The sequence below is a fragment of the Bacteroidia bacterium genome (assembly GCA_033391075.1).
Classification (GTDB): domain Bacteria; phylum Bacteroidota; class Bacteroidia; order J057; family J057; genus JAWPMV01.
Genome location: JAWPMV010000001.1, coordinates 6226764 through 6688136 on the forward strand (window position 1 = coordinate 6226764; position 461373 = coordinate 6688136).

The window sequence follows — 461373 nt, forward strand, 5'->3', positions numbered from 1 at the left end:
GCGTACTTGCACATCCACTATTAAAAGATACAACTGAATAAGTAGTATTGATATCCGGACCAACTCTGATCGTTGCAGAAGTATCTCCTGTGTTCCAAAGGAAGGTATTACCTGATCCCAGGTTATTGGATGCCACCAAATCTATACTATCTCCTTTACATATCTTGGGAACTGTAGGGCTGATGGCTGTGCTCAGAGAAGGATTAACATTTACGGTTACATAATCAAAGGTATTACACGTTCCGTCTGTTACTTCAACTGTATAATCCGTGCTGGTTTGGCCACTTCCATTATTAGGAAAACTAAAGGTAGGTTGAGCAATAGTAGGATTATCGATAGAAGCATTAGGAGTCCAGGCATAGCTTTGTCCCGGTATGGCAGGTGTTCCTAACTGAGTTGTAAAGTTGGAACAAAGGGTAAGGTCGGGTCCAGCATCAGCTGTTACTCCTGTTGTCAGATTTGCTACTCCACTGATAGAACTTGTACAACCCAGGGTATCCTGAATCAATACATTGGTAAAGTAACTACCAGGAGCAGGATATAAGTGTGTAAAGGTCTCTTGATTGACATTGGGATTCCGGTTCAGGTTTCCATTTCCAGACCAGGTAGTTGTAGTAAATATATTGGCATAAGGACTTGGAAGCGATGAACGAGGAGTTACACTCAATTCCATTTCATTACAACCTAGGGGAGTAATCAATGCATCAGACAATTCATGCACATCCTCCACATAGACAATGATCGTGAACTGGTTGAATCCGGGAATGGGACAGGCATCATCTTTTACAGAAACTACAAAGAAGAAGGCTCCTTCAGTACCCACGGGAGGGGTCCAGCAAAAGCGTCCTACCGGATTGGCACCACTTATAATATTTTGAACAGCAGGATTACTGGCATCCGAAAAACTAGCTCCGGGAATCCCCTGGTTCCATCTGATTTCATAGGTAAAGCTTGGATCCTGGCTAATTACAGGAATATCAAAACAAGTCTCTGCACCGGCACAGGTTCGAACCTCATTAAAGGATAATGGATTGGCTGGAACCGTAGATGGACCAACTCCCATATTCTGCACTCCACCTGTAATCGGGTTTGCCTGTTGACAGTTTGGGATAACAGTAATCTGCATATCCCGGGTAATTTCATTGATCAAATTTCCATTCCTCCATTCTTTCACCACCACACAAATAACCACAGTAACCTGGATACCAGAAGGATTTGGCAACATGGAAACATCCCCGGTCAGCGGGTTAATATTTACATCCCAGGTAGTACCCAGAGGTTGTTGAGAAGTATAGCCTCCACCGTATCCAACAGGAACGAAGGTATTATCCAGACAATCTCCTAATTCATAGGAAAGAGAATCACCATCTGGATCTATAGCTCCCTGGTTGAAAGTAAAATCCTGTCCTTCACAGATATAGGGTACTGGTTTATTACTAAAAGTAGGAGAACTGTTACAAGTGGCCAAAGAAGGATTGATGATCGTAGAGTTTGATGCAATACCACTACCAGAGGGATTTGTCAGAGAAGTAATCACTGCATTACGGCAGCAAACATCCCAGCTAATGGTATAATTGTCGCAGGTGCCTGGCACATTACAGAAGTTGTAATCCCTAAACATTACAAGCTCAGCAACTCCATTGATCGTAGGATTAGGATTTGTCCCATCACAACCGGTAACTGAAGGTACTCCGGGCATGGGTACCAAAACATCCGGACAAAGAGGAGTTACCTCTGAAAGGCTTTCCAAATTCCAACCGGCACCCAGAGCCGTAGGAGCAGGACATCCTGCATTTCCTGTTATCGTCAATCCCGCAAGAGCGGCCAGACCTGATGCACCTGCAGAGGTTGGCTGATTGGTAGGGATAACAGGTAAAAAGCTGGAGAAAGCTCCACCCGTACAATCATAATAGCTTTTGTGAATGATTCTATAAGTACATGGGCCTATACATTCATAGGTGATATCCACCCCCATCAGGTGAGTTGCATTCGCCTGATTCAGAAGGCCCAAAAAACTGATAAAGAATAGAAAAGTAGCGTAAAAATTCTTTCGCATTTGTGTATGGGTTTACTAAGGCTCTTATCTTCTTATGTCTTATTCTAATACAAACCCCATTAAGGACAGGCAAAATGCTCAGCCATTTGAGATTCTAAGATTTCAAATTATTAGGGTCTAAATCGGGTGTGAAGTATGCTCGAAGCTTTCCTCATAAGCTCATAAAATCCTACCATCGAGCATGTAATGAATGTGCTAAAATAGTAAAAAAAATGGACCTAATCCATTGATTTTTACCCAAATTATCAACTGCCATTTTCATCCCAACCTAAAGTAATTACGTTTCTTTGAAGTTTATCGTAGCATATTTATTTTTTCGCTTACAAAAGCTGTAAAATTGGAAGACCACTTCAGGCAAAACTCTACTCAAGGCATCCCCAGACAGACGAACCAAAACAAGCACTTCCCCTATCTAGCCTATAAGTATCTAAAAATCAATTATTTACATCAGAATGAAAGATTGATTTTTACAATAAAGGAATATTCCTTATTTTCGTTATATTATCCTCACTCGCAAGCTCGCATACCCATTTTAGTCCGGATATTTGTTTTAAATTTTCGCTCAAGTAGCTCCAACTAAAGGCGGGGATTGGTTTTTATTGACCATATAAATCCCTATTTTTGTTTAATATGCTAACCGCTGCTTATATATGAGCTAACATTTACGAAAAAAACATGAGATTCTCTACTGCTTTTCGGAGCTGCATCCTAACCGTATTCATTTTATTTCAATGTATTGACCTCAGCGCGACGCACTTCATGGGAGTTGACATTTCCTATGAATGTATGGGGACCTGTACATATAGAATATATCATAGTACCTACTATGATTGTTCCGGTGCGTTGACGGGTGCATATACTCCTATCTCGGCAGGAACCGCTCCACCGGCTCCTTCTGATTTTGATTTTGGATTTACAGGCATTCCGACTCCTGCCAACCCTTTTTGTAATGCTCCCGCTCCGATTGGGAACTGGGTATTGGTTGACTGGGTTGAGGTAACTCCGGTTTGTCCCACTGTCCAAACGCAGTGTGAAGATAATTTTGCAGTTCTCCCAGGTGTTGGAGAGGCTCGCTATTATAGAGACTATGACTTTTGTAACACCAACTGTGATGAATACACTATTCAGTGGTCCGGTTGCTGTAGAAATAATGCGATTACCAATGTTACCAATCCTGGTGGTCAGGAAATCTTTACAGGAAGCACTACTATCAATACAGCAATTGTTCCTTGTAACAATTCGCCAAGCTTCGCTGTACCGCCTGTACCATACCTTTGTGTAGGTCAAGCTTTCACCTTTAATCAGGAAGCAACGGATATAGATGGAGACTCGCTAGCGTATGAATTAACTTCTTGCCTAGATGACAACAACATCCCCGTAAACTATGCACCTGGATATAATCCTCAGCAACCTCTGGGAGCAAGTTGGAATATTTCACTTGATCCTGTAACGGGAGACCTTACCGTAACTCCTAACCCAGGATCTATAGAAGTAGCGGTACTTTGTGTACTTGTTAAGGAATATAGAAACGGACAATTGATTGGTCAGGTAACCAGAGACTTCCAGTTTACAGTAATTAACTGTAACAACACTTCCAATGTAAACCCGGTAGTTGATTCTCTGACAAATCTTAGCAGCAATATTACAGTCAATGGATTTGACGTCCAGGCTACTGCTTGTAATCTGGTAAGATTTGATATGCCACTGACCGATCCAGATCCAAACCAAAACTGGATCCTGGCATGGAACGGAAACATTGCAGATGCAGTATTTGCCGATGCAACCAATCCAACAGTAGGTGTTGACACCATTTCTTCCAGCACTCCTCCTACTGCAAGATTTACCTGGGTACCCACTACTCCCGGTCGATATACCTTCCTGCTTACTGCGCAGGATGATGGTTGTCCGATTTTCGGTATCAACCAGTACACTATAGTAATAGACGTTGCTCCAAACCCGGCAGGGGTTACACCTACTGTTGATACGCGCTTGAGCAACTGTTTCGATATGGAATTTGAAGCCATTCCTTGTGGGGGTGTTCCTCCTTTCACTTATCAATGGTCTGGTTCCAATGGTTTGAGTGGTACAGATAAGATTATCAACTTCTCTTATCCTGGACCTGGAACTTATACCTATCAGATTACCGTTACCGATTCTTTTGGAATTGTTAGTAGCACGGTAGGCACCTTGAACCTGACCAATACAGCAATTGCTGATGGAGGGCCTGATTTTGCCCTTTGTCCGGGTGAAGTAGGCACCATAGGCACTCCCTTTATCAATGGACAGACATACCAGTGGAGTTCATTTGGAGGCATCGGCTTTGATGGCCCTTCTAATCCCAATACTCCTCAAACAGGTGTTTCTTTTAATAATGGTACAAACGCTCCTATTCCTTTGGATTACTTCCTGGAGGTCTCTGATTTGAATGGCTGTGTTTCCAATGATACGGTTACGGTTACTTACACTCCTACTCCTGATGCTGATATTGTAGCTGACGGAAGCGCCTGTATCAACGATCAGGTGAGTGTCAACTTTAATCTACCTCAAGTTCCCGGCGCAACTTATACCTGGGTGTATAGTGGCGGCGGTCAGGGAATCACCACTGGTCCAGGACCTCACAATGTAAGCTGGGGAACTCCTGGAGTCAAAGAAATTAAATTGGTGGTAAATGTAAATGGATGTGAATCTGATACAGCCAGAGAGTTTGTAACGATTTTCGATATCCCTACCTCTACCTTTACCGCCACTCCACAGGTTTGTGCAAATCAGCAAGCCTTCCTGACTTATACAGGAACTGCAAACCCAGCCAATACCAACTTCATCTGGGATCTGGATGGAGGACAAGGTACAGGAAATGCAGGGCCGTTTGGAGTTACCTGGTCTACGCCTGGTACCAAAACTATTACCCTGGTAGTTGAACAAAATGGATGTACAAGTGCATCCTTTAGCCAGCAGGTAGAAGTATTTGAAGTTCCAAGTTCTGCCTTTGATTTGGCTACAGATATGTGTGTAGATGGAATTGTTCAGGCAGTTTATACTGGCGGAGCAAGCCCTGGAGCCTCTTATGCATGGAACTTCGCAGGAGGTACCGTTATCAGCGGTACAGGTTCAGGTCCATATACCCTGACCTGGTCAACTCCCGGTCAGAGAACCTTGAGTCTACAGGTTCAGGAAAATGGCTGTGTATCGACTGTAACTACTAGAGATATCAATGTAAATGCTGATCCGGTAGCGAGTATCTCTGCTGTACCGAATCAATGTTTCTCCGGAAACAGCTTTACTTTCCAATATACAGGAGATCCAAATGTAGATACCTACAACTGGTTCTTCGGAACAGATGCTTCTATCCCCGTAAGCACAGATGCTCAACCTCCTGCGATTACTTATTCTCAGGTTGGACCAAAGAGAGTTACCCTGGTTGTAACCCGGGCAGGTTGTGTGGGAGATACGGCTGAAGTACTTTTCGAAGTAGTTCCTGAACCATCTGCAGACTTTACGACCAGTAGCACTGGCATCTGTAGTGATGACTGTGTAACCTTCAATTACTCTGGAGTGCCTATTGGTCCAAACCAATCTTATTCCTGGGACTTCGGACCAGGCGCGATTCCTCCGGGATCACCTCTGCCAAATCCTGGATGTATCGAGTACATTACGCCAGGCACCAAGGATGTAACTCTTTTGGTAAGCTATAGAGGCTGTACCACTTCCAGTACACAATCCATTGCTATCAATCCTACTCCGGTAGTAAGTGTAGCGGGTGATGTTGAGTTCTGTGAAGGAGATGGTGGAGCACAAATTCAGGCTACTGCAAGTGGAGGAACAGCTCCTCTCTTCTACAGCTGGACTTGTGATGATCCGCTTAATTGTGGATTGAGCTCTACCAGTGTAGAAGATCCATTTGCCAATCCAGATGTAGATTTGACAGGTAAAGATGCTGACTCTGTTCGCTACTGCCTGACCGTTACAGATGTAAATGGATGTGCAAGTGATGAAGTTTGTATTTGGGTAATTGTAAAAGCCAAGCCTAAAATGGATGCTGGTCCTGATGTATTTATTTGTACTGATGGTCCCGGTGAATTCATACTAGGAGGCCTGGCTGCTGACAATAGCGCTCCGGAGCCTGTCATGTATCAGTGGTCGCCAGCTACAGGGCTGAACAATCCTAACCTGGCCAATCCATTTGCCCGACCAACAGAAACGACAATTTATACCCTCGTTGGTACCTCCGCCAATGGATGTACTTCTGAAGTAAATACCCTGGATACCTTAAGTACAGTTACTGTAAACGTAGTTCCAAAACCCGTAGCTGCTGCAGGAATTGATACTGCCATTTGTTTAGGTGGTTCAGTACAATTGCAAGGCTTTGCAAGTGGTGGTGGTCCTGACTATACGTACAGCTGGACACCAGCAACTGCCGGAACCATCGATGATCCGACTTCGCCGACTCCTACCGTAACACCAGGATTCACTACCGTGTATTCTTTGGTAGTTACTTCGAATGGTTGTGATTCGGATGCCGATCAGGTAGAAGTAGTAGTAGGAACTCAACCAACTATCAATCCAGGTGCAAACGAAACCATCTGTCTTGGCTCAGAAGTCCAACTGGATGCAAGAGCGGCAGGTGATCCAAATGCTTCAACTTATATCTATAGCTGGAGTCCAGCGATTGGGCTGAGTGATCCGGATATTCCGAATCCTATTGCGAGTCCGGATGTAACAACTACTTATACAGTATCTGCCAGCTCCAATTTTGGATGTGGATCAGATGATGCTACAATTACTGTTACTGTTGAACCAACTCCTGAAGTGGAAGCCCTTTCACAGGATACAGTTATTTGTGCTGGTGATACCATCGCATTGATGGCTACCCATAGCTTCACTACTCCAACAGGATCACCCGTAGTTTATGACTGGTTGCCAAGTACAGGAATCATCGGTTCTCCAACAGAACCTAATATCCTGATTGCGCCTACGCAAACAACCCGATATACAGTAAGAGCCAGTATCGCTGGAGATTGTCCTACAGAGGATGAAGTACTCGTTACAGTAAGTCCAAAGGTAGAAGCGAAAGTGAGCGCTGATACGACTCAATTCTGTGCAGGAGATGTGATTCAGTTATTTGCTGAAGGAGGTCTCGGAAATGCCAACTTTAGTTGGAGTCCCGCAGTAGATCTCGACGATCCTACTAGCCAGAATCCATTTGCAAGTCCATCAGCGGACATTACCTATACAGTTACTGTAAGTGAAGGTGCTTGTTCTGATGAAGCTTCCATAGACCTGATAGTAAATCCAACTCCACAAGCCGACTATTTTGCAACACAAACCAGTGGTTGCGAAGGCCTGACGGTAAGTTTCGTTGAGAATTCTGAAAATGCTGTAAGCTTTATCTGGGACTTCGGAGATGGTTCTGCCTCGAGCAATGAATCCAATCCGACTCATACCTATAATACAGCAGGTCAATATACGGTTAGCCTAACCACAGTAGGTGTAGGAGGCTGTGAAACGACTACAAGTCAAACAACGGTTGATGTCTCCGCCAGTGGATTTGCTAACTTTAGCTCTGATCCTGCTCCGGGAACTTCGATAAGCCTCCCAGATGCAGCAGTAAGCTTTACTGATCTTTCACAAAATGCCATCAACTGGCTGTGGGACTTCGGTGATGGAAGTATCTCTACAGATGCTAATCCGGTTCACGTTTATCAGAAAGACGGAACCTATGTTGTAAGCCTGACTGTTACAGATCAGAATGGTTGTGTTAGTACTGTTACACTGGGTGATTATGATATCTTCGCTCCGGACCTTCTGATCCCGAATGTATTCTCTCCAAATGGTGATGGAGTAAATGATGGATTTACCGTTCGCTATACCGGAAAAGAATTATTCAGAATGGAAGTATTTGACCGTTGGGGAAGACTTCTTTATGAAGCAGATGCGCAGGATAAGCCCTGGATGGGAACTGATTCCGGTGGAAATGTGGTAAACGATGGTGTTTATTACTATTCCGTTCAAATTGGTGATCAAACCTACACAGGAAATATTACCCTGATGCGCTAAGAAATATATATACACATTAACGAAGTTGCCCGTAAGTGATTCACTTGCGGGCTTTTTCTTTTATTACTTTAATAAATCATGATGCTTCTAACATGTTAGTGATTAATGTTTTGACTTTTGTCTGCTAGTTGTATCTTTGCCGCATATTCGATTTCCTAAAAAATTTAAGCAGATTACATGAGTATTCTCGTCAATAAAGACAGTAAAGTCATCGTCCAGGGGTTCACTGGAAAAGAAGGATCTTTCCATGCTCAACAAATGATAGAATACGGTACCCAGGTTGTAGGAGGAGTTACCCCTAATAAAGGAGGAACCAATCACCTGGAACGCCCCGTTTTTAATACAGTCGCTGATGCCGTTAAAGAAACCGGTGCGGATGTATCCATTATTTTTGTTCCCCCTGCCTTTGCCGCGGATGCTATTATGGAAGCTGCTGATGGGGGAGTAGATTTGATTGTAACAATCACAGAAGGAATTCCTGTGAAAGATATGATCTACGCTAAAAAATATATTGAAGACAGAGGAGTCAGAATGATAGGTCCTAACTGCCCCGGAGTTATTACCCCCGGAGAATGTAAGTTGGGTATCATGCCTGGTTTCATCCACAATCCTGGAAAAATCGGCATCATCAGTCGTTCTGGAACCTTGACTTACGAAGCTGTAGATCAGGTTACCAAGCAAGGTCTTGGTCAGTCTACCTGTGTAGGTATTGGAGGAGACCCTATCATTGGTTCTACGCATGTAGATATCATGAAACTCTTTAATGAGGATCCCGATACAGAAGGAATCATCATGATTGGAGAGATTGGTGGACAGAATGAGGAAATCTGCGCTGAGTGGGTGAGAGATAATGTTAATAAGCCTGTAGTAGGATTTATTGCTGGACAGACAGCCCCTCCCGGGCGCCGTATGGGACATGCTGGTGCGATTGTTTCCGGTGGTCAGGGAACTGCTCAAGCAAAAATGGATGTGATGGCTGCTTGTGGAATTCACGTAGTAGAAACTCCTGCAGACATCGGAATCACCATGGTCAATGCATTGAAAGGATAATTTCCTCGAACATATAATATTGAAAAAGGGCCTCAACATCTGTTGAGGCCCTTTTTCAATAAATAATTTCTCTTGATGTTGACATCTCCTCTTTATGTGGTGTCCTATATAATGAAGACAGACCATTAACAGTCTGCCTACATAATTTTTCTTCTTTAATTTTTAACTGATCTAATTGATCGGGAACAAGTGCATGTAAGGCCTGCTTTATAGCAGGCCTTCATTTATGTTATTCTTTCTTTTTCCCACTTACTTTATCATAAGCAGCGAGAATCCTTTTCACCAGTTTATGGCGAACAACATCGGTGGCACTCAGCTTGACAAAGGCAATACCTTTGATTCCTTTCAGTACCTGCTGAACCTGAACCAGACCCGAACGCTGGCGCGGAGGCAAGTCAATCTGCGTAACATCCCCTGTAACGATTACTCGAGAATGCTCTCCCATACGAGTGAGAAACATTTTGATTTGCATTTCGGTAGCATTCTGAGCCTCATCCATGATGACAAAAGCATTGCTAAGGGTACGCCCCCGCATATAAGCGAGAGGGACAATCTCAATGATATTATTTGCGAGATAATATTTGAGTTTTTCAGAATGGATCATGTCGCCCAGGGCATCGTACAAAGGACGTAGATAGGGATCTACCTTTTCCTTCATATCTCCTGGCAAGAAACCCAGACTTTCCCCTGCATCAACAGCCGGACGACAAAGAATAATCCGTCTTACCTGCTTTTCTTTAAGCGCCTTCACTGCCAAAGCAACTGCAATATAGGTTTTACCCGTACCTGCAGGCCCAATGGCAAAAATGATATCATTCTTTTCGTATGCCCCAACGATTTGCTGCTGGCCTCGGTTTTTCGGCTTGATAATCAAGCCGCCACTTCCGTGGACCAATACAGTATCATCAGGCGCAAGTTTGATATCGTTGCGCTCAACTCCTTCGCTCGGCAAGAGCATTTCGTTAAATTTATTCTCGGAAATTCGCCCCTTTCTTCGGATCTCTTCAAAAATTGATCCCAGGATAGCCTTGAGCTTGTCTACTTTCTCTTCCTCTCCTTTGATCTTTAGTTCTTCGCCTCTAGCAATAACCTTAATTTCAGGAAAGCCTTCTTCTATCAGTTGGAGACGTAGGTTGTTGACACCATACACCTCTAGTGGACTGATATCTTCTAATAAAAATGTGTGTTCAGTCAAATGGTCTAATTTTACTATTTACATTTATCCTTTGCCTGTATGAATTTTTCTTTGAGGCCTAAACCAAAATACAGAAATTCTGATTTGCTCCCAAAGTTGGCGAATATTCTTTTCCCAAACGATTCTACAGGGCTAAAGGAAATAATCAATGCGAGAGGTATGCCAATTCATACGAAAAGAGAAGAAAAATGATACAATAAGTGGAAAAAATTAACCGTAAGAATTACAAGTATTGATTTGAACGAGGATATCTTGTAATATGGCAGGATAGCCAAATAAGCACGCAGCAATTTATGTCCATTATCACCCTTACTTCTGACCTTGGGAACGATAGCCATTACGCAGCCATCGTAAAGGGGGTGATCCTTTCGCTCTATCCATCAGCAAAATTGTTAGACATTACCCACAATGTCGGCAGCTTTGACACCATGCATGCGGCCTATGTTGTCAAGCATAGTTTCTCCGCCTTTCCAGATGGGAGTATTCATATTGTAGCTGTTGATCCGGAGAAAGGAAACTCAGATATGGGTATGGTTATGTCCTATGATAATCACTATTTCGTAGGACCTGATAATGGAGTGATGAGTTTGATCTCAGACGCCCATGAAGTTGTTTGCCATAGGATCGAAAATGAAGGCTTGCTAAATCTCAAGTATCCCAGTTCCTTTCGTGCTGCTCGTTCCTTTGCTCCAGCTGCTGCCTTTTTAGCAAGCGGAGGTACCTTGCAAGAGATTGGAGAACCCTTTGAAATGCAGACTTTGCATTGGGGAGCTCCTTCTTATTCAGATAATTGCCTGAGAGGAAAGGTGATCCATATCGATAAATTTGGGAATGCCGTCACCAATATCGATAAACAAGGCTTTCTAAAACTGAAGGAAGACAAACGTTTTGAAATCTTTATCCGCAATGTACGTCTGAAGAGAATCGTAAATACCTATGCAGATGTAGGCAAAGCGGATGCACTCGCCATTTTCGGAGAAAATCAATACCTCGAAATAGCCCTACGAGAAGCCTCAGCTGCTCAACTACTGGGACTCAAGGTTCACGACATGATTACGATTGAATTTCGGAGCGAAAACGGAAGTTATTGATTTCCCTTCCCTCCTTTTTTCTCGCCTTTCTTTTCCGACTTCTCAGTCTTTTCCTCCTCCTCTTCTACTTCTTCTTCATCGGGTAAAACGCGCGCTTCGGCAGCTTTCAATTCCTCTTCTTCCAATTCTTCTTCCCAATCTTCATTCATCAACAGATCCAAAACGCTATCATCTACTTTCTTTTCGACGATAGGATCACTGGCATTGATCTTATGGTTTTTCGGCAAATCATAAGCATCCACGCCAAAGTGCTTTTGCTTCAGATTCCCTAAATAACTGACCAAAGTTTCTGTGAGTTGAAGGTCATTTTCCAAACGCTTATTAGAAGGAGTATAAGGAAGAGAATTGTGATACTTGATCACTTTGCTGCAATAGAGGCTGATGATATAGGTATGGGTTTCGTAAATCAGTTTTAAATCCGGAACAAAACAATCCGGTCCCTCCAAAGCATCTTCCTCATAGACAAATTCGCGGACAATGTCGAGACTATCCTCAAAGGCATACTCAATACCCGTTTTCATAAAATCATGTTCCTGGGTATAGCATCTTGCAATATCCGCCGGTTTCTCGATTTTCAGGAGTACCAGAAACATCTTGAGATCAGATTTCGTTTTCATCTGCGCAAAGCTGCTCAGATAAGTTGTACACAAAATCAAAGCGGAAAGTATGATCCGTTTCATGGGATTTCTATTAAGTTAAAAGTCGGATTTACCTCTATTCTCTAAAATATACTACGAAAGATTAACAGCTTTGGTATTCTTTTCCCATATAGCCAAATTTTATGTATGGGTGGTAGGAGAAATTTTACAGGGAATCAATTGCTATTTGTTTCGCGAGATGTGCTCCTTACTTTAGTAAGATGAAAGTCTATAGCCAAATTCTTATCTTCTTCTTTCTAATCCTCTCCGCCTGCAATTTTCAATACCCGGAAGTCAGACAGCTCAGGGAGATAAAATTAAAGGGATACAATCCCCTCACTCAAGAATTGAAATTGAGCTATACGCCTAAAGTTCATAATCCCAATTCCTTTGACATTTGGGTAGATGCCATAGATACAGAAATCATTTTTGACGGAATTTCTCTGGGAAGTACGCATAGTGAAAAGCGTATTGATTTGCCTGCAGGACAAGCCACCGAATTTAGCCTGGATCAAAAAATCAAAGTCCAAAATTTCATCCAACAACTGAAAGGGATCATGAAGAAGGACAGCATCAAAATTGAGCTGGATGGGAAATACAGCTTCAAGGCTTCTGATTATGAGGTAAAGGTCCCATATATTTATGAAACCTACCTTTCTCCGAAAAAAGATTTAGCAAAACTACTTTTAGGATTGTAGGTCAAGAGCAAATTCCCAGGAAGGCATATGGCTCTTACCCGTGAATTCGCCCTTGAAGTATCTTCTTATTTCTTCCTCAGCAAAATCACCCAGTCCTGCTCAGGAGTATTAGGAGCTTCACCCAGATCCTGACTTACATTCCCTTCAACTTCAGCTATACTCCCTTTTTGCAATTCCCCTCCCTTTCGGGGATTATACCAATCAATCGTATAACTCCCCTCGGCTCCACTTAGGTCAATATTCGTGTTTCCTTTAGCAGGCTGATATATCGCATAAATTTCACCCGCTTTCGCCAATACAAAATCATTTTCAGAGGCCGTCAATTCATCCTTATTCTCCATTTCAGCATAAGGAAGATAATTGTTGAAAAAGTCCATGGCATATCGAGTTTGATCCCAGAGGATATCCCGACTTCTCCAATCTTCACAATTCAGGTCATTGTTGGGATGCTGATATCCAAAATACCATTCTACTCCATCAGCCCCTGCCATATAAGCTCCCCATAGAACATCTTGCCGTATGGTGTCATGGCCTGGATCTTGTGCATCTGGTAAAGCTCCTTTATAATGTGGCCCCAATTCATCCATATTGATGAGCCAGGGATGGCCGGCCTCTGCAGATTTTTTGAATATTTCTTTCGCGACTTCATGTACCTTAGCAGGATTCCCTTGTTGGAGAGAAATACCATCCAGGTCCTTAAAGGCTAGTAAAGAATCCAAAATGGGATCGCGATCATGGGGGGATGCATGGGTATGAATAACCAAAAGATTATTCATGGGATCATGGCTATTGATGTAGCGAGCCATCGCTTTTCTCTGAGCATCAGTTTGAGCTTCAGGCGTCCAGTCAGCCGGCCCGTTCTCCTCACCCAGATTCCAGGTAATTCCCAGGTGATGGCCAAAGCGAGCAATCAATTCCCGATAATATAGCTTTCTCAAAGGGCCGGTATTTCCCCCATCAAGAAGCTTTTCATTTTCCGTTTCCTGAGTGATAAAATGAAGGAGAATCCCTTTATCCTGGGCATGCTGAAAAACAATCTCCCACTGATCCAACTTGCTGCAATCAAATCTTTCAAAGTCATCAGGAGCGGTATATGGCCAAACATCTCTTCCATCTCCTTCTATATTCATGGTCAACATATAGATGACATTCATCCCTTTTGAGGCGATATAATTGATGGCCCCAATGATGCCTTTTCCTTTGCCTTCCTGCCAGACAGGATCTCCACTATTCCAATCTGCTTTATGTGCGTCCCAGGTCTTGGTAAAGTCCTTGCTGGTAGCATTGGCATAAGCCTCTCCTGCATCCGGATCATTCTCTTTATCCTTCCAATTGGAAAAGGTATCATCAAATTCCTGATAAGCAAGAAAGTTTTCAGGACTATCTGGTCCCCCTTTCAAAAAATACTTCCCACTGCCCTCATGTCTGAGATAGCGTTTTCCATCATACTGTAAACGTCCGTCCATTCTGAAGCCTTCAGCAGCAGTTGAGGGGATGACTTTAAATGATCCTTTTTGTCCGTCAAAGGCCAAGCCTTCTCCCGCATTGGGGGCATCGCTGATAGCCAGGCCTTCTCCTTTGCCGAAGGAAACCTCATAGTTCCAGACACCTGTAGCATTAGGTCGGAATTTTGCTCGCCAGATTTTGCCTGAAGATGCACTGGATTCCGCAGCATTTCCATCAGCAGCAAAATAACCGGGGATGACATATTCCTTTTCCCCTGATCGAAAAGTAACCCAAAGTCGATAATTCGTAAAAGGATTCTCTTCATCTGCCTCTGAGAGCTCCGTTTCCATAGGTAAATCCAGGCTAAAGAGATCCCATTGTTCCACTTCTTCCAATTCAGGTTCAGGGGTACAGGCTGAAATGAAATAGAAAAGAAATAAAGTCGATAAAATTAGGCTGTAGTTTTTCATTTGTTAGTAATAGTTTTTTGAGGAACTACAAGATAATTCTCTCCCTCTATCCTCCCAAACATAGATTATTTTTAGCAAGAGGCAGACGAAATCCCCTATAAGTACAACTATTCATTTCTTCTTGCCGTCTATCTAAGAAATACCACACCTATGCGAACTATTACCTTACTCATTATCAGTAGCTTAATCTTCCTTTCCAGTCAGGCCCAAATCGGACTTAGTAGTGCACAATGGCAGGAAGACCTCCGATTTTTACAAAGCACGATACATAAAGATTATCCCTTTCTGTTAAAGAAGATCAGCAAGGAAGATTTTGATGCTTCTGTCGAAAAACTCCATGGCGAAATTCCCTCTCTAGAAGAACATGAAATCATTGTTGGTCTAGGCAGAATTGTATCCTCTATCAAATATGGGCATACAGCCATTTCTCTTTCCAGTTGGAATAGCAGCGGTCCGGTGAAATTTCATCGCATACCCGTCAACTTCTACTGGTACAATGATGGCATGCATCTACAGGGAGTTCATAAGAAATATGAAAACACCCTGGGAGCGAAGGTTCTGGAGGTTGAGGGAATACCAATAGAAAAGGCTTTGAAGATGATTTACCCGGTAGTTCCTGCTGAAAATGACCAATACTTCAAGGCATTTGGGATATCAAACCTCGGCATACCCGAAGTTTTGCATGCTCAGAAAATCAGCAATACCCTTAAGCCCAGTATTAGCCTAAAACTAGAAAAAGAGGGTAAAACCTGGGTGCAGGAATTTGAAGCTGCAAAAACCTATGACTATCCGGGTAGCTATAGTCATTTTCAGGAAAAGGGAGATTGGTTGGATGCAAGGGATAATAGTACAGATCCTCTTTACTTAAAGAATCTGGATAAAATCTATTACTATGAATACCTCCCTAAAGATAAAGCTGTTTATGTAAGACAAAGTCAGGTACAGGATGATCCTTCTGCTGATATTCCCACTTTCTATGCGGAGGTGTTTGACTTCATAGAAAAAAATGAGGTAGAGAAATTGATTATTGATGTTCGCTTAAATGGTGGGGGAAATAATTATAAGAATAAGCCGGTAGTGACCGGGATTGTCGAAACAGAAAAGATCAATCAAGTCGGTAAGCTCTTTGTGATCGTCGGCAGACGTACTTTTTCTGCCTGCCAAAACCTGATCAACGAGCTTGATAATTATACCAATGCAATCTTTATCGGAGAGCCCAGCGCTGAGAATATCAATTTTTACGGAGATATCCGACGAATCCTCCTGCCCAATAGTCAAATCCCGGCTCGCCTTTCCTTCGCCTGGTGGCAGGACAAACCCCAATGGGAAAATGGAGACTGGACAGCTCCTCATATTGCGGTTGATATGAGCTATGAAGAGTATGTTTCCAATCAGGATCCGGTTCTCCAGACAGCTTTGGATTTTTCTGATGATAACTTCATCCTTGATCCTATGGATTACCTGACCAAATTGTATGAACAAGGCAAGTTGCAAGAATTAGGAGCCGAAGCAGCCAAATTTGTAGCTGATCCTCGCTATAAGTTTTTCGACTTTGAAGATAAATTCAACCAGGTGGGATACAATCTCTTAGGCGGTCGTCAATTTGAACCTGCTATCATGGTCTTCCAGCTCAATACGCAACTCTTTCCTAAATCCGCTAATGCCTGGGACAGTTTGGGAGAAGCTTATTGGAAAACTGATAATAAAGAGAAGGCAATTGAGTACTATGAAAAAGCTATTAGCCTGGATCCCAAGGGATCAATTGGAGATAATTCCCGAAAGATGTTGAAGGAGATAAGAGGGAAGTAAGAATAGAATACCGAACAAGGAACAAGGATTGGAGAAATGAGAAGGGAATGCTTTAATATGACAAAGTCATTCCTACTGTACGCATGTCATTGCGAGCTCGAAAATCGAGCGAAGCAATCTCCTTAATTCAAAATAGCATTCAGAGTCAAAGAGATTGCTTCGCCTGAAGTTCAGGCTCGCAATGACACTCTTGGTGTTTATTATAGTTTTGATCCCTCTTCAATCGTACACGACCTATTCTTTATTCCTTGAAAAAGCGTATTTTTGCAAAAATCTTTTTGCGGATATGCGTACAGTAGCCTTTCATACTTTGGGTTGCAAGCTCAACTTCTCTGAAACTTCGGCCATCAGTCGGCAGTTTTATGATGCAGGTTTTAGCAAAAGCTCCTTTTCACAGGCAGCTGACGTATATGTGGTGAATACCTGTTCGGTAACCGAAAACGCCAATAAAAAATGCCGCAAAATCATCAAACAAGCACTCAAGCATAATCCTCATGCCTATGTCATTGTAGTAGGTTGTTATGCACAGCTGAAACCCAAAGAGATTTCTGAAATTCCAGGAGTTGATTTGGTATTGGGTGCAGGAGATAAGTTTCGGATTTTTGAGCTGGTTGATGAGTTTTCCAAGGAAGAAAACCCCTGCGTCTACAATAGCCAGATTACAGAAGTAGATAGCTTTGTTGATGCCTATTCACACGGAGATCGCACACGCTCTTTCCTGAAGATTCAGGATGGATGTGATTATAAATGTAGCTTTTGTACCATTCCTTTGGCACGTGGAAGAAGCAGAAGTGATACCATTGAGAATATCCTGGCCAATGCACGTAAATTGGCTGCTCAGGGAGTTCAGGAGATCGTATTGACAGGGGTAAATATTGGTGATTATGGAAAGGGCCTTGAAAGCAAGGATTCTTTTCTGGATGTGGTCAAAGCTTTGGATGAAATTGAAGAAGTCTCTCGTTTTCGCATATCCTCTATAGAGCCCAATCTCCTTTCGAATGAGATCATTCAATTCGTAGCCCAGTCCAAAAGATTTATGCCTCACTTTCATATTCCCCTTCAAAGTGGGAACAATGAATTGCTGGGGAAAATGAGGAGACGCTATCGCAGAGAACTTTATGTAGATAGGGTAAGCGAAATTAAGCGGCTGATGCCCCATGCCTGTATTGGAGTAGATGTGATTGTTGGTTTCCCAGGCGAAACAGATGACCACTTTGAGGACAGCTATATCTTCCTCAATGAGCTTGATATTTCTTATTTACACGTCTTTACCTATTCAGAGCGGGAAAATACATTAGCAGCAGGAATGGAGGGCGTAGTGCCAGTTTCTGTTCGCCATGAGCGTAGCAAAAGACTGCGCATGCTATCTGATAAGAAAAAGAGATTTTTCTATGAGCAGTATGTAGGGGAGGAGAGACCTATTCTCTTTGAAGGAGCAGAGGATAAAGGCGCTATGTTTGGATTCACAGACAACTACATCAAGGTCAAAACAGACTTTGATCCTGAAAAGATCAATCAGATCCAGATTTTTGGAATGGAAGAAGTTAATGCAGAAGGTCTGATGGAGATCAGGAAGCCTGTTGTGCCAGCTTAGCCTGACGAGTTTTATAAAACCAGACTCCCCCTAAAACTGCTGCAAATACAAAAGGCATAGCCAGGAGATAGAGAATCCCAAAATTCAAGCCCGTCCCAACGACCAGATTCCCATTTTCATCTGTAGCTGCTGCTGCTTGCTTACACTGAGAACATTGAGCAAATAGTTCCGCCCCTCTGAAGAGGAGAAGCAGGAGAAGGCTCAAAAAATACTTGATTCTCATATCACAAAGGTACAAGCTATTCTCTTAAAATGGACAAGGGGAGATGAAAAAGTACACCAATACCCCACTTACAGATACATACAACCAAAGCGGAAAGGTAATTCTCGCCAATTTTCTATGTCTGTCATAGGTTTCACTCAAAGCCCTGAATATAGAAAAGGAGGCAAGTGGAATGATAAATACAGACAATCCAATGTGGGAGATAAGGGTGAAATAGTATAAGGCCTTTGGGACTAATCCTTCTGCACAATACACCCTATGCCCTACAGCCAGGTGGTACATAATATAAAAGACAAGAAACAAGGCTGATAGACCAAAGGCTGTCAACATAGCGGTTTTATGCGCCTTGATGTTTCTTTGTTTGATAAAGTAAAATCCTGCAAGTAGCAAAACAGATACTGCCGAATTGATAATGGCTATGATATCTGAAAGGATGCTGGCATCGAAGCCCATATCCAGTTTTATTCCCAGTCTGGGATTCAAGAGGATGCCTACAATCAGTGGTACTGCGATAGAAAGTGTCCAGATGAGTGGGACGTAAACTTTGGGATTATATTTTACTGAGGGAGATTGCATAGGATAGCGTATTCTTAAAACTGGGAGTATTTTAGTTTTCTAGTGTTATAGTTAGCTCAAGTGATAAAACCGCACTAAAACACAACAACACTACAACAACTGTTTATCTTTTCAATTCCTCCGGATACTCCATCCGAATCAGGGCAATGATATCTTCTTGCATCTTGCGTTCGTGGGCGAGATCCGTTCCGATATAGAATTTTCTGAGGCGGCCTTCTTTGTCGAAAAGTCCCACATACTGAGAGGTCTTTTGATAGGCTCCATCTGGTTCATTTCTAAACTTTGGCAGGTCCAAAGCTTTTCCTGCAAAATCATAGATCACAGAATCAGCACCTCGGAGGGTTAGCCAAAATCGCGAATCCAGATTTTCCAGTTTGTCTCGATACGCTTGGACTGAAGCCAGGCTATCCCCTGTGTTTATATTCACAAAACGGACAGCGGGCTCTCTTTCCCAATCGAGGTTTTTATAGGTTCTCTGAAGATTTCCGTGAAGCACCCGTGAAAGTGTATCTTCTTCTAAACTGAAGAAGGATACAAAACAAATCTTGCCGAGGAGATCATCATGTGTGATACTCTCCCCGGCAAGATTTTCAAGGGTAAACTCCGGAAGGCTTCTTATCGTACTATCGCCATTCTCAACCTGATAAACAAAAGGAACACTCTCTCTCACCGGATGCGAGAAATTGTACAAATACAGGTAGATCAGGATTGGTACAATAAATACAGCGATGATAACCGTTTTCGCTGCTCCCGGACTTATAGTCATATTAAATTTTTATCTCTTCTGCAGGATCTGTTTCCAGCACTACAGAATGATAACTAATTGCTTCACTAGATTGTTCGCCCCAATACGTTCCTTCCCAAACAAGACCGATAATCAACCAAAGGATAAATACAAATGGAATCATAATGGTCCAGGCCAGTCTTTTTACCTCATGACCCAGGTGCATAAACTCTGCAACGATCAGGAAGGCTTTGAAGATGGTCAGGATAAAGAAGGTAGCATTCTTGATAGCGATACCGGTTTCAACTCCGAAACCCAGCGTATCTACCAGGAACCATTCCCAGGTGAATGCAATTAAAAACTCAAATGCAGTAAGTGCTGTCAGCTGTAATGCTGTTTTTATTATCGATTTACGAGCGGATGCTCCTCCATCATTTGCGCTTGCGGATGCCATAATTAAGCGATTTGTGCGTGATTAGACCAAATAGAAAACTGTAAATACGAATACCCAAACCAGGTCTACAAAGTGCCAGTAGAGTCCGATTTTCTCTGTCATCTCATAATGACCTCTACGCTCATAGGTTCCTTTGTTCACATTGATCAATAGGATGATGAGCAGAACAACTCCACTAAATACATGGGTTCCGTGGAAGCCTGTAACAAAGAAGAAAAGGTCAGCAAATGCAGGAGGTCCGTATTGATTGGCTTTGAGATTTGCTCCTCCATCAGTCATCATCAGTTCATCTCCTTTAAAAGGAGCAAGCATCACATCGACGTTTTTACCGTCCTGCTTAATCTCATATCCATTATTTAAGCGAAGGCCTGCAATTCCTCCTTCTGTATTCTTTACTGAATAAACCCTTACTCCCAATTTATCATCAAGATTTGGGATGAAGTTTTCCAGCTCTCTGGCTTCTTTTCCGCTGAGGGCATAAGTCCCTGCATGTGTGTGATGAGCATTTTTAAGAATTGCTTTCACAGCAGCTTCATCATCAATGCTTTTTCCATCAATAAATGAGAGAGAACTTACACTGGATGCAGAATGATCATCGCCTTCTCCATGAGGGATCAATTCAACATAACTCAATTCTTTGAGGTCCGGTGTATTTTCACTGAAGCGCTCGACAGGAACGATGGTAGAACCTGTGGGAGTACCAGAAATGAAGTGATACCACTCATAGGCCTGGCAAGAAAGGAAAGCGGTTCCTCCAATGATGGTCCAAAAGACCCATTTGGAAACTTCTTTCTTTGATTTTCTATGTCCCGCTTCCACTGCCAATACCATGGTCACACTACTGATGATCAGGATAAAGGTCATAAGTCCCACGAATACAAGAGGTGCATCCATATGGAAGAACTCATACAGTATCGGAAAGTGGGTAAAGACGGCTTCCGGATTGGCCCAGGCTAATCCTTCGGAAGTAGCGCTCAAACGAATAGCGCCGTATGCAATCAAGAGACCGGAAAATGTAAAGGCATCAGAAACGAGGAAAAACCACATCATGAGCTTTCCGTAGCTCGTGTTGTACATCGGTCGTTCGCCTTCTATCAGTGCCTTTTTATCTACAGTAACGTTTGCCATGAAGCTAAAATATGCTTTTGAAAATGTGGGTGCAATTTAATATAAATGCTCAGAATTTCTAGCCTAAGTCACTACAAATAAGCCTTTTGTCTAAGCTTTTAAGCTGGATTCTGAGTAATCAATAGAAATAAGAACAAGTATATCCAGAGTAAGTCAAGAAAGTGCCAGAAAATTGAGGTCATTTGATAGTCCAAAACCTTCGCTTCCAAAGACTTATAGGGTTTAACAAAAAATTTGGCTGTAAGAAATAAAAAGTATGCAGCCAGCGGCCCTGCAAGTAGCCAGAGTATCCTGACTCCCCATCCCATTCCCGTTGCTTCTTCTGCTCCTTTTGTTACAGCGACTTCCGATCCTTCGACCAGCCACATTTGGTTGGCCCATTCAGCAACATCAAACTCAAAAATCTGACTGACGATATAGTATTCCGTTGCCAGAAAAGCTACTAATATAAAGGCTAATCTTGCCTTTTTCGACAAAGTGAATTGCAGCTTATCCCAATGAGGAGTAATCAAGGTTCTGAACATAATCACAAATAATGCGACTAATCCAGCGATGATATGTGCCCCATGTAGACCTGTGAAAATATAGAAAAAGGACACAGAATTGTCCTGTCTTTCTTTATCCACGAAATACAGGCCACTATCCACCATTTCTTCCCAGGCTCCCCATTGTCCGATTAAGAAGAAAATGCCCAAAACCAGGGTCATTCCCAAGCCTACTAATGCCTGGGTTTCATTCCTTTTCAGGGACCAAACTGCAAACTGCATGGTCACGCTGCTAAAGAGGATTAAACCCAAATTGGTCCATAAGCTGGGAGGCAGGTCAAAAATAATGGGATCAGCAATGAAGGATCGCTGCACCGAGTACGCACTGGTCAGTCCTCCGAAGATCATGATCAATGAGATGATCGACAACCAGAGGGCAAACTTCTGTGGGTGTATGATGTAGCGTTTTTGATCCATTTCAAGGCCCAATGAACTCATTCTTATATAATCTATTTCTTGACTTAAAAAATTAAACGATGGTTTTACTAACCAAATAAAAATGCCAGCTGCGAAAGCGGCAGGTACAAAAAGGAAGCAAACATCAATGCTTTCGCATGCTTGTCTTCCAGGGTTCTATATAGTCTAAAAGCCGGTATGCAAAAGATAATTCCCAATACGACCAATGCGCTCAATCCCCAGGTCCCTGCCAGGCCAGATGACCAGGCAAAAAACACCAATGGAACCATGGTAATGGTATACATCAAAATCAGTGTTGCACTGAATTTTGATTTACCACTAGCAGAAGGAAGCATCTTGAAACCTGCTTTCTTATAATCTTCATCCAATAACCAGGCAATGGCCCAGAAGTGAGGGAATTGCCAGAAGAATTGAAATACAAATAGTATCCATCCTCCCATTCCTATTTCTCCTGTCCATGCTACCCAACCAATCAGCGGGGGAAGTCCTCCGGGAATTGCTCCAATAAAGACCGCAATAGGGGAGACCCTTTTCATGGGCGTATAAACGAATGCATAGGAAAGTAATCCGATAATTCCCAACAGAGCTGCCGGAAGATTAAAGAAGGCTCCAATTAATATGATGCCAATCGCGCCAATAATTATGGAGAAGGTAATGGCTTCTGTATCGTTCAGCCTTTCGGTGGGAAGAGGTCTATCCTGGGTACGCTTCATTTTTGCGTCCAGATCTTTTTCAAATACCTGGTTCAATCCATTTGAAGCACCTGTGATCAATAATCCTCCTAGTCCAATCATAAACAATTGAAGTCCACTTGCAGTTCCTTCAGCTGCAATGGCCAGTCCAAATACTGCAGAAATCGCCACCAAAAATGATAGGCGGAATTTCAGCAATTCCTGATAGCCCTTGACCTTATCTCTAAGGCCATTAGTGGCTAAGGACTTCTTTGTTTCTTTGATTATCATATGCTAATTCCTCTGATCCACTTTCTTCCGAAAGCGTCATCATAATTCTCATTAGTAAAAATTCGGCTCCAAATAATAAGGAAGCCAAAAGAAGATGCGAAGGCTGCATAAATGCCGGTATGCCTAAATGGTGCATCCCCAGTCCCAGAGCTGCTTCCAGGAAAATGAAGCTTCCAATCGCAATGAAGAGATTCTTCAAAATCGCATGGCTTTGGTAAAAGTCTTTCATCTGTATGGCTAGCCACACAAAGACTCCCAAAATTGAATAGTGCCCCAGACTATGCCAGTCATATCCCGTTCCCAACTGAGAGATCCAATTCGCTCTCTCTCCTTCTCCCAATTGCTCTGCCAATAAATCGATCGCTTCTCTCACCTGTGTACCCATGACGATTTGAACCGTAGTTATCACCAAAAGCATAAGTGCTGCCCACTTCAATTTAGCTGGAATATTTCTGCTATATCTTTCCTTCAATTCTCCTTCTCTTGCTTTTAAAATGGCGCTAAGGTAGACTGCGAATATTGCCAAAGCGACAACCATATGCAGGGTAACCATACCCGCCTGCAAGTGTGTTCTGACTACATAAGCTCCAATTCCTCCTTCAACAATCACAAGGAATAAGCCTGCCAGACTCAGGAAAAAAACCGAAGGAACGATTTTTCTCATTCTAAATGAAAGAACTGCTGTGATGATGGAAAAGAATCCCACCAGAACTCCCAGCAAACGATTGATATATTCTACCCAGGTCTTAAAAGCCTCAAAATCAGCTACCTCTCTTCCTGCTACTACAAATTGTGTCTTATAGTCTGTGGGTAGTTGGGAAATATCAGTTGGCGGTACCCATTGCCCAAAACATTTGGGCCAGTCCGGGCATCCCATTCCCGATCCTGTCATTCTCACAATTCCTCCCGCCAGTATGAGCAAAACAATAGCACCTATCGTGATGCTGGCCCAAGTCCGGTATCGCTTCACAATAGGTGCCGTATTGTTATTTGCTTTTTGCAAACCTATTCGTCTTTCTGTTCTACCTCATCAAGGTTTTCAATCGGAACAGAAGGTGTATCTCTTTTTGGAACGGATGGAGCAGGGAAACCTTCTTCGTATTCCACTTCCTCATCAGGAATATGCTGAGGGAGATAGTCTTCTTTGATACCAGGCTTGCTGTATTCGTAAGGTCCACGGTAAACATGTGGGATTTCTCCAGGCCAGTTTCCGTGTCCAGGATTTCTTGGTGTAGTCCACTCCAATGTATTTGCTTTCCATGGATTCAGTGGCGCTTCCTTACCCCAGAAGATACTGGTAACGAAGTTGTAAAGGAAGATGAATTGTGAGAATGCACCGATAATCGCAGCAATTGTGATAAACAAACTTAGATCACCGAAGCCTCCCATGAAATCGAAAGCAGTGTACTTGTAATAGTGGCGTGCTACTCCTCCCAAGCCCATATAGTGCATAGGGAAGAAGACCATATACAAGGAGATAAATGTCAACCAGAAGTGAATATATCCCAAACGTTTGTTCATCATACGACCAAACATTTTCGGGAACCACTGATAGATACCGGCAAAGAATCCGAAGGCAGATGCACTACCCATCACAAGGTGGAAGTGAGCCGTTACGAAATAGGTATCGTGAAGCGGTATATCCAATGCAGCATTACCCAACCAGATACCGGTGATACCTCCCGTGATAAAGAAGGATACCAAACCAATCGCAAAGAGCATCGGCGGGTTAAACTGTATGTTACCTTTCCACAAGGTCGTTATATAGTTAAAGGCCTTGATCGCCGAGGGCACCGCTATCACCAGCGTAAAGAGCATGAATATCGTCCCCAGGAAGGGATTCATACCGGTTACGAACATGTGGTGGGCCCATACAATAAAGGACAGTACTGCAATTGCAAGCATGGAGAGTACCATCGCGCGATATCCGAAGATAGGTTTACGCGAGTGTACAGATATAATTTCAGAAGAAATACCCAGGGCAGGGAGAAGTACAATGTATACCTCGGGGTGGCCCAGGAACCAGAACAAATGCTGGTATAGAATAGGGCTACCTCCCTGATAGTGGAGCAATTCACCTCCTATAAATATGTCAGATAGATAAAAACTGGTACCTGCCAGTCGGTCAAACATCAACAGCAAAGCTGCAGAGAAAAGAACCGGGAAAGAAAGTACTCCCAAAATCGCTGTCAGGAAGAATGCCCATACAGTCAGAGGAAGTTTGTACATATCCATCCCCTGGGTACGCAGGTTCAATACAGTTGTGATATAGTTGATACCTCCTGTCAGAGAAGACACAATGAAAAGTGTCATAGAGATCAACCAGAGTGTCATCCCTGTACCTGAACCGGACATGGCCTGAGGCAATGCACTCAAGGGAGGATAAATCGTCCATCCTCCAGATGCAGGACCGGTTTCAATAAAGAGAGAGCCCAGCATGATCACAGAAGAGGCAAAGAAGAACCAGTAAGAAAGCATATTGATAAAGCCGGAAGCCATATCTCTTGCTCCAATCTGAAGTGGAATCAGATAGTTACTAAAGGTTCCACTCAAACCAGCCGTCAATACAAAGAATACCATGAAGGTACCATGCATAGTAACCAGTGCGAGGTAGAATTCAGGATTGATCTGACCTCCTTCACCCCATTTTCCAAGAAGGGTTTCCAGGAAAGGGAAAGAAGTCTCAGGAAAAGCCAACTGCAGACGGAATAGCGTTGACATGAAAATCCCGAAGATTGCCATGATGATCCCCGTGATCAGGAACTGCTTCGCAATTGTCTTATGGTCCGTACTGAACACATAAGTTGTCAGGAAGCTTCCATGATGATGATCATGGTGATCGTGATGATCATCTGTGTGCGTATCGTGTGCAACTGCAGACATATATCTATTTATTTATCTTTTAATCTATTTAAGGCTGAAGGAAAATGATCTCTCAGCAATTATTGATTCATACTTAGGGTTTCAGCTTCTTCAGCGAAGGCAGCAGCTACGTCTTCAAAATCCTTGTCTGTCAGTCCAAGCGCCATTGCATTTTGCTTAAAGTAAGAAGTCTTACTGGCCAACCAGGAATTGAACTCTTCTTTACTTACCACTTTGATTACTCTTCTCATATTCCAGTGTCCTCCCCCGCAAATCTGCTGGCAAGACATTTCATAATTGAAGTCAGGATTGTTGGTACGCTTACGCATCTCAGTGGTAGTGAGGGTAGGCGTAAAACGGAAGCTCGTAGGCATACCCGGAACAGCATCCATTTTCACCCGAAAGTGAGCAAGGGTAGCACTATGGAGTACATCTCTTGCGCGGATTTGAAGGTCTATGCTATTGTTTACGGGGAAATAAACCGTATCTGAACCTGCAAGTACAACATCATCAAAAGCATATTTGTCATTGACGTTGAATCCAACCTCATTGGTACCCGGTTTGATGAAACCAACTTTAGTTTCTCCAAACTGACCATCAGGACCTGGATATCTGTACGTCCAATCAAACTGCTTTCCTACTACTTCTATAGAAATTTCACCGGGCTTTGGATCGCCCATGGTGATGTCATTCCACACGATGATTCCCTTCCCTACCAACAAAGTCATAACAATTGCAGGTACACCTGTCCAGAGGTACTCCAATTTGTTGTTGTGTGGGTAGTACAGGCCTTTGCGCCCTTCAACTCCTCTGTATTTCCAGGAAAACCAGAAAAGGAGGCTATTGGTAACGAGCACAACCAGGAAAGTAACCCAGATGGTGTTCCACATCATGCTATCCAACGCAACTCCATGCTCGGAAGCAGGATTGTGAAGCAGGATCATTTTGGGATACCATTTCACCATGGAAACTGTTGCCAGAGCCACTCCGCCAATTAAGAAAACCATGAAAAGGCCTCCATTTAGCAGGTTACGGTTCCAGGTTTTGAATGGGTCGATGTCTTTGAGCCTTACCACGAGGTAGAGGTTGACAAAAACCAACAAGACCACAAACACCAACAGGCCCTGAATTATACTTATGATACTTTGCGAATCCATAAAAACTTAACTCCTAAGTGGAATATATTGTTGACTAAATATATGCTTTTTTATATATCCTTTCCTTATACTGGTCCGGTCGTATGGTGCAAGCTTTCTTCCAGGTATGGATGATTGATTGGCGCCAAATTAGCCTTGGTCAGAGAAGAGAATACAACATACAGGAAAATACCAGCGAAAGTCAGGAAGAAACCGATTTCCATCAGTCCCATATCCCAGTAGCTTTCCATTGCTCCAGGCATAATGATCACAAAAAGATCCAACCAGTGGCCGATCAATGCGATGATTGCGATAGGAACGAAATACTTGGGAATTCTTTTCGCATTTCTACTCATTAAGCCAAAGAAAGGAATAACGAAGCAGAGCAAAATGTTCAAGAAGAACAATACGTTGAAATTACCTCCTACATAAATCGGTGAGTCAGTAATGTAACGCTTGATATAGTAAACACCTTCTTCCGGAATATTTGAGTACCAGATCAGAATCAACTGAGCTACAAAAATGTATCCCCAGAATACGGTGAATCCAAATGCATACTTAAAGATGTCGTGGAAATGAGAATCATTGGTAAACTGCATATATCCCTGACGCTTCAGGAACAAGAGCAAAAGACCCAGGGTAAACATAGAAGCTTTGAAAGAAGCTCCAAAGATATAAACCCCATAGATTGTACTGAACCAGTGAGGCTCAAGAGACATCAACCAATCTACTGCCCAAAGACAGTAAGAGAAGGCAAAGAAGAATACGAAAGCAGCTGAGATCTGAGTAGTTCTCTTGAAGTGAGAGATGTTTTCAGCGCTACCTTCAGAATCCTGGGCAATAGAAAGTCTTCTCAGATAAATAGCTGCTCCAATCCAAACAACAAAGTAAACGATGTTGCGGGTGATGAAGCTGCCTTTATTCAAAAAGCCTTCTTTAGCCTTGAGAATTTCGTCTCCTTCTGGTATATGTGTCCATTCATACAGTCCGTCCAGGAAGAAGAACAAGACAACCAGGGTAAGTGCTCCTATGGGCACATACATAGTCATGGCTTCTGATATTCTTCTTACAGCTGTGTGCCAGCCTCCGTTTCCTACCTGGTGAACGGCGAGAAAGAACATAGCTCCCATAGCGAGAGTCATGAAATATACACTACAAAGCAGGAAGTTTGCCAACAGGCGAGTGCCAGTGGTTTTGACATGATGTCCTCCGTGCCCTGCATCATCGGCAGTATCTGCAACCGGTTGAATAGTACTTGCGATATGCTCAAGTTCAACATGAGCATCCGGACCTGCCTTACTGGTGGCCTCACCAGCGACAAAGTATCCGGCAAATAACAAGAGAAGTCCAACACCGATCAGACCATAAACGATGTTCCTAACGCGAGTTGAAAATTCAAAGCGCTGGGTTAACTGTTCTGGAGTATAGTGTACGTGTGCCAAGATTTCTAATTTTTTAAGCGAATATTCTATTTAAAGAGTGTTTGATCTTCTCACACTCACTTATTCTTGTTCCTGAAATTTCTGGATGTAGCAGATCACTTCCCAGCGCTGCTGCGGGCTCAATTGAGATGCATAAGATCCCATATTGTTCTTTCCATAAGTAAGGGTGTGGAACATCTTACCGGCAGGAAGTTCTTTGAGAGCTGCACTATTATATGCAGGAGGAGGCGCATAGGCTCCTTTTGTTACCAGGCTTCCCTGTCCTTTTCCATTGGGACCATGACAAACGATACACATGATCTCATAGGTTTCTTTTCCTCTTTGGAAAGTAGCCTCTGTACAGTTAAGCCCATCATCATTGATCGCAGGATCAGAAAGGGGACTTGTTACTTCAGCAGATGCCTCATAGCCTTCAAAGGTATTTTCAAGATGGTAAGGCTTGAAATTCTCTCCTCTATACCAGGACTCTCCTCTTGGAACCGTACCAGCAGGAGCGGTTTGCGCAGCAGTTTTGCTATCGAAGCCATTTCCTGTAAAGTATTTTACTGTATCCAATCCTTCTGGAAGCGCGCTATAGTTCCCACCTGTATTCGTAGAATAAACAGTTTGAGAATAAGGCTCCAGCGGGAGAGAGTTGTACATGTTGGGTGAGTACTCAATGTTTCTCACAGATTTATCATTATAACAACCTGTAAGTCCCAGTCCTACAAGGACGAGGGCGAGTACGAGTGTGTATGTATATCTGAAGGCTTTCATATTTTGTCTACTTCTTTTTCTGTGATCTCATAAGCACCAGTGTCAGCAAAAATCTGACGAACCGCTGCTTCATCATCCAGCTTTTTCTTATCAATCGCAACTACGAAAACATCATCTGTTTGACGGTCATCCATCAAAACAGCCTTTTTACCCGGCCAATAACGACCTACTATAAAGAAGGTCAATACCATACCATGAGCTGCGAAAAGTACAGTCAACTCAAAGGTAATGGGCACTGCATCCGGATAGGCGAGAGAGGGCTTACCACCGATATTCATCGGCCAGAGAACTCCGTAAATAAGTCCCATCATGGTAAGAGCTGTCATCGCTCCCATACATCCATAAATGAATGAAGCAACTGAGAGACGGGTACGCTTGATTCCCAGATATGGCTCAATACCATGAACCGGGAAAGGAGTGTACACATCATATATCAACTGTCCCTTTTTCTGAAGAGCTGCGAGGCCTTCAAGAAGTGCGTCAGGGTTCCAGTATTTTCCAAGCAAAAAATCCTTTTTCATCTATCTTCTTTTTGCGATGTTTCTTAATGATTAGTCAAAAAGCTTCTTTATGATTTCACTGTAACTTCCAGATCAACCGGCTTCTTAGGATTCCGTACCAGCGTTTTCACCTCGAAGATGTTTACAACCGGAAGGAATTTTGAGAAGAGTAGATACAGGGTAAAGAATACTCCAAAGAATCCGATGAGGATTCCATACTCGGTAATGGTTGGTGTGTACATTGTCCAGCTGGAAGGCAGGAAGTCCTGATGCAGCGAGGTTACAATGATCACGAATCGTTCGAACCACATCCCAATGTTCACGAAGATGGACATGATGAATGTTACCGTCATATTGGTTCTGATCTTCTTGAACCAGAAAAGCTGAGGAACAATCATGTTACAGGAGAACATTATCCAGTATGCCCAGGCATAAGGCCCAAATGCACGGTTGATGAAGATGTAGCGTTCCCACATCACACCTGAGTACCATGCAGTAAAGAACTCAGTCATATAGGCGAAACCAACCAGGGTACCTGTAGCCAATACGATTTTCGCAATTGACTCCATGTGGTCCATGGTGATGTAATTTTCTAGCTTGTAAACTTTGCGGGTGATGATCATCAGGGTTTGTACCATACCAAATCCTGAGAAGATCGCTCCTGCCACGAAGTAAGGAGGGAAGATGGTGGTGTGCCATCCGGGGATCACCGAGGTAGCAAAGTCCATACTTACGATGGAGTGTACAGAAAGTACCAGAGGAGTTGCAAGACCAGAAAGGATCAGAGAAACAATCTCAAAGCGAGACCAGTTTCTGGAAGAACCTTCCCATCCAAAACTAAGTGCTCCATAAACAGCAGCTCCTATCTTTTTACCTTTCTTAGCCAGTCTATCTCTTAGGGTTGCAAAATCAGGAATCATACCTAGATACCAGAAGACCAATGAAACGGTCAGATAGGTAGAAATAGCAAAAACGTCCCAGAGAAGCGGAGAATTGAAGTTTACCCAGAGAGATCCACGTGTATTGGGCAGAGGTCCGAACCAACCGGCCAACCAGGGACGCCCCATGTGAATAATTGGGAAAGCACCCGCACAGATTACAGCGAAAATAGTCATCGCCTCAGATGCACGGTTGATGGAGTTTCTCCATTGCTGTCTGAAAAGTAACAATACCGCAGAAATCAGGGTTCCTGCGTGACCAATACCTACCCAAAATACGAAGTTGGTAATGTCAAATGCCCAACCTACGGTAGGATTGAGGCCCCAGGATCCGATACCTTCCCAGACGGTCCAACCAATGAAGGCAAAACCCATGGTCATTACGGCAGCAGAGAAGAGTGTTCCCAGCAACCACCATTTGTTGGGTTTGGCTTCGATGGGAGCAAAAACATCATCGGAAACCTGCTTATAATAGTCTGTATTTGTGACCCATTTCTGTCTAATGGGTGATTCAACGTGGCTCATATCAGCTTAGTTATGGATAGCTTTATGAATATATTTCGTTATGTTTTTCTTCTTTGATCTCTTCATACTCAGCTTCGGTTCTGTTACGAACTTTGGTGAGGTATGCAACTGAAGAGAGAGTCTTCACTTCTTCCAGTGCGAGGTACTTACGCTCATTATCTTCGCTCCAGAGTTTAGAGATTTCGCTTTCGGGATCATTTCTGTCTCCGAATACGATAGCTCCAGTTGGGCAAGACTGCTGACAAGCGGTGTATCCGCGGAAGTTAGGCTCGGGTTTAACCAGAGATGAACCCTGATTAACCTTGGCGCGAAGTTTAGCCTCCTGCAAACGTTGTACACAGAAAGAGCATTTTTCCATTACTCCTCTAAAGCGTACTGTTACATCTGGATTCAGAACCAAACGACCGAGATCATTGTGGGCTGGGTTGATGTCTGTAAACTGCTCACCATTGGTATAGTTGAACCAGTTGAAGCGACGAACTTTGTATGGGCAGTTGTTGGCACAGTAACGTGTACCTACACAGCGGTTGTAAGCCATTTGGTTCAGGCCTTCATCACTGTGGATGGTAGCCAATACCGGACAAACTGTCTCACAAGGAGCATTATCACAGTGCTGACACATCATCGGCTGGAATACAGTATCCGGATTTTCAGGATTTCCGCTGTAGTAACGGTCGATTCGCATCCAGTGCATGGCACGACGATCCATTACTTCTTGCTTACCTACAACCGGTACGTTGTTTTCAGCCTGGCAACTTACTACACATGCACCACAACCTGTACATTTGTTGAGGTCGATGGCCATGGCCCAGTGAATCCTCCGCATAGTAGCAGGATCATCAAAGTGAGACTCCCAGAGAGAAAGCAGGTGCTTTTTCTTGTCTTTGTATTTACTTTGAGATTCTCTGTAGTCGTTTTCTGCGTCAGGAGCACTTTTATAAAGCGGAAGAACGGTTTCTTTGATGATCTCCTCTGTTCTGTCTGCATCTTCTTCCATTCCAAAGCTCTTCATGACTCCTACGAGGCTTTTGTCATAGGTATAATCATGTTCCTGAGCGAGTGCAAGTGGATATTTTCCACCTGTTTTGCTGATAGAAACTTTGGCTCCGTTGTTCAGGGTGTAAGCATTTACTCCACCTACTTTCGCAGCTACTTTACCAGCAGCTTCTCCATCTCTTCCATATCCCAGAGCGATACCAATGGTACCGGCAGCCTGACCTGTCTGAACATAAGCAGGAAGCGTGATATCTTCTGCTCCGGCTCCACTGATTGATATTTTATCTCCATGCTTGATGCCATTTGCTTCGGCATAAGCGAAAGGAATTGTTACATAGTCATCCCAGGTAACGCGGCTGATTGGATCAGGCATTTCCTGCAACCATGGATTGTTTGCATATGTTCCATCACCGATACCTACTTTAGCATAAGTGATCAACTCGAACTGATCTTCAGAACCTCCACCGGATTGAGCAGCGCTGGCAGCAGCAGGAATTCCTTCTGCATTGAAAACCGCCACTTCTGTAGATGCAGGCATAGAATAAAGACCTTTACGCAGGGTTTCATCCCAATCTTCCTCCAAAGGACTGATGATCAGACCTTCCCATTGCCCTCTCATATAGCCATAAAAATCCTGATCAGATCCCATCCATTTCAGAACAGAATCCTGAGCCTGGCGAGTATCAAAAATCGGGTGGATAGTTGGCTGAACAAGACTAAAGTTAGTCGCTGTTTGCTGAGCATCGCCCCATGATTCCAAATAGTGATGATCCGGAGTATGGTACTTACATGCTTTTGAAGTTTCATCATCTGTATTCGAGAAGGAAACAGATACGGCTACATTTTTCAAAGCGGCAGCCAGATCAGCACCCATGGCGTGATCGTATACCGGGTTACAGTTGTAGATAAATACTGCATCTACGCCTCCTCCTTTGATTTCCTGTACAAGGGCAGCCATTGCCTCGTCATCTCCCTGCTTCATGTGGCTGGGATTTGCGATGTCAAGGGTAGAACCGTAGTTGCCGAGCATCTCATTGATACCCGCTACCAGCATTTGGTGGTTGGCATCATTGCTTCCGCAAACAACTAGAGATTCTCCACGAGCAGCTGCTAATTCGTCAGCAATTTTGTCAAGGAGGTTTCCACCTACGTTGAAACTGCTTCCACCGGGAAGTTCTCCTTTTCCGGTTTTGCGAGCTACCTTATTATATAGAGAGGTCAAGGCTTTCCCCATATTGCTTGGCTGGATGGTCGCACGCATATCCGCGTTTGCACCTGTCAAACTCAACAGAGACTCTACCTGGAAATGACGAGACATCCAGGCTCCGTCAGGATTACGGCCTTTGGTATATTGAGAAGAAAATTCTACCGGTGAAACCCAGGTTCCCAGGAAATCACAGGCAAAACTTGCTATAACTTTCGCTTTGTCGAATTGGTAGGAAGGAATAGCTCTTGTACCAAATCCACTTTCATGTGCCTTAGCCAAAGCAGAAGCAGACAGGGCATCGTAAGTTACGTGCTGTCCATCTTCAAATTCTCCCAGGAATTCTCCGAAAAGGGCTTTCGTACTAGGACTAAGAATTGTACCAGATAAAACTCTGACTTTTCCTCCATTGGCTTTGATATCTGCCATAGCTTTTGCCATGTCTGTATCAATCGCTCCCCAGTCCGTCAAACTTCCGCCTGACTTGGGAGCTTTTGCACGAGCCTGATCGTAGAGACTCAATACAGTAGCCTGACCAATGGCATCTAAGCCTCCGTTGGTAAGACGGGAATCAGGATTACCTTCCAGTTTGATCGGACGACCTTCGCGGGTCTTAACCATAACCGGAATTCCACCTGGTGTAGTAGAAGAATACCAGTTAGCAACACCGGGAATGATGTCCTGAGGTTTCTCTACATAAGGAATGGCTTTTTTTACCGGCCCTTCTACACATGCAGAAAGGGTTGCGGCAGTAATACCAAACCCTAACATTTTCATGAAATCCCTACGGTTCGCGCTAAGGTTCAGGTCTTCATCCTTAACATTTTCCAATGTCTGAGACATTGGGATATCGGTAGGAAACTCCTTCCTCGCCTCTTCCAGATATTCAGGAGTTTGTTTTAGCTCATCTATACTTTTCCAGTACTTGGGCTTGTTCATCTAATATCAGTTTTTATATCGAAGTATTGCCCGAATAACATCCGGGCAATAATCATTTTATTATTAATAATGACATCTCGCACAATCCAGTCCTCCCATGTCAGCTACGGTATAGTCAGTAGGTTCTCCCAGGACTTTGACTTTTTCATTTCTGTGGCAGTTGATACACCAACCCATACCGAGGTCTGAGTATTGATAAACAACTTCCATTTCCTCAACCGGTCCGTGGCAGGTCTGGCATTCCAGATTACCCACAACTACGTGTTGGGCATGGTTGAAATAAGCATGATCGGGGATGTTGTGAATACGAATCCATTCGATAGGCTGCTGTTCGTATCCCTCTATATAGGCTACTTCTTCCGGATCCCAACCTACAGCTTTGTAGATTTTTGCGATTTCCGGTGAGATATCATTATCTCCCATGGCATCAGGATGACGCTCTGTAGGCTCATGACGATTGTAGATAGCCTTGTGGCAATTCATACAGACATTGACTGAAGGAATCCACGCACTCTTACTCTTGGTAGTACCTGTGTGGCAATACTTACAGTCAATTTCATACTCTCCTGCATGAATTTTGTGGCTGAAGTTGATCGGCTGCTCAGGCATGTATCCCTGGTGCAGGCCGACTGTTCTTGCTTCCATGATGGTTTTGGCTAAACCTCCTACCAAAACAAAGACCGTAATCAGGGTGATCACGAATTTGTTTTGCAGCATGGCTTTGCTGGTTTCCATCACATTGGCAAACTCGAAAGGCTCTTTGCCTTCTTTCGACCGAACTGAAGTAACCAAAATCGCAGCGATTACTACGAGGAGTAAGGCAACGATGAACAAAGCTGCGATCAGCGTAAGCAATCCATAGTAGATCGTAGGATCTGCAAACGGATCAGTAGGCTGTCCAGCTACATTATTAACTGTATTTACAGGAGCTTTTGGCTCAGACTCCACCTTGATGTAGGCAAGAAGGTTTGAGATATCCTGATCCGTAAAAGTAGGAAAGGCATTCATGGCAGCTTTATTATTAGCTTCCCATAATGCGATCGCCTTGGCGTCTTTGTCAACAAAGATCATCTTGGGCGAATTACGAATCCAGCTTCCCAACCATTCCTCATCACCCGCATACTTGGTATGAATGTCTTTCAACATCGGTCCAGTGCCCTTACGGGTCACGGCGGGGTGGCAGGTCGTACAGTTAGCTTTGAAAAGGGTCTCTCCTTGAGTAGCATCTCCACTAGCGACTGAGATTTGAGCTGAAATCGGTGTCGCAGTAGCGAGAAGAAAGAAGAGGGTCAAACTTGTGAGTATGTTAACCCAGGGTTTGCATCTCATAGGTATGTCGTGTTAATGACGCTCGTGTGTGAGTTAAATCCACAATTTGAATGACGTAATGGGTCAATTCAAATTTCGGCTCGCAAGTTAATACAGCTATTATTTAGGTCAAAGTTGTTTAGAGGAAAGAAATCGTGTTTTTCCTACATTTAGAACCGTTCTAAATAACATTTTCTGATTTTCTACGTTTAGGGCCTTCTTTTCAATGAAAGCAAGTCTCTCTTTTTTGAGGAAATATCCGTCACAAGGGCATTTTTCCTGTACAGTTCGGGCCTTTTGTTCTATGCCAAATCTTCGGTGTTTCAACAACAATTTCAGGCAATGATTTTTATCATTTATCTCCAAAAACATCCATTTATTATAAGGGTTTAAGAAAAATATATCGTATGAATAAGTTGAAAGGATTTTCAATCAAAAAAGGAAGAAAGAAGAATTCTGGCATGGGAAGGATCAGGAATTTCATCAAATACACTCATCGCTGATTTTTTAGCTAATTTTGCAGCAGATACAAGACAGAGCCAGTTTTTAACAATTGCTATGAATACAGAAATGCTGGATGTATTGATTGTAGGCGGAGGCCCAATCGGGCTTGCCTGTGGAATAGAAGCCCAGAGAAGAAAACTATCTTATCTGATCATTGAAAAGGGTTGCCTGGTAAATTCGATTTATCATTACCCTACCAATATGACCTTTTTTTCTACCTCCCAGAAAATCGAGATCGGAGGGGTACCTTTTGTTTCTCATCAAGACAAACCCAATCGGAGAGAAGCCTTGGAATATTACCGCAGAGTTTATGATACCTATGAACTAGATATTCATACTTATGAACGGGTATTAAATGTGGAACAGGAAGGGGAGCATTATAAAGTAGAAAGTACAAAGGGGATCTATCGAAGTAAAAGTATTGTCATAGCGACCGGTTTTTTTGATCATCCCAATTTGATGGATGTTCCGGGGGAGGATTTGCCGAAAGTAAAGCATTATTTTGACGATCCTCACCCTTATATAGGACATAAGGTCCTCGTAGTCGGAGGTGCAAATTCAGCCATAGATGTGGCTCTAGAATGCTGGCGAAAAGGGGCAGAGGTTAGCTTGGTTCATAGAGGAGAAGGAGTCGGTAGGCGGGTGAAATACTGGGTAAAACCGGATATAGAAAACAGAATCAAAGAGGGTTCTATCAAGGCCTATTTTGAAAGTACAGTAAAAGAGGTTTCTGAAGATCATGTCACTCTCAATACCCCTGAAGGGGAAGTCGAAGTAGAAAATGACTTTGTACTGGCTATGACAGGATTTAAACCGGACTATAGTTTTCTAGGAAAGATTGGTCTGGAGTTTAGTTCGGATGACCTAAAGATGCCTGTAAGAGACGAAGAGACCTTTGAGAGCAATCTTCCCAATGTATTTCTGGCCGGAACGGTCTGCGGAGGCATGCAAACCAATAAGTGGTTTATTGAGAATTCGATTGAGCATGCGAGTACCGTTATGGAGGAAATCAGAAAAAGAATATAGGCGCTGATGGGTATCAGCGCCTTGAAAAAAGAATATTTTTAGGTTATCTGCCGAGGGAGTAATCATCGCTTAGGAATTATTCTTCCAATACTTCCATAAAAATTCTGAAGCCAAGCTGAGCAGAAGGCTCCTCATAGCTTTCCTGACTATTGATCCGTAGGTAGTATCCTGTACTATTCCAGCTCCCTCCTTTGGCGATACCCGGACGATCTATCATTTCAGATACATTTCCTGCCATATGATAAATTCCCCAGGGATTAGGGGTAAAAGATCGAACGGGAGCTGTGAGCATATACCCATCTGCAGTATAATCGATTCCTTTCCCTACAATAATACTCTCCCCTGTATTGATATCTTGTTGGATAAAGCTTTGGTCAATGACTTTAAAATTCGCCCTGGGCAGTCCTTTCTTGTCAAAAGCCCAACCGGGTTTTCCCACTCCTTTCAGTACATCCCAGGGAAATTTGGTATCTACCAGATCAGCTGTTGCCGCTTTTTCCCATTCTTCCTCTGTAGGCAAACGAAATAATACCTTATTAAAAGGAACATAAGAATCATCTTGATTATTGATTACTTCTGTCAGCCATTCGCAATAGGCTTTTGCTCCCTCATGACTTAGTCCCACAGCCGGATATTCATAAAATGCGGGATGGCTGGTATAGTTTTCTTTAACCGGGTCAAAATTTTTGAAGCCTTTTGACCAAACGGTGGTATCCAGGGCATACTTTTCTGCCATTTCCTGGGGAATGTCATGGAGAAACTCTTTGTAATTGATTACAGAAACTTCTGTTGCATGGGCATAGAGCTTTTCATCGATCTGTTTCCATTGGTTTTTGAATTTGGCTTTGGCGCCGGGGTAGAAAGCACTGGAAATAAATAGGAGTGCACAGAGTAGGGCTGGGCTGCTGATCTGGAGTAGTTTTTTCATGTTGAGTGAATTTTTTATTCATAATAGCGGGAGGCTGAAAAGTTACAGGCTCTTCCGGGACCCTTCCGCCACAAGCCCGTTTCCCTCAAGAAGGAAACGACCCGCATATGGCAGTTCCGAGCAGTTTGGAGATATCATAGGGGGCAGATTGTCGGCTGCCCCTACGATAGATGGCTCCCAGCGCACTCCATTGTTTTCCCAAAACAAGGGAGTGTGGGCCTGAAGCGGTGGGTTCTCAAGACCCTTCCGCCGCATGCCCATTTCCCTCAAGAAGGAAACGACCGGCATATGGCAGCTTGGTGATATCATAGGGGGCAGATTGTAAGCTGCCCCTACAGTGAATCACTTTTAACTAACTGGCCTGCGTGCACTCTCTTGTTTGCACAAACAAGGGAGTGGGGCCTGAGGCGGTGGGTTCTCGGTGGGTCAAGGATTCAACAGCTGCTTAACTATTCGACTTTGCCTTGAATAATCCGGTAAAGCCTTCCTCGCCATTTTCGGATAATCAATCGTCCAGATGTCAATGCCATTTTCTGCCAGTTTTCGATAAGAGTTTTGCAGGGACTTATCCCCATCACCTCCAAAGCGCCCAAAAATAACAGGGATTCCCTCAGCTTGTAGTTTTCTGATCAACTCTATGGGAGGCTCATAGGGATCTTTAGTCGCATAACCTGTAAAAGCCAGAATTCGATTTGCCGGGATTCCTGAAGCGGGCCAATGTATATCAATGTCCTCCATCTTTCGCATGCCGATGGATATCATCAGATTTGGATTGAGCCGATGTACGTGCTGAGCATCTTTCCAATTGTAGGTGATGATAGCTGCATAATTTTCCGCTTCCATTTCCTCTACTAAATCCACCACTTTCTCAAAAGGAATTCCTCTTTTTACATCCAGGGTAAAAATCACTTTGCCCCGTCCCCAATTCAAAGCATGCCTGAGGCTAGGTATGTGATAAGTCGTTTCCTTTCCAAAGTCATCTAACAAATTCAAACTCCTAAGTTCTTTCCAATTTTTCTCTTTCAAAGGACCTTTTCCTGTAGTCGTTCTATCCAGATCATCGTCGTGCAGAAGAACAAGCACAGAGTCTTTACTCAAGCGTACATCACATTCTATAATAGCAGGTAGATGATAGGCGGTATATGCAAAAGCCTGGATTGAATTTTCTGGATAGCCCGGATATCCACGACCTCCTCTATGCGCACTAACCAGAATGGGACTGCCGCTTTTATGATTGAGAAAGGAGGAAAGATTATTGGCCCCCAGCTCAATCCTATGTTCATACAATTGTGGAGTGCAGGAGCATGAAATTAAGAGGAAAAGGAAGGCAAGTTTTTTCATCTGGGTTAATTAGCTGTTGAAAGGATAAAAATAATAGCAATTCTCATGATTCGACTACAAAGCTAGAAAGTCCTCATTATGAATGCGTAAAGAACTGCCAGAAAATTCCAATAATCAGAAATGATACTTTTTTTAGCATTTTTATCTCAAAAGGCTTGCTTTACCCAAAATTATTAGCGTAATTGCTATCATAGTTACCAAAATAACCAATTATGTTAGCCAGTTACACATTCAACTCCAATTATAAGCCCGGCCACACACAGCATCAGCCTTTGCCCAGCCTTCGTTTATTGGAAGGTGGAAAGTTTCGCCCGGGTCAATTCAGTCCTGTCTTAGTAAAAGAGTACAACCAGATCAGATTAAAATATTTTCAGTGGGGAATGGTTCCAGCCTGGACCAAGGGTAGCAAAAAAGAAAAGTCTCGTCGCTTTGTAGCTTCAGATCATCTTGTTCGCCAACCCGGATTCCAGATTGCCCTTCGCAGACAGAGATGTCTCATACCTGCTGATGGCTACTATCTCTCGACCGGAAAAACTTACAACAAACAAAACTTTAAAATCCATGCTGATGGAGGCGATACATTCTGCTTTGCAGGGATCTATGATACCTGGCGTAATGCCGACGGGTCCCTGCTGCAGAGCTTCGCTATCCTCACCACGGAAGCTGATGCGGATATGCGTCAGTTTGGCTTACAGATGCCGCTAATACTCCCTAAAAAATGGGAAGGGCTTTGGCTAAACCCCAATGCCAATATGCAGAAAATTAATGACGTACTTAAGCAACCCTACCCCCTTAGTCTACAAATTTATCCCATTCAAGAACTCAAAGAAATGGACTTAATTGGATTTTATGAACATGTTGCTGCGTAGATGCTAAGCGGGGTTGGTACATTTGGTTGAAAGGGTAGCCTATGGCTACCCTTTTCTTTTTATTTTATCTTTTCCATGCCAACTCTAGACTGAGCTTGTCTGTCTTTATGTATAATAACAACACAGCTCAAAGAATTTCGTAGATTGAGACAATGCGACAGAGCAAAACATACGCACTGCTTTTCTTAACCCTAGGCCTGCTTTTATTCTCTTCCTGCAAACCTAAAGAGGTAGAAGAGAATGAGAACTGGAAGAAAATGAGGCTCATGCACCAAATACAGGGAGCCTCGCAAATTGCTACGGTAGAGTATGTAATTAGTAAAGTGGTAATAGGGAAGAAAGAGCAAAAATTGCTTGGCTATTCTTTAAGTGAAGCTGAGTATTTGGCTGAAGCAGAAGCCCGGGTAAAAGCAGGAATTGATTTAGCCAAAATAAGCGAAGAGAATATTCGCATTCAGGATAATTTCATTCAGCTCAGTTTGCCTCCCGTTGAGATCATCAATTTTTCTTTTCCCGCTGGAGAGGCAAAAGTCAATGAAGATTATACAGAAGATGGTTGGCTGGCAATTATTGAAGGATCAGATATAGATCGCTTTTATCAGGAAGCCGAGTTATCTGTTCGAAAAGACATTGTAAATATGGGCCTAGAGGAAGCTGCGCAGGATAAAACAAAGAAATTTCTGATGAAGTTTCTGATACAAGCGGGTTATGATTCCATCCAAATCGACTTTGAAAAATTCCGCTGGGAACCCAATCCCCTGAATACCGGCAACATTCCCCAGGCAAATGGATAAAAAGACCTCCATATTTTCTCGCATCCTGGGATTCTTTCTGGCCATCCCTAAACGCATCCTGGGATTCTTTTCCATGCTGGGAGTGATTCCTATGATACTTGTGATCATTGCCTTATTGGTTGGATTATTTTTCGGATACAAATGGGTGATCGGAGATTTTAGTTCTATAGTCGAGACGAAAGTCAGCATAATTGAAACTCCTAGCATATTAGAAGAAGTAAAAGCCATAGGAGAATTGGTAGGTGCGGAATATTTCGGTGAGGAAGTCCATTCTTTGAGTGAAAGCTATGAGGAGGAGGATTTAAAGAATATGGCTGAGTCTTATTTAGAAATTCGCGATTCCTATACGCGTATTTATGAACGCATCGAAAAAATGCGAGATATCAATGGAAATTTGATAGGGCATGAAAGACATCTTCAAAAGGCTTATGAAGACTTCATGAGCGCCCATGCAACTGCCACCAATTATGACAAAGCCTGGTTTGCTGCTTTTAAGCGCATTCACAATGAATCAGCCAGGAATATGTTGGAGTATCTCCGAACCAATGACTGGAAATCTTATTACTCCCGTTATAAAGACCGCCTTAATAGAGAAAGAAGATATCTCAGAAAAATAAAGAACAATGGTCGGGTACTCATTTATTTGGGAAGAGGTACAGTAAAGGCCGGATATAATCTGGATGCGCTGACCGATGAATCCGTAGAGAAGCAAGGAGATACCCTTTTACTCAAAAACCTGAAAGCTCAAATACTCAATGCCGATATAAATCCCTGGTATGTACTGCCGGAAGAAACAGAGGATGGAAAAGGAGTGCCAGGTTTTGAGCTATTAAAAGAATATGGTTCCCCTACACATAAAGATCATGGAAGGGTAAAAGAAGGCTGCGAAAAAGATCTGGAGAAATCAGCGATTGAACAGGGAATATTGAAAACGGCGGAAAAGAGGGCAGAGGAGACTTTGCTGAACTTCCTTAATCTATTGGCAAGAGATTCTACTCAGGTGTTGAGTGTTGTGGATATACAAGAATAGTATCGCATGGCTGATTTACCGATAGATATAGAAAAGAGGATTAAAAGAGATTTTCCCAAAAAGAAAGATTACGAAAAGGCAGAAAAATTGCTTTCAGGAATTAAGCAATCCTATATAAATGTGGGCAAGGACCAATTGATCCGATCTATCTTATTGATAGCAGCAGGAGACGCAGCTAAAATTCAGGAAATCATCGATAGCAATTTCTACCATGATCCACGAGATGTGATCATGATGGGCATGGGAGTCAGTGATAATACGTCTAATTATGGAATTGATCCTTTTGAAGACTTAGCCTAAGCCTTTTTCATATACTTCTCAGGCTCCTTCTCAAAACTCACTTTACATCCATCGCAGCAAAAGTAAACGGATTCTCCTTCGAATTCGAGTACATGTTTGGCAGCGCTTTTTTGCACAGGAACCCCGCAAACCGGATTGATGTAAAGATCCTCACTTAAGGTTGATGCGGCAGCAGACTCATCATCATTTACATTGTCTTCCGAACGAATAAATGAAATCACCTCTGCAATGATGCTAATAGCTACTTCTTCCGGAAGCTTTGCACCAATATCTAATCCTGCAGGTGTTTTGATTCGTTTGAGTTGGTCGAAAGAAATACCTCGCTGACGAAGGTTATTGAAAACGGCATTGGCCTTTCTCCTACTCGCCACAAAACTCACATAAGGAACGCCTGAATTTAAGGCTTGTTCTAATGCGTCTTCATCATTCTCCCCTTGTGTACACACCACAATACAGGTATTGGGGTGTATGAATTTATCTGTAAGGACCTCATCACTTATGGAATCAGCCGTCACAAAGGCATTAGGATCTGCCTCTCTCGCCAAAACCGTAACCGAATAATCCATGGCTTTTCCGATCCTCGAAAGCGCCATCGCTACATGGGATTTCCCCATGATCAGCAATTGAGGCCGAGGGAGGACAGGCTCGATATATACTTCCACAGAACCTCCGCTATGACAAGTCATTTTATATTCTTTTACCCCCTTACTCACCAGACCCTCTCCATCCGGACTGATCCGGATCAAGCGAGGCTTCCCTTCTTGCATGGACTCAACCGCCTCTTTCAAGATAATTCCACGGGTACAGCCTCCCCCTATCCATCCAATCAATTTCCCATCCTTTTGGATGATGGCTTTATCTCCCGGCTTACCTGAAGAAGGAATCTGTCGATTCACAACCATCGCAATCGCAAAGGTTTCTTTATCCTGATACAGCTGATCTGCTGTTTTTAAAAATTCGTTGAACATAAAAAATGTGTTGGGGTGTTTTAGTGTTGTTGTGCGCTTGTTCTTTTCAATCAACTATAACACTACCGCACTAAAACACGTTTAAACTTCCTCCAAATACCTCTCTAGCTCCAATAAGCTATTCAAATTATGCGCAGACTGAAATACATCCAGTTCTGGTAAAGCGGCGGCCATGCCTCTTTGTATCGGTTCGTAGCCTTGCATGCCTTTCAAAGGGTTGAGCCAAATGAGCTTACGTGTTCGCCGTTTAATTTTATTTAATTCTGTAGCCAGATCTTCCGGTTCCCCCGTATCCAGGCCATCACTTAAAATGATGGTGGTGGAACGACCAGCCAGGACCTGCTTGGCATATTGTTCATTAAAGGTACGAAAACAGTCTCCGATTTGTGTACCGCTGGACCAGTTATTTGCTTTCATCGATAGGACTGTAAGGGTCCACTCGAGGTCTTTGGCATCCAAATAGTCTGTGATTCGAATCAGGGAAGTACTAAAGATAAAGGCTTCAACCGTTTCAAAATGTGCCCGAAGCGACCAAATGAAACGTAGCAAAAAGAAACTGTATTTATCCATACTTCCACTCACATCCAATAGGATGATGAGCCGCTGTTTCTTGGGAACCTGCTTCCGCCTATGCAATTCTATCGGATCTCCACCATGCGAGAGGCTGTTACGAATCGTTTGCCTCAGGTCAACCCTGCCTTGCTTGGTAGAGTTTTTCATCTTGCGTTTGATCCGTTTACTCATTTGCTGAAAAAGTTTCAAAGCCAATTCTTCCAACATCTGGCTATCTATAGCATTGAGTTTGGAGAAATCGGTCTTACGGATACGCTCCGTTTCATTAGCTCCGGAAACATTGCGAGCTTCTTCTCCCTCTTCATTGGGCTCCGTTTTTCCGCTACCCATCATGACCAAAGAAGCCGGGGCTTTCTTTTGGATATTAGATTGGTTTTGATAGGTAGTTGTGCCAGAAAGCTGTCCCCTTTCATTTCCCCAAAACTGCTCATACAGCTGATCAAAAAGCTCTCCCTCATCCGGTTCACAGCAAAACAAAGATTTCAAGCCATAGCGAAATTGGGTCTTGTCTTCTAAAAGTCCCGAATCAGCCGCCAATACAGCTTCTTTGGACTCCTGTATGCCTACATTGAGTCCATTAAATCTCGCAAATCGCACGAAAGAAATGATCCCTTCGCTGATCGAGCCATGATTAGATATGTGAGGGTAAGTGGGGATGGGGACAATTGTTAGAGTGTTAGAGTGTTAGAGTGTTAGAGTGTTAGAGTGTTTGGGTCGCTAATACCCTAACACACTAAAACTCTACAACTGCATTTAAGCTTCTATTTCCGTCAACAACTGCTGAATACCCGTACTTTTGACCCGCTGAATATCATCCACTGATTTCAACAGACAGCCCAGGCTTTTCTCAATACCTGCTTCATCCAAATCTGCAAACCCCAAAGCCAGTAGTCCTCTGGCCCAGTCCAGGCTTTCTGCAATTCCCGGAGCTTTATCCAGTTTTTGGGTACGGAGATATTGTACCAATTTCACCATACGGTTCACCAGGGAAACTTCCATATTTGGCAGATGCTTCTGGATGATTTCCATTTCCTTTTCGAGGCTGGGGAAGTTCACCCAATGGTAAAGGCAGCGCCTTTTGAGGGCATCTCCCAATTCTCGGGTACGATTAGACGTAAGAATCACCCAGGGTCGATGGCTAGCCTGAACGGTTCCCATTTCCGGGATACTGATCTGGAAAGCAGAAAGGAGTTCCAGCAGGAAAGCTTCGAATTCTTCGTCTGCACGATCGATTTCATCAATCAAAAGTACCGGAGGCTTTTCACTGGCCGTAATGGCTTTTAAGAGTGGTCTCTTCAATAGAAATTCAGAACCAAAGATGTGCTCTTCCTTTTCCTCATCGGACTTCTCACTTTGCTCCTGGATTTTGATGCTCAACAGCTGCTTCTGGTAGTTCCACTCATAAATAGTTGAGTGGACATCCAATCCTTCATAGCATTGGAGTCTGATCAATTCAGTATCCAAAACTTTGGATAGAACATTCGCAACTTCGGTTTTACCTACTCCAGGATTTCCCTCCAATAAAACGGGTTTCCCTAATTGAAGCATGAGGAACAGGATAGTACCCAGTTCCTCATCTGCAATATATTTTTGCTGCTCAAAGCTGTCAATGAGCGCATGTATGTTATTAAACATAGGAGAGCCCTATTTATTTCTTCTTACCAAACATGCCTTTGATCATAGATCCGGCACTAATACTATTATCAACTTCTCTTCCTGCCAACAGATCCTGAAAATTACCTACAAACTGATCGAAAACAGTATCCGTAACATCATTGATGAGGCGGGCACCAAATTGGGCCAGCATCCCTGTAATGGTAACTTCCATGGTACAGTTAACTTCTGTTTTGCCATCCACCTCAGATACAATTCCATTCATCAACATATCGGCACTTCCTTTTCCTTTAGAATCGAGCCCTTTCCCTTGCATAACCATTTTCCTGGCAGCATTATCTCTTTCCTGAAAATGAATTTCACCTGAATATTTAGCCTTAACAGGACCAAATTTCAGACTCACTTCTCCTTTATAATTGTCATCATCTACCTGTTCGGTAAGAGAAGCACCCGGAACACAAGGAACAATTTTATGAGGATCACTCAGGTGTTCCCAAACTCTGTCCGCAGTATCTTCAATTGTAAAAACTTTATTGATGGTAGTCTTCATATCTCTTTTCTTTTGGGAGCATAGAAATCCCCCGTTGATCTGAATAAATTTAAATTGATAGGGTATAGAAAATCAGGGTTCTTATACAAGAGATTCCCAACTCTCTATACCCTATACCCGTATCGATCTACTTTGTTTAGATCGCTCCTTTTTCTTTCAAAGTCTTCCAGACTTTAAATGGAGTAATTGGAATTTCCATATGGGTAACTCCCAGGTGAGACATCGCATCTACAATTGCATTGGCAATCGCAGGAGGTGCACCAACCGTTGGAGATTCCCCTACGCCTTTTGCACCTATTGGGTGGTGAGGAGAAGGAGTTACGGTATGACCCGTTTCCCAACTTGGAGACTCTACTGCAGTAGGTACCAGGTAGTCCATGAATGTACCATTGAGGATGTTTCCATCATCATCATAAATAAGCGACTCATACATTGCCGGAGCAATCCCCTGAGTCAAGCCTCCATGTACCTGTCCCTGTACAATCATCGGATTGATGATATTACCACAGTCATCAATTGCTACAAAGCGACGAACATCGATCTGGCCCGTTTCCTTATCTATGTCAACTACACAGATATATGCACCTGAAGGGAAAGTCAGGTTGGGTGGATCATAATAATGTGTGGTTTCGAAACCAGCTTCCATGCCCTGAGGATGGTTGGTATAGGCTGCGAAAACCAGTTCCTGTATCGTCTTGGACTTCTCAGGAGCACCTTTCACAAAGAATTTACCAGGCTCCCACTCCAGGTCTTCTTCACTAACTTCTAATAGATATGCAGCGATTTTTTTCGCCTTGTCGCGAAGCTTCCTCGCAGCAACAGCAGCAGCAGCTCCTGCAGTCGGGGTAGATCTACTTGCATAGGTTCCCAATCCATAAGGAGCGGTATCTGTATCACCTTCTTCGACCTGGATGTGTTCCATAGGAATACCCAGTTCCTGAGCGATGATCTGTGCATAAGTAGTTTCATGCCCTTGTCCCTGAGATTTTGTACCAAAGCGGGCAATGGCTTTACCTGTCGGGTGCACACGAATCTCAGCAGAGTCAAACATTTTGATTCCAAGAATGTCAAAGTCTTTAGAGGGTCCTGCACCTACAATTTCTGTGAAAGTAGATATGCCGATTCCCATCAATTCGCCTTTGGCTCTTTTCTCAGCCTGCTCTTTTCTCAATTCATCATAACCGACTGCATCCATAGCCTTCTGAAGGCCTGCATGGTAGTCTCCAGAGTCATATTCCCAACCTGTAGGAGATTTCCAGGGGAAGTCTTCTTTTTTGATGAAGTTCTCCATACGGAGCTGAGCGGGATCTTTACCGATCTCAAGTGCAAGACGATCGGTGATACGCTCAATGGCATGTACGGCTTCCGTTACACGGAAAGAACAACGGTAGGCAACACCACCTGGGGGTTTATTGGTATAAACCGCATCTGCTTCCATATATGAAGCGCCATAATCATACGATCCCGTACCAATTGAATACAATCCCGTAGGGAACTTGGAAGGATTCGCTGAAGCATCTGTATATCCGTGGTCAGCCAGGATTTTGAAACGAGTCGCGAGGATTTTTCCTTCTTTGGTAGCGGCCATCTCAGCGGTGATGTGATAATCACGTGCAAAAGAGTCTGCCTGGAGGTTTTCGCTTCTATCTTCGATCCATTTAACGGGCTTACCTACGAGGAAAGAAACTGCAATAGCAATCACATAGCCGGGATAGACCGGTACTTTTCCTCCGAAACCTCCTCCAATATCTGGAGAGATCACGCGGATTTTTTCTTCTGTCAATCCTACATGTCCTGCAACAAGTGCAATCACTGTACGAATGGCGTGAGGAGCCTGTGTAGTCATATACATGGTCAGATGATTATTGACCTTGTCATAATCTGCTACACAGCCACAAGTTTCAATAGAAGCAACGTGGATACGAGGAATGTGCATCTGCTCTTTAACGGTCACATCTGCTTCTTCAAAAACCTTATCGGTTTTTTCTTTATCTCCAGCTTTCCAATTCCAGATATGGTTATCTGTTTTTCCTTCCTTATCCGGGCGGAGTAGGGGAGCATCATCATTCAGCGCTTTATATGGATCCATCAAAGGCTTCATCGGTTCGTATTCGACGATGACAGCTTCCTTTCCATCACGAGCTGCATAACGGCTGGTGGCGATCACCGCACAAACTTCCTGAGCCTGATACATTACCGTATCGGTAGGCAGTACCATTTGGGTATCCGACATAAGGGTAGGCATCCAGTGGAGATTGTATTGCTCCAAAGCCTTACCATCTACAACTGCAACAACCCCATCGATTGCCATGGCGGCATCGGTATTGATCTTTTTTATTTTTGCGTAGGCATAGGGACTTCTAACGATGTCCATGTAGAGCATGCCTGGCAATTTGATATCATCTACGTAATTCCCTTTTCCCTGGATGAAACGGTCGTCCTCTTTTCTCTTCATAGAGTGCCCCATTCCTCCAATTTCCTTGGGAGTATCACATTTTATCATTTTTTTTCAAATTAAATTCGGTGAAAGAAGCTTAAACGAACTCTGGTTCAGTGGATGGCAATTCGTCTCCACGGATCTTTGCTCCAGCATACTGGATCGCTTTCACGATATTATTGTAGCCAGTGCAACGGCAAAGGTTTCCGGAAATACCCCAGCGAATTTCTTCTTCAGTCGGGTTGGGATTATTTTCCAAAAGTTCTACTGCACGCATCATCATACCAGGGGTACAAAATCCACAGTGAAGACCATGATTTTCTTTAAAGCCTTCTTGAATTGGATGAAGGCCTTCTGTAGTAGCCAGACCTTCTACGGTGATAATCTCTTTACCATCTGCCTGAATAGCCAGCATAGTACAAGACTTTATCGATTTGCCATCAACCAAAATAGTACAAGCTCCACAGCTACTGGTATCGCAGCCAATGTGAGTACCTGTTTGGTTGAGGTTTTCCCGGATCAAGTGAACCAAAAGGAGTCGGGGTTCCACTTCCAGGCTTTGTTTTTCTCCATTAAGGGTAATGGTTATTTCCTTTGTCATAATAGTCTAAAATTTAGAAGTGAAACTTATTGTGCTCTTTCCATTGCTTTGTGGATCATACGCTTGGTGAGCACTCCCACCATTGCTCTTTTGTATTCCTCGTCTCCCCGTAGGTCATCAGAAGGATTACAATCTTCAGATGCGAATTGAGCGGCCTGAGCAATAACTTCTTCCGTAAGTTTGTTGCCCAAAAGTGCTTGCTCAGATCTCTCTGCACGAAGAGGAGTAGGATTCACATTGGTAAGTCCGATGCCTGCATAGGTACAAACACCCTCACTATCCAACGTGAGTTGAACAGCAACTCCAGCAGTCGCATAATCCCCTACTTTTCTTTCGAGCTTATGATAAGCATTGCCTGTTCCGGCAGCGGGGATCGGGATACGAATTTCTGTCAGGATATCAGTCTCGCCTAAAGCAGTCATGTAAAATCCATAAAAGAATTCGTCAATAGGAATGGTTCTCTGGCCTTCGGGGCCGGTAGCTACGACTTCCGCACGCATCGCCAGCATCACTGCCGGATGGTCATTAGCCGCATCGCCATGTGCAAGGTTTCCCCCGATAGTACCCATATTTCTTACCTGAGGATCTGCAATCAATTTCGTTGCATCCAGGAAGATGGGATACTTGCCGGGAATAGTGTCCGAGTGTTCCAATTCCGCTTCTTTGGTAAGCGCCCCTATTTTCAGGAAACCATCTTCTTCCTTGATATAAGAAAGACCCGGAATATTGTTAATGTCAATCAATTGTTCCGGAGAGGCAAACCGCAATTTCATCATCGGCAACAGGCTATGGCCTCCTGCGAGAATCTTTGCTTCGTCCCCAAGTTCCTGCAATAAGGAAATCGCTTCATCTAGCGTCGTCGGAGCATAGTAGTCAAACGGGGCTGGTATCATGTTTAAAGAGTTTAGAGATGAAGGATATATTGTTAAATAGTATTCGTACTCAAAGGTTATAGGTCAACTTTCCTAAATTATTGAAGCTGCTTTCGCCCAAATAAATAGGCCCCCAGAGGCTTGAGGTATTGATGGAAGAAATACAAAAAATTTGCATTGATCCATACGCCCAGCATCAAAATGCCTGCTCCCAGAAAATAATGTAGCTTTTCGCCCGTATAAAGTTCGCTGGTAGCAACCAGCAAAATCCCACCTATTACTAGCGCTGATGCATACCAGGTTCTTTTGCCCCTTCGATTGATCAGGACAAACAACAGGGTCAGCAATCCAAGACCTATAGAGATAAAGGAAGTCCATTCCGGACTGTGATCATAATAGGTCCCTTTGCCACACACCGTAACGGCACTGGAATAAGCGAGAATGCAAAAATGACACTTAGGTAAAAGCGCCAAACCAATCCCACCGAGTATGGAAAAAGAGCTTTTTTTAGCCTCTTTTTTCGCACGGGAATTGCACTTGCAAGAAGGTATTACACGAGGTGCAGTAGGAGTCATCGTAAAAGAGCTAACAAGCAAAAGGGAAAAAGGTTTTGAATAATTTAAAAATTAATCAGGTATTTAATTTTCCCTTTTACTTGTGTAAGATTAGTTGACAAGCATTTCTTCCAGTTCTTCCAGGCTCTTACCCTTGGTTTCTGGCAGGCTTCTTAGAATCAGGGCAAGTCCAATGATCCCAAATATTCCATAGATTAAGAAGGTGAGGGAAGTCCCCAAATTCGCCAACTCCCAGGGGAAAATTAATTGAACCAGGAAGCTCACAACTGAATTTATTCCTGCTGCTACCGATATAGCAATTCCTCTTATTCTATTGGGAAATAATTCTGACAACAAGACCCACATAACCGGCCCAAGAGAAATCGCAAAAGAAGCAACAAAGCTTAGTATTCCCATTAATACCAAAATGGGATTGATACTAATTGCGGCTGATATAAGGGAAGATTCCTTCTCTTGCATGACATCTTCTCCCAAAAGTGCAAGCATGGAATTTTTGAAATCGACATCATCTTCAAAGCTCTGTCCTAAAACCGGCTGAAGCTTTTCCTGAATTTCCGTATCCAAAGTACTGATGGATTCGCTTGTTAAATTGTATCCTGCCTGGCCAAATTGATAGGAAAGAAAAAACATACTTACCACAATTCCAGCCACTCCTATAATCATAAGAGGTCTTCTCCCGAGACGATCGATCACTGCCATCGCAACCAGGGTAAATACCAAATTGATGATCCCTACAAATACTGCCTGGGTAAATGCGGCGTCTGTTCCTATTCCCGATTGCTCAAAGATCATATTTGCATAAAAGAATACAGAATTTATACCCGTAATCTGTTGAAGAACTGCAATAACAATCCCGATAAACATCACCTTTTTCATTGCCGGAGCAAAAACATCGCGGAGACTTGATTTGGGTTTATTCGCTTCTTCTGCTATGCTATCTTTAATATTTTTCATCTCTGTTTCCCCCTCCGAATCTCCATTCGCTTTTTTCAGAATATCCAGGGCTTCATCATCTCGATTTTGCATCAATAGCCAACGGGGACTTTCCGGTACAAAAAACAAGGCGAAGAAAAAGAGAACAGCTGGTACTACTTCCAGTCCTAACATCCATCGCCAGGCCGAATCATCCACAATCATATTGCGAATCATAAGGTTAGTGAAATAGGCGACGGTAAAAGCTATTACAATATTGAGCTGATTAAAAGAGACCATTCGACCTCTCAAATTGCCGGGAGATATTTCTGCTATATAAAGTGGGCCTATCACCAAAGCGGCTCCTACTCCTACTCCGCCCAGCATTCTGAACATGACGAATATCAGGTAGTTGGGTGCCAATGCCGAACCCAAGGCAGAAATGGCAAAAGCAACGGCTCCAATAGCCAAAACCTTTTTTCGACCAATCCGATCACTCAAAGGTCCCACTAAAAACATGGTAACACTTGCTATAAGTGTAAGACTGGCAACCGCCCAACCTAATTCAAGATCCCCCAATCCCCATTGAGATATGATATAGCTATTGACACCGGAAATAACCACAGCATCAAAGCCAAAAAGGAAGCCGCCAAGAGCTACCGTTAAGGCAGTTCTAATGATGTAACTTGTATTTTTCATTTAGATAGTAGAATTAATAGATAGATCAAATTAGGAATAATTTTGCATTGGATGCTAATTTCTCTATACTTATGGTACAATTGAACATAAGTCCCTTCGGAATTATTTCAGCTTTTAAATCATGCTTTTAGATGCCTAAAGTTAATAATCCTATCCTCAGAGGCTTCAATCCCGATCCTTCAATTATTCGTGTAGGTCAGGATTACTATATCGCAACCTCTACGTTCGAATGGTTTCCAGGGGTACAGATCCATCATAGCCGAGACCTGAAAAACTGGCAATTGATTTCTCGTCCCCTCAATCGCCTATCACAGCTAGATCTTCTGGGCAATCCGGATTCCTGCGGAGTCTGGGCTCCTTGTCTGAGCTATGATAAGGGGACCTTTTATTTGGCTTATACCAATGTAAGAAGCTTTGACGGCCCCTGGAAAGATACCCCCAATTACCTGCTAACTACAGAGGATATCCATTCCGATCATTGGTCAGATCCTATTTATATGAACTCTTCGGGCTTTGATCCTTCTTTGTTTCATGACGAAGATGGGCGAAAGTGGTGGACAAATATGATTGTGGATCATAGGAACAATAAACTTTTTGGGGGCATTGTCTTGCAAGAGTATGATGAGCAGGCGAAAAAACTGACAGGGCCTATCAGACATATTTTTGAAGGAACAGAACTCGGCGGTACAGAGGCGCCCCATTTTTATAAAAGAAATGGCTACTACTATCTGATAACCGCAGAAGGAGGCACCGAATACAATCATGCAATTTCCCTTGCAAGATCCCGACACATAGAAGGTCCATATGAACTTCATCCTCACAATCCTATTATTTCTGCTAAAGAAGATCCGGACAATTATTTGCAAAAGGCAGGACATGGAGATTGGGTAGAAACGGAAAACGGAAGGATCTACATTGTCTTTTTAGTTGGCCGTCCACTGAGCAAGAGAGGCAGATGTATTACAGGTAGAGAAACAGCCATTGAAGAATTAGAATGGAGAGAAGATGATTGGTTGTATGCCAAAGCCGGAAGGCTTCCAAGGAAAGAAGTGGAACTGCCCGATTTACCCGAACATCCTTTTCCAGCAGAAGCTAAGCGAGATGATTTTGATTCCTCAACATTGAGCATCCATTTCCAATCCCTTCGTGTACCCATGACAGAAGATTGGCTCAGTCTGAAAGCCCGGCCCGGTTTTATGCGATTGACAGGAAGAGAATCTTTGAGTTCCTTTCATCGTCAAAGCCTGATCGCCAGAAGGGTTCAGGAAAAACATATACGTGCATCTACCTTAGTTGAATTTGAACCGAAAAATTACCAACAAATGGCTGGTCTGGTTTGCTATTACAACAGCTATCATTGGCATTACCTATATATCTATGGAGAAGGAGGGGAGAAACGCCTGAACATCATCAGCTGTGATAAATATCAAAGTACTGAACCACTTGAGACTCCTCTATTTCTTGGCAATCAGGAAAGGGTAGTGCTAGGGCTGGACTTCGATGGCCCCAATCTCCAGTTTTTTTGTCGGGAAGAGGAAGGACTTTGGGAAAAAGTAGGTCCGCTCCTGGATGGGAGCATCTTATCTGATGACTATGTACAGGATGCAGAGAATCGCTATCGTCCTGCTTTCACCGGAGCATTTGTGGGAATTTGCTGCCAGGATCTTTCCGGGAGGAAGTTACATGCCGATTTTGACTGGTTCGAATATGAAGAATTATCCAAAGACTAATCTGCTATAAAATGAATACAAAACTCAGTTGGGTTATTATAGGCCTGTTGTGCTCTGCACTCCTTTTCGCCTGCAATGCTCCTAAACAACAAACAATAGAAGTAGCGACTTCAACACGGGCTAAATTTGAACCGGAAGATGGGCAGGTGCTCTTATTTATTGGCCAGGAAATGGATGCGATCGGTGGGCTGGAAGATTTTAATGATGGCTATTTAGATCATTTCGATACGCCCGGAGGATTTACCATGTATACCAATTTCAGTCCCGGCGGCAATTCCTTTGGGCATATAAGAAAAGGACTCGATGGAATATGGAGTGATGATAATTGGGGAGACAGCATCAGCAATATGTCAAGGCAATTGGCTGATCCTGACTTTCAACATCTGGCATTGGCCATCGGACTTGAATTCGTTGACCATGATGCTCAAGTTGCAAAGGGTGCACATGATGAACTCATCATAAAGTTGGGAGAATTTATCAAGAGTCTGGGCAGGCGACCTGTCTTTCTGAGAATAGGCTATGAATTTAGCGGAGCCTGGAATCATTATGATCAGAAAAACTACCTCAAAGCTTTCAAGAGAATCAGAGATACATATGAAGAAATGGGCATCGAAAACATTGCCTATGTCTGGCAGTCTCATGGTTGGGACGAGCCCATGGATCATCTGGAAGCCTGGTATCCGGGAGATGAGTATGTGGATTGGGTAGGCTATTCTTTCTTTTCCAGATTTGATGAAACGAACATGATCGAATTTGCCCGCAAACATAAGAAACCTCTTTTCATTGCAGAAGCCACAGCCAATGTTTCTAGCGGAACCACCAAAGTCGATGGCAAAACCAAAGAAATAAGACTCGACAATCCGGAACAGGCAGCAGAAGCTAAAGAGAAATGGTTCAAGCCTTTTTTCAAAACCATAGATGAAAATCCGGATGTTGTAAAGGCAATCAGCTATATCAACTGCAACTGGAGAAGCCATGCCATGTGGGAACAAAATCCGACCTTTCAAGGAGTAGATGCCCGCTTGCAGTTGAGCGAAGATCTCAGTGCCTTTTGGATGGAAGAGACAAGCAAAGCCAAATATCTGAAATCTGATCCTAAACTCTGGGATCATTTGTGGAGGAAAGAATAGCCTTCAAATCTTCGACCCCTCAGGCAAATTTCGCCCTTCTTGCTGAGGGAAAAGCAGGAAAACCAAACAAAAAAATGATCGTCAAATAAAAATTTCGTTTAGCAAAAAAAACCAGACTCCAAAAAGCTGGAAAAAACTCCTTGAAAAAATCAACTCACAAGTCCCTAATAACGAATCGCTTGCAGGCTTTTGTTTGAAGTTTTGCTTAATCTGAATATTTGTACTAATTTCATACTCGGAGCACGATAAAATCATGGATGAATTACTCCGAAGGCTGCAGGAAACAAATCGCAAAGCTATAAAGCTTGAGCGCCTAATCCTGCGCATGAAAGAAGAAAAAGATAAACTGCGCAACAATTTTGATGCGCTAAAGACCGAGATGGCTTCTCGGGATGTAGAGTTGAATGATATGCAGGAGAAATATGAAGCCGTCAAACTTGCTAAACAGATCAGTCCTGATACTGATCGAAAAGCAGTTCAAGAAAAGATTGATTTGTATATTAAAGAAATAGATGCTTGTTTAAAGCGTTTTGGTGAATAGATTGGCCGCGAAGAAGAATTTGGAAAAGCTCTCTATCAATATAAACATATTTGGTCGTCAATTTCCTGCTAAGGTTAATGAGGAAGAGGCATTGGTTATCGAGGAGGCAGCGAAAGCGATCAACGCAAAAATTAAGGCTTTCAAAAGACAGTATAAAACTCAGGATGATCTGAATATAGCTATAATGTGTTGTCTGGATATTATGACCGAGCATCTTGGTTATAAGAATAAAGAAGCAGATGCAGCAAAGGAAATCTTGAATGAACTGTCGGTTTTGGAAGAAAAACTGGACTATAATATTCAACTATCAGGAGAATAGTTATACCCCGGAGTACCTTTCCCCACATATCTTTTTCGCCACCTGTCTTCTCTTCCTTTGAAGAGTATTCGCCTTTTGTATAACCCATTAACTTAGCACAATGGACCCGATTACAATTGGAATCGCAATAGGAGGCCTGCTGATAGGGATTGTTGTAGGATACCTCATCAATCGATCTATCCTTTCTTCCGCAAATAATAAGATGATTGAAACAGCCAAAGTTAAAGCTGAAAACATCATCCAACAGGCAGAATTGAAAGGAGAAAACATCAAGCAAGAAAGAATTAGCAAGGCGAACGAGAAGTACCAGCAATTGAAAGGGAAGTTTGAACACAACGCCAAAAAGCAAAAAGAGAAGCTTGACGTTCTTCAAAACAAACTGAAACAAAGAGAGTCAAACCTTCAATCCCGAGAAGATAAGACCAAAAGAGAAGCTCAGCGCATCAAGAACAGTCAGGACCAGGTAGACTCGATTCGCGAAAACCTGGAAAAGCAAATGAATATTCTGTCTAAGAAACAGGATGAAGTTGAAACGCTGAGACAAAAACAGGTGAAAGACCTGGAAAAGATCGCTGGCCTTTCCGCTGAAGAAGCGAAAGCCAATATGATCGAAGCCCTTAAGCAAGAAGCTGCAACAGAAGCTTCTGCACATATCAAAGAGATCGTAGAGGAAGCCAAACTGACTGCTACCAAGCAAGCCAAAAAGATCGTGATTGAAACGATTCAGCGGACTGCAGCAGAACAGGCAATTGAAAATACGGTTACGGTTTTCCCGCTCGAAAATGATGAGATCAAAGGTCGTATCATTGGTAGAGAAGGACGGAACATCCGCGCACTGGAAATGGCTACAGGAATTGAAATCATCGTGGATGATACCCCTGAAGCTATCATCCTTTCCGGTTTTGATCCGGTCAGAAGAGAGATTGCTCGTCTGTCTTTGCACAAACTGGTTACAGACGGAAGGATTCACCCCGCTCGTATCGAAGAGGTAGTAAACAAAACCCGCAAGAAGATCGAAGAAGAAATCATCGAAACGGGCGAAAGAACTGTCATCGACCTCAACATTCACGGACTCAAGCCAGAGCTGATCCGAATGGTAGGTAGAATGAAATACCGTTCTTCTTACGGACAAAACCTCTTAAAGCACTCACGCGAAGTAGCCAACCTTTGTGCCATCATGGCAGCAGAATTGGGACTGGATGTGAAGAAAGCAAAACGTGCCGGTCTCCTGCATGATATTGGTAAAGTGGCTGAGGATCATTCGGATTTACCTCACGCATTATTGGGGATGGAAATCGCCAAGAAAGCCGGGGAAAATGCACAGGTCTGCAATGCGATCGGTGCTCACCACGACGAAATCGAAATGACTTCCCTCATCTCACCTATCATCCAGGCTTGTGATGCCATCAGTGGTTCACGTCCGGGAGCAAGGAGAGAGATTGTGGAAAGCTATATCAAGCGACTCAAAGACCTTGAGGAACTTGGCTTGTCTTATCCAGGTGTACTTAAAACCTACGCCATTCAGGCAGGTAGAGAGTTGCGCGTGATCGTAGAAAGTGAAAAAGTCAGCGATGAAAAAGCAGATAAACTCGCTTTCGACATTTCCCAGAAGATCATGAAGGATATGCAATATCCAGGACACATCAAGATCACCGTGATCAGAGAAAAAAGAGCAATTGCTTACGCCAAGTAATTGATACCTATATAAAACAGTAGAAAAAGGGCAGCTTAATAAGCTGCCCTTTTTCATTTATATGCTTCTTCTTTCCATCAATACTGATGTTTTCCTCTGCTCCAGCCTTTCTTGGAAAGGTATTGATTTCCGGAATCAGCAGCAGGCTCTTCCAATTGAGTCCCCATGCTATCATTCCAGCGATTGAGGTAACCAAATAGAGCGATCACGCCCAGAATCTCCACAATCTCTCCTTCATCCCAATGCTTACGCATTTCTTCAGCTAACTCATCTGAAACCGCATTGGGAACCTGAGAAGCAGCAATCGCCAAATCAAAAGCTGCACGCTCTCCATCTGTAAAAGCAGGATGACTTTTATAGTCCCAGATATTATCCATCTTTTCCTGATCAGCACCATAACGCTCGGCAGCACGAATCGCATGTGCCTCACAATAGCGGCAGCCGGTAGTCATACTGGAAATATAGGCAATCAACCTTTTCAGGGCACTGGTAACTCGGCCTTTATTCTCCATTACCGCACGGTTCATTTCCAAAAAAGCTTCAGAAATCCGTGGACGATGGGCCATGGTAAATAAACTATTGGGGGTAAATCCCAGGGTCTCCTGGTAAAAATCTGCCATCTCAGCCATTTCTGGATTGGCATTTCTGTCCAGGGGGGATACTAAGGGTTTTTTCATATATCAATTTTTTATCTGTGCAAAATTCCCGGCAATATACTAGCCTCCTCAAAATATTTGCTACTCTATTACATATTGTCCTAACTTATTAAGCAGCATTTCTCTATCCTCGAATAGGCGCGCAGGAGATGCAACGAGAACCTAGGGGATGGAAGGTGGATAGGCCGGCTCTTCTCGTTGCGATTTTTTCCTCCACTTTTTTCTAAAAAAAGTGGAAAAACTCCCAAGACAAGAAACATGAAACCTAAAATTATAGAAACAAACTCAAAGGAGTATTTAAATAAGCGCTTCAACATACAACCCCAATTCAAACGCTTTCGTCAGCGCTTTGACATATTCAATCGCGCCATCTGGGACGAGAAAGTAAATCCTAAAAACTTCTTCATCAGTTACGACATCACTAATTATGCTCCCAAAAAAGCTAAAGGCTTTGACCATTGGGATTATGCTTTTCGAAATGCGAGTTGGCATTTGACAGATGTAGTAGGAGAAAGAAAGTTCGAAGCAGAAGGTAGAGTAGAAGGATTTACAGATTATTATACCACCCAGACACAGCCTCCTACTTCCAAAGCGCCATTGGTTTCAGCCGAAGAAAGTACCAATCGCATCAAACAAGCGGCACTCATGTTTGGGGCAGGAGCAGTAGGTATATGTGAATTGGATGAAAGATGGGTGTACGAAGATACCTTTCGGAGAAAGACGGAAGAAAGTCCGAAGATGGATCTTTCCAAAACATATACTCACGCCATTCTGCTCATCATTCCCATGGATTACAAACTGAGCAAAACCTATCCAGCTGCTTTGAGTGGAGCTGCTACAGGCCTGGGATATAGTGTTGGATTAAATGCTGCCAATTCTCTGGCTCAATTTATCACCAATTTGGGCTATGGAGCGACTGCCTCTCTCAATGATACTGCCCTCAACATTCCGATGGCTATAGAAGCAGGTTTAGGGGAATACGGCCGACACGGCCTTCTCATTACTCCAAAATTTGGCCCTAATATTCGCATTGCTAAAGTCTTCACAGATCTCCCGCTCATAGCAGATAAACCTATTGAATTTGGGGTAAAACAATTTTGTGAGGCATGTAATAAATGTGCGAGCAGCTGCCCAGTCAAAGCCATCCCACATGGAGAACCTCAAGACAAAGCCCCCAATATTTCCAGTCTGGAAGGAATCAGCAAATGGACCGTCAATGCCGAAAAATGTTTCAAATTTTGGGTAGGAATGAATACTGATTGCGCCATCTGTATCCGGGTCTGTCCCTACAATAAAGACTACAGCAAATGGTGGAACCGCCTCGGCATCCGATTAGCCAATAGTCCTTTGCGTAAATTCATGCTCTGGTTGGATGATAAACTCGGCTTTGGAAAGAGACAGTTGCCGGAGGCCTGGTGGAGATAAAGTGCGGTAGTGTTTTAGTGTTGTAGTTTGAGAATTGTTGGTTCACGAGATTTAACTATAACCCTGCAGACCTAAAACACATTCAAATCAAAAAAGCTAAATAATGAATAATAACACATACATGCGCCTCCCCATAGGCACCTTTATAGACATGGCCGCCATTGTTTTAGGGAGTCTCATCGGGCTCATGCTTCAGCAGGCCTTCCCCGAAAATCTCAATGCTATCATCTTTCAGGGCATCGGACTGACCGTAATTCTCATTGGAATCCGCATGGGAATGAAATTTCCGGGAGAATATCTCCTCGTCCTGGTTTTTTCCATGATCCTCGGAGGCGTCATAGGTGAACTCATCGGGGTAGATGCTTTCTTCAATAGCTTTGGGGATTCGATCAAGTCCACCTTCAATATCGAAAGTGCCTCTTTTACAGAAGGGATGATCACCACCTTCATTGTTTGCTGCATCGGCCCGATGACCATCATTGGATCGATAGAGGAGGGGATTAGTGGAAACCGCGATCTCTTGGGCGTAAAGACCTTACTGGATTTTGTAACTGCCATAGCTCTGGCTACGACTTTTGGGATAGGCGTAATGTTTTCTATCATCCTCATGCTTATTTTCCAGGGAGGCATTACGCTCACTGCTGCTCGGGCGAAAGACCTTTTTACAGAGGAAATGATCATCATTCTGAGTACAGCAGGAGGTTTACTCTTGATTGGACTTGCATTTAATGTGATGGAAATGGGACAGATCAATGTCAGCAATTTGCTGCCTTCTTTGGTTGTGGTGGTCATTTTCAGCTGGGCCTATCAGAAGTATTATTTGAAGGGGAAGAAGACAAAAGAAGATTAAATATTGTCATCCTGAGGCTGGCTCGCGAAATGGCTCCTCTGCGCCGAAGGGTATTGTATTTCAAGAAGATCTAATAATACATGATCTCTCAGCACTCCATCCGCCGCGCAAGCAAACTTCGAGATGACCTTAGAGCTGGCAATGGTGCTAATAGAGAACACTCACCTCACCTGCCCATCACCACGGACCACCCATTTCTCAGTAGTCAATTTCTCCAATGCAAAAGGTCCTCTTGCATGCAGTTTTTGAGTAGAAATACCAATCTCTGCTCCCAGCCCAAATACTCCTCCATCCGTGAAACGGGTCGAGGCATTGGTATAAACAGCAGCAGCGTCAACCGCTTTGAGGAAATTCTCGCAGAGAGCCTTGTCCTCTGAAATAATAGCCTCAGAATGCTTGGAAGAATACTTCGCTATATGCGACAAGGCCTCTCTATATCCCTTCACCACTTTCACCGAACATTTGTAGCTCAAGAATTCCTGACCAAAATCTGCTTCTTCTGCGACTTGCAAATGAGGATAAGCGGAAGCATCCAGAATTGGATGGGCTATTTCATCCGCAAAAATTTCTACCTCATATGCGTTCATCCCCTCAATAATCATAGGAAGAAAATCCGCTGCAATTTTTTCATCCACCACAATCGTATCCAATGAATTGCAAACAGAGGGACGTGATACCTTTGCATTTACAACTATATCTGCGGCCTTTTGAAGATCGGCTGTATCTGTAACATAGGTATGGCAAACGCCGGCACCTGTTTCGATGGTAGGAACTGTTGCATTCGCCCGAACAAAATCAATCAAGGCTTGCGATCCCCTGGGAATAATAATATCGATATAGCCATCCGCAGTTAACATATCCTGAACGAAAGCCCTGTCGGTGGGCAAGAGTTGAACAATCTGTGGACTTAGTCGATGGTCTAATAAAGCCTTATGGATGATGTCAACCAAAACAGTATTGCTATGAAAAGCATCTGAGCCTCCTCTTAAGACCGCCCCATTGCCAGAGCGAAGGCAAAGGGCAGCCACATCGATGGTAACATTAGGGCGCGATTCATAGATCATCCCAACTACACCCAGCGGTACACTGAGCTTTTGAACCAAGAGTCCATTATCCAACTGTTTTTCAGAAAGTAAATTCCCAATGGGATCAGGCAACTTGGCTACTTCCCACACGCTATCCACCAATCCCTTAATTCGCTCTGGCGTTAAACGCAGGCGATCCTTCTTGGGATTACTATCTTCCATCTTGACAAGATCTTTCTCATTTTCAGCAATGATCTCTTCTTTCCTCTGATCAATCATCCCAGCCAGAGACAATAAAAGGGATTGCCTTTTTGAATTGCTGAGCATGCGGATTTCTATAGATGCGGTCCGTGCATCTTCCAGAAGTTTCTGTATACCGGATAGGGTTTGCATGTGGATAAAAGTGTTAGCGTGTTTGGGTATTAGGGTGTTTGCGTTTGTTAATGTGAATGGACTCTAACACACAAAAACACTAACACCCTAACACGTCTTATAATAAAACTATCTCATCTGCATGAGCGATTTCCATATTCTTTGTACGGGCCTGGTGGGAAATTTGATCTGAAGAAAATCTGGCTCGGGCTACGGCGAAGGGGGCTTCCCCTTCTAATGCCAATTCGCAGACTTCTCCTTTGGCAAAACTTCCCTCTACTTTTCTGACTCCCACCGCAAGCAGGCTCTTTCTTTTTAGCAAGGCCGCTTTGGCCCCTTCGTCTACGAGCAAACGCCCCATCACCAGGCTTCCACTGGCCAGCCATTTATTCCTTGCCGGAATATTAGCTTCCTTAGGCATGCATTGGGTTCCCCCTTTGCCTTGCTCTGCCATTAGGATTCCTTTGGCTTCCTTCGCCCCAAAAATAACGACTTTGATCCCCATACGGGTGGCCAGGCGAGCAAAAGTAAGTTTGGAAATCATTCCCCCAAGACCTGCGGCCGACTTATCCTGCCGAGCAAGTCCCATGACTGATGCATCAAATTCATCTATCTCGGGAACCAGCTCTCCTTTTTCATCCAAAACTCCTGGCACAGAGGTTCCTAATAATAAAAGTTGAGCTCCAAACCCTACGGCAATCAGAGTTGCCAATTCATCATTGTCAGAAAAACGAAGTTCCAGATTGCTCACTACATCATTTTCATTAGCAATAGGGATAATCCCGTTTTCCCACAACATTTCGAAAGTATCCCGAAGCTGAAGAAACTGCGCTCGATTGGAAAAATGGCTACGCTCACAGAGACTTTGCGCGATAGAGATCCCGTGTTGCTTGAAAAGCTGCGCATACATATTGAGCAAAAGGGGATTGCCGATAGCCGCCGCAGCCTTTCTCTCAGCGAGTTTGCCGGAATAGGAATTGAGGTAGCGCTTGCCGGTTCCCACTGCCCCTGAAGAAACCATCACAATCCGATAAGCTTTGTGGAGGCTGGCAATTTGTTCCACTATGCTTTTCATGGCATCGGTATCTATACTACCATCTTCCAGGGTGATAGATGCGGTCCCAAATTTTAGTATAAGCACTGGTTTTTCCATAGCAGCGGCAAAGATAAAAATTGTTGAGACATTTGGGTTTTGTTTTTAAAAGCTTGTCATCCCGGCCTTAACCCAAGAGCCGGGATCTCTTGCTAGCTGTTTGAGTTGGCTAGAGGTCCCGGATATCTGATAGATTCCGGGATGGCAGCAGTTTACTGTTTTTTTCAGCAGCCATCTAAACATAGCCTTGAAGCATTTTGCGTAATTCACAATTTTATTCTGCAAAGAAATCCCGTACTTTTATTCGTGGGAATTTCATCCAATAACATGCGAAATCTGCACTTGCTACGTTGGATAGATACGGATATATTCAGCAAGTGATTGCGTTTAAATAGAATCAAAATGAAAATACGTACGACATTCTTTACTATTCTCCTTTTACTTTCATTTTACAGCCTCTCCGCTCAGCAATTTCATGGCGTAAATACGGCTTCGATCTCTGCAAATGGAACGCAGGGAAGCACACAGCTCAATACGCCTCAATGGATCTGTGAATATGATGCAGGAAACAGCATTTTGAGTATGAAGGCAAAAATGGCCGCTTTTGGATTTTCAGCTGATGCAAATGGAAAGTCTATACTTAATGAAGTATTCTTTGTAGAAGCTAATCCCCTGATCCGAGTAGATGTTGATTTTTCTCAACTTATGCTACAAGCCGGATCTTCGCGGGAGGAAAGCAATCTTAGCTTACCCGTAGAAATCCGTTTCAATAATAGAGAAATACGAACCCAGGCTAATATCTCAAATTTTAGAATGAATCCTCAGGGTATTCAAATGGGTATAGATATTCCCCTGAATCTTCAGGAATTTGGTTTAGATACAACTTCCAAGCACGCAGCTAATTTTTCAAATAGCTTCAATCTGAGAGTTGACCAAATGAACATGAAAGCCAGATAAAAGTCCTTTTTCAGGAAAAAAGAGCGAAGCTTTTGGCTTCGCTCTTTTTGTTTCTTGATCCTTCATATTTAATTAACGTATAATTACTAGTTAGCACAATTTGTATATCCCTACAGGATTCTTTTTTTTAGGATATAAAGTCTTTGAATACACATGCGTTCTCACTTATCACACAATTCGAGAAGGACTCCGAAAATCACTTATGTTTCCCCTTATGATCCCTGGGCCAAGCGTGTACTTATGGCCCTGATTGAAAGAATTTGCGGGGGAAAAAAGATAGATAAATTATATACAGAAATTCGGCATACAGAAATGGAGCCCGAACAGATCTGGGAAAAATCCATCAAAAAGCTGGAACTCCAACTCCGCTATAATGAAGAGAAACTTCTGGCAGCCCCGAAAGAAGGCCCTTTGGTATTTATCTCTAATCATCCCTTTGGCGTCGTAGACGGACTTATCCTTGGCTATTTTGCTTCTCGTATTCGGAAAGATTTTGTCGTAATTGTAAATGAAGTGCTCTTAGGGCAGGATGAAAGAATTGACAGTTTTCTTTTACCTATAGACTTTCGAGATACAAAGTCTGCCATGAAAGCCAATATCCAAACGAAAAATGAAACCCTGAATCGTCTGGCAAATGGAGAAGCTTTGGTGATCTTTCCCTCAGGCGGTGTGGCAACCTCTCCGAAAGGCTTTGGTAAAGCAGAAGACCTCGAATGGAAACGCTTTGTAGCAAAGGTTATCCAGCAATCCAAAGCAACCGTTATTCCCATTTTTGTGCATGGACAAAATAGCAGACTCTTTCAATTGGTGAGTCAGGTGAGTGCGACCCTCCGCCTCGGCATGCTCTTGCATGAAGTCAGAAATAAAATCGGCAAACCTATCTACCTCGAAATTGGTGATCCTATTCCCTATGAAGAAATGGCGCATATCAGAGATCGCCAGAAATTACTGGATCATTTGTGGAAGGTAACCCATGACCTGGGCAAATCAGCCTGACATTAACTCATTCATATATTTTGATACGCCTTTTCGCTTGAAAGGCGGCTATTTTTTCAATTTTTCCCTCTTTTGTTAAACATTTTAATCTGTCTCAAATTAATATTTGAGACCCGTATCATCTTTTTTGAGGCGATATTGTAAACTGAGACAGCCTATTTGCCTCAAAATCAATTTTATGAATATCAGCAGAATCATATCCTTTCTATGTATCCTCTTTTTTCTGGGTGAAATTTCTGCCCAGATCAAAGGTAATGGGATCATGGAAACCCGCATACGCTCCCTTTCCCTCTTTACAGAACTTGAAGTCGATTTCCCTGCACATGTCACCGTCAATTGTCAGGAGCTGGCAAAACTGGAGATTACAGCTGACGAAAATGTATTCGAAGGCATTGCCATTAAACATGAAGGAGGCAAGCTTCGCATTTTACAGGAAAAGTGGATCCAGCCCACAAAGAATGTACAGATAACCATAGGTGCTCCTTTCCTCCATAAACTCAGCACCAGCGGCTATGGCGAATTTTTCATCAATAATCTGGATGGGCCCTTTTTCTCTGTAAATAATCCCGTAGGCACCGTGCATCTCGCCGGTAAAATCGAACAGCTGGAAGTCAATATGCGAAATGGAAAACTGGAGGCCCTTCAATTGCATAGCAAGAAGGCAACAGTAAACATTGAAGGCTATGGAGAAGCGAAAATACATGCCATTGAGTATCTAAAAGCAAGGGTAGGGGAGCATAAAGCTGACAAATGGTTGGATAAAGGAGTCAATATCCGTCTGATTAAAGATGATGCTGAAAACTGGATCACCTATGGATCATGGGAAGAAAAAAAGCCCGATGCTCCTCAACGCATTGATCTCAAACTGAAAAATAATTCCGGAACGAAGGCAGACTTTATTGTCGAGGGTCCCCGAGGCAATCGTTTTGGCTACGGTTTTCCCATAAAAGCCGGAGCAATTAGAAAAGAAAACTTTCCCATAGGGAGTAGAATATACCTGGACAAACTACTGGGCCGAAAACTTATCCATACGGTTTCTGCCGTAGACGCAAACCAAACTGTTTCCCTTTTCAAATAAGAACAACCGTGGCTAACGAAATCAATATACGCGCACTGATACTTTTCCTGGCCTGTTTCCAGGGGATTCTATTTGCGCTTCTATTTTTCTTCAGATCTGCAAAAAGAGAAATACTTTCTGATCTGCTTATGGGAGTATTCCTCATCGAAGGTACATTATTGATCCTACCCTATATGCTGGGTTTTCTGGGAATACAAATTTTATGGGATGAACTCCTCTTCTTTCCCCTGAATCCCGGACTACTCATCGGTCCGACCCTATATTTTTATCTGATCACACTTACCAATACAGATTTCAAATTCCAGAGAAAAGACCTGCTTCACCTTCTTCCTTTTGTTCTGTATATCATTTATCACCTTTCTATTTATGTACAGGGGAAACTCTTTGTGCAAAGCTGGATGGCAGAAGTAGACCTGCCTTATATTGCCACACCTTTGAGTCTTTTGACCCTTATCAGTAATTATGTTTACATCTATTTCACCATAAAATATTATTACAGATACAAAGCATGGGTAGAAAAAGAATTCAGTAATCCCGAGGATATCAATTTTAGTTGGTACAGAAACTATCTTTTTCTTATCGTAAGCGGCATAACCATGTCCTGGGTTTTCACAGCACTTAATGACCTTGGCTTTCAACTGGATTATACCCAAAACTGGTGGGAGTACTTTTTCATCGGCATTATCCTCTATATCCTCAGTATCAGTGCCTATACCCGTGCACAGGTGATCTACCTACACTTCCAACCTGAAGAAAAAACCAATCCGGAGACGAGCAAAAACTGCCTGGAAACGACAGAACTCAATGTATGGAAAGAAAAAGTCTCAAAACTTATGAAGGAAGAAAAGGCTTTCCTCAGTCCGCAATTAAGCTTGAGTCAAATGGCAGGACAAATCGGAATCCCTTCCCCTACGCTTTCTCAGGTAATCAATGAAGGCTTTGGAAAAAACTTCAATGATTTTGTAAATGAGTTCCGGGTTGAAGAAGTTAAGCGTTTGATCAGCGACCCATCCAAGGCCCATTTATCACTGCTTGGAATCGCTTATGAGAGCGGTTTTAACAGTAAAGCGACCTTCAATAGAACCTTCAAAAAGTTCGCCGGAATGACGCCTTCTGCATTCCTTTCCTCCCGAGATAGTAAAAAGCCCGAAAATAAGCGTACCTTTGCCCCTCGATTAGAAGTATTATAATTGAGACCTGGCAGAATATCGGATCGTATTTTGGCGGGAGGATATGAGGAGAATTTTATGATAGAAACATTTGCAGAAACAGGATTAGACGAAAATATCCTGGCGGGAGTAGAAGCACTCGGCTTTGTCAATCCTACGGAAGTACAGAGTCTTGCTATCCCAACCATCCTGGAATCAGACCGTGATTTGATTGCATTGGCGCAAACAGGTACCGGAAAAACCGCGGCCTTTGGCCTGCCGATTATCCAGAAAGTAGATACGAAATCCAAAGCTGTTCAGGCCATTATCCTGAGTCCCACCCGGGAACTAGCTATACAGATCGTCAATGATCTTAAAGACTTTAGCAAAAAGGTTCGGGGCCTACACGTCACAGCTGTTTATGGGGGAGCTAATATTGGCACCCAAATCCGTGAACTAAAAAAAGGGAGCCAGATTGTCGTTGGGACACCTGGTAGAACTCTTGACCTAATCAGACGTAAAGAGCTGGCCTTGGGGAAAGTTGAGTTCCTCGTACTCGATGAAGCTGACGAAATGCTCAATATGGGCTTTCAGAAGGACCTTGATGCCATTTTCGCAGAAACTCCCAAAGAAAAGCAAAGCCTGCTTTTCTCGGCAACCATGCCTAAGGAGATTCAGCGCATCAGCCGGAAATACATGAATGATCCCGCAGAGATTTCTGTTGGTCAAAGAAATTCCGGGGCAAAAAATGTAAGCCATGAATTTTACATGGTTCATGCTCGTGAGCGCTACAGAGCCCTTATGCGCATCCTGGATATGGTCCCTAATGTGTATGGGATCGTTTTCTGCCGTACTCGAAGAGATACCCGTGATGTTGCCCGCAAACTCTCTCAGGACGGATACAATGCTGACGCTATTTATGGAGACCTGACCCAGGCTCAACGAGACCAGGTCATGACTGCTTTCCGTAATAAACATATTCAAATCCTGGTAGCAACAGATGTTGCGGCTAGGGGAATCGATGTTGATGAGTTGACACATGTGATCAACTATGAACTCCCTGATGATCTTGAAGTCTATGTTCACCGTAGTGGAAGAACCGGGCGAGCAGGAAATTCCGGTATTTCTGTTTCCATTATACATACCCGCGAAACAAGAAAGATCTCTTCTCTGGAGAGGATGATCGGGAAACAGTTTCAAAAGAAATTGGTTCCCAGTGGATTGGAAATCTGTCAAAACCGTATTTTCAATTTCATAGATCACGTTGAAAAAACGGAGGTCAAAGAAGAGCAATTGGCTGAGTTCTTACCTGAGATTGAGAAAAAACTGGAATGGATGAGTCGGGAAGAATTGATCAAACACTTCATTTCTGTGGAGTTCAATCGCTTTCTCAATATGTACCGCAATGCTCCTGATCTCAATGTCAGTTCTTCAAGAGACCGCAAATCTGATCGTGATTCTGGGAGTAGAAAGAAAGTGGAATTTGTGCGCTATCACATCAATGTAGGGTCCCGTCAGGGACTTAATCCTCATAGATTGATGGGATTAGTCAATGAAAAACTACGTAATCGTAAGGTTAGAATTGGTAAGATTGAGATTCTCCGTAAATTTTCCTTTTTCGAAATCGATAGCCAGGTAGATAAAAACATGGCTCCTGCATTTGAAGGCGCTGTATTTGAAGGAGTCGAATTGGAGTTATCTAAAGCAAAAATGACCTCTTATGCTCCCAAAATCTCCCGTGAGAAGGAGTTCGGGGGAAAATTTGGGGGGAAATTTGCGGGAAAAAAGAAAAAACATAAGCGTAGACAGAAGAAGAAAAGGTTTGATGATTAATTTCTCTTCTATTCTGTAGGCTATTGGTCCAAAACGGCTCATTTCAATCTCCTGAAAGTGGGAGAGACTTAGCATTTCTGGAGAAAACAAATACCTGAGCTCTCGGGGCTTTAGGCATTTTTATAAGTCATGAATAGAAAAGATCCAGGCCGCCTCCTTAGAGAAATCACACTGAGCGTTAAACCCCAGCTCTTAGCTTTTACTGATACTGAAGCTTTTCAAAAGCCCGCAGCTGATAAATGGTCCCCTAAAGAGATCATCGGTCATCTCATAGATTCTGCCTCCAATAATCATCAGAGATTTGTGAGAGCCCAGTTTAAACGGGATATGATCTTTGAAGGCTATAAACAGGAGAAGTGGGTGATCATACAGCACTACCAAAAAAGGAGCTGGAATGAACTGGTGGAAATGTGGGTGCAATACAACCTGCAACTTTCCCATTTGATGATCTACACTCCCAGGGAGCTTTCCTGGCGACCAGTAAGTGAGCATAACCTTCACCAAATTGCCTTTAAAAGGATTCCCGCGGGAGAAGTAACTTCACTTGCCTACTTTATGGTCGATTATGTCGCCCATCTGGAACACCATCTTTGCCAGATCCTGCCTGACTACCAGGCAGTTTTGGAAGCCTATGAAAATAATTTCTATATCAAATCTATCTGATTGAGCGTTAGCCTGTCCAAGTGTTTAGTTCATGACAAAGGCTTTCCGAGGATTTTCCTATATTCTTCTATGAATTCCGAACTCCGCACCCTCGCCAAATACCGTGATCCGGAATTGGCGCGCCCCATCTCAGAATTATTGGACCGAAGAGGCATCCCTTTCGTATTGGAGGATGCATCTGTTGCGCTGGATGTAACCTTTACAGGAAGTCCTTATATCAAGGAATTTCTTCTGAGGGTTCCCGAGCAGTATTTTCGAAAGGCACAAAAGATATGGGAAGAAGATAGTGAGGAATTGATCCAGGGAATAGATGAGGATCATTATTTATACTCATTTTCCGATGAAGAACTATGGGAGGTTTTAGAGAAAGCGGATGAATGGAGCAAACTGGATTTTGTCCTGGCGAAAAAAATTCTGAAAGATCGGGGACAGGAAGTAGAGGAAAAGAAGATTAGACAATTTGAAGAAGACCGACTTCAGGAACTCGGGAAACAGGCCACGGCAAGCTTTCAATGGTTACTGATCGGATTTATGTTCTCCTTAGTCGGAGGATTTATAGGAATGATGATCGGCTATAATTTTCAATTCAAAAAGACCCTGCCTAATGGAACACAAATCTATGCCTATGATGAAGCTTCCCGCAAAAAGGGAATGGCGATCTTTTATCTGGGATTGATTGTATTTGTTCTATTGGGGATGTATATCACTTACACCTATACTACCTTATTTAAGTAATCCAGAGCTGTGTTAGTCTAGGTAATTTTGGATGGAAATATACCCGGGTTTGATGGCCCTGCAGAACTCATCGGAAAAAGGGGCGGCTTGTAGACCAGGTTCTGGGCTCTACGATTTTTGCCTCCATCTATTTCTAAAAAAGATGGAAAGATATATAAAGCCATCCGCCTATATTTTAACAAGAAAACTTAATAAAAAAATAAAGCTTTATTTCGCGTTTTCAGCTTTGGGGATAAGCATTTCCGGGGCTAAAGCTTCCTTTTCAGGTGCAACTTCTTCTGCAGCTATCTCCAGCTTCAATTTTTTCATATTCCGCTGAATGTAATAATAAGAGATAGCGGCCGCTCCGATATCAGCAATCGGAAAGGAATACCAAATCCCATTTAACCCAAAAAAGAGGGGTAAAATGAGCACTAAAGGAATGAGAAAAAACCCTTGTTTAGTCAGGGCGAGCAATAAGGCAGGAAGCGCTTTCCCTATCGCCTGAAAATAGGCACTCCCCAAGAGGCTAATAGCTAAAAGTGGAGTAGCCAAAAAGGTCAAACGCATAGCTGGAGCTGTACGAGCAATTAGCTCTGCGTCCTCTGTAAAAATAGCTGCAATTTTAGGGGCGAGGATCATGATCATGATGAAAATCCCGAAGGCGATCATACTCGCTGTTTTCATCGAAAGATTGGTGATACCTGCCACTCGATCCCATAATTTGGCTCCATAGTTGAAACCTACAATGGGTACAAAGCCTTGTGTGATACCCAATACCGGGAAGTTTATGAAGAGCATCAGACGGTTTATGATGCCATAAATCGAAAGTCCCATTTCCCCTCCATAAAAGAAAAGAGAATTATTCAGAACCATAGCCAGTACACTGATGGTTCCCTGACGGGCCAGTGTTACTGACCCAATGGAAGCGATTTCTCTGATAATCGGCCAGTTTAAAACCAGGTCCTTCACTTTTAACTTTAGGTCAGATTTACCAAAGAGAAAGAACCAGGCAGCATAGGAAGCACTCGCTATATAGGAGAGCGTAGTCGCCCATGCGGCTCCTTTAATCCCCATATCAAAGCCCACAATCAAAATGGGATCCAGGATAATATTGGCAACAGCCGGGACAATAAGGATGAACATGGCCACTTTCGGAAAGCCTTCGGCCCGAATGACATTATTACTCATCATGGCCCAGGCAAGGAAAGGAATCCCAAACAGGATCACTTCAAAATAATCCCGGGCATATTGTTTTATCTCTCCCTTTCCTCCAAATGCGAAGAGGACATAATCAATAAAGACATAACAAAGGGAAACGATAAGAATGGCCAGAACCAGGGTAAGAATTACCTGATTCGCAAAAGTCTTATGTGCTTTTTCCGGATTTTTATCTCCCAGTGCACGGGAAATGATAGAGGCACCACCTACTCCTATTGACATGCCAATACTCGCAATCAGATAGGTAATCGGCAATACAACTGTAATGGCTCCAATCCCATTAGCTCCAACCCACCTTCCAACAAAGAAGGTATCTACAATCCCATAAATAGACATGATCAGGATGCCAATTGAGGCAGGAATGGCCTGTTGTTGCAGTAGTTTTCCCAACCCCTCTGTAGCGAACTGATTTCTATTACTCATCTTATGGCTTGGTGGTGTACCCGTGGAAATTCTGATTTACGTAAATAAGCTCCTTAAGTTGGAAGCTCAGGGTTGCTTTCCAAACCCTGAGCTTCACTATTCTTCCAACAGAGGATAATTCTCTGCTAAATATCAAATTTGATTCCCTGTGCCAAAGGCAGTTCTTCAGACCAGTTGATGGTGTTGGTTTGACGGCGCATATAGGCTTTCCAGGAGTCAGAACCAGACTCACGCCCGCCTCCGGTTTCCTTTTCCCCTCCAAATGCTCCTCCAATCTCAGCTCCGGAAGTTCCAATATTTACATTGGCAATTCCGCAATCAGATCCCATCATGCTGAGGAATCTCTCGCTTTCCTTCATACTCTCTGTAAAAATGGCAGAAGAAAGTCCCTGTGGAACCGCATTGTTGATTTCAACGGCCTCTTCCAGGCTACTGTATTTCATGAGGTAAAGGATGGGGGCGAAAGTTTCTTTCTGAACAGTCTTGTATTCATTTTTCGCCTCTACCAAAGCAGGTTTCACATAGGTTCCGGTTTCAAAGCCTTCTCCTGAGAGTACTTCTCCTCCATAGATATGATTTCCACCTTCTGCTTTAATGGCTTCTATAGACGCCTGCATGCCTGCTACGGCATCCTGATCGATCAGGGGACCGATAAGGGTATTAGCATCCAGAGGATGTCCGATTTTGGCTTCCAGTGAATCGTATGCTTTGGTCAGGGTCTCTTTAAATTCATCGTAGATGGCTTCGTCGATAATCAGGCGACGCGTAGATGTACATCTCTGTCCACAGGTACCAACGGCTCCAAAAACGATAGCTGGAATGGCCAGTTTGAGGTTGGCGTGGCGGGAAATAATAATGGCATTATTTCCTCCCAATTCGAGGATGCTTTTTCCCAGACGTTTTCCGACTGTTTCTCCAACTGCTTTCCCCATGCGCGTAGAACCGGTAGCTGAAATCAAGGGCAAACGTTTATCTTCGGCCATTGCTTTCCCAATCTCGCGATCTCCGATAACGAGGTTAAAGATGCCTTCCGGCAATCCATTCTCCTTCATAACCTCCGCTACGATATTCATACACGCGACTCCGGTCAAAGGCGTTTTTTCACTCGGCTTCCAGATGCTAACGTTTCCACAAACAGCAGCAATCATGGAATTCCAGGCCCATACAGCAACCGGAAAATTAAAGGCAGAGATAATGCCTACAATTCCCAGGGGATGCCATTGCTCGTACATACGGTGATGCTTACGCTCAGAATGCATGGAAAGACCGTACAACTGTCGACTCAAGCCTACCGCAAAATCGCAGATATCAATCATTTCCTGAACCTCTCCAAGTCCTTCCTGGTAAATTTTACCCATCTCCAGGCTGACCAGTTTGCCAAGGTTTTCTTTATGCTTGCGAAGGGCGTCTCCGATCTGTCTTACGATTTCTCCTCGCTTGGGAGCAGGAATCTCTCTCCAGGTCAGAAAAGCTTCTTCAGCAACTTTTACTACATCTTCATAATCCGATTCTGTAGCATAACGAACTTTTCCCAATAGGGCTCCATCAGCCGCAGAATGAATGGAATGTAAATCTCCACTTGATGCGCTTTGGGATTGGGTACCTGTATGAATGGATGGATTTTCAGTTTCCAATCCAAGAGCAGCCAGAATAGCTGAATAATCTTTATTCATGTGAATTGATAGAGGTATTTATATATAGGTTAGGATAATAATAGCTTGTAAACTTGACCTAAAAGACTTCCTCGGGGCGAGATTAGCCTCTTTTATCAATTGAAATCTATTGCAAGCAATCCCGGAGACCTGCAAAGCAGATTCCGGGATGTATTTTTTTAATTGGCAGGAAGTAGGAATTATTTTCCTTCGTCCTGAATGATTACACCTGTAGCTTCGAAAGCCAGGCTGTACTTGGGCTCAGTGATGGTTTTTTCAGCTTCTTCTTCTGACATACCCCCATCTACTGCATAATGACGGAGCGTCGCTACATCTGTAGTGTCATAGTACGCTTTGCCTTCGAAGATGGCTTTCTTACCTGCAGCATCGGTTGGGACAAAGAAACCATAGTCTTTGAAAGTAATGTGGAGGCTTTGATCCCCATCCATCACTGTTTTCATCCAGCAGCCTTTGTTTTTGCATACCGCACTCAGGTCGCCTTCCAACTTAATGCCTTCCTTCATTTTCTCATCCCCCATAAGTTCTGGAAGCTGAGCAACGGAGACAGCATTTTCAGCATCGATCTTTTCTCCATGGTAAGACATGTTCATAGAAGTTGCTGATGTCTTTTCCTGGCTTTCTTCTTTTTGTGTTTCGGCCTGGCAAGCCCAAAGCAAGCTAAGGCTCATTAGTAAGATGAATCTGAATTTCATATAGCGCTTATTTTTAGCGCAAAGGTAGGGAATTTTGCGTGTTATTGTGCTAGTGTGTTAAAGTGTTATAGTTGAAAGGCCTATAAAACCCGAACTACAACACTAAAACACAATAACACACACAAAATCTTGAATAATTCAATCTAAAAATCCACGGTCTTAAAATTCTTCTTTCAAGGTTTTTATATCTGTGATAAGTTGGCGAACGGCTGTTTTATTCAGTCCATTATAAATGCCTCTGATGTGGCGATTCTTGTCTACCAGGACAAAGTTTTCTGTATGGAGAAAGTCATCGGCAGTTTTTTCCAAACCCAAATCCTCTTCCACGAAATATTGATTGCGGCCCAGATCATAGATGAGCTCTCTATCACCAGTAAGCAATTGCCACTTTCCGCTAATCACTCCTTTTTCCTCAGCATATCTTTGCAATACCTCCACAGAGTCCAGTTCAGGAGTCACGGAATGGGATAGCAGTACAATCTCAGGATCATCCATGAATGCTTCCTGTAAGACAGACATATTTGCTGTCATTTTGGGGCAAATACCCGGACAGGTGGTGAAAAAAAAATCCGCGACATAGATCTTTGCCTCCAGCTCTGCATCCGTGAATACTTCTCCTTCCTGATTTATCAGACTGAAGGGAGGAATTTGATGAAGATCCTGAACGGCTTCCGTTCCAGGATATAGCCATTTCGGAGTAAAAGTGGCCTCATCATAATAAGGAAGAAAAGTAGTTCTGCTTTCTGCCTTTGCTTCTTCCATACAGCTATATATGCATAGACTGAATAGGCTAGAGAAACAGGACAGAAAAAAGAGGAAAAGTTTTGGTTGGGAATTCATCATAAGAATCGCTGATCAGAATTGAATAATTTCTTCTTTAAGTTCGTAACAGGCATTGGCTCTTTTCATGCCGAAAAAGCGACCATTTTTTGCCTCATAATTGATAAACAGAGCTCCATTCTTCCTCCAGGCAGATTGCAAGCCTTCTTCCTGCCCCATATTGTAATTCATCACTTTGAATGGCTGTCCATCGTCGTACCAGAGTTTTTGGACTCCATGCGTATATCCATTCACATAGTGCGCCGCTTTCACCATTACTCCCTCTGAAGTCCATGCATATGCCAGCCCGTCGAGTCGATTGGATATATAGAAAGCTTTGTATCTCTGCTGCCCATTGTTATACCATTTTCGTGCATGTCCTTCCTTTTTCCCTTCCCAATACCCCAATCGGGATTCAAGTGAACCATCCGCAAAGCGAGCGACTGCATATCCACTATAAGGCTCATTGCCCAGGTACCACTTACCTTCCTTCGGGTGGAGGACCAACTCTGCCTTCTCTACCTCCCGGTCTGGGAGTTCTTTCGCCTCCAAATAAGCGCCTAAAGAAAAGCCCGAGAGCAGAAAGAGGGCCAGGATGCTTTCAGTTAATACGACTAGGAGTCCCCTGATAGTCGCCGGGGAAAATGATGTAATACTCATTGATGTATAATTCGTTTTCTATATGGTAGTGATATTCTTCTCCATCACTGTGCTGGGTAGTTGCTACATGTCCACCAGATGCATCCAGATCAGTAGGATAGCTGCCTGTAGAATTGCATTTTCTTCCGTAGATAAAAAATCCATCTGCCAGAATTCCCACCAGGTTCTCATCATCCTGAGAAAATGCTGCTGGCTCCAAATGATAGTGATAAAGATCGGGACCGATATGTCCTCCACTATAGTCCAGACTTACGATAGCGCTACTCAAGGCTCCTCCTCCTTCCTGGTCATTGTAGATATAGGCACCACTTACTGCTATACCAATGGCTCCAAGACTTGTAGATGTTGGGGAACTTGCCAATTCAGGACTGGAGGTAACTCTCAAAGTTCCGGAAAGGTCTGCCCGGTCGGTAATGACAGTAGGCGTCATATTCGTAGCAACCGTCGGATCTACATACAGCGAATGTCCTTGTCCCCAATATGGAGTAGTATGATTGGGAAGCCCATTTGTTTCTACAACCACATCCGAACCGTCCAGATAAATTGTGGTATTGTCCTCGTCGAAGTCTGCAAATGCACTGTGTAGGGTTCCGCTTCCTTGAGTAGGATCTTCTGGTTCTTCGCTCTCTTCACAAGCCACAAAGGCAGGGATCGAAAAAAGTAGAAAAAGCGTGAGAATGCTGGAATAAATCTTCATGATTATAAAAAAAATTAGAATGTCTTGTTCGGGAGTTTTGACTCCGGCTGTCAAGAAATCCTTCTCTCTTCATGAAAATTTATTACAGAAAAGTCCAAAAACACAAAATCGTCCAATACGAGCGTAAAGGACGATTCTACTTAGATTAGGAAAGCCTAACCTACCATAAATACCCAACTATCTGTTTTGCAAGCGATTTTACAATAGAGCATACATGTGATCAAATAGATGCGAAAGATGGGGTAGGCGAGATTTTTGAAAGGCAAGGAAGCTTTCCATCGTGAAAGGTGATAATACATAGGATTACAAAGGGGCTATGGTGTTTGATGTTTGGATTAAAAGAGTATATCCAAGTACGGAAAGAGGAGATGATTTTGGAAGCTAAATCGTTGGTTGCGCGGGAATTAGCGGATGAATGGAATATTTCGCCGGATGAATTGCGTTAAATATCAAAATCACGCAAAATGCGAATTCAGGATTTTTCGAGATATCCTAACAAGGCAGGAAGGGAAGTAAATTCCTGCTCATTTTGGTGCCGAATTAATCTCCACAGGTATTGCTGGTTTTTCGACTCAAGGGAAATTTTGAAGAGGGCATCATCCGCATTTTCTGTCAGCTCATAGCCCAGGCGTAAAAAAGCCCGAGTTGTCCAGATTTTTCCTACCCCTTCACCCTCTATAAAAACTTTGGAACGAGTAGATTGAAGTAAGCGAAAGCTCCCTACTTCCATGTCAAATTCAAGGTCTTTAGTGGCAAAAATCTTCTGAACTTTCCCCTGCAAAATAAGATCTTCTGGAATTCCTGCTTCAATCTTAGCTTTGCCATCCATCAGCCATATCCGATCCGCAATCTGCAGGGCCGCTTCCAAATCATGGATCGAAAGCAGAATGGTTTTGCCTTCCTCCCGGGTCAATCTTCGAAGGAGAGAAAGTAGCTCCATCCGATTGGGAATATCGAGATGAGCAGTAGGTTCGTCCAGTAAAATCAAAGGCGTATCCTGAGCCAAAGCTTTCGCGATCATTGCTTTCTGTCTTTCTCCATCACTCAATTGGTATAAAGGTCGATCAGCCAATTCTGTCAATCCGGTTTGCACAATAGCTCTTTGGATAAAGGCCTTATCTTCTTCCTTCATTTTTCCTGTCCAGCCTGTATAGGGATAACGCCCCATACTTACCAAACTATACACATTGAGGTTGCTATCTACCCGCTCTGTCAGGACCAGGCTGATTTTTCGAGCCAATTCCCTTGTAGACATTTTCTCCACCTCTTCCCCATTCAGAAGCACACTTCCTCCCAATTTTTTCTGTAGGGAAGCTATGCTTTTGAGCAAGGTCGATTTTCCAGCTCCATTTGGACCGATAAGACAGAGCAGTTCTCCTTTTTCCACATGCAAATTGAGTTCTTTGGCTATGAACTTACTTCCATAGCCGATACTCAGGTTTTCTATGTGGAGGGGATGCTTCAAAATGATCGTTGGAGGTTTCTTCGTTTTAAAATAACAGCGATAACCACCGGGGCTCCAATCAGGGCCGTTACGGCATTGATGGGCAAAGCAATACTATAACCCGGTAATTGGGCAATGAGGTCGCAGCCAAGCATGATGATGGCTCCAATGAGGCAAGAGGTCGGAATCAATATGCGGTGATCAGAAGTATTGAATAAAGAGCGGGTCAGGTGAGGAACCGCAATTCCCACAAATCCAATCGGGCCACAAAAACCTACTATCGAACCTGTAAGCAAACTTGTACTCAGAATGATCCAGATGCGGGTTTGTTGAATATGCAAACCTAGTCCCCTCGCATAGTTTTCACCAAGTAGTAACATATTCAGGGCCTTGGACAGTAGAAAGGCAATGAGGATACCTATTCCCACACAAATACTCAGAAGCATCAGTTGTTCATTTCTCACTCCCCCTAAACTCCCAAAGGTCCAGATCAGATAATCCTGAATCAGGCCTGGATCAGAAAAATATTGCCAGATGCTGACCAGTGAACTGGTAATGAAACCCATCATGATCCCCAGAATGAGTAGAACTACATTATCTCTTATCCGATATGAGAGGAGTAAGATGAGGAAAAAGATTAAAGCAGCTCCCAGACTTGCTGCCAATACTAATAAGCTGCTCCCACTGATCTCCAGGTTTGCGAATCCCCAGATGGCTCCACTTCCCCCCAACACAAACATCAGCAAGGCTACGCCCAAACTCGCCCCGGAACTAATTCCTAATACCGAAGGTCCCGCCAGGGGATTTCGAAAGAGTGTTTGCATCTGTAATCCTCCTACAGACAGACCCGCGCCTACCAAAATGGCGGTCAAGGCTTTGGGTAATCTGATTTTCTGGATAATGTTGCGCTCGACCTTGGGGGCAGATTCAGCTCCCCATAAAGAGGCCCAAACATCTCCGAAGGATATTGGGACAGAGCCTAGTAGGAGATCAAGGATGAAAAAGACAAAGAGTAAAAGAAATAAAGCCAGGATCAGGCCCCATTTTGGACCCAATCCCGGCCAGGTATTAGCATCTGTTTTACTCATTTGGACAGCAAAGGAACAAAAGATGCACCTATAGGCCCAAATTATAAGAGATTATTTATTTCAACTTATCCGCAAATACCTGTTTGAACTTCTCCACCTTGGGGCGAACAACAAAGTTGCAATAAGGCTGCGAACTATTATCATTGAAATAATTCTGATGATAATCTTCTGCTACGTAGAATTCTACGGCAGGAGAGATCTCCGTTACAATAGGATCTGGATAATAGCCGGAGGCATCCAGTTCTTTCTTATAATGCTCCGCTAACTCCTTCTGCTCATCATTATGGTAGAAAACTGCTGAGCGATATTGCGTTCCAACATCATTTCCCTGACGGTTAAGGGTTGTGGGATCATGTGTTTTCCAGAATACTTCCAACAATTCTTTGAAAGTCAGCTGCTCAGGATCGTATTTGATCTGGGCAACTTCCGCATGTCCGGTCAGGCCACTACAAACCTCCTTATAGGTAGGATTCTTGACCTTGCCTCCCATGTAACCGGAAACAACTGACTCTACTCCTTTAAGATTTTGGAAAACAGCTTCAATACACCAAAAACATCCGGCACCTAAAGTGGCCGTTGCTAGATTACTCATAGTGATTTTTTTTACAAATATACTGGCTTTTAGAAAAAATGTTTGTCGGCGAGATGGCAATTTACCCTTCCGCTGCAAGCCCCGTTTCCCTCAAGAAGGAAACGTCCCCCTAGCCTGACCACAGGTCATCTCGAAGTTTGCCCCTGCGATGGATTGCGGGCTGAGAGATCATGTATTATTTGACTTGTTTTAAATACAAGATCCCTCGGCACGCAGAAGCCCTTTCGCAAGCCAGCCTCGAGATGACACCAGTCGTTTATTGGCTCCGTGCACACTCCATTGTTCCACAGGTCAAGGGAGTGTGGGCCTGAGGCGGTGGGTTAAATTTAATTGTCTCGCAAAGCGATAATGTGGAAATTACAACATAGCCAAATCCTTATGTATAACACGCCATCCAAAGTCCTCGTCTTTTTTCTAAGAAATTATGTAGTCTGGACACTCGCCGGCTTTATCTTCAATTTCTTTCGCTTTTTTGGGATACCGGAAAACTTTACTACTGTAAATTTTGAAGAATTTATTCCTCTGTGGACCAACTTCCTCCTGGGTTTTATGGCAGCTTTCTTTTATACAGGGATCGAATTGCTGTTTGAATCACAAAAACTGAAACGATGGAGTTTTAGAACTCATATGATTGGCAAGTTTGTGCTGTCTTTCTTTGCCGTCAAGTTCATGATGTTGATCGCCTACTATACCCTCACTTTTTATCATGGAACAATCTCATTAAATGAAATGGGGATCGTCGAGTTTCTTTGGAGTAAAATGTATTGGGTAGTACTGCTCTTCTTCCTCCTGACTGCAGGATTGATTAGTTTCATTCGCCAAGTGGATCAAAAATTTGGGCCGGGTATCATATGGAATATGCTGAGAGGGAAATACCATAAACCTCGCGAAGAGGAACGTATCTTTATGTTTATCGATTTGAAATCCTCTACTACCATAGCCGAAGAGTTGGGTAACATCCGCTACAGCAAATTCATACAGGACTGTTTTTATGACCTCAATGATATTTTCCCAAAATATGATGCGAGAGTATACCAATATGTAGGGGATGAAGCTGTACTGACCTGGCATCCTCAAAAAGGCCTGGAGAAACATAGATGTATAGAATGCTTTGAGGCTTTCAGGGAACGCCTGGAAGAAAAGAGGGACTATTATATCTCAACCTACGGTCATGCCCCAAAATTTAAAGCTGGTGCCCATGCAGGGACTATCGTAATTACAGAAGTTGGAATTGTTAAAAAAGAACTCGCCTATCACGGAGATGTGATCAATACAACCGCACGTATTCAGTCCATGTGCAATACCTTTGATCAACAGCTACTCATTTCTCAGGAATTGCTGGATAAACTCCTGGAAAAGGAAAAGCTGCAATATGCTTTTCAAAGCAAACTCCAATTGAAGGGAAAGCATGAAGAGACAGCTATTTATTCGGTTTCTTAAACTCATGCCCTCCCCCCCTTTCATGAGGAGAGAAAGGGAATGCTTAGTGAGTTCCCCAATATTAGGTACCTAATTTTAGGTAGTCAGGTATATGTGACTCACAGAATTTTCACAAGATTTAGGTATTGTAGGACAGCAGGCACCCGCATACCTTTGTTGCGTTACTTATTTATAATTAGTCTAAATAAAGAAGTTCGTAGCATGAACATCAAACCCATATTTTACACGCTATTTATTTTCATCATTTCTCTCGGGATGATTGGCTGTGAGGAGGAGCCTCTTGAGCCGAACATCAACGAGCCTGCTACCTATACTTTCAGTAGGGATGGGCAATCTACTGTTTCCTTTGACGGTCAAACGACTCGTATTCAGATGGCCACAGAATTGATCAATGCCCTCAAGGATTTCAACAATTCAACTGCCGCTGGTATGTTGGAAATGTATAGAAATGAAACCGAGTCCGGTGGAGATGCCAATCCTTTTGCAAATGCTGACCTCAATGCTTCTACCAAAAGTATAAAATCCAAAGTAGCTGCTTCTGCTGACTATTTTTCTGCCAATACAGCAACAGCAGCTCTGATTAAAGCCGACTTCGAAAGCTGGATCAATAGTCAGGCAAGTGAAGTCTTCCCTGCAGAAAACACCCTGGCTACTGCTGGTCAAGCCGGACAAATTGCCGATGGTTCAGATGCACGCTTTGTCAGCGCACAAGGATTAGAATACAACCAGGCTGTAAATAAATCCCTGATCGGTGCACTTATGGTCGATCAAATGCTCAACAATTATCTGAGTCCTGCTGTATTGGATGTAGCTGATAATATTGCAAATAATGATAATGGAGTAGTGGAAGAAGGAAAAAGCTATACGACAATGGAGCATAAATGGGATGAAGCCTACGGCTACCTTTATGGTACTTCTGCAGATCTTGCAGATCCCAATGCGACAATCGGAAATGACGATGCTTTCCTCAATAAATATATTGGTAGAGTAGAAGGAGATTCAGACTTTGCTGGAATAGCTGCTGATATCTACAATGCTTTTAAGAAAGGAAGAGCTGCATTGGTTGCCGGGGAATATGAAATCAGAGATGAACAAGCAGCCATTATCCAGGAGAAAGTATCTACCATAATAGGAGTTCGTGCGGTTTACTATCTGCAGCAGGGAAAGACAGCCATTGAGCAATCAAACTTTGGGACCGCTTTCCATGATCTTTCTGAAGGGTATGGATTTATCTACAGCCTTCAATTTACCCGAGAGCCCAATTCCAATAGTCCTTATCTAACAAAATCTGAAGTGGATAGTATCCTGGCCGATTTATTTGGAGATGGAGCAAATGGACTTTGGGACCTTAGTCCGTCAACCCTCGACCAGCTTTCTGAAACGATTGCGGATAAATTTGATTTTACAGTAGCTCAAGCTGCTAACTGATATGAAATATAGAATCTGTTCTGATTAATGATAGGCTGATTGGTTCGTTGAACTGATCAGTCTATTTCAGGCTTAAAAATGACAAGAAACCTCTAGATGAAAAAGCTTTTTTCCGTATTACTACTCTTTATCCTGCTGGCCTGCGAAGGAGAAGGCCCTACAGGTCCCAATCCCCCGGATAGCACTGCTTTCGATAGAAAAGCTATGCTCACAAATTGGGCGGATAATATCATCATACCGGGCTATACGGCATTTGCAGAAAAAACTGCTGAACTGAAAAATGCAGTCGAATTATTCACCAATGATGCGAATCTCAGGAGCTTCTATACCCTCCAATCCGCCTGGGAAGAAGCCTACAAGCTTTGGCAAAGAGTTTCCATGTTCAATATTGGGAAAGCGGATGAACTGCGCTATCGCGACAATATGAACATATATCCCACCAATGTTGTGGAGATAGAAGAAAACATCGCGCTGGGAGGATATAATCTGGCGCTTCCTTCACAAAACGATAGGCAAGGGTTTCCAGCTTTAGACTACCTGCTTTATGGATTGGCGGATACCGATATAGGCATTTTGGATTTTTACACCAATAATGCTCAGGCTGCCAATTACAAGCAGTATATCCTGGATCTCGTAAATCGCATGGATATGCTCACTCAGCAAGTCCTGGAGGATTGGACAAATGAAGGTTATAGGGAAAGTTTCATCAACAATGACGGTAATTCATCCACTGCTTCAGTAGATCTCTTGGTTAATGATTTTGTTTTCTACTATGAAAAACATTTGAGAGCCGGGAAGGTGGGAATTCCAGCAGGGGTATTTTCTGGAAATCCTTTGAGTACTCATGTTGAGGCTTTTTATAATAAAAACCTGAGCAAAGAATTATTACAAATTGCTTTAACTGCTGTTCAGAATTTTTTTAACGGAAAGTATATCAATCAGACATCTGTTGAAGGGGAAAGTTTGAAGAGCTATCTGGATTTTCTCAATACCATGAAAGGGAGTGAGGATTTAAGTCTGCTAATCAATACCCAATTCAATATAAGCAGAGACAGAATACAAGATTTAAGCGATGATTTTGTTGCACAAGTCGAAACCGATAACATTGCCATGCTCTCCGCTTACGATCAGCTCCAATTGAATGTTGTTCTGCTAAAAGTGGATATGCTTCAGGCCCTCAATATCAATGTTGATTATGTTGATGCTGATGGGGATTGATGGACATAAAAAACCTCAGGTGTCATTCCGAGGATTGGCAGCGAATGGGACTGCGTGCCGAGGAATCTTGTATGCAAGATTTCTCAGCACTACAAGCCTCCTCTCAAGCTAACTTCGAAATGACAGAACCTCTCTCCCCACATGAAAAATAATCCTCTGACATCCATTTTTTCCAATCATACGGAAGCTGCTCCTTTGGCAGTCTTCCGTATGTTTTTTGGAATTTTGATGTTGGGAAGTATCATCCGTTTTTGGGCAAATGGCTGGATCGAGAAACTATACATTAAGCCAGGCTTTTCTTTCTCTTATTATGGATTTGAATGGGCAAAACCTTTAGGAGACTTGACCTATTTGCTCTTTTTGATTTGTGCAATTTCTGCCATAGGAGTTGCTCTGGGCTATAAATACCGTGTTTCGATCCTCACTTTCTTCCTGAGCTTTACCTACATCGAGCTCATGGATAAGACCACATATCTCAACCACTACTACTTCATCAGCATCCTGAGTTTTCTGATGATTTTTTTACCCGCTCATGCTTATTTCTCAGTAGATGCCTGGCGAAAGGAAAGTCTGCGCTTTGAGTATGTGCCTCGATGGAGCATTGATAGCATCAAACTGCTCTTGGCCATTGTTTACTTCTATGCAGGTTTGGCTAAGCTCAATTCTGATTGGCTCTTTTCGGCTATGCCTTTGAGCATTTGGTTACCAGCCAAATATAGTTTACCCATACTCGGCGATCTCTTTCAGCAAAGCTGGACGCATTATGCCTTTAGTTGGGCGGGGGCGATTTATGACCTCTTCATTCCTTTCCTCCTCCTGTATAAACCGACTCGCATATTCGCTTTTGTATTGGTGGTCATTTTTCATGTATTGACGAGGGTGCTTTTTCCCATAGGAATGTTCCCCTTTATCATGATCTCCAGTGCCATGATATTTTTTGATGCAAAGCTTCATATAAGGATTTTGCAGAAAGGCTTGAATCTTTTCAGCCAGCAAAAAAGCGCTACGATCCTTGGGAAGTTTAACAATAAGAAAACCTATCAGATAGCACATCCTCTATACAAAAAACTTAGCTTTGCCCTCCTTTTGAGCTTCTTTACAATTCAGCTTTTATTTCCTTTTCGATATCTACTGTATCCAGGGGAATTATTCTGGACAGAAGAAGGATATCGTTTTTCCTGGCGGGTGATGTTGATGGAAAAAGCCGGATATGCAAACTTCAAAGTAGTAGATCCGGAAAGTGGAAAACGCTTTTATGTGGACAATTCTCAGTTCCTCACAAGCTTTCAGGAAAAGCAAATGGCAACACAAGCGGATTTCATATTAGAATACGCACATTACCTCGAAAAACACTATCAGGATCAGGGAATCAAAGATCCTGAGATATATGTCGAAAGCTATGTCGCACTCAATGGACGCAGGAGTCAACCTTATATCGATCCATTAGTAGACTTGACCCAAATAAAAGATTCCTTTCGACACAAAGACTGGATTTTAAACTTTACAGATGAGATTAAAGGCTTATAGCTTTATACTGATATTATTCCTGGGCTATGGCAGCCTGATGGCGCAGATGAGCCTTAGCGGGCTTGTACGGGATAGTTTGAGCCAAAATCCGCTCACTGAGGTGGAGGTATACTTAAGTAAGCTGGATAAAAGAACGAAGACCAATCAAGAGGGAAAATTCTCTTTTGAAGACTTGGCAGCAGGAAGCTATGAGGTACTTTTCTTTTCGCCCAGTTATGAGCTAAGGAAAGAGCAAGTTGTGCTGAAAGATCAGGCTGTGTTTTTGGAAATCAATCTGAGGGAAATCACCTATCAGATGTCTGAAGTAGTCATCGCACAAAGAAGGGAAGAACTCTTTGCCCTGAAGCGACTCAAGGAAGTGGAAGGAACGGCCATCTATGCAGGAAAGAAAACCGAGGTGGTTTTATTGGAGCAGCTCACTGCCAATATCTCGGGCAACAATCCTCGCCAAATCTATAGCCAGGTAGCCGGTTTGAATATCTATGAGAATAATGATGCAGGGCTTCAATTGAATATCGGAGGTCGCGGACTCGATCCCAATCGTTCGGCCAATTTCAATACCCGTCAGAATGGCTATGACATCAGTGCAGATGTGCTGGGTTATCCGGAAAGTTATTACACACCACCTGCAGAAGCCCTGAGTGAAATCCAGGTAATCCGTGGAGCTGCTTCTTTGCAATATGGCACCCAGTTTGGCGGACTTATCAATTTCAAATTCAAGCAGCCAGTGGAGGATAAAAAGATCGAATGGGTCTCTCGCCAAAGTACCGGTTCCAATAATCTCTTCACCTCTTTTAATAGCGTATCCGGTACTCTCGGGAAATTTAGCTATTACACCTATTTCAATTATAAAAGAGGAGATGGCTTTCGGCCAAATTCTGACTTCGAATCCAAAAATTTCTATACCGATCTTCATTATCAATTGAGCGATAAAACCCTGCTTGATGCAGAGTTTACCTACCTCAGTTATCTCGCTCAGCAGCCGGGGGGATTGACCGATGCTCAATTCTACAATGATCCGACTTTCAGCAATCGGGAGCGCAACTGGTTTAGCATTGATTGGCGCCTACTTTCTCTTCGACTGATCCATGAATTCTCGGAGAAAGCAGAATTGAGTGTCAACTGGTTTGGACTGGATGCTTCAAGAAAAGCTGTAGGCTTCCGCACCAATAGAGTTTCTCAGACTGATGATCCGGAGGCTCCGCGCGACCTCATAATCGGCGATTTTAATAACTGGGGGCTTGAAACGCGCTTCCTCAAGAGATATGATCTGGGGAAAAGGAAGGGTATTTTCCTTCTAGGTCAAAAGTACTATACTTCAGACAATCTTGCGATGCAGGGGCCTGGAAGCGCTGCAGCAAATGCTGACTTTCAACTCTACTCCAATGATTTCAGTTCCTATCCCAATCAGTCCGATTTCCGTTTCCCCAACCGAAACATAGCCCTCTTCGGAGAAAACATATTTTACCTTTCAGACAACTTCACCCTGACTCCGGGGTTCCGCTTCGAGAACATCAAAACCGAAAGTGAAGGAACTTTCAAAAAGATCAATTTCGATCTGGCTGGAAATCCCATTCAGGATACGACTTTCGAGGACAATCGCGTGCTCAATCGAACTTTCATATTGTTGGGAATTGGAGCCAGTTACAAACCCAATTCCGCTTTCGAAGCTTATGCAAATTTCTCCCAGAATTATCGTTCGGTTACTTTCAGTGATATCCGAATTGTGAATCCTTCTTTTCAGATCGATCCCAATATTTCGGATGAAAAAGGATTTACTGCAGACTTTGGAATCAGAGGTAGGTTAAAGAATTTTCTTTCCTACGATATAGGAGGATTTGGGCTCCTGTATAATGATCGTTTGGGAGAAGTTTTGCGTGCCGAAACTCGCCTCGATGCTAATGGTCAATTAAGAGAAACAGGAAGGGTGATTAGATTCAGGGGAAATATCGGCTCCGCCTTTTTATTTGGCCTGGAGAGCCTGATTGACTGGAACATCCGCAAGACCTTTTTCAAATACCAGGAGAACTATCGCCTCGGCATTTTCTTCAATACCTCCCTCACACACTCCAACTACTTTCAATCTGAAATCCCCGGAGTCGAAGGTAATGAAGTCGAATTCATCCCTTTCCTCAACTTTAAGTCAGGCCTCAAATTTGGCTACAAAAACCTTCTCGGCACCCTTCAATACTCATATCTGTCTGAGCAGTTTACGGATGCCTCCAATGCTCCACAGAACGTACAAGACAATCAAAGCGGCATTCAAGGCGCTATTCCCGCATATAGTATCCTTGACCTAAGTCTTTCTTACAAATTCAGGATGTTTCAGATTGAAGCCGGTGCTAATAATTTGCTGAATCAATGGTATTTCACCAGGAGAGCAACGGGTTATCCGGGACCGGGCATTATTCCTTCTGCTCCACGCACCTGGTATATTGCACTCCAGGTGAAGTTGGAGAAGAAGTAATAGGAAATTCGGAAAAGGATTTTCAAGAAGCTTTGGATATACTCTTATTCCAATTTTGATACAGCCTTACTTACGCCAGCTTCCAATAAAGGGCGAAGTTCCTCGATCAGGATATCTATAAATTCTCTCCGACTTTTGTCAAAAAGTACTTCCCCTTTCTTTGCAGTCAATCCTTTTTTCGATTCCAATACCATTCCTGACAAATGAGGATTATCTCTTGTAACATAGGCGAGCATAGCTTCAGAAGCTTTCTGCTTTTCTATGATACGCTTTACAACTTTACCTGAAGCATCAAATTGCCTCAGATTGATTTCAACTTGAGGCTTGATCCCTTTAGCCATAAGTTGAATTCCCCCAGGAGCAATCTTTAGGCTGACCGCAAAATAGGTATCTCCTTTATAGCCTTTTTTCCCCAGGTTTTTAATCGCGCTCTTCAGGTTCAGGGCCAAAGGACTATTATCCATTCCAAACTTGATAAAGTCTCGCAATACTTCATTGGAGCTTATCGGATAATTTTTCTGCTCCAATTCCTGATCAAAAGCATTTCTTGCAAGGGTATCCAATTGATGTTTGAGGTATAAACGATTGTTTGCGACTTGCATCTTTTTGCCTTGCTTATCATAAACTCTGCTATCCAGTTTATTGAGCAGGGTATCTGCAATTTCAAATTCAAACTTCAGAATGTGATTGACCGAAGTGCCCGATTCCTGGGCGATCCCTATTTGTGTAAAAAACAGGATAGCGAGAGAGAGAAAATATTTCATGGGTTAATGTTTAGGATTAGTAGCCTGATACCTCCGAAGTGTAATTCCTTCCTGAACCCTAACTCTAATTCAGAGAGATTATTCTATCCTTTATAATTGAGAATCCGCAAATAGGCCTTCATGAAATTACACCCAATTTGTTCGGGGGAAGAAAAAAGCCCTAATTATTCTCTATTTTATGAACATGGAGAAAGGAAAAATAGGATTTTGGGAAACTACATCCCTGGTATTAGGAAACATGATTGGATCGGGGATTTTCCTCCTGCCGGCGTCTCTGGCCTTTTATGGAGGGATAAGTCTTTGGGGCTGGATCCTTTCTTCTTTAGGTGCCTTATTGCTGGCGAAAGTATTTTCCAAATTATCCAGAGTTTATCCCAAAACCGGAGGGCCCTATGTATATGCACGTGAAGGCATGGGTGATTTTGCCGGCTTTCTGGTTGCCTGGGGCTATTGGATTTCGGTTTGCGTAACCAATGCAGCCATAGCGGTAGCCATGCTCAGTTATCTGACCGTTTTTCTTCCTGTATTGGGGGAATCACCTTTCTTGTCAATCGCATTAGGTTTGACAGTAATATGGGGACTGAGTTTTCTGAATATGCAGGGGGTGAAAGCAGCGGGCAAGCTTCAATTGGTTACTACCATTCTGAAAGTAGCTCCCTTGATGCTTATAGCGATTGTCGGACTTTTCTATATGGATTGGAGTCATTTCACTCCCTTTAATCTAAGCGGTAAATCAGCCCTTCAAGCAATCACTGAAACAGCTACCTTGACGCTCTTTGCATTTCTGGGAATCGAATGTGCCAGTATTCCAGCTGACAACATCAAAGATCCGAAAAAAACCATTCCTGCTGCGACACAATGGGGAACCTATATCGCCATTGCGGTTTATATCTTGAGCTCTATGGTGCTAATGGGAGTTCTTTCTCCCACTGAATTACAAAATTCTGAAGCACCTTTTGCAGATGCAGCTGCTTTGATGTGGGGAGATTCTGCTCGCTTTATTGTGGCCATTGCTGCTATCATTTCGACTTTTGGGGCCTTAAATGGATGGATTCTTATACAAGGCCAAATTCCGCTGGCCGCAGCCCGAGATAAGATGTTTCACCAGGCTTTCGCCAAAACCAATAGCAAAGGAAGTCCTGTCATCGGTATCACGGTATCGAGTATCTTTATTTCTGTGATTATGATGCTCAATTTTTCGAAAGGCTTTGTCAAAGCCTTTGAGTTCATGATTCTGCTTGGCACCCTTACGGTATTGATTCCTTATCTCTTTTCTTCCGCAACCCATATTCTCATCTCTTATGAAAAATCCCGTCCCTGGTCCTGGTTATTAGGGCTATTGGCTTTTATATTTTCTTTATGGGCCGTGATCGGATCGGGAGAGGAAGTTGTATTTTGGGGCTTTGTCCTCTTGATGGCGGGAATTCCGATTTATATCTTTATCAAGTTGAAGCAAAAAGAAGAAGCCAAAGATTAATCATCCCATCTCCTATCATATATGTCTATCCATTCAGAATTTGCCAAACTGGAGCAAGTCTTTATCAAATCCGTTTCTGATGCTTTCGAAAATCAAGCCCAGCTTGATCAGCAATGGGAAGATCTCAATTATCTTTCCCGACCCGATTTTGTGAAAGCCAAAGAAGAATATCATGCCTTTGAAGCCTTATTGAAAAAAGGCGGGACAGAAATCAAATATTTCAGTTCCAATGATAGCGTTTCTATTGATTCTATTTATTGTCGGGATGCTTCGATCGTAACAGATCATGGGGTTATCCTTTGTCATATGGGAAAAGGTCAGCGACTTCCAGAACCGGCAGCTTGTGAAAAAGACTATACAGCTCAGGGAATTCCGATTCTGGGACGGATTGAAGCGCCCGGATGCATAGAAGGAGGAGATGTGGCCTGGCTGGATACAAAGACCCTCGCGCTTGCACATGGCTATCGCAGCAATGATGCCGGTTTCGACCAATTGAAAGCCCTCCTGAATCCTTTTGGGATTGAAGTTATGCAAGTAGATCTCCCCCATTATAAAGGAGCTGGAGATGTTTTTCATTTGATGTCAATATTTAGCCCGGTAGATGCCGATAAAGCGGTCGTATATTCTCCTTTGATGCCTGTTAGATTCAGGGAGGAATTGCTTAGACGAAAGTATCAATTGATTGAAGTGCCTGAAGAAGAATTTGAATCGATGGGCTGCAATGTCCTGGCTATCGCTCCGAGTCTTTGTCTGATGGTGAAAGGTAATCCCATTACTAAATCCCGCCTTGAGGCAGCTGGCTGTGAGGTTTGGGAATACGAAGGGCAGGAGATCAGTGTGAAAGGTGGGGGAGGCCCTACTTGTTTAACCAGGCCTTCTAAAAGATCATAAAATTCTTTTTACTATAGATTCTTTATGCATCTTTTTAGAAAAGTTGCTGATCCTTCCTTTCATTTCGGGCTAAAGAATCGGAACAAAAAGAGGTAAGCAAGACAGGATTCCATACCCAAAGTTCTCCTTCCATCTCCCTTGCACATTTTTTCAGCAATTTTAACCTTCAATTAAGCAAAACTCCCCTTATATTAGCTTTTAGGCCTAAGTCCCCTTGAGAAATGCAGAAGATCGATTTTCTATCAATTGTAACGGATGCCTGGAAGGCTTATGATTCCTCCAGACCTATAAAGGCCGTTGCAGATATAAGTGCCATGGTTTCCACCAATCATGTGTACAAGGTAGATTTGGAGTTCAAAAGTTTTGTGATCGCCAAACTGTCTTATTTTGGTCGCTATGAGCATTTTGTTGAGGATCACAGCATCATCAATGTTCTGGCCAATAACCTCCCGGCTCCCTTCGAAAATTTTCTCGCTCGTTCTCTGATCAAAGCCAATGAACTCTTCTTTTACAGACATCAGGATCGGGAAGTGGATGCCTGGGTTGTATTTTATCGACCGATCAAAATCGAAGAGATGCTGCCAAAGCGTTTGGAGAAATCCCATATCCAAAGTTTGGGCAGGCAGTTTGCCCTCTTTCACCATGCTTGCCGACAGGTAAAAAACACACTGCCTCCTTCTTCAAAAACCCTAAAAACAGATTTAGATCATTTATTGGAGATCATAAAAACGGATGTAGGAAAATATGAGCACAGAGGAAATATCGACACCATCAAATCCCATATTGCTGCTTTCCATGAGGAAATGGCAAAGTGGCCCTTAAATGATGCGGAGAAAATTCCGGTCTTCGTAGACTGGAACATTGGCAATTTCTCGATCGACAAAGAGAACCGACTATCTTCCCGTTGGGATTATGACTGGTTCCGAATGAGTTATCGAATCATGGATTTTTATTTCCTAAGCCGTATCTGTTCGGATGTGGGAGATCGAACGGTCTTTAGCTATAATATTGGCACTTTTAATGAAGATCGTTTTCTGCTTTTCCTCAAAAGTTATCATGAGGTTTATCCTTTGACTGAAGCAGACATTCGCCAGCTCAAGGAAGTGTATCGTTTTTTCATCCTCAATTATGTGATCAAGGATGGTCGATATTTTTTCCATGAAGTCTATGCGACCAAGCTACAACAAGAAGCCTATATGCAGTATTTGCCATCTATTGCAAAGGGATTTAAGCCAGAGCGGATTTTGAGGGAGTTGGGGATATAAGGCTAAATCAAGACATTTATCGAATCATTTGGAATAGTTTTTCCGTTAAAAAGCTAGTACCTTTATCTAAATTCTAGTCAATGGATTTAAAGTTATATAAGTCTGTTCTTCAAAAACTTATCTCACTTCCTGTGGAGTATCTTCCTCAGGTAAATGACTTTTTATCCAGCTTAGGGCAGAAACATAGTCGCAAAGAAAAAAATCGAGAATCCATCCTTGCGCTTGCAGGTTCCTGGACAGATATGCTCGAAGAAGATTTCGAAGAATACCTTACCCATACCAAAAAAACTGGAGACGATCTATTCGGACGTGAGGTAGAACTATGAAACAAGCCTTACTAGACACAGATACTATTTCCTATTATTTCCGGAATCAAACTGCTGTAATAGAAAAAGTAGATAAATATCTACAAGAGTATGGTTTCATAAATCTCAGTGTAGTCACTTATTATGAAATCATGAATGGTTTACTTTTCAAAGATGCAAAAAGACAATTGATAGTCTTTGAAACATTCGCAGAATTAAATTCCATTTTACCCTTACATAAGTCAACAGCAAAGTTAGCTGCTGAGATTTTTTCGGACCTAAGAAAAAAAGGGATTACCATTGGACATAATGACATTATGATTGCAGCTTGCGCTTTAGAGAATAATTTGACGCTTGTAAGCAATAACACAAATCACTTCCAACATATAGAAAATCTAGAGATAGACAATTGGAGTCTATACGCTTAATTTACCATGCAGATCCAATCCTTTCACAGCATTTGCTCCCAATACAAAGTCATCTTTTTCGACTCCTATGGCGTTCTCAAAAACTATCAGGGCCTGATAGAAGGAGTCCCTGAGATGCTGGATGCTTTAAATAATATCGGGATCGACTATTACGTACTTACCAATGATGCTTCTCGGGGGCCAGAATTGATGAAGCAAAATTTCAAAAAGATTGGTTTGCGGAATCTGGCCATGGAAAAGGTTGTTACCTCCGGGATGATGGCCAAAGAATATTTGCGCTATAAGGTTCCTGAAGGAAAAGTTGCCTATCTCGGTCCCCATCGCTCTGCCTTTTATATCGAGTCTCTGGGACTGGAATCTGTTCATATCGAAGACTTGCCCAAACATGATCCGGAAGATATCAAAGCTTTCCTCTTTCTTGATGATGAGGGCTTTGAATACAATTCGGCCATCAATCTCTGCCTAAATCTCCTGCGTAAACATAACATACCTGCTATAGTCGCCAACACAGATAAAGTCTATCCGGCGAGTCGTGATGAAGTCGCCCTGGCTATCGGAGGTATAGCCAAACTGGTAGAAAATATTGTCCAGAAGAAATTCATCTACTTCGGCAAACCCGATTCGCAGATGTTTATGTATGCCTATCAAAAACTGGAAGGCATCAGCAAAAACGAAATTCTGATGGTTGGGGATACGCTTCAGACGGATATCCTGGGAGGTAATAAATTTGGGATTGATACGGCTCTGGTCTTGAGTGGAAATACTTCTGCCAGAAAGGTGAAGTCCCGAATTCGCAGTACGGGGATTATTCCCACTTATGTGTGCGAGAGTGTGGGGAAGTAGTTACTTTTCTTTCTCCTCTTTTTTATACAACTCCCGAAACGCCTCATAAATCGCATTGTGCAAGATGGTGCCATGATCCTCTCGGGGCAGATGTTTGTAGATCAATTCAAATTTCTCATTGCCTGAATCCCTAATGGCAGCGGCCAGCTTTTCAGCTACCTCTATCATAACCGGATGTTCCTTTCCGACAGAAATATAAACACGCCTGGGAGAGCCTTTATAAGATTTGAAGTATTGACCTAAAGTGGGCATTAGACTCTGTTTATCCCACCAAAGCGAAGGACTAACAATGAGATAGGTATCAAAGAGATCGGCTTTCTTTAGGAGAATCTCAGTCGCCAATAGCCCGCCCATCGATTGCCCGATGATGGTTTTTCCTTCTGTTACCGGATAGTTTTTTTGGATAAAGGGCTGCAGTTCTTTTTCGAGGAAAGCCATGAATCTTGAAGAGCCCCCACTTTGCGGAAGATGTTTCAAGTCAACTGTATCCTGACTGGGAAAGGTAAAATCCCGATAGCGATCTACATTGGCGATCCCCACCAAAATGGAAGTAGGCAGCAAGCCGTACATATGGGCAAACTGCATCAGACCTGCGACATGGGGATAGTCTTCATGAGCCGAACCATCGAGGAGATAAATGACAGGATACGTCTTTCCTGAATCCGGATGATAGCCCTGAGGCATATAAATATTGAGAATTCGTTTTTCTCCCAGTTCCTCGGAATTGATTTCTTCTACAATTCCGAATGGGACGGTTTTCTTTCCTTCGTATCGATAGTCTTTTTCTTGTGCTTGAAGGGGAAGTAGAACCAGGAGAATTATAATGGAGATGAAAAGTTTTTTCATACAAATTTGGGCTAGGGTATTAAGAACTTGCGTTGAGTTCTCCGATTAGCATCCCGGATTTCGAGTATGTACATCCCCGAGCTCAAGGAAGAAATATCCCATTCCATCCTTCCTGATGAAGCAGAATGAGGGATTTCAATCCTTCTTCCACTTAGGTCAAGTATCCTAAATTCATAGGTATTCATTTCCTCCGCTTCCAGAATCAGCAGCTGAGAAGTGGGATTGGGATAAAGTCTCAGGTCGATATCCAATTCGCCACCTATACTGGTGGCTGAGTCAAAAAAATCATTGTAGGTAGAAAAGAAATCTGTGCCCAGATATTCTGGAAGGCTTGCCAAGCCAAAAAGCATAGAAGAGTAATCAATGCCCTGCACCTCATTTGCAGTCCAGGAAGGACTGCTTACACTGTACCTCCAAAGTATCAAGTAAAAGGCTCCAAGCGGCAATTGATAACGCCCCTTGGCAGAACGATACATATCCAATAGATGTCCTTTGCCAGCAGGATTGACAGGGAGGAAACCTGCGATGATATGGGGAGAAACTACTTTGGAACTATTGTCATTGATCTTATCGGCATGATAGCCAGATCCATTGTTATAACTACCGGCTCCCAGGCCCCACTCATATTCATTGAAACCGCTATTATTTTTCCACCAGGCTGAATCGGCTTTATAGGCATTTCGGTAGAAATCCATGTAGGAATCATTTTGAGCAAAGTAGTGGCAGAGGTAATAGTTGAATTGATGGGTAAAAGAGGAAAGGAATGCACTTGCATTATCAGAGAGTACATTGATGCCTCGATAGCCAGGCTTGGGAAGATTGCTGGTGGTCGAATAGAAATTGTTCCACAATTGATTGCCAGCAGTATTGGGATCATCCGAGGCATTCTTTGCCAGCCAGGCAACAATCATGTATTCATTGTAGGGGAGGGTATAGGAACCACTTTTACCGCTTCCATTTGCTTCCATTTCCAAATAAATTCTCCCCAAAGCAGGATCAGCTATAGCCGCATTAAAATCAATGGAATTCCATAATTCATCTACATATTTGCTGATGCTATCGTCCTGAAAATAATTTTTACAAAAAAGAGCCCCACTCACCAGAATATCGGTATCGATCGTACTGTATTCTGAATTCCAGGCATTGAGACCTGTATTGATATCCATGAAATGCCGGAAGTATCCGCTGGCATTTCGATCCGGGCGAAAGGAAGCATCATGGCCTGTCACAGTCTTGAGAGTCGTCAAGGCCAAGTCTTTCGCATTGAACTCCCAATCCATAGTATCTGCGATACAAAGCGATATTAAACCTATGCCTGTATTGGCAATGGAAACCGGATGGAAATCTAATCCATTGAAAAGTTTAGAATCTCTGTACATGCCATCTCCACTTCTTTGCAATTGGTAGACCCGGTAGGCATTGGCAAAGAGTTCGGTGATGGTATCATTGACTTGTGCCTGGGATTGCAGGCACATCGTAGTAAGGATAAGTAGAATCAATTTTTTCATGGGCTAGCGTCTATAATTGTTGGCCAAAGAAGATAAGGCTTTTTTCTACATGTTCCTCCCAATATTCCCAGGAATGCCCGCCTTTAAATTCCTGGTAGACATGACCTATACCAGCCTTGAGTAGTCGATTATGAAGGTTTCGATTGGCATTTATGAGGTCGTCCTCTATCCCGCAATCAAATCGAAGGGGCGGCAAGCTATCCCGATGTACGATACAGCTTTCAAGCACAGAACTTTCAACTTCCGGAAATTGATACTCCTTCCAATCATCACTCACAAAGGCTGTCAGGTAGTGAAGTTTGGTTACGGATGAATGAGCAGCGATGCCTTTAAACTGCTTACCATATTTTGCTCCCAATCGTATGGCTCCATATCCGCCCATGGAAAGTCCTCCTATGAACTGTGGCGATTTTTCACTGACTTGATCGATACCTTCCCAAAGGGCATGAGGAACATCTTTTATAATCCAATTTTCATAATCCGCCCACTTATGCTTGAGGTATCCACTCCCATCTCCCCATAGCCCATCCGAAGGCATAGCTAGAATCATGGGCGGCACTTCCCCTTCATCTATCAATCTTTGCAAAGTATTATGAACGCCTCCTTTCATACACCATGCCCAATGACTTCCATAAACACCATGCAAAAGCATGGCAAACGGCAGGTCTCTTTTTTCCTCAAGCCCCTTTGGGATAAAGACCGTAATATCAGCTCTTCCATTAAGATGTTTACTCTTGGCTGTAATATGCCTGAGTCCCTGAGTTTCAAAACGGGGATCGGAAATTTCGAGGGTATAGAAATAGGACATGAATGTATGTGTTGGACTTGATTAGCTCAGAAAGCAAGCATTTTCTTTATGAATGAGAAATCAGCAGTAAAGATACGAGCTGCTTTAGCTAAAATCACCTGGACCGGGAGCATATTTAATTGCCCTAACATGAGAAAAGAGATTACGTTTTCGTCCAGGTATAGAACTAAGAAGTAGCATTCAATTTAAACAAATCTTACTATGAACTTTTCCCAATTCCTGAAAATTGCCAGTGTACAATTTGTCCTCTTAGCTATGTTAAGCATTTCTGGATTTGCCTATTCCTCTATTCAGGGCTGGGAGGAAGGAGTCGCTGCTTTCAAAAGTAAAAATTATCAGCTGGCAGCTAGAGAGTTCAAAGCCTACACAGCTTCTAATCCCAATTCTGACAAAGGCCATTATATGTTAGGACTTTCACTTGAACAATTGAAAAATTCCAAACAAAGTTTGCATCATTTAAGAAAAGCCTATGACCTAAACCCTAATGATGTGAGTATAAAATTAGCCTTAGGTCGTGTACATGTAAATCTGGGGCAGTATAAAGCAGCCTTTCTGGTTCTTGGAGATGGAAATGCCCTCCACAATGTCCATGGTCTAAGTGCTGAATTAGGAGTCGGTTTGATCTATAATGAAGGAGTAGCAGCTCTTTATTATTATGGAACAGCAGCCTTAAAACTCGGTAAAAAGAAAGAAGGACTGGCAGCTCTCAAAAAAGCAGCCGAGAGTGAACCAGGTAATAAAACTTATCAAAGGGCTTACCAGGCAGCACAACAATAATTACCATCCTGGTAGTTTTATCTACTTTTTAAAACAAGATGAGTCATCATGACCTATTAGAGGTACAGGATGACTCATCTTGTTTATGTCTATTTCGATTTGTTTAGGAAAGGAAAGTATGGAAGGTATCTCCTCTCAATCCCAGACGCAGCGTTTCCAAAGGAATCGCATCAACAGGAGCTATATTCCCCAAATTTACATTGGTTCCCAAGAGCTTGATAAACCATACCTGCTGACTTTTCTGTGGAGCTTCCCAAAGAATCTTCTCAGATGGAATAGTTTCCAGAATCACATCAATCAAATCCCCTCTTACGCCTCCATCCTGGTTGAACATTCCCACAGTTCCACTTTCTCTTGCTTCTGCGATCACTTTCCAGGAACCGGCATCCAATTCACCCTGAATCATTTCAATCCACTGAGAGGGCTTCAGGACAACAGAGGGGTTTTTACTCCCAACTTCAGACAATACCGTAAAATCTTTGGCGAACAAAGAAATCATCTTGCGCTTATCTTCGGTAGAAATATCAATAGAACCATCGGAAACCTCCATATGACGGGCGCCGTATTTATCCAGGGTCTTGCGGTAGTCATCTACCTGATTTCTTATGTAAAATGCTTCAAACAAGGTCCCACCAAAATAATAAGGCATCCCTGCTTCCCGATACATAGCCAACTTCTTTTCCAAATTTTGGGTTACACCGGAAGTGGCCCAACCTAATTTTATGATATCGACATGATCTATAGCTACTTCCAGTAAATCCTCAGCTTGACGAAGGCTCATACCTTTGTCCATAATCATAGTTAATCCTTTTTCTCTGGGCTTATCTGAACGCTCGGGAAGTTGCTTTAATGGGTAGTTGAACATAATAATTTTGGTGTGATAAAAATTCAGCTTGCAAACTAATAGCTTGCAAGCTGATTTCAAAGTTTCGAAATATAGATATATCTCGATCTATATATGCTTTTTAGTATTCGAGATCCTGATAGTCCTCGATGAATTTTTTGTCGTATCTGAGAATGAAGTAGGTGAAAGCCATGAGTACTATCATCCCGGCCAATCCTTTCACACTGGAGAGGTACATATTTCCTCCAATCAGGAAGAACATCGGAATGACAGAGACATTATTTAATACTCCCACAAAAGTAGCCGGAGCATAAACGCTGCGTGTCTTTAAACTGAAATAGGCGAGGGGGAAAGAAATACTTATCGCAAATCCCACAGTTGTCCAGGCCAGCCACATCACTTCTGTATCCCATTCAGGAATAAAGAAAAGCAACATCGGCAGTTGCCAAAGACCGTATAAAACTCCTGTAACCAGATTACTTCCTAAAAAGCCCAGGCTTTTGGTTTCCGTTACCATGAATCCTCTCCATCCAATTTCTTCCCCTACATTGAAGAATAGATTGAAAGAAGCTCCTGCCACGATTCCTACGAGCAGAACGATGATTAGAAGGGTCCAGACTTCCTCAGGCAACATTATGCCATTGAGCAGTCCAAAAACAGCTTCTACACTTTGCGGAGCAAGAACCCCATGATTAAACATGGAGAAAAGCACAAAGGAGTCTTCAGAGTAATTGGCTTCATTTCCCAGCACTACCTGTCCAAATCCCGGTAGCCCCATCAGGTTTCCCATCATGAAAACAATGACCAACGTACCGATTACAACCCCGAGTGGAGCGAGTATGCTTTTAAATATCCAGCTAAAATTGAATCGTTTTCGATTATAACCGTATCGTGCAAAGGATCCTTTGTAGATATACTTCTGGACAATATAGGCTGCTGCGGCAGGTCCCCAGCTATAGAGGAATACTTGCAGCATCAGGGTTTCCATCCCTTCCGGGTCCATAAAAAAGGAGGGGATCAGCACCCCAAGAAAACTCAGGCCAAAGGCAAGCAACAAGTATTGAAATATCTTGGTGTAATTCATATCGAACTTTTGTAGGGTGGGTTCAGATAGGATTCTGTTAAATATAACGATTCTTAGGGAGAAATAGATTCGAATTAGGGGGAAAAATTAACGAAGAGTATTTGCGTGTTAGGGTTTTAGGGTGTTAGCGATTGAATGAATGCTTTATCCAAGAACCCTCTCACACTAACACCCTAACACTCAAGCACGTTGAAAAAAGAAAGGGAGCTAATCCTTAGATCGCTCACCTTTCCAATAACATTGATTTCAATTGATACTCGCCTTAATTTTTTATTATGTTTTCAACAATTTGTTTTCCCTGATCATCCCAAACCTGCATATGGTAAATGCCAGGCCCCAGATGCGATACATCAAAGTTTTGTTTTAGTCTTGTAGAGGATCCACCTGATAGTCTTTTCATCATCACTACTCTACCCATGAAATCATAGAGGATGAGTCCGATAACTGCTTGTTCATTTTCTGTTTCGATTTCCAGGCTAAGTATATCATTTACTGGATTAGGATAAAGGTGAAAATCCTTGAAACTCCTGTCCGGGATTACCAAACTCTTGCTCAGGCTATAGCTCACACTGCCACCAGCTCCCTGATATTTGACACGGTAGACCAATTCTTTGCCCCGATAGTTGATTGCATCTTCATCCTGGTATTGATACAGGCTTACAATTTCGTCTACAGATTGCAACTTTCTGTTCCCGATCACTTGCCAGTTCTGTCCCGCCAATCTTCTTTCAATCACATATTCACCTATTCCTCCTACTTCTGCCTCATAGGCCAGCCATTCCATGCTCACGCTTTCATTTTCCTGATTCCAGGCAATGTCAAAGGCATTGAGTTCAACGGGTAAAGTAATATCGATGGTAACGCTGCCGATCCAGGGAGAATCTGCCAATCCATTGGTTTTGTTGCTTTGATAGGTAACTCCCGTCAAAGGAATATCCGGACTATGAGTGGTAGCTGCTAAGATCAATTGTTCATTGATATACCTCATAGAACCCGAGGCTCTGGGATAGTCATTATAGCTACCTCCATAGAGGTCAGAATCTATCAGGCTACTGCCATCTGCATTCAGGACACTTATAAATAGATCGTATTGGTCAGAATGTCCGGCTGCTCCTGCTGTCGTGGGCCAGTTATCAGAACGAGTAGCTCCCATAATATGGGCCTCGCCATAACTATTGATGACCAGCGATTTTACAAAATCAATGTCTGATCCAGCTACATAAGTCGCATAATCCACTTCATTATTCACTACATCAATCTTGGCAACAAAGACATCCCCACTTCCCAGATTCGGGCTACTGTTATTTTGTAAGGCAGCAGCGCTAGTTGGGAAGTTGCCAGAATAAGTCGTGCCTGCAATAAAGACCTCTCCAGCAGCGCTTACATCCATTCCATAAGCCCCATCACTATCTGAGCCTCCCAAATAGGTCGCATATTCCAAACTTGAGCCATCTTCACTTAATTTCGCAAAAAAGGCATCTTCTATGGTCAAGCCCGGATCATAATTCAGGGTATCCTGAATATTTAAAGTACTTAAAGGAAGGTTTACCGAAGCTGTATTTCCTGCGATATAGACTTCATCTGAAGCTCCCAGGCTGATCGAATTTCCAATATCATAATTGATCCCTCCATAAAGTGTAGAAAAAACCAGGGATGAACCATCCGCACTCAATCGAGTGATCATTGCATCTCCATTGCCTGAATAAGAAGGACTATAGGAACCTATGGTTGTGGGATAATCACTAGAATAGGTATAGCCCGTTACATAAGCTTCGCTTCCTGCATTGACTTCCAGATCATAGATATAATCCCGATCGCTTCCTCCCATATAGGTAGAATAAATCAGTGCATCTCCATCTACGCTCAACCTTGCAATAAAACCATCAACGCCCCCTCCTTCACTCGCTGTTTGCAAGGCAGATGCAGTCGTTGGAAAATCTGTAGATGCGCCAAAGCCCGCAACAAAAACCTCTCGGGCGGCATTGATCCTAAGCCCATATGCCATTTCCCAATCAGATCCTCCTAAATAAGTCGCATAAACAGGGGTAGTTCCTCCCGCCGTCAATTTTGCGATATAGCAATCAATTCCCCCACCATATATATTCTCATAACTTCCAGGAGTTACAGGAAAAGTTGTACTCTTTGTATAGCCAGCAATGTAGACGTTTTCATCCGCATCCATATCCACGGCCATAACATAGTCATCAGAACTGCTGCTGTGAAAATAAGTCGCCCAACTAAGGGTCAAAGGATCAAGCACCAGGGTTTTGTTTTCATCATAGTCTCCCACAATCTCAAATCCCAATCGGCTATCATCTATTTTCCTATACACAACAGCTACAGGCATTTCTCCCTCATATCCCATTTGATAACTATAAGGAGCTGCATCTATCACATCTCCCCAGGAAGTATGCACAATCAATTTCCCTTCTTCGTCTATCTCGAAACTTTCAATCCCCGAGAATTGTAGTTCAATATCCGCTACATCTGCACCGACTTTTAGTACAAAATCGTATTTAATCGCATGCGACTCTGTGCCATAATACCTAAGGTCAACCTGATCATAGATATTCCTGTACCAAAGTTCCGCATATCGCCTCACTCCTGTGGCATTTGTCCCATTCGCACCTCCTCTGAAATAGTTGAAGGTGCCGGGAAAAGGTTTTTCTCCCTGTACCCGCATGAGATTGGAGGTATTCGCAAAGTGAGTGTTCCAAACCAGAGCTTCATGCTCAGCCTCACGCTCTCCTAACCAGGAATAGTTCTCGAACTTTCTCTGTTCAGGATTATTGGGGCTGGGATCACGATCTAACTCGCGCACCTCTGCATAGCTTGGACCAAATTCGAGGAATCGAATTTGACGATTGAGCATATGGGTTTGAAATAATATGCTGTCATTGTATTGCCCCAGATTCTCTTCGAAATAGAGTTGTGAGTTAAAGGACTTGAGATAGTCCTGACTAACTGAGGTCTGTGCAGACAGTTGTATGTTGTAACAGCTTATTATGAAGAGCAAGTAGAAAAGAACTGTTCTTTTCATCGCTGGCAAATATTTGGGTGATAATCTATAACAAAGGTGTAGCTCTTTAGAGGAATAAAAAATCTGATATGATTTCGTTTTTTACAGTTATTGTTAATTACTAACTTTCGTATTATCGTGTAAGAAGTATTGCCCTGAATGCTATGAAAAAGCTCTAATTGTAGGATAAAATGAATATTAGGGAAAGGAAAAGGGCTTATTTCGAAATTAGGCTTGTTATGATCTTTCGTCTTTTTTGGGATTAAAAGAGAAACTCCACTCAATAAATTACACGCGTTAATCTTTACGTGTTTTCGTATCAATTTAAATTCTGGCTCTTATTCACATTTCATGAAGCTTTTCTAAAGATTTTATATTTTCGTAAGACGTATCGCACAAAAACCAAAAACACAATATCATGTCTTTACTTTCGCAACTGCCGGAAGACTTTCTGCATTACATTTGGAAATCCTGCAATTTCAATCTCCATCAGCTCAAAAGTCTGGGAGGGGAAAAAATCTTTATTCGAAATCCCGGAACGTGGAACCGCAATCAAGGACCGGATTTTCTCGATGCCCAAGTATCCATAGACGGAATGGAGTGGCACGGACATGTGGAATTGCATGTCAATAGCCAGGATTGGTACAAACATGGGCATCACCAGGACAAAAATTATAATGGCACCATCTTGCATGTAGCCTTCATTTCGCAAGGGAAACAGATTTTCAGGGAAGATGGAAGTCCTATCCCAGAACTTGTCCTGAAAGAACGCATCTCTCCCTCTCTCTTGAATTCCTATCAGGAGTTACAGCTTAAACAGGAAAAGATCCCCTGTAGGGATCATCTTGTCCACACAGATTTACAGCTGATAGAAAAAACACTGGAAGGGGCAGCTTTGGAAAGAATTAGAGAAAAGGCTGAACGGATACAGCAAGGCCTGAAGCATCATATCCAGAATTGGGAAGAAGTCATTTGGCAAGAACTCATGACGATTATGGGAGGGCCCGTAAATAAAGAGGCCTTTCGGGAACTGGCAGAAAGAATGCCTCTGAGAATTTTGCGGAAAGAGCAGGGGAGCAGAATGAAACTGGAAGCAGCCTTATTTGGAGCCGCAGGATTTTTGCGGGAACAAAATAAAGGAGATACCTATTATAAAGAGCTCTTAAGTCAATGGCACTTTCTCCAGCATAAGCATAAACTGCCTGCTTCCTATCCCTTGAATTTCTTCTACCACAGAATGCGACCGGCATCCTTTCCTACGATCCGGATTTCTCAGATGGCTGAACTTATTATGCAAACCCCTTCCCTTACAAATCTGCTGGAAGAGAGCGGATGGAAAGCCTTTCAAACACAGAGTATAGAAGTCTCACCTTACTGGCAAAACCATAATCGGTTCTTTGAAGAGAAAACAGCTCAAAAGCATCAATTGGGAAAAAACATAAAGAACCTCATTCAGATCAATTGCCTGCTTCCTATTGCCCATTTATACCAGGAGGCACATGGCAATCAATCTACTGGGACAAGTCTACTAAATGCTTTAATACGTCAGAAAAAAGAGGATAATCGCATCACCCGACTTTATTCGGCTATGCATTGGCCCAATGCACATGCCGTTCACTCTCAGGGGATGCTCCAACTCTACAAATTCTATTGCCAGGAGAGACGTTGCCTGGATTGTGAGATTGGCAGGGAAATATTAGCTTAGGTTTATGAAGCTTCCCGAACAAATCAAGGCCCTCGTATTCGATGCCTTTGGTACCCTTTTCAATGTACTTTCCCTCGACCAAAGACTGGAATCCCATTTTGGAGAGCAGGCCCCTGCCATCAATGCGATTTGGAGACAAAAACAATTGCAATATACTTGGCTCAGATCTCTGATGGATCGTTATGAACCCTTTTCGACTGTTACCAGTCAGGCGCTTTCATTCGCCTGTGAAGAACTGGGCATCAAACTGGAAGAAGAAGTAAGGGCTCATATGGTTCAGGGATATTATGAGTTAGAGGCTTTTCAGGAATTAAAAGAAGGCTTAGGAGGATTAAAGTCAAGCTATAAGTTGGCCATTCTTTCAAATGCTGATCCTGCCATGCTCAATTCGGCCGCTAAGTACAATGAGATCGATCATTTCTTTGATGCCATTTTGAGTGTGGATAGTATTCGGCAGTTTAAACCCATACCTGCTGTATATCAACTCGCTCCGGATGCCCTCAAACTTCCCGCTTCGGAGATCGCCTTTGTTTCCTCCAATACCTGGGACATCAGCGGAGCAAAATCCTTTGGGCTGTTTACCATCTGGATAAATAGAAATGAATCTACCATGGAGCATCTCGGTTTTGGTGCTGATTTGGAGGTCAGGAGTCTTGTGGAGCTTCTTTGACCCACCGCCTCAGGCCCACACCCCCTTTTCCGAGTAGAAGTAAGGGAGTGCGCGCTGAGCCAGTATTTTAAAAAATGCCAGATGCGGGACGTTTCCTTCTTGCGGGAAACCTAGCTTGGAGCGGAAGGGTCCCTTTATTCTTTATTTCTTTTAAGACTCTCATACTGCCTCGGCGTATATCCTGTTACTCGCTTAAACTGCTTAGAGAAATAACTGCTATCGGAATAGCCGAGTTGATAGGCAATTTGAGTAATAGATTGATGGCTGGAAGTTGAAATAATGGCTTTGGCCTTTTCTATTTTTTGGCGAATGATGTATTCATTGGGAGTGATGCCGAAAGTATGTTTGAAGAGGTTGAAGAAATTGGAGCGACTCATGTGAGCCTCTTTCGATAAGTCTTGAATAGAGATAGGATTTAAAATATTCTCTTTAATATAAGTCGCCACATGCGTCATTCGGTTTTCTCTTTTGTAGAAATTGTTTAGAAAGGCACGACGGGCTTTGGATTGGAGAATCCGTATGATAAGTTCTCGGGTACTCATGCTGATAAAGAGATCTCGATGCTCATTATTCTCCTGAAAGAGACGCATGAGATGATCGACTGTATGCAAAATCGCTTCATCACGCATCAGGAGATCATTTGAAAAATCAAACTGATCCTCTTTCTCTATTTCCAGCTCATTGGTTTTTGTATAATAATCATAAACCGCCTCTTCAATCAATTCTGCCTTGGGTTGAAAGGCCAGACATTGGGTGGGATTTTCAGGCGTTGCAGAAGGAAAATCTATGCTCAATTTTTGACCCGAGGGTACAATCAGACTTTCTCCCGGCATATATTTAAATCTTCCCAGATCGCCCATCTCAACATATTTCTCTCCTCTCAGCATGATCGCAATGGCCGGCGTATTGAATTCCAGTTTTACATCTTTCGACTCCACAATCGTCTCATAAAAAAACAATTCCAATTCATCCGACGATACCAACGCTTTCCTTTCAACCAATACCCCTCTTTGATTATTTTCTAGCTGATACCTAAATAAATTTTCCATATAGGACGATTTTACTTATTAAATGGATGATTGTCTCTTGAAATCAGAAGAGATTGATGATAATTTGAAATTGCCGAGGATGTTGTCGTGATTGAAAGGAAGTCTTCCCCTTTGTCTCAAACAAAATATTAAATTTTTCGGGGAAATAAGAAGAGAAAAAAATTCTACTTGACCTGGCACTCGAATGCTTCAATAAAAGACTATGGAACTACTCAACTTTTACCAGGAAGTCTGTAAAGAAATCGCAGAAGGGAATATGGATACCCTCTCCAAATTTTCTCCTCCCAAACCTGAATACTTCAATTGGGTAGAAGACTTTTTTTACCCCAGCCATGTAGGATTACATGCAGAGAGTCCTGCTTTGATCTGGAGATATAAAGAACAGGAAAAAATTTACTCCTTTAGCCTAATTTATGATCACTGCAATCAGCTAGTCAATTTCCTCCGCAGGCATGGGATTACTCAGAAAGATACTATTTATACCATGCTTCCTTTGGTGCCTGAAAACTGGATCAGCTTCATGGCTACTATAAAAGGAGGCTTCATCCTCATGCCGACTGCAACCAATCTGGTTAAGCAGGATTTGATATATCGTTTCGAAACCCTTTTCCCCGAAGTTATCATTGCTCAGGATGCTTATGCAGAAAGGATAGACGAAGCAGAAAAGGAGCAAGGCAAGCAAATCAAACTAAAAATTATTCTGGGGGAAGCGAGAGAGGGTTGGTTAAATTTTGAGGACATTTTTGAAGAGTCGGCAAATTGTGAGCCTGCTCCTACAAAGTCCGATGATCCCTTTCTCTATTTTTTCACTTCGGGAACAACTGGTTTGCCTAAAATAGTAGTTCACTCCCATTTCACTTATCCCGTTGGGCATCTTAGTACCCTTAGCTGGCTAGGCTGCAAAAGAGGGGACGTACATTATAACATATCATCTCCTGGCTGGGCTAAATTTGCCTGGAGCAGTTTCTTTGCTCCCTGGATTGCAGGAGCAACTATCCTCGCCAACCAGGTTGACGGATTTGTTCCCAGCGAACAACTGGAAACCATGGAGAAATATAAGGTAACGACCTTTTGTGGATCGCCTACCGTAATCCGTATGTTGATCCAGGAAGACTTTAGCAAGTTTGACCTAAAGTTACGTTCCTGTTGTGCTGCGGGCGAACCTCTCAATCCAGACGTAATTGACAAATGGGAAAAAGCAACAGGGATTACCATTAGAGATGGCTATGGGCAAACGGAAACAACGGCCCTGGTTGGCAATTTATTAGGAGGAGAATTAAAGCCGGGTTCTATGGGTAAGTCCACCTTTTTATATGAGATTGGGATATTTGATGAGGAAGGAAGGGAAGTTCCTCCATTGGAAGAAGGAGTGATTTGTGTAAAGATGGATACAGGCAAAAACAATGGCATTTTTCTCGAATACCTAAACGATCAGGACAGAACCTCCAATTCCTTTAAACACAATCTTTACTATACTGGAGATAAAGCCTATAAAGATGAGGAAGGATATATATGGTTTATCGGTCGAAATGATGATGTAATCAAAGCATCTGCTTATCGAATCGGACCTTTCGAAGTAGAAAGTATTCTTATCGAACATGATTCCATTGTAGAAGCTGCAGTAGTCGCAAGTCCCCATCCCATGCGAGGCTATGCAGTCAAGGCTTTTGTTATGCTAAAAGAGGGAGTGGAGGCGAATGAGGCTTTGGCCAGCGATATATTTACGTTTACAGAGGAAAGATTAGCCAAATATAAAGTCCCTCGTATCATCGAATTTCCTGAGGCTTTACCCAAAACCATCAGCGGAAAAATCAGGCGGATAGAATTGCGGGCAAATGAGGCTACATCCAAGCTAAATAAAGAAAGTCGCAGGCAGGAATACTTTCATCCGAAATACTAAGAAAGATTATTTGTCCAAAGACTCAGACGATTTTACAAATTTACTGGATGATTGTCTCAAGCTTTTCAGAAGATTTAGGGTAAATTCTGCCTTAATCCCAAGCTAAATTGGGTATTTCAATTATTTATCATCTGGTCTATAGCCATTGGGCTTGAGAGACAGTAAATCTCATTTTATTTAGCTTCATTCTAAACTCTTTTTAGACTTGCTAAATGCGGGATTAATCCTTAATATGAGGTATAATACTTAATGGTTAAGACTGCTACATTCTATAACATATGCACCTAGAAGGGTCTCATTTGTTGTCTGCTCCCGCACAAGAAGTCTGGGATAAACTACAAAATCCGGAAATACTCGCGAAAGTCACTCCAGGTATCAAGAAACTGGACGCTACCGGAGAAAATACCTACCTAGCCCTTTCTGAAATCAAGATTGGTCCTATGAATGGCTCCTTTAAGGGAGTATTAGAAGTAGCAGAGCAAAACGCTCCTGAAAGCTTTATGTTGATCATCAAGCAAAACAGTAAGATCGGCAATGTAAAAGCGACAGGAACTATACGATTGGAAGCGAAATCTGAAAGTCAGACCGAGGTTTTCTTCTCGGGTGATGCCAAGATTTCCGGTCTACTCGCTCGTACGGGCCAGCGGATCATCAGTGGGGTGGCAAATACATTGACCAAGCAATTCTTCAAAAACCTTGAAGACGAGCTTGGCGGTGGTTAATTATTGAAATTCTCTTACGCCCGCACTTTCATTGGTATCTCCGGATATCGAATGGAGGTTTGTGCATACCATAATCTCAATAAACCGAAAATTACACATTAATAATTCGACATGGGACTAGAAATCAATGTAACAGTAAATGGTACATCCCATAGCAGTGAGGTAGACGGTAGAACCCTACTCGCCCATTATCTCAGGGATGCCCTCCGCCTGACAGGTACTCACATTGGCTGCGACACCAGCAATTGTGGATCCTGTACAGTTATCATGGATGGAAAAGCTGTAAAATCATGTACACTACTCGCCGCGCAGGCAGACGGAAGCGAAATCACAACTATCGAAGGATTAGCTCAAAATGGGAACATGCACCCTTTACAAGAAGGCTTTAAAGAAATGCATGGACTCCAGTGTGGATTCTGTACACCGGGCATGGTCATGACTGCTGTTGACCTGCTTCAATCCAACCCCAATCCCAGCGAAAAAGAAATTCGCCATGCACTGGAAGGAAATTTCTGTCGCTGTACGGGATATCACAACATCGTAAAATCGATTCAGTATGCTGCTGATAAAATGAGAAAGGAGGGTGCAAATGTCTAGTTTCATTGGAAAATCCGTAAAAAGGGTAGAGGACAAAAGATTCCTCACCGGAAAAGGAAGATATACAGATGATATCGTTCTCCCAGGCATGACCTATGCCTTTCTCGTGCGTAGTCCCTATGCCCATGCAAAAATAAATAGTATAGATACTTCTGAAGCTGAAAAGGCTCCCGGAGTAGTTAAGATTTTTACCGGGAAAGATCTCCTGACACCAGAAGGCGCCCCTATAGGTGTACCTACCGGATGGCAGGTTGACTTCAAGAATGGAGATACCATGAAAGAGCCGCCACACCCTCTTTTGGTTGCGGATAAGGCTCGTCATGCTGGTGATGCAGTGGCTGTTGTTATTGCCGAAACCCGCGAAGCTGCGAAAGATGCGGCAGAACTGATTGAGGTAGACTATGAAGAACTGGATGCTGTTACAGATGCTACCAAAGCACTGGCATCAGGTGCTCCTCAAGTTCATGATGATGTCCCCAACAACCTCTGTTTTGACTGGGAAATTGGAGACAAGGCAGGTACAGATGCTGCGATGGCTTCTGCCGCACATATCACTACCCTCGATTTTGTCAATCAGCGGGTAATCCCAAATGCCATTGAACCTCGTTCAGTTATTGGCTCCTATGATACAGCCAACGATAAATATACGCTCTATACGAGTTCTCAGAATCCTCACTTGATTCGTCTGCTTCTCTGTGCTTTTGTATTGGGTATTCCCGAGCATAAAGTACGCGTAGTAGCTCCCGACGTAGGAGGAGGTTTCGGAAGTAAAATCTTTCACTATACAGAAGAAGCCCTGATGATATGGGCCTCTCGTCAAATCGAACGTCCTATCAAATGGATCGCCGAAAGAAGTGAGAGTTTCCTGACTGATGCTCATGGTCGTGATCATCAGACAAAAGCAGAATTGGGATTGGATGCAGATGGAAATATCGTAGGACTCAGAATCAGCACCGTTGCGAATCTCGGCGCTTATCTTTCTACTTTTGCTCCTGCAGTTCCTACCTATTTGCACGGAACCCTTTTACAAGGCCTTTATACTACTCCCAATATTCACCTCGACCTCAAAGCGGTATTTACCAATACTACAGCGGTTGACGCCTATAGAGGAGCAGGTAGACCGGAAGCTACCTATTTGCTGGAAAGAATCATTGAAAATGCGGCTCGTGAAACCGGAAGAGATCCGGCCGAATTGAGAATGCAAAACTTCATTCCTCCTTTCGATGGAGTAAAAGAAGAAGGATATGTTACCCAGGTGGCCCTCCAATATGATAGTGGAGACTATGAGCCGGTCTTGAGAAGAGCCATGGAAATGGTTGGCTATGAAGACTTCCGCAAAGAGCAGGCTGAAGCCAAAAAGAATGGCAAACTGCTGGGAATTGGATTCTCTACCTATATCGAAGCATGTGGTATTGCTCCATCAGCTGTAGTTGGTGCTTTGGGTGCAAGAGCCGGACTGTATGAGTCTGCTCAGGTACGTATCCAGCCTACCGGTATGGTCAGTGTATATTCAGGTTCTCACTCACATGGTCAGGGGCATGAAACGACCTTTGCACAAGTAGTTGCCGACAGATTGGGAGTTCCTTTAGAAAATGTAGAAATCGTACATGGTGATTCAGAAGCTGTTGCCTTTGGTATGGGTACCTATGGTAGCCGAAGCCTGGCAGTAGGAGGAAGTGCCATTGTAAAAAGTATAGATAAAGTATTGGAGAAAGGTGCTAAAATTGCCGCTCACTTACTGGAAGCCAATCCAGATGACCTTGAGTATGCAGGAGGTGCCTGGACCGTAAAAGGAACAGATAAGTCTGTAGGTTTTGGAGACGTAGCTTTGACAGCTTATGTGCCTCACAATTATCCAGCTGATCTGGAGCCTGGTCTGGACTTTTCAAGCTTCTATGATCCGGCAAACTTTACCTATCCTTTCGGTGCACATATTGCGATCGTTGAAGTTGATCCGGAGACAGGTAAAGTCGATCTCAAGCGTTTTATAGCTTGTGATGATGTGGGTAATGTGATCAATCCTATGATCGTTGACGGTCAGATTCATGGTGGTGTTGCACAAGGAGTAGGGCAGGCCCTATTTGAAGGTGCTATCTATGATGATGATGGTCAGTTGCTAAATGGTAGTTATATGGACTACACCATGCCACGTGCCGATGATCTGCCTTCATTTGAAGTTGACAGAACAGTTACTCCTTGTCCTCATAACCCACTGGGGGTGAAAGGAGCAGGTGAGGCTGGAACCATTGGTTCTACACCGGCTGTTGTAAATGCAGTATTGGATGCACTCTCTGATTATAACATCAGCGACATTCGTATGCCTATGACTCCAGAACGAGTATGGCGCGCTATGCAAAATGGAAGCTAGGAAGTGCTGCAGTGTTTTAGTGTTGAGGTGCGACTCTTCATACTACATCACCATAACACAACATCACTTTAAACTTATCAACTTTAACACTCTTTTTAAAAAATGATACCATCAAGTTTAGAATATAAGCGTGCCAGCTCCATAGACGAGGCTTTGTCTATGGTCAATGCGGGTGCGAAAATTCTGGCTGGGGGCCATAGCCTTATTCCAGCCTTGAAGTTACGACTGGATGCACCGGGCACAGTTGTAGACATCAGCAAAATCTCCGAACTCCGTTACATCAAAGATAATGGTGATCACATCGCCATCGGAGCGGCCTCTACTCATCACGATATCATGAGTTCATCTGCTATCCAAAGCAAATGTGCTATGATGTCGCAGACAGCTGCTGTGATTGGAGATGTACAAGTTCGCAACATGGGAACCATAGGCGGTAGTATCGCACATGCGGACCCTGCAGCGGATTGGCCCGCCTCTCTATTGGCTGCGGATGCTGTGATCGAAATACGCAGCTCAAGCGGAAGCCGTAGTGTAGGTGCCGGAGACTTTTTCCAGGGACTCTATATGACTGCTTTGGAAGAAGGAGAAATCATCACGGAAATCAGAATTCCTGTTGTCGCAGGTGCAAGTTCTGCCTATACAAAGTTTATGCAGCCAGCTTCGCGTTTTGCGATAGTAGGATGTGCAGTTATGCTGACTCGTTCTGGTGATAGCATCACTAAAGCCAGTGTAGCATTTACTGGGGTTTCTGATAAGGCATTCAGAGATGCCGCTGCTGAAGCAGCCCTGAACTCAGTTTCGGATGTAGATGCAGCTTCTCAGGCAGCTGCAGAAGGCGTAGATATCCTTAGTGATCATTTCGCTTCTGAAGAATATCGCAAGCATTTGGCAAAGGTTTATGCCAAGCGAGCCATGCTGGCAGCTTTGGGATAATCTTTCTCAAATATGATAAAAAAGCCCTTGTCGATGATGAGGGCTTTTTTTATTGGCTATGCCGCCAAAAACCAGAAGTGTCACCCTGACCAAAGTGGAAGGGCCTAAAATACTTGCCCAAATGGCTTTTTTCAATCTTTTTAGCATGAATTATTGGCGGCATCTAATTTAGGCCTCTCGGTGCGCAGAAGCCTTGCTGCATCCAATCCTCGAGATGACACGATTTTTATATTATTCCGTTTAGCCCCCAAAACAAAAAGAGGCACTGCAAAGCAGTACCTCTTTTATTTCAAAATTGTCGTTCGATTAAAAATCTCCTAAAGGTTTTCTTCCGGCGGGAAGATCATCATCTTTTTCTTTTTTCTCAGCTTTTTCCTCATCCACTGGAGCTTCTTCCTTCTTCTCAAGAGGTTTTTTCTCCTCTTTAGGAATCAGGCCCATCTCACGTTTCATTTGAAGAACCATTTGCTCTGCAGAGAATTTTTCTGCTTCGGCCTCCTTGGCGAGTTTGTCGATCTTATCCTCTGTGGTAAGATCATCCATAAACATCTCCATTTTGGCTTCACTCAAGGCAGATTCCTCATTTAATTTCTGGATCCAGTCATCAGAATCGTCCTTGGTGACTCCATCCATGAGTTCGCCTACCGCTTTGTTGAGACGCGCACTATGCCTGAGTCTTTTGGCATCTTCCAGAAAAGCTTTACGCTGTTTCAGGTCGCGTTTGTATTGCTCTTTGAGCAGTCTTCTTTTTTCTTCTCCAGTCATGATAGCTGAATTTGAGTGTTAAGATTTTCAGAGAAGAGCTAATCCTTTCAGGATTATTCGATCTCTTTTGTCGGGCGATCCAGATCAAGATCATCTCCTCCAATATCTTCAGAATCCATTCCCATCTCGACTTTGAATTGTTTTACCAATTCGGCAGCACGGATGTTTTCGGCTTCTTCTTCTATATTGAAAGAATCGACATCTACCGTATCAAGCGCCATTTCCATGCGTGCTTCATTTTTGGCAGTTTGCTCATTGATACGAGTAATCATTTCATCATGAGTCGCATCGATACCAGCAACTTCAAATGACTCCATAGTATCAGCAATTTTTGCTTGCCACTTGGCACGGTCATGGGCACGTAAAGCTTCACGAGCTTCCGCAATTTTATTTTCGCGTTGCTTCATGAATACCTTTTTCACCTCAAGCGACTTCTCATAAGCCTTTTTGGCTGTTTCGAATTGCTCTTTGGTTTGAATCATATGTGACTTGGTATTCTCAAGACGCAAGGCAAAGTTTTGTGCTATATCATCCCTTCCCTGCGAAATAGCAGCTTTCATTTTAGCAACCAGATCCTTGTATTCGCGTCGGTATTTTCCCAACTCTTTTTCCAACAAGGTAACACTGGCTTTCACAGTAGCAATATTCTCGTTCATTTTGGGAATTTGGTCATTCAATTCCCGGATGTTTTGTTCAAGAATAAGTTTAGGGTCCTCGATAGTACTGACTAGTCCACCGAACAGAGATTTAATCGCACGAACGAATCGTTTCCACATGTTAATGAGAGGTTATAATAAAATAAGGTTATGTAATGGCTTTACGAAAAAACACAAATATTGTTAAAAGGTTGGAACCGCCTTTCCATATTTGCCGAATTTTCTTATGAACCCTTCTAATTTAACAACTTCTTCCTTATTTCCTATAAATAAAGGGGTACGTTCATGTAGCTCCTGAGGATCCATATCCAAAATTCGCCCTCTTCCATGACTGGCATATCCTCCGGCTTGCTCAGCGATGAAGGCCATAGGATTTGCTTCAAAGGTCAGACGTAGCTTTCCTTTTGGCTTTTGATAGGTACCTGGATACATAAATATTCCCCCTTTCAATAGGTTGCGGTGAAAGTCTGCAACAAAGGAACCGATGTATCGTGAACGATAAGGTTCGGGAGTATCTGTTTTAATATGGCGCAAATAAGCCTTCGTCCCTTCAAAGAAATTCCGATAGTGTCCCTCATTGACTGAGTAGGTATCACATTTCTCCGGAAATTTCATATCAGGATGTGAAAGCAGGAATTCACCGATAGAAGGATCAAGCGTAAAGCCATTCACTCCATTGCCAGTAGTGTAAACCAGCATGGTACTTGAACCATAGAGTACATAGCCAGCAGCTATCTGCTCATTTCCTTTTTGCAATAATTCCTCCCGGGTAGGAATGCCTTCCAGATTTTTTCTTCTGTAAATGGAGAAAATGGTCCCGATAGAAACGTTCACATCAATATTGGAACTCCCATCCAAAGGATCCATCAAAACAATGTATTTACCATTGCTATCCGGCTTTATGATAAAATCATCATTTTCCTCTGATCCAACTGCACAAACCATTCTTCCTTTAAATAAGGCATCAATCATTTGCTCATTGGAAAAGATATCCAGTTTCTGGACCTCCTCACCCTGAATATTGGTATCTCCGGTCAAACCCAGGATATCCACCAGACCGGCTTTGTTTACTTCACGATTGATCATGCGTGAAGCCAGGACGATGTCTCTGATGATTTTTGATAATTGTCCGGTAGCGTAGGGGAAATTTTGTTCTTTCTGGATGACAAATTGCTCCAGCGTAACAACTTTGTTGGTAGATGCTTTCATTGAAATCTTTGAGAAAATGTAGTTTAGTATCTAAAGCCATGTATTTGAACATGCCAGTCTACAAAGATACCCAAGTTTTCAGAAAAAAAGAGATTCTTTTGTACGAATAGTCGCAATAGTGGAATGTACTGAAAGAAAAAGGATTTATCCGTCTTCCCTTAAATCTGACGAATGGCAAAAAGAGGGATCCAGGCTTCGAACTGAGACATCTTTACATGCGCCCAAACATCCTGCACTTCCAAAATGCTCACAGTTGCTCCGGGGCCGATAGGCAAGGCATAATGCTTGGCAGCGAAAGAGGGAGATTCATAATACCTGCTACTGGAAGAAACCACGGCTTTGGGATCATGCGCCCATCTTTGCTCCAATAATACGCCCCCAAATACCAAGCCCAGGCAAGCAAAAAAGATCGCAAATCGAAGGGTCCAGTTTCGGGGAATGAATATAAATAGCAAAGTCAGTATTAGACATATACCGAGTCCCAGACTGATCTCAGTATAGTAATGCTGCACAAATAATCGATAGTTTGACCAGCCTTCTCCAGCTGAAAGGCGCTCTTTGCTCGCATTGATCATCAGCTGTTGAATCTTTTCTTCCAGATTCTCCCCCCCGATCTCCCACTGCACTTTCCTCAGGTAATAAATACTGGCAGAAAAATTACCTGCTTGTTCCTGCATAAAGGCAAGTCGATAGAGCATTTCCTCCTGATAATAGCCTTGTTGATACAGATTTTCGTAAATTTCTGTAGCAGGTTCAAACCTATCGTATTGAAAATACGTATCCGCTTCTAGCAAGAGGCTGTCTAAAGCATTTATTTCTGCAGTTTTTCCGGTGAAAGGAAGAGAAAGCAGAAAAAGAGAAAAAATAAATGTGAAATAATTGGACATTCTCAAAGAGACACTTATCTTTGCCTCGCAATTACGCAAAGCGCGTTGAGCTTTGCAAGCTTGATTCGGTAGCTCAGCTGGTAGAGCATCTGCCTTTTAAGCAGAGGGTCCAGGGTTCGAACCCCTGCCGAATCACAAAAAAGCCCTGGTCATTTGGTCAGGGCAACTTTGAAATAAGAGGTACGGAAACACAAGAAATCAGACTCAAAAGTCTGATTTTCCTGTCCCTACCAAAGACTATTCAATTGCCCAGGTGGTGAAATTGGTAGACACGCCAGCTTGAGGGGCTGGTGCCTATTGCAGGCGTGCTGGTTCGAGTCCAGTCCTGGGTACAAAAGCGATCAAGATTTGATCGCTTTTTGCATTTCTGATCTAGGGGTTTTCCGTAGGTTCTTCTCCCCATTTCCCCTAGTAAATTCTGCTCCCAATCTTCGTAATATAGACTAAGAAGTAATACACTACTTCCCATTGCCGAATTGATCAATTATTCAAATAATTTGGATATATTACCTCTTGGCAATTCTATCTAATAAAACAACAGCCATTACGTCCTAAAAAATTATCCCCATGATCGAGCAAATAGAAACACTCGTAAAGCAAGGAAGCGTTGAGCAAATTTTAAAAAGAAGATCCACGCATAAAGAGCCCATAAAAGTCCTCCAGATTACCCTCTATGAACTGGGATTTGGAAAGGAATTGAATTGGGAACGCTTTGGAGCAGATGGAGATTTTGGGGGAAGTACCACAGCGGCTGTTAAAGCCTTTGGTCAGAAAAATGGTATTCGCACCAATGGTGAAAGTGTCAACAAAGAACTTGCTGAAAAACTCATTAAACAATACAATAGCGTTTCTGCACTACGCCTGCTAAAGTCTGCCCTGGATGCCAATGCGATCAACAAGCTAAAAAAGAAATCCAATGAAAAGGAATTGGTCGCTTCCCTTCAGAAACTCCTTTTCTTTATGGGTTTTGGTCCGGAATTGAACTGGGAGCGATTTGGAGCAGATGGAGATTTCGGAGGAAGTACAGCCAATGCTGTCAAAGCTTTTGCCTCAACAGAAGGCATCCAAAGTAATGGAGAGGAGGTTGACGAAATTCTGGCAGCAAAAATCCTTGAAAAGTTTATTCCATTTTTGGGAGAAGGATGGGCCGAAGCCAAAGCTCAGCAGAGACATCAAAGAAGAAAAGGCAAAGGCCAGTTTTTTCTCCTGCATCCCAAAGGAAAACGAAACTTTAAAAACATAGAAAAAAGAAGGAATAAGACAGAGAAAGAGTTTTACAAAAAGGATGAAATCACCAAAAAGAAGATTTTCAGAAAATATAAATATGAGTTCGAAAAAATCGAACAGGAGATTCCGGGAGAACGCCTGAAAATGGAAGTTCAGGATGTGAAAAAGTTGGGGGCTACAGGAAGTCGTATCATGAGTTTTTGCTATCCCAAAGAGCATCCCAAAAACAACCCCAAAGACAGAATCGTCATTCACTTTACGGCTGGTCAAACCCTGGGAGATATCAAAACCCTGACCCGGGAGGATTATCACATCTCTACAGCTTATATTCTGGGACGAGATGGCACCATTTATCGCCTTTTTTCTCCGGAGCAATGGTCCTATCATTTGGGTCGGGGAGTCGTAGGAGGAAATGGAAGACATAGCTCCCGCTCTATTGGCATAGAGATTTCTAATTATGGTCCGCTCAGTTTGAAGCCTTCCGGAGACCTTACCTTTGGAGACAATTCGAAGTTCTGTACAGTGGATGATGAAAAGGCGTATATAAAATTAGATAAGCCCTTTATCGGGCATGAATATTATGCCTCTTATACCGATCAACAATACGAAGGCCTGATTATTCTCCTCCGCTATCTCACCAAAAAATTTAATATCAAACGAAGCTTCCTTCCTACAGATTCTGCTTTGGAAACACAGGGAGCCTGGAGAAAGATTCCTCGATATGCTGTATTCAAAAATCAGACGGAAGCCGATAATTTCAAAGGGATTTGCTCTCATGTAAATTATCGCGAAGGGGGAAAATGGGACATCGGTCCTGCTTTCGATTGGGAAAAAGTAATTGAGGGAGTTACAGCTGATGAATTCAAGCCCTCCTTCATCACACGGACCAGAGGCATGCTTTCCAATCCTCCGCTACGTACGGAAGAGCAATTGCTGGAAAATACGCGAGGAATGGATTTCGGAAATCAGGATAACAGCATTTATGGACCTGATGGACCTGAGGTGGATATATAATTTACTTCTTCCTTCGTCCCTTCAAAATTTAACCTAAGAAAAGCCTTGCCATGAGTTCCAATGGTCATGTAAAATTGCCCTTTAATCTAAGTCATGCCTTCATTATAGGTATCAATGATTATCAGCATCTCACACCCCTGAAAACAGCAGTAAATGATGCAAAAGGTCTGGCAGAACGATTAGAAGCGCAGCACGAATACATCATTCACGGTCCGTATCTCGATGCGACCAGGGAGGAGTTGGAAAAACTCTTTCGTGAGACCATGCCTGCCCTGGTAAAAAAAGAAGATCGCGTCCTTTTTTACTTTGCGGGTCATGGAATCGCTTTGGATGGCGAAGAAGGGCCCAATGGCTATATCGTTCCCAAAGATGCCAAACAGGGAGATCGGGATTCCTTACTTCCCATGAACCTCCTCCATGACAGCATCAATGCCCTGCCCTGCCAGCACGGCATGCTCATTCTGGATTGCTGCTTTTCAGGTGCTTTTAAATGGTCTACCGGTTTCAGAGACGTAATGTTTGATTTGCCCAAAATCATCTACGAAGAAAGATTCTGGCGCTATGTTAAAGACCCGGCATGGCAGGTAATAACCTCATCTGCTTATGACCAAAAAGCCGTTGACGTCATTTCCAATCAGAGCATCGGTATGCGCGAGGAAGGGGAGGGCATACATTCTCCTTTCGCCAAAGCCCTTTTCGAAGCCATTGATGGAGCCGGAGATGTAATTCCGGCCGATCAGGGAGATGGAGTAATTACGGCTTCGGAGCTTTATGCTTATTTGAGGGATGCAGTAGAAAGCAAAACCAATGAACAGGCCATCCGTCAAAGCCCTTCTATGTTTAATCTTGGGAGGCATGACAAAGGGGAATTTATTTTCCTCAATCCCCGACATAGATTCAATCTTCCACCTACTCCCGATCGAAATCCCTTCATGGGCCTCGCTTCTTATGATGAAGCGGATAGCAATTTCTTTTTCGGGCGGGATCGGGTTATAGAAGCCCTGATCGAAAAGGTGAAAACAAATCCTCTTACGGTAGTAAGCGGTGCATCCGGAACGGGTAAATCTTCCGTAATCAAAGCCGGTCTTTTGCCCGAACTTCGGAAAGAGGGCTGGCGCCTGCATAAGGTCATCCGCCCGGGCAAAGAACCTATGCAGGAGCTCAAAAAGGAAATAGGGGATCTTGAAAAAGAAATAAATTCTGAGGAGCAAAGCCTCCTCATCGTCGATCAATACGAAGAACTCATTACGCAATGCCTGGATCCGGGCGAAAGGAACGATTTCGAAGAGCAGATCGCAAAGTGGATAGAAAAACACCCCAATCTCCATGTAATCCTCAGTGTCCGATCCGATTTTGAGCCGCAGTTCGAAAGCGAAAATCTGGGCAAATGGTGGCAGGCGGGTCGTTACGTTGTTCCTTCTTTTAGCCTGGATGAAATCCGGGAAATCATTACCAAACCAGCCCTTCAGGCCATCCTTTTCTACGAACCCCTGGAATTGGTTGATCGACTGGAAGAAGATATCAGCCAGGCCCCGGGCGCATTGCCTCTCCTTTCATTTACCCTAAGCGAACTTTACTATGCTTACCTGAGTAGCGGAAGGCAGGATAGAAGTTTGAGCATAGAAGATTACGAAGAAATGGGAGGCTTAATAGGAGCCTTGAGAACCAAGGCAGATGAAGTTTACCTGAATCTGGATACCGAACACCAGGACACGATGCGGAAGCTTATGCTCCGTATGGTATCACTCGAAGGGGGGGAACTGGCAAGAAAAAGGGTTTATTCCACTGAGCTCTTTTTTGAGGAAGATGTAGAGAACCATCGAATCGAATCGATTTCCCAACAAATGATAAACGCTCGCTTATTGGTCAAAGGGAGTGATACACAAGGCAAGACCTACCTCGAACCCGCGCATGATGCTTTGGTCAGGGCCTGGGCCCGACTTTGGGAGTGGATCAAAGCCATAGGGGAGGAAAAATTAATTTGGCAAAACAAACTCAGCCAGGCCGTCGAGGATTACCAGGAGCAACTACGAAATGATTCTGGAAAAGAGAAGCAATACCTTTGGAACAACAATCCCAGGCTCGATATCCTCGTAGATGAAATCAAACTGGGAAGTCATACCTATAACAAAGAAGAAAAGACTTTTATCCTCAAAAGTGCTGATCGTAAAAAATCCCGTAGAAATATATTGATCTGGAGCCTCGTAGGAGTCATTGCTTTGGTTTCTACCCTGGGTTTAGTCGCAAATGAACAACGCAAAGAAGCGGTAAGACAGGAGCAAATTGCCAATGATAGTACCCTAGCCGCGCAAGAACAAAGGACAATTGCAGAAGCAAAGACAGAAGAAGCTCAAATGCATGCCGATTCTGCCGACGCCCGGCTGGCAAGAGTTCTCTCAGAAAAAGAAAGAGGAGACTTCGAAAATACCCGAAATGTATCCTGGTTAAATGCACTCAGAGCCGAAGAAGCCATAGATGCGGAAAACCTGGATGTAGCCTATTCTTTTGCTTGGAAGGCCTTTGAAAGTCAAAAAAATGAACGTGTAGGCGAAGCCATGAGGTATGTCAGTGCAATGTCTCACAGAGATTTAGTGGAATCCGACATAATTGATTTGAAACTGGATCAAAACTGGTACGAGGATGACCTCAAGTTCTCGCCAAGCGGAAAATACTTTAGCCTGGATCGGACTGAGTCAGTGGATATTTGGCAATGGAAACCTTTGAAATTTCTCTTTAAGGCTCAGGCAAAAAGCTCTGGATCCTCGCAAACGAACTATGGCTTTTCTCCCCAGGAGGATGCATTCCTCTTCGTAGACCTCAAAAATAAAAAGAAGCAAGCCTGGGAATTGACCTCTGGCAAGGAAGTAAAGACTTCATTCTCACCATTCGCACTTGCTGGCCTATTCTCCTCCTCTGACGTTCATCGAAATGGGGATGACTATTGGCTCATCTATCCTGCAAATTACAGCGCAAATAAATTTGTGCTGGTATCCTGGAACCGTCTAAGAGCAGCAGATGCAAATCAGCAGGGAGACATAAAAAATCTTATCGATACAGAGGCCGAATGGGTAGAAAAACTTATCGAGCTGGACTTTGAGGCAGAGAAAGCTTTTTTCTCAGAAAAAGGAGAAGAAATCTATTTCACCGAATCCGGAAAAGGAAATTATTTCCACAAAGTAAATATCCAGGATCCAGCCAAAACACAAAGATTCGGTCCCCATGATCTGAGCATAGAATTCATATCAGAAATCCCCGAAATGGATTTTCTAACTGCCATGAACAATAGCGGCGGCCTTTATGGGTACCGATTAAGTTCCAGTGAAATTGTGGACTCGGTCAACACCTACTATGCAGATGTCATGCATCCCAACGGTAGGCAGTTGATTGGTGCTTCTAACGCTAATGATAGAAGCAGAAGATTGGGCAAGCTTTGGAACATTGATATTGCCCTTCAATTTAGTATTGCCCTCGATCTGAAAAAGACTGTACCCATCAATTGGGTAAAATTAAGTCCCAAGTCAAATTACCTGGCATATTGTGTTGCTGATACTTCCTGGGTCAAAACTCTCTATTCTCCCTCAGCACCCAGAATGCTCACTACAAAAAGAAAGTATGGGGAATTCTTCAATTTCACTTTCTCAAATAATGAAAAATACCTGATTGCATTTAAGGGCCGAGATTCTGAAAAAACTATACAAACGGTACATGAAGTATCCAGTGGCAGGAAGCTCTACGAAATCAATGGGCTCCATTCCCTGGTTTTCTCAGCAGATAGCAAAAAGTTGATTGAACTCGAGGCAGATGGCAAAGCTTATGAAAGGGAAATCAATGGCGGGGCAAAGGGAAAATTGTTGTTTGATGCAGGAAAAAATTTCGCGCGGATGTACATCAGCCCCGGTGGGAAATATATGGTACTGATCGGTGGCGAGAATACAAAAAAATCAGTCCTTTGGAATCATGAAAATGGAAGATTTATTGAATTGGAAGCCGATTACGAACAAATCTCATTCTCAAGAGATGAAAAATTCATTCTGGCCAAATTGAGCAATCGAATGGTTCATATTATTAACAGCAAGGACATGACAATCCAGAAAGTTGAAAATCTTGCGGGAATGTCTCCTATATCAATTATCGGAGCAGAAACGGAAATGATGCTGTTGAAAGGGAATCAATATTTGCTCACCAGCAATGGAGTCTATCATATTAATTCGGGTTTAAAAATAGAAAGCTTTCATTCAAATTATCACCAAAAAAGAACAAAACCATCTCATTCGGCCCTGGATCCCATGGGTAGATGGAAACTTAGTTATACAGGTCCAGGCCGCTTACAAAAGACGCCTATTTATGCCCGGGATTGGTTGGATGGCAAGATTTATCAATATAAAGAACTCGAAGCCAAACGATAAATAATATGTCCCAAGCTGAAAAAAGATACTTCATCCTCCTCGTCGGTATAGATGACTATCCCAATCCCTATACTCCTCTCGGTGGCTGTATTCAGGATATCGATCAGTTGGAAGCTTATTTGGAGGATTGGATCAAGGAGCAAGGGTTTTCTACTGAGGAAAGTCAAAGTCCCTTTCAAGAAAGTATTCCTATACGGCATATAGGTCCTGTGAATATCCTTAAGCTGGCAAATGCAGATGCGACCTATGACAACATTCATAAAGCCTTTTCAAAATTTCTATCTCAGGCAAAAAGCAGAAAGAATGAGCAGGGCAGAGAAGTAGAAGATGTCGTTTGGTTTCATTTTAGTGGCCACGGATCAGAAGAATATACAGCCGAAGAGTTTCTGACATTAGAGCCCAATGGAAAAGACCAAACCCTGGTAACTTATAATGAAGACCCTTCTTCCAGCCAAACCCATTTGGCAGATAAAGAAACGGCTGTTCTTCTCAGCAAATTGGCTGATGAGAATGGGAATACCCCCCATATTTTGGTTTCTCTGGATTGCTGTCATTCGGGTTCAGGTACCCGCTTTTCGGATTTCGACATAAAGACCCGACATGCAGATGTACTTCCTTACCTAAGTCGAGCAGAAGCGTCAAAAAATCGACACCCTTTCCGTTCTCTCGAAAGCTATTCAGGTGGATTTTATAGAAGACAATTGGATCAGAATTCTCTTTTGGAAGTCCCCTTGGTTCCCCATATCCTTTTCTCTGCATGCGAAAGTGTACAATTAGCAGGCGACACTCCACAAGGAGGGGTGTTTACCCAAGGCTTGTTAAAAGCCCTTCGATCTGCCAATCACACGATCAATTATCCCGACCTCTATCAACGGACCCGCGCTTCTGTACAAAAGATCAGGCCCAAAAATCAGAATCCTACTTTTGAAACCATGGGGAATTTCAATCCCAATCGGAGGTTCCTGGAATCCGATCACTCTCATGAAGAAGCTTCCATTGGTTCTCGATTAATTAGTTACCGCTCAGAAGGTCCTCAACTATACAACATTAGTTACGAACAGACGAGCTGGTATATCAACTGTGGAGCTATTCACGGTATTCCGCTAAAAGAAAAAGGAAATTCAACCTTTGAGCTCTTGGAGGATGAAAAAAAAGGAGTAAGTCTGAAACTACAGACTATTGGAGCCCTAAAAAGCCCGGTTCTGATCCCAGAAGACCTGAAGCTTGATCCTTCAAAAATTTATAAAGCAAGGGCCAATTTCCTCCCACTACCCGAAGAACTGGTTTGGATTCATGGGGAACAAGAAGGAGTAGAGGCACTGAAACGCAATTGGGATCAAAGTCGAAATATCAGCTTCATAGAGGAACTTCCTCCCACTATGGAAGCCAGCCTGGAAGTTGAAGTAGAAAAGGGCATTTTTCATCTTAAAGACAGAAAAAGAAAGGCAAGCGTTTTCCAATGGCCCCTTCAGGGAGAGGCAGAAGCCAGAATCATCATTGATGCCCTGGGAAAAATAGTCAACTGGTACCGGGTCATAAATCTCAATCATGAAAAATCTAAAATCCTTGCAAAGAGATGGGTAGACTTTGAAATTCAGGTACTAGGGCCAAATGGAAACAAATTACCCTCCCTTAATCAAAGTCAGCATCTTATCCTCGCGGATGATCAAAATTTCTTCAGTAAAGACGGCAATCTATTCGCAGGCTTTGTTCCAGAGTTGATCATCCGCAATTGCGATCAGGATATCTTCGCTTATCTCTTTCATATGAGAAGCAACTATGCGATTGAATCTTATGAAGGAGAAATTGTTTACCGCCCAAAAGAGCATCCCGGAAAGACAGAAATTCGCTTTCCCATGTGGAAGCAAAGTAAAGGCTGGGGCCTATCAGCTGGCGAACAGGAAACGCATTCCTATTTCAAATTGATCGTTTCTACAGAGTCCATTGATTACTATCAACTTTTGCAAAGTAGGCTTGAAGGAGACAAAGCCATGGTATTTAAAAGAGGTCCTATGGGCGTCAAGGACGATTGGGCAAGTATCACGATAGAGGTGAGCCTGAAAAGAGAAGGTGACTAAAAGATGAGTTTTTAAACGGGATTGTGTACCTTATATAAGCCTGAGAAACATAGCCCTTACATGAAATTCGAAATCATCCACGACACGATCGCGAAACAGGTTTTTGAGAAAGCCTCAATAGAAGCGCGTACCCGAAGGAAGGTGGAGAAATTTATTCGTGAACGTTTCGAAGCTCATCAACTCAGAGGAGCAAAACTTACGCAAGATGATCTCGACTATATTCAGCCTTATCTGACTCAAGTCAATATCAGTGAGGAAGAATCGGCTTTCCTGGAAAAGAATCGCAAATCTTTAGCTGATGCCAGGACTCGTATCCGTGTTATCGTAGCGGGAGTGATCATCTTTCTCTTAGGCAGTACTGCTTTTTCGCTTGTACAATGGAAAGATGCCATAGAACAAAAGGAATTTGCTAATACCCAAAAAGAGTATGCTGATGAGCAAACCCTAAAGGCTCTTAAAGCTCAGAGAGCGGATAGCATAAAAGCCATTGAATTGGGAATTGCACTGGAAGAAGCCCAGGCAGCCAAGGATACCGCAGAAGTTGCCCGAATAAAGGCGGAGCAGGAAAAGTTGCGGGCAGATGTGCAGGCAAAAATTGCGCTTAAGCGCCAACTTGAAGCGTTGCAAAATGCAAAAGAAGCAGAAGCTTTATCCTACAGTACCATTAGCAAGAGTCAGAACCTTGAAAAAATGGAGGTGAGCCTTAGGTTACTTCAGGAAGCATACCTAAAGACGTATCCCAAGCCCCCACCTCCTTTGATTCAAGAAGCACTGGCAAATAAATTCTACGCCCAAAAAGCAAATGACAATCATGCAGCACTTCCCCTTCCTGTGTATTTTTCTCATACCTATGTCGCAGCGGGAGATCTCAGGCCTGAAGAAGACTACACGGAAGAGAATAAAGGCATAATCAAAGGCTTTTCGATATCCTCTGATGAGGAATTTCTGCTTAGCTATTCTAAAGGTAGCCGAATAAAGTTGTGGGACAGAAAGGGAAATCTACTCCATCAATTTGATGAGCATACGGAAAACATTGTCGATGCTAGCTTTTCTCCCGATGGAAAACTTATCCTAAGCAATTCCTTTGATGAATCTGCCAAACTATGGAACCATAAAGGAAAAATACTGGCAGATATGCGCATGGTAAATGACTATGAAGGTTTGAGAAGTCGGATACATGGGGCCCGTTTTTCCCCCGATGGAGAAAAAATAATTACCCAGGTCGGGGATAGCCTGAAGCTCTGGAATTTAAGGGGACAAAAGTTGAGGGATTTGACAGGAGAAACCTATAAACTTCATAAAGATTTTATCCTGAGCAAAGATTTGAAAAACTTATACCTCTGGGATTATCAGGGGAAACTTATCAAAGAACTGAATATTCCTGGTGCCGGTATCTCTGATTTTTATATTTTTCCCAATGGCAATCAGTACCTCAGCATCTTAAAAGATGGAGAAGTTGTTCTTGGGACGAAAAAAGGGCAGCTGTTTTCGTCCAAAATTTTAGGTACCAAAGATTTTCTTGAAACAGAAGGATATAGGGAAGGAGAAGAAGCTTGGAAACTTGAAAGCCATACACTCAATGGCTCTTTTTTGCTGAAAAGCAATGGTCTGAAACTTTCTCTCTTATTTGACAAAGAAGGAGAATTTCTAAAAGAGCTGGAAGGAACTTATACCTTCTTTGATCCTGCAGCTACAGAACTTTACCAGGCCAACCTTCACCCAAAAGGAATTGAGTTCAAGCAGCTCGACCTTAAAGGGAATCCTATTCATTCCGAGCTCATAGAAACACCTCTTTCCTCAAAGGAGGAAGTGCATCTACTAAATGACCACCGATCACTGCTCGTCAGAAGTAGCAGAAATACCTACATCCATCTAAAACTGGATGAAAACAAAATACTTAGCACTTCTTCCATTGTGTATGATTCTCCCAGGGATTCAAATAGCAGAATACCTCTCCTGCAATTCATTTCATCAAACCAGGATGCCACGGTCTTCCAATTCGCACTCAATCTGAACTATAGCATCGATGCAATCATATTTGTAAACCGAGCCAATGAGCTACTTTATACTCAGAAAGTAATCAACTATTCTTTTGAGTCCCCGAATTCAAAATATTCAACAAACCCCAATCAAATTTACATCTCCCAGGGAAATCACTTGAGGAAAGTTGATTTTCAGGGAGCATTGCTAAAAGAATACGAAGATGCGGCATATTCTTCAGCAGTACTTTCCCATAATCAAAAATACATCCTGTTTACGGAAACAGATAGATTTGGGAGTGGAGCTCCAAATTCTGAAAAACTAATTAAGCTCCATAATTTAGCCACAGGGAGCCATAGCTTTTTAGAAAAATCTCAGTATATAAATGAAATCAGCTTCACTGCAGATGATAGCTACATCCTGGGGATACAAGTTTTGCCAGATCCTTCTCGCCAAAAAGGAAATAAATCTCTCTGCGTTTGGGATTTAACTGGCAAACTATTGGGGAGAAAGGAACATAATTCGTCCAAAATAAACTATCACCTTCTCCCAAATTCTACCGTCCTGCTTGAGAGTTCCAATTTCCAAAAAAACCTGTCTCTCTGGGATGTTAAGACGAACAAACTTATGCAACTCAGTCATGATGAATATATAGATAAGGTAGAAGTTTCAAGCGACGGGAAATATTTGCTGACTTATGCGCGATCGGGAGGCGTAGTCAAACTCTGGGCTAAGGAGGGAAAGCTTATCTTTGAAAAGGATACCCAGGCTTCAAGAATAAGCGATGCTCTTTTTTCACCCGATGGTAAATCTATTTTAATAAATGCTTCTGATCACGTCCTCAGAAGATGGGATATTCAGGGTCGTTTATTGAAAAAAACACCCCCACTAAAAGGACACATCAGCTCTTTATGTTTTCATCCGGATGGAAAGTCATTCCTCATTACGTATGATGGCAAAATGGAATCCTGGAATTTGAGTTTTCAAAACCTTAAATCCTTTAGCCAAAAAGGCCTTTCTATTTATAGCGCCACTTTTACACCAAAGGGGAGCTACATTTGGATAACTTCAGATCAGGGAGCCAAGGTCTGGGATAAAGAGGGACGGCTTATATCGAGTTTTGACCATTTTAGCAGGGAGCTCCCCGTATTTTCTCCAGATGAAAGCATGTTCTATGCCTTGATCGGCGAAGATACAGGAGCCGTATATACGATTTATGGCGAGTTGTTGACAAGAAAAAACTACGGAGAAACCTTTGAGAGTTTTTCACCCAAAGGCACTACCTATTGTATGGCCTACAATTACAATTTCGAGAAGCAAAGGGATTTTCATTCCCACAGAATATTCGATCGTTCAGGCAATATCATTGCTAATCTGGAAACCGATTCAGATGATTATTTTATTGCATACAGCTCGGATGGAGAAAGTGTTTTCACCCTCAAAAATGCAAACATTAGTCAATGGCCCCTTCCTACTAGTATTTTCAAATACTTGCAGGAAGAAGCGACATTCCCTGAATTGAATGCAGAGCAAAAAAAGGAATTCGGAATAAAATAAACTCTATGAGCAAGCCCCTCATATACCTCACATTCGCCAATGATCCGGATGCCCATCTGGAACTCCTCAAGGAGGAGAGTAAGCGTTTATTTAATGCCCTCGACGCACCTAAGAGGAAAGGATACATCGAGCTTCAGCGAGAGGAAAGCGCCGAACTGGAAGAAATCTTTGACTTCTTTACCCGAAACAAAGATAAGGTAGAAATCTTCCACTATGGAGGGCATGCAGATGGTAGCCGCCTCCATTTAGAAGGCGGAGGAGGAAATGCCCAGGGCCTGGGGGCTCTATTGGGAGAGCAAAAAAACCTCAAACTCGTCTTTCTCAATGGCTGCTCTTCCAAAGGGCAAATCGACGAACTATTTGCCCAAGGGGTGAAAGCTGTCATTGCAACTTCAGTTCCTATTCAAGACCGCAAGGCAGTAGAGTTTGCCGAGCAATTTTACGAAGCACTTGCCTATCGAAGAAATATCGGCCATGCCTTCAAACTGGCAGCAGCCTTTATGAAATCTCGCTATGACGAAGGGCCCGAAATTCAATACCGTGCTATGATTTTTAAAAGGGGGGAGCCTATAAAAGAAGAACTTCCCTGGGGCCTTTATATTCAAAAAGAATACGAAGAAGAAATCAAAAACTGGAAGCTTCCCCATTACCAGAAAATTTCCTTCTCCAAAGACATGATCCAGTACATTGGCAAGAGTTTTACAGCCAATCGCTACATCATGCTTGTCCTTGAAGAGCTTTGCAGATACAATCCAGACATCTATGCCCAGATGTTTGAAGAAAGGGGAGGGGAGAAGGTCAAGAAAGATTCCAAATACTATCCGGAGATCATTATCCGAAATTTCCCCTGGCCCATAGGTTCACAAATCCGCTTGCTACGTGTAGCAGACGAAGCAAATCGGGAAAGACTGGAGACCCTGATTAGTACCTATCTGATGACGGGAAAAACCCTCTTCTTTATCCTCCTATCAGATCTTTGGAAGCAGGTTCGCAAATCAAAAATAAGCTTGCCCGAGGGTTTTAAGAGTGGATTCCCCATGCAAAAGGAGGCCTACCAGCAATTCGATTTCTGGACAGGCGTGAAAAAAATCTATCAGCTTTTCAGTATACAGGAAGTAACTCCTTTTGTAGAAGAGTACGAACAAATGATCCGGGAATGGAAAGAAGAGGACAATCAGGCGCAAGCCCATTTGGAAAAGCTTCGAAAAGAGCTTCAAGAGGGAAAGCTTCCAGCCGACCTCATCGCCACTTGTACAGGAGCTGAAAGGGCATTGGCCCTTCTTTTGAAAAAGGCAGCCTTTCTCGCGCGTTACCGCATGCTTACTGTACGCAATATCAATATGGAAAAGACCCGCCTTAGAGAACTGACGTATGAGTTGGACATGGGCGCACTGAATGCTCTGGAAGATCATGGCCTGGGTATGTATATGGATGAAGCTAACCGTAAAAAACTGGCTGTTTCCCATTCGCATTCTGTGATCCTGACCGTCAATGAAGATCGCCTGGACGATTCCCTCAATTTATCGCCTTTTATTATAGATAAATTTACCTTCGCTCAGGCAGTTAATAAGACCAAACAGCTCGGTAATAATGAGGCTAGAATCTACCTCATGGGCTGGGAAGATGAAGAAAAACTCTATTATCTGACAGTTGATCATCAACTCTACCAAAGTATGAGAGATGAGCATCAGGAGGATCTCATACATACCGATATCCGTGCCTCTGCCTATCAGGAAGGTAAAGATGAAAACCATGTACATGAAGATGCTTTTGGAGCCTTTGGAGATGATCCTTTTGCCGAAACAGAAAGCGAGGACAATAGCCCCAAAGTTTTTGATTCCCTAAAAGAAGAATTTGAAACCTTTAAACTGGATACCAGTCTGATATGAAAAGCCCCTTTAAATTTCTGGACTCCTATCAAAAGGAAGATAAGAGTAGCTTCTTTGGACGGGAACAGGAAACCAAACAGCTACTCAATGCAGTTCATGCCTCCAACCTGGTTTTGCTCTATGGAGCATCGGGTACAGGAAAAACTTCCCTAATCAATTGCGGCCTGGGAAATCAATTTCAAAAGTCTGACTGGCTTCCCATTTTTATTCGCCGGGGCAATGACCTCAATGTTTCCCTCCAAAAAGAACTGGATAAACTACTGCCCAGTCAGCAAGGACAGGATCATGCCCTTCGTTTCAAAATAAGCGACCTCTATCACGAATACTATCGACCGGTTTACCTGATTTTCGACCAGTTTGAAGAACTCTATATCATGGGAAGCCTGTCCGAACAGGATACTTTCCACAAAAGCATTTCCGAACTTCTCCAATCCGGTCTGAAATGCAAAATCATCCTCAGCATACGGGAAGAATACATCGCCTACCTTTCCGAATTTGAAAAGATCGTTCCTTCTTTATTCGACAATCGCCTTCGCATAGAAAAAATGAAGGACCGTAACCTCATTCGGGTAGTCATAGGAACCTGTAAATTCGGAAATATTCATATAGATGAGCCTCGCAAAACGGTGATGAAAATCCTCGACAATCTCCGTTCCAAAAGAGAGGGCATTGACCTTACGCATTTGCAAGTTTATCTCGATCGCTTATGGCGAACGGCTATTAAAGAACAAGGAGAATCTGAAGAATTGACCTTTGATCTTCCTTTGGTAAAAAGGGTAGGAAAAGTAGAAAATGTGCTCTCTGATTTTCTGGATGAGCAGATGAAGGAAGTAGAGGGAGGATTAAAGCAAAGGGGAATAGAAAATACTGAAGGTTTACCCCTGGAAATTCTTTTTACCCTGGTTACGGAAGATGGTACCAAACGAAATATGCAATTGGGAGACATTCTGGATGATTTACCCAAAAACCGTAATTTAACAGAGGCTGATCTCGTTTATTGTATGGAGGAATTTCACCGCATAAAACTCCTCCGTCAATTTGCAGATGATTAAGACAAATCGCAGCTAAACTTTCACACACAAATACAGAATACCATGGAATATGACCTTCTCTTCCCCAATCCAAGGGCCCGGGATACCTTTGAGGCTATCAAAAAAAGCCTGACAAATCATTCTTTCGAAAAATTCCATACCCCTATCCCGGGTGAGGACTATACCCTGGACCATTATCAGGTGAGCAAAAAGGATGGAGATGCCAGCTTTTATTATCCGGAAAAAATCAAAAAGGATAAAATCGTACTCCATTTCACAGCAGGGAAATTGCCTGGAGATATGCGATCTCTCACCACCAAAGATCGGCACATCTCAACTGCCTTTCTGATTGGGAGAGATGGTGCGATCTATAAGTTATTTGCTTCTTCTGGTCATTGGTCCTACCATTTGGGAAGAGGTGCAGTCGGAGGAAATACCCACCAAAGTTCACGCTCTATTGGAATCGAACTTTCCAATTGGGGGCCACTGCGTAAATCTGGAGAAATCATGACGACCTGGGGAGATGTGAAATTTTCCAAAGTATCTCAAACTGCCGCCTACCAAAAGATAGATGCTCCCTATAGAGATGCCTCCTATTTTGCTAGTCATACAGATCAGCAATATGAAAGTCTGATTGTACTCCTTCGTTATCTCACCGCTGTATATAAAATCCCTCGTAGCTTTCTCCCTGCAAGCCAAAGAGACCTCCCATTTAGTTCGAAGGAAGACGCTCGAAATTACACAGGCATTTGTTCTCATGTGAATTTCAGAGATAGGGGGAAATGGGACATCGGTCCTGCTTTCAATTGGGAAAAACTGGCGGAAGGAATGAAAGATGCTTACAAAGCAAAATTGACACGCACGCGAGGGCTGGAAATGATCACTCATAGCTCCGAAACAGAAATTGAAGCAGCCATGATGAGTCGCGGTATGAAATTTGGGAATACAGATGCATCTATCTATGGAGAAGATGGACCGGAGGTCTAGGGGTTTGAATTATGTTTGCATACTTCCTTGACAGCTGGAAGTTTTCGTTTTAATTAAAAGGATTTAGTACGATTTTGGAAGAAAGTGATAGAGGAAAGTGCCATTCTTCAGGCATTTCTTACATTTCACTCGCAACTTGTTCGTCAAGTGCGATTTTTCTCTATTTTGGAACTATCCATGCACGTCCGTACAAGAAATGTATTGTAGGTTTATAATTATACTGATATGACCCAATCCCAAACTTATATAGATCAAGGGATGGAATTCTCTCAGCAGGGTAATTTCAAATCCGCAGTAAAAGCTTTTTCGCAAGCAGCTAAAGCCAATCCCAAGGATGCTTTCGCCTACTATAATCGCGCAATTGCCTATTATCAAATGGGGCAAAAGAAAAAAGCTTTACAGGATTTTAATATGACCCTAAAACTTGCTCCCGACGATTCTATGGCCTACAACAATCGTGGCTATGTAAATGATGATCTCGGAAAACTCCAGGATGCACTGGAAGACTACACAGCTGCCCTCAAGTTGAATCCAGAGCAGGCACAGACCTATAATAATCGGGGCTATGTCTATTATCGCATGGGAAATCCTGCGGCAGCCATGGCTGATTTCAATGAAGCCATAAGCCTGGATGCCAACCTCGCTCAAGCCTACTATTATCGTGGGTATGCGTTTGAGAAAAGAGGAGATTCAAAAAAAGCCATGATGGATTATGATGAAGCAATCTTCCTCGATCCTGATTTGGTTCAAGCCATTTATAATCGCGGCAATCTTTTCTTCAATTTACAAAACTATGAAGCCGCTCTGGACGATTATTCTCATGCCTTACGATTGGCACCTTCATTTGCCAAAGCCTACAATAATCGCGCAAATTGTTACCAAAAGCTGGGACGCATAGAAGAGGCTTTCGAGGATGCAAACCGTTCCGTTGCACTGAGCCCCAATAATGGGAATTCTCATTGTACCCTGGCAGCGATTTATGGATTGAGAGGAGAGGATATACGCTTTATTCACCACCTCGAAATAGCCCTCAAAAAAGGCTGTCCTGCGTGGAGAATGTTTGAGTCAGAGGAATTTAAAGAGCTGAAAGAAAAGCCTCAGGTAAAAAAGTTGCTCAACAAGTTTCCTGCGGCTAAGGCCTAATTTTCTTTCAGGCGAATGGAATAAATCATTTCTTCTTTGATCGCATCACTGTAATCAAAATCCTCTTCCGGATATCGCATGCTAAGATTGTAGGTATGCGTTTCAGTAAATACGACCAGAAATAGCATACTACTAGGCTCTTTGGCTCCATTCCAATAGCCAATCATATCTAATACAAAAACATCGAGCCCATTTACGGTAAATTCTTCTTTGCGGTAAATTGTACCCCTGTAAAATCCGGTGGCCATGTTTTCAGTAAGTTTTCGGATAGAGGATCGGGAAAGTCCGGCTTCTCTTTTGCGAAAACTAATGTATAGGGTTTCCAGGCTATCATTAAATTTTCGCATACCCACTTCATGTTCGAAAACATCACGCATCGCCAGGCGTGCAGTATCCAACTCTGTTTTGAGGACAGATTGGGGGAGATCGATCCACAATTCTCCAAATAATAATTGAGGTTTCAGGCTCATTCCATCCCTTAAGCCCTGTCCCATAAGGTTAGAAAAAAGTGAAAAAATCAACAAACAACTTAGCGCATACTTCATAAAGCCAAAGGTACAGAATTAAACAATCCTGCCCATATCATTCCCTAATCGCCTGATAAATAAGGATTAGCAAAATTGGTGTTTAAACAAAGATTTTTGTATGTTGAATATAGGATCTGGATGAATTGATGTTAGGCATAATCTGAGAATACAGATAAAAGTTTTATAGAGAGACTACTTACTATTTTTTTACCCATACATACCTAACATTATGGAACTACTCACTTCTAAAATTTCGCGCTATCTGTATGCTATTCCCTTCATTTTATTTGGTGTTTTCCACTTCATGGGAGCTGACCAAATGGCAGGCATGGTACCCATTCCCGGAGGAGCTATCTGGGTGTATATTACCGGTCTGGCAATGTTGGCTGCAGGTGTAAGCCTGATACTCGGTAAAATGGACTACTGGGCTGGTATCGGACTTGGTGCATTATTGCTAATCTATGCCCTGACCATTCATCTTCCCGGAGTATTGGAAGGTAGCAATCAGGCTGCTATGCCAAACATGCTTAAAGACATGGCCCTTGCTGGCGCAGCCTTTATGATGGCAGGCATGGGAAGCAAAACGATGAGTTAAACGTCAAACGTAGATAATGGGGCCCCTTCAGTAGAAGGGGCTTTTTTTATGCAATGATTTTTTGTTTCTGCAACCATTCGTGAGAAGCCCTGGCAGCCTCATCATAGACATCCTCTGTACTTGTACGGGTTCTTTTGAGGTATTTGAAACCGTGTCCGGCTGTATGAATGAGATGCAGATCTGCATTTTTCCCTAAGTCATCAATGACTCCTTTGTACAAGTCCTGTTGCGTAAAGGTATCTCGATCACCAGAAACAAAAAGCATAGGCACACTTATCTCTGAAAGATGAGCTGCTCTCTCGATCCCGGGCTTTCCAGGCGCATGCAGGGGAAATGAAAAGAAGATCAGGCCTTTTACCCCTTCAATGGCTTCTTCAGAAGCAACTATTGAAGTCATCCTTCCTCCAAAGGAATGTCCTCCTGCCAATAAAGGCAGACCTTCAGACAGCTCCAGAGCCTTAGTTGCTGCATTTCGAACGGTCGCAAGCGATACTTTCTGCGAATCTCTTCCTTTCCCTCTTTCCATATAGGGAAAATGGTATCGAAAAGAAGCGATTCCAACTTTAGCCAAGGCTGCTACCAGGCTTTCCATATGGTGATGAGTCATACCTGCTCCGGCTCCATGTCCCAGACAAATCAATGCCTTGGGGGTATCTGGCATCATAAGGATAGAAGAAACTTCCCCTTTATCCGGATGTGCTTCAAATTTGTATTCGCTAATTTTCATTGTTTATTTCTTTTCAAAAACACCTATCCAACGCAAATAAGAATCTTCGTAAACTTCTTTGAAATTGCCAACCCGGTATAATGTCAACTCCAATCTCGGCGCCTTATCCAGAACCCGCCTTTTTAAGGCAGCTGGATCATAATGTCGGGAAAAAAATTGATACCAATTGCAATAGCGAAGTCTCGCTTCCTCATCCAGGGGAGGATGGTGATTCTTTAGCAGATTATAGGCAGGATCAATGTGGTTGCTAAATTCATGGGCCAGATAAAAAGGCAGGATAACAGCTCTTCCTCCCACTTTGAGTACTCTTTCTAATTCCTGAAAGAAAAGGCTATCTGAATTGCCTTCAAAATGCTCCAGGGAACAGTGCAAACTTACCGCGTCCACACTTTCGTCTTCCAGGAATAATTCATGGGCCCAACCCCCGATCTTATTGCCCTCTACTCCTTTGGGGTAGATCAGGTCTTGTTGATAGCTTTGGGCAATTCCATACTTATCTTTCAGGATTTGAGAGAAAGGGGAGGTGCAAGCAGCTATATCGATGAAAGTAGTGTTCGCATCGACTTTCAAAAAATCGAGCGATACATAATGTTCAAGGGTTTTTTCGGTAAAATTCTGCTGAGGGTCCAAACCACCGCCATAGTAATCAGCAGGATAATCTGCTAGTGTGAGGTAATCCTGATAGGCTTTTGGATCAATACTATAGGAATGCACTTCTACCCCTATAGCTCGAAAGCTTTGTTCCAGGGCTGTATCTAATCCGGGATTCTGCAGATGTTCGTCTGATATATGTCCGGCTTTTACCGCTTTTCCCCCATGCTTTTTGGGAAACATAGGATTGAGCTTCCTGCTGGCGAAGAGGAAGTCATGAGAAAATCGATATAAGGGATAAACCCACTGCTTTAACATCCCTGCAAATCTAGTAAAATTGGAGGGAAGGCCATTGACAATTATAGGGACTTAATACTTCAGGACGCAATTGGGTTTGAGGGATTCAAACATATTGACTTCCATTTCTCCCAAATAGCAAAACTCCATGCTCAAAAAAGAAAGCTGTGGAGCCTTGGCCATTCTCAATAAAGAGATCTCTTTGCAGGCATTTGCATTGACGTACTTCAGGCCTGGAAGGCAGGCGAGTGTTTCAGGATTTATGATATCACTGCAAGGGTATGAGATATCCAGAATTTCCAGAGCTGTCAGAGGTCTCAATTTCTGGAGGTCAATATCTGCACAAAAACTCAGGTCAAGCTTCTTGAGATGCCGTACATATTTGAGACCCTGATAATCAGAAATAACTGTATTGCTCAGGTTGAGCTCTTTGAGGTAAGGAAAATATTGGAGGGGATCAAGGGAACGAATAGAGCTAGTATTGCAATCCAGTTTTTCAAGGGTATCCAGATAGCAAAGATCCTTTAGGTCAAAAAAGCCTTCAAGGTCCAGGTTTTTAATGAGGATTTGCCTCCATACTTCAGACAAGCCTTCCCACCAGGCAATCCGCTTTAATTCAAAAGCAGTCATTCTAGTTACAAGAGTAAGCAATTACAAAAATGAGTTGTCCATCGACAGCTCAACAAATCCTTTTGCGTTTGTTTATTAATTGGAGGCGAAGGGCGTTTATTTCAATACCTTGGGGGAGGGCTTAGATTAAGCCTGTGGAATTTTTTCTCTCAGCTCGCTAATGGGAAGTCTCAACAAACTAAAATCAGGATGCACAGTTTTCAGCAATTCGAACTTCTCACAATACATTTCTGTGGCCTTCTGATTCTTCTCGATAAAGTTTAGCAGATTCATAAAATATTCACGAACCTCTGGATGAGCTTTATCGATAAGCATGGCCCGAAGTTTATTGATCTCAAATACTTTTTCTTTAGCGAAATAAGTAACCAGTAGAGGCTTCAACATCCTTTGCTCATCATCATCAAAATTTGAATTAGCAAAAGCTTTGATCAGCTCCTGGATATAATATCTTTCTTCGGGAGTATCAATGAAATAGGAGAGTTTATCCCAAAACAGGTAAGGGATATAGCTTCCACCGAATCTTTCTGCAGTCTGGACCAAAAATCTGTTGAAACTGTCTTCATCCTCACTAACAGACAAATGGAGCTTGGTCATCTCTTCAATCAGCGGGCCTTTATCTTCTTCCCACTCACCATAATATTTATCTTCCAACTTCTCGAGTTCCTTTACGATATCCATACAGTCTTGATTTTTCGGGTTGTTTGGGTACAAAAATACAAATCCCGCGCTTAATTACCCACTTCTGATATAAACTTTATCCTAACAAGTTGAATTTCTTGTCTTGAGTAATCCAAACCCAGCTCATTTTCTGCTTCATCCAGGCTATCAGAATCCGAACTCATGAAATAATCATAGATCTCATCGATCTTGTCATCATCCATCTGGTCCTCGATAAAGTAGTCTATATTCAGACGAGTCCCTGAATAAACGATCTGTTCTACATTTTCCAGCAAATTTGTGTATTCGAGACCTTTGATCTCAGCGATCTGATCCAAAGGAGTTTTTCTATCCACATGCTGAATAATAAAAAGCTTATTCATAGACTTTCTTGCTGCCGATCTTACAACCACATCCGTCGTACGCTCGATATTATTGACCTCGACATAGTCTTTGATGAGTTTGATGAAAGGAGCCGCAAATTTACGGGCCTTTCCTTCTCCTACTCCTATGATGTTGCGAAACTCCGTCATGCTCAGGGGATACTTGGTAGCCATATCCTCCAGGGAAGGATCCTGAAAAACTACATATGGAGGTATTTTCTTTTCCTTCGCAATCTTCTTTCTCAACACCTTTAGCTTGTCGAAGAGGGTAGTGTCGTAGGTATTGAATTTTTCGACCGGCTCGTGATTCTTTTTCAGTTCACTGAGGTCCTGGTATTTGATCAATTTGATGTCCTGAGGTTTCTTGAGGAAAGCAATCCCTTTGGGACCTAATTTGATCACCCCATACTCATCGATATCCTTGATGAGAAAATCTTCGATGATCAATTGGCTGAATATGGATTTCCATTGACTTTCATCCATATCGCTCCCTTTTCCATATTCATCAAGTTTATTATGCTCATACAGCACAATATTCTGGTTGTTTATTCCCTGCAGGATATGGATCAGATCTGACTGGCCAAATTTTTCATTTACAGCCTTCACTACCCGCATAGCCATATCTACATACTTGGTAGCATTGAAGTTCTCTTTGGGATAGCGGCAATTGTCACACATATTATTACAGCCAGACTCATCAAAAGTCTCCCCGAAATAGTGCAGCATTTGCTTGCGCCGACACGTGCCGGACTCCGCGAAAGCAGCCATTTCATATAATAGATGCTTACCGGATTCTCTTTCACTCACGGGCTTGTCTTTCATAAACTTCTCCAGCTTCACGATATCATTGAAATCGTAAAAAAGCAGGCAGTTTCCTTCCAGACCATCTCTTCCTCCTCTTCCTGTCTCCTGATAATAACTTTCTATACTTTTCGGTACGTCATAGTGAATCACATAGCGTACGTCTGGTTTATCGATTCCCATCCCAAAGGCAATGGTTGCTACCACTACCTGTACATCCTCATTGAGGAACATATCCTGATGGCGACTTCGGGTGGAAGCATCCAAACCAGCATGATAAGGAACAGCTTTGATCCCGTTGACATTCAGGATCTCTGCATTTTCTTCCACTTTCCTTCTACTCAAACAGTAAACAATGCCCGATTTGCCGGGATTCTGTTTGATATATTTTATGATCTCCGTTGTCGCATTGCTGTTGTTTACTTTCGGACGGATTTCATAATAAAGATTATCTCTATTGAAAGAGGTCAGATACACCTCCGCATCTTCTATATGGAGGTTATGTATGATGTCTTGTCTTACCTTGGGAGTAGCCGTAGCGGTCAGCGCTATAATGGGCACCTGGCCGATACGATTGAGCATTTCTCTGATCCTTCTGTATTCCGGACGAAAGTCATGTCCCCATTCGGAAATACAATGGGCTTCATCAACCGCCATAAAACTGACCCTGGCCTGCTTTAGGAATTCGATAAACTCTTCCTTGACCAGAGATTCAGGAGCCACATAAAGCAATTTCAACTGGCCACTGAGTACTTTGTGCTTGACCGCCTCATAATCCCCTCGATTCATACTACTATTCAGGTAGCCGGCCTCAATACCAAAGGCATTCAGTTGATCCACCTGATTTTTCATCAGGGCAATAAGAGGAGAGATCACAAGGGCAGTGCCCTCCATCATGATCGCAGGAAGTTGATAGCAAAGGGATTTTCCTGCACCGGTAGGCATAATTACGAAAGTGTTATTTCCTGCTAGCAGGTTTTCAATCACTTCCTGTTGTCTTCCTCTGAACTCATCGTACCCAAAGGAGTTCTTTAATGCCTCGTGCAGCTTGTTGTCTCTTGTCGCAAGTTGTTCTTTCACCGTGATCGCCTAATTGTTTTAACGCTGGCTAAATTTCTAAAAAGGATAAGGTAATTAAGATAAGCAATTAAATTCTCAGATATGAATGATAAATGCAAAAATCCTATTTATCAGGTTCATTTAAAATTTCATAAACAAAGATAATCAAATAATTGGAGAAACTGTGAGGAAGCCGACATTGGAATTGAAAAATATTTTTGTATTATAAAGCTTGGATTGACGGGCAACTCTTTCAGAAAAGGCGACGTTTATAATTTAACTTCACAGGTATGAGATTATCTGATTATCAAGAAGATGAAATCGTAAAAGGCTGTCTAGACGGCGGCCGCAAGTACCAGAAACTGCTATATGAGAAATATTATGGCAGCATGATGGTGGTTTGCATGCGATATACGTATGACCGGGATGAAGCCAGAGATGTACTTCACGAAGGATTTATGAAGGTTTTTCGAAATCTTCACAAGTATTCCAAGGGTACTAATCTGGGGGCATGGATCAGAAGAATTATGATCAATACCTCGATAGACCACTACCGAAAGATGGCCAAACGGCCTAACCTGGTTGAGATCAATCATGCAGTACATGAGATCGACGTTCAAGATGTTGTATCCGATATGTCTGCTGAAGAAATCCTGGGTATGGTTCAAAAGCTTTCCCCCGCTTACAGAACTGTCTTCAACTTATATGTGATTGAAGGGTACGCTCATAAAGAGGTTGGTAAAATGTTGGGAATAAGTGAAGGTACTTCGAAGTCTAACCTTGCAAAAGCACGCTCTAAGTTGCAGCAAATGATTCTTAAATCACGAATGATTAAGAAGGTGGAAGGTGAAAGCTATGCATGATCAATACATAGACGAATTAATTAAACACAAGCTCAAACAGCTCGAGCTACTGCTTGATCCCGAAGATTGGAAAAAACTTTCGGACAAGTTCAGCGCGGCGCTGGAAAATCATATTGCTAAAAAATTAGCTACTTATGAGATCAGTCCAGATCCTCAGGACTGGCCTAAACTCAATGCGCTTCTCAATGAAGCCTTTGATATTCAAATCAAACACATTCTTTCTTCTTACGAAATAGACCTCAATCCATCCGATTGGGGACTTATTGCTACTGAGCTGGATGAAAATCCGCTTGATACAAGCATCGCCAGAGGTCTTCATAACTATGAAATAGATATGAAGCAGGAAGATTGGAATATGTTTGCCTCACAACTGGATGAATCTGCCATTGATACAGGCGTGAGAGAACAATTGTCACATCTTGAACTCGAAGCCCAGCAAGGTGACTGGGAAGCTTTCGAGTCTCGTATAGAAGAGAACTTCGACGAGCAGGTCAAAAGTAAGCTCGCGGATATCAGTCTTAGTGCTGCACCGCAGGATTGGAATGAAATGGCTCGTCTTATGGATGGGGATGCCTTCCTCAGTGATGTCAGAGAGAGCCTGGAGGGAGTAGAGATGGCTGCTTCTCGTGAAGACTGGAGAGCTATGGAAGACAAGCTCAATCAGCCTCTTTACACGACTTTCCAGGAAAAGTTTGCATTCATGAGCGTTCAACCGCTTAAAGGCGATTGGAAATCAATGGAAGCGCTCTTACAGGAGGACGAAGATACACGCATCCCAATTCCACTTCCCTGGTATGCCCAGGCTCGTTACCTCGCTGCAGCCTCTGTGCTGATTCTATTCCTTATTGCACCCTTCTGGATTGGGAAAGATGGTCGCAACCCTGCCACTAGCTTTATTTCCAGTATTATCAATGGGGAAGGGGAAGAACTTGGCGAAGTTGAAAATAGCTCTTTTGAGGTAGATAAAATTGAAAATGCAATTGCTTCCCGTGAGAGTACGGCTCCTACAGTAGCCAAAAACACTCCCACAGAAAGTGATTTTATAAATAGTACCGCATTTGTTTCAGGAGCCGGAGAATTGGCGTTTGAGTCAGTTGCCGCAGGAATCAGTTCTCCTCAGCGCCTTGAAGCACGGCCCGCACTTAACTTCGAAATTGATCCTGGCTTGATCGATGGTATTCCATTTGAGACAAAGCCTCAGGAAGATAAAAGTAAAAAAGCTGATCCCAAGATTGATATGGTAGGCCCTCGCAGAGAAGGTTTTCTGAGAGAGATTCCATTTAAAGCTTTCGCCAATCCCTGGATGATGGGCAGAGAGTCTCATTCTAAAGGAATCGAACAGGTTTCCATTTTCAAAAGACGAAGATTTCCCTTCAGAATTGGCTTATTCGCAAGTAGCTCAAAATCAGCTGTGGAGTTAAATGAACTCAGATCAACTTCCTCCAGTAAACTGGGAGAAACTTTCCGGGGAGGATTAAGAGCTGAATTTAATATCAAAGGAAATCTGCATTTTGTTACAGGCCTTAACTATGAAAAGCGTCATTTCGATCACGCTTTCCAATACTTGCGCCCAGGCTTCAATAGCGGCGAAGTACAGGCCGTAGATCAATTCATCAGCGCAGACCTCCAATTGGTTCAGTTGCCGCTTCTCCTTAGGGCTTATGCACCTTCTAAAGGCAATCTATCCCTATATGTACAGGGAGGACTTGTTCCCATGGTGTCTTTGAAAGAAAGCTACAGACTCTGGGAAGGAGAGGAGATCAGTTCAGCATTGCCGTTTCAGCTTACAGAAGATCCTTCTGGAGATCCACAAACTCAGGACTGGAGTTTCAACACCTATCCTGGTACGATCAATCTCTCCGCAGGACTGGAGTATCGCTTCGATAATAAGTTGGCTATACAGGCAGAGCCTTACACCCTCCTTAGTTTGCAACAAACCAAGGGTTCGGGTTCCTTAAACCTGAGAAAGAAAATGTACACAGTTGGGCTTGCTTTCTCAGTCATCTATGGATTTTCCGGAAAATAAGACTATTCCTTTTTGTATTAGTCAGTAGTCCGAAATTTAATTTCGATAAACATTTTTTTGAATAAAAAGGCCTTTAATGAATAGAGAGGGCATTTTTAAGAAACACAGAAAATCAATCATTCTGGAATCTCGTTTGATACTGATTTTCGATTATATCAGCTATGTCAGAAAGTCCGTAATTTCGTCGGGACTAAGGCAACAAATACCAGAAATAATTCGTAAATTAGTGTAAGATTTCAATAAGTATAATTCTCAATAGCCGCCTTGAGAAATGATTAACAGCCGTCCCGGGTATCTTTACCCGGGACATTTTTTTATATATCCCTGAATCTCAATTCTATAGAAAAAGAAAAGCGAAACCCTCAAAATGGTCTCGCTTTTAAACTTAATAGCCCTAAAAAAATTAGGGGACTCAATCCCAATTTGGGAGAGTCAACCCTAACCCCTAGCTTCTGTATCTGGCGTAATGCCTAATAAGATAACTCTAAGGTACAGGGATTAAATTCAACAAAGAAACTATTATAATTAAATATATTACAGGTATTGTAATTAATGAAATAGCGATATATCGCGCCTATTAGCCCATTTCATATTTATTGAATGGGCTTTTAATTACAACTTGCTTTTGATATTACTTGAGGAAAAGAAAAAAGCGCAAGGCTGTGGCTCCTTGCGCTCAAAAATTTTGTTCAGTCTGTTGACCTTAACCGTGCAACTAACGTTTCTTCAATTCGCCGATCAACCAGTTCAACTGAACACGGGCATCGCTGATCATGCCCTGATACGATAAAAATTTAATATCGGCGGAAGCTTTTTGCTCCACCATGCCCTGGCTAAGGGCTCCTCCAATGATGATGACTTCGATATCTCTTTGTGGCAAATAAACCTTGAGGTCAGCTTTGATCTCCTTGGCTTGCCTTCTGTCCAACAACTCTATGGCGTCATCGGGTCTTTTGAGATTGAGCAACAGGAATCCTTTATTGAAGTCCTGCAGCAATAATAGATTGGGTGCATACTTGGCATGACCATTTGTAAACTTATGACTGATATACATGTCGATCACCGATTGCAGTTCGCTATTGGTGGCGACGAGGTTGTAATGATTTCCGAGGATCCAGAGATTACTGGATAAAGCCTTTAAGAGCTGATCGGGCTGGGTATTAGGGTTGGAAATCAGTTTTTCAAGATCATTTAGCAAACTAAGACGGTGCGTAGATTGCTGCGCAATCAATGCCACGTCCAGCATCCCAAATTCAGAGAAAGCATCTGCAATTTCTTCTACCTTTCCTTCTCTCGTTTCTTCCAATTGCTGCATGACCATCCAATAGTCATTCTTCTCGAAAGAATCGATGAGTAAAGAGATTACGATAGAAATCCTTGCCTCACTCTCCCCAAAGAACTTCTTGAGCACCTGGTCCAGGGCTCTTTCTGCAAAGCGTCTTCTATAGGGAGGCAGCTTTTCAAGCCCACTATTGATCCCTTTCTTCAAACGGGATTTTGATAGCTTGACTTCATAATTATATACTTCGCTAAAAGATCGGTGTAAAATGGGCCGGACCTTTTCTCCTAGTTCCGATAATACTCGACTATTGTCAATAATAGCTCCCCAGTCGGCTGTAACATCAGTCTCCAATGAATCGGCTCTCACTTCTCCAAATACTCTCTTCAATAGGCGAGGAGGTATATCTTCATACTCATTGAGCCCGAAAAATCGTGGTTCACCGACGATCTTTCCTCCAACTCTCACAGCAATTCCCGATTGTTTGAGGGCAGTTTTTCCATCAGAGATGGTATAGCGCAAATGAGCCGAAGATCCATCTGAAAGTGAAATCTCTTCTTCATATTGTTTGCCGGGGATATCTTCTATATCCACCATCTCTCCATCAACATAGACTTTAAAGTCTCCCAGGCGTCCGTATTCTAAAACGAGAAGCCTTCTAAGCCTTTCCGGATTGGGGAAGGTAAAGTTTTGGTTAATGCCACTAAGGATGATCTCTGTGCCTCCTTCTTTCTCATCACAAGCTTCAATCTTTATGGGAAGATTGATCTGCTCCAGATCATGCCGAGCCCTGACCAATTCATCTCTCCATATAGTAAGGTGTGTAGATGTCCCTCGCGTACAGGTTTTAATTTCCATACGAGAAGCCACCATCAGGCCGGCAAACTTGCCGATCCCTTTTCGACCTTTTACCAATCGGTTTTTCAAGCGGGTACGCTCTCCTTTACGGGAAACACGGCTACTGGCAATATTGAGGTATTCATTGCGAATTTCCTGCTCTGTCATGCCGGTACCATCGTCCCTGATGATAATAGGATCATTGGTAAGCGGCTTAGGCAATTGCACCCAAACATGCTCTGCGTCTGCATCGAAGGCATTGTCAATCAATTCTTTGATCGCCAATTCCGTAGACCGGTAATTTTCACCTAATAAAGACGCAAGTCTGGGATCAACCTTGAAATTCGCTGTTGTACTCATCAATGGATATTTGAATGATGGATCATTTGGACAGAGCAAAGACTATTAAGCCGCCTTTACGATGGAGTAAATGCGCATAGCCCATAGGCTCAGTCAGTACTAAATGAATTAATCAGTTTTCAAAGATAGGAGGGAAAAAGGAGAGGCTGTCCACGAAAAAAAAATGTTTTCCACATTGGTCGATGTGGATATGTGGATAAAAAAAAAGCGGCGGTCCTAAGACCACCGCTGTATTCATCAATATCTATTTATGAGAAGTCTATAGAATAGCTTCTATTCATTATCATTTTTCTTGATCAGGTCCTTAACGTCTTTAAGGTTTACCTTGTCTTCCGCACCATTACACAGAATCTCAGCTTTGACTTCCTGGTAAATGGTTTGGTTGAAACGCTGATCAACTTCATTAAATTTCAGCGTAGGAATGATGGTGTTCATTTGACGTTGAACATTTGCATCATTGCTAGTCAGCACACTGAATGCAACCACGTTTCCTGCAGGATCAAGGGTTACAGAGAATACTGTGTGGGCCAGCCCACAAACGCCTCCTAAACGCAATCTGTCTTTGATCAGATTCTTCATTGCGTCAACTCCATCCACATAATTTCTTGGAGAGAATTTAGGCCCTTCCATATTGTCATGGGTATCTGGATTGCTAGGATCCGGACGAGTAGGTCCTTCCTGTCCTGTTTTCGCAGGAGGAGGCGTATTACTTCGATTGACTATATATTTGTCGGGCGAAACATCAGGAGCGACGATATTCAATTTCTCCCAGTCTCTATTAGTTGCAGCACTATTCACATTTGGATCATCCGCACTGCGGCTGGTTCCAACATTAGGACTTATTCCTGTTGCGGGAATAGTACCACCTGGAGTTGTTGCGTCCATGGTGGCGATCTGACTTCTCAGAATTACCAACTCATCTTTCATGCGCTGAATTTCCTGAAGAAGTCTAACCAACTTTTCTGAATCTGCTTCAGTAGTCAGGTTTGGAAGGATCTCATTGAGAAGCGCTTCCTCATCTATTGTACTTGAAGTAGTAGTGCTAAGTCCTCTTGCACTGCTCCCCTGAACTGCCAGAGAGCTATTAACTACATCGAGACGAATTCTTTCCAATTCAGCTTCACGCTCCAATTCGCGGGTAGCTCTTGCCAGCATGATTTCCTGCTCGCGGGCTTGCTTGCGAGCTTGTAGAGCTTCCAGGTCAGATCTTTGTCTTTCCAGATCCTGAATTTTCAATTGCGCTTCCTGTTGAAGGCGATTTACTTCGTCCAGAATTCTTTGGTATTCATTTTCCTGCTCACGACGAGCATCTTCAGCTGTCTGACGATCTTTTTCGATCAGGTCAATTTCTTCCTGCTCTTCTACTTGACGAAGTTGTTCTTCTACTCTCAGACGTTCCTCAGCCAATTGGAGGATTTCCTGATTCGAACGATCATTTTCATCTAGTTGACGTCTTACTTCATCTTGTCTTTGTTGGCGACTTTGCTCAATCTCCATTTCCTGATCCTGAAGGCGCTTGATCTCTTCTCTCAAGCGATCAGCTTCACTCATAGAACCACTGTCTTCTCCATCTGTCCAGCTAGTGTCATCGCTTCCTTCTGCATTTTGTCCATTGTTCCAGTCATTAGGATCTGCATTGGCAGCTTCCTGCTGTCTTTTTCTCTCTTCCCTTGCGGCTAGTGCTTTTTGGCGACGTTCATCACGCGCTTTACGCTTCTTCTCAATCTCAGCTTGTTTGGCATCGTCTTCGGCTTTTTTAGCTTTCAGAGCGGCCATTTGCTCGCGAAGTTTATTGATTTCTTCAGCCTTTACTGCCTGAGCAGCGGCGGCTTTATCTGCAGCTTCTTTTTCCTCCGGAGTCATTTCTTTCTCAACAGGAGCCGCAGCTTCTTTTTCTGCGGTAGAAGCCATAGGGGTTGCTTCTGCAATTTTTTCTTCTACATCAGCTCCCGCACCTTTTACTTCTTCCGTAGTTTTCTCTACAACTTCTTTAGCTTCTTCCGCTACCTTCTCTGTATTCTCAGCTACTTGTCCAGCAGCTTCATTTGTCTTTTCTTCTGCTGCACCAGCCACTTCTTTAGTAGTCTCTTCGGCTGCCGGTGGAGTAGGAGTTGGCTTGGATTCCTTGGTTACCATTTCTACCAGCTTTTCTGTATTAGCCATAGAAACCCGGTTACCTTCGTCGTCCATCAACTTATTGTTGAAGACCTTGAGCGCAACATAGTTGTTATCTCTGCCGGAAGCACATTCTACTTTAGGGCGAAGCTCAATGTAAATGGACTTGGGTCCACGGGAATCATTGGCTTCCCATTTTACACGCTTTACGAGGTCTTCAGCAGACTGCTTAAAGCATTCGTTTTTTCCGGTAATAGCTTTCGCTGATACTACATAACCTGTGGGATCGATACGTACCTCCAGATAGATACGATCGTCATTTTCTCCACAGCAGGAAGTTTCTTTTTGGAGTTGGGTATTGATGTACTTTTTGACCGTGTGTTTTGAATCATTGAAGACAAAGGTCTTTCGATTTGCGGTCAATTTAGTGAGGTCTATATCTTCTCCGTCCTGGGCAAATGCCGGGAAACACATAAGAAGACCTACAACTAACATCCATAATCGGAGATTCATGATATTGATGGTTTGATGATGATTCTTGTCTATTTTTTGATCGGCCGATAAGATAGCCAATTTGCACTTCATATTGAAACTCAGCTCCGGAATAGTTCTGTTTTCCGAAACAAATGAGAGGAAATCATCCCATAACAGGACTTTTCCACTTCTTATTTACGGCTGCACGCGAACGAATATTATCAAATACCTTCGTGTCCAGGCCTATTTTTTCTAAAGAACGTTCTGGTTCTTCTTCACTATACTCAGTTTCTATAAATGTCAGCAAGTCTTTTACCTCCTGAAGATCAAAAGAACTGAGTAATTGCATCCTCAAAGGCTTGAAGTGGGGGATACCTTTGAAATATGCTGTATAATGTCTTCGCATTTCACGAATAGCCAGGGCTTCTTCCTTCCACACAACAGACATCTCCAGATGCTTACGGCATACACGGGCCCTTTCCTGTATAGTTGGCCCGGGAAGTAATTCTTTGTGTTCGAAGTAGTGCTTGATTTCACGAAAGATCCAGGGATTTCCGATGGAACCTCTTCCTATCATAATACCATCGACATTATACTTCTCCCTCATCTCCCAGGCTTTTTGGGGGGAATCAACATCTCCGTTTCCGAAGATCGGTATTTCAATATCGGGATGATTAGCGACTTCTCCAATCATGGTCCAATCCGCCTCCCCCTTATACATCTGCTTCCGGGTACGACCATGTATGCTCAAGGCCTTGATCCCGGCATCCTGCAAACGAAGAGCGACCTCTACAATCTTGATGCTCCTGTCATCCCAGCCCAAACGCGTCTTAACCGTAACGGGTAGGTGAGTAGCATTGACAATCTCGCGGGTCATGCTTTCCATTTTGTCCAAATCCCTCAAAATCCCCGCTCCCGCTCCTTTGCAAGCAACCTTTTTCACCGGACATCCATAATTGATATCCAGAATCTCGGGCTGGGCATGCTCTACGATTCGGGCACAACGCCGCATCGATTCAATCTCATTTCCAAAGATCTGGATCCCAACTGGTCTTTCCTCATCATAAAGGTCCAGTTTCTCTATGCTTTTATCTGCATATCGAATGAGTCCTTCAGAGCTTATAAACTCTGTATAGACTACATCTGCACCAAGAGCTTTGCACAATACCCTGAATGGGGGATCACTTACATCCTCCATGGGCGCCAGCAAAAAAGGAAATTCACCTACTTCAATATCAGCTATTTTTACCATCAGCCGCTTTGAGATCTCACTTTTAACAATAAGACTGAAAAGGTTGGGGTTTTCCACACGGGCAATTAAAATTATACCCGATATACCTTTCTCAGCATAAAAAATATTGTCGTAAATTTACTAATTATTCCCCAATCTCATGAAGGATATTTACGAAAGGATCTCAGAATTATGCAAATCACAGGCCTCATTCGCCCTATTATTTGCATTGATCCTCTACTTTTTGAGTCTTTCACTTATTCTTCCCGTGATTCTTGGACTCACTGTCGGGATTTGGGGAGGTGATATTTATGAGCTTCAATCCCTGCTTGCAGGTAATCTGGAAGCCTTTCCCGGAGGAGAATATCTGTTTCGATTGGTACAAGTAGAAAACCAGCTTTTTACCTGGGGCTTTGTAGCCTTATTGATGGCTGCTTTATTGGGAAAACCGAAAGAGGTACTCAAAGTAGATAAGAGTCCCGAAGCCATGGACCTCCTGCTTCCCGCTTTGATGCTCATTCTCATTATTCCCCTTATCCAATTGACCTATATCCCAGCTGATTCCTTTCAGTTGCCAGAATTTATGAAGGATATGGAGGAAAGTATGCGTTTGCGAGAGGAACAGAGTCAAAAGGTGTTGATGGAACTTTTTTCTGATCCGGGAATCGGAATCCTGGTTTTGAACATCCTGGTTTTTGCAGTAGTTCCGGCTTTTTTCGAAGAATTTCTTTTCCGAGGCATCATACAGCAACAACTCGCTAAAAATTTATCTCCGCATTGGGCCATTATTATCAGCGCAGCGATCTTTAGTTTCATCCATTTCCAGTTTTATGGATTCTTTGGAAGGATGATACTCGGCATGGTGCTTGGCTATTTCCTCTATTATTCGGGGAGTCTTTGGCCCAGTATTCTCGCACATTTTGCCTACAATGCTTTTTCTATATTTCTCACCTGGCTGGCTGCAGCCCGAGGGCTAATGGATACCGATATCACCCAGGATTCCTATCAATTTCCTACGAGTCTGCTGCTTTTTTCCATTTTAAGCGTGGGTGTTCTGATGTTTTTATATCTTCGGAGGCAAAGAATAGCCCAATAAGCCCTCATGAATAAAGAACTAGGACTACGAATTATAACGGGATTGATCGGAGCAGGCGTGATCGTATCGGGAATGGTTTACACCTATTACGCTGTCTGGGTCGTATTCGCAGTGATTGCCATGTTTGGCCTCTGGGAAATCCTGGGGATCATGGATATCAAAAAGAAACGCTACAGATGGACCAGCATAGTGTTTGGGCTACTTATCTGGTCAACCTATCTCCTGGATTTGGTAATGTTTGATGTAGGATTAGGCGAATTACCCACAGAGTCTGCATTTAGGCTTTCTATCCTGATCTTTCCGATTCTCGCCATAGTCACTTTGTTTGATAAAAATACAAAAGCTCCTTTTGAAAGTCTGAGTATTATTCTCCTGAGTTTCATCTACTGCTTTCTTCCCCTTGTCCTTTTGTATAAAATTTCCATCCCTGAATTACCAAGTGACTATAGGTTTGCACTCCCCCTTGGCATCCTCTTTCTGACCTGGTTTCTTGATAGCTTTGCCTATTTTGGTGGAAGGCTTTTTGGAAAACATCCACTCTTCCCTCGTATAAGTCCCAAAAAGACCTGGGAAGGAGCGCTCACAGGAGCTGCATTCTGCATGGGCCTGGGCCTGGCTCTGTCCATGTATACTGATCCAGCCAACTATAACTGGATTGTAATAGCCGCCATCATTTCTGTATTTAGTCAGTTGGGCGATTTGGTCGAATCCATGTTTAAAAGAGCTCGCCAAATCAAAGACTCTGGAAAGCTGCTCCCCGGTCATGGTGGGATGCTTGACAGATTTGACGGAATTTACCTCTCAGTACCGTTTATATATTTGTATTTTTCCTTCCTGTAGATTGGCAATTTGGCAAGAAAAATCCCTGATTTTTACATGTTTAGCATATGTAAATTAGGGCTTTGAAATCAATCTACCCTTTCTTTAATTTGGCTCGTATTCCTTAATAGAAATTGGCTATAAAGAATCTAATTAAGCTAAATTAAATATGGCAAAAATAAAGGAAAAAGTTTCCCATCAAGAGAAACCTTCTGCCTATGAATCGCTTATCACCCGATTCGAAGAAGCCGCTGATATCATCAATCTGGATCAGCGTTTCAGAGATATTATTCGCGTGGCCGAGCGTGTCGTTAATGTAAATCTACCCGTAAAGCTTGATGATGGTACCACACGTGTTTTCGAAGGATTCCGTGTTGTACATTCTACCGTAATGGGGCCATCAAAAGGAGGGATTCGCTATGCGCCCTTCGTGGACCTGGATGAGGTAAAGGCTCTTGCCGGCTGGATGACGTTCAAGTGTGCACTCGTAGGTCTGCCCTATGGAGGTGCCAAAGGGGGAATCACCCTGAACCCAAAAGTTAGAAGTATGGATGAGTTGGAGCGGATTACCCGTGCCTATACTCGTTCGCTTAAAGATGTATTTGGAGAAGACTCTGATATTCCGGCTCCTGATATGGGAACCAGTTATCGCGAGATGGCTTGGATCTTCCATGAATATTCCCGGATCTATGGATATACGCCTGGAGTAGTTACCGGGAAGCCTTTACACCTCGGAGGTTCCAAAGGTCGTGTTCCTGCTACTGGCTGGGGAGTTATGCTTTCTGCCCTTCTCGCCATTGAGAAACTGGGTTGGAAGAAAGAAGAGTGTACCTGCGCTATCCAGGGATTTGGTAATGTGGGAAGCTGGGCGGCCAAATTGCTCTCGGACGAAGGCCTGACCATTGTTGCCATCAGTGATCATACCGGTGGTTATCACAATGAGAAAGGAATCGATATCAGAGACGCCATTGAGTATGTGAAAGATAACGGAACCTTAAAAGGGTATAAAAACGCTACTCAAATCACAAATGATGAGTTACTGGCCCTGAAAGTTGATGTACTTTCTCCTTCAGCCATCGAAAATGTGATTACTGAAGACAATGCCCATACTATTCAGGCTCCTCTGATTGTGGAAGGTGCAAATGGTCCGGTATCTGCAGATGCTGACTCCATCCTGGATGAAAAAGGCATCCTGATCATTCCCGATATCCTGGCAAATGCCGGTGGGGTAACTGTATCCTATTTCGAATGGGTGCAGAATAGAAGGGGACATTATTACTCAGAACAGGAAATTCAGGACAAAACCCGTCCAATCCTGACAGAAGCTTTTGAGCGTGTATATGAGACTCACCTTAAATACAAGTGCTCTATGAGAATCGCCGCCTATATCGTTGCGATCAAGCGTTTGTCTACAGGAATCGACCTCGAAGGTAATTTCTAAGGTATATAAGCAATCTATCAAAATGGAAACCGCCGGATTATATTCGGCGGTTTTTTTCATTTCTTACATCACCAGCAAGCTGAAAGAACAGGCCTCATAATCTATTTTAATTTTTCGTAATATATGGGATATTCGAGTAATTGCTCTTGAATAATTCCAAATGAGAAAAACATTCTGTAAAGAAATCTTTATCCTGTTTTTGGCTTCTATTAGTTTCTTTGGGCTATCTGCTCAGGTTTCTTATTTAGCGACTTACCATCCACAGGCAGGAAACCCTGGCAACTTGAACACCGAATCAGATCAATCGGATTCAGATTGGGAAACGATCCTCGAAGCAGGTATTTCTCAAAATCAGTGGTCCTCCAGTCTTTCTATTCCTTTTTCATTTAAATACTATGGTCGCTCTGTAGAAGACTTGAAGGTCAGTGGAAATGGCTTATTGAGTTTCCTCTCAAATCCCACTTTGCCTCAGGGTGATAATGTAAGCTTGCCCAGCGCTAGTTTACCAGATAGTACTATAGCCGTTTTCTGGGAAAAATTTACAAGCCAGGCTCCCACGGGAAGCAATGATGTAGTACAGACCAAGGTTTTTGGAACAGCTCCCAATCGCCAATTTTGGGTGAGATGGACTTCCTATGAATGGGGAAATTCTAATTTCCAGTTCGTTGCAGCTGTGCTCTCTGAAGGCAGTCATGACATCTACCTGGTAGATATGTATGGAAACCAATTTGGAGATCCTGTAAGTACGACAGTGGGACTTCAGGGAAGTTCTAGCTTTGCCGTTTCCTATGGAGAAGCCAATACCGCTCTCAATGGAATCTCGCCCAGCCATCTGGATAATAGTTACTACAAATTTGAGACCTATGACATTGAGCCTTATGATATGAATGTGAAAGAATTGCTTTCCCCGAAAACAGAAGGCTGTGGAAGAAATAATGAGATCGTAAGTGTAAGATTTAGCAATGTAGGTTTATTAACTGCGACAGGTATTCAGGCGAAATACTCCATTGACGGAGGCCCATTTACTACCGCAGAATCAATTCCTCAAAATCTCGAGCCCGGACAAGAATATGATTTTACCTTTGAACAAAGAGCCGATATATCAGAAACCGGCAGCCATACCCTTACCGTAGTTGTTGAGGTAGCGGGAGATGGAAATTCTGCTAATGACAGTTTGGAGGCTTTATTGCACTCAAGCTTGAGCATTTCTTCCTTCCCTTATCAGGAAAATTTCGAACAGGGAGATGGAGGATGGAGTATAGGTGGAGAAAATCCCAGTTGGGAACTTGCCTACCCTAATGCAACCGTTATGCAAGGAGCAGCATCCGGGGTTAAAGCCTGGGTTACCAATCCTGATGGTGTATATAATAATCTCGAAAAGTCTTATGTAAGTAGTCCTTGTTTTGATTTGAGTAATGCGCATCCGGATATGCATATCGCCATGAAAGTCTGGTGGGAAACAGAATATAGTTGGGATGGAGCGGTTTTGCAGGCTACTTATGACGGAGGAGAAAACTGGATCAATGTTGGAGGAATGAATAGTAATCCTCATTGGTTCAATGACAATACGATCGGTGCTTTGCCGGGAAACTCTCCGATTGGATGGACAGGAACAAGTGCAGGAGGTACAGGTTCCGGAGGCTGGGTTCCTGTTCAACATCCCTTAGGACCTCAATTGATTGGGAAAAATCAGGTACGTTTCAGAATCGCTTTTGCTTCTGATAATGCAGGCTTCAATGAAGGATTTGCTTTCGATGATGTCATGCTGGATGTTCCCCCACAAGTAGATTTGGGAGCAGATCGTTTCTTCTGTGAAGGAGAGAAACTGGAAGTGTCTTTCGAAGACAATATCCTCTGGTCCAATGGTTCAGACGAAAATGAAATTCTTCTCAGCAATACCAGTGGTTCAGCTATTATTGATAGTATGTTGATTGTAAATATCACCGGAGCAAATGGACTGATAGGCAGAGATACCATCTTTGTTTCCATGATGCCTCAGATGCAGTTCGCTTTTGTAAATCAGGAAGATATTGATTGTGCCAATGAAGCCAGTGGGTTCATTGGACTGGAAATAGGAGGCGGAGCTTCACCCTTGAGTTACGAATGGAGCAATGGATCGCAGGAGTCCTTTGTAGGTGGATTAGAAGCAGGCGAATACGAAGTTGAAATTACAGACCTGAATGGATGTAAAATAGATAGTTCATTTACAATTGAATCCCTCAATCCTGAACTGGGACTTGAATACAGCACAAGCCATGCAGCTTGCGACGGAACACCAATCGGAAGTATCAATCTCAATGCATTTGGTGGAGTAGGGGGCTATAGTTATAGCTGGAATATCGGAGGAGAGGGAAGTATGAGAGAAAATCTGGAAGCAGGTTCTTATATCGTAACTACCCAGGATCAATTGGGTTGTAGCCGCGAGGATACCATACTGGTAGAACAAGCAGGAGATCTCAGTGTCTCTGTGGCACAATTGCAAAAGCCTGCCTGTTCGGAAGACGTCAATGGTTTTATCAGTCTCGACATTGAAGGAGGAAGCGGCACCTATAATATCTTCTGGGATCATGGAGATACTACGCAGAATATCGATCAATTGGGTCCCGGGCTCTATACAGGATATGTACTGGATACAGATGGTTGTAACAAACTCCTTCCGGAAATCCTGCTAGAAGCAGAAACCGCAGATCCGGAAGCCGATTTTGACTACAGCATTTCCGGTTCGACAATCGGATTTACTGAACTCTCCGAGCATGCCACTTCTTATCTCTGGGATTTTGGAGATGGAACCGCGAAAAGTAGCGAGGCAAATCCGGCCCATTTCTACATGAACAATGGGACTTATACCATCACCCTCATCGTCAGCAATACCTGCAGTAGCGATACCATCACCAAAGAAGTATCGATGCAGACCGTAGGATTGGATGAGGAATTTGCAGAGAATATTGAAGTTTATCCCAATCCATTTGAAAACAAGATTCAGATAGATTTTGATGAACCCAGCATAGAAGCTTTTGAGATTCAGGTTCTCAATCTTCAAGGCAAAGTCTTAGAGCAATTGGCCGGTCAAAGGGGCAGCCATCAGCTGGAAGTGGATTTTGGAAGCGATCTTCCCGCAGGCATGTACTTCCTGAGATTGGTAGGAAGCAAAGGACAATCACTTTTCAGAATCATAAAGCAATAGGTCTTCTGAAATTTGGAAATCCTTTCTTCTGAAAAACAGCAACATTTTTATTAATACTAACAAAAGGGGCGGCATAAATTATGCCGCCCCTTCTTTTTTATCTTCCTTATTTACGGATCGTGAAAATATGATTTTGTATTAAATCTCCCGCCTTTATTGCGATTTTGTACTTTCCGGGCGGAAGATTTTTGGTAGGAATCGTCTTCCTAGAAGTACCTGCAGCCACTTTGCCTACTCCCTTTTTTACGATATCGCCTTTTCCATTTTTGATCATATATCGGATCTCTATTTGTTCGGGCATAGTAAAGTTAACCGCCAAAGGCATATTTAGACGAACCGCCTTGGCAGGATATTCTATATTCGCAACCAAAGGTTTATGCTCTTTGACAGGGGCGACTTCTTCCTTTTTAGCTTCGGCTATTTCTAGCTTTTCTTCTTTCTTTTCAGGAGTTGTAGCCTGAACGATTGGAGCCTTTACCGTTTCTGTCTTCACCACTTGCTGCTCTGTCGCCTTAGCAATGGCTTTATCTTCTGTTTTGGCCTCTGCTACTTTATCGGTGCTCTTGCTTGAAGCTGTTTCTGCAACAGCAACTGGTACAGGCTCCGCTTCTTTCTTTCCTCCTTTTTTGGCTTCCCGGGCTGCATTATAAGCAGCAAGTTTGGCGGCTACTGCTGCATCTCTCTTTTCCTTTTTCGTTATAGGCTTAGCTGCTTCAGCCTTCTTTTCTTCTTTAGCCCCCTCATTTTCAGCGAGCAGCGGTTCAGCCACCGGCTTCGGTTTTGTCTCCGCAGGCTTTTTCTTTTTGAGTAAATATCCCTCTGGCAATGGATTCAATTTGATCCGCTTTTTGGCAGGGATCACCCGAATTTTGGGTTTATTCTTGCTGATATGTTTGGGCAATTTGATGGTCCCGGTTTTAAATCGACTTTTATAGGGCTTAAAAGGAATCCCTTCCAGATCCATCAGCTTCGAATTAATCTCAAAGATGTATTCAGTATTGGGTTTCAATACTTTGAGAGGTTCCAGCAAAATGTTTTTGAGACCATTATTGATGGTTATATAGACATCTACCTGTTCTTCCGGATTGCTGGCAGGATACAGGCGAATACTTTCTGCAGATACTGATTTAGCATCCACTCCCTGGTAATTATCAAGGAGTTCCATACGAGCGGAAACCAAAGCATTGCGAATCAGATTTTGAGCGCCATTCTCAGGAGAGGCTCCTCTGATTCGCGGTACTTTTTTCTCCTCAATTTCCTCTACCACCTCTTCCGGCTCTTCATAATCCATCTGAGCGGAAAGGGGAGATATAGGTAGATAACATAATAAGAATACAGCCAGGAGGGAGCGATACGTTTGGATGAATGTTTTCACAAAATGAAAGTAGACAGCAAAAACTGACTTTCATTTTCGAATATTACATTCAAATTACTTTTCAAAAATCGGAACAAATGAGGATTTTCTTCCGAAAGCAATAATAATATTTCAGGATAAATAGAGGCCTAACTTGAGCGCATCAGGGCATGGCGAAAACTAAATAAGCCTACCAGTCCATAGCCAAATACCTGCATGAGGTAAAAGGGCATTACCCCAAAATCGTCAAATTGGAAAGACATATAGATGCCCAGGCAGAAGTATAAGGTCATAAAAAGCTCGGCATAAACCGAAGGGTTTACCTTTTTGCTCTTGTACTTTACGTTTTTGAATTTGTCTTTTTTCTCCTTCACATTGAATTTCGGAGTACGGATAAAAGGCGTTCTTTTGCCCATCCAACCCTGAATCACTGCAATAGAATTGTGCAATGAAAGTCCCATAGAGAGAGACAGGAAGGGAATAAAGTTTAGAAGAAAGCGTTTAATCCCACCAATGATACTCTTCTCCCGCCAGGCAAAGGTGACAATGTAGAGAAAACCGAGTATGATAAAGCTGAGGAATAAAGCCGTAACTGGAATGAGTAGAAAATCGACATTCCCGCCCAAAATATCATGTTTGATATAAAGTAGCGGTACACTGCTCGCTCCCAACAAAAGCACCAGGATAAAAACAGATGAACTCAGAAGGTGAACTGTACCGTGAATCTTCCTTCCCAAAGAAGCCTTAGATTTCCATACATTGATCAGCATTTTGCGTGCTACCTCTGCGCCTCCTTTCATCCAGCGATATTGCTGAGACTTGATGGCTCCCATTTCTGCCGGCAATTCGGCGGGGGCTCCAATTTCATCTACATATCTAAACTGCCAGTTTCTGATCTGAGCCCTGTAGCTAAGATCCAGATCCTCGGTCAGCGTATCTGATTCCCATCCTCCTGCATCGATGATGCATTCTTTTCTCCATACCCCGGCAGTACCATTAAAGTTCATATAGAAGCCTCCACGGTCTCTACTAAACTGCTCGATAGTGAAATGCGCATCCAGATGGAAGGCCTGTGCTTCTGTAAAAATGGAATAATTTCTATTGATATGCTCCCAACGCGCCTGAACCACTCCGATTCTGTCATCGGTAAAATTGGCCAGTGCAGAACGCAGGTAATTGGGGTAGGGGAGGAAATCCGCATCAAAAATGGCGATGAAGTTTCCTTTGGCGAAATCCAGGCCATAGCCAAGGGCTCCCGCCTTGAAGCCTTTACGATCCGGTCTACGAACATGTTCGATCTGGAATCCTTCAGCCTTCAATGCCTCAACTTTCTTCGCAATCACCTCCACGGTTTCATCATTGGAATCATCCAGAACCTGCACTTCAAAGCTGTCTTTGGGATAATCCATTGCGGCCATGCTGTCCAGCAAACGCTCGGCAACATAGAGTTCATTGAAAATGGGAAGCTGTATGGTAACGAAAGGAAGATCTTTATCTCCTTCCAATGGGGGCTCGGCTTTTATTTTTTTCCGGTTCCTTAAAAAAGTGATAACCAAATGGAGCTGACCCAAACTGTACAGGAATATCAGGCTAAGGGCAGTACCATAGATGGCTAGAACGGAATATTCAAATATTTTTATAAGCACAGTAATTCCTGTTTAATGCGTATCTCTTTCAAAGTATTTAGTATCTGGGAGCGAATTACAAAATGCCTTAGAACTTAAATTCGGGCTGCAAGTTACAAAAATGCGCATTACAATAGTTTGAAAATTGTCCAAAGAATTTTGTACCCAGCTAGTATGGTTCCTTTGATCGTCCCAGTGATCTTCGAAACCCCGATCCGTTGTCGATAATTGACCGCTACCTCTGTACACTTCATTTTCAGTTTAGCTGCTTTCACCTGCATCTCTACTGTCCATCCATAGGTAGTGTCTTTCATATCAATTGCCAGCAACTTCTCGTATTTGATGGCCCGAAATGGGCCGAGGTCACTAAATTTTACCTTATATAGTAATTTGATTAAGGTAGTGGCCAACCAGTTACCAAAAATTTGCTGAGGCTGCATAGAACCTCTTTCTCTTTCTCCTAAAGCCCTCGAACCTATCACCAGGTCATAGTCTTCTTCGATGATGGGTTTTATCAGGTCCTTCATCTCTTCTGGATAGTCTGAATAGTCCCCATCCAGAAATACGACAATATCCGGCTGTTCGGATTTCGCTTTAGCGGCGATGTAAGACATCCCCTTTAAACAAGCAAAACCATAGCCTTTTTGTTCTTCTCGTAACACAGTAGCTCCTGCAGTCTTGGCTCGCTCTTCCGTTTCATCTGTAGAACCATTGCTAACGACAATCACTTCTTTTACCAGCTCAGTCGGAATATCCCCCACAACCTTGTGGATGGAATCTGCCTCATTGAAGGCGGGAATTATGACCTGGATATTCATTTATTGCCTGTTTTGATATAGCTTTAATTTCGGCTTGCAAGTAAAGAAAATCTCCTCAATTACCTGTCATATAACTGACATTGGGGTTTCTCGGGGGTTGGAATATGATTTGTTTAGCTCTTTTTAGGTATTTTCTTCCTTGATATAATCAAATAGTTAATATGACAAATTCACTATCCATTGGAACGCGCGTAAAACATCCCCAATATGGGAATGGAATCATCCTTGACAACAGCAAATCCTTTTACAACATTGCCTTCCCCAATTTTGGAGAGAAATCCATAGGGAAAGATTTTGAGGGCCTGGAAATCATCGAGCTTGCACCTCTTCCAGAACAAAGAATCAGTTTAGGGGATCTGGAACAAGTAATCTCCAAAGTACTGCAAAGATGGACGGGACTAAGCGAAAACATAGCCCTGGGAAGTAAATGGAAAGGCGGAACGTTGATCCTGAATCCCGGCAATGCTGATTTGAAAGGGAAAGAGATTCCCATCGAAACCTTTTTCCACAAGATCGTTATGGTAAGAGATCGGCTGAGGGTCCTTGAGCAGAACATCAATAAGAGCAAAAACCTGAGCGATGAAGAGAAGGTAAATATACAGCAATACATTACTCGCGTATATGGAAGCCTTACAACCTTCAATGTTCTCTTTGCACATGAGGATGATCAGTTTAGGGGAGAGGGAAAAAAATAAGTAAGCCCTGAACGAGCTAAAATCCGGCATAATAATCCAAAGTGAGGGCCTTTAATAATCTTATTTATACAGCCATTGCTAATTCCCTCGAAAAGTTCTAACTTTGCGCGGGTTTTTAGAAGCTCATTTACTTAAAAAATATATAGAAAAAGATGGCAATTACTGCACAAGAAGTAAATCGGTTGCGCAAGGCTACCGGCGCAGGCATGATGGACTGTAAAAAAGCTTTGACTGAGGCAGACGGAGATTTTGACAAAGCAGTGGACATCCTCCGTAAGAAAGGACAAAAAGTATCTGCCAAGCGTGCAGACCGTGACGCAAAAGAAGGTGCAATTTTCGTAAACGCGAATGGAGACGGAACTGAAGCAGTATTGATAGAGCTAAATTGCGAAACGGATTTTGTTGCTCGTAATGATGACTTCGTTGCCCTGGGTAATGGAATCGCAGGAGTAGCAGCTAGCGAAAAGCCTGCTGATCTGGCGGCTTTGAAAGCCCTTCCTCTCAATGGTACTCCTATTGGTGATGAACTTACCAATGCCATGGGTAAGATTGGAGAGAAAATAGATGTTAGCAAATATGCGCACATCAGCGGTGATCAGGTTGTATCCTACATCCACCCTGGATCCAGAGTGGGAGTTGTAGTTGCATTTGATGGAAGTACTTCCGGAGATGTAGCAGCTGTAGGGAAAGATATCGCCATGCAAATTGCAGCGATGAAGCCTGTTGCAGTAGATAAAGATGGAGTAAACCAGGAGATTATCGACAAAGAAATGGAGATCGGCAAAGAGCAAGCTCGTCAGTCCGGTAAACCAGATAACATTGTTGAAAAAATCGCTATGGGTAAACTCAACAAATTCTTTAAAGAGCAAACCTTGTTGAACCAGGACTTTGTGAAAGATACTTCCAAGTCTGTAGGTCAATACATAAAAGACGAACTCGGAGGAGATATCTCAGTAAAAGATTTCAAACTTCTTGTACTGGGAGCTTCCTGATCGACAAAAGAATTAATTTAAAAGAGAGTTTATTATAACTCTCTTTTTTTTTACCTAGCAAAGAAGTCTCAGGGAATTTATTCACATAAGTGTTCAAAAATAAATCCTTGCATACTTTTTGAATGTAAGTCCAGCGAAAAACCAGCCTACACTTGGCGCAAAACATATTCTAAACCTTATATCTCATAATTATCCCAGAAAATATGCCGACCAAATACAAAAGAATCCTGCTCAAACTTAGTGGCGAAGCCTTGATCGGAGATAAAGAATTTGGCATCGACGACAAGACCCTGCAATTCTATGCAAAACAAATCATGGAAATAACTGCTCTTGGCGTTGAAGTAGCCATCGTAGTTGGTGGAGGAAATATCTTCAGAGGTATACAGGGAGCGGGTACAGGAATGGGCCGTGCACATGCAGATTATATGGGAATGCTTGCCACCGTTATCAATGGCATGGCCTTACAGGATGCCCTGGAAAGAGAAGGAGCCAAATGTCGTTTGCAATCCGCCATTGATATAGAAAAAGTTTGTGAACCCTATATCAGAAGAAGAGCCGTAAGGCATTTGGAGAAAGGAAGAATCGTGATCTTTGGAGCAGGAACCGGGAATCCCTTCTTTACCACAGATACAGCGGCCAGTTTGAGAGCCATCGAAATTGATGCGGATGTAGTGCTGAAAGGAACGAGAGTAGACGGGGTTTACAATGCCGATCCAGAGAAGAATGCCGATGCAACCAAATTCGATAAGATTTCCTTTGCAGATGTGCTACGTGATAGGCTAAAGGTTATGGATATGACAGCTTTCACGCTTTGCGAAGAAAACAAACTTCCTATCATTGTATTTAACATCAATGATCCCCATGCCCTCAAAGGCATCGTTCGGGGTGAAACGGTCGGTACCCTGGTAAGCTAATTCAAGAAAAACGTGTAAAAACACCCATGGGCATTTTCCTTCCCGATCTTTCGGGTAGGAAGAGTTCCCCAAACTCTGCCTTTTGAGCTCGCTTCTTTGGGAAATGACTTTCTACCAGGTTTTTAAGGACTAAAGAAGAAAAGCCAAGAGAATAACTATTGAAGACCAGAAAGCTTTTATCCGGATGGAGGATTTGAGCAACGGCTGAGGTAAGCTCATTGACCATTTCTTCCAATTTCCATTTCTCACCCTTCGGACCATGTCCCCATGCTGGAGGATCAAGGATAATGCCCTCATACTGCTTTCCTCGTTTGGCTTCCCTTTTCACAAACGTAAAGGCATCTTCCAACAACCAGCGAATATCACTGAGTCCACTGGCCTGCATATTCTCATTAGCCCAATTGAGGACATTGCGGATAGAATCACAATGAATGACATTGGCTCCTCCAGCTCTCGCTGCCAGAGAAGCTCCCCCTGTATAGGCAAAGAGATTTAACACCCGGGCATTGGGTATGCGTTTGCTATTCTCGTAGATGTAGTTCCAGTTTACTGCCTGCTCAGGAAATATGCCGACATGCTTAAAAGCAGTCAGGCCCAGACGAAACCGAAGCTTCATTCCCTTATACTGATAATTGATGTACCATTGCTCCTTCATGCCCGGAGCTTTCTCCCATTTCCCCGAATGACTTCCTTCCTGTACAAAGCGAGCATCCGTCAACTTCTTCCAGTCTTTTTCCGGAAGTTGTTTACTCCAAACGGCCTGAGGCTCAGGTCTTCGTAGGGTGTACTTCCCAAATCGTTCCAGCTTTTCGCCATTCCCACTATCGATAAATTCGTAGGACTTCCAATCCCGAGGTGCATACAGTTTCATGCGCGCAAAATTAGGATATTTTTTTGGTGCTTCAATATTTAGGGGAATGATGCCTGGGATAAGCCTACAAATAGCCTGTCATCCCGAGTCCCGCCGAGGGACCTTGTATTCAGCTTGGATTTAAAATTCACGATCTCTCAGCCCTCAATGCCATACACAGCCAAACTTCGAGATGACACGAAGTGCTATTCAATACCGTATCCTGGTCGTCTCTCCTATCCAACAAGGAATAGGGAAACTATCTCCCACCTGAAATCCGTGAAAGCGAAGTTCTTCGATTTCAGGAGCAGATTTTTGGTATAAGGCAATCCGCGAACGGGCAGCCATAGAGAGTTGATCATTCAAGTTCATGGCTTTCTCACAATAATCAATGGCCAGCCAATTGAGGGCTTTGCGTTCCAGTTGTGAGAAATTGCAGAAAGGCGCGGATTTGAGGAAGAGCTCCGCTTGAAAAAGCCAGGGTTCTCCCCATTCCGGATAGGCCTGGTCTGCCTGTAAGGCAATAAGTCGGGCTGTACGGAAGGATTTCCTCTGAGCATATATATCGGCCATAAGGAGGAGGTTTTTGGCCTTGATACGATTGCTCTGAGGAAGCTTGAGTGCTTCTTCAAGTGCTTTTTGTGCTTTTCCGTATTCTTCTTTTTGTAAATGCTTGTCTGCCGCCAATCGAAGAAAGTAAGGAGAGGATACCAAAGGAGTGATCCGCTGCAGGACTGTATCTCTGAAACTGTTTTCTTCACAGCCTTTAATACGCATGGCTGTATAGAGGTACATATACTCATCGGGACGAAGGAGACTTCTGCCAAGACGGATACGATATTCATCTTCCAGCTCCTGACAGGAAGGGAGTTTTTGTTCCAGGGCATTTACCATGAGTAAATGTAAATCTTCGGCTGACTCGATATGTGTTGGATGAATCATATCCAGGTTCCGATACAAATTATCCCAAAACATAAACTCGCGGCTAGCCAGGCCTGCTTCAATTTTGTTCTGTCGTATATCTCTTAGCAAACTTTCTCCGAAAGCATCCAGGATCAGATAACTACTTTCTTCCGGTTGGGATTGAAGGACTGCACGCAATACAGATCGCAAAGAATCTTTGAGCTCATGTTGATAGTATAGGGCAGTAAGTCCTCTTTCCTTTAACCAGAACAAAGAATTCTCCTGCGCTTTATACAAATAGCCCTGCATTTTCAGCAAGCCCTTGATTGCCTTGGGACTAAGGGGGAGAAGAGAAGATTGACTGGCCTTAAGTTCAAAGAAGTCAGGCTGATCGATCAATTTATCCAACTGATCGGAATCTGCGATCAGGATGTCCTGACATAGTTCGAGGGCTTCTTTATAATCTTTTCGGACACGTGCCTGTTGAAATTCAATATACAAGCTACCTGTACCGCTTTGTGCCCATAAGCTATTGCTTATGAGAAGTACGGCAATCATGCATATCCGAACCATAAGGTGTTTCCCGATTAGTCAACAACCCGGCGTACAAACCATCGGTCATTGAGGTTCACCCCAAAACGGATCCGTGCATAAAGTTCTGACAATTGCTGATTGCCATCGAGGCTTCCTCTACGACCCAATTCAGCGCTGATGTTGAATTTGGAAACAGAACGTCCCTGACTTGGCCGGTTTCCTTTTAGGCCAGCAGGAATACCCAGACCTACCGTAAATCCATAATCCTGAACAGGCTCGCCTCCTACATTGATGTAAGTCTGACGCCAGTAAGCCCCTGCACGATAATTAACCCTTTTAAAATATTTGAGGGATTGGAAGTTGGGCGTATACTCAGCTCCAAGGGCAAAACGCACTTCCCTTCCTAATTGGGTTTCATCAGAGAAGTATTTGAAATTCTCCCAGTTTTGGAAAGAGCCTTCCACACCGAGAGACCATTTGCTAAGCTGAGTCAGCATCACCCCAAAGCCTACCTTTGTGGGAATCTCTGCACTTCCTTCTTCCAAATTATTGATCGAATCCTGAACCACTCCATTGGTAAAGGCAGTAAATCGATCTCCGCCCAAGTTCAGGTTATAGTCCACTACAGCTCCCAAACGAATCATGGTATAGTTAGAAGCATTGATCGTATCCACGTAGATCGCTCCTATTTGGGTAAGCCATCCACTCAAAAAGGCATCTTCTATAATTTGAATGGTCCGGAAGGCAGGAACCCGAATACTGGTATCTGCTTCGAAGACCTGCTTTACCCATTCGTAGCGGGTATTCCCAAAAGAGTATTGAAAGTTGGCACCCAGTCGCAGACGATTACCAAGCAATCTAACCGCACCTCCGAAAAATACTTTATTCAGACCTCCGGAAGAAGAATACTCGGTTTGTTCTACGAATACAGAATCTTCTATCTGAATAGAATTCTGGGTAATAACATCATATCCAACGGCAGAATAGGGCGAAAAGCCAGCCGTCAATACAAAATTATCATTTGAAGGAAAGGCAAAAGCTACATTTTGAAAGCCTGCTGTCTTCTGCAATCCTTTGGTTTCAGGAGTTTCCAATTGACTCGCTTGCCAAAATCCACCGAAGTCGAGGGTTGTAAAATACATGTCCCCATAACTGGCTGGATTTATAGAATTAACAGAAAAATAGTTATCTGAAGCTATTCCAATTCCTCCCATTCCCGCGTTTCTGGTTGTCGCACCACTCAGGATATCTCCCAAAGCGAATCTTGAATAAGGGCTCAAGGTCAATTCCTGTCCATATAGGCCAAAAATACCCAGACTTTGTATACTAATAAGTAATAAGAGAATTCGTCTCATAGAGCTGATTTGAAGCGAAGGACTTGATAGATGCCCTTAAGTATTAAATTTGAGTCTGCAAAGTTGATGTTTTTCAAGTGATTTTCAAAGAAGATCGCATCACCACCTGTTATATATATCTGTGTTTCATCCCCATAGCGTTGCTTGTATCCATTTATTTTTCCCTCTATTTCTGCTCTCGCTCCATGAATAACACCAGATAAGATGCTGGTTCGGGTACTATCTCCGAGCCAGGGCGTATCTATTTCAGGGGTTTCGAGGGGTAATTTAGCCGTAAAGGTATGCAAAGCTTGTAGTCTCATTCGTATGCCAGGTGATATTGCTCCTCCTTTGTATCTCGCGGATGCATCTGCAAAATCATAGGTTATAGCTGTGCCTGCATCCACCACCAAGACGGGCTGCCCAGGACTTTGGTTGCATGCAGCTATGACTGAAATGATACGATCAGTCCCCAGGGTTTTTGGGGTACTGTAATCATTTCCGATAGGCAATTCACTTTGAGAAGTGATGGGATAAAAATGAATTTTCTTTTCAAATCTCCGCCAGACCGGAGAAGCCTGGATGTAAGCAGGTGCATCACCCGTACTGATCCAACCGACATGCAAATCTGCATCTTTAGGGATTTTGTCCAGGAAAGTTCTCCAGGGTTTTTGTCCTTCTTTTGTAAGGAAAGCAGATACTTCTCCCTGCATTTCTCCCGCGTCATCAAACAGTCCCAGCTTGGTACGGGTGTTACCAATGTCGATGCTTAGATAGAATGTCATAATCTGATCTTTTGTGATCTGGTTATTGATAAAGAAAGGAGATTTCCTTGAAGTCATAGTAATTGAGCTTTTGCCCTTCAGCTATGGCAAGTCGCCCTCTTTCATCTACCCCAACAATCATCCCTCGAAATTCCTCTCCTTCTTTATGGAAGCTCATCTCTTCCTGGTAGCCAATGAGATAACGAACATACAGCTGGTCTATGGTTGAACTACCGATATTTTTTAGTTCCAGATAACGACGCTCCAATTGAGACAGAAACATTTGCAGGACCTTTTCGGTGTCAAACTTCCTTTCCTGCGCCTGATACATCGAAGTAGCTTTGTGTTGAATCTCCTCAGGAAAAGCAGGCTGATTTACATTTAAGCCAACTCCTATCACACTGCTTCCCACTCGACTCCCTTCTAATTGATTTTCGATGAGTATTCCAGCTACCTTCTTTTTATTGAGTAGCATATCGTTGGGCCATTTTATGTCAACTTCCTGCATAGGCAATAGCTCCGTCAAGGTATCTCGCAAAGCGATGCTGGTAATCTTAGACAATAAAAAGACCTGTTTCGCAAGGAGGAACTTAGGATAATAAATGATACTAAAGGTCAGATTCAAGCCAGCTTCTGTAAGCCAGACATTGCCTTTCTGCCCCCTTCCTGCACTTTGTTTATAGGCTAAAACCAGCGTCCCTTCCGGTGTATTTTCCTTCAACAACTCCTGCGCATAGGTATTGGTTGAAGGAATTTCCTCCAAACGTATGGCATGCTTTCCGCTAAATAAAGTATCAGACATGTATCTTTTTCTCTAAGGATTCCGTATAGGAAAAATCAGGTAAAACTGAGCATTCCCACCTCTCATTCAGCAAATAAATCAAATTCCAGGTTTTTTTTTGAAAGTAAACCTGTAAATTGATATATAGTAAAAAGTATAGCTTAAGAATCAGAAAAAATTACTGAATGACAAAAATTCTTCTCGATGCGCAGGCGCTATCCGATCTAGCCGTTCAGGGGCTACAGGAAATCAAAGGTAAATCTATCATCCGCATGGATCTCAGGGAAAGCGATGGCGCAGTTACTGATTTCTTTATCATTTGTACCGGTACTTCAGACAAGCATGTCCAGTCTTTGGCAGACTCAGTTGTAGATTTTCTGCGCAAAGAAGGGGAGAGGCCTATTAGCAAGGAAGGAACCGAGAGCGGAGAGTGGGTTTTGCTGGATTATGTCAATGTAGTTGTACATATTTTCCAGGAAGAAACCCGAAATTTTTACCGACTGGAGTCTCTTTGGGGGGATGCCAAAATCGATACTTTCGAAGACATAGGATAAGCCTTATTGTATATCCTGATTTTAGGGAATAAATTGTGCGAAACTTTCCACAATTCTCATAGCCCTATCCAATGAAAATCACCCGCATAGAAGTTATCAGAGATGGACTGGATTTACTCCGTCCATACACCATTGCTTATAAAACGACCAGCGCCATTGATGTCTGTCTGGTGAAGGTGCATACAGATACCAAGCACATTGGTTTGGGATCAGCAAACCCCAGTCCCTATGTTGTAGGGGAAGATATGGATGCCTGTATAGCGGCCCTTTCGCCCGAAAATACGGAGCGCTTTATTGGCAGAGATATTCGGGATCTGCAAATGATGCTTCACGAACTCCATGAAATCTATCCCAAAAATCCGGGAGCGAAAGTTGCCCTGGATTTGGCTTTCTACGACCTCATGGGGAAGTATCTGGATATCCCTGTTGTAAAAATGCTGGGACAGCATATTGACGGACTGGCAACTTCCATTACCATAGGAATTAAAAATGTGGAAGATACCGTCGAAGAAGCCCAGGAATATTATGATAGGGGATTTAAAATTCTCAAAGTAAAACTCGGACATTCATTAGAAGAAGACCTTGAGCGTTTGAGGAAATTGAGGGAGACCTTTGGCAATAAAATGGGCATACGTGTGGATGCCAATCAGGGCTATACCCTGGAAGATTTGAAAGTCTTTCACGCCAAGACGCAGGACATGGACCTGGAACTGGTTGAACAAGCTACGCCGGCTGATGACCTGGCGCTAATGCAATCCTTACCAGAAGAAATCAAAAAGACCATTGCCGCAGATGAAAGTCTTGTGGATGCAAAGGATGCCTGGAAATTAGTTACTCCTCCGGGAGCCTGTGGGATCTTCAATATCAAGTTGATGAAGTGTGGAGGGATTCATCAGGCGCTACGCATTGCAGAAGTTGCTCGATTGAGTGGAAGAGATTTGATGTGGGGCTGTAATGATGAAAGTATCGTTAGTATCGCAGGAGCTTTACATGTAGCTTTTTCTTGTGAGCATACCAAATACATCGACCTCGATGGAAGTCTCGATTTGAGTCGGGACTTTGTGCGTGGAGGCTTCAGCCTGGAAGAGGGAGTCATGAGACCAACAGATGCTCCAGGATTGGGATGTACGCTATTGGATTAGTATTTCACTGCCTTTACCCAGAGAAAATGAACACGCTTAAATTTTTCATTGCTTTTTTGGCAAGCTTTATCTGTTTGCAACAAAGCAGAGCGCAGAACTTTTCTGCCGATTCCCTGAAGGCATATGCTGAGCAGCAATTGTCTGATTATTCTGTACCTGCTTTAGCCATTGCCATTGTTGATAAAGATTCCTTGCTCTTTTCTCAAGGTTTTGGATTAAACAATATTGAGAAAGGTCAAGCAGCCAATTCAGAAACTCTTTTTGGTATAGGATCCATTTCTAAGTCATTTACAGCACTGGCTGTAGGCATGTTGGTTAGTGATGGGAAAATGGATTGGGATGATAAGGTTAAGAAATACCTTCCCTACTTTGAACTCTATGATCCTTATGTAAGTGATAATTTCACCATCCGAGATCTTTTGACACATAGAAGTGGGCTAAAGGATGTAAGTGGGGGAAGCCTTTGGTATCATTCTGATTTTAGTCGAAAAGAGATTATCAAACGCATGAAATACCTGAAACCCGTTTCAGGATTCCGGGAAAAAACCGCCTATCAGAATATCATGTATTTGGTCGCGGGAGAGGTCGTCGCAGCTGTGAGTGGAATGACCTATGATGCATTTATCAAAAGTCGGATTTTTGATCCGCTGAACATGAAGCATACAGTAAGCCTGGCAGCAGATAGAGAAGGAAGTCAAAACATCGCTCGACCTCATATCGACTATGAAGGAAAAAAGATCCTCATCGTTCAGGAGAAAGGAGATAATCTTGCCGCAGGTGGTTTCATTTATTCCAGCGCTAATGATATGGCTCGTTATATGAGGTTTATGTTGAATAAGGGAATCGTAGGACAGGATACCCTTATACATGCTCGGGAAATGAGTGAGATTCTCAAACCTCAGGTAATCTATCAGATCTCAGGCCCGCCTCTTCAGAATGAATTTAGTTCTTATGGCTTTGGTTGGTGGCTCACTCCTAAAAATGGGCATAAAATTGTCGAACATAGCGGAGGCATAGATGGGATGAGTGCCAATCTTGTTATGATCTCAGACCTCAACTACGGAGTAATAGTCTTATCAAATACCAGTTCTCCTGCTTCTTTCGTAATTACCACCAATTTAATTGGTAAAAAACTCGGAAATGATGAGATGGTGAAATTCAGCAACATCATTAAGATGTATTACGATCGAAATCTAGTCAGAGAGGAAGAATTGAAACAAAAGAGAAAGGATTCGCAGATCAAGAATACACAGATGTCCCTGGAAGCAGAGAAATATACAGGAACTTATCGCGATAAAATGTATGGAGACGTTTATGTCAGTCTGGAAAATAAGGAATTGCAGCTAAGGTTTTCTCATACTCCATTATTTAGTGGAAAGCTGGAACATTGGCATTATGATACCTTCAATATGAATTGGTCAGATCCCAGAGTTCCTGATGGTTTCATCACCTTTGTTTTGGGTTCGGATGGAGAGGTAAGCGAATTGAAGATTGATCAGGAGAATCTTCTGGATGTTGATTTTAGCGAAATCAGCCTCAAAAAAGTACAGGAATAAAAAAGGGAAGAGCTAATGCCTGCTCCCTTTTTTATCTCGATTTTCTTATTATTTCTTCTCCAATTGCTGTACGATCATTTGCATGACCGCCCTTGATTTAGGATCAAACCAGGCTTTGAGCTTCAATTCTACTGCTGCTTGTTCAATCCCATTCAAACGGTCCCACAATTCCTTTTTCATATTCGCTTTGGAATTGATGAGAAGATTATCCGGGCTGCGAAGAAGTTTTTGCATTTCTTTTTCTGCTCGCGGCAGGACTTCCTCCATTTCACAGACTTCATCTATCAAATGCTGGGCTTTGGCTTCCTCCACAGAAAGAAGTTTCCCTCTTAGCAAATTGTGATAAGCCTGTCTTTTGCCCATCCAAAAGGCGGCTAACTGATAGATATATTCAGGCATCACAATTCCAACTGCCGTTTCATTTAGCCCAATCAAAAATTTCTCTCCTGCTGACATAATCCGGTAATCACAGGTAATGGCCAGTACGCATCCTCCTGCTGGGCTATAGCCATTGATTGCAGCTATCATGGGTTTGGGAAACATCGCCAATTCATAGACCATCGCATCCCAATCTTCCCAGAAACTGACGATTTGCTTTTCATCAAAATAGAAAAGTTCTTTCAAGTCCAGGCCTACACTAAAAAAGCCATCCGTATTTCCATTAAGGATGACCCCACGGGTACTTTCGTCAGTAAGCTTTTCTTTTAAATAGGCACGAATCTCCCTGACCATCTCATGGTTGATGGGATTTGAGCGGCCTCTGTTTAATTGGAGGATATCGTAGCCCTTCTTTTTTATAGCTGATAGCGTATTCATTCTCTTTATTTGTTTTAAAGTAATGCTTCATTTACGGGCTGATCACATATCACCCGGCCTGCAAGCTCAAACATGCTTTCTGTAACCAGGCCATGCTGGGTTACCATATGTATATCTCGCAAAAGCTCCTGCAATTTTACCCCATCCCAAAGGCTGGAACCTCCTCCTAATCTATAGGCTTCTTCAACGACCTCTGCAGAAGTACTTGCAGCAAAGGAAGCTGCCAGTCTCAACCTACTCTGATTCTCTTTAGTGGGAGTTTTATTTTCTGCTTCCCTCCAATTTTCCCGAACCGCGTCTTGCAAAAATAAGCGGGCCGACTCCAGTTTTGCCCTCATTGTAGCAAGTTTCACCTGAACGACCGGACGCTCTGCAAGGGTGCGTGAAGCCCCATTGGGTTTCTTGCTTTTACTCAGGGCGATGATTTCATCCAGGGCTCTTTGTGCCAGCCCTAAACCCACCGATGCAACTCCAGAAGCCAATGCCCCTAAAAAGGAAAATCGATAGAGGCTTTCATCAATTACGGCTTTGCGAACCGGGAAATCTATCCACTTATCATCCGGAACAAATAAATCCTTTACTTCATAATCGATGCTATTGCTTCCCAACAATCCCAGTACTCGCCAATTGTCAATGAAGTTCACATCTTTGGGATCAAAATAGGCCAATGCCGGACGAGGCCTTCCTTCTCCTTCTGGCATAATGAAACAGCCTCCCACGATATGGCTGCAGTGCGAGATACCCGAACCCCAGGACCATTTTCCATTTACGATGATTCCCCCTTCTACTTTTTTAGCCCTACCTGCCGGAGCTGCCCAACCGCCTGTTTGTGAATGGGTGTCTCCAAAAATCTCCTTCGCAGATTGCGAAGGCAGGTATCCAGCACCCAAAGAGGCTGTTCCGGTTACACAGATCACCCAGCCCAAAGAACCATTGTAATAGGAGCTGGACTCTATGGCTTCCATCAGGGCAAATATATCCGATTGATACCCACCATGGATTTTGGCAGTCCAAAGTCGGATCACTCCCGTTTCCCGAACGGCTTTCATAAGGTCATCCGGTAAACAGCGTGCGGCTTCGATTTCTTCTCTTCGCTCTTCAGCCTCTTTCGCTTGTTTGATAAGGGCTTCTTTTATTTCAGGGGCTAATAGCTGCATCTGACTAGCTTTTAACGATGTAGCCAATACCCGGATCAACCTTTCCTTTCGCCATATCCACAAAGAGTTTCTCCAATTCGCCATACTCCTCTATGAATTGGATCTTTATCCAGTTCTTTGCCTGGCTAATGAATTTTCCCATATTCTGGGCAATTGCAGTATTCGCTTTCACTGGGCCCCATTCCTTGAAGAGTTTCTGGGCATAGGTAGGTGCAAAGAAAAATTTAGCCTGTGATAAGCCTAAATCTGCTACGCCTGTTTGCCAATCAGTCAAGCCTATCATCGAAATAAACTTCAGCTTTTCTCCCAATTGTTTGTCAATACCTTGTAGAAGCTTTCCATTGCCTGCCATATCCACAATGAGGCTATCCTCATCTGCCAGTTCTTCCCCCACATTGCCATACTCAATCACCGCATCATAGAATCCTGTACCTTTGACAAAGTCCACATTCCTTCCTGAAGTAAGGCCTATGATTTGCTTGCCATGTTCTCCCTGATGCTCATGAAGCAGATAAGCTAATCCCAAAGCAGTCTTGGAAGAAGCACTGCTAATGATGATCTGATTTACCCCAAAGAATGCTTCTTCTTTTAAAAATTGATAATTCAAAAAAGATGTTGCGAAAAGGGGACGGATGATCGGAATATAATCCTCTACCGCTTCTATATAGGTCGGATCAGACTTTAACCGATTGTAATAGTTATAAATGGGAGGCAAAGCCTGCCTGTGATCGGCAGCATCTATAAAGCCATACTCATTAAGTTTTCCTATTGTAACCGTCAGTTCCTCTGCCATGGGAAAATAACCATATACTTTTTCGCCAACTTCCAAGCCCTCATGCCCACTTTCTACCACCTCCGCAAATCCCCAAACCGGAACAATGCCCCACTCCTCATCAACGGGAAAGAAATTCCAATAACCGATCCGGTAACCAGTCACCGCATAGGTAACATTATTACTGGTAAGTGCATATTTCAGGAGTTTCAAACGAACCTGTCCCGGGGCGAGGGAAGGACTTTCGATTTCCCGAGTTTGCGTCGAGAGGATATTCTTTTTATTAACGAGGATTTGATTGTGGGGCATATTACTGTTTTTTTGAGTGATCGACTGTATAGGTGAAGATACTTGATTATTTGGGGATGAAGGCATAAACAGGTTTAATAAGCAAAGAGGGGATCGCAGATTACGAACCCCTCTTTGCTATTAGTGAGATGTTACCTTATTTCCCCACAGCCTCAAACAAATCTACTGCTTTGGCTTCCGAATTAAATCTCCCTCCCAGAAGGTAAAAATTCCAGGGATCATAAATCCTTCGGTAGGCATAGGCTGCCAGCTCCAGTCTATCTGCATCATTCTTAAAAATCTCCATACACTCTCCAAGCTCATTGACATTGAAGCAATAGGTATCGAAAAGGGTTTTGGCAAAACGAAGGCGCTCTGAATCAAATCGCTTGGAAATGATGCCGCGCTTATGGGTATCAAATTCGGATTTGCTCAGGATGATGGTACAACCCAGGTCGCGACTGCTGGTATATTCTTCTTCATCAGGTCTTGGACGCTCCTCGAGAAACTTATCGAGCTTCGAAATATCTCTCCGCTTCAATTCCTGATAAGCTGCATAGTAATTGGCAGGATCATAAACATAATCATAGCCATAATACAGCAGCTCCATTTTGCCATTATTTAAACGAACCTGCTCCACAACTTCCCGAAACTGTTCCGCTCGCATATTGTTACTTCTGACAAATTCCTTGGCTGTCGCAACCCGAGCCTGATCCGTATTGTAGGAAGCCAGAACTTCTACAGCTCTTCTTAACTCAGAAGGACTGAGCAATTCTCGCTGGCCTTCAACATCTGCTCGAATGGAAAAAGTTCGTTCTCTTACAAATGATTCCAGCCGATCACGATAAACCTGTCCTTGCATATAGGGAGCCAGGTTTTTATAGTTCTCGATATCAAAACAGTAATAAAAACCCAAACGCAGGAGATCATATTCCAGGCTGGGATTAGTAAAGAGTTCCATCAATTGGAAAAGATAAGGAGTTGCCAGGCATTGATCGGCAACAGTTGTTCGGAATTTTTCAAACCGAAGTTTCTCCGAACGAATCCTTGCGATAGAAGCTTTATATTCCTCAAAGTCCAGTTCTGACATGGGCTGATCGCAAAAGCTTTCTCCCTCATATTGCCTGATTACCAGCCTTACATCTGTAAGCATGCGATTTTGGGCAGGAGAAATCAAAGGGAATAAACCCAGAAAGAAAAGGAGGCTAAATAATTTATTCATGAATAGGATGGTGTTTTTGCATTATTAACGTTCAGGCAATGCCTTGTATTTTTTAGACTGATTTACTAAATAAAAGACACCCGAACTAAAAAAAGTAGAATTGACTGGATAGAAAAAACTAAAATTATTACTTTTAAGGGTGTTTTTAGGCCCATCATGCCAAATCTTTATAGCATTATAGACATTGAGACCACAGGTGGCAATCCGAAAGTGGATCGGATCACCGAAATTGCAATTTTTTTGCATGATGGAGAGAAGGTGATTGATTCTTTCATTTCTCTGGTCAATCCGATGATGCCTATTCCGGATTTCATCAGCCGTATGACCGGAATTGACAATGAAATGGTCAGTGAGGCACCCAAGTTCTATGAGATTGCCCGGCAGGTGGTAGAAATGACCGAAGGCTCAATATTCGTCGCTCATAATGTGCGTTTCGACTACAGCTTTATTCAAAAAGAATTTCGGCAGCTGGGCTATACCTATTCCCGCAAACAACTCTGCACGGTCAAGCTGGCCCGCAAGCTTATGCCTGGAGATACTTCGTATAGCCTGAAAAATCTCTGCAAAAGGTTAGGTATCACCAATGAGGCATCTCACCGTGCCTGGGGAGATGCACGTGCGACCACTACGCTTTTTGAGATCTTACTGCAAAAAGAAAAAGAGTCTTTTACCGAAGAGCTCATCAGCCAGGAACTTTCTATTTCCAAACTTCCTCCCAATATCTCCAAATCAGTAGTTGATGGCTTGCCCGAGGAAACCGGTGTCTACTATTTCCTCGGAAAAAATGCCGAAATCCTCTATGTAGGCAAGAGCAATAACATCCGTAAGCGGATTTATTCCCATTTCCAGGGTGCACACAAGGCCATTCGCAGTATGCAAATGCTGGATCAGATACATGATATCAGTTATGAATTGACGGGTAGTGAATTGATCGCCTTATTGTTGGAGAATGAGGAGATAAAACGCATTCAACCTCATTTCAACCGAGCCCAGAGGAGAAAGCAATACAAATTTGGTGTTTACACCCGAGCCAATAAAAAAGGATATCTGGAATTCTATGTAGATCCTTATGACGAAGAAAAGTATCCGATAGCCGGCTTTTCAGGCAGGGCACATGCTTTATCCTCCCTCAAAAGAAGAGGGAAAAAATATGAACTTTGCCCCAAACTATACGGCCTGGAAAAAGGGCCTGGCAGATGCTTTCACCACCAACTGCATATCTGCAGAGGTGCCTGTTGTGGAGAAGAACATGCCGAAAGCTATAATGAACGTGTCCGACTAGCCATACAGGAAATCAACTATGGCAAAAACAATTTGGGAGATTTTCTCATAGTAGGAGAGGGGAGAAATTATGACGAACGCTCAATCGTCATGGTACAAAAAGGACTCTATAAAGGCTATGCATATGTGGATGCCAGCTATATGCAACAGGGCCTTGACACCTTGATCGATTCTATTACGTACAAAGATGAGACACCTGATGTACAGCGAATTATTCAAGGGTATATAAAAAAACACCCCAAAGAAGTCGTCAGGATTTCCTAATTTGATAACTTTTCGGAGACCACTTTTGCCCATTTGTAAGGCAGTCCTAATACAAATCTTTTTCTTCTCTCAACCTTTTCAATAGAATTTTTATGAAAAAGTTTTTGTAGAGGGTTTCTTGCTCGTCGGTCTTTTTTTAGGCCAGAATAAATAAATAAATAACAGAGAACAGAGACCAATAGTATATAAAAGAATAATATATTGATCACGCCTAATTCCTCAATCCTTTTTACTAAAAAATAAAGAGGTAAAATGCCTGCGAATTCTAACACCAAAAATATTACCAGAAAAATTATAGTATCTTCTCCAGAAGATAAATTTATATTAAAATCCTCATCCTTTTGAAGAATATAAAAAATTAATGAACTAAATAGAATAAAAGATGTAACGCAAAAAATACTCGATATATTAAGTTCAAAAGAGAAAAATTCATCAAATACAAACCAAGCTAGAGGTGATAAGATTACAAAGGGGAAAAAATAAATTAAAAATTCTCTGAAATTATTTCGAAACTCATGAATGGGTGGAGATTCTAAGCTAAAATAAACAACTGCTATAGCGAGACAGATTATGAAATTAATTATTAAAATTGTGTAGTTGTCAAAATTATAGTCTAGAAATTGAAAAGTCTGTTTATTCATAAATGGAACCAAAGGAATAACAATTAGGAGCCCCAGAGCACTAACTGAACCATCCATTCCTTTCAAATTACTTTTTAGGATAAGATATATCATCAGAACCACCCCTATACTTCCTAAAAGACAGAGCATCATAGCAAAACTAAAATCAGAAAAGGGATAGAAATTTTTCGCTTCTCCAATAATTTGCCATAACATAAGTCCAAAGGCCGAAAATATCGTGAATAAAAAACCAAAATACTCAAAGCTCTTTTTAAATTTATATTTTGTTGGGTAAAATACATTCTTCCAATCTTCCTCATCAGGTATTATATCGCTCTGAGATAAGATTTTCACCAGCTCGTATTGGCTTCCCGGTCTTAGACAATGAAATAGTCTATTCCATGATTTGAAATCACTAAAAAGATTTGCGAGTGGTTGAATATGTTTTGCAATCAATTGGGGATCAACTAATTGAGAATCCATTGAAAATCCTTCCCTAGAATTAATCTTTAGTATTTGAGGATTTATCTCGCTTACAATTATATTTAACTTTTCCTCAACTATTTTCCCTTCCCCGTCAGATAAGTTTTTCAATTTTGAGCCCTGAGAAGCTATAATACATAGAGGGATTGATAATCTTTCGTCTATATTATATGAACCCTCGAGAGAGTTTGTAAATTCATCTGTCGAACTATGAATTAAAAAAGATACTCTTCCGACAATTAGACCTAGAATGTCATTAGCAGACTTTTGGAATGGTTTCCACACCCATTCAAATATTTCTACATCCAAAGGAACAGTCAATACAACCTCTCTTAGTGATTCTTCAACATATGAATCCCTAATTAGGTCTCCCAATGCCCATGCAGCATGGAATTTAATATTATCAATTTCTGACCAAAGTAATACAACTAGGTTTATAGCGGAATTTACTGTGCCTACTTTATATAGTGCTTCTACAGACCAATTTTGCCCATTTTTTGCTTGCTCAACTAAATAAGGAACGGACAAATTCCCCATCGCAACTAAATAAGGTCTATATCTCTGATTATTCTTAGTAGAATTACTTAATACTTTTGCCGCTTGTGGTAAATTTGTCATAGATAGAACCCTAGCAGCAGCATTTCCTTTTTCAATTGAGGTACTGGCTCCATCTATTATTTCATTTAGCTTTTTAAATAAGCTTTTACCTCGAGGCCGTGAATCAGCGCCAACAGTTGAAAGTCCTCTTTCAATAGCGTCTGAATCAGTCCGCAGTGTCCCTAATAAATCTATATAGTCATTCAATAACTTTTCAGAGACACTCGCTTGAATTTGCTGAGCATTCCCTAAACATTCTAACGCAACAATTGGATAATCCTTAATAATTTTTTGGATGAATTTGGTGCAATCTTGATCAAGACCACACCATAACTTTACAATTTCTCTCCAAGCGCTAGGATCAGCGTTGAATTTTTTAATTAGTTCATCCCCTTTACCCTTCAGATCCTGTGCAACAAAAAACTCTTGCAGAGTCAAATGAGTAAATTGATATCTAGTTCCGGCATCAAGCTTAATAAGGAGACCGCTCCGATCAACAATTTCATCAAGAATTGCTTGAGCATGTGTCTCTGGCAAATTCAATGAAGGAAGTATTATCTTTATTTTTGCTAGCACAGATTCTAGGGGAATACTTCTTCTGTCCTTGCTTTCATTTAATGCTCTATCTTGGAAAAAGTGAGCCAACGCCTGTAAAACAAGCTTTTTCTGAGGAGTAGTAAACTTATTTCTGTTTCCTTTGTATTGATCCCATTGATCTAAAAGTAAGTCTGTGGCCCTCTGATAAAATTCAGATCTGGAATGAGGTAAAATGAAGGTAGTATCACAGTATAGATAAGCAACTATAGTTAGCATTAGGGGGTTCCTAGCCAATGCCATTATTCTAGGCCTTTCTTCAATATTTTGTATAAGATTATCAACAGATTTTCCTTCAGGCATTTCAGGTTTCCATGCTAACAAAAAATTCTGAATTTGCTTATCATCAAATTCTACTATTTCTAATTGCCGATCATTCCAATCTGCAAACTCTCCATGATATACCGCGGATCGGCATGAGACTACAACCCTACATCCAGGTCCAATTTGAATAAAATCTTTTAATTGTTGAGCAACTTCATCTCGAATTTCTTGGTTCACCTCATCTAAACCATCGAAAAGAAACATAAACATGCCCTTTTTTAATCCAGAAATAAGAAAGGATTTTGCATTTGGAAAATCATTTCTAGCTAGAGTTTCTATTATTTCTGTTTCTAAATCTGTCGCCGGATCGCTTAGTCTATGAAGTTCCAATAAAATGGGAATCGGCTGCCCTTTGTAGCTTTTTAACCCCTCCCGTGCATATTTCAATGCAAGATGCCTCATAAGCATTGTTTTCCCTGAACCGGGTGTTCCTATAACTGTTATCCGACCATCCAATCCCAAAGCCTGAAATGCATTCGTAAATTCTTTATTCTGACTTCCCACTACCTTTAGAGGAACATAAACATCCGCCATGTCTAATGGCTTCCCTTGCCTAAATGGAATCTTTAAATCGCTATATTCCTTGATTAGGGACCGACGGTATCTCTTTAGAGCAATTTTTCTTAAAATTCGGTAGCCAGCAAAATGAATATATAACTGCTCTAAAATTTTGCTAAAAAAATTTCCTATCCGAACCATTAAAGATTTCCCAAAAGCAACTAATAAAGTAGATATAAGTATAAAAATCCATGGCTTAGACAAAAATTTATCCCAATCACTAAGAACAGGTTTATTTTCTGTGTAAGTATTCTCATAGTGTTCATATACTTGCAAAAAACTAATTCCAACATCATCAGCGATTTCTCCATATAGTTCCTTTAACTCAATCGACTCTTTTAATGATCTTCCCTGCTGAATATCTTTCTTTGCCCGAATCTCTATTAAATGAAAAAGAGAATCCTTACTTATGGTTTGACAATAACCATTTATCGAACCAGAAAGGATAATAAAAAATAAAAGGCAGAACCTTATTTTGGTTCTACTTACATTAATTCTTACCATTTTTAAATCAGTCTTTGACTTTTAATGTAAGTAAAAAATTTATACTTCTGTAATTTTCATTTCTACACATCAACACTCTCTTTCTCTAAGTTATCCAACCTTGACACCTTGATCGATTCTATTACGTACAAAGATGAGACACCTGATGTACAGCGAATTATTCAAGGGTATATAAAAAAACACCCCAAAGAAGTCGTCAGGATTCCCTAATTTGAAAAAGGAATAGTAAAAACGACCCATGACACGGTATTTCATTTGCCTTTCATTCATTATTGCATATATCAACCTGAACGCACAAGTCTACAATGTCGCTCGATATTCCCTGGATGAAGGCCTGCATCAATCGCAGGTACTTGACATCATGCAGGATCGTAGGGGCTATCTATGGCTGGGAACCCATCGAGGCGTAAGTAAATTTGATGGAAACAACTTTCAGGTCTATGAGCCCCGAAGCAGCGAGATTCGAGGGAACTTTGTAAACATCCTGCTCGAAGATCGAAATGGAGACATTTGGGTAGGAACTGAGGAAGGACTCAGTCGCTATCATCCTTACACCTTCAAGCGATATAAAAATCCCGATGATATCAGCGGGGAAGCTATTCGTGCAATGTTGCAAACGCAAGATGGAAAGCTATGGATCGGAGGCCAGGCAGGCAACCTTTACCACTGGCATGAAGGAAAGTATTTAAAAAATAGCCTGCCCTGGAAAGATAAACCGGAAGAAATCAGTATTCGGGATATAGAGCCGGGAGCAGAAGGAAGGGTTTGGATCGGCACGACCAAAGGTCTCTTTTACTTCGAACCCAAAGAAGCAGAAAAAGGCATACAGGCTTTTGGAGCCAGTGATAAAATGAGTGATCTGCTGGTATTCGATATTCAACATATTGAAAACAATACCTACTGGATCGGCACCCAGCAAGGCATATTCAGCCTGAACCCCGAAACCAATGAGTACGAACCCATTCGCAGTCAATACATCAATGACCCCAATATCTATTGCTTGGCCAAAGACCAAATGGGGCAAATATGGATAGGTACAGGCAAGGGACTATTTGTATTTCACCAGGGCAATTTCCATGAAGTAACCGCCGGAGATCGTTTGCTGGATGTACAGGTTCGAACCTTTCTCATCGATAAGGAAGGAAGTACCTGGATCGGGACAGATGGAAGTGGAATGCGGAAAATTACAGAAGGTAGCTTCGTCAAATTCAATGTTGAGGATGGTTTTAGTAGTAATATCGCGAAGTCATTTCTGGAAGATGATGCTGGCAGGGTTTGGGTAAGTAGTCGGGATAGAGGAATAGATGTTTTTGAGAATGAAGAGATTATCAGATCTTATTCAACCCGGGACAATCTGGGAGGAGATGCGATTTGTTCCAGCTTTGAAGACAGCAAAGGAAATTTCTGGTTCGCCTCCTACAATGGAACCCTTACCCTATACAAAAACGGCAAGTTTACCCCTTTTGATAAAGATGATGGATTGGAATGCAGCTCTGTGTTCTGCATGACAGAAGATGCCAAGGGGGATTTATGGGTAGGGACTGATCAGGGGGTTTTTAAAAAGAAAGCAAATCGCTTTGAAAGGATATATCAGCAAGCATCCGGCCTGATATCCGATGTCATCTATTCTCTCTTGCCTGATAGCAAAGGAAATTTATGGATAGGTACAGAAGATGGATTGGCTGTATGCAATGGAGAAGAAATTAGGAACATCCCACAATCCGATGCCATAGGCAATAATGTGATTACCCTGATCGAAGATCCTCAGGGAAGGATTTGGACGGGTAGTGCCGAAGGCCTGGGTATGTTTCAGGATGGCGTAGGTAAGTACATCAAAATCAGTGGAGCTTCAGGTGCTCAAATCGTGGTATCCCTTCTCATCCAAAATGATAAATACCTCTGGATCGGCACAGAACGGGGCGTTTTTCAATTGGACCTGGATGCTTTTGATCCCAGTTCAGATGAAAAACCGCCTTTTGAATATTATTCTCAAAAAGACGGCCTACCCAGCCTTGAGTGTAATGCAAATGCTATTTTTCAGGATAGTAAAGGCAATATCTGGTTTGGGACCGCGGAAGGAGCTTCCTTTATCCCTCCCGGTATCGAAAGGATAGAAGAAAGTTTTCAGCCTCCTGTTTATATCACTGCCGTCAACTCCTCAATTTCTCAGGACTCAAGTTGGGAATCTTTGGGTTTTCGCCTGGATGACCGGGGCTTGCCTATGGACTTGCAATTAGCTCCTACAGATAATCGGGTAGATATCGATTTTATCGGCCTTAGCCTCAAAAGTCCCAGACAGGTTGAGTATAAAATCATGATGGAGGGAGTAGATCAGGGCTGGGTAAGACCCAAGAGTTTGAGCCTGACTTATCCCAACCTCGATCCAGGCCAATATACCTTCAAGGTGACTGCTAAAATGGAAACCGAGCCCTGGCGGGAAGATATTTTCTCTTCTTTCAGTTTTGAAATTCTTCCTCCTTTTTGGCAAAGGTGGTGGTTTATTCTCCCCATGTCTCTCTTGTTCCTGGGCTTCATATACCTTATCTACCTGGGCATTACCTACCGTAGAAGACAACTTCAGGAGGAAACCCGTATCCGAAATACCGCAGAGAAGCTACAACTGGAGCATCAGGCCCTTTATGCTATGATGAATCCTCATTTTACCTTCAATGCCTTGCAATCCATTCAGTATTTCATTCATAGACAAGATAAAAAGGCGGCGAATAAATTTCTTTCCAGCTTCGCCAAATTGGTGCGCAAGAACCTGGAAAGCACCAAGAGTGATTTCATTAGCCTGAATGAAGAACTCGATCGTTTGAAGCTTTATCTCTCCTTAGAGAAAATGCGTTTCCCGGAGAAGTTTGATTATTCGGTGAATAGCGATCCGGATATCGTACTTTCAGAAATCCAGATTCCCCCCATGATCCTTCAGCCTTTTGTTGAAAATTCCATCAAACATGGCATCATGCCTTTAGATGCGGATGGCATGATAGAAGTCGATTTGCACAAACAGGATGAAGATTATCTGAGTATCACCATCAAGGATAATGGTATTGGCATCGAAGCCAGCAAAAAGGCTCACGCCAATCGTCCTAATGACCATGTATCCAAAGGCATGCAGATTACCCTTGATCGTCTGGCACTTTTTGCTCGGATGACCAATAAAAACTATGCCCTCGACATCAAGGAAATCAAAAATGAGAATGGGGAGGTCAAAGGGACTTCAGTGGAAATGATTCTTCCCATCAAACAAGACATGTACGCAATGATGTGATCAGTCCAGATAGATAACCATCTTTTCCAAATAAGGATAGATAGCATCCAGATCTGTAGCATTTGAGCTCAGCACTTTGTTGCCGATAAACTTGGCAGGTACTTGTGCGAGCGGAATTCTAGGGCTAAAAACCGTATAAAACTTATTGTTGTAACGGGACATGCTTCCTTTTCCCCAGGAATTCACCGTTCCACTATATTCCCACTTGAATCCATAAATGGAAATAGGTGCTTTATTCGCTTTGATAACCTCCGAGAAATCCATGCCCGTTGTCAGCCCTTCCGGAGTAAACCAATTGCTGTTTTCCTTGAGGAAATGGATTTCCTTTATTCGATTTCTATCAGCATTCTCCCAAACGATCTTGATTTCATTAGGAGTAGCTGGATATACAACCGTACATTCTTTCTGCGGATTATCATAAGTGGCTACATAGCCTCTATGAACCTGTCCGGCTCCATATATCTGCAGGAGGTCCTGCTCATTGGTACTTTTTCGGATAGGTCCTACTCTTTGGCCGGGGATTACCATATAGTCCATGGAAGGTGATATGCCCGGACCGCGCGTTCTTTTGTTAGGATCGCTGGGGCTAGTCAGCAATTCATTGATCAGGTTTTCAAAAGCAGGACGGATATACCTGATGCCTCCTTCATGCACCCAACCCATTTGTCCATCCTTAGTTCGTATAAGAATATATCTTTCGTAGAAATCCTGTCCCCTTAAATTTCTTTTCACCTTTCTCAAGGTCCTTTGGTACAGAAACTCAGCTTCCTCCCCATTTTTCATCTTGCTAATCTCGAGTTCCCTCATACCCGGTTGCTGAGTTACGATCAAACCATCGACCCAGGAACGTACTTTCCCGGGCTTGGCCAACTCTTGTGCTTCTACACTAAAATTCTCAGCAATCCCGATGAGATTACTCAAAGGCTCCGTTATATCTGTGCTCTTCCCGGAGCTACCTTCTCCACTTTGCGATCCCTTTATGATGGGTTCACATCCGTAAAAGCCGAATGAAATCAGGCCAATAATTAGAAAAATGCGTAAAAATAGCCGGCTGTTCATGTGTTTCTGCCTTGTCAGTGAATTGCCTAAAAATACCCATTTAAAGGCAGGAAAGCGAATTATTGATTAGTTCATAGCTTATCCTACGCTAATTATACGGCTGCTCGGATAAAAGTTTGAGAAGTTTTTTGGGCTTTTTTTGAACTAAAAGAGCTTACATAGGTTCTAATCCTAAACAAAACAAAGCGTATGGAAGCGAAAGAAAAATCATGGACGGTTGTTCAAAGAGAGCTGATGGCCAGGTCCTTGAGGGCCCTTGCTCACCCTGTTCGCCTTTCTATTATCGAATTGCTTATTGAAAATGGCAATATGTCGGTTACTGACATTTATACGCAATTAGGCCTCGATCAATCTACCATTTCTCACCATCTGAGTCTGATGAAAAGCCGTAAGATACTGGCTTGCCAAAGGACAGGTAAGAACATCTATTATCACCTCAATGGTGATAAGTATTTGAAACTCATCCACAGTTTCAATCAAATCAATCTGAAAGAGGATAGATTTAATTACAACTAATCAAAAGTGAGGAGGAATCAGGTTTTTGAAGTGTCCGTTTAACTTGGCGCGACTCTTCAACCTTTCTGTTTCGATTACAATCGGAAGTATCTTCTTGATGTGATTTTTGATGGCGATTAGTCGCTCTCTTTCTCCTTCAAGGGTGAGCAAATTATACTCTTGCCTGAGATTCATTCCTATATGGTGTCCCAATTCAAAGGCTTTTAGCTTCTCTGAGCTTTCTGGTAGCTTGTCTGAAACTCCCAGCAAGTGATGTAGCTCAGCAACCAATTCGAATACTTCTGCCTGGAGTTCGGGAACTGCTTCTTCAGTCGTATCCAGTCTGTCAATAAAACTGGCAGGATAAAGTTTGCCAGCAGCCACTGTCTGGAATTCATGAATACGTACCCTCCCGATCCCTTCAGTTGTAATATTCATTTCACCTGAAGGAAAATCCTTATCCAAAGAAACTATTTTAACCTCTGTTGCCAGCTCTGCTATACTTTTGTCCAGTACAGTCGGAATGACAAAAGTTGTTTCATGATCCAAACATTCTCTTATCAACTGCCTGTAGCGAAGTTCAAAAATGTATAGCCTCAGTTTTTCACCGGGATATACAACTAAGTTGAGAGGGAATGATGGAAGGGATATTGACATAAAATTAGCCTAAGCCTTTTAAAAACTGCTTTGCTTGGCCTTTTGTTTAATCTCGTAAAACATATAGGCAAAAACCACTAGGTATTCGATTGTCAGGAGCCAAAGGTTTTCCTCATAGGCATCTGTCCGATAGGTATAATAGGTGAGAGGGAGAAAAATCGTCCAGACAAGGGGAAATCGATAGGAAGAAAAAAGACAGAGAGCCAGCAGAGTCGTTACATACCAGGGGTGTACGATAGTTGCCAGGGTAAAGTAAATCATAAAGGCCCAAAGCCAGGATTTACCCAAGTTTTTGCCAAGCGGATTTTTTTCCGTGAAGGCAAGAATAAGGATTAAAATAGCAGCTACTCGGGAGAAATAATCGCCTGCAAGTTTGATGATATTATACCCTTCTATCTGATACCCTATTTCCCGCGCAATGTACCAGACACTTGCATTGAACTCAAAACTATAGAAATACAACTTGATGGACTCCCTGAGGTTGGCGAAAGTATCCAGGTCCAGGATAGGGAAAAAGAGGAATAAAGTCATCAAGCCTACAATCATCCCATAAGCAATGGTCTTTCCCCAGCCCAACCTTCGCAATAAAAAAGGCAGTAACATCAGCGGTAATAATTTACTGCAGACAGCCATCGAAAATGCCAGCGCAGATTTCCACCATTGCTTCCATAACAATAGATACCAGGCAGAAAGCAAGTAGAAAATCATCAAAGCCTCAAAATGCAAATTCCCACAAAGCTCTACAATTACCAGAGGGTTGAGCGCATAATAAATCAGGTTCACTTCGGGCAATTCGAGCTTTCTCAGAATGCGTACAATCAAGTACATACTGCCGATTTCTGCGGCCAGCACAAAGAGCTTCATCACCAGAACTGCACCGTAAATATTATTGGGGGAAATGGCTGCCCCTAAAGCAAAAATAGCTTGAAGTACGGGAGGATAGATGGTGAAATATTCCGGAGAATTCATCCCTGCAAGCAATTCATCTCCTATGGCCATCTGCTGCATGAAAGCGGGATCTTTCGCATAATCTACAGGAAGCTGAAGAAAAGGACTGATCCCTTCCACAATCAATTTCCCATCCCAGATAAAGCGAAAATAATCATCTGAAAAAGGAGGGAGGGCAAAGCTAGCAATCAGGCGAAATATTATGGCAGCCCCAAAAATGTACATGATCGCATTTTGTGAACTTTTGATAGAGGGCGATTTACCTTCAGAATTCCACAGCGGATATACATAATAAACATAGAGACCAAAGAGCACAGCATAGACTCCGATAAAGGGATAAAAATCTTCTCGGGGAATATGATAAAGGAGGAGATAATACAAGGCAGCAGACAGGAGGATCAAAAAAGCTCCCACCAATCCGACTTTCTTCTCTTCCTCAAAAATGAAGGGATGTCTCAGGTCCATAAATTCCGGCAATTTCCATTCTCCCAAAATTAGGGAGCCTGATTGCGAAACTAATACAAATCTGGCATTTGCATTTGTCCCGTATTAGATAAATCTTGCCATATAAAGCATGAAGAACAGGAATTACATCTCTCTGGGTCTCCTGATCCTTCTCGCATATCTCTTCATTCGGATAGGCTCCTTCTATCCCCGCTACGAGAATGCAGCGACCGAGGCTACCCTGAGTTGGGATGTATTCGGCTATTATCTTTATCTCCCTTCTTATTTTATTTATGATGATCTGGGAGGACTGGGTTTCATTGAAGAAGTATTTGACAAATACCATCCAGCAGCGGACTTCCATGCAGCGGTAAAACAGCCCAATGGCAATTTTGTCATGAAATATCCCATGGGGATGTCTGTGATCTATTCACCCTTCTTCTTTGCGGGACATGGGTATGCACTGGCAAGCGACTATCCGGCTGATGGCTTCTCTCGGCCTTACCAGTTCGCGATCTGGCTGGGCTGCATCATTTATGCTTTATTGGGCTTAGCGATCCTTAGAAAGGTTCTGCTGCGCTATGTGAGTGATCTGAGTACAGCTATTACCCTCCTCATCATCGCTATGGGGACCAATTACCTCAACTATGTCTCTTTCGATGGAGCCATGACCCACAATGCGCTATTCACCATTTTCGCAGCTATCCTTTATCTGACGATCTCCTGGCATGAAGCTCCTTCCTGGAAAAAAGCCCTGGGAATTGGATTACTTGCAGGACTGGCTGCTCTGGCGAGACCGACAGAGGTGATTATTCTGCTTATTCCTCTATTGTGGGGGGTGATGGATAAAGAAAGTTTGCTGGCGAAAGGGAAGTTGCTTTGGGAACATAAAACACAAGTACTTATTCTGGGAGCTGCTCTCGCTTTTTTGGGTTCCTGGCAATTGATCTACTGGAAAATTTACTCAGGTAATCTGCTTTACTATTCCTACGAAGATCAGGGTTTTACCTGGCTCTGGGGCCACCATATTTTTGATGGTCTGTTCAGCTACCGTAAAGGATGGTTTGCTTATACGCCTGTGATGATTCTTTCTCTGATTGGATTTTTGCCCTTATTCAAGTCAGATAAAAAAATCTTCTGGCCCATCCTGGCCTTTAGCCTGCTCAATCTCTACATCATTTTTGCCTGGGATATCTGGTGGTATGGAGGAAGTTTTGGAGCAAGACCATTGATTCAATCCTATTCGCTATTGGCGATTCCTTTGGCCTACCTTATCCAGTACCTTATCCAAAGCAAAAAACGGATCCTTCAAATCCTGACCTTAGCCTTTGTGATCCTCTGCATCGACCTCAATGCCATTATGACCTGGCAAGCGCATACTCGAGCCGGAATCTGGGAAGCAGAATATATGACCAAGGCCTATTACTGGAAAATCTTTGGCAGTACCAATCCCCAAAAAGCAGATAAAATCTTTCTGGATGTACGACATGAACTGGAGGATACAGATGGCATGGAAGTAAAGGAAGTCTTTTTCAATAATTTCGAAAAGGATAGCCTCAACCTGACCACAGACCGCCATGTGTTTGAAGGAAGCAAAGCCCTTCTGATGAACAAAGAGACTCAGTATTCTCAATCCTTTATTTCAGCTTTGGGCACACTCACTGATAAAGAGGAGAGTTGGGTACGCGTGAGTTGTCGAGGCTTTTATACGCAAATGCAGTGGAACGTATGGGCGCAAACCCAAATGGTGACACAGTTTATTCGAGACGGCAAGGTGTACCGGGCTACGGCTGCTCGACTCCAACGAACGACAGATGCATGGCGCTGGCATGATTTCCATTATGAAATGAAGTTCCCCCGAAACTGGAAGGAAGGAGATGAGCTAAAAGTTTATTTCTGGAATGCGGAATCAGATACCGAAGCCTTTATCGATAATCTGAAAGTTGAAGTGATCAGTCCTGCTGATTGATTTCCTCTCTTTTGTACAAAGCGCCCACCCATCCGACTTTTTGTTCTAATTCGTAGGCCGAATTTATTTGCTCTCCCTGACCGGGCTCAACAAAATAATAATCATATAAGGAGTCGGAACGCAATTGTTTTTCGTAGGGAATGGGTTCAATGAAATCCAGGCCTCTGACTTTTTGATAGAAAGCAGAAGTAGGATGATAAATCCAGTAAACGCCCAGCTTTATTTTTTTACCTGCCACTTCTTTCTCCATCATCAAATCAATCATGTTTCGGGTTTCAGCATCATAATACCACTCTCGGCTTCCTCCGAGGTTTGCCACCTGACTAAAATGATAGACCGAATAGCCAGCCAGCAATAAAGAAATACTTAAGGCTATGCTCACACGAGATTTTATCACTTCCTCCAAAAACATATAGACGGGAAAAGCCGCTATCGGAATGATGATCAAGGCAGTTCTATGGATCAGATATTTGGTGTCGAAGAGCCAATATTGGGTCAGGAGAGCCAGCATAAAAAGCAGGGCCAAACTACAACTGGCAAAGTAAAATATTCTTGTTGCACCAAAGCCTTTCTTCCAAATCCGACTCAATCCATACAGCATAGCCGCCAGGAAGAGCAGGCCAAAGAACCACATGAGAATCTCAATACTCTTAGGGCCCAGAAATTTCTGTCCCATATTGCTATCCTCAACCAGTCCTCTATAACTCACCCAAAGGGAATCAATCCCGTATTGAAATTCGCCCAAACTCCTCAGAAACTTGATAGGATAATAAAGAATGATGGCTAAAAAGACCGAACTGGCCCCACCAACTGCCAGGGGTAACCAGGGTCTGGCCCCCAGGGATTGAGCATCCAGCAAAGGAAGCTCTTCATCCCATTTCATCAAGGCCAGGATCGAGAGCGCTCCCAGAAAAGCGAGATGAACCGCAAAATAATTGAGAAAGGTAAAATTGCTCAAAACGGCGAGTATCGATCCCAGAAAACTCAGCGCCAATTGACGCCCCTTTTTTCTGTCCAGATAGGCATAAAGATGATAGACACTCATCATGACAAAGCCGCAGCCCATGCCATAGCCTCTGGCCAAAGCAAAGAATTCCAACAAATAGGGATTGGCATTGAAAATCATGAAGCCTCCCAGCATCAGCCATATCCTCCCGGAAAAAGAGCGAAGCAGCAAAATGCTATAGCTCAGGTAGAGTAGGTGGGCCAAAAGATTAGGAAGTCGAATGAAGAATTCATCCGTTCCAAAAAGGCCAACGCTGATCTGCATGAGAAAGCTGTTGAGCCAATGGATATTAGCCGTACCCCAGCACTCAGAAGAAAAAAAGCAGGCCCAGAGATTGATGTCTATGCTATTGATGAACGTACTGCTTTCATCATGGGTCATCGAAAGCTTTGCAGCTCGTAAGCAGGTATAGACAAAGAGACAAATCCCCAGAAGTATGAGGATGATTGTATTTCTGTCTATCGCTTTTATTTTCATTGTTTTGCTGGAAGAGGAGGGAATTTAGGGATATTTCTTCGGAAAAACCTGAGCAAAACAAAAACGCTGCCTGGATGCCAATTCCGGGCAGCGTTAGGCAAGATCACAATCTGCGATCTACAAAGTATTTCCTACTTTATAATCCAGTTCTCTTTTCGCCAGATCTGCGTCGATGGCGTCTTTGAGTGCCTGGTAAAGTTCATTCTTGGAGAACATCTCTCCTTCTTGCTTATACTTCCCGCCTCTCGATTCGATCAAGGCGATGATAGCCGCAAAATAGGGAGAATGATACTTGAGGCTAGCTGAAGTCAAGGGAGCGGAATTGAGCCGGGCATAGAGTGCCTCTACATCCGGTTTCAGGATGCGCTCGGCTTCCAGGCTAATTCTAGAAAATTCCTCCCTTGAATCTTTATCCTCCAGTATACTGAGGGTTATTCTCTTTTTTACAAAATCTGTGTATTTCAGATCAAGCTGTGCCAATAATCTGTTCACTCCCTGGCGAAAACGATTGGCTTCCCAGAAATACCAGAAAAGCCAGGCACCAGCAGTCAATGCAACAGCAAAGATCAAAACGAAAAATATGCGAAACATCATGGTTCTATAAATATTCCTATGAATATACGGTATTTTAAAGACAGTTATTCAGTCAATAGGTTGGAAATCGTCGGCGCTATGTATACAGATTTTTCCGGTCTATATAGTCTCTCACAGGCTCAGGAACCAGATAGCGAATGGAAAGTCTATCTTTTAGGGTTTGTCGGATATAGGTAGCTGAAATATTGAGTAAAGGGGCCTCAAAAAGCTCTACATGCTCATGTTCATCCAGGGGTCCTGCCTGAGCTTCTACTCGGGGATAGACATAAATCCTGTAATATTTCAGGATTGCCTCATAATTTTTCCACTTATGCAGGTATTGCAGATTGTCCTGGCCCATGATGAGCGAAAATTCATGCTGCCGGTATTTATCGGCCAGATGAGTGAGGGTATCTATGGTATAAGAAGGTTTTGGGAGAAAGAATTCGATATTGGAAGCTCGAATACGATCATGATCCTCAATGGCCAATTCGACCATTTTCAGGCGCTCATATTCAGAGAGAAGATTCTTCTTTTGTTTGAAAGGATTTTGGGGGGAAATGATGAACCAAACCTCTTCAAGTTCCGTCTTGCTCAAAGCAGTCTCTGCCAGGATTAGATGTCCCTGGTGGATAGGATTGAAAGAACCAAAGAAGAGTCCTACTTTCATACCTTAGAGGAATTAGGATTGATAGGCGCTGATCTTCTGATCAACGATGGAGATAAGTTTGGCAGAGGATTTTTCCAAGACATCATTGATGATCACATAATCAAATTGATCTGCATATTCAATTTCCTCTACTGCTTTGGAAATCCTTTCTATGATGGCTTCTTCATTGTCTGTTCCACGTCCTCTCAAGCGCTGTCCAAGGACGTCCAGGCTGGGAGCTTGAATAAAGATGGCACAGGCGCGATCTCCAAATTGACGTTTGATATTTAATCCTCCGATCACATCCACATCAAAAATCGGGAAACGACCCATTTGACATATTCTATCTACTTCCGACTTCAAGGTTCCATAAAACCGGCCGGGATATACTTCCTCCCATTCAAGAAAAGCATCTTCCTTGATGAGTTTCTCAAATTCTTCCTGTGTCAAAAAATGGTAGTCTTTGCCGTCCTTTTCCTGCCCACGAGGATCTCGAGTGGTTGCAGATACAGAAAAACCAAAGCAATCAAAGCGCTCCATCAATTGCTTTACCATGGTGGTTTTTCCAGAACCACTGGGGGCAGATATGACAAATACGGGACGATTTTGATGTTCCATGTGCAAAGTTACACAAATAAACGAATGCCGCCAGAGATAGTTTGCCAGAAAAATAAGCTGAGTAATTTGAAATAAGTTTTAAAATATATTACGATATGTTAAAATTTATGAAATATTGCAATTTACTATCTCCGGGATTCCCTTATCTTTAATCCAACAAACAAGATGCCTCCCCGAAATCAAATATAACGCTCATGTACAGGCATCTATACCGTCTTTTACTGATCCTTCCATTTTTGCCCCTTAGTATCAGGGCTCAGGGAGATGAATATAGCATCAGCTATCTAAACGATCAGGCAGAGGCTCTCTTTAGCATACAGGAACAGTTAGAGGCAAACAATCTTTTGGCTTTGGGAATGCCTGTAGAAAGCCCAGACAATAAGTTTGCGCAGAAAAGCTATTCTCTCCTGAAAAGCTTTGAAAAGTGGAAAACCAATCCTTCTTCTCATCTAAATGAAGAACTCGATACAAAGTTGAGGGCATCTCATTCACTTGTAATAAAACTAAAAGAGATTCAGGCTCAGGAAAAGATCGCTTTTGAGGAATTGCAAATAGCTTCTCTATATTTTCATGATTTGAGCATCCTTAGTCAGGAACTTTATCATAGCCTCAATACAGGCAGCTATAGTAATAGCCTGGCTCCTTCGAATCTAAAGATTCATGCTGAGGCCATCCAATATGCACGTAAACTGGTACTCGCTTACCGATATGAGCAGGAGAAAGAAATCAGTTTGTATAAGAGGAAGCTGAGAAGCTTCAAATTTCAACCAGCAAAAGCCTCTGCGTCTTTTAGCCAGGATTTTCGCCAGCTATTATTAAGCAGAATAGACAAAGAGGAAGCCTATAATCAAAAGGTGTTGAAGGTATTCAATCTATGGGTAGAAGTTTATAATGAGTGGAGGAAAAAGCAAGCGTGGAGTTTGAGTCCGCAGATCAAGTTGGGACCTGAGTTTCGTCCGATAAAAGCTTCTCAAATTAGTTTGGCTCCGAAAAAAGAACCACAGGACCTCATTTTCCTCCTGGATGTATCAGGTTCGATGAATAAGACGGAAAAATTACCATTGATTAAACGATCTTTATTAGAAGTGCTTCCTTATCTTAATTCGGAAGACAGGATCAGCGTACTCACCTTTGCAGATGAGTCTCAGCAGATTCTTTCCAATTATTCTCCCAAACAGGAGACAGGGATTGCTGAGGCATTGGAAAAAATAAAGCTGGGCGGAAAAACCCGTCCATACAGTTCTTTACATACGGCTTATCAAATCGCCAGAAATAATATCAGGAGAGATCGGCCCACACGTATTATTCTCCTTACTGATGGAGGATTCAAGATAGATCCGGAAAAGCTTCCAAAACTGATCGAAGCCCAAAGCTATGAAGGGGTAAGTCTCAGCATCATGTACACGGGTAGCAATGAGGCAGAAGTAAGGAATCGCTTAAGAAAATTGACGGGTATAGGAAAAGGGCATTATCTTGCCCTGGGCAGAAAAAATCCTGCCCAGCATCTGCTGCAACTTATTCAGCAGTTACATCCTTTGCCCTTAAGATGAATTACCGTACAACTCTCATTACAGAAAAGAAAAAAGATCCATTTGGCGCAGCTATGTGGGCCTACTTCAAGGGAGATTTACAAGCTACGGTAAAAGTATATTCGGATATTGCGGTGGATGACGACATTCCGGTTGGCTATCTTTTCAGGAGTTATTCGCAGATGCCTCCCTGGGAACAAAAAGCGGTGGACCTATGCAGAGGACGAATTTTGGATGTGGGAGCAGGAGCAGGAAGTCATAGCCTGGAGCTACAAAATAGGGGAGAGGATACGACGGCCATTGATATTTCTCCCGGTGCAGTAGAAATTATGGAAGCGAGGGGAATCAATCAGCTGGCTCATGCAAGTATATGGGAATATACCGATGAGCGATTTGATACCATCCTGCTGATGATGAATGGAGTGGGTCTGGTTGGAAATCTGAAGGGATTAAATGCTTTTTTGAAACAAGCGAAAAATATGTTAAATCAGGGCGGTCAAATACTCCTGGATTCATCAGATATAAAATATTTATACGAGGATTTGGAGATATCCCCGCCAAATGATATATATTACGGCCTTATTGAATACCAAATGGTATTCGGTGCCTCAGTAAGTGAAAAATTCTCCTGGTTATACCTGGATTACCCCCGTCTCTTCAGACATTGTAAACTCCAGGGACTAAGTTGTGAAATTCTCCATGAAGGGCCGCATTTTGAGTATTTGGCACGAATATCAGCCGAAAAATAAACCCTTTGGATAAAAAAGGAGTATATAATACATTGGGACACAGTATATCCCTAAGTTCTTAATTGAAATACGAGTAGTGTATGAAGTTTGAAGAAAGCGTTTTTATCAAGTCTCCCATCAAACAGGTATGGAAATTCCTGAGCAATTATCGGAGTCACAAACAATTTAACGGTATATATAAAGAGACAAAACATGTCAGCGAGGGGAAGATGGCAGTGGGTTCAGAGTTATTCACGAAAATATTCTTCTTAGGAAGAAAAATCGAAACCAGTAGCGAAGTAATAGAATTCGAACCGGAAAAGACATTAAGATTTCAATCAAAAAGCGGTCCTGTACCCTCTGATACTAAGTATGAATTTCAGCCAGAAGGCGAAGGTACCATGGTAAAGCTTCAATTTGATATTGAGCCAGGTAGCTACTTTAGATTAGGTGAGACTTTTCTAAAGCCTCGTCTAAGTAAAGAGGTAGAGGATTCCATGAAATCTCTTAAGAAGATTTTGGAGGCTAAAGCTCTCAAGGCTGCCGCAAAATAGCGTCCCTTTATACTTTCCTAAGGGAGCCGTTTAAAAAAACAGAAAACCCATCACTCTAATTTTACTTAGTGTGATGGGTAATTTTTTTGTATTACTTCTACAAGTACTGCAGGTCATGCATAAATAGCCAGACACTTATAGCAAGCCCCAAAACTGATCCTGAAATGAAACAGAAATTCAAAATTATCTGGGGCTTGATCTGAAGCTTTTGTTGGGTACGGTTTGTTACACGAACTTTCAGTTGTTCTTTCATACCCTATAAAAATATATAATTCGGTTAATTAAATTATTTTTAGTTTGGACTAAATATTACACCGAATTCAGCCTCATTTCCTTCTCTTTAAGACCAAAAGATTGCTTTCGCCTTTGGTCAAATCTGTTTATTGCTTCTAAATATTACCTCTTTTTCTAAAAGGAGGCTTAGCTTCCAACACAGCCGTCATTGCGAGTCCTGGCTCAAGGCGAAGCGATCTCCTTGGAACAGAATAGATAATTTGCAACAAACAAGGGGATTGCTTCGCTTCCCTCGCACAGACATCATTAATGTGGGCCCATACCAAGCTGTCATTGCGAGCCCTGACTCAGGGCGAAGCAATCTCCTTGACCATAAAAGACCTATCTATATTTTGAGACATAGTCACAAAAAAAGGCCCGGATACATATCCGGGCCTTTTTTTATATAAGCTGTTGTTCTATTAGTCAGGACTTCCTACGCGGATCATAGCGCAACGGAAACCGATAGTCGCACTAGAAGAATCAGCATTGAAGAATCTTCTGGCACCTGGAGAGAGATAGTATGCAATATCATACCATGATCCTCCACGATAAACTTTTACGTTATCAAATCCATCGTTTCCTTCTGGAGCATTTGGATCCGGGTTAAAAAGCAGAGACTCTTTTGGCTTGTAGGAAATATCATCCAACCAGTCATCAGGACGAATCTCAGTTTTACCTTTTCTACGATATGGGTTGAAGTCATCAACGTCTTCATAAGCAAGCAGACGGTAGTTGTCCTGCGTCCACTCAGCAACGTTTCCAGACATATTGTACAGACCAAAGTCATTAGCAGCAAACTCTCTTACAGGAGCGGTAATCATATACCCATCTGTAAAGTGTTTGCCATCTCCGCCTCTCCAACCTGCATAGTCACCACGACCACGCTTGAAGTTTGCACGGAAGTTTCCTTTTCTGTCTCTCAGAGACTTTCCTTCCCAGGAGTAGATTTCACTTTCCTGAAGACCACGAGCTGCATATTCCCACTCAGCCTCGGTAGGGAGACGGTAAGAAGGATATAGTACACCTTGCTCATCTTTTTCCTGGATAGCTTCGTTTACTCTTTCAGTTCTCCACTTACAGTACTCATTAGCCTGGTGCCAGTTTACACCAACTACAGGATATGTATAGAATGCCGGGTGAGAGAAATAAGTTTCAGCATAAGGGTCATTGAAAGCGAGGTCTCTGCGCCAAACATTGGTGTCTGGATACAGTTCCGCAACCTTACTTTCACCACCTTCATTTTTTCCTACCCACTCAAGGAATTCCTTCCAATCTACATTCGCTACTTCTGTTTCATCCATATAAAAGCTCTGAACAGTCACTTGCCGCTTGCGATTGTCCATTTTATATTCGATGTCTTTTTCGCCACCTCCCATGATGAAGGTTCCTCCAGGGATCAGCTGAAGTCCAGGTGCTGGATTTCCTTTCTTCCACTTTTTGGGTTGAAAAGTTTCCTCACTGTACTTGATTCCAGTTTTACTACTTACGGTTCCTACTTTATTGATCTTGTCCTTGTGATTGGCACATCCAACCATCATTGCACACATCAATAGAGCAGAAAATGTGTAGGTGATATTTCTCTTGTTCATATTAATGAAAGTGATTAACAGCTTAATAAAAAATTGAGGTAGAGATTTCAAATCATATAAGTATAACGTCTATAAGGCGCAAAGATACATAATTTCTTGTCAGCTTTGCTAGAACTTGGGACAAGGTAAACTTCTATGTTTGCGTCTTCTTCTTGAGGGTGGTTGTTCAAACTCCATTACCAGAGATACTTCATGGGAGCCGCCCGAAATACCCTGAGTAAGTTGAGAAGTTGTATAGTCAAATGAATAACCAAAACTCAATGGTCCTTGTCTTAGTCCAATCAATCCGATCACTGCATCCTGATGTCTGTACCAAACTCCAAATACCATGGGTTCAACATTGACATAAAGGCCTGCATCAATCTGATTGAATTCTCCCTGCATTTTATAAAGGAAAGCAGGCGTAACAGAAATCTCTCTTACGTTTCTTCCTTCCTGAACAGGTATCCTAACTCCACCTGTAATGGTATATTTGCGTGGCAGAATTGCTTCCGGCACTGCTAGGTTAGGATAAGAGAATTGTTCGCGAGGCTCGGTGATATGGTTAACCGTTACACCTACCCACGCATATTGATTGTAGTAAACTGCACCTGCACTCACATCCGGACGGATCTGAGACTGGTTCCATAGTCCGGCAGGCTCATTAGTAGGCCTTACAAATCCATCACGGGGATCGATTTGGTCAGGGAAACGCAACTTGAAGAAGTCGATGCTTGCCTGGGTGATACCCGCTGCAAGACCGAAGCTCAAGAAGTGTTCATCCTCTACGAGTTCTACCTGATATGCATAATTTACTGTCATGTTCAATTTCGTCAGATCACCTTCACCAGCTACATCTGAATTGAAGTTGACCCCTATTCCCTGGTTTGTACCCAGAAATGAGATCGGCTGGTCGTAGGAGAAAGCGAACTGCTTGTAGAAGCCAGGAATCTTTACCCACTGTGCACGATAGTTCATAGCAATCCTGGGTCCTATACCCGATCCTGTAAAGGCAGGGTTTAGCATAACAAGATTTGAGTAGAACTGTGAGTACTGCGGATCTTGTGCGACCGCTGTGGAAAGGCTACCCAGGTATAAAGCTAAGAGAAGTGCTACATGAGCAAGTGATCTTTTCATCTTAATCAACCCTATTGAATAATGTTGTGTATATAACGGAATGTTATTTTGCCCAAACTCAATACTAAGGTGTCGTATTTTTTTGGATAAAACCAGCTAATTAGCTTTGCACTCCAACATGTAATGTCTTATTAACAGAGAATCCCCCATTTTTATTGGAAAATTCCCTGTAAATTAAGATAATTTTTTTCCGAATCCCTATACCTTCGCATAGAGAAAACTAAACTAAAAATGGGGTTTATTCCCAAAAAGCAGCTATGCCAGAACGGAGCAGCATTTTTGATATGATTGGACCTGTTATGATAGGACCTTCCAGTTCACATACCGGAGCAGTAGTAAGAATCGGCCGTACAGCCCGGGGCCTATTTGGCGAACAAGCCGAAAAAGTAATCATTACTTTCTATAATTCTTTCTCCCGTACCTATGAAGGCCACGGAAGCGACAGAGCAATTTTGGCTGGCCTGTTGGATATGGCTCCCGATGATGAACGTATAAGAGAGTCGCATCAGCATGCAAAAGATGCCGGACTTGAGTATCAATTCAAGGTCGTATTCAACGCATCTTCTCTACATCCCAATGCTATTCGGATTGAACAGTTCAAAGATAATCGGAAACAAAACGTGCTCGGCATATCACGAGGAGGGGGATTGATCTCTATTAAAGAGATCGATGGATTTACCTGTAGTTTTAGTGCCCAGGTTCCCACAATTATCTTTACCGCCAAGGATGTGCATGGAAGTATTGCCTTCATTACCGACATCATTGCCCATGAAGATTGCAACATAGCTACAATGACGGTTGACAGGAGTGGGAAGTACGATATGGCAAAACTTGTGCTGGAACTGGACTCCGATGTAAGGCCCCTTACGCTTGAATATTTGCGTAGTCTGGACTGGATCGAAAATGTCACCTACCTGAATGGAAATCAATAAGTGCGGAAGACATTCTGCCAGCTTATGGTTTCTTTCTGCCAGCGATTGGCTCCTTTTTGAGAAATCCCGGAACTTAGCCCTCTTGAAATAGCTTTCGGCCTGTAAATAAGGTACTTGACCGATAATTTTCTACAGCTTATCTGTAACTTACAACCTTTTTAGGCGACTAACACTCTATACCCGTACACCTTCTGTCTTTTATAAAAAACATATACATGTTACGTCAAATACTCACCACATTTCTAAGCTTGGTTTTAGGATCAGGGTTCCTGTTTGCTCAGGTTTCTGAATCTGATATCTGGAGTTTGCGCAGATGCCTTGAATTTGCGAAAGAAAGCAATATTCAATTAAAGCAGGCTGAGCTAAACGTTAAATCAGGAGAAATCGGCCTGGCTCAATCTAAAGCCCAAAGATTACCCAGTTTCAATTTTGGAGGAAACTATGGGCTAAGATTTGGACTATTTGAAGATCCATTAACCAATACCCTCAATAATACCAATGTTACGAACTTCGATATTGGGCTGAGTACCAGGATGGACATTTACAGAGCCGGGGCAATCAGCAATGGTATCAAACAAAGTGAAATAGACCTGGAAGCCAATCAGGCTGATCTTACCCAACAGGAATACGACCTGGCTTTGGATATCACGCTGGCTTATCTGACGATTCTGCAAAGAAGTGATTTACTGGAAAGTTCTTTACTTCAGATCAGCTCTACCCGCGAGCAAAGGGATCGTACAGAGAAATTGGTTAAGGCGGGTTCTCTGGCTCGTGCGGACCTTCTTCAGTTGGAATCGCAAATTGCGACCGAAGAGGTAAATGTGGTAAATGCTACCAACAATCTTGAATTGGGCTATCTCGCTTTGCAGCAATTGCTCAATCTTGACCCGGATGGACGGTTTAGCATTGAAAAGTTGGATTTACCTGATCCGGAAGGAGATTTCCTGGGAGCAGTAACAGAAGAAGTATATGAGTTTGCCGAGGCTAATCAGCCTTTCATTCGCAGTGCAGAACTCAATGTAGAAAGTGCAAAACTGGGGATTAAGATTGCTGAAAGTGATATGATTCCAAGCCTAAATGTATCTGGTAACTATGGAACAGGTTATTCCAGTAGAGCTCAAGATATTACAGGAGAAGGTATTGGAGGCCAATTTAGTCTCAATAGAAGTGGAAGAGTAACCCTGGGTTTGTCGGTTCCCATTTATAACAAAAGAAATATCCAATCCAATATAGAGAGAGCAGAGATCACCTATAAAAATGCTCAGTTCACCTCTAACTTGAGAAAGCAAAATTTAAGACAGACCATCGAGCAAGCCTATGTTGACCTCAAAAATGCTTACAGTACCTATAACTCAACTGTAAAACAGGTGGATGCACTCGATCTGGCTTTCAACAATACAGAAAAACAGTTTAATCTTGGAGTAGTTAATTCGGTGGACTATCTACTTGCCAAGAACAACCTCAACAGAGCTCGCTTTGATTTGGTTCGCGCAAAATATACCTATATCTTCCGCCAGAAAGTCCTGGACTTTTATCAGGGTAAACCCATTGGTTTCTAATCTATGCTAAGAACATACACACATATAAGACTATTAAGATTACTTCCCGTCCTTTTCCTGCTTAGTGCCTGTAGCAAGCCTAAGACTCAGGTCCAGGTCGGAAAATCAGAAGTAAGAGACATTTTTGCCCGTGTTACTGAATCAGGAGTAGTTCAGCCTACGGTAGATGTTCCCATTTCTCCGGATGTTCCGGGTGAGGTAGTAGCTATTGCCGTACAAGAAGGGCAAAAGGTAAAGAAAGGAGATCTCCTGGTAACCATCCAGCCAGATGACTATAGAGCTCAATTGGAACAGGCAGTAGCCTCGCTCAATCGCTCTCAGGCGGCTTACTTACAAGCCCAGGCCAATGCTTCTCAATCCAAGGCCCAGGTATTGCAGGATTCCGTATCCCTGACACGTACTCAACAATTATTCAATGACAAGGTGGTTTCCAAAGTAGATCTGGAAAATGCGCAGTTGGCTTTTAATGTTTCCAAATCTCAATTGGATGCAGCTAACTACAATGTCCGTTCTGCCTACTACCAGGTAAAAAGTTCGGAAGCTTCCCGCAAGCAAGCCCGACAAAACCTGGACAGGACCAATATCTATGCCTCCATGGATGGGACCATTACTCAGCTCAATATCGAATTGGGACAAAGGGTTGTAGGAACCAATCAAATGGCAGGTACTGAGATTCTAAAGATTGCAGACCTTTCCAGAATGGAAGTGATCGTAGAAATCAATGAAAATGATATTGTCAATGTGGGTCTGGGAGATTCTACCAAAGTAGAAGTGGATGCTTTCCCTAGCCAGGATTTCTACGGAAAAGTAACAGAGATTGCATATTCCGCTACTGTAACCGGAGCAGCCTCTACGGATCAGGTTACCAATTTTGAAGTAAAAGTTCAGATCACCCCTGAATCCTATAAAAATCTGAAAGGTGCTGAAAATGGAGGAAGTCCTTTCCGTCCGGGTATGACTTCACTTGTTGAAATCTACACCCAGAAAGTAGAAGGTGCTGTCGCTGTGCCTATACAAGCAGTAACCTTAAGAAGTGTAAAGGGACAAAAGAAGGAAGGTGAAGCTGAGGCTACAGAGGCAGAATCCAATAATGATGATGCCAATGAAGTGGTATTTATTTATGAAGGAGGAAAAGTAAAGAGAAGTTTGGTTGAAACCGGAATCAGTGATGATGCCTATATCCAGATCAAAAGCGGCCTGGAAAAAGATGCTGATATCGTAACCGGTAATTATAATACCCTCAGCAAAGTCCTGAAAGATGGCATGGAAGTAGAAAAGGGTAGTGGAAAGAAACGAAACTGGGAAAAGAAGGAAGGTTAAGCTTCAAAAAAATATAATTAGAAGTTAGGAGGCGATGATTCAAATCATCGCCTTAATTTTTCCATAAAAAACGTAACTTGCATAGGTGAACTCTATTTCATTTCTAGAACAACTCAACGAAGCACAACGCGAAGCAGTGGAAGCCATCGAAGGTCCCCACATGGTTATCGCAGGAGCTGGTAGTGGTAAGACCCGTGTGCTTACTTACCGATTGGCATTTATTCTTTCTCAGGGTATCGCCGATCCGCAGGAGTTATTGGCACTGACCTTTACCAATAAGGCCGCCAAGGAAATGAAAGAAAGGATCTATCGCCTGATCGGTGCAGAAGCAAAAAGCATCGTGATGGGAACTTTCCACTCCATTTTTTCGAGGATTTTAAGAGTAGAGGCCGAAAGGCTGGGCTATACCAGTTCTTTCACCATCCTGGATTCGGATGATTCTCTCAAGATGATCAAGCTGCTCCTCAAGGAAAAAAACCTGGATGACAAGGTATATAAACCTAAAGTCGTTCGAAATGGGATTAGTCTGGCCAAAAACCGACTTATTTCTCCTAAAGAATATCAGGAGCAAGCCGTAGATGATTTCAATAGAAAAGTAGCGGAGATTTTCGGAATGTATGAGAAACGTCTGTTCAAGTCCAATGCCATGGACTTTGATGATCTTCTTCTCAAACCCATCATCCTCTTTCAACAAGATCCACAAGTCCTGTATAAATACCAGCGCCGATTCAAATATATCATGGTCGATGAGTACCAGGATACCAATCAGGCGCAGTACCTCCTGTGCAATATGTTGGCAGCTCAGCACCACAATATTTGTGTGGTTGGGGATGATGCCCAGAGTATCTATGCTTTTCGGGGAGCCAACATCCGCAATATCCTCAATCTGGAAAAGGACTATCCGAGTCTTCAGGTTCACAAACTAGAGCAGAACTATCGTTCGACACAAAATATCGTAAACGCTGCCAATTCGATCATTTCCAGAAACCGGGATCAGATCAAAAAGAATGTTTTTACCAAAAATGAATCTGGTGAGAAGATTCTGGTGGTAGAATCCAGCAGCGAACAAGACGAAGCCAAGCGAGTAAGCAATATGCTGCGAGAGCAAAAGCAGCTCTTCAGCTTCTTCAATAAAGATTTTGCTATCCTGTATCGGACCAATTCTCAATCTCGTGCGATTGAGGATGAACTCCGAAGAGCAGGACTTACCTATAAGATATTCGGAGGCCTTTCTTTCTATCAAAGAAAGGAAGTCAAAGACGTCATTGCTTACCTAAAGCTTTCCATCAATCCACAAGATGAAACGGCGATACGGAGGGTGATCAATTATCCCACACGAGGGATAGGGAAAACCAGTCTGGAACGCATCAATATTTTTGCTAATGATGAAGGCCTGAGTTTGTGGGAAGTATTGGAGAATGTGAACAATGTTCCGGGCCTGAATAGCCGTGCAAAAAACAAAGTTTCGGAATTTGTAATTATGATCCGGGATTTTGCTATTACGGCTGAGAAAAATGATGCCTATCATGCCGCCAATTACATGGCCAAGCAATCCGGCATCTTAAAAGAACTTCATTCTGAAAATAATATAGAAAACCTGAGTCGCTGGGAAAATGTGCAGGAATTGCTCAACTCGGCCCAGGCTTTCACCGAAGATCCTGATCAGGATAGTGTCAATCTCGAAAGTTTTCTGGCGGATATCTCCCTTTTCACAGACCAGGACCAAAAGATCGAGAATGACGATTATATTACCCTGATGACCATTCACTCCGCCAAAGGTCTGGAATTTAAGTCTGTCTTTTTGGTGGGAATGGAAGAAAATCTCTTTCCTAGTGGTCTCGCGATGGAAACCCGGGCAGATTTGGAAGAAGAAAGGCGACTGTTTTATGTAGCAGTTACCCGAGCAGAAAAAAGGCTTACCCTCAGCTATGCAAAATCTCGCTATCGCTTTGGGAATCTCCAATTCAATGAACCTAGCCGATTTCTGGATGAAGTGGATGAGGAATACCTGATCAAACCGGCACAAAATATACGCAGACAAGCGGTTTCCCCTTTTATGAGTCCCGGCATGGCAAAAAAGCCTACGACAAATCGTAAACTTACGCCTGTCTCCAAAGCAAAAAGTAGTCTCGCACCTCCTGATTTTGAAGCCGCTGATCCAGAAAAAATTGTTCCAGGACTAAAAGTAAGACACCTCAAATTTGGCTCAGGAGAAGTCCTCAAAGTAGAAGGGCAGGGGCCAGGTAAAAAGGCAACCGTTCTCTTCAGACAAAAAGGCCAAAGAGTACTATTGCTAAAATACGCCAAGCTTCAGATCGTTTAAGTAGCTTCCTTCATGAAAAATTCCATTCCCAATATCCTGACAGCTTCCAATCTGTTTTGTGGAAGTATAGCCGTCATCTTTATTTTTCTGGGAAAAGCTGATATGGTTGCCTGGTTTATTTTAGCTGCCCTCTTCATGGATTTTATGGACGGTTTTGTGGCGCGTATGTTGAAGGTGAGTTCACCAGTTGGGAAAGAGCTGGACTCGCTGGCAGATATGGTAAGTTTTGGCCTGGTTCCGGCTTTGATCATGAGCCGTATGTTGGCAGAGCAAGCAGGACATAGTTTCCCGACTATGGACTTGAGCCTGGGAGAAATGGGATTTTTAGCGGGTCTGTTGATCGCCATTTTCTCAGCTTTCAGATTGGCAAAATTTAACCTGGACGAAAGACAGTCAGATGCCTTTTACGGACTTCCAACTCCTGCCAATACCATCCTGATTCTTTCGCTTTGGTTGATAGCTGAATACTGGCCAGACAACTGGTTAAATGCTTTCCTCGGAAATATCTACGTCCTCCTGGCAATCACCGCTTTTAGTTGCTACATCCTCATTGCAGATGTGAGACTGATTGCCCTTAAGTTTAAAAACTTCCAGCTCAAAGATAATCTTTCACGCTTCCTGCTATTGGGAATCTCGCTGGTACTCCTCATCGCCTTACAAGTGCCTGGCATTCCTCTCATCATTTTCATTTACCTCCTGCTATCCATACTGGAAAATACCGGGATTCTGGCCAGCAAATAAAAAGGCTTCCTTATTGGAATGAAACATATAGAAATAATTCAAAGAGGAGGCGCTCAGGCATTCCCTGTTTTGATGAACTCAATCTCATGTGCTTCCCAGGGATGAATTTGTCCCTGACGTGCGTACTTCCCTCTGATTTCAGTATATCTGATCGGGTCTGTGATTCCAGACAAAAGTTCTTCCAATTGATCTTCAAAATAAAGGACCTTTACCCACATTTGTTCCATCCTCAGGATATCGATGAGCTCTCTTCGAAGTCCTTCATCAGTAAAGTCTCCTTCAAATAAAAGTACCTCATCGCTAGCTATTCGTTTAAAGATCGCATTATGCAAATGAGGCCGATCCTTTTTATCTACCTGAATCCGAACCGCCTGAGAATATCCTACATCCAGGACGTGCTGCATACTATAATTAGATGCACCAATCGGAATAATGCAGGTATTATTATACTGACTATTTTCAGCTTCCATCACGGATTCTGACAATAACTTCTCCAGAAGTCTACTATCTCTAAACTGGCTGGCCTGCCACAAGGAATTTTTGTGGAGTAAATCTGCTTGATGGTAGGTTTCCTGCAATGAGGAATAGGTACCAATCCGAGCTATAACTTCCGGCAGAATCTTCTCATTGAAATTGCCGGTTAAATCCCATATTTGCTCTTGGTTTTTGCAGATTCTTCCCGTTAGATCGCAAAATGCAAATATACCCAGCAATCTCAGATCAACCTGCAGAGCTATCGGGATGTATGCACTCACAGGGCTCTTTCTAATTCCTAACTGCAAAGGAATGCTATGCCAGCGAATCAGATCTAGAATCGTCCTTCTCTGTTCTGTGGAAAGCTCTGGCCGCTGTAAGAGTATATTTCTGGCTATTGGAACCCCTGCGGTTTCGTGTCCGTGAGAGTGGTACCGACCATTTTCCCATTTGGTAGTCTTGGGCTTGCCGATATCATGCAAAAGGGCAGTCCAATACAGGATCTCCCGTTCTCTTTCTGTTAATCCCCAGCTTTCATCCAACTTCAGCACATTTTCCAGTACCATCAGCGTATGCGTATAAACATCGCCCTCTGCATGATAGCAGGGATTTTGCATCGTACGCTTCATTTGATTGATACAGGTAGATGGAAGGGGTAAGCTTTTGGTATAAGCCATGACCATAATACTCGATTACAAATATCCGGTCAATCTGAGGTTTGTGATAATTCTAAACTACAGATATTACGAGATCTTGCATAATGCTTATTCGAGTATTTCTTTCATCAGCCTCCGCTTTTCTTCTTGGGGGTTTCTTTCTTTTTTGCCGGGCTTTTGCTCCCGGGTTTTGTCGGAGTGGTTTTGGTGGGTGATCCTCCCGGCTTCTGAGAAAGCTTCTTCTGTCTTTCCAGTGCCTTCTTTTCGGCAGCTTTTAGTATATCGGCTTCTAGTTCTGCTTCCAGATCTAGCGCATCTTCTTCTTCTAAATCTTCATCAGCCATGATTTCTCCTTCCCAATCTGCTTTTTCCTCTTCACTCATTTCTGTCTTTTTCCTTTCCTCTCCAGGTATATCCAAATCCTCTCCTTCTTCATCAGGGAAAAGGTTTTTATCGAAGAAGAGTTCTTCTTCCGTAGGCAGCCACATATCTCCCTCAAAGCCGTCATCCATGGTCAGTTTAAACTCAACCCTGCGATTTTTCTCTTTATTTTCGTCCGAATCATTAGGTACAATAGGTCGGGTTTCTCCATACCCACTTGCCGTAATCTTCTCCTCCCCAAATTCCCCATTGGTTATAATATAATCTCGTATACTATTTGCCCGAGCAATGGATAAACTAAGGTTGGCTTCGTCTGGTCCGTCAGAATCCGTATGCCCTTCGATTTCCAACTTGAACATAGGATAGTTTTTGAGGAAACGAATGATGTAATCCAATTTGGGTTTTACACTACTTTGCAACTTGGTACTATTGCTTCTGAATCGCATGGACTCAAAGACAATGGGTTTGTTATCCTCAAAACTTTGGGTAAAGATTTGAAAGGTAGTATCTCCTTTAAAATAAAAGTCCCTTTCTATGGTGAGGAAATTATCTCCCAGCACAAAGATTTTATAGCGATTGTTATTGATCAGATCAAATTCGAAATAACCGGAATCATTGATCTCCTTGGGAGCAACTTCACGGTTATTTTCCATATCTATGATCATCACAGTTCCCTGCAATATGTATCCGCTCACAGAATCCACCAGCGTTCCTTTCAAGGTCGCTATTGCATCCGGACGAGCCTCCATAGGCATAGGGAATGAGTAGAGGTCAAAGTTTTGTTTTACATGATCCTCATCGGTGTCTTTGGCGTCCGAATAAAAGATCGTACTTCCGGCTCCATCGATGGAGAAGTAGTACTGGTTCCCACGGGTATTTACAAGGGGTCCCAAATTATTGGATTGTTCCCAGCGGTCAATCATCCAGCGGGATTTGAAAATATCGAAGCTCCCGAAATTGGGATAATGACCGGTCGAACTGTAATACAGGGTATTGTTGATATTGTGGAAATAAGGAGTTACTTCCTCATTTGGGGTGTTGATATTTGGCCCAAGGTTTTGAGCAGCTCCCCAGCTATTTCCCTCTCTATGAGACACATAAATATCCGTTCCACCGAAGCCAGTCTTACGATTCGATGCAAAAAAGAGCATTTGGCCATCTGCCGAAATATTAGGTTGAGAATCCCAATTGTCTGAATTTACACCAGCGCCCAGATTCTTGATATTGGTCCATCGAATGCTGCCATCCGGGTTATTGCCTTCAAACTCTGCGCTGTAAATATCACAGCCTCCATAGCTTGGCAACTCAGGCTTTCGAGGATCAGTATCCTTATTTTTTTTGCGGTTCCTATCCATGTATTTCTCCTTGTCCCTACAGCGGGTGAAATACAGGGTCTTCCCATCCGGATCCAAACTGGCAGAACCTTCATTGTATTTACTATTGATATCGTCGTTGAGCTTTTGAGCCGGCTTCCATTCATTGGTTACCCAGTCAATCTCTGTATAATAAATGTCTTCATTATAGCTGGCATAGGGATCCACGAAATCCGAGGTTCTCATCTCCTTTCCAGTACGCCTTGAGGTGAATACCAACATAGTATTGGATGGGTGAACGAAGGGAGCATAATCCGGGTCCGGGGAGTTAACCTGATCTCCCATACTCGTCAATACATTGGGAGGAGGAATCAGAGAATCAATCCGCTTTCTGACTTCCAGCAATTCATAATATTTATCTATCGGAAGCCAATCACTACGGGTAGATGCCGTTAAGGAATCATAGGCCAATCTTGGAGCTCTTGTTCCTCGATTGTGCATGCGAGCAAGGTCATAATAATAAACTGCTCGCGCGGTATCTTTCAGTATATGCTTTACTCTACCTGCCAACCACAAAAGAGAGGTATCTCGACGAAAGTTTTGTATCCCAAAATTCTGGATGTAGGGAATCAATACCCGATCCAGTTTTTCCATATCTTCTCCGCCAGCCAATTCTTTGATCTCAGCCAGATCTCTTTCATTTTTATAAAAGGGATATCGATTGATAAAGGGAAAAGTCAAATAAGTACCCGAACGCTTAAGCGCAGCCTCATCTGACTGTATAAGCACAGACTTTTGCTTGAGAATATTTTCCGGAACAGAAGAATTGGCTTCCTGGGCACTTGCCGTATTGATAGATAGGCAGAGTCCTAAAAGAAAGGTTCCAAGGATTACAACAATAGCTCGCATGGCTATAAAAATTAAACACGTTAAGGTTTTCCCCACATGCAGAATTACAGAAAAAAACTTATTTAAAAAAGACAGAATTTACTCAAACCCTGCTATTCGAATATCTGAAGCAATAAAGCATAAGCTTTCTGGCTTTGGACGGTATTGCTCCCGGTTCTAATGAAAAGATCTTCTCCTTCCTGAAAGCTTACGAAAAGTAAGCTTTCACCGGAATTCTGCAAGGCAAAAGAAAATCTCAACGTAAGGGCATCAGCACTTAATTCGGGCAGGCGAATATTATCAAAACAGAGTTCATCTCCTTCGCCCTTCGGCTTGATATTTTTCAATCGTGCCCACTGAAGTATTTGCTCTCGTAGCAATTCCGGTGCTTCTTTGCTTTTCACAGCGAAGGCAGGAACTCTCTGGTCTTTTATGGTAGTAGAAGCAGGATCAATTCTTATGGCCGCCTGTTTTCCTTTTTTCTGGGACTCAAAGCGAAGTCGCTCCTGGGTCAATTGGTCTATCCGCTTTTCAAGTTCTACTACTCTTTGCATCAGTTGAGCTTCTTTGCCTTTCAATTCATAATTCGCCAAGAACTTTTCTCGCTGGTCCATTCGGGTTTCGCGAATCTTCACTTCCCATTCCAATTGTTCCAGGGCTATTTGTGCCTCTTCTAATTCTTTTTGTTGCTTTAAGTAAACCTGTCGTCGAATCTTCGCTGCATCAGATTCTGGATTCAGGGTAGCTATCTCTTGCCGGAAAGAATCTTTCAGACTCGTCATTCTCTCCTCATTCCTATTCAGGAGTTTATCCTGTTCACTCAATCGTCCCCGTAAAATCTGGATAAGGTCGCGATCTGTTTCCTGTACCTGATATAATTCTTTTCGTTCCTCTTCCAGCTGAGCGATACGCGCTTTAGGGTCATTGGCAGAAGCAGCGACAGCTATTTCCGCCTGGTATTTTTTGATCAGTGAATCCTGCCTTTCCCCAAATGAATTCAAGGCTTTCATTTGTTCTTCCTGTTCTGCTATCCGATTTTTCAACTCCTGGTTGACTTTACTCAAGCTATCCACAGCCATTTTACCCTGCTCAAATAAAATACTATCTGTACGGGAAAATAGGGGAGTATCCATCAAAGTATCCATAGTTTCAGGCTGGCTTTCCTGAAGATTCGCAATTTGTGTGTAGAGGGAATCCTGTCGAAAGGAAGCCTGGATCAGAGAAGCCCTAAGCTCATCAATCGTAAGCTGAAGATCCATGAGGGAATCTCTGTATTGACTGATCTGTTCTGCGGAATTGTCGTCCAGAAACTGTGTCGATTCAGATGGCGCGTTTTTCAGATAATCCTGGAAGCGGGAACTGATCTGCTCAACGATCTTTTCATCGTCCTTCATTTCCAGGGCTTCATAGTCAGAAAATGGATCTTTTTTCAGCCGCGTTTCTCCGATATCTCCTACCCAATCACGCTTTCTTTCTACAATGTCTTCATATTGAAAGCGGGATTCTCTCTCCTCGTATTTTTTTCTAAGCTCAGCAGCAGTGGTTTCACTAAAAAGGGGATCAAAATTGATGGTATCTCCACTAATCTTTCTTACCATTTCAGCCAAATCGAGCAAAAGTCTCAAACTCAAATCCGGAGCCTCTGAGATATTTATTGGTTTCTGATAATCATAACTACCCACCAGGGTTAGGCGAGTCATAAGTCCTGAAATATCTTCTAATTGGTAAAAGAAGCTAATGGGTTGGCTGACACTGACGGCTGGGTAATCCAGTTGTTCGAAGATCATAAAGTCTTCAAAAGAGACCGGAGGATTGATGATATAGGTGGCAAAATGGTTACGTATGCCTTGTTTTACTTCTGCTCGAGGCTTTCTGACCATTACCTGAAAGCCTTCCACTTGACGTTCCATAAGTCTGACACGACTGGCTTTCACCGGAATTAGCTGCCCATACAATTCGGGAGTATAGCAGATAAGGAGGATCAAAAGAGCGGTGAAAGTAGATCGCATATCTTCATTCTTTTGCCAGGGTACCAAAGCTTATAACGAATAAGATCCGGTAAATAGTGAATATCAAAGCCTAAGAATCCTTTGACTTTAATTTGTGTGATCTAAGCGTTTTCTGTGAGCTTGTAATGCTTGATCAGGTCATAGGTATGCCAACTTTTGCAGTCTTCCATCGAATAGCCCAACAAGTCAACTACCTCTGCAATTCTTTCTATACCTGCTGCCTCAATTTCCATAAATTCGGGAATCGCCTCAAGTTCGTCCTGATAATTATCGATCACAACATGGGTATCTCCCAATTCATATTGGGTTCTGAATTTGCGGGTCTTTTTGGTAACCTTAAAATTAAGCAGATCCAGGATTGCACGCATTTGAATGATATCGCCAATCGAGGTTTCAAACTCCTCCATGATTTTCGCCCCTTCCTGAGAAACGAATTTCTTATAGGTCAGAACCGTTTCTTCTCCCTCTTTCCTCAAGCGAAGTACATCCCCGGATTTATAAATATTTCCTTCCTGGGTATCAAAGAAAAGGGCCAACATTTCTCCATCAAAGGATTTCTCAGCCCCTAATTCTTCCAGGCGACTAATGAGTGCCTTTCTATCTATCTCTAATATTTTTACTTCTATTTCTTTCACTTCATTGAGCTTTAGCAATAATACGAAAAATGCCCGCAGAAGATATAAGGAGGAAGGTAAAAAACCTAAACCCGGACATAGTCCAGGTTTAGGGCTCTTGCTCAGTTTGAAATAATTGTAGAAATCTAAATAATCGGTTTAAGCTGTTTAAACTTTTTTAATTCTTTTTGTTTGACTTATGATACAAAGATGTAAGAAATGAGGCTGAGAGGAAAGCAATAATTACGACAATTCAAACATTTATGATATTGGAAAAAGATTTTCACTCTTTAATCTCCTTTAACAAGAACAATTCATAACACACTGAATTACAGTTGTTTATATCAATATATTTTTACTCATAAAAATAGAGATCAAGTAGAGAGAGATTGGGTATGATAATAGGGTTATTTTTGTACGAAAAATTGAAATAACCTGCAGGCAGAAGCTAAGAAATATCAAATTTGGGTGGAGAATTATTAGCTAGGTACTTGAAATTTTTACGGATCTGAAGCGGAGAGTTACTTAGAAATATTCGGGAGCTGTCTCATTTTATTCAGAATAGGGTAGGGGGCAAACAAAAAAAGCCGAAACCTCAATGGATTTCGGCGATGACACAGTATTCTTAAAAAATTATGTTAATGCTATTGTAGCTTTTCTCCTTAACTGAAGGCCAGGGGTACTCTTTGTTTAGGGAGATTTACGAAGAAAGTACTTCCTTCCCCTTTTCTTGACTCAAGCCAGATCTTTCCATTATGCCTAAGGACAACCTTTTGGCATATTGAGAGTCCGATACCCGTTCCCCCATATTCATCTCTTCCCTGGAGTTGTTGAAATACCGTAAAGATTTTATCCATATAGGCTTCTTCTATTCCGATTCCGTTATCCTGGAAACTGATTAAATGAGAATCCCCCTGGTCCTGGTAAGTAATTTCGATTTCAGGACGCTTTCCACCTGAGTAGGTCATGGCATTGCTCAGGAGGTTTTGAAAAAGCAAAACCTGAGAGCCCATATTACCCGTAATGCGTGGCAGTTCATCTGAAATGATGATGGCTTTTGTTTTTTCTATTTGTTCACGAAGGTTTTCTATGGAAAGATTGAGTGCATCATTTAAATTCAGCTCCTCCATCCGATCGCTAGTATCCAGGCGAGAATAATTCAACAAATCGGTCAGCAGTTGATGCATCTGCTTTGCCCCCTTGGTAATAAAGTCTATGTATTCTTTACCTTCCGTATCCAAGCTCTCTTTATATCTACGTTCCAGCAGGCCCGCAAAAGAGCCTATCGTGCGTAAAGGTTGTTTCAGGTCATGAGAAACAACATAGGCATATTGTTCGAGGTCAGCATTGCTAATCGCAAGTTGTTGGTTGTGAAACTCAATCTCTCGATTTTTTTCATACAACAGTTTGCTGTTTTTTGCTTCCGACCTAAAACGGTAAAAGAGAAACCATGATACTCCAAAAAGCAGGATGATTACCATGAGTACCAAGAGGCTATATTTCTCAAAAACTGCTTCTGAGTAATCTTCTTCCAGCGCCAGAATTTGAGTTTCCTTCTTTTCAGTCTCATACACGATTTGCATTCTCCTCAAGGACTGCGCTTTTTCCTCATCGAATATATCATCTCTTATATCTGCATATGCAATCTGGTTTTGAAGAGCAGATTTTGTATCTCCTTTGTCTTCAAAATATTCCGCCAAAAGCCTATGCGTCTTGGCAGCTTCTGCTTTGCTCCCGATTTCTTTAGCGATTTGCAAAGCTTCTTCCAAATGGTCTCGGGCAAGATCGAGCTTCTCTCCTTTTTTCAAGTGCTCTCCTAAAAAGAGTAAAGCTATTAATTGTGAACGGGGATCTTCTATCTCATTTGCAAGCTGAAGCGCTTGTTCATGGGCCGCTCGGGCTTTCCCGCCTTTCCCTTGTAGGTCCAGTACTTTGCCTAGATCCGTAAGAGATTCCCTCATCCCGACAGGGTCTTCAAGTTCTGTCCGTAAATCCAGAGATTTTTGGAAGAAACCCAATGCTTCTTCAAATGCCTTCAGAGAAAAACTATTCTCTCCCAAATTTGAATATACATCTGCTAATCCTCTTTTATCATCTCCTCCATTCAGGAGATCAAGGGCTTGCTCAAAATGAAGACGAGCCTTTTCATGATCTTCCATGATTGCATAGATGTTTCCGATATTCAGAAGGGAGCGAACTTTATTTTTATCATTATTTGAGAACTCATAAATCTCAAGAGCTCGGAGGTGGTTGTTGAGAGAATAATCATATGCCCCCAGCATCTGGTAGATAACCCCCAGATTGTTGCATGAGGTAGCTATACCTTCCAGATCATTGATCTCTGTGCGGATTTTGTAAGCCTGACTCAAGTAATCTATTGCCTGAGAGTAGTCGCCCCCCATTTGTTGAGCGAGTCCCAGATTATTGTAAATATTGGCCTGGCCTTTTTTATCCCCTACAACTTCAAATTTATCCAGAGCTGTATGGAAGGTTTGAATGGCTTCATCCATTTCCCCTTTATACCAATGCAGGACCCCTTTGGTCTTATATGATTTGGCCTGGCCGTGAATAAATCCTATCTCCTCGGCTAAATAAATCGCTTTATCTGCATACTCATCAGCTTTAGTCAGGTCAGCGTCTTTCCATTCCCATGCGAGCTTCTGCAACAGCATGACTTGCTGTGTATCAGAAGTAATGTCTGTAAGGGCATTTTCCCATTGCTCAATTTTTTCATTTTGAGCGAAGGAGGAAAGTGACAGAAGTAGAATGTAAAGTAGGCTAAAGCAATATTTCATTTCAGAATCTATCTACTGACCACATTGAGGTATCTATTGTGTGCCCAGGTTTGCCCACTTGTGTTATAAAAGCCTTCTGTGAGGACCATAACTCCAGCAGCATGAGGAGCAGCCATAGAAGTCCCACTCATATATGCATACTTGCCATCCAGATGCGTGGAAAGTATTCCTTCTCCAGGAGCAGCTAAGTCAAGGCCATCCCCATAATTGGAGTAATCTGTGTAGATATCATTCCAATCAATCGCGCCAACAGTATATACATTGATTCCGTTTACGTTTGCGGGGGAAGTTTCTCTCACATCCTTGCCTTTATTACCTGCAGCACATACTACATGTACCCCTCTTCTTCCCAAACGCTTCACCAGGCGAGTTATAGCCCGACTGCTTTTTCCTCCGACACTAATATTTACCACATCATTGGGTAAGCTATGTCTTTTTATATAATACAGAGCTGATATAATGCTGGATACTTTTCCTTTTCCTTTATCGTCCAGGACTTTTATAGCAACTACTCTGGCACCTGCGGCTACTCCCACAGTTCCAAAACCATTGTCCTTTGCTGCAACTATTCCTGCTACATGTGTTCCATGCCCATGAAAATCTTCATAGGATGTTCTACCCACAAAACTTTCAGAGTAGGCATGAACAATATTGAGATCCGGATGGTCAGTATCTATTCCAGAATCTACGATCCATACAAATCTGTCCTTCCAGTATTCAGAATTTTCAAAATTCACCGAACCTCCCAGACGCTCTACTCCATATGTTTCAAAATCTCCATCCCCATCTTTTTTGGCATTTGGGACATTTCCTTTTCCTCCCGTATTTTCATCACTGGGAATAAAAGGTGTCCGAATTAAAGGTTCCAGACTTAAGGCAATCAATCGATCTTCCTCTACGATCTCTACATCCGGATCATCCATTAGTTTCTGGACTTCCTTTTCTGTCAGTTCTGCCATAAAGGTAGAACCATCATCAGCGAAAGCCTGATTTACTTTGGATTGATCTAATCCATTTCTTTTAAATATATGCTGACCCCTTTGGAGACTATTGTCAAGGGTCTTGTATATTATTTGGCCTCCGCCGCTTGATCTTTGCATTCTTTCTCCCTCCGAATCCGGGACCAAATCAATATCACCCTCCTCTTCTTCTTTCAACAATATTATGTATTGACCCGGAATGACTGGATTATCGCCATCATAGCTTACCAAACCGCTTTCAATAAAGGCGGGATCATCCGCATCGTTTTTTAAGTCATCCGGCGTGTAACAGGAAGACATGGATATTGCCAAAAGACATAGAAGGAGAGGTACATGAATTCTTATGTAGAGATTTTTGACCATGTAAATACACGTGATTGTATGTAACGCCCACAAATATGAATAAGATGTTTCCAGCATCAAATCCAAAATTACGATTATTCATACATTTATTTACATGGATTATATTTATACAAGGAAGATAGCCTATTCCAAGAATTATGTATATAAGCCCTTCAAATACAAGCTTTTTCGATTGAGATTTTTGTTACTGGAAATCAGAAATAGTTATTTATTACGATTTTTCGCAATATATTGACTTGTTTTCTTACACAGAAAATCTCATTAGAGATTTGCTTTGATGTACTCGATTGCTGCGTCTAACTGGCAATCTGTACGGCCTAAAATATCTGTGTAATATTTAGGTTCAACATAAAAATCCGGCTCTACTCCCATACCTTCAAATAAATGACCCTTGGGTTGAAAGGAGATGATAGAAGAAAGTCGGACTTCCAATCAAGCAATAAGATTACCTCTCCTTTCTATTTTACTGCATGAAAAGGCGTAGTTTTTTCGGCGGCATAATTAGCAGCCTGCCTGTGTGAGCACGCAAAAAGGAAAGTCAATAAAATAAGGCTGAGTAGGTGTTTCATCGTGAAAGGATTGGAAGTTCAAAATATATAGAAATTCTTATCTATATAGATAGACTATCCAAAATATTTCCACAGATGAAGGATTGAAAGAAAAAAAAATACCCGCATAAACGCCAGGAGTTAATGAACCCCCTAATAGACATGTATGGAGCCGCCAGCTGATTCGGTAATCCTCCGTCTTCCGAAGAAGCAATCCTTAAAAAGGTTGAGGCCCGCCCTAGCCAACCAAAGCTCAACTCCAATAATTATAACTGTTAGGTTCAAAAACAGTTAGGCATTCACGCAGGGTATTATCTTTATGATGATATCCCGGTATAAAACCAAAGATCTACATTTTCTTTTGTCAAAAATACGAAGGCTGTTTTATGATTACAACAGAATCTCCAATGGATTGTTACAATACATAGATTATGCCAGTAGCGAAAAGGGGCAGAAATTTTTCATCTTGCACTTAATGAGACAAACTTTATTTTTATAACTTCTTCGCTTTTAGATCGTTTGAATTAACATCCCATGACCTGACAGCATTATTTCTGTCAAAAAGATATCAGAAAAAAAATCAATTAAGATCCTATTATCTATTATAAATTATGAGTATTAACATCAGAAATGGCTTCATGCTGCTAATCCTTAGCAGTTTTTTCATTCTTTCGACCTCTTTCACCGCGCTTATGGCTCAAAGTCCTATAGGGACCTGGAAAACGGTAGATGATGAAACAGGTAAAGAACGTTCCCTGGTAGAAATCTATGAGAAAGAGGGAAAATTATATGGAAAGATAATCAAGCTTTTTCCTCTTCCTGATGATGATCCCAATCCCGTATGTGACGAATGTGATGAAGATGATCCACGCTATATGAAACCTGTAGTAGGACTGGAGATTCTACAAGGACTGGAAAAGGAAGATGATGATGAATGGGAAGGTGGGCAAATTCTCGATCCAAAAAATGGGAATGTGTACAGCTGTTATATCGAGCTAAAGGGAGCAGATAAATTGAAAGTGAGGGGATACCTTGGTGTAGCTTTATTGGGAAGAACTCAATACTGGTATCGCTGGAAAGAATAAAATTTCTTTAGAAAAGAAAAAGGCAGCTTCTAGAAGCTGCCTTTATTTTTTAATCTTCTCAATGTTAACCGAAGAGGTTACCTAATTTCATCGCCACTCCCATATCGCCATCAATGGCCAGTTTACCGGTCATGAAAGCAGTCATAGGATTTAAATCTCCTGAAAGTAGTTCTGCAAAATCAGCGATATCAACATTTACTGTACAATCCGCATCTTTGTCTTCATTCGAAACTACATTTCCAGCACCAGACCCATCAAGGAACACTGAGCCTTCTCCTCCTTTAAACATAAACTTCAAAGTTGAGCCCAGGGCGTCGGCATTTGCAGCCATTTCAGTGACCTTTCCAGTAAGATCTTCCAAAGTCATAGTTGTAAATTTTATCTGTTATAAGACCTAAATGTAAAGCGTGCACAAGATAAAGATGTTATTTAAACAAAAAAATAGGAAAATTTAATTTTTTCTATATTTTCCTACACCTTTTTAGGCCCCAGTTAATTTTCTCTCATAATTTTATGGCGGGCAATAATTTTCTTAGTTTCGGGCTCCAATCATTCTCTCAATGGAAAAAGCAAGAATCGTAGTATTGACAGGAGCAGGTATTAGTGCAGAAAGTGGTTTATCTACTTTCCGGGGTAATGGTGGCCTGTGGGAAGGACATAATATCCAGGAGGTAGCTTCTCCTCAGGGCTTTGCGAAAAATCCTGATATGGTTTTACGTTTTTACAATGAGCGAAGGAGACAGGGAAAGACAGCCATGCCCAATGAGGGACATAAGGCATTGGTCAAGCTTGAGGAGAAATATGAGGTTTGGATTGTAACCCAAAATGTGGATGACCTCCATGAAAAGGCTGGTTCTTCTAATATCCTTCATCTGCATGGAGAACTGAATAAGGCCCGCAGCGTTACTGATGAATCTTATGTAGTCCAAATTGAAGGAGATATCAACAGAGGTGATCTTGCACCGGATGGGGGGCAATTACGTCCTCATATTGTTTGGTTTGGAGAAGAGGTTCCCAAAATTGAAGACGCCATAGAAATCATGGCTACCGCCAGTTTGGTAATCATCGTTGGTACCTCTTTAGTAGTCTATCCTGCAGCAGGTTTGGTACACTATGCACCCCTGGAGACACCAATCTGTGTAGTGGATCCCAATAAGCCGGAATTGAATAGTGAAAGAGAAGTATTCTTCATTGAAGAGCCTGCAACTACCGGTTTACCCAAACTGGTTCAGCGATTGCTGGCTGAAGCCTGATTTTTCAGTTCCTTTTTGAGCTCACTCAGAGCAATTTTACATCGATTTTCCAATCCGTTTTGATAGAAATAATCCTTGTACGCAAGGGCTTCTTTGTATAATACTTTTGCCTCACTTAGCTGAGCTTGCTTTCGTTTTATTTCTCCAGAGTAATAGCTGGCATATGCCTGCAACCAACTTTGTTCACTTTCTCTTTCTTTCCGACATTTCTCATAATAGGCCAGGGCCAATTGATTCCGTCCTTCTTGCTGATAGATTCGTCCATACCGGTAGTACAATTCTGTCCTTTCTTCCAGACTGAGTTCAGCTAAAGATGTCTGCTTTAATTCAGACAATAGGGAAATCGCATTTTGCAAATATCCGCCATCAAATAGATTACGGGCACGAAAAAGGGTCATTTGATAAGGATTGGGTGCCTTCTGGGCAAATTTTTCCGCCATAAAATTTGCATACTCATCTTCGTCCAAGCCTTCCTTTTTCCCATTAGCTATACGGAGGAAAAAGACTCTTCCCTCTTCGTATTTCCCATCAAGGGCATAGGACATCGCTAATCTGAAATAGGCATCGCTTTTGAAAACCTTTCCTTCATATCCTTTGAGGAAACGGGAAAAATACATTTGAGCCAGTGCATGACTTCCTTTATAATAATATGCCTTCCCCATCAGATAATCCCAGTAAGGAATAAAGAAAATTCCCTCGCGGCTATAGTAGCCTCTTCGATTCAATACTTCAAGGGCCTTTTTATTATTCTTGGTACTAAGGTAACCGGAGGCCAGAATGAAATCCATGAGTATATTCCCTCCAATCTCTTTCCGTTTGGCTTGCAGACGAGCGAGAGATTTGTGGGTCTCATTGAACATATTTTTCTCGACGAAATAGAGGATAAAAAGTGCCTCTTGTCTCAAATAGGAACTTTCTTTAGCAGCAGTTTCGAGTTGTACACGTCCTTGCTGAATATCTCCTTTATACCCCAGGGTATTGGAGATCCACTGATATTTTCGAGGAATGGCTCCCAACAGGGCATTGAAGAGTCCCCGGATCTTCATTTGTTCTATATCATCCCCATATTTTTCGCGGGATTTATCGATCAATTTATGACAGTTCCTCGCATAGCGAATTGCCTGAAAATAGTTGTGATCGAGAAATGCAATCACGGCTCTTTTACCATACAAATCTGATAAAAATATTTCCTTCATTCGATCGGCAGGGCTATTCTCAATTATCTCTACTGCCTCATCAAAATACGTATCCAGGCTCGTGTAAAATTTGCTTTCTTGGGTGCTGAAGTATTTATAGATCAGAATATTGCACTGATAATAGGCTCGCAGTTTAGCATCTTCCAGAGATGCGAGTTTTTCCTCCGCATCCGAGAGCCGAAATTCCTGTAAATCCTTTTCCAGTTCTTGCAGGATGGATTGAGAAAATACTGAGGAGAAGGGTAGGAGCATAGTCCAACATAGCACTAGAAGTAGAGCTGGTTTTTGTTTGTTTGGCTTTATGCTCATGGGATAAAGTACGGAAAAATAGATCGGAGAATTTCTACTATTTTCTGTCCGAATAAGACATAGAAACGGGTTTGAGATAGGGGAGGGGAGAAACAAAAAGGGCATGAACTAGCTGGTTCATGCCCTTTTCCTGTTGACAGCCTGAAATTAGGCTTTAACCATTCCTTCTTCCAATTCAGTGAAAAAGGACTCATCTACGAGGATACGTCCGCAATTTTCACAGTGGATCAGGCGAGTTTTTTGTCTAAGCTCGATATGAACCTGAGGAGGAATGATAGAGAAACATCCACCACATGCATCACGATCCGTGCTCACAACAGCCAATCCATTCCTCATATTCATACGGATTTTACGATAGCCATTGAGGATACGATCTTCTACTTCTCCTTCTGCACCTTCAATCTCCGCCAATAATCTTTTTTCCTCAACTTTGGTTTCCTCTTTGATCACCTCAAGTTCCTTTTTCTTCTCATCCAGTTCTTCTTTCTTGGCCTGCACATCGCCCAAAGTCTTTTGCAACATTTCATCCTTCTGTTCGATCTGCTCTCCAAACTGGCGCATTTTTTTCTCAGAAGTCAGGATTTCCAGGTTGGCATATTCGATCTCTTTTCTCAGCGCTTCATACTCACGGTTATTCTTCACATTCATTTGCTGAGACTCATATTTTTTGATCTGAGTACCAAACTCTTCGATCTTAACTTCTCTCTGCTTGATATCATCTTTCAAACGATTGATATCAGATTCAATTCTCTCCTGACGAGTCAAGAGTCCCTGGAGGTCGTCCTCGAGATCATTTACTTCCTCCGGAAGGCTCCCTCTGAGTCTATGGATTTCATCCAGTTTTGAATCTAAGAGCTGAAGTTTGGAAATGGCTTTAAGTCTTTTTGCAACAGGGTTATTGCTCATATTCTGTTTGCTTTATTCTATGTTAATCCTTCCTGATATACAATTTAAGGGCATTCCTGTAAAAGGAGCCGGGGTCTTTTTTCCGTTATGAAAAATATTTGACCGGGTTGGTACTTACTTCTGATAAACGGATCGCAAAGTTAATAAATTTTTGCGATAAAAATTCATGTATTAATTGTGAGGTAAACTGCTCAGACTCATAGTGTCCAATATCCATGAGCAAGAGCTCCTCTTCATTATCAAAAAACTTGTGATAGGTGATATCTGCTGTAACAAAAGCATCTGCACCTTTCCTGATAGCTTCTCTCGTTAAAAAGCTTCCCGAACCTCCACAAACTGCCACTCGTCTGATGAATTCTTTATTGCCGGGTGCATATCGAATCCCTCCTGCATGGAATCTTTCTTTAACCAAAGAGAGAAACTCATCTACTCTCATCTCCAATCCCAGACTTCCGATCATACCCGAGCCAATCTTCTCCTCTTTATGCAGAATTCCTTTTTTTTCACTCAGGAATTCTACGCCTTCCAATCCCAGGGTATCTGCAATTCGTTGGTTTACTCCTGTGCGAATATTGTCGAGATTGGTATGGATGGCATAAAGGCCGATATCATTCTTCACAGCTGAAATGATCGTTCGGCTCACATAATCCTCTCCATTGAGTCGTTTTCTCCCACTAAACCATATCGGATGATGGGCAACGATCATATTTATTCCTTTTGCTTTTGCCTCCTCTACAACTGCTTCTGTCATGTCTAGGTTGATCAAGACACCGCTAGCCTCCTGATCGGGATTGCCCACCAGTAATCCTACATTATCGTAAGATTCTGCGATAGGGGCGGGCGCCCAATCTTCCAATACAGCTGCTATTTCTCTAAAGCTAGGCAATAGAACGATATAATTTTCCAGATGCCTCTAAAAGAGACATCTGGATATTTTTTCTAAATGATCTAAAGTTTACGGCGAATCTCGTTGACGTGGTAGCATTCCAGCACATCTCCGACTTTGATATCATTGTAGTTTTCTACCATGAAACCAAATTCCTGCCCACTTACTACTTCTTTCACATCGTCTTTGAAACGCTTGAGTGAGGAAAGCTTGGAGTCATAGATGACCACACTATCACGAATGACGCGAATCGGCTCTTCTCTCTTAATTTTTCCACTGAGACACTGAGATCCAGCGACATTACCCACTTTGGTAACTTTGAAGACTTCTTTTACTTCTGCAGTACCAATGATCTCTTCCTTGATTTCCGGAGAAAGAAGTCCTTCCAATGCATCTTTGATATCATTGATGGCATCGTAGATAACACTATACATGCGGATATCTACTTCTTCTCTTTCTGCCAAAGCTCTTGCAAGAGAGTTAGGCCTAACGTTGAATGCAAGGATAATCGCATCAGAAGCAATCGCGAGGTTTACATCTGCTTCACTGATAGCACCAACACCTTTCCAGATGATGTTTACTTCAACCTCATCATTGGAGAGTTTCAGTAATGATCCGGAGAGTGCTTCTACCGAACCGTCCACATCACCACGGATGATAATGTTGAGTTCTTTGAAGTTACCGATGGCGCGACGACGTCCAATCTCTTCAAGCGTAATACGCTTGGTTTGACGGAACTGCTGCTCACGATAAAGCTCCGAACGCTTTTGCGCAATATTTTTGGCTTTCCCATCTTCATCGAAGATGTAAAACTTATCACCTGCTTGTGGGTGTCCACCCAGTCCCAACATCTGAACGGGTACCGATGGACCTGCAGTTTTTACTCTCTGCCCATTCTGATCAATCAGGGCCCGTACTTTTCCATAGTGAATACCGGCAACCATTTCGTCTCCTACTTTCAGGGTACCTGTCTGAACCAGAACGGTTGCAACATTACCCCGACCTTTATCTACCCTTGCCTCAATGACGGTTCCTACTGCAGATCTATCAGGATTGGCTTTGAGTTCGAGGAGTTCAGATTCCAGAATCACTTTCTCCAATAGGTCCTCAACACCATCTCCTTTTAAGGCTGAGATATCCTGAGACTGATATTTACCTCCCCAATCCTCTACGAGATAGTTCATCTCAGCCAATTGGCCTTTGATTCTCTCAGGATCGGCACCATTACGGTCTATTTTATTGATGGCAAATACGATAGGTACACTTGCTGCTTCGGCATGGTTAATGGCCTCTTTGGTCTGAGGCATCACAGCATCATCCGCTGCTACTACAATGATAACCACATCGGTAGCTTTGGCACCCCTTGCACGCATGGCGGTAAAGGCTTCGTGACCCGGAGTATCCAAAAAGGTAACTGTATTTCCACTTCCCAACTTAACCTGGTAAGCACCAATGTGCTGGGTGATCCCTCCTGCTTCCTGAGAAGTAACATTAGTTTTTCTCAAGTGGTCAAGCAGTGTGGTTTTACCATGGTCAACGTGTCCCATAACCGTAATGATCGGGGAACGGGGTTGAAGCGTAGCAGGATCGTCTTCCTCTTCTTCCAGTTCGAGCTCCGTTTCCTTCGCATCGATGAAGTTGATATCAAATCCGTATTCTTCTCCAATTAGTGTCAATACTTCCGCATCCAGTCTTTGGTTGATCGATACCATGATTCCCAATTGGAAACATTTGGTAATAATCTCATTGACGGGTACGTCTATAAGGTTGGCAAATTCATTTGCCGTGATGAATTCTGTTACATCAATGATGCGTTCGCCTTCTTCCTGTTCTGCAAGCTCCTGCGCACGTCTTTCTGCATCTGCATCCCTTTTTGCCCTACGTAAGCGCTGACGGTTTCTGGAAGCACCTCTTCCCATTTGAGAGAACGTATCCCGGATGGATTTGTCCACCTCTTTCTGGGTAGGTTTCTCTTTTCCACCTGATCCTCCTCGGCCTCCGGATCCTGATCCTCCTTTTTTGCCCACGTCTTCCTTAACGGCAGACTTGCGCTTTCTTTTCCGTCTTCTTCTTCTCTTCTTATTTGCGTCACCTCCTTCTTCATCAGAATCTCCACCTGAAGAAGATTTTTTCTCTTCCTGATTAGGCTTATTCTTTTCTTTCTTAGGCTTGGCACCTGGTAATTCGATCTTACCTTTGATCGTCAGACCAGATAATTGAGGCATATTATCTCCCGCCCTGATTACCGTTTCTTCTACTTCTGCAGCTGGTTCTTCTTCCTTAACGGGTTCTGTTTTTGCTACAGGCACTTCTTTTTTGGGCGGAGCTTTTTTCTCAACCTTAGGTTCTGCCTTAGGCTGTTCTTTTACTTTTGGCTTCTGTTTTGATTCAGAAGTGCTGACCTTTTCGGCTTTTTTCCGGGTTCTTTTCCCCTTAGGGCCAATCGTATCAAGGTCAATTTTATCTACCACTTTCAATCCAATAGCCGGTGTCTCCTCTTTTGGAGGTTCCACTTTAGCTTCTGGCTCAGGAGCGACAGTTTCAACCACAGGGGCAGGGGTTTCTACTACTTCTTCCACAACAGGAGGAGTTTCCACTTTTACTTCTGGTTCAGCTTGTGGTTCTTCTGTTTTGGGTTCTGTAGGCGCACCTCTTCTTTTCCGGGTTTGAATTGTGTTTCTAAGGTCATCCGCAGATAACGGATCCGGCGCCTTTTCTTCAACCACAGGGGTTTCCGGTTCGGGCGGTGTTTGGTTGCTACGGACCTCTTCTTTGCGTTTCTCAGAGAGCTGCTCAGCTTTTTCCTTCATGAGTTTTTCCGAAGCAAACTCTTTGAGCAGGATATCATAGTGCTCAGCCTCTAACTTGGTGTTAGGGGTATTCGCTACCTCATGACCATTCTCACTCAGGTGGTCCACGATCAAGGTAGTCGAGACATTCAATTCCTTCGCGACTTTAAATAACCTGTACTTTTTTGTCTGTCCTGCCATGCTTTATTTATATCCAGCTAAATAATAAGCTAAAATGCTTATTCGCCTGAATTAAGGCTCAAATTTACGATAAATCCAGAAAATAAGAACTAGGGTAAGCCGAAACTTGCCCTAGTGGTACGTATATTTTTAGTGTAAAAACGTACGGAAGACCGATGCTCTGTTAAGTTTACAACATAGCAGATTATATAGTCTGTTCCTTAACCATCATTACTACTATCTTCATCGAATTCAGCTCTAAGTACGGTAAGTACTTGCTCTGCTGTTTCTTCCTCCAAGTTAGATCTTCGTACCAATTCATCCCTGGAAAGAGAAAGAACGCTTTTGGCTGTATCACAACCAATTCGCTTGATTTCATCAATTACCCACTGTTCGATCTCATCGTTAAATTCGTCAAGATCTACGTCTTCTTCGTCGGGATCAAGCTCCCTGTATACATCAATTTGGTAGCCGGTCAATTTGCCTGCAAGTTTGATATTGAGGCCATTTTTACCGATTGCCAGTGATATCTGATCTGGTTTCAAGAACACATGGGCTCCATTATCCTCCTCATTAATTTTAATGCTGGAGATTTTTGCCGGGCTCAATGCTCTTTGGATGTACAGCTGCTCATTGCTGGTGTAGCTGATAACATCAATGTTTTCATTTCGAAGCTCTCTCACAATACCGTGGATACGGCTACCTTTCATCCCTACACAAGCTCCTACCGGGTCAATACGATCATCGTAACTTTCTACTGCTACTTTGGCTCTTTCTCCCGGCTCACGAACAATCCCTCTGATATTGATCAATCCATCAAAGATTTCTGGTACTTCCTGTTCGAATAGTTTCTCAAGGAAGAGTTCAGAAGATCTGGAGATGATGATCCTCGGATTATTATTCTTCATCGTAACCTCAAGCACAACTGCGCGGATGGTATCACCCTTGCGAAAGCGGTCCTTGGGGATCTGCTCTGTACGAGGCAGGGTAAGTTCGTTTCCTTCATGAAGGATCAGGATTTCATTTCTCCAAACCTGATACACTTCTCCGACAATGATCGTCCCTACCAGTTCTTCATATTGCTCTACTACAGAAGCTTTCTCCAGGTCGCGAATTTTCTGCGTCAGGGTTTGCTTTGCAGTCTGAACGATTTTTCTACCAAATGAGAAGAAATTGATTTCTTCTGCCAGGTCATCTCCTACCTCATAATCCTCATCGATTTGCAGTGCTTCACTCAGCGGGATTTGCTGAGTTTCATCCTCCAGCTCAAAATCCTCTACTACTACCCGCTCACGAAAGCCCTGAATATCTCCTTTATCAACATTTACAATGATCTCGAAATTCTCATCTGATCCATACTCTTTACGAATCATCGTTCTGAACACTTCTTCCAGAACGCCCATCAAGGTTGCCCGATCAATATTTTTGAATCGGGAAAACTCGGTAAATGCTTCTACCAAGTTAATTTTCGGATCTACTACTTTTCTTTTTGCCATTTTCGTCTAAGCTTTTGCCTTGAAGGCGTACTTAAAATAACTGCTCAAATTATAATGACTTTTGCTTCTCTTATTTCTGTGAACAAAATGTCTCTGTCTTCAGGTTGTTCTGCTTTTTTCTTTTTGGAAGCTTTTTTGCCTCTCCTGTTTTTCTCTGGCAAAGGACCCAAAATGAGTTTTTCTTCATCCAAAGCTTTAAGTGTACCTTTTTCGACTTCGCCAGAACTCAGAATTATCTTGAGATGGCGGCCAACATTTTTGGTATACTGTCGATGTAGCTTGAGGGGATAACCTACCCCCGGAGAGGAGACTTCCAAAAGATACTGTTGAGACATAGATTCTTCCTCCTCCAGTTCCCTTCCAATATTCCGGCTGATCTTTGCACATTCTGCCAGACTTACTCCAGCATCAGTATCTACCTTAATATTGAGAACTCTCCGTTTGTTTTTATTCAATACTACATCTACCAAATAAGCTCCTGGGACGCTGTATTCTACGATTTCCTGGATCTTATTGCGCAAGTCTTCTGTCAACATATCTAGCAAAAAAATGAGGGAGTGAAACTCCCTCAGTCATTAAAGTCTCGCACGACGCTGCAAATGTAGGGAATTTTTTCTTCATTTTCAAAAATCTTAAGCTCTTAGGAAATTATTTCAGAGGAAGTGTTTGGGATTCACGATATAAGGAGTGTTATTTGCGCCTCACCCCTGAAAGACCATGATCAGAAGCCTCCTTCGCGGATTCAATTCTTATAAAAAGGACCTGAAAGAGACCCTGTATCTATCCGGGCCTGTTATTGTCGCTCAACTGGGTCTCGTCCTTATGGGAGTGATCGACAATATCATGATCGGCAATATTGAAAATATTGGTCATGAATTGCTTTCAGCAGCCTCTTTAGGTAACAGCATCTATTTTATTGTCGGAGTCTTAGGGATCGGGATTACTTTTGCGATTTCTCCCCTTGTTGCGGAAGCAGATGCGGCAGGAGAAGTCTCACAATGTGGTCTGTATCTACGGCAGGGAGTATTGGCCAGCTTGATCAGTGGGATATTGCTTTGTCTCATTATGCTGGGCCTCACGTACCTTCTCCCTTATATGGACCAACCGGAGCAGGACGTCCGCCTGGGCACACCTTATCTACACATCATCAATGTTTCCCTGATACCGATGATGCTTTTCCTTGCATATAAGCAATTTTCTGATGGGCTTTCCTTTACCAAAGCTGCGATGTATGTAACGCTTTTCGGCTTGATTTTCAATGTAGGAGTGAACTGGCTATTGATTTACGGGAATTGGGGGTTTCCTCGCTTGGAATTGATAGGGGCAGGGATAGGTACCTTGAGTAGTAGAATTTTCATGTTAATACTTATCGCGATCTATATCAATTATACGCCTCGATTTAAAATATATAAGCCCCGATTGAATTTTCGAGAATGGCGAGGAGACATCATGAAGAAAATATTTGAGATCGGTTTGCCCTCTGGATTTCAGTATTTCTTTGAAGTGGGAGCCTTTGGAGGAGCAGTTATTATAATAGGTTGGATTGGGATAAATGAAAGGTCTGCCCATCAGATTGTCATCAATATGGCTGGCGCTACCTATATGTTGGTTTCCGGTTTAGCGGCAGGCGCTGCGATCCGGGTCGGCAATGCATTAGGCCGAAAGGACCTTCCCGGCATGCGAAAAGCAGGCTTTGCAGGTATTTATTTAAGTGCATTTATCATGTTCCTTGCGGCCATTGCTTTTATTACGGGCAAAAATTGGTTGCCCAGCCTCTATGTGGATGATGTTGAAGTATTGTTGATCTCTGCTCAACTCATGCTTATAGGAGGTCTTTTCCAGATATTTGATGGGGTTCAGGCGGTTGGTCTTTCCATTCTAAGAGGTATGCAGGATGTACGTGTGCCTACCATAGTGGCTTTCATTAGTTACTGGATCATTGCTTTGCCAGTTGGCTATCTACTTGCTTTCAATTATGAGATGGGGGTCAATGGAATATGGTATGGATTTGTTTTTGGACTCTTTGTCGCTTCCGTAGGACTTGTATTTCGTTTTCATCAACTTACTCGCAAAGCTAAACTGGCTTAGCTTTTTGAAATATGAGTTGTGAATATTAATCAGGAATTCTTTTTTTGCCTAGCATGCTGAAAGAATACATCAGCCTTTTACGGCCACATCAGTATATCAAGAATCTCTTCCTTTTTTTGCCGGCTTTTTTCTCCCTGCAAATTATAGAAGCAGAGGTGGTAATACGAACCAGTATTGCCTTCATAGCTTATTGCTGTATGGCTAGCGCAGTGTACATTCTGAATGATTACAAAGACATAGAAGCCGATCGAGAACATCCCGTGAAGCGTTTCAGGCCTTTAGCTGCCGGTACAATAAAAACTCCGACAGCCTTCTTCCTGATGAGCAGTCTGATTATCATTGGATTTCTACTTAGTATATATCTGGGGAAAAGCGTTTTCTATCTGCTTACGGCTTATGTCTTTATCAATGTTTTATATTCTTTTAAACTGAAACATATAGCTGTTGTCGATATTTTTATTATCGCCCTGGGATTTGTGACACGAATAGCTGTGGGTGCTTATGCAGCTCCTACTCCTATTCCTTATTCCAAGTGGATTGTTCTGATGACTTTTCTGGGGGCTTTGTTTTTGGCGCTGGCGAAAAGAAGGGATGATGTCTTGCTCGCGGCTCAGGGACAAAAGGTGCGAAAGTCTATAGATGGCTATAATCTGGAATTTATCAATGGAGCAATGATGATCATGGCATCCGTATTGATCGTCGGTTATATATCATATACGATCGCTCCGGAAATCCAGGAAAACTTTGGGAGTGAATATTTATACCTGACTGTTGCCTTTGTGATTTTGGGAGTTCTACGGTATTTGCAGATCACTTTTGTAGAGGAAAGGAGTGGGAATCCTACCCAAATTTTATTGACAGATCTCTTTCTGCAGATTACGATTGTTGCCTGGCTCCTTAGCTTTGTCTTTTTGATTTACTAGGCATCCACCATTCCCGGGACCAATACTTTTTCTCCAAGACTTTCAAGCTCTTCCAGCAGTTTAGAAGTAGAGGAGTTCCAAGTCAGCCTGTTAGCCAATTGTTGCATGTGTTTACCCTGATCGAAATGGGATTGTTTTACTGCTTTATGCAAGGCAGTAAGGAGCTGACTGTGATTGCTAAAATAGGATGCTTCACCTTCAGTTAAGCTTCGGGAGAAACTACTATTAAAGCAAAGAACATAAATCCCCATTTTCATAGCTTCCAACAAATTCAATCTGGCTTTTACCGTAGGTTCCAGATGAATGTACATATAGGCAGCTGCAATATATGGCTCATATTTTTGCGTTGGCTCGATAAAATGGATATGCGTGTATTCCTGATAGGCCTTTAATTCTTCAGATAATTGCTCATACTCCTTCTCCAGAATCATATAATAATCATACTTGGGATACTGGGCGAAAGATTTGAGTGCTATGAGCGCCTGGGAGGATGAAGCAGGCATAAAGGATACAGCATATTTCTTTTGAGGGATGAAAGCCTCTTCATGGATTTCGTCTATATGATCTGCACCATAAGAAATGAGCTTGGTTTCCTCTCCATATTCCTCCTTGAAAAAGGAACGGGCCTGTTCATTGTCCACAAATACCCTATCAGAAAATTTAAGGGTCAGTCTTTCAGAAATTCTTTCCCACAATCTGTATCGATAGTTTTTTCTATCGGTTCTTTTATGTCTGTAGTGGATTTGGGTAAAAAGCTTTGCACGTGAAAATAGGCGAATCAAGGGAAGTATTAAACCTGCGTCTTTACCCATGACATATACGATGTCTTTTCCCAAGGAAGCAAAGAAACAAGCCATCAGAAAATTGAGGTATTTGATCAATGATCCCAGTAGTGGGAGGGAAGTTCTGAAAGAAAATCTTTGAGGGGGGGAAACGATAACAAGCTTGGCTTTTAAGTTTGGCTCAATAGCTCTGGCCATTTCCATTGCAATTCGTTCAAAACCCAAAGATTGGGTTTGCGATTTTTGAACGATAAAGACAATTTCTTTGAATGAGCTCATGTGTTCTTGTAATGGGGAAAAGCTTGTGTTGTGCTACGAAATTAGAATCAGCTTACAACTTTCCAGCATCATTAGCTGGCAAAAACAAACATGTGACGCTTCTTGGGAAAATCTTACACGGGCTGGAATATTACTTAATTAAAGCCTCAAATGAAGCAAAAATTAAATTCTTAAAGGACTCAGTTTTCGATTTTGAATAAAGACTTTGTAGAATTTTCAATTTTCTTAACATGCCTGCTTCAGATTTTTCAGTGAAATTTGATTTACTCATAAACAAAAAGCCCAGATCTTCATCTGAGCTTTTTGTTTATAATTTATGCTGTACTTATTCTTTCACAAGCTTCTGAACCCAGGTAAGACCTGCGATTTTTACTTTCAGCAGGTATATCCCTTTGTTTGCAGAGCTAAGATCCATTTCCACCCGATCTTTCAGATAGGTATCCGCTGATCTACTCCATATTCTTCTTCCCGGAAGATCGAAGATTTCAATTTCTACTTCCTCACGTTTCAGCAAATCCATATCAAGTACAAAGTTTCCTGCACTCGGATTCGGGAAGACTGTTAACTCTCCAATATTGGCGAGGTCTTCTTCAATACCGACAATGCCCGTCGCTTCAATTTCCGCAGTCGCAATATCAGTACAGCCACCTGCAGCCTCAACGGTCAATGTAACTGTATATTTACCTGCCAGGGTATAGTCATGAGAAGGACTTTGATCTGTGCTAGTAGTACCATCTCCAAAATCCCAGAAGAAACTGGAAGCTCCTGTACTTTGGTTATTGAAATTGACTCTTCCGCTATTGGCAAGATTGAGTACGGTTCTGGAAGGAGTGAAAGCCGCATTGGCAGAAGTTGGACTTACCGTTACTTCCTGAGCCACTCTTTCGCAATTAAAGCTTGATACAACTTCCCAGTCATAAAAGAAATTGTAGAGCCCATCATTAGAACCCGTAATCGTAAGTACCTCAGGAATTTCAAGTGGGAAAGAGAAGCCATTTACTGTAGCAAATAATTCGTCCACCTGTCCTACTTGTTCCATTCGATATCCAGTCCCTTGTGGAACAGAAACATTTAGTTCGATAATATTTTCTCCCGCCTGAAGGTTTAAAAAAGCACTTCTGCCGACAAGAGTTCCATCAAAGTTATTTACAGCAATTCTTCTGATTCCGGCAGAGGCTGCATAAACTTTTACTGATCTTATTTCGAGATCATTCAAGGCATCAAATTCCAAATAAGAATCATCAGAAATCGAGGCAAAAGATTGTCCGGCATTTAAATCCGGGAGACCTGCATTTGCAACTTTCATCGCTTCTGCATAAAAAGTAGTATTCTGAGAGAGGTCTGGAGTAATAAATGGAGAGCCTATTCCGACAATATCGCCCCCAGTAGCTGCATCATACCATACAACTTCCCGATCAGATCCTCCGGTATTGGCTTCGATTACAGCAGCTCCTCCGGTACATGCGACTGGATTGGTCGTAACAACTGTCGGAAGGACTTCATCAAAAATACTGAAGCTTTCTTCTATCGCATTATCTCTTATAGAATATTCCGTTTTACCATTGACCTGAACCAGTTCAATACTGAGTGAGTAGTTTCCAGCCGGCAAACTTTCAGCAGGCAAAGCAATTCGCTCTGTGCGATTCTTGGTCAGACTACCTGTCCAGTTAATTGTACCTGTGATTCCATTGGAGTAGGTATAGTTAATGGTAGCAGCAGTCATCGTAGACGTTCCACTATTTTCCAATAAGAAAGAAGGAACCACATCTTTTGCGCAAGCGAAAGAATTCAGATCATTTAAGTTATGAAGGAGTCCATCTGCATCCGGATTTCTGGGAACCGGAGTGTTGCCCTGATTCACGAGGTAGTTAAAGGCAGCTACGGCATCAACCAATCCATTTCCGTAGTTATTGTCTTCTCCCAAAACCCCCAAATCCGTAGCACTATTATAAATACCAAGCTTAATTTCTTCCCCGGAAAGAGTTGGGAAAGCTTCTTTAAGCAGGAGAAATAAACCTGCTACATAAGGTGCGCTAAATGAAGTCCCTTGTACGTTTGCATATGCATCTCCATTTGAGGTAGTCCTGATTGTTACTCCAGGTGCCACTACTTCTGGTTTTATTTCCAAAGAGGCTCCATCATCAGAACAAAGGCCCGGGCCTCTACTTGAAAATGAAGCGATATTAGAAGCCTGCGTTACAGAACCTACTGCAAAGGTGTTTACCAAATTTGTAGCTCCATTTGCGGGAGGTCCTACTGTACTTGCATTAGGGCCAGCATTTCCAGCTGCAATAATTACTCCAACCCCAGCTGCTTCCAATGCAGTGATTTGTTGGAACCTGGGATCTGTACAATCTGCAAAATTTGAATTACCAAAAGACATATTGATTACGTCTGGCATATCATCAACTGTATTAGGATCACCATCTGGATCCAAAGCCCACTGCAATGCAAATGAATAATCTCCTGCTGCGTCCTGGCAACCAACTCCCCCCTGTCCATCTCCAAGAGCCAAGGGGCTGGACATCCACAATGCATCAGGAGCTACACCTATCGTATCTCTCCGACTAAAGTCATTTCCTACAACTGTACCTAATACCAGGGTTCCGTGGTCTCCAAATGCAACACATTTTGAAGGGACCGTATCTGCTGCGGTGCCAGCAGGATCGAAATAGGAAACACTATTGCCATCTACCAGCCCTCGATAGTTGTTGAATAAAGCAGGATGTCGAAGATCAACTCCTTCGTCTATCATAAACAACCTGCGATTTGTCCCGGTATAACCTAAAGCCCATAAGCCTGGAACATTCATAACATCATGCCCGGGTTCATGTCCATTTGGGGTATAAAGAGAAGCTTCCAGAGATTCTACTTTTTCTTCTGCCAAGCGTTGATAAGGATATTGGAAATACAGATAGTCAATCTCACTTCTTAAACTGAGGGCCGAAATCCCTGCTTTATTTACCCTTACTTGAATTTCATTGGAAATCCATAAAGATCTTATACTCCCGCTCTCTACTCCATTTACAGTATTTAAATAGGAGATGAATTGAGGCTGAGTTGCAGCAGCTTTGGCCTGAAGGCTAGTGATCACCTGTTTGGCTCTCCTTTCTAATGGCACTCTCTCTGTCCGGAAGTAGCTCATCATGGATTCCAGGTCAAGCTGGTCATACATAATGATACTCACCTGGATGTATTCATCCTCCGGTGTTTCCTTCATTTTTGCCTCCAAAGATTCTGAAATTCTGGCCCAGTTAATCTGAGAATTGCTTTGGGCAAGTCCCATAGATAGTAATAGGCCAAAAAAGGACATGAAGCATATAAGTTTTTTCATATGGCTTTTGGGCTTTTTATAGGATAGATGTATTCAATAAGTATATTCAATCTCCTTACCAGGAGATTATGATTTTACAAAAAACCAAATTATCCTTTTTTCCTCGTTTTTGCGAACGAATGAGGATGAAAAGGAAGGGCATTTCTTAAATATATAGAATTCCCTATGTTATGACTCCCAACTCTTCCCCTATCTCTGTAAAGGCTTGAATCGCTCTGTCCAGATGTTCACGGGTATGGGCGGCTGAAAGCTGAACCCTGATCCGTGCCTGTCCTTTGGGGACGACCGGATAAAAGAATCCAATTACATATATCCCTTTCTTCAGAAGCTTATCGGCAAACTGTTGAGCCAGAACAGCTTCATATAGCATAATAGGTACGATCGGATGTTCACCTGCCTTAATATCAAAGCCTGCAGCAGTCATTTCTGTTCGAAAGTATTTCGTATTCTCTTCCAGTTGATCGCGCAATGCAGTGCTTTCAGTCAACAAATCCAGAACTGCAATACTCGCTCCCACAATTGAAGGAGCAACTGTATTGGAAAACAGATATGGTCGTGAACGCTGGCGAAGCATATCAATGATCTCCTGACGTCCGGAAGTAAATCCTCCCGAGGCGCCTCCAAGGGCTTTTCCGAGGGTTCCGGTTATGATATCTACTCTACCTAATACATCCCGGTATTCAATACTCCCTTTCCCCTTTGCTCCCATAAATCCGGTTGCATGGCACTCATCCACCATAACCAGCGCATTGTACTGATCAGCCAGATCACAAATTTTATCCAACTGTGCAATTGTCCCATCCATAGAGAAAACTCCATCCGTTACAATTAGCCTCGCTCTACAATGCTGACTCTGCTTCAAAGCATCCTCTAGCGCTTCCATATTGTTGTGCTTATAGCGATAACGTTCAGCTTTGCACAAACGTACCCCGTCAATGATACTTGCATGGTTCAATTCATCAGAAATGATCGCATCTTCTTTGCCTAGTATCGGTTCAAACACTCCGCCATTTGCATCAAAGGCAGCGGCATACAAGATGGTATCATCCGTATGGAGGAATTCTGATATCTTTTTTTCCAGTTCTTTATGGATATCCTGGGTTCCGCAAATAAAGCGCACGGAAGACAGACCATAACCATGGGTATCAATGGCTGCTTTAGCGGCTTCAATCACTTTGGGATGAGAGGATAGTCCCAAATAGTTATTGGCACAAAAATTCAAGACATCTTCGCCCGTCGAAACGTGGATGTTTGCTCCTTGTGGACTGGTGATGATTCGTTCTTTTTTGTAAAGGCCCGCAGATTCGATCTCGGCAAGTTCCTCTTTGAGGGAAGTTAAAAATTGAGGATTCATTCGCTTGGAATTGGAAGTTTTGTTTTTACTTCTTCGTTTAGTAGTTCGTAATAAGAATGTTCTTCAGATAATTTTGACAGAAGATAAACTTCGTATAAAATAATTTGGTTCTCACCAATTTCTGATTTCGGATAGGTTTCGATAAAATTCTTGTAGGCCGCTTTCAGGAATACTTTTTTCCCTTCTATTGCTGCATTGTTTAGCCGGACGACTAATTCCAGAAATTTCTGGGCTTTGGCATAGAATTCATCTTTCAGGAAGTGCTTATATTTTTTCCGCAGGATTTTGTTCAGTTTTTGAGCTTCCTGATAAGCCCGGGCTTCGTAGTGATTGACCACTTCGAAAATGGCAACATAAAATCGAAGTTCTTCATCCAGATATCCTACCCCTGTATGGGATTTTATGCGTGTGATGACATCTGCAGCTTTGCTATGTAATTCCTGACTGAAATATTGATCCGCCAAACTGATCAACATGTATAACTCATGCAATTCATTTTGTAAAAGCTCTTTATGTCTAAAAGCTTCTTTGAGCACTTCTCCCGCTTCATCCAGTTCTCCTATCAGTTTGAGGTTATAAACTTTGGGAGCATAGTAGTGGAAACCCAGCTCATTAAAGTTTTGCTTATCATACATTTGCAGATCCTCATAAAGGGCTTCGATCTCTTTGCTTGAGTCATCCAGCTTCAAAACTTTCTGCAAAGAATTGATTCGCCAAATGCGAAGCATGAGTCTTGTATGATGATTTTCTTTATTAAAGAGCTTATTTGCCTCAAAATCCTGGAAAGTTTGCTTTACATATTCCCCTAACTCTTCATAGGCCGACTTCTGAATAAGAATAGAAACCACTGTCTTCAGGATCATGGTCTTACCGGAAGTAGATTGGAATATATCTTTATGTTCCTCTAGCTGACGCTTTACTTCTTCCAGGGTTTCGATCACCGTCTCACTTCGCTTACTTCGGGAATAATTTCGCTTCATAAGCTGCTGGGTAACCATTCCCAGTATTTCCCGGTTTCCTCTGATCAGATCCAGTTTCTTCTGGTTATCTCTCCGTCTTTGGATCACAGCCTCAATATCTACTTCATATTGAGCGGCCAGGGTTACCATTTCATCATAAATCACTTCCAGCAGCGTAAACTGATCATATTCAATGGCTACTTTTTCTGCTTTCTTGAGGTTATGATAGGCTTCTTTGTAAAGGCCTCTATCCCGCATCAAAATATATAGCTGAATATTGCTATAGGATTCGATTGAGTTTTTATAGTTGAAATGATAAAAGAGCAAACTCTTTTCGAGATTGCTTAGCAATTTATTTCTAAGACGGTAATAACTATTCTTGGCCTTGGACTCAGTACTCCCATAAAACTGAGTAATGACATGTTCCTCAGTATCTTCAAAATCACCTGAACGAATAGCATCAAAAAGCACGAGCAGCTTTTTCTTCTCATCAGCTTTAAAACGATTGGAGAGGATTTTAAATCTCCGCACTTCGTCGCTGGTAAGGCTCTCTATGATTCGTTCAAGTATGTCCAAGGTTACGAGTGTTTTCTCTTCTTAAGGTAAAGAATATGGGCAAATATTGGAAATTAAGTTGAAGTGGCAGCCTCTGCCTTTAATCTTCCTGCCAGCTCTTCTCCTAAAAATTTATCAATTACATAATGGGCTCCGTAGATAGCAGGGGTCAATAATATGGCTGCTGAAACCTTGTAAACATAGTTTACAGTAGCTACCGCAAAAAATAAACTTAAAGACCACTGCGCCGGTCCCAATACAAAAGCAATATATAAAACAACTAAACTATCGATGAGCTGAGATACGATCGTTGATCCTGTTGCCCTAAGCCAGACTTTTGACTCTCCGGTCCAGGAACGAATTTTATGAAAAACGATAACATCCAGAATTTGCCCCAGGAAGAAAGCGACCAAAGACCCCACGATTATCCACATTCCCTGGCCAAAAATATTTCTAAAGGCTTCCTGCATATCCGGAACTCCTTTTTCAGCAAAAGAGCCTACCCACCAATCCGCAGGTGCCAAATTGATCGCACCATAGGCCATAATAAAAGCATAACTGATCAAACCTACGGCCAAATAAGAGAGTAAACGCACTCCTTTTTGCCCATAATATTCATTGATCACATCTGTCATAATAAATACAATGGGCCACAATAAAACGCCAGCTGTAAAGGAAAGGGAACCCTTTTGTCCAAACAAGTTCCAGTTTAGCGGATCCATTCCCAAACTAGCCTCCAGTGCAAATATTTTCACCCCAATAAACTCTGCGATTAGGGCATTGCTTATAAAAAATCCTGCCAGGATGACGAATAGTAGTTGGTCTTTCTTAAACATAGGCTAGAAGGCTATTTCTGCTAGTTACGCATAATCTTTGAGTTTATGCACATCTCCTTCAATAGCAAGAGCGCTCTGAGGAAAAACACTTTGAGCCTCTGCCAGCAATTGGTCCAGATCTTTATAGCGGGCGGAATAGTGGCCCAATAAAAGCTGCTTAACCCCTGCAGCTTTAGCAATACTCGCCGCTTGCATAGCCGTACTATGAGCGGTGGAACGAGCTCGATCTTTCATATCCTCTGTAAAAGTGGATTCGTGATACAGCAGTTTGGTATCTTTTATATAATCCACCAGGGCCTCGTTGTAGCGGGTATCCGAACAATAGGCATAAGATAGAGGAGGCTCGGCAGGGGATAATACCTCATCCGGAGAAATGACCCGTCCATCTTCGAGAGTCACCTCATTCCCTTGTTTCAGAAGGCCAAAGTATTTATTGGGAATTTCCATGGCCTTGGCTTTGTAGAAGTCAAATTTCCGCTTCTTTTTTCCCTCTACAAATCTGAATCCCCGACAAAAAACGCGATGGTCCAGCGGCAACAACTCAACATGAAAGGTCTTATGCTCATAAATGATGTCTCCGGGCTCATACTCTTCCAGCGGAATAAAGTTGAGCTCATAGCCTAAATAACTTTGGGTAAGATCAAAAATGGTTTTAAGTGCCTTTTGGAGATCTGCAGGTCCGAAAAGGTATAAGGGGAAATTTCTTTCGTAAAGACTCAAAGAATTGAGTAAACCCGGTAAACCCAGAATATGATCCCCATGCAAATGGGAAATAAATATAGCGTCCAACCTTGAAAAGCGGACTTTATACTTGAGCAATTGCATTTGGGTGCCTTCCCCACAGTCTATCAAATGATGGCGATCATTGATAGAAACCACCTGTGCAGATGGGTTTCGGGTTGTGGTGGGAATAGCAGCGCTGGTTCCGAGGATTTGAACTTCAAACACTAGGCGTCCTGTGCTTTTTCTCCTTTTTCGTTTAAGATATCATTTTCAACTTCCAGCATATGGATCTCATCGCGAGCTTCTGACTCGGTAGGAAAGATCTTCAATACGGTTTCCAGTTGGGATATCTTTATCAGCTTTTCAACGTGAGGGTTGATATTGGAAATAGCCAATATACCTTGTGCAGCAGCACAGACTCTGTTGGCCGTGAGGATCGAACTTAGGCCCGAACTGTCCACATACTTTACCTCAGAAAGGTTCAGCAATACGTTCCTTACCCCCTGTGCATTGAGGTTGACCATCTCACTTTTCAGAGCAGGGGCAATTTGAGAATCCAACTTCTCTTCCAACAGTTTGATAACTGTATGACGTTCTTCTACACTCTTTTCAAATCTCATATTTCGGGATATCAATAGTTAGTACCCAAAGATAAACAATCTTGGCTATTAGCAACAAATTCAATCTGTCTACTTGAAACATTATAACTTCTTGTGTCTTTTTTTCTCTTCCTGGCTTATCCTCCGTGATTTTTACAAATCTTTTGATAGAAATTAGTCGTAAGAGAGTCTAAGAAATACAGAACATTCTATTTTTTTCACCCTGGTATCATGCTGCAAATAAATTTCATTCCCCTGCTTCTCATTATTTCTGTATTAGGAATCGGATGTGCTACAGATGAACATAAAACCAAAGCCGTTCCTGAAATCAAAGAAGAAGTTCTCACAGAAGAAAGTACTCCTGTCTATATTAGCCTTGAAGAGGACAAGGGTTTTGAGTCTTCAGAATCTTATTTAGAAATCAAAAAAGAAGTACTTAAGCACTCTAATATTTACCGAAAATCTCAAAAAAGAAAAACCTTAAGTGTAAGGTCTGAGTTAAATAAAATTGCCCAAAAGCATAGCGATGATATGGCCGCTGGCAGGGTTGATTTTTCCCATGCTGGTTTTCAAAAGCGATTCAACGAAGTGAAGAAATATGCTACCTTCCCGGTGAGTGTAGCCGAAAATCTCTATGCTACCACAGATCCCAGAGGCGTAGGGGAGGAGGCTGTAAAAGCGTGGATTCTTAGCCCGGGCCATAAGAAAAACTTAAGAGGTAAATTCATTTATTCCGGAATTGGCGTATCAAAATCTTCCTCAGGTGAATTTTTTGTCGTACAATTGTATGTCGGAAAAAGTAATAAGTGATGATCCTTGAACTCGGTACAGAAAAGATTCCCTGTAAAATAGAGAAGACCAGAGGTCGAAGGACAAATATTAGCTTCCGAAACGACCAATCTGTACTGATCATCCGCACACCCGGCGGCAAATTTACTCCTCAAGTCCAGGAATTTCTGTATAAAAATGAAGCCTGGATTCTCAAGAATTTTAAAAAACAAAAAGGGAAACTCTCTCAGAGAGATGAATTCCTGAAAAAACTAGATCGGGGTATCGTTCCATATTTGGGCGAAACCTATGGGATAGAATTTCTTCTGGATTCAAAAAGATGGGTACAAAGAGAGGAAGAAGAAAAGAAGATATACATCTATATGCTCAAGAAGGACAGTCCTGAAATGCGGATGTCCTTGCTTTATGGAGCGCTTCGAAGTCTCGCTAAGTCCCATTTGGAAAGAAGAACCATCGAATTAGCCAAGGCAACCGATTCGAAAATAAATCAAATCCGCACCAAAGACCTGAAAAGTAAATGGGGCAGCTGTAGTTCAAAAAGAAACATAAATTTAAATTGGCACCTGATTCTCCTTCCACCTCCCATCGTGGATTATGTGATTATCCATGAACTCATGCACTTGAGAGAGATGAATCATAGTGCGAGTTTCTGGAATTGGGTCGCACATTATTATCCCAAGTATAAAATGGCCGAAAAGAGCTTGAAGCAAAATCAGTGGATGATCGGCGTAATGGAACAGTAGCTCAAAAATACATGGCAACTAGCAAAAAGAAATATATAAGCAGCCTTAAGGATCTCATCCTCTTTGAAGATGAGCATATCATCGTAGTCAATAAGCCGCTGGATATGGCGAGTCTGGATGACAAACAAGCCAGGAACCTGATCGGTTTGGCCAGAAAATATCAGGAAGATATCCAACTGTGTCATAGATTGGATAAAAATACTTCCGGCGTATTATTGATGGCTAAAGATTCAGAAAGCTATCGGTCAATGGCTTTACAATTTCAAAAAAGACAGGTAGACAAAACCTACCATGCCCTCGTGGCAGGGATACATCGATTTGAAGAAGAAGAAGTCGATCTCCCTTTACTCGTAAGTACCAATAAGCGAGTAACAGTCCACAAACAGGAAGGGAAAAAAGCCACTACCCTCGTATCCAGCATAGAGCAGTTCCGAAATTTCACCCTGCTTTCCTGTAAACCTGTTACGGGCCGTATGCACCAGATTCGAGTTCACCTCAAAGCTTTGGGATGCCCCATTGTGGGAGATATTCTCTATGGAGGGATAGACATTATGCTTTCCAGACTTAAAAGAAACTACCGCTCCAGCAATCGAAAGGAAGAGAAAGCCCTCAATCATGGATACTTATTGCATGCCCATAGCCTGAGTTTTGCTCATCCACATTCTGGAGAAAAAGTAAGCTTTACTGCAGAGGCACCTAAAAATTTCCAGGTCGTATTAAAGATGCTGCGTAAATATAATAGCTAAGCCCAGGCTAATTCCTTTCTATGTAACATTTGCAAAGCAAGTGATTTAGAGCTTCTGTATATATTATTCATATTGGTATATACGGAAGATCAAACAAATCTTGATGGACTCTTCTATCTGATTCTTTAATCCCTTGTATTGAAGGAAAAGCTCGCACACATATTAACACCAACGGCACTCTTAGAGTTAGCACTTAGCTTTAGTCAGGAGGAAGATCATAATCATAATCTATCCAACTTCCTGAAGACTCTCTGCAAGCTAACAGATCTCTCATATGCGTCAATCTGGATTCAACATAATGAAAGATCCCAGGCAATTTTGCGTGCTTCATATCCCTCAGATAGAACAAAGATCTTCCGACTAGCAATTCCCAATCTTGCAAAAGAATGGAGCATTCTTTCAGAAGAAGAAAGACCTCTGGAGATTCAGGAACACTCAAAGGAAGAAAACCTGGCTGTTTTCTCATTTCCCGGAACCGGATTCCTTGTTTTACATAAAGCCAAAAGGGGAGGAGCTTTTAGAATCGAAGAGTTGGAACAACTTAAGCCTGTCTTAAAAAATTTCGGCCAATTTCTAAAAGCAGACATTTCTCATCAGCGATATAAAAATGAATCCTTTGAGAAAGCATTCTACGCGACGCGACTTCAGTCGATGATAGATTATGCTTTAGACGGATTCATTATTATCAATGCTGATGCTGAAATATTGGATTGGAATCCCAGAGCAGAAGAAATTTTGGGTTGGCAAAAGGAGGAAGTTATCGGACAAAAACTGGATAAATTCATAGATCCTTTCAATTATTGCGATATACACCTAAAAGTCATCAACAAATTTTTGAGGCAGATAGATAGGGAGACTGCAAAGCAGGATTTGGAACTGGAAACCAAAAACAAAGCTGGGAAGAACTTAAGCTTGAGCCTCAACTTCGTTCGCGTTGAAACAAAAGACCTTCCTGTTTACTATGGATACATCCGGGACATCACGCGACAAAAGATAGAAGAAGGCAAGCAAAATGAACTCCTGGAAAAACTGGAGGAGGCGAATAAGGAGCTTAAAGATTTTGCTCATGTCGTTTCCCATGATTTGAAAGCTCCTTTGCGATCTATCAAAATGCTTTCAGACTGGATAGGTGAAGATTATGCAGACGAGTTAGGAGCAGAGGGGAAAGAGCAATTTGAGCTGCTAAAAAGCAAAGTGGACCATATGAAGGATCTCATAAACGGGATTTTGGAATACTCTCAGATGGGAAGGAGGAATTCGGAGGAAAAGGTCATTAACTTAGCTAAACTGCTGGAAGGTATGATCGATATTCTTGCACCTCCAGATCATATCGAAATAAAGCTAGCCAGCAATCTTCCCCATATCCGGATAAATGAGGTCAGCATCAATCAGGTTTTTCAGAACCTCCTTTCCAATTCTATCAAATATATGGATAAAGAAGAGGGAAAGATCGAAATCGGTTTTAAGGAAAGTCGAAACAGACTTACTTTCTGGCTCAAAGACAATGGACCTGGAATAGCCAAAAAAGACTTTCAAAAAATATTCAGGATTTTTGAAACCTTAGGCAATAAGTCCTTTGAGTCCACAGGCGTGGGACTAGCCATTGTAAAGAAAATTCTTTCCAATTATAATGGTAAAATTTGGCTGGAGTCAGAAGCAGGTGAAGGCTCGACCTTTTTCTTTAGCCTACCGAAAAACCGTAAAGTACATCCTGATAAATTGCAGCAAATAGATTCCTAGTAATCTCTAGGATACTGCATGTACTGAGCTTCTGCTAATCTTGGCTTCAAAATCCGACCTGAATCTTTTGATGGTATTCCGAACAGGCCAGGCTGCAGCATCTGCTAAAGCACATACCGTCTTTCCTTCCATCGTATCGCATAGCTCCAACAAAATATCGAGGTCCCTCATTTCTCCATGACCTGCATCGATCTTCTTGAGCATCTTTACAAACCAGCCGGTTCCCTCTCTACAAGGAGTACACTGGCCGCAAGACTCATGATCATAAAACTTTGCAATGCGAATCAGGAATTTAACGATATCGGTATCTTCATCCAGGATACACATACCGGCTGTACCGACAAAGGTTCCTACCGTTCGAAGAGAGTCTGCGTCCATGGTTATGCCTTCTATCATTTCTGCAGTCAGAATAGGTACAGAAGAACCTCCGGGAACGACAGCTTTTAGTTTTTTACCTCCTTTGATACCTCCAGCAACCTTATAGATAAGATCAGAGAGAAGCATCCCTGATGGGTATTCATACACCCCTGGACGGTTTACATGCCCAGCAATCCCATAGAGCATCGGCCCCGGGAAAGTAGGACATCCAATTGAGAGATAATTGTCTGCGGTATTATTGATCACATAAGGTACATGAGCAACCGTCTCGACATTGTTAATTGTGGTGGGTTTTCCCCAAAGCCCTATTTGCGCAGGGAAGGGAGGTTTGGAGCGTGGGTATGGCCTATTGCCTTCGAGAGACTCCATAAGAGATGTTTCTTCTCCACAGATATAGGCTCCTGCTCCTCGGTGAACAAAGACATCGATGTTTTCCCCACTCTTCAAGATATTTTTCCCGGCATATCCTTTTTTATAAGCCTGATCAACCGCATCCTGAACCATATCGATCCAGTCTACATATTCACCACGGATATAGATATAGGCAGCATCCATTTCCATAGCATAACAGGCAATCAAGGCACCTTCGATGATTGCGTGAGGATTGTATTCAAATAATCTTCTGTCTTTGTGAGTTCCGGGTTCTGATTCGTCCCCGTTTACAGCCAGATAGCGTGGCACTCCTTCTTGTTTAGGAGGCATAAAGGACCATTTCAATCCCGCATTAAATCCTGCCCCTCCACGTCCTCGGATATTGGCTTTCTTTACCTCATCAACTACGGCTTTACGATCCCACTTCTTCTGTTTCAATACGGTCTTCAGGGCCTTATAACCGTCCCCTTTGGATTCGTAAACAGAAATGTCATGAAAATCTGGAATGTCTGGTAGTAGTATTTTCTTGTAGTTTCTCCAGTCGCCTGCCATAATTATTCAGCTTCTATTGATGAGTGAATATGTAATGAAAGATCATTACTCACATCCCTTCGGGATTGTTATAAGAGAATGAATCAATCTGTCTTACACGAACAAATGATCTTTCGAACAAGTGAAGTTAAGGATTTTTTAGAATAGATCAACTGGCTTATGACAAAAGGCCTGGAGAGTCATCTGGAACCGTAACCGGCTTGCTAAGTCTTTCGTGGCGAGCCTGAAATTTATTCTGAAAGATGAGGATACTGATTATGCCCAGGCTGATCGCGACATCAGCAATATTAAAGATGGGAGAGGTATAGCCTCCATCGCCAAAATTGAAGATAAACATATCGACTACCTGTCCCTGAAATAGGCCTCCTTCATAGAGGTTGTTGCTAGCGAAAAAGACCCCATAAAAAAGGCGATCAATAATATTCCCTGTTGCTCCTCCTAAAATTATAGCAATAAAAACAGGCAGCAGGGATTTGTGACGGGAAAACTTTTTCAGAACCAGGATCAGTCCTAGAATTGCCAATAAGGAAAAAATACTCAGGATGAGTTTTCCAGTATAAGGGGAAAGACTCAAACCAATTGATTCCGATATTTCGCTAAGCGTCAAGCCAAAAGCAAAGCCATTATTTTCGGCAAAATAAAGACTCAGCCAATTCCCCAGTAGAGGAATCTCTTCACCTAGATACATCGAATTTTTAACTGAGACCTTAACCCATTGATCGAGGAGTAGAACTCCCAGGCTAATGCTCAGATATCGACGCATAAAAAATTTACTTGGTGGTCAAATGGGTATCGTCCGGGGTATCAGCTTCCGGTTTTTCTGCAGGAGAAATAGTTTTTTCTTCTTTTTTCTCTGCTTCCTTTGCCGTCTCAGCTTCGGAAGTTTCTCCACTTATTCCTCTTGCTTCTTCATCCATTTTGAAGAACTTTCCCTGAAAAATCAATAAGACGATAATACCGACAGTAATGGCCGAATCAGCAATATTGAAGATCGGCCAAAGATGGTAGTAGCCTCCTCCCATAAAGTCCGGTAAGGATACGTTCCCAATATCAAAGTAGAACATATCGACTACCCGGCCATAGAAAAGGCCACCACTGTAATCATTGATATCAGAAAAGAAGAGTCCGTAAAAGGTCCGATCTATGATATTCCCCATTGCTCCCCCAAAGATCAAAGCTACGAAATAGGGGAGAGGAGATTTGTGAGTAGCCAATTTATACAGGACGTATCCTATAGCTGCTACTGCTATGATAGAGAAAATCGACAGGATCAGCTTCCCGGTCGTTTCCGACATATCACCTCCAAAGAGCTTGACGAGTTTAGGGACGGTTAAGCCAAAGGCTGCGCCCCTGTTCTCTATGAAATGTATCTTAAAAAGATCGCCTATTACATGAATTTGTCCGGCTACCCCTTTCTCCATATTCAGCTTTACGATGACCTTGAGGATCTGATCGAAAGCGACTATAAGTCCAGCAATTAAAAAATACTTCTTGGCAGCCTTAAACGAGTTCTCCTTCATTATGGATTGAGTATTTACCTTCTTCTATCGGCGTTGCTTTGATTCATTTTAGCAGCAACGGTGGTTGTCGCATGAGGAACTACTCTCAAACGTTCGGGTGGAATAAGTTCACCTGAGATCCGGCAAATACCATAGGTACCGTTCTCTATACGGACCATCGCTTTCTCCAACTTGTCAATAAATTTAGATTGACGAGCCATCAATACTTCGATGTTCTCTTTTTCACGGCTTTCATTGCCGTATTCGGTGAAATTGATGCTATCCGCGGAACTTCCACTAAATTCCCTTAAGCTATCAGCCTGCTTCTTATGTTCAGCGCGTGCAGACTCTAATTTTTGAGTAATAATTTGGCGAAATTCTTCTAGCTCAGATCTGCTATAAAATTTCTTTTCCATACTTTTTTCCATGTTCATACAGTTTAGTAAATAGTAGAATGAAAAAAGAGCACTACCCAGACGTTGCCAGGCGGGTTAGGGAAATATGCCCCCTAATTCCATTTATTTCAACTTCATCTGCACCTGCTTCCAGGTCCCTGAGCCACAGGTTTTCTCCCAGGGTTTCTTTACAGATGTAGCTCGTAAACTCATTTACAGCATCACTCCAGTCATCATTGTCTGATATTACGATATCGATTCTATCAGTCAACTCAAATCCTTTGGATTTGCGAAGATTCTGGATGCGATTCACAAATTCTCTGGCAATACCTTCTTGTTTCAAAGACTCTGTCAAGGTAACATCCAGGGCGACGGTATAAATTCCATCAGAGGCCACAGACCAGCCCGGGATATCTTCACTCAGTACTTCTACATCAGATAATTCTATGACGAAAGTTCCGGTAGAAAGTTCCAAATTTGCTTGACCTTTTACTTCCAGATCCCGGATATCTTCCTGAGAAAATTTTGCCAAAGCCGGACCTATTTCTTTGATCAACGGACCAACCTTTGGACCCAGAGACCGAAAGTTCGGCTTCATCTTCTTTACAAGGATTGAATTATCTCCAGTTATGTATTCAATTTGCTTCATATTTACCTCATTTGCAACTAAATCTTTGACTCTAGCTAACTCATCCTCTCCCAATTCAGGGTCCATGATAGCCACCATCGCCTTGGCCAAAGGCTGACGAACTTTGAGCTTTTCTTTACGTCGCAAGCTGAGTATCAGGCTGGTAAGCTTTTGAGCCATCTCCATCCTTTTTTCAGCATCGAGGTCGATTTCTTCCTCTATTACTTCAGGAATTCTTGATATATGTACACTCTCATATGAGGCTCCTCCTGTCAAATCTTTGTATACTTTTTCCGCAAAAAAAGGCGCAAAAGGACTCATCAGAATAGCCACTTTCTCCAGACATTCATACAAAGTCTGGAAGGCATTTACATCCCCTTCCCAGAAACGTCTTCTGGACAGACGAACGTACCAGTTAGAGAGTTGTTCGTTGACAAAATAATCTATGGCGCGAACGGTACGTGTCGGTTCGTAATCATCCATAAATTCCTGAACTTTCTTCACCAGAGAGTTCCCGACAGAGATGATCCATTGGTCCAATTCGCTGCGATCAGCTACCGGGATTCTTTCCCCATAACTGAAGTCAGCGATGTTGGCATAGATCGCGAAGAAATTGTAGGTATTGAAAAGGGTACCAAAGTACTTACGCTGTACTTCCTGAACCCCTTGCAGGTCAAATTTTAGATTATCCCAGGGCTGTGCGTTGCCGATCATGTACCATCGGGTCGCATCAGCACCATAGGTATTGATGGTTTTGAAAGGATCTATTACGTTTCCGACCCTTTTTGACATCTTTTTCCCCTCTTTATCGAGCAGAAGTCCCGTAGATATTACGTTTTTGAATGCAACACTGTCTTCCAGCATGACCGCTATGGCATGCAAGGTAAAGAACCATCCACGGGTTTGGTCCACCCCTTCAGAGATAAAATCGGCGGGAAAGCTTTCCTTAAAGACTTCCTGATTTTCGAAAGGGTAGTGCCATTGGGCAAAAGGCATGGCACCAGAATCAAACCATACGTCGATTAGGTCTGGTTCGCGATGCATAGCTTGACCGCTTTCACTTACCAATACCAAATTATCTACATCCGGCTTATGAAGATCAAGTTCCTCAAAGAAATCATCCAAACCAGCCTGACTCATATGCCCGGCAGCGATAGACTTTTCTACTTCCGTCCTCAGTTCTTCAACCGATCCTATGCACTTTCTTTCTTTTCCATCCTCTGTACTCCAAACAGGTAGCGGAACTCCCCAGAAACGAGAACGGGAAAGGTTCCAGTCCACCAGGTTTTCCAACCAGTTTCCAAAACGACCCGTCCCGGTAGATTTGGGTTTCCAGTTGATCGTATTGTTGTGCTCGATCAGCTTATCCTTCACTGCAGTGGTCTGGATAAACCAGCTATCCAGCGGATAATACAATACGGGTCTGTCAGTTCTCCAGCAATGCGGGTAACTGTGGACATATTTTTCAACCTTGAAGGCTTTATTTTCTGTTTTGAGTTTGATGGCGATATCTACATCCAGCGAGCGGGGCTCATCCTGTCCGTAGTCTTTCACATAGCGATCCGCAAATTCGCCCATTTCTTTTACATACTTCCCTTGCTTATTTACAATGGGAGCATCATTGCCATCCTCATCTTTCACCAATAGAGCAGCTATCCCATTTTGCTTGGCAACAAAAAAGTCATCCGAACCAAAAGTAGGGGCCGTGTGAACAATCCCTGTACCGTCTTCTGTAGAAACAAAATCTCCGAGTACCACTTCGAAAGCTTTGCCTTCCGGCTGAACGTATGGCATCAATTGCTCATATTTCATCCCGGCAATATCTTTCCCCTTCATTTCAGACACCACCTGATAGGGGATAAGCTTGTCTCCCTCGGCGTAATCTTCCAAAGCCAGCTCAGCAGCCTTCTCATTGAAGTACTTATGCATGAGGTCTTTGGCAAGGATTACTTTTATCCGTTTGTGGGTGTAAGGATTGAAAGTATCAACCTTTACATAGGTGATATTCTTCCCCGCAGCCAAAGCCGTGTTTGCTGGCAGTGTCCAGGGAGTCGTCGTCCAAGCAAGGAAGTATTCGTCCTCCGTCCCTTCAATCTTAAACTGTGCGGTAACACTGGTATCGGTGATCTCCTTATAGGCACCGGGCATATTGAGTTCATGAGAACTCAAACCAGTTCCAGCTGCAGGAGAATAAGGCTGGATAGTAAATCCTTTATACAAATAGCCTTTGTCCCAGATCCTCTTTAGGAGATTCCAGACAGACTCTATGTAGTTATTTTCGAAGGTAACATAAGGATCATCGAGATCTACCCAGTATCCCATGATACGGGTCAGGTCATCCCAAAGGTCCTTAAACTCCAATACATCATGCCTACAAGCGGCATTGTATTCTTTAATTGAAATCGTTTTTCCTATATCTTCTTTGGTAATACCTAAACGCTTCTCTACCTGCAATTCTACGGGTAGTCCGTGGGTATCCCATCCTCCTTTCCGCTTTACTTGAAAGCCTTGAAGAGTTTTGTAGCGACAGACAAGATCCTTAATGGTTCTTGCAATCACGTGATGGATCCCCGGCTTTCCATTAGCAGAAGGTGGACCTTCATAGAAGGTAAAACTCGGTTGACCCTCGCGACTGGAGATACTTTTGTCGAAAGTTCCTTCTTTCTCCCACAATTCGAGTATCTCTTTGTCTATTTCCGGCAAGGACAACTTTTTGTACTCCGGGTATCGTTTGGACATAGAAAATTATAACTTGTTGGCAAAGCTGAGGTAACATTTTTGCACCCAGGCTTTACACTCATTCTATAGCATCTGAAAATTGAGGTGCAAATATAAGAAAAGCCCTTAAATTTTGCTTAGGGCTAAAAGGAATTCTTTCAGGCATCCATTTTAAAGCTGGCTTGTCATTAAAGCACCCCTCTATTTTCTTCAAACAATTACATTTTAAACTTTCACAAATGACACAGAAGCAGTATCTCATTTATGTCTTGATTCTACCCCTTATCCTTTTTAGCAGCTGCATCCCAAGTAAGCAACTCAAAATGCACCGCCAGGCACTACGAAGCATTGTTTCCAGTCCCATGAGTCCTGAAGACAAGTTTGATGCCTTTGCACAAATCACAGCAGATGTACTCGACGAAGCTACCAGCTTAAATTCACCAGTAAAGACTTATCGCTACCTCAACAAATTCTCCAATCAAAATGACCGCGAATTAGGAATCCTTCTCAATGAACTGGAACCCTGGCAGGCAAATATGAGTTTTAAGCAAAAAGCCAACTTTGCTAAAAATGCCGTTACAAAACCTTATGGAAGGAAACTGGTTAGATTGGTGCCGAAGGTGACGAAAATGATGGCCAATGGGGAGTACAAAATCGGCAAGATGGAACAGGTCCTTCTCTTATTTAAGCTGAGGAAAGTTCTGAAATAAATTTTATATATAATTTTTTCTATATAAACATCCAAAAGGCTCCATTAGTTCGTATCTTGAGAAAGGTGATATAATGGAGCCTATTTTTGATCCAGTACCGTGTCAAAGTCTTCTGCTATCACTACCGATGAAAAGATTATTGAGCTATTGCAGCGCAATGATCAGAAGGTGATTCAGTTGATCTATGAGAATTATTCTCATAACCTTTTCAATATCATTTATCGAGTAGTAAAGGATCAAAGCATGGCACAGGATGTCTTTCAGGAGGTGATGGTGAAAGTGTGGAGAAAGGGACACTATTATGAGCGCAGCAAGGGGAGTTTGTATACCTGGTTGGTGAGTGTATGTCGAAATGCAGCCATAGATAAAACCCGATCCCGGGAATTTATCAAGGCCATGAAGACAGCAAGTCCGGAAGAAATCGTGGAGAGGAATGAGCACTCAGAACAGAAGCTAGAAAAACAGGAGCAGGTACAGGAAATGCTCAGGCGTTTACCTGAAAAACAAAAACTCATTGTGGATATGGCATATCTTCAGGGTTATACCCAGGAAGAAATCGCCAATAAATTGGATATCCCTTTGGGTACTGTAAAGACGAGGATTAGATTAGCGCTTAAACATCTGAGAAATACCGTTCAGAAGTGAATGTTGAATCATACATAGAATCCGGAGTATTAGAAGCCTATGTAGGCGGCTTTTTATCTGATGCCGAAAATAAAGAGGTAGATCAGATGGCCGAGAAGTATCCGGAGATCAAAGAGGAGATCGAGAAGATCCAGAAAGCTGTGCGTATATATGCCCAGCAAAATGAATCAGCCGTTCAGCCGCCTTCTCTGGACAGCATCATAATGAATTTAGCCGAGGAAGGGGAGGAACAGGCAGCTGAAGAAAAAATCAAAAGTCCCAATTGGATGCCTTACGCACTTGCAGCGGCAATCACTTTATTCCTCTTAAGTTCCTTTTTCGCTTTCAACTTATATCAGGACATGCAAGCTCTGAGGTCTGAAGTTGCCAGCTTATCTGACAGGACCGAGAACCTCGAACAAGAGAAAAACTATATCTCCGAACAATATGCAGCTCTACGTCAAAATCCCATTGTTATAGAGCAGCATCAGAAGATCATCAATGATCCTGCGAGTATTCCGATCATTATGACGGGTTTGGAATCAGCTCCAGATTCCAAAGTTCATGTCTTCTGGCATAGTACATCCAAAGATGTTTACCTCCTCATCGATGAGCTCCCCGAACCTCCCAAAGATCATCAATATCAACTCTGGGCCATTATCGATGGAGTTTCCCTCGATGCAGGAATTTTCGACCACCATAGCAAAATGCAGAAACTTCGGCACGTAGAAGGTAAGGTAAGTGCTTTTGCAGTTACGCTGGAAGAAGCGGGAGGAAGTCCGACACCGAGACTGGATCGCATGTATGTGAAGGGGGAGTTGAAGGAAGCATAAGAAAGTGTTAGGGTGTTTGAGTATTAGTGTGCCAGGGTAGGAATTGTAGATTTTCGCTAATACCCTAACACACAAATACACTAAAACTTCTCTAAGTAGGCCTTCCTCAATGCTTCTGTAGCTTCAAGCATTTCCTTTTTTGCAAATCGCTGTGTCAACATGATCCTGGGCGTATCTCGACTATTCGGAGCTACCGTATGAAGAATTCTCAAATCCATCAAATAGACATCCGTCGGCTTTCCATGCATTTCGACTACTTGAACACTTCCTCCTTTATCGCTTAGGGTCTCTTCCATAAGTGAGGTGCGATTGGGATATTCTTTGGACCAAAGATTTCGAAAAAAGGCCTGCTTTTTCAATACACTTCTCAGGGCTTTCGGTTTGAAATGGGAAAGCTCGTCTAATTGACGATGAGATCCAGCTACCGCCAACGTGCCTCCTCCTCCGGGTCGTACTTCGGTCAGAAAGCCAAACATTTGTATTCCCTGTAAGCCCGTGTTCGGAATCTGTGGCAAATCCAGGTGCCAGGTAGTCGCAGGAACCTCCCATTTGGAAGTATCCGGAACAGAGATCAGGGACTGGAACTTCATCCACGGAATGGCATCTTCGCCCATCAATTGTGAAATCACTTCGAGTAAATCTGAAGTCAGTAAAGATTTGAAAGGCTTGAGGCTTCCCAGCTCTTTATTGAAAACTTTGTTGGCTTTCGGAAAGGATAAGTCTTGCACGGATTCATAGTTCCACTTTCCGTTTTGGTGAAACTTGTTGATCTTTTCAAGGGCTATTTGCTGAGCCTCATCTGCAATGCCTGCAGGAATGAAATTCTTCAGCCGAAGAATGCCTCTTTCTGTGAATTCCTGTATTTGTTCTTGGTCTAGCTTCATGGCTAAAGGGATTTATAGATACTGTATACCTATGCCCAAACAGTCCTGTCCTTGCGAGTCGAAATCTCCGGCGAAGCAATCTCCTTGAAATCAAATAAGCTTTTAAATCAAGGGGATTGCCGCGCTCTTGTTAAGAGCTCGCAATGACAGTTTGTTTTGCCTATCCTTTAATTTACTCAAAATTCTCTCCATCTATTCCAGCACAATCTCCGACTCAATATGGATTTCCTCCAAAAAGCGCTCATCATGCGACACCACCAATAGCGTCCCATGATACTGATTGATGGCTTTGGTCAGGATTTCTATATTCTGAATATCAAGATTATTGGTCGGTTCATCCAGGACAATGAGGTCAGGCGCTTGCTGAGAGAGTGTCAGGCAACAGAGGATCAATCGCATTCTTTCCCCTCCACTCAAAGCCTCACAGGATTTACCCCAATCTTCCTTTCCAAATAAAAAGCGGTTTAGACGAGTTTTGACTTTATACTCCTGGAGATTTGAATTATTGAATATTTGCGTTTGCTCATATAAGCTGAGTTTATTATCGAGTAATGAGTAATTCTGGTCGATGTAGACTGAATTATTTATTGCTCTTTTCAGCTTGCCAACTTGAGGATCTAAATCCCCCAAAATCAATTTGATCAAAGTAGTCTTTCCCGAAGCATTCAATCCTTTCAAAGCCAGTCGTTGTCCACTTTTTATATGAAGACTAAGGTTTTCTTTCCAAATAACTTCCTTAGTATAGCTGTAATTTATTCCCTCTGCCTCAAACAAGATTTTTCCTTTATGTAAAGAAGAATCCTCAAAGCCAAATCTCATTTTGTCTATCTCTGGCAGAGAAGCACGCAAGTCTCTCAATTCCTGCGAAATATCATCTACTCTCTTATTGTGCAGGTTTTTCAGTTTAGAAGATGTATTCTCTGCATCATTTTTCAGCTTATTCATCATGATGCGAGGGGTGCCAGTCTGGAGCTGCTTTTTCTTTCCCCGGGCGTCCAGTTTATTCTGTCGCTCCTTTGTCTCCCTCTGTTTCTTTTTGGCCTTACGCAAAGAAACCTCCTTGTTCTGGAGGTCCTGATTTAAAGCTTTCAACTCTTTCTCTTTCTGCTCACGATAGAAATCGTAGTTACCGCCATAGCTAGTGATTCCATCTCTTTTCATTTCGCAAATCACAGGCAGTTGATTCAGTAATTTTCTATCATGGCTAATGATAAGAAGGCTACTGGAAGTGGATCGAATAAATTGGTATAAAAGCTCTCTGCCTTCTGTATCCAGATGATTGCTAGGTTCATCCATCAATACCAATAAAGGCTCATGAATAGAAATTCCCGCTAGCAGGACCCGCGTTTTCTGCCCTCCACTCAAGTGCTCTAGTTTCTGATCCAGTTCCAAATCTGTCAACTGCCAATAATTGAGAGCCGCTTTACACCTTTCTTCTATCGTCCAGTCATCATCCAGCAAAGCATAGGTTTCTTCTCTGCCATCCCCTTCAAGAATGGCGTGAAATGCCTGAATCTTTTCTTTCACTCCCAAAGCTTCTGCGATAGTCAGATGATTATACTGGCCATAGACCTGAGGAAGGTAATAGGGATGCGCTTCTAAATGGAGTTTCCCTTCGACAGGAAATACTTCACAATTTATCATCCGTAAAAGGGTAGATTTCCCAACCCCATTTTTTCCTATCAGGCCGATTTTGTCCTGAGGATTTAGTTTGAGCGAAATGTTGGAGAAAAGTAAATCCCTATTAGGTAGGGTATATGTGATGTCTTGTAGAATTAACATAATCTCTTCCTGAGAAATGAAACAATAGGCAAAGGGCTTTGCCGGAATTATTGTTTGGAAGAAATTATAGCTTCATGATTTCTATTCTACTTAAATGAATGGATATGTGGGTATACTATAAGGGCGGAATTTTGTTTCAGGGGAAGGGGTGCTTGGGAAGGTGTTGTTGTGTTTTAGTGCCAGGGTGCGGTAGTTAATTTGAAAAACGAACTACAACACTAAAACACAACAACACATTTTTATCTTCCTCTAAATCAATCGCTTGTAAATTTTGTTTAAGTTTTATTCAACAAAAAGATCTAAACGATCAAGCTACTTCGTAGTTCTGGTACAATTTCATTTTTTATCAACAACACTATTATGAAAAGTAGCCAAGTAATCAAATTGATCGTTAGCGGAATATTCATCGCAAGTATCAGCCTAAGCCTCGGATTTGCACAGTGCAGTAGCAAATCAAGCAACAAAAATGTTCACAGAGCGAGCTACAAAACTTCTTACAGAAGTCCAGCGAAAACTTCTCATCACAAAGATCTGGTAGGAATCGCAGCTTCCAGAAAAGATCTTTCTACTTTGGTAGCTGCTGTTAAAGCTGCCGGTTTGGTAGAGACCCTACAAGGAAAAGGACCTTATACCATCTTTGCTCCGACAAACTCAGCCTTTGCTGCTTTGCCAGAAGGAACGGTAGAAATGCTCCTCAAGCCTGAGAACAAAGACAAGCTTATCAAAGTCCTGACCTATCACGTTGTACCCGGTCGCATCGAAGCCAATGACCTGAGCAATGGAAATGTAGGTACTGCTGAAGGAGGAAATATCAAGGTAGATTTGAGCACAGATGCAGTTAAAATCAATGATGCCATCGTTACCTCTGCAAACAAGAGAGCAGTAAATGGAGTCATCCACATCATCGACAGAGTATTGATCCCCGCCAATTTATAGGCAAAGATGTGTAGGTAGATGTGTTCAAAAAATGAAAGGCGCAGATATAAATCTGCGCCTTTCCTGTATCCTAGTTTCTATAATTTCTTTTGAAACGGCTGTTGTTTTTCTTTCGCCTTCGTTTCTCCTCCCGCTCTATCTTTTTCTGCATCTTTCGCTCCATATTCCTAATCTGTCTTTCCATCCGTCTTTGTTTGAGGATGAGGAAAAACTCTTCCAGGCCTTCTCCCGGAGCCTGATCTCTATACATATCACAGTCCATAGAATTGAGGGCCGAAGCTCCCGGATCCTGAAATCTGGCATTTCTATGTTTGCTGTAAAGCTTATAATAACGCTGCATAAATTTGCCGTAAATAGGCAAAGCCGTATTAGCTCCTTGTCCGAGACTCAAGGAACGGAATCGGACTTTGCGGGTTTCTCCCCCCACCCAGGCACCTGCTACAAGGGTAGGAGTGATGCCAATGAACCATCCATCGGTTTGATCCTGGGTTGTTCCGGTTTTTCCTCCGATTTGATTGTTAAGTCCATATCGACTTCTCAACCTTTGGCCCGTCCCATTTTTTACTACGGATCGTAGCATATAATTCATCATGTCTGCCGTATTGGCATCTATGACACGTTCTCTTTCCGGCTTATCCGGCCATTCTACAATCACATTTCCTTGCGCATCCAGCACCTTTTTGATCAGTACCGGTTTGGTTCGCAATCCTCGATTGGCAAAAACTGAATAGGCAGAAAGCATTTCTCTGAGACTCAGTTCCGCCGTTCCCAATACCATACTTGGTGCTTTGGGAACTTCTGATTCAAAGCCAAATTTATTGACAAAACGGTGGGCATCTTCCACCCCAACTTTATTCATTACAGCTGCGGAAACGGTATTGACAGATTTAGTCAATCCCCCTTGCATAGAATAGTATCCTTCATACTTCCCATCAGAATTTCCCGGCGACCAATTTTCATAATCTTCATATACCACCTGCTGATTCTCGATATACTCACAGGGGTCCATGCCTTTGGCCAAAGCCGCTGTATACACAAAAGGCTTGAAAGTTGATCCTACCTGACGGCGGGAAAGTACATGATCGTATTTAAATTCTTTGAAGTTAATCCCACCTACCCAGGCTTTTACATAGCCGTTTCGGGGATTCATCGCCATAAAGCCTGCATGTAAAAAGGCCTGATGTAACTTGATGGAATCCAAGGGCCGCATTTCCTTTTCGACCATTCCTTCCCAGGTCCAGTATTTGATCTTGGTGGGCGTTTGAAAATGCTCCAGGATTTGAGCTTCTGTCATGCCCGATTCTTTGCGATACTTATAGCGATCTGTCTGGCGCATGGCCTTCAGAATTTGCGGATCTTCATCCCGAAAGATGGTTCGTCCTTTCCAATGCTTATCAAAAATTTTCTGTAATTCCTTTAAATGAGAAGCAATCGATTCTTCGGCATATCGCTGCAAACGGGAATCTATGGTTGTATAAATCTTGAGCCCATCTGTATAGACATTGTATTTTTTGCCGTCGGGTCCGGGATTGTCGCGGAAATAAGCTTTGAGTTCCTCGGCTACCTGCTGACGAAAATAGGGCGCGGGCCCTTCCAGTAGCGTTACTTTATTATAGTCCAGCTCAAGAGGAAGTTCCTTTAGCGAGTCAGCTACGGCCTCAGAAAGGTATTCATAGCGCGCCATCTGCTCTAATACGACATTCCTTCTTTCTGTAGATCGCAAAGGATTCCTTCTGGGATTATAAGCTGTGGTTGCCTTTAGCATACCCACCAAAACGGCTCCATCCTCTATGGAAATATCTTTGGCGCTGGTATTGAAAAAACGCTGACATGCGGCGTCTATACCGTAGACTTTTTCTCCGAATGGAACGGTATTCAGGTAAAGGGCGAGAATTTCATCCTTGCTATAATTCTTTTCCAGTCGTTTGGCGATGATCATTTCCTTGAACTTCGCTACAGGCAAGCTCAGGATACTATAGTCTTCCCGGGGAAAGAGGTTTTTGGCCAATTGCTGTGAAATGGTACTTCCTCCTCCGGCACTTTTATCTCCTAACAAAATAGATTTGAATGCCACTCGAAACATACTGCGGGTATCAATACCGGCATGCTCATAAAAACGTGCATCCTCCGTTGCTACCAGAGCTTGAAGAAGCTCAGGCGAAATATTTTCATAGGCAACATTGCTCCTGTTTTCGATATAGTATTTCCCCAACATCTTGCCATCTGCAGAATAAATCTCGGAAGAATTATGATGGCGAATATTGGCGAGTTTATCTGCTTGAGGTATTTCTCCAAATGCTCCGAAATAAACCGTGAGGAAAAGGATCAATATACATGCAAGACCCGCTCCCATAAGAATGAGAGAGATTTTTCCGGCTTTTCGGACACGAGGATCCTTAAAAAATTCCTGGAATTTATCTTTGAGCGTTTCTTGCGAGGTGGAATCTGTGGTGCTATGTTGAAAATCTTCCATCATTCAACTATCCGTGAATGGCTTCGCTTTTCCCATACCTACTTATAACCTCACCCTCAAACTCGAGAAAAGCTTCCCAGCGTTTATCTACGTCCACATTGGGACAAAGTTGTTTTGCGAGCTTGATGAAAAGCGTATAATGTCGAGCTTCTGAGACCATGAGATCATAGTAGAAATCTGCCAACTCTTTGTCATCTATATTTTCTGACAAAACCTTGAAGCGTTCGCAGCTGCGAGCCTCTATCATAGCTGCAAAGAGCAATTTATCTGCCAGGCTTTCTTCTCGCCCTTTTCCTTTTACGCGGATAAATTTCACCAATTCATTGACATAAGAGTCTTTTCGCTCAGGCCCCAGGGTATATCCACGCTTCTGGATTTGCTGATGGACCATGCGAAAATGGCTCATTTCCTCCTGGGCCAAATCTGACATTTGGGTAACCAAATCCTCGTGCATGGGATATTGTACGATGAGAGAGATAGCCGAAGAAGCCGCCTTTTGTTCGCACCAGGCATGATCCGTCAGAATTTCCTCAATATTACTCTCTGCTATATTCTTTACCCAAAGCGGGTCAGTCTTCATTTTTAGCCTCAACATCTTATCAGAAGTTTATTTGTGTCTGCAAGTTACGAAAACAAGCAGAATAGACCTTAGGGAATATTTTGGGGAATGATTAACTTATTAATGGGGAGATGGTCAGGAGAGCTAAGAATAAAGAACAAGGAATGGAGAAGTGAGAAGGAGGTTTATTGAGGGTAAATTCAAAATTCTTGCTTTGCACCAAATAAGACTTCTCCATTTGTCATTCCTTGTTCTTCATTCATATTATACCTCATCAATATGCGCTGGAAAACACAAACAAGCATTTTACTTATTCTTCTGCCAATTCTTTCCATGGGGCAAGACTGGAAACGTATTTCAGGAGAAGTAAAAGATATTCGCAAAGGAATGGGTATTCCTTATGCCCAAATTCGAATTCTCAATAGCTCACTTGGTGTGATTACCAATTTTTCAGGTGAATTTCGAATCAGTATTCCTGAAAGACATTTTGGAGATACCCTTCGAATTTCCTCCATCGGTTACCAAAGCAAGGACATTCCCATTCAAAGCTTGCTGGATAGCAATTTTATCAGCCTGCCTTTAGGGGAAAGGATATACAGCCTGGAAGAAATAGCCATAAAAGAAAAAAGAGGAAAAGAATTGGGAGCAGGTGAAATCGTAAGAAGAGCTGTCAATCGTATCAAAAAGAATGTCCCTGATGAATCGATGATTATCAATGGATTTTATCGGGATTATCTGCTGAGAGAGGGAGAATATATCAACCTGATGGAAGCAGCTTTAAAGGTTTATGATAAAGGTATTCAAACTTATGATTACAAAAAGACCCAGATAGAACTGGAACAATTCCGCTTTAGACAGGACATACAGATTGATACTTTTCAAAGTGGATCTTATGCATCGGGAGAGAAAATGATTCCGGAAATGAAGATGAATTACGCAGGCCGAAATGAATTTTCCATCCTTCGCCTCCACGATCCCATTCGCAACTTTAAGCACCCTTCCTTTGCTTTTGTCTTCATCACCAATAAGTACTTTTTAACCTATCACAATTTCAAACTGGATTCGCTAATCATCCAGGACGAAGACTTCCTGTACGAGATATCCTTTGAGCTGGTGGATGACCCCGTTTACAAACATCTCATTGAGGGTAAGCTATTTATCCGTGCTTCGGATTTTGCGATCCTTAAGTTTTCCTATACCAATTTTTTCAAACCGGAAGAAGAAGAGGAAGGAGTGCGCTATGAGATTTTGGTAGAATATCAGGACTTTGAGGAGCAGATGGTTCTGAAGTACATTTCCATGAACAACTACCTGAATACACGAATTGGAAATCCGAGTTTTAAGATTGATACTATACGAGTAGATACCCTGGCCAATAGACTTATTCTTCGATTCAATAAAACCCTGGACTTTCGTAGCTCGGGAAATCCTAAAAACTACAAAGTCTGGATCGATGGGCTGAGGTTTAAAGTCGAAAATATTGTGCATAATGATCCAGCAGAGGTCAGCATTCCCTTCAGGAAAAAATTAAAAATAGATCGGCCGGATCAAATCAGATTGGAGGCGGAAAATATCCTTTCGGCTTATGGAGAGATTCTCAATGTCTATCCTACCGCTTCTATGTATCAGTATCGGGAATTTTTTGTAAATGAGGTTGAGATAGGGGAGTGGGAGGAAAGAGAAAAAGTATTGGTGAATAAAGAGCTACCTCTATATCGAAACGAAGTTGAGCAGATTCCCGGCTTTTGGGAGAATTACAATATGGTATTGAGCCAGCCTTTGAAGAAATTGGAGAGGTAAACTCAAACAACTCGTGTTATCCAGAGCCCCGTCGGGAACCTCAATCAAATGCCAAAATCACTAATTCAAAAAAATTGACGGAGTTACAGACAAATAGTTTCAGCCCCTCCACTTTGGTCGGAGTGGCAGGAGATTTTGAGCTAAAAAAAATGCCGGGCACAAGGCCCGGCTGCATTCGAGTGAATATGAAATATTGCTATTTCCTTATCTTTTGAGGAATCCTCCCAACATGCCACCGATGTCGTCCAACATACTTCCATCTCCGTCCTGATCCAGGACTTTTCCGAGGATATCCATTACAGGAGAACCTGCACCGCGAGCTTGCTGACTTTCTCCAGCCAACAATCCAGCAAGATCAGCAGGATTCAAGCCCTGGCTTTTCTGAGTTCTTCCTAATTGTCCCAAAATAACGGGTGCAAGATTTTCCAGAAGGTTGCCAGACTGTCCTGAGTTCAGACCTGTTATTTGACTAAGTGCAGATTCGATTCCTCCACGCTTTTGTCCAAATACGTGTCCGAGAATTGCACCACCGGGTCCATTATCACTTTGAGAAAGGAAACCTCCCAAATTGTCCAGAATACTTCCGTCGTGGTCTTTCTGTAAAGCATTGCTAAGAGATGCGGCTCCATCATCAGAAGATGCATTTTTTGCAAGTGCTCCTACAATCATTGGAATTGCAGCTGAAATTGCTGCTCCAGTTACTCCTTCGTCAGCGCCAATATTCTTTGCCAGTCCTTGAAGAACCTGGCCACCAATTTGTTCGGTGAGTGCGTTTAGTAATGACATACTTATTTGTAAATTTTTTTAATAAAGTGAAATCGTTCAATTTTAGGATACTTCGGTTGTGAAAAGGTCACACACAAGTTAAAAAAATCCGGGACACGAATTATATGATCCTCGAATTTTTACTAAGGCATTTGTTATTCACTAGCTCTCAGCTTTAACTTCACCCCATGCTTAGTTACCCGATACATATTGGAGCAGATGCCCGCGAGAAGCTCGGAGAATTTCTCAGGAAGTCCGAATATTCTCAAATCCTGATTCTGGCAGATGATAACACCTATGATCTTTGCTATCCCAAACTTCGGGATTATCTGCCGGTACATGAGGCTATCCATATTCCTGCAGGTGAAAAATTCAAGACGCTTGAAACCTGTGTTGGTGTTTGGAGCAAAATGACCCAAATGGCTATGGATCGAAAAGCCATCCTCGTCAATTTGGGCGGTGGAGTCATTGGAGATATGGGAGGAATGATTGCCAGCCTTTACAAAAGAGGCATTGATTTCGTCCAGGTTCCTACGACTTTGCTTTCTCAGGTGGATGCCAGCGTAGGCAGCAAGTTGGGAGTTGACTTCATGCAATACAAAAACCACATCGGTCTTTTCAATGATCCACAAGGCGTATACATCTGGCCCGGCTTTCTCAATACGCTGTCTGATCGCGAACTAGCCTCCGGTTTTGCCGAAGTAATCAAGCATCATCTGATTGCCGACCAGGCGGGCTGGGAAGGCTTAAAGCAGATTCGCGATTTGCGAAAACTGGACTATACGCAGATCATAGAGCATTCTGTCGCCATCAAACAAAGAATTGTCGAAGAAGACCCCTTCGAAAAAGGAGCAAGGAAGTCTCTGAATTTTGGTCATACGATTGGCCACGCCATAGAAAGTATGCGACTCGAAACAGAAGCTCCTTTGCTTCATGGAGAAGCCATATCCATCGGGATGATTTGCGAAGGCTTCCTCTCTCGCGAAGCAGGCCTCATCGATACCAAGGCCCTCGTCAGCATCATCGAACTCATTTCTCATCACTATCCCTCCACCAACTTCTCCAGCGGAGAATTTGAGGACATCATAGCTCGTGCCCTCAACGACAAGAAGAATGAAGGCAAAAAAATCCTCTGCACTTTCATAGACGGTATCGGTCAGTTCAAAATCAATCAGGAGATCAATGACGCTGATATCGAAGAGTCTCTGGAGTTTTACAATGATATGGCGAAGGGGTATTGAAGAAGTTCGGAAGTGTTAGGGTGTTATAGTGCTGGAGTTGGTATTTTAGCTTTCCAACTATAACACCAAAGCACTACAATACTTTAACACTCATCCTTATGCCTCTCATCAAATCCTTCAAATCCCACACGCCTGAAATCCATCCCTCCGCCAAACTGGCAGAGAATGCTAGCATCATCGGTGAAGTAGAGATCGGTGAAGAAAGCAGCATTTGGTACAATGCTGTTTTAAGAGGGGATGTAGGCGCCATCAAGATCGGTAAGCGAACTAATATTCAGGATGGAGCTATTCTGCACTGCTCTACGGGACTTACGCCTTGCATCGTAGGGGATGAGGTGGTAGTGGGGCATAATGCTATCCTGCATGGATGCACCGTCGAAGATCAGGTATTGATTGGGATGGGAGCGATTGTATTGGATGAGGTAGTTGTTCCCAAACATACGATCATAGCTGCGAATGCTTTGGTAAAGCAGGGGGCTCTTTTGGAGGGAGGCTATATGTATGCTGGCACGCCGGCTAAAAAGATAAAAGCCCTGAGTGAATCTCAAATTGAGATGATCCGCTCAGGGGCTTTACACTATATAGAAAATGCGAAATTACATTGGGGCTGATTTCGGTGGAATGAGACGAAAATTTGTCAGCACCCGATTTCGCATCATGACATATACAAATACGGTTTCCAGTCTTCACGTACATTCCCGGCAAAATTACTCAGAAACATCACGAAGCTCGGACGGAAGGGTTTGTGGGTCATGCTAAGACCCGCTTGCTCCGGGGTCATGCTTCCTTTCTTGGCATTGCAACGCTGGCAAGCCGCAACAAGGTTGTCCCAGGAGTCTCTACCTCCATGTGCCTTGGGTTTTACGTGATCGATCGTCAGGTTTTCTCTGCTTCCGCAATAGACACATCTGTTTCCATCTCGCTTGAATACATTATGGCGAGAAAGATTCACGCGCTTATAAGGCAATTGAACATACCGTCTCAGGCGAATGATTGAAGGGAATTTAAATTCTGAATTTATAGAACAGAGTTTACGCTTCGGATTGTCAGACAACATTTGCGCTTTGTCCAGAAATATCAGGACAAATGCACGCTCGACCGAACAAATAGTTATGGCCTGGTAATCCGAATTCAAGACTAATACACTTTCTCTAACTACCATCTTTTTATGATAATAAGTTTATGTGTCAATTGATTGCTATCAATATCAATGATCCCAGATTCTTCGAATCTGTCTTTACGCAGCCTTCCGGATGCGTGGAGTATATGATCGAGGTGTATAAGGATTCCTACGTGAGTAACCCGACTTTGTTGGGGTTTGGCAAAAAATGCGAGATCGCCTGCCTTATGCTCGCCATAAGGAATCGTTTTACCCTCCAATGCTTGCTTCGAAGAGTCCCTGGGAATAGAAATACCACACATGGCATAAACCATCTGGCTGAAGCCTGAACAGTCTATTCCAAAGCCCGATCTTCCTCCCCATAGGTAAGGGATATTAAAAAAATAGCGGGCAATATCTACCCGCTTGTCAAAATCTTGTATGTCGATTGTCCGTAAACTCTTGGACATACTCCACCGATGACCCGCCATGTCAAAATCGGTCTGGCCGCTACTGACTGGAATCTTTACCCCCAGGGGTATTCGCATCTGGCTTCCATCTTCGAGCATAAGACTTCCATCTAAGACGTATTGCCAATTTTCATAGGATTCATATTCCTTAGGATCTATTGGCAAAAGCATACGAGGATTTACCCAACCCTCATATCCGTCAGAGAGCATTTTTACTTTGTACCAGTTCCCCTCTTCCTCCAGCTTTTCAACCGCCTCTCCAAATAATACCTGACTCACCATCTCTGCCGACTCAGCGGCATTTCCCCGCAGGGGTACAACAGCTTCTCTTGCAACATACATTTTTGGCATTATGGCAAGATTATCTCTAGGTTATAGGTAGCGAAAGTGCTCATTAGCCATAAGTTAAGGGAGAAAAATCAGAAACACATGGGCTTTCCGATATATTTCAGAATAAAGACTAAAGTCCTTTGAAATACTCCCTCTGCTTTGTATCTTTCTATTCAAATCAAACTTATTTTTTAACTTCTAAACTCCTTGCAAAGAAAAGCTGATTCATTTTTGAATCGGTTTTTCTTTTTATGCACTTTTTTATCTAACTTTGCCAGCCGAAAGAAAGAGCCGATGTCGAAAGAGCGCAACTTTTTGAGAAAATACTCCCTGAATGTTGCTCGTATGAAGCCAGGGAAAAATGAGGAGGACTTTCACATAGGCCCTGAGTTTTTTGATCATTTTGAGGTTTCGCCTGTAAAGACAGGAGTGGTTGATGCTCATTTGAAAATGCATAAATATGGCACCCATGTGGATGTCGTTTTTCAAATGCGGGGATGGATCGAACTAAATTGCGATCGTTGCGGAGAACCCTATGAGCATGAGTTTGAAATAGAGGAGCGCATCATTTATTCTTTTGATTCAGATATGGATTTTGAAGGATATGAAGTGATGTATGTGAATAGTGGAGAAGATAAACTTGACATCAGCCAGGAATTGTACGATTTTGTACAAATTTCTATTCCGCTGAGGAAGGTTCCGGATACAGATGTACACCTTTGTGCACCGGATGTTCTGAAAGCACTGGGATTGAATGAAAGAGGCGAAGTGAAGAAAATAAAGCAAGAAAAAGAGGAAGAAGAAATTGATCCTCGTTGGGCAGCTTTAAAGAAACTCAAGGATCAGAATAAATAGATAAAAAAGAAAGCAATAATTAACGAATAAGAGTTTAAGATAATGGCGCATCCGAAGCGAAAAATTTCCAAGACCCGCAGGGATAAAAGAAGAACTCACCTGAAGTTGAAGTCCAAGACTTATTACATGGACCCTGAAACTGGTGAGCCGGTATTGTACCACAGAGTGAGCCTGGAGAGCGGTACCTATAGAGGTCGCCAAATCCTGGAACCTAAAGACGAATAAGCTTAGCCTTAGGCTAATCAATATATTTCGGCCTTGGATGCTTCTTAATCGAAGCATCCAAGGCCTTGTTTTATGGGCTTTTTTGAAAAGGGGATACGTAAGAGTAGAGGGAAACTAAAGCATATCCTTCTTTTCACCCAAATTCAGGATCTCTCAGCACGAGGAGCCAGCACACCAATCAAGCTTCGAGATGACAGAGCTACTTCACCTTCGTCTCCAGCCAATCTTTCCGCATCTCCACTTCTTTCCCTTTTACTTTCTTTTTACTCTGAATACTATAGGTTTTGGCTCGGCTATCTCCTGTATAGGTAAATTCTATTTGCTTCAATTCTTTTAGTCCCAATAAAACCGACAAGCGGACTTCATCTCCGGGCTTCAATTCATTGGCCCATTCGTCCAAATCTACTTCACCGGCTTTCTTTCCATCCACTTCTAACAATAAATCATCCGCCCCAACACCTGCATTGTAAATATCACTTCCAGGCACCACACGACTGATCAGATGTCCCTGACTAATCCTTTCGGCAGCTGTAATCCCCAGCGCGCGTTTCCCAGAGGTCTCATTTATTCCAAGCTCTAACTCAAGCCCCATTGGAGCCAGCAAAGATTCATAATCAATCGAAGCCGTACCATGAACATGATCAGCAAAAAATTGCTCCCAGCTTTCGCCCGTCAATTTCTCCAGGGCTTCCTGAACCCCATCTTCTGGTACTCCTTTATCTTTTTGGTAGTAGTTTTTAAAAAGGTATTGAAATACCTGATCAAGCCCTACACTCCCCTTGCTTCGCTTTCTCACTTCAAGATCGATCATGAAGCCCAAACGGCTTCCTAAGGTATAATAAGAAATTCGATGATCCGGATGAGCATAAGGAGAGCTGGACAACCAGCTATTGAAACTAGAATTGGAAGGAGATACGACTTGGGAAGCATAATTGCCTTCCAGACTGCGAATGGTATTGCTCATCCGATTCAAGAACTCATCTTCATCTATAATCCCCGCTCGTACTAAAGTCAATTGGGTATAGTAATCCGTTACGCCCTCTGTAAACCAATGCAAATTGGTGTATTGCTGTTCACTATAATCGTACGGCCAGAGAGCAGCAGGCCGAATTCGTTTCACATTCCAGGCATGCCAGAACTCATGGCTGGTTATTCCCATCAGTCCACTTTTTGCGGCTTCCGGACTTTGAGCTACCGATGAAGGCAGGGCAAAGCTGGCGGAATTGCTATGTTCGACCGCATGGCGCATCCGATAGGGGAGGAGGCGATAAATGAAATGGTATTCTTCAAAAGGATATCCTCCGAATAGAACGGCCTGTTCCTGCACGATTTTTTTCACATCCTCCAGGATTACTTTCTCCGTCTCACTTCCTCCACTAAACTCTCCCTGAAAATGAAGTTTAAAGGCACAGTTTTCATCCGAAAAATCCAGTGTCTTCATCTCCTCCGCAAAAACAGTCGGTGAATCTACGAATTCGTGATAAGAAGCGGCTTTATAGGACTTTCTGGATCCATTTTGCTTCAAGGCCGTAGCAATTTTCCAATCATCAGGCAGCTCAGGCACTTCCAGTTTAACCGGATCATCATAGCGTCCCTGCACATGCATAAATAAATTGATGGGATTGAAATAGGCTTCCCCCAATCCATAATAACTGGAACCCGCATCGCGATTATTGGCGAAATAACGATAGCGAATTCGGATTTCGCCTCCCTTATTATGCATGACCTTCCAACTATCCTTATTCAGCTTCTGCCATTTCAACTTATTCCCCGACGCATCCCAGGCTTCAAAATGAGAAATAGCCCCCGAATAATCCTGCATAATATATCTCCCCGGTCGCCAGGCAGGTACCATAAATACCGTATAGCTATCCGTTTGGCTTTGAGCCCGGGCTTCAATTATATAGGTATGCGTATTGGGAGTCAGCCAGCTGAGGCTGTATTGATATTCAGCCGAAAAAGCGATGCTTGACATGAAAAGGAATATACTGAGGGAGAGAAAGATTTTATTCATAGGAGAGCGTGTTACCGTGTTACCGTGTTAGAGTATTAGCGTGTCAGGGACATCTATAAATTTAACGCTAAAACTCAAACACCCTAATACACTAACACCTTATTTTACTCCACCACCATCCGAAAGCCCTTGCCGTGGACATTTTCGATCTTGATATTAGGATCTACTTTAAATCTTTTTCGCAGTTTGCTGATAAAGACGTCCATGCTGCGGGCATTGAAATAATTATCATCGCCCCAAAGGGTTTTGAGGGCCTCATCGCGAGGAAGGAGGTCATTTTTATTAACGAGGAGGAGGCGAAGTAGGTCTGCTTCCTTGGGAGAAAGACGATCTGCTTCTCCATTATATGAAATGGTATTGAGGCGGTAGTTAAATTCAAAATTCCCAAAAGAAAATTCATCCGGCAGGCGGTCCTGAGGCGCGCTATCTCCGGATTTGGCTCTTTTCAAAATCGCTTTTACTCGATAGAGGAGTTCTTCCGAATCGAAAGGTTTGGTAATGTAGTCATCTGCCCCGATCTCAAAGCCTTTGTGTACATCTTCTTTCATTGTGCGGGCCGTGAGAAAAATAATCGGTATGTCTGAATTGATCTCTCGTATTTCATTACCCAATGCGAACCCATCTTTTTTCGGCATCATCACATCCAAAATGCAGAGGTCAAAACCTTCACTTTTGAAGGCTTCAAATCCTGCTTCCCCATCTCTTACGAGGGTCACATTATAGTCATTCATTTGCAGGTAGTCTCGTAGAACAGCTCCAAAGTTTGCTTCGTCTTCTACCAATAAGATCCTTGCCATGTGTTTCTGTTATTGATCATTGATGCAGAATAAATTGCTCCGCATCCGTTCTTGTTCTTTTATGCTAAAGGCAGCGCAATGCTGAATATACTTCCTTTTCCGAGTGTACTCTGAACCGCAATTTTTCCTTGGTGTGCGTCTACAATATCCTTCACATAGCTCAATCCCAAACCAAAGCCTTTTACATCGTGCAAATTACCGGTGGAAACCCGATAGAAACGCGTAAATATATGTTGTAAATCAACCTTGCTGATCCCCAAACCTTCGTCCTTCACATGGATCAGTAAATGCCCATCCCGATTTTCGGTTTTCACTTCAATATTGGGAGCTTCCGGACTATACTTATTTGCATTGTCCAGCAGGTTATACAAAATATTTCCTATATGCACCCTATCTGCCACCAATAAAGATTTCGTAGCCGAAAGATCCATCTCCAATTTCCCTTGCCTTTCCAGGACCTGAAGTCTAGTATGTTGTACGGCAGAAGAAATCAGGGCGTGAACATCCACTTCTTCTTTCCGCAACTGAATCTCCTGCTTCTCAAACTTCGCTGCTTGCAATACTCGCTCCACCTGTCGATTCATTCGACTATTTTCCTCTTTAATAATGCCCGTATAGCGACCAATCCCACCATCTGAGGCCTGAACCTTGGGATTATTGAGGGCATCTGCCGCCAATGAAATGGTTGCGATTGGAGTTTTGAGTTCATGGGTCATGTTATTGATAAAATCATTTTTCATCTCAGACAATTGCTTCTGACGAAAAATGGTTCGCACACTCACCCAAAAACATAGCAATATAATTCCAGAGAATATTAAAGAAGCCAAAGCCTGTGTCCAGACCTCCTGAAGAGCTACAAAACCTTGATTGGGAAAAAGAAGATGCAAAAAAACCTTTTCCCTGCTTTGCTGAAAAGGAAATAACTGAACCTTATGCCGGGAGTCCATGAATTCATTCAGGGTATTCTGAGAAGAGCGATACAGGATTTCCCGGTAAAGAGGTACTTCGACCAGAAACTCTACGCTTTGTTCAATCCCATGAGATGCCAGACTTTCTATCAGAATGGTATCCAAATCCAGGGAATCAAATCTGTCTCTGACTGGTACGGGACTGGAATGTACACCCGCTAAGGTGGCATTGATGATATCCACCATTCGGGGATTGGCAGGCATTTCGATCTGCATATCCAGGAATGCACTGTCCTTACTAACAAAGACAAAGGATTCCATTCCCTGAATGAGGAAGGCCGAGTCTTCGGGAATCATTTCCAGATTTTCCGTAACGAAAGTGATGCTATCTCTATTCCGCAACTTTCGCAAGGTCCTTTCTTTCGGCACCTCACCTCCTTCCAAATCGATAGGACTGGCATTGACCTGCACCTTCATTTCATCCTGAAAATTTCCTTCTCTGTCAGCGATATCGCGACTGCGGCTCACACGTATGTATTTGGTTTTTACCGACTCACTATAAAGTCGATCTACTACCTCATTCATAGCCTGGCTCACACTGGCATTGAATTGCTCCTCATTGAGGGCCATGGCCCGCCGAGTCTGCTGTACCTGCAAGACTACGATCCCTATCATAGCCAATGCCATTAAGCCTATTATTATATAGATTTGATTCTGCTTCACTTCTTCAAATATATGGGTAAATGAGCAATTCAGGGGCCTTTTTAAATATCTAAAAAGGAGAAGACCTTACAATAGCTTTCCATAAGCACCTGACTTAGAGAACTTTATATTTACAGATTGGGTTTCAAAGGTCTCTGAGATTAACTTTTCCTTAACAATCTTTAACTAAGCTTTAACCCTTTGGTGTAGAAAAGCCGCTTACCTTTGGATCATAACAAATACAGTTTTGAAGTCCCGCACTAACATATTTGAACAAATGAAAAAGGTACTCATTACCCTCGTGAGTCTATTAGTACTACTGGTAACTCTCAACAACCTCCATGCTCAGGACAAGAAAGGAAAGCATGAAGTTCATGTAAAAGTCAAGAAAATCATCAACGGAAAAGAAACTATGGTGGATTCAACCTTCACCATTGATGGAGATGCCGATCTGGACGAGATTATGAAGATACTTGGCAAGGATATGGGTGAATTACATGAGCATAATGACGGAGATGTTGATGTTAAAGTAAAAAGGACGAAACGAATTGAGCGCAGAGTCATCAAAGAAGGTAAAGACGGAGAGAAGGAAGTTGAGGTTCATGTAGAAGTTGTAGGTGATGAAGATGAGGATGGTGGCGTATACATTTTCAAATCAGATGATGGAGACGAAAAAAAGGTAAAAATTCTCATCGACGAAGATGTGGATGTAAAAGATAAGAATGTCTTCATCATGAAGAGCGCAGATGGAAAGATCATTGAAATGGATGGAGAAGATAAAGATGTGATTATCATCAAAGACGGAAAGGTCATTGACATGAAAGGAGAGGATAGTGGGAAGAAGGTAATCCGAATAAATGTGAACAAAGAGGGAGATGAAGATGGAGAGACTATGATTTGGAAATCAGAGGATGGAAAAGTGATTGAGATTGATGGAAAGGGAGGAGAGAAAAAAGTGATCCGAATAAATGGAGACAAAGACGGAGAGACCATGATTTGGAAGTCCGAGGATGGAAAAGTAATTGAGATTGATGGAGATGATGGTGAGGAAAAGGTGATCCGAATAAAAGTGGATAAGGATGGAGGCGAAAAAGGGGAAAGCATGATTTGGAAATCCGAGGATGGAAAAGTAATTGAGATTGATGGAGATAAGGTTCAAAAGAAAGAAATGGTTTTTATCCGCAAATCAGGAGATGGAGAGGGAGAACTGGACGATGAAGACATCAAGAAATTGCTCAAGGAAAAAGGAATTGACTGGGAAGAAATGAAAGCAGATGGTGCTACGATCAAGAAAAGCAGTAACATCAATGTGAGTATCAATCCCATCAATGATGAAGATAAAAAAGCCCTGGCAGGAATGGGATTAGCTGAAAAAGATTATAACGGAGGTCTGGAAATAAGTGAAATGATGATGAAAGTGGAAAGCGGAGGCCCTGTTATGATGCAAGTAGCTACTGAAGAGAGTGGGCATTTGACAGCTGTGGTGCGTGATACTGAAGGAGAAGTGATTTCAAAAACTGTTTTGAAAGAATCCTCAGACGCATACAAAATCTATCTCAATCTTGATCAGTCAGGAAGTTACTTTATCACCTTAAGTCAAGGTGGCAAGTCCCTGACGCAGAAATTAGTCATCAAAAAAGCATAAAAATATTTTTTCTACGTTTGACGTGACCCGAGTGCCGGACCTTTCGTTCGGCACTTTTTCTTTTATGATGAGTAAAATATTTGTCCTAATCCGCATCAGGACGTAATTTAGAAGGGGTTTAGCCTAATTCATTCTATGGAACTATTAGTTCCCTTGTTTTTGTTTCATCCTCATCATGAAAAATTTCATCCCCAAACACAGCAAGTATCTGCTACTAAGTCTCCTGCTTGCTGGCCTGTATTCCTGTTTTCAACCCGCCACTCAACATAGCCATACCCGAGCAAGTGATCCCTGGGTTTTTCGTTCGGTATTAGATGAAAAGGCGCGTATGATTACGCTTGCCCTGGATTCCAATCTATGGGTCGCCTATGATGCCCAGTATGCCTCTCTTTACAGAGCCTGGAAAGGTGGAGTTGACCTGGATGGCGCCGTTTATACTTATCGACATGGTCCTCAGCCGACAAGTCTGGGAAATCCCTATTTTCAAGGGAAAGAACAGCAGGCCTGGAAGATTCGAGCAAACGGCCAAATGATAACTCCAGAAGTTTCTTATAAAGGCCATCGATTTGAGCATGGGGGAGTTATTCTCAGCTATGACATCTCTCATAATGGACATAAGATTCATATAGAAGAACATCCAGAATATATCCGCACCGCAAATGGAGATCATGGATTTGAAAGAAACTTCCATATCGAAGGTGTGCCGGAAGGAAGTGAACTCATTCTATTGAGCAATCTGGAATCTGTATCCATGAACGGTATACAGACTGATGCTCATTTTGAAACCGATCAGCAATCAGAGTCTATTATCCCCGGAGAGCATGTGTTCAGTTATGAGGGGAAACTTGTATTGGGGAATGGTCATAGCTATTTCAAAGTCTGGTTGATCGATGAACCCGTACAGGATGCAGCGGTGGCAATGGAAACAGAAGAAATTCATCCGGGTCTGGCTCTGATCGATCAAAGCGATTGTCGGAGTTGCCACAATCCCAATGTCAAAACCATCGGTCCGGCTTATGTTGAGATCGCAAAAAAATATCCTACCAATGGGCAGTCTGTCCAAAGTCTTGCCCGCAAGGTAATAAATGGAGGTAGCGGAGTCTGGGGAGAAACCATGATGACGCCACATCCTCAATTGGACTACAAAGATGTGCGTTCGATGATCTCCTATATCCTGACGTTAGATGGAGAACCTCCTTATCTGGGAGAGTCGGGATTGCCCAATTCAGATATCACCATCTCTGATGATCCATTGAGCACTCCTGAAAATCAAGGACTGATCGCCAGTGTTTATCTGTTTGAGGAAGGGCCCGACGCCATTCCTGAATTTGATCCCAATGATCAGGCAGCTGCCTCGGTCATTGTGCCCCTTGTATATGCAACAGAAGATGAGCATTTCAGAGAATTGAAAAATGCCCATCATTTTTACATTCGCTTTTCCGGTTTCATTGATATACCCGAAGATTCCAAATACGATTTCCGTTTGAGTTCGGATGATGGGTCCCGATTGATGATTGATGATAAAGTAGTTGTTGATCATGATGGTCTTCACGGACCTGATGCAAAGGATGGGGAAGTAATCCTATCAGCAGGGAAGCATAAGTTTATCCTGGATTATATTGAAAATTCCGGAGGAAAAGCCGTGCTATTGGAATGGCTGAAAAGAGGAAATGATGAATTTACGGTGGTTCCTCCCTCAGCCTTTACCTATGATCCGGACGTTTTTACGGAGCTTCTCCCACCTGAAATTACCGAAGTAGCATCAACTCCTCAGGGAACTCCTGGTGATGGCTATCCGGTAGCAGGGGTTCACCCCTCATTTGATTTGGAGACTGTTCGCCCGGATAATTTCAAACCCAAAGTAGGAGGCCTGGACTTTTTAGACGAAAGGGGAGACAAGCTCCTGGTCAGCACCTGGGATCCCGAAGGATCTGTTTATATGCTAGAAGGGGTTCAGTCTGGCAATCCTGAAAATGTAACTGTTACTCGCATTGCCAAAGGCCTTGCAGAACCACTTGGTTTGAAAGTAGTGGATGGTGATATCTACGTTCTCCAAAAACAAGAACTTACTCAATTGATCGACCATGATGGGGATATGATCATTGATGAGTATAAGACCGTTTCAAATGAATGGAAGGTCTCCGCAAATTTTCATGAATTTGCTTTCGGATTGGCCTATCAGGATGATCATTTTTATTTCACCCTGGCTACGGCTATCCTTCCGGGAGGAGCCAGCGCCAATCCCCAAATTCCGGATCGAGGCAAAGCCGTAAAAGTAAATCGCACTACCGGCGAGTTGACATTTATTGCTCATGGCTTACGTACCCCCAATGGAATTGGAGAAGGGGTAAAGGAACAATTGTTTATTGCAGATAATCAGGGAGATTGGCTGCCAGCAAGTAAAATTGTCCATGTGAAAGACGGAGCCTGGTATGGTTCGCGATCTGTGGATTTTGCTGGAACGGCAAATTTGACCGAGACCTTACCCGTTGTCTGGTTACCTCAAGATGAAATAGGCAATTCGCCTTCGCAACCTGCTTACCTGAATGTAGGTCCCTACAAGGGACAAATGATTCATGGAGAGGTGACGCATGGGGGAATCAAGCGGGTATATGTGGAAGAAGTTGAAGGTCAATTGCAAGGTTGTTTGTTCCGATTTAGCCAGGGAATTGAAGCGGGTGTGAATCGTTTGATCTGGGGACCAGATGGATCGCTCTATATTGGTGGAGTAGGGAATCCTGGAAACTGGAGTCACCAGGGCGGCAATTGGTACGGTCTTCAAAGAATGACCTACAATGAAAAAACAGCTTTCGAAATGTTGAAAGTGAGTGCCAAACCCAATGGAATGGAAATCGAGTTTACAGAAGCCCTTCCAGAAGCCATGGCAAAGGATCCTACCAGCTGGAATATCCAGCAATGGTTCTACCTCCCAACAGCAAATTATGGGGGACCCAAAATGAATGAAGAACAATTAAACGTCAATACTATTGAACTTTCATCCGACAGGAAAAGGGTATTCTTAGGACTCGATGGAATGAAAGAGGGGCATGTAGTTTATATCAACATACATGCTCCTTTCAAAAGTGATTCCGGCCAATCGTTATGGTCTACAGAGGCCTGGTACACTTTAAATAAGATACCTGCTTCTTTGGGAGCTGGAATGATTAGTTCAGTGAAATAAATCATGGGGCTAAGGAAATCCTTTAGATTCTGATTACCTTAGCCCCCCTTTAAGTCAACAATCGTTACACAGGCCTTGGATCTCGGCATACATATATGAGCACAGAAGCATCGCAAAATTCCCTGGACGGTCAGGCATTTAAAACCTTGTTCGATACCTATTTCAAAGGTATCCGGAACTTCCTGTACTATAAATCCGGGAATATGGAGCTTGCTGAAGACCTCACACAGGATGCTTTTATGATCTTATGGAAAAAGAAAGATCAGATTGATCCCAGCAAGGTCAAAAGTTATCTGTATACCATTGCTCACAACCTCTTTCTCAACGAGATCAAGCACCAAAAAGTCGTAACGAAATTTGCCCAAAGACCTCAGATCAGAACCTCTTCCAATGAAACCCCTCAATTCCTGATGGAAGAAGGCGAATTTCAGGACAAACTCATTTCTGCCATAGAAGCATTGCCCGAAAAAAACCGCATCGTCTTCCTAATGAACCGCATTGAAAAACTCACCTATAGAGAGATTGCAGAGCGTTTGGAATTGAGTGTGAAGGCGGTGGAAAAGCGCATGCACAAGGCGCTCCTGGAGTTGAGGAAGATTACTCCGAAGATTTAATCGATTTTCAATTATAATTTCTAGTTAAGTCGCGCTGTCACCCTGACCGCAGTGGAAGGGGCTACATTACTTGATTAAAGCTCAGTCGTACAAGTAACTTAGGTCCCTCCGCAAGTATAGGATGACACCGATGGTGAAGCTCAAGAAACTGTCATCGCGGCCTTAACCTAAGAGCCGGGATCTCTCGCAAATGGGATTAAGCTAGAGGTTCCGGACATCTGATAGATTCCGGGATGTACTGTAGTAAAAGTCAAATAAAATTGGGATTAAATTGAGTTCTATTTTTAGCTACAGCAAAAGCCTGCCTTAAGAGTTTATGAGCAACGGCGACTCTAATGACTTTATGATGTTTACCCTTTTGTTTCATATTTTCTACCATAGATTGACAAAGAGGATTTACTTTCATCGCGGAAAAGGCTCCCATATAGAGATACTTTCTTGCCAAGGCCTGCCCCATTTTTACGATCCTCTCTTTTCCCTTTACAGAGCTACCCGATGTGAAAATACGAGGACATAATCCCAAATAAGCGACCAATTGTTTGGCAGACTCAAATCGGCTAAAGTCATGGGTAATACAGATCAACAAACAAGCGGTCTTAGGTCCTATACCTGGGATGCTCATAAGCGACTGATAGCTTTGTGAACAATGCTCTTTACTAAGGCTGAGCATCTGTTGCTCCAGCCGCTTGATCGAAGCTTGTAGTTGTTCAATCAGATAAAGCTGCTGACTTCTTACCAAAGGATCCACTATGGGAACTTGATCCATAGCCTCGAACTGATTACGAAGCATCTGGAGCTGTTTTTGAAATAGGTTAATGCTAGTCAAAAACTGCTGTAAGCGGAGAAAAATAGCCGCTGGAGGCTGCCAGGGCTTAATAAAGCTTCGGTGATCCCGTCCATATTGAGCAATTAAGCGCGCGTCTTGCTGATCGGTCTTGGTTCGCCTTAATTGCATCTGACTGTAGCGGCGAATGACCAGGGGATTAACTACACTTAGTTTAATCCCATGCTGATGTAAACTAAAGGCCAGGGATAAATAATAGGGACCACTTGCTTCCATGACACAGAGATCTCCTTGAGAGAGGACTTCGATAAATTTACAATGGCCCGAAGCAGTATTGGAATAGCTTTTTACCCAGCTTTTCCCACTATCATTAAGACAGACTACTTCAAAGCTTTTTTTGGCAATGTCGATTCCATATACGTTATTATCCATAATCCTATATTTGAGCAGCTCTGATTCGAACTTATCAATCCTACATTCTGGCTCTTAGCCTACTGTACTGTTCTAGTTTTGAATCAGAGGGAGAGGGAAACCAACATCCCGGACGGTTTTTTAAACCAATGACACTTAACGGATTTATCCCCTCTCCTTTTGCTGCTTATTCAAATACCACAAACTAAGAATTCTTTTCTTCCCTAGCTCTTAGGCAAGTATAGGATGACAGATTGTTTTTGTTTAATCAGTGATCAAATCGCTTCAAATCTCCTCTCAAAAAGCCCCACTCAGGCGTCCTGAGTTGTTCCCCAAAATCCAGTGAATACCAGGGACCCATTTCCTCCGAATTGGGATTGGAAAGAATCTGAATCTCCTGAGCTGGCATATAACTCTGGGCAAGTAGGAAAAGCTTTTTGCCTGTAGCCTTATTTTCTGCCATATCTACTACAATAACTGCATGCCCAGGCGAACCTCCCTGAATGAATACATCTCCGATTTTCATATCCTCTGCCGATACCGATTTCAATTCTTTCTCTAAGGAAAGCGTACCCGCGTAGCTAAAAATGATCTCCATGTATTTCCAAAAACTCTTATAAGAGTCTGAAGGATTCGCAGATTGCGACCAATAACTTTTATTTCCCTTTACCACGATTCGCTTCCCTTTCCTCCACTCATTATAGTCCACCCGAAAGCCATTAGTAAAATTGAAATGGATTTTATCATATGCCTTTTGCTCATAATGATGCTCCGCCCATAGACGCATGACAGCATCTGCACACTGATGGAGATCGCGCTTTCCTATTTCCAAATCTACCACTGCTTCATATACTCCATAGTTTCCTTTCTTTCGCTGATCATAATAACTGACCGTTGCTCCATCTTCTTTAAGGGGAAGATTGCGGAGATAGTGAGCAAATGAATTTTCAGCTATAAGATTTCGCTCATATCCTCTCGGTAATAAAAATCGAGCCTCAATGGTTTTCCCTTCTGGATTGATGAAACTTTCTTCCTCAAGCGGCTGATCCACAGAAACTATTGCCTCATTCGCAGTATGCGATTCTTTTTCTTTTTGGGCGCAGGCGGGCAGAAAAAGGGAAATGAGCAGGAATGATATAAGCCAGGATTTATTAGCCATTCTTTTTTGTGTGATTCTTGATAAAAGCTATAAGGAGATCTCGATAGCTACTCTCATCATCATAAGACATATTACGCCACAAGTCTCCATGTCCCAATTCTGCATAATGAACCTCCGCCTTGTCAAAGCCGGATTCCCGAATAGCATCTTCAAAAATACGGCAATAATTGGCGGTATTTGTATCACTCATCAATAGCATAGGAGTCTTGAGGTTTTTCATATAGCTGATAGGAGAAGCTTCCAGAAAGCCTTCCTGATTTTCCCCAAAAACTGCCTGCACATGTTCTTTCGCCAAATGACTCTGTGTTTCACTCTCCTTAAAAACCCGATAATAATCCGGAACATCATAGGTTCCTCCGATAGGAATCACCCCTTTGAACAAATCGGTATCCAGTTTCCAGTTTTTCAAATAACGAGGATCCAGGGAAATGAGACTGGCTAAATGTGCACCAGAAGAAAAACCTCCAATAATCATCTCCCGCTGCGAATATCCATACTCATCTGCTTTATCATAAAGCCATTTAATTGCCATTGCCACATCCTCGACATGTGCCGGATGTTTTACTCCCTGACTCAAACTCGGATCTTTCCATACCGCAGAGCTCAAGCGATGCCCTATGCTGGCTACCGCAATGCCTTCATCGGCAAGCTTTCTCGCTAAATCCATTTCCATATTGCGATCGACATAAGACCAGGCACCTCCACCAATCCAAATCAAAAGCGGGGCCTTTTTCACTTCTTTCGGCAATACAAGATTGAGTTTGTGATTGGCATCTGCTTCTCCTTCCCCCTGAAAATAGGAGAGGTCCATATATTCGGTATGCTTAGATGTTTCCTGGCAAAAACCGGGACCCAACAAAAGCAGAAGGAAGCCAAAAAGGAGAATCGTTTTTTTCATAGGATAAGCTTTTAGGGTTATAGCTTATTGGTAGGAGGGATATTTAATTCCTTACAATTTATTTTAGAAGAATAAATTCGTCATCCCTGATGACCGTTTGAAATTCTGGTTCGGTATTTCCTTTTTTGAAAATAACCGAATATCCCTGTTGGGGTTGCTGATAGGTACTACCAGGACCAAAAGAATGAGATACAATCAGAACATTTTTATCGCCAGGGGTAAAGGAATTGATAAAGGCCTGGGTTTTGGCATGCCTTTCAGTTTCTTCATACACAAAAAAAGTGATGTCTTTTTCTGTTACATAGGGTTTATCTAAAGCCAGTTCCTCAACGGTTTGTATACAGCGACAATACTCGCTGACGTAGATAGTATCTGCTAGTGGGATCTCCAACTTTCTAAAGGCCTCTCCAAGCTCCTGGGCCTGCACAAAGCCGCTAGGCGACAATTGCCTTGCTGTATCCGAACTACAGCTTAGGTGCCAGCCATTAGGGCCAAGGTTAAAGAGGTCATTACCTGTACGAGCTATGGCATGGCGCAGATAGATAATGTGGCCTCCAGCTAATAAGGGATTAATACTTTCTGCTCTATTGCTGATAAATACGTTTTGTTCTATTCGATTGGTTTCATCCCCTTTACTTACTACTTCCAGTACAATGCTCCCGCTGCTATCGCCTGCGATCAACAGCCCCTCAGCACTTATACTTGCCAAGCCCTCAGGCAGCAATTTCCAATCTACGTCCATATTAGCACTCAATTGAATGCTATCTCCAAAATTCAGGACCGGGATTTGGCCGGGATTCAATTCGAGGGCATCTTCTTCACAAGCGAAGAAACAAATAGAAAGGAAAAGGAGGAAAAGGCTGTGTTTGTAGTTTTGCATAGGAAGCTTGATGAGGTCTTATTTAGGCGGCCCTTCTTTGGCCAGTTTTTTTATCGTTCGTACCAAATGATCCAGATCATCCAGCGAAGTATAAACGTGGGGAGAAATTCTGACTCCTTTGATATCCGGATGAGCAGTTACGGTATTATATAATTGGTATTGATTAGTCAAAACCCTACCCAAATCCCCTGCATTCCAGTTAGTCAGTCCGAAATTGCAAATACCGCAAGCATAGCCGGGATTCAGGGAAGTGAAGTATTCAACTTCCGGGATATCTTTAAGCTTATCAGTCCAATATTTTTTCAGATATAGTAAGCGCTCCCATTTTCTTTTCGTTCCGATTCCCTGATGAAAGCGAATGGCTTCGCCTATCCCCAACTCAATAGGGAAGGAGCGGGTTCCCAGGTGTTCGAATTTCGTGATTCGATCCTTTTCTCCTTCGGGATATCCATACATAGGCCAGATCTTGCTGATCTTTTCTTTTTTGATATAGAGCATTCCTGTACCAAAGGGAGCTGATAGCCATTTGTGAAGGCTGGTTCCAAAATAATCACAGCCCAAATCCGGGATCTTGAAATCCAGATTGGCAAATGAGTGAGCTCCATCGACAAGAACTTCTACTCCTTTTTCATGCGCCATTTCGCAAATCTCGCGGATCGGCATGATCTGTCCACTCAGGTTTATGATATGACAAGCTACGATCAATTTGGTCTTGGGAGTGATTGCCGAACGGAAGCCTTCTACCATTTCCGCAAAGTCCTCACAAGGAACAGGAACAGAAATCTTATTTACCTTGATCCCATGCCTTCTCTCCCTCATGGAAAGCGTACTCAAGATACTGGGGTAATCCTGATCGGTAGTCAGAATTTCGTCTCCTGCTTCGAAATCCATGCCTTTGATGACCACTTCCAGTGCTTCGGTGGCATTTCTCTGGATGGCTATTTCTTCTTCCGAAACCCCTGCCATATCTGCCAGTTGTCGCCTGACAGCTGTTCGCAGTCGTCCCATAACCCGCCACATGTAGTAGCCAGGAGCCTCATTCGCAAATTGCGTATAGCGTTCTACTACTTCCTGTACGACTTTGGGATGAGGGCTTACGCCTCCATTATTCAAATTGATAAGGGTCGCGGATTCCGTATACGCTCGTCGGATTTCCTGCCAAAAATCTTCATCAGATGCATCAAATAGATCTACTCCTAATAAGGTATTAGAAGAGGCAAAAATTCCCAGTCCTGCAAAGAGGCTGGCTTTTTTCACAAAGGTTCGTCGGGAATTAGCGGAGTTGGCTGGCATAAAAGCAAGATAAATGCTCCGTCCCTGCAAATCAATAATCAGGGGCTTTTATCTGCCCAGCCCTACCAGCTACTGACAATAATCACGATGATAATGGTTTGAATACCGATGCCGATGCCATAGCCTGTCAGGACTTTTCCCAGCTTCTTCCTCATCACCTGCCGTTCATAGCCACTGGCATACTCATGATTATTGAGGTATAAATCAGGATCGGGAAGTTGATAGGGATCTACTTTGGGAGGGATGGCTGCAATGATACCTCCGGTAACTGCTCCCGCAAGCACACCATATCCCGGCACCGCAGAAGCGACCAGGGTTCCCCATAAGGGTCCATTTCCTTTATAGGTGGAGCGGGCATCCTCAGTACCCTGATAATAAAAACCTCGGGGATCAAGGCTTTGAAGATTGGAACCGGGCGTAGAGAAAACCAGGGTATCCGGTTGGAAATCCTGGGCAGCAAAATACTGTTTCATCCCATCTTCAAAGATGATGAGTTCTATTTTACTTTTGGCCAGTTTTATAGGTTTTGTGTTTTGCTCATCAAAAGGCGTATAGGTTACGTGATTGGCTTTGACAGCTTTTACTTTTGCCCGTATGTCCTTTGCATCTACATCTCTAAAAATAATGAGGTCTTGAGAGAAAAGAGACATTCCCGAAAAAAGGAGATAGATGATGATAAGATAAGCTTTCATGGTTTGGGAATTACTGTGATATAGCTTCATTTAGAAATTCGACGAGTGGGTGCATTACTTTTAATTTTTCTGCTACTTTTTGTGCCAGTCCTTCTTTGCTCAGATCAGCATTTGGCAAACTGGTCATGGCATAAAAGCCTTTCATGCGTAGCAGTTCAATTTCCGGATGATCTTTGGGATAACCCTTGGGAGCTGTCTTCAGACTGTCCCCTTGAATACTTCCAAAAAGCTCCTGAAATTTCTTATCAGACGTTATCGCATGCAAATCTGCTGCATTCGTTTCTATAAACGCCCTAATCTTTTTCAGTTCTGCGGCTTCTGGCCTATAGCTTCCTCCGCCAAAAAAGTTTCCGTCAGGGGAAAGGTGAATGTAGTATCCGGCATAAGGTGATCTTCTTCCTCCTTTAGAGAGACTTGCTCCGAAATTGGTTTTATAAGGATCCTTGTTTTTCGAAAAACGAACATCCCGGAATAAGCGAAAGATTGCCTTTTTCCCTTCAATTCCTATGAGATCTGGATCAAAATCAATAATCTCATCAATCAGATCCTCCACAAAATTTCTAAAATTATCTCTGGCTTTGATATAAGCGCCGCGATTCTCATCAAACCATTCCCGATTATTATTTTGTGAAAGTTCTGTCAGGAATTTCAAGGTATCTTTTTCAATCATGGATAATTATGTTGGAAGATTTTGATCAAATTTAGGAGAGAATAGACAAAAGCGCCAATTGAATCGAACTAAGTGCTTTGTCCTAGTTGCACTTTTTCCCAAATTTAATCTTTAGAAATTTCTTCCTCCATAACTTAATTAGCTACAAAAGCGTTTTAAAAAGTATGCAAAAATATTTGATCAGTCTTTTGGTTGTAGTCCTGCTCCCTTTTGAAAATTTGCTGGGGCAAGCTGGTGAACAGTTTCATTTTAAAATAGCAAGGCTCAAATACGAGGGTGGGGGAGACTGGTATTCAAATCCGACCTCATTGCCCAATCTGATCAGCTTCATCAATGAAAACAGCACCATTCGGGTAGCAAGCAAAGAGGATGTCGTCGAGCCGGGAGGTTCACAAATCTTCCAGTATCCCTATGTCTATGTAACCGGGCACGGAAATCTTCAATTTTCAGATGCTGAATCCAAGAATCTGAGAAATTACCTGCTCTCCGGAGGCTTCCTGCATTTTGATGATAATTATGGGATGGATAAATACATTCGCAGAGAAATGCGAAAAGTTTTTCCGGAACTGGAATTCACCGAGCTACCCTTCAATCACGAAATGTTTACTCAGCATTATGCTTTTGAAAAAGGATTGCCCAAAATCCATGAGCATGATGGAAAACCAGCACAAGGTTTAGCCCTCATACATGAAGGAAGAATCGTCTGCTTTTATACTGCCGAAACCGATCTGGGAGATGGATGGGAAGACCAAAGTGTACACAATGATCCCGAAGATTTACGGCAAATGGCTCTTCAAATGGGAGCAAATATTGTGGTGTATGCTTTGAATAATTAAGAGATGTGTTAGTGTGTTTGGGTTTTAGGGTGCTAGTGTTCATTAATTCAACCTACTCTAACACGCTAATACACTAACACCCAAACACGCCTTAAAAGCTTTTACCCAAAGCTTTCCTAAGGCTATCTATATTATGCGCCGAGGCAAAGATGTCTATATATGGCATAGCTGCTGACATGCCCATTGCTGAGGCTTCAAAATTTGGGTTGCCTGCCAGGGGGTTGAGCCAAATGACGCGTGAGGCTTTTTTGTGGATGTGCCGCATGGCTTCCTGCAAAACTTCCGCTTCTCCGGTATCCCAACCATCACTCATGATGAGGACTACGCTTTGTTTATTCAGGCAGCGATGACCATGGTCTTTTACAAATTCAGCCAGACTCGAACCGATTTGTGTTCCTCCCGACCAACCGGGTACCGTTTCCGATAAATTGTCCAGGGCTTTGTAGAAAGTGCGCTCCTGCATTTGGTCTTTGATGTGATGCAGGGAAGTACTGAAAACGAAAGTATCTATGCGTTTGTAAATGGTCTGGAAAGCATAAATAAACTGGACCAGAAAACGGCTGTAGAGATCCATGGATTTACTGACATCACATAAAAGGACGAGCTCTACTTTTCGTTTTTTTCGCTGCCGAAAATACATATCGACAATCTCGCCCCCTCTCCGCATATTCTTCCGCATGGTCTTTCTGAGGTCAAAATTGGCCGAAGAAGGTACGGTTCGGAATCTGCGATTGAACTGCGCCGCCAGTTTTTTCGCCACCAAAATGATCAGTTTTTTGACTTCCTCCAGATCCTCTTCCGTAAAGCTGCTGAAGTCTTTATAACCCAAAGCTTCATGGGCGCTATAAGTCGCTATTTCTGCTTCCTCTTCTCCCGGCTTTCCATATAACCAGTCCTTGATTTGCTGAAGAGAAGGTGCTTGTTGCTTTTTGGGTTTATCAGCAGGCTTTTGGTTTTCTTCTCCCAATTCCTTCAGCTTGGAATCGACCGCTGCTTCCAGATTCTTCCAATAAATGGGATAAAACTCATCAAAGAGTTCTTGCTGTTTGAGACTGCGAGGTAAAACGGCTCTCAACGTAAGGCGAAAACGATCCGGATCTTTTACCGGAGTTACGGCCAGGGCTGCCAGGGCATCGGCTTCTTCTCTCGGCCCCAAAACAAAACCTTTCTCCCGCAGAAATCTACAGAAGGATACAATGTTTGCACTAAGCGCTGTTTTGCGGGTGATGAGATCCATGGGCGAAAGCTATTCCATTTTGGAAACTACTTTTACTTTTTCCAATAGTTCGGATAAAGAGGTTTGCGTATGTCTCATATCGCCCCAGTCTTTCAGCACCACTCCCAGGGTTTGCTCTACCAATTCTTTTTCCAAATGATCGAAATGCAGAGAAGACAAAGCGGTCGCCCAATCCAGGGTTTCCGCAACCCCCGGAACTTTCTCCAATTTCATCTGTCGTAGTTCCTGCATAAAGCGACAAATCTGATCTGCCAGTTGAGTATCTATTTGAGGAACTTTACTCTTGACAATTGCCAGCTCTTTTTCATAGCTGGGATAATCGACATAGAGGTAAAGACATCTTCTTCTCAAAGCTTCAGAAAGTTCTCTTACTCGATTGCTTGTGACGACTACATGTGGAATATGGGTAGCCTTGACTGTACCTATTTCGGGTATACTGATTTGCCAATCCGAAAGTACTTCCAGGAGGAAGCTTTCAAATTCTTCATCTGCTCTGTCAATCTCATCTATGAGCAAAACCGGTGCTTTATGATGGGTGATTGCTTGCAATAAGGGTCGCTTCAATAAAAAACTATCTCCGAAGATGGTATCCTCCTTTTCCTCAAGACTCTTTTTGCTCTGCTCTTCCATTTTGATGTAGAGCAATTGCCGCTGATAATTCCACTCATACAATGCCTGTGTAGCATCCAGACCTTCATAGCATTGCAGACGAATCAGATCTGTATCCAGGGCATGAGCCATAACCTTGGCTATTTCTGTTTTTCCTACTCCTGCAGGGCCTTCGATGAGAATAGGTTTCCCCAATTGCATCCCCAGGAAAACAGACATGACAATACTGGGATCGCTGATGTAGCCTTCTTGAGCGAGCAGGCTTTGCACTTTCGAATATTCAGGATGATTCATAGTTCGGATCTAAGCTAATAAATATAGAAAGCTTTAAGCGAATATTTTGTTTGGATGTAGACTAAAAGGACTAAATGCCATACATTTCAATTTTTTGTAATTTAATCTCCGATTTTTAAGAACTGATACACATCCAAAAACCTGCTCATGCGAAAGCATCTTACTTCCAGCATCCTCCTTTTAGCACTTTCTCTTTTATTTCTCTTTTCTTGTGGGAATAAAAAAGAGGCACAGACTGAAAAAAACGAACCGCTTGAAACGGAAGCGAAAAAGCCGAAAGCCGAAAAAAAGCCCAGGCCTCATCCCTATGAAAAGGAAATGAAAAAATGGGCAAGTTATGATGGACTTCTAAGTTCTTGTGAAGGGTCGAAACTCAATCTGGCCATCCCGGTAAATATCATTGCTGCCAATATCAGTAAAGACTCCCTGCAATATAATGTGGAACCTTTTTCTGATTGCTCCGGGGTATTTCTACGCTTTCTCGATAGCCTGGAAATTCGTTGTCCCAAAATGGATTATCCCGATCCGGCGAGTTATCGGGATTCCCGCGCTTTGGCCAGGTGGTATCATGAAACGGGCAAATTGATCCGCGTAGAAGAGCCCTTGAATATGGCTCAGTATATCAAGCCAGGCAGTGTGATGTTTTATGGGGGTAGGGGAGTAGAAAATAAAGAACTCAGTTTGGATGACCTATTTGCGCATGGAGGAATCAACCATGTAGGGGTGGTTACAGAGGTAGAAGAAAAAGGAGGGGAAATCGTGGGCTATTCTTTATTTCATGGACAAAGGCCGGGAAAGCTGGCTTCAACTACCAAGTATCATAAAAGAGAATATAGAAATCGTCCCAATTATCCGGCATATGGAAATGGAACTGAGCAATGGGTAGCAGTTGCTCCGATTGTAGATACGGATGGAAAGGTGTTTGGGAAATAACTTAAGCTGGAGATATTAATGGAATTGCCCCTATTTAAAAATAGGGGCAATTCCATCTTGTCGATTATTAATCTGGAGCCTAGCCAAGCGAGTTATTCCCCCCAAAAATCTACTTTACCTGTGATCAGAAATTCCCGAAGTATTTGAGTCAGCCAAATCCCATTGCTGCCATTGGTAAACAAAGCAAAGCCTAACTTACCTTCGTCAAATACTTCAAACTGACATCTGAAATCTCCATTATTTCCCCCATGCCCATACATTTTACCGAAAGGGGTATTAGCACTTACAATCCCTAAACCAAAGCTTTCCTCCCATCCAATCTTTTCGTAGTAAGGATTCGAAGGAGTTTGGGTTTGGGGGCGTAACATTTCTTCATAGGTAGAAGCCTTCAATCCCTTTCTTTCCAGAATGGCAATCATAAAATTAGCAAAGGTGTAAGCCTCGGTATGCATGCTATGGGCCATTCCTGCCTCAGTTGGAATATCAAAAATAGTCGGTTGTAGACCAAAATGACCATTTGCCATTACTTTTAATAGTTGATCATTTTTGGTGAAATAAGTATGCGAAATCCCCAATGGTTTCAAGACTTCTCTTTCAACTATTTCTTCTATATCCTGCTGAGTATGATGTGCAATTGCTCGTTTGAGATATTCAAAGCCTTCTCCCGAGTACCCATATTTGCTTCCTGGAGTTTCATTTAGTTCACGGCCCCAATTGGGCAAACCAGAAGTATGGGTAAGCACATGCCGGCCTGTCATCAATTTGTAGCGCTCATCTTCAGCAATTTCTTCAAATTCCAGGTATTCGTGAAGGGGTTTATCCAAATCAAATTCTCCTCTTTCCACCAGTCGATTTACCGCAAAAGCAAATACAGGTTTAGTAATGGATGCTGCTTCAAAGAGTGTTTCCCCATCCACCTTTTCTTTGCTATGGATATTTTTGTAGCCATAGGTCTGATGATATACGATTTCCCCATTCTTCACAAGCGCGAGAGAAGCACCTGGCACACGATAGTAGTCCATCATGCTTTTCATGAATTCATCCACTTTTTCATTTTCCTCCCTGCTATAAACAGAAAGTATCCCCTTCTCAGGGATAAGATTGGGAAGGGCCCGCTTTTTTATTACAAATTCAGAAGCTGATGAAACCTTTTCCCCTTCAACTTCTACCTTCAGCATCTGCTCCATATCCATTACCACCACTTGGAGTCTTTTCTCATCAAATAAAACTGAGTTGGAAAGACTTAGCTCATAGGATCCCTCTGGCAGTTGAATAGAGTAATTTCCATTTTCATCAACTTTTGCCATAAGCCAAAGATTGGGCTTGTCAAGCGAATTGATGATTACGCGATTAGGAATTGGAAGAGTAGATTTTTCTCCCCAGCTCAGCTTTCCTTTTAGAGTGCCCAATTTTGATTGTGGGTCTAAGAGGATGAGGTCACTCATGTTGAGTGTATTGAAGGCTTTACCACCTCCCGGACTTATGGCCCAAACAGAAGGAAAGCCTGATTCTCCAGGATCTTTATCCATTACCTCATAATCAAACCCAATGCTTCGTCCCACTTCCATTTGATCACCCAGGTAAAAACTCCATTCATATATAGTCTTATTCCCTATTTGCTTGATTTCAACCTTTAAATTATCCCAGCTCGCATTACGGACTTGAGGATCCCAGGACTCCTGAGGTCTATTTTCTGCAATTCTTCTATAGTCTCCACTTACCAAATGGGATATAGCTCCCGAAGTAAGGGTATGCGCAGGATCAACATAAAGATTGTGAATGTCATGGGTATTCCATTCAGCTTGATCAGTATTATCCCCCATGAAAGCATCATCCGTGCTTTCTACGGCAACATAGAGCATCCGTGTCGCCATATTATATCCGATTCTATAACGTGCATCTAAATCATCCTTCCCATTTGCTTCTGCACCAAATAAAAAGGTTTCAATCTTGTAATAAGGCACATCTGATGACCAATCTGAAAGGTCCCCATCTACTGTTATTTCATCAACAGGATATGCATAAATAAGGGTTCCATTATTTGACCATAGCTTAGCCAAGAAGAAAAAGCTAATCAGGAATAATACACAGGATTTCGTTTGGGAATGAATCATAGTTGTAGGTTTGTGTTAACGTGAAAAATTAAAACAGGTCAGGAAACATATCCATAAGCTGTTAATAGAAGGTATTAATGCCATTGTATATGACTTAATATCTCATTTTTCTATGATTTTGCCAGTATTGGGGGGATGAAATCGCGCCCAGATTTTTCCATGTAAGCGAAGGATTCCAACTAGCATAAAAATAGTAAGTGAGGATAGAAATAATTCTATCCTCACTTACTTATAGCTTTTAGGCTTACTTAACCCTAAGACTTAAGCCATATTTCTTATCTCGTCGAATAATTCGGAGCCTCCTTGATGATCTGAACATCATGTGGATGGCTTTCTCTTAAACCAGCATTAGTGATGCGGGTAAATTGACGGGTTTGTAAGGTTTCAATATCACCTGCTCCACTGTATCCCATTCCTGCTCTCAGGCCTCCTACCATTTGGTAGATCACTTCCCCTACTTTTCCTTTATAAGGAACGCGCCCTACGATGCCTTCCGGTACCAGTTTTTTGATATCTTCCTCCACATCCTGGAAATAGCGATCCTTACTTCCTTCCTTCATCGCCTCAATGGATCCCATTCCCCGATAGGTTTTAAATTTTCTCCCTTCGTAGAGAACCGTTTCACCCGGACTTTCATCCGTACCTGCAAACAATCCTCCAGCCATGATACTGGATGCTCCTGCTACCAGGGCTTTTACCATATCACCCGAATACTTGATCCCTCCATCGGCAACAACAGGTATACCTGCAGGCGCAGCAGCTTTCACCGCTTCCAGGACAGCAGATAATTGAGGAACACCTACTCCAGCAATCACCCGAGTAGTACAGATACTTCCCGGTCCAACCCCAACTTTCACTGCGTCCACTCCGGCATCGATCAAGGCTTGAGCACCGCCTTGAGTCGCTACATTGCCTCCGATGATTTGAAGATCAGGGAAAGTTCTGCGAATGTCTGCAATGGTATCCAGTACTCCTTTAGAATGGCCATGAGCCGTATCTACTGTGATCACATCCACTCCGGCTTTCTCCAGAGCTTCAATGCGTTCATAAGTGCCATGAGAAACTCCTACTGCAGCACCTACTCTCAGTCGCCCTAAATGATCCTTACAGGCATTGGGGAAGTTTTGCTTTTTGATGATATCGCGGTAGGTGATAAGTCCGATCAATTGACCCTTTTTATCAACTACAGGAAGTTTTTCAACTTTATTTCTTCTGATGATCTCTTCAGCCATTTCAAGCGTAGTACCTTCAGGAGCTGTAATGAGGTTTTCAGAAGTCATCAATTCCCTGACTGGACGGTCATCAATTTGCTTGAATCGCAAATCACGATTGGTCAGGATTCCGACCAACATATCGTTGTCATCCACGATTGGAATCCCTCCGATCTTGTGCTCAGCCATTAGGCGAGAGGCTTCGAAGATGGTATTGTCAACTTTGAGCGTAATAGGGTCTACGATCATTCCACTTTCAGATCGCTTCACTTTTCTGACCTGCTCCGCTTGTTGGTCGATGGACATATTCTTATGAATAATCCCTATTCCTCCATTGGCTGCCATGGCTATAGCCATGCGATGTTCGGTAACCGTATCCATAGCTGCACTAACGACAGGCAGGTTCAAACGGATTTCACGGGTTAACCAGGAAGATGTATCTACGTCGCGGGGAAGTACTTCAGAAAAGGCTGGAAGGAGCAAAACATCGTCATAAGTCAGTCCTTCAAAGGCGATCTTAGACGTAGCTAGAGAGAGTTCGGTATTTTCAAGCATAAGGCAAACATCGTTTTGGATATTTGCCGGGTAAATTTACACAGAAAAAGTCTTTTGGCGAAAAAATCAGGATTTTTCTCCCTCATCATTCTGGGAAGACCTGGAAATCAGGGGAATAAGAATTGCCAAAGCGATCAAGCCATATCCAACGGAAAAGATCCAGGTAACTCCATTGGAAAGTGCTCCGATGTTGAGCCCTGCCTTTTCAGATAAACCAAAAGCAAGAAAAAGTTGAACAACTATAAAATGCGTGGAACCCATTCCTCCAGGTACGGGTAAAGCCCAGCCGATTCCCCCAATAAAAAGGATAAGGATGGCAAAGTAAAGTCCCAATTCACTTGTATCTGGCAGAGAAAGAATGAAGAAGTAATTCATCAGAGTGAGCAGGCCCCAGATCATGATCGTATACACCAAAAATAACCAGGGTTTCTCCAGCTGAAATATACTTTTCCCCGCTTCCAGCATATTGAGGGCAAAGGTTTTAGTTTTTCCAATCAGCCCATCTCCATCTGTTTTCTTGGAACTCAAAAACCAGATCCCTGCTATTCCCAATAGCAGTAATCCAATTAGCCCCCCAATAAGGATGCTGCTATCTATCCCTCCGAATTGTTCAGATAAACTGTCAAATATTTCCCCAAAAAGACTTCCCAGTCTCTCAATTTCAAATAAAAAGATCAGGCCTAACCCCCCAAATAAAACCAGGGCATCAATCACACGCTCTGCTACGACAGTACCTAAGCCAGAAGCTACGGGCACTTTATCCGTACGGTACAAAATCGTACAACGAACAATCTCTCCAATTTTAGGCGTTACGCTATTTACCAGGTATAAAACCAGGACCGAAAGAAGGGTATGTTTCTTTTTGGGATGAAAGCCGGAACTTTCCAGCATCATTTGCCACCGCAAGGTTCTTGCGACAAAAACACCGAATAGCGTCAAACCAGACATAAGCACCCAAAAAATATCGGCTTTACTCAGATCATTGGAAAGATCTTCCCATTTGGTATCCTGATACACATAGTACAGGAGTCCTCCTGCGAGGGCAATTCCAATAATAAACTGGAGAATGGTTTTTAGCTGATTGCTCATAGACGCTTTCTGAAGGACTTTCGGCCTTTACAACAAAATTGAGCGAATCTACAAAGGGGAGGTCCAGCTTGCAAAAGGATTCAGGGAATTTATAACATTTCCCTAGCTGGAGGCAAGCATGCGCTTTCTTGCTTTGGCTTTCTTTTCACTGGGAACTATCCGATGAGGCACTTCCAGCGCATCATAAATTACCTGCTGTACGCGTTGGCGGATTCTCAGCTCATTGATCTTGAAATTCTTTTCGCTGGGATGAACGCGGTTAGAGAGGAAGATGAATACCAGATCATTCTCTGGATCCACCCAGAATGCCGTTCCGGTAAAACCGGTGTGTCCATAAGTAGAGTAGGGAGCACTTTCTGCTACTATGTAACGATGGGTACGGGGCGGCATATCAAAGCCATAAGCTCTGTGCCCACGCTGACGCGAAGTGAATAAGTCTACCGTTTCTTCAGACAGATATTGTTTCCCTCCATATTTACCCTTGTTGAGCAACATTTGTCCAAGGATGGCGAGATCATTGGCATTAGAGAAAAGACCGGCATTTCCTGATACTCCTCCCATCAGAGCTGCTGTCGGGTCATGTACCGTTCCACAAAGGAGTTGTCCTCTCCATCTGTCCGTGGAAGTAGGTACTAATTTATCCCGAGAAAATATCTCCAAAGGATTGTAGCCCATGGTTTGCATACCCAGCTCCTGGTAGAAGTTTTCATGCACATAGTCGCTAATGGTTTGCTGATTGACCGAATCGATCACTCTTTGCATGAGAACCATGTTCACACAACTATACTGATAAGCATTTGAATCTTTTCTTACCCGCAATCCTTTGGCTGTATTCCAAAGAGAATCGAGGTAATTTTCATTCAGATACAGACCACTCGCTACAGGAACTGTATATTCCTGGCTAGAAGTATTGCTATATAAATTACCGTATACTTTTCTCTGGTAAGGCAAAATTGGTAAGGTCGCCTGCAGCCCTGAAGTATGGGTCAACAACTCTTTGAGTTTAACATCAAAGACCTTGCTTTTCATTCGGGTTTTAGGGGGAATTACCCATCTCCCGACCAAATACAAAGAGTCTTCGAAATCGAGGGTATCAATTTGAGGGAGTTCCAGAATGCTAGTATCTTTTTTCACCGAATCTAAAAAGGCCAGATAATCCAGCTTGGGAATGGTGTCATATACTTTTTTGATCCCGGGTGTATAAGTAGGGTCGCTAAAATAGGTCGCCAGACTTTCATCCAAACTGATCTTATCTTCTTCCATCAGCTTCATAGTAGCCAGGGTAGTGGAAGCTACCTTGGTAATAGAAGCCAAATCGTAGATATCACTTTTTCTTACTGGTTTTTTGCGGGAATAGGTGTGGTAGCCGAAAGCCTCATGGAAAATGACCTGTCCTTCTTTGGCCACTAGCACCTGAGCCCCTGGCATGGCAAAATTGTCGATGCCTTCCTGTATGATGCGACTGATTTTGGCCAGACTATCAGAACTGATGCCTACGTATTCAGGGAACGTATATCCCAGACGTTGAGTTTCTGTATTAAAGCGATCCTTAAGTCCCAGATCGACCAGTACATCTTCAGGTACATCACCAATAAGGGGAAGCCCTCCAAATAAAGCCTGTGCCGAAATTTCCTGACTGATCAGGCTCTTGTTGTGGGCCTGAAGAATAGTAGGAAACTGCACATAAGGCTTGATCGCATCATAGTCGTTAAAGTTGACCAGTACAACCGTTGTCAACTTATTTATCTCTAATAGAAACTTCTTAATGTTTTGAGTAGTCTCCGTAGGATTATTGAGGGCAATTACTACGGTATTGTAAATACCATAGTCCATGGTATTTAGTTTTTGAACCAGATTTGTCTGCTCCGAAGAGAATGAACTGTAATAGTTCAGGTATTCTTCAAAACGGGGAAGTTCATCTCCCAAAGTCAGTACGTGAAAACGATGATTCTTTAATTGGCGGAAAGGAATGAGCTGCTCTTTATTTTGGAGTAGCACCATAGAAGCTTTGGTCGCTTCTCTATCCGATACCCTGACAATGGGGATTCCCCAAAGCAAACTATCCTGCAGGGTGTCCGCCCAAACGGTAAACTCAAATTGTGCCTTGTTATAGGATAAATTATTGAAGGTATACTTGCATGCACTGACTATGGTGATCATAGTCAATATGCCTATTAGGCCCCATACATATATGCCTTTTAATTTACCGTTCATCACCTTCTAAATCGGCTTAGGTTTTTGAGTTTTTTTCCCTTTAATAACGTTGGATACTTTCAATATCGACAAATAAATTGCCATATGACAGGGACCAAATACGAAGTGGATTTTAGCCAAAACCATGTGTCGGAAAACACAGATTAAACCCCTGTATATCAACCGATTGAGAAGCCATTGACTTAGTACGAAAACCGCAATAAATAAGGCTTCATACGCCAATTTTATCAGGATATGAAAGCAGCTTTACTGTTCTTGTAGAAATTATTACGGTTCAGCAGAATAGATCGCAAATCGAGGATAAAAAATCGGGATTTCGTAGAAAGACATAAAAAAAACTGCCAGTTGTACTTTTTCTGAACAACTGGCAGGCATGTTATATTTTTTAGAAAACTAGCGTTCTTGCTGTCGGAAGAGATTATAGGAACTTCTTTCTCCACTTGACACATCCAGGAAATTCACATGATACAAACCTCTCGGAAGATAGCTTATATCCAGCGTTTTGATGGGCTCTTCAGTAAAGTCCATGACCGCCTTGTAAACACTTGCTCCTCGAGAATCGAGAATACTCACTTCAAACTTTCCGGGATTCAGGAATTGAGGTTCAAAGTTCACCTCTCCAAAAGTTGGGTTAGGGAAGATCCTGAATTCAGGAGTAATTGTTACTTCGTTCTCTACCAGGATTACCCGTGAGTAAAAGAAGGTATTATTGATATTGGTGAATTTGATTCTGTAATAATTTTTCCCAGGTCGAGGTTCCACGTCCACATATACATAGGTCACCGGATTTCGTGCAGAGGTCAATTCTTTCCGTGTATAGATCACATTGTACAGAATACCATCTATACTTCTTTCTACAGAATAAACTCCATCCCTCACCGCTTCAGATAGAATCCAGAGCAATACATTTCGTGGACCCGGCTTTTCAGAAAGGTCAAACTTGATAAAGAATACTGCTGAAACAACATTGGTAGGGCTTACTGGGCTACTGATATCCGCGCAGATACTTGCGGTATCAAGCTGATCAGTAATCTTATTCAGAGAGTCTTGTCCCAAGTTAATATTGCTAAGGTCCACAAAGTCGGGACTATTAGGATCTGGATTATATACCAGAGAATGGATTCTGTATCTGGCAGAGGAATTCACCGTAAAGATCGGCGTATTTCCGATTGCTTCTACAATCATACTATCTCCGGAAGTAAGGATGTATCTGAAATTAAATCCGGAAGGAACCGTAGGGGAAGCGAGTATATTTGCCTGAATATCTATCGGTCCTGTTCTCAAAGAGTCCGTTTCCAATGCCATAGCCAATACGCCTGCATCTGCTTTACAGGAATCGATATCGACAATGGCTCCGGCAAAGTCCAAATCAGCACAAAGTCTTTCTGCAGTGATTTGAGCGGCTATATCTCCGATCTTGGCTGTCCCTATCTGATAGAAACTAAGGTCGAGGAAATTTACTCCACCAGGAACTGAGTCATATACAAGGGTATGAATGCCGTATTCAGCTGCTTCGGTAACCGTAAATTCAGGCGTATTAGAAATGTCAACATAAAGTGCACTACTTCCCCGACTCAAGAGATATTTCACATCATAACCGGGAGGAACTGAAGGAGGAATTGTATGAGTAGTGGTCAAAGTTGCCTGCCCTCCATTCAAAGAAGAAGCACTGGGAATATCCAAGGCACCTGCATTGGCCCCACAATCCTGAACAAAAAATTGAATCCCACTGGTATCTATATCCGCACAAACTCCCTGCATCTGAATAGCATCCTCAATCTCAGCTATACTCGTTTGGCCAATAATGATAAAGGAATCATCAAAATAATCATAGGTTCCGGGCATACCGAGATATACCATGGAATAGATCCCATAGTCTCCTCCTGAATTGACCTCAAAGTTCAGGCTATCTGAAGTTTCGAGTATGATACCACTAGGCTCAGAGGTCAGAAAATATTTTTTGCTATATCCGGCTGCAACATAAGCCGTATCTTCTATGGTGATTGCAAGATTGGCCTCCCCATTGATGATGTTCAAGGTATCAGAGGCGAGTGATAGACTATCTGCACTCGAAATACAATATTCGCTGAGTACAAAATTGATTGTATTTCTGAATACATCCCATCCGATATCAGAACTTAAGGTAGTTGCATTCTCTCTCAAATAGTATCCGATCCGCATAGCAGGTGCGCGGTAGTTTACCATTTCATCCTTATAGTCATAGACAAAAATGGCTACCTGATTGTTACTTCCTGAATTACTGATCTCTGCAACTTTCAGCGCATCTGCAGATGGGTTTCCCCACATAAAGCTGGTCAGTGAGGAAGTAACCGTTATAGTATTATTATAAACACCCGCAATAGGATGATCTGGCTCTAGGATATCAATTTGATCACGACCGGAACGGATTCCGTAGTCTATCCCCGCAGTAGGGCCGGTCATCTTCATATCGTCGAAAAGAAAAGCTTCGCTAACAATTATAGGGATTTTCACATCTCTGAATGCAATCCCGATAAGACTCGCCGTAACGGAAGGTGAAATGAAAGCAAAAGTCTTTCCATCAGCTTCTTCTGGCTGAATCGGATTTGCATCTACTCCTCGCACCATCACGTTTAGCCCCATACTTTCCAAAGTATCGAGCAATTGACGATCTGAGCTTAACATGTTTACCGAGTCAGGCCCAGTAAGAAAGAGTAGATCCTGAGATCTTGAAAAATTAAAACAAGTAATCAGAAATAGAAAAAGCGTAAAAGTTCTAATCATACCCCAAATATGATTTGCCTATTATAGCTGCTAGCATGTAAATATACCCTGTAATATCTTACAACTTACAATAAACAGAAATTCTATAGCAAAAAACGCACCTTAGAGCTATTTATTCTCATTTTAGCGTTTTTTTATTTGTAAGAGCTCAATTTTCTGTCCATGAAGTCTTTGCAAGTGCCAAAACTTTTTGGTCAGATTCTTTATAAACGGTGTGCAACCAATTTCCGTCGCCTAAATCTTCTACAGCTGACAAAAGTTTGTCGCCCCAGGTAGATTCAGATCTAAAATTGAGATCTATGCTCTTTAAATTTTGCTCGCTCAGGACTTTGAAAGGCAAACCTTCGATGGCGATTTGGAAATAATAGGTATTGCTTAAATGTTGATTGGTATCAATGTCATGCCAGCGCAAAGGAAAACTCTCAGCTTCTTCCGATGATTTGACAGGAGGAATTTTTCCAGAAGCAATTTCCATAGCATTTTGACCACGGGGAAGGCCCGTAAGAGATTGCAACCAATCCGGAATGCGGATCATCCTTCGTGTCTCAAGATCAAAGACCAACCAGGTACTGGTAGCCTTTGCTATACAGACATCATTTTCATCATAGACCCGATAATCCCGATAAACAAAAGAACGCTCTCCGCCAGAAGGCCAGGATTCTACATAATAATATTCTCTATGCCTGGGAAGACGTTCGATTTCCAGCTTCAACCTCGTCAGCACCCAGCTAATCCCATCCTCCTGCAAGCGAGCCACAGACGCACCCAAAGATTCCGCACTGTTCCAGGCAGCCTCCTGCATATTGTTGATCAGGGCAGGAACGCTCATGCGACTTTTAAAATCTATTTCATGTGCCTTAACCTGATTCTTTTCTCTAGTTACTTTCATCTTACGTTTTGCAGTTAGGATTCCGGGCTGAGATTTATTTCAGCTTCGAATTTTTGTATTTCCGTCTGAAAGCCCTCAGGGAGTTTGACTTTTTCTCCCTTGATAAAATCAAAAAGGACCATTTTTGCTTTTGCCTTCGCTACACATTTCCTATGCTTCTGGCTGATAATATTTGCTTCCAGAACATATTTGTAAACCCCCATCTCAAACATACGGGTTCCAACCAGAACCTCATCCGGAAAACCTAAGGGATGTAAATATTGAATCTTTATGGATGCAATGACAGGGCCGATGCCTTTTTGAGAGCTTTGCCCAAATCGCTTATAAAAAGTGCCGAGATAATCCATCCGCCCCATTTCCGCCCATTCGAGGTATTTGGTATTGCTTACGTGTAAAGCCGGATCGACATCTCGCCAATTCACCACTCGTTTTGTGATGACTGGATAGTCTTGTAGTAGTTTCGATAGCTTAGATTCAGGCATCGGGCTTTTTGCGATATCTGCGAAGATAAGCCTCTGCTTTGGGATGATGCAAATCAGCTGCCCGCTCCCAGGCTTGTATCGCAGATTGTGGCTTGCCCAAATTCTTCAGGGCAACTCCCCGATTGAAGTGAACCGCACGAAAATCAGGGGCAATTTCCAATGCCTGATCATAGGATTTCAGGGCATTCTCATATTGCGAATTGGCCAGGGATGCATTCCCTCGTCCCAGATAGGCATCTGGGTTTTGAGGATTCAGTCGAATAGCTTTGTCAAAAGCACGAATGGCTTCTTCAAACATTTGCCTTTCGATCAGGGCAAAACCTTTGAGGAGATAAGCCTCCGGAATATCTCCCCCACGGGCTTCATATAATTCCAGCTGGGCATTGGCTGCATAGAATTTACCGAGCTCATAATTTGCTTTGGCTGCTAATAGATAGGTCTCCGGAAAATCTCTATTCAGTTCTTTTACCCTTTCTGTAGCATCGATGCATTTGAGGAAATCTTTTGACTTAAAGTAAACGCCTGCTAATACCAGCCAACTTTCAATGTCTTCCGGATTGAGATAAATACTTTTTCTCAATAGTTCGATCGCTTCCGAGAAACGATTGAGGGAATCCAGAATCTTTCCTTTCAAAAAGAAATAAGCAGCATTCCCTTCTTCTTTCTCATCATCCAAAGCGTCCAAATCTGTCCAGGCTAATGCAGGTGCATCCGCCCGTACAAAACATTCGGCCCGCTTGAGTTTGAGTTCTTGCCCTTCGGGATAGGCTTTCAGAGCTCTTTTACTCAAAGTCAGGGCTTCCTTAAACTCTCCTTTTTCAAGATGTAGATCTAAAAGTCTTAGATACAAAGATTTGCCGGAGTCCTTCAAATCCAAAGCTCTGTACAAGTCTTTCATTCCTTCTTCTTCTCTCCCCAGGGCAAAAAAACTTTCGCTTCGCAATTCAAGAACTTCGGCAGAAAAGCTGCCTGACTGCTCTTTGTACAACTGAAAGTCTGCTAAGGCCTTTACATGTTCGTCCTTTTTCTGATAGCTAAAGGCACGATTTAAATGACTCCTGGAATGACCGGGATTAAATTGAAGCGCTCGTTCATAATCCCGAATGGCTCCATCCAAATCCCCCATTTCAAATTTGCAATTGGCTCGATTGAAATGCGGATAGTCGATACGAGGGTCCAGTTGGATGGCTTTGGAATAATCGCGGATGGCTCGTTCATACTTTCCTAAGGCAAATCTTGCGGAACCTCGATTATTGAAAACCTCTACCTTGTCGAGCCCTGCCAGGATCAATTGAGTATAAGCAGTCTCAGCCTGCTCAAAATCTCCCAATTCCATGAGTCTGTGGGCAGCTTTCAGCAGAACATGAGTATTCATACGTTTGATTGATTCTTAGAGCGGATGGTCTTTGGGTAAACGGCCTGTACCATTGCACCACTCGCATTTGTCTCGATTGCGGGTGTTTTGCCACCAACCTTTTCCATTACAGCGTTGGCATCTTTTCGTCTCGGATAAAACTTCATCAAAGAGGTAACGTCCTCCTTCAAAAAGAGCTCCGACAGCGAATGCAATTAAAATTAACTTAATCATATATGTTTTCCGATTCGTGCTTGTGCTTATAAAAATAAAAACAGGGCATCGAATAAGCAAAAATTGCCAATTAGTTCAAAATCATGCACTTCCGCTTTTTAAGGTAATCACCGTTATCTCCGGACGAATGCCCACCCGACCGGGGAAGCCCAGGTAGCCAAAGCCCCGATTTACATAGAGATATTGCTCTCCTTGTTTATACAAATCCGCCCATTGTCGATAGACATACTTTACCGGACTCCATTTAAATCGCTTGGTATCTATCCCAAACTGCATACCATGCGTATGCCCGGAGAAGGTAAGATCAATATCGGGATACTCCGGAATTACTTGTTCTAACCAGTGGCTGGGATCATGAGACAAAAGCAGTTTCACAGGGATATTTTCTGTCCCTATATGAGCTTTGGCCAAATCCCCATATTTGGGAAATCTTGCTTTCGCCCCCCAATTCTCTATCCCGAGTACTGCTATCTTCTCTCCTTCTTTTTCTAATATTCTGTGTTCATTGATCAAAAGGTCCCAGCCCATTTCCCTTTGTATCTGAGCCAATTTCCTAAGATTAGCCTCCTTGGCTTCTTTGTTCGGCCAATACACATAATCTCCATAATCATGATTGCCGAAAATGGAGTACACCCCGAACTCCGCTTCTAACTGACCAAAGAGATCTTTATACTCATCCATTTCATCCGCTACATTGTTTACCAGATCACCTGTAAAAAATATGGTATCCGCCTGCTGTTCTTTGATCAGATCAATCCCCTTCGCAACGGCATTTTTGTTCCAAAAAGTACCCGAGTGCACATCCGATATTTGCAATACCTTAAAGCCGTCAAATGCTTTGGGTAAATCAGGAAGGTAAACAGTCGATTTTCGCACGGCATAATCATGAGCGCCGACCAGGATGCCCCAACTGATAGCAATGAGGGTAAATAATGCCAGAACTCCACCAAAAAGGATCAACCAAAAGGATCTTTGAGCTACAAATGGTGAATCCGTGATTTCCGCCCATATCCAAAGAAAAAGCCTCCGAACATCGTCCAGTATCAGACTCAGGATCAAAAAGGTTTTGGCGACATAAATGGAAAAAATAAAAACCATAATGATGGTTCTCGCCCTTTTCCCCAACAGCTGTGGATCAATAAAATGATAGAAAAACAGCCCAATCACTGTTATTACACTTAATCCCCAGTATCCATAGGTGGCCGCGGATTGGATAGAAACTGATAATGGAGCCAGCAATACCCGAATAGCTTCGAAAGCATAGAAATCAATTATTAATAAAATCAATGCAAGAATCGGGATGGCAATACGTTTATTCATATGAGCATGAAGCTAATCTAAACACATGACACAGATAGGTTTTTAATTGTGACATTCAAGATGTACATTTATCCCAATCTGTTATAGGTCAAGTCTTTTCAAATCAAACACCTGATGTCGGAATTGGGGCCGATGTCCTTAAGTTATTCGTATGAAACCTCTAGTTCATACCACTTTGCTTGCTCTGCTTTGTACCTTAGGCCTCTTCCCCCAGTCATCCTTTAGCCAGGATAAACTGTCAAACTGGTATATCGAAGAAGTGTTTCTCCTTGCAGACCTTAATGAGGACAAATATCTCAGTGAATCTGAAATTCTGCAACTGAGGGAGAATTTTGCCTATTACCAAAATCCCGAATATTTCGAGCGTACAGACAAGAACAAAGATGGATACCTGGATTATCCTGAATTCAGATATCGCTTTGGGCAAGCTCTGGTCCATCGCCAGGAGATCGACGGTAAAGAATTGAAAATCCTATCGGAAAGCTTTCCTTATTTTGAGGATGCTGCCTATAAATATCTCAAGCGTCATCCGGAACTTACCGAGCGCTTGATGAACAACCTACTCTGGACCCGAGAGCATCCAGATCTCATGAAACAGATCATTGCGGACAAGGCCTGGCTCTCAAAAGAAAAAGCCATAGTAGAGTCTTTAAGTTCAAACCTGATCTGGCTTTCTGAGAATCCTGTGTTGGCAAAAAAATTCTATCAGGCAAAGAAACTCAATCCTGTATCCAATATCTGGAGGAGCTGGAGCATTAGCCATATGGATTACCTCGCCAACAATTCTGTTCAGCAAGGCATCCAAATCGACTTTCCCTATTGGCCAGCGGAAGAACCCAATGAAAAAGATAATGGGCAGTTGACAGCTTCTGCCCCCAGTCCCGGTGAAAGGCAGCAATGGGTCGATTCGCTCCTGATGGCAAATCAATCTTTGCAGTTGGCCAATGAAAAAGTGAAAAAAGAATTGGGAAGAAGAGATAGTGTAGCAAAAAGCATCTTTAGTGAGCAAATGGCTGCTCCGGATGACAAGAGCCTTTCAAGCCTCAAAAAAGAAAATGGGGATTTGCGAACAAGGGTTCGTCAAATGATGATCGAAAAGAAACTTTCCCGAATTGAAGAGGATAAATTGCTGGAAACCACCATTCGTCAGCGCAAACAAATCGCCCTTTTTGAAAAGCAACAGGAACTCAAAGATGAAAATGGGAATCTAGGCCTGAACAATACTGCTTTACTAGAGGAAGATATAGCGAAACTCAAGGAAGACCTATTGACAAAAGACCAGAGGATTGCGGAACTCAATGAGTCTTTGGGCGAATTGAATTCTTCCAATATGAATCTGCTCAAAGAGAAGCAGACATTGGCAGCGAATAATTCTCAACTGAAAAAAGAAAAAGGTAAACTCCTCACACAGAATGAATCCAAGCTGAAAAGCCTTTCTGAGAAAGAGAATACGACAGAAAAAGCCTTTAGTCAAAAAGAGGAAACATACAAAAATCAAATTGCCTCCCTTGAAGAAGAATCATCCAGGCTTTCCCGAAAGTATACACAACTAGAAAAAGAAAAAGACGAACTGGAAAGCAATCTGACCCGCGTATTGGAGAGTAAAGATCAAGATACCGACGAACTGATTGCCATAGAGGGACAATACAAACAACAAATTACTGCGCTGGAAATTGAATTGGAAGAAGCACAGGCAAAATTGACCGATAATTCAAGATCCAAACAGCAGAAAATCAGCAAACTGGAAGCAGAACTGCAGGAAAGCCAGGCTAAGCTGGCAGATAACTCAAACCAAAAGGAGCAAAAGATCGCTGACTTAGAGGCCAAACTCGAAAAAGCTGAAAATCGTCTGGCCAATAATAGTGGAAGTAGTCAGGAGAGAATCAAAACCCTGGAAGGGGAATTAGAAAAAAGTCAGGCACAACTAGCTGAGCGTTCCAATAACTATAAGGAAGAAATTGCTGAGCTAAAAGTAGAACTCAAGACTTCACAAAGCCTCATAGCAGAGAAAACTACAGATGAAAGCAATGTAAAGGAATTGCAATCCGAACTTTCTTCCAGCAAAGCAGAAATAGCCTCACTACAAAGTCGAATAGATGAGTTCCAGTCTAACTCTAGTCTCCGTAGAGAAAATGACCTGCAAATACAGAAAAAGAAGTACGAACAAGAAATAGCAAATCTGGAGGAAAGCAATGAAAAGTTGACGGCCTCTCTTGAGCAGAATAATAAGCAAATGGTTGCCCTCCTGGCTGAGCAAGATGCTTTGGAACAAAAAACCAAGGCCAATCAGTCGAAAGCCGTCAATCCCATAGCCCTCGACCCTCTAATAGAAAAGCAAAGAGACTCTCTGGAATTTGCTCTGCAAAATTCCCTGAGTAGAATCGGAAATCTGGAAGAGGAATTGAAACTATCGGAACAGGCCTTAAAGGATCAGGAGAAACAACTAGAACTTAGCAAAAGTAGTCTGGCAGCCAATTCTCCTGCAATTGATGAAGAATATGATGCCCTTTATTTGCGGGTGAATGAATTGGAATACAACAATGCCAAGCTTAAAGATGAGCTGGAAGCTACCCTGAGTCTGGCTGGTGAGCGAGAAGCCATTCTGGAAAAGCGCCTCAAAAGCAGCATGCAGGAAAGTAAGCGTATACAAACTAAAATGAATCGCTTCAAAAGACGCAAAAGATTCTACGATTCTGAGGATGGGGAGCGCATGGATAAAATGGCCCTGGAGCTGGCAGACAAAAAGAAACGCATCAAAGAAATGGATGAAGTAAACCGGGCTCTTCTGGCTCAGCTTCACGCCAACAACAAATATTTGGGACAAAATATTTCAAAAAGAGATCAATATCAACAAGAAATGACTCGCCTGAAAAGCGATGTCAGCCGCCTTGAATCTGCCAATGATAGTCTCAGCTATCTGGTTGCAAATGGAAAGGGCTTCAATGGCCCACAAAGAGATTCTTTGCTTGCCTATCAGGAAAGAATCTACCGCATGGAGCAGCGCATCCTCTATATGCAGAATTCCAATCAAACTCAGTTGGCCCGCTTGAATCTGGAAATAGATTCCCTTGTGACTGAGGTAAGTTCTCTGGAAGAAGAGAAAGCCAGCATTGCCCGAGTACAAAAAGTCGAGGCGAGTAGAAGTCAGTTGACGGATGATAGAGAAAGAAAACTCATTATGCTTCAGCAGCAATTGGAGGAAAAGGACCTGACACTTCGCCAAAAAGAAAAAGTCATTCAGGCAAAAATGAATGAGATCACTCAAAAGGAGAAAAAGTACCAGGACATGAGAAAATGGGAAGAAGAACTCCATCTACTTGAGCGAAAACTCAAAATAAATCCTGCTTATAAGAAAGCTAAGGAGGATAATTGATCCTGAAACAATCGATTTTTAACTTAGAGAACCTGTTTTATCCCTTCATTCAACATTTACCATCCTGAGATAGGTAAGTATGAAAGATATCTGGTTCGTAATTTTTAGTATAGGATTATCACAAGGGATATTTCTCATTTGTGCTTTACTATTGCTAAAGGGTAAAAGGAAACTATCCGTTTATCTCCTGTTAGTATTTCTTCTCTGTGTCATATCCCTTGTCTTTTCCGAATGGCTCAAAACCCAATTCCCCATCGATGAGGTTCTCTTTACCTTCAGAAATGGAGAAACCATTCCTTTACTCATAGGCCCAATTATCTGGTTCTATGTACTTTCTGTGCTAAAAGCTGATTTTCGGCTTGAAATACGGCATTCCCTCCATTTCCTGCCTTTCTTCTTGTTTTTCCTGTATTTCCTCCCCTTTTATATTTCAACCGATGAGTATAAACTTGCATACGTTCAAAGCCTGAATCAAAAATCCATTCCCCTGGATTTAGCTTTATTCTCCTGGTTTAAAGGCCTGCATACCCTCATCTATATTCTGATCAGCATCCTTTTTCTGAGGAAAAAATTATCTCAAAAACGGCTGAGAGATCAATGGTTCAATAGCCGTCTGATGATAAGCTTGCTAGGCCTCCAAATGCTGGGTATACTTAGTATTTACGCCATTGTTGTTGCGGAATACATAAGCCCGGATATACAAATTGAATCTGATAAAATCGGAGCCTTGGTCATCAGCACTTCCTTTTTCATTTTTGCCTTCGCTATCATTCTTTTTCCCAAAACCCTTTTACCCGAAGCAAAGACAAGTAGAAATAAATATGAACATTCTACCCTCAACCAGGATGAAAAAGAACGCATCCTCCGAAAACTTCAAAAAAAGCTCAGAGACGAAAAGCAGTACTTAAATCCTAACCTAAGTTTGGCAGAGCTTGCCCATAAGCTAGAGATCAACAGCAACCAACTTTCCCAGGTAATCAATGAGCTCCTTGGTAAGAACTTCTATCAACTGATCAATGAATACAGAGTAGAGGAAGTAAAAAGGAACATTCTTTCTCAGGAAAAGACACTATTAGGAATTGCTCTGGAAAGCGGATTTAATAGTAAATCTGCTTTTAATCGTATTTTTAAAGAAATCACAGGAAGTACTCCTTCCGCCTACAAAAAATCCCTCACCAATAGGTCCTAACTTATACAGAAGGTCGATAAGCATGATGCTTTGCTTTTTCTTGAGCAGAGTTTCATAAAAAAAATCACCCTATGAATCGCCTTCAGAAAATTTTCTTATCTAAAAAAATCCTGCTTCCCTTTTCGATTCTCCTGCTCTTATTTCTGGCTTATGCCTTGCTGGCTCGCTATAAAGGGCAAGTCGAATATGTGACATTTGAAAGTGATATCCGCCTGGAAGGCGTCTTAAGTAAACCCCATAATCAAGGGCCTCATCCAGCAGTTATCATTTTGCATGGTTCGGGAGCGAGCCATCAGGAGTATGACAAGCTTTTCAATAGACTTCATGCCAATGCCTTTGTTGAAAAAGGTTTTGCCAGCCTTGCATATACCAAGAGAGGTTCTGGGAAAAACGAAATCGACTACCGCTATTTCACCTACAAAGACCTGATGAAGGATGCCATGGCAGCTCTCGATTTTCTCCGAAGCAGACCAGACATCGATCATAAAAATATTGGGATTATGGCTATCAGTGAATCTGGCTGGTTCAGTCCAGAGCTAGCAGCCAGAGACTCAAACATTCGATTTATCGTAAATCGAGTAAGCTCTCCTTTCAACGTGCCCCGAACCCTCTCTCATGAAATCAGGATGGATGCAAAAGCAGAAGGGTTCACAGAAAAAGAAATCGAAGAGGATCTTTTACCTATGCACAGAGAAATCTGGCAGTATTATATAGAAGCTGCAAAAGATTTATCCCAGGATCGGACTTCCCTAAGAGATTCTGTGAATGGCCATTTATCAAAACTCCATAATAGTCCCAAATTCAGTAAGTGGTTTGTCGCTGATAAACTTTCCCCATACGATCCCAAGCTTATCGCTGCACGAGGCTCCAATTATTCCTATGATCCTTTGCCCTATTTACGGGCAAGCAATACGCCTTTCCTTTATGTTATGGGAGGGAAAGATCGCAACATGCCCAGTCAGGAAATTATCTCATTTTTAGAGGAATTTCGTGTAGCGGAAAATAAAGAAATCGAAATAAAACTCTATCCAGATGCCAGTCATTACCTCTACAAGTGGAGCTTGCGTGATGGCCCTTTCGAAGGCTTGTATGTAGAAGGATATCTGGATCTAATTACAAATTGGGCAAAGAAACAAATAAGAGATTAGCATGCTTGCGACCTGGGTAGGATGAGCTCCTGAGGCCAGAAAACAGGGAGTTTTATCAAAAAGTGTCTTTTTATTTACCTTGACCCTTTCCGGATTTTTTGGTCTAATAGTATGAGATTACGTATTTTTCCGTTCTATAAGTAAAGCATTCTATAATCGTACTCTTACTATGCGCATATTCCTGATTAGCCTGTTCCTCTGTTTTTTTACCCAGGGACTTTTCGCTCAAGTCGATACCACTAGCACAAATATTGATACAACAGCTAATGATAGCTCTCGTGTAAATCCCGAAATGTTATCCCGCGGATTTACCCCCGGCCCTATGCTGGATGCCTACCAGCTCAAGAACAGTAAGTGGTACTATAGTATCAATGATGCTGTACGTGAGCCAGAAAAGGTTTACAAACTTTCCCTGAGTGGACAGAAATACAAAGAATTGCCTCCAGGCCTCGATCGTTTCTCCAATCTGCAAGTACTCAACCTCAGCAATAATAAGCTCAAAACGATTCCCGGCGATATCAGCCGTTTACAAAATCTGGAAGTCCTGATCCTTAGTAGAAACAAAATCAATCACCTGCCTGAGGAGATCAAGAACATGGAAAATCTCACGACCATATATTTAAGCAAAAATCGTCTGGTAGAAGTTCCCGCATGGATCGGAGGCTTGAGCAAATTGAGATCTTTGGATCTTTCGCTCAACAATCTCACCTGGTATGAGATCGAATTGGTGCAGAAAAGACTGCCACGCTGTAAGATCACGCATTAGGGGAGACCTTTTGGGGTGTTAGGGTGTTTGAGTGTCAGGGTTGATTAAATAACTCACGCTAACACACTAATACTCACACACCCTAACCCATATTTTCTCTTGAACGCTAAAACACCTTTCTGTAACTTGCGCGGGTTAGAAAATTAAGATGCAGGATAAAATTCAACAGATACTGGCAGAGGTCAATTCCTTTGTCGTAGAGAAAGCTGAGGACCTTGAGGAGTACCGCCATAAGTACACCGTAAAAAAAGGCATCATCAATCAGATGTTCAATGAGTTTCGAAGCCTTCCCCCTGAGCAAAAACGGGAATTAGGGAAACCTTTGAACGAGCTCAAAAATCATGCACAGGCACGTTTGGAAGAATTCCAAAAAGGGCTCAAGTCTCAAAACCAATCTGCAAATAAGCCGCATGACCTCACCCTTCCCGGAGATCCTTTTGTTACGGGTGGGAGGCATCCGCTTTCTATAGTGCTCAATCGCATCGTAAGTATTTTTGAAAAGATCGGCTTTACCGTAGCCGAAGGACCAGAAATTGAAGACGACTGGCACAATTTCTCTGCCCTCAATTTTCCCGACAATCACCCTGCTAGAGATATGCAGGATACCTTCTTCGTAAATCGCGATCCGGAATATGTGCTGCGTACCCATACTTCATCTGTGCAGGTGCGCGTGATGGAAGATTCTCAGCCGCCCATTCGGGTACTATCTCCAGGAAGGGTATATAGAAATGAAGCTATTTCTGCACGTGCGCATTGCTTCTTCCATCAGGTAGAAGGATTGGTGGTAGACGAAAACATCAGCTTCGCTGATATGAAGCAGGCCCTGCTTTATTTTGCCAGAGAAATGTTTGGAGAAGGAGTAGAAATCAAACTCAGGCCCTCTTATTTCCCATTTACTGAAATCAGTGCGGAAATGGATGTAACCTGTGGAGTTTGCTATGGAAAAGGATGTAACGTCTGTAAGCACTCCGGCTGGTTGGAAATCATGGGTTGTGGCATGGTAGACCCCAATGTACTGGAAAACTGTAATATCGATTCCAGCAAATACTCCGGTTACGCATTTGGGATGGGCGTGGAACGTATCGCACAGATTCTCTACCGGGTACCGGACTTGAGACTGTACTCCCAAAACGATATTCGCTTTTTGCGATTGTTTGAGAAAATATAAAGAGGAAGCCTCTTTTAATTGCATAGATCATGAATGTACTGCTGATTAATTGCGGTAGTTCCTCGGTAAAGATTGAAGTAATTCAAACCGAGACTACCGAGAGACTACTTGTGGCTCGACTGAGCGATATCAATCAGGAAAAACCAGCTTTTAGCTTAAATGGGGAAAAAACTGATTGCCCGGATAGCGGTCATCAGGCCTGTCTGGATTTTGCCATTCCACGAATCAAATCAGCTTTGACAGAACACAAACTCTCCGGCATCGTTCATCGTGTCGTTCATGGAGGTGCCGATTTCAGTGGGCCAGTAGAAATAGACGAAAAGGTAGAGCAGGCTATCGAAGAACTTTCCTCTTTAGCTCCCCTACACAATCCCATCAACTTATTGGGTATCAGGCAAGCGAAAAAACATTGGGCTGAGCTTCCTCATGTCGCTGTATTTGATACCGCCTTTCATAGTACCCTTCCTAAACGCGCACAATCCTATGCGCTATCTTCCGAATTATCTGATAAGCATGGCATTCGAAGATATGGTTTTCATGGAAGCAGCCACAGCTATGTCAGTCGCAAGGCATCAGAATTTCTCCAACAGGATATTCGCCAACTCAGACTGATTACTTGTCATTTGGGCAATGGGGCTTCTCTGGCAGCAGTCGAGTTTGGTCGTTCAATTGAAACTTCTATGGGTATGACGCCTTTGGAAGGTCTGGTCATGGGTACTCGAAGCGGAGATGTAGATCCCGGGATTCTCATTCATTTGATGAAAGAAGAGAATTGGGATTCTTCCCAACTGGATGAGGCTCTCAATAAAGAAAGTGGTCTGAAAGGAATATCCGGCACCAATGATATGCAGGATATCGAGAATATGGCTGCCGGAGGAAATGAAGCAGCAAGGAAAGCCATTCAGATTTTCAGCCATAGACTTAGAAAGTATATCGGAGCATATGCAGCGGTGATGGGAGGAGTAGATGCCATTATATTCACTGGTGGAATAGGGGAGAATAGTGCGACCATCAGAGAAAGAGCTTGTCAAAGATTAGAATTTCTGGGAGCTATCCTGAATGAAGATGCCAATCGAGATGCCGATTTAGACGACAAACATGCTATCGCGGATATTTCCATGGGACATAGCCGCTGCAAATTGCTGGTCATTCCCACGGATGAGCAATATGAAATGGCGCGCAAGGCTGAGCAGATTATTCAAAAGAAACATATTGTAAAAGAAACTCCCCTTAGGATACCTGTGGCTATTTCTGCCCGCCATGTTCACCTTACACAAGAGAGTATCGATATTCTTTTTGGAAAAGGCTATGAACTCAGCGAGTACAAACCCCTCTCTCAACCCGGGCAATTCGCAGCCAATGAACGACTGAGTTTGGTCGGCCCCAAGAATACCATTGAAAGAGTGCGCATCCTTGGACCGGTACGTTCGAAAAATCAGGTAGAGATTTCTCGTACAGATGAATTTTTTCTGGGAATAGATGCTCCCGTACGTGCATCCGGGCATGTAGAAAATACTCCCGGCATAAAACTGGTAGGACCGAAGGGCGAATTAAGCCTCAAAGAAGGCGTGATCTGTGCCTGGAGACATATCCACATGACCCCCGCTGACGCGGAAAACTTTGGAGTAGAGGACAAGGATATCGTAGAAATCCGGATCGAAAATGAAGAGCGTAGCCTGACTTTCGGAAATGTCCTCATACGCGTCTCACCCAAGTATGCACTGGAAATGCATATCGATACAGATGAAGCCAATGCTGCGGAACTTAGTAGAGGAGCAGTAGGAGAGCTCATTGCAACCGACCATGCTGGCCAGGTCTTGCGGAAGAAAACCCGATAAATAAAAACTTCCTCCTCTCTTTCATTGCGAGCCCATGATATGGGCGAAGCTATCCACTTGACTCCAAAAAAGACTATCTACATCAAGGAGATTGCTTCGGTAGTCCTCGCAATGACAGCAGTTTCGCATGTTTATAATAATTTTTTATACACATCTAAACTATTGACCAACAGACCCTTAGCACATAAATTCAGCCCTTCATCTAAAAAATTAGTTGTTAATCTAAGTTTTTAGATATACATTTGATCTAAATCTTTAGATCAAATGCAAAAACTCACACGTGCAGAGGAACAATTGATGCAGATAATCTGGAAGCTGGAAAAGGCATTCCTGAAAGAGATTATGCAGGCCCTTCCAGAACCTAAGCCTAAACAAAGTACCGTTTCGACCATTATCAAGATTTTGGGAGACAAAGGCTTTATCTCGCATCATACCTTTGGCAAATCCCATCAGTACTATCCTTTGGTTGAAAAAGACAGCTATGCCAAGGCTTATTTTCAGCAATTTTTAGGCAAGTACTTTGACGGTTCCTTCAACCGCCTCTTGAGCTTCTTCCATAAAGAAGGAGAAATAGACCTCCAAGACCTCGACGAAATATTGAATAAACTCAATGAAGAAAAAGATCAATGAGTACGCTTAGTTTCCTACTTGCATTCACAACGATTGCTGGCCTTTTATTTGGCTACTATCTTCTTTTCCTCAGAAAAGAGAGACAGTTTCAGCTCAATCGATTTTTTCTCCTGGCTATCCTGCCCTTAGCCTTCTTTTTACCGGGAATAGAGTGGGAAATGTATCAGGCGAAAGAAATTGCACCTGTATGGGAAACGACCTTACAAAGCATTGATATTACTGCCGGAAAGGTAGAAGAGGTCTGGGTATTTCCATTCGAAGAAATCATCCTGGCTATCTACCTGGGAATTGCAGCTTTACTCAGCCTACTATTCTTCCATCGACTGTATAAAATCAGCCAGTTAATCCACCAAAGTCCACAAAAAGAGAAAAAAGAAGGATTTATCCTGATTCGCTCAAATGTGCAGCAATCCATCTCTTCTTTTGGGCCCTACATTTTCTGGAATAAAGATCTTCATTTTGAGTCCGACGAACAGTCAAGCATACTCCAACATGAAGTCTGCCATGTCCGGCAACTTCATAGTCTGGATGTAGTCTTCATGGAAATATGGAAAATTGTTTTCTGGTTTCATCCCCTCGTTTACCTCATAGATCGGGAACTAAAAATTATTCACGAATATCAAGCAGATCGGGCTGCTTCGCAACAAGGCGATCAGCATAGCTATATACAATTGCTCCTGTCCCAAAGTCTGGGTCAAAAGCTGCAGCTTTCACATAGTTTTTTTCAACATAGACCAAAAAATCGAATTATGATGATTCTGCGTAAATCAAACTCCCCCTTAAGCAGCCTGAAATACCTGCTATTGCTCCCTTTTTGTTTTGTCATCTTCTTAGCCTGTACTTTCAATATCAATAAACCTCAGGCATTTACCGTAATTTCTGGTACGCAAGCTCCGTCTCCGGCTGAGCTCAGCATAGCACCTATAACAGAAAGTGAAAATGCCCTTGTGCCAGAAGCGGAGGAAGAAGAAATCAGCTATCCCGAAGAAGTAGAAAAAACAACTCCTCCATTCCTTGATGAAGAGGGTATTCTCGATGACACGGGTGTGGAAGAATACATACAAAATGAAAAAAGTGAAAGGGCCGCTGAAAGATACTTTTTGAATGGGCCGGAAGTGATTGTGCCTAAAGCAGAACCTGGCATAGACGAATTTATAAAAGTCAATCAGGAGCCTCGCCCTATCAATGAGGAGGATGTGAAGAAACTAATTGGATATCCTCGCATGGCTATAGATGCCTATATACAAGGGCAGGTAGTGTTTCGCGTATTGGTAGATCAATATGGAAGAATCCAGAAATACCAGGTTGTAAATGAAGTACACCCTATTCTCGTAGCGGCAGTAGAAAAACACATTGAAAAAATGATTTTCACTCCTGCAATGAAAGAGGGTATGCCAGTTAAATTTTGGGTGAATATCCCCTTCAATTTCAAGCTACTCACCGATAAGGATAGCAATAAAAAGAAAAAGCAAAGGAGATAAGGCACACTCTCAAAACACAAAATCTCATACTTGTCGAAATCAGAGATCATGAATCTATTTAATTACATACTCTCATTCTCTCTTATCTCAGGAGCCTTATATGCTTATTATTTCATCTTTCTTAGAAAAGAAAATAAGCTGGCATTCAATCGCATTTATCTCCTGGCAATTTTACCGATATCTGCGATCCTTCCTCAGCTAGAGCTGCCTGTATTTTCGCCGGCCAAAGTAAGTCCCTTTATCAGTACAAGTCTTGAAACAATCACAATAACTTCGGAGGCCGTAAGTTTATGGGCCTATGACTATAATGAGATTTTGAGTGCCCTATACATGATTATATGTCTCCTCAGCATGGGGATTCTCATATTGCGAATGAGCAAATTGATCTATAAGATCAAGTATTCAGAAGAGAAAGAATACATAAAAGGAGCTACCCTTATTTACAGTGAGGGGAAGATAAGTCCTGCTTCTTTTGGTCCCTACATTTTCTGGGATAAAGGAAGTAAGATGAGCGAGGAAGAAAAGCTTCAGATCATTCAACATGAGCTTTGTCATGTAGAGAAACGCCATAGCCTGGACATCTTATTCATGGAGATATGGAAAGTCCTCGCATGGTTCAATCCCATGCTTTACCTCATCCAAAGTGAACTTCGTATGGTTCACGAATACCAAGCCGATCGAGCTGCTTCACAGCAAGGTGAGCAGCATAGCTATATAAAATTGATCCTGTCCCAAACTTTGGGTCAACCGCTGCAGCTGACACACAGCTTTTTTCACATGCATACCAAAAATCGAGTTATGATGCTTATGCGAAAACCGGATCCCCGAAAGTCGAGGATCAAATACGCGATGCTTCTACCATTTGCTTTTGCGCTGGTCATTGCCTGTACTTCTGAAATTGAAGAAGCACAAGTGATCTCCGCTGAGAATGCCGAAAAGAAATACCTGGCCATTCTTGATAGTGTCCCCGCTTCTGAAAATGGGCCTGTCATGATTGAGATGACTACGGTAGACCAACAACCAAAACCACTTAACATCAATGAAATCAAAAAGACCATTGGATATCCTAAAATTGCTCGGGACGCCGGCATAGAAGGAAAAGTTCTGGTTAAGGTCGAGGTGAATAAGTTTGGTGAATACGTAGCTCACGAAATCATCGAATCGGATCACGACATCCTTTCTCGTGCAGTAGAAGAACATTTAAGCAAACTCACCTTCGAAACTCCTGCCAAAGACGGTAAGGCAGTCACAGTAAAAGTTACCGTCCCTTTCAACTTTGTTTTAATAGACTAAAATCACATGAACCACTCAATTATAAACTCCGCTTTACTCAAGCATATTCTCCTTTCATTTTTCATCCTGTCTCTATTTTCTCTGACAAATCTCTCCGCTCAGGATAAAAACCATAAGGTTGACAAATATCCCAAATGCACCAATCTGGTAGAGGTACATCAGGCCATCGGTTATCCCAAGGAAGCCGCAAAGGCAGGAATAGAAGGGAAAGTTATGGTGAAAGTAACAGTAGATAAATATGGCAAGGTAAGCTCCCATGAGATCCTGCCAGGTTCTCCCAAAGAGTTGGCTGAAAGTGTAGAGCCGCATATTGCATCGCTCACCTTTACTCCAGGAGAAAAAGATGGTAAAGCCGTATCTACCAAGATTACTTTACCCTTCCTCTTCAAACTAAAATAGCTACCCCCCTTCAATCTCGGGCTTAGGAAGCAGATTCGCTTTCTAAGCCCTTTCTTTTTTTCTAATTTGTATCCATGAAACACAGCTGGATACTCCCCATACTTTTTTGTTTTTTTCCCTTCTCATCTATCGCTCAATCTGCCGAAGAGATTCTGGATCAGGCTCGTTCGGAAATTGCGATTCTCTGCTCTGACTCTCTCGGAGGCCGAGGATATATTGACGAGGGGCATATTAAAGCCGCCAATTACCTCAGTCATCGATTTGAGGAAATGGGGCTTCTGGCTTTACTCGAATCCCGAAAGACGGGCAAAGATACCTACCTCCAAAAATTTCCAATTGAAATCAATCTTTCTACAAATGCCCGCCTCAACATTGATGGGAAAGACTATCAAATAGGGGAGGAGTTTATTGTTAGTAAAAGTAGTGGATACGGCTCGGCCAAAGGAAAAATACTGGATCTCGGCTATGCACTGGATGGGAAAAATTTCTCAAAGGCTTCAGGCAAAATAGTTCTTATTAGAAATGGATTGCCTAAGGAGATTGCCAATGATTCCGAAAAGAAAGCAGCAGTGAAAGAAATGAGTAATATCCAGATGCGCATAGGAACCTTATCCGTGCTCGGACCTCAGGCAATTCTTGTTTTACATGAAAAATTGACTGCCGGTTTTTCTCGCAATTTTGGTAATGTCCCTGTGATTGATATTCAGGCAGATTTAAAAAAGGATAAGTGGAAAAAAGCAGACTTGAAAGTAGAAACGGGACCCAAATCTCTAGAATCGCAAAATGTGATCGGACTCATTCCCGGCAAAAAAGTCCGGGATACAGTAATCATTGTTAGCGCTCATTATGATCATTTGGGGAAAGTAGGTACAGCCATTTTTCGGGGGGCCAATGATAATGCCTCAGGAACCAGCATGCTACTTTCTATGGCCGATCATTTTTCGAAAGCGGAGAACCAACCGGATTACAGCATGCTCTTCATAGCTTTTGGAGGAGAAGAAACCGGTTTATTAGGTTCTGGTTTTTATGTCCAGCAACAGACGCTCGTTCCCCTGACTCAAACGAAATTTATCCTCAATCTGGATCTGATGGGAAATGGAGTAGATGGAATAATGGCCGTGGGAGGGAAGGATTTTCCTAGGCAGTTTGAAAAGCTGGTACAGGCAAATGAGGAATTATCGGCGGTTCCAAAAGTCCGTTCCCGAAAAAACGCTCCCAATAGCGATCATTATTTCTTTCTGTTAAATGGAGTTCCCGGTTTTTTTATTTACACTTTGGGAGGGCCCCCTCATTATCATGATGTCAATGATACACCCGATACGATCGAGCTATCGAAGTACGTAGAAGTAAGGAATTTGCTTATAAAGTTCTTAAAGAGCCTATAATTTCGCCAAAAGATTGATCCCTGTTTCACTTTTTTCCGTAAAGATTCGTTAGTAGATGGAAGGTATGACCTTTCATTTCAGGCTTATAAAACACATAGCGGAATCTAAATGGCATCTCCTTTCGTCATTACCATCGTTGTACTCATTTTGGTCTTCTTTGCTGCAAATGCGGTCCTCTTTATAATTGCCCGCATGCGAGAAGCCAACAGAGATCAGCAGGATAAGCTGACTGATGAACATGTATCTGATGAAGAGATTGAAGGATTTCTTGGTTCTAAGCCCTAATCCGCACGCATATCCCTTACCAAACTCAGTAGATTATTTCGGAGATCTTGTAGCCCATAAATATTGTTATCATAAACAATATACGGGAAGCGTTTGAAGTCCCCGGGAAGGTCTCGGGCATGCTGGGTGATCAGAATTACATTCTTTCCGAGGGTGTGAGCAACTCCCACCTTATAAAACACATCCGGATGTTTATAAGTAAGGTCAGCTATGATCAACTCACATTCATTGATTTCTCTCCAGTTTATTTCCAGAGAATCCTCAGAGTAGATCGAATTTGCCTTGCGTGAATAATAGCCCAGCTCTCTAAGGGTATCTTTAAGATGAAGCCATAATGATTCGGACCAGTAGGCTTCCAATGGCATAAAGACCAAAGCAGTTAGAGGCTCAAAACTAAATTCTCTTTGCTTAAAAATCGGATCAAAACTTATCTTCTTTCTCTCCTGGGGAATAGGCACACTGAGTGGTTTTTCGACAGGAACTTCCACTTTCGGTTTTCCATTTTGAGGAGGGTTCTTCCGATAATTTTTCAGCTCGAGTTGTTCCCATACCAAAGCCCGAACGACCTGATGCGTCTCGTGATTTCCCCACATCATACTCAAGCTCCCATAAGCCTTCTGGACCGGAGACTCGAACTGAAACATCAAACTAAAGGTTTGGCCCGTATCCGACTGATTGATCCCGTATAACAGAAAGCTTACTTCATCTTTTTTCTGATTGTAGACACTTCGAAGTTGACGAAGGGTGAGTGCCGGATAGGTTTCCCCTTCCGAGGTAGAAAGGAAAGCCGTAGCAGCTTCTTTTTTCAGGTACTTATTAGATATATTGGAAATAAGCTTGCTCACTTGATCCAGAGAGAATTTATCCTCTTCGAATAAAAACATCTCATGCACCATAGAAGCGGTTTTGAGATTTACCTCAGCAGTTCTCTCCAGAAAATCGCGAATCATGGCCTGAATCATTTTGCCACGCTTGGCAAAAATCTCTACTTCTGCACTACAAGCATTACTGCTTTCAAAATTGATGACAATATTTGCCCATTCACCCTGAGCCGTAGCCGCATCCATCATCAAGGTTCGGACACTTTTCCGTCTTTTCTCCAGAAAGAGTTTAAGGCCTTTGAAGCCTACATTGGAAAAAGGCTGGCCATTGGAGGTAATAACTTTTATATGAAAAGGAGCCCGATGTAGCAGATGCTCAGAGATTCGACTCAGCATTTCAATAATCAGGTCTGCTGAGAAAGAGGCATCGAAGGAAAAACGGTCCCTTACCGGTCTTATGGTAGAGAGTGAGTCAGACCTCACAGTTCTCGAACCTGGTATCCTATCTACTTTCGCTCTACTCTCCTGAGCCTTTCTTTTTTCTTCTTCCAGTAAGCGGGCCGCTTCTTCAGCCAATCTGCTAGCTTCTTTGGCTTTAGCTTCCTTATAGCTTTTGAGGTTGCCAATTAATTCGCCCACATATTCACGAGCCCATAAAGCATCCTCATCCAATGCCACATACTCGCCTCGAAATATCGATTGAATTTGCTTACTGATGTAGGTAGAATCGCTGCTGATGACAAATTGTGATTCGGCCTTGCTTCCTTTTTTGGGATAACGGACAGAGACACTCATACTCTTCCCCTCACCGATATTACAACTGCTGGTAAGTGAGCGCACATCTCCTTCATGCTCCTCAAAGACAGAAGCCAATTCCGCATAGTCCATGCCGTAATAGCTTTGCCCTTTGAAGGTCGTCAGATACGTACTAAAACTTAAGTTCGGAGAAAAAAAACCGGCAGCTTCCTTGAGCCGTTCGATCAAAGCAAAGATTGAAGTAAAATCAAATCTTCCGATTAATGCCGCTTTTTTCCGGGTCATATATTTGTCCTGCGATATTCAATGCGAATGGTCGCTCGCATCCTAAACTACTTATTCTCCTTTAAATTATGTTAGGCGGGGAATTAAATTCCCAGAGCCTCTATCACTCTGTTAGGATAGTCTGAAATGATACCATCCACTTTCATCTCTATCATACGAGATATATCCTCTTTATCATTGAGTGTCCAGGGAATTACTTTCATGCCTTTTTCCCTGGCAAAGTTCATCAAGTTCTCATCAACCAATTGAAAGGCCGGGCTGTAAATCTCGGGCACGAATCCCAGTTTTTCGAGATTGTCTTGCGGAGAGTCCTCATTTTCGATCAACAGGGCCAGCACCATCTCCGGATATTTTTCATGAGCCACCTGTAGGGTCCTCACATCAAAGGATTGAATGATGGTCCGCTCACCAATAGCTGTTTCCTGAATTACCCCTACCAGCAAATCTGTAAAGAGTTCTGGTTCGGGATGATATATGCTATCTCCTTTTGGTTGAGACTTGGTTTCTATATTGTAAAAAGGAAGTTCCCTTCCATCTGCCTTCGCTTTTTCTTCTGCAGCCAGTATCACCTCTTTCAGCAAAGGTTTATAGGCCTTCATTTTTTTCTGCTTGGGAAATCTTTTATGCGCTTTCATTCCACAATCACAGGCTTTGATCTCCTCATACTCCATCTCATAGAGGTTCCATTCTCTTTCATTCTCTTCTGTAATCTCTTCCTCTTTGGGTCCTTTACAAATTTCATGGGAAAGAAAAGGTTCATGAGAAAGCAAAACCTGCTGGTCTTTGCTGATCACAACATCCATTTCCAGGGTATTGACACCCATCTCCAAAGCGCGGATAAATGCCGGAACTGTATTTTCCGGTAGCAAGCCCCGACAGCCTCTGTGTCCTTGTACATCCATATAGGTAAGACTTTTCTCTGATACCGGCCCGGAGCAGGAAAATATTGCCGAGCTGATGATACATAAAAATAGGGAAATTTTTCCTCCTCGGTAGATGTGTGAGTGTGATAGCATGCAAGACTGATTTAAACTGAATTTACTTAGCCATGGGTTCCCAAAGGTTATCACCAACAAGCTCTCCTTCAAGAGCTATAGCACTAAGTGCTTCCATCAGGAATTCATTTTCTGTTATTCCGGTTTGCTCGATTACACTGGCAAGTCCCTGATTTGTGATATCAAAGAGAGCCGTGAGGTCAAACTTCCATTGATTATTCTCTTTATCGAATTTGAAAAAATATGGTGCGCTTTGACCATTGATAACAAAGGCTCCTTTTGCTTCTTTTCCCTCAACTTTAATTTCGCCTATGTCTACATTTTGCATTCCTTTTTTATCCACCAGGCCTTCTTTGATCCCATACACAAAAAACTTCTTGCCATCCATGCCTTTCAAGTCAGCTTCCTTCATTGACATCCTAATACGCATTACGGTAATCTTATCCGTAAGACTTCGGGCATCCAACTCAGCTTTATCCGCATGCAGGGCCAGCTTTATGATTTCTCCATAATAATCTGTGGTCTTAGAGCTAATCAAAGCCAGAGCAGCATCTGCCTCTTCAGCTAAAACGGCTTGCTTATAATCCTGAAAACATTTTTTCACCTTGTCTTCTTCCTGCGCAACAAGGGAAAGACTTAAGAGCAAAAAAATTGAGCTTAGAAAAATTTTTCTCATATTAAGTTTAAATTGTGTTGTCAGTGATGATGCGGGTAGATTTATGGCCTGTCTTTATATGCAATATACCCTTTGTTGGGCTTAATCGAATGTTTATATGAATTAATTTCCCTTTTTTTAAACAAAAAATCCCCGCATTTCCTAAACACTAACCCAAACAATAAAAAATCACCTTGCTATGTACGGTAGACTTTTCCTATCGATCTGTTTCTGTCTGATCTACTGCTCCTGTTTCTCTCAAAATGAGCCCGATGTTTTTCAACTGGACAGAACCGCTGATACAAAGACTTGTTACCTTCCTCCCATTTATTTTAAAGTGAATTCTGCGGAAGTCGATGAAGATTACCTTGAGGATATGGCCTTTATTGCCTACCTCATGAAGAAACACAAGAAAATCAAGATTCGTATTCAGGCAGAAATTTCTCCCAGCCCTTATGATACACGGGTAAAATTGTTGACTCAGGAAAGATTTACCTATTTCACCTGGTTGATGAAAGATAAATTTGGGATCAAATCAAAACGCATCCTCCAAACGGAATATACAGAACTTACCCGAGGCTATACTCCTTACCAAAGTGCCCTGGCAATGGACAAGCGAAAACTTGCCTGTGATTGCGTGTGGGATGCCAAATAATGCGTAAGTTCGGGCCATGAAAAAGGTCCTGCTCATCACATATTACTGGCCACCCAGTGGGGGAGCAGGGGTTCAGCGTGTGCTGAAAACGGCGAAATATCTACGTGAGTTTGGCTGGGAACCTATCATTTTTACGGCCAAAGATGCAGCCTATCCTATTCTGGATGAATCTCTTCTCCAAGATGTTCCTAAGGATATGGAAGTCTTGAAAGGAGACATCTGGGAGCCTTATGAATTGTATAAAAAGTTTACCGGGCAAAAAGAGAAGAAGCAGGTCTATTCTGGCTTCATGAATGATAAAGGGAAGCAGTCCTTTACCCAAAAATTGTCGATCTGGATACGGGGCAATTTTTTCATTCCCGACGCCCGGACCTTCTGGATCAAACCTTCCATAAAGTTTCTAAAAAACTATCTCAAAGATCATCCGGTGGATGCCATCCTTTCCAGTGGACCTCCACATTCTGTTCATATGATTGCCAAGGGCTTGAAAGAAGCGACAGGCACTCCCTGGTTGGCAGATTTTCGAGATCCCTGGACCAATATTGATTTTTATGATCAATTGAGGCTTAGCAAATGGGGCGATCGCCGGCATCGACGTATGGAAGCATCCGTCGTAAAAGGCTGCGATGCCCTGAGTACGGTAAGTTGGGTATGGGGAAAAGAGTTTGAGGAAATGGGTGCAAGCAAGGTGCAGGTAATTACCAATGGATTTGACGATGCCGACTTTGAAGAGAAGACAATTGCTTTGGAAGAAAAGTTTGTGTGCAGCCATATTGGCTTCCTCAATCAGGATAGAAATTCTCCTCTACTTTGGGAAGCATTTGGGGAGCTCGCTAAAGAAATACCGGCCTTTAAAGAGAAACTGGTCTTACGATTCATAGGAAAAACAGACCCCTTGTGCCTGCAACAACTAACCGAACAAGGTTTAGGTGAACAGCTCGAACAAATCGCTTATGTTCCTCATAGCGAAGTCCTGAATTATACACGAGCCAGTCAGCTTCTGATGTTGTTGGTAAATGATGTACCCAATGTGATGGGACATATTCCCGGAAAAACCTATGAGTATGTGGCTTCCCGAAGACCTGTTTTGGGGATTGGGCCACCGGAAGCAGATTTCGCCCGAATCATCCAAGAAAGCAAATCCGGAACTGTATGTGGATTCCAGGATAAAGAAGGCATGAAAAGGGCCCTCTTTAAAATGTTTAGTCAGTACAAAAAAGGAAAGCTACATACAGAAGATGCAGATATCGATCGCTTTAGCCGTAAACATGCAGCGGGGCAGATGGCTAATTTTATAAATGAGATGATTTCAAAAAAAGCCTAGACACGCTTCAAGACGCTTAATTCATAGAATACAGCTTTCTTAAAAGGATTTTTACCGGCAGCCCCACTTCTCAGAAATCTGAAAATTACTTTGTATCTGCCGTCCAGGTATTCTTTGGTTTTTGTTTGTCCCTCCTTGATGTTCATGGTCCAGGGATCGATTCCCCGATCAAAGAGAAAACTGCAGGTAATTTTGGCAGTACCTGAACCCAATTCGTCTACTTTGATTCGTACACCTCCTCCATTATCTCCTTTGTGATTCCGAAAATAGCCTTCTTTGATCCAGGTATCTTCACCTGTTCGACTGAGAATCGTTTCATAACGGGGAGCATTGGGGTCATCCGGAGCTCTGGATTCAACGCTATTAGATCTAGGCGCATTTTGTTCGTAGGAAACGACTCGATCCTGTGCCTCAATCACAGCATTTAAAGAAGGATTTTGTCTCTGAATTTTCTGGATCTCTTCATTTTTTTGGTCCTTTTCCTCCTGACTCAAATCTTCATCTTGCTCAACCAACTCTCTTTCGATCCTTTCCAGATTCTCAGCATCTTCCCGAATATTCATGTTATCCTTAATTTCCTCGGAAACATGAGAGATACTACTTTTTACCTCCATCGCCTTTTGCTTTTGCATTCCATTTCCTACGCTAATGATAGAGTCAACGAAAGTCTCATATTTGAGATTAGCAAACTGCAGGGCCAACTGCGTCCTTTCCAATTCTACCTGCTTACTCCAGAGGGCTTTATTGCTCGATTCCAGGCTATCTTTTGACGCCTGAAGCTCTCTATCCTGTTTCTTCAGCAAAGAATTTTTCCTTGCGTTATCCCAGGAAACATAAGCCAAACCAGCGATCATGATGAGCATCAGGAGAAACATCCCCGAACTAATCATCGCGTATCGCTTTTTTTCTGCTTTTAATTTTTCTTTTTCCAGTGGCATGTTGTGAATCCTATATGAACCTTTCCTTAGGAAAACCTAAGTTTCAGGTACCTATCCAGGGTTTGTTTGAACAAGCTGACAAAAACAACCCCTCCAGAAGCCAGGATACCCGTCAGCTGGGTATCTTCATTTTCATGAAATGCTATAAAATATATAAGCAAAATAGCAGCAGCGCCCATCAGGAACAGTACCACTATTTTGCTTGCTTTATCGACCAAGGTTTCTTCTTCTCCATTAAAAAAAGTGTCCTCTCCTCTGGCACTAGTCTCTGTCTTTACTTCCGGCTCTAATTGCTTGACATTTTTCTTAATAGCTGTAATGATATCTATCAATCCCTGCCTGATCCGATTGTCCTCAAAATCATACTCCTTTTTATCCAGGATACCTTCCTGCTTGAAGCCCCTTTCATTTTTAGAAAAACGACCTTCAAGACTAAGTAGACTTCTCACCTCTTTTTCGAAAAAACTCCCGGAGTCCTTCTCCAATACTTCCTCCAAACCTTTGATCGCCAAAGCGATTCGGTCCGTGGATATCATTTCCTCAATATTCTTTATGTCTCGTTCCAGGTCCATCTAAAATTGGGCAGTCTTCGATAATTGCATTAAAAGGGCTAATATATCGAAAAATTGGGCTGTTCAAAATATACGGGAGCTTATACTGTGGAGTTTGGGACCTGTGTAGGCTTATTGAATAAGCGTACGGAATGAATGTCTTGTTGCGAGCATTTCCCCTCTTTCTGCCCATTCATGGTAGACATTTTTCATCAGAAGGGCATGGTCAAAGAATACAGAACCTTTGGGAAAACGGCTGCGATCTTCAAAATATGCAGCATGAAGTTGGTTCACGCGTAGCGGCTTCACTTCCCAGTCGGGAATATGCATTTCGAAGCCATCAAAAATTTCTTCTTTATAAACGGGGGAATATCCAATATGTCCTTTTCTAAAAAATGCTGAGGCTCTTCCGAGGCTACGAAATAAAGAACCCGGAGGAAAGCTTTCACTTTCCTGAGCCTCTATAAAAAAATCAACTTTGTCTCTGCTTTTGATTCCTAATTCATACTGCCCATTCTCTTCTCTGACCTGAAATTTTGAGAAGTGATGGAGACCAGGGAAAACCCTGCCACCGGCAATGGTATTTAATAAAGAAGAAGTGTCTCTGCGGGGAATATAAACGCCTGTCTTTCTTTTGCCATTTTCCTCCCAATGAGCCGAAATCCTATAGGCAGAATTTTCAGAACTCAATCCTACAAAACGCGGGGCTCCCTTGATGCGAAGATCCTTTAACCTGATCAAACATATCCCTACTATGCCATAACCATTCACCAAAATTGGCTCGAATGGCTGCGGCAACAGCTCACGAACAACACTTTGCTCAATTCGGAAATTGACGAGTATGCGACGGTCTATCAATCCTTCCAGTGAGGCGATCTTCATCATTACAAGATTAAAGGGTTTCTCCTGGGGGTTTTAGTTAAACGTAAAAAACAGAAATAAGATGTTTTTCTATGTAAATTTTTTGACGCTAACATTAGATTTTTCCTAAAATATCAAACTCAAGTAGAAAAGCAAGAAGATCAGGCCTAAAATCAGGCCTCCCAATACCCTCTCCTCTATATTGAGTTGAAGAAAGTCACTTCTCAGTTTAAAGTCCCGATAAATAAAAAATCCAGGCAAGGCAAAAAAGAGAATCCAGATATTTATGGGAAGGTTTTCAAATAAGGTATCCATCAGGAAAAAGCCCAGACTCATCAAACTCATGGCCCATACGAAAAGGCCTGCAGCATGTGCGGCGATTTCCAGGTAGTTTTCTTTGCTTCTTCTGATCAGATAGTAGAAAAGTAAAAGCAGGCTAAGAATCCCTAAATAGAATCGAGGATGAAAGAGATTTTCTGATTTCAAGACTCCCAGGCTCCATGCAATCAAGATTCCCAAGCCCATGGCTATAGAGACCCAACGCCATCTGTATTCAGCTGGAGTATCCGGTTCACAGCTGGCACATCTGACTTTTTTCAATCGGGGTACCATGATAGCGGTACGATTGAATGCCACGATCTTATATAAGCCGGCAAAAATCCGATAAAAAAGTCCTATAGAAAATAGCCATTTGAAAAAGGACAATTTTGAAGAAAGGAGATGCACAAGCGCATCAGGACCATAAAGGGTTTCCTCCCCCTCCAGATCGATCAATGCCATTTCATTTCTAAATCGTTCGTAATCGACTGCAGGGAGGTATTCATCAGGCATCTCCTGATAGGCCCAGGTATAGTCCTTTTCTGCCAATCCCAAATTCAGGAGGCTGTTTTTGGAACGAATACACAGGGTACAGGCGCCATCGTATATGATACTTTTCTTTCCCATCGTCTATTAAATTTCCGCTTTTATCTGTAGAATTAAAAAACACTTTTCTTGACCAATTCAGGTACTGCTTTATCTATTCTTTTCGCCAGTTCCGGAAGTTTGATTGTAGGAACTGCGGGAAAAAGGTGGTGTTCCAGATGGTAGAACATATTGTAGGTGAGGATATTTTTCCATCCACTACGCATCGTTCGGGCTACATGCTCCTCTTCCAAATCGTGATGAACGGTCCAGACGGCAAAGAAAGCAGAGAAAGATTCGCCCAATAACATTACGAGTACATGATATTTTAAAATCCTAATGTTACAAAAGCCTGCCACAAGAAGCAGTACGGTCACCAAGGCCAGGTCTATGTATATCTTCCGTCTCAGTTTTTTCCCTCCCTCCTTGATACCTATACGATGGATATGGTAAATATGCATCGGCCCATAAAAAAAAGCCCGGACTGCTGTCATCTTTGCAGCTTTTCCTTCATGATCTTCTTCTCCCAAGCAATATCTGTGGTGCTTGAGGTGATTATACTTTACTGCATGCATAGAACTCAACATCAGCAAGCTATTGATATGTAAAACCATACTTGTCCAAAATGCGGATAAGCCTAATGCATTGTGAAATCCATTGTGAGATTGGCGAAGTGCTGTTAGAAAAAACATGAAAGAGCAGAGTACGGCAAAAACATATTGTCCAAATCCTGCCAGGATCATAGAGCCGATCAGCCAGGGCAGGGTAAGGGTATTTTCAAGCAGAGATTCTTTTCTATTCAGTTTTCTAAGGTCCTGCCATTTGACCTTGCGTAGTTTTGCTGTGAGTGGGTGTTCCATGATAAATAATTAGGTCATCTATCAGGATGTACGCAGGTGTTTTCATTTTGTTCATAACTTTCAATAAATTTTGAAAGTTTATTTTCTGCCTATTTATTCCCTCTAATAGGGGAGGGGATTATTTTACTTTAGGGGCAAAAAGTTTAAGGAGGGTATCGAAGAAAGCATTGCCTTTGGCCTTAACCAGAAGCTCGAGAAATTTATCTGCCTGGTTTACGGTGGAATGTAATTCTTCAACCGCAGTAACAAAGGCTTCTACATGGGGATCATTTTTATCTCCTTCTACCTGTTTTACATCTTCCAGCACACGGAGTACAGGTTTGAGCTCTCTTTTTCGACGTTCAACTATGACTTGCTGGGCTACCTGCCAGATATCTTTTTCCGCGAAAAAATATTCCCGACGCTCTCCAGACTTATGTTCTTTCTGCACGAGGCCCCAATCTATGAGAGCTCTCAAATTCATATTGGCATTTCCTCTGGAGATCTTAAGGGCAGCCATGATCTCATCAGCAGAAAGTGATTCGGGAGAAATGAGCAGAAGTGCATGTACTTGCGCCATGGTTCTGTTAATGCCCCAATTAGAGCCTAAAGCTCCCCAAGCCTGTATAAATTTATCCTTAGCGTCGTCGAGTTGCATATAAACAAATATAGGAAAATCTATAGATTTTCAAGAATTACTGAAAGTTCGGTACTATATATCCTAATGTTTAAAACTACAAACGGAAGAAAATAGTTCGCTTATTTTGGTATTTTTTCGATTCGCCTACCTTCTAATTTCCACTTCCATCTGACGCTCAAGCTGTTTGTACAAATGCATCATCACTTTATCAGCCGTCGAATCATCAAGGGTCTTGCGATCATCCTGTAATTCGATGGAGATCAAATAGCTTTTTTTACCACTCTCAATCTTATCTCCCATATAGACATCATGCAATTCTACAGAACGAATGAGTTTGGGATTTGCTTTTTGAATGAGGGCCTGGATATCGGAAAATTGCGCATCTTTCCCCAGAAGCATACTGATATCTCTCCGAATGGAAGGAAATTGTGGGATGGGTGCAAACTTGGGAACATCGCTGTGGTAGACTTCTATCAACTTGGACCAGTCGATCAGCATATAGAAGACCTCATTTCTGAGATCAAACTGCTCGCTAAGGCTAGCTTTCACCTTGCCATATCTCAGGATAGACTGGCGATCATAAATCAGTTCGAGTCCATAATCGAATTCTTCATGCTCGATTTCTCTGATCTTTCCCTTAAATGAAAACCAACGTTGAAGTCTTTCAACTTCTTTCCCCATGCTATATAGGCTGCTTGCTTTTCCTTTACCTCCCCAATGAGGACCTGAGAGTTTTCCACTTATACTCAGGGCCAACCATTGTCTTTCCTGGTATTCATCTCCCCCCATTTTATAGGTCTTGCCAAACTCAAAGAAAGCGACATCTTCTTGCTGGCGGTTTTGATTGTATTGAATCGATTCCAGGGCGCCAGGTAGCATGGATTGACGCATGATTCCCAAATCTTCACTTAGCGGATTTAGTATGGGAACTGCTTTTTCATTCCCAAATTTCACAGAAACCAAAGAATTGGTCATGATTTCATAAAAGCCATTTGCGGCGAGTTGATTGGAGTAGGTTTCTCTCAATCGGAAATCATCTCTGTATTGGCTAAAGGTCAGAGAGGCATTGAGTTTTTCGGGAATATCTATATTATTATAGCCATATACCCTTAAAATTTCCTCAATGACATCTATTTCCCTTTGAACATCCACGCGGAAGACAGGGACCTTTAGGTGGAGTTTATCCTGATCACTATCTTCTTCTACCTGAATATCCAAAGACTCCAGGATTTCGATCATTTCTGAACGACTGATTTCCTTTCCAATTATGCTCTGGGCTTTTTGAATAGAAAGATCCATTTCAAATGGGGGAAAGTCAGCATGAATCTGATCCGCCATTTTGGAGGCTTTTCCTCCGGCCACTTCCAGGATGAGATCAGTAGCTCTTCTCGCAGCGACTTCTGTCATGAAGGGATCAGCCCCTCTCTCATAGCGGAAAGAAGAATCAGAATTGATGCCCAGTCTTTTGGCCTGCTTACGCACCGTACCCGGATCAAAATAAGCCACTTCCAAAAAGACATTTTTGGTTTCAAGCGTAACTCCTGAATTCAATCCTCCCATCGTCCCTGCGATACAACGAGGATTCTTCGCATCACAAATCAAAAGATCTGAGTCTGGCAAGAGTTCTCTTTCATCTCCATCCAGGGTAATGAATTTGGTCTTCTCATCCAGGGTTCTGACGATGATTTCTCCACCTTCCAATTTATCTGCATCAAAGGCATGCATAGGCTGCCCTAATTCATGAAGCACATAGTTGGTGATGTCTACGATATTATTGATCGGTCTGAGGCCGATAGCAGCCAAACGCTTTTTGATCCAATCCGGGCTTTCCTTTACCTCAACTCCTTCTATATAAAAAGAGGTATACCTTTTACATTTATCTTTATCCAGAACAGTTACCGGAATGGGATTTTCTTTATCGCCACCATCAACCGTTGTTTTCAAAACTGGAAGCTTCGCTTTGCTTTTATCGCGCATATAAGCAGCGATATCACGCGCAACGCCAAAATGAGAGGCTCCGTCTATACGATTGGGGGTAAGGTCGATTTCTAAAGCAAAATCCTGATCAATCGGCAGGTAGCCCAATGCGGCTTCACCAACTACCGCCTCTTCGCCCAAAACCAAAATCCCGTCATGCTCCGGACCAATGCCCAGTTCATCTTCTGCACAGATCATCCCGTTTGAGACTTCCCCTCTTACCTTCTGCTTTTTGATTTTAAATTTATCTTCCGTTCCAAAAGGATAAAGAGTAGTCCCTACAGTTGCCACCGGAACTTTCTGACCAGCAGCTACATTGGGAGCTCCACAAACGATGCTCACTGGCTCCTCTCCTCCGAGGTCTACCATACACAGGCGAAGTCTGTCTGCATTTGGATGTTGCTCCGCAGACAGCACTTTTCCTACAATTACACCTTCCAGATCATTGGGGGCTCCGCCGATCTGTTCGTACTTCCCGACTTCCAGCCCAAGCATGGTCAGGATATCTGCCAATTCTTTGGGTCCATAGGAAAAGTCAATGTATTCTTTCAGCCAGTTATATGATACTTTCATCCTTAGTGATAGAAAATTTGGGGCAAAGGTAGAAAATACAGAGGTTTTGCACTAATTGCAGGCAAGATTAAGCTTGATAAGCCGCGCAACTTGGCCGCTTGGCAAAATATAGCTACCTTTATTACGGAGCAATAAATTGTCCATTTGTGCTTTATTTTTATTTGGGAATGCTTTTAAATGATTTGGACTAATACGGGACGAATACGGGCAAAGTATTTACTCGATTCTGCTAAGAAAACCCTTAAAGCTGGTCGTACAGCTGCTCTACTCGCCGTTCCGGTGATCGGAATATTCGCCGTTTTTGATGTCATTGGATTCAATTTTCGTGAAGGAATCCCCTGGCGGATAGCCGGATTAGCACCCTTTGTAATTTTCCTGCTCTTATCCTTCACCCTATTCAGAAAAAAAATGAATTGGGTAATCCCCTTCAATGCCCTCAATGTTTTGGGACTGGGGGTGATGATGGCTGGATTGGCGTATCAGATATTTTTAAGCTCAACACCTCCACTACAATTGAAATACGGAGTTACCGTTGGATATACGGCTGTTCTTTTTATTTCATTGATTATTGCAGAAGGCGCCCGCCCTTATTTGCCCTATCTTATCATACTTCCTTTAGGGATTTTGACAGTTGTCCTCTTGAATTCTCCCCAAATGCTCCTGAGTGACTGGTCCTTTCTCTCAAATGTCTTTATCGTAGCTATCGTAGTTATGATATTTGCGAGGTCTCAGGAAAAAGCTTCCTATAAAAGCTTTGAGAAACAGGAGTTGATTTATACCCGTGAAAATGAATTAGAGGTTCAAAAAGAAAAACTGGAGATTGCCAATCAGGAACTTCAGGCTTATAATGATTCTGTATCCAACGACTTAAGAAATCCTCTGAGAAGCATTTTGCTAAATGCCACTTTACTAGGAGATAAACTTTCTGCCTATTTTTCAGATAACGATAAACAAAACCTGCTTTCTCTTCGTCAAAATGCGCTTAAAATGAATGAGATCATTGACGATATGCTCGCTTATTCTAAAGTGGGTAATCGAGACATTCAGAAGCAGGAATTGGATATGCGGAAAATGTTTCGTGAAATTTTCCAGGAATTGGTCCAAACAGAAGCTCCTAAAAGAACCATTCGGTTTTACATAGGAGAGATTGAAGGCGCCTTTGGAGATAAGATTATGATCGAACAGGTCATCCGCCACCTATTGAGCAATGCCCTCCAATTTACCCAGTCGAGAGAAAAAGCTGAGATAGAAGTTCGGGGTTATCCCGACAATGCACAATATGTCTATTCTGTGAAAGACAATGGCATTGGATTAGAGACGGGTCAAAATGATGAAATGTTCCGCAATGCACATGGATTGAATGGAGATGTAGAATACTATTCAGGAGGCGTAGGACTGGCCATTGTCAAAAAGATTATTCACCGCCATGGTGGAAGGGTATGGGCCTCTGGAAATGAGGAAGATGGGGCTATTTTTTACTTTTCCCTCAACAAAGTTCCCAGCTTTGCCCCGAATAAATTGATCGCAAGCTAATTTAATTTAAAAACTGTCGTTTTCTTTCCTTCTTCCGCTTTGAAAGAAGGCGTAAAATGTTGAATTTTGCGGGCAATTAGAATCTTGTTATTAAACGCAAAACCCACATCATATGGTGTTTGACTTAGAAATGATCAAACAGGTATATGGGCAGCTGCCTGCTAAAATAAAAGCTGCACGCGAAGTTTTGGGTCATCCCATGACCCTTACTGAAAAAATCCTTTATTCTCACCTCCATTCGTCGACACCTCTCAAAGCCTTCGAACGTGGAAAAGATTATGTAGACTTTGCTCCCGACCGGGTAGCAATGCAGGATGCCACTGCTCAAATGGCCCTGCTACAATTCATGATGGCTGGTAAAAAGAAAGTTGCTGTTCCTTCTACCGTTCATTGTGATCACTTGATCCAGGCCAAAATTGGCGCGGATACAGATTTGCAAAATGCAATCGATACCAATAAAGAAGTATATGACTTCCTCGCGGCTGTTTCCAATAAATATGGAATCGGTTTCTGGAAGCCAGGTGCAGGTATCATTCACCAGGTTGTTCTGGAAAACTATGCCTTCCCGGGAGGTATGATGATCGGTACTGACTCACATACCCCGAATGCCGGTGGTTTGGGAATGGTAGCCGTAGGAGTAGGGGGTGCTGATGCTGTGGATGTCATGGCTGATATGCCCTGGGAATTGAAAATGCCTAAAATTATTGGGGTTCACCTTACAGGTACCCTCAATGGATGGGCTTCTGCAAAAGATGTGATTCTTAAAGTCGCAGGTATTCTTACTGTTAAAGGAGGAACCGGAGCGATTGTAGAATATTTTGGAGAAGGTGCAAAAAGCCTTTCTTGTACAGGAAAAGGAACCATCGGTAATATGGGAGCTGAGATCGGAGCCACGACTTCTACTTTCGGGTATGATGAAGCGATGGCACGTTACCTCAGAGCTACCGATCGTGCAGAGCTTGCTGATCTTTGTGATACAGTAGCAGAGCACCTGACAGGAGACGCAGAAGCATATGCTGATCCACAAAAACATTTCGATCAGGTAATTGAGATCAACCTGAGCGAATTGGAGCCACACATCAACGGTCCTTTTACGCCAGACCTCGCATGGCCCCTTTCCAAGTTTGCTGATGCAGTAAAAGAAAACAACTATCCTCAGGAGCTTCAGGTAGGCTTGATTGGTTCTTGTACCAACTCTTCCTATGAAGACCTTGACCGCGCTGCTTCTGTAGCTCGTCAGGCAACTGCGAAAGGATTGAAAACCAAAGCTGAATTTACCGTTACTCCCGGTTCTGAACAGGTGAGATTTACGGTTGAAAGAGATGGCTTGTTGGACGCCTTTACTGATATGGGAGGAGTTGTTTTGGCGAATGCTTGTGGACCTTGTATCGGTCAGTGGGCTCGTCACAATGATAATCCTGAGCAAAAGAACTCTATCATTACTTCTTTCAATAGAAACTTTGCCAAAAGAAATGATGGCAACCCTAATACCAATGCCTTTGTAGCCTCTCCTGAATTGGTTACGGCTTTTGCTATTGCAGGTGATCTTACTTTCAATCCATTGACAGACAAACTGGTCAATGAAAATGGTCAGGAAGTAATGCTGGATCCACCGGTAGGGGAAGAGCTTCCGGAAAAAGGATTTGATGTAGAAGATGCGGGATTCATTCCTCCGATCGAAGATGGCAGTGGAGTAGAGGTTGTTGTAAATGAAAGTTCAGAGCGACTTGAACTCCTGACTCCATTTCAAGCATGGGATGGTAAAGATCTTACAGGCCTAAGCCTTGCGATCAAAGCTTTTGGAAAATGTACTACTGACCATATTTCTATGGCAGGTCCCTGGTTGCGCTATCGTGGCCACCTGGACAACATCTCCAATAACCTTATGCTGGGTGCTATCAATGCTTTCACTAAGAAAGCCAATAGCAAAAACAAATTGACCGGTGAGTATGATGAGAATCCAAAAGTAATCAGAGCTTATAAGAATGCCGGAATCCAATCTATAATCATCGGTGATGAGAATTATGGAGAAGGTTCTTCTCGTGAGCATGCTGCGATGGAGCCTCGTCATATGGGAGTGAGAGCAGTTATCGTTAAGTCTTTTGCTCGTATCCACGAGACCAACCTCAAGAAACAAGGGATGTTGGGACTGACTTTTGCCAATCCTTCCGACTATGACCTCATCCAGGAAGATGACACCTTTGATATCATGGTTACAGAGTTTACCCCAGGTAAGCAGCTGAAAGTAGTTGCTCACCACAAAGACGGTAGCAGTGATGTGATCATGTGTAATCACACCTACAATGAAGCCCAAATCGGTTGGTTCAAAGCAGGTAGTGCACTTAACAAGATTCGCGAAGAACAAGGTGTGTAAGCACCCGCTGAAATAAATATTTATCTTGTAGGGACAGCTTCTGAGCTGTCCCTATTTTTTTATACAAAAATTTCCTCTCATGCTACGCTACCTTCTTACACTTTTCTTGATTTCCAGTCTCCTGTCTGCCCAAAACCTCCGGGAAAGAGGCATAGAAATCGGTGTTCTTCCTAGTGGTCCGCAAAATGCGATCACGGATGTTGCAGGAGTAAAGGTGGGACATGCTACAATCAGGAAAGGGAGAAAAGTCCGTACAGGAGTCACAGCAATCATTCCTCATGACGGGAATATTTTCCAGGACAAGGTTCCGGCAGCTATGCATTTAGGAAATGGATTTGGCAAGCTTACAGGCTTCAGTCAGGTAGAGGAACTGGGCAATATAGAAACCCCCATTATCCTCACAAATACCCTGAGTGTTCCTACCGCTGCTGATGCCTTGATAGACTATACTTTTTCCTTTGAGGAAAATGATGAGGTTCGGTCAGTCAATCCGATCGTAGGAGAAACCAATGATGGTTACCTCAATGATATTCGAGGCAGGCATGTAAAAAAAGCCCATGTCCTGGAGGCTTTAAAAAATGCAAAAACAGGAGAAGTCGAAGAAGGTTGTGTAGGAGCAGGAACAGGTACGATCTGTTTTGGATGGAAAGGAGGGATCGGAACTTCTTCCCGCAAGCTTCCAGAAGAATTGGGAGGCTATACGGTCGGAGTTTTGGTACAAAGCAATTTTGGGGGAGTGTTGGAAATCGCGGGGGTACCTATTGGGACAGAGCTGGGACAGTATTATTTCAAGAATGTCATAGAAAGCGCTGACGGCTCTTGTATGATCGTGGTTGCAACCGATGCACCACTTGATGCCCGCAACCTAAAAAGACTGGCTAAGAGGGCCTTATTAGGCTTAGGTAAAACCGGAGGAGTAATGTCCAATGGAAGTGGCGATTACGTAATCGCCTTTTCCACTGCTGAAGAAAATAGAATCCCTTACCAAAGTGAAGAAGCTACTCAGGAGATAAAGGTGCTCCGTAATGGCAGCATGACGCCTTTATTCATGGCGACCATTGAAGCTACAGAAGAAGCCATACTCAATTCTTTATTCGCGGCAGAAACTACGACAGGGCAGGAGGGGAGGAAGATTGAGGCTTTACCTGTGAAAAAAGTGATGAGGATTATGAGGGAGTATGGGAGAAGATAAGGCTCATTTGCCACAATCATTTGTGTTGTTGTCAGTATAGGCCGAATCTTCAAGTGGAATAATCGGTGCAAGCGCTAAGCATTGACTATTCAAGTATCCATATGCCAAATGATCTCCCCCTTCATTATCTCTACTTTGATAGGTGATTTTAGCAATCATTCCTGGACGCTGGGCATGAAAAAGGCCATAGCTTATCACATTCCCTTGCTCATCTTTTTCTACCGAACATACCACCCCTAATTGCGTCAGTCCCCTTCTCCTAAAGAGTTTAGTCCTAGACATATCCCTTAAATCTTCTCCCTTTCCTCCAAAAAACATCAGGACACCAGGTTTAATATATTTTGAAGCAGAAAGAGGATCATCTATCATTACCAGCTGCCCTCGTTCGCAGTACCATTTTGCAATTTCTCCAATCTCTCTGTCTTCAGTTGAATCAGGGAACTCTTTGTTTGGGAACCATGCTGGTTTTTTAAGTTCAGCTATCACCCTGTGCATGATGCCAGCAGGATCTGCTAAAGTAGTAGTCCCCAGATATCTGAGTGAATCTGAGGTGATTTTATGGGCAATAATATTGAGGGGTTCACTTAGGTTGATTTCTCGTGCTCCCTGCTTAACTCTCAATCCATCTTTATTCGATCGCCAGAATTCAATTTTTTCCTGAGAAAGGGAAAGCTGCGAACTCTCATCTTTTTTCAAATTACTCAAGAAATGCAGTAAACTACTTACCAGTTCTTCATCTTCCAATACTCCCTTGAGATCTTTTTCCGTAGGGGGATTATTATCATAATAAGCAGGATCGTATTTGAGAATGGTTTTATTTATATTTTTAGCTGCATCCTCATCCCCGGTCAATAACTTACTGAAACCATAAGCATGTGCAACTTCTAAAAATAATGGCTGAAAAATATCAAGGTTTGCTTTCCGTAAATCTGTGCTCAAGAGACTATATGCCAAACTAAGGTTATCTTTAGCCAGAGAAAACTGACTTTGATTAAAAGCTTCTATTCCTCGGTTATAGGAAATCATAGCCAAAAGGTTTCTCCCGGCAATAGGATAACTATAATTGAATAAAAAAGCTGGTATCAGGCCTTCTTTCCCTTTGGCTTCTTTAAAACCCACCAATTCAAAATCGTCAATATATTCCTCCCCTCCCAGGTAAATTTGACTTCTATCAAAACTCATTAACAAAGCATCATCAAACTCTTCCACAGATTTTATACTATCCAGATTTGCCAGTCGCTCATCCATATAAATCCCAAAATCAAGCTTTCGTTCTTCTTCTCCCTCCACTTTAATGTCTATAGGCCAGTAAGGAATTCTACTTGCCTCCTCCAAACTTATCTCACGACCCAGAAATTCTAAAAGATCATGGTGCCTAAACTGCATAGCAGAATAAAAATCCTTTCTAGCCTGAAGCATATCTCCTCTTTTGAAAGCTTCCACCCCTCTATTATTCATATATGAAGCGTCATCAAGTGTCTTCAATCTTTCAGTCAATATTCCGTTCAATCCGTATTTATAGGAAAAGTCTTTGAGTAAGTGAGATCCACTAAAAATTTTATCAAGCTTGTAGGTACCAATGGCAACCAAAAAGCCCAATAGTAAAGCCTTCAATAAAGTGCGCATAGGCGTGATTACCTCAAATCGTGTTTGGAGATATTTATCTGAACTTTCTCCCCTCAATTGAGCTGATTTCTTATGCAATCTTTCCTCTACTACTGGATCAAGAATCTCATTTTTCCTCCAAAGCACATACATTTTTCGAGCAATTTCTTCATCTCCCGGTTCGGTAAGGAATTTGTTGCTGATTTGCTGAATGGCAAGTTTTCTCCCTGCAAGAGAATCTTCCTTTACTCCCACCTGATCCAAAAGCTCCAGAATGGTTTTTCTGGCCAAATGTTCTGTCTCGGGCTTCAAGGTAGCCAATAGTTCACGCCTTAAACCCGGAGAAACCAGGCCCGTTTGCATCCAGGGAATACGTGCCAATCTTAAAAAGGTGTCATAGGTTTGCAGGTATTCATTTCCCGTCCTGATGGAAAGCGTTTTGGCCATTGAGAGACTTACTTCCCATGAGGGCAATGGATATACCATGCAAGCAGCCAGCAACTCAAAATGAGAATCCCCAAGGAATAGTCTAAGATCTTCCAATTGATTAAAGTCATAGTCCCTCAAAGACTCCTGCGGATTGGGCGCGTATTCTTCTGATAGTTTTAAATAGGACTCGTAACCTTCTATCTCTTCATTTGTAAACAACTCAGGAAGCAATTGCTGAGCGCCTAATTCAGCCGACAATAAATAGAAATACTCAGATAAGCATTTTTCTTTATACCCCCAATCGGCAACAAGCTTGGGAGTTATAATTGCTGATTTCCCTTTCCAAACACTCAGTTGAGTTTTTACCCAATCTTTGATCTTTGCTTCATAAGGATCTATCAGATTTTCCCCATCTGAATAAATAAGCAGACGGTGACCTCTATATTTCTGTTGGATTTGCTCAATTCGAATTCCTTCAGCAAAGTCCTCATTCCAACAGATTCGCATATCCCGATCAAAGTAAAATACCTCCAGGACTACATCTTCTCCTTTCAGCATTTGGACTAATCTCGAGAATAAGCGAGCGGTATGACTTTGGGGATGAATCTGTTCTATAAAAATGACATACTCAGAAGCTTTTGAGGTTTGGAGAAAACGTAAGTTCACCAAGCCGAGGGAACGCGCGGTATCTCGTATGGTTGTTTTGATATCAAATTTTTGTCGATCTCCTAAACTCCGCTGCCTCATAGCATTCGCCAATGAAAACACCTTGGGATCATGAGATATCAAATGATCGAGTTCAGGAAATGGAATCTCTACCGGGCCTTCAGAAATAGATCCTCGGTCCAGGTTATACGTTTGGAGTAATTTTTTTCTTTTTCGTCTGAGTCGAAATTTATCTATGAGAAAGACCAATCCTAAAGCAAGAAAAATGGGCATAAATCTCACCCATAATGACAGGCCATATTCTTTATCACCTGCGGGATCTAGACTCATCGAAGCAGGGTTTAGGAAGAATATACTCTTTTCTTCTGGAATGAGTGTAAGTTGAAAAGTCGTATCAATTTTCTTACATAAGTCACTAGGTTTATCCTTTAAAAAAGCCTCGGCACTGATTATGTATGTTCCCCTATTTCTAAAAGTGTAGCTTGGCTCTCTTAGTTTTGTTCCATTTACGGACCAGTTTACCTCATATTCTTCCCAATCTGGAGGAATCCCCAGGGAAAAATTTATTTTTTTATTTATGATCTGCGCACTATTTGAAGAATGTTTCGGTCGGATGTTCAACTTGGATAGTTGGACCTTCTTCTCTGCGCTACAAACGACCTTGATCGAACGAATCTCTTCGGGCATATTTCCACCTACACCATCGATATTACTCAAGCTAACCAGATACGTACCTTCCTGGAAAAAAACATACCGAAACTCTTTGCTCTCCTTTGTTTGAAGGCTATCAACAATAAGGCTGTCGCCAAGATTTATTTTCCATAAAAACTGCTGGATCTCTCTTTGTAAATCTAAGCTTTTCATCCCTTGGCCTCTTACAGAAAGAAGTGAACTTGTATTTCTAAAAACAATTGTATCCCCTACAAAAACCGTATCATTAAATTCCATTTCAGGGGCTTGATTAATGTTTGAAATAGAAAAGTTTGGTTGTAAGGGATTCTGGTCCCAACCAAAGAATCTCTCCAAATTGGGCAATAGAAGGAAAATACCCACTGAGAGAAGTAAAACCACGACTCCCACCCAGGAGAGTATCCACCTGGATATTGAGGTTAGCCATCTGACCCTCGGATCCACTTGTATATGCCCATCCTGCAAATGTGGGTCTTCGATATTAAATAGGCGCTGATTTACACTGGGTTTAACTACCAATTGGATGTACTCATCAAATACCCGATCGAAGGTACGCGTTCCATCCTGGGTAAAAACCAAAATGGGTGCAAGGATATTTCTCAGCTTTTCCGGTTCCTTTAAATAATCTTTTCCTAGCTCTTTTAGTACTTTTTGAAGCCTCAGGTGCTGATCTATACCAAAAGTAAAGCCCTCCCTTTCCAACCTCAGCAATAAGGTCTCCAATGGAAAAAAGTGGGAAGTGTTTTGGTCTGACATAAAATTAAATGGGAATCACAGAAAGAGATTCTCGGCCCGATTACATAAATTCCTGTTCTAAAATCTTCAAATCATCTTTATCCTTTGCGAGAACCGAATAACTAAAACGCAGTAACTTCTTTTGCTCATCGGAAAGGTTTGCCAGGCTTTTATTTTGATTCAAAAATTGTTCTGATTCCAGCATCCGCAACCAGGCAATCAACTCAGCAGTTGCCGGTCTTTTCTTCTTCACCATTTCCCGGATTTTCAAAAAATGATTGACCAAGGCACTATCCGCATATTGCGAATCTTCTCCTAATTGTGTCCTGACGATCTCTAGCAGCTGTTCTTTTCCGGGAAAGGGGATATGATAGAAAACACATCTCCGTAGAAAGGCAGCAGGTAAATTCTTCTCCGAATTACTGGTCATGATGATGATAGGCCGAAAATTTTGACCCGCCATTACCTCCTTGCCCAATTCTTTTATCCGGAAAGACATATGCTCGATTTCATACAAGATATCATTGGGGAAATCGGTGGGAGCTTTATCAATCTCATCAACCAGGACTACTGAGTGCCTGGCTTCTCCTTCGAATCCTTTGCAAATACTCTTATCCGCCAATAGATCAGGATTGCTTAAGGCTATCGCTTTCCCAAGGGCCTGAAGCTCTATATACTCTGAGGTATCTTTCTCCTGATTCCCTTTGATATTGGCATCCTGAAAATGCCGCACAGCATCGTAGGTATAGAAGAGATCCTGGGCACTAGATGTGGTTTTGGTATTGAAGATAAATGGCCGGCATTCTCCCTTATCATTTTTCAGTTGAAAGTGATGGGCGATTTTAAATGCCAATTGGGTTTTTCCTGTACCAGGCTCACCCGTGATAAATAAAGGTTGTCCCAGGGTCATCGCCACCTTCACCGCGCTGACCAATTCTTCAGATAAAATGTATTTATCCGGATCATTATATTTTGCCTTGATCTGGCTTATACTGGGTATTTCAAAACTAAAGTTTGCCACAGGTTCGTGTTTATTTTTATCTGTATTCTTCTTATTGGTTAAATTCTTCGATGATGCGCTCCAGTTTTTTTTCCACTTTGCTCATCGGCAATTTCTCTTTCTCTGGAAAATATTTTTCCATGAGTTCTTGTTTTCTATCATAATCATCTGTCAGCCTATCCATCCACTTGCTCAAATCTTTGGGTAAAACAGGAGGCAATTCCGGCAGGGGCCGAACATCCACAAAATCATTTACCGTTTTCCGAACTTTGGCAGCTGGATTTCTTCCCAATAGGGCCTTGAATTTCCCCTTTGACTCATTGTCATAGACAATATTGGCAAAGACGATAAAGTCAGGAGCATGATTGGGCAATCGAGAGCTATCACAAAACTTTCTAATCACCCAGTTCAGATATTTTCGAGTAAAAGGCTTCCACTCTGAACTATAAATCCTGAACATCAAAACGATGCAATCAACCTCTCTGGCAATTTTGGATTTAGCCAGGGTTTCGATATTCAGTTCTCCCGGATAATGATTGGGATTGAGTTCAAGGGCCCTGAAAAAAGCGCTTACCGCATTCATTTTAGCATCTTCATAATTAGCCGCCTCTTCCTGGGCAATAATCTTATGAAAGTAGCGCTCATAGGTCGGGGCTATATGCTCTAAAACAAAGCGATTGAATAAACCATTCGGAGATTGTTCCTCCGCTCCATGGATTACATAAAATTGAAACTTGCTGGCACTCCTGTTTTTGATAAACTGAGACCTAAATCGGGAATTCTGATCCGCTCTGTCACAGGTATATTTATCTCGGATACTGAATTGCTCTTTTTCTTCTTTCTCCTGAGGGAGCTTCCAGTCCAGGACTCTCTCGTGATCCGGATGAAAGTAGAGTCCCCAGGGCAATTCATCCTTCTTCGTTTCTTTCCCCTTAAAGGTGATTTTTCTATAAGGCAGCGGCTGATCCAGGCTCAGCTTGTATTTAGTTTCCAAAAAGATCCGAGCCCGGTCAAAAGAATCGCGAATGCTTATTCCGGAACTCAGGTTTTGATAAAAACGATCTGCAAAGTCATAGGCCATATCATCCCTGATAGGTTCCGAGGTAGCGATTACTGCCTTCACCCCATTATCCAGCAATAGTTCCAATTGGGGGAGGGTAGAGCAGCCATTGAGGAAAACCAGCTTTAAAGAGGGAAGGCTACCCAATAGTTTTGCCAGGCCCTCCGCTTTAGCTTCCTGCATATCTCCTTTATGAGAAGTAAGCATTAAGCCTCCGCCTTCTGCATGTCCTCCATAATGGAAGAGGATGATTTCTTTTTTATTACTCCAGGCTTCTACCGTATTGAATACCTGATCCAGACTTGCATTATTGAGCTGATCCAGGTTGCATTTATCATCTATCTCATAGGGAATCAGGTGCCGGTAGACACTTTCAGCTTCCTTATTGAGCCAGGGGAGATAGGCCTCGGGAACAGAGGAAGGATTGGCAAAAGTAAGTAGTATGACAGGTTTGTGAGCAGACAAAACAAGAACAAGTACTTCCGAGTGCAAAATCTCGGAAAAATTTCTGAGTGGGTGCTATACCCAATCTTAAAAATTTTAAGATAATGAAAATTCCCACACCTTATCAAAAGGAGGAAAAGCTTAGGTAATGGAAATATTGGGAAAAATTTATTTTCAAGCAAGTTTAGAAGCCTTATTAACGCTTCCTTCTGAGTCTTGGCACCAAAAACCAACGCAAACTCAGGTAATCAGTATCTATATGCTTCCAGGAGTCAGAAGCTATTTCTATACAGGCCATGGCAGAGGTTGGCATAATAAAATCAGCCCGCATCCCCAATAAGGAACCTACCATATCTTCCATGGTTGGATTATGCCCAAAGATCATAGCCGTACGCCATTCGTTTGGGAAAGCCCGAATCACCTCTTTGAGGGCCTCAGTCCCTTGAAAGTAGACCCGTTTTTCAATCTGAATCTCTTTTTCATATCCCAGATTACTGGCAATGATCTGAGCCGTTTCTCTGGCTCTCCTTGCAGGAGAAGATATGATCCGATCCGGCATAAAGGATTTACTTTCCAAAAGTCCTCCTAAAAAAGCAGCATCTTTTTGCCCACGCTCTTTGAGGGGTCGTTTTATATCTTCTACTCCTACAGGCCAGTCAGATTTTGCATGTCTTGCCAGAACCAAAGTCTTCATAAACGGGATATGAATAAAAGGTGGATACTTTTATACAAGTATAGTGATTTCCGAGAAAGGAAATGGGAATGAATGAGAAATTTTATAAAAAGAATGGCCGGAGAAGGCATAAAAAAAAGTGCCACTTCGATGAGTGGCACTTTAGATAGGTTAGATGTAGTTATAAACTTTTATACTTAAGTCAAAAGACTAAATAGTCGTATCGGAAATTTGTCCTGTACTGATAACGGGAAGGATTAAAAAAAGGATGCCTCAGGAAACGAAAAAAATTAACTTTTTTCATATTTCCGCTTAAAAAGCTGATTTACAGAATCCTACAAATGTCTTTCAGAGTGATAACTTGAGCGAACCAGGGGTCCACTTTCCACATAACTGAATCCCATTTCCATTCCTACTTCCTCATAATGAGCAAAGAGATCAGGGTGAATGAATTCTTCTACAGGCAAATGCATCTTGGTAGGCTGGAGATATTGACCTATGGTTAAGACATCGCAATCATGCTTTCTGAGGTCCTCCATGATTTCATAAACCTCTTCAGGTTTTTCACCCAAACCTACCATGAATCCGGATTTGGTTCGGCAGCCGGCAGCCTTGGTGCGTTGAATTTGCTCCAGGCTTCTCTCATAACGCGCCTGAGGCCTAACTCTTCTGTAAAGCCTCTTGATCGTCTCCATATTGTGAGATACAATCTCCGGCTTCTCAGCAGTGATAAGTTCCAACATTTCCCAACGTCCCTTTACATCAGGAATAAGGGTTTCCAGGGTAGTTCCCGGAGAATGTTTGCGGATTTGTCTTACCGTTTCGGCCCAAATATTTGAACCACTGTCTTTTTGCTCATCGCGGTTCACAGAAGTGATTACCGCATGTTTTACTCCCATTTTTGCGACGGCTTTCGCCACGCGATAGGGCTCCATAATGTCCAGAGCATCGGGCCTTCCCGTTGCTACTGCACAAAAAGAACAGGAGCGGGTACAAGTATTACCCAGAATCATAAAGGTCGCCGTACCGGCTCCCCAACATTCTCCCATATTGGGACAACGAGCGCTTTCACAAACCGTGTGTAGCTTATGCTCGTCTATGGTCTTTCTTACCTCTGTATAAGCCTTGCCATATGGTAAGCGAACACGCAACCATTTAGGTCTGGGCCCATTGCCGGGTAAATTTTTATCGGTAAGTACTGTTGTTGCTATGGACATATAACTCCTTTCGGAAAAAATAATAGGCTGTTTCTACCACTTGCCTCCAAAAATCAGCCCTGCTGAAACAGAAATAAACGCTCTCCGATTTTGGATCCCATTTATTTCCGCTAAGATAGGGACTTCTTTGAAGAATATATCAGCATTTACCCCCAATTCTATACCACGAATGACCGCTTCAGTTCTGGAAAAGTCAACCATGGCATTGAGGTGCGCACTGGCTCCCAATTGAACCGTGGGGCTAAAGTCTGATGACCAGAAACTTGCTCTACCTACGATTTCTCCAAAACTATGTTCGACAGGATCATAGGGTTCAACTACAAATTCGGGGGAAAAGGGTCTGCCGGGAACAGCTTTATACAATTCTATATGGTAGGGATTCAGGATTCCGATGGCCGGACCGATCTTTCCTCCAATCCGCATTTTTAATAGATTTCCTCTGCCTCGGGGTATGGCGTCATAATAAACCCCTATCATGGGTGAAAGATTCCAGAAATTATTCACCTTCCCGAATACATAGCGCTTTCCCTGGTCTCCGATAAATGGAGCGGTAAGGGCCTCTCGAGTATCCCGGATCTGTTGCAAATCCAGACTAATAACATATTGTCTGGGACTTTCTCCTAAAATATAAGCGAGTGAACCACCCCAACCCAGATTGCTATTGTACATAGAGAATGTCATTCCCTGGTCGTAAATGACCGGGCTATCTTCGTCATCCTGAGCGAGTGAAAGTGGGATAAATAGTGTGAACGCCAGAAGTAGGGAGATAAAACGATTGATCATAGCGTTTGGCTTTGATGTTTGGAATTAATGTTTATCCCAGGGGCTGATATTCAAGGACGAAAAATTATAGGGGCTTTCCCAATAATTAAGCTAATAATTTGTCCTTGTTCTCTTCTAATAACTCCAAAAACCTCTTTTCGGTTTCTTCCATAGAAGTAGTACTTCTTCCACCTGCTGCATAGAAGTGTCCACCACCTCCAAAATTTTCGGCGAATTCTTTAGAAGATACATTTCCACGGCTTCTAAAACTCAACTTAATGATCTCATCATTAGCCGTGAGCAATACCCCCATATTGACTCCTTTCAAACTCAAAGCATAATTGACAAGTCCTTCTGTATCTCCGGTTTTGATAGGAAATTGACGAAAGACTTCTCTATCAACTTTCAGGTAAGCCACCTTAAGTTCAGGAAGTACATGGAGACAGGAGGATAAACAATGCCCTACAAAGCGTAGCCGCTCGGGAGTCGCTGTATTGAAGATGTTTTCCCATACCATATTCACATTTACCCCTATTTCCATCAATTTGGCTACAGTTCTGTGAGTGGCAGGAGAAGTATTGGTGAAGCGGAATGAACCCGTATCAGTCATGATCCCGGCATACATTGCTTCTGCAGAAGCCAGATTTACTTTCTCCTCCTCTCCCAGCTCTGTAATCAGTCGATAGACCAATTCAGCTGTTGAGGAAGCTTTTTCATCTGAATAAGAAAGATCTTCAAAACCTTCCGGTTCCATATGATGATCAATCATGATCTTCATTGCATCTGAATCTCGTACGGTTTGTTCGAAATCTGCCAAACGATTGAGGGCATTGAAGTCCAGGCAGAAAATAATATCTGCACCATCAAAGATCCAATTGGCCTTATCCGGATCGAAAGGTCCGATCAAAACAGAATCCGAACCCGGCATCCATTTAAGGAAGTCAGGATAATCCGTGGGAGAGACAACAGAAACCTGGTGTCCTCCCTGAATCAGGAAGTGATATAAGCCCAGAGAGGAACCAATAGCATCGGCATCTGGTTTGCGGTGCATGGTGATTGCAATTCTCTTAGGCGAAGACAAGAGAGACGTTAATTCTTCTATGACTGACATTAAATAGATATCGAATTTTAAGATTGCGAAATTACAAAGAGAATTTCACTTGGTAAAATTGGTTTATCCCATGTCTTTGTCCTAAGTTTGCACCCGAATTGAAGCAATATTTTAAACTGAAAATAAAATAAACATGGCCGGTAAGCTAACCCTCACCATTATTAAGCCCGACGCAGTCTCTAAAAATTATACTGGAAAGATCATCGATCACATCATCGCTGGTGGATTCAAAGTTAAAGCGATGAAAATGATCCACATGAACGAACGCGAAGCAGGTGGATTTTATGCGGTTCATAGCGAGCGTCCTTTCTTCAATGATCTGGTTGAGTTTATGACCAGCGGACCTTGTGTTCCTATGGTTTTGGAAAAAGACAATGCAGTTGCAGATTTCCGCAAACTCATCGGGGCAACCAATCCAGAGCAAGCAGAAGATGGAACTGTTCGTAAGCTTTATGCTGAATCTATTCAGAATAATGCTATACATGGATCTGACTCTGATGAAAATGCTTTGATTGAAGCTTCTTACTTCTTTTCACAGCTAGAGATCTTCTAGGTCAACACAAAAACAAAACATTGGGTACGAAGGGAAACTGCTAGTGGTGGCTCTTCGTACCTTTTCTTTTTAGTTTTATATACTATGCGTCCCAAACTGAAAATAGGTCCCCTGACTCAATTGCAAGATGCTCGTTCCAGCGCTGCAGTAGGATTTGACATACTCAGTTTTAGTCTGGAAAGAGGCAGCATGAAAAAGATGTCTCCAGCGATGATCTGGAACATTGTAAACTGGATACAGGGGCCAGAAATTTTATTGGAGCTGAATGCAGACAGTCTGGAAGAGCTTGGGGAAATGAATAAAAGCTTCCAGGCCGGCTATGTACAATTGCCTCTTTCAGAGTGGGATGCAGCCTTGCTCCCTCAACTCAATAGCGGTATTTATCTGAAAGCAGAAAAAGGAAGTAAGCTGGCAGATATGCAAAAATGTCTGTCAGAAATAGCCGAAGCGGGAAAAGAAGGTCTTGTGGAAATATCCCTGGATGAGATTAGCGAAGTTGGGGATTATCAGGAGATCCTTGAGCAAAGCTATCTGCATTTCAATAACTCAGCCACACTTTTTGAATATCTGAAACAGGAAGGTCCGAGCCCACTGGGATTTGCCCTCGGAGAAGAGTTTCGCGAAGATGCAGAATACCTGGATTATGAACAGATCGATGACTTGGTCGAGCTGATGGAAGAACTTTTTGGGGAGGAATAAACGCTTTGGCTTTAGTTCCGTACATATCTATCTTTTATTACGACAAAAACACAGTAGCTCAACACCTGAGATGGAGGAGATGAAGTATAATTGCCAATCCTCATTAGGAAAGGATATCTTTAAGGTGTATGTTGAGAGTGGTATAATCAAATGAATAAAGACAGTCTGATCAATCTCCTGGAGCGAGGCTTTTATGGGATCATTGTAGGTCTTATTTATGCCAGCCTCAATTTGGACTGGAGCATGCAACTCTATATAGCTTGTGCGCTCATAGGATTTTCTATTGGTTTCTTTACCGCTCTCCTGGACCGCTGGTTGTCCACTACACGCCTCAGAAGGCAACAATTTTTCATCGTTCTCAGCGTGCGAACCTTGTTGTATCTGGTGGTGATTTTCGTTTCCATGGTCCTGGTACTTGGAATTTACCTGAGTCTATTTGATGCAGCTGATATTCCCAAACTAAGACAGATTTTTGGAGAATGGGTAAAAGAAGGCTCTTTTGCTTATACCATTTTTTATAGCCTGGTTGTACTCCTCATCCTCCAGATCGTCACCCTGGTCTCTCGTCTACTTGGCCCCAATGTTTTGCTCAATTATATGATGGGGCGCTACCATCAGCCCAAAGAAGAAGAGCGAATCTTTATGTTCCTGGATTTACGGGGCTCGACCACCATCGCCGAACGACTGGGACATTTCAAATGGCATCGCTTTCTCAATGATTTCTTCTTTGATATTGCCCGAACCGTCCGAAAAACGAAAGGAGAGATTTATCAATATGTGGGGGATGAAGTAGTCGTTTCCTGGCCCAAAGATCTGGGAGTCAAAAAACTCAATGCTATTCATTGCTTTTTCTGGATTTATGATCGTATGGAGAATCCCCGAACCAGAGAAAGGTACCTAAAGCGATACGGATACAGACCGGTCTTTAAAGCAGGTTTTCATGTAGGCAAAGTTGTGGTAGGAGAAATCGGAGATTATAAACGAGAAATTGTTTTTCATGGAGATACGGTAAATACCGCCTCTCGCATTCAGGTAGAATGCAATCATTACAACCGCCGACTCCTCCTTTCCAAAACCCTCCTTGATATGCTAGACCTTAATGAAGAATACACGACCGAGTATATCACCAAGATTCTCCTTAGGGGCAAGGGAGAAGAAATAGAACTCTTTAGCCTCGATCCCGCCTGAACTACAGCTTCACTCCAAAGCCCACCTTTACCCCAAATTGTTTCAGAAAAGTCGATCGTACTTCATTAAAATTGGTATCCCGAATAGCTGAAGGGTCTTCATTTACGAATCGTATTCCAATAAAGCTTCCTATATGAAGCTGGGCTGCAAAATCAACATACATCCGCTCATTGATCACCTTTATAAAACTGGGTTGCAAATAGAGATCAGAGCGAAAGTTTATATTCCTTTGTTTGAATTCTATTGTGCTATTGGGGTTTACCCAAAACCTGGTAAAATTGTGATTTAGCCCTATCCCTAAATAAGGCCTCCAGATCGGGGAAGATTGAATGGGCGCCAGGGGAACAGAATACTCATAGGCCATGCTAAAATGAAGGTTATTCCATTTGACATTCACACGTTCAAAGACATCGAAGTCCAAATTGGAGACTTCTACCAAATGAATATGGCCCTTATCTGACAGAAAAAAGATCGCGGGATATATAGGCCTAAGGGTATAAACAGCTGTTGGGTCAGCCGGTCCCTCATTTTCATAGTTTGCCTGGAGGCGACTCTGTACCTTTAATCCAATACCGGGACTTAGCCATAAAGCCTCCTGGGCTTGAAGAAAAGAGAATGAAATCAGTAATAAGACGAAGAGAATCTTTTTCATGGTTTTATAAAATATTGTGTTATGGATTAGCCTAAATTCTTACGCCTATCCCAAATCGAAAAGCGTATTTTTTAAATCTATGCCCTCGATAGGAATAAACATTTCTTGTTTGCAGGCGAATAGCAATACTGGGATCTTCCGTTTTTGCCCGGCTGAAGCCAAATTCACCGACATAGAACTGAGGTGATAGTTCCAAAAAACAGCTTTCAGCTATATATTTCCTAAAGACCATCACTCCATAAAGATCTACCAGAAAATCAGTTCCTGTCGCTCTGAATTCCTGCGAACTGTTTGGATGAATGATATAGGAGGAAACACCTATTGCTGTTCCTAATCCTGCCTCTAATTCAACCTGAGGATTTGGGGTAAATGCCCTTGTTGGAATTGTATATTCATAAGCGACTCCCATCCGAAAATCTCCCCGATTGACGCCTTCGATTTCTTTATCTCCATACTTTCCCTTTGCATCCAGGGAATAAATTTCGATATGATGAGAATGCAAACGTGCATTTTTAAAGACGATGGCAGGAATCAAGCCCTGCAGTTCCAGTGTCGAAACTGTTTGAAATTCCCCAATAATTCGGGATTGAAGTTTTACCCCTATTCCAGGTTCATCAAACTGAGCATAAACAACTCCCGGCAAGAAGCATATGAGCAAAAGTAATCTAGCCATCTCGCCCTACAAACGGAGTCCAATTCCAAAACGGAAATTCAGATGAGAAAAGCTTTCCCAACGACTGCTATTCGTGACGCTTATCTGATCATCAATCGGTATCCCCGGATTGCCATTGACTTCCCGATTTCTTTCCAGAGAAAACATGGCCCAGGGAAGGGCGAAATCAACAAAAAGCTGATCACTGATCAGATACTGTGCACTAGGAATAATGTATAGGCGACTCAGGTTTTCAGAATACCTCAGGGGAAATTCTGAACTAAGGGCAGGTGTAAAAATCCAGGAGTTATGAGAATGTAAAAGCCCTGCTCCCAAATAAGGCATCCAGGGACTTTCCTGATTTTTCAACAAAGGCAAAGCAAACTCATAGCGAACTGCCAGCGCAAAACCATCGGTTTGAATGGGAGCAGTATTTACCTCCAGATTCCCGGATAGGTTAAGCAATTCCAATTGATGCAAATGTCCTTTGGGACTACGGTATTGAATCGCAGGAATCAGAGGAGCCAGGTCGAATTTCCAGATACCATCAAACTCCCCTGAAATTTCAGTACTCAATTTTAAACGAATTTCTGCACGCCCATTTTCGAATAAGGGAGCCTCCGTTTGGGCATGAGAAAAAAGGAATGCAAATATAAAGGGAAGGATCAAAAGTGTGTTCTTCATGGTATGAATTAAATGAGTGGATTTTCTAAATCAGATTCAAGATATAAGAATTCCTCTCATTTTTTTATCCCAAAATTTCTTCCCTCCTGACCCTTACAGATTTACCCCAAAGCCTATTCTAAGACTTAGGAATCTCCCAAAAAACAATTCAGCATTGCTCCATTCATTCCGCTGCAATTCCGGAGAAATGCTGGGATCTTCATTACGCGTTTTTACGATTTGCCATTGTCCCCAATAAATGGGCAGGGCAAATTCCAGAAAGAGTCGGTCATTAATATTTTTTTGAATCAGAGGCAGTAGATAAATTCGGTTGAAATAGGTAGTTTGGGCACGATTGTACAGATTGCTGAAGTCCGGATCAAAAGAATAGGAAAATATGGACACATCTGCCCCCATACCCAGATAGGCATGTAAATCCTCATTATTAGGGAAGATTGAGAGCGGCAAAAGATATTCATAAGCCAGGCCCAGGTTGAACCTGTTATTATCCCCTGAGCGATTCCAGCCTCTACCTATTCCCAAATTAATGACAGTTGCCTGATGCAAATGATTATTAGGGGTGCGAAGCTGAATAGCCGCTTGAATGCCAAATAAATTTAACTCTGTTCCATATTGGAAAGTGCTGGAGAGTCCTCCTTCCACCTTCAGCCTCAGCTTAGATTGATGTTGAGACTCTTGTGAAAAAAGGGAAGTGGAAATAAAAAAAATCAGTAGAGAAAAGAGTAGCTTTTTCATGGTAATTAGTGTTTTTGTTGGTTATGATATATAAATAAAGAAGCATATCCATGTCTGCGGGTTGCATGGATTTTATCTCTCCTTAAAGACTAGGAATAATATTCCTTCAAGACTTCTTCTGCTGCTTTTCCCTGAGGAGTATAGAGGTATGCATACTGGCTATTCTCTTCCGCCTTATTTCCCATATAGTCACCAGTCGAGGGATTGTCCCACCACCACCAATATACCCCATTCAGCCATTCGCGATCTGCGAAGGATTCGAAAAAAGCCCGATAATAGTGCTCCTGCTCCTTTTCACTGATGGCAACATCATCCGGATAGGCATAAGGTGCTTTGGAGGAACCTTTATAACTACAAGTTCCCAACTCTGTAAAAAGCACAGGAAGGTCCAGTTTCTTCTTATTGAGCCAGGCTTCAATTTCCGCGATCTGAGGTTTCCAGCCCCCGACAATTTCTTCTACACTCGCTTCCATTGTTCTGGCGACAGGGAAATACGCATCGATCCCGATGTAATCCAGCATGCCCCAGAAGTCAACTTCTTTATAAGCGGTTTCTCCTTCAAAATTGGAAGAAAAAGTAAGGGGACCTTTGTAAAACATTTTCACCGTCGCGATCACATCCACCCAATACAATTGCCGCTTTTTATTTCCCAATACATTTTCGACCCCCACACTAAAAAGGGCTACATCCATCTCCTTTGCCATTCGTGCATAATGGCTGATAAATTTCTCATAGCTCTTAAACCATTTGAGGGTATTGCTCGGATCAAAATGTCCCCGCCATTCTTCATGGTTTTCAGAGTCCACAAAAGGCTTCAGGAGAACTTCCATCCCCAGTTCGTGGATATAGGCGATCAGGTCTTTAAGCTGACGGTCATTTGGCGTTTTATGAGGATGAGGATAAATATCAGTTGCATACTTATCTTTTTGCCACCAGCCAGGAGCCAGGGCAACATAATTACAACCGGTCGCCGAGAGGCGGTCCAGGGCTGCTTTAAACTCGGGATGAGAGATATCCGACCAAAAGAGGGCATAGGTCATTCCCTTTTTGAAGGATTGGTTTTCATATATGGCCATGATTCAAATACGGAAATACTTTCGATTTCTTCAATTTTCTCAAAATGATCCTGTATTTTTGCGGGGCGAAAGAATAACACCTATGTCAGACAAAAAACTTCCCATCCTGATTCTTGGTACCGGTGCAGAGGCCCGTATCGCTTTGGACATTGCCAATGACCTCGACATCCTGGTCTATGGATTTATCACCTCTGAAGAATCCGAACTGCGAAAAGAGATGAACGATATCCTGGTTGTAGCCGAATTGGGAAGTGAGGACAGTGATACTTTGCTCAAAGATGAAAATATCAAAATGGTCCTGGCTGAGGCGGATCTGGAGCAGCGAGAACTTCTGAGCGAGCAATTGGCTACGCATTCATCAGAAGTCATCAACCTCATTCATCCTCTTGCCCGATTTTCGCCCTTTTCTCAAATGGGCAAAGGAAATATCCTCAATACAGCTGCTGTAGTCTTGGCAAATGCCGAGATCGGAGATTTCAACTGGATCGGCTGCCATGTATCTATCGGTGCTGATGCTGTAATCGGAGACTATTGCAATATTCTGGATGGAGTAAGAATTGGCGAAGGAGTTGTGATCGAAAGGCAAGCCTTTATTGGTGCAGGAGCTATCATTCAAAAAGGTATTAGGATAGGGGAGAAGGTAATGATTGCTCCGGGTGCAGTGGTAATGACTGACATTCCCGATGGAGCAACTGCCTTTGGGAATCCCGCTCAGGTGAGTAAATAGCTTATGGGATTTTGCGGAAGCTCTTGACGATCTTGTAAAAAGCCTTCTTCAATTTCTTAAAATCCTTATCTCCATAAGTCGTTATGTTCATGCCGATAAGGTATTGCTCATCGTATTCGATGTAGGCATAGGCAATCCATTTGTCAGGGAAACTTTCTGAGATAGATGGAGAGAAGTATTCTTTACAAAAAGCATTTAGCTGCGATTTTGTATTTGTAGGAAATCGCTCTGTGCTAACTCTTCCGCCCTTCTTTTCCCCTAAAAAATGGCTATCCAACCAGGCATAAATCGCCTCTATGGAATCACAGTGTTCCATATCCCGGCTGATATATTGTACCCTTATATATGGCTCTCGTATGCTCTTATTTGCCCCTTTCTGTTGGTAGACAATGAAGTTTCCATTTTGATCTGTAAAACTTTCAGGATTGATCCAGGGGATTTCCTCATTTTTGACAGGATTGAAAGAGGAAGGATGTTGTAGGCTAAAGTTCAATTCTTTAAACCGAAACAAGGACTTTCTTTCATTTTCAAAAATGACCTCAATAGTATCCTGCCTATTTATTTCCTGCTGTTCAATCCCTTCAAGATTACAAGAGATCAGTTCGCTTTCAGGGGAAAATACAGGACTTGAAGATATCCCCCATAATGCCATGAGCAAAAGGGAAAGAAAGCTTTTCATAGATCAAGAAATGGAGGTAAAAAATCTCTAGGGGACTATATTAAAACTCTTGACCAATTGCTGGAAGTCCGGTTTGGAGGCTTCAAAATCCCCTTCACTTAAACTGGTGAGGTTCATCCCTATGATGTAATCATCATTGTAGTCAAAATAGGCATACCCCATTCTTTTTGCGGCTCGTCCATCTGCTGTTTTGGGTGTGCGATATTCACGACAAATGGCCTCCTTCCCGGATTGGGTATCCAGATTGAAAAAATCATTTACTACTTCTCCCTTTACATCATCAGCCAGAAATCTCGAATCCAACCACATATAAACAGAATCTATAGTCCCACAAAAGGGCAAGCTCTTATTGATGTATTGAACCATGATATAGGGATTCTCCAACTTGGCTTCTCTTCCGCTCCTGATATAGGTTACAAATTGCCCGTTGAATTCTGAATAGGCTTCCGGATTGATCCAGGGCGTATCGGTATTGTTTAGGGGAATGAGAATGTTGGGATGTTCCAGGGTGAATTTCATCGTGTAGGCTTCAAATCGCAATTTGTTTACAGCATCTACATAGACGAAAGGAAACATACTATCATCTCCCAGCAATCCCCCAATATTCTGGACAGTGGTTGCAGGTGTTTGCTCTTCAGTTGCCGCCGTGCTGGCAGGGGTTTGGGTTTGCTGTGTATTTTCTGAAGTAGTGGGAGTATTACACGCGATCAGACTGCCTATCGCAAAGAGGATCAGTAGTATATTTCTCATGGATGCAAGTTAAGGATAAATGGGGAAATGGGACGAGTGTTAGTGTATTTGGGTGTTAGGGATAATCTCGAAGAGACTCTCGCACCCAAACACCCTAAAACCCTAACACACGCTTCAATATCCGCTTCACCGATCCCACATAACTACCGCCAAATAAATTTACATGAACCAATAGGGGATAGAGGTTATATACCTCAAAGCGATCTCCAAATCCTTCTTCCAAAGGATACACCTCATGATAAGCTTTGTAAAATCGCAGGGGCTGAGAGTCAAAGAGTGTCATGAAAGCCAATTCCATTTCTCGGTGGCCATAGTAAACAGCCGGATCAATGATGCAGACTTTGCCGCTTTCGTCAGTCAGTATATTTCCTCCCCACAAATCCCCATGCAATAGTGAAGGAGATTCCTGAGGGAAGATTTGGGGTAGTTTTTGGTAAAGGTTTTCGAAGTCTGATCTAATGCTTTCTACGAATGCTCCTTTCCTTATCGCTTCTTTCAGCATAGGTTCTATCCTTTCCTCTATGAAAAAATCTATCCAACTATCTTTCGGACGATTGGATTGAGGAAGGGCTCCAATAAAATTGTTGTGGTCCAGGCCGAATTTTTCCTGACTGTTTAGGTGAAGCAAAGCCAGCTTTTGCCCGAAATCCTCCCAATAATCTGCAGCCCTCGATTGGGACTGAATAAACTCCATCAGCAAATAAGCATGGCTTTCACTTTCTCCAGTACCCATCATAATCGGTGTACGAATACTCCCCGCCTCAGCCAGAATTCCCATTCCTTTTTCCTCCGACTGAAAATTACTCAGGGCTCCGGGATGATTGTATTTGAGGAAATAACTGCCTCGATCTGTGAGGAGTTCCTGGGCATTGTGAATGCAACCTCCGCCTATTGGCCGAGAAGACTGAATCCGAAATCCCTGTGTTTTTTCCAGGCTCGATTGCAATTCCTGAGGAATGGACATAGTGAATTTGATTGTTTAGCAAAATTAGTCTTTCCCAGCACTTACTCAATGCCTGCCTGCGAATTCTCGAAAGCCTAAATAAAGATGGACGCACTCCCGGATATTTGAGTCATCAATCATTCACATATCATCTACAATGAAAACTTTAAGAACAAGCCTTAGCATCGCAATTCTGATCCTGATCTTCGGACAAAGTTTCGCTCAACCCTATTTCAATCCAGGCAGCACATCATTGGTCAGTACAGAGGGCCTCAATGTTCGCGAAGCTCCTGAAATAGATGCTGAAGTGATCGATCAGTTGAGCTTTGGACAGGAAGTAATAATTACCGCTATGACAGATTCTTCCTTCAGCAGCAATGGGAGAAGCTATCCCTTTGTAGAGGTCTTGTATCAAATGGATGGTCAGGAAAGAAATGGCTTTATCTGGTCGGGATTATTGGCAGCTGCCTATAGTTATGAAGGAAACAGCCTTTACCTCCTTAAACATATCAAAGGAGGAGATATGGAAGATCCGAAAGCCCGCTTCGTTTTATACAAAAGAGAAGAAGGAAAGACCCAGGAGCTCTCCCGTTTTGAGTACGAGTATCTGGAGTTGGAGATGTTGGAATTCATTTCTTTATCGGTGAAAGAGATCGAAGGCTTTGAGAATGTCGAAAATCTAATTCGTATTGATATCAGTCATTTGGCTTGCTGCAGTTCCAATGATGAATTGTATTTCCTGGAAAGCGATGCAAAATCTCTTAGTCAGTTGCCTAGTATCAGCAATGTTTTTTGCGACGGAGAATACCCTCGTCATGAATACCAATTTCCGATGGATGCACCGGGTCAAAGATCACGCATTATCCATACAGAAACAGAATATGACCTGGAAGGCAATATCCTTCGCAGAGAACAAGTGCAAAGCATCGCCTGGAATGGAGAGAAACTGAGTCCCTATAAAAATTAGTTTCAAACAAGCTTTCCACGACTTTTCCACAAGTTTATCCACAGAATAGGTCCAAATCCAAAAAACACCTTATCCTTATTCAGCTTTTATTAGTTTTACGGCAATTACAAAACTATGTCCTCTACGAAAACTTCTCTTGCTCTGGTCTTCGGTGGTCAATCCCCCGAACACGAAGTATCTATACGCTCTGCACGCAATATTTTTGATGCTATTCCAACAGAAAAATACGATGTCGTATTGATTGGAGTAGATAAAGTGGGAGCCTGGAATCACATTGCAGAAGAAGAACTTCGAAAGGAAGATCTTGATTTAAAGAAAGCGGGCAAGCCTTTGGCAGTTGTTCCCGGAGCGAAGGAAAAGCAGATTATATACTTATCCACGGAAAATGGCACTTTTCCACAAATAGATGTAGTATTCCCGATTACCCATGGTCCTTATGGAGAAGATGGAACACTACAAGGTATATTTATGCATTTGGATCTGCCTTTTGTTGGACCTGGTGTACTCGGTTCTTCGGCAGCAATGGATAAGGATGTCTGCAAAAGACTTTTGAGAGATGCTGACCTGAAAGTAGCCGAATATGTTTGCTTTCAGTATTATGAAAAAGACGCCATTGACTACATCGGGGTGGTCAATAAGCTTGGACTCCCGCTCTTCATTAAGCCCGCAAATATGGGGTCCTCTGTAGGTGTAAAAAAAGCTGAAAGTAAAGCTGAGTTTGATGCTGCTATTCAGGAAGCTTTCCGATATGACCATAAAGTGATTGTTGAAGAAGCGATAGTCGGGAGAGAGCTGGAGTGTGCAGTCATGGGAAATGCAGTAGTGGAAACTTCCCATGTGGGAGAGGTTGCTGTTGATCCGGAAGCTGCAGGACTTTATGATTACGAGAGCAAATACATTTCAGCCACTGCGGCAGAAACCCTCATACCCGCACCCAATATCGATGATCAGACTCTGGCCAAGCTTCTCTTGGTTGCCAAGAATTCCTATCGAGTTGTAGGTTGCGAAGGGATGACCCGTGTCGATATGTTTCTGACAGAAGAAGGCCATGTTTACGTAAATGAACTCAATACTCTTCCGGGTTTTACCAGCATCAGTATGTATCCTAAACTTTGGGAACATGCTGGAACTTCCTATTCCGATCTGATCGATCACCTTATAGAATTGGCTTTGGAAAGAGGAGAACGAGATAAAAAGCTGGAGAAAAGTCTTTCTTAATATTTTCTCTAAACAAAGCTGTCATCCTATACTTGCCTAAGAGCTAGGGAAGAAAAGAATTCTTAGTTTGTGGTATTTGAATAAGCAGCAAAAGGAGAGGGGATAAATCCGTTAAGTGTCATTGGTTTAAAAAACCGTCCGGGATGTTGGTTTCCCTCTCCCTCTGATCCAAAACTAGAACAGTACAGTAGGCTAAGAGCCAGAATGTAGGATTGATAAGTTCGAATCAGAGCTGCTCAACTATAGGATTATGGATAATAACGTATATGGAATCGACATTGCCAAAAAAAGCTTTGAAGTAGTCTGTCTTAATGATAGTGGGAAAAGCTGGGTAAAAAGCTATTCCAATACTGCTTCGGGCCATTGTAAATTTATCGAAGTCCTCTCTCAAGGAGATCTCTGTGTCATGGAAGCAAGTGGTCCCTATTATTTATCCCTGGCCTTTAGTTTACATCAGCATGGGATTAAACTAAGTGTAGTTAATCCCCTGGTCATTCGCCGCTACAGTCAGATGCAATTAAGGCGAACCAAGACCGATCAGCAAGACGCGCGCTTAATTGCTCAATATGGACGGGATCACCGAAGCTTTATTAAGCTCTGGCAGCCTCCAGCGGCTATTTTTCTCCGCTTACAGCAGTTTTTGACTAGCATTAACCTATTTCAAAAACAGCTCCAGATGCTTCGTAATCAGCTCGAGGCTATGGATCAAGTTCCTATTGTGGATCCTTTGGTGAGAAGTCAGCAGCTTTATCTGATCGAACAGCTACAAGCTTCGATCAAGCGGCTGGAGCAACAGATGCTCAGCCTTAGTAAAGAGCATTGTTCACAAAGCTATCAGTCGCTTATGAGCATCCCAGGTATAGGACCTAAGACCGCTTGTTTGTTGATCTGTATTACCCATGACTTTAGCCGATTTGAGTCTGCCAAACAATTGGTCGCTTATTTGGGATTATGTCCTCGTATTTTCACATCGGGTAGCTCAGTAAAGGGAAAGGAGAGGATCGTAAAAATGGGGCAGGCCTTGGCAAGAAAGTATCTCTATATGGGAGCCTTTTCCGCGATGAAAGTAAATCCTCTTTGTCAATCTATGGTAGAAAACATGAAGCAAAAGGGTAAACATCATAAAGTCATTAGAGTTGCGGTTGCTCATAAACTCTTAAGACAGGCTTTTGCTGTAGCTAAAAATAGAACTCAATTTAATCCCAATTTTATTTGACTTTTACTACAGTACATCCCGGAATCTATGCAGATATCCGGGACCTCTAGCCAGTACCCATTTGCGAGAGATCCCGGCTCTTGTTTTAAGGCCGGGATGACTAGCTTTTAAGAGCTTCTTGTGATCATCTGCATTTAGTCCTCCATTTCGCCTCAGGAATCCCATATTTTTTGTAATTTCACCTTATGGAATATCCTTCGAAAGCGATAGAAGAAGCTGTTAATGAATTGGCCAGCCTGCCGGGCGTAGGAAGGAAAACGGCATTGAGATTAGCCTTGCACATCCTCAAGCAAACGGAAAACGATGCCGAACGCCTCGGAGGTTCAATTATCAACCTTCGCAAAAACATCAAATACTGCGAAAGTTGTCATAATATTTCGGACGATCCTCAATGCAAGATTTGCAAACATCCTCGTCGCAATAAGCAACTGCTTTGCGTGGTAGAAGATGCCAAGGACGTAATCGCTTTGGAGAGCACACACCAGTTTCAGGGAATTTATCATGTCCTTGGAGGCCTGATAAATCCGCTGGCAGGTGTGGGGCCATCTATGTTGAACATAGATTCGCTGGTTTCCCGCATCAATGAAGGGGGAATTGCAGAAGTCATTCTGGCCTTCAGTGCAAATATTGAAGGAGATACCACCGCTTTTTATATCCAGAAGAAGCTGGCCAAAAGCGGAGTCAAAATTTCCAGTATCGCCAGAGGTATTCCAGTCGGGACAGATCTTGAATTTACAGACGAAGTTACCCTGGCACGATCTCTCATGAACAGAACCTTGCTCGCCGTACCTGGAGCTGAATAGGTATGTCCGATCTCTCTGTCATTATTGTCAATTACAATGTAAAGCACTTTCTCGAACAGTGCCTTCATTCTGTATTGAAAGCCAGTTCAAAGCTTTCAGTCGAAATTTTTGTCGTAGACAATAATTCAGTTGACGGCAGTCAGCAGATGCTTAAAGAGAAATTTGGCGAGCAGATTATCCTCATTGAGAATACCGATAATCCCGGCTTTTCCAAAGCAAATAATCAGGCCATCAAGCAAGCGAAAGGAGAATACATACTTCTCCTCAATCCCGATACTATAGTCGAAGAAGAGACTTTCCTCAAATGCAAAGACTTCATGGACAGGCATCAGGAAGGGGGAGCATTGGGCGTAAAAATGATTGATGGTCAGGGTAAATTTTTGCCGGAATCAAAAAGAGCCCTTCCTACTCCCTGGGTTTCTTTCTACAAAATATTTGGCCTTTCCAGCTTTTTCCCCCGCCATAAAAAATTTGCTAAATACCACTTAGGTTATCTGGATAAGGATGAAAACCACGAAATCGAAATACTTTCCGGAGCTTTTATGTGGATGCGTAAGTCTGCCCTGGATAAAACTGGTTATCTGGACGAGAGCTTTTTTATGTATGGAGAGGACATAGATCTTTCCTATCGCTTCATTCTCGAAGGCTATAAAAATTACTATTTCTCGGATACCCAGATCGTTCATTATAAAGGAGAGAGTACCAAAAAAGGAAGCCTCAATTATGTCAGGGTCTTTTATCAGGCCATGATCATTTTTGCCAAGAAACATTTTGGCGGGAATCAAAAGCGTTTATTCATCAGTTCTATTAAAGTAGCGGTTTACCTGCGGGCTTTAATGGCTGTAGTGTACAGGCTTTACCAGCGACTGGCATTTCCCTTGCTTGAGGGGATCATGATTTATGGAGCCATGTTTGGGGTTAAATCCTATTGGGAGCATTATGTAAAATTTCTGGAAGGGGGAAAGGATTATTATCCCGAGATTTTTTCCACGCTTTACCTGCCGGTTTATACCCTGGTATTTGTGAGTTTCCTCTGGATAGCTGGCGCCTATAAAAAACCATTCAAGATAAAGCCGCTCATCATGGGCCCCTTGTGGGGATTCATTGCCATCGCTACCGCGACCTATATGTTTTCCGGCATCCTGAATTTTTCCCGGGCTATTGTTGGTCTATCCTCCATTTTTGCTATGCTCATCGCCATCGCCAATCGGGGCATCATCAATATGCGGGAGAAAGGGAGTTTCTTTTTCACGGAAGGCAAACAAAAACGAGTTTTGATTGCAGGGAAAAAAGGAGGAATCGCCCGAGTTTCTTCTCTGATCAAAGGAGAATTGGATTATCCGGTAGAAATCGTGGGAGCAGTTGCGGAAAAATATCAGCCGGATTCAGAAACCGAATTGCTCGGCAGCTTTCACCAATTGAAAGAGATCCTGCGATTCTACCAAATCGATGAAGTGATCTTTTGCAATGAAGATATGTCCACCCAACAAATTCTTGATCTCATGGCGGAGATACAGGATGCAGATGTGGAGTATAAAATCGTACCACCGAAAGCTGATTATATCGTAGGCCCTCAAGTAATTCTGAACAGTCGTTATAGCGAGCAGATTCATTATCGCCTTCAGGATCGGGAAGAGAAATTGAGAAAACGTGTATTTGATTTAGCGGCCAGTAGTCTCCTACTATTGAGCTTTCCGCTACTCTTCTGGTTATACGAACAGCCAGGCCGAGTCATCCGAAAACTCTGGGATGTCTTTGCGCATAAAAAGCACATCGTAGGATATATACATCCTGAAGATTCTGACCTCCCCCGGATCAAACCCGGCCTACTAAATATGCTGGATAGGGTGAAGCCCATTTCTGATACAGGTCCGATGAATACCCATGGTCTGGATAAATATTATGCCCAATCCTATAGTTGGGGAATGGACCTTGCTATCCTCTTAAAATCCTGGCGAAAAATAGGAACCTCCCTTTAGAGAAGCTTTTTCTACTATAATTCTGGCTTTTTACTCTGCAAGCGACATATTATCTTTCCGTATTCTCTTTATTTTTGCAGTCCATGAGTAGATTTTTACCCCCATCCTTTCCATTTCTTTCGAAAATCCTGCCTCAGTCAATCTTGCTGTGCCTGATCATGCTATCCTTCTTTCCCTTGAGAAGTTTTTCACAGGAAGAGTGTCGCTTGAAAAAAGAAAGTATCAAGCCCTTGATCGAGCGATTCAATCCTTATTTCTCAAACCATACCTATAAAGCCAGTAAGTATACTGAATTGGCTAGAATGGGTAAATATCGTCTGCTAGTGGTCAAACAAAGTGGATGCAAGAGGCATCATATCAATTTTAATCTGTTGCTGGATTCAGATGTAGTAATGGATGAGCCTGATTTTTGGATTGCAGAAGCTAAATCAATGCTCCATAAGGTTTTTCATAAGGACCCGAATTACAAACGACTGGGACCAGAATTCGATCGCTTATTTGAGGAGAAATTTAAGATGTATGGCCTGGGGCGGAAGTTCAATTTCCCTATCGGTACCCGAAATTTCATCTGCCAGATCATCAATGATCCGGAAAATGGTGGACAAATCGCCATTGAAATGGTCAGTTATATCTTTAAGGAAAGGGTGGATGTAAAAAGAAAAGGCATTTCTCTGAAAGATGATGATGGCTGGAAAGCTGCCGACGGAAATCAATGACGCACTTGATAATTTATTTTACACAGTAGGTATTTATGGGTAAAGAAACACTAGGAATTGTGTTTTATTTACGAGGGCTTTTGACAATTGTGAGTAGCTTATGTTAAAAAAGGTAATCCTAGGGGGTGTATTCCTGCTTCTACTGGTATCTGTCAGCCTGGCTCAGGATATATATCTGAGCTTGCAGGATCAGGTGGATTTAGGATACATAGAGAAAGCAACCGTAATTGGTCTGTCGGAGGGAGGCGAGGAATTATTTGAAAAAGAAAGCGATAAAAAAGGCCGTGTTTATCTTCAGACTTCCTGGATTGAACATAGCCACAAATTAAAAATCAGCCATCCGGGCTATAAGGATTTAGAGATTGATTTCGAGGAAGTTCAATCTCTCCAATTCCGTATTTATCTGGAAAGCAAAACCTTCAATTTCAATGAGATTGTTTTTACGGCCAATAAATACCAGGAAAATAAAGAAGACATTCCCTATCAAATTGATGTAGTAAAAGCCCAGGATATTCAATTTAACAATCCTCAGACTTCTGCTGACCTTTTAATGCAGAAAGGAAGCGTTTTCGTACAAAAGACTCAAATGGGTGGTGGCAGTCCCAATCTCAGAGGTTTTGAGGCAAATAAGGTACTGCTGGTTATAGATGGCATTAGGATGAATAATGCGATTTATAGAAGTGGCCATTTGCAGAATGTAATCACCATTGATCCCTCTATCATTGACCGGACGGAAATTATGTTTGGGCCTAGTTCGGTCATGTATGGCAGCGATGCCCTGGGAGGAGTCATGCATTTTTATACCAAAAATCCAGAATTAAGTAGCGATGGAGAGCCCCTTTTAAAGGCCAATTTTGCCAGTCGCTATGCATCCGCCAATCAGGAAAAATACCTGCATGCCGACCTCAGCTATGGTAGACAAAACTGGGGTTCACTCACCAGTATCTCTGCCGTTGATTATGGAGATTTGCGAGTTGGAAATAACAGAAGAGAGGAGTATCCCAATTTCGGCCAAAGAGATTGGTATGTGGAAAGGATAGGGGGAAGGGACTCTCTGATCAACAATGAAGACCCCAACCTCATGCGAAATACAGGCTTTAGTCAGCTGGATATTCTGCAAAAATTCTTTTTCCTTCCTTCTACCCGTATCTCTCATACCCTCAATTTCCAGTTTTCGACTTCAACAGATGTACCTCGCTTTGATCGACTTATTCAATGGAGAGATGGAGTCCCCAGATTTGCCGAATGGCACTACGGCCCACAGAAAAGATTACTGGCTTCCTATCAGTTGAAGCACACGGCTAAAAACAAATACTATGATCAATTAAGTTTGATTGCCGGCTATCAGGGTATTGAGGAAAGCAGGATAAACCGAAACTTTCAAAGCGAACTTATAAATAATCGAATCGAGCAAGTGAAGGTATTCAGCCTGAATCTGGATGCCAATAAGATCGTTCGTCAGGATCATGAACTTGCCTATGGATTGGAGGCTGTGATCAATGATGTTGCTTCCACCGCATTTCAGGAAAATATCCTAAGCGCTGAGACCTCTGCCCTGGATACTCGCTATCCGGACGGGGGAAGCATGATGAATACCTTTGCTGCCTATTTCACCCATCGCTGGGAGTTGAATGATGAACTGACCTTGACAGATGGGATCAGAGCGACAGCTGTTTCACTGAATTCACGATTTGAGGACAGAAGTTTTTTCCCATTTCCTTTCTCCGAAATAGACAAAAACAGCCAGGCATTGAGTGGCAATCTGGCAGTAGTTTTTCAGCCAGGAGATGGATGGAGAATTTCTGCTTTAGCCGCTACAGGCTTCAGAGCTCCCAATCTGGATGATGTCGCTAAAGTATTTGATTCACAACCTGGTAATGTAGTCGTTCCCAATCCCAACCTCAATCCCGAATACAGCTACAATGGAGAGTTAAGCCTCAGCAAAACCTTCGGCGATATACTCAGAATAGAGTTGACAGGCTTCTATACCTGGTACACAAATGCCATAGTAGTGAGGGATTTCAATTTAAATGGAGAACAATTTGTCCTTTATGAAGATTCACTTAGTCGGGTTCAAGCCAATGTAAATGCAAAAACTGCCTTCATTGCAGGATTGAATAACAACATCTACCTCGATCTGGGCGAATTTTCTTTCTCCAATAGTCTCACTTTTACTTACGGACAAGAGACCGAGACAGGAGTCCCTATGGATCATATTCCCCCTTTCTTTGGAAAGACAGAATTCAATTATAAAACCAAAAGATTTCAGGCCTCTTTCTATAGCTTGTATAATGGATGGAAGCGCCCGGATAGATATAGTCCCCGGGATGAGAATAATTCTGAGTTTGCTACGGAAGATGGTTGGCCTGCATGGATGACCTTAAATCTTAAAGCTTCTTATGCTTTGAATCCTAAACTGAAGCTTCAATTTGGAATTGAAAATCTTCTGGATACTCACTATCGCCCCTTTTCCTCTCGTATTTCGGCAGCAGGTCGAAATATCATCTTGAGTTTAAGGGCAGGTTTATAAAATAAAAAGCCGGGACTTGAGTCCCGGCTTTTTTATTTAGTATCCATAAAGAAGACTACTCGACGAGCAGCTTCTTGATAGTTCTCATATCTCCTTGTCTGATAGAAATATTATAGATGCCAGCCGGAAGATTGCTGATATCGATCTTGCTGGAGGACTGATTAGCAAAAGGCCTCATTTCAAAGCCCTTCACCATTTGTCCAATGGTATTTCTAAACTCTACCTGAAGCATCTCTGTACTTGTTCCAAAGTATTCCAGGCTCACTTGTTCCTGAGCAGGATTTGGATAAAGTCTGATTTCAACTTCATTGGGTAGTTCTCGGGTGGAATTGGCTATGTCAGTGATAATGATCGCAACCGGGCGAGCAATTTCAGCACGATAGACATCTCCTTCATCTGAGGTAACCGTTGCAGCATTTGTACTGATAAATTCATTTTGAACCAGGATATCATCAATGTACCAACCCTCTTCGAAGGTATTGTCATCTGATCCAAAACGGAAGGCTAGTGCCGCAGGTACACCCTCAAAATCTGTCAGGTCAATCTTTGTTTGAATCCAACCATTAGACTTACCACTAAATGCCAGTCTCGCTCCCATTGGATTATTTGACTGTACCGTGCTATTGTATCCATTGGTCAACATCTTTTCTCCGAGATCGACCCACTGCCCACCGGACAGAATTTCAACAACCCCTCCATCCCAGGTAGCTTCTGTATCATAGTAATGCCAGAAAGAAAGAACCGGGCTCCCAGTTGGGGTAAAGATCGGCATAATCAATGCCTGATCATTGGTTGTATCAACATTGGGTATAAACCAGGAAGTCAACGGAGAACTGGAACGATCAATAGAGGTTCTCCATTCATCAACACCCGCTCTTCCCTGATTTCTATAATCAGATACATCCCCTTCAATATCATCCTCAAAATCAGGCAGACTAAATGGCTGAGAAGAGTTTGCTGTTACCTGGAAGCTAAAAGTCGTGTCTTGCTCTGGAGCAAAGTTTCCAAGATTAAAACTCAGAATATTTCCACTCAAATTGAGATTGATGGTAGAGGAGTTGTTTACGTATTGGAAATCACTGGAAAGAGTATCTCTTACGATCAGGTTGTTAAGAGGAGTCGATTTTTGGTTCCTCACAAAGAAACTAAAGGTGATAGTATCTCCATTTTCTACCGAGTTCTTATCAACTGTTTTCTCCATAAAGAGAATTTCTTTCACTTTATCCGGAAGGTCAAAAGCTTCTGTACCATCGCTTCTAGAGAAGGAAGAGCCTGCATCAGCGCTTGCTCCTAATCCTCTACGAGCAAATACTTCCCAAATAAGTCTTTGGTTAGCTCCACCATAGTTGATACTATCTGCTAATAGAATTGCATCCCTTACCTGGGTAAATCCAGGGAAACAAGGTTGCAGTTTCATCCCATCCAGAACTAGTTGCATGGCCATATTATTTCCGCCAGTTCCATTATAAATATCAGCATCAAATCCATGCTCGTCGGTCATTGCCCAATACAGATCCCACAACATAGAACACATAACGGAACCTACACCATGAGGAACTGAGAAAGTCTTAATATCATTATAGGTATAGGGACTTACTGTCATATCAGTACTATAAGGAAAGTTTCTAATACCTCCTCCAGTGGTTGCCTGTCCGGCTGCATAGGTCCCTATTCCTTTTGCTTCTGCTCCTGTATCACCGGGCTTTACTTGCATTACAAGGGCAAACCAGTCACTCCATCCCTCACCAGGCTGTTCTTCATTTCCTAAACATCCTGCTTCTGCGGGACCTCCTGTTAATCTATTAGAAATACCATGACCAAATTCGTGAGCTACAATTCCATTATCCAAATCTGAATCTCTATCTGTAGCTGCTAGAAGCGGCTTGGATAGAGTTATGTTTACGGTTCCACTTGCAAGCAGATTCTTTAAATTGGTTCCATCATTTTGGCTAATAAAGAAGGCAGGAATATTCACACCCGCTCCGGAAGCTCCAGGAGCCATACTAATAAGTCCGCCTCCACGGCCATCATTTGCAACAATTACACCTATCGCTCCTGCATTCTGTGCATTCAGGGCTTTAACCCCAAACTCACAGGTCCCTCTATCAATCAAAACTATTTTACCAGAAACATCACCCGCATTTGAAAGTGCGTTACAACCTTCATTGTTTCCTGTACCATCTTCTACTAAAATCAAATCAGCTGTAACAGGATTTATTATGTCCGTATCACCAAAAGCAGCAAGTCTGGAAGTGACCGCTCCCTGATTACTAGCTGGAGAGTTGACTTCAACTCCTCCAATTCCAGGATCACCAGATGGCCATATAAACATACTCATCACTCCGCTACTTCCATCAGGAGGGGTACCAAAGGTCGCATTATTGGTCCCGCTACCATCCTGGGCATCTGCCCTTACTGCATCACCACCTGTTCCTCCTCTTCCGTAGTTATTCACCTGAAAATTACCAGAGACTTCATCGAAGCCATAGTTGTACCAAACATCATGCATGATGTTGTTCATGTAAAACAAATTGGTAATAACTGCATCCTGATTTTGATCAGGGCCTACACTTGTGTCATAGGTAAAATCGAAATCCAGATTCGCACCTCCATCAGGACTATATCCCGGAACATTGTTGGCATCCCTATCCTCACTAGCCCAAACATTATTTCCTCTTGTAATGGTAAACTCTGCTCCGGCAACTCCATCTGTATCATGCCAGCCAAAAGGAGAGGCCGTAGCATCGGAAGGATCCTGGATCAATACATATGGTCCGTGATTGGGACTTTCTGTAGGAATTGCCAGAACACGATACTGTCCAGTCATCATATTGGCTTCTTCCAAAGAGTTTGCTCTTGGGGCATACATGAAACTTTCTTCGAAGAAATTCATGTGAGCGTCTGCATCATGGGTATGATTTGCTTCGAAATTACATTCAACAACCCAGTCTTCTTCAAAAATCAATCCCCCACTATTTGCATCAATGATAGCGTTGTAATAATGAGGTCCGTCTGTACTCTGAACCTGCATATTCCAGCCAAGCTTTACTCCCCCTTTCTGATCAGCGTAATAGACCAGTTTAAAAGGAATAGGCTCATGTGCTATCTGATTACTGCCAAGGGTTCCGCTTTGCTCCAGGCCCTTTGCAACACTCAATACTTCTATTTGGGATGAAGTCTTCCAATCATGCGCTACACACAAGCTTTGCAAGGCAGCCTCCGGAGATAAAACAGGAGTACTTCCAAGGCTTTTCTGTCCCAAACCTTTGATAAGCTTTTGATGTCTTGCGACAACTTTTCCATTCCAAACGTGGATGGATGCATTACTATTTACAATGGAAATCCCATTATGGGCCTGTTGCAAATAGATGTGTCGTACTGAATTATGTTGCGTCACATAATCGTTCGTCACTTTCAGTTCCTGTAAGTCAGCTTGAGAAAATCCCTGGCTGACACCCCAGGTTTTGAAATCCTGTAAAACAGGACCGATGGGCTTGTTTTGCCCAAACACATTACTACCTAGTACAATGCAGAAAAGCACCACCAGGGAGAGTTTAACTTTCGTCATGATCTTTAGGGTCTTGATAGTTAGTCGTACGGATAAATTCGAGTGTACCTGAATCCCCAAGAATTCAGATTATTTAGGATAAAAACAGATAGCAAAATACTATGCTAAATCCATTTTCTAAAATTGAAATAAGATAAATCCTACAAGCGTCATCTGATGGACATATATCTAATTAATGGCCAGCCAGATAGCTCGTTTGCAAATTGCGATGAGTGTAAATAAGGCGTCATAATTTGTAATTATATTGATTCGTATCTTTGTATGAGGAATTTTCTTCCGACAATCTTTTATCTATGAATTTGAAGACTACAATTATAAGTCCCTGGATTCTTCTTTTGTTACTTTTTCATTTCGTTTCCTGCAATGGACAGACGGAAAAGGCTATGGAGAATTCGCATACATATACTAATAGACTAATTAATAGCGCAAGTCCCTACCTCCTTCAACATGCGCATAATCCTGTAGATTGGCATCCCTGGGGAGAAGAAGCTTTGCAAAAGGCAAAAGAGGAAGATAAACTCCTGATCATTAGTGTTGGCTATGCCGCCTGCCATTGGTGCCATGTGATGGAACATGAATCCTTTGAGGATACGACGGTCGCCAATCTGATGAATAAGCACTTTGTTTCAATCAAAGTGGATCGGGAAGAAAGGCCGGATATAGACCAGATTTATATGAATGCGGCCTACATGACAGTAGGGAAGGGAGGCTGGCCACTCAATGCAATTGCCCTCCCCGATGGAAGGCCTTTGTTTGCAGCCACCTATTTTCCCAAGAAAGACTGGCTACGGATGCTCAATTTCTTCATCAAGAAAAAGACAGAAGCTCCAGATGAACTCCTGGATGCAGCAAGTAAAATGACCGAGGGTATGCAACAGTTCGATTTAGCGAAACTGGAACTAAATAAAAGTAGCTGGGAACCTGCTATCATGGATGCAGTTACTGATGAATTACTTTCAAAAATGGACTTGAGAAAAGGCGGCTTAAAAGAAGCTCCAAAATTTCCCATGCCTAGTATTCATCGATATTTGCTGAGAGACTTTTACCTAAACGAAAATGAAGAATCCCTGGAAGCCCTAAATGTGAGCCTGAAAGAAATGGCCTATGGAGGAATTTATGACCACCTTCGAGGAGGCTTTGCCCGCTATTCAACGGATGCCATTTGGAAAGTGCCCCACTTTGAAAAAATGCTCTATGACAATAGTCAAATTGTCAGCCTTTATTCAGAAGCCTACCAATTGAGCAAAGATCCTCTCTACAAAAAAGTAGTGTATGAAAGCCTCGCTTTTGTCGAAGCAGAATTACTAGATGAATCCGGAGGTTTCTATTCTTCTCTGGATGCAGATAGTGAAGGGGAAGAAGGCAAATTCTATGTCTGGACAGAAGAAGAAATCGATGAACTGCTGGGAGAAGATGCCGCTTACTTCAAAGCATTATATAATGTAAAAACAAAAGGAAATTGGGAGGGAGAGAATATTCTCTACATCACAAATCCTCTTTCAGAAGTTGCTGCAAGCTTTTCTATGAATGAATCGGATTTTGCGAAAAATATAGAGGCTTCGAAAAAGAAGCTTTTAGCAGAACGAAATAAAAGAGAACGGCCGGGATTGGATGATAAAGTTTTGTGTTCCTGGAATGCCCTTATGTTGATGGGATATTTGGATGCATATCGTGTTTTCGGGGATGAGAACTTTTTTGATAAAGCATTGAAGAACGCCCATTTCCTCAAAGAGCATATGATCAGAAAAGACGGAGGAGTGGATCGTTCTTATAAAGATGGAAAATCTTCCATCAATGGTTTTGCTGATGATTATAGCTTTCTCATTGAAGCTTTCGTAGCTATGTATCAGGCAACTTTCGATGAAAACTGGTTGTTTGAAGCAGAAAAGCTTATGGAATATAGCCTTGAGCATTTCTATGACGAACAAACAGCTATGTTCTATTACACCTCCGATCTGGATGACAAACTAATTACCAGAACAAAAGAAATTGCAGATGGCTTCATCCCGGGAGCAAATTCCTCTTTAGCCAAGGGTTTATTTTTTCTGGGAACTTATTTGTACAAAGAAGATTATCTGGAAAAATCTCGCCAAATGCTCAGTAATATGGAAGAGCAAATGAAACAAGAACCTGCCTTCCATTCCAATTGGGCACATCTCTTAACTTATTTCACGCATCCGCCTTATGAGGTTGCCATAGTAGGGGAGGACTGGAAAAAATTGCGAAGAGAAATGGATGCAAACTTCCTACCCAATGTTCTTTATCTGGGAGGCAATAGCGAAGGAAAGCTTGAACTACTCAAGTTCAAACTCGTTCCAGATGAGACCTTTATCTATGTCTGTCAGGACAAAAGCTGTAAGTTCCCAGTACAAGAATCAGGGGCTGCATTAAAGCTTATTGACAAATAATTTGAAACACTTTTTGTTTTAGCATCGTATTTGCAGAAACAATTTGAAATATTTTCGAAGATTTCTTTGCATTTTTTCTGAAGGTTTTCTTCCTTTGTGAACTCTTTGAAAAATACACTCCTCCTTAGCTCAGTTGGTTAGAGCGGTTGACTGTTAATCAATAGGTCCTTGGTTCGAGTCCAAGAGGGGGAGCAAAAAAGCCATACGTAATTAACGTGTGGCTTTTTTCGTTTTAGCTCCCTTGCTTAGAGTCCCGTTAAACGGGATTAATTAATAGGTCCTTGATTTACCAGAGCTTTGGGGAAAGAAAGGGTACAAAAATCAACTAATAATAAGACTTTAATCATTTAAGCCTTCAATTCCTGGGGGTAAACTTGATTTTCAAAAAAGATCAAGATGATTCGTTTAAGGCTTTCAGTTCTATTAGCAATCCTGCAATTTCTTTACCTTTTTGATACAGTACCTCTACATGGACAGCAAACTAAAAACGCATCCTATCTTGAAATTGGTACCAACATTGGAGTTACTACAGGGTCTGTATCAATAGAGAGACACTTTTTTTCGAATAAAAAAGAAAAGCTGCATCTCTATGCTCGCTTAGGATTCGGTTATTTACATACTTTCTATTTTAGTCCTTCTGGTCCTGGGGCAAAGCTGGGGGTATCCCTATTAGCCGGAAAAAGGAAACACTATTTTGAAACAGAACTTGGACTAATGGGAGGGCGCCACATTCAATTAAACGAAGATCGAAATTATTTGGGTCCCATGTTTAGCCTGGGATACAGGTATCAACCACCTCAAAGCGGGTTTTTGTTTAAAGCATTTGCAGGCATTTTAGGAGTGGGAATAGGAGTTGGTTATACCTGGTCAAAAGTGAAAAAAGAAGTTAGGAATAAATAGCAAGTCTACATGCTACGAAAGCCCTATTTTAGATATGATAGAATTTAAAAACAATAGACTTCCATGCACTCGTCTTGAGTATCTCAATTAAACTCCACATCAAAGGTCCCATTCATTACCACCTTAACGTCATCGGGATTTGCAGAATTTCTCATTTTGAATGAAAATCGTCCAGTAACTCGGGTTTCTGTCAAGCTTTCAATCGTAGCGCTTCCTGCTTCTTCCTTCATCCCGGCCGTGATGTAGATAAGCTTATCGCCTGTATCGGACTCATAGGCCGCCTGACTTGTTTTCCCTAGCGCATAGGTTCCCGGCCCAATACCATCCACATTATATACGGTTATATCCAAATAGGTCCCATTGGCAGCATAAGCCTTGAATTGGACAACTGTATTGTGATCAGTTATAGCATCTACATTCAGTCCATTGTGAGGATTCTGGCCATCATTTGTCCAGGCTACCCCGTCCAATAAAAATTTTACGGTCCCTTTATCTTCCTTGTTAGGGACCTCCTCTTCATAGCTTTTTTCATCATAGGAAGTATCCGTTTTCGTATCACCTCCACAAGATAGTGGAAGCAAGCAAATCGAAAACATAAGCAATAGGAATGCTGACTTTTTCATAAGCAATTCATTAGAAGGTTGAAAAAGCGAGGCTATAATCAGGAGCTAACAAGGAAGCAGCTCCTTATTATAATTTACCTAAATACAGGCAAAAATCATATGCCTGCATACAAGACTTAGGCTTATATGAAGAATAGATCCAGATAAATAGATTTGGATTTCAGCTATTATACTTATTTGCTCTACTTTTTAGCTGGGCAAACTTCAGGTGCTTTGTATGGGAGATTTAGTAAGCGAAAGTAGTTTTCTCCAAGCGCTATGTAACGAAAAGCTTCATCGTTCATATCCAGATTTAAGTAACTGGTCTTTTCCAGGGCTTGCTTATAATCTTTATAGGTTTTATTTGAAGAGGCGACAAAATCAGTTCCGGTCAGAAAACGAGTAGGATAGGCATTGATAAAGGAAATGTATTTAGCGCGAATTTCCTCCTTAAAAAACACAGAATCCCACAATACATCCCAGGAAAGATCAATCCAGAGTTTGGGATATTTGTCCAACAAATCAGCAAGAATCTTTATGTGTTTATCGGGATCTATACTGGTCAGTTCTCTGGATAAACCCATATGGGACCATACGATCTTATTATCCGGATAGATCTCCAAAGTTTTTTCCATCAAATACAAAAAGGCAGTAGGATCATCATCATTTCCCAGATCGCAATGGATATTGATAGGAATGTCCCTCACACGCAAGGTATCCATAAACTCGGCCCATTGAGCGATATCCTTCAGATCGGCTTTTTCATGGCCATTGGGAAGCAATGCCTGTTTTACCAAATTCACTTCTCCCATCCAGCTAAACATCCCTGGATATTCCTTATCAAAGAGACGAATCTGATCGATTACAGGTTCAGGATTGGCCAGATCAGGGAAGGTCATAGAGAGAACGAAGTTGACAGTCTTCTCCTCTGATACATGCTCTTTGTAATAATCCAGGCTGTTTGCCGCATTGATAAAATCATTCGAAAGGCTTGGAGTAACATCTGTCCCCGGACAATCCAGATAATAAGTACAAGGACTATCAGGTGGTAATTTTTGTCCAATCCCAAAGACATTTACAAAAAGGACCCCTGATCGCTCAAAGTACTTGACCAATTCCGGATAGGGAATGGCTTCTCCTCCAAAAGGTCGAAAGTGACAATGGGCATCTACTTTGAAGGTATAGCCTTCTTTCTTCCGATTATAACAATCGCAGTCATCTTTTGTGAACTCTGCGAAAGTTCGGTGGCTACGACAACTGATACTACTGATGAAAAGTATGGATAAGATTAAGCAAAACGTAACAAAGGAAGGTCTGTTACCTTTTTCTTTCTGTGTTGCTATCATGTAGGTTTATATAGGCGTTTAAAACTTAGACATATAACGCAAGGATGCGTATAGGAAATATAATGCCGCCTTGAAATTTTCCCCAAACAATTTTGCCCTCTTTATTTCCTCGAGAAACTTGAGATAATCCCATAAAGATCGCTTGAGGCAAGTTGACTTAATTCTCCAATAGGCGTGCTCATCACAATCTGGAAATGCCTGCCCTTCAATTGGCTCCTCAGTAAGATCACTTGTCGTTTGGATCCTAGAAAAGCATGCTGTTCCCATCGAGTCGTCCCTATTTTTTGCTGTTGGATAATTCCTTGCCTTTCAAAAGCCTGGTCCGGAAAATAATTCGACAAGCGCGCTTCAGGAGAAAGATTATCAAATCCCAGGAGGATTTCACAAGTCTCTGCTTTCCTTAACAGATACATCTCGCCATTTTTCTCCATTTGATATGCCATAGGAAGCAGGCATTTCCACTCTTTTGTATTCAATTCCTGAAAGCGTTGAAAGTAGTTGCTATCTCTTCGAATAAATCTACTCCCAAAAACTTCTACGCCCTTTACCTGGCCTTTTCGATCCAGACTAAATCGAAGGGGATCAGCCTGTCCCTGAAATCTACGCATAGCCAAGGTTTTGTTCACAAAATCCAACTGAAACCTACTCAGCAATTGTGAACCTCGATAAGCTTCTCCAACGAGGCCGTATTTCTCTTCAGGCTTTATTTGTAAGCCCACACCATGATAAACAAAATTATCTCCTCCGCCTGCAAATTGGTAGCTACCGATGTAGTGCTCATAGTTTCCTCCATCCAAATCGTATTCATTCAAGCTAGGATCAGTAATTCTCGGTTGCCCATATTCATTAGGACTTTGCCCCAAAACAATTCGCAAAAGATTGTAAGCGATGTTAAACTCAGTCCTGTACCGATAGCGATCAATAAAAGTATAATCCAGATTGAGTAAAACAACTACTCCAATTTCATGCAAGGGATCAAGGATCATGATGGAAGAAGCCGTTCCCGTACTGCCCCCATGAAAGACCAGATCTTTCCCCTCTATATTTCCCCGCATCCACCCCAGGCCATATCCAAATTCTTCGTCTTCTCCACCTTCTTCATAGGAAAAGCCAGCAAAGCAGGATTGAGCTTCCCACAATTTCTCTCGACCAGCAATACTGATTATGCCAGATGTATTTGGATTTAAAAGGGCCAGCATATAGGCAGAGAGGTCCTTAGCAGAGGATCGCATCAAAGAACCAGCCGGAATCATTGCCTCTGCTTCCTGATTTCTTTCAATGTGGGCAGGAATAGAGGAGTTAATTCCATAATAATGCCCATCTATAGATTCCAGTTGTTCAAAATCCGTAAATCGTGTGCTGGTGCTATTCATACCCAGCGGTTTGAAAATGTGTCGCTCCAGATAATCAGCATAAGCTTCCCCACTTATGGCATGAAGCAGATAACCAGCGAGAGAAAAAGCGGTATTGGAATAACGATAGAATAGTCCCGGCTCCTGTTCGAGATATGTCCCATCCAAAGATTTCATCAGTTGATATGTCGCAGAATCTCCTTCCAAACTTCCATCCGAATAGCCTCCATACAAAGCACTTGAGTTATTGAGTAACATCCGGCAAGTGATCTTGCTGCTTTTTTCAGGCTTTGCAGTTTGAAATTCCGGCACATATTCGACGATGGGTTTATCCAAATCCAATTGTCCCTTTTCAACCAATTGCATCAAAGCCAAAGCCGTCATAGACTTGGTCAGACTTCCGATAGGCAAGACACTTTCGACTCGCATAGGAGCTTTCTGCCCAAGTATCTCCTTCCCAAAAGCAGCCTGATAGCGAACCTCCCCTTTTTCGACTATACTCACTGAAAAGCCGGGAGCTGCAGCCTCTTTGTAAATGCTTTGCAAATAGCGATCAAGCTGTAAATCCTGATTTTGAGCGAATGCAAATGAGGGAAAGACAAAAAATATGAGATTTAATATGAGTAAATGACGCATATCTAAGACTAGTTAAGGGTGGGAATCAAGTAAGTAGAGCGGCTAATCTTTTTGCCCTCCAAAATGTGAGCACAAATAGCAGGACGCCGAGACTCAGGCCCAGGAAAAAATTATGAGAGAAATTGATTTGGTAGGGGAAAGCAGGTAAACCCAGACCGGAACTGATTTGGCTAATCAGGAGGGCTCCCAAAGAATTGCCCAAGAGCAATCCAAATAAAATGGCAGGAAAAAGAATCAGAGCTATACGAAAAAGCAAGACGTTTCTGATTTCCTTTCGCTCCTTCCCTAAGGATTGGAGCAAGATCAAATGCCCTTTTTCCTCCCGAAAAAGTAAGCCCAGATCAAAGGAATTCAAGAGGGCGATGATGAGAAAAAAGAATAGGCAAAGAAATTGAACAAGAGCCCAAATCGCAGAGACTATTCCCATATCCTGGATGATATCTCCTATGCTTCTTTCAAACTCAAAGACTTCTCCATAGCGCTTCAAAATGCGACTTTTCAGTTTTTCTTTCTCTTGCTTATTCTTGACTTGAAGTCCGAATAAAGAAACTTCGAATAAAGGATTTAGCCCTCGAATAGCAGAGATATGCATGCGAAAGCCCTGGCCCATATTTCCGATGTCCTGGTAGATTCCACACACCAACATCTTTACCCGCTCACCCTCTAGCTCTACTTCTAAGCTATCTCCTGTTGAAATTCCATACTGCCGAGCACTTCCTATACATAGCGAAAGTTCATTCGCATTTTGCGGATGTCTTCCTGAAAGCATTGTCAGACCCGATTCCGCCAAATTTCCGACATACACCTTCCCCAAAAGCTCTCGTCCTGAATTCTTTTGTTGAGGCGGAATACTCATATTGATCCAGTCATACGGAATGATTTTTTCCACTAAATCTTCTTTCTCAAGTAGTTCTATGATTTCTTTTTGTCGCCGGGAAATGAGGACCCGATCAGATTTTTTCAAAATGAGATCAACTTCTTCAAATCCCCAGGCAGCCGGATACTCTGTAAGACGGGAGAAAGAGTTTCCCAAACTCAGCAGGATACTCATCAATGCTATACATAAAGCAAATGAAAAGACAAGCATGAGGTTACGAAAAACACGGCTTTGCAATAAGAAAGCACCGAAGTAGAAAATGGGCGAGCGAAGCTTTTGAAAAGAGAAAACATGAAATTGAATTTCCTTTGCTGGCCTTCCAATTCGGATGGCCTGAGCTGCAGGTACAGCCGCTGCTTTTCGACTACTTATCGCCGCAAGTAAAAGGATCAAACTTAGACTGAGGGAAGCACTTATGATAAATGGGTAGACAGAATAATGAATCTGGATGATCCCTAGATTGCTGAGGGATTGTTGGAGGATAAATGGAAGCAATATCTTTGCACTTAGCAGTCCCAGGAATATTCCCAGCAAAGCCAGAAGGAAGACTTGTATCAGATAGCTTAGCTGAATTTCGCCGGGAAGGAATCCCAAACTTTTCCATATCCCGATCTGTCGATAGTCTGCTTGTATATTAGCCCGCAGACTATTGCGAATAAGAAGTAAGGATAATAGGAAACTGAGTATGGCAACAAGCAATAGCATATTTCCAATCAATCCTAGCAAGCTCCCCGAGGCAGATCGGAAAAGTTGGTAATCCAGCTTGCTCCCATCATAACCTACTTCTCTGATAAATCTGTCCCAAAGCATGTGCATTTTATCAGCATCCTTCACCCTCACTCCCAGCATCACTTCTTGTAAATTCTCAAGAGGATACATGGTCGCCAAAGCCCCCGGAGCCAACCAGGCTTGTCCCGGATTTACCATTCCACTTGCATAATGTGGATCAGCTACCCAGGCACTTACTTCCAACCACATGACTTCTGGTCCAAGCGGAATCCCAAGTGAATCACCGATTTCAATTTCATGGGTTTTGGCAAAGGAAGAGTTAATCCAAATTTCCCCAAAACCTGGTTTTTCTTGCTTTATACCTGAAAGCAAATGCAAGGAATCAGGATGCCGATTCTTTCGATGATACTCCAGCAGGCGTAAACCCAATTCCAAATTATCCTCCTTCAAAAGGAAAGGACCATTTTGCATGTGCACAGTATTAGGCTGCCCAACAAACAAGACTTCTTCCTGAGCTTCAAACCAATCTCGAATTTGCTCCGGATCGTCCATGCGTTGGTCAAAGTATAAGAGGAAATGAGAGCCTTTTAGTTGTTCAAAGACTTGATCGAAGGGTTTATTGAGCACAACTAATAATCCGAGCGCGCTGCCGAGCAACATACTTCCTAAGGCGATGCTGGCAAAGAGGATAAAAGACTGGGCAGGCCTTCTATAAATTTGCTGAATACTCAGCTGAATTAAGTTTCTCATCTTACCAGCCTTGTTGTTGAAGCCAATCATATAAGCGCCTTTCTTTCTCTGCGAACTCTATCCCAATTGCCGACCAGTGGCTGAGCGTATTCCCATCTCGGAGAAACCATACTTCCGTACCAAAACAAGCGGCTTTCAGATCATGGGTAGCGAGTAAAATGCTTTGGCCCCTTTCATGAAGTCGCCGAAAGACTTCCATCACATCTTTCGCAGCAGCTTCGTTGAGGCTACCTGTGGGTTCGTCAGCAAAAAGGATAGCAGGCTGATTGATGAGTGCTCGGGCAATAGCAGCTCTTTGACGCTCTCCACCTGAAACAGAAGAAGGCAGTCGTCCTGCCAGATGATCAATTCCCAATTCTTTAAAGAGAGACTGAGCCCTGTTTTTTACCCCATCTATTTTATCGCTTCCCAGTCTTCCTGCCAACAAGCAATTTTCCATCAAGCTCAAATAGGGGATGAGGTTATGATCCTGAAAAATGATCCCAATTTTTGTTCGTCGGAATAGGGCCCAGGCTTTTTCGCTAGCTGATTGCATCGATCTGTACCCATACAATAACTCTCCCGATTGAAAACTTTCCAAGCCTGCCAGGATATTTAATAAAGTAGACTTACCCGCTCCCGAACGCCCCATAAGAACTGTGAAGCTGCCTTTCTCCATTCGCAAATCGAGATTCTCTAAAATCAGGCTTTTGCCATCATAAGACTTGCTCAGAGCTTTACTTTGTATTAGGGTCTCTTGCATCATATTTTTTGAGCAAATAAGGCCTCAATACTTGCGAAAGCGCTGCTCCCTGTAAGTTGAACCCTTTCCCTGCGAATTGAAACGCATTCCTGATCCGCTTTTACTAATTTGCTTCCAGATAAATTTCTATGCCGGCCATTGCCTATCTACATATTGCCAGCTTATTGTTTGCTGTCTTTTTTGCCTTCTTGTTGTTGAGTAAAAAAGGCAAGAGCCTGGGAGACCATCTTCTCCTCATATTCTTTGGGATGCTGGCCAGTAATTATGGGACGATGTTGGTAGTAGCCCTAGAGCTTTCCGGCTATCAGTGGCTATTGGAAATAAGTGATGCCTCGGTTTTCCTCTATGGGCCTTTGCTTTGGTGTTATGTATTGAGTTTTACGGAGGTAAATTTTCAATTTACTCCTACTTATTGGGGACATGCTTTCCCTTTTGTTCTGGCACTATTTGTATTAGAAGTATTCTCGCTATCAGGTCTGGATGTTCCTGATGCTTTGAGAACAAGTTTTCTGGTCTTGAAAATGCTCAGTGTACTTTTCTATATCTTATTGATTTTTTCGAAACTCCGCACATACCGGAATCAGTTAAAAGCCTTTTTCTCGGCGACCGATAAGATTCAATTGGACTGGATGTATTTTTTATGCTGGACCATCCTCCTTGTATGGAGCATTGCAGTTTTGAGTCTTTCGCTTTTCTTTTTCTTTCAGATTGATATCCCTTTGCATGGTGGCCTTTACTCCAATATAGCCGTCAGTCTTTGTGTATTCATACTGGGCTGGTATGGTTTCCGTCAAAGTCAGGTGTTTAGCCCTGCATATATGTATAAACCGCTTTTGCAAGAGCAGGAAATAGAAGTTCCTGAAACCAAGTACAGGAATAGCGGACTACAGGAAGGAGATGCTCACTTACATCTTCAAAAACTCCTGACTTTCATGGAAGATAAGAGGCCCTATCTGGATCAGGACTTGAGCTTATTTAAGTTGTCGGAGGAAATGAGCCTTTCTCCTAACCATCTTTCTCAGATCATCAATTCTTTACGCCAGCAAAACTTCTTTGACTTTATCAATCAATATCGGGTAGAAGAGGTAAAAAAACTTATGCTCAGTCCACAAGCAGATCAGATGACCTTATTGGGACTGGGAATGGAAGCCGGCTTTAAAAGCAAAGCTTCTTTCAATCGGGCTTTTAAGAAATTTACCGGATGTACACCTAGCGTATTCAAGGAGCAATTAAATGATCAGTAACGCGTAAATGCTACCTCAAATTCCCCTCCACTTACAATTTTGATATCTTCCGGATCCACCGAACTTCTCAGTTTAAATTCAAAGCTGCCTTTCACTTTCTCATCCGTCAGGCTTTCAATGCTGATTGTACCCGGATTTGATTTCATCCCACTCGTGAGGTATTTGAGACCCTCCCGGTATTTCTCTCCATAAATCGCACTCATTCCGGCGGCTTCTATGGAATAGCTTCCGGGTCCTATACCTGCCGAATTATAAATTGTCAGGGCAAAGTAAGAGCTATCAGCTGCAAAAGCCTCTATACGAACCATGGTCCGATTGTCGGTAATTGCATCCGCATTTAACCCACTATCAGGATGCTCTCCATCGTTTTTCCAGGCTGCCCCATCCAGATTAAATTTGAGACTCCCTTTATCTTCCTGAGGATCGAGAGAATCACTGCTTCGACTTTCCCCTGCATGTGTACATAAAAGAGGAATAGAAAATAGTAAAGCGAGGAATAATAACTTTTTCATAGGTCCTTGATTTTACGGTTGAAAAAGCGAGGCGAGTAAGCGCTGCTTGCACAGCTCCTTTCCATAAAATACGAAATAGGGGAGAGGATTCATATAAACAAGCTTCGCTCTCAATCCCTGATGTTACGTTTCGGATAAGCTGTGTAACTGAAGATTGAGAACTTTCTCACACATACTACCATTACAAATTGACAGCTTATGAGAGTGTTATTACTTAGCTTATTGGTCCTTGCCTGCCAATTGGTATCTGCACAGGATTGCTTAGTTGGATGGGATTATTATAGAAGTGTATCGGTAAATAATCCTGGCAATACAAGCCTCACTGATATCCAGATCCCTATAGACATCGATGCGAAAACCTTACTCATGGACGGCAAGATCCAACTCAATGGAGAAGACCTGAGAGTTACTGATGAAAATTGCAATTCCCTTCCTTATTATCTCGGTATAAATGAAGCAGACAGCTCAGAAAAAGTCTGGGTAAAACTTGCTTCCCTTCCCGCCAATGATACCGTCCGCCTACAGCTATACTATGGAAATTCTACTGCCTCCTCTGAAATGGATGGAGATGCCACTTTTATATTCTTCGATGACTTTTCTGCTGGCTCTGTAGATACAGAAAAATGGGAGACCATTGGAGGCTTTGCTAAATCTGAGGTGAATAATGGCATCTATGAATATGCCAGCGATGGAATGAATCCTGGCCCACGTTTCAAATTTGTCCGTACGAAAGCAGTATTCAGTGAAGAAGTTGAATTTGACTTCCGGGCGAAAGTGAGCAATTCCAATGGATTTGGATTTAGCAGCGCAGATACTTTGCTGGATAGATTGATTTATCGTCAATCCGGTTTTGGCTTTGATACCCTCAATCAGGTCGCTTTCAACAAAGATACCACCAACAATGGCTTTTCCATTAGCCAAAGTTATCCCATCATTCGTTTTCCAAGAGGAGAATTCAGAGATGGAAATATCCGCGCAGGTGTTATGAATAATATCTTCACTACGACGCGATTCAATAATCTGGATGACATGAGCATGAATGCCGACACCTTTGAGGTAACTCAGTCTCCTATGTCTGGTTTTCATTTCATCCTTTCTTCCTTCATCAATTTCTCTGTATATCTGGATTATATTCGGGTAAGGCAGATTCTCCCTGATGAGGTAAATGTAACGCTAGGAGAAGAACAGGAAGCCATTGCAAATTCTATTGCATTTCCGGGTTCCACCCAATTGATTGATATTTATCCAAATCCAGCAAAACACCTAGTAAATCTGCGTGGACTGGAGAGTGGATCATATCAATTCCGTTTGATCAATTCCCAGGGGCAGGATATCTATCATCATAGACAACAGCTTTATTCCGGCGAAGAAGTTCAGTTACAACTCAATACACTCCCCGATGGAATGTACTGGTTGATCATCGTGAATCAGAAGTCTCAGCGTATTGCTAGTCCGCTTTTGATTCGATAATAAACACAACTGATAAAATTGTCATTCCGGAATCTCTCGCAAACTCATTTTTGCAAGTGATTCCGGATTTTGCCTTAAGGTCGGAATGACAAGGATATGAAGGCTAAAGGTCTTGGCTTCTCGATGTCGTGAGGCCTCATTCCTTACTTTGTGGCTGGCAAAAAATTGATAAGAAATATTAAGAGAAAATTCAGCCTTTCAAGGCTGGATTTTCGTATACAGAAATATCCTCGTCTGATTACAGCAATTGCTATATTAAATCATGGAAAAATCCATCACAGCAAAGGCTCTCAGACAAAAATCCCGAGAGATTCAAGCCGATCAAATCAAGCACAACATGCGCATAGCCATCCTTGGCTATCGTTCCACCCAATTCCTCTCCAAATTCCTCATACAAGCCGGAGCTATTCAGGGCCTTGATATTGAGATTTATGAGGCTGATTATATACAGGTGGAAATGGAAGTGATGAATCCTGCTTCCCGACTCTATACCTTCAAGCCTGACTTCATTTGGATTATCAATTCCACCTACTTTTTACAAAAGCTTTTTTATAAAAGTGCAGTAAAAAAGGACTTTGGAAAGGCAATTTCCCAGAAATATCAAGGCCTGGCTGAGCAGGTAAGGGCGCATAGTTCTGCACAATTAATCTTCAATAACTTCTTCGAAATTCCCGACAGCATTTACGGCCACTTTTCCAATAAAACTTCAATCTCATTTCTCAATCAGCTTAGAAGAATAAATGTCTCCTTCATGGACCTGGCAGAATCCATCCAAGAGCTTCACCTCTTCGACTTGAATTCAATGATTCATACCAAAGGCCTGGATAGGGTTTTGGATTCAGGCCTTCATATAAATGCAGACATTCCCTTTAGTATGGATTTCGAAGCAGAAATCGCCTGGGACTTTGCTTCTCTGCTCACGGTATTCAAAGGAGAGATTAAAAAATGCCTCATCCTCGATTTGGACAATACGCTTTGGGGAGGCGTAATAGGGGATGATGGCTTGGAGGGTATTCAGATCGGAAGTTTAGGTATAGGAAAGGCTTTTACCGAATTACAAGGCTGGGCGAAAGCCTTAAAAGAACGGGGCATTATTCTAGCCATCTGTAGCAAGAATACAGAGGAGATCGCCAAAGAAGTATTTGAAAAACATGAGGAAATGATTCTGAGATTGGACGACATTGCAGTATTTGTAGCCAATTGGTCCAATAAAGCAGACAACATCCGACACATCCAGCAAGTCCTGAATATCGGCTTTGACTCTATGGTTTTTCTCGATGATAATCCGGCAGAGAGAGCATTGGTACAAAAAGAATTGCCAGAGGTAAGCGTTCCGGATCTACCTCAAGATCCTGCAGAATATCTCCCCTTTCTCCGAAAACTCAGGCTTTTTGAAACCCTCTCTCTTTCCAGCCTGGATAAGGATCGCACTCGCCAATATCAGGAAGAGGCCCAAAGGCGTTCGATGCAGTCCTCCTTTAGCAATATGGAGGACTACTTAATCTCCCTGAATATGAAAGGAAAAATCCTGCCTTTTCAGGATCAACATATAGCCCGCATTTCACAACTGAGTCAACGCTCCAATCAATTCAATCTGCGCACCATTCGATACACAGAAAGTGAGATCAAGTCCCTCCAGGAAAATTCTTTATACCTAGACTTTCAAGTTAGCCTGGAAGATACCTATGGGACATATGGATTGATTTCTATTGTCCTGCTTAAAAAAGAAAATTCGGACCGCTTATTCATTGAGAACTGGCTGATGAGTTGTCGGGTTCTTAAGCGAGGGTTAGAAAAATTTGTACTCAATCATCTGCTGGAAAAAGCCAGAGAAATAGGAATAAAAAAGATTGTCGGGGAATACTTGCCCACGGCCAAAAACAAAATCGTTGAACATCATTATAAGGAATTGGGTTTTGAATCCCTGGGAAATAATCAATGGGAATTGGAGGTAGAAAACTACGAGGCAAAAACTCATTTCATCAACATTTAACTTATTTGAATGAAATGAAAACAAGATTCCTCGGCACACAGCCCAGTCCTCTCCCAAGCCTCGGAATGACAAAAACGGACCGCTCATCTCGAAGCTTGGCTGCGCGATGGACTGCGGCTGAGAGATCATGTATTATCTGTACGAACCAAAAACAAGATTCCTCGGCACACAGCCCAGTCCTCTCCCAAGCCTCGGAATGACAAAAACGGACCGCTCATCTCGAAGCTTGGCTGCGCGATGGACTGCGGGCTGAGAGATCATGTATTATCTGTACGAACCAAAAACAAAATTCCGAGGAAGATAGAATCACCGCGAGAATGAAAAAGACCTTCTTTAAGTATTGACCAAAACCTCCTCCCGTTCATAGCCAAATTCCTCAAAGACAAATCCCATACGCTCATTGATCTCTCTTTTGATTTCAGGACTTAAAGGATCATAGCTATTCTGCCGATATGAAGTAATGGAATCCAGGTACTTAGAGATCGCTGATTCATTCATTTCTTCACCCAAAAAGGAATATATCTTCTTCAAATTTTCTAAGGGAGCACTCTTCAGTTCATCAAATCCCAGTACCATCAAATTTCCTTCAGGAATCAACTCCTTATCTCGCACCCAGGCACGATGCACTTCCTCATACATGTCCAGGACCAATTGATCCCTGCTACGTTTTAGTTCTTCTAAAGACTGAAAATTGACCATTTGAAACCAGGAGTCATATAAATGCATGCTGGATCGTATGGTTTCGTAAGGGTTTCGATGAATATGAATAAAACGAGCATCCGGATAGAGTTCCAGAAGCATGGGAATCCGAGCCGTATGGGCCGGAGATTTTAGCACCAAGGACCGATGATCTCCTCTCAGTTTTTGAAATTTCTGCAGGAACCAACTATAATTTTTCTTCCACTTCTGCTTATCTCTTTCAGATGCTTTCTGAAAAGACACATAGCTCCTGTATTGCTCTGCATCCCTGGGAAAATGAATCGCCAGATAAGAAGAAGGAGCCCCTAAAGAAGCCAGGGCAATTTCTTCCTCCTGCACACTCGCCATCACCATTTTCATTTGATCCATCAGACGTACGCCCGGCCCCATTTGATCAAGTATCGGAGCCAGCCATTTTTCCGCCATAAAGTTGTGAGGAAAAGCTGCCTGAAAAGTATTGGGTGAAAGAAAGCTGCCGTCTATATTCAGAAGATTGTGTAAGTGTGTAGTTCCACTCCTCCAATGTCCCAATATGTAAATGGGCTTTTTTATCTCTCCTTTATAGCTTCGAAATCTTTCAGGCAATCCTATCAGGGTATTTAAACAGGCCATGAAAAAATGCAGATAAATGTCAAGAATAGAAGCCAGTCTAAGCCTGAAACCTTGCTTTCTGAATAGGCGAAAGAAGGTGCTGAAATCCGCTCCATATAAAAAAGAAATTTTCATGTGTCTTATTTTGATGAGCGAAAGGGCTCCATTATTTGGATCAGTTCACGAATATTCAAATCACCCCCCGTATTGAGTGCCTGACTTACAAAAGAGCTTTGAGGTTCCAATTGAAAATCATCAGCCAATTCAGAGAGCATAGAAAGTAATTTGAGAGAATCTCCCCCCAGATTATGAAACTTTTCATCTGCATGAATGATCTCAGGCGGGCATGCTAAAATATCAATCCAGAGTTTTTTCAGTTCTTCGAAATCTCCGCCATTTAATTCTCCATAAGTCTCTTCTCTTTTTTCCTCTTTCAAATCAAATGTCAAATGTTCCCGTATTTCTTCCTTAATTTTTTCTCCATCCAGATGTGCAGGAAAACTACAGCAGATCAGACTTCTCTCCTTTTGCAAAATGACATTGGTACAAAATGGAGCCAGGGGAATGAATACCGGAAGAGAAATAAGATGGGAAGCCTGGAAATTGGCGGTCTGATAGTCGGACAAGTCTATACTTCCATTATCTGAAAGGATCGCGCTCATGGGAAAGGATTTTAGTTTCCGTGCCTTGCGAATTCCCATTTTCATCAAGCTTTTCAGCAGGAATCCAGGGCTTGCGCTTGCCAGCTTTTCCCATCGATCTATTCTCAATTCTTGCTTCTCATGCAAGGCTTGCAAAAGCATCGCCTGAACCTCCTGCCAACTCTGTTGAGGTTCAACCTGCAAATATATGGGCAAACTCAGGTTGGATGCAGCTTGTTTCGCTTCTTCATGCCTCCGTAAATCAACCGGAATCATGATGCGACTACCATCTCCAAACTTTTGCGCATACCAGACTGCTACTTTCGCCAGAGGTGCTTCAATCTTTAGGGGAATATCTATCAATTGCGTTTGATAGTCAATCGGATTATCGGAAAGGAAGAAGCCTGGCCATTGGAATAAGTAGGAAGCTCGGGCTATTTCTCCATCTGCATCTAATTGCTCTCTTAAGGCTTCATCTGAATCAAATCCAGTATATATCTCAAGCGCTTCTTTTCTGAGCAGGGCAAAAAGAGCTTGAAGGATAATTTGAGCCCCTTTAGCATCGACTACACTATGATGAATTCGAAATAGAAGTTCTCTTTCGTCAAAAAGCTGAAACTCCATCAAGCTCCCCTTTAGATTCGGAAGTGTCTTCCTATAAATCTCATGATTCAAATCTTCTGGTGCCAGTTCATTATGTACAATTAGCTCGGGCAGTTCTCCCTCAAAAGACCAGTACTTGCCCCTCGATTGTATCCTCAACTGAGGGAGTATGTTTGCCAGCCTGGAAATTGCCTGCTCCAATTCCTTAGCTTCAATCTTTCCTTTTCCTTTAACCAAAAACTGTAAACAAAAAGAAGGAGCAACCTCCTGGCCAAGGGAATAGATATATTCATTGAAGGTCTTTTTCCGACCTAAAGGCTTATTAGGCATAGATAAATTCGCTTACTTCCTGGTTAAAACGCTGGGGTTCCTCAGCCATCAGAAGATGGCCTGCTGCCGGATAAAAATAACTGAGCTCTGGCCCTAGTTTGTCAATCAGACGTTTGCCTCTTTTCAATGGCAAGACCTGATTTTTCTCTCCCCAACAAACCATTGTCCGGGGAAGTTCTGCTTCCTTATCTTCAAAGTGGTCAAATTTATTAAAGCTATAGAGGCCTTTGATCAACATGATGCGAGACTGGGCCTGCATAGGATGTGTAATACCTGCCAATATTCGCTGAAAAATCTCATTTCTGCTTTCCGGTTTTCTTCCATAGAGTCTGCTGACCACCTTTTTTCGGACGAAAGCAAATTTGGAAACGAGAAACATCAAAGCATACAACTGCTCATCAAAGGTATTCCCATTGGGAGTAAACATATAGGGATGAAAGTATTGCATCATCGAAGCTCCTCCGCAAATGTTGCAGAGAATCTGGGCTTCTACTTTCTCCGGTTGTTGTAAACTATATTCCAGACAAATAGCGGCTCCTATGCAATTGCCCATGAGAATAGGATTTTCGAGCCCCTGATCATCAATAAATCGAGCCAAAGCATCCACATATAAATCAAGGGTAAATGGGATTCGAGGTCTGGAAGAATCTCCAAAACCTATCAGGTCAAAGGCGATTACCTGATGATTCTTCGAAAATTTTTCGATCTGGTTTTTCCAGATTATATGGCTGCAACCACCATTGTGAAGCATGATCATTGCTTGCCCCTCGCCTGACTCATGATAAGCCATTTCCATTCCCTCATATTCATATGTTCGATTGGTATGTATCAACATATTTATTCTTTCTTATGCTAGGCAAACTTTATTGTTTTGGGCTCATGTTCTGGCCTTTTTCCCATTTTTCTAAGATGCTCGTAATGGGCGGAAATAGCTTTGCCAAAACTCTCATATTCAAAATAGGGAATCCCAAATTCCTCGGCGGTTTGCTTTACGATGGGAGCAAGTTGGGGATAATGTACATGGCTGATTCCTGGAAATAGGTGATGTTCAATCTGATGGTTCAAACCGCCCGTCAACCAATGGGCAATGGTAGATCCCGGAGCCCAATTCGCGGTTGTATACAGTTGATGAACGAACCAGTTGTTTTCGATATTCCCATCTTCATCAGGTAGCGGCATTTCTGATACCTCAGTCAAATGCGCCAACTGAAATACCAAAGTTAGCGCAATTCCCGCAACCAAATGCAGAAAGGCAAAGCCAAAAAGGATTTTCCAAAGCGGCAAATCAAGAAGCAGAATAGGAATTCCCAGCCAGAAAAACCAAACCCCTATTTTGATCAAAGCCATCTTGATCCAGTTTTTTTCCGGTTTATCTGCATTTTTTCTAATCAGATTGAGTTTACTGAACTTATACAGTTTCATAAAATCAGTCAGGAACATCCAGGTAAGGGTAAGTAGGCTATATAGTAAAAATGCATAATACTGCTGAAAACGATGCTTGGGCTTCCACTCCATCTCCTCAGAAAATCGTAACAAACCGGCGCCTGATTCCAGGTCTATATCATGCTCTGGAATATTGGTATAGGCATGATGCAGTTCATTGTGGCCTACAAGCCAGATAAGTTTATCTCCCCCTAGCAGATACATACTATTTGCAGCCCATTTATTCATCCAGGGTTTAGAAGAAAACGTGCCGTGGCAGCCTTCATGCATGATGGAGCTTCCTGCAAGGAAAAACCCAAATCCTATCACTCCACAAAGAACTAGCATCATCCCCTCACTCATTTCTACAGTAAGAATCAGGAAATAGGGGAGAAGCCAAATGAGAAGAATCGGAATTGATTTCCGCATCAAGGGAGTATCTCCTTTTCGGGAGAGATTGTTCTCCTTGAAATATGCATGGATACGCGACTTCAAGGTCTGCGTAAAATCCTGGTTTGCACTTCGGGTATAATTGATATTAGGATTCTTTTTCATGTAAATTCAAAGACTTTTTCCGGATCATAGCTAACAAGGCCGGAAGGATGAATATGTCAGAAAGGAAGGCAAAAAAACAGCCGATCACCATAGAGAGGCCCAATACACTCACCGCTTCCAAACCGGAGAAAATGAGCACAGAGAAACTCAAGCCAAAGACCAGGCTAGTCATCAGAATCGGTTTTGCCGCATCTCTGATAACAGGATCAAAAGAAGAAGACGAAGATTTATGTTTCTGATAGCTAGCGAGGATATGCATAGTATCATCGATAGCTATCCCAAAGGCAATGGTAAATACGATACTGGTTCCGGCCCTCAACTCAATTCCCATTAATCCATAAACCGAAGCAAGGATCAATAGCGGGATGGTATTCACCAGAATAGAGATAGCAGCTTCAGGCAGAGCTTTAAAATATATCGCCAGTAAAATGAAGGTTATGGATAAAGCCGTGCACAACCCCAGGGCAATCGATCGGGTGATATCATCGGTGTTTTTATCCATCATTCGAGCCTGGCCCGTTTGTCGGATATGAAGTTTATCAAACAAAGGATTGCTACTAAGTATCTGCTTCAATTTATCATAGCGTTCTACCGCTTCTTTACTCCCTATATCCCTCATCAGGCCATAAAAGCGAAAATATTTTCCATCTTCAGACATGAGTTTAAGGTAAGCATCTTCCCCCCTTTTAGGACCTACCAAAAATCTTGTGCCCATATAACTTTTGATAAGGCTATCGAGCTTTTGCAATACCATCGGAGCGGGCAATTCTTCTGAGCCTGTGTTCTCAATCAGAATAGAGAGAGGGCGTATACCTGCAAAATTCTGGTCAAAGTGTAAAGCTTCCTGGCGGATTGAGGAGTCTATAGAAACCCCCTGTATCATATAGGAATTCTTCCTCAGCTTGCTTATTCCGCTTATCGTAATCAGAATAAAGCAGGAAATTATGCCCCAAAGTATCCACTTGTTTTGGTAATTCTCTTGAATCCAGCTATGCATCTTCTCCAGAAGTCTATCAACAGCCTTCCTGCTTTTATACTTCTCAGGGGAAATGCCGGAAAATAAAAGTAGGCTAAAGCAAAAGGTGTACATGACTCCCACTGCCACAAATCCTCCAAATTCCATAATGGAGGAAATCTCCGTAGTAATCAAACTTCCAAAACCAATCGCTGTGGTAATACTTGTTAGTAACAAGGCAGGAAAATGGTATTTCACCCTTCCCAGACTATCCCAGGGTCCGGCTCCTTTCACAATATGAATGATATCCGAAACCGATATAATCAGAATTAGGGTTGGAATCAGGGTGGTGAACAGGTTTATATGAAAGCCTAATCTTCCCATCAATCCCATTGTAAACAGGATGGAAAAAAAGGGAACGGACAAACTGAGTAACAGAATTCTTATCGAACCCAGGATCGCATACAAGATGAGAAGAATGAGGAGAAAGCATAGGAGAAAAAGGAAACCAGAATTCTCCTTCATAAATTCTTCCAGGGAACGGGTCAAATAAACCTTACCTGCCAGACGAATCTGTTCTGGTGGAAAGGACTTCAATTGCTCCTTGATTTCCCCTAAAAAGTCATCCATCGCTTCTTTCTCGATAAACTCCTTATGCAGAATAAGGAAAGAAGCCAATCGATGGTCTTCACTTACAAATAGGTTACGGCCTTCTATCTTTTCGACAAATCTCTTCCTGACGCGAAGACCTGCCGGAGTCCAGTCATCAATCCAAAATACTTCTTCTACTTCCTCCAGCATACGTAGTCCCTCTTTGACTTCTTTCAATTTGTCAAGAAAGTTCTTGTCATAAATGCTGGAATCTGATCGAAAGGAAACGAGAAGAAATTGATCATCATGGCCAAAGATTTCCCGATACTTCAGATAAATGCTTAGCTCATCTCCACTTGCTGAAAAGTAATCATCCATATTGTGGGAAATGCGAAGCTCTGCCAATCCGGGAGCTAGTAGTGCACTCGCCAGAACCATCAAAAACAGGATCACTTTTCTATATGCAAGAAGGTACTTCATTTGACTGCTTGGGCTTAATCCGGAAATCTGGAAAATGTCTATGAGGGTAAAACTAGGAGTAGAAAGTTAAAGGGCGAAAAGGATTTTTGCTCTGAAAAGTTGATTTTTTGCAGAAAACCCAAATTCATACGTCCAGGCTTCACATTTTAGGATAATTACGTAAAAATTCATCTTCGGAGAATGCAACTAGCCACTAAACGATAAAAGCGATCGATTCCTCGAATTTATCCGATCCTTTATTTGCTTTTTTGTATGTTGAAAATCATCATCCAAATTTCCACGCAATGAGCAATTCTCACGAAAAAAGAAGGTCCTTCCTCAAAAAACTGGGCATCGGAACAGCCGGGATATTGACGGCTTCGGCAGCTTTCTCTCATATCATCATACCCAAAAGAAAAGAAAAGCTGGGAGTAGCACTCGTAGGTCTGGGATATTACAGTCGCGATTTACTAGCACCAGCTCTACAACTTACCCAAGATTGCGAATTGAAAGGCATCGTCACGGGAAGCCCTGAAAAGGTGCCCCAATGGCAAAAACGCTATGGAATCGAAGACAAGAATGTTTACAATTACGAGAATATGGATCGCATAGCTGATAATCCAGATATAGATGTGATTTATATTGTCCTCCCTACAGGTTTACACGCAAAATACGCAGTCAAAGCCGCCGATACCGGTAAACATGTCTGGTGTGAAAAACCCATGGCCCGTACTGCCAAAGAATGTCAGCAGATCATTGACGCCTGCAAAAAGAATAAAGTCAAACTCAGCATAGGCTACCGGATGCAACATGAACCCAATACACAGACTATTATTCGATTTGGGAAAGAGAAAACCTATGGAAATATAAAAAGCATTCGAGCTGAAGCCGGTTATTATGATGGCCGTACTACACATTGGAAGCAAAACAAAGCACTCGGAGGAGGCGCAATGTACGACATGGGGGTTTATTCATTAAATGCGATCCGTTATGCAAGCGGAGAAGAACCTATAGCAGTTGTCAAAGCATCACACGAAAGCACTCGTCCGAAGGTATATACGGAAGTGGATGAAACCACTCTTTTTACCCTTGAATTTCCCAGTGGAATCATCGCAAATGGAAAGACAAGTTTTGGAATGAATATGAATGAACTTCGGGTAGATTGTGAGAAAGGATGGTATGAATTAAGTCCTTTTCAGGCTTATAGTGGAATCCGAGGAAGAAGTAGTGATGGGAAAGAACTCAATCAGCGCATCCCAAATCAACAAGCCAAACAAATGGATGAAGATGCGCGGGCAATTAAAGAAAATACAGAGGTGATGGTTCCGGGAGAAGAGGGGATGAGAGATATCCGAATCGTAGAAGCTATTTATCAATCGGCCAAAACTGGAAAAAGAATTGTCTTATAGAAGCAAAGCCTCCCAGTTGGGAGGCTTTGGCATATGTATAATAGAAATTAACTTAAGCTTTTGCTTTGGCCCTTTCTTTGGCTTCTCTTTCAATGATCATTTTATGCTCTTTATTTCCATAATATGCATAAGCGACTCCAAATGCCATTGAGATCACTACACCGATCCAGTTCATGTCATTGATGGCTCCATCGGTGATTGCCATAATCTGCAAAATGGATGCAATGATATTTCCTACAGCAAGCGAAAATAATCCCGCCCTTCTACCGTGAGAAACATGAGCATCTCGCATAAACCAGGTGAGTACAGCAAGGGATAAGAAGGTAGCTCCCATCATTCTGACAGTAAGCACCAATTGAGGACTTGCCTGAACCCCTTCTGCAAACATGGAAAGGGCATTTTTTGTCAGGAAAAGGTCCATAACCCCATATATCAACAGGATTACTGCATGTACCGTGAAGATGTTCTTGAGATTCATTAGTGAGTTATTTAGTGAGTGTTAAAATAGATCAATTTATAGGCGAGTATATTTAATAAAATGAAAATATTCTGTCAAATCAAGTATTTAGCCCAAAAAAGCAGAGCTATCTAGCTGATTTACTTTGACTTAAGGGTCCTTAAAAGAGCATATTTAGCCTAAAGTTTAGCTAATCAAACATGCATTTTCAATAACTGATCGAGAATGAAGAATTATTAGGAAGAATCTTCTAACTTGCGGGGAAATTTAACAAGCAATATATGAGTCTAGTAGTAGTCGGTTCTATGGCTTTTGACGCAATAGAAACCCCTTTTGGTAAAGTCGATAAGATCCTGGGGGGAGCCGGTATGTACATTGCCCTCTCTGCCTCTTATTTTTCTAAACCCGTCAATGCCATCTCCGTTGTAGGCTATGATTTTCTGGAAGAAGACATGCAAATGATGCGCGATCATGGGATCAATCTCGATGGCGTTCAGATCAAGCAAGATGAAAAATCATTCTTCTGGTCCGGTAAATATCACAATGATATGAATTCACGGGATACCCTGGTTACAGAACTCAATGTACTGGGTAGTTTTGATCCTGCCGTTCCTGAATCCTACCATGATTGCAAATTCCTGATGCTAGGCAATCTTTCTCCAGATGTACAGAGACAGGTAATTGAAAGACTCCCTAACCGACCAGAACTAATTGTCATGGATACCATGAATTTCTGGATGGATATTGCCCTGGATAGTTTGAAAGAAACCCTGAAATTGATTGACGTGCTAGTCATCAATGATGAAGAAGCTCGTCAACTCTCAGGAGAATACTCTCTCTTGAAAGCTTCACAGGTTATAATGAATATGGGTCCCAAATACCTGGTGATCAAAAAAGGAGAACATGGAGCCTTATTGTTCCATGGAACTTCCGTTTTTTCTGCACCTGGCTTACCGCTGGAAGAGGTATTCGACCCCACAGGAGCCGGAGATACCTTTGCAGGTGGATTTATCGGTCATTTGGTGAAATCAGATAGTGCCTCCTTTGACAATATGAAGCAGGCTGTAATTTATGGAAGTGCCATGGCCAGTTTCTGTGTTGAAAAGTTTGGGCCGGAAAGACTGCTTAATCTCTCTCAGGAAGCCATCGATGCGCGTGTTCAGAAATTTGTAAATCTGGCTCATTTCAGCCTTCCTACCGAGATCAGCGATATTCTGGATCAAAGCGCATGAGTGCCTTACCCTTTCGCATAGGTTTCGGCTACGATACACACCAACTCGTTCCCGATAGAAAACTTATCCTGGGTGGAGTGGAAATACCACACCACCTGGGACTTTTAGGACACTCAGATGCAGATGTCTTGCTTCATGCTATTTGTGATGCCATGCTCGGTGCCCTTAACCTTAGAGACATCGGTTTTCACTTTCCCGATACAGATCCTCGTTATAAAAATGCAGATAGTCGTATCTTCCTGGAAGATGCGAACAAATTGATAAGAGAAAAAGGATATGAGTTGGGGAATATTGACTGTACCATTATAGCCGAAAAACCCAAGATCAATCCCCACATCCCTGCAATGCAAATGGTCATTGCGGATATACTCGGAGTAGATACAGACCGAATCTCCATCAAAGCAACTACCCACGAAAAGACAGATGCCACAGGCCGAGAAGAAAGCATGGTTGCCCATGCTGTGGCACTTTTGATGAAGCATAATACGATATAAGTGGTTTTTCTGCTTCCCATGTCCTATTTTTAACAACCTTTCCCCTGGGCTTGTCGTCCTTAGGAAAGATTCATGAAAAGAGTCCTGAATGTTTTCAAAATCGTACACCTGTCCTTCCTGCGGAGCACCTATCGAGCAAAAAAAGCCCGGGTCAAGGATGTTGGGGTGCACCTATTGCGGACAAACCAGCTTCGTCGAAGCAGATAGCCTGGATGCAGTTGGAGAGAAAGCTCCCCTGATTGACTACGGCTCTTCCTTTGAAATCGGAAAGATGGGAAAGTGGCAGGACAAAGAATTTATGGTTCTCGGCCGCCTGAGATTTAGCTATGAAGATGGCTTTTGGGATGAATGGTACCTCAATTGCTTTGATGACGGATCAGAACTTTGGGTACAGGAAGATGACGGTTCCTTTGTTATGTTTTACTACGAAGAGGAACTAAGCTATAGAATGGATTATGATGCGGTCCGCGTTGGCAGTAATGTCAAGTTCAATGAGAAGATCCATTCTGTATTTGTCACCTCCAAAAGCAAAGCTTCTCTACAAGGAGGTGAAGGCGAACTGCCTTTCCGGGTCGTTCCTGGGAGTCAGGCAGATTTCATCGATGGAGTTATGGAAGGTAAAGTGGTAAGTGCCGAATTTTTGCCTTCAGACAATATTGTTTATGTAGGACAGCCTGTGGATCTGGATGAATTAAAATTACGCAACTAATATGATCAAAACACAGAGTGAACTCGCTTCAGTCAAGCAGTTTGACTGTCAGAATTGCGGAAACGGCTTGCACGTTCACAATTCTCGTGCGCAATATATTTCCTGTCAATATTGTGGCTCTGTGTTAGATGCAGCATCTGAAACGCATCAGATCCTCCAAAAGCTGGATAAGCCGACCAAGCATAAACCTATGTCTTTCATCGAATTGGGGCAAATCGCCAATTTCTATGGAAGAAATTATCAGGTAATAGCTCGGAGCAGGTGGAGAAGCAAATACAATGAATACTGGTCAGAAGAAGGAGAGTCTGGATATAGTCGAGAGGTTTGGATTTACGATGAGTGGTTGCTGATAGATGAAAGAAAGACCTACTTTTATCTGATTGAAGATAAAGAAGGATACTATATCTCTGAGGAGATCATTCCCCAGCATCCAACTTTACTACCCAATAATCTCCGCATGAAATTTTTTGACGATCAGCCCAACAGCATCGTCAGAGAATATGGAGATTCTGAGTTGATATACTTTGAAGGGGAAAGTAATTACCGGATCGCAAAAAACGAACAGAAGCGTTTTGCGATGTTTAAGCACCGTGGGATCAATTTTGAGTCCGAATGGCGCATGCATCCTGAACATAAAGAGCAAATCAAGGAGATAGAATTTTTTAAAGAAACCCCTATCTCTCGTAGGAAATTGCTGGAATCTTTCCAACAAAACCAGGCCATTGAAGATCTTTACAAAAGAGAGGGACAATGGCGGTTTGTGGCGATCATGGGAAGTATCGTGAGTTTTCTCGCACTCTTCTTTATGTTTGTCTCTATCGGAGAAGATGGAGATCAGATTTTCTACCAAAGTCTGGATACTCAACAGCTTGCGGAGGATACGGGATTTGAAAGTCAACCCATTGAAATATCAGAAGCCGGGATTTTCAAGCTGGAATTAAATGCTTCGCAGATCACCCCTCAATCTGAATTTTTCATCTTTGCCTACATCCTCGATAAGGATAGGCAAGCCATAAACCAAATACAGGAAACCTTTTATTACTATTCCGGCACAGATTCTGATGGATCATGGACGGAGTCCCGAACCAATACGGACAAAATCTTTAAACTCAAGGAACCAGGTACCTATTATCTTCAATTGTATAAAAATCGCGAGTCGGTTTTTTCTAATACGCTAGAAGTAAAAATGAACAAGGGTATCATATTGACACGTTATTTTGTACTTTTATTTATCGCCTTCCTGATATTTACCATCTATGCATTTGGTAAATCCAGAGGAGGATTCTGATCAGATCTCAATATGCGAACCATTTGGAGGCTTATTTTTGCTGTAATTTTTCTAGGCTTACTGGTCTATACCTACCGTGCGTCTGCTCAGGGCTGGGGCATGAAACTCGGCATGCAAGACTCTAATACCATGAGCGAGATTGAGAAGAACTGTCCCGATTACTATGTCAATCGAGATGGAGAATGTCTTCGGAGAACTTTTAGAAGTTACTACCTCATCCGAGGCGTTCAGGGAGGAGGCCCCGGATCGGGAAAATAATAACGACCCAAAGTAAACCATCATTTTCATGAGCAAGTGGATAGTTTCCTTTTGCCTTGTACTTATTAGTCTTTCTTCCTTTGCACAAACTCCCGGCTATGCGGGTAAGCATCATATTCTCCAAATTGACGGCTATCTCTTTCCTACAGCCAGTCGATTTATCCTTCAGGAAAAAAGCCTCGAATTGAATGTTCGCTCCGGTATCGGCAGTGAGCATGTACTGAATCGAAGACTTTCAGTCAAAATCCTCGGGGACCGTTTTTTCACCAATCAGGAATACGATTATAACAATCAGACAGGACGCTTCCGTATCCAGGGGTGGAAAGCAGGTATCGGCTTACGGGCTTATACTTTTTTCAGGCGGGGGAATATTGCTCCTTTGGGCATATACATCCAACCGGCTTTGCATTATGTTCGCTTTCAAATGCAGGACCTGGACCGTCGTTTCTTTCCAAATGGTAGACGCTTTCTCGCTAATTATGCTGCGGCAGCCATATCTCTTGCATTGGGAAGCCAACGCATGATCGGCAATCGATTCTCCTATCATTTCGGCGTTCAAAGTGCCCTTCCTTTTTTCCTGTTTCCAGATAGATCTGTGCCTGAGTTTACCTATATCAAAGAGAGAGGCATTCGCAGACTTAGAGGATTTTTCGGTATAAATCTCCATGCAGGCCTGGGAATTTTGGTATTCTAAATGATAAACCCGTTTAATCGAAAATAGCTGATTGACTCTTATCTTGGGATAAGACCAATTCTTTTCCTATGAACCTTTCTCTTACCCACACGGACGGAGCCAAAAATGAGATCAGCCTATTCCCCGCGGAAAAGAAACAAGCTCCTTTAATCATTATTTCTCCAGCCATGGGAGTGAGGGCTTCTTACTATGAAGTGCTTGCACAAGATTTCGCAAGTCAGGGCTTCAATGCTTGTACCGTCGATTATAGAGGCACCGGAAAATCCAGCCTTCGAGCCTCCCGAAAGGTGAATTTTGGCTATGAAGATCTGGTCAATGACCTCAAGGAGCTAGTCTCAAAACTAAGAGAAGAATTCCCCAATAATAAAATGGTTTTGCTGGGCCATAGTTTGGGTGGTCAAATTGGCGGTATTGCTTTAAGTCGATATCCGGATATGCTTGACGGTCTGGTGCTTATTGCCTCTTGTATGGTGTATTGGAAAGGATGGGAAGAACAAGGAACCACACAAGTAAAGATGGCAGTCAACTTTTTTCCTTTGCTAGCAAAAATGATCGGTTATTTCCCGGGTAAACAAGTGGGCTTTGGAGGGAGAGAGGCACGAACTGTCATGAGGGATTGGGGAATAAATGGCACAAAAGGAATTTACCAGCCAAAGGGAAGCACCTTCGATTATGAGGAGGCCCTCAAAGCCTTTTCGACTCCTGTCTTAGCCATGTCTTTAGAGGGAGATAGCTTTGCTCCTCAAAATGCCGTAGGTCGGCTTGTGGCCAAATTGGGAGCTGAATCGCAAAACAAGAATCACCGACATATCAGTGCTCAGGAAGCCGGAATGAAAAAAATCACCCATTTCAATTGGGTGAAAGAGCCAGGCTTCTTTGTGAAGACAGTAGGGGAGTGGGTGGAAGATTTGGATTGAAGCACAGCTGACACCCCGAGCTTGTCGAGGGGCCTGAAACCCTTTTCCTGGCCATCGCCAAAATTCCGATTGATTATTGTTGGCTAGTAATTTAGGTCCCTCCGCTGCGGTCGGGATGACAGGGCTGTTTGAGCAGAACCAAAGGGACACACTGAGCTTGCGAAGTGCCTAAGCCCTATCAAATTCCTTTTCCAAATCCAGATAAAAAACAGAAAACTTCTGTCATCCCTGAATCTACAAGATATCCGGGATCTCTAGCTAAAACAGAGTGGGCAAGAGATCCTGGCTCTTACATTAAGGCCGGGATGTACTGTAGTAAAAGTCAAATAAAATTGGGATTAAATTGAGTTCTATTTTTAGCTACAGCAAAAGCCTGCCTTAAGAGTTTATGAGCAACGGCGACTCTAATGACTTTATGATGTTTACCCTTTTGTTTCATATTTTCTACCATAGATTGACAAAGAGGATTTACTTTCATCGTGGAAAAGGCTCCCATATAGAGATACTTTCTTGCCAAGGCCTGCCCCATTTTTACGATCCTCTCTTTTCCCTTTACAGAGCTTCCCGATGTGAAAATACGAGGACATAATCCCAAATAAGCGACCAATTGTTTGGCAGACTCAAATCGGCTAAAGTCATGGGTAATACAGATCAACAAACAAGCGGTCTTAGGTCCTATACCTGGGATGCTCATAAGCGACTGATAGCTTTGTGAACAATGCTCTTTACTAAGGCTGAGCATCTGTTGCTCCAGCCGCTTGATCGAAGCTTGTAGTTGTTCAATCAGATAAAGCTGCTGACTTCTTACCAAAGGATCCACTATGGGAACTTGATCCATAGCCTCGAACTGATTACGAAGCATCTGGAGCTGTTTTTGAAATAGGTTAATGCTAGTCAAAAACTGCTGTAAGCGGAGAAAAATAGCCGCTGGAGGCTGCCAGGGCTTAATAAAGCTTCGGTGATCCCGTCCATATTGAGCAATTAAGCGCGCGTCTTGCTGATCGGTCTTGGTTCGCCTTAATTGCATCTGACTGTAGCGGCGAATGACCAGGGGATTAACTACACTTAGTTTAATCCCATGCTGATGTAAACTAAAGGCCAGGGATAAATAATAGGGACCACTTGCTTCCATGACACAGAGATCTCCTTGAGAGAGGACTTCGATAAATTTACAATGGCCCGAAGCAGTATTGGAATAGCTTTTTACCCAGCTTTTCCCACTATCATTAAGACAGACTACTTCAAAGCTTTTTTTGGCAATGTCGATTCCATATACGTTATTATCCATAATCCTATATTTGAGCAGCTCTGATTCGAACTTATCAATCCTACATTCTGGCTCTTAGCCTACTGTACTGTTCTAGTTTTGAATCAGAGGGAGAGGGAAACCAACATCCCGGACGGTTTTTTAAACCAATGACACTTAACGGATTTATCTCCTCTCCTTTTGCTGCTTATTCAAATACCACAAACTAAGAATTCTTTTCTTCCCTAGCTCTTAGGCAAGTATAGGATGACAAATTCTTTGTATATACAAAAAGCGTCGTGTGCACACGACGCTTAGTTGATTGATGATTGATCTAATCAAGATTCAGCTATCCTTAATTTTTGAACTTATAATTCTTGGATTTTGCCTGATCACGGATGGCTTTGCTCATGGCCGCATCCAGGGTCTGATCCTCAGATTTGTTTTTCTTTTGCTCAGCCACATAGGACTTTCTCTTTTTATCCAACTCTACAATCTTCTTCTGAATATCATTTCTTTTCGTAGAGAGTTCCTCGATCTTTTGCTTTAACTGGTCTCCATCAAGACTTTGAAATTCAGGAGCCAATTCTTCCTTCTTCAAATCTTCTACTTTTACCTTCTTCTCCTTTACAGCATCCACCAAATCCCAGCTGCTATTTTTATACGCCCCTTTACTTTTCGAAATCGCCCGCTTCGCCATATTCGCACTTCCATATCCAGCAGCATTATTATCCTGGGTAATCTGTCTTTCCTTCATCACTGCTCCACTGCGGCTATAGGAATAATAGGTATCATTGAGTTCAGCATTGAGGGTAGAGATCTCAGAATCATAAGGAGTCGCGATATGGACAGACTGTACATTGTGATCGATGTTCATATAAGCTCCATTCGTCAGGTCCGCTCCATGCTTCCAGAAGGTATTTATGCCCTCCATGTAGTTTCCACAGAAAATGGTATTGACGAGGATGTCTTTCTGCTTGGCTACTTTACAAACTTGTTGATACTGTACATTGCCCTGATTGAAGGGTTCGTTCCCGGCAATGAAAATCATACGCAAATCATCTTTCTTCTCACTCCAGTCCAATTCAAACTGAGCACTTTCGATTACCTTTCCACAATATTCTTCTCCACCATTGGTTTTAAGGGCGAAGAGCTTTTCAGAAATGAGGTCGAGGTCTGTACTCAATGGAGCCAATTGCCTGACGTAGCCCTTTTCAGCACCTAAATGATCTCCTCCATAGGCATAGAGGGCAATTTCCAAATTTGCGTTTGAGCCTGCTTTATGGGCATCACTCAAATCATTGACGACCTGCCAGAGCTTAGACTTGGCCTGATCAATCAATCCATCCATACTGCCACTGATGTCCAGTAACAAAGCAACCTGTATATGGGAAAGTTCATTGCTTAGCCGATGGGTAGGAGCAGTATTTACAGGCTCGACGGGTGTAGGGTTTTCTGGCTGTTGAATCGCAATTACTTCTGTCGGAGCAGGAGACTCTAGGACATAAAGATGATGGGTATCATTGCTCTCAAATAATTTTCCTCCATATACTTTGGCGGCCCAAAGAACGGCAAGTACAAATGGTAAGTAGGCGAGATAGCTTAGGATTCTTTTCATGATTACGGTTTTAATTAGGATAAGTGGATCGTAGCTTTTTTGTGATCTTCATTTCACAAAGACATGCTCAAGCTATCCCGATCTTTTTTGAAAAAATATCTATACTATTTCTGCATACTGCCTCACTTGGTGAATAGACCTTTTGACTGGATAAAGTGGAAAGGCAGACAGGAAGATTAGTCATGTTTAGCTTCTTCGCCTCAATCCTCGTTTTACTTTTTCGCTTTGCCTACGTATGTTAGAAGAAGAATCGCCATCCTATGCGAATAAAAGTCACATGTCTAATCCTTTGCTTATTGCTGCCGCTTGTGCTTCCCGCACAAAAGGAGTCTAAAAAGGATATGAAAATTCCTGCCTCGAAAAGGAAGCTGGAGACAACTAGAATGGATGACTTGATTTTTCGCAAGATCAACGAAGCCAATAAACTGGCAAAAAATGATCCTCAAGCCGCCCTGGGTAAAGTTGAGGAAGCTCTGACAATGAGTTATAAGATGAATAGTCCTCGGGCAGAAGCTTATGCCTACAATACATTGGGGGCTATCAATTATGAGTTGAGTCGTTATGAAATTGCTACGCAGAATTACGAGAAAGCAGTTGGTATTTTTGATAAAATAGGAGATCAACAAGGCCGCTATAACTCCCTGAAATACCTGGGCATGTCTCAGGATGGAATGGGAGATTCAGAAAAGGCTTTGAAGACTTATTCACTCTTCCAGACTGAAGCGGAGAAGGAAAATCGCATTGAAGATATGATTGAAGCCTCCAATCGCATTTCAAGAATTCAGTTTAACAATCAAAATTTCGAGCAAGCACTCGAGGGCTTTCATAAAACCCTGGTCCTACAAGAGAGTAGCAGAGATAGTAGCGGCATCGTCCAATCTTATCTTCACCTGGGTCGGGTAAATCAACAAATCGGGAATTCTGATAAAGCCATTGAGTACTTCGAAAATGCGGATTCCCTCGCAACAAATTTGGGAGATTCCCTCACGGCTTCAAATTCTCTTGACTACCTGAGTGGATTATATAGAAACCAACAAGACCTCGACAATGAGTTGCAGGTACAGCAAAGAGCCCTGAGTAGCAATCGCAGTTTTGGATATAGTTCAAGAGAGGGAAAAGTAAGTAAACGGATTGGAGATATCTATGTAGAGCAAAATCAGATTGCTGAGGCAATTCCTTATTTTAAGAATAGCATCAATCTGGCTGCTGAACTGGGGGAGCTGAGGTCTCAGCAAGAAGCTTATGAAGCGCTGGCAGGAGCTTATGAGAAAGCGGGCAACATTGACGAGGCGATTGTAAACTACCGAGGAGCCATGGAACTTTCGGATCAGATTCAAGCCAAAGAACTCGAAGCAATCGCAGACAGTTTTTCTCTCGAAAAACAATTGGCGCAAAAAGATCTCAAAATTGCCATGCTCAGAAAGGATCAGGAATTGAATGAAGAGAAATTTCGATCCATGCAGGAATTGCAGAATGAGAAAATTGCTCGTCAAAACACGATTATGTATGCCCTCGTGGCTGGGTTGATTCTGGTCCTGATTTCTGGCTTCTTCATTTTGCGGAGCTATAGAGCAAGAAGAAAAGCCAATCAGCTATTGATGTTGAAATCTTTAAGGAGTCAGATGAATCCTCATTTCATTTTCAACTCTCTCAACTCCATCAATAGCTTCATCGCCAAACAAGACGAAAGATCAGCCAACAAATATTTGTCTTCTTTCTCCCGACTGATGAGAACTGTACTGGAAAATTCACAGCAGGATTTCGTGCCCCTCTCTACAGAGATTGAAGTACTGGAAAGATATCTGAGCCTGGAGCACTTCCGCTTTATGGACAAATTTGAATATGAGTTTTTGGTAGATGAGTCGGTGAATAAAGATCAGATTGATATTCCTCCCATGCTGATTCAGCCGTATGTAGAAAATGCGGTTTGGCATGGATTGAGATATAAAGAAGAAAAAGGATTTCTGAAACTGAAATTGAGTCAGGAATCAGCACATCTCCTGATCGAAATTGAAGACAATGGTATCGGTCGTGAGCGTTCACAAGAATTGAAGACCAAACACCAGAAAGCCCAAAAATCTACCGGACTCAAGAATACGGAGGAGCGCCTGAAAATCATCAATGAACTCTACAAAAAAGAAGTGAAGGTCTCCATCGGCAATCTCGATCCGTCAGCTGAGGATGTAGGTACCCGGGTAGAAATAAAATTACCGATATAAAGTATATAAGGCATTGGCACTAACAGCAATCATAGTAGAAGACGAACGCGCCAGTCGCGAAACCTTGCATAGTTATCTGGAAAAATACTGCGCAGATGTTGAGGTAGTAGAAATGGCTGATAGCGTAAAAAGCGGAGTGATCGCAATACGCGAACATAAGCCCGATCTCGTCTTTCTGGACGTTGAGATGCCTTATGGAAATGCTTTTGATTTGCTGGAGGCGATTGGAGAAATCAATTTCCAGACCATTTTTGTGACAGCCTATAGCCACTATGCCATTAAAGCATTGAATTATTCCGCTTCCTATTATTTGCTGAAACCCATAGATATAGAGGAATTGATCGCAGCAGTAGATAAGGTCAAACAAAATATCGAATCCGGTGAGCATCAGCTTCACACCCGTATTCTGATCGATAACCTCCGTACCCTCAATCGCCAAAACAAAAAAGTCGTCCTCCCCATTTTGGATGGTTTTGAAGTAGTAGAAGTTCACGAAATCATCCGATGCCAGGCCAATGGAAACTTCACCGACTTTCTCCTGAAAGACGGAAGCAAAAAAATGATCTGTCGTACCCTGAAATTTTATGATGAATTGCTCTCCGAGTTGGGTTTTATCAGAATTCATAAATCACATCTGGTAAACATGGAGTATATTGTAGGGTATAAAAAAGGAAAAGGAGGACAAGTCTCTATGAAGAATGGCGACATGGTAGATGTCGCCCCTTCGAGGAAAAAAGATCTCCTCAAACACTTTTGATTTGCCATGATGTTTGACAGCCGGAAATTCTATCCGCAGAGCTTGGTATTTTACCTGGCCTGCCTGAGCGGTATGCTTATTTTCGCCCTCGTTACCTATTTTCTCAATCTTCAAAATGGTGCGCTGGGGGATCCTCCATTTGGCATCTGGATCTGGATATCAGCAGCTTTTGGATTGATGGGTATACTGAGCAGTGACTTTTCTTTTTCCTGGTTGAGTAGAAGACTGGATCCCCATTCCAGCTGGGAGTTTCGATCGAGAAATCTTCGCATTGCATTAATCATCCGATACCTATTACTCCAGCTAAGCGCAACAGTAGCGGGAGTCGCCTTCATCATCAGTGGCAATATGTACACCTTCCTCATCATGTTAGGGATCATCGGATTTTCTCTATTTCGTTGGCCCAGACGTGAACAATTGATTCAACAATTACATGCTTCTCAGGATGAGTCCGAGTTGATATAGCTAGTCAGTTATCGTCTTTTGTAAGAGAGATTGTGCCTTCCTGTATTTAATCGGTATCTTCTATTTGGTATATCTAGGCACATGAAAACTCGCTTACTACTCTTTACTTTATGTTTGCCCATCCTCCTCATTGGGCAAAACGGTGAATGGGAGCGTTTCCTCCCCATGACCGAAATAAATGAAATCATTTCTGATCAGGATTACCTTTGGATCGCTACCAATGCAGGACTCATCCGTATGGATGCTGAGCTGTATGACAAAACCTATTTCGATTCGGAAAATGGATTGGCAGGTGATGAGATTCACGACATTCTTTTCGACACAGAGGGGAAATTATGGGCCGCAACTGATGCTGGCTTGAGTGTTTGGGAAAACAATCAATGGAGAAATCTGGCAGTCCCGGAGAAATACGGTAGTTCCACCATATATTCCATGACGCTAGACTGGAATGGTAGGATATGGGCAGGCATGATTGATCAGCTCATACTCATAGAAAATGATCAGCTCGAGTTGTATGAAAATGAAAGGCTTGATGGTAGGGTAGACAAATTGTTTGCCCATGATGGAGTGCTGTGGATGAGTCTTGAAGGGAATCTATGGAAATTGAAGGATGGCCTGATGCAGAAAGAGATTCCTTTCCGCGAGAACCAGCTTAATGACATAAGTATTGATAAAAATGGCAGACTATTGGTAGCCAGCTATCCCTATGAAGATGCTAGTGCCTCTAGTCTGATGCGTTTGAATGGAAATGAATGGGAAGCTGTTCTCTTTTCAGCAATCAGTTCAGATGAAGTGATGCAAAGCCTGGAAAACAGCTGTCGCGAAAATCTCTGGGTCGGTTCTTTTTCTGGAAATATTTATGAGATAGCCCCCGAAGGGCGAAGAAGTGTAAGTATTGCGGGTTTGGATTCCGCCCATTATCCCACAGTAATCCATCACGACCGATTCAGAAATAAAATGTGGATAGCTTCTACTGCTGTTCGGCCCTGGGGAGGTCCTGATTTTTATCCCTTGGGATTGTATGAAATCGAAAACCAAACGGCTACTTACCACAGCATTGCTCGCAATGGGCTTCCTGATATTAATACCATCATAGATCTTTTTCCTGATCCAGATGGCAGCATGTGGGTAATAATGCATAAACACATCATGCATTACGACAAAGGAAGCTGGCAAAGATGGGACCTTGAAAAAAGCATTTCTGCAAGTACACGAGATCAGCAAGGTAGAATATGGATGGGAATGCAAGGGACTCCTTATTTACAGATATTTGATCAGGGCAAAATTAAGGAAGCTAAAGTTGAAGTAAATGGAGAGCTCCAAAACATTCCTCCAACTACGATTAGAAAGATTAGCTTTTCCAATGATAGCAGTTTTTATTTCAGTACTTCTCGCTCTATGATCATTTTTGCTCAATTGGAGGAAATTCAGGAAGAAAGCCTCATCATTTCGCTGGATACGATCAATTCTTTTCCGATTCCCTTAGAAAGGGATAATTTGATTCGGAATCTATATGTATCCAGCGATGATAATCTCTGGATTGTATATGGAGACAATCAGGTGTATCGCTACGGCGGAACTCAATGGACGGGTCCTGCCAATATCAGCCTGGGAGCCATTTATGATATTTCTGATTCGGAGGGAAAGATTTGGTTTAGCGGTGGGGAAAGGGGACTCTTTCCCGGTGGTATAGGATTTACTGATGATGCAAACTGGCCGAATATTGTCCCGTTTGATTTGGGGGATTGCCAATATGAGCAAAGTTTTGCCTGGAATATCGTCGAAAATAGTGGCAACTATTATGTCGCGCATCGCTATGGAATTACCATCCGTGATGAACAGGGAAATTGTACCTATGTACCCAAACCTTCTCAAACTGAATTTCCCGTACTGAGCAAATTGCAATTGGATGCCTACGGAAATGTTTGGACCGCCGCTTTCCGCGAACTTTATGTCTACAATCCCGATCAACTCATTGAGGTGATTCAGGAGCCCGTCGCTGCTCCTCCTATGAATTTCAATTTTGGCGAATATAGCTGTGTAGATCCTTTAGACCTGGAAACCTGGCAAATCTACCCGCTTCCTGTTAGCTATGGGCTTTGGATCGAAAGAAATTTTGCAGTAGACACAGAGGTAGATGTTTACCTCCTGGATTATATGGGCAGAAGAGTAGGGCAGTGGGAAAATCTTGACCCGGGAGCAGGTGACTATAAAAAGTTTCTAGAGCTGGGCAATATTCCAGCCGGCAATTACCTTCTGCAAATTGTGGTGAATGGAGCGACGGAGGTGCGAAAAATCAGTTTACAAACTTTTTAGAGCTTCTGTATTTTCTCAAGCATTTCCGCTGACATCGGAACTTTTTTCTTTTGGGCGTAATCGTAAACTACGATGCGAGATTCATTTTTGGCGGAAACCCGCAAATGCTTTTCACTCACTAATAAGGTCTCCAGGATAAAATCCGTATTCGTCATTTCTTTTATTCGAGAGCCCATCCAGGCGGTATCCGGATAGCTCATGGGGTAGATGTATTTACATTCGGTTTCAGCCAAAATAGGACCGGCCACCTTTCCACTGAAATCAAAGAAGTCAATCTTTTGGAAAAAGTCGAGACGAGAAACCTCAATATATTTGAGGTAAATTACATTATTGACATGCTGGTTTTGATCCATGTCCGCCCATTGGACAGGAACATGGCTGATGACAGGGTAGGGGGAAAGTAATTCCGCTATTTTGGGATTCATCCCTTATTCGAAGGTCAGTGCCACAAATTGGGCGATGCAAACGGGTTTTTCAGAGCCCTCCATTTCGGTTATTCCATCTATAACCATCTTCACTCCATTTTCTCCATAGGGATCCACCTGAACGAGGCTTGCCTTCATTCTCAATTTTGCACCGGAAGGCACATGGGAAGTAAAGCGAACTTTATTGAGTCCATAGTTTACTCCCATTTTTGCAGATTCTACGTGAATCAATTCCCCTACAAAATGAGAGATCAGAGAAAGCGAAAGGAAACCATGAGCAATAGGACCTCCAAATGGAGAATGAGCCTTTGCTTTTTCAATGTCTGTATGAATCCACTGATCATCCAGGGTAGCAACAGCAAAACTGTTGATCATTTCCTGGGTAACGGTAACCCATTTAGAAGGGCCTATTTCTTTTCCTATTGCTGAAGATAAATCGGATAGCTGCTTGAAGGTCATATGGAGATCTTTTCAAATGATTTGGCTGCTTCAATGATAGCAGCTGCATCAAATTTACAAAGATTCCATAACTCCTGCTGCGTACCATGGTCGATGAATTTATCAGGCACTCCCAAACGCTTGATTTGGGCAGAATATCCCTGATCGGCCATGAATTCTACCACTGCAGAACCAAAGCCTCCTTTGATGGCACCATCTTCTACGGTGATCACTTTGCTGTATTTCGTAAATACCTCATGAAGCATTTCTTCATCTATGGGTTTTACAAAACGCATATCATAGTGAGCCGGATAAATGCCTTCTTTATTCAATTCAGCAAGGGCAGCTTGAGCAAAGTTGCCGGGATGACCGATGGTAAGGATAGCGATATCTTCTCCTTCTGTCAGCTGGCGACCTTTTCCTACTTCCAGGAGTTCCAAAGGAGTTCTCCACTCAGGCATAACGCCTTGTCCACGAGGATAGCGGATAGAGAATGGACCTTCTTCCCATTTGGTAGAAGTGTACATGAGGTTTCTTAGCTCTGACTCATTCATCGGAGCCGAGATCACCATATTCGGGATACAACGGAAGTAAGCCAAATCAAATACCCCATGATGTGTAGCGCCATCCGCACCTGCCAATCCTCCTCGATCGAGGCAGAAGACAACGGGCAATTTTTGGAGGGCAACATCATGAACAACCTGATCATAGGCTCTTTGCATGAAGGTCGAGTAGATATTACAGAATACTTTCATGCCCTGAGTCGCAAGACCGGCAGAGAAAGTAACTGCATGTTGCTCAGCAATGCCGACATCGAAAGAACGATCCGGCATTTCTTTAAGCATATATTTCAAACTACAACCACTCGGCATCGCAGGAGTTACTCCCATGATGCGCTCATCCTCTTTCGCCAATTCAATAATGGTATGTCCAAATACATCCTGGTACTTGGGAGGCTGTGGAGCGTCGAAGGTCTTTTTTACAATTTCACCTGTGCCTTTATCGAACAGACCCGGCGCATGCCATTTGGTTTGGTCTTTCTCTGCGAGGTCAAATCCTTTTCCTTTTACGGTAACACAGTGAAGTAATTTCGGACCGGGGATATCTTTGAGATCACTCATCACACGAACCAGATGATTGATGTCATGTCCATCGATAGGACCGAAATAACGGAAACCCAATGCTTCGAATAGCATACCTGGCTTGGTTGCTGCTGTCAGCATTTGTTCCAGCTTACGGGCAGCACCTCTGGCTTTAGGTCCAAACTTTTCCAATTTGCCCAACAGCTTCCACAGCTCATCACGAATCTTGTTATAGGTATGAGAAGTGGTAATATCTGTGAGGTATTCTTTGAGTGCACCTACATTGGGGTCAATGGACATGCAATTGTCATTAAGGATCACCAGTAAATCAGCATCTTCCCATCCTCCGTGGTTTAATCCCTCAAAAGCAATCCCTCCTGTCATCGCACCATCCCCAATCACAGCTATCACTTTTTTATCCTGCTCTCCTTTATAGGCCTTGGCAACCGCCATTCCGACTGCAGCGGATACAGAAGTAGAAGAGTGTCCTACCCCAAAAGTATCGTATTCAGATTCCGATCTTTTAGGGAAACCGGAGATACCGCCAAACTTTCTGTTTGTATGAAAGCGATCTCTACGACCCGTAATCAGTTTATGGCCATAAGCCTGGTGTCCTACATCCCAAACCACCTGATCATAAGGAGTATTGAAAACGTAATGAATGGCAGCAGTTATTTCTACTACTCCGAGACTTGCACCAAAGTGTCCACCATTTACAGAAACAGTAGAAATGATGTAGTCTCTCAAATCCTTACAGAAATCATAAAGCTCTTCCGGCTTCAGTTTTCTCAGGTCCTCAGGGATATTAACTTTCTGTAGGAGCTTACCAGCTTCAATTGCACTCATGTGTTCGTGTTATTTGAGTTTTCTTATGAGAGCATAACCTAGACTCCATATGAATTGTTATACATATATGGATATTCGACTATGTTCTCTCAGCTTGCCTTTGCCTAGAGTGATTTGGCAAAAGATGCGTCTATTATCGCTTTTTCCTGTATAGCATGTTGTTTATAAAATCCCGTCGCAGGACTTGGACTTGGCTTTCTTCCGATATAATGAATTTTCACATCTGTCATTACTCTCAGAATAAAGTTCCAGGGGCCCATATTCCTGGGTTCTTCTTGCACCCAGACATATTCAACACCATTATATTTCTTGATGATTTCTCTCAACTGAACTACAGGTAGGGGATAAAGCTGTTCTATCCTAACGATAGCAACATCTTTACGCTTTTCTTCCTGTTGTCTATTGAGCAAATCATAGTAGATCTTTCCACTACAGAATAATACGCGTTTTACCTTTTTTGGATCTGCATAAGTATCATCAATTACTTCCTGGAAACGAGTTCCTTTGGCAAAGTCTTCAACTTTACTAACACAAAGCGGATATCGTAGCAGTTTTTTCGGCGTAAATACAACCAGTGGAAGCCTGAAATCGCGTTTCAGCTGCCTACGCATTACATGGAAGAAGTTTGCAGGAGTGGTACAGTTGACAATCTGCATATTTTTCCTCGCACAGAGCTCAAGGTAGCGCTCAATTCTGGCTGAAGAGTGCTCAGGCCCTTGTCCTTCAAATCCATGTGGCAATAACTGGATCAGCCCACTCATTCTTTGCCATTTGGTTTCGGCACTTGAGATGTATTGATCCATGATGATCTGGGCTCCATTGGCAAAATCACCAAATTGTGCTTCCCAAATCACCATATTATTAGGGTTGGTGATCGAATATCCATATTCAAATCCCAAAACTCCATATTCGGAGAGGAGGGAATTGTATGCGATAAACTCTGATTGCCCTTCTTTCAAATTGTTGAGGGGAATATAATCCTGCTCCGCATCTTCACTCACAATCACTGCATGCCTGTGAGAAAAGGTTCCTCTTCTACAATCCTGTCCACTCAAGCGGATCGGATGCCCTTCCAGCAATAAAGAGGCATAAGCCAGCAATTCGCCCAAAGCCCAATCCAATCTATCTTCTTTCAACATCCGCAGGCGATCCCCAAAGAGTTTTACAATCTTTTTGTGGGCTTTGAAGTCCGCAGGGATATCATGTAGCTTCTCTATAAGTTCCGATACCAGTTTTTTAGTCAAACCTGTATCTGGAGAAAGTTTTTCAAAGTCTTCTTTTTTCGGTCTGCGTATGCCGTCCCAGGTTCCTTTGAGGAAAGGTGCATGCTCCAGTTTTTCTGTCGCACGAGATTCCTCCAGTTCTTCCTGTAGCATTTTCTTAAACTCCCGCTCCAGCTGTTTAGCCATTTCTCCTTCAAGAGCACCCGCTTCTACCAGTTTATTCACATAGATCTGACGAGGATCCGGATGCTTTTTAATGGTTTTATATAGGAGTGGTTGGGTGAAACTGGGTTCATCGGCTTCATTATGACCATGACGACGGTAACACAGCAAATCTATAAATACATCTCTATGGAAAGTCTGACGAAATTCCATTGCTAATTCAATCGCAAATACCAGGGCCTCCACATCATCTCCATTTACATGGAAAACCGGAGAGCCTGTGATTTTGGCAATATCCGTACAATAGGTACTGGATCTCGCGTCTGTATAATTGGTCGTGAATCCGATTTGGTTGTTGATCACCATGTGGATGGTTCCTCCTGTCTGGTAACCTTCGAGGCGAGACATTTGAATCACCTCATAGACAATCCCCTGAGCCGCGACTGCAGCATCCCCATGTATGAGAATCGGTGCCAGCTTCTCATGATCTCCTCCATATTTGTGATCAATCTTTGCACGGGAAACTCCTTCAACCACTGGATTTACCGTTTCCAGGTGAGAAGGATTGGGCATAAGGCTCAAATGCACCTCATTTCCAACAGAAGTTTTGATGTCTGCAGAAAAGCCCATGTGATACTTTACATCTCCCTGAAAGAGGCTGTCTTCATATTCTTTGCCTTCAAATTCAGAAAAGACTTCATCATATTCTTTGCGAAGGATGTTGGTCAGCACATTCAATCTTCCTCTATGAGCCATACCGATGATGAACTCTTTTATTCCCAACTCCGCACCTTTCTCTATAATGGAATCCAAAGCTGGAATCAAAGCCTCCGCTCCTTCAAGAGAAAAGCGCTTCTGTCCCACAAATTTGGTTCCCAGGAATTTTTCAAAGAAAACTGCCTTATTCAGCATTCCCAGCAAATGCTTCTTCTTATCCATTGAGAAATTAGGGGTATTTCTACTTCCCTCCATTCTCTCCTGCATCCATTCGATTCTTTCCGGATGACGAATGTATCGATATTCGGCTCCTATGGATTGGCAATAGGTTTGCTCAAGCAGAGTAATAATATCTTTCAATTTTGTCGGGCCAGAAAATCCAACGTCTTTCCCCGCTTGAAACATATCGTTCAAATCCCCCTCATCAAGACCAAAGTTTTTCAACTCCAGGGTAGGGGAGTATTTTCTTCTATCTCTAACTGGATTGGTTTTGGTAAATAAGTGTCCTCTGGTTCTGTAGGCATTGATGAGATTCAATACCGCGAGTTCTTTACTTCCTAACACATCACTCGTCTCCTGTCCATTCGAACTTCCATTGGAATAGTTTTGCTGAGCAAATTCAAAACCATCAAAAAATCTTTTCCAGGAAGGGTCAACGGAAGCTGGATCTGCCTGATAATCTTTGTAGAGGTTTTCTACAAATTCTGGGTTGCTGTTGCTTAAAAATGACAAATTGTCCGACATTACTTCTTCTTTTTTCCTTTGCTAATAGGTTGACGGAAATAATCCTGCTAAGGTACGGAATTATCTATTTCTATATATGCTAAAACTGTGCGAAAGCTTTTTGTTTAGACAATTAAAAAACGATAGAGTATCAGAAATCTTTAGTTTATTGGAAAAAACTATTTAATTGTGTCTCCATGTAGCTAAATCACGAGGAAATCTTTCTTAGCATGAGAAAATCTTATACTGAAATAACTGTCAGAAGCTGGACCCTTGACCTATATGGTCAGGTCAGCAATTCCAAATTTTTAGAGTTTTTGGAAGAAGCTCGTTGGAATCATTTCCAGGGATTCTTTGAATCTGGTATGTTTATGGATCTGGGGCTGGCTTTCGTTTTGGTGAATGTAAACCTCAATTATAGTGGCGCAGCCCGATTGGGAGAAATTTTAGATATCGAAACCTGCATAAAGCGTTTTGGAGAAAAAAGCATAACGCTTGAGCATAAGGTCGTCATGCGCAACAAAAAGAAGATCATCCTTGATGGGGAAGTTACTTTTGTGGTGAAGGACCTGGAAAAAGGACATGCAGTTCCAATTTCCGGTAGAATGAAAGATATGTTTCTCAGAGATGCTGGTTAAAAGCCAACCCGGCTTTGACCACCACCTTCCAGCAATTTGTCTACGCCCGGAGTAAATTCTTCGACATCTTCCAGACTAAGCTCTTTTAACATAGCTTCCGTTCGCTTTTTCGAGTCCATTTGAGCAAGTCGCAGGTGTTGATTCTTGATAGATTCTTCAACCACTTTTCTCACTGCACGAGCATTTCCAAAGAATTTATTTTTCTGGCTATGAAGGTGCTGGAAATATTTTTCCAGATGATCCATAGCTTCTTTACTGGCTTCGATTTCCTCTTGTTTAAAGCTCAGCTTTGCGATTTCGAGAAGTTGATCTGGCGAATAGTCCTGAAATTCAAATTTGCGATCAAAACGAGAACGAAGACCGGGATTCGCATCCAGGAATTTCTTCATATTGTCGGGATAGCCTACGGCAATCACTACCAGTTCACCCCTCATATCTTCCATCCGTTTCAAGACAGCTTCTATGGCTTCCTTTCCAAAATGATCTCCCGCTCCCTGGCTTAATGCATAAGCCTCATCTATAAATAAAACTCCTCCACGTGCTTTCTCAATTACCCCAGCTGTTTTGATAGCGGTTTGTCCTACATGCCCTGCCACCAAATGCTGACGATCACATTCTACCAAGCTCCCTCTTTCCAAAATTCCGAGAGCTTTATAAATTTTCCCCAGAATACGAGCAACAGTCGTTTTTCCTGTTCCCGGGTTGCCTGTAAATACTGTATGAAGAGAGAATCGATTTAAGACATCCTTGCCGACCTCTTTATAGAAGCGCACCAACTTCACCAAATCCTGTACCTCTGTCTTCACATTTTCCAGGCCGATCAAACGATTCAACTCATCCAGGGCCTCGGCAAGTAGGGTTTCATCCACCGGAATCCGAGCCATCTTTTGGGATTTGGTCTCAAAGATCGCTTCCACATCCTCCATTTGAATTACTGAAAGATCCTCTTTGGTCAAATCATCTTTATCTTTTTGGGCCATGATCCTCAAACCGAGGTTCATTTTGGCTTCTGTGATCAGAGATATTGCATAGCGGGCATTCCCAAAACTGCTATCTCTCCCTCGATAAGCATCTGTAAGTTTTTTATTCAATACTTCCAGAGCTTCCGGAGAAAGAGAAACCAGGCTCTTTCTGGAGGAAAGCAAAGCAATCTCTTCCAATTCCTGTGGTGTATAGTCATCAAATTCAAATCTCATATTGAAACGAGATTTGAGACCGGGATTGGAATGAAGGAAGGTATCCATCTCTTTGGGATAACCCGCAACTACGATGGCCAGGTCATCTTTCCCACTGGTCATTTCTTTTATCAACAGTTCAATCACTTCCCGACCATAGTCTTTGGTATCATCTCCTCCTCTTGCCAATGCATAGGCCTCATCAATAAATAAAATACCCCCACGAGCTTTTTCGATTGCATCTTTTACCTTAGGCGCGGTTTGTCCTATGTATTCTCCAATGATGTCTGCACGATCGACTTCATGTACATGTCCTTTGGTCAGAAGTCCCAATTTCTTATAGATCCGTCCCAACATTCGCGCAACCGTCGTTTTTCCTGTACCCGGATTTCCGGTAAATACCACATGAAGATTTACTCCCTGATTATCATCAAAGCCTTTTTCTTTCCGAAGTTGAAGGAAGTTCAGGTATTGGGCGTATTCCCGAATGCGGGTTTTGACCGTTTCCAAACCAATCAACTCGTCCAGCTCTTTCAGGACTTCTTCCAGAGTCATCTCATCCAATTCGGAGAGGGAGGGCATACCAAGCACTGCCTGACCGGTTTCATCAGGAAGCAAGAGCTGATTATCTCCTTCTATGCTGGTCTTATCTACTTTAAAAGGAACGATTCCGATGAGATTGTCCATGAAGACAATCTCCACTGTATAGTTATCCGGGAACCAGGTGCCTTTATGATCTGAGCCCCAACCGGAAGTAATGACTAGCTCATCCTGTTTCTCCTTAACAGGATACAGCTCAACTGTCCTTCCTTTCAATTGGCGTGCATCATTATAAAAATTGAAGACCAGCTCCGCCATCCAATTGGTCTTGAATTTATTTTTGGCTTTGAATTCGATCCAGACGAAACGAGATTCATCGCTGCTAAATTCCTTTAAGTAAAGTGGATTTCTTTTTTTGCTATCCTGATTGGAACCTTCGTAGAGTTTTACATGCTCGATCTCCAGATACGGATTGTTGTGAGCACTTACCGTTCCTGCATTATATATATAGAATTGCTGCGTCCCAACTTTGGTCCCGTCAATATAGGCTTCCCAATAGTAGGTACCCTCTTTCCAGAACATGCCTTTCTTTTCCATGCCCCAGCCTTCACGGATGTAAACAATATTGAGGTCTTTGGAGACAGCTTTGGGAATATCGATGGAACACATCTCGGTTCCTTTCTTTCTTCTATCTGAAGGTTGGGAAAATGCTTTTAGCTGAATCTGGGCATCCCAGTCTTCTTCATCAAACAATTTATTGAAGAAAGAAAGCTCTGCATATATATAGGTTATCTCATTTTTATCAAATACCTGTCTATATTTCTTTTTACTCTCAGCAAGCCATTCAGTAGAAGCATAGGTCTTCAATGCTTTGAACTTATGCTTCACAAAATCTGATGGTTTTGTATTTGACATGTTTCGTAGAGAATTTTTAATCTAAATCGAGTCGAACAAAAATCGAATTTTTATTTGATTTCCACAATTGGGAATCAAATCAAGCCTAAACAAAATAAATTTTTGCATTAACTGGAACGAAATTTGTTCCTAAAAAGTAGTAATCTTTCCCTTCTGGCCATATTCTCCCCCCCAATCAGGCCATTTTAGCCACCCACAATTACAAATTCGTAACAAATTACCCATTTATAAAGGGTAATATTTTAATTTTTGACCGCTCGCAAAAAATCTAAAAAAACGGCCCAAATCTTACATATTGTTTCCTTTGCGAAATATTTGTTATATAATTGTTTCAAAATAAAGGGTCAGAACAAAATCAACACATGATCTAGATTCGCCTTTTGTTTTTGGGGTTTTTTTCAAAATTTATTTTAAAGTCTATAGACTACACTTGGACGCAAGTGTGCCTTGTTGATACTCATTCTCATTCTTATTCTCATTCTTTACAGAATAATGGAGAGTGAAATTAAATATTTCATGTTTGGTTGGTTAATTAATGTAACGTATGAAAATCCAATTTTCTCCTGATAACCCACGATTGCTCCAGATATTTGACAGACACGCCCAGAATTTCCTCGTTTCACAGACCGAGAACGATACCTACACTACCAAGGTTAATCGTCTATTAGTAAATCAGTTGAAAAATGATGCGCCTGGGATTGAGGTCGTAGCTGATCACTTGTCTATGAGCGTTCGCAGCTTGCAGATGAAGTTGAAAGAAGAAGGCACCAGCTATCAGAAACTACTGAATGCTGTACGCAAAAACTTCGCTATTGCATACCTGCGTGAAAGAAAGGTTAGCAAAGGAGAGATTGCCCACATGCTCGGATTCTCTGAAATAAGCGTTTTCTCCAGAACCTTTAAGAAATGGACGGGCAAAAGCCCCTCCGAATATCAGGCCGCATTTGGCTGATTAGAACGAAAGTGCTTAACAAAATATCATTTGCCAGGGCCTGTCTTTGAGACAGGCCTTTTGCATATACTGGAAAATCCTCGGGAAATCCCTAATTTTGCATCAATTTGAGAGAATTTTTATCAAAATGACAGACGAGGAAAAGGAACTGATCCTGGAATCTATCCGAAATGATGTGGCACTAGTTGGCAAAGCCTTAAAAACCATTTCCGAAAAGGTGGTCGAGGAAGGCATATCTGAATATCCTTTATTTATCGCTTCTCAGGAGTATGTAGATATAGGAAAGCCAGTCTTTGACCGGGATAGTGTACAACTAAACTGGTTTTTCAATGCTTCCATCCTGGAGGATTTCACGCAAAAGAGATTGATCACCCCGGATAAAGCAGCCAACTTCACCCGGACATTTGGGGATCCTTCAGAGAAAGCCTGCATCTTTGTGATCAAAGGAGGAGAAGCATTTTTTGTTTTCGTTCCCTATGATCCGGACCAGGAAGAGATGAAAGAAAATGGGAAAGATGTAACTTAAATCCTCAGATTGACCATCTTTTCATGAAAAAATAACAGACCTTGCAATACCAGAATACTGTCTGTATATACGCTAATGTCTAAGAATTTTCCCTCAAGCTTCGAACATGCTCTTCAGAATCCCATGAATTCTTTTCAAGCCCCCAAAGAAAATAATCTTCAATCGGAATTGGAGCAACTCAAACGAACCAATGAGTCTTTGGAAAAAGAGTTGAATATGCTGGCCTATGCTGTTTCTCATGATCTTGAGCAACCGCTTCGTCATATTATGGCTTTTAGCAAGCTACTGGGAAGGAAGATTCAGGATTATGATGATGCCGAGGTACTGAAATATGCTGAATTTGTTCAAAATTCCGGAGAGATATTGGAAAAGCGAATCAATGCCATTCTGAAGTTTTCTCGCCTGTCTCAGCATGAAATAAAAATCAGTACCGTTTCCACCGAAGCTTTGGTACAGAATATCATCGAGAAAATCCAGCTAGATCAGACTAAAGCAAATATTGAAACAGAGCTTCAGAATCTTCCCGAACTGGAAAGTGATAAAGAACTGCTGAAGACACTTTTCTCAGAACTACTGGATAATGCTTTGCATTTTTGTTCTCAGAAAGAGGCTCCCAAAGTTCGAATATGGGGAGAAGGGGATGGGACGAGCAAAAGCATCATTATTGAAGATAATGGCATTGGGCTCGGCTCTCAAAAGCTGGAGCGATTGATCAAATTGTTTCAACAAGCAGATGATGGCTTTCCCAGAAATGCCCAAAGTATCGGGATCGGACTTTCTATGGCCCAAAGAGCCGCCAATATGCTGGGAGCCAAAATTTGCCATACAGAAACTCCTGAAGGCAATACCCGTTTTCAAGTTCTATTTACCTGATCAGGGTGACAGTACCCGCCTGGCTAAATAAGGTTCCGTCATAGCCGATTCCTTCCACCCGAAAAACATATACTCCTTCCTGAACAGGCTTTCCTTTATAGAGGCCATCCCAGCCAATATTTAGATCTGTACTCTCAAATAGTTTTTCTCCCCAACGATTGAAAATCATGATCCTTGCCTCCTCTACAAAGAGGCTGGTAATGGTAAATCTTTCATTGTGTTGATCTCCGTTTGGGCTAAAGGCATTGGGGTAAAAAATCTGGGGGCCAATGGGAACACAAACAATATTGGATATACTTGTGAGTTCTTTTCCTCCACTTTCATCTGCCAATAAACGATAACAATATTCTCTTTGAGGAAGGTCGGTTTCCCGATCAATGAATTCAGTAAAAGAAGCACCAATATCACTGACTGGCTCAAAGCTTTGTGTAGCTTCATTGAAAACTTCCAATCGGTAATTTCGAATTCCCCCCAGCCAGTCTTCATAAGGATTCCAATTGAAAAACACATTTCCTACCTGGCGATTGGCTTCCAAATAGATGCTCCGGGCGATCCTTCCTATAGGTGTTTGCTCCCCACAACTATCGGTAACATAGGCTCTATAGCGATAGGATTGATCATGAACTTTTACGCTTTCATCTGTCCAGCTCAAAACAGGATCGGTAGCTGGCTGTCGATAAACCGCTGTATATCCATTTCCTGCATCTTTTTCGATGATCAATTCACGGGCATAGGGGATATCTGGAAGAGGGCTCCACTGGATTTGGACGAAAGTGTCTTCGAAGACAGTAGCCAAACAAAGATCCATAGGGAGAGTAGGGGCCTCATGCAAAGGCATTTCCGATTGGATATTGCTCCAGGAAATGAGGATATCATTGGCTTTGAATGCTTCCACTCGATAGGTCTCTTCTTCTTCACAAAAGACATCCGTATCCTCATAAGTTGTAACTGTTCCCGGCAATTCAGCTATCAGCTGGATATTGCTCAGGCCATAATTCTGAACTTTATATAGCCTGTACCTTTCCACTTCCCGCCAGCCCACATAGTCAGACCAATTCAGATTGACCTGTCCCAGAGCCCCTTGGGTTTCAAGCAGGATGCTGCAATGTTCATTGGCTGTAGTCAAGTCAGACACTTTGCCGCATTCATTCGCTACCTGAAGTTTGTAGCAATAGCTGGTATTTCGGGTATTCAGGCTCCGATCTACAAATCGAGTCGTCTGAAGGTTGTTGATGGTTTGGATGGGAATATAATTTCCCCCGGCATCTTCCCGATACAAAATATAGCTCTGGAAGTCATCAAAAGTATTGGGAAAAGGATCGTATTCGATCTCAATTTCAGAATCACTCAAAACACTTACGAAGCGAATTTCAGGAGCTGTGGGATCAATATTCGGTTCGACTATCACTCCTGCTGGCTGAATCATCGTATCTCGACATCCTGACTGATTGGTCACGATCAATTGGATATCATAAGAGCCGGGATTTGAGAAAATGACCGTAGGGTTTTGAAGATTGGAAGTGGTAAAGCCAAAATCCCATTCCCATAGGACGATTTGATTATCAGAAGTACTTTGATCCGTAAAGGTCAGGGTATCCCCTCCACATAATTGACCTGCACTTATCAGGAAATCGGCTGTAGGTTTGGGATAAATTAAAATGCTGTCTGGCGACTGAATCAGGACCTGGCATCCGGCATTATCTTCCGCGATCAAAATCGGATAGTAAATGCCTGAATCCGGATAGGCGTAGATGACATTTGCACCACTATCGAGCGTCCCATTTTGAAAGTCCCAGATGAAGCGAGACACATTCACCACATTTTGGGTAGTAAAGGAAATGGGCTCACCCGGACAGGCCGTTCCAGGTGTAAAGGAGAAATCTACCTGAGGGCCTCCGATTTGGATAAAATCTGGTTCTACAACATTCGCCACACAGCCCGCTGTTGTCGTACCCATCAGACTCACATCAAAGTCTCCACTTTCCAGATACAAATGAGAAGGATTGATTCCGGTAGAACTGGCCCCATCGCCAAAGTCCCAATTCCAGGCCGTAAAGCTATGGGGAGAAAGGGCATTTGCGGTAAAGTTTACCAATAGGGGAGGACAGGCAGCAGCAGTTGTATCTGCCGTAATAGAGATCAGAGGATCAGCTATTATGATGTATCCGGGCAAAAAAAGCGTACTATCGCAGCCATTAAAGTCCGTAACCGTAAGACTTACATCATAGACTCCATTAGCTGTATAGCTATGAATGGGGTTCGTTACGGTCGAAGTAGTACCATCTCCAAAGTCCCACAAATAACTCAAGCCATTTCCAATAGAAGTATTGAAAAAGGTAATGGGATTGTTGACACAGTTGATGGGTTCGTCCGCATTGAAATTCGCTATGGCCTGAAAGACAGAGATATAGTTTCTTCGAGTTAAGGTATCGGTACAACCGAGGGTGTCGCTGGCAATCAAACTCACGGTATAAGTCCCGGGATTTGTATAGGTAAAAATGGGATTCTCATCCGTAGAAGTAGCCCCCGCAGGCCCAAAGGTCCATTGCCAATTTGTTACGTTTGAGACGGAAGTTGTAAGATTGTCAAACTGGACTGTATAGGGTGCACATCCCCGTACATCCGGCAAAACCTGAAAATCGACTACCGGTTCCGAAACAGGAACCGGAATGCTCAGCTGCTCATTACAGCCTGCGCTATTAAAGGTGATCAGAGTCAGATTATATACTCCCGGATCGGTATACACATGTATAGGGTTTCTCAGGAAAGAGGAATCACCATCTCCAAAATACCATATCCGTCCAATGGAATTTGAAGTAGAATCTTCCAATTGAAGAATGACGGGATTGCAGCCTCCTTGAGAAGTGAATCTCAATTGGGGATCTATGGTTTCAATATTGAGAGGAAGGGAAACCGAATCCACACAGCCTGTACTATCATTGAAGGCATAGAGTTTTATCTGATAACTTCCTTCCTGGGTGTAGGTATGAACGGGTACCGTATCGGTATAGGTAGTTCCATCACCCATATCCCATAAATATCGATGAGCATCTATAGACTCATTTGCAATTAAGGGCACATAAGGAATACTGCAGCCGCTTGGTGAAGTACGGAAGGCAGCAACTGGAGAAAGTATATCAATGTATTGAGGTCTTGTCAAAGTATCCGGACAACCATTATGAAAGGCGATCAAGGTTACATCCATCAGACCGGTATCCCGAAAAACATGAGTCGGTTCATATATCCTCGAATTCTGTCCATCTCCAAAAATCCAAAATGCACTATCTGCACCTATGGATAAATTCGTGAATTCAACGGATTCACTGGCACAAAGCTGAAAGTTGTTTGCTACAAAATCAGCGATAGGTTTTTCTCCTACCTGCACGCCTCTACTTCTACGCAGGGTATCTCTACATCCATGCTCCGTATCAATGATGAGGGTAATAGTATAAACACCTGTATCCGGATACACATGAGAAGGCATAGAATCTGTCGAAGTTGTCCCATCTCCAAAATCCCAGAACCAACTATTGACCCTTGAGGGAGTTGGGCTAACTTCCAGGAAGCTTACAGACAGAGGTGCACAGCCCTCCGGAGGAATAGCAGCGAAGGCTGCCTGGGTTTGTCCGGTAACTATCCTATTGGGTCGAATGATGGTAGCCGGGCAGCCATCCGCATTATAGGCTGTCAATTTCACATCATACAAATACGGCTGGCCCGTTGGAGAACTGATAGGCAAAGTCGGATAGGTGTGTGTGGGATTAGGATCGGTAGAAGTGGTTCCATCTCCAAATTCCCATAAATAGGAAAGGGCCGAAGAACTGCTATTGGTAAAGCTGGTAATATGAGGAGCTTCACAAAGTAAGGTATCCGAAACTGAGAAATCAGGAGTAGGTGGTGTACTCACTCTGATTTGCTGACTGGATTGAAAACTACATCCACTGGGATCTAATATTGTTACGTTTACGGTATAAAGGCCCGGTGTCCGGTAGGTAAAAACGGCATTACAATCCGTGCTACTTCCTCCCGGAACTCCAAAGTCCCAATTTACTACACTGCCAAAGCCTCCTCCACAAAAGAAATCTACTGCTTGTCCCACACAGGCTACAGAATCACTCACCTGAATATTCACCTGTACATTTCCTACATTGATCAGACCGGCCTTCACAACAGTATCTGAACATCCCAAAGGACTGCTGACAATGTGGGTAACATCAAAGCTTCCATTTCCATTGTAGGTGGTGGAAGGATTGACCTGATTGGAGGTCTGTCCATTCCCCAAATCCCAGGAATGGGTAAAAGCAGAACCTGATCCTGTGCTAAAAAAATTGACAGGGAAAGGGGCTGCACAGCCTAAAGCATTATCTGCGATAAAGGAGGCATCAGGCCTGGGATTCACTATGATAAGGGCTTGCTTTTGTTCCGTTCCTTCACAGCCTCTTACATCTGTGGCAATTAGGCTTACACTAAAGGTCCCGGGGCTGGTATAGATATGATTTACGTTTTGTACACTTCCTGTATCGCCATCTCCAAAATCCCAGAGCCAGGAAGTAATGGGATTGCTGCCCGGCTGAGTTTGGTCGGTAAACTGAACGGATTCTCCTTCACAAATCTGTATAGGACTGGCGGTAAAATCTGCAATGGGATTGTCAAAAATCTCTATGTAGTTACTTTTAGTGATTTCCCTTGTTCCCCCTCCCGGATAAATCGCTCGCATACGAACCGTATAGAATCCCGGATTTATATAGGTAACTCCCGGACTGACCGCATTAGAGTTGGTTCCATTTCCCAAATCCCATTCATAGGAAGTAGCGCCTGGGGCATTGGGCGTAAAAACAATCACCTGGGGACTACATCCCTGACTGACACTGGCAGTAAAATCGACTTGAGCCTGCAAAGGGAAAAAAGTTCCCAAGAGGAAAACGCAGAGTAGATAGATGTGTGTATGTTTTAACATGGTCGCAAGGGTTGTGTTGTGAATACCAGATTCACCTATTTGCCTTAATGATTTCTACGGTTGATGCGAGCCACTATTTCTTATTACGAAGCTAATCGGGAAATCGTAGCCTGACAATATTTAATTTGAACAAAATAGTAATTCAACAATTAAACAATATCATTATATATATTTAGCATCTCAATGGATTCACTAACACAGATCGTACTTGGGGCAGCCGTTGGAGAAGCTGTTTTAGGCAAAGAAGTCGGCAATCGCGCAGCTCTTTGGGGAGCTATTTGTGGGACAATTCCCGACCTTGATGTAATCGGGGGTGCTTTCACCGGAGAACTGGCAGCTTTAGTTAATCACCGTGCAGCCTCACATTCTATTTTATTTTCCGTTCTGGCAGCTCCAGTAATAGGTTGGTTGTTGAATCGATATTATCGAGGGAAATGGGGTGATCAGAAATCCTGGACCTGGCTGGCCTTCTGGGCCTTCTTTACCCATCCACTTCTGGACTCATTTACGACCTGGGGTACCCAACTCTTTTATCCTTTTTCTGATTATCGGGTCGCTTTCAATAATATATTTGTAATCGATCCCCTTTACACCCTCCCCTTTCTTATCTGTCTCATTCTGGCTCTCCGACTTCCCCGAACAGCTCGATGGAGATACCTCTGGAACTGGATTGGTATAGGAATCAGCAGTTTTTACCTCATTCTCACCCTGACCAATAAGTTGGTCGTCCATGAGGTTTTTTCTAATGCCCTGCATCAGCAAGGGGTTGGGGGCTACGGTTTTTCCACTTATCCCACTCCTTTCAATAGCCTGCTTTGGTATGCGGTGAAAGAGGATAGTTATGGACGAAATATTTATACAGGAACCTACTCCATTTTAGGCGATCCAACTGCTATAGAATTTCGAAAAATTCCCAAGAATAGTCATCTGATAAAGTCTGACAGCAGCAATTATGTCATCGATCGATTACTTTGGACGTCGAAAGGTCAATTTGCCATAACGGAAGAAGATAGTAGTCTTGTCTGGAATGATTTGAGATTTGGAATGATGGATGGATGGGAAGAAGATAAGGAAGCGGTATATACCTTTAGCTATAGGCTTCTGGAAAAAGAGGATGAGTTTGTGGAGATTGAGCAGCTGGAATCTACCAGAAATGTTTCGGGTAAATCTCAATCTGAATTGATGGGAGACTATTTGGGAGATGTTTGGCGAAGGATTTGGGAGTAATAGTCCATGTCATCCCGAGCAAAGTCGAGGGAACTAAATCAAGTGCTCTAATAACCCATTCAACATAGGATCTGGCAAAGCCCTGGGCAAGTATTTTAGGCCCCTCCACTTCGGTCGGGCTGACACAACAGTTGGTCAGAGAACTTCCTTCACATGCCCAATAATTCGATCCACCGTATTCCTTCTCGACTCCACCGACCAACCTCCGATATGGGGAGAAAAGATGATGTTTTCGTAGGCGAATAGGCGGCTGTACAAATCTTTCTCTTCCTCACTCAACTTCTTGAAATTCTCATTGGGAAGGACATCAATGGCAGCGGCAATCACTTTCTCCGAATCAATCGCTTTCATCAAATCTTCCAAATTCGTGATCGGACCTCTTGCCAGATTTAGGAAGTAGATGGGCTTGGAAAAAGAATTGAAAAAATCGGTATTGGCTAAATGATGCGTTTCTTTTGTCAGGGGAATGTGCAAACTCAGGGCATCTGCTTCCCGAAAAATTTCCTCCATCCCAACAGCCTCTGCATATTCATCCCCATAATTCTGCAAGTATTTATCATAGGCAATCACCCTGGCACCGAATCCACTGATTTTTCTTGCAGTCGCTTTGCCGGTATTTCCATATCCGATAATCCCCAGGGTCTTTTTTCCCATTTCATGCCCTCGATTTTCCTCCCGGCTCCAGATGAAATTTTTCACCTGTTGATTGGCTCTGTGTAAATGATGACGAAGCGCCAGCAGCATAGCTACACTTTGTTCTCCCACAGAATCCGCATTTACTCCCGGACAATTTTGCGCGCGCACTCCTTTGCTTGCCAGGTATTCCATATCGATGTGGTCCATACCAACTGCTCCTCGGATCAATAGCTTCAATTTGGGAGCAGCATCTGCGGCTTCTTTATCAATGTTAATCCGACTATTCATGATGAGAATCTCGGCTTCAGGCAATCGTTTGAGTATCTCTGCCCGACTCAGAGCCGGCTCATAAGTATAGCTCACAGGAAGTTTATCCAGCTCTTCCAGCAAGGATTCATGGTAGGGATCGATGATGAGGACCTTCATGCCGCGAAGATAAGGGAAATGCGGGGAAGGTTTTAGTGTGTTAGCCTGCTTGGGTTTGACAGTCTGGCTTTTGGTAAGGGACTCCTTAACCTTCCATAAGTTCCGGTCCAATCTGAAAACCTATTTTCTTGAGGGTCCGGACGTGTGATGACAAGACCTCTTTATAGGGCAGTCTATGGTAGGTTTCATCTTTGAATTGCTTCATATCGCATACCTCTCGAAGGATTTTTGCCAGAGCGGGGTAATGAACGTATGAGATTTTGGGCCAAATATGATGAATGCACTGGTAGTTCAAACCGCCCCAATACATAGTTGCCAGCCAATCGACCGTTTGATTATTTCCCCAATAAAAATCTACGGAGCTTTTCATTTGATGACGCACAAAAGTGTCCTTTCCTGATGCTTCATCCAGGTGTTGAGGCGCCCACTCATTGATATGAGCGAGTTGAAAAATGGGGGTCAATTTGAAGCCGGCAATAATTACACAAGTAAGCCATAATACCAAAGCATGCACAAAGGGAACTCCCAACAAGTATGGGAGTACAAGTACAATCCCAAAAAATATGATCTTGGACATGATCAGTTGCACAAGTTGGCGCTGATAGGACTTTTTTCGGGTGTTCATATAGCCTTTCTCACAATACATATGGAGCTGCTTGAAATCGGCGATTATAATTCGAGACAGGAAACTCAAGCCATAAAGTGCCATTCCATAAATATGCTGGTATCGGTTAATCCAGGACGTTTCGGCATACTTGGAAAAATAGATAGAGCCTTCTCCTGAGTGCAGATCACCATCTACTCTATGAATATTTGTGTGCGTATGATGAAGGGTAACATGTTGAATAAACCAGATGTCGTCAGCGGCGCCAATGATCCAGACCAATTTCTTCACAAACTTATTGATGTGTTTGTTTTGGTGGAAGGAACCATGACTTCCATGATGCATATTGGTGCCGATCATGACAAAGCCATTACTCTGTATCACGCCCAGCAATAAGACCCACCAAATATTAGGTAACATCCCTGCCAGTAATAGTAGATAGGGGACCAGGTAAAATAAGAGTGCAAGGGCAAGATTCATAAAGACGGCTGCGCCTCCGTCATGTTTGCATAAGCCATTTTCGATAAAATAAGCATCCGCTCGATCGCATAGCACTTTACTAAATTCATCGGGCTTTTGGTAGCGACTTATGATCTCCTTTCTGTGTTTGAGCTTTATTTCTTTCTGCCTAGTAGTGTTCATCGGCAGCAAGAGTAGCATTGTTAAGAGGAATATCCTAATATCTGGCCCTATATTTTAAGAGAGTTCTATACAAGTATGCTGATACAAAATGGCTAAAACAGCTTTGGTAAATACCCATCTTTGTGTTTTGCTCTATCATTTCTCCTTCCATTTAGAGGAAAGAAAGAGTATTTTCTACTTCAAAAGTATAATCAACACTAATACCCTAAAACCCAAACACCCTAATACTTCCTTTATGAAAATCGCCGTATGCGCCGCCAGTGGACAATTAGGTTCTGCCATTATCAGCGCTCTTAAGAAAGCCGTTGATCCCCGTCAAATTGTTGCTTTAGCCCGAACTCCCGAAAAGGCTGCTCATCATGGAGTTGAGCTGCGAAAGGGAGACTATACGCTAAAGGCTGATTTTGACGAAGCACTACAAGATATCGATGCAGTTCTTCTCCTTTCAGCTAATGGCGAACCCATGGCTCGCATTCCTCAACACAGAAATGTGATCAATGCCGCCAAAGAAGCCGGAGTAAAAAAGATTGTCTATACGAGTGTCGGAGGAGACTTTGGGCCGGTAGTGAAAAGCAATCGACAGACGGAAGAAGACATAAAAGCCAGTGGTTTGCAATATGCGATTGGGCGAAATGGCATCTATATAGAGCCGGATGTGGACTATATCGAAACCTATAAGCGCGACGGAAAAATCACAAACAGTGCTGGAGATGGAAAGTGTGCTTATACGAGTCGGGATGAATTGGGTGCAGCTTATGCGAAAATGTTATTGGAGGATGTGCATAATGGGCAGACCTATTCTTTGACGGGGGAAGCCATTACTCAATACCAATTGGCAGATTATTTGAATCTGGCCTTCGGAACAAATCTGGTCTATGAACCGATGAGTGTTGAGGAGTATGAAAAAGAAAGAAAGGCTGAATTAGGGGATTTTCTGGGAGGGGTAATTGCTGCGATTTATGGAAGCATCCGCCGAGGTGATTTTGATACACCTTCAGATTATGAAAAAGCTGCTGGAAGGCCGCATATAGGTTGGGAAGATTATTTTAGGGGATTGCAGCAGTTGGCTTAGGTAAAAAGTGCGCGGGTAATAAGAAAGCTGAAATAGAAATAAATAACACCAAGGCGTGTCATTGCGAGCCGGAATTTACGGCGAAGCAATCCCCTTGAATACAAACCCTATTTTAGAATCAAGGAGATTGCTTCGCCCTCGTTTAGGGCTCGCAATGACAGGCTGTTTTGTTTTAATAAGATATTCTGGAAGCTACTTCTTCGCAATTATCAAAGCCGTTCGCTCCAATCCCGCAGTCCGATGGTCAATCGCCTTTTTGTATCCGGGCATATGTTCGAGCGAAAAGATTTTTTGAGGCTGAGGGTACTCCATGATGCCGATTCCTTCCCAGGGACCTTTTGTAGCAAGGGGCGCATTGCTTTCCAGAATCGGCTCTCCCATTCTACCTGCCAAGACAAGATTTCCTCCTGTCATAATTACGGATCGCATGGCTGTGAATCCATACCTTCGGTAATAGGCAGTTGCTCCCCGAACAGTGGAATTTCCGGGATACTGAGCAATCTTATAGGACTGCAACAAATTGATCATATAAGCTTTTGATTGGCGAGTATTGGAAAAGTGCTTTTCCAATTGATCTTTGCGTGGAGTGATTCCCCCTCCGCTAAAAATTTTTCGCACTTCTTCTTGATCTAAGCCCTTATCCAGAAAGTTCCCAATGGGTCGTAGCAGTTTGAAAAGAAAGAGAATGAAGGCCGGGACTTTCGTTTGTTTCACTGCAAAAGCCTGTATGCCTTCTACCTCTGTACTTTGAATTCCTTCTTGAGCAGCTGTTTCTATTGAAGTCAGGTCCGGAAACTGTACCACAGCCGCATGGGTCCAGCAGTCTTCGCCTTCACCTATGAAGGTGTATTCGCATTCCCACCAATGCAGGACCTTTGCATTATGTTGAAGGAAGGTCTTTTGCGTTTCTTCTCCTGCTTTTTCTGAGGCTGTGATGTTGAAGAAGTAGAAAAAGAGCGTTCGATTATTGAGATCGGATAGCTCTTCGATTTGCGGTAGTAGCTTTTGCATGATTGCAAGAACGCGAATGGGAAGCCTTCCGCGCAAGCTCCCTTTCCCTTTTTCGAATGGAAAAATGGAAACAACCCACATGCAGCAATTTGAGAATTAAAAATACACCCAGCATTAACACTCCAAACAATCTGTCATTGCGAGCCTTTGACAAAGGCGAAGCAATTCCCTTGACCTAAAAAAGACTATTCGAGTCAAGGAGATTGCTTCGCCGGAAATTCCGACTCGCAATGACACAGCAGTGTCATAAAAAATGGAATGCGCTCCTCCCATTTTTTGCAAAAAAAGGGGAGGTTAGCCTGCGCGGAGGGGTTCCAGGAAACCACGTGCATACGCGCAATTAGAGATTAAATCTACGCATAGCAATAACACCTCAAACAATCTGTCATTGCGAGCCTTTGACAAAGGCGAAGCAATCCCCTTGACCTAAAAAAAAACTATTCGAGCCAAAGAGATTGCTTCGACGGAGATTCCGTCTCGCAATGACACGCTAGTGTAATAAGAAATGGAATGCGCACCTCCCATTTTTCCAACGAAAAAGGGGAGCTTGGCCTGCGCGGAGGGGTTCCAGGAAACCACGTGCATACGCCCATTTCGAATTAGATTTCCCCCCAGCATTAACACTCCAAACAATCTGTCATTGCGAGCCTTTGACAAAGGCGAAGCAATCCCCTTGACCTAAAAAGGATTATTCGAGTCAAGGAGATTGCTTCGCCTGTATTACAGGCTCGCAATGACACGCGAGTGTAATAAGAAATGGAATGCGCACCTCCCATTTTTCCAACGAAAAAGGGGAGGTTTGCCCGTGCGGAGGGGTTCAGGAAAATCAAGCGCACACGCCCATTTCGAATTAGATTTACACCCAGCATTAACACCCCAAACAATCTGTCATTGCGAGCCTTTGACAAAGGCGAAGCAATCCCCTTGACCTAAAAAGGATTATTCGAGCGAAGGAGATTGCTTCGCCTGTATTACAGGCTCGCAATGACACGGCAGTGTAATAAGAAATGGAATGCGCACCTCCCATTTTTGCAAAATAAGGGGAGGTTGGCCCGAGCGGAGGGGTTCCAGGAGAGATCAAATATCCATCTCCTGCAAACGCTCAAACGTCTGAAAGTGATCAATCGTCTGGCGCATGACTGCCGGATTGTCTATGTCGTAAACCCAATGATTGTCAAAAATGGGTAGGGGAGGGAGATCCGGATCAGGCCGGCGGGTGATAAAAAGGCTGTGGAAACGAGTGCCTCTTTTTCGGCGAGTATCCTGTATGGCATCAAACATCTTTCTGTCGATGCGAGGAATAACAAAATCAGAGATGACCAAAACATCTGCGGTATGATAGGATTCCTTCTCCAGAATTTTGAGGGTTTCATCCAGGGCCGGTTGAATATCTGTCCCTCCATGAAAGCTCATGCGCAGGAAATCGATCAGACGCCCGTGATCATTCTCCATACCTGTCAATTCTAAGGCCTGAAATCCCGTGGAAAAGGAAATGAGAAAGGCCTTGCGTTTTTGAGGGAGGGCGATATTGAGCAAAGCTAAAGCGAGAGCCTTTGCGATGCGTTCGGGGCGGCCAAACATCGAACCGCTGGTATCAATACAAAGGATCATCGGACCCTGTTTTTTGGTCTCAGATTTTTGAATGACTTCTTCCTGTATTTCTTCTGTGCCGCTTTCCTCTATCGATCTGTATTTGAAGGTGAGCAACTTCTTTTCGATGTATTTTTTGGACCAAATGAGTTCCATTTGTGGAGAGCTCAGATAGGTAATTTCCGAAGGAAGCATGGCAGACAAATGATCGCTATGATGGATGCCGACTATCTCTGACTTTCCATAGGGACTGGGCTTCCATTTTTGTCGGGGAATGGCCTTCATGACTTTTTTCTCCTCGACTACTTTGGCCTGTTTCTGCCAACGCCCCAGGATGTCTGCCAGTTCCCGGAGTTGTGAATCGCGCTCAAGGCTTTTGGCATATTCCTCCATTTCATCCCAATCGATCTTATTCCAATTGCTGAGGGAGTCGTTCCAAATCTGTCCGAGGAAGTTGTAAAAAGGAGCCAGTAGTTCACCCAGTTCTTCCAGCTTGGATACTTTGCCTTTGAGGTCTTTGAAATAACTGTTCAGGCTTTCTTCTAAATAATCCTCTTCATGCCGGCTTTTTTTTCGGCCCAATAATTCCGACCAGTCATTGAGGATGTTTTGACGAATAATAAGCAGGTTTTGCTCTGTCCGATTATTGGGAGATGCCGCTTCCTGTATTCCTGCATTTTCGCGGGAAAGGGCTTTCTCATAAAAATCCCAATTGGTCGATTGTTTGGGATACAGCTCTTTAAGCGTCCTCAATTGCCCCTGCCAGCTGCTCAAGTCCCTGCTTCGCAAAACGCGATTCAAGGAATTGAAGTCCTTCTCTTCTTTAACATACTCATGGACAGAACTATAATCCTGATTGGTTTGACCGATCCATGAAAGGGTCTCCCGGGCAATGCTCAAGGCAAGGTCTTCATTGTTCAAGGTGAGATCACGCAAGGATTTATTCTCCAAAATGCGAATGAAGAGTCTGGCCCAATTGGGATAGCTTTGAGGAATCTCGGAATGCTTTACCTTGGGAATGGCATCGAAGCCGGGATCGAGGAGATGAAAATACAGAAGCTCTGCCGCAAACCTTCGCAAGGCTTCCGTCATCAAATCCGATTTCTGGATGAAATCACTGAGTTCTTCCTCAATCCTTAACCATCGATTCGTAGGCATGTCGAGTCTTTTCTATCTCCAATTTCATATCCAGTAAGTCATGCATGGTTTGGTCCAGGCCCTGAAAAACATGTTGACTGTACTCTTCTGAGAGAAAGAGATGATCATCCATATGTATCTCATCTTCCATCTTTTGCTTCTCCAAAGCTTCCAGCTGCTTTTCACAGGTGTCCAACAAAAGTTTTATCTGGGTATCCCAAATCCGGATCATGGCCTGACTGGGTTCTTTCGAAATGACTTTCTCGACTTCGGTTTGCTCTGTATCGAAAGGGGATTCCTTGCCTTTATTCTCAATCAGCAAATCCGATTTAAATTCTATCTCGGCTGTTTGAAAAGGACGGAAACTTCTGGCAGCCTCTTCAAAAACGGGAATAAAGGCTTTCTCTTCTTTCTTTACTTTTTCAAAATCTGCCGTCCGAATAAAAACGGCACTTTCTCCCCAGAAATCCATGACTTTGTAATACTCCTGGCCTTTATCGTCTTTGGTAACTTTTTTGACCTCTAGCTGCTCAATCAGTACTTCCTGGGTTTCGCTACGAATCTCTTCTTTCAAAGTATCCAGCTCTTCAGTCAACATAGTCAGATTGACCAGTTTCCGATATCCATAACTTGCAATACATCCCAGGACCAGATCATAAGATTCTTTGATTTCATCTTCTCTATCCCAAATGCAATCCTGAATAAGAAAGCAGTCCATAACCATGACTTTTTTCCGCCCATTCAGGAAAGCAGAACTTCGAAGCAAACGGGTGATTTTTCTCCACCTCCGATCCGACACATAAATTTGTCTGCTTTCATCAGCCGTCACATTCCTCTGAGCGAGTATCCGCCTGACATGATGGATCAAGCCCAAAATATGATCGGGCACTTCAACCTCATCGATATCATCTTCCCAGGCATCGTACTCCGCGTCTGTGATTCGCATCTCCTGATCAATCAGAGAATCTTCATCCATCTTCCCCTTCATGGTGATCATGCGGTTGAATAAATCTTCATCTTCAATTCCCCCTACCATCAGCCGGATCAGAAAACGGTCATAAATTGCCTCGAGTCCTTCTCCTTTCAATGGAAGTTCATTGGAAGCTGAAATCAAACCACGGATGTTTACTTTGAATACCTGATCCCCATTTCGGTAAATCTTTTCATTGAGAACCGTAAGCAAAGAGTTTTGGATGGGAGGACTAGATTTCCAGATTTCATCCAGAAAGACGATGTTGGCGCCTGGTAGGTAATTTTCTGTGAGGCGTTCATATTTATCTTCGTCCTTGAGCTTGCTGATGGAAACCGGACCAAATACTTCATCAGGCGTACTGAATTTCCCCATCAGGTATTCAAAAGATTTCGCATCCTTGAATGCGTATTTCAATCTCCTTGCTGCCATACTTTTTGCTACTCCCGGAGGTCCCAGCAGAAAAATACTTTCTCCCGCAATGGCAGAAAGGAAAGCCAGTCCCACGACCTTCTCTTTTTCGAAGAGGCCTTCATTGAGTTGCTTCAGTAAGTAGGCTATGCGCTTCTTTATGTTCAAACTAATTTTGTGTTGAGTTGTCTCTGTGTGTTTTCAAGTTAAGTCCCTCCAGCTTTTCTAGCAAAAATTCCTCTCCCTGTAAAAACTTGAGCTGAATGGGAATGTAGTAGAAAGCCTCTCCGCTTAGTCTCTCCGAAAAGCTTTTGTTGAGCAAGCGGTAGAAATCCTTTTCGGTGCAAAGGAAGATGCTATTTGCTCCCTTCTCCTTCAATAGGCGATCGATATCTTTTCCCTTGAAATCATAATGATCCCCAAATTTGATATGCTTTTTCAGCTTCCATCCAGCGGCTTGAATTTGGGCTTCGAAAAAGTCTGGATTCCCGATTCCTGAAAAAAGAACTACTTCTTTCTCCTCCTTCAAATTCATTTCTGTGAAGTCTTGAGATGGATCAAAAGCTTTGATTTCCTTTTGCTCCACTTGCATAAAAGCTACTTTCTTTTGCCAGCGAGATAGTTTTGGAGTAATGTTCTCAATTTGCGAATCATGTTTAATCTTATTGACCAGCAATAAATCCGCCCGCTTTAGGCCCTTGATACTTTCTCTTAACGTCCCTGCCGGAACTACCCAATCTTCAACAGGCAATCGGTTTGCGTCTATCAAAAGCAGGTCCAGATCGCGAGCTACTTTTCTATGCTGAAAGGCATCATCCAAAATGATGAGTTCGACCTCTTCCTTCAATAATTCCCGAATGCCTTTTTCTCTATTTTCTGAAACCGCCACGGGAAATTTGGGAAACTTATGAGCCACCTGAAAAGCTTCATCTCCATAGTCATCTGCATTTCCAGAATGAGGGTCTACCCGAAGATAGCCTTTGGTTTTTCTCCCATAACCCCGACTCAGGTAAGCAGCTTTGATTCCTCTTTCCTCCATCTTCCTTAGTAGAAATTCGGCCATAGGAGTTTTGCCGGTTCCTCCCATGGAAATATTTCCCACAGAAATTACAGGGACAGGGGCATTATAAATTTTGAAGATATGCTGCTCGTAGCAAAAATTGCGGATTGCGAGTATCGCCCCATATAGGAGAGAGAAGGGGAGGAGTAAAATGGAAAGGAAAGTAGGTACTCGCACAATCTTTCAAATGGATGTGCCACAAGATAATGATCTTTTAGATCAGCCGGCTTTCTTGCTTCGGGTCTCTTTTTCCATCAGCAATTCATTTCGCTGTTGCTGGATTTTCTGGTAATAGCGGTAAACAGAACTGTTATCAATCGCCAGCCAGGCTCTCAGGTCCGGGTAATCGGGATGAACACTGATTTGGAAGTCAAAAAATCCCTTTCTACCAAAAAAATCAAACTCTACGCATGGGATAAAGATGGGATCAGATTTCGTATGCATCCCTTCTATCAGTCGCTCCATACTTTTGAACAAAGGATCCAGGTCGTAAAGAGAACTATTGATGAAAGCACTTATATCTTCCATGCTTTGGCAAGAGTTAAGCATAGGGCCATCCTTCCCAAATACAATTACCTGGGTTTTGGGTTCGATAAGGCTCAATTTCAACTCATCAAGATTCATGGGCAGCTAATAATTTGCTGGCAAGCATATTAAACAAGTCTTCCACATTATCATTCTCTTTGGCACTGGTACTTATGTCTGGTCTGATTTCGCAGGAGGCCAGCACCTCTTCCAGTTCGCTTGCTGAAAGGAGGTCTTTTTTATTTGCAGCAATCACCATTTCAGCTCCGGGGACCATGCTCTGGATCATGTGCAATTTGGTCTTCAAATCCTCATAAGTTGAGGGCCTGCTCACATCAATGACGTAAATAAAACCTCCACATCCATTGAGGTAATACTGTGGGATATGCGCCATATTTTCCTGTCCCGCAATATCCCAAATGATCAACTCCAGTCTGTGATCTCCCAATTCTACGGTCTTCTTATCGACTTTCAAACCGATAGTTGACAAATAACTTTCAGGGAATTTTTGTTCTACAAACTGACTGATCAAAGAGGTTTTTCCTACTGCATGATAGCCCAGAAGAGCGATCTTCTTACTTATCCAATTGGTTGAATCCATAAAAGTGTTCCTTAAGCTCAAGGGAAAGGGAGTCTATAACGGCTTTATTGAGGGATTGATCGGTGATCACATCATTCTTTTCGCAAAATGCGAATATGCTGTTTTGAAGTTTTTCTTTAAACTCTGCTTTAATAGGTCCTTTCTCTACTGCTGCGAAATAAAAAGTCTTAAAATTGAAAATTAATATGGTATATGATTCATATTCCAGGGTTTCTAACTCCTGTGAAGTTTTCTCAAAAGCGTGTTCAATAAAACTCTTGATCCCTGTCAACATGCCTGCAATCATATCTGGATGCGAAACATCATTGAGTGAAAAATGCCCCATCAGCAAACCATCCTCTTTCCGAATCACAAATATTTCCTCCAATATGGCAATAACCCCTTCTCTCATCAACATCTCCTGATAGGATACGCCAGAGAAAAATGCTTTCACCCGAAAGCGGAAATTTGCAAAAGGATCTTCCAATCTATCATCAACTCTCTGGCTGATCCGGTCAATCTCTGCACGGATATATTTGGCAATAAGCTTACCAATAATGGGATACAATGCATCGATGATCTCATCTTGCGAATCTCTTATTTGAGCTTTGATCGCTGTGGCAAGGTATTTGGAAAACAAATCGGGAAAGTTCTCCTGTAAATAGCTGATGTTTTTTTCAAAATGAGGCTTTATTTTTTCTTCAAATAACTCCTCATCCCGAATTTCTTCCTGCAATGAGTCAATACGCGAGATAAATTCCGCTTTTTCTTCGGAATCATCGAATCGGAGCAAGCTCCTCAACTCATTTAACAGGCCTTCAGCCTCTTTTTTAGATTGAACTTGTAGCAATTGCTAAAAAATTTTTCCTTACAAAATACACGCAGGACATGAATTATCCCATAAAGAGCAAAGTTTATTTGAGAATCCCTACCCTGAATATTATAACTTTTTTAATTTCGCGCTAATTAAACCGAATTTTACTTAGAACTTCCTTGGTAAATTCTAATGCCATTGAATTTAACCCTATATAAATATTGACAACGGATATGGAAAAAGGTAACATTTCAGTCAGTACGGAGAATATATTTCCTATCATCAAACAGTCGCTCTATTCAGAACAGGAAATTTTCTTGCGCGAACTGGTTTCTAATGCTGTCGATGCCACTCAAAAATTAAAATACCTTTCCTCAAAAGGAGAATTTACGGGAGAAGAGGGAGACCTCACCATTCGTATTAAGATTGACTCAGAAGCCAAGACCCTGCACATCAGCGATACCGGGATTGGTATGACAGAAGAAGAAGTAAAAAAATACCTGAACGTAGTCGCATTTTCCGGGGCAGAAGAATTCCTCAAAAAATATAAAGATGCCGACAAGCAGGAAGATATTATTGGGCGATTTGGCCTGGGCTTCTATTCCGCATTTATGGTAGCCGATACCGTAGATGTGATCAGCCTTTCTTTTAAAGAAGGGAGTGAGGCGGTCAAGTGGACCTGTGATGGGACGACTTCTTACAGCATTGACAAAGGAGAAAAAGAGAGTAGGGGAACCGAAATCATTCTTCATCTCTCTGAAGATGCTCAGGAGTATCTTGAAGATGAGAAGATCAAAGGCATCCTCAACAAGTATTGCAAATTCCTGCCGGTTGAGATCAGCTTCAATAATGAAGTAATCAACAATCCCAATCCTCTTTGGAAAAACCCCCCTTCTGAATTGAAGGATGAGGATTATCAGGAATTCTTCAAAGAGCTGTATCCTTTTTCTGAGGAACCCCTCTTTTGGATTCACCTCAATGTTGATTATCCCTTCAATCTGACCGGGATACTTTATTTCCCGAAAATTCGTCAGGACATCGATCCCAGGAAAAATAATATCCAACTGTATTCTCGTCAGGTATTCATTACGGATGAAGTAAATCAGATCGTACCGGATTATTTGATGTTGCTGCAGGGGGTGATTGACTCTCCAGACATCCCTCTTAATGTTTCTCGTAGCTACCTCCAGGGAGATGCTAATGTGAAAAAGATCAGTAGCTATATCACCCGTAAAGTTGCGGATAAGCTAAATGAGATTTTTAAAGAAGACAGAGGGAAATTCGAAGAAAAATGGCAAGACATTTCTGTATTTGTGAAATACGGAATGCTGACTGATGATAAATTCAAGGAGAAAGCGAGCAGCTTTGTTTTACTTGAAAATGTCCATAGCAATTTTTACACGCTTGATGACTATCGGGAGAAAATTGCCAAAAAGCAGACAGATAAAGATGAGAATGTCGTATATCTCTATGCTACTGATAAAGCGAGCCAGGATATGTACATCTCGGCAGCTGATAGCAAAGACTATGATGTCCTCCATATGAATGGCGTTTTGGACAGCCACTTTATCGGCCTCCTGGAAAGAGATACTGAAAAGTCTCGTTGGGTACGGGTAGATTCAGATACGCTTGAAAAACTCATCCCGAAAGCCGAGGAGGAGAAAGAAGCGGATGAGGGCTCTCTGCTTTTAAGTGAAGAAGACGAGCAAAAGATCAAAGTCGTCTTTGAAGAAGCGGTTGAAAAACCCGGTATGGTAGTCGTGATGGAAAAACTCAGTAGCGATTCTCTACCTGTTCAAATCACACGTCCTGAATTTATGAGACGGATGAAAGAAATGGCAGCTGTAGGTGGTGGCGGAATGACGATGATGGGAGAAATGCCGGATAATTTCAATCTGGTTGTAAATACCCAACATCCCCTGGTTCAGGCTATGGTTGAAAGTCGTGTTCGTAAAGACACCGCTCGTCAATTGATCGACCTCGCTTTACTTTCTCAGCATATGCTGGAAGGAAAGGATTTGACAGAATTTATTCACCGCAGCGTGGATATTCTGGCGAAAAAGCGTGTGAAGAAGAAATAAAAATCATAAAATATTGCAAATGGTAGGGTCAGATAATAATCTGACCCTACGTATTTTTAGCCTATGTCTATCGAATCTCATATAGCTCCTGAATGGGCCATCGAAAGTTTGGATGGATCGGAGGTTCCCAGTCTGGCATCTTTTCGGGGCAAATTTGTCTTAATCCTCATTTTTAGCAGAGGCTGCCCGGGCTGTATGGGAAGGGCTATTCCCTTTTCTCTGGAACTGCAAAAGAATTATCCCGAGCTTCAGACCATTGCTATACATAGTCGTTTCGAAGGTCCTGAATACTCGAATCATCAGATAGAGGAAGTAAAGCTTTACTTTAAGTTACCCTATCCCCTTTACAAAGATCAGGGCAAAGAAACCTATGAGCGATATCGAGCCGAAGGTACTCCTCACTGGATTCTACTTGATAAAGAAGGTCGAGTAATTCGATCAATGTGGGGTTCTATGGCCAATGTGCAAAACCGTTTGCAATATGCGATGGCAGAATTGTTTGGAGAGTAAGGATGAGTTTTGCTTTAGTACAAGAAAAGAGAAATTGGGCTAAGTCAGATTTTTTTATATTGGTAAGTATCTTTACCTATCGCAACACACAAAATGTCTAAACGCCCCGTAATTTTCCTGGCTTTTGCCAATGAAAAAGAACAAGCCGCACGATACCTAAGAGGCCTCGCCATTGAGCAAAGAAAACTAAAAGCAGCCTTAGAACCAGCCGTAGATGCGGGCCTTTGTGAATTGGTAGTAGAAAGCAATGCTACCCTGGAAAGCATCATCAATACTTTTCAAAAGGCTCGATATCGCGACAGGATTGCTGTATTTCATTATGGTGGGCATGCCGATGGCTATCAACTATTGCTGGAAACGGCAAATGATAACAATGAAATTGCACATGGGGCAGGTCTGGTTTCCTTCCTTGGTGGGCAAAAGGGATTGAGATTTATTTTTTTAAATGGATGCTCGACTCAACAACAATCTCTAGAACTACTGAAAGCAGGCATCCCAGCGGTTATTGGTACGTCCAATTCCATCGCTGACAATATCGCTACCCAATTGGGTGCCAGATTCTACAGCAGTATTGGTCAGGGAAATAATCTCGCGAGAGCCTGGAAAGAAGCCCAGGATGAAATCAAAATTCGGAGTGGCGCTTCTACAGATTTGCGATCTCTTTATTTCGGAGATGAAGATGATACTCAGGTTCAGGCCGATCGTTTCCCCTGGGATATTTACTATCGAGAGGGTTCGGAAATTGTGAAAAAATGGAATCTGCCAGATGCCGGGAACAATCCTCTTTTTGGATTACCTGATATCCCTGGTTCCTATGAATACCCTCAAAGTCCTTTCCGCTTTTTGAAAAGATATACCCGGGATGATTCTCGTGTATTCTTTGGTCGGTCCAGCTCCATCCAATCTTTGTATAAGCAAGTCACCGATCCCAATGCAAGTCCTTTACTCCTTTTTCACGGACAATCAGGAGCGGGAAAATCATCTTTACTGGATTCTGGTCTATTGCCCCGAATTGAGGACAGTCATGTGGTGATCTATCTGAGGAGAGATGTAAACAAAGGACTCCTGGGTACCTTACAGGAAGGATTGGGAGTAGCCAGTCGAGAGCTCAATCTTCAGCAGCTAAAAAGCATGAGCCATGAATTTGATACGAGTGAGCAGGAGGAGCTTCAGCGATTCATCCAATTATTAAGTCAAAAGAAGGAAGCTAGTCCTGCGCCAGTCACATTTAGTGAAGAAGAACTTGAAGGATTCCACCAGGCAAAAAACCTCTTGCCTGTTTGGCTAAAAATTGAAGAAAAAACGGGAAAACCCATGATCCTGATACTCGATCAGGTAGAAGAAATGTATACCCGGCCTCAGGGAAAAAAGCTCAATTCTCCTTTTGCGGAAAATGATGCTCAATTGTCAGAAGATGAATTCAATCTCTTCTTAGCAGCTCTTCAAAAACTCCTGAATACCAAAAACGGATCTTTCAAAGGAAAACTGATTCTCGCATATCGAAAAGAATACCATCCGGAGATTGAGGAAAGACTTAAAAATGCAGAGATTCATCGGAGTACCATTTTCCTTGAACATCTCCATGCAAAAAATATCGAGGAAATCATCCAGGTTTATGGCCATAGACCTGCCTTAAAAAAGGCCTATAATCTAAAAATTGAAGAAGGACTCCCCGAACTCATTGCTAAAGACTTAAGCTCAAATCCTGATTCTCCTGTTGCACCGGTTTTGCAGATCATCCTCAGCCGTATGTGGCAAATGGCTTTGAAAGAAAATCCGGAAGAGCCCATTTTCAAGCATGCATATTATAAGCAACTCCTGAATGAAGGAATTGAGTTGCGGGATTTCTTTTTGAAGCAATTGGAAGTCATGCGGTCGATGAAGAAACAATTGGGGGAAGTAGTGGACTCGGGACTGGCTTTGGATCTGCTAAAATTTCATGTCACAGAATTAGGAACGGCAGGAAGTCAAAAAATGGAAAAGATCCGGGATCGCTACCAGGATCATATGGAGGAAATAGAAGAACTGGTCAGCCGTTGCGAAGACCTCTCATTGCTGGCCTCTCTCGACGATGCCGAACAGACCATGCTCGCTCATGATACCCTCGCTCCCATCGTTGAGTTTGAATACAATGAATCTGATAAGCCTGCCCAGCGGGCTTCCCGAATTCTTTCTGCCAAACTGATGGACCTGAATGCCCTCGAAAAGCAGGCGGATACCGAATGGGAAAAGGAAGCCCTGAAAGAAAAAGTCTTTCTGGATGAAGTCGATTTGGGAGTGGTTGAAAGTGGAATGAAACATATGCGTTCCCTTCAAACAGGGGAACTTGAATTAATCCAGAGAAGTCAGAAGATCAGAAATAAAAAACGAGCAGAAAAGAAGCGCAACCGACTCATACAAATCGGAAGTGGCATTGCCCTCATATTAGGTGCAGTCATTTTTGCTTTCTTTCAGCGGTATAATGCACAGGTAATTCTGGAAGCGAATACGGTACGAGTAGAAAGGAATATTGAGCGGGCAAATGAAGCTATTCATCGCTTGCGATATCCTATAGCCCTGGAGTTTCTGGAAGAATCGGCCAGCATGAAACTCAATGTTGAGCAAACCCTGAGCGGACTGAATGAACTAGCTTTCGTTTACCAGCAAATAGGCAGATCTGATTCTGTGCTTAAAATTCTGGATTTAGCCGAACCTTTACTGGAGGGTTCCAATTCAGATGAATTTAGCAGGCATTTGAATTTGGCAAGGAACAATCCCTCGGATTCTCTTTTACAACTTAGCAGGCTACACCTTTCCTCCACAGAAAAGGAAAAACTGCTAGCAGAAAAATATTTCCCCATTACCCTTCCAGTAGAAGGAGGAGAATTTTTCATGGGAACTGATGAACCTGTTCGAGATGAAGAAGATGCCCAGCCCAGACATAAAGTCGCTGTTTCGGATTTTGAAATGGGGAAGTTTGAGATTACGGCAGCACAATTTCATCTATTCGGCATGTTGACCGATAGTATGCCTGCTATGCCTTCCTCTGACTGGCTGGCAGATCACCCGATGGTCGCCATAAATTGGAACCTGGCCAGTGCCTATTGCAAATGGCTTTCGATCAAAACCGGAGAAAGGTATCGCCTTCCTACTGAAGCAGAATGGGAATATGCCGCTTCCGGAGGCAAATTGAGTAAGGGGTATTTGTATTCTGGTTCAAATAAAATCGGAGAAGTAGCTCATTATAAAAAGAATTCAAACTTCACTTCTGCTGTAGGCCAAAAGGCAGCCAATGAATTAGGGCTTTATGATATGAGTGGAAATGTAAAGGAATGGTGCTATGACTATTACGCGCCTTATTCCGGGACTTTTCAAGAAAATCCCACAGGCCCCAATGAAAATGAGATCAATGGAACCGCCTTCGTTATAAATCGGGGTGGGGGATGGAGTCAGGAAGTTTCCCAAAGCAGAAAAACTTTCCGCTTGTATAATCTGGTGACCTACAAAGATGTTGTTCTTGGTTTTCGGGTAGTGAAAGAAATACAGAAATAAAAAAAGCGGGACTGAGAATACTCAGTCCCGCTTTTCATTTATAGGTGTTTCTTTTCTGCTTTATTCTATACCTGAGAAGGCCCCCACGCCAAAGTTCAACAATTCTTTCCCTCCATCCGGATCCATGCTCAGGCTGAAATGCATGAAGAAGTCATAATTGGTAATTATATACATCCTTTCTCCTCCTTCCATATCAGATTCTCCATCGACGGATTCATAATCTGTATAATAAATACAAGGAAGGTCTGCTTTATGTAAAATCAATTCAAAATCTTCTTCTGGCCCATCTTCCTCATTGAAATCCTGGGGATAATGCTCCCGGTCAATGACTCCATAATGCCCTTCTCCTTCGCGTTCTTCTATGGATAAAAATCCTCCGCCACTTCCATAATCTACATCTGACTGGATGTACAAATAAGAACCGGAAGGATCATATTCACTATATTCACCGGCCATATCTGTAATTCTCAACATCTGAAAATATCCGTTACCTACTCCCAGGTCGATGATCATTACGGCCTCTTCTTCATTAGCAAAGCCCATCCCTGCAAAGAATAGTCCCATATCAATGAAATCTTCTTCCTCTTCAGCAATACTCGCAGATTCCAGGTCGATGAAATAGGTATCAAAGGTTTCAAGATTTTCTTCATTGACTGTATAGCCCCCAATCAGAACTTCTCCGTCTACTTCAAAGGTCAAATCGCCTTGCATAACCATTGCAATTTCTTCTTGCATGAGCGAAATCTCTTCTTCCAGATTGACTTGTTCCGGCAACCACTCATTGGTATTGTAGATTTTCATAAGAAAGGAACCTGTTAGCGGTTCTTCTGGATCATGTGCGAATAAAGCGAGTCCCCAGTTCATACCTTCGCTGTAACCCTGATCAGCATCATGCTCTTTCAGGTTGAGGTGCAGTACGATATAGGCTCCATCGAAGTATTGGAAATTCTCAGCATTATTGACTTTTGTATTGATGCCCGAATAGATGCTGACTAATTCTGTTCCGCCCGGAAAGTTGGTCGCAACGAATTTGTCCTCCAATTCAACTCCATAAAAATGGGAGCCGTCTTTCTCGAAGTGGTAAATATCCGAGTTCGCTTTTTCCTGGGGATCATTGTAGGTGTCAAATTCTCCGTATTCTTCTTTGCCGCTGGTCAGATTTTCTGCACGATAAAGCTGTGAAGATCGATCAAATTCATAAAGGATGATATCTCCGGGAGTACCAGCTCCTGTACTTATGGTTTTGCCGACAGCATCTCGATTGATGGTTTTACCAACGGTGTTTACTTTATCACCTGTCGGGGCAGAACGTGAGTCGGAAAATAGCTCGGCATTGTTGTCTGCAGCAGCGTTATTTTCTGCAGCATTTTCGGTTGAAGATGGAGGGGTTGAAGTAGCTGTACTTTCTCCACCACCCCCGCAAGCAGATAATAAAAATACTGATAGATAGATCAAAAATAGTTGTGGTGTTCGTTTCATGACGATTTTTGTTTTAAGGCATTCATTTCCAATGTATGAAAATTATTAAGCCTTAAAAAACATCAAAAATCTAAACAAGCCCAGCTGAGGGTTTCGCTTACTGTAGGAATCTTATATTCCTTTCTTCCCTATTTATAGAAGCTCCAGCACTTCTTTCTTGCCCTTCCTGTTTGTCGATATCAACTTCTCCGGGCATTGCTCTCCAGCTTGACCGAGGGTTTCAACAACTTTTTCCTGCTGAACACTGATCCTTTGCATGATGAGAAATTTATTATTTAAGTTCTTTTTCTAGTTTTTCGAGCCTTTCCTGAAGGTCTTCGATCACCTTCGCTTGTATTTCAATCATATCTTGTTGCTCCTGAATCGCTTTGATAGCCAAAACACTGAATTCAGCATATTTTAATCCTTTGATTCCCTCCTTTTCGATTAGCTGATTGGGAAATAGCTCTTCCACTTCCTGAGCAATAAAACCAGTCGAAAGAGGGGCATCTTTCTTACTGTCCTTGAATTGATAGGTGCTGGGACGGAGCTGTAAAATTCTTGGCAGTACATCTGGCAATAGTTTGATGTTCTTTTTAAGACTACGATCAGACGTTTTTATATAGCTTCCATCCGAATCCAGGATATAGGATTTCAGGGAATTGTTAAAATAAAAATTATAATCAGCCGACTGGTCAACCGATGTTTCCCAGTGCCCAGCTCCAGAAAGATTGAGGAAGATTCCATTACCTATGCCTGGGTTGGGTTGCTCAATGTCCAGCATGGATCGGGGGCTGTTGTGGTTTATCCCGACTCTCGCATTTTTCAGAACGGTAAATGCATTAGAACGGTTGAAAGTATCTATGCTATTTCCCACTTCAAAAATCGGGTCGTCTGCATGCCAGGCATTTGGACTTCCTCCTCCAATATTACCTGCCCCTACTGCGGTTGAAACGAAGGCATCTGCTCGTGTATAATATCCTGCTGAGACGGCTGAATTTCCAATGGTTCTGGAAAGGTGTCCTAAAGCTACTGAACCAAAATTAGTTGACGAAGCTCGAATTCCTATGGCTATTGATCCCGCTCCTGTTGCTTTTGTATTGTTTCCTATTGCCACAGAAGCCCAACCGACATTTGCTGGGTCCCAAAAATCGAATCCTGTGCCCCCAATTATGGAACCATCAGCATTGAGTTGACCTGCGCGAAAGGCCCCTCCTCTTCCAGGCTTGAACATCACTTTGGGATCTGGAAAGAAATTACTTTTCCCGAGTGTATCTGCACCAAACAGGACTGTATTCCCTTCTCCTACATGAAAAGGTGCCTGGGCAGGGAAATTACCTACTAGAATCCCAACACGTCCATTATCATAATGTATCCCCAAGCTGTCTTGATTCCAAAGAGCTTGAGGTATCCTAATAGTTCCTCCTCCCCTTGACAAAGAAAGGTCATTCCCAGAGAGAGAAATGCTCTGGATCTCATTCATCGGGTCAGCGTCTATATCGCTGGTCTCATCAGCCTGAGGAATCCATGCTGTACCGTTCCACTTTAAGACTTCCCCGATAGCAGCTTGAGCAACAGAAACTTCCTCAATGTCAGCTAGACTAATACTTTCTACTGAATTAGCTTTATCCGCGAACAAGCTGTATGGGACACTCTGAAGTTGGGTATTTCCCATATCCTGAAATCCATTACCCTGATCTACCTCTATTTTAAGGTCAAATATGTCTGATCCCCAGGCTATGTCTGAAAAATTACCCGTATGTGTTGAAGAACTTCCAATGGTCAAATTTATCAAGCCAAATTCATTGGTATTCTCGGCATGAGTTTCTACATAGCTCACAATTCCACTGCTCCTTGGAATGATGGAGAAACGAATAAGTACCACTTGGTTTTTAATAATTCCTGAAGCGTCCCTTAATACGGATTGGTAGTTGATACCTTGAGGAGATTGGGCTAAAGAAACTGAAGGCAAAAGGCATAACATCAGCCAAACCCAGCTTAACATCAATGATGGGGGGATTCTTAGGTTTTTCATAGCATTTGTGTGTTTATCAAAAACAATTCCCGGTAGTGCAGCTGATTGCCTATCTATTTTCCCTCAATAGCAAAATATTAGCTCTCAAAAACATGGAGTCGCAATGAGAAAATTACCAGAAGAAATGAGAATGAATTTTACTCGGATAAGTCGGTTGAATATATAGTCCATAAAGTATGGCTAGCCTAAGCCTGGATTTCATCTTTACTTCTTAGGAAGTAAATACTACAGGGTTTAATCGCAAAGCCAGGCACTCCAAGCCTCCTATTGAAAGTGCTCTTCATATAAGAATAAAGTACGAATCTATGGGAAAGCAATCTAGCTTACTGCACGTATCTTGTATTCCTTCTTACCAATAGAAATCCTGTCTCCTTCTTTCTTGCCTTTTAGTTGGAGGTAAATAGGGGCATGTGTAGAAATCCCAATTACTTTTCTGTCTTCCACCTGAAAAGGTAGGGAAGAAATTCCGACAAAGAAGTTGAGGTAATCGGTTTCAACCAAGGAGCCTACTTTTACTTTTTCCACTTTCTCCAAAGGAATCGATTGAATTCGTGCCAGATCGCTTTCAGCTATCTTCAACTGGGTTTCCATTCTTCGCCAGAGGTCTGTTGCCTCTTCCTGATGAGAATAGTCTTCCGGATCTTGCCCTTCCTGTTCGTCGATATCAGCTTCCTCCTGGTATTGCTCTACGGCTTTGCGAAGGGTTTCCACAGCTTCTTCCTGCTGTTCTATGATGCTTTTCTTGATGATAGATTTATCCATAGTAATTTTTATAAAAGGTATATCACTCAGGTAATAGGCATTTACCTGTTCTTGAAACAAAAAGTGCATCAGAAAGCTCTGATGCACAATGATTTATTTATGGGGAATGAATGAGAAAAGTCAATCCCCATTAGCTTTCTTCAACAATTCCTAAGTAAAAGCATTCACAAGAATGGTTCTTGCCGATTTGCTACATTTATGTTTGCTGATTATGAAAGCAAGGGTTTGGGTCCGCTCTTCCTCAGATAAGGAATCCCCCAATTGATCGGCAAGTTTCACGATTTCCTTTGCATCTGCTTCCGATATTCTGCCATCACCTCTTCCAGAAATTTTTTGCTCTGCCAACTTCAGGAGTTGGGGATCAAGGCCTTTTATTGTATGGGCAAGCAGATGCTCAGCAAGAATTTCCAGGCGCTCGAAGCTGCCTAATCTGGATTCTTCTATTGCTTCTAGAATTTCTCGATGCTGGGGTGAAATATGAGCCTCTATCCTGTTGACAAGCTCCTCTAATGACTGAAGGAAGAGGTTCCGGTTTTCTTCAGTCTTGTTTTCCATTATGTCAGCATACTCTCTCATTACCTGAGTGTTTCGGGTATTCTGCTCATCCATTTTATCTGATATCTGCACTTGGTGTTCATCCAATCTATTGGAAAGTTTTGCCAAAAGCTCATGATGCAATAAGAGGTCAATAAATCCGTCATCACCGTTTTCATATTTAATGATGGAGTCAGGATTAAGCAGGTAGGAAAAGTTTTCAAAAATAAAGGCAGCTCCAATAAATCCTCCGTCCGGCCTTTTCTGATGAACCTTTGATTTGCCCCATTTTTCCTGAGTTGGGAAGGATATACTTAGGTCATCGGATGTTCTAAATTCCTGGCGCTGGTTATCGAAATAGTACTCCTTCCCATCAAAACCCGTAAAGGCAGCGTCAATTCTTTCTACATCTGGAAAACCATCGGGATTGCCTTGAATTCTTTTAGGGTATCCATGATCAAAAAATTCCTGATCAATATGTGTATAGCGTAAATATTCTTCTCCACTGAACAAAAATAGGCTGCCATTCCGAACGATGGCAGCATCAACTTCATCAATAGTCGTAATCTGATTGCCTGATATTTTAGCCCATCTTTCTTGCTGGGGTCTCAAGAGAGGATTGGATAACTGCCTAAGAAGTTCATGGGTATTTACCTGATCTACCGGTATAGAAAAGAATTCTTCTCTTAAAAAGAGATACAAATTGCCATCCAATCCAATAAAGGAACCATTGACAATGTTTTGCAAAGAATGGATATTATTTTCTGATTGAACTAATAACTTATCATCTTTAAAAATGAAGGTCTCCTCATTATGCGAGAAGCCAGCAAACATACCTTCTATTAATGCTCTACTCTGCCTTTGACCTATTCTATGAGGGTTTGAAGCTCTTCCATTATTTGTATCTATCTGAAAAAGATCTTCATTTAAGGTTTTAAGAATTATTTTATCTCTTTGCGTAATGGCTGCCATAATAGGCTCATTTATGCTGCTTATGGTACGAATGATTGCTGAGTCAACAATCCCGATATCATTCAAAAAATTATGTAATGTATTCCTTATGGGATAATCAACATCAATAAACTGATAAATGGATCCTGTATACCTAAACATCTCATTTTGAGTAAACAAATAGGTACGTTGGCCGATCGTCAATCCAGCAGTTATAAAATCACTTTGAGAAGTACCAAATGAGGTTGCTATTGTTCCTCCCCAACGCTGAGAAATTCGTTGCCTAATACTCAGATCGTCTGATCGAGAAAATGTTTTGGTTTGATTGTCAAAAAAATAAGTCCGTCCATCCGGACCGTGAAAAGCAGCATCTATTCTAGCGTTTTTGGGGAAATCAGGGGAGCTATTAATTAACTTGACGGGATGCCCAGCATCTACAAACTCATAATCTCCCGAGTAAGCATATATCTCATCTCCTGAAAATAAAAAAGTAGTTCCACCTTTTGTAAATGCAGCATTTACAATTCCAGTTTCAGATAGATTATTAGGCTGCTCTTCAAATTTTTTAGGATCCTCCTTTAATTGCTCAATTTGAGACCAGGTATATCTGGCAACATCTTGGACTTTACTTAAGTCCGACTCTTCGAGGGATATTCTTTTGTCTTTGTCGAAGAAGGTATCAAAATCTTTAAGTGAGTTTTTCTTTTGTGTGGTGCGAGAAGGCATGGGGAATGAGCTTATATCAGTTCATCCGATCGAATGCCGGAAAACTGTTGGTTGAAAAGTATATGGGAAAGATGGAAAATGCCCAGACAGGCTTTTCATTCTTAGGTCAGGAGTACATTCAATATGTCAATAAATTTTGACTATTTCATAAAATAGAAATAACTATTTTCTCCTTATCTATTAATCCCCAGACATTTTCTTAAAGACTTATACTCCAAATCACCGGCCTTGCTTCTGTAGAAATCCTAAAATCGCAGCTCTCCAAATAAATCTTCTTTTCATCCCGGGAAGCACTCAAATAGGCCGAGTCTTTATTCCGCTTGATCTCCAGTTTTTCCTCCGCGTCAATCTTGATTGCATCATGCCCAAATGAAATCGTTCTCAAGAGCGCTCGTTTGCTAAAAAATTCTCGCCAGGCTTGTTCAATCTCCGCATCCATAAGTTGGAGATGATTGGGAGCATTAAGGATCAAAATGGATCTCAATACGAGGGTTTGAATAGCTGGATTCATAAAATTGTGTTTAGGTTGAGAATGAAAGATCACTTCTGTGATTATTTTTGCACAATTTATACAAAATAAGCACAAAAAGAAATACATAAAACACATTTGTGCCAATTTTAACTACGCCTTCATTTTCGGTTAACTGATAAAAGGAGGCTTTCATCGAAAACTTTTCCAGAGCTGCTTTTCCTTTTATAGTTTATAGATATGATATGTCAATTCATTGATCCCCAAGGTCCCCCATCCCCTTATATAGATCAATGCTTTAAGTTGGAATTTGAAGCAGGAGAAGGCAGTACAAAAAGTTTGATTGTACCTGACTGTACTCCCGGCATTGTTTATGTTAAAGCCGGAAGTATCAAAAGAGGGCAGGATGCATTTGCTGAAGGAGACCTATTCATTTTTGGACAGAAAAGTCGATCAGTAGAATATCAATTTGAAGAGCATACGCGCGCCTATGGCTGCAAACTTTCCCCTATTGCACTCTACCACTTATTTGGCATTCAGGCAGCGGAAGTGACTGATGATTTTATCCAACTATCCGATTTGATAAAGGAAGTGGATATTCTCAAACACTCCCTGATCAAGGGAAAAGTAAAACTCTCGCTAAAAATTCCTGCTCAGGAGACGAAGACCCTTGAAGCTTTACTCAAAGCCATCCATCTTTCTCGCGGACTGATTTCTATTAAGGAGCTGAGTGAAACCTATAATATCGGTTACAAAAAAATGGAAAGGCTTTTCAAAAAATGTGTAGGAATTCCGCCCAAGCTATATGCGCGGATCATTCGATTTAATTACAGCCTGAAAATTGGGATTGATGAGTACAACCTTACGGAATTGGCTTATGAAAGTGGGTTCTTTGACCAAAACCATTTTATCAAGGAAGTCAAACGCTTTACGCAAAAAGCTCCTTCGGAGGTGTTCCATTCACAAGCCAGCCCATATCAACAATCCCATATTCAGTACCTGAAAAGTAGAAATTATTGAAGGGTTTTTACCTCGCGAGGTATTTCGGCGGGATTTTGTATTTCTCATTTTCAGCTGCCCAAAACATGGACATGATCCAGTATCTTTTTCCATCAAAAAACAATTCATAACTCGTAATGCCTTTTCCCTCCGGGATGCTGTTATCTTCTGCCCGAAATGCATAGGAACTAAATACCTGAACTATAGAACTGAACTCATGGGTGATATTTGAAAGCTCATGTTCGTAGAAACCCTTTTTGTCCAGGTAATCCAATCGCTCAATAAACTCCTCCACCTCATCGAAAACCAGCACGCCAGCCTTGCTTGAAGCTTCATTCCAATAACTATAAATCAGGCGAGCTTGCGGATGAAAAAGATTTCTCAGTCTATCAAAATCCCGCTTTTCGCCTATGGGTCCCGAGATACAACCATAGTAGGCATCCAAAAGGGACTGGATACTCTCCGTATCACTGCTATGAGTAGCCGATTTCGCAGTATCCTGTCCATAAAGCCCTAAAGCCGTGAGCAAAAGGAATAGAGATAGACTTATTCTCATTTTTCCAGCCATCATTTTGTAGGTATTATTTCTTAGAAGTATCATCCAGGTATTTAGCAGGAAGTTGCTGCTCTTCGGTTTCATCCGCCCAGCAAGTACTGGCAATCCACCATCTGCCACTCACGAATACCAATTGGTAGCTATTGATTCCTCGCTTCTCATAGGTGCCCGTCAGGTTTTTTGCATGGAAACTCTGAAAGACATTGGCAATTCCATTAAACTCATTTACGGTCGTACCAATGGAGACCTCTTCAAAGCCATTTTTCTTGTATTGTGGTCCCACAAAACGAACAAACTCTTCCAGATTCATCACTCGAACCTGTCGACTGATTTGTTTCGCATTGGGATTCAGGATAATCTTTTGTGCCGTGGGAAGAAAGAGATTTCTATAGGTATCCCAATCCCGAAGCTCATTTATATCGCCCGAAATGAGTTCAAGCATTTTATCCGTGATTCCCTGAGGAGTTTTTGCATAATCGGGGACCTCTTGTCCCTGCAAATGTGAAAGAGAAAAAAGAATAAAAAGAAAAATAGCTAGCCTGCGCATATCAGATGTTAAAAGTTACAATTGAAATAGGGGAGTTTCCCAGATCAATGCTAATCTATCTTTCTATCAAACATAGATGTGGGAACTCCCCCAATACTTTACTATGTACACATATTAAGAGACATAATTTTTAATCATCAGCTAAGTACGAGAAGATTGGCGATCAGGAATAGTATTTTTTAGACAGAAGAAAGAAGAAGCCAGCATCCTTGATTTCCCTTAAATTCACACGGAATTCTAAATATTTGGCATCTATATTTTATTTTATATATTGGAAATTATCACACGCCTATATGCCTAAAGCCCCCATTATATTTTTGGCTTTTGCCAATGATAATAGTTCTCACCTTAACCTATTAAAAAAAGAAAGCCGCGATACCTATCGTGCGCTGCGGGAAGCGGATAGAAAGGGATTTATCAAAGTCATTCGGGAAGAAAGCACAGAAATCAAAGATCTCTATGAGACTTTATTGGCTTATCAGGATCGGGTAAGCATATTTCATTATGCCGGTCATGCGGATGGAGAAGGACTATTTCTGGAAGAGGAAAAAGGGGAAATTTCAGGCATAGCCAAATTGCTGGGGGAGCAAAAGTCTTTGCAATTGGTCTTTCTCAATGGATGTTCGACCAAAGAACAAGTCAGGCATCTTTTTGAGGCAGGGGTGAAAGCCGTTATAGCTACTTCAACTCCGGTTCAGGACAGAAAGGCCTGTGAATTTAGCATCGCCTTTTATGAAGCCCTGGCAAATAAAAGAAGCATAGCACAGGCTTATAAGATGGCCACGGGATTCCTGTCAGCCCAATATGGACCTTCTGCTCAGTCAGAAATTGTCTCTTTGAGGAGTTTGAATTTTGGAGATGAGGCGGATGAAAAAGAAGAAATTCCCTGGGCTTTGTATGTAAAGGATGATCGGGCTCTCAGCTATCAAATCCCCCAGGCTCAGCAAATGGGCTTACCCAAAGAGATTCTTCAATACATCGGAAGCAGTTTCAGCAGCAATAAATATATCATATCTGCTCTGGACGAAATGGTCAGGTTCAATCCGGACATTTCCACCCAGATGTTTGAGCAAAAAGGGAAGGAGATCATCAAAAGAGATTCCAAGGACTATCCCGAATTGATCATCAAAAATTTTCCCTGGCCAATTGGATCTCAGATTCGCCTTTTGCGAATACAGTCAAATCCCAATCAGGAACGGCTGCAAACCCTGATCAGTACCTATATCATTACCAGTCAGACCCTCTACTTCATTTTGCTTTCTGATATCTGGGAGCAATATCGTTCGGATGAAATCCAGCTGGAAGGGAAAATCTCTCTGGATCTAAAAAAGAAGGATTATTTATCCGTCGATTTTCTGGGACAATTCAGGGAGGCGATGAAAGTCCTGCCCGCAGAGGCTGTCCTTTATGTGCAGGAATTGAAAGAATTCTACCAGACCCTTTCCGACGAAAGCAGCAAGTTGTCCCAGGCCCATAACTTTTTGCAAAAGCAGCAAAAGGCCCTCTTGAATGGAAAAGTAGGGGAGGATGTGGAAAAGATCTGTATCCGAACAGAACAGGCATTGGCCATTTTGCTAAAACATATTGGCTTTATGGCCAGATTCCGGATGATGACCGTCCGCAATATCAGCATTGAGAAGCCCCGTTTTTCCCAGCGGAAATACCAATTGGAAATGGGTCCACTCAATGCATCGGAAGCGGTCCACCTGAGATTGTATCAGGATAGCGCGAGAAAAAGAAAAAGCAGTTTTGGAAATACCCACTCTGTGATTCTGGTGGCGGATGAAGATTTGATGCATAATGGTCTCAACCTTTCCCCTTTTGTCATCGATAAAAACACCTTCGTTCAGGTCAAAAAGAGTCAGACCACGGAAATGGATACAGAAGATGTAGCCCATATTTTCATGCTGGGTTGGCAGGATAAAGAAAAGCTGGTTTATCTCACGGTCAATCACAGCACATTTGTGGCTCATAAAAATGAAAAAGGTACCGATCAGATTCATACGGATATGAAACAAAGCGATTTCAGCGAGGGCCTGAATTTGGGTGATGATGATTTATGGGAGGATGACTTTGGCTTTGATGAAGAAGAGGAAGAAGCAAACTCACCCAAAGTATTTGAAGCCTTAAGAACTCAGTTTGATATGTTCCTCGCAGATTTACAATAAGCACATACATTGAACACAGATCTATTAGAAATCATTTTGCATGGATTCTCCTTTTAAATTTTTGGACGCATACGAAAAAGACGATAAAGATCGATTTTTCGGAAGGACCCGGGAAATCGCCCGCCTTTACAATGCCCTGCATGCTTCCAATATCGTCATGCTCTATGGTGCATCCGGAACAGGAAAAACCAGCCTTATCAATTGCGGTTTGGCCAATAAATTTTACGATACAGATTGGCTACCCATTTTCATTCGTCGGGGAGATGGGATAATGGGATCTATTTATAGAGAATTGGAGAAAGTAGCGAGTAAAGATTCCCTAAAGGGAATTGATGAACTTTCTGAACAGATTCAGACCCTTTACAAAGAACATTATCGCCCCATTTATCTCATCTTCGATCAGTTTGAAGAATTGCATGTATTGGGGACCCAAAAAGAACAAAAGACTTTCAATAAAGCTATAGCCAAACTCCTTAAGGCGGGACTTCCCTGTAAAATTCTAATCAGCATACGCGAGGAATATATCGCGTATCTGTCCGAAATGGAGAAAATGGTTCCTTCGCTTTTTGATAATCGAATCCGAATCGAGCGGATGAATGATGTGAATCTGTATAGAGTAGTGAGTGGAACGGCCAAGGAAGCAAAAATCAAAATTGCTACTCCTCGTAAAACCGTACCTACCATTATCAAGAACATTCGCATACCGGGATTTGGAGTTGAATTGGCCCACCTGCAAATCTATATGGATAAGCTGTATAAGAAGGATGTGCGGAGGAGGAAGCGGAAAAAAGAAGATCGTCAGATCCGATTTGATTCCTATCTGGTGGGAAAAGGAAAGCAATTGGAGGGCGTAATTTCTGACTTTATTGATGAGCAGATGAAAGTTCTGCAGGAAGAATTGATGGAAAAAGGCATAGAGGATACACAGCTGCCCTGGAACATACTTTTTGAACTGGTTACGGATGATGGGACGAAACTCAATGTCGAGGTAGATGCCTTGAAAGGAAGGCTATTCCAAAAAAGAGACATAGATCCTGAAATCACCGAGTATTGTGTCAATCGACTCAATGAATTGAAAGTCATTCGGATGTTACCCACTTAAATGAGTCTATGAGGATAGAACTATCACATGACCTGATCGGCAAACAAGTATATGCCCGTCTTTCGGCTGATGAAAAAGCCATTCGGAAGGCTGCTCGTATGCTCAAGGATAGCTATGAACTCCATACGAGTCTGTCGGAAGGAGGAAAAAGCCGTCTTTTGAATCGGGAAGAACTTATTTTTCTTTCCTCCTACATCAAAGACATTCAGCCGGGGCCGAAAATGGTCGCTTATCTGGAGGAAAGTGAGGAAGCCGTACAGGAAGCTGAAGAAGCAGAAAAGAAACGATTGAAAGATGAGATTGCCTTGCGGAATAAGCAGAGGCGAACAGCTCGGAATTTTAATATCCTTTTGGGAGTGACAATCCTGGGTTTAGTATTATTTGGCTCTTATGTGCTTTATCCTGAAATAGATAAAATTCGGCAAGCCAGAGACGTAGCTGAGGCGAAAAAAGATAGTATACAGCAAGTTGAGGTAGAAATCGGTAAAGCCTTAAAAAATGAAATAACGAAAAAGGATTCACTTGTTGAGGAAGCCTTGGAAGTTGCCTTGGGTCCGGATAAAGTGATCTCTGCATCAGCCAGAAATATCCCAAAATTACAAAGCCTGAAAGGGCGCTTAGAGGCAAGGCTGGAAAGCTTGAATTCTGAGGGAATTCGTTACCGTTGGGGATGGACAGACAAAAAGGAGCTACAGTTGATTTCCCATATTTTTAGCAAGGCAAACCCGAACCTTAATCCAGAACAGACAGCGTATTTCAAAAACATCATGGAAGTCGTAAAAAAAGACTCTATCAACAATTATGAAATTGACCTGGAAGTGCATACCAATAGTGCCGGGGATTATAGTGTAAATGGGGGAGTGAGTCTGGAAAGAGCAGCTCAGGTCGCAAGGGTATTATTAGAAAGCCTAAAAGAAGATAAGAACACAGAATTGAATATATATAGCAAAGGAGAGTCAGAGCCTTTTAATGGAAATCCGAATGACGATCGAAGAACCGTACTCAACTTTTCTATTAGAGAATGAGGCTAATACCCCTGAATTATTTACTATTTTACCTTTGATTTACATCATTTTACATTGATTTATATTTTCTAGCAATGGAACGAGCTACATTTGATAAAAGTCGATCACCTAAAAAACCAGATATGAAAAAGATCATTTTTATCATTTGCTCTGTCCTCATTTGTTTCAGCCTCACTGCTTTTGGTTTTATGAACTGGGGCGAAGAAACAAAAGCCCCTAAACCACCTGCCTTGGAAGAAGGATCAGCCTTCTTTGTCAATGATTTAGTTGGGAGTGTAATCAATCCTATCGAGGATGATTTCGTCTACAACATCGATACCCGATTCATCGCAACCATCACAAAAGAGAACCTACATGCAGCCAGTTCCATTCGAGAAATTCTTCCGGAAAAAGCAACGGGACCTAATGTCCATTACCAGGATGTAAAAGTTTCCATCTTTGAGCAAGAAATGATCAGTCAATTTGGGGGAAATGCTCTCTTAAGTGAAGCTCAACTCAAGCTGATGCAAACGACCGATTATTCTCAAAACATCGTGGTCGAAGCCAATCATGAAATCCCTACGGGCTTCAATGATCAAACTCAATTGAACTACATCAGTTACCACATGACCGTCGTTCCCGAGCAGGAAGCTGAATACCTCGATGGTATGGATGGCTTGATTCAGTTCCTAAAAGCTGAAAGTTTGTCGGCAAAAGCGGGAGTTGAAAAAAATCAGCTAAAACCTGGCAGGCTCTGGTTTACCATTACGAAAGAGGGAGAGGTCGCAAATGCAAAACTGGATTCCAGTTGCGGCTATCCTGCCCTGGATGAAAAGATGCAGGAGTTGATGGAAAATCTGCCTGAAAAATGGGAGCCCGCAAAGAATGCAGCAGGAGAAGCTGTTGAGCAGGAGTTGGTGTTCTTCTTTGGGATGCAGGGTTGTTGAGGGATATTTTTTTGAACCAAATTATCAATTTATACCTAGGGAAAGGGCTTTTGATTGTTCAGAGCCCTTTTTTATTTGAGCATTATTTTCATCCAAATCAGCAAAATATTCCATTAGCATTCGGTGAATAAATATATAGCCACCTCCTACCTGTTGCATGAATTGGAGGTCATTGACAACATAATCCAGAAATCTTTCATAATTCCAGGGACCGTAGCCTCTGATATATATATAAAATCGTAAAGCATAATGGCGGATTACAAAAATTCCGCTGTTCGATTTGAAGTAAAAAACTAATAAACCGATAGAAAAACCTGCCCATATTGCACCTAACAATGAATAAATTAAAGAGTCGTATACATTTTCTCCTATCGATAAGCTGAAAACAAAGATCAATATTGCGCCGACAAAGCCAGAAATAAACATGCCATTCTTTCCATTTCTAAATGCATCCTTCTTTAATTTTTTTATACCGTAGTTTGGAATTAAAGAATCCGTTTCAAATACAGATTTAGCTTTAGCAATATCACTTATCATTTTCTTCCTCATTCGGCTAGATGCAATTACCATTGCCACAATACATACGAGATAGATCCATAAAAGGAAACCGATAAAAAAGAATAGGTAAAATTCCATAACCAAGATAGATGGAGATCCCACAATACCCGCTACAGAGCCAAAAAATATCCCTATAAGAGTAAGAAGGATCCATCTCTCTTTTATTATATTTTTTATTTCCCGAAACATATATTTATTTCGGGCCATAAAATTACTCTTGCTATCAAGTACTCCACCTATGGGTAAAATAGCTCTTTCTATTTTTTTAGGATTGGAAAAAAAAACATAAAAAATCCAAATTATTAATCCTAGGAGCCACGTTATCAGCATCCCTGGATTTACTATACAAATAGGGATAAAAACAAGTACCTCAAAGAAAGAATTGAATATCCAATACATTCGTTTATCCCCTTTCCTTGTCAACCAGCTAGACTGTAGCTGTTCTATCATGAAAATAGTTTGTTGTTGTTGCTGCATATTTTTTGCTAGCCACGATAACCATTTATCCGTCTTTTTTTGAGGATAGCAAGGCATTTCTTTTAGATAAGGATTCTTCATGCCTTTGAAAGCTTTTTATTTTGACTCGCGTGTCGATTCGCGACGAAGGCTGCCATTAATTGTTTATTCGATTCCTTAACCGACTTAAATTCAGATGTTATCATGTCTTCTATACTGACGTCTGGGAAAGTTCTCATCATAAGATTTAGGTTAAAAGGGAATTCTGCTAATTCTAGAAAAGAAGAGTCCCTAGCCAAAAATTCCCTCAATTCATCAAAAGCTGGACCTGCTTGTACAAGGTGGTTCATAATTTTTTCTTCTGAAAATCCTTTCACCCTAATTGCCCCATTGAGGATCAACTTTTCGCCAAGCTCAACATACTCCTTATATCTACAACAAACCGCAACACCTGTATTAGGCTGCTTTTTTATATAATCATTTATCGCTTTTACACATTCATTCCTTCTTTCAGGGTCTTCAATTTCATCCAGGCCATCCAGCATAAGTAATAAATTCGAGTTCTTAAGTATAGGTTTTGCTACTGGAACCGGAATTTTATATTTCATGCTCAACTCATCAATCAGCCAATCAGTAAAGGATTTATCGTAAAAAGCCCAGGAAGAAAGTTTAAAGACAACAGGTAAATCAAAGTCAGGCTGTTTTTCATAGGTGTCGAGCAGTTCCTCAACCATACTCAACAATAAAATCGTTTTTCCGGATCCAGGATCTCCTAAAACAAGCATAGATCGGCCTATTTTATGAAACATCCCTCCGAGGCTTTCATTGACTTCAATAGGTATTCTACCGAAGGGACTTTCAACCTCAGTAGGTTCATGGAGTTTAACAAGGTCTATTAAGCCAGAATGTTGTAAAGAAGGTTTTAAAAATCCCTCAATCCAGGAATGTTTTACCTTCTTCTTCAAATCATTTAAGCTCTTTTTTAAGGTTTCCAGGGAAAGAGTGCTTTGACTTAGCAGAGGCTTAATGGGTTTTATTTCCTGGGAATTAGTTTGGTAGGATGCCAATCGTATTGAATCTTCAATATTGAATAAGTTGCCACTTGGGGCACGCATATGCAAAACCGGAGTTCCCCATTCTGTAGTTTTATCATTGGCAAACTTGATTCGTCTCCGGGCCAATCGTAGTGCCTCCTCCAAAGGAATCCCTTGACCAATCCATTTGTAAAATTCACGCGAGAATTCTAATGCTGCCTTGTCTGTAATTTCATACTGCATCGAAATCACAGCTGGAATTCCTTTGCGGATTAAATTTGCCCCAGCACTCGAAAATAAGTCTGTTTTGCTACTACGAGCCCCTTCACATGAATTTAAGATAACTATTCTTAGAGATTCGTAATCTTCCAGAAGTAGCGCAAGATTACTAGCTGTTAGAAAATGAGAACTTCCATCCTCTTGAACAAGAGCAATCCCTCCTTCTTTGGTATCCGGATTAAACCCACCATGACCGATGAAATGCAACATATGCCAGGGACCTTTATCTAAAGCAGATTCTAAATCATCCAAGGTTTGTCCTTCAACCCAACAAATATCTATGACAGCTTTACCTCTTAAATGATCAACTGCTTTGAGCATATCAGCTTTTTCCTTTTCAACATTCAGAGGAGGTAGGTCATTAGGACTTGCTATCATACCTAGAATTTTCAAGGGCGGTTCGATAGTCAAAACTTCCGATGACTGGGTTAATTCCAGATAACGGATCAGTGGGGTTTTATTTGACAAACAAATATGTGTTCCAAGATCCTGATCATACAGATATTCCCAAGGTAGGCATGCTAAATCTGCTGCCTCAATTCGTATTCTAATCCTTAGCCCTTTCTTTTCTCCCTTTGCTTTTTCAAGACTCCTTCGGTAAAGGCTCCTGATTTCAGACTCTGCATCAAAAAGTTTTTGGAATAATATTATCCCTATTTTCTCAACTGTTTTATTTTCATCACCGTCAAGTAACGGTAAACGTATAGCTCGCGTACTATCTATTTTTGGATTATTAGAAGTTTTTCGCGTGTTACTAGCTCCGTGTAACCCACGGATTTTATCAATTCCACCCAAACGTTTTTGGAACTTGGGATCTTCCAATGGAAAAGAGACCAATGTGCTTTTTTCTCCGACTGGTGAATTTATAACCGATACAGGATAGAGATCATTGCTCTTTTCTCCGATCTTAAGATCAAAATTAAGGTATTCTTTATTTTTCATGAAAAGGGCGGCGTTTCCATACAATATAACTTTTTTTGGGGGGAAATTTCTACCGTGCCTTTTTTAGATTTTTCCAAAAAATGGTTAATAAATAGCCCATTAATTGATTTTTCTAATACATGCAGAACTGGAGGACCAGAAAGTAAAGAAACATTTGAAGGCTTAGCCTCATCTAGTATGTGCTATTTTTAGCTTTCAAAAAGTAAGCATGAGTAATTCCAATTTTTGAATTAAACTAAAGAACCATCTTATCCTAAATTCATGAATCCAGCCTCCATTATCCAGCAACAAGTAGAAGCCTATAACCAGCGAGATATCGACGCCTTTGTCGCTTGCCATCATCCGCAGGTAGAACTATACACTTTCTCCGAAGCCAGGCCATTTGCGACAGGCAGAGAAAAAGTACGAGAGATTTACGGCGATGTCTTTGAGCATTCTCCCAATCTGCATACAGAAGTCATGCAAAGAATAGTCATCGGAAATCGGGTGATTGACTACGAAACAGTTCGGGGAAGAAAAGGAATCGAGGAAATCTTATTTGTGGCGATCTATGAAGTGGAAGAGGATATGATTCGGAAGGCACATTTTATAAGGGGGTAGGGGGAGAATTTGTAAGCAAAATTTCCTGATTGAAATATATTCATAAGAAACACCTGAAAGCAAAAATCCCTGCAAGCTAGGCTTACAGGGATTTTGTTTGTGGTGCGGGCCAGAATCGAACTGGCGACACCAGGATTTTCAGTCCTGTGCTCTACCAACTGAGCTACCGCACCGACCGCTCTAGTTTAGAGTGCTGCAAATGTAGCATAATTGAATGTTTATCTCCAAAAATTTTTGATAAAAATTTTGGGGAGGTGTTCATGTGTTCTCGTATTCTGCTGTTCTTGGGAGGAAATAAACTTGAACACAAGAATAGATGAACACCAGAACACCCTCGGTTCCATAAATTAAACCCGTTTATTTGAGGCACTTCAAACAAGCCTTAGATTTGATTTGTTATGCTTGCATACTATTTATTGTAATGGATTAGTCGCTTTATTCTTGCAAAAGCAGAATATCGCCCATATTTTGAAGGAATATATATCAACCCATGATACAGAGCATCCTTTTTCTACTACTTCTGATTGCCGGTTTCGGCTTCTTTGGATACCAGCTTAAATCAATCATACAAAATATTAAACTCGGCAGGCCCGAAGATCGCAGCGACCGCCCCGGCGAACGTTGGAAGAATATGATATTGGTTGCCTTTGGCCAGCAGAAGATGTTCAAAAGACCCATCCCGGCGCTTTTGCACCTGGCCATATATGTGGCTTTTATCATCACACAGATCGAACTAGTAGAGATCATCGTGGATGGGATCAGTGGCAGCCATCGGATTTTCAGGCCTCTATTGGGAGGATTCTATACCTTCACCATCAGTTTCATTGAGATTCTTTCGGTACTCGCATTTGTAGCGACCCTGGCATTTTTGATCAGAAGAAATTTGCTCAAGCTGCCTCGCTTTCACATGGATGAAATGACGGGCTGGCCTAAACTGGACGGGAACATCATTTTGTACCTGGAAATCATGTTGATCATTTTCATCTTCATGATGAATGGGGGAGATGAGGCCTTGTATAATATGGCGAAAACCCATACGGTAGGAGCTGCAGGAGAAGCGGGTTCATTTGGATTTTCGATTAGCAAAATATTAGGACCTGCTTTGTTTGGGGGAATGAGTGAAGCAAGCCTGCATATCATCGAACGTATTGGATGGTGGGGTCATATCCTTGTGGTATTTACTTTCCTCAATTACCTACCGATTTCCAAGCACTTCCATATCATGCTGGCTTTCCCCAATACCTATTTTGCCAGATTGGAGCCCGCTGGAGAATTGACTTCTCCCCAAAATATTCAGGAAGAAATAAAAGCCATATTCGATCCCAGCTATCAACCCGCAGAAGATCCCAATGCCCCCAATCGTTTTGGAGCCAAGGATGTGACGGACCTGAGTTGGAAGAGTTTGCTCGATGCCTATACCTGTACGGAGTGCGGAAGGTGTTCCTCTGTTTGCCCTGCCAATCTGACTGGGAAGAAACTTTCTCCCAGAAAGGTCATGATGGATACACGAGACAGAATGCAGGAAATCCAGCAATTCAAACTGAAGCCGGATGATACAGGCATGATGGTTCCCGGAAATGGGGTAGAAGGGGCAGAAGAGGCTGCAAAAAACACCTTATTGGGAGAAAAGTACATTACAGAAGAAGAACTACGGGCTTGTACAACCTGCAATGCCTGTGTAGAAGCTTGTCCTGTAATGATCAATCCGGTAGATATTATTGTAGAACTTCGCCGCTACCTCGTCATGGAAGAATCTTCTATGCCGGAAGAGTGGGCATCGATGTCAAACAATATAGAGAATAATGGAGCTCCCTGGGCTTTTCCTGCAGCGGACAGATTTAATTGGGCAAATGAGGAGTAGGCGTAGGACATAAATTTTGACTATTGACAAAAAAAATATGCAAGTACCTGTAATGGCCGACATGGCCGCTCAAGAAAAAAAACCTGAATATCTCTTTTGGGTAGGTTGTGCCGGTTCCTATGACGCACGCTACCAAAGGGTAAGTCGGGCTTTTGTCAAAATCCTCAATCATGTAGGTGTTGACTATGCTGTTCTGGGACCGGAAGAAACCTGTAATGGTGATCCGGCCAAACGTGCAGGTAATGAGTTCTTGTTCCAAATGCAGGCCATACAGAATATTGAAACGATGAATATGTACGAGGTGAAAAAAATCATCACGGCCTGTCCACATTGTTTCAACACCCTCAAAAATGAATATCCTGCTCTGGGAGGAAATTATGAGGTTATTCACCATTCTACTTTCCTTCAGGAATTGATCGATGCCGGTAAGGTAAACCTCAAAGGCGGAGGTTCATTCAAAGGAAAGAAGATCACCTTCCATGACTCTTGCTACTTAGGTCGCGCAAATGGCATTTATGAAGCTCCCCGAAAGGTCCTCGAAGCCCTGGATGCCGACCTGGCAGAAATGAAGCGTTGTCGTACCAAAGGCCTCTGTTGTGGAGCAGGTGGTGCGCAAATGTTCAAGGAAGCCGAAAATGGAAAGAAAGAAATCAATGTTGAGCGCGCAGAAGAAGCCCTCGAAACCGGAGCCAAAATCATTGCCGCTGGTTGTCCTTTCTGCATGACGATGATGACAGATGGCGTAAAACACTTTGAGAAAGAAGAGGAAGTACAGGTTCTGGATTTGGCGGAGATGGTAGCGGAAGACTTGGAATAAGCCGAAGGCTTATGGAAGTTTTATAGTTTTGTAGTGTTATAGTGCGGTTGTTGTATATCACTTTAACTACAACACTAAAACACTACAACACCTCCTCTATTGCACCGCAACTAAGAGCGGCACCTGCGTCCTGAAAATAAAATTCCTCGCCAGAGATCCATTTATCCAATGCTTATAACTAGCCTTGCGAGGAAGGAGCAAGGAGATCAAATCAGCTTTATACATATTGGAAAACTCCCGGATACCATTGAGTACGTTTCGATGGATCAGGGTATAAAAGAATATTCTATTGCTGGGATCTTCCTGTAGGCGAAAAATGCGCTCAAGCTTAGCACCTTTGATCTTGCCGTGTACATCATCCTCTGTCTTTACGTAGACGCAGGAAACATGGGCATCGGCCTCCATAGCCAATTGTTCAACCTTACAGGGAACTCGGGTATCTTCTTCCTGGAAACTGGTTCCGTAAACCAGATGATTGATGGGTTTCCATTCGGCATCGGGCGGAATGATCAGAATAGGGCAGGGGGCCTTTGATAGAATAGCTGTAGCCGTATTCCCCAGCATTTTCTTTTTGAAGCTCTGTGTATTTCCTGAACCCATGATGATGAGATCCACCTCAGAATAATCCGCATATTCCGAAATGGCGTCTTCGGCTTTTCCAGCTTTTAGAACTGGATGAATAGATACGACCTCATTTAAATCTGCACGAAGGTGTTTGAGGTATTTAAGGAAATGCTTCTGAGCCGTAAACTCTCCTTCTCGCTCCAGAGAATTATGAATTTCATCGGGAATGAGTTTTGATTTTCCCCGACCCAATTTATAGGCATGTATAAAAGAAAGTGTCGCTCCGATCTGAGCTGCCAATTGTATAGCATATCTTCCGGCGTGATCAGAACCCTCCGAGAAGTCCGTAGCAATAAGTAGTTTCATTTGGTAGATCGAAAGCTTTGACGGATGTACGAATCTACAAAATAATAATGAGGATGAATAGTCAAAGATTTATATAAAAACGCAAGCTCGCCTATACAGAATTGTACGTTTCTGTACATGTTTTCCAAAAATATTAGCAATGGCATTAGCATTGCTAATCATCTTCCCAAAACAAATATCCACCCAATCCTCTTATTATCAAACAATTATGCACAATTTTGCATTTCTGGCATCCTCTTTGATAATTTTGTTTGCATAAATACTAAATTAATTAGTACATTTGTAATAAGCATTATTTTTATTCGCATGAATTGGACCTTCAATCTTTGATGGCATGAGTACTTATGGACAAAAGCCCGCTATGAGAGGGCAGAGGCGCTACCTCGTTTTATCTTTACCTTCCTTTCTTTCCGGTAGAAATACCAAATATCTTTGGATCGTTCTCCTGGTATTTGGGAGCAATTATCTCACACACAAAATGTGGAACGATGGGAGCAGTATACAGACTGATATTATAGGAGCCACCTCAAATGAATTGTATCTGACGGAGAAAGCGGGTATGTATATACAGGATACCAAAAGCTTTACCCGAAGAGTAGAAGAAATCGCAGGCATGCTGGATGTACCCGCAGAATGGCTAATGACAGTCATGTATGCCGAATCCCGATTTGACGCAGGAGTAGCCAACTTTAAAGGGAGCGGAGCTGTAGGCCTGATCCAGTTTATGCCAGCTACTGCCTCTGACATGGGGATATCCGTAGACCGCTTAAAACACATGACTCCCGTTCAACAAATGGAGTATGTATTTATTTATCTACAAAGAAATAGAGAGCGCTATGGTGAATATGATAGCCTGACAGATCTTTATCTATCTATATTATACCCCAAAGCCAGAAAGCAAGATTACTGCTACACCCTTTATGCCAAACCTTCCAGGGCCTATAAACAAAACTCCGGACTGGACGAGGACAATGACGGCAGAGTTAATATTTCTGATATAGACAAGCATTTGAAACGTTTACACCCTACCGCATATATGATAGAGAAATACTCAAGTGAAGAAGGATAAAAAAGTGTTCTGGTGTTCAAGTGTTCTCGGTTTCTGGCAAATAATAGCTATAACACCAGAACACTTGAACACGAGAACACCTCCCCCTATGTTAAAAACATAGCAATATTAAATCGAAAGTTCGAAATATTTTTCTCACCTTTGTAGAGCATTAAGCACATTCCATCCCTCATTAGCTCAAAATTTTATATTCCGTGACTTCGTAGTAAGGCTTTACGTCTAAATAGCATTAAAGCAAGAAACGATGATCGAAAACTACGACTTTCTACTATCGGCGGGCTAAATTGTCCATAGACGCAAATTTTATTCTTTATGCATATACTTCGGATATC

369 protein-coding genes and 4 tRNA genes (1 of these 373 cut by a window edge) are annotated in these 461373 nt (G+C 42.5%); 165 read left to right on the top strand and 208 right to left on the bottom strand.

All coding sequences use genetic code 11. From position 1 onward, the window contains the following. Positions 1-2056, bottom strand: the start of a protein-coding gene (locus tag R8P61_24915; protein ID MDW3650340.1) for a PKD domain-containing protein. It extends 2297 nt beyond the left edge of the window; only the first 2056 of its 4353 coding nucleotides appear in the window; it begins with the start codon at positions 2054-2056; its stop codon lies beyond the left edge, outside the window. A gap of 675 nt (positions 2057-2731) precedes the next feature. Between R8P61_24915 and R8P61_24920 the strand changes: the two genes are divergently transcribed. After that, entirely contained in the window at positions 2732-8110 is a 5379-nt protein-coding gene (locus tag R8P61_24920) for a PKD domain-containing protein (protein MDW3650341.1), read from the top strand. A 177-nt stretch (positions 8111-8287) separates the two neighbouring features. Next, positions 8288-9160, top strand: coding sequence for a succinate--CoA ligase subunit alpha (gene sucD, locus R8P61_24925; protein ID MDW3650342.1), 873 nt, complete (start codon positions 8288-8290; stop codon positions 9158-9160). Between the two features lie 229 nt (positions 9161-9389). Here sucD and R8P61_24930 read toward each other — a convergent pair whose 3' ends face one another. Further along, positions 9390-10355, bottom strand: a complete 966-nt coding sequence (locus R8P61_24930) for a PhoH family protein (GenBank protein ID MDW3650343.1) — start codon at positions 10353-10355, stop codon at positions 9390-9392. Positions 10356-10648: 293 nt separating this feature from the next. Between R8P61_24930 and R8P61_24935 the strand changes: the two genes are divergently transcribed. After that, a complete protein-coding gene (locus R8P61_24935; GenBank protein MDW3650344.1) occupies positions 10649-11446 on the top strand; it encodes an SAM-dependent chlorinase/fluorinase in 798 nt (265 codons plus the stop codon). On the opposite strand, the gene R8P61_24940 is transcribed toward R8P61_24935, so the two are convergent. Further along, entirely contained in the window at positions 11440-12126 is a 687-nt protein-coding gene (locus R8P61_24940; protein MDW3650345.1) for a hypothetical protein, read from the bottom strand. The genes R8P61_24935 and R8P61_24940 overlap by 7 nt on opposite strands. A gap of 179 nt (positions 12127-12305) precedes the next feature. Here R8P61_24940 and R8P61_24945 point away from each other — a divergent pair, with 179 nt between their 5' ends. Beyond that, positions 12306-12782: an LEA type 2 family protein gene (locus R8P61_24945; protein ID MDW3650346.1), complete on the top strand. Its 477-nt coding sequence runs from the start codon at positions 12306-12308 to the stop codon at positions 12780-12782. 65 nt (positions 12783-12847) lie between these two features. Here the strand turns inward: R8P61_24945 and R8P61_24950 are convergent, their stop codons facing one another. Then, a complete protein-coding gene (locus R8P61_24950) occupies positions 12848-14698 on the bottom strand; it encodes a DUF5060 domain-containing protein (GenBank protein MDW3650347.1) in 1851 nt (616 codons plus the stop codon). Between the two features lie 150 nt (positions 14699-14848). Between R8P61_24950 and R8P61_24955 the strand changes: the two genes are divergently transcribed. Both R8P61_24955 and mtaB read left to right on the top strand, forming a co-directional pair. Further along, a complete protein-coding gene (locus R8P61_24955; GenBank protein MDW3650348.1) occupies positions 14849-16507 on the top strand; it encodes a tetratricopeptide repeat protein in 1659 nt (552 codons plus the stop codon). Positions 16508-16793: 286 nt separating this feature from the next. Beyond that, positions 16794-18101 carry a tRNA (N(6)-L-threonylcarbamoyladenosine(37)-C(2))-methylthiotransferase MtaB gene (gene mtaB / locus R8P61_24960; GenBank protein ID MDW3650349.1) on the top strand — a complete coding sequence of 436 codons (1308 nt, stop codon included), beginning with the start codon at positions 16794-16796 and terminating at the stop codon, positions 18099-18101. Here mtaB and R8P61_24965 read toward each other — a convergent pair. The 16 genes from R8P61_24965 to R8P61_25040 all read right to left on the bottom strand — a co-directional run bounded on the left by R8P61_24965 (position 18076) and on the right by R8P61_25040 (position 35757). Further along, positions 18076-18324, bottom strand: coding sequence for a hypothetical protein (locus R8P61_24965; protein ID MDW3650350.1), 249 nt, complete (start codon positions 18322-18324; stop codon positions 18076-18078). The genes mtaB and R8P61_24965 overlap by 26 nt on opposite strands. A gap of 24 nt (positions 18325-18348) precedes the next feature. Further along, on the bottom strand, positions 18349-18900 hold the full coding sequence (locus R8P61_24970; protein MDW3650351.1) for a DUF420 domain-containing protein: 552 nt from the start codon (positions 18898-18900) through the stop codon (positions 18349-18351). A gap of 103 nt (positions 18901-19003) precedes the next feature. Further along, a complete protein-coding gene (locus R8P61_24975; protein MDW3650352.1) occupies positions 19004-19666 on the bottom strand; it encodes a hypothetical protein in 663 nt (220 codons plus the stop codon). A gap of 1 nt (position 19667) precedes the next feature. Further along, a complete protein-coding gene (locus tag R8P61_24980) occupies positions 19668-20078 on the bottom strand; it encodes a cytochrome C oxidase subunit IV family protein (GenBank protein ID MDW3650353.1) in 411 nt (136 codons plus the stop codon). 21 nt (positions 20079-20099) lie between these two features. Next, entirely contained in the window at positions 20100-21206 is a 1107-nt protein-coding gene (locus R8P61_24985; protein ID MDW3650354.1) for a cytochrome c oxidase subunit 3, read from the bottom strand. A 98-nt stretch (positions 21207-21304) separates the two neighbouring features. Continuing rightward, on the bottom strand, positions 21305-22189 hold the full coding sequence (locus tag R8P61_24990) for a cytochrome c oxidase subunit 3 (GenBank protein ID MDW3650355.1): 885 nt from the start codon (positions 22187-22189) through the stop codon (positions 21305-21307). Between the two features lie 47 nt (positions 22190-22236). Next, entirely contained in the window at positions 22237-23130 is an 894-nt protein-coding gene (cyoE, locus tag R8P61_24995; protein MDW3650356.1) for a heme o synthase, read from the bottom strand. Further along, complete coding sequence (locus tag R8P61_25000) at positions 23093-24133, bottom strand: COX15/CtaA family protein (GenBank protein ID MDW3650357.1); 1041 nt, start codon at positions 24131-24133, stop codon at positions 23093-23095. Before R8P61_25000 ends, cyoE begins: the two co-directional genes overlap by 38 nt. Positions 24134-24135: 2 nt before the next feature. Further along, the gene (locus tag R8P61_25005) at positions 24136-26013 is read right to left on the bottom strand and encodes a cbb3-type cytochrome c oxidase subunit I (protein ID MDW3650358.1); all 1878 of its coding nucleotides are present in this window, start codon (positions 26011-26013) and stop codon (positions 24136-24138) included. A gap of 59 nt (positions 26014-26072) precedes the next feature. Continuing rightward, positions 26073-27149 (bottom strand): cytochrome c oxidase subunit II, encoded by a 1077-nt coding sequence (locus R8P61_25010; GenBank protein ID MDW3650359.1) that lies wholly within the window; start codon positions 27147-27149, stop codon positions 26073-26075. Positions 27150-27214: 65 nt separating this feature from the next. After that, a complete protein-coding gene (locus R8P61_25015) occupies positions 27215-28570 on the bottom strand; it encodes a hypothetical protein (GenBank protein ID MDW3650360.1) in 1356 nt (451 codons plus the stop codon). 60 nt (positions 28571-28630) lie between these two features. Continuing rightward, positions 28631-29326 carry a cytochrome c gene (locus R8P61_25020; protein MDW3650361.1) on the bottom strand — a complete coding sequence of 232 codons (696 nt, stop codon included), beginning with the start codon at positions 29324-29326 and terminating at the stop codon, positions 28631-28633. Next, positions 29323-29847, bottom strand: coding sequence for a DUF3341 domain-containing protein (locus R8P61_25025; GenBank protein ID MDW3650362.1), 525 nt, complete (start codon positions 29845-29847; stop codon positions 29323-29325). The genes R8P61_25020 and R8P61_25025 overlap by 4 nt, the downstream gene beginning before the upstream one ends. Before the next feature lie 47 nt (positions 29848-29894). Next, entirely contained in the window at positions 29895-31289 is a 1395-nt protein-coding gene (nrfD, locus tag R8P61_25030) for an NrfD/PsrC family molybdoenzyme membrane anchor subunit (protein MDW3650363.1), read from the bottom strand. Positions 31290-31311: 22 nt separating this feature from the next. Continuing rightward, the gene (locus R8P61_25035) at positions 31312-34428 is read right to left on the bottom strand and encodes a TAT-variant-translocated molybdopterin oxidoreductase (GenBank protein MDW3650364.1); all 3117 of its coding nucleotides are present in this window, start codon (positions 34426-34428) and stop codon (positions 31312-31314) included. Between the two features lie 63 nt (positions 34429-34491). Next, positions 34492-35757, bottom strand: coding sequence for a c-type cytochrome (locus R8P61_25040; GenBank protein ID MDW3650365.1), 1266 nt, complete (start codon positions 35755-35757; stop codon positions 34492-34494). A gap of 537 nt (positions 35758-36294) precedes the next feature. Here R8P61_25040 and R8P61_25045 point away from each other — a divergent pair. Next, positions 36295-37266 (top strand): YpdA family putative bacillithiol disulfide reductase, encoded by a 972-nt coding sequence (locus R8P61_25045; protein ID MDW3650366.1) that lies wholly within the window; start codon positions 36295-36297, stop codon positions 37264-37266. A gap of 76 nt (positions 37267-37342) precedes the next feature. Here R8P61_25045 and R8P61_25050 read toward each other — a convergent pair whose 3' ends face one another. Then, the gene (locus tag R8P61_25050) at positions 37343-38194 is read right to left on the bottom strand and encodes an SUMF1/EgtB/PvdO family nonheme iron enzyme (protein ID MDW3650367.1); all 852 of its coding nucleotides are present in this window, start codon (positions 38192-38194) and stop codon (positions 37343-37345) included. A 426-nt stretch (positions 38195-38620) separates the two neighbouring features. Next, positions 38621-39535 carry a glycerophosphodiester phosphodiesterase family protein gene (locus R8P61_25055; protein ID MDW3650368.1) on the bottom strand — a complete coding sequence of 305 codons (915 nt, stop codon included), beginning with the start codon at positions 39533-39535 and terminating at the stop codon, positions 38621-38623. A gap of 212 nt (positions 39536-39747) precedes the next feature. Here R8P61_25055 and R8P61_25060 point away from each other — a divergent pair, with 212 nt between their 5' ends. From R8P61_25060 to R8P61_25075, 4 genes are all read left to right on the top strand, one after another. After that, on the top strand, positions 39748-40404 hold the full coding sequence (locus R8P61_25060) for an SOS response-associated peptidase family protein (GenBank protein MDW3650369.1): 657 nt from the start codon (positions 39748-39750) through the stop codon (positions 40402-40404). 266 nt (positions 40405-40670) lie between these two features. Beyond that, on the top strand, positions 40671-41198 hold the full coding sequence (locus R8P61_25065) for a DUF4230 domain-containing protein (protein MDW3650370.1): 528 nt from the start codon (positions 40671-40673) through the stop codon (positions 41196-41198). After that, positions 41191-42228, top strand: coding sequence for a DUF4230 domain-containing protein (locus R8P61_25070; protein ID MDW3650371.1), 1038 nt, complete (start codon positions 41191-41193; stop codon positions 42226-42228). Before R8P61_25065 ends, R8P61_25070 begins: the two co-directional genes overlap by 8 nt. A gap of 6 nt (positions 42229-42234) precedes the next feature. Beyond that, positions 42235-42528 carry a hypothetical protein gene (locus tag R8P61_25075; protein MDW3650372.1) on the top strand — a complete coding sequence of 98 codons (294 nt, stop codon included), beginning with the start codon at positions 42235-42237 and terminating at the stop codon, positions 42526-42528. Here the strand turns inward: R8P61_25075 and R8P61_25080 are convergent. The 9 genes from R8P61_25080 to R8P61_25120 form a co-directional block, all read right to left on the bottom strand. Further along, positions 42525-43496, bottom strand: coding sequence for an XdhC family protein (locus R8P61_25080; GenBank protein MDW3650373.1), 972 nt, complete (start codon positions 43494-43496; stop codon positions 42525-42527). The two genes, R8P61_25075 and R8P61_25080, sit on opposite strands and share 4 nt — an antisense overlap. Positions 43497-43577: 81 nt before the next feature. Next, positions 43578-44666, bottom strand: a complete 1089-nt coding sequence (locus R8P61_25085; GenBank protein ID MDW3650374.1) for a VWA domain-containing protein — start codon at positions 44664-44666, stop codon at positions 43578-43580. 156 nt (positions 44667-44822) lie between these two features. Beyond that, complete coding sequence (locus R8P61_25090; protein MDW3650375.1) at positions 44823-45704, bottom strand: MoxR family ATPase; 882 nt, start codon at positions 45702-45704, stop codon at positions 44823-44825. 13 nt (positions 45705-45717) lie between these two features. Next, a complete protein-coding gene (locus R8P61_25095; protein ID MDW3650376.1) occupies positions 45718-46233 on the bottom strand; it encodes an SRPBCC family protein in 516 nt (171 codons plus the stop codon). Positions 46234-46369: 136 nt separating this feature from the next. After that, a complete protein-coding gene (locus R8P61_25100) occupies positions 46370-48736 on the bottom strand; it encodes an aerobic carbon-monoxide dehydrogenase large subunit (GenBank protein MDW3650377.1) in 2367 nt (788 codons plus the stop codon). A gap of 31 nt (positions 48737-48767) precedes the next feature. After that, the gene (locus R8P61_25105; GenBank protein MDW3650378.1) at positions 48768-49271 is read right to left on the bottom strand and encodes a (2Fe-2S)-binding protein; all 504 of its coding nucleotides are present in this window, start codon (positions 49269-49271) and stop codon (positions 48768-48770) included. Positions 49272-49297: 26 nt separating this feature from the next. Next, positions 49298-50164, bottom strand: coding sequence for a xanthine dehydrogenase family protein subunit M (locus R8P61_25110; protein ID MDW3650379.1), 867 nt, complete (start codon positions 50162-50164; stop codon positions 49298-49300). 77 nt (positions 50165-50241) lie between these two features. Next, positions 50242-50718: a hypothetical protein gene (locus R8P61_25115; protein MDW3650380.1), complete on the bottom strand. Its 477-nt coding sequence runs from the start codon at positions 50716-50718 to the stop codon at positions 50242-50244. Positions 50719-50808: 90 nt separating this feature from the next. Then, on the bottom strand, positions 50809-52329 hold the full coding sequence (locus R8P61_25120; protein ID MDW3650381.1) for a sugar porter family MFS transporter: 1521 nt from the start codon (positions 52327-52329) through the stop codon (positions 50809-50811). Between the two features lie 131 nt (positions 52330-52460). On the opposite strand from R8P61_25120, the gene R8P61_25125 reads away from it, so the two are divergent. The 5 genes from R8P61_25125 (at position 52461) to rny (ending at position 57742) form a co-directional block, all read left to right on the top strand. Then, complete coding sequence (locus R8P61_25125; protein MDW3650382.1) at positions 52461-54059, top strand: glycoside hydrolase family 43 protein; 1599 nt, start codon at positions 52461-52463, stop codon at positions 54057-54059. Between the two features lie 11 nt (positions 54060-54070). Continuing rightward, entirely contained in the window at positions 54071-55189 is a 1119-nt protein-coding gene (locus R8P61_25130) for a glycosyl hydrolase (protein MDW3650383.1), read from the top strand. A 253-nt stretch (positions 55190-55442) separates the two neighbouring features. Beyond that, the gene (locus R8P61_25135) at positions 55443-55730 is read left to right on the top strand and encodes a hypothetical protein (protein MDW3650384.1); all 288 of its coding nucleotides are present in this window, start codon (positions 55443-55445) and stop codon (positions 55728-55730) included. Continuing rightward, a complete protein-coding gene (locus R8P61_25140) occupies positions 55723-56049 on the top strand; it encodes a cell division protein ZapA (protein ID MDW3650385.1) in 327 nt (108 codons plus the stop codon). The genes R8P61_25135 and R8P61_25140 overlap by 8 nt, the downstream gene beginning before the upstream one ends. 100 nt (positions 56050-56149) lie before the next feature. After that, positions 56150-57742, top strand: a complete 1593-nt coding sequence (gene rny / locus R8P61_25145) for a ribonuclease Y (GenBank protein ID MDW3650386.1) — start codon at positions 56150-56152, stop codon at positions 57740-57742. Positions 57743-57819: 77 nt separating this feature from the next. Here rny and R8P61_25150 read toward each other — a convergent pair whose 3' ends face one another. Next, complete coding sequence (locus R8P61_25150) at positions 57820-58419, bottom strand: carboxymuconolactone decarboxylase family protein (GenBank protein ID MDW3650387.1); 600 nt, start codon at positions 58417-58419, stop codon at positions 57820-57822. A 237-nt stretch (positions 58420-58656) separates the two neighbouring features. Between R8P61_25150 and R8P61_25155 the strand changes: the two genes are divergently transcribed. Next, positions 58657-59823, top strand: a complete 1167-nt coding sequence (locus R8P61_25155) for a reductive dehalogenase (GenBank protein MDW3650388.1) — start codon at positions 58657-58659, stop codon at positions 59821-59823. Between the two features lie 103 nt (positions 59824-59926). After that, entirely contained in the window at positions 59927-60673 is a 747-nt protein-coding gene (locus R8P61_25160; GenBank protein ID MDW3650389.1) for a DUF554 domain-containing protein, read from the top strand. 161 nt (positions 60674-60834) lie between these two features. Here R8P61_25160 and R8P61_25165 read toward each other — a convergent pair whose 3' ends face one another. Continuing rightward, a complete protein-coding gene (locus R8P61_25165) occupies positions 60835-62091 on the bottom strand; it encodes a glutamate-5-semialdehyde dehydrogenase (GenBank protein ID MDW3650390.1) in 1257 nt (418 codons plus the stop codon). Positions 62092-62188: 97 nt separating this feature from the next. Beyond that, complete coding sequence (gene proB / locus R8P61_25170) at positions 62189-63223, bottom strand: glutamate 5-kinase (GenBank protein MDW3650391.1); 1035 nt, start codon at positions 63221-63223, stop codon at positions 62189-62191. A gap of 342 nt (positions 63224-63565) precedes the next feature. Here proB and R8P61_25175 point away from each other — a divergent pair, with 342 nt between their 5' ends. The 7 genes from R8P61_25175 to R8P61_25205 all read left to right on the top strand — a co-directional run bounded on the left by R8P61_25175 (position 63566) and on the right by R8P61_25205 (position 70573). Next, on the top strand, positions 63566-64120 hold the full coding sequence (locus R8P61_25175) for a hypothetical protein (GenBank protein ID MDW3650392.1): 555 nt from the start codon (positions 63566-63568) through the stop codon (positions 64118-64120). 153 nt (positions 64121-64273) lie between these two features. Next, complete coding sequence (locus R8P61_25180; protein ID MDW3650393.1) at positions 64274-65116, top strand: lysophospholipid acyltransferase family protein; 843 nt, start codon at positions 64274-64276, stop codon at positions 65114-65116. A 178-nt stretch (positions 65117-65294) separates the two neighbouring features. Beyond that, on the top strand, positions 65295-66194 hold the full coding sequence (locus tag R8P61_25185; protein MDW3650394.1) for a DUF2807 domain-containing protein: 900 nt from the start codon (positions 65295-65297) through the stop codon (positions 66192-66194). A gap of 8 nt (positions 66195-66202) precedes the next feature. Then, entirely contained in the window at positions 66203-67384 is a 1182-nt protein-coding gene (locus R8P61_25190) for a helix-turn-helix domain-containing protein (protein MDW3650395.1), read from the top strand. A gap of 57 nt (positions 67385-67441) precedes the next feature. Next, a complete protein-coding gene (locus R8P61_25195) occupies positions 67442-69175 on the top strand; it encodes a DEAD/DEAH box helicase (protein ID MDW3650396.1) in 1734 nt (577 codons plus the stop codon). A gap of 129 nt (positions 69176-69304) precedes the next feature. Continuing rightward, positions 69305-69838: a DinB family protein gene (locus tag R8P61_25200; GenBank protein MDW3650397.1), complete on the top strand. Its 534-nt coding sequence runs from the start codon at positions 69305-69307 to the stop codon at positions 69836-69838. Positions 69839-69907: 69 nt separating this feature from the next. Next, positions 69908-70573: a hypothetical protein gene (locus tag R8P61_25205; GenBank protein MDW3650398.1), complete on the top strand. Its 666-nt coding sequence runs from the start codon at positions 69908-69910 to the stop codon at positions 70571-70573. A 207-nt stretch (positions 70574-70780) separates the two neighbouring features. On the opposite strand, the gene R8P61_25210 is transcribed toward R8P61_25205, so the two are convergent. From R8P61_25210 to msrA, 9 genes are all read right to left on the bottom strand, one after another. Beyond that, a complete protein-coding gene (locus R8P61_25210; protein ID MDW3650399.1) occupies positions 70781-72196 on the bottom strand; it encodes an MATE family efflux transporter in 1416 nt (471 codons plus the stop codon). Positions 72197-72321: 125 nt separating this feature from the next. Further along, on the bottom strand, positions 72322-73869 hold the full coding sequence (locus tag R8P61_25215) for an aldehyde dehydrogenase family protein (GenBank protein MDW3650400.1): 1548 nt from the start codon (positions 73867-73869) through the stop codon (positions 72322-72324). A 179-nt stretch (positions 73870-74048) separates the two neighbouring features. After that, positions 74049-74561, bottom strand: coding sequence for a DUF4920 domain-containing protein (locus R8P61_25220; GenBank protein MDW3650401.1), 513 nt, complete (start codon positions 74559-74561; stop codon positions 74049-74051). A gap of 159 nt (positions 74562-74720) precedes the next feature. Beyond that, complete coding sequence (locus R8P61_25225; GenBank protein ID MDW3650402.1) at positions 74721-75323, bottom strand: SCO family protein; 603 nt, start codon at positions 75321-75323, stop codon at positions 74721-74723. Positions 75324-75416: 93 nt separating this feature from the next. Then, positions 75417-76040: a hypothetical protein gene (locus R8P61_25230; protein ID MDW3650403.1), complete on the bottom strand. Its 624-nt coding sequence runs from the start codon at positions 76038-76040 to the stop codon at positions 75417-75419. Beyond that, complete coding sequence (locus R8P61_25235) at positions 75982-76737, bottom strand: YHYH protein (GenBank protein MDW3650404.1); 756 nt, start codon at positions 76735-76737, stop codon at positions 75982-75984. Before R8P61_25235 ends, R8P61_25230 begins: the two co-directional genes overlap by 59 nt. Positions 76738-77209: 472 nt before the next feature. Continuing rightward, positions 77210-78202, bottom strand: a complete 993-nt coding sequence (locus R8P61_25240) for an ABC transporter ATP-binding protein (protein ID MDW3650405.1) — start codon at positions 78200-78202, stop codon at positions 77210-77212. After that, complete coding sequence (locus R8P61_25245; protein ID MDW3650406.1) at positions 78199-79269, bottom strand: iron ABC transporter permease; 1071 nt, start codon at positions 79267-79269, stop codon at positions 78199-78201. The genes R8P61_25240 and R8P61_25245 overlap by 4 nt, the downstream gene beginning before the upstream one ends. A gap of 55 nt (positions 79270-79324) precedes the next feature. Beyond that, positions 79325-79861 (bottom strand): peptide-methionine (S)-S-oxide reductase MsrA, encoded by a 537-nt coding sequence (gene msrA / locus R8P61_25250; GenBank protein ID MDW3650407.1) that lies wholly within the window; start codon positions 79859-79861, stop codon positions 79325-79327. A gap of 378 nt (positions 79862-80239) precedes the next feature. On the opposite strand from msrA, the gene R8P61_25255 reads away from it, so the two are divergent. The 5 genes from R8P61_25255 to R8P61_25275 all read left to right on the top strand — a co-directional run bounded on the left by R8P61_25255 (position 80240) and on the right by R8P61_25275 (position 87941). Next, positions 80240-81301, top strand: coding sequence for an adenylate/guanylate cyclase domain-containing protein (locus R8P61_25255; GenBank protein ID MDW3650408.1), 1062 nt, complete (start codon positions 80240-80242; stop codon positions 81299-81301). A 201-nt stretch (positions 81302-81502) separates the two neighbouring features. Beyond that, on the top strand, positions 81503-82729 hold the full coding sequence (locus R8P61_25260; GenBank protein MDW3650409.1) for a DUF4856 domain-containing protein: 1227 nt from the start codon (positions 81503-81505) through the stop codon (positions 82727-82729). Between the two features lie 96 nt (positions 82730-82825). Beyond that, positions 82826-83947, top strand: a complete 1122-nt coding sequence (locus tag R8P61_25265; protein ID MDW3650410.1) for an imelysin family protein — start codon at positions 82826-82828, stop codon at positions 83945-83947. Between the two features lie 141 nt (positions 83948-84088). Next, positions 84089-85474: an HTTM domain-containing protein gene (locus tag R8P61_25270; protein MDW3650411.1), complete on the top strand. Its 1386-nt coding sequence runs from the start codon at positions 84089-84091 to the stop codon at positions 85472-85474. Next, positions 85455-87941 (top strand): TonB-dependent receptor, encoded by a 2487-nt coding sequence (locus R8P61_25275; protein MDW3650412.1) that lies wholly within the window; start codon positions 85455-85457, stop codon positions 87939-87941. The genes R8P61_25270 and R8P61_25275 overlap by 20 nt, the downstream gene beginning before the upstream one ends. A 44-nt stretch (positions 87942-87985) precedes the next feature. On the opposite strand, the gene R8P61_25280 is transcribed toward R8P61_25275, so the two are convergent. Further along, positions 87986-88705 (bottom strand): hypothetical protein, encoded by a 720-nt coding sequence (locus tag R8P61_25280; GenBank protein ID MDW3650413.1) that lies wholly within the window; start codon positions 88703-88705, stop codon positions 87986-87988. Positions 88706-88883: 178 nt separating this feature from the next. On the opposite strand from R8P61_25280, the gene R8P61_25285 reads away from it, so the two are divergent. The 6 genes from R8P61_25285 to R8P61_25310 all read left to right on the top strand — a co-directional run bounded on the left by R8P61_25285 (position 88884) and on the right by R8P61_25310 (position 93914). Next, the gene (locus R8P61_25285) at positions 88884-90182 is read left to right on the top strand and encodes an amino acid permease (protein MDW3650414.1); all 1299 of its coding nucleotides are present in this window, start codon (positions 88884-88886) and stop codon (positions 90180-90182) included. Positions 90183-90203: 21 nt separating this feature from the next. Continuing rightward, positions 90204-91073, top strand: a complete 870-nt coding sequence (locus tag R8P61_25290; GenBank protein ID MDW3650415.1) for an arginine deiminase family protein — start codon at positions 90204-90206, stop codon at positions 91071-91073. A 221-nt stretch (positions 91074-91294) separates the two neighbouring features. Further along, positions 91295-92338, top strand: coding sequence for a hypothetical protein (locus R8P61_25295; GenBank protein MDW3650416.1), 1044 nt, complete (start codon positions 91295-91297; stop codon positions 92336-92338). 80 nt (positions 92339-92418) lie between these two features. Continuing rightward, positions 92419-92664 carry a hypothetical protein gene (locus tag R8P61_25300; protein ID MDW3650417.1) on the top strand — a complete coding sequence of 82 codons (246 nt, stop codon included), beginning with the start codon at positions 92419-92421 and terminating at the stop codon, positions 92662-92664. Next, the gene (locus R8P61_25305; protein MDW3650418.1) at positions 92661-93071 is read left to right on the top strand and encodes a type II toxin-antitoxin system VapC family toxin; all 411 of its coding nucleotides are present in this window, start codon (positions 92661-92663) and stop codon (positions 93069-93071) included. Before R8P61_25300 ends, R8P61_25305 begins: the two co-directional genes overlap by 4 nt. A gap of 6 nt (positions 93072-93077) precedes the next feature. Further along, the gene (locus R8P61_25310; GenBank protein MDW3650419.1) at positions 93078-93914 is read left to right on the top strand and encodes an HAD-IIA family hydrolase; all 837 of its coding nucleotides are present in this window, start codon (positions 93078-93080) and stop codon (positions 93912-93914) included. Here R8P61_25310 and R8P61_25315 read toward each other — a convergent pair whose 3' ends face one another. From R8P61_25315 to R8P61_25325, 3 genes are read right to left on the bottom strand one after another with little or no spacing between them, the layout of a single operon-like run. Further along, a complete protein-coding gene (locus R8P61_25315) occupies positions 93915-94760 on the bottom strand; it encodes an alpha/beta hydrolase-fold protein (protein ID MDW3650420.1) in 846 nt (281 codons plus the stop codon). A gap of 11 nt (positions 94761-94771) precedes the next feature. Beyond that, the gene (locus R8P61_25320) at positions 94772-96268 is read right to left on the bottom strand and encodes a T9SS type A sorting domain-containing protein (GenBank protein ID MDW3650421.1); all 1497 of its coding nucleotides are present in this window, start codon (positions 96266-96268) and stop codon (positions 94772-94774) included. A gap of 10 nt (positions 96269-96278) precedes the next feature. Further along, positions 96279-97076, bottom strand: coding sequence for an alpha/beta hydrolase-fold protein (locus tag R8P61_25325; protein MDW3650422.1), 798 nt, complete (start codon positions 97074-97076; stop codon positions 96279-96281). A 201-nt stretch (positions 97077-97277) separates the two neighbouring features. On the opposite strand from R8P61_25325, the gene R8P61_25330 reads away from it, so the two are divergent. Then, positions 97278-97853, top strand: coding sequence for a tetratricopeptide repeat protein (locus R8P61_25330; protein MDW3650423.1), 576 nt, complete (start codon positions 97278-97280; stop codon positions 97851-97853). Between the two features lie 103 nt (positions 97854-97956). On the opposite strand, the gene R8P61_25335 is transcribed toward R8P61_25330, so the two are convergent. The 3 genes from R8P61_25335 to R8P61_25345 form a co-directional block, all read right to left on the bottom strand. Next, the gene (locus R8P61_25335; GenBank protein ID MDW3650424.1) at positions 97957-98718 is read right to left on the bottom strand and encodes a phosphosulfolactate synthase; all 762 of its coding nucleotides are present in this window, start codon (positions 98716-98718) and stop codon (positions 97957-97959) included. A gap of 100 nt (positions 98719-98818) precedes the next feature. After that, on the bottom strand, positions 98819-99781 hold the full coding sequence (locus R8P61_25340; protein ID MDW3650425.1) for a CPBP family glutamic-type intramembrane protease: 963 nt from the start codon (positions 99779-99781) through the stop codon (positions 98819-98821). 262 nt (positions 99782-100043) lie between these two features. Then, the gene (locus R8P61_25345; protein MDW3650426.1) at positions 100044-102821 is read right to left on the bottom strand and encodes a T9SS type A sorting domain-containing protein; all 2778 of its coding nucleotides are present in this window, start codon (positions 102819-102821) and stop codon (positions 100044-100046) included. A gap of 397 nt (positions 102822-103218) precedes the next feature. On the opposite strand from R8P61_25345, the gene R8P61_25350 reads away from it, so the two are divergent. Both R8P61_25350 and R8P61_25355 read left to right on the top strand, forming a co-directional pair. Next, on the top strand, positions 103219-104505 hold the full coding sequence (locus tag R8P61_25350; protein MDW3650427.1) for a DUF2851 family protein: 1287 nt from the start codon (positions 103219-103221) through the stop codon (positions 104503-104505). Between the two features lie 4 nt (positions 104506-104509). Then, positions 104510-105175: a haloacid dehalogenase type II gene (locus tag R8P61_25355; GenBank protein MDW3650428.1), complete on the top strand. Its 666-nt coding sequence runs from the start codon at positions 104510-104512 to the stop codon at positions 105173-105175. Between the two features lie 134 nt (positions 105176-105309). Here the strand turns inward: R8P61_25355 and R8P61_25360 are convergent, their stop codons facing one another. Beyond that, positions 105310-106224 (bottom strand): AraC family transcriptional regulator, encoded by a 915-nt coding sequence (locus R8P61_25360; GenBank protein MDW3650429.1) that lies wholly within the window; start codon positions 106222-106224, stop codon positions 105310-105312. 202 nt (positions 106225-106426) lie between these two features. Between R8P61_25360 and R8P61_25365 the strand changes: the two genes are divergently transcribed. The 5 genes from R8P61_25365 to R8P61_25385 all read left to right on the top strand — a co-directional run bounded on the left by R8P61_25365 (position 106427) and on the right by R8P61_25385 (position 112744). Beyond that, positions 106427-108124: an AMP-binding protein gene (locus R8P61_25365; protein ID MDW3650430.1), complete on the top strand. Its 1698-nt coding sequence runs from the start codon at positions 106427-106429 to the stop codon at positions 108122-108124. Between the two features lie 278 nt (positions 108125-108402). Next, complete coding sequence (locus R8P61_25370; protein ID MDW3650431.1) at positions 108403-108846, top strand: carbon monoxide dehydrogenase subunit G; 444 nt, start codon at positions 108403-108405, stop codon at positions 108844-108846. Positions 108847-108957: 111 nt separating this feature from the next. Further along, positions 108958-109443, top strand: coding sequence for a (2Fe-2S)-binding protein (locus tag R8P61_25375; protein MDW3650432.1), 486 nt, complete (start codon positions 108958-108960; stop codon positions 109441-109443). Continuing rightward, on the top strand, positions 109436-111811 hold the full coding sequence (locus tag R8P61_25380) for a xanthine dehydrogenase family protein molybdopterin-binding subunit (protein ID MDW3650433.1): 2376 nt from the start codon (positions 109436-109438) through the stop codon (positions 111809-111811). Before R8P61_25375 ends, R8P61_25380 begins: the two co-directional genes overlap by 8 nt. A gap of 102 nt (positions 111812-111913) precedes the next feature. After that, positions 111914-112744 carry a xanthine dehydrogenase family protein subunit M gene (locus tag R8P61_25385; GenBank protein MDW3650434.1) on the top strand — a complete coding sequence of 277 codons (831 nt, stop codon included), beginning with the start codon at positions 111914-111916 and terminating at the stop codon, positions 112742-112744. Positions 112745-113050: 306 nt separating this feature from the next. Here the strand turns inward: R8P61_25385 and R8P61_25390 are convergent, their stop codons facing one another. The 4 genes from R8P61_25390 to R8P61_25405 all read right to left on the bottom strand — a co-directional run bounded on the left by R8P61_25390 (position 113051) and on the right by R8P61_25405 (position 116261). Beyond that, a complete protein-coding gene (locus R8P61_25390; protein ID MDW3650435.1) occupies positions 113051-113509 on the bottom strand; it encodes a hypothetical protein in 459 nt (152 codons plus the stop codon). A gap of 53 nt (positions 113510-113562) precedes the next feature. Continuing rightward, the gene (locus R8P61_25395) at positions 113563-114285 is read right to left on the bottom strand and encodes a PspA/IM30 family protein (GenBank protein MDW3650436.1); all 723 of its coding nucleotides are present in this window, start codon (positions 114283-114285) and stop codon (positions 113563-113565) included. A 63-nt stretch (positions 114286-114348) separates the two neighbouring features. Continuing rightward, on the bottom strand, positions 114349-115374 hold the full coding sequence (gene fbp / locus R8P61_25400; protein MDW3650437.1) for a class 1 fructose-bisphosphatase: 1026 nt from the start codon (positions 115372-115374) through the stop codon (positions 114349-114351). A 158-nt stretch (positions 115375-115532) separates the two neighbouring features. Beyond that, entirely contained in the window at positions 115533-116261 is a 729-nt protein-coding gene (locus R8P61_25405) for a hypothetical protein (GenBank protein MDW3650438.1), read from the bottom strand. Positions 116262-116323: 62 nt separating this feature from the next. Here R8P61_25405 and R8P61_25410 point away from each other — a divergent pair. The 10 genes from R8P61_25410 to R8P61_25455 all read left to right on the top strand — a co-directional run bounded on the left by R8P61_25410 (position 116324) and on the right by R8P61_25455 (position 133573). Beyond that, positions 116324-116396 (top strand) — tRNA-Lys (locus R8P61_25410). A 112-nt stretch (positions 116397-116508) separates the two neighbouring features. After that, positions 116509-116593 (top strand) — tRNA-Leu (locus R8P61_25415). Positions 116594-116828: 235 nt separating this feature from the next. Next, positions 116829-118502 carry an N-acetylmuramoyl-L-alanine amidase gene (locus tag R8P61_25420; GenBank protein ID MDW3650439.1) on the top strand — a complete coding sequence of 558 codons (1674 nt, stop codon included), beginning with the start codon at positions 116829-116831 and terminating at the stop codon, positions 118500-118502. Positions 118503-118552: 50 nt separating this feature from the next. Next, positions 118553-122908 (top strand): caspase family protein, encoded by a 4356-nt coding sequence (locus R8P61_25425; protein MDW3650440.1) that lies wholly within the window; start codon positions 118553-118555, stop codon positions 122906-122908. A gap of 5 nt (positions 122909-122913) precedes the next feature. Beyond that, positions 122914-124986 (top strand): caspase family protein, encoded by a 2073-nt coding sequence (locus R8P61_25430; protein MDW3650441.1) that lies wholly within the window; start codon positions 122914-122916, stop codon positions 124984-124986. Between the two features lie 60 nt (positions 124987-125046). Next, positions 125047-128523: a hypothetical protein gene (locus tag R8P61_25435; GenBank protein ID MDW3650442.1), complete on the top strand. Its 3477-nt coding sequence runs from the start codon at positions 125047-125049 to the stop codon at positions 128521-128523. A gap of 5 nt (positions 128524-128528) precedes the next feature. After that, a complete protein-coding gene (locus R8P61_25440) occupies positions 128529-130412 on the top strand; it encodes a hypothetical protein (protein ID MDW3650443.1) in 1884 nt (627 codons plus the stop codon). Further along, a complete protein-coding gene (locus R8P61_25445) occupies positions 130409-131464 on the top strand; it encodes an ATP-binding protein (protein MDW3650444.1) in 1056 nt (351 codons plus the stop codon). Before R8P61_25440 ends, R8P61_25445 begins: the two co-directional genes overlap by 4 nt. A gap of 42 nt (positions 131465-131506) precedes the next feature. Next, on the top strand, positions 131507-132430 hold the full coding sequence (locus R8P61_25450; protein ID MDW3650445.1) for an N-acetylmuramoyl-L-alanine amidase: 924 nt from the start codon (positions 131507-131509) through the stop codon (positions 132428-132430). Positions 132431-132655: 225 nt separating this feature from the next. Continuing rightward, positions 132656-133573: a tetratricopeptide repeat protein gene (locus R8P61_25455; protein ID MDW3650446.1), complete on the top strand. Its 918-nt coding sequence runs from the start codon at positions 132656-132658 to the stop codon at positions 133571-133573. On the opposite strand, the gene R8P61_25460 is transcribed toward R8P61_25455, so the two are convergent. Further along, positions 133570-134118 carry a hypothetical protein gene (locus R8P61_25460; GenBank protein ID MDW3650447.1) on the bottom strand — a complete coding sequence of 183 codons (549 nt, stop codon included), beginning with the start codon at positions 134116-134118 and terminating at the stop codon, positions 133570-133572. The two genes, R8P61_25455 and R8P61_25460, sit on opposite strands and share 4 nt — an antisense overlap. 211 nt (positions 134119-134329) lie before the next feature. On the opposite strand from R8P61_25460, the gene R8P61_25465 reads away from it, so the two are divergent. Beyond that, entirely contained in the window at positions 134330-134695 is a 366-nt protein-coding gene (locus tag R8P61_25465; GenBank protein MDW3650448.1) for a DoxX family protein, read from the top strand. Positions 134696-134741: 46 nt separating this feature from the next. Here R8P61_25465 and R8P61_25470 read toward each other — a convergent pair whose 3' ends face one another. From R8P61_25470 to recQ, 5 genes are all read right to left on the bottom strand, one after another. Further along, a complete protein-coding gene (locus R8P61_25470; GenBank protein MDW3650449.1) occupies positions 134742-135422 on the bottom strand; it encodes an alpha/beta family hydrolase in 681 nt (226 codons plus the stop codon). A 3-nt stretch (positions 135423-135425) separates the two neighbouring features. Beyond that, positions 135426-136331 carry a methyltransferase domain-containing protein gene (locus R8P61_25475; protein ID MDW3650450.1) on the bottom strand — a complete coding sequence of 302 codons (906 nt, stop codon included), beginning with the start codon at positions 136329-136331 and terminating at the stop codon, positions 135426-135428. Positions 136332-136382: 51 nt separating this feature from the next. Continuing rightward, positions 136383-136940, bottom strand: a complete 558-nt coding sequence (locus tag R8P61_25480; protein ID MDW3650451.1) for a hypothetical protein — start codon at positions 136938-136940, stop codon at positions 136383-136385. 126 nt (positions 136941-137066) lie between these two features. Next, positions 137067-137618: a hypothetical protein gene (locus tag R8P61_25485; GenBank protein ID MDW3650452.1), complete on the bottom strand. Its 552-nt coding sequence runs from the start codon at positions 137616-137618 to the stop codon at positions 137067-137069. Positions 137619-137668: 50 nt separating this feature from the next. After that, positions 137669-139861, bottom strand: coding sequence for a DNA helicase RecQ (gene recQ, locus R8P61_25490; GenBank protein MDW3650453.1), 2193 nt, complete (start codon positions 139859-139861; stop codon positions 137669-137671). Positions 139862-140130: 269 nt separating this feature from the next. Between recQ and R8P61_25495 the strand changes: the two genes are divergently transcribed. After that, positions 140131-140703, top strand: coding sequence for an RNA polymerase sigma factor (locus R8P61_25495; GenBank protein MDW3650454.1), 573 nt, complete (start codon positions 140131-140133; stop codon positions 140701-140703). Further along, positions 140696-142729: an outer membrane beta-barrel protein gene (locus R8P61_25500; GenBank protein ID MDW3650455.1), complete on the top strand. Its 2034-nt coding sequence runs from the start codon at positions 140696-140698 to the stop codon at positions 142727-142729. The genes R8P61_25495 and R8P61_25500 overlap by 8 nt, the downstream gene beginning before the upstream one ends. Before the next feature lie 715 nt (positions 142730-143444). Here the strand turns inward: R8P61_25500 and R8P61_25505 are convergent. The 3 genes from R8P61_25505 to dusB form a co-directional block, all read right to left on the bottom strand. Beyond that, complete coding sequence (locus R8P61_25505; GenBank protein MDW3650456.1) at positions 143445-145205, bottom strand: ATP-binding protein; 1761 nt, start codon at positions 145203-145205, stop codon at positions 143445-143447. A 273-nt stretch (positions 145206-145478) separates the two neighbouring features. Further along, entirely contained in the window at positions 145479-147833 is a 2355-nt protein-coding gene (locus R8P61_25510) for a hypothetical protein (GenBank protein ID MDW3650457.1), read from the bottom strand. A 124-nt stretch (positions 147834-147957) separates the two neighbouring features. Continuing rightward, on the bottom strand, positions 147958-149046 hold the full coding sequence (gene dusB / locus R8P61_25515) for a tRNA dihydrouridine synthase DusB (protein MDW3650458.1): 1089 nt from the start codon (positions 149044-149046) through the stop codon (positions 147958-147960). Between the two features lie 139 nt (positions 149047-149185). On the opposite strand from dusB, the gene R8P61_25520 reads away from it, so the two are divergent. The 4 genes from R8P61_25520 to R8P61_25535 all read left to right on the top strand — a co-directional run bounded on the left by R8P61_25520 (position 149186) and on the right by R8P61_25535 (position 155565). After that, a complete protein-coding gene (locus tag R8P61_25520; protein ID MDW3650459.1) occupies positions 149186-150121 on the top strand; it encodes a CPBP family intramembrane glutamic endopeptidase in 936 nt (311 codons plus the stop codon). 6 nt (positions 150122-150127) lie between these two features. Further along, complete coding sequence (locus R8P61_25525) at positions 150128-150961, top strand: phosphatidate cytidylyltransferase (protein ID MDW3650460.1); 834 nt, start codon at positions 150128-150130, stop codon at positions 150959-150961. 148 nt (positions 150962-151109) lie between these two features. Next, positions 151110-152381: a Glu/Leu/Phe/Val dehydrogenase gene (locus R8P61_25530; GenBank protein MDW3650461.1), complete on the top strand. Its 1272-nt coding sequence runs from the start codon at positions 151110-151112 to the stop codon at positions 152379-152381. A gap of 160 nt (positions 152382-152541) precedes the next feature. Then, complete coding sequence (locus R8P61_25535) at positions 152542-155565, top strand: PKD domain-containing protein (protein ID MDW3650462.1); 3024 nt, start codon at positions 152542-152544, stop codon at positions 155563-155565. Positions 155566-155671: 106 nt separating this feature from the next. Here R8P61_25535 and R8P61_25540 read toward each other — a convergent pair whose 3' ends face one another. The 3 genes from R8P61_25540 to R8P61_25550 form a co-directional block, all read right to left on the bottom strand. Next, complete coding sequence (locus R8P61_25540; protein ID MDW3650463.1) at positions 155672-156940, bottom strand: Ig-like domain-containing protein; 1269 nt, start codon at positions 156938-156940, stop codon at positions 155672-155674. A 128-nt stretch (positions 156941-157068) separates the two neighbouring features. After that, entirely contained in the window at positions 157069-158565 is a 1497-nt protein-coding gene (locus R8P61_25545) for a glycosyltransferase (GenBank protein ID MDW3650464.1), read from the bottom strand. A gap of 107 nt (positions 158566-158672) precedes the next feature. Further along, a complete protein-coding gene (locus R8P61_25550) occupies positions 158673-159362 on the bottom strand; it encodes a glycosyltransferase family 2 protein (GenBank protein MDW3650465.1) in 690 nt (229 codons plus the stop codon). 161 nt (positions 159363-159523) lie between these two features. Between R8P61_25550 and R8P61_25555 the strand changes: the two genes are divergently transcribed. The 3 genes from R8P61_25555 (at position 159524) to pyrH (ending at position 161963) form a co-directional block, all read left to right on the top strand. Continuing rightward, on the top strand, positions 159524-160057 hold the full coding sequence (locus tag R8P61_25555) for a hypothetical protein (protein ID MDW3650466.1): 534 nt from the start codon (positions 159524-159526) through the stop codon (positions 160055-160057). A 152-nt stretch (positions 160058-160209) separates the two neighbouring features. Beyond that, positions 160210-161049 (top strand): translation elongation factor Ts, encoded by an 840-nt coding sequence (gene tsf / locus R8P61_25560; GenBank protein ID MDW3650467.1) that lies wholly within the window; start codon positions 160210-160212, stop codon positions 161047-161049. A gap of 203 nt (positions 161050-161252) precedes the next feature. After that, positions 161253-161963 (top strand): UMP kinase, encoded by a 711-nt coding sequence (pyrH, locus tag R8P61_25565; protein ID MDW3650468.1) that lies wholly within the window; start codon positions 161253-161255, stop codon positions 161961-161963. 1 nt (position 161964) lies between these two features. On the opposite strand, the gene R8P61_25570 is transcribed toward pyrH, so the two are convergent. The 5 genes from R8P61_25570 to R8P61_25590 all read right to left on the bottom strand — a co-directional run bounded on the left by R8P61_25570 (position 161965) and on the right by R8P61_25590 (position 167150). Next, a complete protein-coding gene (locus tag R8P61_25570; GenBank protein MDW3650469.1) occupies positions 161965-162834 on the bottom strand; it encodes a class I SAM-dependent methyltransferase in 870 nt (289 codons plus the stop codon). 189 nt (positions 162835-163023) lie between these two features. After that, entirely contained in the window at positions 163024-164274 is a 1251-nt protein-coding gene (locus tag R8P61_25575; GenBank protein ID MDW3650470.1) for a hypothetical protein, read from the bottom strand. A 29-nt stretch (positions 164275-164303) separates the two neighbouring features. Next, on the bottom strand, positions 164304-165605 hold the full coding sequence (locus R8P61_25580; GenBank protein ID MDW3650471.1) for a hypothetical protein: 1302 nt from the start codon (positions 165603-165605) through the stop codon (positions 164304-164306). Next, complete coding sequence (locus R8P61_25585) at positions 165602-166369, bottom strand: type III pantothenate kinase (protein ID MDW3650472.1); 768 nt, start codon at positions 166367-166369, stop codon at positions 165602-165604. Before R8P61_25585 ends, R8P61_25580 begins: the two co-directional genes overlap by 4 nt. A 22-nt stretch (positions 166370-166391) precedes the next feature. After that, positions 166392-167150 carry a biotin--[acetyl-CoA-carboxylase] ligase gene (locus R8P61_25590; GenBank protein MDW3650473.1) on the bottom strand — a complete coding sequence of 253 codons (759 nt, stop codon included), beginning with the start codon at positions 167148-167150 and terminating at the stop codon, positions 166392-166394. A 164-nt stretch (positions 167151-167314) separates the two neighbouring features. Here R8P61_25590 and rsfS point away from each other — a divergent pair, with 164 nt between their 5' ends. From rsfS to R8P61_25605, 3 genes are all read left to right on the top strand, one after another. Beyond that, on the top strand, positions 167315-167683 hold the full coding sequence (rsfS, locus tag R8P61_25595; GenBank protein ID MDW3650474.1) for a ribosome silencing factor: 369 nt from the start codon (positions 167315-167317) through the stop codon (positions 167681-167683). A gap of 71 nt (positions 167684-167754) precedes the next feature. Beyond that, entirely contained in the window at positions 167755-168825 is a 1071-nt protein-coding gene (locus R8P61_25600) for a dipeptide epimerase (GenBank protein ID MDW3650475.1), read from the top strand. A gap of 26 nt (positions 168826-168851) precedes the next feature. Beyond that, positions 168852-170381, top strand: coding sequence for a serine hydrolase (locus R8P61_25605; GenBank protein MDW3650476.1), 1530 nt, complete (start codon positions 168852-168854; stop codon positions 170379-170381). A gap of 48 nt (positions 170382-170429) precedes the next feature. Here the strand turns inward: R8P61_25605 and R8P61_25610 are convergent, their stop codons facing one another. From R8P61_25610 to R8P61_25625, 4 genes are all read right to left on the bottom strand, one after another. Then, complete coding sequence (locus tag R8P61_25610) at positions 170430-171197, bottom strand: enoyl-CoA hydratase/isomerase family protein (GenBank protein ID MDW3650477.1); 768 nt, start codon at positions 171195-171197, stop codon at positions 170430-170432. 14 nt (positions 171198-171211) lie between these two features. After that, entirely contained in the window at positions 171212-172354 is a 1143-nt protein-coding gene (locus R8P61_25615) for an acyl-CoA dehydrogenase family protein (protein ID MDW3650478.1), read from the bottom strand. A gap of 4 nt (positions 172355-172358) precedes the next feature. Beyond that, positions 172359-173435, bottom strand: coding sequence for a DUF2855 family protein (locus R8P61_25620; GenBank protein ID MDW3650479.1), 1077 nt, complete (start codon positions 173433-173435; stop codon positions 172359-172361). A gap of 136 nt (positions 173436-173571) precedes the next feature. Continuing rightward, positions 173572-174636: a DUF4476 domain-containing protein gene (locus R8P61_25625; GenBank protein ID MDW3650480.1), complete on the bottom strand. Its 1065-nt coding sequence runs from the start codon at positions 174634-174636 to the stop codon at positions 173572-173574. A gap of 156 nt (positions 174637-174792) precedes the next feature. On the opposite strand from R8P61_25625, the gene R8P61_25630 reads away from it, so the two are divergent. After that, a complete protein-coding gene (locus tag R8P61_25630) occupies positions 174793-176181 on the top strand; it encodes an exonuclease domain-containing protein (GenBank protein ID MDW3650481.1) in 1389 nt (462 codons plus the stop codon). Here the strand turns inward: R8P61_25630 and R8P61_25635 are convergent. Continuing rightward, positions 176178-179861, bottom strand: a complete 3684-nt coding sequence (locus tag R8P61_25635; protein ID MDW3650482.1) for an NACHT domain-containing protein — start codon at positions 179859-179861, stop codon at positions 176178-176180. The genes R8P61_25630 and R8P61_25635 overlap by 4 nt on opposite strands. Before the next feature lie 238 nt (positions 179862-180099). Here R8P61_25635 and R8P61_25640 point away from each other — a divergent pair, with 238 nt between their 5' ends. After that, positions 180100-183135 (top strand): two-component regulator propeller domain-containing protein, encoded by a 3036-nt coding sequence (locus R8P61_25640; protein ID MDW3650483.1) that lies wholly within the window; start codon positions 180100-180102, stop codon positions 183133-183135. Here R8P61_25640 and R8P61_25645 read toward each other — a convergent pair whose 3' ends face one another. After that, the gene (locus R8P61_25645; GenBank protein ID MDW3650484.1) at positions 183136-184194 is read right to left on the bottom strand and encodes a hypothetical protein; all 1059 of its coding nucleotides are present in this window, start codon (positions 184192-184194) and stop codon (positions 183136-183138) included. Between the two features lie 189 nt (positions 184195-184383). On the opposite strand from R8P61_25645, the gene R8P61_25650 reads away from it, so the two are divergent. Beyond that, positions 184384-184710 carry a metalloregulator ArsR/SmtB family transcription factor gene (locus R8P61_25650; protein ID MDW3650485.1) on the top strand — a complete coding sequence of 109 codons (327 nt, stop codon included), beginning with the start codon at positions 184384-184386 and terminating at the stop codon, positions 184708-184710. Here the strand turns inward: R8P61_25650 and R8P61_25655 are convergent, their stop codons facing one another. Together R8P61_25655 and R8P61_25660 are read right to left on the bottom strand one after the other, a co-directional pair. Next, on the bottom strand, positions 184711-185346 hold the full coding sequence (locus R8P61_25655) for an LON peptidase substrate-binding domain-containing protein (protein MDW3650486.1): 636 nt from the start codon (positions 185344-185346) through the stop codon (positions 184711-184713). It abuts the gene before it with no gap. Positions 185347-185364: 18 nt separating this feature from the next. Further along, complete coding sequence (locus R8P61_25660) at positions 185365-186759, bottom strand: hypothetical protein (GenBank protein MDW3650487.1); 1395 nt, start codon at positions 186757-186759, stop codon at positions 185365-185367. A 109-nt stretch (positions 186760-186868) separates the two neighbouring features. On the opposite strand from R8P61_25660, the gene R8P61_25665 reads away from it, so the two are divergent. Further along, the gene (locus R8P61_25665) at positions 186869-188707 is read left to right on the top strand and encodes a hypothetical protein (protein ID MDW3650488.1); all 1839 of its coding nucleotides are present in this window, start codon (positions 186869-186871) and stop codon (positions 188705-188707) included. On the opposite strand, the gene R8P61_25670 is transcribed toward R8P61_25665, so the two are convergent. From R8P61_25670 to gmk, 4 genes are all read right to left on the bottom strand, one after another. After that, a complete protein-coding gene (locus R8P61_25670; GenBank protein ID MDW3650489.1) occupies positions 188691-190190 on the bottom strand; it encodes a hypothetical protein in 1500 nt (499 codons plus the stop codon). The two genes, R8P61_25665 and R8P61_25670, sit on opposite strands and share 17 nt — an antisense overlap. Before the next feature lie 117 nt (positions 190191-190307). Further along, positions 190308-190784 carry a hypothetical protein gene (locus tag R8P61_25675; protein MDW3650490.1) on the bottom strand — a complete coding sequence of 159 codons (477 nt, stop codon included), beginning with the start codon at positions 190782-190784 and terminating at the stop codon, positions 190308-190310. Between the two features lie 76 nt (positions 190785-190860). Beyond that, complete coding sequence (gene nadD / locus R8P61_25680) at positions 190861-191433, bottom strand: nicotinate (nicotinamide) nucleotide adenylyltransferase (GenBank protein MDW3650491.1); 573 nt, start codon at positions 191431-191433, stop codon at positions 190861-190863. A gap of 12 nt (positions 191434-191445) precedes the next feature. Next, a complete protein-coding gene (gene gmk, locus R8P61_25685) occupies positions 191446-192030 on the bottom strand; it encodes a guanylate kinase (protein MDW3650492.1) in 585 nt (194 codons plus the stop codon). Positions 192031-192224: 194 nt separating this feature from the next. Here gmk and R8P61_25690 point away from each other — a divergent pair, with 194 nt between their 5' ends. The 3 genes from R8P61_25690 to R8P61_25700 all read left to right on the top strand — a co-directional run bounded on the left by R8P61_25690 (position 192225) and on the right by R8P61_25700 (position 194841). After that, complete coding sequence (locus R8P61_25690) at positions 192225-193580, top strand: VWA domain-containing protein (protein ID MDW3650493.1); 1356 nt, start codon at positions 192225-192227, stop codon at positions 193578-193580. Continuing rightward, complete coding sequence (locus R8P61_25695; GenBank protein MDW3650494.1) at positions 193577-194308, top strand: class I SAM-dependent methyltransferase; 732 nt, start codon at positions 193577-193579, stop codon at positions 194306-194308. Before R8P61_25690 ends, R8P61_25695 begins: the two co-directional genes overlap by 4 nt. An 80-nt stretch (positions 194309-194388) precedes the next feature. Beyond that, entirely contained in the window at positions 194389-194841 is a 453-nt protein-coding gene (locus tag R8P61_25700) for an SRPBCC family protein (GenBank protein MDW3650495.1), read from the top strand. A 695-nt stretch (positions 194842-195536) separates the two neighbouring features. Here R8P61_25700 and R8P61_25705 read toward each other — a convergent pair. Then, positions 195537-196706 (bottom strand): SUMF1/EgtB/PvdO family nonheme iron enzyme, encoded by a 1170-nt coding sequence (locus tag R8P61_25705; GenBank protein ID MDW3650496.1) that lies wholly within the window; start codon positions 196704-196706, stop codon positions 195537-195539. Between the two features lie 108 nt (positions 196707-196814). Further along, positions 196815-197822, bottom strand: a complete 1008-nt coding sequence (locus tag R8P61_25710) for a type IX secretion system membrane protein PorP/SprF (protein MDW3650497.1) — start codon at positions 197820-197822, stop codon at positions 196815-196817. Positions 197823-198079: 257 nt separating this feature from the next. Between R8P61_25710 and sdaAB the strand changes: the two genes are divergently transcribed. The 5 genes from sdaAB (at position 198080) to R8P61_25735 (ending at position 204697) form a co-directional block, all read left to right on the top strand. After that, on the top strand, positions 198080-198754 hold the full coding sequence (gene sdaAB / locus R8P61_25715; GenBank protein MDW3650498.1) for an L-serine ammonia-lyase, iron-sulfur-dependent subunit beta: 675 nt from the start codon (positions 198080-198082) through the stop codon (positions 198752-198754). 215 nt (positions 198755-198969) lie between these two features. Continuing rightward, positions 198970-200313 carry a TolC family protein gene (locus R8P61_25720; GenBank protein MDW3650499.1) on the top strand — a complete coding sequence of 448 codons (1344 nt, stop codon included), beginning with the start codon at positions 198970-198972 and terminating at the stop codon, positions 200311-200313. A gap of 3 nt (positions 200314-200316) precedes the next feature. Beyond that, a complete protein-coding gene (locus R8P61_25725) occupies positions 200317-201633 on the top strand; it encodes an efflux RND transporter periplasmic adaptor subunit (GenBank protein MDW3650500.1) in 1317 nt (438 codons plus the stop codon). Positions 201634-201727: 94 nt separating this feature from the next. Then, entirely contained in the window at positions 201728-203956 is a 2229-nt protein-coding gene (locus tag R8P61_25730; protein MDW3650501.1) for a 3'-5' exonuclease, read from the top strand. A gap of 12 nt (positions 203957-203968) precedes the next feature. Next, a complete protein-coding gene (locus R8P61_25735; protein MDW3650502.1) occupies positions 203969-204697 on the top strand; it encodes a CDP-alcohol phosphatidyltransferase family protein in 729 nt (242 codons plus the stop codon). A gap of 53 nt (positions 204698-204750) precedes the next feature. Here the strand turns inward: R8P61_25735 and R8P61_25740 are convergent, their stop codons facing one another. The 6 genes from R8P61_25740 to R8P61_25765 form a co-directional block, all read right to left on the bottom strand. Next, positions 204751-205854, bottom strand: a complete 1104-nt coding sequence (locus R8P61_25740) for an HD domain-containing protein (GenBank protein ID MDW3650503.1) — start codon at positions 205852-205854, stop codon at positions 204751-204753. A gap of 101 nt (positions 205855-205955) precedes the next feature. Then, the gene (locus R8P61_25745) at positions 205956-208430 is read right to left on the bottom strand and encodes an OmpA family protein (protein ID MDW3650504.1); all 2475 of its coding nucleotides are present in this window, start codon (positions 208428-208430) and stop codon (positions 205956-205958) included. A 92-nt stretch (positions 208431-208522) separates the two neighbouring features. Then, the gene (locus tag R8P61_25750) at positions 208523-210418 is read right to left on the bottom strand and encodes a hypothetical protein (GenBank protein MDW3650505.1); all 1896 of its coding nucleotides are present in this window, start codon (positions 210416-210418) and stop codon (positions 208523-208525) included. Between the two features lie 101 nt (positions 210419-210519). Further along, on the bottom strand, positions 210520-211053 hold the full coding sequence (cyaB, locus tag R8P61_25755) for a class IV adenylate cyclase (GenBank protein ID MDW3650506.1): 534 nt from the start codon (positions 211051-211053) through the stop codon (positions 210520-210522). A gap of 641 nt (positions 211054-211694) precedes the next feature. After that, positions 211695-213827: a tetratricopeptide repeat protein gene (locus R8P61_25760; protein MDW3650507.1), complete on the bottom strand. Its 2133-nt coding sequence runs from the start codon at positions 213825-213827 to the stop codon at positions 211695-211697. Positions 213828-213835: 8 nt separating this feature from the next. Next, positions 213836-215107, bottom strand: a complete 1272-nt coding sequence (locus R8P61_25765) for a S8 family serine peptidase (protein ID MDW3650508.1) — start codon at positions 215105-215107, stop codon at positions 213836-213838. Between the two features lie 1222 nt (positions 215108-216329). Between R8P61_25765 and R8P61_25770 the strand changes: the two genes are divergently transcribed. Continuing rightward, the gene (locus tag R8P61_25770) at positions 216330-216803 is read left to right on the top strand and encodes a DUF2147 domain-containing protein (protein MDW3650509.1); all 474 of its coding nucleotides are present in this window, start codon (positions 216330-216332) and stop codon (positions 216801-216803) included. 64 nt (positions 216804-216867) lie between these two features. Here the strand turns inward: R8P61_25770 and R8P61_25775 are convergent, their stop codons facing one another. Then, positions 216868-217170, bottom strand: a complete 303-nt coding sequence (locus R8P61_25775; GenBank protein ID MDW3650510.1) for an SCP2 sterol-binding domain-containing protein — start codon at positions 217168-217170, stop codon at positions 216868-216870. A gap of 193 nt (positions 217171-217363) precedes the next feature. On the opposite strand from R8P61_25775, the gene R8P61_25780 reads away from it, so the two are divergent. After that, a complete protein-coding gene (locus tag R8P61_25780; GenBank protein MDW3650511.1) occupies positions 217364-218056 on the top strand; it encodes an NAD-dependent deacylase in 693 nt (230 codons plus the stop codon). On the opposite strand, the gene R8P61_25785 is transcribed toward R8P61_25780, so the two are convergent. The 6 genes from R8P61_25785 to R8P61_25810 all read right to left on the bottom strand — a co-directional run bounded on the left by R8P61_25785 (position 218032) and on the right by R8P61_25810 (position 226354). Beyond that, positions 218032-219504, bottom strand: coding sequence for a tetratricopeptide repeat protein (locus tag R8P61_25785; GenBank protein ID MDW3650512.1), 1473 nt, complete (start codon positions 219502-219504; stop codon positions 218032-218034). The two genes, R8P61_25780 and R8P61_25785, sit on opposite strands and share 25 nt — an antisense overlap. 204 nt (positions 219505-219708) lie before the next feature. Then, positions 219709-220467 carry a C4-type zinc ribbon domain-containing protein gene (locus tag R8P61_25790; protein MDW3650513.1) on the bottom strand — a complete coding sequence of 253 codons (759 nt, stop codon included), beginning with the start codon at positions 220465-220467 and terminating at the stop codon, positions 219709-219711. Positions 220468-220552: 85 nt separating this feature from the next. After that, the gene (locus tag R8P61_25795) at positions 220553-221353 is read right to left on the bottom strand and encodes a Nif3-like dinuclear metal center hexameric protein (GenBank protein MDW3650514.1); all 801 of its coding nucleotides are present in this window, start codon (positions 221351-221353) and stop codon (positions 220553-220555) included. A gap of 62 nt (positions 221354-221415) precedes the next feature. Next, a complete protein-coding gene (gene infB / locus R8P61_25800) occupies positions 221416-224343 on the bottom strand; it encodes a translation initiation factor IF-2 (protein MDW3650515.1) in 2928 nt (975 codons plus the stop codon). 200 nt (positions 224344-224543) lie between these two features. Then, the gene (nusA, locus tag R8P61_25805) at positions 224544-225818 is read right to left on the bottom strand and encodes a transcription termination factor NusA (GenBank protein ID MDW3650516.1); all 1275 of its coding nucleotides are present in this window, start codon (positions 225816-225818) and stop codon (positions 224544-224546) included. 44 nt (positions 225819-225862) lie between these two features. After that, entirely contained in the window at positions 225863-226354 is a 492-nt protein-coding gene (locus tag R8P61_25810; protein MDW3650517.1) for a hypothetical protein, read from the bottom strand. 181 nt (positions 226355-226535) lie between these two features. On the opposite strand from R8P61_25810, the gene R8P61_25815 reads away from it, so the two are divergent. Both R8P61_25815 and R8P61_25820 read left to right on the top strand, forming a co-directional pair. Next, positions 226536-227906 (top strand): MATE family efflux transporter, encoded by a 1371-nt coding sequence (locus R8P61_25815; GenBank protein MDW3650518.1) that lies wholly within the window; start codon positions 226536-226538, stop codon positions 227904-227906. 53 nt (positions 227907-227959) lie between these two features. Further along, the gene (locus R8P61_25820; protein MDW3650519.1) at positions 227960-228829 is read left to right on the top strand and encodes a UbiA prenyltransferase family protein; all 870 of its coding nucleotides are present in this window, start codon (positions 227960-227962) and stop codon (positions 228827-228829) included. On the opposite strand, the gene R8P61_25825 is transcribed toward R8P61_25820, so the two are convergent. From R8P61_25825 to R8P61_25855, 7 genes are all read right to left on the bottom strand, one after another. After that, positions 228826-229890 (bottom strand): hypothetical protein, encoded by a 1065-nt coding sequence (locus R8P61_25825; GenBank protein ID MDW3650520.1) that lies wholly within the window; start codon positions 229888-229890, stop codon positions 228826-228828. The two genes, R8P61_25820 and R8P61_25825, sit on opposite strands and share 4 nt — an antisense overlap. A gap of 325 nt (positions 229891-230215) precedes the next feature. Further along, complete coding sequence (locus R8P61_25830) at positions 230216-233224, bottom strand: S8 family serine peptidase (GenBank protein MDW3650521.1); 3009 nt, start codon at positions 233222-233224, stop codon at positions 230216-230218. Between the two features lie 163 nt (positions 233225-233387). Continuing rightward, positions 233388-234578 (bottom strand): glycine C-acetyltransferase, encoded by a 1191-nt coding sequence (kbl, locus tag R8P61_25835; GenBank protein MDW3650522.1) that lies wholly within the window; start codon positions 234576-234578, stop codon positions 233388-233390. Next, on the bottom strand, positions 234575-236113 hold the full coding sequence (locus R8P61_25840; GenBank protein MDW3650523.1) for a hypothetical protein: 1539 nt from the start codon (positions 236111-236113) through the stop codon (positions 234575-234577). The genes kbl and R8P61_25840 overlap by 4 nt, the downstream gene beginning before the upstream one ends. A 53-nt stretch (positions 236114-236166) precedes the next feature. Then, a complete protein-coding gene (locus R8P61_25845) occupies positions 236167-236928 on the bottom strand; it encodes a queuosine precursor transporter (GenBank protein ID MDW3650524.1) in 762 nt (253 codons plus the stop codon). A gap of 24 nt (positions 236929-236952) precedes the next feature. Then, positions 236953-237876, bottom strand: a complete 924-nt coding sequence (locus R8P61_25850; GenBank protein MDW3650525.1) for a ribonuclease Z — start codon at positions 237874-237876, stop codon at positions 236953-236955. Further along, positions 237876-238271 carry an STAS domain-containing protein gene (locus R8P61_25855; protein ID MDW3650526.1) on the bottom strand — a complete coding sequence of 132 codons (396 nt, stop codon included), beginning with the start codon at positions 238269-238271 and terminating at the stop codon, positions 237876-237878. The genes R8P61_25850 and R8P61_25855 overlap by 1 nt, the downstream gene beginning before the upstream one ends. Positions 238272-238481: 210 nt before the next feature. Between R8P61_25855 and R8P61_25860 the strand changes: the two genes are divergently transcribed. The 4 genes from R8P61_25860 (at position 238482) to R8P61_25875 (ending at position 242268) form a co-directional block, all read left to right on the top strand. Beyond that, a complete protein-coding gene (locus tag R8P61_25860; GenBank protein ID MDW3650527.1) occupies positions 238482-239060 on the top strand; it encodes a CAP domain-containing protein in 579 nt (192 codons plus the stop codon). Further along, the gene (locus tag R8P61_25865; GenBank protein ID MDW3650528.1) at positions 239060-239782 is read left to right on the top strand and encodes a SprT family zinc-dependent metalloprotease; all 723 of its coding nucleotides are present in this window, start codon (positions 239060-239062) and stop codon (positions 239780-239782) included. The genes R8P61_25860 and R8P61_25865 overlap by 1 nt, the downstream gene beginning before the upstream one ends. 11 nt (positions 239783-239793) lie before the next feature. Further along, a complete protein-coding gene (locus R8P61_25870; protein MDW3650529.1) occupies positions 239794-240528 on the top strand; it encodes an RluA family pseudouridine synthase in 735 nt (244 codons plus the stop codon). A 138-nt stretch (positions 240529-240666) separates the two neighbouring features. Further along, positions 240667-242268 (top strand): ATP-binding protein, encoded by a 1602-nt coding sequence (locus R8P61_25875; protein MDW3650530.1) that lies wholly within the window; start codon positions 240667-240669, stop codon positions 242266-242268. A 6-nt stretch (positions 242269-242274) separates the two neighbouring features. Here R8P61_25875 and nuoF read toward each other — a convergent pair whose 3' ends face one another. The 5 genes from nuoF to ileS form a co-directional block, all read right to left on the bottom strand. Then, positions 242275-243570, bottom strand: coding sequence for an NADH-quinone oxidoreductase subunit NuoF (gene nuoF, locus R8P61_25880; protein MDW3650531.1), 1296 nt, complete (start codon positions 243568-243570; stop codon positions 242275-242277). A 157-nt stretch (positions 243571-243727) separates the two neighbouring features. Beyond that, the gene (locus R8P61_25885) at positions 243728-244333 is read right to left on the bottom strand and encodes a signal peptidase II (protein MDW3650532.1); all 606 of its coding nucleotides are present in this window, start codon (positions 244331-244333) and stop codon (positions 243728-243730) included. A gap of 7 nt (positions 244334-244340) precedes the next feature. After that, positions 244341-245090, bottom strand: a complete 750-nt coding sequence (locus R8P61_25890) for a signal peptidase II (protein MDW3650533.1) — start codon at positions 245088-245090, stop codon at positions 244341-244343. Positions 245091-245104: 14 nt separating this feature from the next. Continuing rightward, positions 245105-245497 (bottom strand): TraR/DksA C4-type zinc finger protein, encoded by a 393-nt coding sequence (locus R8P61_25895; protein ID MDW3650534.1) that lies wholly within the window; start codon positions 245495-245497, stop codon positions 245105-245107. A gap of 40 nt (positions 245498-245537) precedes the next feature. Further along, a complete protein-coding gene (ileS, locus tag R8P61_25900) occupies positions 245538-248831 on the bottom strand; it encodes an isoleucine--tRNA ligase (GenBank protein ID MDW3650535.1) in 3294 nt (1097 codons plus the stop codon). A gap of 218 nt (positions 248832-249049) precedes the next feature. On the opposite strand from ileS, the gene R8P61_25905 reads away from it, so the two are divergent. The 3 genes from R8P61_25905 to R8P61_25915 all read left to right on the top strand — a co-directional run bounded on the left by R8P61_25905 (position 249050) and on the right by R8P61_25915 (position 250977). Next, positions 249050-249520, top strand: coding sequence for a hypothetical protein (locus R8P61_25905; GenBank protein ID MDW3650536.1), 471 nt, complete (start codon positions 249050-249052; stop codon positions 249518-249520). A gap of 99 nt (positions 249521-249619) precedes the next feature. Beyond that, positions 249620-250165: a sigma-70 family RNA polymerase sigma factor gene (locus R8P61_25910; protein MDW3650537.1), complete on the top strand. Its 546-nt coding sequence runs from the start codon at positions 249620-249622 to the stop codon at positions 250163-250165. After that, on the top strand, positions 250162-250977 hold the full coding sequence (locus R8P61_25915; GenBank protein MDW3650538.1) for an anti-sigma factor: 816 nt from the start codon (positions 250162-250164) through the stop codon (positions 250975-250977). The genes R8P61_25910 and R8P61_25915 overlap by 4 nt, the downstream gene beginning before the upstream one ends. Positions 250978-251057: 80 nt before the next feature. Here the strand turns inward: R8P61_25915 and R8P61_25920 are convergent, their stop codons facing one another. Both R8P61_25920 and R8P61_25925 read right to left on the bottom strand, forming a co-directional pair. Beyond that, entirely contained in the window at positions 251058-251861 is an 804-nt protein-coding gene (locus R8P61_25920) for a phytanoyl-CoA dioxygenase family protein (protein ID MDW3650539.1), read from the bottom strand. Positions 251862-252053: 192 nt separating this feature from the next. After that, on the bottom strand, positions 252054-253643 hold the full coding sequence (locus R8P61_25925) for an ABC-F family ATP-binding cassette domain-containing protein (protein ID MDW3650540.1): 1590 nt from the start codon (positions 253641-253643) through the stop codon (positions 252054-252056). A gap of 360 nt (positions 253644-254003) precedes the next feature. On the opposite strand from R8P61_25925, the gene R8P61_25930 reads away from it, so the two are divergent. After that, on the top strand, positions 254004-254579 hold the full coding sequence (locus R8P61_25930) for a fasciclin domain-containing protein (protein ID MDW3650541.1): 576 nt from the start codon (positions 254004-254006) through the stop codon (positions 254577-254579). A 70-nt stretch (positions 254580-254649) separates the two neighbouring features. On the opposite strand, the gene R8P61_25935 is transcribed toward R8P61_25930, so the two are convergent. Next, positions 254650-257055, bottom strand: a complete 2406-nt coding sequence (locus R8P61_25935; protein MDW3650542.1) for a transglycosylase domain-containing protein — start codon at positions 257053-257055, stop codon at positions 254650-254652. Between the two features lie 4 nt (positions 257056-257059). After that, on the bottom strand, positions 257060-257647 hold the full coding sequence (locus R8P61_25940) for a tRNA-(ms[2]io[6]A)-hydroxylase (protein ID MDW3650543.1): 588 nt from the start codon (positions 257645-257647) through the stop codon (positions 257060-257062). 243 nt (positions 257648-257890) lie between these two features. On the opposite strand from R8P61_25940, the gene R8P61_25945 reads away from it, so the two are divergent. Then, a complete protein-coding gene (locus R8P61_25945; GenBank protein ID MDW3650544.1) occupies positions 257891-259411 on the top strand; it encodes a carboxypeptidase-like regulatory domain-containing protein in 1521 nt (506 codons plus the stop codon). Between the two features lie 204 nt (positions 259412-259615). On the opposite strand, the gene R8P61_25950 is transcribed toward R8P61_25945, so the two are convergent. Next, the gene (locus R8P61_25950; protein MDW3650545.1) at positions 259616-260197 is read right to left on the bottom strand and encodes a DUF937 domain-containing protein; all 582 of its coding nucleotides are present in this window, start codon (positions 260195-260197) and stop codon (positions 259616-259618) included. 167 nt (positions 260198-260364) lie between these two features. Here R8P61_25950 and aroB point away from each other — a divergent pair, with 167 nt between their 5' ends. Continuing rightward, complete coding sequence (gene aroB / locus R8P61_25955; protein MDW3650546.1) at positions 260365-261417, top strand: 3-dehydroquinate synthase; 1053 nt, start codon at positions 260365-260367, stop codon at positions 261415-261417. A gap of 98 nt (positions 261418-261515) precedes the next feature. After that, on the top strand, positions 261516-262028 hold the full coding sequence (locus R8P61_25960) for a gamma carbonic anhydrase family protein (GenBank protein MDW3650547.1): 513 nt from the start codon (positions 261516-261518) through the stop codon (positions 262026-262028). Positions 262029-262072: 44 nt separating this feature from the next. Here R8P61_25960 and R8P61_25965 read toward each other — a convergent pair whose 3' ends face one another. Together R8P61_25965 and R8P61_25970 are read right to left on the bottom strand one after the other, a co-directional pair. Continuing rightward, positions 262073-262579, bottom strand: coding sequence for an HNH endonuclease (locus R8P61_25965; protein ID MDW3650548.1), 507 nt, complete (start codon positions 262577-262579; stop codon positions 262073-262075). After that, positions 262573-263337, bottom strand: a complete 765-nt coding sequence (locus R8P61_25970) for a C40 family peptidase (protein ID MDW3650549.1) — start codon at positions 263335-263337, stop codon at positions 262573-262575. The genes R8P61_25965 and R8P61_25970 overlap by 7 nt, the downstream gene beginning before the upstream one ends. Positions 263338-263610: 273 nt before the next feature. On the opposite strand from R8P61_25970, the gene R8P61_25975 reads away from it, so the two are divergent. Then, entirely contained in the window at positions 263611-264171 is a 561-nt protein-coding gene (locus R8P61_25975; protein ID MDW3650550.1) for a DUF177 domain-containing protein, read from the top strand. Between the two features lie 42 nt (positions 264172-264213). Next, positions 264214-264396 carry a 50S ribosomal protein L32 gene (rpmF, locus tag R8P61_25980; protein MDW3650551.1) on the top strand — a complete coding sequence of 61 codons (183 nt, stop codon included), beginning with the start codon at positions 264214-264216 and terminating at the stop codon, positions 264394-264396. Positions 264397-264595: 199 nt separating this feature from the next. Here rpmF and R8P61_25985 read toward each other — a convergent pair whose 3' ends face one another. From R8P61_25985 to R8P61_25995, 3 genes are all read right to left on the bottom strand, one after another. Then, positions 264596-266410 (bottom strand): PDZ domain-containing protein, encoded by a 1815-nt coding sequence (locus R8P61_25985; GenBank protein MDW3650552.1) that lies wholly within the window; start codon positions 266408-266410, stop codon positions 264596-264598. A gap of 104 nt (positions 266411-266514) precedes the next feature. Next, the gene (locus R8P61_25990) at positions 266515-267207 is read right to left on the bottom strand and encodes a response regulator transcription factor (GenBank protein ID MDW3650553.1); all 693 of its coding nucleotides are present in this window, start codon (positions 267205-267207) and stop codon (positions 266515-266517) included. Between the two features lie 59 nt (positions 267208-267266). Beyond that, positions 267267-268802, bottom strand: a complete 1536-nt coding sequence (locus R8P61_25995) for a HAMP domain-containing sensor histidine kinase (protein MDW3650554.1) — start codon at positions 268800-268802, stop codon at positions 267267-267269. A gap of 292 nt (positions 268803-269094) precedes the next feature. Between R8P61_25995 and R8P61_26000 the strand changes: the two genes are divergently transcribed. From R8P61_26000 to R8P61_26010, 3 genes are all read left to right on the top strand, one after another. After that, positions 269095-270462 carry a T9SS type A sorting domain-containing protein gene (locus R8P61_26000; protein ID MDW3650555.1) on the top strand — a complete coding sequence of 456 codons (1368 nt, stop codon included), beginning with the start codon at positions 269095-269097 and terminating at the stop codon, positions 270460-270462. Positions 270463-270637: 175 nt separating this feature from the next. Continuing rightward, a complete protein-coding gene (locus tag R8P61_26005) occupies positions 270638-273643 on the top strand; it encodes a PA14 domain-containing protein (protein ID MDW3650556.1) in 3006 nt (1001 codons plus the stop codon). A gap of 95 nt (positions 273644-273738) precedes the next feature. Further along, positions 273739-274257, top strand: coding sequence for an RNA polymerase sigma-70 factor (locus R8P61_26010; GenBank protein MDW3650557.1), 519 nt, complete (start codon positions 273739-273741; stop codon positions 274255-274257). Between the two features lie 250 nt (positions 274258-274507). Here the strand turns inward: R8P61_26010 and R8P61_26015 are convergent, their stop codons facing one another. The 7 genes from R8P61_26015 to R8P61_26045 all read right to left on the bottom strand — a co-directional run bounded on the left by R8P61_26015 (position 274508) and on the right by R8P61_26045 (position 281044). Further along, entirely contained in the window at positions 274508-275473 is a 966-nt protein-coding gene (locus tag R8P61_26015) for an IS110 family transposase (GenBank protein MDW3650558.1), read from the bottom strand. Between the two features lie 247 nt (positions 275474-275720). Then, the gene (locus R8P61_26020) at positions 275721-276611 is read right to left on the bottom strand and encodes a DUF4846 domain-containing protein (GenBank protein MDW3650559.1); all 891 of its coding nucleotides are present in this window, start codon (positions 276609-276611) and stop codon (positions 275721-275723) included. Continuing rightward, entirely contained in the window at positions 276604-277509 is a 906-nt protein-coding gene (locus R8P61_26025; protein ID MDW3650560.1) for an alpha/beta hydrolase, read from the bottom strand. The genes R8P61_26020 and R8P61_26025 overlap by 8 nt, the downstream gene beginning before the upstream one ends. 58 nt (positions 277510-277567) lie before the next feature. Further along, positions 277568-278389 (bottom strand): histidine phosphatase family protein, encoded by an 822-nt coding sequence (locus tag R8P61_26030; GenBank protein MDW3650561.1) that lies wholly within the window; start codon positions 278387-278389, stop codon positions 277568-277570. Between the two features lie 18 nt (positions 278390-278407). Next, positions 278408-279682 carry an aminotransferase class V-fold PLP-dependent enzyme gene (locus R8P61_26035; GenBank protein MDW3650562.1) on the bottom strand — a complete coding sequence of 425 codons (1275 nt, stop codon included), beginning with the start codon at positions 279680-279682 and terminating at the stop codon, positions 278408-278410. Positions 279683-279744: 62 nt separating this feature from the next. After that, a complete protein-coding gene (locus tag R8P61_26040) occupies positions 279745-280374 on the bottom strand; it encodes a hypothetical protein (protein MDW3650563.1) in 630 nt (209 codons plus the stop codon). A gap of 10 nt (positions 280375-280384) precedes the next feature. Then, on the bottom strand, positions 280385-281044 hold the full coding sequence (locus R8P61_26045) for a DUF2461 domain-containing protein (GenBank protein ID MDW3650564.1): 660 nt from the start codon (positions 281042-281044) through the stop codon (positions 280385-280387). A 164-nt stretch (positions 281045-281208) separates the two neighbouring features. Here R8P61_26045 and R8P61_26050 point away from each other — a divergent pair, with 164 nt between their 5' ends. Next, entirely contained in the window at positions 281209-281880 is a 672-nt protein-coding gene (locus R8P61_26050) for a DUF4159 domain-containing protein (protein MDW3650565.1), read from the top strand. Between the two features lie 91 nt (positions 281881-281971). On the opposite strand, the gene R8P61_26055 is transcribed toward R8P61_26050, so the two are convergent. Further along, positions 281972-283117 (bottom strand): VWA domain-containing protein, encoded by a 1146-nt coding sequence (locus R8P61_26055; GenBank protein MDW3650566.1) that lies wholly within the window; start codon positions 283115-283117, stop codon positions 281972-281974. 9 nt (positions 283118-283126) lie between these two features. After that, on the bottom strand, positions 283127-284020 hold the full coding sequence (locus tag R8P61_26060) for a MoxR family ATPase (protein MDW3650567.1): 894 nt from the start codon (positions 284018-284020) through the stop codon (positions 283127-283129). 147 nt (positions 284021-284167) lie between these two features. On the opposite strand from R8P61_26060, the gene R8P61_26065 reads away from it, so the two are divergent. Beyond that, on the top strand, positions 284168-284953 hold the full coding sequence (locus R8P61_26065; protein ID MDW3650568.1) for a hypothetical protein: 786 nt from the start codon (positions 284168-284170) through the stop codon (positions 284951-284953). 92 nt (positions 284954-285045) lie between these two features. Here the strand turns inward: R8P61_26065 and R8P61_26070 are convergent, their stop codons facing one another. The 10 genes from R8P61_26070 to R8P61_26115 form a co-directional block, all read right to left on the bottom strand. Then, positions 285046-287067 (bottom strand): serine hydrolase, encoded by a 2022-nt coding sequence (locus tag R8P61_26070; GenBank protein MDW3650569.1) that lies wholly within the window; start codon positions 287065-287067, stop codon positions 285046-285048. A gap of 275 nt (positions 287068-287342) precedes the next feature. Further along, entirely contained in the window at positions 287343-288833 is a 1491-nt protein-coding gene (gene guaB, locus R8P61_26075; GenBank protein MDW3650570.1) for an IMP dehydrogenase, read from the bottom strand. 66 nt (positions 288834-288899) lie between these two features. Further along, entirely contained in the window at positions 288900-289922 is a 1023-nt protein-coding gene (locus tag R8P61_26080) for a lysylphosphatidylglycerol synthase transmembrane domain-containing protein (GenBank protein MDW3650571.1), read from the bottom strand. A gap of 102 nt (positions 289923-290024) precedes the next feature. Beyond that, positions 290025-292136 carry a serine hydrolase gene (locus R8P61_26085; protein MDW3650572.1) on the bottom strand — a complete coding sequence of 704 codons (2112 nt, stop codon included), beginning with the start codon at positions 292134-292136 and terminating at the stop codon, positions 290025-290027. A 393-nt stretch (positions 292137-292529) separates the two neighbouring features. Next, complete coding sequence (locus R8P61_26090) at positions 292530-294800, bottom strand: T9SS type A sorting domain-containing protein (GenBank protein MDW3650573.1); 2271 nt, start codon at positions 294798-294800, stop codon at positions 292530-292532. 247 nt (positions 294801-295047) lie between these two features. Continuing rightward, a complete protein-coding gene (locus tag R8P61_26095) occupies positions 295048-295788 on the bottom strand; it encodes a thioesterase (protein ID MDW3650574.1) in 741 nt (246 codons plus the stop codon). A 14-nt stretch (positions 295789-295802) separates the two neighbouring features. Then, entirely contained in the window at positions 295803-296270 is a 468-nt protein-coding gene (locus R8P61_26100; protein ID MDW3650575.1) for a thioesterase family protein, read from the bottom strand. Further along, complete coding sequence (locus tag R8P61_26105) at positions 296263-297645, bottom strand: tetratricopeptide repeat protein (protein ID MDW3650576.1); 1383 nt, start codon at positions 297643-297645, stop codon at positions 296263-296265. Before R8P61_26105 ends, R8P61_26100 begins: the two co-directional genes overlap by 8 nt. Positions 297646-297660: 15 nt before the next feature. Continuing rightward, the gene (locus R8P61_26110) at positions 297661-297858 is read right to left on the bottom strand and encodes a hypothetical protein (GenBank protein ID MDW3650577.1); all 198 of its coding nucleotides are present in this window, start codon (positions 297856-297858) and stop codon (positions 297661-297663) included. A gap of 81 nt (positions 297859-297939) precedes the next feature. After that, positions 297940-299178 carry a metallophosphoesterase gene (locus R8P61_26115; GenBank protein MDW3650578.1) on the bottom strand — a complete coding sequence of 413 codons (1239 nt, stop codon included), beginning with the start codon at positions 299176-299178 and terminating at the stop codon, positions 297940-297942. Positions 299179-299329: 151 nt separating this feature from the next. Between R8P61_26115 and R8P61_26120 the strand changes: the two genes are divergently transcribed. From R8P61_26120 to R8P61_26175, 12 genes are all read left to right on the top strand, one after another. Then, positions 299330-302551 carry a hypothetical protein gene (locus R8P61_26120; protein ID MDW3650579.1) on the top strand — a complete coding sequence of 1074 codons (3222 nt, stop codon included), beginning with the start codon at positions 299330-299332 and terminating at the stop codon, positions 302549-302551. Positions 302552-302630: 79 nt separating this feature from the next. Then, positions 302631-303740, top strand: a complete 1110-nt coding sequence (locus R8P61_26125; GenBank protein MDW3650580.1) for an AraC family transcriptional regulator — start codon at positions 302631-302633, stop codon at positions 303738-303740. Between the two features lie 71 nt (positions 303741-303811). Continuing rightward, entirely contained in the window at positions 303812-304888 is a 1077-nt protein-coding gene (locus tag R8P61_26130; protein MDW3650581.1) for a hypothetical protein, read from the top strand. A 169-nt stretch (positions 304889-305057) separates the two neighbouring features. Further along, positions 305058-305654 (top strand): leucine-rich repeat domain-containing protein, encoded by a 597-nt coding sequence (locus tag R8P61_26135; protein ID MDW3650582.1) that lies wholly within the window; start codon positions 305058-305060, stop codon positions 305652-305654. A 148-nt stretch (positions 305655-305802) separates the two neighbouring features. Further along, positions 305803-306822, top strand: a complete 1020-nt coding sequence (pheS, locus tag R8P61_26140) for a phenylalanine--tRNA ligase subunit alpha (GenBank protein ID MDW3650583.1) — start codon at positions 305803-305805, stop codon at positions 306820-306822. 29 nt (positions 306823-306851) lie between these two features. After that, positions 306852-308660 carry an acetate/propionate family kinase gene (locus tag R8P61_26145; GenBank protein ID MDW3650584.1) on the top strand — a complete coding sequence of 603 codons (1809 nt, stop codon included), beginning with the start codon at positions 306852-306854 and terminating at the stop codon, positions 308658-308660. A 264-nt stretch (positions 308661-308924) separates the two neighbouring features. Continuing rightward, positions 308925-309290: a BlaI/MecI/CopY family transcriptional regulator gene (locus tag R8P61_26150; GenBank protein MDW3650585.1), complete on the top strand. Its 366-nt coding sequence runs from the start codon at positions 308925-308927 to the stop codon at positions 309288-309290. Then, positions 309287-310771 (top strand): M56 family metallopeptidase, encoded by a 1485-nt coding sequence (locus R8P61_26155; protein MDW3650586.1) that lies wholly within the window; start codon positions 309287-309289, stop codon positions 310769-310771. The genes R8P61_26150 and R8P61_26155 overlap by 4 nt, the downstream gene beginning before the upstream one ends. 48 nt (positions 310772-310819) lie before the next feature. After that, positions 310820-312064 carry a M56 family metallopeptidase gene (locus R8P61_26160; GenBank protein MDW3650587.1) on the top strand — a complete coding sequence of 415 codons (1245 nt, stop codon included), beginning with the start codon at positions 310820-310822 and terminating at the stop codon, positions 312062-312064. 6 nt (positions 312065-312070) lie between these two features. Next, a complete protein-coding gene (locus R8P61_26165) occupies positions 312071-312463 on the top strand; it encodes an energy transducer TonB (protein MDW3650588.1) in 393 nt (130 codons plus the stop codon). A gap of 74 nt (positions 312464-312537) precedes the next feature. Continuing rightward, the gene (locus tag R8P61_26170; GenBank protein ID MDW3650589.1) at positions 312538-313848 is read left to right on the top strand and encodes a M28 family peptidase; all 1311 of its coding nucleotides are present in this window, start codon (positions 312538-312540) and stop codon (positions 313846-313848) included. A 108-nt stretch (positions 313849-313956) separates the two neighbouring features. Further along, complete coding sequence (locus R8P61_26175) at positions 313957-314133, top strand: hypothetical protein (GenBank protein ID MDW3650590.1); 177 nt, start codon at positions 313957-313959, stop codon at positions 314131-314133. On the opposite strand, the gene R8P61_26180 is transcribed toward R8P61_26175, so the two are convergent. From R8P61_26180 to R8P61_26190, 3 genes are all read right to left on the bottom strand, one after another. Continuing rightward, positions 314130-315995, bottom strand: coding sequence for a hypothetical protein (locus R8P61_26180; protein ID MDW3650591.1), 1866 nt, complete (start codon positions 315993-315995; stop codon positions 314130-314132). The two genes, R8P61_26175 and R8P61_26180, sit on opposite strands and share 4 nt — an antisense overlap. A gap of 83 nt (positions 315996-316078) precedes the next feature. Then, positions 316079-317011, bottom strand: coding sequence for a glycerophosphodiester phosphodiesterase family protein (locus tag R8P61_26185; GenBank protein MDW3650592.1), 933 nt, complete (start codon positions 317009-317011; stop codon positions 316079-316081). A gap of 22 nt (positions 317012-317033) precedes the next feature. Next, positions 317034-317666: a hypothetical protein gene (locus tag R8P61_26190; GenBank protein ID MDW3650593.1), complete on the bottom strand. Its 633-nt coding sequence runs from the start codon at positions 317664-317666 to the stop codon at positions 317034-317036. A 178-nt stretch (positions 317667-317844) separates the two neighbouring features. Here R8P61_26190 and R8P61_26195 point away from each other — a divergent pair, with 178 nt between their 5' ends. Both R8P61_26195 and R8P61_26200 read left to right on the top strand, forming a co-directional pair. Beyond that, entirely contained in the window at positions 317845-318300 is a 456-nt protein-coding gene (locus R8P61_26195; protein ID MDW3650594.1) for a hypothetical protein, read from the top strand. 16 nt (positions 318301-318316) lie between these two features. Then, the gene (locus R8P61_26200) at positions 318317-319624 is read left to right on the top strand and encodes a glycosyl transferase family 1 (protein MDW3650595.1); all 1308 of its coding nucleotides are present in this window, start codon (positions 318317-318319) and stop codon (positions 319622-319624) included. Here R8P61_26200 and R8P61_26205 read toward each other — a convergent pair. The 7 genes from R8P61_26205 to pheT all read right to left on the bottom strand — a co-directional run bounded on the left by R8P61_26205 (position 319621) and on the right by pheT (position 326906). After that, a complete protein-coding gene (locus tag R8P61_26205) occupies positions 319621-320562 on the bottom strand; it encodes a hypothetical protein (protein MDW3650596.1) in 942 nt (313 codons plus the stop codon). The genes R8P61_26200 and R8P61_26205 overlap by 4 nt on opposite strands. A 26-nt stretch (positions 320563-320588) precedes the next feature. Further along, a complete protein-coding gene (locus R8P61_26210; GenBank protein ID MDW3650597.1) occupies positions 320589-321134 on the bottom strand; it encodes a hypothetical protein in 546 nt (181 codons plus the stop codon). 111 nt (positions 321135-321245) lie between these two features. Continuing rightward, a complete protein-coding gene (locus R8P61_26215; GenBank protein ID MDW3650598.1) occupies positions 321246-321998 on the bottom strand; it encodes a DUF2071 domain-containing protein in 753 nt (250 codons plus the stop codon). 102 nt (positions 321999-322100) lie between these two features. Next, a complete protein-coding gene (locus tag R8P61_26220; protein ID MDW3650599.1) occupies positions 322101-322919 on the bottom strand; it encodes a hypothetical protein in 819 nt (272 codons plus the stop codon). A 32-nt stretch (positions 322920-322951) separates the two neighbouring features. Next, entirely contained in the window at positions 322952-323737 is a 786-nt protein-coding gene (locus R8P61_26225) for a fatty acid desaturase (GenBank protein MDW3650600.1), read from the bottom strand. Positions 323738-323855: 118 nt separating this feature from the next. Then, positions 323856-324374: a helix-turn-helix domain-containing protein gene (locus R8P61_26230; protein ID MDW3650601.1), complete on the bottom strand. Its 519-nt coding sequence runs from the start codon at positions 324372-324374 to the stop codon at positions 323856-323858. Positions 324375-324500: 126 nt separating this feature from the next. Further along, complete coding sequence (pheT, locus tag R8P61_26235; GenBank protein ID MDW3650602.1) at positions 324501-326906, bottom strand: phenylalanine--tRNA ligase subunit beta; 2406 nt, start codon at positions 326904-326906, stop codon at positions 324501-324503. 177 nt (positions 326907-327083) lie between these two features. Here pheT and R8P61_26240 point away from each other — a divergent pair, with 177 nt between their 5' ends. The 3 genes from R8P61_26240 (at position 327084) to R8P61_26250 (ending at position 332005) form a co-directional block, all read left to right on the top strand. Then, on the top strand, positions 327084-328439 hold the full coding sequence (locus R8P61_26240) for an ATP-binding protein (protein ID MDW3650603.1): 1356 nt from the start codon (positions 327084-327086) through the stop codon (positions 328437-328439). A gap of 112 nt (positions 328440-328551) precedes the next feature. Continuing rightward, complete coding sequence (locus tag R8P61_26245; GenBank protein ID MDW3650604.1) at positions 328552-330813, top strand: aconitate hydratase; 2262 nt, start codon at positions 328552-328554, stop codon at positions 330811-330813. A gap of 79 nt (positions 330814-330892) precedes the next feature. Beyond that, on the top strand, positions 330893-332005 hold the full coding sequence (locus tag R8P61_26250) for a P1 family peptidase (GenBank protein ID MDW3650605.1): 1113 nt from the start codon (positions 330893-330895) through the stop codon (positions 332003-332005). Positions 332006-332008: 3 nt separating this feature from the next. On the opposite strand, the gene R8P61_26255 is transcribed toward R8P61_26250, so the two are convergent. From R8P61_26255 to R8P61_26285, 7 genes are all read right to left on the bottom strand, one after another. Further along, complete coding sequence (locus tag R8P61_26255) at positions 332009-336151, bottom strand: hypothetical protein (protein ID MDW3650606.1); 4143 nt, start codon at positions 336149-336151, stop codon at positions 332009-332011. Positions 336152-336191: 40 nt separating this feature from the next. Further along, the gene (locus tag R8P61_26260; protein MDW3650607.1) at positions 336192-337151 is read right to left on the bottom strand and encodes a MoxR family ATPase; all 960 of its coding nucleotides are present in this window, start codon (positions 337149-337151) and stop codon (positions 336192-336194) included. A 31-nt stretch (positions 337152-337182) separates the two neighbouring features. After that, positions 337183-338655 carry a CHAT domain-containing protein gene (locus R8P61_26265; protein MDW3650608.1) on the bottom strand — a complete coding sequence of 491 codons (1473 nt, stop codon included), beginning with the start codon at positions 338653-338655 and terminating at the stop codon, positions 337183-337185. 175 nt (positions 338656-338830) lie between these two features. After that, a complete protein-coding gene (locus R8P61_26270; protein MDW3650609.1) occupies positions 338831-339328 on the bottom strand; it encodes a histidine phosphatase family protein in 498 nt (165 codons plus the stop codon). 314 nt (positions 339329-339642) lie between these two features. Continuing rightward, complete coding sequence (gene lipA, locus R8P61_26275) at positions 339643-340524, bottom strand: lipoyl synthase (GenBank protein ID MDW3650610.1); 882 nt, start codon at positions 340522-340524, stop codon at positions 339643-339645. Between the two features lie 33 nt (positions 340525-340557). Then, complete coding sequence (locus R8P61_26280; protein ID MDW3650611.1) at positions 340558-341307, bottom strand: hypothetical protein; 750 nt, start codon at positions 341305-341307, stop codon at positions 340558-340560. Positions 341308-341392: 85 nt separating this feature from the next. Further along, positions 341393-342397 (bottom strand): bifunctional oligoribonuclease/PAP phosphatase NrnA, encoded by a 1005-nt coding sequence (locus tag R8P61_26285; GenBank protein ID MDW3650612.1) that lies wholly within the window; start codon positions 342395-342397, stop codon positions 341393-341395. 133 nt (positions 342398-342530) lie between these two features. On the opposite strand from R8P61_26285, the gene ndk reads away from it, so the two are divergent. From ndk to R8P61_26300, 3 genes are all read left to right on the top strand, one after another. After that, positions 342531-342950, top strand: coding sequence for a nucleoside-diphosphate kinase (ndk, locus tag R8P61_26290; GenBank protein ID MDW3650613.1), 420 nt, complete (start codon positions 342531-342533; stop codon positions 342948-342950). Between the two features lie 84 nt (positions 342951-343034). Further along, complete coding sequence (locus tag R8P61_26295; GenBank protein MDW3650614.1) at positions 343035-343649, top strand: hypothetical protein; 615 nt, start codon at positions 343035-343037, stop codon at positions 343647-343649. A gap of 150 nt (positions 343650-343799) precedes the next feature. Continuing rightward, positions 343800-344837, top strand: a complete 1038-nt coding sequence (locus R8P61_26300; GenBank protein MDW3650615.1) for an adenylate/guanylate cyclase domain-containing protein — start codon at positions 343800-343802, stop codon at positions 344835-344837. 1 nt (position 344838) lies between these two features. Here R8P61_26300 and R8P61_26305 read toward each other — a convergent pair whose 3' ends face one another. The 5 genes from R8P61_26305 to R8P61_26325 all read right to left on the bottom strand — a co-directional run bounded on the left by R8P61_26305 (position 344839) and on the right by R8P61_26325 (position 348636). Beyond that, positions 344839-345489, bottom strand: a complete 651-nt coding sequence (locus R8P61_26305) for a hypothetical protein (protein MDW3650616.1) — start codon at positions 345487-345489, stop codon at positions 344839-344841. Positions 345490-345520: 31 nt separating this feature from the next. After that, the gene (locus tag R8P61_26310; protein MDW3650617.1) at positions 345521-346162 is read right to left on the bottom strand and encodes a hypothetical protein; all 642 of its coding nucleotides are present in this window, start codon (positions 346160-346162) and stop codon (positions 345521-345523) included. 6 nt (positions 346163-346168) lie between these two features. Continuing rightward, entirely contained in the window at positions 346169-346825 is a 657-nt protein-coding gene (locus tag R8P61_26315) for a hypothetical protein (protein MDW3650618.1), read from the bottom strand. 93 nt (positions 346826-346918) lie between these two features. Next, complete coding sequence (locus R8P61_26320; protein ID MDW3650619.1) at positions 346919-347560, bottom strand: hypothetical protein; 642 nt, start codon at positions 347558-347560, stop codon at positions 346919-346921. 89 nt (positions 347561-347649) lie between these two features. Then, on the bottom strand, positions 347650-348636 hold the full coding sequence (locus tag R8P61_26325) for a hypothetical protein (GenBank protein MDW3650620.1): 987 nt from the start codon (positions 348634-348636) through the stop codon (positions 347650-347652). Between the two features lie 82 nt (positions 348637-348718). On the opposite strand from R8P61_26325, the gene R8P61_26330 reads away from it, so the two are divergent. Next, a complete protein-coding gene (locus tag R8P61_26330) occupies positions 348719-349363 on the top strand; it encodes a DapH/DapD/GlmU-related protein (protein ID MDW3650621.1) in 645 nt (214 codons plus the stop codon). A 1-nt stretch (position 349364) separates the two neighbouring features. Here the strand turns inward: R8P61_26330 and R8P61_26335 are convergent, their stop codons facing one another. The 3 genes from R8P61_26335 to R8P61_26345 form a co-directional block, all read right to left on the bottom strand. Next, positions 349365-350042 (bottom strand): hypothetical protein, encoded by a 678-nt coding sequence (locus tag R8P61_26335; GenBank protein MDW3650622.1) that lies wholly within the window; start codon positions 350040-350042, stop codon positions 349365-349367. Positions 350043-350069: 27 nt separating this feature from the next. After that, positions 350070-350792: a hypothetical protein gene (locus tag R8P61_26340; GenBank protein ID MDW3650623.1), complete on the bottom strand. Its 723-nt coding sequence runs from the start codon at positions 350790-350792 to the stop codon at positions 350070-350072. Between the two features lie 94 nt (positions 350793-350886). Next, positions 350887-351756 (bottom strand): fructosamine kinase family protein, encoded by an 870-nt coding sequence (locus R8P61_26345; GenBank protein ID MDW3650624.1) that lies wholly within the window; start codon positions 351754-351756, stop codon positions 350887-350889. 136 nt (positions 351757-351892) lie between these two features. Here R8P61_26345 and R8P61_26350 point away from each other — a divergent pair, with 136 nt between their 5' ends. The 3 genes from R8P61_26350 (at position 351893) to R8P61_26360 (ending at position 355136) form a co-directional block, all read left to right on the top strand. Next, positions 351893-352702, top strand: a complete 810-nt coding sequence (locus tag R8P61_26350) for an SH3 domain-containing protein (GenBank protein MDW3650625.1) — start codon at positions 351893-351895, stop codon at positions 352700-352702. A 114-nt stretch (positions 352703-352816) separates the two neighbouring features. Beyond that, entirely contained in the window at positions 352817-353920 is a 1104-nt protein-coding gene (gene ddlA / locus R8P61_26355) for a D-alanine--D-alanine ligase (GenBank protein MDW3650626.1), read from the top strand. Between the two features lie 250 nt (positions 353921-354170). After that, the gene (locus R8P61_26360) at positions 354171-355136 is read left to right on the top strand and encodes a transposase (GenBank protein MDW3650627.1); all 966 of its coding nucleotides are present in this window, start codon (positions 354171-354173) and stop codon (positions 355134-355136) included. A gap of 6 nt (positions 355137-355142) precedes the next feature. Here R8P61_26360 and R8P61_26365 read toward each other — a convergent pair whose 3' ends face one another. Next, entirely contained in the window at positions 355143-355301 is a 159-nt protein-coding gene (locus R8P61_26365; GenBank protein ID MDW3650628.1) for a hypothetical protein, read from the bottom strand. Positions 355302-355321: 20 nt separating this feature from the next. On the opposite strand from R8P61_26365, the gene recR reads away from it, so the two are divergent. The 4 genes from recR (at position 355322) to R8P61_26385 (ending at position 361164) form a co-directional block, all read left to right on the top strand. Beyond that, positions 355322-355939: a recombination mediator RecR gene (gene recR, locus R8P61_26370; protein MDW3650629.1), complete on the top strand. Its 618-nt coding sequence runs from the start codon at positions 355322-355324 to the stop codon at positions 355937-355939. Positions 355940-355941: 2 nt separating this feature from the next. Beyond that, entirely contained in the window at positions 355942-357918 is a 1977-nt protein-coding gene (locus R8P61_26375; GenBank protein MDW3650630.1) for a glycosyltransferase, read from the top strand. Positions 357919-358076: 158 nt separating this feature from the next. Then, entirely contained in the window at positions 358077-358634 is a 558-nt protein-coding gene (locus R8P61_26380; protein MDW3650631.1) for a hypothetical protein, read from the top strand. 100 nt (positions 358635-358734) lie between these two features. After that, positions 358735-361164, top strand: a complete 2430-nt coding sequence (locus R8P61_26385; protein ID MDW3650632.1) for a TonB-dependent receptor — start codon at positions 358735-358737, stop codon at positions 361162-361164. Positions 361165-361219: 55 nt separating this feature from the next. On the opposite strand, the gene R8P61_26390 is transcribed toward R8P61_26385, so the two are convergent. Further along, positions 361220-364732, bottom strand: a complete 3513-nt coding sequence (locus R8P61_26390; protein MDW3650633.1) for a T9SS-dependent M36 family metallopeptidase — start codon at positions 364730-364732, stop codon at positions 361220-361222. A gap of 293 nt (positions 364733-365025) precedes the next feature. On the opposite strand from R8P61_26390, the gene R8P61_26395 reads away from it, so the two are divergent. From R8P61_26395 to R8P61_26405, 3 genes are all read left to right on the top strand, one after another. Next, a complete protein-coding gene (locus R8P61_26395) occupies positions 365026-367140 on the top strand; it encodes a thioredoxin domain-containing protein (protein ID MDW3650634.1) in 2115 nt (704 codons plus the stop codon). A 118-nt stretch (positions 367141-367258) separates the two neighbouring features. Next, positions 367259-367332 (top strand) — tRNA-Asn (locus R8P61_26400). Between the two features lie 204 nt (positions 367333-367536). Next, positions 367537-368040, top strand: coding sequence for a hypothetical protein (locus tag R8P61_26405; GenBank protein ID MDW3650635.1), 504 nt, complete (start codon positions 367537-367539; stop codon positions 368038-368040). A gap of 83 nt (positions 368041-368123) precedes the next feature. Here R8P61_26405 and R8P61_26410 read toward each other — a convergent pair whose 3' ends face one another. From R8P61_26410 to R8P61_26430, 5 genes are all read right to left on the bottom strand, one after another. Beyond that, positions 368124-368663, bottom strand: coding sequence for a DUF6252 family protein (locus tag R8P61_26410; protein MDW3650636.1), 540 nt, complete (start codon positions 368661-368663; stop codon positions 368124-368126). A 182-nt stretch (positions 368664-368845) separates the two neighbouring features. Next, positions 368846-369988, bottom strand: coding sequence for an amidohydrolase family protein (locus R8P61_26415; GenBank protein ID MDW3650637.1), 1143 nt, complete (start codon positions 369986-369988; stop codon positions 368846-368848). Positions 369989-370089: 101 nt separating this feature from the next. Continuing rightward, positions 370090-371976: a serine hydrolase domain-containing protein gene (locus R8P61_26420; protein MDW3650638.1), complete on the bottom strand. Its 1887-nt coding sequence runs from the start codon at positions 371974-371976 to the stop codon at positions 370090-370092. Positions 371977-372001: 25 nt separating this feature from the next. Continuing rightward, complete coding sequence (locus R8P61_26425) at positions 372002-374332, bottom strand: FtsX-like permease family protein (protein ID MDW3650639.1); 2331 nt, start codon at positions 374330-374332, stop codon at positions 372002-372004. A 1-nt stretch (position 374333) separates the two neighbouring features. Next, positions 374334-375077 carry an ABC transporter ATP-binding protein gene (locus R8P61_26430; protein ID MDW3650640.1) on the bottom strand — a complete coding sequence of 248 codons (744 nt, stop codon included), beginning with the start codon at positions 375075-375077 and terminating at the stop codon, positions 374334-374336. A gap of 125 nt (positions 375078-375202) precedes the next feature. On the opposite strand from R8P61_26430, the gene R8P61_26435 reads away from it, so the two are divergent. Beyond that, the gene (locus R8P61_26435; protein MDW3650641.1) at positions 375203-376318 is read left to right on the top strand and encodes a helix-turn-helix domain-containing protein; all 1116 of its coding nucleotides are present in this window, start codon (positions 375203-375205) and stop codon (positions 376316-376318) included. Here the strand turns inward: R8P61_26435 and R8P61_26440 are convergent. After that, on the bottom strand, positions 376312-376830 hold the full coding sequence (locus R8P61_26440; protein MDW3650642.1) for a hypothetical protein: 519 nt from the start codon (positions 376828-376830) through the stop codon (positions 376312-376314). The genes R8P61_26435 and R8P61_26440 overlap by 7 nt on opposite strands. Before the next feature lie 198 nt (positions 376831-377028). Here R8P61_26440 and R8P61_26445 point away from each other — a divergent pair, with 198 nt between their 5' ends. Both R8P61_26445 and R8P61_26450 read left to right on the top strand, forming a co-directional pair. Beyond that, positions 377029-378300 (top strand): DUF2341 domain-containing protein, encoded by a 1272-nt coding sequence (locus tag R8P61_26445; GenBank protein ID MDW3650643.1) that lies wholly within the window; start codon positions 377029-377031, stop codon positions 378298-378300. A 262-nt stretch (positions 378301-378562) separates the two neighbouring features. Continuing rightward, positions 378563-380293, top strand: a complete 1731-nt coding sequence (locus R8P61_26450; GenBank protein MDW3650644.1) for an HAD-IIIC family phosphatase — start codon at positions 378563-378565, stop codon at positions 380291-380293. 333 nt (positions 380294-380626) lie between these two features. Here the strand turns inward: R8P61_26450 and R8P61_26455 are convergent, their stop codons facing one another. From R8P61_26455 to R8P61_26475, 5 genes are read right to left on the bottom strand one after another with little or no spacing between them, the layout of a single operon-like run. After that, a complete protein-coding gene (locus tag R8P61_26455) occupies positions 380627-381718 on the bottom strand; it encodes a sulfotransferase (GenBank protein MDW3650645.1) in 1092 nt (363 codons plus the stop codon). A 5-nt stretch (positions 381719-381723) separates the two neighbouring features. Beyond that, entirely contained in the window at positions 381724-383157 is a 1434-nt protein-coding gene (locus R8P61_26460; GenBank protein ID MDW3650646.1) for an acyl carrier protein, read from the bottom strand. After that, positions 383150-383992 (bottom strand): alpha/beta hydrolase, encoded by an 843-nt coding sequence (locus R8P61_26465; protein MDW3650647.1) that lies wholly within the window; start codon positions 383990-383992, stop codon positions 383150-383152. The genes R8P61_26460 and R8P61_26465 overlap by 8 nt, the downstream gene beginning before the upstream one ends. A 17-nt stretch (positions 383993-384009) precedes the next feature. Further along, positions 384010-385134, bottom strand: a complete 1125-nt coding sequence (locus tag R8P61_26470; GenBank protein MDW3650648.1) for an acyl-CoA desaturase — start codon at positions 385132-385134, stop codon at positions 384010-384012. Then, positions 385118-387160 (bottom strand): MMPL family transporter, encoded by a 2043-nt coding sequence (locus tag R8P61_26475; GenBank protein MDW3650649.1) that lies wholly within the window; start codon positions 387158-387160, stop codon positions 385118-385120. Before R8P61_26475 ends, R8P61_26470 begins: the two co-directional genes overlap by 17 nt. Before the next feature lie 284 nt (positions 387161-387444). Between R8P61_26475 and R8P61_26480 the strand changes: the two genes are divergently transcribed. Continuing rightward, positions 387445-388548 carry a Gfo/Idh/MocA family oxidoreductase gene (locus R8P61_26480; protein ID MDW3650650.1) on the top strand — a complete coding sequence of 368 codons (1104 nt, stop codon included), beginning with the start codon at positions 387445-387447 and terminating at the stop codon, positions 388546-388548. Between the two features lie 52 nt (positions 388549-388600). On the opposite strand, the gene R8P61_26485 is transcribed toward R8P61_26480, so the two are convergent. Next, a complete protein-coding gene (locus R8P61_26485) occupies positions 388601-389026 on the bottom strand; it encodes a hypothetical protein (GenBank protein ID MDW3650651.1) in 426 nt (141 codons plus the stop codon). A 260-nt stretch (positions 389027-389286) separates the two neighbouring features. On the opposite strand from R8P61_26485, the gene R8P61_26490 reads away from it, so the two are divergent. From R8P61_26490 to R8P61_26520, 7 genes are all read left to right on the top strand, one after another. Next, positions 389287-390237: a PfkB family carbohydrate kinase gene (locus R8P61_26490; GenBank protein ID MDW3650652.1), complete on the top strand. Its 951-nt coding sequence runs from the start codon at positions 389287-389289 to the stop codon at positions 390235-390237. Continuing rightward, a complete protein-coding gene (ispF, locus tag R8P61_26495; GenBank protein MDW3650653.1) occupies positions 390234-390731 on the top strand; it encodes a 2-C-methyl-D-erythritol 2,4-cyclodiphosphate synthase in 498 nt (165 codons plus the stop codon). Before R8P61_26490 ends, ispF begins: the two co-directional genes overlap by 4 nt. An 88-nt stretch (positions 390732-390819) precedes the next feature. Next, the gene (locus R8P61_26500) at positions 390820-391440 is read left to right on the top strand and encodes a DUF4178 domain-containing protein (GenBank protein ID MDW3650654.1); all 621 of its coding nucleotides are present in this window, start codon (positions 390820-390822) and stop codon (positions 391438-391440) included. Between the two features lies 1 nt (position 391441). After that, complete coding sequence (locus R8P61_26505; protein MDW3650655.1) at positions 391442-392728, top strand: hypothetical protein; 1287 nt, start codon at positions 391442-391444, stop codon at positions 392726-392728. A 12-nt stretch (positions 392729-392740) separates the two neighbouring features. Next, the gene (locus R8P61_26510) at positions 392741-392986 is read left to right on the top strand and encodes a hypothetical protein (GenBank protein ID MDW3650656.1); all 246 of its coding nucleotides are present in this window, start codon (positions 392741-392743) and stop codon (positions 392984-392986) included. A gap of 28 nt (positions 392987-393014) precedes the next feature. Continuing rightward, entirely contained in the window at positions 393015-393680 is a 666-nt protein-coding gene (locus R8P61_26515) for a hypothetical protein (GenBank protein MDW3650657.1), read from the top strand. A gap of 68 nt (positions 393681-393748) precedes the next feature. Further along, positions 393749-394597, top strand: coding sequence for an alpha/beta fold hydrolase (locus tag R8P61_26520; protein MDW3650658.1), 849 nt, complete (start codon positions 393749-393751; stop codon positions 394595-394597). A 322-nt stretch (positions 394598-394919) separates the two neighbouring features. On the opposite strand, the gene R8P61_26525 is transcribed toward R8P61_26520, so the two are convergent. Then, complete coding sequence (locus R8P61_26525; GenBank protein MDW3650659.1) at positions 394920-395885, bottom strand: IS110 family transposase; 966 nt, start codon at positions 395883-395885, stop codon at positions 394920-394922. Positions 395886-396198: 313 nt separating this feature from the next. Then, positions 396199-397461, bottom strand: a complete 1263-nt coding sequence (locus R8P61_26530; GenBank protein ID MDW3650660.1) for a VWA domain-containing protein — start codon at positions 397459-397461, stop codon at positions 396199-396201. A gap of 341 nt (positions 397462-397802) precedes the next feature. Between R8P61_26530 and R8P61_26535 the strand changes: the two genes are divergently transcribed. From R8P61_26535 to R8P61_26550, 4 genes are all read left to right on the top strand, one after another. Continuing rightward, positions 397803-399680, top strand: a complete 1878-nt coding sequence (locus R8P61_26535; protein ID MDW3650661.1) for a histidine kinase — start codon at positions 397803-397805, stop codon at positions 399678-399680. Positions 399681-399693: 13 nt separating this feature from the next. Further along, complete coding sequence (locus R8P61_26540) at positions 399694-400437, top strand: LytTR family DNA-binding domain-containing protein (GenBank protein MDW3650662.1); 744 nt, start codon at positions 399694-399696, stop codon at positions 400435-400437. Positions 400438-400443: 6 nt separating this feature from the next. Then, positions 400444-400902 (top strand): hypothetical protein, encoded by a 459-nt coding sequence (locus tag R8P61_26545; GenBank protein MDW3650663.1) that lies wholly within the window; start codon positions 400444-400446, stop codon positions 400900-400902. 81 nt (positions 400903-400983) lie between these two features. Further along, the gene (locus R8P61_26550; protein ID MDW3650664.1) at positions 400984-403218 is read left to right on the top strand and encodes a hypothetical protein; all 2235 of its coding nucleotides are present in this window, start codon (positions 400984-400986) and stop codon (positions 403216-403218) included. On the opposite strand, the gene R8P61_26555 is transcribed toward R8P61_26550, so the two are convergent. The 4 genes from R8P61_26555 to R8P61_26570 all read right to left on the bottom strand — a co-directional run bounded on the left by R8P61_26555 (position 403215) and on the right by R8P61_26570 (position 408855). Next, positions 403215-403643: a thioesterase family protein gene (locus tag R8P61_26555; GenBank protein ID MDW3650665.1), complete on the bottom strand. Its 429-nt coding sequence runs from the start codon at positions 403641-403643 to the stop codon at positions 403215-403217. The genes R8P61_26550 and R8P61_26555 overlap by 4 nt on opposite strands. Before the next feature lie 3 nt (positions 403644-403646). Further along, a complete protein-coding gene (locus R8P61_26560; GenBank protein ID MDW3650666.1) occupies positions 403647-404102 on the bottom strand; it encodes a MaoC family dehydratase in 456 nt (151 codons plus the stop codon). Further along, entirely contained in the window at positions 404099-406009 is a 1911-nt protein-coding gene (gene dxs, locus R8P61_26565; GenBank protein ID MDW3650667.1) for a 1-deoxy-D-xylulose-5-phosphate synthase, read from the bottom strand. Before dxs ends, R8P61_26560 begins: the two co-directional genes overlap by 4 nt. Positions 406010-406113: 104 nt before the next feature. Next, positions 406114-408855, bottom strand: coding sequence for a 2-oxoglutarate dehydrogenase E1 component (locus tag R8P61_26570; protein ID MDW3650668.1), 2742 nt, complete (start codon positions 408853-408855; stop codon positions 406114-406116). Positions 408856-409064: 209 nt separating this feature from the next. Here R8P61_26570 and R8P61_26575 point away from each other — a divergent pair, with 209 nt between their 5' ends. After that, positions 409065-409472: a thioesterase family protein gene (locus R8P61_26575; GenBank protein MDW3650669.1), complete on the top strand. Its 408-nt coding sequence runs from the start codon at positions 409065-409067 to the stop codon at positions 409470-409472. Here R8P61_26575 and R8P61_26580 read toward each other — a convergent pair. Beyond that, complete coding sequence (locus R8P61_26580) at positions 409469-412102, bottom strand: AAA family ATPase (protein ID MDW3650670.1); 2634 nt, start codon at positions 412100-412102, stop codon at positions 409469-409471. The two genes, R8P61_26575 and R8P61_26580, sit on opposite strands and share 4 nt — an antisense overlap. Positions 412103-412646: 544 nt before the next feature. Here R8P61_26580 and R8P61_26585 point away from each other — a divergent pair. The 3 genes from R8P61_26585 to R8P61_26595 all read left to right on the top strand — a co-directional run bounded on the left by R8P61_26585 (position 412647) and on the right by R8P61_26595 (position 414453). Beyond that, positions 412647-413054 (top strand): helix-turn-helix transcriptional regulator, encoded by a 408-nt coding sequence (locus R8P61_26585; GenBank protein ID MDW3650671.1) that lies wholly within the window; start codon positions 412647-412649, stop codon positions 413052-413054. Between the two features lie 127 nt (positions 413055-413181). Further along, positions 413182-413580, top strand: coding sequence for a hypothetical protein (locus R8P61_26590; GenBank protein MDW3650672.1), 399 nt, complete (start codon positions 413182-413184; stop codon positions 413578-413580). A gap of 123 nt (positions 413581-413703) precedes the next feature. Further along, a complete protein-coding gene (locus R8P61_26595) occupies positions 413704-414453 on the top strand; it encodes an ATP-binding protein (protein MDW3650673.1) in 750 nt (249 codons plus the stop codon). Here R8P61_26595 and R8P61_26600 read toward each other — a convergent pair. Then, the gene (locus R8P61_26600) at positions 414446-419410 is read right to left on the bottom strand and encodes a PKD domain-containing protein (GenBank protein MDW3650674.1); all 4965 of its coding nucleotides are present in this window, start codon (positions 419408-419410) and stop codon (positions 414446-414448) included. The genes R8P61_26595 and R8P61_26600 overlap by 8 nt on opposite strands. Before the next feature lie 183 nt (positions 419411-419593). Here R8P61_26600 and R8P61_26605 point away from each other — a divergent pair, with 183 nt between their 5' ends. Beyond that, positions 419594-420637 (top strand): metal-dependent hydrolase, encoded by a 1044-nt coding sequence (locus R8P61_26605; protein ID MDW3650675.1) that lies wholly within the window; start codon positions 419594-419596, stop codon positions 420635-420637. A gap of 135 nt (positions 420638-420772) precedes the next feature. Here the strand turns inward: R8P61_26605 and R8P61_26610 are convergent, their stop codons facing one another. Together R8P61_26610 and R8P61_26615 are read right to left on the bottom strand one after the other, a co-directional pair. After that, entirely contained in the window at positions 420773-421699 is a 927-nt protein-coding gene (locus tag R8P61_26610; protein MDW3650676.1) for an NAD(P)-dependent oxidoreductase, read from the bottom strand. An 85-nt stretch (positions 421700-421784) separates the two neighbouring features. Then, positions 421785-422945, bottom strand: coding sequence for a fatty acid desaturase (locus R8P61_26615; protein ID MDW3650677.1), 1161 nt, complete (start codon positions 422943-422945; stop codon positions 421785-421787). Between the two features lie 235 nt (positions 422946-423180). Here R8P61_26615 and R8P61_26620 point away from each other — a divergent pair, with 235 nt between their 5' ends. Continuing rightward, positions 423181-424017 (top strand): SDR family oxidoreductase, encoded by an 837-nt coding sequence (locus tag R8P61_26620; GenBank protein MDW3650678.1) that lies wholly within the window; start codon positions 423181-423183, stop codon positions 424015-424017. 192 nt (positions 424018-424209) lie between these two features. Here R8P61_26620 and R8P61_26625 read toward each other — a convergent pair whose 3' ends face one another. The 7 genes from R8P61_26625 to R8P61_26655 all read right to left on the bottom strand — a co-directional run bounded on the left by R8P61_26625 (position 424210) and on the right by R8P61_26655 (position 432151). Then, entirely contained in the window at positions 424210-425028 is an 819-nt protein-coding gene (locus R8P61_26625) for a hypothetical protein (GenBank protein ID MDW3650679.1), read from the bottom strand. A gap of 1077 nt (positions 425029-426105) precedes the next feature. Further along, positions 426106-427776, bottom strand: coding sequence for a VWA domain-containing protein (locus R8P61_26630; protein MDW3650680.1), 1671 nt, complete (start codon positions 427774-427776; stop codon positions 426106-426108). Continuing rightward, positions 427748-429304, bottom strand: coding sequence for an AAA family ATPase (locus tag R8P61_26635; protein MDW3650681.1), 1557 nt, complete (start codon positions 429302-429304; stop codon positions 427748-427750). The genes R8P61_26630 and R8P61_26635 overlap by 29 nt, the downstream gene beginning before the upstream one ends. A 1-nt stretch (position 429305) precedes the next feature. Beyond that, positions 429306-430373 carry a tetraacyldisaccharide 4'-kinase gene (lpxK, locus tag R8P61_26640; protein MDW3650682.1) on the bottom strand — a complete coding sequence of 356 codons (1068 nt, stop codon included), beginning with the start codon at positions 430371-430373 and terminating at the stop codon, positions 429306-429308. A 42-nt stretch (positions 430374-430415) separates the two neighbouring features. Beyond that, the gene (locus R8P61_26645) at positions 430416-430820 is read right to left on the bottom strand and encodes a hypothetical protein (GenBank protein ID MDW3650683.1); all 405 of its coding nucleotides are present in this window, start codon (positions 430818-430820) and stop codon (positions 430416-430418) included. Further along, positions 430810-431322 (bottom strand): Rab family GTPase, encoded by a 513-nt coding sequence (locus R8P61_26650; protein ID MDW3650684.1) that lies wholly within the window; start codon positions 431320-431322, stop codon positions 430810-430812. Before R8P61_26650 ends, R8P61_26645 begins: the two co-directional genes overlap by 11 nt. Beyond that, positions 431297-432151 carry a hypothetical protein gene (locus R8P61_26655; GenBank protein MDW3650685.1) on the bottom strand — a complete coding sequence of 285 codons (855 nt, stop codon included), beginning with the start codon at positions 432149-432151 and terminating at the stop codon, positions 431297-431299. The genes R8P61_26650 and R8P61_26655 overlap by 26 nt, the downstream gene beginning before the upstream one ends. Before the next feature lie 197 nt (positions 432152-432348). Between R8P61_26655 and htpG the strand changes: the two genes are divergently transcribed. The 3 genes from htpG (at position 432349) to R8P61_26670 (ending at position 438237) form a co-directional block, all read left to right on the top strand. Continuing rightward, entirely contained in the window at positions 432349-434196 is a 1848-nt protein-coding gene (gene htpG, locus R8P61_26660; GenBank protein MDW3650686.1) for a molecular chaperone HtpG, read from the top strand. Between the two features lie 63 nt (positions 434197-434259). Then, positions 434260-434706, top strand: a complete 447-nt coding sequence (locus R8P61_26665; protein MDW3650687.1) for a TlpA disulfide reductase family protein — start codon at positions 434260-434262, stop codon at positions 434704-434706. Between the two features lie 93 nt (positions 434707-434799). Continuing rightward, on the top strand, positions 434800-438237 hold the full coding sequence (locus R8P61_26670) for an SUMF1/EgtB/PvdO family nonheme iron enzyme (protein MDW3650688.1): 3438 nt from the start codon (positions 434800-434802) through the stop codon (positions 438235-438237). A 60-nt stretch (positions 438238-438297) separates the two neighbouring features. Here the strand turns inward: R8P61_26670 and R8P61_26675 are convergent, their stop codons facing one another. The 6 genes from R8P61_26675 to R8P61_26700 all read right to left on the bottom strand — a co-directional run bounded on the left by R8P61_26675 (position 438298) and on the right by R8P61_26700 (position 445214). Next, the gene (locus tag R8P61_26675) at positions 438298-439716 is read right to left on the bottom strand and encodes a hypothetical protein (protein MDW3650689.1); all 1419 of its coding nucleotides are present in this window, start codon (positions 439714-439716) and stop codon (positions 438298-438300) included. 132 nt (positions 439717-439848) lie between these two features. Continuing rightward, positions 439849-439974, bottom strand: a complete 126-nt coding sequence (locus R8P61_26680) for a hypothetical protein (protein MDW3650690.1) — start codon at positions 439972-439974, stop codon at positions 439849-439851. 13 nt (positions 439975-439987) lie between these two features. Beyond that, complete coding sequence (locus R8P61_26685) at positions 439988-441730, bottom strand: tail fiber domain-containing protein (protein ID MDW3650691.1); 1743 nt, start codon at positions 441728-441730, stop codon at positions 439988-439990. 318 nt (positions 441731-442048) lie between these two features. Beyond that, positions 442049-442492 (bottom strand): hypothetical protein, encoded by a 444-nt coding sequence (locus R8P61_26690; protein MDW3650692.1) that lies wholly within the window; start codon positions 442490-442492, stop codon positions 442049-442051. Between the two features lie 150 nt (positions 442493-442642). Continuing rightward, entirely contained in the window at positions 442643-444703 is a 2061-nt protein-coding gene (locus R8P61_26695) for a hemopexin repeat-containing protein (GenBank protein MDW3650693.1), read from the bottom strand. Positions 444704-444902: 199 nt separating this feature from the next. Further along, positions 444903-445214, bottom strand: coding sequence for a hypothetical protein (locus R8P61_26700; protein ID MDW3650694.1), 312 nt, complete (start codon positions 445212-445214; stop codon positions 444903-444905). A gap of 198 nt (positions 445215-445412) precedes the next feature. On the opposite strand from R8P61_26700, the gene R8P61_26705 reads away from it, so the two are divergent. Then, positions 445413-446192 carry a helix-turn-helix domain-containing protein gene (locus R8P61_26705; GenBank protein MDW3650695.1) on the top strand — a complete coding sequence of 260 codons (780 nt, stop codon included), beginning with the start codon at positions 445413-445415 and terminating at the stop codon, positions 446190-446192. Positions 446193-446199: 7 nt separating this feature from the next. On the opposite strand, the gene R8P61_26710 is transcribed toward R8P61_26705, so the two are convergent. Both R8P61_26710 and R8P61_26715 read right to left on the bottom strand, forming a co-directional pair. Further along, entirely contained in the window at positions 446200-446772 is a 573-nt protein-coding gene (locus R8P61_26710; protein ID MDW3650696.1) for a hypothetical protein, read from the bottom strand. Beyond that, the gene (locus R8P61_26715; GenBank protein MDW3650697.1) at positions 446753-447274 is read right to left on the bottom strand and encodes a hypothetical protein; all 522 of its coding nucleotides are present in this window, start codon (positions 447272-447274) and stop codon (positions 446753-446755) included. Before R8P61_26715 ends, R8P61_26710 begins: the two co-directional genes overlap by 20 nt. A gap of 293 nt (positions 447275-447567) precedes the next feature. On the opposite strand from R8P61_26715, the gene R8P61_26720 reads away from it, so the two are divergent. The 4 genes from R8P61_26720 to R8P61_26735 all read left to right on the top strand — a co-directional run bounded on the left by R8P61_26720 (position 447568) and on the right by R8P61_26735 (position 452495). Next, positions 447568-449442: a CHAT domain-containing protein gene (locus tag R8P61_26720; protein ID MDW3650698.1), complete on the top strand. Its 1875-nt coding sequence runs from the start codon at positions 447568-447570 to the stop codon at positions 449440-449442. 40 nt (positions 449443-449482) lie between these two features. Further along, the gene (locus R8P61_26725; protein MDW3650699.1) at positions 449483-450544 is read left to right on the top strand and encodes an ATP-binding protein; all 1062 of its coding nucleotides are present in this window, start codon (positions 449483-449485) and stop codon (positions 450542-450544) included. Positions 450545-450552: 8 nt separating this feature from the next. Continuing rightward, positions 450553-451569 (top strand): OmpA family protein, encoded by a 1017-nt coding sequence (locus tag R8P61_26730; GenBank protein MDW3650700.1) that lies wholly within the window; start codon positions 450553-450555, stop codon positions 451567-451569. Between the two features lie 122 nt (positions 451570-451691). Next, complete coding sequence (locus tag R8P61_26735; GenBank protein MDW3650701.1) at positions 451692-452495, top strand: hypothetical protein; 804 nt, start codon at positions 451692-451694, stop codon at positions 452493-452495. A 24-nt stretch (positions 452496-452519) separates the two neighbouring features. On the opposite strand, the gene R8P61_26740 is transcribed toward R8P61_26735, so the two are convergent. Together R8P61_26740 and R8P61_26745 are read right to left on the bottom strand one after the other, a co-directional pair. After that, positions 452520-453611, bottom strand: a complete 1092-nt coding sequence (locus R8P61_26740) for a hypothetical protein (protein MDW3650702.1) — start codon at positions 453609-453611, stop codon at positions 452520-452522. After that, positions 453608-455764 carry a CHAT domain-containing protein gene (locus R8P61_26745; protein ID MDW3650703.1) on the bottom strand — a complete coding sequence of 719 codons (2157 nt, stop codon included), beginning with the start codon at positions 455762-455764 and terminating at the stop codon, positions 453608-453610. The genes R8P61_26740 and R8P61_26745 overlap by 4 nt, the downstream gene beginning before the upstream one ends. A gap of 261 nt (positions 455765-456025) precedes the next feature. Here R8P61_26745 and R8P61_26750 point away from each other — a divergent pair, with 261 nt between their 5' ends. Next, positions 456026-456364: a nuclear transport factor 2 family protein gene (locus R8P61_26750; protein MDW3650704.1), complete on the top strand. Its 339-nt coding sequence runs from the start codon at positions 456026-456028 to the stop codon at positions 456362-456364. 100 nt (positions 456365-456464) lie between these two features. On the opposite strand, the gene R8P61_26755 is transcribed toward R8P61_26750, so the two are convergent. Next, positions 456465-456537, bottom strand: a tRNA-Phe gene (locus tag R8P61_26755). A gap of 317 nt (positions 456538-456854) precedes the next feature. Here R8P61_26755 and R8P61_26760 point away from each other — a divergent pair. After that, positions 456855-458225, top strand: coding sequence for a (Fe-S)-binding protein (locus tag R8P61_26760; GenBank protein MDW3650705.1), 1371 nt, complete (start codon positions 456855-456857; stop codon positions 458223-458225). 37 nt (positions 458226-458262) lie between these two features. Next, positions 458263-459042 (top strand): (Fe-S)-binding protein, encoded by a 780-nt coding sequence (locus tag R8P61_26765; protein ID MDW3650706.1) that lies wholly within the window; start codon positions 458263-458265, stop codon positions 459040-459042. A gap of 96 nt (positions 459043-459138) precedes the next feature. Here R8P61_26765 and R8P61_26770 read toward each other — a convergent pair whose 3' ends face one another. Further along, positions 459139-459972, bottom strand: coding sequence for a universal stress protein (locus R8P61_26770; GenBank protein MDW3650707.1), 834 nt, complete (start codon positions 459970-459972; stop codon positions 459139-459141). A 334-nt stretch (positions 459973-460306) separates the two neighbouring features. Here R8P61_26770 and R8P61_26775 point away from each other — a divergent pair, with 334 nt between their 5' ends. Then, complete coding sequence (locus R8P61_26775) at positions 460307-461041, top strand: lytic transglycosylase domain-containing protein (GenBank protein ID MDW3650708.1); 735 nt, start codon at positions 460307-460309, stop codon at positions 461039-461041. The last annotated feature ends 332 nt before the right edge of the window (positions 461042-461373 follow it).

Coding starts and splice junctions, on each gene's coding strand:
- R8P61_24955 (MDW3650348.1), top strand. CDS start 14,849: ATGCGAACTATTACCTTACTCATTATCAGTAGCTTAATCTTCCTTTCC.
- R8P61_26435 (MDW3650641.1), top strand. CDS start 375,203: ATGCCGGCCATTGCCTATCTACATATTGCCAGCTTATTGTTTGCTGTC.
- R8P61_25530 (MDW3650461.1), top strand. CDS start 151,110: ATGGCAAAAATAAAGGAAAAAGTTTCCCATCAAGAGAAACCTTCTGCC.
- R8P61_25970 (MDW3650549.1), bottom strand. CDS start 263,337: ATGCCAAAAATGTATGTTGCAAGAGAAGCTGTTGTACCCCTGCGGGGA.
- R8P61_24965 (MDW3650350.1), bottom strand. CDS start 18,324: ATGAGAATCAAGTATTTTTTGAGCCTTCTCCTGCTTCTCCTCTTCAGA.
- R8P61_26135 (MDW3650582.1), top strand. CDS start 305,058: ATGCGCATATTCCTGATTAGCCTGTTCCTCTGTTTTTTTACCCAGGGA.
- R8P61_25045 (MDW3650366.1), top strand. CDS start 36,295: ATGAATACAGAAATGCTGGATGTATTGATTGTAGGCGGAGGCCCAATC.
- R8P61_25380 (MDW3650433.1), top strand. CDS start 109,436: ATGTCTAGTTTCATTGGAAAATCCGTAAAAAGGGTAGAGGACAAAAGA.
- lipA (MDW3650610.1), bottom strand. CDS start 340,524: ATGTCCATAGCAACAACAGTACTTACCGATAAAAATTTACCCGGCAAT.
- R8P61_25200 (MDW3650397.1), top strand. CDS start 69,305: ATGAATAGAAAAGATCCAGGCCGCCTCCTTAGAGAAATCACACTGAGC.
- R8P61_25110 (MDW3650379.1), bottom strand. CDS start 50,164: ATGATACCAGCCCCGTTTGACTACTATGCTCCGACGACGCTAGATGAA.
- R8P61_25675 (MDW3650490.1), bottom strand. CDS start 190,784: ATGATGTTTCGCATATTTTTCGTTTTGATCTTTGCTGTTGCATTGACT.
- sucD (MDW3650342.1), top strand. CDS start 8,288: ATGAGTATTCTCGTCAATAAAGACAGTAAAGTCATCGTCCAGGGGTTC.
- R8P61_25750 (MDW3650505.1), bottom strand. CDS start 210,418: ATGCGATCTACTTTCACCGCTCTTTTGATCCTCCTTATCTGCTATACT.
- R8P61_26450 (MDW3650644.1), top strand. CDS start 378,563: ATGGAAAAATCCATCACAGCAAAGGCTCTCAGACAAAAATCCCGAGAG.
- R8P61_25470 (MDW3650449.1), bottom strand. CDS start 135,422: ATGAAAATTAGCGAATACAAATTTGAAGCACATCCGGATAAAGGGGAA.
- R8P61_26080 (MDW3650571.1), bottom strand. CDS start 289,922: ATGAGCAATCAGCTAAAAACCATTCTCCAGTTTATTATTGGAATTGCC.
- nusA (MDW3650516.1), bottom strand. CDS start 225,818: ATGGCAAAAAGAAAAGTAGTAGATCCGAAAATTAACTTGGTAGAAGCA.
- R8P61_26305 (MDW3650616.1), bottom strand. CDS start 345,489: ATGAAAAAGATTCTCTTCGTCTTATTACTGATTTCATTCTCTTTTCTT.
- R8P61_25940 (MDW3650543.1), bottom strand. CDS start 257,647: ATGTTGAGGCTAAAAATGAAGACTGACCCGCTTTGGGTAAAGAATATA.
- R8P61_26160 (MDW3650587.1), top strand. CDS start 310,820: ATGAATCTATTTAATTACATACTCTCATTCTCTCTTATCTCAGGAGCC.
- R8P61_25810 (MDW3650517.1), bottom strand. CDS start 226,354: ATGTTGACAGAAGACTTGCGCAATAAGATCCAGGAAATCGTAGAATAC.
- R8P61_25820 (MDW3650519.1), top strand. CDS start 227,960: ATGCTGAAAGAATACATCAGCCTTTTACGGCCACATCAGTATATCAAG.
- R8P61_25005 (MDW3650358.1), bottom strand. CDS start 26,013: ATGTCTGCAGTTGCACACGATACGCACACAGATGATCATCACGATCAC.
- ileS (MDW3650535.1), bottom strand. CDS start 248,831: ATGTCCAAACGATACCCGGAGTACAAAAAGTTGTCCTTGCCGGAAATA.
- R8P61_26045 (MDW3650564.1), bottom strand. CDS start 281,044: ATGATTGAAAAAGATACCTTGAAATTCCTGACAGAACTTTCACAAAAT.
- R8P61_25510 (MDW3650457.1), bottom strand. CDS start 147,833: ATGAATCTCCGATTATGGATGTTAGTTGTAGGTCTTCTTATGTGTTTC.
- R8P61_25990 (MDW3650553.1), bottom strand. CDS start 267,207: ATGGCAAGGATCTTATTGGTAGAAGACGAAGCAAACTTTGGAGCTGTT.
- R8P61_26455 (MDW3650645.1), bottom strand. CDS start 381,718: ATGAAAATTTCTTTTTTATATGGAGCGGATTTCAGCACCTTCTTTCGC.
- R8P61_26125 (MDW3650580.1), top strand. CDS start 302,631: ATGAAAGATATCTGGTTCGTAATTTTTAGTATAGGATTATCACAAGGG.
- R8P61_26555 (MDW3650665.1), bottom strand. CDS start 403,643: ATGAATCCCAAAATAGCGGAATTACTTTCCCCCTACCCTGTCATCAGC.
- R8P61_25340 (MDW3650425.1), bottom strand. CDS start 99,781: ATGAATTACACCAAGATATTTCAATACTTGTTGCTTGCCTTTGGCCTG.
- R8P61_26120 (MDW3650579.1), top strand. CDS start 299,330: ATGAAACCTCTAGTTCATACCACTTTGCTTGCTCTGCTTTGTACCTTA.
- R8P61_25925 (MDW3650540.1), bottom strand. CDS start 253,643: ATGTTAATTCTACAAGACATCACATATACCCTACCTAATAGGGATTTA.
- R8P61_25430 (MDW3650441.1), top strand. CDS start 122,914: ATGTCCCAAGCTGAAAAAAGATACTTCATCCTCCTCGTCGGTATAGAT.
- R8P61_25960 (MDW3650547.1), top strand. CDS start 261,516: ATGCCTCTCATCAAATCCTTCAAATCCCACACGCCTGAAATCCATCCC.
- R8P61_25165 (MDW3650390.1), bottom strand. CDS start 62,091: ATGCAAACCCTATCCGGTATACAGAAACTTCTGGAAGATGCACGGACC.
- R8P61_26060 (MDW3650567.1), bottom strand. CDS start 284,020: ATGAATCATCCTGAATATTCGAAAGTGCAAAGCCTGCTCGCTCAAGAA.
- R8P61_26490 (MDW3650652.1), top strand. CDS start 389,287: ATGAGTCTAGTAGTAGTCGGTTCTATGGCTTTTGACGCAATAGAAACC.
- R8P61_25050 (MDW3650367.1), bottom strand. CDS start 38,194: ATGAAAAAACTACTCCAGATCAGCAGCCCAGCCCTACTCTGTGCACTC.
- R8P61_25035 (MDW3650364.1), bottom strand. CDS start 34,428: ATGAACAAGCCCAAGTACTGGAAAAGTATAGATGAGCTAAAACAAACT.
- R8P61_25405 (MDW3650438.1), bottom strand. CDS start 116,261: ATGTCCAATTATTTCACATTTATTTTTTCTCTTTTTCTGCTTTCTCTT.
- proB (MDW3650391.1), bottom strand. CDS start 63,223: ATGGAAAAACCAGTGCTTATACTAAAATTTGGGACCGCATCTATCACC.
- R8P61_25010 (MDW3650359.1), bottom strand. CDS start 27,149: ATGGATTCGCAAAGTATCATAAGTATAATTCAGGGCCTGTTGGTGTTT.
- R8P61_25360 (MDW3650429.1), bottom strand. CDS start 106,224: ATGGAAAATTTATTTAGGTATCAGCTAGAAAATAATCAAAGAGGGGTA.
- R8P61_25525 (MDW3650460.1), top strand. CDS start 150,128: ATGAATAAAGAACTAGGACTACGAATTATAACGGGATTGATCGGAGCA.
- R8P61_25555 (MDW3650466.1), top strand. CDS start 159,524: ATGACAAATTCACTATCCATTGGAACGCGCGTAAAACATCCCCAATAT.
- R8P61_25550 (MDW3650465.1), bottom strand. CDS start 159,362: ATGAATATCCAGGTCATAATTCCCGCCTTCAATGAGGCAGATTCCATC.
- mtaB (MDW3650349.1), top strand. CDS start 16,794: ATGCGTACAGTAGCCTTTCATACTTTGGGTTGCAAGCTCAACTTCTCT.
- R8P61_25785 (MDW3650512.1), bottom strand. CDS start 219,504: ATGCTCCTACCCTTCTCCTCAGTATTTTCTCAATCCATCCTGCAAGAA.
- R8P61_25260 (MDW3650409.1), top strand. CDS start 81,503: ATGAACATCAAACCCATATTTTACACGCTATTTATTTTCATCATTTCT.
- R8P61_25580 (MDW3650471.1), bottom strand. CDS start 165,605: ATGAGACGAATTCTCTTATTACTTATTAGTATACAAAGTCTGGGTATT.
- R8P61_26145 (MDW3650584.1), top strand. CDS start 306,852: ATGAATGTACTGCTGATTAATTGCGGTAGTTCCTCGGTAAAGATTGAA.
- R8P61_26595 (MDW3650673.1), top strand. CDS start 413,704: ATGAATTCTTTTCAAGCCCCCAAAGAAAATAATCTTCAATCGGAATTG.
- R8P61_25040 (MDW3650365.1), bottom strand. CDS start 35,757: ATGAGATGCAAACCCTGGGTTAACATACTCACAAGTTTGACCCTCTTC.
- R8P61_25245 (MDW3650406.1), bottom strand. CDS start 79,269: ATGAGTAAAACAGATGCTAATACCTGGCCGGGATTGGGTCCAAAATGG.
- R8P61_25185 (MDW3650394.1), top strand. CDS start 65,295: ATGAATATCAGCAGAATCATATCCTTTCTATGTATCCTCTTTTTTCTG.
- R8P61_25210 (MDW3650399.1), bottom strand. CDS start 72,196: ATGAGTAATAGAAATCAGTTCGCTACAGAGGGGTTGGGAAAACTACTG.
- R8P61_25570 (MDW3650469.1), bottom strand. CDS start 162,834: ATGAAACTGTATGCACCTCGGGATTGGAAGTCCTACGAATTTATCGAT.
- R8P61_26280 (MDW3650611.1), bottom strand. CDS start 341,307: ATGATCAATCGTTTTATCTCCCTACTTCTGGCGTTCACACTATTTATC.
- R8P61_25760 (MDW3650507.1), bottom strand. CDS start 213,827: ATGAAATATTGCTTTAGCCTACTTTACATTCTACTTCTGTCACTTTCC.
- R8P61_26605 (MDW3650675.1), top strand. CDS start 419,594: ATGGATTCACTAACACAGATCGTACTTGGGGCAGCCGTTGGAGAAGCT.
- R8P61_25315 (MDW3650420.1), bottom strand. CDS start 94,760: ATGAAAAAACTTTTCATCTCCATTATAATTCTCCTGGTTCTACTTCCC.
- R8P61_25535 (MDW3650462.1), top strand. CDS start 152,542: ATGAGAAAAACATTCTGTAAAGAAATCTTTATCCTGTTTTTGGCTTCT.
- R8P61_25855 (MDW3650526.1), bottom strand. CDS start 238,271: ATGAGATTTGAAAAGAGTGTAGAAGAACGTCATACAGTTATCAAACTG.
- R8P61_25890 (MDW3650533.1), bottom strand. CDS start 245,090: ATGAAGGAGAACTCGTTTAAGGCTGCCAAGAAGTATTTTTTAATTGCT.
- R8P61_25135 (MDW3650384.1), top strand. CDS start 55,443: ATGGATGAATTACTCCGAAGGCTGCAGGAAACAAATCGCAAAGCTATA.
- R8P61_25305 (MDW3650418.1), top strand. CDS start 92,661: ATGAAACAAGCCTTACTAGACACAGATACTATTTCCTATTATTTCCGG.
- R8P61_26395 (MDW3650634.1), top strand. CDS start 365,026: ATGAATTTGAAGACTACAATTATAAGTCCCTGGATTCTTCTTTTGTTA.
- R8P61_25635 (MDW3650482.1), bottom strand. CDS start 179,861: ATGGTAAGAATTAATGTAAGTAGAACCAAAATAAGGTTCTGCCTTTTA.
- R8P61_25160 (MDW3650389.1), top strand. CDS start 59,927: ATGAATAATAACACATACATGCGCCTCCCCATAGGCACCTTTATAGAC.
- R8P61_26405 (MDW3650635.1), top strand. CDS start 367,537: ATGATTCGTTTAAGGCTTTCAGTTCTATTAGCAATCCTGCAATTTCTT.
- kbl (MDW3650522.1), bottom strand. CDS start 234,578: ATGAATCCTCAATTTTTAACTTCCCTCAAAGAGGAACTTGCCGAGATC.
- pheT (MDW3650602.1), bottom strand. CDS start 326,906: ATGAAAGTATCATATAACTGGCTGAAAGAATACATTGACTTTTCCTAT.
- R8P61_25650 (MDW3650485.1), top strand. CDS start 184,384: ATGGAAGCGAAAGAAAAATCATGGACGGTTGTTCAAAGAGAGCTGATG.
- R8P61_25995 (MDW3650554.1), bottom strand. CDS start 268,802: ATGGCATTGGCTATGATAGGGATCGTAGTCTTGCAGGTACAGCAGACT.
- R8P61_25080 (MDW3650373.1), bottom strand. CDS start 43,496: ATGTTCAACGAATTTTTAAAAACAGCAGATCAGCTGTATCAGGATAAA.
- R8P61_26085 (MDW3650572.1), bottom strand. CDS start 292,136: ATGAACGGTAAATTAAAAGGCATATATGTATGGGGCCTAATAGGCATA.
- pyrH (MDW3650468.1), top strand. CDS start 161,253: ATGCCGACCAAATACAAAAGAATCCTGCTCAAACTTAGTGGCGAAGCC.
- R8P61_25695 (MDW3650494.1), top strand. CDS start 193,577: ATGAATTACCGTACAACTCTCATTACAGAAAAGAAAAAAGATCCATTT.
- R8P61_24945 (MDW3650346.1), top strand. CDS start 12,306: ATGAAAGTCTATAGCCAAATTCTTATCTTCTTCTTTCTAATCCTCTCC.
- R8P61_26720 (MDW3650698.1), top strand. CDS start 447,568: ATGCCTAAAGCCCCCATTATATTTTTGGCTTTTGCCAATGATAATAGT.
- R8P61_25220 (MDW3650401.1), bottom strand. CDS start 74,561: ATGAAATTCAGATTCATCTTACTAATGAGCCTTAGCTTGCTTTGGGCT.
- R8P61_25350 (MDW3650427.1), top strand. CDS start 103,219: ATGTCTTTACTTTCGCAACTGCCGGAAGACTTTCTGCATTACATTTGG.
- R8P61_25950 (MDW3650545.1), bottom strand. CDS start 260,197: ATGTCATTACTAAACGCACTCACCGAACAAATTGGTGGCCAGGTTCTT.
- R8P61_25230 (MDW3650403.1), bottom strand. CDS start 76,040: ATGAGTATTACATCATTTTCCCCGGCGACTATCAGGGGACTCCTAGTC.
- R8P61_26005 (MDW3650556.1), top strand. CDS start 270,638: ATGAAAAATTTCATCCCCAAACACAGCAAGTATCTGCTACTAAGTCTC.
- guaB (MDW3650570.1), bottom strand. CDS start 288,833: ATGCTTGAAAATACCGAACTCTCTCTAGCTACGTCTAAGATCGCCTTT.
- R8P61_26095 (MDW3650574.1), bottom strand. CDS start 295,788: ATGAAAGTAACTAGAGAAAAGAATCAGGTTAAGGCACATGAAATAGAT.
- R8P61_26740 (MDW3650702.1), bottom strand. CDS start 453,611: ATGAAGAATCCTTATCTAAAAGAAATGCCTTGCTATCCTCAAAAAAAG.
- R8P61_25985 (MDW3650552.1), bottom strand. CDS start 266,410: ATGAATAAAATCTTTCTCTCCCTCAGTATATTCCTTTTCATGTCAAGC.
- R8P61_26615 (MDW3650677.1), bottom strand. CDS start 422,945: ATGAACACTACTAGGCAGAAAGAAATAAAGCTCAAACACAGAAAGGAG.
- R8P61_25355 (MDW3650428.1), top strand. CDS start 104,510: ATGAAGCTTCCCGAACAAATCAAGGCCCTCGTATTCGATGCCTTTGGT.
- R8P61_25665 (MDW3650488.1), top strand. CDS start 186,869: ATGAAGAACAGGAATTACATCTCTCTGGGTCTCCTGATCCTTCTCGCA.
- R8P61_26250 (MDW3650605.1), top strand. CDS start 330,893: ATGCTACGCTACCTTCTTACACTTTTCTTGATTTCCAGTCTCCTGTCT.
- R8P61_26510 (MDW3650656.1), top strand. CDS start 392,741: ATGCGAACCATTTGGAGGCTTATTTTTGCTGTAATTTTTCTAGGCTTA.
- R8P61_25870 (MDW3650529.1), top strand. CDS start 239,794: ATGGCAACTAGCAAAAAGAAATATATAAGCAGCCTTAAGGATCTCATC.
- R8P61_26530 (MDW3650660.1), bottom strand. CDS start 397,461: ATGAAAAGAATCCTAAGCTATCTCGCCTACTTACCATTTGTACTTGCC.
- R8P61_25075 (MDW3650372.1), top strand. CDS start 42,235: ATGGCTGATTTACCGATAGATATAGAAAAGAGGATTAAAAGAGATTTT.
- R8P61_26475 (MDW3650649.1), bottom strand. CDS start 387,160: ATGAAGTACCTTCTTGCATATAGAAAAGTGATCCTGTTTTTGATGGTT.
- R8P61_25195 (MDW3650396.1), top strand. CDS start 67,442: ATGATAGAAACATTTGCAGAAACAGGATTAGACGAAAATATCCTGGCG.
- R8P61_25155 (MDW3650388.1), top strand. CDS start 58,657: ATGAAACCTAAAATTATAGAAACAAACTCAAAGGAGTATTTAAATAAG.
- R8P61_25435 (MDW3650442.1), top strand. CDS start 125,047: ATGAAATTCGAAATCATCCACGACACGATCGCGAAACAGGTTTTTGAG.
- aroB (MDW3650546.1), top strand. CDS start 260,365: ATGCTTAGTTACCCGATACATATTGGAGCAGATGCCCGCGAGAAGCTC.
- R8P61_26345 (MDW3650624.1), bottom strand. CDS start 351,756: ATGTCCATTCCTCAGGAATTGCAATCGAGCCTGGAAAAAACACAGGGA.
- R8P61_25830 (MDW3650521.1), bottom strand. CDS start 233,224: ATGAAAAAACTTATATGCTTCATGTCCTTTTTTGGCCTATTACTATCT.
- rsfS (MDW3650474.1), top strand. CDS start 167,315: ATGACAAAAATTCTTCTCGATGCGCAGGCGCTATCCGATCTAGCCGTT.
- R8P61_26030 (MDW3650561.1), bottom strand. CDS start 278,389: ATGCAAAACTACAAACACAGCCTTTTCCTCCTTTTCCTTTCTATTTGT.
- R8P61_26520 (MDW3650658.1), top strand. CDS start 393,749: ATGAACCTTTCTCTTACCCACACGGACGGAGCCAAAAATGAGATCAGC.
- R8P61_26295 (MDW3650614.1), top strand. CDS start 343,035: ATGCGTCCCAAACTGAAAATAGGTCCCCTGACTCAATTGCAAGATGCT.
- R8P61_25310 (MDW3650419.1), top strand. CDS start 93,078: ATGCAGATCCAATCCTTTCACAGCATTTGCTCCCAATACAAAGTCATC.
- R8P61_25965 (MDW3650548.1), bottom strand. CDS start 262,579: ATGGTAGTTAGAGAAAGTGTATTAGTCTTGAATTCGGATTACCAGGCC.
- R8P61_25885 (MDW3650532.1), bottom strand. CDS start 244,333: ATGCGTCGATATCTGAGCATTAGCCTGGGAGTTCTACTCCTCGATCAA.
- R8P61_26195 (MDW3650594.1), top strand. CDS start 317,845: ATGTACGGTAGACTTTTCCTATCGATCTGTTTCTGTCTGATCTACTGC.
- R8P61_25020 (MDW3650361.1), bottom strand. CDS start 29,326: ATGAAAGCCTTCAGATATACATACACACTCGTACTCGCCCTCGTCCTT.
- R8P61_25740 (MDW3650503.1), bottom strand. CDS start 205,854: ATGGTCATGGCTTATACCAAAAGCTTACCCCTTCCATCTACCTGTATC.
- R8P61_25235 (MDW3650404.1), bottom strand. CDS start 76,737: ATGAAGATTTATTCCAGCATTCTCACGCTTTTTCTACTTTTTTCGATC.
- R8P61_26020 (MDW3650559.1), bottom strand. CDS start 276,611: ATGGCTAATAAATCCTGGCTTATATCATTCCTGCTCATTTCCCTTTTT.
- R8P61_25495 (MDW3650454.1), top strand. CDS start 140,131: ATGAGATTATCTGATTATCAAGAAGATGAAATCGTAAAAGGCTGTCTA.
- R8P61_26440 (MDW3650642.1), bottom strand. CDS start 376,830: ATGAAAAAGTTATTATTCCTCGCTTTACTATTTTCTATTCCTCTTTTA.
- R8P61_26550 (MDW3650664.1), top strand. CDS start 400,984: ATGAAAACTCGCTTACTACTCTTTACTTTATGTTTGCCCATCCTCCTC.
- R8P61_25905 (MDW3650536.1), top strand. CDS start 249,050: ATGACACAGAAGCAGTATCTCATTTATGTCTTGATTCTACCCCTTATC.
- R8P61_25615 (MDW3650478.1), bottom strand. CDS start 172,354: ATGCAGCTATTAGCCCCTGAAATAAAAGAAGCCCTTATCAAACAAGCG.
- R8P61_25205 (MDW3650398.1), top strand. CDS start 69,908: ATGAATTCCGAACTCCGCACCCTCGCCAAATACCGTGATCCGGAATTG.
- R8P61_26385 (MDW3650632.1), top strand. CDS start 358,735: ATGTTAAAAAAGGTAATCCTAGGGGGTGTATTCCTGCTTCTACTGGTA.
- R8P61_25825 (MDW3650520.1), bottom strand. CDS start 229,890: ATGAGCTCATTCAAAGAAATTGTCTTTATCGTTCAAAAATCGCAAACC.
- R8P61_26230 (MDW3650601.1), bottom strand. CDS start 324,374: ATGCAACTCGACGACGCTAAGGATAAATTTATACAGGCTTGGGGAGCT.
- R8P61_25630 (MDW3650481.1), top strand. CDS start 174,793: ATGCCAAATCTTTATAGCATTATAGACATTGAGACCACAGGTGGCAAT.
- R8P61_25655 (MDW3650486.1), bottom strand. CDS start 185,346: ATGTCAATATCCCTTCCATCATTCCCTCTCAACTTAGTTGTATATCCC.
- R8P61_24935 (MDW3650344.1), top strand. CDS start 10,649: ATGTCCATTATCACCCTTACTTCTGACCTTGGGAACGATAGCCATTAC.
- R8P61_26750 (MDW3650704.1), top strand. CDS start 456,026: ATGAATCCAGCCTCCATTATCCAGCAACAAGTAGAAGCCTATAACCAG.
- R8P61_25095 (MDW3650376.1), bottom strand. CDS start 46,233: ATGAAGACTACCATCAATAAAGTTTTTACAATTGAAGATACTGCGGAC.
- R8P61_26730 (MDW3650700.1), top strand. CDS start 450,553: ATGAGGATAGAACTATCACATGACCTGATCGGCAAACAAGTATATGCC.
- R8P61_25895 (MDW3650534.1), bottom strand. CDS start 245,497: ATGGAAAAAAGTATGGAAAAGAAATTTTATAGCAGATCTGAGCTAGAA.
- R8P61_25640 (MDW3650483.1), top strand. CDS start 180,100: ATGACACGGTATTTCATTTGCCTTTCATTCATTATTGCATATATCAAC.
- R8P61_26110 (MDW3650577.1), bottom strand. CDS start 297,858: ATGATTAAGTTAATTTTAATTGCATTCGCTGTCGGAGCTCTTTTTGAA.
- R8P61_25610 (MDW3650477.1), bottom strand. CDS start 171,197: ATGAATACGCTATCAGCTATAAAAAAGAAGGGCTACGATATCCTCCAA.
- tsf (MDW3650467.1), top strand. CDS start 160,210: ATGGCAATTACTGCACAAGAAGTAAATCGGTTGCGCAAGGCTACCGGC.
- htpG (MDW3650686.1), top strand. CDS start 432,349: ATGGAAAAAGGTAACATTTCAGTCAGTACGGAGAATATATTTCCTATC.
- R8P61_25370 (MDW3650431.1), top strand. CDS start 108,403: ATGCACCTAGAAGGGTCTCATTTGTTGTCTGCTCCCGCACAAGAAGTC.
- R8P61_25605 (MDW3650476.1), top strand. CDS start 168,852: ATGAACACGCTTAAATTTTTCATTGCTTTTTTGGCAAGCTTTATCTGT.
- nuoF (MDW3650531.1), bottom strand. CDS start 243,570: ATGGCAGGCGACTGGAGAAACTACAAGAAAATACTACTACCAGACATT.
- R8P61_25475 (MDW3650450.1), bottom strand. CDS start 136,331: ATGTTAAAGCAGTGGGTTTATCCCTTATATCGATTTTCTCATGACTTC.
- R8P61_26705 (MDW3650695.1), top strand. CDS start 445,413: ATGATATGTCAATTCATTGATCCCCAAGGTCCCCCATCCCCTTATATA.
- R8P61_26445 (MDW3650643.1), top strand. CDS start 377,029: ATGAGAGTGTTATTACTTAGCTTATTGGTCCTTGCCTGCCAATTGGTA.
- R8P61_24920 (MDW3650341.1), top strand. CDS start 2,732: ATGAGATTCTCTACTGCTTTTCGGAGCTGCATCCTAACCGTATTCATT.
- R8P61_26010 (MDW3650557.1), top strand. CDS start 273,739: ATGAGCACAGAAGCATCGCAAAATTCCCTGGACGGTCAGGCATTTAAA.
- R8P61_26380 (MDW3650631.1), top strand. CDS start 358,077: ATGCTATCCTTCTTTCCCTTGAGAAGTTTTTCACAGGAAGAGTGTCGC.
- R8P61_25480 (MDW3650451.1), bottom strand. CDS start 136,940: ATGACTGCTTTTGAATTAAAGCGGATTGCCTGGTGGGAAGGCTTGTCT.
- infB (MDW3650515.1), bottom strand. CDS start 224,343: ATGGCAGGACAGACAAAAAAGTACAGGTTATTTAAAGTCGCGAAGGAA.
- R8P61_25780 (MDW3650511.1), top strand. CDS start 217,364: ATGGAAAAAGCAAGAATCGTAGTATTGACAGGAGCAGGTATTAGTGCA.
- R8P61_25365 (MDW3650430.1), top strand. CDS start 106,427: ATGGAACTACTCAACTTTTACCAGGAAGTCTGTAAAGAAATCGCAGAA.
- R8P61_25065 (MDW3650370.1), top strand. CDS start 40,671: ATGCACCAAATACAGGGAGCCTCGCAAATTGCTACGGTAGAGTATGTA.
- R8P61_26315 (MDW3650618.1), bottom strand. CDS start 346,825: ATGAAGAACACACTTTTGATCCTTCCCTTTATATTTGCATTCCTTTTT.
- R8P61_26570 (MDW3650668.1), bottom strand. CDS start 408,855: ATGTCGGACAATTTGTCATTTTTAAGCAACAGCAACCCAGAATTTGTA.
- R8P61_25945 (MDW3650544.1), top strand. CDS start 257,891: ATGCGCTGGAAAACACAAACAAGCATTTTACTTATTCTTCTGCCAATT.
- R8P61_25275 (MDW3650412.1), top strand. CDS start 85,455: ATGAGATTAAAGGCTTATAGCTTTATACTGATATTATTCCTGGGCTAT.
- R8P61_26425 (MDW3650639.1), bottom strand. CDS start 374,332: ATGAGAAACTTAATTCAGCTGAGTATTCAGCAAATTTATAGAAGGCCT.
- R8P61_26225 (MDW3650600.1), bottom strand. CDS start 323,737: ATGGAACACCCACTCACAGCAAAACTACGCAAGGTCAAATGGCAGGAC.
- R8P61_25120 (MDW3650381.1), bottom strand. CDS start 52,329: ATGAAAAATACAAGTTACATCATTAGAACTGCCTTAACGGTAGCTCTT.
- R8P61_25060 (MDW3650369.1), top strand. CDS start 39,748: ATGTTAGCCAGTTACACATTCAACTCCAATTATAAGCCCGGCCACACA.
- R8P61_26390 (MDW3650633.1), bottom strand. CDS start 364,732: ATGACGAAAGTTAAACTCTCCCTGGTGGTGCTTTTCTGCATTGTACTA.
- fbp (MDW3650437.1), bottom strand. CDS start 115,374: ATGAAAGCATCTACCAACAAAGTTGTTACGCTGGAGCAATTTGTCATC.
- R8P61_25460 (MDW3650447.1), bottom strand. CDS start 134,118: ATGAAGTATGCGCTAAGTTGTTTGTTGATTTTTTCACTTTTTTCTAAC.
- R8P61_26210 (MDW3650597.1), bottom strand. CDS start 321,134: ATGGACCTGGAACGAGACATAAAGAATATTGAGGAAATGATATCCACG.
- R8P61_24950 (MDW3650347.1), bottom strand. CDS start 14,698: ATGAAAAACTACAGCCTAATTTTATCGACTTTATTTCTTTTCTATTTC.
- gmk (MDW3650492.1), bottom strand. CDS start 192,030: ATGGAACATCAAAATCGTCCCGTATTTGTCATATCTGCCCCCAGTGGT.
- R8P61_26695 (MDW3650693.1), bottom strand. CDS start 444,703: ATGCCTTCTCGCACCACACAAAAGAAAAACTCACTTAAAGATTTTGAT.
- R8P61_25345 (MDW3650426.1), bottom strand. CDS start 102,821: ATGAAAAGAACAGTTCTTTTCTACTTGCTCTTCATAATAAGCTGTTAC.
- R8P61_26465 (MDW3650647.1), bottom strand. CDS start 383,992: ATGTTGATACATACCAATCGAACATATGAATATGAGGGAATGGAAATG.
- R8P61_25265 (MDW3650410.1), top strand. CDS start 82,826: ATGAAAAAGCTTTTTTCCGTATTACTACTCTTTATCCTGCTGGCCTGC.
- R8P61_26560 (MDW3650666.1), bottom strand. CDS start 404,102: ATGACCTTCAAGCAGCTATCCGATTTATCTTCAGCAATAGGAAAAGAA.
- R8P61_25745 (MDW3650504.1), bottom strand. CDS start 208,430: ATGCGAGCTATTGTTGTAATCCTTGGAACCTTTCTTTTAGGACTCTGC.
- R8P61_26500 (MDW3650654.1), top strand. CDS start 390,820: ATGTTTTCAAAATCGTACACCTGTCCTTCCTGCGGAGCACCTATCGAG.
- rpmF (MDW3650551.1), top strand. CDS start 264,214: ATGGCGCATCCGAAGCGAAAAATTTCCAAGACCCGCAGGGATAAAAGA.
- ndk (MDW3650613.1), top strand. CDS start 342,531: ATGGCCGGTAAGCTAACCCTCACCATTATTAAGCCCGACGCAGTCTCT.
- R8P61_25320 (MDW3650421.1), bottom strand. CDS start 96,268: ATGAAAAAATTGATTCTACTTATCCTTACTACGATGTGCCTGCAATCC.
- R8P61_26055 (MDW3650566.1), bottom strand. CDS start 283,117: ATGGATCTCATCACCCGCAAAACAGCGCTTAGTGCAAACATTGTATCC.
- R8P61_25670 (MDW3650489.1), bottom strand. CDS start 190,190: ATGAAAATAAAAGCGATAGACAGAAATACAATCATCCTCATACTTCTG.
- R8P61_25705 (MDW3650496.1), bottom strand. CDS start 196,706: ATGAACAAGAGAAATATCACCTACACATTTTCTGCTCTATTGATGTGT.
- R8P61_25395 (MDW3650436.1), bottom strand. CDS start 114,285: ATGTGGAAACGATTCGTTCGTGCGATTAAATCTCTGTTCGGTGGACTA.
- R8P61_25090 (MDW3650375.1), bottom strand. CDS start 45,704: ATGTTTAATAACATACATGCGCTCATTGACAGCTTTGAGCAGCAAAAA.
- R8P61_26320 (MDW3650619.1), bottom strand. CDS start 347,560: ATGAAAAAGCTACTCTTTTCTCTACTGATTTTTTTTATTTCCACTTCC.
- R8P61_25860 (MDW3650527.1), top strand. CDS start 238,482: ATGCTGCAAATAAATTTCATTCCCCTGCTTCTCATTATTTCTGTATTA.
- R8P61_25600 (MDW3650475.1), top strand. CDS start 167,755: ATGAAAATCACCCGCATAGAAGTTATCAGAGATGGACTGGATTTACTC.
- R8P61_26460 (MDW3650646.1), bottom strand. CDS start 383,157: ATGCCTAATAAGCCTTTAGGTCGGAAAAAGACCTTCAATGAATATATC.
- R8P61_26165 (MDW3650588.1), top strand. CDS start 312,071: ATGAACCACTCAATTATAAACTCCGCTTTACTCAAGCATATTCTCCTT.
- sdaAB (MDW3650498.1), top strand. CDS start 198,080: ATGCCAGAACGGAGCAGCATTTTTGATATGATTGGACCTGTTATGATA.
- R8P61_25115 (MDW3650380.1), bottom strand. CDS start 50,718: ATGACTCCTACTGCACCTCGTGTAATACCTTCTTGCAAGTGCAATTCC.
- R8P61_25105 (MDW3650378.1), bottom strand. CDS start 49,271: ATGACAAAGGAAATAACCATTACCCTTAATGGAGAAAAACAAAGCCTG.
- rny (MDW3650386.1), top strand. CDS start 56,150: ATGGACCCGATTACAATTGGAATCGCAATAGGAGGCCTGCTGATAGGG.
- R8P61_25325 (MDW3650422.1), bottom strand. CDS start 97,076: ATGTCCTATTTCTATACCCTCGAAATTTCCGATCCCCGTTTTGAAACT.
- R8P61_25590 (MDW3650473.1), bottom strand. CDS start 167,150: ATGTCTGATACTTTATTTAGCGGAAAGCATGCCATACGTTTGGAGGAA.
- R8P61_26270 (MDW3650609.1), bottom strand. CDS start 339,328: ATGAAGACTTTGGTTCTGGCAAGACATGCAAAATCTGACTGGCCTGTA.
- R8P61_25975 (MDW3650550.1), top strand. CDS start 263,611: ATGTCGAAAGAGCGCAACTTTTTGAGAAAATACTCCCTGAATGTTGCT.
- R8P61_25815 (MDW3650518.1), top strand. CDS start 226,536: ATGATCAGAAGCCTCCTTCGCGGATTCAATTCTTATAAAAAGGACCTG.
- R8P61_26205 (MDW3650596.1), bottom strand. CDS start 320,562: ATGCCACTGGAAAAAGAAAAATTAAAAGCAGAAAAAAAGCGATACGCG.
- R8P61_25440 (MDW3650443.1), top strand. CDS start 128,529: ATGAGCAAGCCCCTCATATACCTCACATTCGCCAATGATCCGGATGCC.
- R8P61_26340 (MDW3650623.1), bottom strand. CDS start 350,792: ATGAGAAATATACTACTGATCCTCTTTGCGATAGGCAGTCTGATCGCG.
- R8P61_26360 (MDW3650627.1), top strand. CDS start 354,171: ATGGATAATAACGTATATGGAATCGACATTGCCAAAAAAAGCTTTGAA.
- R8P61_25775 (MDW3650510.1), bottom strand. CDS start 217,170: ATGACTTTGGAAGATCTTACTGGAAAGGTCACTGAAATGGCTGCAAAT.
- R8P61_26625 (MDW3650679.1), bottom strand. CDS start 425,028: ATGCAAAAGCTACTACCGCAAATCGAAGAGCTATCCGATCTCAATAAT.
- R8P61_25055 (MDW3650368.1), bottom strand. CDS start 39,535: ATGAAAAAACTTGCCTTCCTTTTCCTCTTAATTTCATGCTCCTGCACT.
- R8P61_25700 (MDW3650495.1), top strand. CDS start 194,389: ATGAAGTTTGAAGAAAGCGTTTTTATCAAGTCTCCCATCAAACAGGTA.
- R8P61_24990 (MDW3650355.1), bottom strand. CDS start 22,189: ATGAGTTCATTGGGCCTTGAAATGGATCAAAAACGCTACATCATACAC.
- R8P61_26505 (MDW3650655.1), top strand. CDS start 391,442: ATGATCAAAACACAGAGTGAACTCGCTTCAGTCAAGCAGTTTGACTGT.
- R8P61_26775 (MDW3650708.1), top strand. CDS start 460,307: ATGAGTACTTATGGACAAAAGCCCGCTATGAGAGGGCAGAGGCGCTAC.
- R8P61_26685 (MDW3650691.1), bottom strand. CDS start 441,730: ATGAAAAACCTAAGAATCCCCCCATCATTGATGTTAAGCTGGGTTTGG.
- R8P61_26470 (MDW3650648.1), bottom strand. CDS start 385,134: ATGAAAAAGAATCCTAATATCAATTATACCCGAAGTGCAAACCAGGAT.
- R8P61_25130 (MDW3650383.1), top strand. CDS start 54,071: ATGAATACAAAACTCAGTTGGGTTATTATAGGCCTGTTGTGCTCTGCA.
- R8P61_26620 (MDW3650678.1), top strand. CDS start 423,181: ATGAAAATCGCCGTATGCGCCGCCAGTGGACAATTAGGTTCTGCCATT.
- R8P61_25280 (MDW3650413.1), bottom strand. CDS start 88,705: ATGAAATATTTTCTCTCTCTCGCTATCCTGTTTTTTACACAAATAGGG.
- msrA (MDW3650407.1), bottom strand. CDS start 79,861: ATGAGTAATCTAGCAACGGCCACTTTAGGTGCCGGATGTTTTTGGTGT.
- R8P61_24975 (MDW3650352.1), bottom strand. CDS start 19,666: ATGACTATAAGTCCGGGAGCAGCGAAAACGGTTATCATCGCTGTATTT.
- R8P61_26700 (MDW3650694.1), bottom strand. CDS start 445,214: ATGAATCCAGCTATTCAAACCCTCGTATTGAGATCCATTTTGATCCTT.
- R8P61_26580 (MDW3650670.1), bottom strand. CDS start 412,102: ATGTCAAATACAAAACCATCAGATTTTGTGAAGCATAAGTTCAAAGCA.
- R8P61_25330 (MDW3650423.1), top strand. CDS start 97,278: ATGAACTTTTCCCAATTCCTGAAAATTGCCAGTGTACAATTTGTCCTC.
- R8P61_25520 (MDW3650459.1), top strand. CDS start 149,186: ATGAAGGATATTTACGAAAGGATCTCAGAATTATGCAAATCACAGGCC.
- R8P61_26170 (MDW3650589.1), top strand. CDS start 312,538: ATGAAACACAGCTGGATACTCCCCATACTTTTTTGTTTTTTTCCCTTC.
- R8P61_25770 (MDW3650509.1), top strand. CDS start 216,330: ATGAGTATTAACATCAGAAATGGCTTCATGCTGCTAATCCTTAGCAGT.
- R8P61_26610 (MDW3650676.1), bottom strand. CDS start 421,699: ATGAAGGTCCTCATCATCGATCCCTACCATGAATCCTTGCTGGAAGAG.
- R8P61_25215 (MDW3650400.1), bottom strand. CDS start 73,869: ATGAATAAAGATTATTCAGCTATTCTGGCTGCTCTTGGATTGGAAACT.
- R8P61_26035 (MDW3650562.1), bottom strand. CDS start 279,682: ATGCCAGCCAACTCCGCTAATTCCCGACGAACCTTTGTGAAAAAAGCC.
- R8P61_26545 (MDW3650663.1), top strand. CDS start 400,444: ATGATGTTTGACAGCCGGAAATTCTATCCGCAGAGCTTGGTATTTTAC.
- R8P61_26480 (MDW3650650.1), top strand. CDS start 387,445: ATGAGCAATTCTCACGAAAAAAGAAGGTCCTTCCTCAAAAAACTGGGC.
- R8P61_26430 (MDW3650640.1), bottom strand. CDS start 375,077: ATGATGCAAGAGACCCTAATACAAAGTAAAGCTCTGAGCAAGTCTTAT.
- R8P61_25620 (MDW3650479.1), bottom strand. CDS start 173,435: ATGCCCCACAATCAAATCCTCGTTAATAAAAAGAATATCCTCTCGACG.
- R8P61_26760 (MDW3650705.1), top strand. CDS start 456,855: ATGATACAGAGCATCCTTTTTCTACTACTTCTGATTGCCGGTTTCGGC.
- nadD (MDW3650491.1), bottom strand. CDS start 191,433: ATGAAAGTAGGACTCTTCTTTGGTTCTTTCAATCCTATCCACCAGGGA.
- R8P61_25790 (MDW3650513.1), bottom strand. CDS start 220,467: ATGAGCAATAACCCTGTTGCAAAAAGACTTAAAGCCATTTCCAAACTT.
- R8P61_25465 (MDW3650448.1), top strand. CDS start 134,330: ATGGAACTACTCACTTCTAAAATTTCGCGCTATCTGTATGCTATTCCC.
- R8P61_25070 (MDW3650371.1), top strand. CDS start 41,191: ATGGATAAAAAGACCTCCATATTTTCTCGCATCCTGGGATTCTTTCTG.
- R8P61_25100 (MDW3650377.1), bottom strand. CDS start 48,736: ATGATAAAATGTGATACTCCCAAGGAAATTGGAGGAATGGGGCACTCT.
- R8P61_26050 (MDW3650565.1), top strand. CDS start 281,209: ATGCAAAAATATTTGATCAGTCTTTTGGTTGTAGTCCTGCTCCCTTTT.
- R8P61_26590 (MDW3650672.1), top strand. CDS start 413,182: ATGACAGACGAGGAAAAGGAACTGATCCTGGAATCTATCCGAAATGAT.
- R8P61_26535 (MDW3650661.1), top strand. CDS start 397,803: ATGAAAATTCCTGCCTCGAAAAGGAAGCTGGAGACAACTAGAATGGAT.
- R8P61_26515 (MDW3650657.1), top strand. CDS start 393,015: ATGAGCAAGTGGATAGTTTCCTTTTGCCTTGTACTTATTAGTCTTTCT.
- R8P61_25180 (MDW3650393.1), top strand. CDS start 64,274: ATGCGTTCTCACTTATCACACAATTCGAGAAGGACTCCGAAAATCACT.
- R8P61_25660 (MDW3650487.1), bottom strand. CDS start 186,759: ATGGACCTGAGACATCCCTTCATTTTTGAGGAAGAGAAGAAAGTCGGA.
- ddlA (MDW3650626.1), top strand. CDS start 352,817: ATGTCCTCTACGAAAACTTCTCTTGCTCTGGTCTTCGGTGGTCAATCC.
- R8P61_25285 (MDW3650414.1), top strand. CDS start 88,884: ATGAACATGGAGAAAGGAAAAATAGGATTTTGGGAAACTACATCCCTG.
- R8P61_25125 (MDW3650382.1), top strand. CDS start 52,461: ATGCCTAAAGTTAATAATCCTATCCTCAGAGGCTTCAATCCCGATCCT.
- R8P61_25485 (MDW3650452.1), bottom strand. CDS start 137,618: ATGGATATCGTAAAGGAACTCGAGAAGTTGGAAGATAAATATTATGGT.
- R8P61_25425 (MDW3650440.1), top strand. CDS start 118,553: ATGAGTTCCAATGGTCATGTAAAATTGCCCTTTAATCTAAGTCATGCC.
- R8P61_26175 (MDW3650590.1), top strand. CDS start 313,957: ATGGCATCTCCTTTCGTCATTACCATCGTTGTACTCATTTTGGTCTTC.
- R8P61_24985 (MDW3650354.1), bottom strand. CDS start 21,206: ATGGCAAACGTTACTGTAGATAAAAAGGCACTGATAGAAGGCGAACGA.
- R8P61_25845 (MDW3650524.1), bottom strand. CDS start 236,928: ATGTTTAAGAAAGACCAACTACTATTCGTCATCCTGGCAGGATTTTTT.
- R8P61_25930 (MDW3650541.1), top strand. CDS start 254,004: ATGAAAAGTAGCCAAGTAATCAAATTGATCGTTAGCGGAATATTCATC.
- ispF (MDW3650653.1), top strand. CDS start 390,234: ATGAGTGCCTTACCCTTTCGCATAGGTTTCGGCTACGATACACACCAA.
- R8P61_25735 (MDW3650502.1), top strand. CDS start 203,969: ATGAAAAATTCCATTCCCAATATCCTGACAGCTTCCAATCTGTTTTGT.
- R8P61_26105 (MDW3650576.1), bottom strand. CDS start 297,645: ATGAATACTCATGTTCTGCTGAAAGCTGCCCACAGACTCATGGAATTG.
- R8P61_25450 (MDW3650445.1), top strand. CDS start 131,507: ATGGAATATGACCTTCTCTTCCCCAATCCAAGGGCCCGGGATACCTTT.
- R8P61_25720 (MDW3650499.1), top strand. CDS start 198,970: ATGTTACGTCAAATACTCACCACATTTCTAAGCTTGGTTTTAGGATCA.
- R8P61_26240 (MDW3650603.1), top strand. CDS start 327,084: ATGATTTGGACTAATACGGGACGAATACGGGCAAAGTATTTACTCGAT.
- R8P61_26220 (MDW3650599.1), bottom strand. CDS start 322,919: ATGGGAAAGAAAAGTATCATATACGATGGCGCCTGTACCCTGTGTATT.
- R8P61_25920 (MDW3650539.1), bottom strand. CDS start 251,861: ATGAAGCTAGACCAAGAACAAATACAGGAATTCACAGAAAGAGGCATT.
- R8P61_26130 (MDW3650581.1), top strand. CDS start 303,812: ATGAATCGCCTTCAGAAAATTTTCTTATCTAAAAAAATCCTGCTTCCC.
- R8P61_26300 (MDW3650615.1), top strand. CDS start 343,800: ATGAATAAAGACAGTCTGATCAATCTCCTGGAGCGAGGCTTTTATGGG.
- R8P61_26525 (MDW3650659.1), bottom strand. CDS start 395,885: ATGGATAATAACGTATATGGAATCGACATTGCCAAAAAAAGCTTTGAA.
- R8P61_26765 (MDW3650706.1), top strand. CDS start 458,263: ATGCAAGTACCTGTAATGGCCGACATGGCCGCTCAAGAAAAAAAACCT.
- R8P61_26070 (MDW3650569.1), bottom strand. CDS start 287,067: ATGATTCATTCCCAAACGAAATCCTGTGTATTATTCCTGATTAGCTTT.
- R8P61_25175 (MDW3650392.1), top strand. CDS start 63,566: ATGAAAATACGTACGACATTCTTTACTATTCTCCTTTTACTTTCATTT.
- R8P61_25690 (MDW3650493.1), top strand. CDS start 192,225: ATGTACAGGCATCTATACCGTCTTTTACTGATCCTTCCATTTTTGCCC.
- R8P61_26245 (MDW3650604.1), top strand. CDS start 328,552: ATGGTGTTTGACTTAGAAATGATCAAACAGGTATATGGGCAGCTGCCT.
- nrfD (MDW3650363.1), bottom strand. CDS start 31,289: ATGAGCCACGTTGAATCACCCATTAGACAGAAATGGGTCACAAATACA.
- R8P61_26065 (MDW3650568.1), top strand. CDS start 284,168: ATGCGAAAGCATCTTACTTCCAGCATCCTCCTTTTAGCACTTTCTCTT.
- R8P61_26680 (MDW3650690.1), bottom strand. CDS start 439,974: ATGCAAAGGATCAGTGTTCAGCAGGAAAAAGTTGTTGAAACCCTCGGT.
- R8P61_26200 (MDW3650595.1), top strand. CDS start 318,317: ATGAAAAAGGTCCTGCTCATCACATATTACTGGCCACCCAGTGGGGGA.
- R8P61_25420 (MDW3650439.1), top strand. CDS start 116,829: ATGATCGAGCAAATAGAAACACTCGTAAAGCAAGGAAGCGTTGAGCAA.
- R8P61_25710 (MDW3650497.1), bottom strand. CDS start 197,822: ATGAAAAGATCACTTGCTCATGTAGCACTTCTCTTAGCTTTATACCTG.
- R8P61_26645 (MDW3650683.1), bottom strand. CDS start 430,820: ATGAATCTTGATGAGTTGAAATTGAGCCTTATCGAACCCAAAACCCAG.
- R8P61_26600 (MDW3650674.1), bottom strand. CDS start 419,410: ATGTTAAAACATACACACATCTATCTACTCTGCGTTTTCCTCTTGGGA.
- R8P61_25335 (MDW3650424.1), bottom strand. CDS start 98,718: ATGTTCAACTACCCATTAAAGCAACTTCCCGAGCGTTCAGATAAGCCC.
- R8P61_26710 (MDW3650696.1), bottom strand. CDS start 446,772: ATGATACTTCTAAGAAATAATACCTACAAAATGATGGCTGGAAAAATG.
- R8P61_26150 (MDW3650585.1), top strand. CDS start 308,925: ATGCAAAAACTCACACGTGCAGAGGAACAATTGATGCAGATAATCTGG.
- recR (MDW3650629.1), top strand. CDS start 355,322: ATGGAATATCCTTCGAAAGCGATAGAAGAAGCTGTTAATGAATTGGCC.
- R8P61_25645 (MDW3650484.1), bottom strand. CDS start 184,194: ATGAACAGCCGGCTATTTTTACGCATTTTTCTAATTATTGGCCTGATT.
- R8P61_25025 (MDW3650362.1), bottom strand. CDS start 29,847: ATGAAAAAGGATTTTTTGCTTGGAAAATACTGGAACCCTGACGCACTT.
- R8P61_26255 (MDW3650606.1), bottom strand. CDS start 336,151: ATGTCAGACCAAAACACTTCCCACTTTTTTCCATTGGAGACCTTATTG.
- R8P61_26745 (MDW3650703.1), bottom strand. CDS start 455,764: ATGAAAAATAAAGAATACCTTAATTTTGATCTTAAGATCGGAGAAAAG.
- R8P61_26375 (MDW3650630.1), top strand. CDS start 355,942: ATGTCCGATCTCTCTGTCATTATTGTCAATTACAATGTAAAGCACTTT.
- R8P61_26285 (MDW3650612.1), bottom strand. CDS start 342,397: ATGTCAGTCATAGAAGAATTAACGTCTCTCTTGTCTTCGCCTAAGAGA.
- R8P61_24980 (MDW3650353.1), bottom strand. CDS start 20,078: ATGGCATCCGCAAGCGCAAATGATGGAGGAGCATCCGCTCGTAAATCG.
- R8P61_26485 (MDW3650651.1), bottom strand. CDS start 389,026: ATGAATCTCAAGAACATCTTCACGGTACATGCAGTAATCCTGTTGATA.
- R8P61_25385 (MDW3650434.1), top strand. CDS start 111,914: ATGATACCATCAAGTTTAGAATATAAGCGTGCCAGCTCCATAGACGAG.
- R8P61_26015 (MDW3650558.1), bottom strand. CDS start 275,473: ATGGATAATAACGTATATGGAATCGACATTGCCAAAAAAAGCTTTGAA.
- R8P61_26325 (MDW3650620.1), bottom strand. CDS start 348,636: ATGGCCATATATGAAAACCAATCCTTCAAAAAGGGAATGACCTATGCC.
- R8P61_26585 (MDW3650671.1), top strand. CDS start 412,647: ATGAAAATCCAATTTTCTCCTGATAACCCACGATTGCTCCAGATATTT.
- R8P61_26335 (MDW3650622.1), bottom strand. CDS start 350,042: ATGAAAAGCTTTCTTTCCCTTTTGCTCATGGCATTATGGGGGATATCT.
- R8P61_26675 (MDW3650689.1), bottom strand. CDS start 439,716: ATGAAACGAACACCACAACTATTTTTGATCTATCTATCAGTATTTTTA.
- R8P61_26630 (MDW3650680.1), bottom strand. CDS start 427,776: ATGCCTACGAATCGATGGTTAAGGATTGAGGAAGAACTCAGTGATTTC.
- R8P61_26190 (MDW3650593.1), bottom strand. CDS start 317,666: ATGAGAAAAATTTTTCTAAGCTCAATTTTTTTGCTCTTAAGTCTTTCC.
- R8P61_26025 (MDW3650560.1), bottom strand. CDS start 277,509: ATGAAAAAAACGATTCTCCTTTTTGGCTTCCTTCTGCTTTTGTTGGGT.
- R8P61_26735 (MDW3650701.1), top strand. CDS start 451,692: ATGAAAAAGATCATTTTTATCATTTGCTCTGTCCTCATTTGTTTCAGC.
- R8P61_25270 (MDW3650411.1), top strand. CDS start 84,089: ATGAAAAATAATCCTCTGACATCCATTTTTTCCAATCATACGGAAGCT.
- R8P61_26215 (MDW3650598.1), bottom strand. CDS start 321,998: ATGATGAAGATCGCCTCACTGGAAGGATTGATAGACCGTCGCATACTC.
- R8P61_25150 (MDW3650387.1), bottom strand. CDS start 58,419: ATGAAAAAACCCTTAGTATCCCCCCTGGACAGAAATGCCAATCCAGAA.
- R8P61_26100 (MDW3650575.1), bottom strand. CDS start 296,270: ATGCCTGAATCTAAGCTATCGAAACTACTACAAGACTATCCAGTCATC.
- R8P61_25500 (MDW3650455.1), top strand. CDS start 140,696: ATGCATGATCAATACATAGACGAATTAATTAAACACAAGCTCAAACAG.
- R8P61_25290 (MDW3650415.1), top strand. CDS start 90,204: ATGTCTATCCATTCAGAATTTGCCAAACTGGAGCAAGTCTTTATCAAA.
- R8P61_24940 (MDW3650345.1), bottom strand. CDS start 12,126: ATGAAACGGATCATACTTTCCGCTTTGATTTTGTGTACAACTTATCTG.
- R8P61_26420 (MDW3650638.1), bottom strand. CDS start 371,976: ATGCGTCATTTACTCATATTAAATCTCATATTTTTTGTCTTTCCCTCA.
- R8P61_25300 (MDW3650417.1), top strand. CDS start 92,419: ATGGATTTAAAGTTATATAAGTCTGTTCTTCAAAAACTTATCTCACTT.
- R8P61_26410 (MDW3650636.1), bottom strand. CDS start 368,663: ATGAAAAAGTCAGCATTCCTATTGCTTATGTTTTCGATTTGCTTGCTT.
- R8P61_25375 (MDW3650432.1), top strand. CDS start 108,958: ATGGGACTAGAAATCAATGTAACAGTAAATGGTACATCCCATAGCAGT.
- R8P61_26000 (MDW3650555.1), top strand. CDS start 269,095: ATGAAAAAGGTACTCATTACCCTCGTGAGTCTATTAGTACTACTGGTA.
- R8P61_26310 (MDW3650617.1), bottom strand. CDS start 346,162: ATGGCTAGATTACTTTTGCTCATATGCTTCTTGCCGGGAGTTGTTTAT.
- R8P61_25255 (MDW3650408.1), top strand. CDS start 80,240: ATGTATAACACGCCATCCAAAGTCCTCGTCTTTTTTCTAAGAAATTAT.
- R8P61_25575 (MDW3650470.1), bottom strand. CDS start 164,274: ATGATTGCCGTACTTCTCATAAGCAATAGCTTATGGGCACAAAGCGGT.
- R8P61_25765 (MDW3650508.1), bottom strand. CDS start 215,107: ATGTCTTCCTGTTACACGCCGGATGACTTAAAAAACGATGCGGATGAT.
- R8P61_25725 (MDW3650500.1), top strand. CDS start 200,317: ATGCTAAGAACATACACACATATAAGACTATTAAGATTACTTCCCGTC.
- R8P61_25935 (MDW3650542.1), bottom strand. CDS start 257,055: ATGATGGAAGATTTTCAACATAGCACCACAGATTCCACCTCGCAAGAA.
- R8P61_25455 (MDW3650446.1), top strand. CDS start 132,656: ATGACCCAATCCCAAACTTATATAGATCAAGGGATGGAATTCTCTCAG.
- R8P61_26650 (MDW3650684.1), bottom strand. CDS start 431,322: ATGGATTCAACCAATTGGATAAGTAAGAAGATCGCTCTTCTGGGCTAT.
- R8P61_26180 (MDW3650591.1), bottom strand. CDS start 315,995: ATGACCCGGAAAAAAGCGGCATTAATCGGAAGATTTGATTTTACTTCA.
- R8P61_25585 (MDW3650472.1), bottom strand. CDS start 166,369: ATGACATTCTATCTAAGCATCGACATTGGTAACACCCGTACCAAGCTG.
- R8P61_26715 (MDW3650697.1), bottom strand. CDS start 447,274: ATGCGCAGGCTAGCTATTTTTCTTTTTATTCTTTTTTCTCTTTCACAT.
- R8P61_25295 (MDW3650416.1), top strand. CDS start 91,295: ATGCAGAAGATCGATTTTCTATCAATTGTAACGGATGCCTGGAAGGCT.
- R8P61_26670 (MDW3650688.1), top strand. CDS start 434,800: ATGTCTAAACGCCCCGTAATTTTCCTGGCTTTTGCCAATGAAAAAGAA.
- R8P61_25625 (MDW3650480.1), bottom strand. CDS start 174,636: ATGAATAAATTATTTAGCCTCCTTTTCTTTCTGGGTTTATTCCCTTTG.
- R8P61_25445 (MDW3650444.1), top strand. CDS start 130,409: ATGAAAAGCCCCTTTAAATTTCTGGACTCCTATCAAAAGGAAGATAAG.
- R8P61_26185 (MDW3650592.1), bottom strand. CDS start 317,011: ATGCTATCACACTCACACATCTACCGAGGAGGAAAAATTTCCCTATTT.
- pheS (MDW3650583.1), top strand. CDS start 305,803: ATGCAGGATAAAATTCAACAGATACTGGCAGAGGTCAATTCCTTTGTC.
- R8P61_25505 (MDW3650456.1), bottom strand. CDS start 145,205: ATGAGTACAACAGCGAATTTCAAGGTTGATCCCAGACTTGCGTCTTTA.
- R8P61_25390 (MDW3650435.1), bottom strand. CDS start 113,509: ATGACTGGAGAAGAAAAAAGAAGACTGCTCAAAGAGCAATACAAACGC.
- R8P61_26415 (MDW3650637.1), bottom strand. CDS start 369,988: ATGATAGCAACACAGAAAGAAAAAGGTAACAGACCTTCCTTTGTTACG.
- R8P61_26350 (MDW3650625.1), top strand. CDS start 351,893: ATGAAAACTTTAAGAACAAGCCTTAGCATCGCAATTCTGATCCTGATC.
- R8P61_26115 (MDW3650578.1), bottom strand. CDS start 299,178: ATGAATAAACGTATTGCCATCCCGATTCTTGCATTGATTTTATTAATA.
- cyoE (MDW3650356.1), bottom strand. CDS start 23,130: ATGATAATCAAAGAAACAAAGAAGTCCTTAGCCACTAATGGCCTTAGA.
- R8P61_24970 (MDW3650351.1), bottom strand. CDS start 18,900: ATGCAATCTCCCTCAGTAAAATATAATCCCAAAGTTTACGTCCCACTC.
- R8P61_26770 (MDW3650707.1), bottom strand. CDS start 459,972: ATGAAACTACTTATTGCTACGGACTTCTCGGAGGGTTCTGATCACGCC.
- dxs (MDW3650667.1), bottom strand. CDS start 406,009: ATGAGTGCAATTGAAGCTGGTAAGCTCCTACAGAAAGTTAATATCCCT.
- R8P61_26155 (MDW3650586.1), top strand. CDS start 309,287: ATGAGTACGCTTAGTTTCCTACTTGCATTCACAACGATTGCTGGCCTT.
- R8P61_26575 (MDW3650669.1), top strand. CDS start 409,065: ATGAGAAAATCTTATACTGAAATAACTGTCAGAAGCTGGACCCTTGAC.
- R8P61_26365 (MDW3650628.1), bottom strand. CDS start 355,301: ATGGGATTCCTGAGGCGAAATGGAGGACTAAATGCAGATGATCACAAG.
- R8P61_26725 (MDW3650699.1), top strand. CDS start 449,483: ATGGATTCTCCTTTTAAATTTTTGGACGCATACGAAAAAGACGATAAA.
- R8P61_26040 (MDW3650563.1), bottom strand. CDS start 280,374: ATGAAAGCTTATCTTATCATCATCTATCTCCTTTTTTCGGGAATGTCT.
- dusB (MDW3650458.1), bottom strand. CDS start 149,046: ATGGTAAAAATAGCTGATATTGAAGTAGGTGAATTTCCTTTTTTGCTG.
- R8P61_26690 (MDW3650692.1), bottom strand. CDS start 442,492: ATGGATAAATCTATCATCAAGAAAAGCATCATAGAACAGCAGGAAGAA.
- R8P61_26665 (MDW3650687.1), top strand. CDS start 434,260: ATGTCTATCGAATCTCATATAGCTCCTGAATGGGCCATCGAAAGTTTG.
- R8P61_26090 (MDW3650573.1), bottom strand. CDS start 294,800: ATGTTAAGCTCAGATCGTCAATTGCTCGATACTTTGGAAAGTATGGGG.
- R8P61_25225 (MDW3650402.1), bottom strand. CDS start 75,323: ATGGAAGAAGCAAAGGCAGAAAGCAGAACTACTTTTCTTCCTTATTAT.
- R8P61_26330 (MDW3650621.1), top strand. CDS start 348,719: ATGTCAGACAAAAAACTTCCCATCCTGATTCTTGGTACCGGTGCAGAG.
- R8P61_25865 (MDW3650528.1), top strand. CDS start 239,060: ATGATCCTTGAACTCGGTACAGAAAAGATTCCCTGTAAAATAGAGAAG.